Raw genomic sequence first — 461,373 nt, 5'->3', positions numbered from 1 at the left:
ATATTATCTTCATGTAAACTGCGGGCCTTGTTTTTTACCACAAACAAAGGCATGTTTGCCTCGCCCATACTTATCTGCACCGTATCACCGGGGATGAAGCGGTAAACAAAGCTCCATCCTGTCATAAACTTTCCATTTGTTATTTGTATGGGCGCATGAACCGAAATACGTACGGGTTCTGTTGCTGTTATTTCTGTTTTCAGTGTTTTATGGGCTGTCCCTAAACGATACAACTGTGTTTCCACCTGGGTTTCACTTGTCCACACGTTTAGCCAAAGGCTTTCAACTTTTTTGTCGCTGGTAAGCAGCACTAATTTTTGCTGGGCAAAAACCGGTGTGATCGAGAAGATAAGTAAAAAGATAAAACCCGCTTTTATGATATGGGTGGGAGTACAGTGAGTTTGGTTTGATTGTAGCATAGGTTTATAAATTGAGCAAGGTTTATAATCAACAGGAGCTCCCCTGGTTGGTTACAGAGAAGCTCCTGCTTATTAAAGTTATAACTTATTAAGATCCGGTAACCCCTTATTCTTTCGATTTTATCTTCTCGACCTTTACCTCCTGGAGTGTTAGTTTTTCCCTGGTTTCAACCTTATTAACAGGTTTTATGTCTAGCACTTTTACCTCTTCCACTACTGTTTTCTGAGGCATAATTTTAACTTCCTGCAGGGCGGGCTTTATATCCACTATGGTTCCCTCCTTCACTATTGGTTTTACGTTTACAATTTTTACCTCTTCCAGGTTTGTTTTTATATCGGTTAAAGTCACTGCCTCCGTTTTAACGGGGCTTAAACTTATATTTTGTGTAACCGGGGTTGGAGGGGCCGGCGGTGGCGTTGGAGCCGACAGGTTAAGCTTTTTAGGTGTTGCCGGTGGTGCTGGCGGAGTAGCCGGAGCAATAAGTGTTACTTTACCCGGTGTGGCTGGTGTAGGCGGTACTGGTGGCGGTGGCGCCTGTACCGGCAATTCGCCATATTTATCTTTAAAACGTTTCAGGTCGCTTTCGCTGTCCAGGTTATACTTTTCGGTAGTACCATTTTGCAAAGTCAGCCTAAGTTCATTGGCATGCTCATTTATATTACTGATCTCTTTACCGTTTTCTGTATGTTTGGCTTTATTGCTGCTGTGCAACCAGTTGATATTACGTACCTCAGGGTGGCGTTTAATAAAACTGTCATGTGCTTCTCTTCCATTCTGAATCCAGGTAAGGGTATCATGATATTGGTTCGTAGCTTTTTTCTTTTCCAGTTTTTTTGAGCCTGGTACGGTATCGGTTAAAGCGGTGGCATATTGTTTAAAAGAAGGATTATCGTTGATCATGATCACACCCTCCCCGGCCCTGTTGCCCCATATTCTTTTACTGTTTTCTTTAGAAAATACGTAAACCTGTTTTACATGTACTTTATCTGCCAGCTGCTCTTTGTATTCCCTGGCGGTATACATTTTATCATTATAAATCACCAGGCCTTTTGGTTTATCCATGCTGATGCTGATAGTATCGGCAGTTACATACATGTCATCGTTGGGTTTATTGCCCGACCAGCCCATCATGCCTCCTTTGGATTCTATTTTTATATCACCATGGGTCAGGGGATCAGCTTTTTCCTTTATGTCGGACTGGTCTGCGTAACTTTTACTCCTGGAAATGGCTTGTTCCAGGCTACCATCCCACTCCATGGCAATAGAGGATGATAATACTTTATATGCAGGACCGTTGTGTGCTGCTTTTACCAATACCAGGAAACTTTTACCATCATCGGCACTGCGGCTGTAAGAAAAGTGCACAGAGCTGGTATTGCCGTCCAGGCTCAGTTTGTGATCAATTACCTTGTCAGTAGCTTTAAAACTAAAGAAACCGTTTTGGTCGGTAACGGCGGCTGTTCCGCTGTTCAGCTCCTGTACTTTTACATTTGCCATCGGTTTTCCTGATTCACCGTCAATGACCATACCACCGTACATAAAAGTACTGTTTCCGGGTTCGGACATTTTACTGCGGAAGGCCAGCAGTACACTTGCCATCAGGGGCAGCAAAAAGAGAAATTTTAATACATGAATTTTTGATGTCTTGAGTTTGTTCATCATGGCTATACGTTTTTTAAGTGATGAAAAATTAAAAGGGGTTGCTATACTAAATTTTTGATTGCCTATTACTTTTAATAACAGGTATTGATATTCTTTTTTGTTTATACCGTTGCCCAATACGGTATCATCGGCAATATATTCCAGGTTTTGCCGCACAGCCTTGCGTATAAGCCAGGCAAAGGGATTATACCAGTTGAGAAAACAAATGATCTCGCTGCAGATAATATCAATGGTATGTTTTTGTTTTACATGCACAAATTCGTGCTGGATGATCTTTTCCAGTTCCTGTGGCGCATGCAGGCTGCTGTTGATATAAATATTTTTACCAAAGGAAAAAGGAATAATGGGTGCGTTAACCTGGTAAACATGTATATCGCCCGAAGGAATAAAGCTGGCCTTGCGTTTTATTTTACGAAAAGATAATACCTGTATGGTTAAACGGCCTGTCAGCACCAGTATGCCGGCAATAAACACGAGAACTGCGTAATCCCATACGCCCCAGGATGCCTGTGCAGCGAGGGCTTCACTGGTATGGCCCGGCGGCAGCGGTGTGGCCGATAATTGCTGTAGCGTTGGAAAATGCTGCAGCCAGGTAAAGGTTGCCGGTGTATTGTTGGTTACAAATGGTGTAATATCAATGGCTGCAATAAAGAAGCTGAGTATGGAATACCCCAGCAGGTACCAGCGGTTATAGGTATAAAAGGTTAAACGCCTCAGTACAAAATAATAAAACAGGTACAGTATGGTTAAACTGATACTTAATTTAAGCAGGTATTGAAAAACCAGGGGCATAGTTATTAATTAAATGAATGAGTGTAGTTGGTACAACGGACAATTACTTTTCATCACCTTTTTCGATCATATTGATGATCTCCTTCAGCTCCTTTGCGGATAATTTTTTCTGTTCCACAAAAAAGTTAACCAGCTCTTTATAGGAATTATCAAAATAGTCCTGTACTACATGCCCCATGAATTTCTTTTTGTACTCGGCTTCCTTCATAGCGGGTTTATACATATAAGCATTACCCAATGGCCTGCTGGTGAGATAACCTTTTTTCTCCAGGTTTTTAACGGTGGATGCTACCGTGGTATAAGGTGGCGGATCGGGCATGTTTTCCATAAACAACTTAATAAGTCCCTCGCCTGTTTTCCAGATGGCGAGCATTACTTCCTCTTCCTGTAAGGTTAAACGAACCATGACTACGAATTTTTCGTAAAGTTTACGAAAAATTCGTAAATAGCAAAATAAATTATTTGTTTTTGAAAATATTAACGTTTTAAAAACAGGTACCTGTTAATGGTTATATGGCTGAAAGGCTGCACCGCTTAGGCGTAAATACCGGCGGCCTTAAAGCCGCCGGATTGCAGCCGGGCGGTGGACCACAGCTGATAGCAGTACCTAAGCCCGGAGCCCCTGTTATTTAAAAAACATTGATCAATGCTTTTGTATGCCTGGTTTACCTGTTGTATACATGCAACTATTTAAAGCATTATTTCGTTACTTTGTTTGTATGAAGCAATTAAGTATTTTATTAGGTTTATTGGTTATAACAGTTAGTAATGTAGTTGCGCAAAATGGTAACGCCAAACAATCGCCTTATCAGCAGTTTCCCGATAATCCGCCGCTGAATATATTACTGGTGGATAGTGTCACCACTTTTACCAAGGATAAGTTTAAAAAGAACAAGCCTGTTTTTTTAATCTTGTTCAGTCCCGATTGTGATCATTGTAAACATGAAACTGAAGATATCATCCGAAATATAGATAAGCTGAAGGACGTACATATTGTGATGGCTACTTCACAGCCGTTTGAGAAAATGAAGGAGTTCTATAAACATTACCAGCTGGAGAAATATAAAAATATTACGGTTGGCAGGGACAGGCAGTATATGCTGATCTCTTATTTTGATATCAGCAGTTTACCCATGATCGCTATTTACGATAAAAAACATAAGTTAATTAAACGCCACGAAGGCACGATGACCGTGGCGGATATGCTGACTTATATAAAGTAATTGCTGTTTATTTTTTACTGCTTTTTTTAACAGCCGGCGCTTTTTTACGGGCATATACCCCGTTAAAGGAACAACGCAGGTCACGTTTGGAGCCGCAACCTTCCACTTCGGTAAGGGTTACCGAATTACCCGAGAATTTAAATTCCAGCACACAGGGATCGCCCCCTACCCGGTACTCGGCCAGGTTAGCCGATTTTAAAGTGGCCTCGCCTTTTAATTCGCCTGTGCATTCGCCATTGTCTTTGTCAATATGGATGAAGAAAGTAAGTTTATTCTCACGCCTGCCATCGCGAATGGATACCAGGTTGTTTTTACCGGTACCATAATCCGCGGTATACTTTTGTTTGCGGCTAAAGGTATCAATGGGGTTAATTAAATCAGGGGCTTTATTATCCAGGGGTTGGGTCATTACCAGCGCAAAACTGGCGGTCGCTTCATCAAAGGCATAAGCGGTCTGGCCCTGGCTCACCGATTCATCTGCATTCTTCCGCGTAATGCCTTTGAATATGGATTTGGCATTGCGGTCAAAACTTACCTGCTGTTCGGTATTGGACTGTGCATCTAAAACCAGCAGGGGCATGCCGGCAAGGAATTTATTCTTTTTATCAAATATCAGCAGGAAGCTGGCTTTCTTTTTAGGGTCAATGGCATTGGCAATTAAATACTGTGCTTTATCCTCGTTATACATTTTTGCGTAGGGATAAAACCTGGGCTTTGCCCCTTTACCAAAAGTACCGGCGAAAATACTGTCCGGTACAAACTGGGTAACTATTTTATTGGTAATGCGTAGCGAATCGTATTGCTTTTGTGTTAATACCGAATCGGCATAACGAAAGGGAGTTGCCGTTTCGGGAAAAGCTGCCAGGAATTCCTCTACCGTAGCCGTTTCTGCTTTACTCAGGTCTACTGTTTTTGTTTCTTCCTTACAGGAGGTAAACAGGCAGCAAGTATATACCAGCAGAAAAAATACCAACGGCTTACAATTCATAGATAATTATTTATGCCGACAAAGTAAACATTTTTTAGCGGCATTGCAACTGCATTTTGCAACCTGCAATTCTTTATTTAGATTTGTCTAAAAATATTATTCCGGGATGCCAAATTTTTCAATCAGCGAAGAGAACCATATCAAGGCCATTTATCACCTGCAACATGGCGATCAGCCGGTAAGTACCAATCAACTGGCGGCGGAATTAAATACCAAGCCGGCTTCTATTACCGATATGATGAAGAAGCTGAAGGCCAAAAAGATCATTCATTACGAAGCATATAAAGGGTTTAAGCTTACACCCGAGGGTCGCAAGACCGCTTTAATGATCATTCGCCGGCACCGGTTGTGGGAGTATTTTTTGTCAGAAAAACTACAGTTCAGCTGGGATGAGGTACATGAAGTGGCCGAGGAACTGGAGCATGTAAGCAATGAAAAACTGATCAACCGCCTGGATGAGTTCCTGGATTTTCCCCGTTTTGATCCGCATGGCGATCCTATTCCCGATGCTTCCGGTAAAATTGAGATCAGCCGGCAGATCGCTTTAAATGAACTGGCTTTGAATAAAGCGGCCGTTGTGTGTCATGTAAAAGACCAGTCGGCCGATATGCTGGAACTGCTGGACCATAAAGCCATTGCCCTGGGTACACGCCTGGAAGTAAAAAAGAAATTTGATTTTGACGGCTCCCTCGAATTAAAAATAGGCAAGCAGCCCCTTATCCATATCAGCCGCCAGCTGGCAGAGAATATTTACGTGAAAATATAACCACCATGATGCAAAGTATTGAGCAGTTCTTTATTGAAATAGGCCCTGTATATGCGGCACTCATTGCCACCACTTTTACCTGGCTGGTAACGGCTGCTGGCGCATCGCTGGTTTTTTTCTTTAAAACATTAAGCCGTGGTGTACTCGATCCCATGCTGGGTTTTACCGGTGGTGTGATGGTGGCGGCCAGTTTCTGGTCATTATTGAACCCGGCCATCGAAATGTCCGAAAAAATGTATCCCGGTTATAGCTGGGTGCCGGCAGCCGTAGGCTTTTTATTAGGCGCCCTGTTCATTTATTTCCTGGACCGTGTTACACCACACCTGCACCTCAACTTTGGTATCAGTGAAACCGAGGGCGTAAAAACCAAACTGCATAAAACCACTTTATTAATACTGGCCATTACCTTACACAATATACCGGAAGGACTTGCCGTGGGGGTATTGTTTGGTGCTGCTGCCACCGGTATGGACGGTGCATCGGTAAGCGCGGCCATTGCCCTCGCTATCGGTATCGGCATTCAAAACTTCCCCGAGGGTATTGCGGTAGCTATGCCTTTGCGCAGGCACGGGGTAAGCCGTAAACGGAGTTTCTGGTACGGCCAGTTATCGGCTATTGTAGAGCCTGTTGCCGGTGTGGTAGGTGCTATAGCCGTTATTTATATGCAGCCTATCCTGCCCTTTGCGCTGGCTTTTGCCGCGGGTGCTATGATATTTGTGGTGGTGGAAGAAGTGATCCCCGAAACCCAGCGGGATAAATATACCGACCGTTCCGTTTTAGGGTTTATCGGCGGCTTCCTTATTATGATGATACTGGACGTATCACTGGGATAAAGGGCCTTTTGGTTGTTCAAATTTTATACAGGGGCTTTCACCTGTGGTATAGGTATCGGCCCATATGCGGCTGTACGCTTGTAGTGGCTGCCCTCACACAGCCCTCAAAGCCAGCTACCGCTTCCATCCGCCAGCCTTTCAGCAGAAGTACAACTATCAGCAATGAACAGACTATTACATATACATCAGTGAATTCCATGAGCCGATTAGCCAACCTAATCGGCTCATTTTTTGCCATTTTTTGAGCCGAATAAATTTTTAATCGGCTCATATAACACTATTAAAAATGAATCAGTGGTTCATTAAAACGATGTAACAATATCGCCTTTATAATACAATGGGATATAATTCCGCCACCTGTCAATATAGTTTTTTGTAAGCATCACTTTCCAGTTTTTACTAAACAGGTATTTTGACGGTGAGTCTCTGTTATATGTTTTACGGTAGGTTAATAATTTTTTTCTGGCTGTATTTATCTTAGTCCATAACCGGAAAACCTCCATCGTATCAGCTGAATAGGCAACGGCAATAGCATATAGTTCAACCGACCATTCCAGGGAAAGGTTTTTATTAAAATAATCGGCAGCTTCTTCAATGGTTTTACTCAGTAAAACATTGGCAGATTTTGTCAGCGGGATTCTTTCCTGCAACTGATAAGCCAGTTGGTTAGCAATTATCATATTATGACCTGTTGGAATGTTCAGTACTTTATCGGTTTGCAGGTTGAATTGCTGTTGTTTTAATTTTATGGCGGCTTCCAATACATTTATATGAAACCATTCGCTTTTATCATGTGCATCCGGCCGGATTGAAACTGATTTTTTCAGGTAGGACAAAGCAGTTTCCAATTGCCCGTCTAACTCCAGCGCTACGGCTAAATTGGCATTTATTTCGTATTCGTCAGGATAGCTCAACAATAATTTTTTCAGCATCGGGATGGTCTCTTTAAAGCGTCCCAGCTTTATTAATGATGCACAGTAATTGGAAATATACTTAAACTGTTCTTCATTATCCCAACCGGTTGGATGCCGCTCTACCCGCTGTACCGTTATACTATCTAAACGATAAGAAACCCGTATAGCCGTGGGATGATCAAAGCTATAAGTATGGCTATGGCCGTTACCATCTATTACATAATGATTAATGCAGGCATAACCTGTTGGTATATACATTATAAATAGCAGTATAAACATGTATAGTTTGTGTATCATAAGCCAATAGTTTAATGCGGTAATATTGTTTAAGATAGGCAATGTTTTATACATTCCCAATGGGGCAAAACATTTTAGTTATTATATAACAGTAATATTTTACCTGCGATAAAAAAAGAGATGAGGCAACCCTCATCTCTTCATCTAAATACTCTTATCTAAAATCTATATACTGCTCTTACTGCACATTCTCAATCACCATAGCGCTGGCTCCTCCTCCACCATTACAAATGCCGGCTGCACCATACCGTGCGTTATTGGCTTTCAGTACATTGATCAGGGTAACTACGATCCTGGCGCCGCTGCAACCCAAAGGATGACCCAGGGAAACGGCCCCGCCGTGTACATTCACTTTTTCAGGATCCAGCTGCATTCTCCTGGAGTTTTCAATACCTACCACAGAAAAAGCTTCGTTCAATTCCCAGTAGTTGATATCACTCATCTGCAAACCGGCCTTTTTAACCGCCTTGGGTACGGCTAATGCCGGTGCAGTGGTAAACCATTCCGGCGCCTGTTCGGCATCAGCGTAGGATAATATTTTGGCAATGGGTTTTAAACCTAATGCTTCTGCTTTCTCTTTACTCATCAATACCAGGGCTGCCGCACCATCATTTAAGGTAGAGGCATTAGCTGCGGTAACGGTACCGCCTTTTTCAAAGGCGGCAGGTAATGTACTTATCTTATCAAACTTTACATTGTAAGGCTCTTCGTCTTTGGCAAATACTACCGGGTCGCCTTTACGCTGTGGTATAGATACCGGTATCACTTCATTATCAAACAACCCTTTTTCCCAGGCCGCCTGCGAACGTTTATAGCTGTTAATGGCAAAATTATCCTGTTCTTCACGGGTAATACCACATTCCCTGGCACATAATTCACCGGCAAAGCCCATGGCTTTACCATCATATACATCGGTTAAACCATCTTTTACCAGGCCGTCAATAAAAGTGGCATTACCATATTTATTGCCCCAGCGCATGCTGTCGGCATAAAAGGGAATATTGCTCATGCTTTCCATACCGCCGGCTATTACAATATCGGCATCGCCCAGTAAAATGGATTGAGCAGCCTGTGCAATCGCCTTCATACCGCTGGCACATACTTTATTTACCGTGGTACAGTTCACCTCATCGGGCAGACCGGCAAATTTAGCTGCCTGCCTGGCCGGGGCCTGTCCTAAATTAGCCTGTATCACACAGCCCATCAATACATCATTTACCAAAGCCGCATCCACACCGGCTTTCTCCAGGGCACCCTTGATAGCCGCAGCGCCCAGTTGTGTGGCCGTTAATGACTTTAATGAACCGCCAAAACTGCCTATGGGCGTACGGACAGCAGCAATAATATACACTTCTTTCATATAGCTTCTTGATTATAGAAGTGCAAAGATAACGATTGTTAGTTATAACTCTAATGCGGTAGAACGTACACCGGCAAATACCGGCCAGCTGCCGGCTTTAATCTCATCTTTTAACAATTTATTGCTGTTGTTACTGGCTTCCGGCGATTGGGTAAGCAGGATGGTCAGCAATAATAAAGTCAGCCTGATGAAAACAGTTTTTTTCATTGTAACAGTTCGTTTGGTTTAGCGGAAAAGAACGATACCATTACATCGTAAACGGGTGATAAATGTCATCACCAGGGTTTAACTAACAAAGACCAACATAAAATACAACACGTACAATTAATAAATAATTGAGGAAGGAATATATAAAATAGCGTAAGATGTTATAATTTCAACCATTGCCCATCAATATGAAAAAACACCTCATGATCTGTTTAAACCGGAAATCATTATTAAAGTATTGTGTTCTGCACCTCGCGTTACTTATTTTCTCCCTGCATGTTATTGGCCAGCAATTTATCTATGTCTCCCTCAATGGCAGCGATAAGAACAAAGGTTCTTTACAGCAACCGTTTAAAACCCTCGACCGGGCCGTAAAAGAAGCTGCATCAAAAAAAGGTGCTGATATCATTATCGAAATGCGTGGGGGGACTTATTACCTTGACCGGACGATCAGGCTGGAAGCCGGTAGCTTTTCAGCTGCATCGCTGCATATCCGTGCATATAAAAAGGAAATGGTGACAGTCAGCGCAGGTCAGTCTCTGGCACTGCAATGGAAGCCCTGGAAAAACGGGATCTATGTAGCTAATGTACCAAAGGGAATAAATTTTGAAAGTTTATATATCAACCGGCAACTGCAACCCCTGGCCCGTTATCCCAACTATGATTCATCAGCCAGGGTATTTAACGGCACGGCTGCTGATGCCATTGCTCCCGAAAAAGTAAAAGGATGGAGCAACCCGGTTGGCGGTTATGTACATGCGATCCATGCCTATGAGTGGGGCGGCTTTCATTATCTTATTAAAGGCGCAGATGCATCCGGTAAATTAACACTGGAGGGCGGATGGCAGAATAACCGCCCCAATACCATGCATAAAGAATTCAGGTTTGTAGAAAATATATTTGAAGAGCTGGATGCACCCGGCGAATGGTGGCTGGACAAACAGAAATCAATGTTATACTATTACCCTCCCAAAGGCATTGATATTCATAAAATGCTGGTAGAAGTATCAAGGCATAAGAACAGTATTGAGTTAACAGGCAGTGCGGATCTTCCTTTAAAGCGTATTAAAATATCCGGTGTACGGTTCGCACATAATGAACGCAGTTTCATGGATACCCGTGAACCGCTGTTACGCAGCGACTGGACCATATACCGGGGCGGTGCTGTACTGCTGGATGGTACGGAGAACTGTACGATACAGGATTGTATTTTTGAAGGTATAGGTGGCAATGCCATCTTCTTCAGTAATTATAATCGTTTGGACACAGTGAGTGGTTGTCATGTGTATAATATAGGAGCAAATGCCGTTTGTTTCATTGGCGATACCAAAGCCGTAAGGTCAGGAGTACATGGATACGAAAACTTTGTACCTTATAACCAGCTGGATAAAACACCAGGACCAGCCGGTAACAATTTCCCGCAGGAATGTGTGGTGGATAATAATTTGCTGCACAATGTAGGTATTATGGAAAAACAGGCTACCGGCGTACAGATCCAGGTAGCTTCCGGCATAACCGTGAGCCATAACAGTATTTATAATACTTCCAGGGCCGGTATTAATATTGGCGATGGCAGTTTTGGCGGACATATACTGGAATATAATGATGTTTTTAATACGGTTAGAGAAACCGGGGATCATGGGTCTTTTAATTCCTGGGGACGTGATCGTTTCTGGGCTCCCGGCAGAAAGTATATGGATAGCCTTGCTGCTGCTCATCCGGAATTAATACTATTGGATGCGCAAAAACAAACGATCATCCGGAATAACCGGTTCCGCTGCGATCATGGCTGGGATATTGACCTGGATGACGGCTCATCCAATTACTATATTTATAATAACCTTTGTTTAAACGGCGGCATAAAATTGCGGGAAGGTTTTTACCGCATTGTTGAAAACAATATCATGGTCAACAATACTTTTCATCCGCATGTATGGTTCAATAACAGCGGCGACCGGTTTAAGCGAAACATTGTGATGAAGAAATATGCGCCGATACAGATCAAAGACTGGGGCGACAGTATCGATTATAATTTCTTTCCTGATGCCGCGTCGCTTCAAAACGCGCAGGCCAATGGAACAGATCAGCATAGTTTGTACGGTACTGTGAAATTTGCCGATCCTGCAAAAGGCGATTATACGGTACTGCCGGGCAGTGATGTATTTAAAACGGGCTTTAAAAACTTTGATATGAAAACTTTCGGAGTTCAAAAACCGGCTCTCAAAAAACTGGCGCAGCAACCTTCCTTCCCTGTTCTGCTTACTGATGCAGGACTTTCAGATAAATCAGCCCAGGTAGCTTTTTTAGGCGGTATGATAAAATCTGTTGACGGCCTGGGTGATCGTTCGGCGTATGGCCTGCCAGATGAAAAAGGAGTAATTGTAATGAGTACAGGTCAAAAGAACAGCCTGTTAGAGAAATCCGGCTTACAGGCAAGGGACGTAATTCGTTTGGTAGAAGGTAAACCCGTTGAGGATATAAAACAATTGCTGGACAATTATCAATCACTGAACTGGACAGGGCATATCACGCTTCGCATTATCCGTAATCAGCAGGAGATGCAACTGACCCTCTTAACGAAATAAGTACCATTCATGTTATAAACCAGAGACCGTTTCAATTAAGAAACGGTCTCTTTGTTTTTAGCGTTTTATTTTTGATATGGTAGCTCCCTGCGAACGACTGGGTTTATCCATATCTTTAATCGCAAAATGAATAGCTTCTTCTACCAGGGCTTTTACTTTTGCATTGTTGTAGTCAGTTGTTTTTTTTATATCAATATGCCGTATCAGGTTACCGGTTCCCGTAAGCAATTGATGTGGATCTTTTAAAAGCGTTCCTTTATTAAATCCTAAATTAAGATGGTTGGTGTAAATTGGTATCATGCAAAATGCATCGGCTAATTTATCGGAAATGGAGAATACTGCCGTTAATGCATGTGTATGATACACTAACTCATTGCAGTCAGGATATAGCCCAATGATATAAGTTCTTAAACCGGTGAAGAGATCAATAAGCGGCTGCTCTTTCAAATGCAGCAATTCCAGAAAATCAGGATGTATGGCTCTTGCTTTTTTCATTGGCTAAGGTTTATCTTTTATGAAATGTCTGGCTAAAAAGTCAAATACCTTATCAAAATGCCGGGTAGGTTCGGTATGTGAACCTTCATAAATTACATGTTCGTAGGGATAAATAAAACGGCTGGCTTTTAAACGTGCTGTCATTTTGTTTCCCATACTTACTGCCGGTATTATTTCATCGTTGGTAGCCGAAAGTAAAAGAATAGCACCAGTGATCTTCTCCACCTGGATAAGGGCGTTTTGTTCCGCAATGGAGTCTTTTAACATAGCAGTAAAGGTTCCATGCAGGTCTCCTTTCATCAAAAAAGGAACTGCTTCTTCATTTACCGGGATAAAGGGTAATTCTTTACCGCCATAAGTCCAGCAGGAAGTAGTAAACTCCTGGGTATGACCCGGGAAAACTGCGTGGCTGGACGACATACCCACTACACAGGAAATATCTTTATAATAACTGCCCAATAATAAAGCCAGGTCGGCTCCTCTTGAACCACCGATCACCGCGATCTTTTCCGGGTTTATCTGTTTATGTTTTTTGGCTTCGGTTATAGCGTTATATACATCATCAACAGCGATCTTATTCAGTAAGGCAGGTGTTCCTTTGCAGCCGAAATAACCAATGGCAAGGAAAGCATATCCTTTTGCCAGGAAAGAATCTCTTGTGTTTTTCCAGTAACTACCGGCCCAGGCGTTCCCGCCTTCTGAACCACCCAACCCTACAACCAACGGCTGTTGTTTATTTTTACCCGTATACAAGATGGCTTCCACGTTCTTTACCTGTAAAGTATCCTGCGAAAATGCGGTTACTGATAACAGGAGGCATAAGCATAACAAGGACAACCAGCACATTTTTAATAAGCGCATATTTTTTATTTAAAATTGCTCATTATGAACGACTAAAGTTTTGACCTGGATCAAAAACTCATCTTTCGGCTCTAAGGCGGCTTAGTGTTTCCTGTGCTATTCCCAGGTAGGAAGCTACCATACCCAACGGTATGCGGTGGTGAATATCATGGTAGGTTTGTAAAAAATGATCGTATTTTTCTTTAGCTGTTGTAAAACGTAATGAAGCGATACGCTCCATTAAATGTCCGAAAACAGTACCCATGGATAAGCGGGAATAACGTTCCATCTCGGGAAAATGGTCAAACAGGTAAACCAGATCATTCACCTTCAGACAGAATGCTTCCGTGTTTTCAATGGCATCGATATAGTAAATATCTTTTTGCCTGGTGATAAAGCTTTTTGGGGAGTTAGACCATTCATTTTCGGCCGGGAAGTATTCACTGATCTCTTTCCCGTCTTTTAAAAAGTAAGCCCTGAAAAGCCCCTTTTTAATGAAATAAGACCTGGTGCATACCCTGTCCGCATCATGTACCAGTTCTCCCTTTTTAAATTCAACATAACTTATCCTTTCGGCTAAAGCCTGCTTAAGCTCCTCACTTAATTTAATGTATTGCTCAAAGTGCCGGAATAATATATCCTGGTGTTCGATAATCGTTGTATTTATATGGCTTGTTAAGAATTGTCAGGCTCAGGTTTAATTGAGTAATTAAAGTTAGGCTTTTTATCTGCACTGGTGATGCTGTTCGTTTTCAATATCAAAATAAAAAACCCTTCCGCAAGGCGAAAGGGTTTATAAAATTATCAGTTCAAATAGTATTAAGCAAATTGCTTGCGGATAATATTCAGGGCCGCACCTTCTTTAAACCAGCTGATCTGCTGATCATTATAAGTATGGTTCACCAGGATAGTTTCGCTGGTTCCGTTGCTGTGATGTAATACGATTTCTAATGGTTTGCCTGCTTCAAAACTGGTTAAACCATTGATATCAATCGTGTCATCTTCCTGGATCTTATCATAATCTTCCTTGTTAGCAAAGGTCAAAGCCAGCATACCCTGTTTTTTCAGGTTGGTTTCGTGTATACGGGCAAATGATTTTACCAGTACGGCACGTACACCTAAGTGACGAGGCTCCATAGCTGCGTGTTCACGGCTACTACCTTCACCATAGTTCTCATCACCTACTACAATGGAGCCAATACCTGCTGCTTTATAAGCACGTTGGGTAGCTGGTACCGGGCCATATTCACCGGTTAACTGGTTTTTAATTTTATCGGTTTTTTCGTTGTAGAAGTTAACCGCACCAATTAACATGTTGTTGGAAATATTATCCAGGTGACCACGAAACTTCAACCATGGACCAGCCATAGAAATATGGTCAGTGGTACACTTGCCTTTTGCTTTGATCAGTAATTTCAACCCTTTCAGGTCGGTACCTTCCCAGGCCGGGAATGGTTCCAGTAACTGCAACCTGTTTGAATCAGGACTAACTGCCACGGTTACGCTGCTGCCGTCTTCTGCAGGCGCCTGGTAACCCGGATCATCCACATCAAAACCTTTTGGAGGTAATTCATAACCTGTAGGAGCGTCTAACTTAACCTGTTCGCCATCTTCGTTGGTCAGGGTATCGGTCAAAGGATTAAATCCTAAGTCACCGGCAATGGCCAAAGCGGTTACTATTTCGGGTGAACCAACAAATGCATAGGTATTAGGGTTACCATCAGCACGTTTGGCAAAGTTGCGGTTGAAAGAGTGAACGATGGTGTTCTTTTCCTGCTTATCAGCACCTACCCTGTCCCACATACCAATACAGGGACCGCAGGCGTTGGCAAATACCTTGGCACCGATCTGGTCAAAGGTTTTCAGGAAGCCATCTTTTTCAATAGTATAACGAACCAGCTCTGAACCCGGGGTAATGGTAAATTCAGCCTTGGTCTTCAATTTTTTAGCAGCTACCTGTTTGGCCAGGCTTTCGGCACGGCTGATATCTTCATATGAAGAGTTGGTACAGCTACCGATCAGACCTACTTCCACTTTTAAAGGCCAGCCGTTTTTAACAGCTTCCTCTTTCATTTTTGAAATAGGTGTAGCCAGATCGGGTGTGAAAGGACCATTCAGGTGTGGTTCCAGCTCAGACAGGTTAATTTCAATAACCTGGTCAAAGTATTTTTCAGGCTCAGCGTATACTTCGGCATCACCGGTCAGGTGCTCTTTTACCAGGTCTGCAGCAGCAGCAATATCGGCACGGTTAGTGGCCGTTAAATAGCGGCTCATGCTTTCGTCGTAACCAAAGGTAGAAGTGGTAGCACCAATTTCAGCACCCATGTTACAGATAGTGCCTTTACCGGTACAGCTCATGCTGGTGGCACCTTCGCCAAAATATTCAACAATAGCACCGGTACCGCCTTTTACAGTTAAAATACCGGCAACTTTTAAAATAACGTCTTTAGGAGCAGTCCAGCCGCTTAATTTACCGGTTAGTTTTACACCGATCAGTTTAGGGAATTTCAATTCCCAGGGCAAGCCTGCCATTACATCACAGGCATCTGCACCACCTACACCAATCGCTACCATGCCTAAGCCACCTGCATTTACGGTATGGCTATCTGTTCCGATCATCATACCACCGGGGAAAGCGTAGTTTTCCAACACTACCTGGTGAATGATACCGGCACCCGGCTTCCAGAAACCGATGCCATATTTATTGGATACAGAGGCTAAAAAGTCATATACTTCCTTGCTTTCCTGTACGGCGCGGTTAAGGTCAACCGTACTGTTTTCCTTCGCCTGTATCAGGTGATCACAGTGTACAGTACTGGGAACGGCTACCTTAGCCCTGCCCGCCTGCATAAACTGTAATAAAGCCATCTGGGCTGTTGCATCCTGCATGGCCACACGATCCGGCGCAAAATCCACATAACTCTTACCACGCTCAAAAATAGTAGTCGCTTTACCATCCCATAAGTGGGAATACAGTATCTTCTCAGTAAGCGTAAGGGGTCTACCAAGTAATTTACGGGCAGCAGCTACCCGTTCGGGAAGTTGGGAATAGTGTTTCTGGATCAAGTCGAAATCGAATGCCATAATGTGGATTTGAAAAACGTTTAATTTGTCGGAGGACAAATAGCTAATACATTGATAATAACAAAGCTAGGTATGAAATTGTTCATGCAAAAAGCCAATGTACAACCGGTATCTTAACAAGGCTGCGAAGTTACAAAAACATAATGTAAATTACAGTTACTTGACAATTTTGTTATAAATATTTAGCTTTGGCTTATGAACCAGTTTAAAAACTTTGTCGAATGGAATGCTTTTGGTGTATGTACCGCCATTGGCAACCGTATGGGCGTTTCAACCGGCCGTATCAGGCAGTTTTTTATTTATACTTCCCTGGTAACCATGGGATCGCCTATTATCCTGTACATGATCCTGGCCTTCTGGCGTAATATGCGCAACTACATTAAATCTACGAAACGTAATCCCTGGTACAACCTGTAATGAAGTCAGATCTGAGAAGTATGGTCTTAGATCTTAGATCACACTTCTCAGATCACAGATCTTAAATCCCCTTTCCTGTCTTCTTCAACCATATATACCCCACCACACCTGCGGTTACCGAAGTAACCAGTATGGCAAACTTGGCTGTGTTTTGCAGTTGTACCTGTTCGGGGAAGGATAATAGTGCTATAAAGATGGACATGGTAAAGCCGATCCCGCCTACGATGCCGACTCCCGTAATATGTTTCCAGCCTGCCGCTTCGGGTAAACGGGCAATGCCTGCCTTTACGGCTATCCAGGAGCTGAGTAATATGCCAATGGGCTTGCCAATGAACAGGCCGGCCATAATACCCAGGCTAAGCGAAGAGCCCAGTTCTGTAAACATGCCGCTTTCGATGGTGATATTGGTATTGGCCAGTGCAAACAAAGGCATAATTACAAAGTTGACCGGCTTTAATAAAGCATGTTCCAGTTTTTCCAGGGGCGAAGGATCATTGCCGGCATTGGTAGGTAAGGTAAAAGCAACCGCCACACCGGCAATAGTGGCATGTATGCCGGAATGATGAAAGAAATACCAGATAAATAAACCCGGCACCAGGTAAAAGGCAAGGTGTTTAACGCCTGTCCTGTTAAATACAACCAATAATGCCAATAGTCCTCCGGCATAAACCAGGTTCATTAAATGAAGTTCGGCCGTATAAAAAACAGCTATTACCAATATGGCTATCAGGTCGTCCACAATAGCCAGGGCGGCCAGGAATATTTTTAAGGATGCCGGCACCCGTTTACCCAGTAAAGCAATAATGGCCAAGGCAAAAGCTATATCGGTGGCCATGGGTATGCCCCATCCTGCTGCTGATACGGTATTACTATTGAAGGCAATAAAAATTAAAGCCGGGATAATGGCGCCGCCGAATGCGGCAATAATGGGCAGGCTGGCCTTTTTTATATTGGATAACTCGCCTTCTACCAGTTCTCTTTTTATCTCCAGGCCTACCAGTAAAAAGAATATGGCCATTAACCCGTCGTTGATCCATAATAACAAAGGATACTCCAGGTGCAGCCAGTTGTTCTGGTAACCCAGCGGATGATCCAGGATATGCTGAAACCCTTCCGCCAGCCCGGTGTTGGCGATCAGTAAGGAAATGATCACGGCAGTAATTAACAATATACCGCTTGCAGAGCCTGATCGGAAGAACTGTTTAAATACCTGTACGTTAATAAAGCTGGCCATGCGGTAAAGATACAACCTATGTTTAAAAGCGTTACTTGGCTAAACATTAACAGGTAAGCCTTCCAGTTTTTGCATTTCTTTATCACAATTTTTTATGGAGTTTACGTTGTAGGGAAAATTATACTCAGTTATGAAGAAAATAATGTCAGCCCTCACGGTAATGGCCACCTGTATATTTACCTCGCAGGCAATGGCACAGGAGGAACTGCCCGCCCCGCCTCCCAAAGAAGCAAAACCGTATAAGGCGGCTGTTGGTATACGTTTAAGCAGCAGCCCGGCGGTAGTTAATAATTCAATTTCATTCCGGTATTTTTTTAAGGAGAACCAGGCTATTGAAGCCCTGGTATCATTGGGCGACCCCATAGCTTTTGGCGCCCTGTACCAGGTGCATAATCCATTGGCAGTAGAAGGACTGAACTGGTTTTATGGTGGTGGCGCTTACCTGGGTTTTGAAAAATATTATCATACTACTAAAAACAAAGATGTTACCGAGCCCAATGTAGGCGCACAGGGTGTGGTAGGGCTTGATTATAAGTTTACGGGCATACCGCTGAATATATCGCTGGATTGGAAGCCGGAGCTGAACCTGGTGCGTGAAGTGTTTTTTGAGCCGGCGGCTATCGGTGTATCGGCAAGGTTTACTTTTTAAATAATTTGGACTGGCTGAAAATAAAAAAGACCTCTCTGTGGAGGTCTTTTTTTAATATTATGCGGCGAGCTTTTCTTTCTTTCTTTTTATCTGGTTGATCAGCGAGTCTAAAGCGGTATCAAAAGACTCTTCAAAGGATTTACTGGTTGATTTAACAAAAAAATTGTGTCTCGGAACATGCACTCTTATTTCGGCAATTTTGTCTTTAATGGTGTGAACAACATTGTCTAGTTTCAGAAATACATTTACTTCAATGATGCGTTCGTGGAAGGTACCTAACTTCTGCAATTTTTTGTTAACATACTCCATCAACTTTGCATCTGCATCAAAACGTACTGATTGAATGTTTACGTTCATAATTTCACATTTAAAAATGAAACAATAAAAAAAGAACTTTAATAATGAGTATTTTAACCCTCAATCATTTGTAATGAAGTTACTAAACCATGCTTGAGAAAACAAATATTTAGACATGATTTTTTAATAAAAAAATGACAATTTTTTATTTGTAAAATTTCCTGTAATACTACTCGTATATGGCTGATTTTTGATTTATGATGTAGGTTTACGATTCAGGATTTTGAAGAAGTCTGAAAGCTTATTTTATATAAGGTCTAAGAAGTATGATCTGAGATTTTGGATTAGCTTATACTCCATGTCTAACTTCTCATATCTGATGCCTGATAGCTGCGTATTACGATGTTGATTAGCAATATGCAGTTGAAGAGTGCGACGCAAGGGACGATGATTAGTATTACTGCTGCTGGTTAACATAATGAAAAACTATGCATTGGCAACAATTACGCCTTAGGATGGGCTTTTTTATATACGTCTTTCAGCTTATCAATTGTGTTATGGGTATATACCTGTGTGGCAGCCAGGCTGCTGTGGCCCAATAGCTCTTTAACGGCATTTAACTCGGCCCCGTTGTTCAATAAATGAGTGGCAAAAGTATGCCGTAAAACGTGCGGGCTTTTCTTATCAAGGGTGCTTGCCTGGCCTATATAATGGGTCACTATCAGGTAAGCATATTTGGGATAGAGCTTTTTACCTTTTTCTGTTACCAGCACCGTTGCATCGTAGCGGGTAAACTCCTTACGTTTTAAACGGTAATATTCATCCAGCATGGTAATGATCTCTTTGGTAACCGGTATGATCCTCTCCTTATTCCCCTTGCCCAATACCTTTAACTGGCTGCGGGAATTATCTACCTGGCTTTCCTGCAGGTTGATCAGTTCACTTAAGCGCATGCCCGTAGCATAAAAAAGGGTTACCAGCAGTTTTGCATTCAATGTCTTCCAGCTTTCGGTAGCCGTATCCACATGCTGCAGCAACTGAGCAGCTTCCGTTTCTTTTAAAAAGGAGGGCAATTTTTTGGCTGTTTTGGGGGCTATTACTTTGGCCATCGGGCTTTGTTGGATATGCCCCTGCATCAGCAGGTATTTGAAGTAGGATTTTAAAGTGGATATTTTGCGGTTAATGGTACGGCTGTCCCAGTTAAGGCTTTGTTTTCCCTCAGCCAGCCAGCTACGGATAAAGCTGTGGGTAATACCTGCCGGCTTTATGGGGCCATATGTTTTGTCCAGGTAAGCAAAAAAGGTCTCCAGGTCCTTACTGTAAGCCAGTATGGTATGGGCCGAGTAGCGTTTCTCGAATTGCAGAAAATTAATAAAGGCCTGCACCTGGGTATCGGGGTCGGTATTTACCTGCATACATTAAAAATACGAATAAAAAAGCCGCAACTTCAGTTGCGGCTTTAGAAAAGTTTATCGTTATAAAACGCCTAAACTAATTAAGCGTCGATTTTTCCACTATGAATCTGCTGCTTATAAATCGCTTTTAAAACCTCACCACGACGTTTAACCGATGGTTTGGTAAAACTTTGACGCTCACGCAGTTGTAATAAAGTTTTAGATTTTTCAAACTTCTTTTTGTACTTTTTCAGCGCCTTGTCAATGTTTTCGCAATCTTTTGAATCAATAATTAGCATAGTCTATATACCTCCTTTGGTAGTTTTTAGGGTGCAAATATAGTAAAAAAAACAATTTCAGCCGCAAATACAAAAACTTTGGCAAAATTTATTTGAAATGCCACCTTTGTAACATGTTTACAGGAATTATAGAAACCACCGGCATAGTTGAAAAAATTACCACGAACGGCACTAATAAAACATTCCGGATCAGCAGCCCCCTGGCACAGGAATTAAAAATTGACCAGAGCCTTTGTCACGATGGCGTTTGCCTTACCGTAGAAGCTATTACCAACAACAGTTACCAGGTTACCGCTATTAAAGAAACCCTGTTAAAGACCAATCTCGATCAATGGCAAACCGGCCATATTGTTAACCTGGAAAGGTGTTTACAAATGAACGGCCGCCTGGACGGGCATTTTGTCCAGGGACATGTAGATGATACCGCTGTATGCACACAGGTAAAGACCCTGGATGGCAGCTGGGAATACACATTTACAATCAACCCGCAGTTCGCTTCCCTCATTATTGAAAAAGGTTCAGTTTGTATCAATGGTACCAGCCTTACCTGTTTTAATGTTGGCCCTGATCATTTTACCGTGGCCATTATTCCCTATACCTTTGAGCATACCAATATTCACCTGGTAAAAGAAAACAGTAAAGTAAATATTGAGTTTGATGTTATTGGAAAGTATTTTTTACGCAGGCAGGAAGTGGAGCAGTTTAAAGTTTAAAGTTTAAAGTTTAATGTTTTAAGTTTGATGTGGAGAACATCATTACTTAAACACTTACAATTAACCAATAACGATTAACGGATAACCTGATCAAGTTATGAACGTACAAATAGAAGCCAGCTGGAAACAGGCATTACAGGATGAATTTAAAAAAGCTTATTTCGCCAATATAGCCGACAGGCTTAAAATTGAAAAAGAACAACAAAAACTGATCTACCCTCCCGGCTCACAGATATTTAATGCGTTTAACCTTACACCGCTGGACAAGGTGAAAGTGGTGATCATTGGCCAGGACCCCTATCATGGCCCTAAACAGGCACATGGTCTCAGCTTTTCGGTACAGAAAGGCGTAGCTATTCCTCCTTCACTCATGAATATTTATAAGGAGCTGTCCGATGATATCGGTATGCCGATGCCTAAACACGGCGACCTTACTTCCTGGGCCGAACAGGGTGTTTTTTTATTGAATGCTTCCCTTACTGTGCGTGCCGGTGAGCCCATGAGCCATGCCAAGATCGGCTGGGCGGAGTTTACCAATGCGGTTATCAAAACCATATCGGAGCAAAAACAGCATGTCGTGTTTTTATTATGGGGCAAATTTGCACAGGAAAAACGTACCTTGATCGATGAGCGCAAACACCTTATCTTAAGATCGGTACACCCCTCACCACTCTCAGCTTATGGTGGCTTCTTTGGTTGTAAACATTTTTCAAAAGCCAACGAATACCTGGTGAGCAAAGGGCTTGATCCCATTAACTGGACAATTGCTTAACCTTATACAAAAGCACTGAAGCCGGTAATGGCCCTGCCTACTATCAGTGAATTTATTTCCTTGGTGCCTTCGTAAGAGTATATAGCTTCTGCATCGGCTACAAAGCGGGCAACATTATGGTCTAACAAAATACCATTACCGCCCATTACTTCCCTTGCTTTACTTACAATATCTCTTGTACGAAGGGAACAGAATACTTTTGCCAGCGAAGCATGTTCGTCCTTTAACAAACCACCGTCCTGTAATTCGGATAAACGGTATACCAGTGATTGCATGGCCGTTAAATTAGATAACATTTCCACTAAATGGTTTTGTATTAACTGGAACGAGGCTATGGGCTTCCCAAACTGTTTTCGTTTACGGGTATAATCCAGTGCATTTTCGTAAGCGCCACGGGCACAGCCCACGGCCATCCAGGCAACACCTGCACGGGTCATCTGCAATACCCGGGCCGTATCTTTAAAACTATTAGCGTGAGGTAACCTGTCCGACTCAGGTATGGCACAATTGGTCAGCGTGATCAGGCCGTTCTGCACAATCCGCAGGGCCATCTTGCCTTTTATCTTCTCTACCTCAAAGCCGGGGGTATCTTTCCGTACAATAAACCCTTTTACTTCACCATCGTCCACATCACGTGCCCATATAATGATCACATCGGCAAATGTGGCATTACCTATCCATTTCTTTTGTCCGTTCAAAACCCAGGTATCCCCTACCCGTTTTACCGTGGTGGTTAATCCGCCTGCCGCGCCTGATCCTACTTCGGGTTCTGTTAAGCCGAAAGCCCCGATCTTTTCCAAACGGTGCATGGCCGGCAGCCATTCCTGCTTCTGGGCTTCGGAGCCGCACATATAAATGGAACCCATGCTCAGGCCACTTTGCACACCGAAAAAGGTAGCGATAGATGAATCTACTCTTGCCATCTCCATGGCGATAATGCCTTCCATCAAAAAGCTTAACCCGGGGCATTCATAACCCTGGTAGGTTACACCACATAAGCCCAGTTCTGCAAACTTGGGAATGATCTCGTAGGGGAACTCATCATGTAACCAGAAATTATTGACAATAGGTTGTATCTCCCGTTCCATAAACTCACGTACCCGCAACTGTATAGCCCTGTCCTCGGGGCTGAGGCGCATATGCAGTTCATAAAAATCACCGTTTATCTCGGGCAATTCTTTTTTTGCCTTTCCGCCGCTGCTCATCATCTTCATCAGCCCCTTTAACTGGGCATCGTCCATACCGGCAAACTTATCCATCACTTCTTTCAGGTCAACCTTGGCAGAAAGCTTTGCCAGTTTATCCATATCCACCTGCTGGTATAACTTATATGCTTGTTTCAACTTAGAAAAAATTCCGGCCATAATCGTTATTATTTTATTTTTTGTTATCAGCTATATATCCCTGATTGAACTTTACTTACGACGCTCCGTTCAACTGCATACCGCTAATCATCATCTTGTTTTGCGTAGGTCGTTTTCATTAACTAATCAGCACATTATCTGATTAGTTAATTATCCTCCCGGTCAATATACCAAATAATACCAGTTATACCTAACTATTAAGTGGTTAATAAAACGGCATCATTTTTATATTAACTTAGGTAAATACAAATAAAATACCACTTTTATTATGCGTTTACGTACATACGAATCATTCTGGTTATTAAAAAACGGTTTATTATACACCTATCCCCTGTTGCAAAAAAATATTACCTCCGATTATATAGTAGTTGGCGGCGGTATAACCGGTGCATTGATCAGCGACGCATTAATTGAACATAATTATAAGGTCACACTTATTGATCGCCGCGATATTGGCCAGGGGAGCACTGCTGCAACCACCAGTATGCTGCAATATGAAATTGATAAAATGCTGATTGACCTCAGTGATATGATAGGTGAAGAGGCTGCCGCTCTCTGTTATAAAGCAGGCAGATCGGCTATTAAAGGCCTGGAAAAAATGGTGACTGAGAAAAATATTGATTGCGATTTTGACAAAAAAAAATCCCTGTACATAGCGCATAACAGGCGTGCCTCCGTAAAACTGCATAAAGAATTTTTATTAAGAAAAAAACACAGGCTTGGTGTACGCTGGTTAACAGCCGAGCAGGTATTAAAGCAGTATGGTGTACTCTCCTACGGGGGTATTTTATCCGATACGGCAGCAAGTGCCGATGCCTATAAACTGGCACACGAACTCATCTGGCAGAATACCGGTAAAGGGTTACAGGTTTTTGACCAGACCAGTATAAAAAAGATAACTGAACAAAAAAACGGCGCCACTATATACACTACAGACAATTATAAATTACAGGCAAAAAAAATAATTTTTTGTACCGGTTTTGAAAGCACTTACCTGTTAAAGGAAAAAATAGCACATCTCTTTAACACCTACGCCTGTATCAGCGAACCCGGGGCTAAAATCAATAAAAAGCTGAAAGATACTTTAGTATGGGATACCAACGACCCCTATATCTACATGCGTACAACCGGGGACGGCCGGTTATTAATAGGCGGCGAAGACAATGACCAGCTGAAACAATCCAATCAGCAGGAGGTAAAAGAAAAAAAATCGACAAAACTGGTAAAAAAAGTTACCAGGCTTGTACCTGGTATCAGTTTTATTGAAGACTTCAGCTGGGGTGGCGTGTTTGGCTCAACCAGGGACAGCCTGCCTTATGTAGGGGTGTCGCCTGAATATAAACATGGTTATTTTGTACTGGGCTTTGGAGGTAATGGTATTACTTTTTCCATGCAGGCCCGTAAAATACTGATAGATCACCTGCAGAACAAACCCAATGAGCTGGGACAATACTACAGGTTTGGCCGGTAATATTTTCAGGGCTGGTGCTGGTGACAATACCCGTTGGCTATACTGGTATTATGTTTACACCTGTTACCGGCCTTCGTAATACCCTTACATTGTACCGTACTCTTTGCTTCACCGGCCGGCTTTTTAGTGCCATAGCTTTTGGTGGCTGTAAGTACCGGCCGGCAAATTTTACAGGCTTCTAATCCCGATGCAGGAATATCTTTTGCATCAATTGCCTGTGATACATTTTTTACCGAGCGGCAATCTGCCGTATGGTATTTTTGTCCGTACGGCGTTTTATAAAAGGTTTGTGCATGCAGGCGGATGCTGCATAACAACATCACTATTACTACAATGATATGGCGTGCTTTCATTCCTGAAAAATAATCATCGTTGTGAATATTTGCAAGGGTATTCCGTAAAGCTTATGATTCTTCTTCAAAGTAAAGTTTGTAATACTTCCTGCCAACGGCATCATCATAACCCTGTTCAATCATATCCTTATTACCATGAATATAGATATGAAAATTTTTGTCCAGTTTGATGACCGATTTAAACACCCGGGCCTGTTTTTTTACCGCTGCCGACGAAATAGTAAATGAATCCTCGATAGGCATACCAAAATCCTGCTCATATTGTTGTTTATAACTTTTAAACATGCCGGCGGCTTCAGGTACACCAATTACATCCTGGGTAAATTCATCTACATTAAAAGATTCACTCTGTTTAAAGTATTGTATGGAACGGTTCAGCAGATCAGCTTTGTCAGCCTTGGTCATGCTGAAATGTTCCTCCAGTTGTTCATTCACAAAACTTTTGCATAAACTAAGCGTGGCCGTGGTTTTATTAAAATCATCGTTACGGCTACGCAGTTTTAAAAACTCATCCACCCAGTATACAGCACCTGTTTTATTGGTCTGGTCAATTACTGCTACCTTATACCCTTCCTCTTTCTCCGTGTTAAAAATTAAACAGCCCTTATCCAGTTTTTTAATATTAATAGCTTCTTCCTTATACCCTATTTCAAACTCAGGACCCGATTGTGACACCACCAGGAAAGGCTCTTTGGATTCTGATTTAAAAATACCTACCGCATCCAGTAATTCCCCCTCTATCTGCAACTGTTTAAAGTATACCACGTACATTTCACCGGATTTAATATTCGGATGACTGGTAATATCATACAATTGTTTGGCAACCTGCCGGGTATTGTCATGAAAATCAGCTTCGGCTTCAAACATCCTGGCGGCAAAATGATACATCTCATTCAAGCCTATTTCTTCCGTAGCGTGGGTAAAACGGTACACTTCATTCGTTTTTTCAAAAGGAGCCAAAAAGTATTGTTTCAATAAACCGTTCAATACCTCGTCCTCAATTTCCAGGGGTTGCTCCGATAAGGCCAGGCCCTCTCCCATTTGTTTATTGCCTACTTTATGTATGGATATATGTTGAATACTGGCTTCTGTAAAATAGATCATGCGAAATGCAAATTTTGAACGGCGAAATAAATGAAAAATAAAATAAGTCCTGCTGCTTTTATTAAGATGGTAAACTGGCTTTCAGCATACGCTGTTTGCCCTGCATATCCTGTAAAATAACCGTCTGGTAACCCAGCGCTGTATAAAAATCATTCACTTCAGTATGATACACATCATATAATTCCAGGTAAATACTGCCGTTACTGTTTAAATGTTCTTTGCCGAAATGTGCAATGGCTTTGTAAAAAACAATGGGGTCATCATCCGGCACAAATAAAGCAGTAGCCGGCTCGTACCGGAGTACATTGGCATCCATATCCCGGGCATGCAGTTGAGGTATATAGGGCGGATTACTTACAATGATATCAAATACCGGCAGTGATGCTGTTGAGCCGGTATCCAGGAAATCAATCACTGAAAAATCTACGTCAGCATGTAAGGCTGTAGCATTCCGGGTGGCTATCCCCAATGCGGCTGCACTGATATCGATACCGCGTACCTGGGCCTGTGGTAAGGTTTTTTTCAGGCTGATGGGTATGCAACCGCTGCCGGTTCCGATGTCCAGTATATGTAAAGGGCCGGACTGGCTATGGTTTTCAATGATCCAGTCCAACAGTTCCTCGGTCTCGGGCCTGGGTATTAATACATTTTTGTCAACATAAAACTTCAGCCCGTAAAACCAGGCTTCGTTCAATACATATTGCAGTGGTTCGTGTTGTAATAAACGGGCTACGGCAGCTTCCCATTGCTCCGCTTGTGCAACAGACAATTCCAGTTCCTGCCTCAGCTGCCGCTCTGTTTTGCGGGTATGGGTCATGGCTTCTGCCAGCCAATCAGTAATGGCCGCCGCCTCAGCTGCATCATAAATGCCCTGTAATTGTTGTTCTGTATCACTGATCGCCTCAAATACCGTCATACGGCAAACTTAATTCATTTACATTTGCGCCACGAATGCAGGTAGCAGAATATTATATGGAACGTTGTATACAGCTGGCCCGGCTGGGTGCCGGTATGGTAGCGCCTAACCCCATGGTAGGTGCTGTGCTGGTACATAATGACCGGATCATTGGTGAAGGATGGCACCGGCAATATGGCGGACCACATGCCGAGGTGAACTGTATTGCTTCGGTACAGGAGGAGGACAGGCACCTGATCAGCGCTTCTGTTATGTATGTTTCGCTGGAACCCTGTGCGCATTTCGGCAAAACACCACCCTGCGCCGACCTCATTATTCATCACCGGATACCTGAAGTGGTGGTGGGCTGCCGCGACCCCTTTGATGCGGTAAACGGCAAGGGTATTGAAAAGCTGCAACAGGCGGGTATTAAGGTAACTACAGGCGTATTGGAAACTGTCTGCTTACAACTGAATGAACGTTTTTTTACTTTTCATACCAAAAAACGTCCTTTTATTATTTTAAAATGGGCGCAGACAGCCGATGGTTTCATTGCCAGGGAAAATAAATCCGAAAGGTTATTGATCAGCAATAGCGAAACGAATACCCTGGTACATAAATGGCGGAGCGAGGAAGCGGGTATACTGGTAGGCACCCATACGGCATTATACGATAATCCGTCGCTGACCAACCGCTTATGGACCGGCCCTTCACCTGTAAGGCTGGTGCTGGACAGGGAGCTGAAATTGCCGGCCGGCTTGCATTTACTGGACGGGCAGCAGGCTACAGTTGTATTTAATGCACAAAAACAGGAACAGCAGGAAAACCTGTTGTACTATAAAATTTCTTTTGACGAAAAGATTGTTGAACAATTGCTTACAGCATTATACGAATTAAAAATAATAAGTGTAATAGTGGAGGGCGGCAGCCAGTTGTTACAATCCTTTATCGATGCCGGCATATGGGATGAAGCCCGGGTAATTACCAATACCACCCTATTCATTGGTAATGGACTGGCAGCTCCCCAATTACAGAATCAATCTTTAGTCAATACCATCCTGTCAGGGACCGATTCCATCAGTACCTGGCAATATACCAGTCCAAACATTACTGCATGAGTGATACGAAAATTATGAGTCAGGATTATTACAACACGATCGACAAACAGGGAATGGCTGAGTATAAGGACCGCAACAGCAAGTTCATTGCCTATGCATTACCCATTAAAACGGTAGATGAGTTTAAAGCTCAGCTGGCGCAAATAAAAAAGGAACATCCCAAAGCGGGACATCATTGTTTTGCTTACCGCCTGGGGTTAGACGGTAATAATTTCCGCGTGAGTGATGATGGCGAACCATCGGGGAGCGCCGGTAAACCGATATTGGGACAGATAGACAGCAAACAGGTAACCAATGTACTGATCGTTGTGGTGCGGTATTTTGGCGGTACCCTATTAGGCGTTCCGGGGCTGATCAATGCCTATAAAACCGCAGCCTCCTTTGCCTTGCAGGTAACCCCTTCCGTACAAAAGCCCGTGATGGAGAACTACCACCTGCAGTTCGATTATACCCAGATGAATTCCCTCATGACCATCATCAAACAATTTGACTGCACCATCTTAAAACAGGATATTCAATTATTCTGTACCATGGATATTGCCATCTCTAAAAACAGGTTGCAGGAAGTGTTATTCAGGCTGAAGGATATAAGGGAGATAGAGGTGAAAAAACTGTAGTCAATGGACAATTGACAGTTGACAATGGACAAATTACAAGAAACTATCAAGTGAATAAGTAGGAAGGGAAAGTTTTATTTTTGGATAAAGCTTACCTATGAAGGATAATATTGTACTGACTAAGAGTTATCTCTTTGCAGTGAGGGTGGTCAATCTTTATAAATACCTAACAGAACAAAAAAGGGAGTTTGTTCTTTCCAAACAATTATTGCGTAGCGGAACTGCTGTCGGTGCCTTACTGAAAGAAGCCGAACATGCTCAAAGCCGGGCCGATTTTTTGAATAAGATCAATATTGCACTTAAAGAAGCAAATGAAACGGAATATTGGCTAAAGTTGCTTACAGATACCCATTACCTGACGCAGGAAGAATACGAAAATATACAAGCTGATTGTCGTGAAGTTTGCAGGCTGCTGATCAGCATTGTAAAAACACTTAAAGCAATTGACAAGTGATAATGGACAATTGACAATTATTTAAAAACAATGGACAAATGAACAGCAGCAAAATTGTCAACTGTCATTTGTCCATTGTCAATTAAAATATATTATGGAAAAATGCCTAACTCAGCATAACTCGTAGCTACCTTATTAATAGCAACCACATAAGCGGCTGTACGCATATCAGGAATAGTGGGGTTGTTTTTCCACTCGTTCATGATCTCGTGGGTGGCCGTTACCATGGTTTCTTCCAGGCCGCTGTATACCAGGTCAACCTCATCGGCGCCATGCACAATATATTCCCTGTCCTTAGTGGTCATTTTTTTACCGCTTAAAGATTCCATCTGGTCAACGATATGCGAGTTCATGTTCTCGTTAAAACGTTTTTCCATACGGCCATAACGTACGTGGCTCAGGTTTTTTAACCATTCGAAATACGATACGGTTACACCACCGGCATTCAGGTACATATCTGGTACTACCAGTACACCTTTTTTAGCAAATACTTCATCCGCTTCAGGGGTCAAAGGACCATTTGCCGCTTCGCCAATGATCTTGGCTTTTACACGTGGTGCGTTCTCACCATTGATCACGTTTTCCAAAGCTGCAGGGATCAGGATATCGCAATCCAGTTCCAGCGCATCGGTGTTTTTCTCCAGGTTCCTGGCGCCAGGGAAGTTTAAGATAGAGCCGGTTGCTTTACGGTGGTTGAATACCGCATCAATATCCAGGCCTTCTTCGTTATGAATAGATCCTTCGTATTCGGCCAGGGCAGTGATCTTGGCACCTGCATTCTGGAAGAATTTAGCCGAGTGATAACCCACGTTACCCAGGCCTTGTATAATCACACGTTTACCTTCTACACCTACAGGTAAACCCAGTTTTTCCATTACATCGGGAATATTACATACTTCACGCAAACCAAAGAACACCCCTAAACCGGTGGCTTCCCTGCGGCCACGTACGCCACCCTGTGATACGGGTTTACCGGTAACGCAACCTGCGGCATCAATTTCACCGGGACGCATAGTAGTGTAGGTATCCAGTATCCAGGCCATTTCCCTTTCACCGGTTCCGTAATCAGGCGCCGGTACATCGGTACCCGGGCCAATAAAGTTTTTCTTGATCAGTTCAGAAGTGTAACGGCGGGTAATTTTTTCCAGTTCATAAGCGGAATAATTACGCGGGTTGATCTTGATACCACCTTTACCACCACCAAAAGGCACGTTTACAATGGCGCATTTAAAGGTCATCAGCGCAGCCAGGGCCATTACTTCATCCTGGTTTACCTCAGCGGCAAAACGGATACCACCTTTACAGGGTGCTTTGTGGTGAGAGTGTTGTACACGGTAAGCTTCAATTACTTCAATACTGCCGTCATCCTTTTTAACCGGGAAACGCATGCGGTAAACGGCATTACATGCTTTTATTTGTGCCAGTACCCCTAAATCCCATTTTGTAAACTTAGCGGCCTTGTCAAAGCTTTTTGCAACGTCGGCAAAAAAGCTGTACTGATTGTCAGACATAATTTAATGTTTAATTTATTTCATATATGCAAAGCAAAATTAATGGCAATACTAACAACTATTAGTCATTTAATTGTTAGCCTTTTAATAAATCTTAGGAATGTTTTTCCAACTTGCCAATTTTCCTGTCCAGGCGGACAAGGTAGATGATGATACCCGCTAAAATAGTCAGCATAACGGCCACCACCACATAAATACGGCCGCTGGAACGCATTAAAGTTTCCTGCGGAACGGTGTTTTGTGCGTTTATCATGGTTATACCAGATAACAATACTGCTAACAGGGCTATTAATTTCAATTTCATAACATATCTTTTTCCTTCAAAAATTGTATCCTGATCTTAATGGTGGTGATCCATACTGCCAGCAGGGTCCACCCTATTACAGCCGGGTAAAATACCCTTCTCAGCTTATTGTCCACTTCTTTAAAATCCAGCACGGGGTGAAGGCTTTCCACCATACTGGGAATAATTTTTATGGCAGGATATAAGAGTGCGAAAGCAAAAATATTATACACGGCAGATACACGGGCACGACGATCAATATCCGGAATGGACTGGCGCAATACCAGGTAAGCGCTGTACACCAGTAAGGCAATGGCAGCGCCGATCAGTTTGGGTTCGCGGGAAAAAGTGCTGAACGAATCCATCAGCGAAGCGTTAGGGTCGGCCCAGGTATAACTCATCCAGATGGCGCCGGTTGCATAACCCAGCAGGCCGATAAAAATACCCGTAGTGGCAAATTGCTTGGAAATGATATCGTACCGGAGGTTCTTTTTGTTCAGGTACATAATGGCATAAACAACCGAGATGGTGAACAGTATCATCATGGCAAACCATAAAGCCACGTGAAAATACATGTTCCTGATTGTTTCTTCCAGTTCGGGCAGACGGGGAATATCCATTAACAAACCGCCGGCAATAGTATAAACCAATAATACAACCGCTGTAATTTTCCACCACGATTTATACATAAAACCTGTCTTCGGGTTACTCATGCTTATTCTGAATTTAATACCACTTTTTATCAGCATCTGCTCCTTTTTCCGGGGGTGGATAAAGGGGGAAATTCCCGATAATTGGATAATAAATGCAAAAGTAAGGGGGATTTTGGTACTAAAAGCTAAAAGCTCAGCAAAAAGCGAAAAGCCGGGTATCTGGCAAGAATTATGAATGATAAATTATGAATAAAGCGTTACAATAATGGTTTCCCGGATTCCAGGACTCAACATTCAAACATTCATCATTCATCATTTCTTTTCCTCTTCCGCATCATCCATCATTTTCTGGATCGCATCTTTACGTTTATAAATACGCCAGGCCTGTATAAGCGCCGTAATGGCAAAAATGCTCCCGATAATATAGTTTAAAATGTGCTGGTTATTATTGATCTTATCGGCTATGAGCATGCCTCCGAATATAAATACACAGTTACCAATGAAAGTACCAATGCCAATGCCAATGATATAGGAGTTGTAATGACTGTTTTGCGGCAACAGCACTTTTTTAGTGAACAACACCGTGCTCCAGCCAAACCAGAACGGGATCTGTACCGGGTTAATGGCACACATCATAGCCCCGAATAAAAAAGGATGCATATTGGGCAGGCCGCTCCTGTCCTCCCCGCCCACTGTGGGGTGCATGGCCGCATAAAAACTGGCAATGGCCAGTGCCAGTACAATGGCCAGGGTCACCCACTCCAGGGCCTTTAAGATCTTTTCCTGTTTACGTACCCAGTCCATAGCTACCAGCGAAATACGTACATACACTATCTCAACCAATAAAGAGCCAAAGGAGAATAACATGGCTGCCATAATACCCTGGTAAACCGATATTTTCATGGCCAGTATATTCAGGGTACCCAATGGCAAGGATCCCACAAAGCTCACCAGCATGCCTACGAAAAATATCCTGATCAGTTTATTCATTACTCCTTTCTTCGTTAAAAGTTAATAGTTCATGGTTAATAGTAATCTTACATCTGCACATCACCAAATTATCAAATTAGCTAATTATTAATCATACTGTTCCAGCACTTTAAAATGCCTGCGGGCTTCTTTTAAAAAGTTCTTGCCTTTTTTATACGACCAGTATGGCGTACCATGATCGTTATTATACCTGCTTATTTTATACAGGGCTTTCCAGTGCTGTAAAATAGTGCCATAGGCTTTCCAGATGCTCATGCCGCAATCGTAAATATGGTTAGGCTCGGCGCCGCAGCCGTTAAATTCAATGATCTGGAAGTTCTTACCATCTTTCAGTTCCTCTATGGAGCCTGTCTTGATATCATAGCGGCCATAATAAAAAGTGGTATGATGACTCAATGCATCAAACACTTCATGCATGCGGGCATTGATCTCGTTGTGCAGGTTGGTGAACTGGGCCCCGCGGTTATGGTTGCCGGCATAGGACAAGTAAAATACCTCTCCCTTCGGGATCACCCTGTCAAAACGGTGACCATGGCGGTGCTGCATTTCCTCCATCCTGAACCTGGCCCGGCTATGGTTTGTTACCAGTTCCTGTAAAGTGGAATGGCCGTCACCGGTCACATGTAATAATTCCTTGTGAATAAAACCGCTTACCGTTCCTTTTTGTTCCCAGGGATAACGGTAGTAAAATACACTCACTTCCACCGGCAGTTCAATAAGGTCCTGCACAATATACTCCACCGGTATACGCTCATGGTATTTGGCCAGTTGTTCTTCGCTGTCAATTTTGCGGAACAGGATACCCTTCATGCCTACATCGGGTTTTACAATAAAGGGATAAGTAAAGCCGGCCGCTTTTATTTTTTCCAGTACTTGCGTAAAGGATAAAGTGTTCAATATATAAATAGTGCGGGGAACAAGGCTTTGGGGTAACTGGTCGTACATTTCTTTTTTGCCCTCGCCTTCAAAGCCGCCAAAGGTAATAGTGGGGTTAGAGGGAGTAAAGAACCATAAGGACCGGCTGCGCAGGCAATACCATAGCCATACCGGCGCAATGGGTGCATACAACACATAAAAATTCCACAGTTCCCAGTTAAACAGTCGTTGAAAAAACTTTTTTATTGCCATGCTGCTGTTGTAAAATAAAAATATAAACGCCTAACGTTTATAACCAGGTACGGTAACCGGTAAGATGCCCAGCGATATGCAGTTGAACGGAGCGTCGCAAGGAACGATGCCACGGGGATCTGCAGCTGGTATCCTACACTTTATACCATTACACAAGCAACAAAAATAAAGGAAAGGCTATGCACTTGTGCAGGAATAAATCATTTTAGTTTAGTTTTGAGCAAATTTCTTTTATGCAGGTACCTATAATGGCAGAAAAATTTGCGGCAGGCGAAAATCCGGATGTACTTTTTTGGGTGGGATGTGCAGGAAGTTTTGACCAGCGGGCCCAAAAGATCACCAAAGCTTTTGTGACTATTTTAAATAAGGTAGGTGTAAATTATGCCATTTTAGGAAAGGAAGAAATGTGCACCGGCGATCCTGTACGCCGTGCCGGTAACGAGTTCATGTTCCAGATGATGGCCTACCAGAACATACAGGTATTAAACAACTACGGGGTAAAGAAAATTGTGACCACCTGCCCCCATTGCTTCAACACATTTAAGAACGAATATCCCGAGCTGGGCGGTACTTACGAAGTTATTCATCATGCTACTTTTTTACAGCAGTTAATTGATAACGGCAAGGTTCAGCTGAAAGACGGTGGTGCGTTTAAAGGTAAAAAGATCACCTTCCACGATAGCTGTTATTTAGGCCGTGCCAATGATATTTATGAAGCGCCGCGTAAAGTGCTGGAAGCCCTGGATGCCGAGCTGGTAGAAATGAAACGCTGCCGCAGCAAGGGTTTATGTTGTGGCGCCGGCGGGGCACAAATGTTCAAGGAAGAAGAAAAAGGCGATGTGCGGGTGAATATTGACCGCAGCCGCGAAGCCATCGGTACCCAGGCTGCCGTTATTGCATCGGCCTGTCCGTTCTGCAATACCATGATGACCGATGGGGTTAAACTTGCCGAAAAAGAAGACTCGGTTAAAGTGCTGGACATTGCCGAACTGATAGCAGAAAGCCTGAACTAGGTCCAGGCTTTTATTCAACAATCTTTTACTTTTTAATTTACCGCTACCGAATCGGCCACAGGCGTTTCAGCTTTGGGCCTGGGTTTGGGATGACCGCCTCCGTCCTCAAACTTTTTACAGGTTTTGGGTAAGCGTTTATAGGCATCCTCATTTTTGGTCACATTATCCGCATCATAACCGGCATTGGCTATGGCAGTTTTAATGGTCTCAATATTTACCCGGTCGGTTAAATATTTTACCTGGGTAATGCCACGTTTGTAATACACTTTTACAGCTAATACGCCATCATACCTTTTCAGCATACTGGTAATACGGGTTTCGCAGGCGGCACAGGCCACATCGGGGGTACTGATATTAGCTGTCAGCTGCGCCTTGGTCTGGGCCCCGGCGGTAAAGCAGATGCCGATAACGGCCATAAGGGTAAATAATAAATTACGCATAATGAGGGTAAGATAATCATTAAAAATTATTCTGCCTTCCAGGCTGCCGGGTTTTCACGCCATTTTAGCAATTCGGCTTCATCACCTGCCGATACAATATTACGCTCCAGCGCCAGGCTGATTAATGTAGGGTAATCGGTCAGGCTGTGGTAAGGCACACCGGCTTTTTCAAAAGCCTCAGCCGCCTGCGGAAACTGGTAGGTAAATATAGATACCATGCCCACTACTTCCACACCGGCATTCTTTAAAACATCCACCACCTGCAGGCTGCTCTTGCCGGTAGATATCAGGTCTTCCACCACGATCACCTTTTGACCGGGCTGCAGGGATCCCTCTATCTGGTTGCCCAGTCCGTGCTCCTTTGGTTTGGGACGTACATATACATAAGGCAATTTCAACTGGTCGGCAGCCATAGCGCCCCAGGCAATGCCGGCTGTGGCCACACCTGCCAGTACATCGGCTTCGGGGAATTTTTCAAAGATCACGTTGCACAGTTCCGATTTTACATAATCCCTTACATAAGGAAAGGATAATACTTTACGGTTATCGCAATAAATGGGACTTTTCCAGCCGCTGGCCCAGGTAAAGGGCGCATTGGGACTTAACTTAACGGCCTGTACATCTAATAATTTACCGGCTACTATGGTTGCATCATTCATGGCGCAAAGGTAAGGGCTAATACAATTAATTTTTTAGCAAACTGTAGCTATCGTTACATAATGATATAGTGTTTTTGGGGCTGTCGGCTGCAGGTACTTTATTCAGCAGTAGTTCCCCGCCCGGCTGCAATCTGCCGGCTATAAGGCCGCCAGTATTTCCGCCTAAGCGGGGCAGCCTTTGGGCTTTGGTGCAAACAGCAACTGTTTTGGTTTTATTGAATGGAGAATAGGCTGTGATAGGATTATTACTTGACAAGAACCAATAATTTTTATATGCGACCCCCTGAGGTCGATGTACCTTGTGGCGGATCAGGGCTATTAACCTGTTATTCCTACGGGATAATTATACGAATGGATTATTTTCTATTATAGCGTTACCAGTGGGCCACAGCGTTAAAAAGCAAAAACCTCTGTGAAACGCCGTGACCAACTCCTTTAACGATGTGGTTTATTAAGGGTGTTTATTTATTACCACTGAGTTTCACGGAGGGACTACACAGAGGTTCACAGGGTAATAAAACAAAACATTGTGATCACTTCTTTTGCCACAGCTATTTATAAAGGGCACCTGATGCCAGCGGCACCACCTATTTATAACAAGAGAACCAAAACAACTTTTCGACCCCGGAGTGGGTCGCATATTTTTACCCCAATACAGGTTTGCTTAATGTAGAACAGAATGCGATAACTAAAACCTCGATTAACAAAAGCTCTGTGTAACTCTGTGACCAACTCCTTTACCTCTGTGGTTTATTAAGGGGGATTTATTACCACTGAGTTACACGGAGGTTTTACACAGAGGTTCACAGGGTAATAAATTACCACGCTGTAATCAACTCTTTTGCCACAGTTATTTATAAAGGGCACCTGATGCCAGCGGCATCACATATTTATAACAAGAGAACTAAAACAACTTTTCGACCCCGGAGTGGGCCGCATGTTTTTACCCCAATACAGGTTTGCGCTAATGCAGAACAGAATGCGATACCAAAACCTCGATTAACAAAAGCTCTGTGTAACTCCGTGATCAACTCCTTTACCTCTGTGGTTTATGAAGGGTGTTTATTTATTACCACTGAGTTACACGGAGGGTTTACACAGAGGTTCATAGGGGATTAAATTACAACGCTGCGATCAACTCTTTTGCCACTGCTATTAGTAAAATACAACTGATGCCGCTGGCATCACATATTCATAACCGGAGAAGAGAAACGATCTTTCGACCCCGGCGGGGTCGCATATTTTTACCACCTTACTGTGCTGTGCCACGGCAAAATAGCATGCGATGATCAAAACACAGACTAACAACCACTCCAACTAACGCTATAACCTACTCCTTTAATTCTCTACTTATGTCTGCAAAAAGCTGCATCATCATCATTTCTAAACCCTGTTTTAAAAATTATCAACACCCTAAACCATCCGAAATTGGAAAAAACAATTGGTTGATATTAATTTACCAATTTATTATACATTATATAAATTAATAATGTTAATAATATTGGCAAAATAGATACAATTTTGCTATTAAAATTTAAATAATTCTATAAACTAACACATGTTATTTGATTTTTAATATAGTTTTAATATGTTATCAAAATATTATTTATTTATTTAAACTATTTATTGAACTATGGCAAAACTAACTGCTAAACAAGTGGCGCCTTTCCTGGTTTTAACGGCAGTGGCCATTTTTGCACTGTTCGTTACACCGGGTAGTGCTTTCGACCCTTCTACTGTAACCAACGCCGATGGTACCCCGGTTTATACCTACGACAGCGGCGATATTGCCTGGATGCTTGCTTCATGTGCCTTTGTATTTTTAATGACCCCTGCCCTGGCCTTTTTTTACGGCGGTATGGTGGGTCGTAAGAACGTTCTTTCTACCATGATCAAGAGCACGGTATCCGCCGGTATTATCAGTGTACTGTGGATAGTGGTTTTGTTTAGTCTTTGTTTTGGTGAGTCAATAGGTGGTTTTATTGGTAATCCTTCCACCTTCTTCTTCTTTAAAGATGTAATGAACGGTGCCCCCTGGAGTGCGGCATCAACTGTGCCGCTGCCTTTGTTTGCTTTCTTCCAGTTAATGTTCGCTATCATTACTCCCGGCCTGGTAGTAGGTGCGGTGGCCGAGCGTATCCGTTTCAGCTCTTACACTTTATTCATTGTATTATTTGGCGTACTGGTATATGCTCCATTAGCGCATATGGCCTGGCACCCGGAAGGACTGATGTTTAAATGGGGCGTTCAGGATTTTGCCGGCGGTACTGTTGTGCATATTTCTGCAGGTATGGCCGCTTTGGCCGGTGCCATTGTTTTAAAAGCACGCAAAAGCACGGTTACTGCTCCCGCCAATATCCCTTATGTATTAATTGGTACCGGCTTACTTTGGTTTGGCTGGTTCGGCTTTAATGCCGGTAGTGCAGTAGGTGCCACACCGCTGGCCGTATATGCATTTGCCACTACCAATACAGCTGCCGGTGCGGCAGGCCTGGCCTGGATGTTCTTTGATGTGATCAGGGGTAAAAAACCTTCTGTACTGGGTTTCTGTATCGGTGCAGTAGTTGGCCTGGTAGCCATTACACCGGCTGCCGGTTTTGTAGGTGTACCACAGGCCATCTTTATTGGCTTTGCAGCTGCTATCATTTCCAACTATGTTGCTGAGTTCTTAAAACATAAAACCAAGCTGGACGATCCCCTGGATGTATTTGCCTGTCACGGCTTGGGCGGTATTACCGGTATGTTGTTAACCGGTGTGTTCAGCATGGTTACACCAGGTGAAACAGCACTGTTCAAAACCCAGTTCCCTATCCAGCTGGTAGGTATGCTGGTGGCCGTAGCTTATAGTTTCACTGTATCGTTCATCTTATTTAAAATCATCAACTTCATATTACCTATGCGTGTTAGCAGCGAGGAAGAAGCTGCCGGACTGGATGCATCACAGCATAACGAAAAATATGTACAGGGTACTTTACTGGTAAACGGCACTATTCCACCGGAATTGTTACAGAAAGAAGCCGAAGTACTGGAAGAAGTATAGTACTTACCTATCCATCATTATTGCGGAAATATTCGCGGGCCCGGCAAAGTGTAATACATACCCCCGTAGTTGTTACGCTTTGCCTGCCGGCCCGAACGGGACCCGTATGTTCTGGAACAACATACCCTTACCGGGATATTCCGACCATCTTTTTTGCAACAACTGTTTGCTCACGGACACACACAAACAAAAAAGGTACAGTGTTCCCGGTCTTCTGGAACAAGACCGCACTGTACCTCACTTTTAAAAGAAAAAAAGTTTTACAATGTTAAGAAAAAATCTGTTAGCATGTGCTTTGCACCTGCTTATTCTACCTGCTTTTGCACAGGATTCTACAACAACCGAAGAAAAAACTTCTCCCCTCAGTATCAGCGGTTCTGCCGACGCTTATTACCGGTACGATTTTGCAAAAACCAAAGCGAATAACTATACCAGCTTTACGCCAACACACAATACGTTTGCATTGGGTATGGCCAGTGTAAAATTCGATTATACCATGGGTAAAGTAAATGCTGTACTGGACCTTGGTTTTGGCCCGCGTGCAAAAGATTTTGCCTATACCGATGATGGTATTACACAGGCTATCAAGCAGGCCTATATCTCTTATGCACCAGCCGACTGGATCAGTTTTTTGGTAGGTACCTGGGGTACACATGTGGGTTATGAAGTACTTGACCCGCAGGCCAACCGTAACTACAGCACATCTTATATGTTCAGTAATGGTCCTTTCGGACATACCGGTGTAAAAGCCAATATTACCAAGGGTAAACATGGTTTTATGCTGGGTATTGCCAATGCCACCGATTACCGTGTGGTACCCGACGATGCCATTAACCGCAAATTTACTTTGGCACAGTATAGCCTGCAGGCCAATGATAATATATCGCTGTATGTAAATTATGTTGGCGGTAAAGCGCCGGATACAACCATTAGTCACCAGGTAGATGCGGTGGTAACGGCTAAGATCAGCGACAAATTCAGTATTGGTTATAATGGTACGGTTACCGGTGTAAACGGCTGGGATGGCGCCAAGAAAACATCTTCCAAAACCTGGTGGGGTTCGGCCTTATACCTGAACGTGGATCCTAAACCCTGGTTTGGTCTTACCTTACGTGGCGAATACTTTAATGATGAGAACGGCTTAAAAGTGTATAGTGGTACAGATGGCGGTACTATTTTCGCCACTACCCTGTCGGCTAACTTTAAAGTGGGTGGACTGACCTTTATTCCCGAATTCCGGGTTGATAATGCCAGCAAGGATTACCTGTTTGTAAAAAGCGATGGCACCGCCACCAAAACGGCTGCTAACTTTTTATTTGCTGCAGTTTACTCCTTTTAGTAAATATTTTTTATTGTATAAATGCTCCCGGATGGGAGCATTTATTGTTTTATGAAGGTTAGAGGGAAAAAAATGAGCGTTAGTAAGCATGCCTGGCCTGTTTTTAACTCTTATAAGACCAAAATAAACATATTAATATATTTAATATATGTGTAAATCGTTTGCACTGAATGTATTGCATAAATAGCCTGGTTATTTGAATGTTTATAAGTTGTAATTTTGTGGCTCCAACGATGTTTGTTAACCACAAAATGGCCCGTGATGAAATACAACTTTACGCTTGCTTTACTTGGTGTTCTTTCTTCTGTTGTAGTTTTTGCGCAAAATGATGCCGTGGATTATACCGCTTACCCCGAACGTTTTGAAAAATTGCTTACTCCCGCTGCCAATAATAACCTGGTGAATGTAGTAGAGCACCATGACGAAGCCGATAATCATATTTTATTCAATGCCCATTTTAAAAATGGCAAACTGCATCACAGCTGGTACAGTCAGTACGCCAATGGGGTAAAATGTGATTCGGGTTATTTTAAACATGGTATTCCCGAGGGTGAATGGAAACACTGGGACAAAGCCGGCAACCTGCGCATGGTACGTACTTTTTCAACCACCAAATACCACAGGGTAACAGATGAAATAACCAAGCAGATCAAACATCCTACCTATACCCTATCACGTATGGCCAAACAAAATAAGAATGCGGCCTGGCAACATTTACAAACCAAAGAAACGGCCATTAAAAGTAAAGATTACAAGGTTAAAGCTTTATACAATGTAACAGCGGATGTCGGTTATGCATCGGTTTATAATGAATGCCTGTATCATGGCCTGTATATGAATTTAAACGAGAATGGTGTAGTGACCGACTCCGGTTATTATAAAGATGGCCTGCGTGACGGACTCTGGCTGGAACGTGATGCGGTTACACAAACCATTAATACGGGTATGTATAAACATGGTAAAAAAACGAAGGAGTGGAAACAGTATGATGCCCGGCAACGTTTAACGGGTATTACTATGTATAAAGAAGGCGAAGAAACCTATAGAAAAAATTTCCGCTAGTGGCGAACTAGGTTTCCCGCAGATGCCGCAAATGACTCTGCAGATTTTCGCGGATATACTATTGGTTATTTAAAACCGGCCTTCATTACCCTTAATACATTGCCACCCAAAATCTTCCGGATCGATTTTTTGGAATAACCCCTTTCCAATAAGGCTTCTGTTATTTTGGGATAGGTGGTTACATCTTCCAGCCCTTTTGGTAAGGCGCTGATCCCATCATAGTCGGATCCAATGCCCACATAATCATCCCCTACCAGTTTTACAATATAATCTATATGGTCTACCAGGTCATTGATAGTGGGTTGCACATCGGCTACCTGGTTACGAAAATACTGCCGCCATTCCTGTTGCACACGGGCACTGTCCTTATACACCTGCCATAAAGAATCCTGTATTATTGGCCGTTCAACTTTATTTAACTGTGCCAGTCTTTCATCGTAGGCCTTGCTGATAAAACCCGAATAAAAATTAATGCAGATCACACCCCCGTTTTTCGCTACGGCTTTGATCTGTTCATCCTTTACATTCCGGAAAACCGGGCAGAGCGCCCATACCGAACTATGTGATAATATCACGGGCTTGCTACTGGCCGCGATGGCATCATAAAAAGTCTGTTCACCGGTATGGGACAGGTCAACCAGTATGCCCAGTTCGTTCAGGCGTTTTACTACCTGTACCCCAAAATCCGTTAACCCTTTATGCGTTAAACTATCACCCTTTTGTGTCTCGTCCATGGCACTGGTGGCCCAACTGTTGCTGTTATTCCAGGTAAGGGTAAGGTAACGCATACCGCGTTGGTGTAATGCATCCAGTTTATTTAAATCATCTTCTATCATATGGCCGCCCTCCACCCCAATTAATGCGGCCAGTTTTTTTTGTTTGATGGCTCTCTTTACATCAGCATAGCTTTTCGCCAGTATCATGCGGTCGGGGTTACGGGCCGCTATATGTTCCAGCGAGTCAATCTCTTCCATGGCATCTTTATATACGCCTTCGGCGTTCCGGGCTTTGGGGCCGGTGAATACCGAAAAAAACTGCACATCCACCCCGCCTTCCTGCCAGCGGTCCAGGTCGCTATGGCCTTTTGTTAGCCGGTGCGAAATATCCTGTTTACCCAATACGGAGGCGGACAACACATCATTATGCCCGTCAACCAGTACGGCTTTCTGGTGCAGCTTGCCGGCATTTTGCGCCGTTAATACCGTTACCAATAATAAAGCGGTTCCTGTGAGTAATGCTTTCATGCTGGTAAGATAAGTAATTAATAGAAGATGGTTCATGGATCATCGTTCATGGTTATTGGTTAATTGTTAATCATTAACAGGTAATAGCAAGACAGAAACCTGGTTTTTATATGAAAAAGGCGGGGAGCAAAAAAAATCAAAAAAAAATTTACAAACAATTCAAAATCATTTTGTGCGAAAACAAAAAAGTCCTATTTTTGCCGCCCAATCACGGGATGGCTGCGTAGCTCAACTGAATAGAGCATCTGACTACGGATCAGAAGGTTTCAGGTTTGAATCCTGACGCGGTCACAAAAGAAAAGAGTTGCATTTATGCGACTCTTTTTTTATGCCTGTTAACGTTGTAATAACGCATAAACAGTAAAGTGTTATTTAATTTCTTTATTTACCTTATCCACTAACTCTTTTTGTAGCCTTTTTGGCAGTTTACTCCAGTGAATATCCATTAATGCGCCCTGCAATGCATACAGGTATAAATTTACCGGCAGTTTAATGCCTGGGAATTTCCTGGTTAATGTTATATAGGCTCTGGCCGGGGTAATAACAGCAAGATCAGTTAAGGTATAAATCCCGATCTCCTGTAATCTCCTGGCCACCGAAGGGCCGATATTTTTTGTTTGGGTAAGATGACGGATATCCGGTTTCATGATTTTATTTTTAGTATTTCCCTGTTACAAACGATCCCGGTAATGATTACCGGGATCGCTTATTTTATGGTATCGGAAATGTATTTTATTTGATACTGTAGAAGAATGATCTGAGCTCACCGGCAAAAGCCTCGGGTACTTCCAGTGCGGCAAAATGTCCGCCGGCATCCATTTTTTTATAGTGTACCACATTCACAAAACGTTCGGCCCATTCGCGGGGAAATTGTGCTTCTCTGGGAAATACGGCAACCCCTGCAGGTACCTGTGTTTTTTGTAAAGGCTGTGCCCCGCCCCATTGTGCAATGGCATCTGCTTTGTACATCCTGGTGGATGAGGCGATGGTCTCTGTTACCCAATAGATCATGATATTGGTAAGCAGGGCATCTCTGCCACCAAAGGCTGCTTCAATTAATTCAGGAGGTGCGCCGGCATTGCCGAAACTTAAGATCCAGGCGGCCAATGCTACAGGCGAGTCATTTAAGCCATAAGCCAGTGACTGTGGTTTGGTAGCATGTACCATGGCATAAGCGCCTTCACTATACCACCATTGCTGTACAAAACCGGCAAATTGTTTTTCTTCATCGCTCATGGTATTCGGATCTTCCTGCCCCATGGGATAACCCAGGTCGGTAAAATGAACCGCTTCCACCACATCAGGGTATTTGGATGCCAGGGCCTTGGTAACACCCATTCCCACATCGCCGCCCGCGGCATAAAACTTTTTATAGCCCAGTACTTCGGTCATTAGTTTTTTCCATAGCCCGGCTACCGCTTCGCTATTGGTGGATGTTTTGCCTGAAAAGCCAAAGCCGGGAATAGATGGGATTACCAGGTCAAAGCTTTGTTCGCCTTCGGTCAGTAAGGGAATGATCCTGTGAAAACGATAATAACTATCGGGCCAGCCATGGGTTAATATTAAAGGTTTTGGGTTGCTGCCCTTACCCTTTATCAGCTGAAAATGAATGGGAAAACCATCTATTTCGGTCATGTATTGGGGATATTGATTCAGTTGCGCTTCCTGTTTTTTCCAGTCATAGTTATTTATCCAGTAAGCTGCCAATTCTTTCAGGTATTTTTCGCTGGTACCAAACTGCCAGCCGGAACCATCAGGTTCACCGGGCCAGCGGGTGTTTTGAATACGGTTTTTAAGATCGGTAATAACAGTTTCAGGAATGTTTACGCTAAAGGGTTTCATAATATTTGCATTTGGTTTTTGGGAAAATATGTTTTGAGTGGCCATGATTATCTGGCAAATGGTTAGCAGCAGGATCAGCTTTTTCATGTTGTATGTTGTATGGGTTAGTTGTATCGATGATTGACAACACAAAAATACTGGCTGAAGGAGGCGGCGATATAGGTTATAAGGCGGGAAAAATGGTAGTTTTTTCGGTAAATAAATGGCAGGCGCCCGTTTATAGTTTTCTGAAGGCTACAGGCGTCATGCCCTCCCATTTTTTAAAGGTTTTGGTGAAGTAGGAAATATCCTCAAATCCCAGCCAGAACGAGATCTCCTGTACGGTCATGGCCGTTTGCTTTAATAGGCTTTTGGCTTCCATGGCCAGGTGGTCATCGATCCATTTTTTGGCCGTTTTACCGGTTTGTTCCAATAAAACCTCACTCAGGTATTTGGGTGTAATATTTAGCTGTGCCGCATAAAAACCTACTTCTTTCTGTTCAAATGCATGCCGGGTTAAAAGTTTCCGGAAATCAGCAGTGATCAGTTCCTGCCGGGATGAAACATGGGGAAGGGCAACTGCAGATTGGTGAAAGCTTTCAGCCAGTTTCAGCAGGCTATAGATGAGGCCCGGCATGATGGCCGGTTGGTGACTGAACCGGGTAAGCAGGGCGAAGATGGATTTTATCTGCCCTGTTTGTTCCTCCGTTGTTTGCAGTACATGGTGCCCGCCCGGCTGAAAAAACGGTAAACTGTCCAGGAAAGTGCTTTTGATGATATGGGTAAAAATGTTTTCGGTAAAATACAGGGTTTCATGTTTTGCCTCGTGGTAGGGTTCCCACTGCGATACAATACCCGGGCCGATGGTGGTAAGGCTACCCGGCTGTAATACATAATCCGCACTGCCGATTTTTACAGTGCCGGGCTTGCCGGTATAAGTAATGCCAATGCCATAGGCAAAGTTGCGTAGCGGAAAGCTAACCCCTGCATTTTTATAGGTAGTATCATTGGCCAGGAAATACGGCACAGCCATATTATGCTGCTCCTGCTCCTTCAGGTAATGGAACAGGTTGAAGCTTTTCAGGTTTTCTTGTTTGCGTATCACAGGGATATATTTATATGATAAAACTACACCAATAGCAATACGATCTATTAAAAAGTTCAGATATCGGTGTGGTCATCTTTTTCATTGGTCTGGAAACAGGTTTTTTGTTTTAACTATTTACGTTATAAATTTTGCAGATTTAAAATGATGTTATTTTATTTAACTAAATGATAAGATTTGCCAAACTAACTTCCCTGTATAAAAAGTTTTAAGCTGGGAATTTGTTATTAAACACCAAAATGCTTCTTCTCCCTCATTTTATTTAATCATCAAAAGTCTGATCATGAAAAAAGCACAGTATCTTGCTCTGACAGTCGCTGTATCAGCACTGGTAGTTTGCACCGTTCTCTTTGCACAGCCGGATTCTTCCAACGTAAAAAAAACGAATAATATTAATTCTTATTCAGATTATCTGGTTATCGAGTCGAACAGCATACCCGGCCTTGTCTCAAAATTAAACAAGTTAAAAGACTATAAACTTGCAGGCGGGGTTGTTGTTAGTGTGGAGAGAACAATGAATAACATAGAATTTAAAACGTATTATCAAACGGTTTATAAATAAACGCTATAAACCCTGAAAGGCATCCTCTGCTGGTTAATAACCCGGTTTTGCGGCTTAAATCACAGGAAATTAATAATTTTGCTTTTTAGGTTCGTCTTATAATGTCAACTAAAACTTTGCCGTTTTGTCATTTAACCGTACCTTTGCCACCCAAATTATAAATTAACAATACGGCCAAATCCGTATTACCTTAAAAATCATTCAATTATGAAAAAGGGTCTCCATCCGGACAGCTACCGGTTAGTTATTTTTAAAGACATGAGTAACAACACCATGTTTTTAAGTCGTTCTACTGCAAATTCTAAAGAAACTGAAAAATGGGAAGATGGTAATGAATATCCTGTAATTAAACTGGAGATCTCTAACACTTCACACCCTTTCTTCACCGGTAAAAATGTATTGGTGGATACTGCAGGCCGTATCGATAAATTCAAAAAGAAATACGCGAAAAAAGCATAATAATCATATATTGTGCGACGGCTTTTGGCCTTGCCAGAAGTTTGTTTTTCATGGCTATACTTTTAACCCCGTAGAATCTTCTTCGGGGTTAGTTTTTAATAGTAATTGCCTGAACTTTTTATGTAGTTTTGTGTTATATCACTATACCTTAAATTTTTAAAACAATGTATCCAGCACAGATAGTACTTCCCATGAAGGAAGAATTAACCGACAACGGTTTCAGCGAATTATTAACCCCTGAAGATGTAGACAACCAGTTAGGCAAAGAAGGTACTACCCTGGTAATGGTGAATTCGGTTTGCGGTTGCTCGGCAGGTTCGGCACGCCCCGGTGTGTTGATGGCTGTGGCCAACGCCAATAAAAAACCCAGTTTCCTGACCACCACTTTCGCCGGCTTTGATGTGGATGCGGTAAAACAACTGCGTGTTAAATTAGCGCCTTACCCCCCATCCTCACCCGCTATTGCCTTATTTAAAAATGGTGAGCTGGTACATTTTATCGAAAGACATCATATTGAAGGCCGTTCGGCACAAATGATCGCCCAGAATTTAGTGGCGGCTTTTGAAGAGTACTGCGATTAATTTTCTCCTGAATGTTCTATAAAAAAGGCCCGGTGTAGTAACCGGGCTTTTTTATGTACCGTAATGAATAAGCGCTAAAAATACATGGCCGATACTGGTACAACTCTGCCGTATTTGCTACCTTGCAGTCTAAATAAAGTGCATGTATATTAAAATATATTTCAACAATAAACCACTGTTTTTATGTGATGCCATTGAACCGGCCATTGAGCCTTTCCTGCATCACGACGATGCCGTGTTTATTGATGAACTGGATGCCCATACGGTAAAGTCCATGATCCATGAAATGCAGGTGGATAAAGTACATGCCGGTGTTTTCTTACATGAAGACCTGGACGAACTGAAGAAAGCATTTTTTAAAAAGTTCACCATTATACAGGCCGGTGGCGGATTGGTGAGTAATGATAACAAAGAGTACTTACTTATACACCGCCGTGGTAAATGGGACCTGCCCAAGGGAAAGTTAGACGAAGGAGAAACGATAGAGGAATGTGCTGTGCGGGAAGTACAGGAAGAAACAGGTTTACAGCAGGTTGAAATTGTAAAACCTTTATTAATAACCTATCATACTTATCACGAAGGCACAAAATTTGTTTTAAAGGAGTCGCACTGGTATGATATGCTTGCTCCCGGTACACAAGTCACCGCTCCGCAAACAGAAGAAGACATCCAGCAAATAGTTTGGGTTCCTGTATCGGCGTTGGGTGAATACACCGGTAATACTTTTCCTTCAATAAAGGATGTATTGCAGGCAAAACAATAGCCGGTAAAAAATTCTAGCTTTTTGCTGGTTTGCAGTGCTTTATGTAGGTTTGTAAATATTCATAGTATGTCGGCAAATTATAAAAATAAAGTAGTCGTAGTAACAGGTGGTACCGAAGGTATCGGCAGGGCGCTGGTAGAACAGTTATTGTCCCAGGGCGCCATGGTAGCAACCTGTGCCCGTGATCATGACAGGTTGTATGCCTTACAATCTGCTTTCCCTTCCTCTCCTTTACACACGATGGTGGCCGATATCAGTAATGAAAATGACTGCCGCCGTTTTATAGAGACCACGCTCAAGTATTTCGGAGGTATTGATGTACTGATCAACAATGCCGGCATTTCCATGTGGGCCCTGATGAAAGACAGTTCCGTTGACCTGGTAAAAAAGATAATGGACGTTAATTTCTGGGGAGCCGTGTATTGTACCAAGTATGCATTGGATTCTATCATCAGCCGTAAGGGCACCATTGTGGGTGTATCGTCTGTAGCGGGATACCGTGGTCTGCCCGGGCGTAGTGGTTATGCCGCTTCCAAATTTGCCATGCAGGGCTGGCTGGAGTCGTTAAAAACTGAACTGCTGCACGAGGATGTGCATGTGATGTGGGTTTGTCCCGGCTTTACCGTTTCAAAGATCCGGTACAATGCTATTACCAGTGAAGGCAAGCCGCACGGTGTGGAACCATTGAATGATGATGAGATGATGAGTGCCGCCGATTGTGCTACGCATATTTTAACGGCTATAGAAAAAAAGAAACGGACCTTGTTACTTACCTTTGAGGGCAAACGGATCGTCTGGTTAAACCGGCTGTTTCCCAAATGGGCAGACAAGATGGTTCAAAAATTTTATTTAAAGAACGGTGAACTGGTCAAATAAGCACCTTTTCACGCATGCTGACCACCCTATTAATTTGTTCGATCAATTATGCCACTAATTACACTTACTTCCGATATAGGTCAGCAGGATTACCTGGTAAGTGCAATTAAGGCGCAGTTGCTGCAGGTGAACCGGGAGTTCCAGTTAATTGATATTTCCCATCATATTGCGCCGTTTAATTACCCGCAGGCCGCTTATGTGTGCCGCAGTGCCATCCGGCATTTTCCGCCCTATAGTTATCATATTATCCTGATCAACCTGTTTGAAAGCAAGCCCGAGAAATTGTTGCTGGCCTACCATAAAGAACAGTACTATTTATGTGCCGATAACGGTATTTTACAAATGATACTGGAGGAGAAGCCGGAACTGGTGATCGGTATTCCCCTGGATAAAAAAGCCAACCGTAATACCATGTATTGTACCGGTATGATGGGAAAGATCATTGACCAGCTGGTACAGGGGGATTCAATACAAAATATCGGCGAGCCGGATGTAAGTTACCTGGAAAAAAATCCTATCCGGCCCGTATTGGATAAACAGTTTATTGAAGGCCAGATCATCTTTATAGACAATTTTGAAAATGTAATTGTCAATATTACCCACGAACAATTTGAAGAACAACGCAAGGGCCGCCGTTTCCGTATCGTCTTCCGCAGAGATGAGGTAATTGACCGTATCAGTGAGTCCTATGCCGATGTGCACCAGGGGGAAAAACTGGCCCTGTTCAACAGTGCCGGTTACCTGGAAATAGCCATTAACAAAGGCAATGCGGCCGGGCTGTTTGGGTTAAAAGGTTTTTCCGATAAGCCGGGCATGCTGCAAAACCGGCTGTTATACGAAACCGTGCGGGTTTATTTTGATGATTAAGTTTGAGGCTTCCCTTCAGTTAGTATAAGGCGTATATAAGTTCATATTATTTTTTTTCCATTACCATTGATATTTGTCATTCCCCCGATACACCACCGTCATGATTATTATGTGAACGGAAAAATTGTTCTGCGATTTATGGTTAGTTTTATGTTTTCCTAAATTTTATCGTTTATATGAAAAAAATACTTTTATCGCTGGCCGTTTTGGTAAGCGGCCTGACCCAGGCCCAACTGAAAGTGTCCGATGTACAAAGCTTTACCTTGAAGAACGGCATGAAATTTTTGGTAGTGGAAGATTTTTCCATTCCCAATGCCAATATGTACCTGTTTTATAAAGTTGGTTCCCGCAACGAATACCAGGGTATTACCGGCTTATCCCATTTTTTTGAACACATGATGTTCAATGGCGCTAAGAAGTACGGCCCTAAAGAGTTTGACCGGGTGATGGAATTAAACGGGGGCGCCAATAATGCCTATACCCGTGAGGATATTACAGCTTATACCGACTGGTTCCCGGCATCTGCCGCAGAAGTAATGTTTGACCTGGAGAGTGACCGTATTGCCAGCCTGAGCATTGATCCCAAGATGGTAGAGAGTGAGAGAGGCGTGGTTATTTCGGAAAGAAGCACGGGCCTGGAGAATTCACCCTGGAGAATGCTGATGGAGGGAGTGAGTGGTGTGGCTTTCCAGGAGCACCCCTATCACTGGCCTGTGATCGGTTACCTGGATGATATGAAGAACTGGAAACAGGCCGACCTGGAACGTTATTTTAAAACCTATTATGCACCTAATAACTGCGTGGTGGTAGTATCGGGCGCCCTGAAGTTTGCCGAGGTAAAACGCCTGGCAGAAAAATACCTGGAGCCTATACCGGCACAGCCGGCTCCCCCACCCGTTCACCAGGTTGAGCCCGAGCAAACCGGCGAACGCAGGATAGAAATGGAGAAGGATGTAACCACGCCTTACCTGTATATTGCCTGGAAGGCACCCAATGCCCTGGATGCAGACTATTATGCCCTGACCTTATTAAGTGATATACTGAGCAGCGGCCGTTCTTCCCGCCTGTATAAAGCGCTGGTAGATGAACAGCAATTAGCAACCACCGTGTTTGCCAATTACAGCGAAAGTCTTGATCCTACTACTTTTGGTATTGCCGGTGTAACTGCCCGTGGTGTGGATGTGGCTAACCTGGAGAAAGCCATTTACGCGGAGATAGAAAAGATCAAAAAGGATGGTATCACCGCTGCAGAACTGGAGAAAGTAAAAAATGCCAAGCTGGTAGGTTTTTACGGCCAGGTAGAAACCATTAATGGTAAATCCGATAACCTGGGTACTTATGAAATATTCTTTGGTGATTATAAAAAAATGTTTGATGCTCCTGCCGATTATAATAAAGTAACAGTGGAAGATATTAAACGCGTGGCCAATAAGTATTTCAATAAACAGACCCGCAGTGTTGGCGTACTAAAAGCCAATACCAAAGATTAATCATTTTTATCTCTAACAAAATAATACCTGAATAGTATGAAAGGTTTACAATATATCATTTGTTATTGCCTGTTATTGGTGGCTACCGCAACCATGGCGCAGGATTATAAATTACCGGCTTACCAGAAGTTCACTTTAAAGAACGGGTTAACGGTTTACCTGATGGAACAGCATGAAGTGCCCATGATCAATGTATCGGTAGTATTACCTGCCGGCGCTATTTATGATGGCGATAAAGCCGGCCTGGCTGCTTTTACCGCCACCGCTTTAAAACATGGCACGGGGAAATACCCTAAAGCCAAGATGGACGAAACACTGGACTTTATGGGCGCCAGCGTGAACACCTATGCTTCCAAAGAATCTGCCGGTTTGTCGGCCCGTTTTGCAGCAAAAGATAAACAGCAGGTGTTTGATATTATTTATGAGCTGCTGACCAACCCTACTTTTGATGCCACCGAGTTTGGTAAAGAAAAACAACGCAGTCTTACCAGGCTGGCACAGGCAAAAGAAAGCCCCCGTTCCGTGATCGGTTACCAGTTTGATAAATTAATTTATGGCGATCATGTATATGGTAATATCACCGGTGGAACCGTAAGTAGTGTTACTGCACTGGAAGCAGGTGACCTGAAAAAATTTCATGCCGACAATTATGTTCCTAACGGATCGGCCATTGCCGTAGTAGGTGATTTTAACAGTAAGGACATGAAGGCGGAGATCACCAAATTGTTCAGCAACTGGAAAAAAGGCAACAGCCAGTCGGCTAACCTGGCATCGGCCCCGGTTGCTACAGCTGATAAAGCCAATGTATTGCTGGTGAATAAGAATGATGCCAAAGAGACTACATTTATGATCGGCGCCAAAGGTGTAAGCCGTAATAATCCTGACTTTGTAGCCATTGATGTGATCAATACCTTATTCGGCGGCCGTTTTACTTCGATGCTGAATGATGAACTGAGGGTTAATTCAGGCCTTACCTATGGTGCAGGCAGTAGCTTCAGTGCTTTGAAGAACAGTGGTACCTTTGCCATCTCTACTTTTACAGCCGGTGCTACAACCGAAGCGGCTATTGACAAAGCCCTGGAAGTACTGGATAAATTACATAAAAACGGTGTGGATGAGCAAATGCTGACCTCGGCGAAGAATTATGTAAAAGGACAGTTCCCTCCCAAATACGAGACCAGCGGGCAACTGGCGGGTTTACTGACCAGCATGTTCTGGTATAATTTCAACGAGTCGTATATCAATAATTTCCAGAAAAATGTGGATGACCTGACAGTAGATAAAGCCAAAGAGATCATTCAAAAATACTTCCCTAAAGACAAGCTGCAGTTTGTATTGGTAGGCAAGGCCGCCGATATAAAAAAGATCGCAGAGAAATATGGTAAGGTTACAGAGGTGCAGATCACTGATGAGCCGAAGAAGAAAGCCTTTTAATGGGGTAAAATATCATAATGGAAAGCCGCTTCGTTTGGAGCGGCTTTTTTATTTTTTCCTGCAGATTTTCGGAGATGAATTCGCTGATTAACGCTGATTTTTGTGTTAGTATACAACTATTAACTATAGTACATTATTAATATTCACTTATCAGCGTTGATCTGCGGGTATTATCATCTCCGAAAATCTGCGGGATTACCTTTATTGCAACAGGAAAGCCCTTAACTTTTCGTAAGCTACTTCCATCAACTCGCTTTTCTTAGGTGCATCCATGATTGTTTGTACCGCTTCGGGGATAGCTACCGGCTTGCCGGTAATACGTTCCACTGCTTCGGGGAATTTAACCGGGTGGGCGGTTTCGAGGAATATACCTTTGCCTCCGTGTTGTGCCAGGTATTGTTCCAATGCCAGGTAACCTACTGCTCCGTGCGGATCGAGTAAATAGCCTGTTTGTTGATACACGGTTTTGATGGTGGCTTCTGTTTCCGCATCGGTTACCGTAGCCGATGATAAGGAGTTGCTCAATGTACTGAACTCCCGGTTAAATATTTCCAGGATACGCACGAAATTACTGGGGTTGGCCACATCCATGGCATTACTTAAGGTTGCAACGGCCTTTTTGGTTTGCCAGTTACCCGTTTGCAGGTAAGGACTTACCACGTCGTTTATATTACAGGCAGCGATAAAATGCTTTATGGGCAAGCCGGTTTGCCTGGCCAGGATACCCGCACAGATATTCCCGAAATTGCCGCTGGGTACCGCTACTACAGGCGGATTGTTTTTATCAGCCCACTGCTTCCAGGCAAGGAAATAATAAAACTGCTGGGGTAGCCAGCGGGCAACATTAATGGAGTTGGCTGAAGTGAGGAATACTTTGCTGCGCAGGTCTTCATCGGCAAAAGCTTCTTTTACCAGTTGCTGGCAATCATCGAAACTGCCGTTCACTTCCAGCGCATGTATATTGCCGCCTAAGCCGGTCAATTGTTTTTCCTGTACCGGGCTTACTTTGCCCGATGGATAGAGGATGACGACCTCCACTCCTTCTACACCGTAAAAGCCATTGGCCACGGCGCCACCGGTATCACCACTGGTAGCTACCAGCACGGTTACTTTTTTGGTTTCATCCTTTAAAAAATAACCCAGGCAACGGCTCATAAAACGGGCACCGATATCTTTAAAAGCTAATGTAGGGCCGTGGAATAATTCCAGCGAAGAGATGGTATTGGTTACCGGCACCATGGGTAAAGGAAAGTTTACAGTGTCTGCCACGATCTGTTGTAATATATCAGCCGGAATAACATCTCCCACATAAGGTTTGATGACCTCGCAGGCAATGGATTCATTGCTTAATAATTCGATATCCCTGATCAGGTGAGGACTGACAGCTGGTAACTTTTCCGGAAAATACAATCCCTTATCCGGCGCCTGGCCGGCAATGGCCGCCTGTTTAAAATCAACCGCGGGTGATTGTTTATTGGTACTATAATATTTCAAGGCTTTGTTTTTAAGTTTTATCCCGCTGATTTTCGGAGATGATCATGCAGCGCAGATTTTCGCTAATTATTTTATTTTATATCAGAGTAGGGAATTCGCCAGGTATTACTTTAACCCCCTGTTTACCGATGGTAGTTACATATACGTGATGGGCAATGCCAATCCCTTCATAAATTTCCTGCATGACGGCTGCCACTTTATCGGCTGTAAGCTTATCAGCACTCAGCATAAAGATAGAAGGGCCCGAACCCGAGATACCACCGCCCAGTGCGCCGGCGGCTTTGCTTTGTTTTTTTACTTCATCAAAGCCCGGTATCAGGATACTGCGGATGGGCTCTACAATCACATCTTCCAGCGAACGCCCGATCAGTTCCAGGTCGTTCTGGAAAAAACCGGTTACCAGTCCTGCTATATTACCCCATTGTTTAATGGCGTCCTTTAAAGGCACCTGGGTACGCAGGATCTGCCGGGCATCGGAGGTTTTTACTTCTACCTGTGGGTGTACTACGGTTACATAAAGGTCTGGTGAGGGAATGGACAATACATCCAAAGGATGAATACTGCGTATTAATGTAACACCGCCCAGCAGGCAGGGTGCAATATTATCGGCATGTTTTACACCGGCTGCCAGCTTTTCACCGTGCATGGCCAGTTGTATGCGTTCATCCCTGTCAAATATATTACCTAATAAATAGTTAGCAGCGGCCGCAGCCCCGGCAGCACTGGCAGCACTGGAACCAATGCCGCTGCCGGGTTTTATGCGTTTGTCAATAGCTATTTCAAAACCAACGGTACCGTCCGTTTTTTTCATAGCTTCCAGTAATACCACACCGGCCACATTTTTTTCAGGGTCGGTAGGCAGGTTATAATCATCCAGGTTCTTAATACGTACAACCGGTTCATCGATCAGTTGAACATGCATGATATCATAGGGAGCTTCCAGCGCCAGGCCTAAGATATCAAAGCCACAAACCAGGTTAGCAACGGTTCCGGGACAGTGTACGATACAAGCGTTATTTTTCATTCGTATATTTTTAGTTTGTGAGCCTGGTGTTAAGCTTTGGTGGCACGGATAATATCGGCAAAAACCCCGCTGGCAGTTACTTCGGCACCGGCGCCGGCACCTTTTACTACCAATGGCTGTTCTTTGTAGCGGTCAGTATAAAACAATACAATATTGTCCTTGCCATATAAATGATAGAGATCATGCTCCGGTTTGATGTGTTGTAAACCAACCGATGCCTTCCCATTTTCATAGGAAGCCACAAATTTTAAAATACAGCCGGCGGCTTTTGCTTGCTGGTATAGCTTATTGAAATGAGCTTCTTCGGCTGCCATGGCTTTGTAAAAATCATCCACTGATCCCTGCATACATGATTCGGGCAGGAAGGAATTATTGGTGATATCTTCCATTTCCATCTGGTCGCCGGCTTCACGGGCCAGGATCATTATTTTACGCATCACATCGGTGCCGCTGAGGTCTAGGCGCGGGTCGGGCTCGGTATAACCTTCGTCCTGGGCCTGTTTTACCACATCGGCAAAAGGACGGCTGCCATCGTAGTTATTGAAAACAAAGTTCAGTGTACCGCTTAATACCGCCTGCATTTTATGCACGGCATCACCGCTACGGGTAAGATCGTTTAAAGTACCGATTACAGGCAAGGCGGCACCTACATTGGTTTCAAACAGGAATTGGCCATGGAATTCTTCTGATAATTGTTTTAGCTTTTTATAGTTGCTATACACCGAAGCAGCGGCAATTTTATTACAGGCTACAACGGATATGGTTTTGTGTAACAACTGGTCGTAAATACCTGCTACTTTATCATTAGCAGTTACATCTACAAATATGGAGTTACGCAGGTTACGGTTGATAACCTGGTACACAAAGTGCTGCAGGTCAGATGCTTCGCCATTCTGTAATTCCTGTTGCCAGTTTTGCAGGTCAATCCCGTTTTCATTGAATACCATATTACGGCTGTTGGCCAGGCCAATTACCTTCACCACCACATGCATTCTTTCTTTAAGATATTGTGCCTGCTGCTGTAATTGTCCCAGCAGTTTCGCGCCTACATTACCGGTACCTACTATAAAGAGGTGTACCTGTTTATAGCTGGTACCAAAGAATTCTTCATGTAATACGTTGATCGCTTTTTTAACATCCTTGGTAGCGATAACGGTAGATATATTTTTTTCGGAAGAGCCCTGTGCAATGGCCCTGATATTGACCCCGTTTTTACCCAGCGCACTGAACATACGGCCGCTGATACCCGGGTGGCTTTTCATGTTCTCGCCTACCAGTGCAGCAATAGAAAGCTCGGTTTCAACGAAGAGGGGTTCTACTTTCTGCAACGCGATCTCGTTGGCAAAAGCCGCATCCACGGCCTGTTTGGCTTTATAGGCCATACTGGCATCAATGGCTACTGATATGGAGTGTTCGGATGAACTCTGGGTAATGAGGATCACATTGATCTGTTCATTACTCAGGGCTTCAAATAAACGCTTGGAGAAACCGGGAATACCCACCATGCCGCTACCTTCCAGGCTGATCAGTGCTATATTGTTAATGCTGGAGATGCCCCGCACAATATCACCGGTTTTCGCACCATGTACTTCTATCAGGGTACCTTCATCTTCCGGCGCAAAAGTATTTTTGATCCATACGGGAATACCTTTGGCCATTACCGGTTGTATGGTTGGCGGATAGATAACCTTGGCACCAAAATGCGACAGCTCCATGGCTTCATGATAAGAAATACGCGGGATGATACGGGCATTGGTAGCCAGGCGTGGGTCTGCGGTCATCATACCGCTTACATCTGTCCATATTTCCAGGGTATCGGCCTGTAAGGCTGCTGCAAAAACAGCGGCAGTATAGTCGGAGCCACCACGGCCTAAGGTAGTGGTAACCCCTTCGGCGTTGGCTGCAATAAAGCCGGGTACAACCACCAGGCTATGAACTGGAAGCGCCTTATAAAAGTTACTGATGTTTTTATGGGTAACTGCTACATCCAGTTGTGCCTGGGTGAAGTTGGAATTGGTTACCAGCAGTTCTTTAGCATCCTGCCAGAGCGCTTTTTCCTGTTCCTTATTAAAAGCCGCTACGATAATTTTAGAAGATAACCATTCGCCGTAACTGGCCACGCGGTCGCGGGAACGGGGGGTAAATTCTTTCAGTAAAAAGATGCCGTTACAAATGTCTTCAATTTCGTTGCAGGCCTTTTTTACCAGGCTTAATAAACTGCTTTGACTAACAACGGGTATCAGTTGTTTTACTGCCTCCATATGACGTTGTTCGATAAGGGACAGCTTTTCCTTATAGGTTTCATCGCCGGCAGATGCCAGTTGTGCGGCGGTTAATAGTAAGTCTGTTATACCACCTAAGGCCGATACTACGACAATAGTTGTTCCGTTATTTGCAGAAAGGTGCTTGTTATTGACGATGCTGATTACCTTATTTATATTTTCTGCATTGGCTACGGAAGTGCCACCAAATTTTAAAACCTGTATCATGTTAATTTTATAAATGTGCCTGAAAGGATTGTGAAATGCCAATAGTAGTCTACTATTTTATGCGGCCGTTGCCCAGGGGGTGATATAAACAAGTTAATCCGCGTTAGCGGATTGTTGTTGTAATGGTAATAATGGAAAAAGAGGCTGTTGCGGCAACAGGAGCGTTTGCCGGCATCAGGGAAATAATATGGTTATTATTGTACAGCACTTTTTGTATAGGTGTACAAGATAAGGCCAAAATTATATTCAGCGATTTTTTTTTGAATATTTTTTTCTGAAATGCAGTAAGGACGCCTGTTTTATGAACTTACGGTAGTTAGTTTACCGGTGATGTTTTTAAAAAATCAGTTGCTTTTTTAACACTGCCATGTTTTAACAGCAAGGCTTTTGCCTGGTCATAATCCGTAAGCTGGTTACGTTCCATTAACATGCGGGTACCCCTGTCCACGAGTTTGTCGTTGGTCAGTTGCATGTTCACCATCTTGTTATCCTCTACCCTGCCCAGTTGTATCATGGCCGAAGTAGAGATCATGTTCAGTACCAGTTTTTGTGCCGTACCACTTTTCATACGGGTACTGCCCGTTACAAATTCGGGGCCTACCACTACTTCAATGGGATAGTCGGCTGCGGCGCTTAAAGGTGTATCGGGGTTACAGGAGATACTGCCGGTAGCAATACCATGTTTTTTGCATTCATTTAATGCACCTATTACATAAGGTGTGGTGCCGCTGGCGGCTATACCTATAACTACATCGTTTTCGTTTACATTGTGCACAGCAAGATCTTTCCATCCCTGTGTTTCATCATCTTCGGCAAATTCTACAGCCGTTGTAATGGCTTTTTCGCCACCTGCAATTACAGCAATAACCAATCCGTAGGGAACACCGTAGGTTGGCGGACATTCACTGGCATCTACAACAGCCAGGCGGCCACTGGTGCCGGCACCAATATAAAACAACCTGCCTCCCATGAGCATTTTATCACTTACTACTTCCAATAGCTTTTCAATTTGGGGAATGGCCTTTTGTACGGCGGCCGGAACGATCTGGTCTTCCTTATTGATATTGGTAAGCAACTCGTTCAGTGACATTTTTTCCAGATGCCTGTATCCACTTGCTTGTTCTGTAATTCTTTCAAAAGGCATATATCTATTTTTAATCTTAAGGCAAAATGCAAACGCGAAATTAAACGAAATACATTTTATTTAATGGTAATTGCTATGTTGTTTTCATTAACGGATCAAAGTTTTGCAACGCTATTTGTTCAATAGCATTGGTGCAGCTGAACGGAGCGTCGCAAGATCAGCCCAACCAGGGAACTAAAGCCGGTAACATACTTTTATTATTATGCTGTATGATACCTGATCAAACCCTGCATAGGTTTTTTATATACAGTACCGAGTTCAAATTCATAACTATGACAGAGCTGGTTCAGTACATCTTTGAAACCATGTGCAACACTGCCCACAAAGTTAACAGGGTGTTTCCAACTTTCACGGTATTTACACAGGTGTGTGAAAAAGAAATCGTTCAAACCATCTTCAATAATGTTCTCGATCATATAGTGACCGCGGTTTTCTGCAAGGAAGAGGGCAAAAGAGGCCAGATATTTGTTAGGTAACGGCATTTTGTAGACATTGTTCAAAATCTCTGCGGAGTTGGTATTGTAGGTAATATCAAAACGTCCACGCAGTTCATCATCAAACGTATTGTACAGGTAGTATTGAATTACTTTACGGCCCAGGTAAGCGCCGCTGCCTTCATCGCCCAGTACATACCCTAAACCGGGACTGTTTTTAATGATGCTTTTACCATTGTACGAACAGGAATTGGCGCCGGTACCCAGGATACAGGCAATGCCCTTTTCGTGACCGCATAAGGCACGGGCAGCAGCCATGAGGTCGTGTGTTACAGCTACCCTGGCACCGTTAAATGTCCTGGAAATGGCTTTTTTTACCGATTTGGCATTTTCGGGATTGGCACAGCCGGTACCGTAGTAATAGATATCGGAAATATTGGCGTTTTTTATTTTGGGCAGTAGTTCTTTTTTTAATAGCTCCTCGATCTGTTGTGTGTTTAAAAAATACGGACTGATACCCTGGGTCATGATGGTTTTGGTTTTTCCATTGGTTACCAGGCTCCATTCGGCCTTTGTTGCTCCGCTATCAGCTATTAAAATGCTTGCTGTCATAATGATTCTGGTTTATGCTTGGCCTTTCTAACAAAAACTAAGCTAAAAATGATCTTACTGAGAAATTTTGCTGTGTTAAAAATTATCTGATAGATAATTACTTATAACTTTTCGATAATTTGCGCCAAATTACAGTAAAGTTAAAAGATGGGAAATAAAAAATTTCAGGTTTGGTTGCCGTTGCTTTTATCAGCCGTGTTAACAGTGGGTATGTTTTTAGGATATAAGTTAAACAAAACCGGCAATAAAAACAGTTTTTTTGGAAAAAATAATCATACTTCTTTACAGGAAGCACTGGATATTATCCGCTTAAAATACGTTGATTCTTTATCGCTTGATTCGCTGGAATCCAGTGCCATTAAGGAAATGATGTATAAACTGGACCCGCATTCGGTGTACCTTCCACCGGTTGAACTGAAGCAGGCCAATGAAGAGTTATCGGGTGGCTTTGATGGTATTGGTGTACAGTACAATGTGTTTTCTGATACGGTAAATATTATTTATGTTTTTCCGAACGGACCCAGTGAAAAAGCCGGGTTAAAAATTGGTGATAAGGTATTGGCTGTTGATGATTCTACCCTGGTTGGTAAAGTAACCTATACCCGTATCAGGGAACTGATCCGCGGAAAACGCGGGTCGGTAGCTAATTTAACGATCTTAAGAGATGGCAAACCGCAAAAGGTTGCAGTAACCAGGGGTAATATACCGGTGCCATCCCTGGAAGCTGCCTATATGGTAAGCCCCGGTATTGGTTATATGAAGCTTACCAAATTTGCAGAGAACAGTTACCGTGAGTTTATGATTGCGTTGGAAGAGCTGAAGAAACAGGGATTGAAAGAGTTGATATTTGACCTGCGCGGAAACGGCGGTGGTTATATGAATGAAGCCGTAGAGATGATCGATGAGTTTTTATCGGATGATAAATTGATCGTATATACTGAGGGGGTGAACAGCCGCCGCGAGGAGTACCGTGGTAAACGCCCGGGACTTTTTGAAACCGGTAAACTGGTGGTATTGGTTGATGAATTATCGGCAAGTGCCAGTGAAGTAGTGGCAGGCGCTTTACAGGATTGGGACAGGGCAACCATCATTGGCCGCCGGACCTTTGGTAAAGGACTGGTGCAGAAACAGTTCCCGTTAAGTGACGGATCGGCACTGCGTTTAACTGTATCCCGTTATTATACACCATTAGGGCGCAGTATTCAACGTCCATACGATAAGGGTAAGAAAGTGTATATGGATGAATTGTGGGAACGTTATAATAACGGCGAGGTTTTTTATGCCGACTCCAATAAAGTAACCGGCGGTAAACAGTACACGACCCCCGGAGGCAGAATATTATATGGTGGCGGAGCCATTATGCCGGATGTATTTGTATCGCTGGATACATCAGCCTACCCTTCCTTCATTAATAAATTATTTATCAGCGGCAGCTTTGACAGCTTTGTGTACCAGTATTACCTGGCACACCAGCAACAGCTGAACCAGTATAAAACACCGGCTGAGTATATACAGAATTATAAAGGCGATAACCAGATATGGAAGGACTTTTTACAGTATACCGCCAAGGATTCTATTAACCCTGCGGCCTTAACACCGGAGCAGCAAAAGACATTGCTGCACAGGCTGGAAGCCCAGCTGGCGCGTTTTAAATGGCGCACCAACGGCTTTTTACAGGTGTTGAACTCTGACGATACTGTTTTTCAGAAAGCACTGGAGGAATTAAAAAAATAATATAGCAACTGTATAAATAAAGACAGTGTCTGCATAAAGGTATAAAGCGGTATATAGTTTATATACCGCTTTTATTTTACCACGCCCCTGCCCAGTTGCACACTAAAGCTGGTACCACTGTTATAAGTGGCCTGTTCATTTAAACCAACGGAGAATAAACGGAAACGTTCGGAGTGTAAACGGATCATGCTGCCATCGGTTGCCTGTACCTGTTGAATGACAAAGCCGATCAATGCTTTTTTGCGGGTGCCGGATGGAACCACATCCACTATTTTACCGGTAACGGGGGCTCCTGCACGGATAAGGGTTTTACCATCTACAATAACCGCTTCGGCTATATGCAGGCGTACCGTACTGCCATCTTTTGAACGTTCTTCGGAACTCAGGGTTTGATCGAGTATGACTTTTACCGTTTTACCCGCCGGCACTTTAACCGGTTTGTCATTGACCACTGTTTTTTCTTCTCTCGGTGGTTTGGGTGGTTCAGGATCTTTTGGGGTAACAACGGCATTATCATCTTTCTTCTTGGTATTTGTTGGTTTATTTTCTTTGGGTTTGGTATTGACCGGTATATTTTTTTCTTTATTGCCGGCCGGTGGCGGAACCACCAGATTGGTGTTTATTACATTGTTGTCCTGGGGTGTTACCTGGTCTTTTACCGGTTTCTTTTCGGGCTGAACATTTTCTCCGGCCATTTCTTTTTCAGTGGGTGTAGTATCGGGGCCAACAATTTCCTCCTTATTGTTTTTATTGATGAAGGTATTGCCCAGTATAAGGCATAAACAGATGAATGCTATGATGACCAGCACCAGTACCGATTTATCCTGCAGCCATTTGGGCCTGTTTTGAAACCAGTTGGCCAATTTGGGTAAACGCACATTGGCCGGCCATTTCAGGCGCAGCATATAGTGTGAGAACAGGTGACCGATAGCGCTTAAAGAGAGTTTTAGTTTTGGCGGCTCCATTTCACCGGTTACGGCCAGTTTATGTTCGCCTGAGTGTACGGGTCTGTCTGTTTGTAAGGCCTGTACCAGTTGCTGTTCCTGGAATACTGCATAGTTCACACATTTTAATAAGGCATCCTTAAACAGGCGGACAGAGGCATATCTTTTTTGCGGGTTTCTTTCCAGGGCGGTGGTAACCACTTTTTGTAAAGCAGGTGTGGCCGCGTTGGTGAGAGAAGTGGTAACGGGTGCTTTTTCTTCCAGTTTGCGTTTCATCAACTGGTAATCGGTGTCTGAGGAAAAAGGAGTCTGGCCGGTTAATAGTTCATATAAAATATTACCTACTGCATATACATCGGTCAGTTCATCACCCTCTTTTCCCTGTATCTGTTCCGGCGCCATGTATTCCAGGGTGCCTACTGATTTGCCATGCTGGGTTAAACGCTGGGAGTTACGGATACGGGCAATGCCGAAATCCATGATCTTTACCTCGCCTTCCGCAGATACCATTACGTTGGCGGGTTTCAGATCACGGTGAATAATACCTTTTTTATGGGCATGATCTAAACCATCCAATACCTGCACCGCAATACTGCAGGCCAGTAAGGAGGAAATTTTACCTTTTCGTTTTAACCAGTTCTCTAGGGTATCCCCTTCCACATATTCCATTACCATCCAGTACGATTCGTTACGGGGAATGAAGGCATACAGGTGGGTAATATTAGGATGGTTAAGTTTGGCAAGGGCCAGGGCTTCCTGCTGAAAACGACCTTCCATTGATTCAGAAGAATTGGTCACCGATTTGTTGAGTGATTTAATGGCGACAAGCCTTTGTATCAGTTTGTCCTCGGCCAGGTAAACCGTGCCCATTCCGCCTTCACCAATTTTCTGGATGATATTGTATTGATCGGATGGATTGAAACTCATACAAAAATGTTTTGTTCTTTGGTTTCCAAATTGTTTTCACTTTCACTATAGGGTAATACTTCCAGCAGTATGGCCGAGAAGTTATCCCTTGCCCTACGTTGCATGCATAGCGCTTTTATGGTTTCCATGGTTAAGTTAATAGAGGGAAGAGCAAATAGCTGCTCCAGTTCCCGGTCGGATAACATATCATAAATACCATCGGAGCAAAGGAAGAGCTTATCACCGGCGTGCAGCTGTAAACCGCTGCTGCTAACCTCTGGTTTAACCTGTACCACGGTTCCCAATGCCTGTAACAGCACATGTTTCATTTCGTGGTGCAGCCCCTCTTCTTTTGTTATTTTGCCCTCACTGATCATCTGGTTCACCAGTGTCTGGTCGGTTGTTAATTGTGTTAATTGGCGGTTGCGGTAATGATAAATACGGCTGTCTCCCACCGAAGCAAAAAAGACCTGTTGTTCTTTAATAAAAATAGCAACGGCCGTAGTGCCCATGCCGGCATACTGGCTGTTTTCCTGCGAAGCGGTGCGGATATGCTGGTGCATCTGCTGCATGAGTATTTCCAGCATAGCTGGAGTATTGGCCAGGGTATATTGCCTGCTGATATAGTTTTTTGCTGTTTCGCAGGCCAGGTTGCTGGCTACTTCACCGGCATTGTGTCCGCCCATGCCATCGGCCACCATTGCAAATACAAGCTGTTTGCCGGATGCCGGGTAGTAATAAGTAATACTGTCTTCGTTATCCTGGCGGCTGGGACCGGTTTCCGATATAGCCTGTATGGTGTAGGAAAAAGCATCAGCCTGTTGATCCGGGCTTACTAACTTTTCATCAGTAGCCATTACCGGTTCTGCCTGTGCAGTGATAACAGCCGGTTTCTTTTTTTTCCAGAGAAAGTTCATGTGGACTTATTGTGGTGATGAGATGAATGGATATAAACTGCTAAACCGCTGCCCCGCAGGGCAGCCGGTAGTTTAGCAGGCCCGTCAAAAAGTAGAGCTATTTTTAGGGCGTTTATATTAGTTGATCACATCTTCCCTGCCCATTAGTTCCAGGGCATATTTGATCGGGATGGCAAAGGACATTTTTGCATTACCGGCCGAGTAGATGCCGATAACATTACCCTGGTTGTCGAACATGGGGCCACCGCTGTTACCGGGGCCGGTAGAGTTAATGGTTAACTGGTAGTAATCGCCCATGGCATTGAAGTACCCTGCTACTTTTTCGGTGCCGGCATTGGCTTTTACCAGGCGGCCTACGATACCTGTGCTTACAGTGGGTACAGGCACTTTTACCACTTTGGCATTGCGGTTAAAGAAGTCGTTGGAAGCTGTGGCTACATACTGGTCGGGTGACATACCGGGGTAACCCATTACCGTAACCTCGCTGCCGGTCTCGATTTCGTTGTAGTTGTTCAACAGTTTTACAGCGCTCAGTTCTTCCACTATTTCAATTTTGAAAATGGCCACATCGTGTGAAGGTGAAGGCGTTACTTTACCGGCGGGGATACGAATAGAGTTGTTGGCAAAAGTTACATCCATATAAGTAGATTCACCCTTGATGACCGTTACACCCGATTCTACATTTAATAAGTTTAAGTTCATGGCATTGGCGGGTATCCAGGTCTCCACATCCTGCGGCATGACTACCCTGCCTGCAACATGGGTGAATCCTCCTTTACTGTTCAATGTATATAAACGACCGGGGAAATCATCGGGTTTGAAGTTGTAGGTTGTTTCCCAGGGCGCTGCTACGTGGCGATTGGTAACGATAAAACCTCTAGGGTCAACCACGAAGCCTGTACCGGTACCAAAGCCGCCAATAGGATCAAGAATAGCGCCTGCAGGCTCCTCTCCTTTCGCACATAGTAAAGGTTCAATTGCACCCAAACTATTGGTGGTATAAGCTGCATAGTAGTTAATAACACCAGCTTCTTTCACGGGCACTTTTACATGGTATAGTTGCTCCCCATTGGTCATTTTTAAATTCCAGCCTATTTCAATGAACACAACATTTTTACTGTTGTCTTTGGTGATTTGAACCGGCGATATTTTTTTAGAGGTATCACCAATTACCACAACAGAGTCTTTACCTTTTTCATGAATGATCTCTTTAACCGGTTTATTGGCGTATACCAGCCAGGCGCCGGTTCCCAGTATCAGCAATAAGGCGATGGAAATAACGGCCATTCTTTTTTTGCCTTTCTTTTCCGACTCCTGTATGATATGCTGCATGGTTTGTTTACCAATGGTTTCTTTTACCGGCGTGGTTTTAATACCTGTCATATTGGTAGCGCCCGTTGCATGCACTTTTGTTTCTTTGGAAGGTATTTCCGGTGCATCAATCACCCGGGTTTTTTTGATATGCGAAGCAGGTTTGGGATCCAGGTCAAATTCCAGTGTAGGACCTTCTTTACCCAGGCGGATGATGTCGCCGGCAAACAACACGGTTTTCTCTGTAATGGCTTTACCATTTACAAAAGTGCCGTTTTTGCTTTGCAGGTCGGTTATTTCATAGGTGTCAGGTAAAAGACTGTTTACTTTAATACGACAGTGCTCGCGGCTGATGCTGTCATCTGCCAGGTCGTAGGCAATATTGTTTGCCTGGCCACGGCCAATTTTAATTTCCAGGTCGTTTGATACGACAAATTTTTCAACTTGTCCTGCTTTACTGCCATCAATGTGGCGTAGAAGGATCTGTGTTTGGCTGCTCATTTTTTTATTTTTTTGACGGTTAAGAGAATGAAATGATGTCAGGGTTAGCAGTAGTTTTCAGCGGAATGGGATTAAAAAAACGGGCTTCAGTTAATACATCGAAGGGAGCGGAAAAATGTCATCGTATAACAAAAATTACCCGGTAACATTATTCGCTTACTCCTGATTGCTATTGCAAGATTACTACTCGGGAAAGGCCGGGGAAATACTTAAAATGATGTAGTTGGCAGCAATTGCCGTTGGCGTATGGCAATAAAAAAGCGGGTGCACCTGGATGCACCCGCTTATAAAAATGTATATAAGTTCTTTATTGCCCTACAAAGAAAATGGCATTACAGAACATTAGTTTACCATTTTGCCAGAAGTTACGGAACAGTATATTATCAGTGAAGTAAGTCACTGTACCACGTCCCATGTCCTGTACGCCAAATACCAGACCATCCTTCAGTTTATCTTTTAGTTTATGGCCTACAAAGCCGGCTAACTGGTCAAATTTTTTGATCACGCCCACATTCCAGCCATCTTCTTTAATATAGTCATACACAATATCATCCTGCTTTAAAGTGTAGTAGTAATTAGGATAACCGAACATTAAGGGATGAGAGTTATCAACGGTTACTTTAAAGATGGAACCAGGTGTAGTGCCGGGGATCGCATCAGACTCCCTGTTCTCATACACAAATAAGGAGCGGTAAGGATCTTTTTTATTAACGGTATCTTCATCCTTGCGTTGTTTGATCACGCTCCAGTCCTGCCTGGAAAGCTGTAATACGGCGCTTTCCAGTGCCACTAAGCGACCACCTTTGCGTATCCAGCCGGCCAGTTCTTCCGCCGCATTTTTATCATTTAAAAACCGGTAGTTACCACTGGGCAGTACCAGCACATCAATATTGTTCCAGTCGGCTCTTCCAAAATCAGTAGCATTGATCAAGGTAACAGGATAGCCTAATTCTTTTTCCATGAAATGCCATACTTCACCCGCAGCATTCGATGATACGCCTTCGCCGGTTAATAAAGCCACTTTCGGCGCTTTGATCATATGTACCCTGGAACTTCCAAAGTCGAAACCTTTGTCCACCATACCCGTGTTAACGGCATGCAGTTGTACATTTTTCTCGTTACATACCTGGCTCACCATATCCCAAAGTTTATTACCCAGGCTTTCATTCCCTTTTTTAAGGATGATAACCGAGCCACTGGCAAAGTTCTGGTCTTTAATGGTGAACGGGGTTTCGCTGTAACGCAGCTTTATTCCTTTTTGCAGTAATGCCGCAACTGCTTTGGCCGTATACACTCCTTCCCATTTCAGTACATAACCATAAGCATCCGTAGCTGTATTAGTGATGGCTGCTGCAGGCTGTTTAGCACCAACAGGAATATTAGCTTTGCTGGCAAAAGCGGTTAACCCGTATACATAAGGCAATGACCAGGCTGTGATATCGTAGGTTAAAGAATCCACCAGTTTGGAGTTGGGTTCGAATAAAACCTTCACCATGGTAGCCCGGGGCTGCGAACCTGAAATAACCACATCGTTACTCCCCACACTGAAAGCCTCTTCCTTACCGGTATGGTAATTATACCCCTTTCCGTTACCGGAGCCGGAGCCGTACTGGATGCCGTTTTTATCTAATAATTCTAATAAAGCTTTTACTTTTTCATTATCAGCGGGCCCGTTTTTAATAACATAAGATTTATACTCTCCAATGCCACCGCTAACGGCCATATTGAAGAAGGACCTGAATTCTTTAATAAGATTGCCGGCGTTTTGAGAGGCGATCTCAATGGTGCTTAAACCGGTAGTGAAATGGTGAATAGCCCTGTCATATAAAGTAAGGGTATCGCCTTCATCGGTATTGGCGCCAAGACCACCGGCCGGGCCACCACCCTGTTCGTAGGTCATACCAATAGCACCATTGTATAAAGGATAGGTATCACCGTAGGAAGGATAAAACAGGTCAAATATCTCCTTGGTAAAATATAACCAGCCATTACGGTCAAAGTATTTTGCATGGTTTTTACCAATAGTTACCTGGAAATCACGCTGCCATTTGGTAATGGCTTCATGGTATGGTTGTGCGGCGGGTGCAAAGTAGTAAGGCTGGTTGATGCCTTGTTCGTGGTAGTCCACGTGTACCTGTGGCATCCACTGGTTGTATTGTACAATACGCTGCTGGCTTTCTACCTGTGTTTGCCAGGCCCAGTCGCGGTTAAGGTCAAAGTTATAGTGGTTACTGCGACCGCCCGGCCATGGCTCCCTGTGTTCACGGGCATCTAAACGCGGGTTGTATTGCGTACCTACCACGCTGTTGAACCAGTTTACATAACGATCCCTGCCATCAGGGTTTACGCATGGGTCCATGATCACTACGGTATTTTTAAGCCATTCTTTTGTCTGGCTGTTAGCTGGGTCAACCAATGCAAAGATGGTGAGCATAGCTGCTTCTGACGAGGAGGTTTCATTACCATGCACATTGTAGCTTAACCATACAATGGCTGGCGCATTTTCCTGCGGCGCCATCCGGTCTTTTGCCAGGTTGGCCAAACGCAGGTTGTTCAACCTGATACTTTCGAGGTTGGTAATATTTTCGGCTGTTGAAATAAAAGCCAGGTATAAGGGACGGTGTTCGTTGGTAACACCATACTGCTGCAGTTTTACGTTGGCCGGCGTGTTTTGTGCCACATGTTTAAAGTAGTTGACCACCTGCCAGTGCGGGGTATAACGGGTACCAATTTTATAACCTAAGAATTGTTCAGGAGATTGTAGCTGGGCAGCGGCTACCAAGCCCGAAAACAGCAAGAAAAGACAAAGCAATTTTCTCATGAAGAAATGATATTTTAGAATTGATAAACGGCAAGTTACGTAAAGAAAGACTGGTGTGTAAATTAATCATTAAGATTTAATAATTAATAATTGAGATGACAACAGGGAAAAGAATACTTATACAGTGCCGAATAGCATTACGGGACGTACAAGAGTGCGACGCAACTAAGGCCCAATCAAGGGAGGGACGATGATAAATAAAAACAATTATCCAAATTCAAGTTTTAAAGCCCCTCCAGGGATAGAGGGTATAAAAAAAGCCCCGCTTAAAAGCGGGGCCCGGTTGCAGTAAAACTGCCATTTATTTTACTTCCTCGTAAGGAACGTCGGTTACGTTATCACCACCGGCATCTGAGGTTTGCTGACCTGCATCTGCACCGGGTTGTTGTGCGCCACCTTCGGCTCCCTGGGTTTTGTAAATATCTTCGCTGGCGGCTGTCCAGGCTGCGTTTAAGGTTGCCATATGGGCATCGATACCTGCAATGTCCTGTGCCTTGTGCGCTTCTTTTAATTTTTCAGCGGCTTCTTCGATAGTCGCTTTTTTATCGGCCGGGATTTTATCACCGTATTCTTTTACCTGTTTTTCGGTTTGGAAGATCAGGCTGTCAGCGGCGTTCAGTTTTTCTACTTTTTCACGTTCCGCTTTATCAGAAGCTTCGTTGGCACGGGCTTCGGCTTTCATTTTTTCTACCTCATCTTTGCTTAAACCGCTACCGGCTTCGATGTGAATTTTTTGTTCTTTACCGGTTCCTTTGTCTTTTGCGGTTACGTGTAAAATACCGTTCGCATCAATATCAAAGGTTACTTCTACCTGTGGTACACCACGTGGTGCAGGCGGAATGCCATCCAAGTTAAAGATACCCAGGCTCTTATTGTCTTTAGACATAGGACGCTCGCCTTGCAGTACATGAATTTGTACACCGGGCTGGTTATCGCTGGCAGTAGAGAACACTTCCGATTTTTTAGTCGGGATGGTTGTGTTACTGTCAATCAAACGGGTCATTACACCACCCATGGTTTCAATACCAAGTGATAAAGGTGTAACGTCTAACAACAGTACATCTTTTACTTCACCGGTTAATACCGCACCTTGTATAGCAGCACCTACGGCTACTACCTCATCGGGGTTAACACCACGGTTTGGTTTTTTGCCAAAGAATTTCTCTACAATTTCCTGTACTTTAGGAATACGGGTACTACCACCTACCAGTATCACTTCATCAATTTGAGAAGTGCTCATGCCGGCATCTTTTAAAGCCGCTTCGCATGGTTTTAAACAACGGGCAAATAAGCTGTCGGCCAGTTGCTCAAATTTAGCACGGGTTAATTTTTTAACCAGGTGTTTAGGCACACCATCTACTGCGGTAATATAAGGCAGGTTGATCTCTGTTTCTGAAGAAGAGGATAACTCTACTTTTGCTTTTTCAGCAGCTTCTTTTAAACGTTGTAAAGCCATCGGGTCTTTACGCAGGTCAATAGCTTCTTCGTTTTTAAACTCATCGGCCAACCAGTCCATGATCACTTTATCAAAGTCGTCACCACCTAAGTGTGTATCACCATTGGTGCTTTTTACTTCAAATACGCCATCGCCCAGTTCCAGTACCGAGATATCGAAAGTACCACCACCTAAGTCAAACACGGCAATTTTCTGGTCGTGTTTACCTTTATCCAGGCCATAAGCCAGGGCTGCGGCAGTAGGTTCGTTTACAATACGGCGTACAGTTAAGCCTGCAATTTCACCGGCTTCCTTGGTAGCCTGGCGTTGTGCATCGTTAAAGTAAGCAGGTACGGTAATAACCGCTTCTGTTACTTCCTGGCCTAAATAGTCTTCAGCCGTTTTTTTCATTTTCTGTAATACCATGGCCGATATTTCCTGGGGGGTATATAACCTGCCGTCAATATCAATACGCACGGTATTATTGTCGCCTTTGGCAACTTTATAACTCCAGTGACTGATCTCTTCTGTTACCTCGTTGAACTGGCGACCCATAAAACGTTTTACCGAGTTAATGGTGTTCTGAGGATTTGTAATTGCCTGGCGTTTGGCAGGGTCACCCACCTTACGTTCGCCGTTTTTCAAGAATGCAACTACTGACGGGGTTGTTCTGCGCCCTTCGTCATTTGCAATTACCACGGGTTCGTTACCTTCCATTACGGCAACGCAACTGTTTGTGGTACCTAAGTCTATTCCAATAATTTTTCCCATAATAAAAATTCTCCTTTTATGTATTTGCCCCTTATCTGCAGGCAATCTTTATTGTCAATCATTATGCCGAACCGGCAAGTATGTAAAAATGTCATATTTGGCGTGTCAGGTGCTTTAACCGCCACATTTACTGTCATATTTATGGGTTAAAACAAACGATATACTACCTTTTTGTCATTTCCGGTTCATCCCAGTGCTTTATCTTAGTTATTGATAATCACTACTACAAACTAAGTATTTTATAATAGGACGGCTGTTTTCATTTTTGTTATCCAAACTAAACATAACAATCATGAAAAAATTGGTCATCACCCTCGTAACACTTTTAGCTGCTTATCATTTTAGCCAGGCCCAGTTAAGCTACGGCGCCCGGGCCGGCTTAAATGTGAGTAAAATATCCTTTACCAACGATGATTTTAAAACAAAATTCCAGCCGGGTTTCAGTATTGGCCTGTACGGTAAGTATGCACTGAATAAGGCCATGGCGGTACAGGTAGAAACATTCTTTTCCAGGGAAGGAACCAAGGAAGAGCGGGTATCTTCGGGTACAAAAGGCAATATCAATAAATCCTATGTACAAATACCTTTATTATTCCAGTATAAATTTGTAAAAGGATTATATGCCGAAGCCGGTCCCCAGTTTGGTATCCTGGTAGCATCAAAAGAAAAATATGGCAATGGCAACAATAATATTAAACCGTATTACAAACCGGTAGATATCCGTGTACCCATTGGTGTGGGTTATGACCTGAACGATGTGGTAAAGGGATTGAGTGTAGACCTGCGGTATTCCTTCAGTTTATCAAAAATAAATAAGATAGCTGTCGGCGGTGGTAATTTAAAGAACCAGGTAATCGGTCTGTCCGCATTTTACAATATCGGCCAGTTATTCGCTAAATAACAGGTATGAACAGCTAAGTACCAAACAAAAAAGCACCAACTCAGTTGGTGCTTTTTATTATTATCATCAGTTATTTAATTCTGATTTTGCTGCAGGCTTCTGAAGTCCACGCTTACCAGCTTACTAACACCGGGCTCCTGCATGGTTACACCATATATAACATCCACGGTACTCATGGTTGTTTTATTGTGGGTAACAATGATGAACTGGGAGTTATCACTGAACTGGCGGATCATATTGGTGAACTTACCTACGTTGGCATCATCCAGCGGGGCGTCCACCTCATCGAGGATACAGAACGGCGCCGGTTTGATCAGGTAAATAGCAAACAGTAATGCTGTTGCCGTTAAGGTACGTTCTCCACCGCTTAACTGGGTTAAGGAAGTGGGGCGTTTACCTTTAGGACGGGCAATTACCTCTATACCGGTTTCGGCCAGGTTATCCGGGTTATCCAGTAACAGGTCGCAATGGTCATCTTCGGTAAATAAGGATTTAAATACCCTGATGAAGTTTTCTTTTACACTGTTAAAGGTTTCCAGGAATTTCTGGTTGGCAGTAGCTTCCACCTCTTCGATGGTTTTTAATAAACTGTCTTTTGCCGTTACCAGGTCGGTTTTTTGTTCAACAATGAACTCGTAACGTTTTTTCATTTCAGTGAAAGCCTCAATAGCCGTAGGGTTCACTTCGCCCAGGTTCTCCAGGCGTTTTTTCATACGGTCGGCTTTTTCCTGCAATTCTTCCACGCTTACCTCACCGGTACGTTGCTGGTCCAATATATCTTCCAGTTTAATCCTGAATTCTACATCCAGGCGTTCTTTGGTACCGGCTAACTGTAGTTTTAATTCGTTCAGTTTATCCTTAATAGCAGCCAGGAAATGTTCTATCTGCTCTTTTTCTTTTGTCTTCTGGCGTAATACGCTTTCTTTTTCATTCAGCTGGTTACGTACCACATAATAAGCCTGGTCGGCTTCATTCAATACCGCTTCGTCCTCGGTTTTCTTACGCATCATCTCTACCAGGGCTTCCTGGGTATCATTCAGCTGCTGCGATGATACCTGTATGTTCTCTGATGTTTCCGATAACTGGGCCGTATTGGTATCTACCTGGTTTTTCAGGTCGTTCAACTGGTTGGTCTTAAACTCCAGCTCCTGCTTTAAGGCGGTGATCTTACTTTGCTGGCGGGTAACGGATAAGTTGAACTCGTTATAACGCTGGTTGGCTTCGTTATAATTTTGTTCCGATGTTTTAAATGTTTCCGCAGCTTCCTGTAAGCGGGACTGGAACAGTTGTAACTGTTCATTCAGTTCAGCCAGTTCCTCCCGTACACCCGATACCGAGTTTTGTGTAGCCTGCTGCTGCTGGGTATAATCCTCCAGGCGGCTCAGGCTGGTATTTTGCTGGCTTTGCAGATTCTCCAGTTTGTTCTGTAAAGAGAATACCTGGTTGGTCAGTTGCTGTATAATTCTTTCTGTTTCTCTTAATGCCGCTTCACGCAGGTCCTCATTAAAAGCCACTACTTCATTATGACGGGCCTGTATGGTTGCTTTCAGGTTGGTAACAATCTCATCCTGTTTGGCAATACCTTCCTGTAATTTCTCCAGGTTCTTAACACGGCCAATTTTTTTACCTTCAATTAAACCCACACTACCGCCGGTTAAGGAGTATTTACCTTTTACATATTTACCGGTCTTCTCAATTACCACTAAGCCGTTACTGTTCTCTAAAATAGCATCATTGTCGGCAATCACTACATTTTGTAATAAATGCGCAGCCAGTTTAGCATATTTTTCATCCACCTCCACTACGCTTAAGGCAGCGGTACTGCCGGCCACTTCTGTAGCAGTTGTACCTGTTACAGACTCGTTGATCTTATCTAATAAGAAGAAGTTGGCCTTACCTTTTTTATTCTCATCCAGCAAACGAACGGCCTGTAAACCCTCCTGCAGGTCATTTACCACATAGTAGTTCAGGTAAGGCTCCAGTACATTCTCCAGAGCCGTACGGTACTCTTCCTTTACATATAATATATCGGAAAGAATAGGCGCCGTATGGTTCCAGTTTTTATTGTTGTGCAGGAATTTTACACTATCCGGGTAGCCTTCCATCGAGTCGATCATGCTTTTTAATAAGTCATGTTCGTTCTTACGGGCATCCAGCTTACGGCTTTCTTCCGCCAGTTCATTACGTAAACCCTCCAGTATGGATTGTGTCTGTAATATCTGCTCTTTGGTATGCTCCTGGTGTGCCTGTAATTGCTCCAGGTCTACCTTTTTGGCTTCCAGTTCTTTTTCCCTGGCTATACGTTCTTCGTCAAGTGTAATACGTTGTTCTTCCCTTTGTGCCCTTTCGTCCTCTATCTGGGTAATGGTACGCTGCAGGTTTTGCAGGGAGGTGTCGGCTACTGCTACTTTCTTCTCTGCGTCAAACTGGCTGCGTTGCACCTGCTGGTATTCGCCGCGCAGTTCATCCACCGCTACCCTTTTTTCATCCAGTACCTTACGGCTGGCATCCACCTGTTCGCGAAAGCCGCTTAACTGGCCGCTGATACTTTCCAGGTTCTTTTCTTCTTCCTGTACCTGTTTGCCGGTAAAGGCAATACCTTCTTCCAGGCCTTTTAACTGGCCGCCTGCTTTTTCCAGGAAGTCCTGTAAGCTGGTCTGGCGTTCGGTCAGGTATTCTAATTTCTGGGCTGCTAAGTTCTTTTCATTCTCTTTGGTACGTACCTGTTGTACCAGTTCATTAAAGGCATACTGCATGCTTTGTAAGGCACGCTCCTTTTCTACAAAGCCAACTTTCTCTTTCTCCAGGTCTGCTTCTTCGTTGGCTATCTCCGCTTCTAAACGAATACGTTTATCAGTTTCGGCATCCTGCTGTTCATTCAGCTCTTTGTACGTCAGGTTAAACCCTTCCAAAGCGGCTTTGGCCAGCTCTATACTTATTTCGCGGTAATCTTTTTTTATCTCGTGGTACTTCTCGGCTTTCTTGGCCTGGTTCTCCAGCGATTTTAACTGGTTGTTAATTTCAAACAACAGGTCTTCAATCCTGTTCAGGTCCTGCTCCGTAGCATCCAGTTTTTGTTTGGCTTCCTTTTTACGGGTTTTGTAAATGGATATACCTGCGGCCTGCTCCAGCATCCGGCGACGGCTGTTGTCCTTATCCTTGATCAGGTCATCCACCATGCCCAGCTCGATAATCGCATAGGAGTCGGTGCTTACACCGGTATCCATAAACAGGTTCTGAATATCCTTTAAACGGCATTGCACATCGTTTAACCGGTATTCGCTTTCGCCGCTTTTATAAAACTTACGGGTAATGGTTACGGTACTGAACTCTGTAGGTAACAGGTTCTTTGTGTTTTCAAAGGTTAAGCTCACCTCGGCCAGGCCGCTGGCAGAACGGGTTTTGGATCCGTTAAACACCAGGCTGTCCAGGTTTTCGCTACGTAACTGGCTGATCTTTTGTTCACCGATTACCCAGCGGATACTGTCCACAATATTACTTTTGCCACAGCCATTGGGGCCTACAATGCCCGTAATGTTGTCGTCAAAATTTACAATGGTTTTATCGGCAAAACTTTTGAAGCCTTTAATTTCTAAGCTCTTTAATCTCACGTTAATTCACTTTTTGTCAGGCGGCGAATTTAAGGTAAACTAACTGAATATCAAGTGTAATGCACAAGCTTATTAATGCACAGCAGTAATGCACATTTGGGGACAATATTTTGAGAATAATAAAATAATAGGAAATATTTATAAATAATTGTAAACCAATATTTTGTTTACAAGCAATCGTTCCTTGATCAACATGACTTGCGACGCTCCGTTCAACTGCAGTTCCCTGATCAGGCTGTTAAATGCTGGTAATTTTTGTTATTAAGGCAGGCTTTAATTTCCCGCAACAGCCGCAGAGCCGGTCTGTATCCATTTCTTCCGGCCGTAGTATTTCTCTTTATCATATACCCGGTTTAACCTGCCCTGCCCGCTCACTTTATATATTTGTTTACGCCATTCGGGTATAGGATCAAGGCCCGTGTGCTGGTAATAATGGGTTAAAAATACCAGGCTGTCATTTTTTATTTCCAGGGTTTCCTCATGCCAAAAGGAGTTATTGCAATCTCCTCCTTCATCCCTGTACGTATAATACGTAAGTAAATAATTTAATTTACCATTTTCCTTCCTGTACAGCTTGTTTATTTTATCGTAAGTATTCCATTCATTTTTTACACTGTCAGCAGTTATGGTGAATACAGTATTATGAATAACAAATTGCCTGTCCTGGCAAAACAGGATTAGCGGTAAAAAGAAAGTACTGATAAGTATAACAACAATTTTCATATAAGGGTATTAGCAAAGAATTTAGCAACCTGTACCAATGCTAATATACACCGGTTATTTCACTTGCCTGTTTATTATAGCCAATGCCTGTAAATAATAAGGCCACCTTAGGATTAAGGCGGCCTTATGGATAGAGTACGTATTAGAGGATCACTATCCGGCTACTAATGGAACAAATTTTTAGGCATTTACCCACAAGGTCCATTTATCATCAAATTTGTACCATTTCCCGTCAGAGCCTTCCCATTTCCAGTCGGGTACTTCCGACCAGTTGTTACCGTCCGTTGTCCAAACCAGTTTACCGTTATGAATTTTAAGCCATTTGCCATCTTTATCGGCCCACATGCCATTATCTACTGCGGCCCATTTTTTGCCATCGGTACTCCACCACAATTTGGCATCCTTATCCAGCTTGTACCAATAGGTCTTGTTATCCTTTTTACCGGCCCATGTCCCGGTTTTCGATTTTTTCCATTCAACCAGGTTATTGGTTTTCACCGTAACCGGCTCATTAGCGGCCATCGCCGGCGCTACGGTTACTAATCCGAAAGCAAACAGGCTTACTGCAATGATTGTCTTTTTCATATTACTATATTTAAAATGTTGATTAATTGTTGAGGAAATGTGTTTAGTTGATAAAGGGATCAACAATGGCTAATACCTGGGCAGCGGTCAAAGGCTCATCAAAACTTTCGCTGGCGGCCGATACACTTACAAAGCCGGCAATATTTACACCTGCCTGGGTGGTCAGCTCTTCGCCATCGTAACTGGCCTGTACAGCCGAACCTATGCCCGAGTCCTTACCCGTGATCCAGGGTTTAACATTGGCGCCTCTTGCCTTGCGCATGTAACGTATATGCGCCGCATGTCGGGCTTCAGATGCATGTATCTGTAAGGCAGCCGTTAATACATCGTTATTGCTCATTAACTCACCGGCACGGCCTTTATAGGCTCTTACACCTGTGTCTTCAAAAGTTTGTGCAACGGCCAGGAAAGTATCGTAGTTGGTAAAAACATTACTGAAAGTGCCACCGGCGGTAAAGTCGAAAGTGGGTTTAGCTACTGCCGTACCGCCCATGGACATGATCACTTTCTTTAAAAAAGCCACGTGGGCAATTTCATGATCACGGATCGTTTTAATAGCCCCTTCAGCCGGTGTGCCTGCCGGAACCACACCGGAGTCAACACCTTTTATGTAAAATTCAGATTCGAGGTATTCGAGAGTTAAGGCATAATTCAATACGGCTACTATTCCGCTACCGGTAGACTGGCCATATGATTTTTTAAACAGGCTGCCAAGGGCCAGTGGTAAAGCTGCGAGTGCAATTTTACCGCCTGCACTGGTAAAACGCTGCATAATGCTGCGGCGGGTATCTACCCGTTCGTATAGCTCAGGATCAACTTTTTCAATTTCATTGATAATATGTTGCATGTTCATAATGGTAAATTTTGAATTGAATGAATGGGTTTATTGTTTAGGCAGGTTACCACCCCATAAAACTGATTTAAGGAATGGTTTGGCCGCTGTCAGTACTTCACTGGGCGCTTTGGCAAGGTCCAGGCCGTCAGCATTAATGGCTGTGTTATCTGCAAAGCTGCCATTACTGATAAGGTCTCTTATCAAAGCCGCATGCCTTGCTTCTACCGAAACAATTTTTCCGGCCAGTAACAGGTAATTACCATCCACTATTAATTTACCAGCTCCGTTATAGGCTGCTACACCCAGGTCTTCAAATGCTTTTGCGGTGGCCAGCACACTGTCACGGCTGCCGAAATTAACCGCGGAAAAGTTCACTTCTAAATTAGCAATGGCACTTGTACCCAGGGCTGCTTTAAAAAAGTTACGGTGTGCTACTTCATGATCTCTTATGTCGGTCAGTAATGCCTGTTCCGCCATTGTTATACCGCTGTAAGGAGATGCAATTACTGCCGTGTAAAAAGCAGCTTCCAGTTGTTCCAGCGCATAAGCATAGTTCAATATGCCTATATCACCTTTACCCAGGTCAATACTGCCTGCAGGAGCGGTCTCCATTTTATTATCATCTTTTTTACAGGCATATAAGGCTGCTGCAGTAGCTGCGGCCATACCGGCATAGGATAAAAATTTTCTGCGATTTACCCTTTCTGCATCGGGAACCTGTAAGGCCATTGCTGTGGCTGTTTTTTCGAGTTTTGTATCCATAAAAAAAGTTTAAAAGTGAACGAATGTTTAGAAGTGCAATAATTAACTGAGGCTTTATATGATTCATATACGAGGTTGGTTTGCGGTTCGGATTTATTTGTTAAAAAAAATTCGGGCATAAAAAAACCGCCCCGTAAAAGGGCGGCTTTTATACATATAGGAGATAGTTATTAACCGGTTATTTTACCCAGCACATACAATTGTTCCAGGTTGGGGGTTGGGCTACCGCCTTCATTTTCCAGGGTAATTGCAAATGCCTGCGCTTCATTTATATTTTTAGCGGTACAAATAGTACCACAATCCTCTAATACACCTGCATCTACAGGTTTACCATCAACCAGGGCCCATAACTGGTATTGTTTACCTTTCGGTGCGGCCGGTAACTGGTTAGCAACCAGGTAAACCGCTGCTGTTTTTTTATTCCAGAATACAGTAGCCGTATAATTTTCTTTACCGGCCATTGGCACTTTAATATAATCGGGTGAGGCAAATATTTCGGCCGATTTATTATAAGCAGTTAGTTGTGTTTCCTGTTGTTTATTTTGTTTGGCCAGTTCCGTATTCAGGTTGTTCAGATCGGCATAGGCCTGGTTAACTTTTGTATATTGCTGGTATAAGTAAATATTTGTAGCCGCGCTGATCACCAGCAGAATGATAGCTGCAGCTGCCATCCATTTAAAGGAGCCAATTGTTTTTGGTTGGACTGTTGTTACAGGAATAACAGGTGCTTGACCCGAACCCCTATCCGAATCCATATCATCCTGTTCTGCTGACAATGTATTGAGTGTTTGTAAAAACTGGGCCCTGCCTGCTGCCGGAACCTTTGTGGCTTGCTGCATGGCAGTTTCCTCCAGCCATAGCTCACATTCCCGGGCGTAGGCTTCTACTTCCGGGTATTGCCGGCGCAGCTGTTCCAGCTCCGCAACATCTTTACTGTCCGCAAGTCCCATCACCACTGTTTCTATGATGCCGCTTTGTATGTACTCACTTATATTCACTTTTCTATACTAAAATTTTTTCTTAATTGTAGTAATGCCGCACGCATTCTTGTTTTTACGGTTCCTAAAGGTATGCTTAACAAAGTTGATATTTCTTCCTGTGTGTAACCCTGGGTATAAGACAACTCCACAATTTCCTTAAACTCTGCTTTCAGGTGTTGGATAAGATAGCTGATCCCTGCACCATCTGTCGTCTTTTCCGTTTCTGCAGCAGTACTCAGTTCTATAACATCCAGCTGATCTGTCTTCTTTTCATTTTGCCATCCCTTACTTTTTAATACATCAATGGCCGTATTCCGGGCAATATTATACATCCAGGTAAACAACCTGCCTTTTTCCGGATCATATTTTTCTATCTGCCGCCAGATCTTTACAAATACATCCTGCAATATATCTGAAGCTATATGCTGATCAGGTACTACCTGTTGGATAACACCATACAAAGCTCCTGAATAGCTATCATATAAATAGGTAAAAGCCGACTGATCCCTCAGCCTTAATAGCCGGGCCAGTTCCTGCTCAGAATATGTTTGATTAGTAGTCAATTGATAGCGATAAATTCTAATACAGTAAATATATACGATATACCGGCTTTAAAAGATTTACTGCTACTAATTTTTTAAATTTAAGTATAAATACTTATGTATCATATTTATATGTAATAACGTGAAGGTTGTTCAGGAAGTCAGGCGCTTGCCTGTTAAAGAGCGCAGGAAATTTTCCAGGTCGTTTTTTTCCTCCTCAGTTAAATGCAGCGGCCGGGCCAGCAAACTATCGCGATTGATAGGATCGGGTATTATTTTATCCGGATCATCATAATAATCAATTACCTCACGCAGGGTTTTAAACATGCCGTTATGCATATAAGGTGCAGTGAGCGCAATATTACGTAACGGACCTATTTTAAATTTACCCAGGTCTTCCGGTAACCGGGTTATGCCTGCACGGCCGCTGTCGTTAAATTGTTTGCCATTAAATAAACCGATATTCCTGAACTCCGTGTTATTAAAGTTAGTGCCGAAGTGACACTGTACACATTTAGCTTTATTATTGAAAAGGGCAAAACCTCTTTTTACCGATGCACTTACAGCCTTTTCATCATCGTTTATACGCCAGTTATCAAAAGGGGCATTTGGTGTCTCCAGGCTGCGCTGGAACGCTGCGAGGGCAATGGCAAGGTTTTTAGCAGAAGGTGCTGCTTTAAATATTCCCAGGAATAACCGGTTGTATACTGCGTCATTTTTAAGACGCGCTATGGCCGAATCTATTGTCAGTCCCATTTCATCTGGGTTAACAATGGGCATCAATGCCTGTTCTTCTAATGTTAAGGCCCGGCCATCCCAAAAGAAATGAGGTTGATCGCTTACGTTCATGGCACTGGGTGTGTTGCGTACCCCCAGCCTTCCGAATATACCCGGACTTAAAGCCAGCGTATCTGCAAAAGCGAATTCGGATTTATGACAACTGGCACAGCTGATGGTTTTATTGGCGGATAAAATAGTATCAAAGAATAATTTTTCACCTAACCCTTCAATAGTATCAGGTAGTTTACTGACAGTTGAGCTGCAACAATGTAGTATTGTTGTAATGGTAATGAGAAGAGATAGTATGGTTAGTGACCATTTCATGGTATTATTTTTTGCCCGCAGATTTCCGGAGATGGTTCCGCAGATGAGCGCTGATTTATTCTGCGAATAGTTGCGATGAATTATTATCTGCTATTATCAACGGGATGTTTTCTTTGTGTTTTTGATTTTATTTTCCCGCAGATGAGCGCTGATTTGTTCTGCGTAAATCTGCGGTGTATTATTATCTGCAATCATCTGCGGGCCTGTTTTCGTTTTATAGTTTTTATCTGTTATATATGATAGCTTGACAAATAATCGTTCATATAATTATGTTATTGGCTTTATCTATTACCGGATTTTTTAAGTATATTATAGTACCAAATGCTAACACTATGAATGAAAATGAGCTGTCGTATGCCATACGTGGCTGTATTTTTAATGTGTACAATAACCTGGGGCCGGGTTTATTGGAATCGGCTTACCAGGCAGCGCTTGCTCACGAGCTGTTTAAAAAATCGCTTCCGTTTTCTGTACAGGTTGGCCTGCCTATGGAATATGAAACCGTCCGTATGGATATTGGATATAGAATTGACCTGTTAGTGGACAACAAAGTAATTATCGAAATTAAATCGGTAGAAAATTTATTGGATGTTCATCATAAACAGGTTATTACTTATTTAAAATTATCCGGGCTTAAACTGGGCTTATTAGTGAATTTTAATACTGATAATATTACGCATTCGATATTCAGGAAAGTGAACGGGTTGTGATTTGTTTTTCCCGCAGATTTTCGGAGATGCTTCCGCAGATTGACGCTGATTGGTTCTGTGTAAATCCGTGGTGAATTTATTCTGTGATGATCAGCGGGTTATTTTCTTTAAGCTTTTGATTTTATTTTTCCCGCAGATTTTCGGAGATGCCTCCGCAGATTGACGCTGATTTGTTCTGCGCAGATCCGCGGTGAATTTACTCTGCGATTATCAGCGGGTTATTTTCTTTAAGCTTTTGATTTTATTTTCCCGCAGATTTTCGGAGATGCCTCCGCAGATTGACGCTGATTTACTCTGCGATTATGAGCGGGTTATTTTTTTTAAGCTTTTGATTTGTTTTCCCGCAGATTTTCGGAGATGGTTCCGCAGATTGACGCTGAGTTGTTCTGTGTAAATCAGCGGTGAATTTATTCTGCGATGATCAGCGGGTTATTTTCTTTAAGCTTTTGATTTTATTTTCCCGCAGATTTTCGGAGATGGCTTCGCAGATCAGCGGGCTATTTACTTTATCATTTTTCCCTTATCATTTTAATACCATCCAGATCATGTACCCGTGGCTGGCAGGTATCCTGTATTACCTTAAACTGCATTTCGCCGGGCGAAGGAAAACTTACTGTGTAAGTGGCATAATAATCAGGATTGCAGATAGGATCTGCTTCGCTGAGTGTGCCGTTGTTAAATGTATACCGGCCATTTGAGAATAATTTGCCGTCAATAAAGTAATCGTGGGTACCATCTGCCCGGTAGACAGCTAATACTTTTGAACCGTTTTTAAAACTGGTATTCCACCGGCCTACAATGCCCGGGTCGGCTGCTTTTTTTTCGTTACAGCCATATGTTGCTGCCAGCAGAATAAAACAAAATAAATGTGATTTCATTGTTTGAGGTTTAAGTTGAGTTACAAAATGGATAAGGTTTAATGGTTAATGAGGGCCCTGTATTTTGTTCATTATTGTTTTAAAGCCGAAGGGCTGCCCGATGGAAGCGGATACCCCGGTGAAGCCCTGTGCCTGGCTGGTGCCGGAGTAGCAGCGTACAGCGGGTAGGAAGCTGATAGTAGTACTGCTGCTGACAGCCCCTGGTTTTATATACGTTTAAACATAAAACGGCGGGTGCCTTCCCTGCGGTCGTCGCAACTGTCAACGATGGGCACCAGCTTCATGGAATCTTTTGCCCACATTTCAATTTTATAATAGGCTTCCGGATGAGGGTTACAGGAAACGTCGTTCAGGAACATGGTATCACCTCTTTGTTCATAATGACCTCCCGCAATAGTTACTTTACCATCTTCAATACCATCATAAGTACCATCGTTTTTGAAGTAAGCGATAAAATCGTGGTAAGTTTTGTCGTCGTGACTATGGTTATAAGCCCATTTGCCTAACAGCGACCGGTTAGGTTCCGTTTTATTTTCGGCACAACTATACAGGAGGCAGGTAAGCGCAAGAAGACCGGTTATTTGTTTCATATGCTTTTTTTACTGGTTCAAAGCTATGGCCGGATATAAAAAAAGGCATTTGCTGTTGTTGCAAATACCTTTGATTTTGTAACATATTTGTTTGATAATGAAATATTTACTGTTGTTTCCGGGTGACCTGGCTGGGAGCGTATCCAAAATGTTTGGAAAAACTGGTAGAGAAGTTAGCAGGATTGGCGTACCCCACACTGTAACAAACTTCGGCCACTGTAGCAATATTGTTTTGCAGCAGTTCATGTGCTCTTTGCATACGGATAGTACGTATCAGCTCACCCGGACTCTGGTCAATAAGCTGCTTGAGTTTACGATGCAATTGGGTACGGCTCAGGCTCATATCCCCGGCCAGCTGATCGGCGCCATATCCGGCATCATCGAGATGGGTTTCGATGGCTTCGCGGATCTTACCCAGGAACTGCTGTTCGATGGAAGGAAGCTCCTCCACCCCGGTCAGCCATATATTGTCCTTTCCATATTTGTCTCTTAATTGCTGGCGGACACGGATGAGGTTGCCGGTAACGGCCAGCAGTTCTTTTTTATCAAAAGGTTTTGACAGGTAGGCATCGGCGCCGGTTTCTATACCCTGTATACGGCTGTCCTGGTCGGTTTTGGCCGTAAGCATGATAATAGGGATATGACTGGTACGGTTATCCGTTTTTAAAGCAGCGCATAACTGGTAACCGTCTTTCTGAGGCATCATTAAGTCGGTTATAATCAGTACAGGTATTTTCTCCAATGCCTGCTCAATACCCTCAGCCCCGTTTTGTGCGGTTATAATGGTATAATGGGTGGCAAAGGACTGTAACATAAATTCCCGCAGATCGGCATTATCCTCTACGAGTAATATAAGTGGCAAGCTGGTATCGGTATTTATCAGGGGATCGCTGATGGAAATTTCATTCTTTAAAATAACGTTTGGGGTATGGAGCGGGTCTGGCTTGGCGGGTATAAAAGGCAGTTGCAATATAAATTCACTGCCTTTATTAACCTCACTGGAAACGGTAATATGCCCGCCCGACAGTTCGGCCAGTTCCTTGGTGAGGGCCAAACCGATACCTACTCCTTCGCCGGCACGGGTGTCGGAAGCATCGGCCTGGTAAAAGCGATCGAAAATATAAGGTAACTTATGTGTAGGAATACCTATACCATTATCCGCTACACGAATGGTAAAAAAATCTTCTGTTTTGTCGAGCGAAATAAGGATGGTACCCTGTTGATTTGAGAATTTGATGGCGTTGGTTAAAAGGTTTTGTACCATTTTTTCCAGCTTATCCATATCAACCATCGCCCATAGTTGGGAGAACTGGTTATTAAACCGGATAGTGATACTCTTTTTATCGGCCAGGGAATCGTATTGCTGTATATACATACGTAACCACTGTACAATTTCCAATGGCTGCGTTTCCACGGTTAGCTGTCCGCTCTCCAGTTTGCTCAGATCGAGCAATTGGTTAATGAGTTGTAACAGTCTCTTGCTGTTTTGCAGAATGAATTGTGCATATCGTTGTGCGGCGGGTTCATCGCTCTGGTGTAATAGTTCCTTAGCCGGGTTAATGATCAGTGTAAGCGGCGTTTTAAATTCGTGGGTAAGATTTACAAAGAAACGGGATTTGGCCTCATCCATTTCACGGAGTTTATCGGCCTGGCGTCTTACTTCCGCCGTACGTTCCATTACAGTTCTTTCCAACTCTTCAGCCTGCCCGGCGATAAGTTTTGTTTTTTCCTGTTCCTGTAACAGGTTTTCTTCGGCCAGTCGTTTGTTTTCCTTTAACTGTGTTTCCAGGTTACGGTTGGTACGGGCTACATTGATGGCCAGGTATACAGAGAACATAACGGGTAACAATAAACTTACAATGCTCATGGTGGCCATTACCTCCCGGAAAGTAAACCAACCAAATAAATTACTGCCCGCAATTACACTGGTAATTAAACAAATACACATGGCAATAGCAATAAGCCAGAGCAGCTTATTACCACGGCGTATGGCCCGGCCAATAACAATGGTACCATCAATAAATACCAGTGTGGTGAGAATATTGATCAATGTAGGAAAGATAGCCTCCCCGGTATTGACAAAATTGGGCTGCCCTTTCAATAACAGAAAGACCAGCATGGCTAAAGTGAGTATACTAATGATGAAGAGCCTGTTTTTGGGAATACGATTAAAACTGACGTAATAAAATAATAATGCCCCGGTAAAAGGAATAAAGGTCATCATGTAAATGAACAACATATAACTGTTGAATTGCCAGTAGGGATCAGTAGTGGCAATAGTAAGATACCTGGCCAGCCCTGTGATGGCCGTTACCAATACAAACAGGCTATAATATAAATTAACTCTTTGCCTGGGGTAAAAAATAAATAACAGGAAATGTAAGAGCACCAGCATGAACTGCACAGATGTTGCAGTAAGTAAGAGATCAAAAAAACGCTGATCACTTTTGCTGTGACTGTTCAATACATGCATATTACCCAGCCATAACTGCATACCGGTAAAATCATTGAAAGCAGGCTTAAAATTGGCATACCGGATGGCCAGCAGATGCGGCAAAGTATCGCTGATGGCTAAGGGCAATATGGTATAAGGCGTTCGTTTAACTTTAATATCCGCAGCGTTGGTGGCAAATGTCCCGATGGCATCTATTTTTTTCCCATCCCAGAATATTTCCGAAGCCCCATCCTGGTTAATACGCATACCCCAGGTACTGAGGGATGTATGTTTGTCTTTTTTTATCCAGATGCGAAACCAGCCATACCCACGCCAGCCGGGAGGTGTATCGGTACTACCAAATTTTATGGATACGGGTTTCCATAAACTATCATTGAATAAAGGATCAGCCCAACGCAGGTCATCACCGGCCTGGTACCTGACCAGGTATTTTTCTACTGCAATATTTGAGGAGTGTAGACCCGTATCGCTGAGCAATATACCGGGAAATTGTGCACGACTAAACAGGTTAGCAGCAAAAATAAAAACACAGCATATCGCGAGGTGCTTTAACATAGTTTCTGTCCGGGATTTACAGCAACAGCAGGTTTAATGGTATTATACCTGTTCAAATATAACAAAGAACTATAACAAAAAAAAGCAAGGCTATTGCGTTAGCCTTGCTTGAAATTGACCAAACCACCCAGTGTTAGTTTATTTAATATGTTTTATTGTTTCACAACTTTAAAGTTTTTGAAAGCTTTGTTTTCACTGATAACCGTAATAATATAGGTTCCTCTGGCATACCTTTCCATATTGATCTGGTAAACAGACTGTGCAGGTTTCAGGGTATTAACCAGCTTGCCATCTACATGGTGTATCTGGATAATGCTGCCTGCAGGCAACCCGGTAATGGTTGTTCTGTCATTTACAACCGGGTTCGGGAATAAGGTAATTCGGTTATCATTACAACTTGTTCTGAATTGTAACACCTTATTACTGTAGCTGTATGTACCGTCAATATCCACCATTTTTAACCGGTAATAACCTGTTGCTGTCGTTTGCGGATAAGTTAACTGGTAGTTGCTGCCGGTAGCCGATTGTTTGGACGGAATGGTTTTAACAGTAATAAAATCAATTCCGTTCTCACTGTATTCCAAGTCAAAATGGGAGAATTTGTTTTCCAGTGTAGTGGTCCATGTAAGCGCTACATTACAGTTGTTTACAACACCACTAAATTCAGACAGTGTTACGGGGAGAATACTTAATGTATTAGCAAATATTTCTCCAATATCATTGGCAGTATTATTGCCTGTTGAGCCGGCCGGAGGTGTGAGGGTTAATGTGGCCCCGATACTAAAATCGCTGCCGCTTGTGCTTAAACCGGTAACAACCGCATTGATCTGTAAACCGGCCGGTAGTGCCACAGAAGTAATATCAGGAAAAACAACGGCAGGTTTTTGTGTAGCGGTATACAACTTTTGTGCATCATTGTACACAAAATCAAAATAGTCCAGTAAAGTGCCCGATAAGGCATCTAACCCATTAACAGTTACCACCCCTCCTACTGCCGGGGAAGCTTTATGCAATTGAATGGTAAAGACAATATTATCAGGAGCGACACCGGTTATCGGGTCATTACCGTTATTTCCCACAGAGTAAATGAGCCTGAAAGGATGCCCTACCCCTACTAATGGTAAATCAGAGGCATGAATATAAGAATCTTCCACCCCGGGGTCCTGGTCCGTTTGCGCTGATAATGATGCTGTCCAAAATAAGAATGCAGAAAAGATGGTTAAAAAATATTTCATAGCTAGTGATTTTAATTGTGAGTATAAATAATAGGGAGAGCCATTGAGTTATTTGAACTGTTTTCTTCTTTACCACTGCCGGCGATAATGGTGGTAGTGATATTAATGCGTCCATTGGTTTGGCCTGGTGTAAACACGCCTGTTAGACCAACGGTAAGACTGCCATTACCGGCAATGGTTTCTGTTGTTTGTAAAATATAATAACCGGGGTGAGAGGTAGAATTAAATGTCCAGTTTGCATTTTGTACCGGAACGCCATCCACCAATATATCGGCCTGGTTAAAATTCAGTACAATGTTCTGATGCTTGGATAAGTACAAAGTGATTAAACCATTGGTATTTACATTATTTACTTCATTAACCTGTATCCTTACATTCAGGTTGGTTGTACCCCTGATCTCATTTGGCGTTAATGTAAGTATCGGCGTAATATCCGGTACTTCCCGAACCAGTATGTATAAAGTAGCGTGGGCAGTGGCTACCGGCGAACCGTTATCCTGTAAGGTATAGGGAATGGCCAGGGTACCCACAAAGCCTGCCTGTGGTGTAAAGATATAAGAACCGTTGGCGGCGATCTGAACGCGGCCTTTACCGGTGATCACGGTATCCAATACGGTTACAGTCAGTGTATTGCCCTCAGGGTCTATATCATTTATCAAAAGACCATTGGCAGCAGTAACCGTTAGTTTAACCCCCTTACCAATACTGGCAAGGTCATCAGCAGCAATTGCCGTATTATACATATTAGCCGGGTATACATCAACTATCGCAAAGGCTGTTACACATTTAGGTGTAGGCTGGTTATCGCATACACTGTATTGTAATGTATCGCGGCCGGTAAAGCCTGCAGCCGGTGTATAAGTTATATTACCTGTAACAGGATCAACCGTAGCGGTACCACCGTAAGTAGTATTGCCTGCCTGTGTACTGTTTAAGTCAACAATGGTTACACCCGATCTTACCAGCGTGAAACCAGGCGTACCCACCCTGTCATTTGCCAGTACGTTAATGGTAACAGGGTTACCGATTTTTGTAGCCGCCACATCGGTATAAGCCATCGGGTTATTGGAAACACCTGGTGTAAAATCGTTTACGGTGATCGTCAGCATCTCTGTGGGACAGTCCGTTGTCTGACCATTGGTGCATACCGGTACATAATACTGGTAAATGCCCGGCACACCGGCGGTAAAGGTATAGGTTCCGTCGGATGCCACTGTAATACTGGCACCGGCAGGGTTACCCGGGGCGCCCTGCGGGGTTCCGTAAGTGAAATTTCCTTCACCGGTATCATTGGTACTTACATTACCATTAACAGGCCTGTTAATAGCGGTTATATTTACATCCGGTAACGCTTGTAATGGTGCATATCTTACCATTATATACAAGGTGGCCGAAGTATTTATAGCTGGCGTGTTAACATCTGATACATGATAAGGTACGGTTACGGTACCAACATAACCCGGTACCGGTACAAAACGGTAACTGCCATCGGTTGATAATACCAAATGTCCTACCCCCGTAATGGTAGTATCTAAGGCCTGAACCTGCATCGTACCACCGCCGGAATGTGTATCATTTTGTAACACCCCGTTAGCGGCATTTTTTTGCAGGTGTTCATTTACATTAATAACGGTAAAATCATCGGCGGCCGATATCACCGGTGAGGCGGCCGGTGGTAATACGCGTATTAGCTGGTATGCCCAGCCACATTCCGGAACAGGCGCATTATTGCAAACCGTGTAACGGATGGTATCTACCCCAACAAAGTTGGTGGGTGGTGTATATGTAATATTACCGGTTGTTGTATTAATTACCGCAACACCCCCGGCGGATGTATTACCGGTTGTTGCGCCGTTAAGATCTGTTATCTGCATACTCGATGGTTGTAAAAGGTAACCATTGTTACCTGGCCAGTCATTTGCCAACGACGCAATGGTTACCTGTGTGTTGTAGCTGGTAACAGCGATATCGGTATTTACAACGAGAGAATTTGTAGTAGTTAAGGAAGTATCCTGTACCGTAATCGTCAGTAATTCTAATTTACAGTTATCGGTAGTGGCAGGGGGACAAACCGGAATATAAAACTGGTAAACGCCCGGCACCGTACCTGTAAATGTATACGTACCATCGGCCTGAACAACCGGTAAAGTAGCGGCAGGGTTGGTAACACCGGCCGGTACGCTAACAGTTGTACCATAAGTACTGCCCGCCTCTATTTTATCATTAGTGGATAGATTGCCGGATACAGGATAGTTTAGTAAGCCCACATTGATATCAGGCTGGCTGATATTACAGGTAAATGAACCGTCTGCAGTATAAGTACGCACATCCACGTAAGCCCCGTATACATCTACATACTGATCCAATGCCGTTACCAGGGACCCTACACTTATTTTTACTTCATCAAAAGGCAGTGTGGTATAGAAACCCGGAATATAAGTGCTGTTGCCGGTTCCCAGTATTTGTACCAGTACCGCCAGGTCTAACAGGCCGCTTCCGCTTCTTGATTCCTGCAACACACCGTTATTAAAGGTTGAAATGGTGAGGTAAGGGAATAAACCGGCCGCAATAATGAAATTATTTTTCCTTATCTGGAAGCCGGCAAATGTACCCGCCGGGAATGTATAGGCTGGTACCGCAACGGAAAGGGAATTAGTGGCAATACCGGTAACGGTATTATATAACCTGGCATAATCATTAGTAGCCGGAGATACGGCATCCCATGGACCCTGTACGGTACATGCCGCACATACACCGCCGCGGACACCGGTTTCCACTGCATTGATAACAGCGCCATGTGCCGTGCTGTTTAACAGGCCGTTCGTATTACAATCCACAACCCTTGCACAGGTTCTTTGCACATGTGCTTTATATACTAAAATATTACCCAGGTTAGCACCAATAAGGTTTTCAATATTTAACTGTATCTCATCAAATATTACGGGGCTTACAATACCTACGATCTGCCGGTTGGGTCCGCCCGTAAGTAATGAAGTGCCGGCACCCACCAGTAAAGAGCTGGCCGCACCGGAATGTACCAGCGTTCCGTTATTATACAGGTCAATGGTTATCCTTCCTGCTACATCGGCCGATAATAAAGCGGCAGATTCAATATCAAAACCAGCAAATGAACCTGCAGGATAACTGCCGATAGCATCGGCTACCGAAATACTGGCCTTCGACCCCACAGCCGCAGCAATTACAACCGTAGCAGGTTGGGTAGTACTGCCGCTAATAATGTTTTCTGCATTATTTATCTGGCAGCCCACACAGGCTATGCCTCCAAATCCTGTTCTTAATCCGTTTACATAAACAGGCAGGTCAGGGTTCTGGAAAGGTTTCAGTTCATTGCACGGAGGTTCAGCCGCACAGAATTCTTTCAGTATCATACCATAGATCCTGGTTGTTCCCAGGTTAACATTCACGGTCCCGTCAAACAATATCTTCACGCCGTCAAAAGGCATGGTGGGTATAAAGCCTACTGTTTGCCGGCCAAAACCGTTTAACAGGCTTGTTTGAGCCGATATGAGTCCGGTTGAAGCGGTAGCTGTTTGTTGCACTACCCCATTTAGCAGCGTTACTATGGATAGACCGTTTAAGGCATTTACGCCCACCAGACTCGGACTTTCAATATCAAAGCCTGCAAATACCGGGGTGGCCGGGTCGGTATTGTAAACAGTAGTGCCGTTACTTACAGCATAGGCAGCGGTTGATGCAGCGCCTACAGGCAGTACTACCTCGGTATAATTAGCGGGGTTATTATCAATAGCATTTTCTGCGCCGATTATATTACAGTTTACACAGGCAACAGCATTAATACCTGTATGTCTTCCGTCTATATATACAGGATACCGGTCTTCCGTTAGTGATACCGGCGTATTACAGGTAAGTGCATCACCCGCACAGAACCTTTTTACCACAGCGCCATACACCAGTACCGGGTTGGTACCTGCCGCCACGGCATTATTTAAAGTAAATCTTATTTCATCAAAATTTTTAGTGGTTTTAAAACCGGTTACAAATTTGCCCCCGGCTGCAAATACACCACCGCTTACCAGTGCTGCATTGTATATCACCTGGTCCTGTTGTACCCCGGCTAAATAGGTCGTAATGGTATAGTAAGTTCCAACAGCAACACTCACGGTACGTTGCAGATCTACTTCAAAGCCCGCAAACATACCAGCCGGGTAAATGGTTTTCGCATTCTTAACCGCCAGGGATGCTGTAGCGCTTAGCGAAGCAAGAATATTGATGGAAGCATAATTATTCGCATCATTATCAATCAGGTTATCAGCATCCGTAATGCCGCAATTCACACAGGCTCCTGAAACATTTACACCAGAATTTGCCTGGTCAATAAATACCGGGTAAGCAGGCGCCTGCCAGCGTATCAGTTCGTTACAGGGTAAGCTGGCCGGTAATACACTTTCGGCACAAAATTTTTCAACAAACACATGATGTATCTCCGTTGTGGCAAGGGTTACTGACAGGCCGGTGTTCTGTTCAATCATAATACGATCGAAAGGCTTGGTAGTAAGTAGGGAAATACTGTTTAAGCCGTTTGTATTGATAAGACCTACTGATAAAAGTCCGTTTCCCACGCTTGCCGATTCCTGCTCTGTCGCACCCAGGTAGGTTTTAACCGTAAACGCTTCAAAAACGGATAATGATAATAAACTCGTATTCCGGATCATCACACCGGCCTTATAACCGGCAGGTATGATACCATTACCCAGTTGTATGGTAGTACGCATACCACCTGCAGCAGCTACAGTATAGGACATGGTACCTACAGTAGCCGGGTTATTATCAACTACATTGGAGGCGTTGTTAACCGATCCTAGCACCAACCCAAAAGTACCTGTCCAGGGACCAGACGCACCGATATTACCGGTAACTATTGAAGCAGATAAAGTACCATTGTTAACGTAAGGCGTTACCGTATTACAGCCAAGTAGATTTTCGTTGATATTCTGTGCTGTTAAGGAGGATTGGGAGAAAAAAAGTAAAAGAATAAGAATAGCGGTGTTTAAACAGCTTTTAAAAGCGTGTAGATTTTGTTTCATAAGAGGAAGTTTTCATTAAGTTAATAGGAGATACGACAGGTATTTTAAACAGTTAACAACTAATGTATCAACTATAAAAAAAACGAATCTTTACTAAAACTATATAATCAAAAGCTTAGAAAGAAAATAAATGAAAACATTTTTTTTCTTTAAGGAATTGACCATAAATCAAGCTAAGAGAAAGCACTTATTTTTACTGATCCATCATTGTTTATAACAACAATACACATACGTTATTTCCTGAAAAATACTTTTAGTTTACCGGGAATTTTATTTGTTTTGGTGAATTAAAAATAGTGTGCTGATTTTTCCTGGTTCTTGATCCGTTTAGTAAAAAATACCGGCATGTACCACAAGCAAGTTTTGTGCTAAACTGTCAAAAAAAATAAACCAGTTGTATGGCTAATGGGTTACCATTATTCCGGACACGCATATTTCCTTATTTTTGAAAAAAAATCAATATGGACCTGGTCACCGTTTCACTTATTGTTGCTCTGCTGGCTTTAGTAATTGCTGTTATTGCCATTATACTGGTCATGCAAAACAAACAGGCGTCTGTAAAAAAACAGGCAGAGCCTGTGCCCGCAGCAGGCCATCAATTTACATCGAGCCCCCTGCAACTGCAGGCCTATGAAAGACTGGTAATGCTTACTGAAAGAATTGCTATCCCGCATTTAATTAACCGGTTAAACTTATCCGGTATCAGTGCGGCTGAAATGCGTGCCTTATTAATTGAAAATACCAAACAGGAATATGAATACAACAGCTCGCAACAAATTTATGTTAGCCAGCAGGCCTGGGAAGCGGTGCGTAATTTTAAAGATCAGAATATTACCCTGATCAACCGGATTGCCGGAACTTTACCACCGGAAGCATCGGGTTATGACCTGAATAAAAAGATCCTGGAAGCACTGGTAACACAAAACCTGTCAGATGTTCATAATATGGTGCTGGAAGCCCTGAATTTCGAAGCAAAACGCCTGATGAAATAACGGGGTTCCAAATCCTGCATAACACTAAATACGATATCTCCCCTCACCTGCCGGGGCCGGTGATCATTTACTATTAAAAACGAAGAGCGCCATATATGACAAAAAAATTTACCGATAGCGGCATAGAAATAAAAGAACTGTACGATAGCAAAGACCAGCTAAAACCAGAAGCATCGGCTCCTGGTAGTTTTCCTTTTACCCGTGGTGTACAACCCGATATGTACCGGGGACGTTTATGGACCATGCGCCAGTATGCCGGCTTTTCAACAGCCGAAGAAAGTAACAAACGGTATCATTATTTACTCAGCCAGGGCGTTAGCGGCTTAAGTGTAGCTTTTGATCTGCCCACCCAGATCGGTTATGATAGTGATCACGCTTTATCCGAAGGAGAAGTAGGTAAAGTGGGTGTGGCTATAGACAGTATAGAGGATATGCAGACCCTTTTCAATGGTATTAAACTGGAAGAGGTATCTACGTCCATGACCATTAATGCCACGGGCTTTATCTTATTGTCATTTTATGTTGCCCTGGCCAAACAACAGGGTGCCGACTTAAAAAAAATATCAGGCACTATTCAAAACGATATTTTAAAAGAATATGCAGCCAGGGGCACTTACATTTATCCGCCCAAACCCTCCATGCGCATCATTACCGATATATTTGAATGGTGCGGCAACGAAGTACCTAAATGGAATACCATCTCCATCAGTGGTTATCATATCCGTGAAGCAGGCAGTACGGCCGTACAGGAAATAGCTTTTACCTTAAGTAATGGTAAAGCCTATGTAAAAGCCGCTATTGCCAAAGGCCTTGACATCAATGTATTTGGTAAACGTCTTTCTTTCTTCTTTAATGCGCATAATAACCTGTTTGAAGAAGTGGCAAAATTCCGGGCTGCCCGTAAAATGTGGGCACAGATCATGAAAGACCTGGGCGCTACCGATCCAAAAGCCATGATGTTGCGTTTTCATACCCAAACAGGAGGAAGTACCTTAACAGCACAACAGCCGCTTAACAATATTTCCAGGGTAACCATACAAACATTGTCGGCCGTATTGGGCGGTACACAATCCCTGCATACCAACGGTTACGACGAAGCATTAAGCCTTCCCACCGAAGAAGCCGCCAGGATAGCCTTACGTACCCAGCAGATCGTAGCTTTTGAAAGCGGGGCCCCGGATACCGTTGATCCCCTCGCCGGCTCTTATTTTGTAGAAGCCTTAACGCAGGAGGTGGAAAACGCAGCCTGGCAGCTGATCGAAAAAATTGACGCCATGGGCGGTAGCGTATCTGCCATTGAAGAAGGATTTATACAGGATGAAATTGCCCGCAGCGCTTACGAATACCAGAAACAAATTGAGACCGGTGAAAAAATAATTGTTGGGGTAAACAAATTCCAGGTACAGCAGGAAGATCCCATACCCGTTTTTAAAATTGATGATTCCATACGCACCATTCAAACCAACAAACTGCAACAGCTAAAGACCAATCGTAACCCGGCCAAAGTTGACCAGTGTTTACAATACCTGAACGATAAAGCAACCAGTGGTGAAAACATAATGCCAGCCGTTGTAGAAGCTGTTGAAAACAAATGTACCCTGGGCGAAATTGCCGATACGCTGCGTGAGGTTTTTGGAGAATATAAATAATGGAAAAACGTTTATTAATTGTTATTGATCCGCAAAACGACTTTACCAGCCCGGAGGGCAATTATGCCCAAAGGCATACAGGTATCGGGGAAATTGCGGCAGCAAAAAACAGGATCAATAAGCTGATAAAGACGATAGGTCATAGCAATATAGGTGTGGTAAGTTCCGCTTATCAACCCGGCCAGTTCAAACCCGGTTTAAATATTTGTATACCCGGTACGGCCGGACATGCGCTGGATGCCGATCTGGCTTTTGACGATTCAATGAACTTCTTTACAAAAACTGAGCACAGCTGCTTTTCATCAGTGGCATTTACACAATACCTTGAAACAAATAATATTACAACTTTACTGTTAGCAGGCTTTCTGGCAGAATATTGCGTAAAACAAACTGCATTGGATGCATTAGCAAAAGGCTATAAAGTTATTATTATCGTAGATGCCATTGCAACAGGCGACGATGTGTTACACCGGAAGCACCAAACCATACAGGAGCTTACCAATAAAGGAGCTGCCTGTATAAACAGTAACAACCTGTAATACATATCAGCGCCTGGCTGCCATATAGGTTTCAAAAAAAGTCCGGCAGTTCACTACCTCCAGTTCAGAGAAGTAAAAATCTTTTACATTTTCGGTAACAATAATGCGGCAGCCGGCATGTTGGGCAGCATAGTATTCCATCCCATCTTCAAAGTCATGTACCGCATGATCAAGTAATGCCTTTTGTATAATATTATCGTTAATATCTGTTATCGAAATATTTTGTGCCAGCACACATAATTTTTCTTTTGCAGTACGCCTGCATTTCTTTTCGGCAAAATAAAAGGTAATGGCCAGGCATAACGGCGAGGTATACACCATATAGCCCGGGTAATTTACCAGGCTTAATATACGCGAAGCATAATCGTACAAAGGATATTCTTTATTAATAATAGCTATCAATATATTGGCATCTAAAAATATCCGCATGTTTTATTTTTTTGACTTATAAAACTGTTTACGGGCATTTTTGCGATGCTGGGGCTTACTGATATAAACTGCCTCACCTTCGGCAACCATATTAACCCAATTGGCAACAGGAAATGCATCGAAGGAATGAAGCGCCGATGAAGTGGCTTTTTGTAATAAAAACTCAACCAGGCGTGATAAACTGATATTGTTTTCTTCGGCAAATTTTTTGGCGTTTTCTGCTACCTCTTTGTTAAAGGACAGCGTTATTTTAGCATCCATAAAACATTATTTACACCCAAATTACACCACCCTACGTGGTTTTTTTATTTTTCTCACGTATTTATTAATACCCCATATTTATACATGTCGCTATCAAAAAGTTGCAAAAAAAATGTTTCACACAATGTGAAACATTTTTAAATACCTTATAACCTTTATTAATATAAATCAACAGGTAATGTATGAAATGGCGCCGCCGGAAAAAATATACGGCCCTTACCTTATTTTCCCGCCTTCCATCCGTCTTTTAATCCAACGGTTTTATTAAACACCATACCACTGGTACTACTGTCCTTGTCCAATACAAAATATCCTTTACGCACAAACTGGAAACGCTCATCATAATGTGCATTCTTTAAAGCCGGTTCGGCATAGGCTGCCCGGATAACCTTTAATGAATCCGGGTTGATATATTCTTTAAAGTCCCCTTCTTCCGATGAAGGATCTTCTACTTTAAACAAGCGGTCATACTCCCGTATTTCAGCGGTAATAGCATGCTTTACACTTACCCAGTGCAAAGTGCCTTTTACCTGTATGCCCGATGTATCACTACCGCTTTTACTCTCCGGTATATAGGTACAACGCAACTCGGTCACCGTACCGTTCTCATCTTTAATAACCTCTTCGCATTTAATAATATAAGCGCTCTTTAAGCGTACCATCTGCCCCGGGGCCAGCCTGAAATATTTCTTAGGCGGATTCTCCATAAAATCTTCCCGTTCAATATAAATTTCATTGCTGAATGGTACTTCCCTGGTACCGCCATTTGGATCTTCCGGGTTGTTTTCGCTGGTTAACAGCTCTTCCCCATCAGGATCGGCATAATTGGTGATCACCACTTTCACCGGGTCAAATACTACCATACGGCGCTGGGCCCTTTTATTCAGGTCTTCCCGTACAAAAAACTCCAGCAGGCTGATGTCTACCACGTTATCACGTTTGGCAATACCAATACGGTCGCAAAATTCACGGATACTCTCCGGTGTATAACCACGCCTGCGCATACCGCTGATGGTAGGCATACGCGGGTCATCCCAGCCGGCCACATGTTTTTCATTTACCAACTGTAAAAGCTTACGTTTACTCATTACCGTGTAGGTAAGGTTACGCCTGGCAAACTCATACTGATGCGATGGATAGATCTCCAGTTTCTTAATTAACCAGTCATACAATTCACGGTGCGGAACAAATTCCAGCGTACAGATGCTATGGGTAATTTTTTCAATAGAATCGCTTTGCCCGTGTGCAAAATCATACATAGGGTAAATACACCATGTATCTCCGGTACGATGATGATGGGCATGTTTAATACGGTATAACAAAGGGTCACGCATTAACATATTGGGCGATGCCATATCTACTTTCGCACGTAATACTTTCTCGCCGTCCTTATACTTACCGGCACGCATATCCGCAAACAATTGCAGGTTCTCTTCAATGCTGCGCTCAGCGTACTCATTCCTGCGCCCGGCCTGTGTTGGCGTACCTTTTTGTTCGGCAATGGCTTCACTGCTGCTGTCATCTACATAAGCCAGTCCTTTTTTAATTAAGGTAACGGCCATATTATACAACTGCTCAAAATAATCCGATGCATATAACTCGTTGGCCCATTCAAAGCCCAGCCATTTAATATCGTTTTTAATACTTTCCACATACTCCGTATCCTCGGTAACCGGGTTGGTATCGTCAAAACGCAGGTTGGTACTGCCGCCATATTTTTTGGTTAAGCCAAAATTCAGGCAAATGCTGGTAGCATGGCCCATATGCAGATAGCCGTTAGGCTCCGGCGGAAAACGGGTCATAATGGTTTTATACTTGCCCGATGCCAGATCTGCCTCAATAATTTCCTCTAAAAAATTCAGACTTCTTTCTTCCTTATTCGCTGTTGTTGACATAGTGTACAAAGGTAAGCAACAAAAACTATTGTACTATCACCGGTATACAATTTAGCCGGCTCATCGTAATTGGGGCGCTCAGCAACAGTAACTCCGGTCAGCTGCAGTTCCCGCTTTCCGTTTCAAGTCCGCCGCAAAGCCACCCGCAAACCTTCAGCGGGCTTTCCACTGCAATCGGGCAGCCCATCAACCGTTTGCATGAATATTGAGGCATTTATTCATTATAGTATGGTAAAAACTTCACTATCTTTAAAACCCATGTATCTGTTCATTTAAAATTGATTGCTTTTTAATCATGTCTACAAACAAAACATCCCGCCGTTCCTTTGTAAAACAGGTGGCGCTTCTTTCAACTGCAGCTTTCGTAGCTCCTAACATTCTATCTGCTGCCGGCAGGGCCGACAAAGTAAACCTTGCCTGTATCGGTATCGGCAACCGTGGCGCCGATATTATTAAAGAGTTATACAATACCGGCCTGGCTAATATTGTAGCATTATGTGATGTAGATATGAATGCACCGCATACCCAAAAAATACTGGAACAATTTCCCAATGTGCCGCGTTTTAAGGATTTCAGGACCATGTTCGATAAAATGGGCGCTAACATAGAGGCTGTTTCTATTGCCACGCCGGATCATGCCCACTTTCCGGCCACTATGATGGCCATGTCATTAGGCAAACATGTTTATGTAGAAAAACCATTGGGGCGTACTTTCCGGGAATGTGAATTACTGCTAAAAGCAGCCAATAAATATAATAATGTAGTAACCCAGATGGGCAACCAGGGCCACTCGGAAGAAAACTATTTTCAATTCAAAGCCTGGAAAGAAGCCGGTATTATTAAAGATGTAACGGCCATTACTGCCCATATGAACCTGGCCCGCCGCTGGCATGGCTGGGATGTGAACATGAAATCACTGCCCCCGGCCCAACCCATACCCGATACACTGGACTGGAACGAATGGTTATCGGCTGTTGCGGAACATCAGTATAATAAGGACTACATTAATGGCCAGTGGCGCTGCTGGTACGACTTTGGCATGGGCGCACTGGGCGACTGGGGCGCACATATACTGGATACAGCTCATGAGCTCCTGGAATTAGGACTACCTTACCAAATAACACCGGTAAAACTGGACGGACATAACAAATTCTTCTTTCCCATGTCCTCCACCCTTTCCTTTAAATTTGCGGCCCGTAAAAACATGCCGGCTGTTGAGGTAAAATGGTATGATGGCGTAAACAACCTGCCACCTATTCCCGAAGGGTATGGTGTATCAGGTCTTGATCCCAGTATTCCGCCACCAAGTACAGGGGCTTTACAACCGGCCAAACTAAACCCGGGTAAAATTATTTACAGTAAGGAGCTCACTTTTAAAGGTGGTTCACATGGCAGCCCGCTCAGCATTATTCCGGAAGCTAAAGCCAAAGCTATGAAATCGAGCCTGCCACAGGTACCGGCTTCACCGTCTAACCATTTTAAAAACTTTTTACTGGCCTGTATGGGCAAGGAAAAAACCAGGTCGCCGTTCAGTATAGCTGTTCCCTTATGCCAGGTATTTAATTTAGGTGTATTGGCACAACAGTTAAACGAGCCGCTGGCTTTTGATATCAAAACATGTAAGATCACCAATAATAAAACAGCTAATGCTTTATTAGCCGGCCCTGCCCCACGTAAAGGCTGGGAACAATACTATAAAGTGTAAGTACAATTTGGGTAATGAGATAATTTGGTGATTTGAAAATAAAATCACCTGTTTAGCGGGGATTTTAACAACAAAGATTATACTAACAATAATGTTTCTAAAAAAGCAACGACAAATAAAAAGTTCATGAAAAAAATATGTTTTCTGTTAATGGCCATAACAACAACCATCTTGTTACACGCACAAAATAATGGCTGGCAAAACCTTTTTAACGGTAAAGACCTTACCGGCTGGAAACCCCTGAATGGTAAAGCGCCGTTTGAAGTAAAGAACGGGGAAATTGTGGGCACTACGGTACACAAGCAACCCAACTCATTTCTGGCCACGGAAAAAAATTACGGTGATTTTGTTTTGGAGTTTGAGTTTTTTGTTGACAGTACCATTAATTCCGGCGTACAGTTCAGGAGCCTGAGCACCGAAGACTACCAGAAAGGCCGCGTACATGGCTACCAGTTTGAAATTGACCCTTCCTCGAGAGGCTGGTCGGGCGGCATTTACGACGAGGCCCGCCGGGGCTGGTTATATACTACCGAAGTAAACACACCGGCAAAAAAAGCCTTTCAAAACAATGTATGGAACAAAGCCCGTATTGAATGTATTGGCAATACCTTACGTACCTGGATCAATAATATACCGGTATCACATGTAATAGACGATATGACCAAAGAAGGTTTTATTGCCCTGCAGGTACACTCTATCAGCGATAAAGATGTAGCGGGCAAACAGATCCGCTGGAAAAATATCCGTATTAAAACCGGTAAATTCACACCCCAGCCTTACGATAAAATTTTTGTAGTGAACCTGATCCCCAATACTGTTTCTGCACAGGAACAAAAAAATGGTTTCAGCCTGTTATGGGACGGTAAAACCACCAACGGCTGGCGCGGTGCCTATAAAACCGCCTTTCCTGAAAAAGGCTGGAAAATTGCCGATGGTGAATTGAGTGTACAGAAAGCCGATGGCGGAGAATCAACCAACGGTGGTGATATTGTTACCGTAAAAAAATACAGTGCCTTTGAACTGCAGTTTGAGTTTAAACTGAGCAAGGGTGCCAACAGCGGCGTAAAATACTTTGTTACCGAAAGCGAAGGCAATAAAGGCTCGGCCATTGGTCTGGAATACCAGCTACTGGACGATGCCGAACATCCTGATGCCAAGATGGGTCGTGATGGCAACCGTACCCTCGCCTCCTTATATGATTTAATTACCTCCGATAAAAATGATAAAGCCCGCAAAAAAATCGGGGAATGGAACCAGGGTATTTTAAGGGTGTACCCTGATAACCGCGTGGAGCATTGGTTAAACGGCTACCTGGTAACCAGTTATACCAGGGGATCAAAACAATTCAACGACCTGGTGGCTATCAGTAAATATAAGGACTGGTCAAACTTTGGTATGGCAAAGGAAGGGCATATCCTGTTACAGGATCATGGAGATAATGTTTCCTTCAGAAGCCTTAAAATTAAAACCCTGAAATAGTTTTGCAGGTTAACTTTGCGGCATGTCCAAGATATTACTGAGCACTTTAAATGCCAAATACATTCACCTGAACCTGGCCATCCGTATTTTATACGATCTGAACAAGGACCGGGAAGGACTTAGCTGGCACGAGTTTACGATAAAATCGCCCGTGGAGGAGATCGTAGATCATTGTGCCGGCTTTGATGTTATTTGCTTCAGCTGTTATATCTGGAATATTACTCCCACCCTTAAAGCGGCGGAAGCCATTAAAGCAAAACACCCGCATATTAAAATTTTACTGGGCGGCCCCGAAGTAAGTTACGAATGGGAACAGGTGATTGCACAACCCTGTATTGACTATATTATTGTAGGCGAAGGTGAAATTCCTTTCACGGAATTTGTGCACAACTATCCTCTGGTAAATAATATACCCAACCTTATTTACAAAACTTATGAAAATGACAATACGGATGGCCATATTCATTATAATAAACAGGATATAAGTTTTGATGTAGCGGCGTTTGAGAACAGGAACCCCTATCAATACGATGATCCGACTACCCTGGCGCATAAAGTAAGTTATATTGAAACCAGCCGGGGCTGTCCGTATAAATGTTCCTTTTGCCTGGCCAGCCTGGATAATAAAGTGCGTTACCTGCCCATGCAGACCATTAAAGACAACCTGCTGTACTTAATGCAACATGGCCGTGTGATCAAGTTCTTAGACCGTACTTTTAATATCAAAAAAGATTTTACGCTGGAGCTGTTCCAGTTCATACTTGATAACCATCGGCCCGGTAATGTGTTCCAGTTCGAAATAACGGCAGATATTGTACACCCTGATATCATCGCTTTCATCAATGAAAAAGTGCCAACGGGGCTTTTCCGTTTTGAAATAGGCATTCAAACTGTTAACCAGCAAAGTAACCTCGAGGTTAGCCGTAAGCAAAACTTTGAAAAAACCAGTAAGGTGATCAAAGCGCTGGACGATCGGATAGAAATGCACCTGGACCTGATCGTAGGTTTGCCGCTGGAATATTGGAATGACCTTAAATTTAGTTTTGAAAGTGTATTTAAACTCTTTCCGCCGGAGCTGCAACTGGGCTTTTTAAAATTTTTAAAAGGCACCCCGGTACGCGAAAAATATGAGCAATATGGTTATGTATTTGACCCCATGCCGCCTTACCAGATCATTAAAAGTAATTTTCTAAGCGAAGAAGAACTACATGCCGTTACTTTATTAGAGCATGCGCTGGAAGTATACTGGAACAAAAAAAGGGCCTGTCATACACTTCGTTATATAACGGGCAATTACAGCATATTTGATTTCCTGTTGGGCCTGGGTAAACTATTTGCCCAAAAACACAGCCTGCACCGGTATAATATCAATGACGTTTTTGCAGTGTTAAAAGCTTTTATTGATGAAAACTATAGTGATGACCCGGTCGTAAATTCCATGCTGGCGCTGGATTATTACACTTATTTTACGGTAAAGCCCAGGGATATCGGGCTGATGATCTGGGATAAAGAACGTACCGGTCAGTTTGCGATCAGCCATGCATTAAACCACCATAAAAACAGGTTTGTAATTGTGCCGGTTGCCTTTCAACCTTCTGTGTATTTTTCTCAAAACCTTGTTATTCCTGCTGAGGACATTATGGTTATTGAGTATAACAACCGGGAAAAAGGGAACTGCCTGGCTTCAGTGAAATCATCAACCGGAGTACCCGTCAATAATGAATAAGTTGGTTCATATAAAGTAACTTATTTACTCATAGCATCCAGCCATTGCATAACAGTAACACCCTCTTCGCCGCTACAGGGATTTGTTCCATTGCCTAAAAAGTATTGTACCACGCTTTCTATCATAGGCTGCTGTACATGCTGCAGGGCGGGAAACTCATAGGCCTGCTGCATATCTTTGGTTTGCACAATGATGGGTGCCGGTTTAAAAAAACTAAACCTGATGCTGCCCTCCTCTCCTGTTATTTCACAGGTATCTTCCTCCCTTACCTGTGCAATACTAAAACACCAGTTACCCTGGAAGATAATACCGTTTTCAAATAATATGGTACCGGCCACTATATCATCGGCATCATATAACTTAGACTGATTGGCGGCAATACCCTGTACCTCTTTTGCTTCACCAAACAGGTGATACAAAATATCCAGCTGATGCGGTGCCAGGTCGTGAAATAAACCTCCGCCGGCAATAGCGGTGTTTACCCGCCAGGAGGTTTTATCAACCTGCAACTGTTCAGGGGTTAATCTTTTTTTGATCATGGATAGTTTCACCAGCCGTACAGTCCCAATCACATTACTGTCCACTATTTCTTTTAACGCTTTATATAAAGGCTGCTCCCGCCGGTAATGCGCCACCGTCAGTTTTACATTATGTTCATGGGCAGCCTTTACCATTTTTATGGCAGATGCGGTATGGACGGTCATTGGTTTTTCAACGTATACCGGCTTGCCCGCTGCAATGGCGGCTAAAGTGTAAGCTTCGTGAGAATCAGGTGGTGTAGCAATATAAATGGCATTGATATCCGGATCATTGATCAATGCCTGCGCATCGGTGTAATACTTAGGTACACCATGCCTGGCCGCATAGTCTTTTACTTTTTCCGCATCTCTTCGCATTACTGCTACCAGTGCCGATTGCGGTACTTTATTAAATGCCGGCCCGCTTTTTACCTCCGTAACATCGCCACAACCTATTATACCCCAGTTCACCTGTTTCATATATAAACTTTACAAACAAATATAACCTGTTAACAGTTATCTTAACAAATACCGGCACCACTGGTCATATTATCGGGTAAACAAATTATTATATTGTCTATATTTGAAAGCCTCTGATCCCTAGATTTTAATGTTATAAATATGAAGTATTTTTTTGTATTGCTATGCAGCAGCCTGTTGATAACGGTTACAGGTAAATCGCAGCAGTTTACACCGGATAGTGCCTGGGTAGCCAATAATTACAGTAAACAGGAAGTGTATATCACCATGCGTGACGGGGTGAAATTATTTACCGCTATTTATTCCCCCAGGGACCTGTCACAGAAATATCCCATACTCATGCAACGGAGCCCCTACTCCTCCAGGCCTTATGGCGAAAACCAGTTAAGGCTGCGCCTTGGTCCTAATACCATGCTGATGGAAGACAAATATATTTTTGTTTACCAGGATGTGAGAGGCCGTTATAAAAGCGAAGGCAGTTTCAGGGAAATGACTCCGTTTATTGCCAATAAAAAAACTAATAAGGATGTGGACGAATCCAGCGACACTTATGATACCATTGAATGGCTGTTAAAAAACAGTAATAACAATGGCCGTGTAGGGCAGTATGGTATTTCCTTCCCCGGTTTTTATTCTACCGCTTCCCTGCCCGATGCACACCCGGCCCTGAAAGCGGTATCGCCACAGGCGCCGATGTCAGACGAGTTTATTGGTGACGACTGTTACCACAACGGTGCCTTTTTCCTGATGGATAACTTTGGCTTTTACAGCGGTTTTGACGGCCCCAAAGCGGAGAACGGAGAAAGTTATGCGCCTTTTTTCCGGGCCCGTTATTCCGATGCTTACCAGTATTTCCTGGATATGGGACCTTTAAAAAATGTGAACAATGAACAATTTTTCCGCGATCCCAACAGCATCTGGCGGCAGACGGTTAAGAACGATACGTATAATGAATTCTGGCAATCGAGAAATATACGCCAGCATTTAAAAGATATTAAACCTGCTGTGTTGGTAGTGGGTGGATGGTTTGATGCAGAGGACCTGTTTGGTGCATTAAAAACCTATGGGGCTATTGAAAAACAATCGCCCAACAATAATACCCGTTTGGTAATGGGCCCCTGGACACATGGCGGCTGGGCTTCACCCAACTGGACATCATTCGGGCAATACCATTTTGGCGAAAACCTGAACAAATATTACCAGGAAGAAATTGAGACCAAGTTTTTCAATTTCTATTTAAAAGATAAGGGCAGTTTTAATTTAGGAGAAGCTACTATTTATGAAACCGGCAGCAACCAGTGGAAAAACTATGGAGTATGGCCGCCTGCAAACAGTAAACAAACGCCTTATTATTTTCAAAACAACGGGCAGTTAACCCTTACCCAACCCACTACCAATGGTGTTACAGAATATGTAAGTGATCCAAACAAACCGGTTCCTTACACTGCGGGTATTTATGCCCGGCGCAATAATGAGTATATGGTAGAGGACCAGCGGTTTGCCGCACAGCGCCCGGATGTACTGGTATTTAAAACCGATAGCCTGGCAACGGATGTTACTTTAACCGGTGAGATCATAGCCAACCTCTTTGTATCCATGACCGGATCAGATGCCGATTTTATTGTAAAACTCATTGATGTATGGCCGGAGAACAGCAGCGTACCTGCTACCCAGGCTAACCAGCGCCCGGTAAATATGAGCGGTTACCAGCAGATGGTGCGGGCAGAAGTATTCCGCGGTAAATTCAGGAACAGCTTCAGTAAGCCCGAGCCATTTACCAAAGATAAAATAGAGAAAGTGACCATGCATCTGAATGAGGTAGCCCATACCTTTAAAAAAGGCCACCGCATTATGATACAGGTACAAAGCAGCTGGTTCCCGCTGGTAGACCGTAACCCGCAAAAATTTGGTACCATTTCCGAGATGAATGAAAGCGATTTTCAAAAATCAACGATCCGTATACATCACGATGCTAAAAACAGCAGTCATGTATTGTTACCGGTAATGCATTAATACCTTTTACCTATAAACAAAATTCTCATGCGTCCCGATCTTTCTTTAGTAGGCTCCTGGTATCATGGCTATATATCCCTGGTACCGGAGGACAACCTGGCCGAAGCGTTTAAAAATCATACGTTCAGGCTCGAAACTTTTTTAAACAGCATACCGCCTGAAAAGTATGATCATACATATGGTCCTGGTAAATGGACCATTAAGCAGGTGGTACAACATATTATTGATGCCGAGCGGGTATTTGCTTACCGTGCTTTACGTTTTGCCCGTAAGGATGAAACGCCGTTACCTGGTTTTGATGAAAATTTATTTGCGGATAATGCGAAAACAGAGAACCGGTCCTGGAGTGCATTGGTGGAGGAATGTAAAGCTGTAAGGTTATCCTCGGTGCTGATGTTCAGCGATTTTGATGCGGAACAGTTAGATGCCAGGGGTACCGCCTCGGGCAGTGGCAACTATGTACTGGGCTGGGCTTATATTTTATTGGGGCATGCCACCCACCATATTAATATTGTGCAGGAAAGATATTTGTAACATAAAAGGGCAACATCATTGTTGCCCTTTTTTTAATTCATTGCGTATCTTCCAGGTTAAACCTGAAACCCAGCTGCGCCAATATCATATCGGTTGTAGAACGGTTGGCGGTAAATACCGGCTTATTTTCTTCATTTATCCGCGGATGGGAATAATAGGTGGTTTTTGATCCCCACAAATAGGCCGCCTGTGCAAATAGCAGCACTTTCCGGTTCTCGCCCAATGCTACCGAAATACCGGCACCGGGGCCGGCATACATTCCCCATCGGGTACGGGACACACTGGCATCCGTTTCGCCGCTTACCAATTGCTGTAACTCCACGCTACGGGCAAAAGCATTGGTACCAACCTTTCCTTCAATATACAGGCGTACTGCCTTCTCCGGGTCCCTGATGATATTTAAACGGGCCTTGGCGCCCAGGGTCACAATATTATTGGAGGCGATCATCATATGAGTATTACCCCATCCTAAATTATATAGGTCTACCCGGCGGCGGGCATTGCGCAAAAACAACATGCCTGCTTCACCACCTATACTGATCAACCCCTCTTCCCCGGGAGTATACAGGGCATCAATGCCCATACCGACACCGGTTTTGGGGTAGATTTCTTTGTAGTCCGTTTGCGGGAAGTGTGCCTGGGAGTATAAACCGATCGTCCATTTCTGGGCATCAATATCTGTTATGATGAAGGAACAACCGCAGAGTAAAAAAATGTGTAGTAGTTTAGTCATACATAAATATTTGTGTTAAACTACATCTTGTTTTTTCCTTACGCTGTTAATAAAAATTCAATTAACGTTTATAAAACAAAAGCAGCAGGAATGATCCTGCTGCTTTTGATGAATGTTGTATTGTAGCTGAAGGGCTGCACCGCTTAGGCGAAAATACTGGCGGCCTTATAGCCGGCAGATTGCAGACGGGCGGTGAACTACAGCTGATATTGGTTATATAGCCGACAGCCCCGGTTTATATTAAGCTTCCAATAAACTTACACCTTCACTGATGGCCGATGTAAACACTTCGCAGGGATACCCCACGACACCGTTATAATATTGGGTAAGGCTCTCTGCAAATGCATCCGCATGCTCTTCGTGTACCAGTGCAATGGCACAGCCGCCAAAGCCTGCACCCGTCATACGGGCACCAATACAGCCGTTATAAGTTTTACAGAAATCAATAATAGCATCCAGCTCACGCCCCGATACTTCGTACATGTTTTTTAAAGACTCATGTGATGCATACAGTATCTGGCCCAGGGCTTCCATATCACCGTTCTGCAGCGCTTCTGTCGCCGCTTTTACCCGGTCGTTTTCGGTTACCACATGATAAGCTCTTTTACCCACCACCGGATTAGTGATAAGGTGGGCATGTTTCTGGAAAGTACCGGTGTCAATATCACATAACTGGTGAATGGATAATTCCTGCTTTAGCTGTGATAAGGCTTCCATACATTCAGCATAACGTTCATTGTACTTTGATTCGGCCAGGGAACGCTGTTTGTTACTGTTGATCACCATTACTTTATAGGGGGATGCATTAAAGGGAATATAAATATGCTCCACCGTATCACAGTTCAATAAAATAACATGGTTTTGTTTACCCATGGCTACGGCAAACTGGTCCATAATGCCGGAGTTAACGCCAATAAATTTATTCTCTACTTCTTTACAAAGCAGGGCAATATCTTTTTTACTGATGCCGATATTAAATACCTGGCTTAAAGCATAAGCCATCAATACTTCAATAGAGGCCGAAGAAGATAAGCCTGAACCAATAGGCAGGTTACCATAAAAAAACAGGTCCAGTCCGCCCAGGTGCTGTTGCTTTTGGGTAAAATAATCTATTACACCCAGGGGATAGTAAAACCATTCTTTGCCGCTCTTCCTGTATTTATCGCCCACATTAAACTCGGCTGTTTCGGGGAAGTTGACACACTGGAAACGGAAGACATTATCATTGTTAGGTGCAACCAGCAGGTAGGTACCAAGGGAGATGGCAAAAGGCATTACCTGGCCCCCGTTATAATCAATATGTTCGCCAATTAAATTAACACGTCCGGGACAAAAAAAGCTGCCGGTGGCAGGTTGTTTATAACGGTTCTCAAATTCTTTTTGTAAAGCATCGATCGTCATGGAATAATAACTATTTTTATATTATGCTACAATTTAATAATGAACGGGTTGCTACCCATACTAACGGTGAAGATATTTATTTATTTAAACTGACCAACTCTAAAAATACGCAGGTGGCCATTACCAACTACGGCGCCATCATACAATCATTTGTTATTCAAAATAAGGAAGGCGGTTCACAGGATATTGTGCTGGGCTTTGACGACGTAAACCGTTATATGGACAGTGATTATTACAGTAAGGACTATCCCTACCTGGGTGCTGTTATAGGCCGTTATGGCAACCGTATTGGTCATGCCCGTTTTCCAATTCATGGTAATACCATACAGGTATCACCCAATTTTGATCCGCACCAGTTACACGGCGGCTACAATGGCTTTGATAAAAAAGTATGGAAACCTTTGGTATACGAAACAGCTCCCGTTCCCAGGCTGGTATTACAACATGTATCACCCGATGGTGATGAAGGCTACCCCGGTAACCTGACCACCAATATGGAGTTTACTTTATCGGATGACAATGAACTGACCTATACCATTACAGCTACTACCGATAAAACAACGGCTGTAAATATTACACACCATAGTTATTTTAACCTGAACCCCGATGCCAGCCCTATTGGCAATCACCAGGTATTTATTAACGCCAATCATATCCTTGAGCAGGACAGTGATTTTGTAACTACCGGGGAACTGTTACCGGTAAAAGGCACCGCCCATGATTTCACCGTTTTTAAAAAGGTGGATGCCGAATGGAACCCGGCTGATGGTTATGACCAGACATTTGCAGTAATAAAACAGGACATTAACACCCTTGCTGCCGCTACCTATGTACATAAAGATGAGGTGCAATTGCAGGTGTACACCAACCAACCCACTGTACATTTTTATACCGGCCGCTGGATACCTAATTTAACAGGTAAAAACGGTGCCCAATACGGTCCTTATTCCGGCCTTTGTTTTGAAACCCAGGTGCATCCCAATGCGGTGAACCGCCCGGCTTTTCCCAACACCATTTTAGAGCCGGGTGAAACCTACCATCATCAAACCATTTATAAAATTGTATCCTGAAACACCAGGGAAGTGAATTATTGAATGTTACCGGCTGCTGTACCCTGATGGGGCCATGGTTGCGACGCTCCGTTCAACTGCAGTAATACTATGGACCATAGCCTGATAGCTTTATGGGCAAAATTTTCCTAAAAAAATACCCTAATTTTATACTAAAATCTTTGAATTTCAGTTAATAAGGCCTTAGTTTGCGCAGATTGAGACCCGGTTTTAAATATATCATTATTACGGCATTTTGGCTGTTGGCTGCTTCCTTCACCTTTTCGGCATTGGGACAGTTGGGCATTTCTTACCAGTTTGCCAAGCCTAAAGAGTACGAAAACAAGGTTTTACAGTCTGAAAAGTCGCAGGACAAGAAATTTACCTTCACCCGCCGGGTTTACCAGAATACCATTACCCGCTTTAATTATTACTTCAACGCCAATAATAAACTGAACGATATACTGGAAAGGGCTAAAGCCGCCCACCGGGACGATTATGCCAGCTTACTCCCTTTTTATAATTACAGCCCGGAGACTATTGCTGCCGACAGTATTCAGCTGGACTCGCTTAGTTATAAATCACAAACCGGTATTGCCATCCATGATCTGCGCGGTGACTGGATAGATAACCTGTATCTGCTTTGGGGTATAGCCTATCACTATCAGCAGAAATATGATTCGGCCTACCTGATGCTACAATTTATCAATTATTCCTTTGCGCCTAAGAAGGAAGACGGGTATAATAAGATCATCGGCAGCCGTTTGGATGGTAATATGGCCTATAGTGTGGCCAATAAGGAATCCGCTAATATTATTAAAAAGACTTTTACCCAGCCGCCCAGCCGTAATGATGCTTTTATATGGCAGATACGGAACCACCTGGCACTGGACGAATACGCGGAAGCGAACAGCCTGATCACTGTTTTAAAGGAAGACCCTTTATTTCCAAAACGGTTACAAAACGACCTGGCCGAAGTGCAGGCTTATATGCATTACAAGTTACAAAACTGGGATAGTTCTGCGGCCTATTTAGCAAAGGCCCTGGGTAATGCCACCAACCAGCATGAACGTGGCCGCTGGGAATACCTGATCGGCCAGATGTATGAAGCTGCTAACAACTTTGAACAGGCTGAAGCATTTTATGCCAGGACGATTAAACATACGACCGACCCGGTACTGGAGATATATGCCCGCCTGGCTTCTATCCGTGTAAACAAGGATGGCGGCGAAAACTACATTCAGGAGAATATTGACGCGCTGTTAAAAATGGCACGGCGTGATAAATATACCGACTACCGGGATATATTGTATTATACCGCGGCCCAGATGGAACTGGAACGTAAAAACATACCGGGCGCCATTGCTTTACTGGAAAGAGCATCCCGTTATACCACACAGGCAAATGCCTTACAACGTAACCGTATTTTTTTACAGTTGGCCGACCTGTCTTTTGACAACCAGCGCTACCGTTATGCTGCTAATTTTTACGATAGTGTAACCGTAACGCCGGAAGATAAAGTGGATGCGGAAGATATTGCTATCAGGAAAAAACTGGCTACTGACCTGGCACAAAGATTTGAGATCATTGAACGGCAGGACAGTGTACAGCGTATTGCCCAGCTACCTGAAGAAGAGATAAGGGCTTATGTAAAAAAACTGGCCCGCAAGCTGCGTAAAGAGCAGGGGCTAAAAGATGAAGCTTCTTTTAATACCGGGAGCGGTGCTACTTTATCGTCTTCAAAAACACCACCTCCTACCCTTTTCGCCGAGAATAAAGGCGAATGGTATTTTAATAATAATAACCTGAAACAACGTGGTAACGCGGAGTTTAAAAGCAAATGGGGCGGACGTCCGAATGTTGACAACTGGCGGCGCAGCAGTGCAGTGGCATCTAAAAACCGTAACCTGTCGCAAAACGGTAATAACCCGCTGTCACAGGATGTTGGCAATATGGTTGCAGACCTTAACCAGGAGATCACCTCCGACCTGTTGTACAGCCGTTTACCACTTACACCGGAATTATTAAAAAAATCAAACGACTCTATACAGGAAGCGATGTTTGAGATCGGTAAAATCTATATCCAATCCATGGAGGAATGTGCTTTAGGCGTACCCACCCTGGAAAACGCGATGGAGAAATTTCCGGAGCATCCTAAAATGGAGGAAATTTTATTTAACCTGTATTACTGTTATAATAAGCAGGGTTATACTGATAAAGCCAATGCCATTAAAAAATTAATGAGCAATAAATTTGGTGATAGCAACCTCACTGCCATTGTTAATACCGGCAAAGATCCATCTGTAAGTGATACTGCTGCTGCTACCAAAGCTTACGAGAATGTATATGACCTGTTTATTGAGGGTAATTTTGAACAGGCCAAAGCACAAAAGAAATTAGCCGACAGTATTTATGGTAACAGTTACTGGACCCCGCAATTGTTATACATTGAGTCTATCTACTATATCAAACAACGGGAGGATTCTGTTGCAACAGGGGTATTGAATAGCCTGATCAATAAATTTAACGGCACACCTATGGCTGCCAAAGCTGCTAACCTGCTGGATGTACTGGGTCGCAGGAAACAGATTGAGGAAGAGCTGACCAACCTGGTATTACCTGCCATTACCGAGGATAGTGTACAGGAAGCTGCACCGGCACTGGTTACACCTAAACAGCGTCAGTTAGTGGCAGACAGTGCCAAGGCAAGGACGGATTTGGCAGTAATTGATAAAAATAAAGCCAACAATAACATCAATATCGCAGCGCCAACCATGCAGCCGGTAAAAACAACAGCTCCGCCTGTTGATTCGGTAAAAGTTCAGCCAAAAGTTGACAGTGTGGTAACCAAACCTATTGTGGACAGTGTAAAACTGCAGCCTAAAAAAGACAGTATCATAAATAAACCGGTTATTGACACACCATTAATTACCAAAGCTCCTGTAATTACCCAGCCTGCCATACCTGTAAAACCCGTTGTAAGTGATAATGAATATAGTTTTGATACGGAAGTGCCGCAATATGTACTGATCGTATTAAATAAAGTAGACCCTGTATTTGTAAGCGAAGCCCGTAATGCTTTTGCACGGTATAACAAGGATATGTACTTCAACAAAACCATGATGGCCGAGCTGAACAATTTAACGGCTGATAATAAATTGTTACTGATCAGTCCGTTTAAAAACGTGGCCGAAGCAACTGCCTATGTTAAGGATACAAAACCCAAGGCAGCCACCGACATCATCCCCTGGTTAAAAGGCGGTAAATACACTTTCCATATCATATCGGAGCGTAACCTGAAATTATTACAGAATACAAAAGATATAGAACAATATATCCAGTTTTTACAAAAACATCTCTCCTTATAAATGGATAAGGTATCATTGATACAAACTTTCTTTCCCGGACTGCTGACTTCCTGCCTTTTCCCTAACTTTATCATCAATTAAACCTTAAAACCTGTTCATCATGAAAACGTTTGCTACCTGCTGCCTCGCAGCCTTGTTATTATTGTGTGCCGATAACTTTCTCTTTGCACAAAAAGTACCGGTTAAAAAACCACCTGTTCGCCGCCCGCCTGCTGCCGTAAAAAATGCCGTGGAAAATGATATGGAGAAGAAATATGCCGACCCGCAGCGGCAAAAAGGAAAAGAAGAGCTGGAGAAAATAACTTATGAGAACGATACCCGGTATAAGGACCCCACCAATAAGGTACAAGCGACCATTACTTTTGAAGATAAAACATTTAAGAAAAAAGGCGAGGTAAAGAAAACCTCCGTATCCAAAGTGATCTTTGGGAAGGTTGGTGAATGCATGGTAAACGAGGAAGGCGATAAAAACGAAACCTGGTTTATTTACAATTACGCTGATAAAGCCAATTATGTTTGCAATATCAAAGATAAAAGTGCCATGAAAATGCCATTGATCAATGCCAAAAAAATGGCCGAGAAAATGGCAAAAAAAGAAGCGGAACGGGAAGAGGCCGACAATAATATGACCGGCTGGAAAGCAACCGATGTTTACGAAACCATTAATGGCTTTAAAGCCAGGAAATATATTTATACCTATGATAAAAATCCCAAATACTCTACTATGGAGGCCTGGTTAAGTAAGGATATTTCTATTAACCTGAGTGGTAATTATATGATGGGCGCCCGCCTGGATAGCTACAAATTTCCTGCAAGCAGTAATACGGCCAAGGATATGGTCGAAGGTTTTATTGTTCGCCAGATACTATACAACAAAAAAGATGAACCGGTTTCGCAACGCGACCTGAAATCGTTTACCAAAACTGCCGATGAAAAATATTTTGATATGTCGGGCTTTAAAGTAATTGATGTATTAAGCGCCTTATAAACCCGGCTTTCACATTTTTATAACAGTACCTGTGGCGGGATAACGTATTTGGCTAAAATTTAGGTGCTAAAATAGTATTGTTGCCCCGGTTTTAATTAATTTCGGGTAATAATATAGCCCGGTTTTTGCTGTAACTTTTATTAACAAAATTTTGGATGGCAAAATCCAATACCGGGGCTTTAAGTAAGTTTTAAACGGTGAATCACAAGATTAAAAGAACGGCTTTATTTAAACAAAACGGAACAAAATACTTTATCTGCATATATGGCAACAGCTAAACAACCGCAACAAGGAATAGTACGTAAAAGCGTAAAAATTTTCTGGCGTGTATTTCTTTTTGGCTTTTTAGGATTTATCGCCATTTTACTGATGGCCAACTTTGGCGTATTTGGTAAAATGCCTTCCATTGAAGAGCTGGAAAACCCTTCTATCCTGCAATCCTCCGAAGTATATGCCGAGGATGGCACCCTGATGGGTAAATATTATTTACCCAATGGTAACAGGAGTATTGTGAAGTATCGTGACATTTCGCCACACGTCGTGAACGCTCTTATAGCCACCGAGGATAAACGCTTTAAGGATCATGCGGGCATTGATATGAAGGGTACTTTCAGGGCCATTGTTTTCCTGGGCAGCCAGGGCGGTGGCAGTACCATTACCCAGCAACTGGCGCTGGCGCTGTTTAACCAGCGGGCTACCAATAAAGCGCTGCGTGTAATGCAAAAGTTAAAGGAATGGATCATTTCCGTTAAGCTTGAAAGAAACTTTACAAAGGAAGAGATCATTGCTTTATACCTGAATGCCGTTCCGTTTTCCGAAAACGTATTTGGTATCAGGAATGCTTCCCGTACTTTTTTCCAGAAAGAACCTGACCGTTTAACGGTGGAGGAAGCTGCTTTGCTGGTTGGTATGATCAATGGCCCGGGTATTTATAATCCCCGTCGTAACCCTGTAGCTTCGCGTGACCGCCGCAACCTGGTGTTGACCCGTATGGAGGAGAATGGCAATATCACAGCAGCAGAAGCCACTAAATTTAAAGCGGCCCCTATTAAGTTAAACTATAAAAAACTGGACGAGAACACCGGTTATGCCCCTTATTTCCGCGAGGTATTAAGGGATGAAGTAAAGACCTTATTGAAATCGGGTGACCTGAAAAAACCGGATGGCAGTTCCTATAATATTTACGAAGACGGGTTGAAGATTTATACCACCATCAATCCGCGTATGCAGGAGTATGCCGAAGCTGCCATGGCGGCCCAGGTGCCTGTTTTACAAAAAGCATTGGTAGCCCAGAGTAAGGTGAAGAACGGCAGCATCTGGAAAGACCGTGACAATGTACTGGAAAGGGCCATGAAGGAAAGTGACCGCTGGAAAAACGGCGTGGAAGATGGTTTATCTGACAAAGAGATCAAGGCAAGTTTTTATGTAAAAACGCCGATGAAGATCTTTGCCTTTAATAAAACGCATGAAAAAGATACGGTGATGACACCGTATGACTCTATTAAATATCACCGTACCATGGTACAATCGGCCTTTATGGTTATGGACCCCATTACCGGTGAGGTAAAAGCCTGGGTAGGTGGTATTAACTTTAAAACCTATAAACTTGACCACGTTAATATGCGTACCAAAAGGCAGGTAGGTTCTACCATCAAACCTTTACTGTATACACAGGCGATGGAAGAGAGAGGTTTTGAAGCGGAAACCATGTGTGAAAACTCAGCTCAATATTTCCCTGGCAGCGGCTGGGTACCGGCGGGCAAAGCCTGTCCCGGTGGCAGCATTACCATGGCGAATGCCCTTGCCTGGTCAAAAAACTGTGCTACTGCTTATATTATGAAGCAGGTTGGCCCTAAGGAATTTGCAGAGTTCTTATCCCGTATCAATATTCCGACCAAGGTGGAGCCCTTCCCTTCTATTGCGCTGGGTTCCTGTGAACTTTCCTTATTTGAAATGTTATGGGGGTATACCATGTTCGCAGGCCGCGGCTTTACTACCAAACCTTATTTTATCAGCCGTATTGAAGACCGTAACGGTAATGTGATCAAACGTTTTGATTACAGTGCAAACCGTAAAGAGGCTATCAGCGAGATCACCGCCTATAAAATGGCCAGGATGATGGAGGGTGCCGTAACAAAAGGTACAGCGGCAGGCTTGAAAGGACGTTTAGGCGCCGCAGAGATGGCCGGTAAAACAGGTACTACCAATGACAACTCCGATGCCTGGTATATAGGTTATACGCCTCAATTGCTGGGTGGTGTATGGGTAGGTTGTGATGACCGTTTTATCCGCAATGAAGGTAATGGTGGTTTTGGTGGTGCAGCCTCCAGGCCTATCTGGGAATATTTCTTTAAGAAAGTGTATGCCGATAGGACCTTAGGCATTAACCGGGATGAAAAATTCATTAAACCGGCCGAGCTGGAAAATGAAATGAGCAGTGCTGATGCATTGGTAAGTGATTATGATGCTACCCCGGGTGCTGAAAGTGAAGACCAGGGTGTGGGTACCGGTGCAGACTATATGTATAATGACTTTGAAACAGATTCCAAGCCTTATATTGACCCTGATGCCCCTACTGGTACTAAACCGGCATCAAAGGATACGGCGCAAAAAAAAAGCCCCTCCAAGGACCCAAACAGCAAACCAATAGGTAGCGATGCCACAGAGCCCAAAAAGAAAAAAGGCTTCTTTAAAAAGGTATTCGGTAAAAAAGAATAAGCCTGGTTAACATCTTATAGCAAACTCCCGGCATGGTCCGGGAGTTTTTTATGCCGGTTTACCAGGTACTGCTGAAGGGCTGCTCCGCTTAGGCGGAAATACTGGCGGCCTTATAGCCGGCAGATTGCAGCCGGGCGGGGAAATGTTGCTGAGCAGCGGACCTGCAGCTGACAGCCCCAAATAAATGCTAAAAAAGGAGGTAAATAAATTAGTCAGGCCGCTTATTTTGCAAATTACTTACTTTTGCACCGTTTTAATCCTGAAGGATAACGACAGGACTCACTAAAAATCTGCATATTTTTTATGGCTGATATTTTTGAAAGGCTGTTAAAAAACTACGGCCCTATCGGACAACACCGTGAAAGAGCACACGGTTATTTTGCATTTCCCAAACTGGAAGGCGAGATCGGCAGCAGGATGAAATTCCGTGGCCAGGACGTAATTGTATGGAGTTTAAATAACTACCTGGGGTTAGCCAATCACCCGGAGATCAGGAAGGCTGATGCGGAAGGCGCCTCGCAGTTTGGCTTGGCTTCGCCAATGGGTGCCCGTATGATGAGTGGTAATACCAATTACCATGAACAACTGGAAGCAGAATTAGCTGCTTTTGAAGGTAAGGAAGACGCGATTTTACTGAACTTTGGTTACCAGGGAATGGTAAGTTTAATTGATGTGCTGTGCGGCCGTCACGATATTATTGTATACGATGCCGAAAGCCATGCCTGTATCATTGACGGGCTTCGCCTGCACCCCGGTCACCGTTATGTTTTTAAACACAACGATATTGAAGACCTGGAAAAACAATTACAACGTGCTACAGCATTGATTGATAAACAAAAAGCAGGTGGTATATTATTAATTACGGAAGGTGTGTTTGGCATGGCCGGCGACCAGGGTAAATTAAAAGAGATTGCTGACCTGAAAAACAAATACGAGTTCCGTTTATTGGTAGACGACGCCCATGGTTTTGGTACTTTAGGCGCTACCGGAGCCGGTGCCGGTGAAGAACAAGGGGTACAGGATGCTATTGACCTGTACTTTTCCACTTTTGCAAAATCAATGGCCTCTATCGGTGCCTTTATTGCCGGTGACAGGAAGATCATTGATTATATCCGTTACAATGTACGCAGCCAGATATTTGCAAAAAGTTTGCCTATGCCGCTGGTAATTGGTAACCTGAAACGTCTTGAATTACTAAAAACCCAGCCTGCATTAAAAGCCAAATTATGGGAGAATGCGCTTAAACTGCAAAACGGTTTAAAAGAGCGTGGTTTTGATATTGGCAAAACTGATTCGGTGGTAACGCCTATTTACATGAAAGGTGGTGTGGAAGAAGCCACTGCCATGGTAATGGACCTGAGAGAGAATTTTAAAATTTTCTGTTCTATTGTCGTGTACCCCGTAATACCTAAAGGACATATCATTTACCGTTTAATTCCTACTGCGGCGCATACCGATGAAGATATCCAGCAAACCCTGGAAGCCTTCTCAGTAACCAAAGAACGCCTGGATGCAGGCGCTTACAAAGTAGAAGCGATACCTGATATGGCAGAAGTAAAATAAAAGACTTCAACATAAAAACGAAAAGCTATCTCCTGTTGAGATAGCTTTTTTTATTACCCATTATCACGGCAAACAAAAGTGGCCGCTTCAAAGAATTGAAGCAGCCACGACTCTTGAGATTCTGAGAAAACGCGAGTTTAATAAATGATATTTATTCGCTTATATTAAAAAGCTATGCAAAATTTCTATTTTTCTCATCCTGTTATTATCTCACTTTTGACCATTTAATAACCAGACCTACCTCCCTTGGTGTAGTGGTCTGGTTCCAGTCAAAATTTAATGTCAGTGTTTTGGTGGTAGGGTTATAACTGTTTTCAAAACCTGTCCTGTTTTTTAGCGTGGCATTACCTGCCGCTGACATGGTTATCTGGTTGGTTGCAGGGTTTAATGTTGCCCGTAAATTATTGATACCGCTAACGCTGGATGTGCCACCGGCCCATCTGAGGTTAGTGATTTCCACTGTAGTGGCATTGATCGTACTCAGGGTAAGATCGGGATTGCCCGCCAGGTTGCCGTTCAACGCATCATTAACGGTAGGCACGCCGGGAGCACTGTAACGCTGTACAAAGCCCGATTCTATTTTATAAATACCATCCATTACATTCTTTACCGGTACGGCAAAAATGGCGCCTCCCCCATTACCGCTGACAACGGCATGTGATGTATTGGTAATTTGTATAGCCAGCGCATTTACTTTATTAAAATCAAACTGTGCTGTTTTTAATTTAATCTCGAAAAACGCAGTTTTCTTGCCTTTTGGGATTGTTACCGTAGTGGGAAAACTATACAGGGATGGATCAAGTTGCACATAATGTTTAGACGCATCATACGTGTTGTAGGTCGTAATGATAGAGGGATCCACTGCCAATTGTAACACAATATCCTTTGGCGCTAAGTTTTCGGGGCCTGCATAGTTTACCCCGGCCGTTAGTATGGACTCAGCCTCAGCTTCAAATGCTTTGGTATATACCAGGCAGGGAGCATTGTAATCAGATGTAGGAGCCACAATATTGTAAAACTCAACTACATTCGTTCCGCCCGAAGGATCCAATGCGTATTTATCATCTTTCAGACAGGAAGTAAGCAATCCTGTGCATAATAATGTAAGAAATAAAAATTTATTTTTCATAATAAGAATGTTATGGTTTAGCCCAGAAAAGCAGGTCAGTAAATTGGTTTAGGTCTTTTACATTTTTTGAATTATAGTCATACTCCGCCTGCGGATATTTTAAAATTGTAGGCAGCCTGTCTGGTCTTGTAGCATTGGAAGTAGTTGACGCAATATCATAGTATCTTCCGCCTCTTGGCACCGTAACAGGAAAGCCGGTACGCCTGTAATCATTCCAGCCTTCATCACCGTTGATCATGTTAACAGCAATATATTTCTGGGTAATGATCGCTTCCAGTTTTTGTGCATCTGTTGTGGCCAGGTCAAAGTTTACCAGGTGACTGGAACTATTGTTTGTTTTATAAGTAGCAAAGTCAGTCTCTACATTTTTACCTGCCGCTACCACATTGGTAACATCTTTGTACAAATACCTGAAAGATGCTTTTACCCCGTTCTCAAAACTGGTTTTAACAGTACCGGTTAATTTACCCAGTAAGATAGCTTCAGCCTGTAAGAAATGTGCTTCGGCCAGCAACATGATCGGTTGTCCTTGTGTAGGACCTTTTACTACGCCCAGTGCATTGGTGATATCTGTAGCCGTATTGCGTATACCGGTATACCAGGGAGAGTAATTGGCACGTATAGCGGGGTTACCAGACTCAACACCCAGCTGGTTTAAAGGTGTAGGTCTTGAAGCATTACCAAAATCATTATAGATCACGGCTCCTCTTCCCGGATCGGCCAGTTTGGTACCATCATAAAAACCGTAGATATAATAAGTAGGCACACGGGCTGCATTTGCCACATTACCGTTAACGGCATAACCCCAGGAGGCCCATGTTGGATTAGGCCGGTCTTTTACATAAGCCGGATTAACGATCACATCTTCCGTAATAAACCCAACGCTTGTATTGATAGAAGCAAATCCATCATTTACAAAACTGCTTAAAGAAGAAACACCTGAAATACGGATCAGTAATCTCAGCTTTAAGGTATTGGCAAATTTTTTCCAGTTGGTCACATTGCCAGCGAACATCGGATCGGAAGAGGCATTCAACTGCCTGGGCAGGTTGGCATTGTCAATAATGGACAAAGCTTTGTCCAGGTCACCGATCAATGATTTATATACATCAATTGCCGGATCATACTTAGGGCTCGTATTCAGTGCGCCTAATACGGCTTCTGAATAAGGTATATCACCATGCTGGTCCACTACCCTGTGAAATTCCAATACCGACATGATCCTGGCATAAGCATTGAACAACGCCAGGTCGTTTTTGCCTTCAGTTTCATTAATTACATACCGGTAATCATTCAGATTATCAAAGGCTGTACCCCAGCTGGAGAGGTAACCCGGTGTAAAATTATAATTCAGTAAGGCACCAAATCCGGAAAACCCGCCTGCATTGGCAATATAACCACCTAATGAAGCACCATATGTATTATAACTAACGGTCAAAGAGGCCGAACGTACAATAGCACCCGGTAAAATAAGCTCAGGTTGTACTGCCGTTGCCGCATTGGGGTTATCATTAATATCAAGCTGTTTACTACAGGCGCTGAATAATACCAGGCCCAGCAGTAAAAATTTATTTATAATCTTCTTTGTCATTTGTAAACGAATTAAAAAGTGATAGTTACAGTACCGCCATAATACCTGGCAGGTGGTGATTGAGCAAGACTGGTAATACCGATAGCGTTACTGGAAGCACCATTGGCACTGTACTCAGGATCGGTATAAAGATTTGTTTTGGGAACCCAGATAAACAGGTTACGTCCCTGTACGCTAACAGTAGCTCTTTGCACTACACCCTTTAACCATTTTGCAGGCAGCTCATAAGACAGTACCGCTTCTCTCCATTTCCAGAAAGCAGCTGAATGCGTATAGTTCTCCCCTATACCGGTATTTCTTGTCGCATCGGTCCAGAAATCGGCACCGCCTGAACGTGTGGTAATATTGGTATTGGCAACATATTCACCTTTGGTATCATCATAGTAAGATGAATTAGGGATAACAAAACGCTCCCTGTTATACCAGGTGGTACGGATACCCGAACCGGTAAAATCAAAGCCGGTAGTAACACTGTTAGTAATGTAATGACCGGTGCGGTATTCAAACAAAGAGGTAAAACGGAATCCTTTAAAACGGATCTCAATATCGGTACCCAGGATATGAGGAGGGTTGGTAGCTCCCACAACGGTATAAGAACCGTTTGTAGCAGGGAAACCGGAATTTTTGTTAACAATAATCCTTCCCTGGTCATCGCGGTTATACCTGGTGGTTTTTAATAAAGGGAAAGGCTGGCCTACTTCCGCAACTACCAGGCTACCACTACCGGATGAGAGGTTGATCACGCTGGACTCGTCGGTTAATGACAATACTTTGTTTTTGTTATAGGAATAACGTAAACCGGCTGTTACCGTTAAACCAGTTTTGGTTTCAAAAGGCGTAGCACTGATAGATACTTCCACACCCTGGTTCTCTACTTCACCAATATTGGTACGTAAACTGGTATAACCGCTGGAAGGCGCTATCTGTACAGATAAGGTCTGGTTATAAGTATTGGTTTTATAATAAGTAAACCCACCTGTTACCCTGTTTTTAAATAATCCATAATCAAAGCCTACTTCCGGGCCTTTGGTTATCTCGGGCTTCAGACCTTTTGCCACCAGGCCACCGCCTACTGTATAAGCGGCACTACCCCCATAAGGATAGCCTGCTGCTACGGGGAAAGTAGTATTTAAAGCATAGGCACCTAAGTTTACATTACCCACATAGGCATAAGCACCACGGATCTTTAACTCCGTTAGCCAGGAAATATTTTTTAATGCAGAGATGGCTTCTGTTGCTACAAAAGACGCATCTACTGAAGGATAGAAGAAAGAACGGTTCTCTTTCTCCAATACCGACATCCAGTCATTACGGGCAGTTACGTGCAGGAAGATATAATCCCTGAATGAAAGCCTTGATTCAGCCCGTAAAGCATATTGCCTGGTTTTGGAGTTTGATTCACTGGCTCCGGGGTTATTCTGGGTATTGGTTACATTGTATAACCCTTCAATAACCAGGTTGGATGCGCTTACTCCTACGCTCTTACTGCTGTTCTCACGCATATAGCCGGCTCCCATTACACTGAACGTAAAATCCTTACCCAGTTTCTTTTTGTATTCTGCAATTAACTCAGATACCAGTTGAATGGATCCGCTTCTGCTGTCACTTACACTACCGCCAACGTCGGTCTTAGAGCTACCGGAAATACTTTTGGTATAGTCAGTAAATACAAACTTGCCGGCAGTTGATTTGTTTTGGGCATTGGATGAACTGATACCCACACGGTAGGTTACCGTAACCGGTTTAAAGGGGTTATACACTAACTGTACATTACCCTGGAAGTATTCGTTCTTCGTATTTTGTCTCCAGTTACCAATGGTAAAATAAGGGTTATCATAATACTCGTTGAAATAACCGTTCGGATTGGCAAAAGGATCGTTTCTCCAGTCACTGTATTTGGTAAGATCAACATGTGCAGGGGTTTGCAGTATCTCGTTGTACACACTACCCGGAGCACTTGTCATATCGTAAGAGTTACTGATATAGTTGGTGTTATACTCCATGGAGAAGTTCTTGTAGATCTTACGGCTGCCGTTAGCCCTTACTGATATCCTGGTGTATTCATCATCCGGTAAGGTAGAACGTTGTTTAAAGTACTGGCCGGATACATAGTATTTTGATTTTTCATCACCGGCGGTTAACACCAGGTCAACCTGGTTTTGAAAACCGGTTTGCCAGAAATCTTTTTTAGCATTGGTAGGTGAGTAAGCCACGGTTTGAATAGAGCCGTCTTCCAATGGTTTACCAATTTTAACCAGGGAGCCGTCAAACTCCGGTCCGTACTGCTGGTTCTCATACGGCGTATAGGTTTTCACCGCATCAGGCGTAGTACCCGAACCAAAACGGTTTTGTATTTTGGGAAAATAGTTTACCTGCTCAATGGTCGTAGTGTTGGAAAGTTTTATTTCCGCTTTACCTACTTTACCTTTTTTAGTAGTGATTACAATGGCACCATTCGATGCATCGGAACCATAAGCTGCAGCGGCTGTAGCACCATTCAGTACCTGTATATCTTCAATATCCTCAGGATTTAAATTGCCTAATAAAGAACTGGGAACAATCAGGTTATCCAGTACCAATAAAGCCTGGTTATCGCCGGTAAGAGAGCGTTGCCCACGCAGTACCAAACGATAGTTAGGATTCAGACCACCATTCACCGCATTTACCTGTAAACCGGCTACTTTACCGGATAAGGAAGCTGCTAAGTTGGAGGACTTACCCTGTGTGATCTGTGTAGAATTAATGGTGGTGGCAGCCGTACCCAGTTCTCTTTTCTTAATGGTTAAACCACCTGCCGTTACTACTACTTCACTTAGCTGGCTTTCGCTGCCTTTCAGTTTAATGTAATAATTGCTGATGCTGCTGAGTGAGATGGTTTGTGATACAAAATCCAGTGCACTTATCTCTAAAATTTTTGCACCGGGGGGCAGTACCAAAGAAAAAGTTCCGTCATCTTTTGTTGTGGCACCGGTGGTAGATCCTTTTACAAGTACCGATGCACTGGAGACAGGTTCTCCAGCTTCGTTAGTAACACGTCCCGTTATTGCTTTTTGTGCCCACGCAGCGGCATGCGCAAACAGGATCGCTACTAGTGCTACTAGCAGTTTTCTCATGTGTTTTGTGTGTTTGGGTTTAAAAAATACGCTATCGTTCACGCACCCTGTTACCAGTGTACATGTCAATTATTTTTAGTTCACCATAAATTATTATAGCAATAAAAGTCCTGTAAGCATAGTCTGGCCATGCTTACGCACCATTTGAATCTTCAAGAATTTTCCGGATAACAACAGTTCGGTACAGGTTAATGCGCCTATGTATGCCGGTAACAGCAACATAGAAAAAGAGGCATTGATGAACGCAAAAAATAAAAAGTTAGTTTTGGTTTAATAGTCTTTTACCAAGCGTTCATCAAAAAAAATCAGATACACCTTAACATCAATCAACTATAAATACAAAAAATATTTATTGCCGATATCCAAATTCAGCAGGAAACAATCGGGTAGAATACAGGCTGGTATTGGGTTTCATCAAACAAACACACAGAAGCGTTTTTAAATAACCAACCTGTTTTTAGTTATGCAATAAAAAAATGTCGTTCTTTAATTGCTCAAAACAAATATAGACGATATGTTAAAGAAAAACAAAAAATTAGTCTATAAAATTAGTAGACTAATAGATAAAAAAAATACAGACCATTAAAAATCAATAACTAAGCATTAAAAAAAATGTTAAAAAAAATTAAAAAAAAATTAAAAAAAAATTAATGCAGATTAGAAAACACAAATATGCTCCACAGTTGCTGACATATCATAAGCCATCAGGAAAATGAAAAGATGGGCACACCACAGGTATTTATCCAGGTAAGTAACAAAAAACGGTTCAACTTAAATTTTATGACCCAATTACTGATTTCCGCTTATTTTAGCAGTTATTAAATATATAAACTGATGCGTAAGCTTTTTCTTATTTTAACGATCGCTCCTGCGGTATTATTTGCGCAAAAAAAACAAATAACGCTGGACGATATTTATAAACGCGGTACTTTCAGGGCAGATGCCGTAAGTGCCAGATTTGAAACCCCGGCCCAGACTATTCAGGTGGAAACCAAAGGATTAAAAGATGCTTCGGGGAAAGACCTCAGCCGCCCGGACAGGACCATCACTTCCGAAATTAATCCGTCGGTGGCCTTACTGACCTATAATACGGAAAGCATTTACCGTCATTCGACCAAAGGCAATTTATACCTTTATAACCTCAGCAGCAAAGCGGTTACAAGTCTTTCACCAGAGAAAGTACTGCACCCCACCCTGTCGCCCGATGGCAGCAAAGTTGCTTTCGTGGAAAACAATAACCTCGTGGTATATGATATACCTGCTGCAAAAAAAACAGCCGTTACCAACGATGGGAAATGGAATTTCGTGATCAATGGTAACTGCGATTGGGTATATGAAGAGGAGTTTGGTTTTACCCAGGCCTACCAATGGAGTGAAAAAGGTAACTACCTGGCTTATTACCGCTTTGATGAGTCGGCGGTAAAGGAATACAATATGACCATTTACAATAATGAGCATAATGAAGATTATAGGTTTAAATATCCAAAAGCCGGTGATGCCAATTCAACCGTAGATATTTATATATACGATGTAAAAGCCGGTACAAAAGCTAAAGCACAATATGAGCAGGGCGATATTTATATTCCCCGCATAAAATGGACTAAGGACGACAGCAAGCTGGTGGTATTCTGGTTAAACAGGCACCAGAACAATTTAAAACTTTTACTGACCGATGCGGCCAGTGGTAAAAGCAGCCCGGTGTATGAAGAAACCAACCAGTACTATGTGGATATTAATGATGACTGGCAGTTTTTGGAAGATGGTAAACACTTTATCTATACCAGCGAAAAAGAAGGCTATACACAAATTTACCTGAACAGCTTTGACGGCAAAGTAAAGACCAAGATCACAAAAGATAACTATGATGTAGCCTCTATCACCGCCGTGGACGAAAAAAACAAACGTATTTATTATATAGCGGCATACCCCCGCCCGATGGACAGGAACTTTTTTGTTGCTGATTTCGGCGGCAAGAAAGTAACCCCTTTAACCACCGGTGAGTTCACGCACCGGGTTACCCTGAATAAGGATTTTACCCAGTTCTATGATTTTAAATCGGACATCAATACTCCCCAGGAGGTGACCCTGAACAATATTGTGGTAAATAAAAAGAATGTTATCAGCACAACCGTCGAGAAAGTGGTGGGCAGCAGTGAAAAACTAAAAAGTATAATGGAACAATATGCATTAAGCAAAGCTGAGTTCCTGAGAATACCCAATAGTAAAGGTGATACTTTGAACGGCTGGATCTTAAAACCTACCAATTTTGACCCTTCCAAACAGTACCCTGTTTTATTCTGTAACTATGGTGGCCCCGGGTCGCAGAATGTAGCCAACCGCTTTGGTGCCGTATCGTTCTGGCACCAGTTATTGGCAGAGCGTGGTTTTATCATTGCCTGTGTGGATAATACCGGTACTGGTTATCGTGGTGAAGCCTTCAAGAAAAAAACCTACCTGCAACTGGGTAAATATGAAATTGAAGACCAGATAGACGCGGCAAAATGGTTTGGTGCCTTGCCCTATGTTGATAAAACTAAAATCGGTCACTGGGGCTGGAGTTATGGTGGCTTTATGAGCTCCCTGGCTATTACCAAAGGTGCTGATGTGTTTTCTGCTGCTATTGCCGTAGCACCGGTTACCAACTGGCGCTATTATGATAATATTTATACCGAAAGATATATGCGTACACCAAAAGAAAACGCAGCAGGTTATGACAATAACTCCCCTATCAACTTTACTAACCTGATCAAAGGAAAATACCTGATCATACATGGTACGGGTGATGATAATGTACATTTTCAGAATGCTACCCAAATGGTAACCGCATTGGTTAAAAGTAATATTGACTTTGAAAGCGCTTACTACCCCAATAAAAACCATGGCATTGGCGGAACTGCCGATAACACCAGTTATCACCTGTGGAGCAAAATGACGAACTGGTTATATAAAAACCTGGGTAATAAAAACACTACAGAATAATAAAAGCTCTTGCAATAAAAAACGGCTGTTCAGGTGAACAGCCGTTTTTGTGTTTATATGTTACCGTCCCGAAGTATAATCAACCTCTCTTACCGGCTTATCCTTAGCCGATAAGTATTTTGCCTTCTCTACCAGTTTAACAAACTCAGCCCTATACCCTTCTTCATCCACGCCTTTTGCTTTTTTTGCCAGTTGCAGTACCATATCGTAGGATGCTACGCCTTTAAAATCAGAGTTACGCAACAACATGCCGAAAGCCGCTACCGAGGCAGAGAAACGTAAATTCTCCGATGCAGACTCAATACCGGTAATACTGTTACTGATGGGGTACTCCAGTAAAAGACTGGTTTCGCTGTTAACAGGTTTATACCTGGCTTTTACGGTCATCATTTCGGTTCCGTTGTACTTGCCTGCTTTCACAGGTTGCTGGTATTTTAAGGCATCAACCGATCCCAGCAGGGTATCTTTTATTCCGGCCGGGATAATTTCGTAAATGGCCGTTACGGTATGCCCGCTGCCCAGTTCACCCGCATCTTTTTTATCATCATTAAAATCCTCCTTGGCCAGCATGCGGTTTTCATAACCTATCAGGCGATAACCCTGTACCAGGGCCGGGTTAAACTCTACCTGTAATTTTACATCTTTGGCAATGGCAAACATGGTACCGCCAAACTCGTTCACCAACACCTTTTTAGCCTCGCTGATATCATCTATATAAGCATGGTTACCATTTCCTTTTTGTGCCAGCTTCTGCATTTTACTGTCTTTATAATTGCCCATACCATAACCTAATACAGTAAGGTAAACACCAGCTTTTCTTTCTGTTTCAATTAAACGTTCCATGGCATCATCGCTGCTTTCGCCCACATTAAAATCGCCATCCGAACAAAGTATTACCCGGTTATTGCCGCCCGCAATAAAGTTTTGTTTAGCCGTTTTATAAGCCAGCCTGATCCCCTCGCCACCTGCTGTAGAGCCGCCGGCTTCCAGGTTATCGATAGCCTCTTTTATTTTTATTTTATTGGCACCACTGGTAGGTTTTAACACGAGGCCCGCCGCACCTGCATATACAACAATCGATACTTTATCATTTTCCCTTAACTGGTCGGTCAGCATTTTCATGGATGCTTTTACCAGCGGTAATTTATTCTCATCTTCCATAGAGCCTGAAACATCAATTAAAAAAGTAAGGTTGCTGGCCGGTAATTTATCTGTAGCTATTCTTTTGCCCTGCATACCTATCATTACCAGCTTATGATCTTTATTCCAGGGTGCCTGGGTCATTTCTGTATTAATGGTAAAAGGCTTGTCTGCTGCAGGCTGCGGGTAGTTATAATGAAAGTAATTGATCATCTCTTCAATCCTTACAGAGCCGGCCGGTGGCAGGGAGCCGTTATTCAAAAAGCGTCTTACATTACCATAAGAGGCGGCATCCACATCAATCGAGAAAGTACTTAAAGGATTATCGGTTACCCGTAAAAATTTATTGTCCTGTATATGATCGTAGCCCTCAGTGTTAAAGTCATCATAGTCTTTATCACCGCCTATCACTTTTTCATCGGCAACAATAACCGGAGGAGCATAAAAATTCTTATCCATCACCGGGGCAGCGCTCTCCGCATACATCCGTTTCGACTTCGAAGACAATTGTTTATTGTAGCCCATTACCACTACATCCTCCAGTTCCTTCTCCTGTTCCGCCAGGATAATGCTTAGTTTCTTTTTACTCTTCAATGCCAGTTCCTGTGATTGATAACCCATGGCAGTAATAACAAGCGTTGCATTGCCATGCGATACCGTAATAGAAAAATTGCCCTGGTCATCCGTTACAGCAGTTGCTGTTTTACCTTTTTCTTTTATCGTTGCATTTACAATAACAGTTCCGTCAGCAGCTTTTACCTGGCCGGTAACAGTTATCGTCTCCTGTTTCAAAAATGCCAGCACCAGGCATAGAACAGGTATTAATAATAATAGTTTTTTCATATAGTCATTTTACAGTGAGATGTTAAAACTTTTCATTTTACACAAAACGCCTGCAACTATTTTATAACAATATGGTCCTTTAAAACTGCAACAAAAGGGAATAAACAACAGTTTTACCTTTTAAAAACCGTAACCGTTGACTATTCGTAAACGATGGAGAACAGGAACAAATGGCCGGTTTTTTGCTAAAAAAACCGCATCTTTGTGTACTGTTAAAACCTATGTGGATATGAGTTTTTTAAAATTGATAATTACAGCCTTATTTGTTTCGGTATCATTTTTTGTACAGGCCCAGAACCAACCCCTGGTGGCTAAAAAGAATGATGCAGGATTATATATTGACCATACCGTAAAACCTAAAGAAGGTATTTACGCTATCGGCCGCCTGTATAATGTGCACCCGAAAAGCATTGCCGGTTTTAATAAAATTGATATCAACAAAGGACTGAATATCGGCGAAGTGATTAAAGTGCCGTTGGAGGCAGCCAATTTTTCTCAAACCAATACAACAGGAGTGCCTGTTTATTATGTAGTGGGCGAAAAAGATGGTTTAATGAAGGTGAGCAATTTTGCCAATAAATTAACCCTGCAAAAAATAAGGGACTGGAACCAGTTAAGCTCTGATAACTTATCAGTAGGCCAGAACCTGGTGGTGGGCTTTTTACAATCAGCCGAACTGGCCAAAGTAACACCTACACAAACATTACCGGTAACCAAACCCGAGGCTGTAAAACCTAAAGACGATACTCACCCCGTAGAAACGGTAAAAGCAACCATTATTGATGAGCCGGCAAAACCGCTGCCAACGGTCGTTAAAGAAGCACCCAAAACAGAAGAAGTAAAACCTGTAGTGGTAAAAGAAACACCTGCGGTAAAACAACCGGCAACTGTTACCAATACACCGGTAAGCGGTGATGGTTATTTTGCTGCTTCCTTTGCAGCACAAACCAAACAAACAGCAGCCGATAATAACGAAACGGTTACCTCCGGTATATTTAAAACATCCAGCGGATGGCAGGATGCCAAGTATTACCTCTTGATGGATAAAGTACAGGCCGGTAAAATTGTACGTATTACCAACCCCGATAACAACAAAACCATCTACGCAAAAGTGCTGGGTGAAATGAGCAGCATTAAGCAAAACCAGGGCTTAAACATACGTATCAGCAATGCCGCTGCCGCTGCCCTGGGCATTGCCGAAAACGATAAGTTTATTGTAAACCTGAACTATTAAAAGTGATAACCCGCTAAGAAACTGCGGATATCCATTCGCTTTTTACCTTCCAGTTGTATATCCTGTACATACACATACCCGTCTGCACAGGCAAATTTTAAAAAGCTTTTACCATCGGTCTCATAACTGCCGTTAACCTGCTGATGGGCTGTTAATTCTTTGGTTACGGCAAATACCTTCAGCTTTTTATTATTTAATGTAGTAAAGGCCGCGGGAAAAGGCGCCAGACCTCTTACCAGGTTATGCACCGCTGCCACCGTATCATTAAAATTGATCTGGCAGGTTTCGGTAAATATTTTGGGCGCATGTTTTAAATCACCGGTTTGTGCGGGCTGCGGTATTTCCGTAGCAGTACCCTCTTCAATAGCCTGTACCGTTTTTACCAGTAAGTTGGCTCCTATCAGTTTCATCCTGTCATGTACTTCACCGGCAGTTTCATTTTCGCCAATGGCAAAACTTTCCTGCATCATAATATCACCGGTATCTATGGCATGCTGTAATTTAAAAGTGGTTACCCCTGTTTCTTTTTCACCATTAATCACTGCCCAGTTAATAGGCGCAGCCCCACGGTATTGGGGCAACAGCGAGCCATGTAAATTAATGGTGCCCTTTAAGGGCATATTCCATACAATCTCCGGTAACATCCTGAACGCCACCACTACCTGCAGGTCGGCCTGTAAGGAAGCAAGTTCATTTATAAAATCAGGATCTTTAAGTTTTACCGGTTGTAATACTTTTAAATTATGTTCAACCGCGTATTGTTTCACGGCGCTCTGTGTTAACTGCATGCCTCTCCCCGCGGGTTTATCAGGCGCTGTTACCACACCTACTATATTACAACCGGCTTTTACCAGCGCATCCAGCGATGCCACTGCAAACTCAGGTGTACCCATAAAAACAATACGTTGTGTAACCAGTCCCGACATAAAACTTATAGCCTGAGGTTGTTTATGCTTTAAAGTAAATTCAATCATACCGCAAAGGTAGGGTAAGTTCCAAGTAGTAAGTTATAAGTAAGGGAATGTATCATTGTCTATCCCAACTCATTTTTGTTGTATAATAAATACGGCCGGCACAGCCCTTTGTTGTTTATCGGACGGGGCAATTGTTTCTTTGCCATTCACTAATAAACAACTGCTGCCACCCCCGTCTACATTCAGGGCTTCCGTACACCCTATTGCTTGTAACATAAGTGCCAGCTGTGATAAGGAAGCACCTTCAGCAATACCCGGGTTACGGCCTTCCACTACCAGTAGCACCAACTTGCCATCGGCAGTATAACCCATGGCAGTTCGTGGATGTTTATCATCAATGGCCTTACCGGCAAATTTTAGTTCTTCGTTATTGCTGATCTGCACTTTACCGTTTTGTACCAGTACCGGCCCGCCGCCTACGGCCGTTTGCATCTTCCATTTTGCAAAATGATGCCCCGTTGCTTTTTTTGATTTATTAAACCTGGCCGCAAGCGATGAGGATGAATCTTTAAAAGCAGGAACAGCACGCTGGCTGGCATAAGCATAACGTTGGCTGCTGTCGGTATATATCCAGGCTATATCGGCCTTACGTTTTTTGGTAATGCCCAGGGCGCCGGTAAAAGGGTGACGGTAGGTTAAAGTATCCTTACCCTTCCCCGCTAAAGCGTGAATATTATAGCCTACCAGCTTACCTTCTTTAATAACCGTATTGAGGTTCTGGTGTGTGGCAAAAGAAAAAAAAGTAGTGTTCATTACCGCCAGCGGTTGTTTGTTGCGGTCATAATATTGCTGTGGGGTCAGTCTCCTGTTCAGGCTGGTATCTACCGTAAATAACAGGTTCTTATCCTTCAGGTCGGCCACGAGGTACCAGCTTATATTAGGCTTACCGTCGGATAAAGTATCGGTTGTTTTAAATACCTGTACCGATGCGGGAAGATGGCCAAAGGAAGTGGTCATATTGGTCCAATGCAATTGTGCCATTGCCCACTGGGCTGTTAACAACAGGCATAAACTAAAGCATGATCGTATCATACCACAAGTGTACTAAAACAATTTGGAAATTAGTTGATTTGGAAATTTGATAATACAAGGCTTACTGTATGCCAGCCATATAATGCTGCATAGCATTACAGGTGTACAAGAGTGCGACGCAACCAAAGCCCGGCCAGGGTACTGCAGTTGGTAACATAAAAATAAAAATTCCTGCTTAGGGCATTACCAAACCCGACTTGCTCATCTCCCACTCTTTGCGGCCAAGGCCGGCAAATACATGGCGTTCGCTATGGTAGGATGAACGAACCAGGGGTCCGCTTTCTACATAATCCAGGCCCATTTCGTAACCTGCATCTTTGTAAAATGCAAATTCATCAGGGTGTACAAAACGTTGTACGGGTAAATGTTTTTGTGTAGGCTGTAAATATTGTCCAATGGTCACTACATCGCAACCATTATCTTTTAAGTCCTGTAAGGTTTGTAATACTTCTTCCTTCTCCTCGCCCAGGCCCAGCATAATACCGCTTTTGGTACGCATGCCGCCTTCTTTTAAAATACGTATCACTTCCATACTGCGCCAGTATTTGGCCTGTATACGTACTTTTTTGGTCAGGCGCTCTACGGTTTCAATGTTATGACTCACTACTTCAGGCGCCGCATCAATCACACGTTGTATATCCTCCTGTTTGCCTTTAAAGTCGGGTATCAGGGTTTCCAGGGTAGTATCGTTATTTAAGGCTTTAACGGCCTTAATGGTATTATGCCAGATAGTGGAGCCGCCATCTTTCAGCTCATCACGGTCAACAGAGGTAATAACCGCATGTTTTACCTTCATTAAAAATATGGCTTCGGCCACACGTTGCGGTTCATCCCAATCCACAGCATCCGGGCGGCCGGTGGCCACCGCGCAAAAGCCGCAGCTGCGGGTACATACATTGCCCAGTATCATAAAAGTAGCCGTGCCGGCACCCCAGCACTCGCCCATATTGGGGCAATTACCACTTTCACAAATCGTATGTAATTTATGATTATCTACCAGGCCGCGAACGTGCTTGTAGTTTTCGCCAATAGGTAACTTAACCCTTAACCAATCGGGTTTTTTTATCTTGGTTTTCGTATTGTCAATATTCGATACTACGGGTAACTCGGTCATAACTGCAAAGATACATCAATACAGATGTAATTTTTATTCCTAAAACAATAGGCACTATTTACGGTTGCCAAACACAATGGCTAAGTAGCCCTGGAAAAACATTTGTCTTTCCTTGTTGGCAAACATGATGGGAACTTTTGAAAAATAATAATCCAGGCTCATGCCCACTTCCAGTGCCGATACACGTTCGTTAAAACGGCCATAGTCGAAACGCAGGGCCGCTTTACCAAATACACCGGGCTTCACTTTCATTTCGCCCCAGCCTTTACCAAAAAATCCGGTACCGCCTAAAATAGTACCATCGCCTCCTAAAAAGGCCGCACTATCCTCCTGGGTGTATTTTATCCGGCGTTCAACACCGCTCTGGTTTATATCAATATAGTAAGGCCTTAATAAACCAACGGTTACCCCCGCATTATATACCCCCGATACCGATACGCCGTTCTTATTACCCTTTTGTCCAAAAATATACTGTTGTCCATAACCCAGGCTTATCGGGTAAAAATAATTCAGCTTACCATAAACAAAGGGGTTGCCAAAAAATACGCTGGTATTGATCAGTTTTTCTTCTTTTGCATGTTTCACCTCCTGGATATCGATCCTGAAAATATTTGTTTTGCGGGTGCTTACCATACGGCCATGTTCATAAAAAGCGCCATAGCCATTGGTGCGCAGCTTTATACCAAACATATTGTGCTTCCTGAACACCAGCACTCCTTCTTCAGCCTGGCGGATCAGCTCCGCCACTTTCTGGCGCTTTGCTTCTCTCCGTTCAGCCCGGGTAGGTTGACGATCAATCGTACTGTCCTGTGCCGTTACAACTAAGCTGCCGCTAAAGGCAAACATTAAAAAAAGAAAAATCTTCTTCACTAAATTATTTGTTAGGTTAATACAAGATTACCATGCTGCAAATATAAACCAATACACACTACTTTACCGGGGTAATAATAGTGTTGGGGCTGTCACCTTCCTGTTCCCTGCTCAGCTGCATTTCCCGCTGTCCGCTATACCCCGGTACTGCGTACGGGGTGCCGCTTCCATCGGGCAGCCCTTCGTCAATATAACAGGGCCCGGCAGTCCGCTCCACATTATAAATGCCTATTTATTAAGCACATTTATACATATTGTTTATATCATCTACCGGTAATAACGTAAATTTAGGCCAAAAATTGACATGACGGCTAACGTAATTTATAATAAAGACTTAAGAACTACCTGCACCCACCTGAAAAGCGGTTCCCACTTTGAAACAGATGCACCCACAGATAACAACGGAAAAGGCGAAAGGTTCTCCCCCACCGATCTGCTGGCTACCAGTTTGGCTGCCTGCATGGTTACTGTAATGGGCATCAAAGCCCGTACCATGGGCTTTGACCTGGAAAATGTAAAAGTGGAAGTACTGAAGAACATGAAAGCCGAACCCCGCCGGGTAGGTGGTATCGACCTGGTTTTTCATATCCCCGAGGCCCTGGCCGGCATTGATGCTAAAACTATCACAATTTTAAAACACACGGGCCATACCTGTCCCGTAGCTAAAAGTTTACACCCCGATATCGAGATCAATATTGACTGGGGAGCCTGGTCTGATAATTAAACGGTTTTTCCGGCAAGGTCCCCGCTTACTTTGGGTTCATCGTGGTTTTTAAAATGCTGTTGCCCACAGCACAGTCCAGGCATCGCTTTTCCCTGCAATAGCGGGTCTTTAATTCCAGCAAAGCCTGGCTGTCGCCGGCATGTTTACAACGTATACCAATTTGTTTAAAATCGTCCGTAATGCCGTTCTGTTCGGCTCTGGTGGCCAGCAACCAGTTAACGGCTTTATTCTTTACCGGCTCCTGCTGGTGATAAAGGCCGTAGGCAAATAATACCGGGCAAATGGTGTTGATAACAATACTGTCAAACATGGTTGCGCCCAGTTGTTTTTCCCTGTAGGCTGTTGGCTGGTTCAGCCGGTAATGGTATAACCAGTAATCATTGGGCTTTATGGCAAATAGCCGGGCAATGGTTGCCAGGTCCTTTGTTTCCACGATAATGGAAAATAAGTGCAGTGACTGATGTACCAGCATAGCCAGTTGAGCCAACCTTATGGTAGGAAAATTGGCAGGGCGCATTCTTAAAAAATAAACAGGCGAATGCACTACCGGTAACCGGTATTTCTTTTGTAAAAAGCTGTACTCTTTTTGTAACAGCACTACATACTGGTCCTCGCTCTCCCCGGCTAACAAACCGGCCTGCCCCAGCAGCAGGGCCTCCAGTTGCTGCACCTGGTTGCGGTGCCGGGCCAGTAACTGTACCGGCAAAGACCGGGCAACGGCTTCAAAAGCATCGCGGTTTACTTTTAATCCAAAATTAGCGGCTAACTGCCACCAGAAAACATCTTCCCATGAGTGCCGGTTATTATCAAAATGCTCCAATACCATGGCTGCTTTACGGCTTAATCTTTCTACCAGTAAACGTTCCTTCCAGCCCTGCCACACAATATCCTTTACCCCGGCAATGCTGTTTTCGCAGGGTATAAATCCCTTCTGTTGTAATAACTGTTCATAGCGGCTTAATAATACTTTAGGTACTAAGTTGCATAGTGCTAACACAGGATGATTACCCGGTTTGTTACCAGGCCTGTCATCCTGCCATACCACATGCAATATTACCTGGTCATAATGCAGATCACCATCGTGGCCATGTTTCAGCCAGTCCGATGTTTTGATATGCACTTCAACTGATCCTACCCAGGTGGTATTGCCTATCTGTATTTTAGCTTGCGAAAAATCCGGCCCCTGGTGGGTATTTAACAGGCCGGGGAAAAATATGGTCAGTGTTTCCTGGTCAGTGGTCTGCAACTGGTGTTTATTAAAATACTGAAACTGCCAGATGTATTGCAAAAGGCGTTCGTTCATAGTGTGGTGGTTAGGTACACTAAAGTTCAACAAGTTTTTGCATTACAGCAAGAAAACTTACATCAGCGATATGATGGCCGGTACCACCCTGCTTACCGGCAAACCCATTACGTTATAAAAATCGCCGTTAATCGATTTAATGCCTACTACACCGATCCACTCCTGTATGGCATAAGCGCCTGCTTTATCATAAGGTCCGTACTTATCTACGTAAAATTCTATTTGCTGGGGCGTGAGTATATGAAACTCCACGGTAGTGGTATCATAAAAAGTAACCTGCTGCTCGCCCCGCATCATCACTACCCCCGTAATTACATAATGACTGGTACCCGATAAAGCGCTGAGTATGGTAATGGCATCATCCCTGTCCTTAGGTTTACCAATAATGATATCATTTAATACTACCACGGTATCGGCCGCAATAATGATCACATCATCAGGTAGCTTATTTTTTACCGCAAGTGCTTTTTGTTGTGCAATATGTACAACCGCTTCGGCCGGGGATAAACCTTCGGGGAAAGATTCATCCGTAGGCTCCACCAATACCTTAAAGTCAATCTCTGCCCATTCTAACAGCTGTTTACGTCTTGGCGACTGGGAAGCTAAATATATTGCAGGTAACATGATACACAGGGTTTACAGGAGTTATAAATAGAAGTAAAACAGGGCCATGGATAAAATACCGGTCAGCATTACCAGCTTAATGGTATTGCTTAAACGGCTGAAATCTTTTGTATCGGTAGCTTTATGCAAACGTTGAAAAAACACGGCCAAAGGAAATAATATAAATATAATACAATAAATAACCGGCAGCCACCAGCCAAACTGTAATACATATACCTGCACCACCAGTAAAAGCCCGATCAGTATGACCAGCCAGACGGCGGTATATACTTTTGATACCGTTACCCCCCATACAATAGGCATGGTGGTACAGCCATACCGGGCATCACCATGCATATCTTCCACATCTTTTACGGCTTCACGGATAATTGTACATAAAAAAGCAAAAGCTGCGTATAAAATAGCAAAACGGAATAGTTTTACCTGGTTATCGCCATCGTAGGTAAAAGCATCTGCAAAAGAAAATTTGGAGAAAAACACCACCAGTATGGTCCACGAAGTAAGTAAGGATATTAATATATTACCGATCAGTAATTTTCTTTTGAAAGTTGTGGAGTAAAACCACAGCAATATTACACAGCCTATATTGGCAATGATCAGGTACCATTGCTGCATTACATTAATGGCCAATGCCGTAAAAAGCAGGCCCAGTGCACTTAGTAACAGGTGCCATAATAAAGCCCAGCGACGGTTGATCACCTTATTCACCACCATTTTATCGGGCTTGTTTACCTCGTCTATATTTATATCAAAATAATCGTTTATAATATAGCCGGCTGCAGCAATAAGCACCGAAGCCAGTACCAGGGAGAAAAACTCGAGCGTACCGGTAAGGGCTATCTCCTCGTTAAAAAGCGGGTAATAAATTGCGTAATGAAATAATATTTGCGTGAGGGCAATAAAAATAAGATTAGGTAGCCGTATCATTTTAAAAAAGGCAACTAATAATCTCATTTAATCTCGTTTAATTTTTAAATACCTGTTTATTGCGAAACAATCTGGTCTTCGGGTCCCCATTGCTGATGTTCCCGCATTACTTTTTCTATTACATCCCTTACACAGCCCCATCCGCCGTTATAAGGTGATATATATTGTACGATTTCTCTTATCTCACCTACCGCATCAGCGGGGCAAGCACTGATGCCTGCTACCGACATGGCGCCCAGATCCGGCAGATCATCACCCATAAAGAGTACAGCTTCGGTATCCAGGCCATTCGATATTTTATATTTTTCGATATAGTCCCGCTTATCTTTTATGGCCATATGCACTTCGGTTATACCAAGCTTGTTTAAACGGTCCACAACAGGCGAAACAGCCGCACCCGATAATACTAATATCTTATACCCTTTTTTAATAGCCAGCTGCAGCGCATAACCATCTTTTACATTCATCCGCCTCGCCTGCAACCCGTCTTCCAGTACCAGTATGGTACCGTCGGTTAATACGCCATCTACATCAAAAATAAAAGTGGTAATTTTTTTAAACTGTTCCTGCAGGTTCATGTAGGGTAATATTAAGCCTTTATTTATTTTGGAAATAATGGTACGCTATTTTAGCAAACCATGCAAAAATAAGGTTTTATCATTTGCCTGTCCATTACAAAGCCTTCCCTTCAATACTATCTGAAATGGTTTTATATATTTTTTTCAACTGGGGATAGTTATGCAACAGCTCCAGGTGTTTGTTCAATGTAACTTCATCATGTCTTATCGCCGGGCCGGTTTGTACCAGGGCCGGTGAGCTGTTGTTAACCCTTTCCGTTGTTTCCTGTATCAGGGGTAATAGTTGTTTAAAGTCTACTCCTTCTGCTTTACAAAAAGCTTCTACCAGTGTATACAGGTGATTCACCAGGTTGTTCACTACAACAGCGGTAACATGTAATTTTTCGCGTTGCAGTTCCGTTACATGATGTACTTCGTGGTTATGCGATATGGTAGCGGCCAGGTTGTCCAGCACCAGTTGTGCCTGTTCGGTGGCCGCCTCAACAAAAATGGGTGTGTCAGGTAAATGCGGACTTTCCTTGCGTAAAGTCTGTAAAGGATAAAATACCCCGTAATGCGGGGTAACAGCCTGCAATACATCTTTGGAAACAGCGCCTGCCGTATGAGCTACTACTTTCCCCGGAAGGTGTAATTCTTTTGCCAGCGGTTCAATGGAGTTATCGGAAACGGATATGATATATACATCCGCATCCTTTGTGATCATACTGATATAATTGGTCGACTCGGTGTCCCATTCATAAGCCAGTTCGCTGGCAGCACTCGCATTACGGCTGTATATCTGCATAATTTTATGTCCTGCTGCAACAAACTTGCGTCCTAATATAGCGGTAACATTTCCCGAACCAATAAATACAATATTCATAGTACAAAGATGATAAAAAAAAGAACAATAGTGAGGGCAGAATGTTCAGGGGTTTACCAGGTTGATACCGGTTATGGTAACAGGATAAGAGGTAATACTAAAAAACAAAACCGCCTCGCCAGACAGCGAGACGGTTTTTTCTACATCACACACAAAATATGATAACATATGACATTTGTCATACAATAACAATAAAAAATACTATAAATAATGGATTATAAAGCAGATTAAAATAGGGGCAGGAAAGCGTGATCGACAGATTATGCAACAATATACGCAACAAATTTTACATACAAAAAAAATAATTATTTTTTTTCTTCTTTTAAGGTAATATCAGGAAAGAGTCCACTGATCAGTAAGGTAACAGAGAACACCAGTAACATATATAAACCCGAAAGTTTTTCAGGACACTCCCCCGCCTCACAACTACCAATAACAATAAAGTTGCGTATAGCCCAGGCAAAGTTTAAGCCCACAAATATTAACCCGATACGTTTGGCGCCTACTGACCGGATGAGGAAAGTAATGACAAACAGGATAACAAAACTGAGATGCAAATACCCCGGTTTACCAAAGCCCGTGCCTTCAGTTCGTATACCGTTGATGGTTACCTGTAAACTGTTGATGCTGGCCCAGGGTAAAAAACAGGCAGCAACAACTCCTATCACCGACACGATACTCAATATTTTTTTCCAGGACATGATAATTATTTAGGGGCGCAAGATAAATTTTTATACAATAAAAAAGCGGGGAAAATCCCCGCTTGTATGAAATGTATATAGCAGTTGCGACTAAAATTTAATACCAACGCTTACACTGAATACCCTGTGTTTGTTTTTGTCGTTATCGTTATTATCATCGGCCGCATAAATTTTTGCCAGGCCCAGACCATAGTTGGCAGATATTACAAACCTGTCAAGTTCCAGTCCGGCTAATATATTTACACCATAGTCAAACTTTCTTACTTTATAGGCGCCGGCATCTTCCTGTTCCTGTGTCAGCGGATCGTCGTCGTTAAATTCAATATCGTATTCACGGCTACCCAGGTCAGATTTTACTTTATACTTACCGGCCACACCCATGGCTGCATAAGGACCCGCACCTGCAAAAAACCTGGAGGTTTCGGATATCGGGGCTTTAAATACCAGGTTCAGCGGTAACTCAATATACTGGGGATTAAATGTGGTAGTAGTTGTACCTAACAAAGGCAGATTTCGTTCTGTTTTAATACCTTTTGAGGTATATAATAAACCGGGCTGGATTGAAAGGACATCTAATATGGCCAGGTCTATCACACCACCTGCATGCCAGGAGGTTAACATACGTGCATCACTTACATCACCATTCTCCGAGTTGGAAATATTAGCCAGATTAACACCACCTTTTAAAATTACAGAAGATTTTTGTGCCTGTGCAACCTGTACTGCCAATATACATACCAATGCCATAAAAGCAAAATGTAGCTTTTTCATAATTGTTGATTTTTTTTAATTAGGGATTGTGTTATAAATATAAACTCTGGTGTTACCCAACGTTATGTCCTATTATCCATATGCGCATACAGTAATTATCAAAACGTTTTATGCGAAACCTGCTTAACATTTGCAAACGGCTTGCCAAAAATTTAATTTCTAAAAAAAATGTTATTAAACTATTAAAAACCATTCTTTTACAAACCGGACAATAAAAATGTAAAATCAAATTGTATACGTTTGCAATCACGTATTTTTGCGTTTTAAAACATTTATATGCTTAAACAGTGTTTATCCGCTTTTTTGTTTATCCTGTTATTGTCAGTTGGCGTTTCAAGTTGTTCATCCGTTGATAAATCAGATCCTAAATCAGTACTGCAGGCATTTTTTGATAAGCTTTCCAAAAAAGATGTGGATGGAGCTATGGCCCTTGCCACAGAAAGCAGCCAGACCACTTTAGGTTTAATGAAAATGGCTATAAATATGGCGCAGGATGGTAAAGCAGCAGAAAAGAAAGACTTTGCGGACGAATTTAAAGATGTAAGCCTGGGCGAACCTAAAATAGACGGTGACAAGGCCACAGTAACCCTTACGCCGAAAAAAGAACAAAAAACGGTTGATTTTATCCTGAAAAAAGAAGGCGGTAGCTGGAAGGTGGATTTTTCTCTGGAGGCCTTAATGAAGATGGGATTGAATGGCCGTGGCGCCGAAGGAAGAAGGAGCGACGCGGATACTTTGATTGACCAGTTTGATGAAGAAACCCTGAAAAGAGCCAATGATGTGGCCGACAGCATCCTGAAAAACATGGATCCCAAAAAACTGGAGGAGTACCAGAAAGAAGGGAAAGCGTTATTAGAAAAGTATAAAGAGAATAACTAATTCTTAGCAAACAGAACAATGAAAAATAAATTTATAGCAATACTAACCGTTGCGGCAATAACAGTAGCCTGTAATAACCCTACCCGGGATGCCGAAGCCGAAGGTAAACAGGAGGATATAGGCGCCGCCAGGAGTTTTATACAGGCCGCCCTGAAAGGCAATTATACGGAAGCAAAAAAGTTTATGCTGAAGGACTCTATTAACGACCAGTGGATGTCAATAGCTGAACACCAGACCATGGATTCGCATACCAAACAGGGACTGTATGATGCTTCGGTAAATATTCATAACAGGCAGGTAGTAAATGACTCTACCACTATTATCATTTATTCCAACACTTTTAAGAATGATAAGGATACGCTTAAAATTCTTAAACAACCAACTGGCGAATGGCTGGTGGACCTGAAGTATTTATTCAACCATGATAATGATACCATTAATGCCCCTAAAAAACCGGGTATTGATACGGTGATAAAATGATCAAGCCATTATTAATTGTAGGCATTGGCGGTGCACTGGGCAGTATACTGCGTTATGTATGCCAGCGTTTTTTACCTGGAATAAACGGTACAGGCTTTCCCTGGAACACTCTCCTGGTAAACCTGGCCGGTTGTTTTTTGATCGGCCTGCTCATAGGCTGGTTTAGCAGGAACAGCCAGGCGCCGGAATATATAAAGCTGTTTGCTGTAACGGGCTTTTGTGGTGGTTTTACCACCTTCTCCGCCTTTTCCATAGAAACCTTTCAATTAATGAAAAGTGATAAATGGCTATGGGCCATTGCTTACATTGCGTTAAGCGTGGTCATTGGTATTTTACTCACATTTTCGGGATATAAAATCACTCAATAAATAGAATATGTTAAATGTAAATCACCCCTGGCACGGGGCACATTTTGGTGAAGAAGCACCTGTAGTAGTAACCGGCTTAATTGAAATTCCGCAAGGCTCACGTTCAAAATATGAAGTAGATAAGGAAACCGGTTTGCTGAAACTGGACCGGGTTATTTATTCCTCCTTCCACTACCCTGCCAATTATGGCTTTATTCCCCAAACCTTAGGTCATGACGGCGACCCCCTGGATATTCTGGTATTATGTTCCCAGTCCATTCAGTCACTTTGTTTGGTAGAAGCTAAAGTGATCGGCAATATGCAGATGATCGACAATGGTGAGCTGGATGATAAGATCATAGCCGTAGCGGCCAAAGACCCTTCGGTAAACCATTACAACGATATTGATGAGCTGCCCCAGCACTTTTTACTGGAGCTGCGTAACTTCTTTGAACAGTATAAAGTATTAGAGCAGAAAAAAGTGGAGATTGATAATTTCCAGGATAAGGCAACTGCACATACCATCATTAATGATGCAATTGCTTATTATAAAGAATATTTTAAGAAATAATTACCGGATTTTTTTTCCCGGGTCAGCCCCCGTTGCTTATGTTTATATAAAATAATGCCGCCATGATCAAAAATCTACTCCTTACTTTCAGCTGTATTATTCTTGGTGTTAACATAAGCAACGGGCAAAATAACATGGTGTACGTAGCCAGCAAATACTGCCGCAGTAATCCCTACCTGGGCAACTTCAGCACTTTTTTACAACACCTGGTTAACGACCCCACCCTTAAAAACAAGGAAGAGACCAAAAAAACGGACAGCACTTTATACTCATTTACCGGTTTTTATACTAAACACCAGCCCTTTGCCTTTAAAGCCACCCAGGTACAGGTATCGCTGTGGGAAGAAAGTATGTTGCTCAGTGATACTTTATCACTGAGAGATACCGTAGTGAATTATTTACTCTCCGCTTATTTACCCAATACCGCTGCTAACGAAAAAATAGTAAAAAAAGAAGTAGCCCATATTTATAACCGCAACAAACGTTTTTTTGCACAGTCCAGCCAGCTTGAGTTAAAAAACAGGCAGGGCCAGGTAAACGGCGGTGGTTATAATATGTTCCTGCTAATGCATGGTATTGCACCAATGTCAATAGCCTGGCAAATTACTGAGAAGAAAGATGAAATAGGCTTGCATCTTTTATTCCGCATCAGTAACAGTACCAATGTATCCGAAACACCGCTGCCACTGTTCAAAAGCTTTTAACCCTGCCCGAAGTTCGAAGTATAGTATCTCTTTACCATAATATATTATTATGATAAAAAAACTATTCCTTACTATCAGCTATACGATTGTAGGTATAACCATAACCATGGGGCAAATTGAAAATAGCTTTGTGGTGGTTAACTATAACAATGCGGTACAAAATGATATGCGGTATATAGCCGGCAAGTACTGCCGTTCTAATCCCTACAAAGGCTCCTTTAACAGCTTTTTACATCACCTGGTCAATGATCCTACTTTAAAAGATAAGGAGCAGATAAAAAAAACAGACAGCACCCTGTATTCATTCAGTGCTTTTTACACCACCCACCAGCCTTTCCCGTTAAAATCCTCAAAAGTGCAGGTTACCCTGTGGGAAGAAAGTGTATTGTTAAATAAAAGTTTATCCATCAGAGACACGCTGGTCAATTATATACTCTCGGCTTATTATCCTAACACGGCTACCAACCGGAAAAAAGTAAAAAAAATAGTACGGCGTATTTTTAAAAAAGCAAAACCATATTTTTCTGAAGCCACTAAAACCGAAACAAAGAACAAAAAAAAGGAAATTGTCGGCGGCGGTTATAATATGTTTTTATTAATGCATGGCATGGCACCTCTTGGCATATTGTGGGATATAGATGATAAAAGCCAGGAAATCGGATTGTACCTGGTATTCCGTATCCGTAACCGGAACAACAGGTCAGAAACACCTGTGCCCTTACGTCCCCGCTTTGGAAGAACCATACCTGCCAGTTAAAAAAAGAAACATGCTAAAAGAAAACAATAACAGTTGTTTTCCCTGTTATTTATACCAAGTCTTGGTATCTTTGCCATTCGCCCCAATATGATCACCCAGAATACCATACAACAAATACTTGACCGCCTGGACATTATAGATGTTGTCGGTGATTTTGTAAAACTGAAAAAACGCGGCACCAATTATATTGGCAACTGTCCCTTTCACAACGAAAAAACCCCTTCGTTTACCGTATCACCTACCAAAGAAATATATAAATGTTTCGGCTGTGGTAAAAGCGGCAATACCATCAGTTTTGTGATGGAGCATGAAAAGTACAGTTATATTGATGCGTTAAAATGGCTGGCCAAGAAATACAATATTGAAGTTGAAGAAACCTATGTCAGCGATGAGCAAAGACAGCAATACCAGACGGCCGATAGTTTATACATCATTAACCAGTTTGCACAGCAGTTTTTTGCCAGCTCTTTATGGGATACCGAAGAAGGCCAGGATATTGCCTTAAGCTATTTTAAGGAAAGGGGATTCAGGGAAGAGATCATTAAAAAATTCCAGTTAGGTTATTCACCCGAAAAGGCGGATGCTTTTGCCAAAGAAGCTATTGCCAAACAATATAATGCCGACCTTTTATTAAAAAGCGGCCTGGTGGTAAACCGTAACCAGCAACTGCTGGATAACTACCGTGGCCGGGTTATATTTCCCATTCATAACACCAGCGGTAAAATAACCGGCTTTGGCGCCCGTATATTAAAAACCAATGACAGGGCGCCCAAGTATATCAATACCCCAGAGAACGAGATATACATCAAGAGTAAAATACTTTATGGCTCTTATTTTGCCCGTACGGCCATTGATAAAGCCGATGAATGTTTACTGGTAGAAGGTTATACCGATGTGGTATCCCTGCACCAGGCGGGTATTGAAAATGTAGTAGCATCCGGAGGTACTTCGCTCACCATTGACCAGTTAAGGCTGATCCGTAAGTATACCAATAACCTCACGATCATTTATGATGGTGACGGCGCCGGTGTAAAAGCGGCCATGCGCGGGCTGGATATGGCCCTGGAAGAAGGCCTGAATGTAAAGCTGGTACTGATACCTGATAATGAAGACCCGGACAGTTATGTCAATAAAATAGGCGCCGCCGCTTTCCAGGATTTTGTAAAGGCCGAGAAGAAGGATGTGATCCTGTTTCAGCTGGAAGTGGCGTTAAAAGATGCCGGCAATGATGCTGCCAAGAAATCGGGCCTGGTAAACCGTATGGCCGAAACCATATCCAAGATCAACAAGGCCGAGGATTTTACCAAACAACAGGATTATATCCGGCAGGTATCGGAAATATTGAAGATCGATGAAGCCGGGTTGACCGCCCTGGTAAACCAGTTTATCAGGGATAAGCTGGCCGCCATGGAAAAACGCCAGGCCGGTGTTACCGAGGAGGAAAGGTCTGAAAATGCCAGGAAGGGCGAAGAGACCGAATTTCATGACGCTACCTATAACCTGTTGTTTAAAGATGACCTGCAGGAAAGGGAAATAGCCCGTATTTTACTGGAACATGGTTTAAAATCATTTGACGAGAACCGTTTGGTAGCCGAATATATTTTTGATGAGATGGTAGAAGACAGTCTGATGGATAATATGGAAGTATTAAACATGATCAAACTGTTTAAAGAAGCCTATGCCCGGGATACCAGCTTGCCGGATAAAAATTTTTTCATTTATAACGAAAATACCGGTGTCAGTACACTGGCCGTTTCCTTGCTTAATTTTCCTTACGAGGAAAGTGAGCACTGGCGAAAAACAGCTGCCGAATCAACCGGTTACCAGCAATCATTGTTTACACAATCCTACGAAGATTTTATGCGGGTAATGAGTAAGGGTAATGAAGAATCCTTACAACGTTTTTCAAAAATTGATGAGGACAGGACCAGCGAAGCCGTTATTTCGGCCATTAAATACCTGCGCCTGCGTAAATTAAAACGTATGTTAAGCGAGAACCAGGCTGATATGGAAAAGCCGCATACCGAAGAGGAACTGCTGATATTGACCAGCACACACTCCTATTTAAAAAATGAAGAAGTGGCCCTTACCAAAGAAGTGGGTACGGTGATATACCGTTAAGCTGCTCCGCATATTGTTCTACCATATACGGAGCAGCGGACAGTTATTTTTTCAGTTGAAATAGTTTTTCCCGCTCAAATAATAATTCCGGTTCATTGGTGGTGATCATATCAAACCCTTCACTTAACAGCCAGTCCATATCGGCAATGGCATTCACCGTCCAGGCATTTAACACAATGCCCAGGGTCTTTGCTTCTTTGATCCAGTCAGGATTTTTCTTAAATACACTATAATGATAATCGGCGCCTTCAATGCCGGCATCCTTCAGCTCTTTAGGCGATTTCTCACCATTGAGGTATTGCGTGGGCGCGTCTTTTTCCAGTTTTTTAATGGTCAGTAATACATCAAAATCAAAACTGATATACGTTATCCATTGCTCTGCTTTTAACTCCTTCACCAAGGCCACCACTTTCTCTGCCGTTACCACGGCCCTTTCCTTGCTTACATTGGAGGGCTTGATCTCCAGTACCAGCCTGGTATGTTTTTGTTGCATGCCTTTTTCCAGGTACTCCCTTAAAGTGGGCAGCTTTTCACCATTGGGTAATAATTTGGTCACAAGGTCGGCATAGGAACTGCGTTCAATATCTTTTCCGAAAAAAGTATGGTCGTGGTTAATTACCAGCGAATCATCAGCGGTACGGTGTACATCAAACTCAGCGCCGGCGCAGCCCAGCAGGATGGCATGTTGTAAAGCCGCTATGGAATTTTCGGGCAGGTTGTTTTTCTTAAATGCTCCCCGGTGGGCAATTACCTTATTCTTGGCAAAGGACATGGCTGTACGTTTTGATGATATTTTTTGAGAAGACTGGCAGGCCGAAAGTAATATTACAACGGACAGGAAAGATAAAAGTAGTCGCATACCTGGAATTTTGTACAAAATTAATTGTTTATAAAAGTTGTTGCACCTTATTTATATAAAATAATAGTATCATAACAACCGTATTTTCAAAATGTTTTGAAAGTACAAAATTTATAAAGTAGTTTCGTAGTATGAAACTGAGTGAAGCAAAACATCAATTTATCAGCAGTTGGGGAGCTTATGGATCTAACTGGGGCATCAACCGCACCATGGCGCAGATACATGCGTTATTACTGATCAGTCCTACTCCCTTAACACAGGACGATATCATGGAGGAATTGAATGTAAGCCGCGGTAATGTGAATATGAATATCCGGGAACTTATTAACTGGGGCCTGGTACAAAGGGTCATTATGCCTGGTGAAAGAAAGGAGTTTTTTTCGGCAGAAAAAGATATCTGGCGTGTGGTTACCCAAATAGTAAAGGAACGTAAGAAACGCGAGATGGAACCCATGCTAAAACTGATGGATGAACTGGAAGCGGTGGAAGGTGATAAAAAAGATAAACACGTAAAAGCATTTATTGATACCGTGTCCAATATAAAAAAAACAGGAAAGCATGCCGACAAAATGCTGGACACTATTATTAAAGCGGAAGAAAGCTGGTTTATCAGTGCCCTGACCAAGATAATTAAGTAAAGGCTGTATACTGCATTGTATTTGCCTTTTTATACTTAAAGAACCTGAAGTCCCAGGCAATGACTTACTATTGATCCCTGGCAGGAAAACCCGTAAAACTGAATAATTGATGAAAGCTTTAAAAAAAACATTGGTCATTGGTGCTTCTGACAATCCGTCCAGGTACAGTTTTCTGGCCATTAATAAATTAAGGCAGCACCAGCATGAAGTAGTGGCCATTGGAAACAAAAAAGGGACGGTTGCCGGTGTAGATATTACTACAGAAATGGAACCGGTTGATGATATTGATACGGTAACTTTATATATAAATCCCCGGTTACAGCCCGCGTACTATAACTATATACTCTCCCTGAAGCCACGTAGAATAATTTTTAACCCCGGTACGGAAAATACCGAATTACAGCAATTAGCCGTCGATAACGGCATTCAGCCTGTTGAGGCATGTACCCTGGTAATGCTAAGTACAAACCAATATTAAGCGTATTAAACCGGTTACCGGTTACGGAATTCTACGATTGCCATCAAAGTATTACCCCTCCATTTTATGTAAAACCGGTTGAGAAAAATCAATTGGTAGTACAATTTCCATGAACTTGCAGGTACTCTATTGGAAACTACAGTTTTTTTTGCTGGACCAAACTATTTGATAAACCAAAAACTGAATCCATGTCTTACTTAAAAGCCACTTTCATAGTGCTGGCACTATGCTGCGTTGGTATTACTTCCAACGCCCAGGATAATAAAACATTTATTCCGGTTAATGAGCCTGATGCTAACATGCCCAAACTGTTTAGCTCCCTGCCCAGCCAGATCCCGGTTTCAATCAACAACTTTAATGCTGCCACTACAGGCCGTAAAGCCAAAGATGCTCCTGTACAACTCGTTGCGGGCAAAAAAATGCCGGTAACCTTTAACGGCACAGTGGTATCTACTACCTCCAAATACGACGGGGCAATTGAAACAACCATTATCAGGCTCACCAACTACGAAGGCGCAACCCTCACTTTATCTACACTCACCGATAAAGAAGGTAATAAAACCTATACAGGCCGTATCATCAGTATGAAACACGGTGATGTGTATGAACTGCAGCAGGTAAATAATGAATACCAGTTCGTGAAAAAGGATTTCAATCTTTTTGTTCATGAATAAAATAAACTGCTCCTGATGACCTGATACCCTGTTCTATTTAAAATCCCTTTGTTATGAAAAAACTTTTACTCACCCTTTTTACTATTGTATGTCTGCATACCTGTAAAATATTTGCACAAGTGCCCAAGCTGAGCAGTTACCCTTCGGCCGCCGCTACCATTTTCCTGGATTTTGATGGCCATGTGGTGCAAGGCACCAGCTGGAATTACATGGGGCCTATTGACTGTGGTGCTTCTACCCTTTCAGGCACTGATATTGAAACCATTTTTAACCGGGTAGCCGAGGACTATCGTCCATTCAATGTAAACATCACCACCGACTCGGTAAAATTTCTGAATGCCCCTTTAAACAGGAGAATGCGTGTTATTGTAACCGTTAGCTCCAGCTGGTACGGCAGTGCGGGCGGCGTAGCCTTTAACGGTTCTTTTACCTGGGGCGATGATACACCTGCATTTGTGTTTTCTCAATTATTAGGTAATAATGTAAAAAACGTAGCCGAAGCTATCTCACATGAAGCGGGCCATACTTTGGGTTTATTTCACCAGGCACAATATGATGCTGCTACCTGTAACAAAATCACCGATTATAATCGTGGTGAAGGCACAGGCCAGATAGGTTGGGCGCCTATTATGGGCGTAGGCTATTACCAGAACTTTACTTTATGGCATAATGGTTCCAATTCCCTGGGCTGTAACAGTCAGCAAAACGACCTGGAAGTAATAACTGACGGACGTAACGGCTTTGGTTTCCGGGTAGATGATCATGGCAGCAGCTTTGCCACCAGTACACCTGCCAGTTTTAATAATAACGCATTTGAGGTTAAGGGCGTTATTATGCAGAACAACGATAATGACTTTTTCAGTTTTAATATTCCGGCCACCTCAAGGTTTGAACTGGATGCCATTCCTTATAATGTAGGTACCGGCAATGCAGGTTCAAATTTAGATATGCAGGTTTCCTTATACCATAGTTCGCACACCCTGTTAAACGTTTATAATCCGGGTAACTTACTCAACTCTATTATTGATACAGTACTGGAAGGCGGCACTTATTATTTAAAGGTAGAAGGCCGTGGTAACCAGTATGCTCCCAACTATGCCAGTCTTGGTTCCTACGCTTTACAGGCAAAGACAAATGGCCTAACGCCTTTACCGGTACGTGCACTCAACCTGAATGGTAAACTGGAAGGCAATAAACACCTGTTAAACTGGGTAATTGATGCCGATGAGCAGGTGGTTAATTTAAGGATAGAAGTATCAACTGACGGCAGAACATTCATACCCTTACAGCAGGTTGAAAACAATGCCCGTTCTTACAGTTACCAGCCGCTTAGCAAACAGTCATTACGTTACCGCCTGTTCGTAGAGTTTGATAACGGACGTTATTACTACTCCAATGCCCTTACGTTACAGCCGCATGCTATTACTGGTCCTAAAGTAGCAGGTAATATACAGGCCAACGGACAGTTCCAGGTACTATCGCCCGATAAAATGCAATATCGCCTGTTTAATGCCGAAGGCAAACAAATACAGCAAGGCAACCTGGTGGCCGGTGTAAATGCCCTGCAGGTGAAACACGCGACCAAAGGAATGTATATCATTCAGTATCAACACACTAACGGACAACAATCGACCGACAAACTACTTATACCCTAGCGCTGTTAAAAACTTAACAGAAGCATAATCCGTTCCCTATTTTGTCATTAAGAGGTTTTTCTATAACTTAGGAAAACCTCTTTTTATATGCATTGGAGAAAGTTTAATGGTGATCTTATCAATCTTCCTATTATCAACGCTGTCGAAAATGTGATCAAACGCGAAACCAACGCAGGCTTCAGACTAAAAGTTTGCATCGGAACAGATTCGCAGGTGAAAGGAAGAGACACGGAATTTGCTACAGTCATTGTTTTTTTAAGGGAAGGCCATGGCGGGTTTATGTTCATTCATAATGACAAGACCCAGCACAGGTTTTCTATCAAAGAAAGGATGTTAACCGAGGTAGCCAAAAGTATTGATATAGCCTACCAGTTATGTCATTTGTTTACACAGTATGATGTGGATATGGAAGTACATGCCGACATTAATACTAACCCGCAATTCAAAAGCAATGATGCTTTAAAAGAAGCGATGGGTTATATACTCGGTATGGGCTTTGCCTTTAAAGCCAAGCCTGAAGCCTTCGCCAGCAGCAGCTGTGCCAACAAGGTGGTAAACTAAAACCACATCCCTCCCGCCTTATTTTTTACGGCTTTTAAGTCGTAAGGCTATACTACCCCCTAAACTTTTCTAAACTACTCATCCATTATCTCCTCTTACTCATTGCCCATTGCCCATTGCCCATTGCTAATTGCCTGTTAGTTTTTCTCAATTATCATTTGTCAACTGTCAATTCTCCATTGTTAAATTGTTGCCATAAATCATAATTATTACAATTCCAAAAAAAATTGTATATTTGCATCTCTTATCCGTTATTGCTCACCTGATGTTTTAAAATAAATGCCGAGTGAAGGCTTAACGTAAGGCAGGTAAAGTATCCAACGCTTGTTGTGATAGCCTTACCATATTATTTTAATTAAATTTTTTAATTGTGTTATTTAGTGAATTACAGCTTTCAGAGCCGTTATTACGTGCTTTGAACGAAGAAGGTTATACACAACCTACCCCTATCCAGGAACAAGCGATCCCGCATGTGTTAAATAAAAAAGACCTGCTGGGTTGTGCCCAGACCGGTACCGGTAAAACTGCCGCCTTTTCCTTACCCTTGTTACAGTTATTAATGAATGACAATAACAACACCGAAGGACAACGCCGCAAATTATCTACGCTGATATTAACGCCTACCCGTGAGCTGGCTATACAGATTGAAGAAAGTATACAGGCTTATGGCCGCTTTACAGATGTAAAACATACCGTGATATTTGGTGGTGTAAGCCAGTACAACCAGGTGAACCGTTTACGCCAGGGTGTTGATATTCTGGTGGCTACCCCCGGTAGGTTACTCGACCTGATGCAACAGAACCATGTGTCGTTAAAAGACATCAAGTACTTTGTGCTGGACGAAGCCGACCGTATGTTAGATATGGGTTTTGTACAGGATGTGCGTCGCATAATTGCCCGCCTGCCTGAACGTAAACAAACCCTGTTCTTTTCGGCCACCATGCCCCCGGAGATTAAGCAACTGGCCGATATGTTATTACATAACCCGGTAAAAGTAGAAGTAACCCCGGTTTCCTCTACAGCCGAAACCATTGACCAGGCCATTTATTACGTGGAAAAGCAAAACAAAAGAGCTTTGCTTACCCATATTTTAAAGGATGAAAGTATTAAGACAGCATTGGTTTTTGCCCGTACCAAACATGGCGCCGACCGTATTGCCCGTGACCTGTCAAAAGCAGGTATCCGTACAGAAGCCATTCATGGTAACAAATCGCAGAATGCCAGGCAGAGTGCTTTAAGCAATTTTAAAACACGCCGTACCCGTATCCTGGTAGCTACTGATATTGCTGCCCGCGGTATTGATATTGATGACCTGACGCATGTGATCAACTTTGATCTGCCCAATGTACCCGAAACCTATGTACACCGTATTGGCCGTACCGGTCGTGCGGGTGCCGACGGCAAAGCCATTTCCTTCTGCGACTACGAAGAAAAGATCTACCTGAAGGATATTGAAAAGCTGATCAAAAAAGCAGTGCCGGTTGTAAAAGATCACCCGTTTGATGTGCCGTTAATGCATAATATACCCAAACCTGTTACCGCCACACCCGCTTATGGTTCATTCGGAGCCAGCCGGGGCGGCAAAAGGGGCCGGACCTTTATGCAGAGAAGATAATTAAACAAAAAGGTATTGCAGTTGCAATACCTTTTTTTATTACTTGTAAAGTTCAGAATCGGTTAAAGATTGCGGCCCCTTTGTTTTTCCAGCTTCCGTACATTCTCCCGCATATCCAGTATTTTTTCCTTGGCTGCTCTTAAAAAAGATTCTTCGTTATAAGCTTGCGGGTCCTGGTTATTATTCCTGAAATACTTTTTTAAGCCGTCCACATCTTCTACATGTGCCTGCCTGGAGGTAATCAACAACGGGGCCGGGTTAACAGGCTTGCCATTATCGGTAACATCATAAAACACCTGCTCATCCGTTTCAGGGTTTATCAACACTATCCTGTTAATCCCCTTACCGGTTGAATCGTATACTACCAGCGAGCCTTTAAAAACAAAAAGCTTTTTACCGGTTTTATCCGTTCCAAACTCTGCTGCGGTGGTCTGGTATTTTACCGTATAATTTGTTTTACAATCCTGGCAGGACTTACTATCCCGGAGTTTGGGCACCGTATAGGCAATATTCTCTTCAATAGCGTCCAGTATAGGTTTCTTCTGCAATTGTTCCGGCACTTCCAGCCTGTATTTTTTTTCATTTTGCGCACCAACATATTGAGCCATGAAAAGGGAAACGGCAAGCAGGCCCGGGATCAATAACTTTTTCATCATTTAAACGGTTATACCTAAAATTACAGTTTATTTAATTATGTCAAAATGCCATTTTTGTTAAATACGGGCCTGACCGGCCTGCCAGGGCCCTGGAAAACAGTGAGAAACGGTGCGCTCCGCTAAATATTCCTCATTTCGCAAACAAGCGGCAAACTTTAGAAAAGTGAAAATGTTATACTATTAAAATGCTATTTATACTTTTAAGTATAAATAGATACTTACCTTTGCAGCGATGAAAACAGAATTAGAAATAAACCCCTCTGCCAGCCAGGTAGAACTGGATCCCAGTTTGGAAGAAGTGGTATCGGGTGAATATAAGTACGGTTTTACGACCAATATTGATGCGGACGAGGCCCCCATGGGCCTGAATGAAGACATTATTCGCTTTATTTCCGCTAAAAAGAACGAGCCGGAATGGATGTTGGAATGGCGCTTAAAAGCCTACCACCAGTGGTTAAAAATGAAAGAGCCTAACTGGGGCAACCTCCAGTACCCGGCCATCAATTACCAGGATATTATCTACTATTCGGCCCCCAAACAAAAAGTTACGGTGAACAGCCTGGACGATATTGACCCGGAATTACGCCGCACATTTGAAAAGCTGGGTATTTCCCTGGACGAACAGAAACGTCTTTCCGGTGTAGCGGTGGATGCCGTGGTGGACAGCGTTTCCATTGCCACTACCTTTAAAAAGGAACTGGCCGAACAGGGCATTATTTTCTGCTCCATGAGCGAAGCCATCCAGGAACACCCGGAACTGGTTCGCCAGTACATCAGCTCGGTGGTACCGGTTACCGATAACTATTTTGCCGCTTTAAATTCGGCCGTGTTTACCGATGGTTCCTTCTGTTATATTCCCAAAGGCGTTCGCTGCCCCATGGAATTATCTACTTATTTCCGTATCAATGCTGAAAATACCGGCCAGTTCGAACGTACCTTAATTGTTGCCGATGAAGGCAGTTATGTAAGTTACCTGGAAGGATGTACAGCACCAATACGTGATGAAAATCAATTACATGCAGCGGTTGTTGAAATTGTTGCTTTAGATAATGCAGAGGTTAAATACTCTACCGTACAAAACTGGTACCCTGGTGATAAGGACGGTAAAGGCGGTATTTACAACTTTGTAACCAAACGTGGTATTTGTAAAGGAGTAAACTCCAAAATCTCCTGGACCCAGGTGGAGACCGGCTCGGCCATTACCTGGAAATATCCCAGTGTTATTTTAAAAGGTGACAATTCGGTAGGTGAGTTTTACTCGGTTGCCGTTACCAATAATATGCAGCAGGCAGATACCGGTACCAAAATGATGCATATTGGTAAGAACACAAAAAGCCGCATTGTTTCAAAAGGTATTTCTGCCGGATTTAGCCAGAACAGCTACCGCGGACTGGTGCATGTGGCCAAACAGGCCAGCAATGCCCGTAACTTCTCGCAGTGTGACTCTATGTTACTGGGCGATAAATGCGGCGCTCATACCTTCCCCTATATCGAGGTAAAAAATAACAGCGCCCAGGTAGAACATGAAGCGACTACTTCCAAGATCGGTGAAGACCAGTTATTCTATTGCAATCAAAGAGGAATTGACACAGAAACTGCTGTTGCTTTGATAATCAATGGATTTGCAAAAGAAGTAATGAACCAGTTACCGATGGAATTTGCCGTAGAAGCACAGAAACTACTGGCCATCAGCCTGGAAGGAAGCGTAGGGTAAACCCCATTTAAGATTGTCGATTTACAATTTAAGATATAAATTAAAAATATTAAGTAACAACCATAAAATTTAGATAATCAACTAATTAGCAAATCAGCAAATTATCAAATTATCTTATTGTCTAATTATCTAATTATAATGTTAAGTATTCAAAATTTACACGCCAGCATTGACGGGAAGGAAATATTAAGAGGTATTAACCTGGATATTAAACCGGGTGAAGTTCATGCCATCATGGGGCCTAACGGCGCCGGAAAAAGTACACTGGCTTCTGTACTGGCTGGCCGTGAAGACTATGAGATCACTGAAGGTAGTGTAACCTTCCAGGGTAAGGACCTGTTGGATCTGGCCCCGGAAGAAAGAGCCGGTGAGGGTTTGTTCCTGAGTTTTCAATACCCTGTTGAAATTCCGGGATTGAGCACCACCAACTTTATTAAAACTGCTGTTAACGAAGTACGTAAATACCGTGGCCAGGAAGCGCTGGATGCTGTTTCTTTCCTGAAACTGATGAAAGAAAAAATGGCCCTGATGAATATGGACCAGGTTTTACTGAGCCGTTCCCTGAACGAAGGTTTTTCGGGCGGTGAGAAAAAACGTAACGAAATTTTCCAGATGGCCATGCTGGAACCCAAACTGGCTATTTTGGACGAAACTGACTCCGGCCTGGATATTGATGCTATCCGTATTGTAGCTAACGGTGTAAATAAATTACGCAGCAACGATAATGCGGTATTGGCCATTACCCACTACCAGCGTTTACTGGATTATATCATCCCCGACTTTGTACACGTATTATACAAAGGTCGTATTGTAAAATCGGGCACCAAAGAACTGGCTTATGAGCTGGAGGAAAAAGGTTACGATTTTATCAAGAACGAAATTAATATTGAAGAACAAGCGTAAACCCCGGTTTACCGTAATTGCAGCAAATTAATAATGGATCACATTACATATTTTAAAGAGCAGTTTGACCAGTTACAAAGCGCTGAGGCCGGATCGGGTTTACAGGCTGTTCGGAGTAAAGCATTTGACACTTTTAACCAGTTAGGCGTGCCTACTGCCCGTAACGAAGAATGGCGTTATACCCGTATTGCGCCCCTGTTCAATAACGGCTTTCAATTTCAGCAAACTACCCAACTGGTATTGGCCGATGTGGTAACACATCGCCTGCCCGGTCATGAAAAAGCGAATGAGCTTTTCTTTGTGAACGGACGGTACAATGCCGATCTGTCCAAGATCATCTCCCCTTCTTTACAGGTTTCGGCCCTGGAGGAAGCACTGCAGGACGAAAGAAAGGATTTTGTATTAACTCATTTCGGACATAGCGGGGTTTACCTGCGTGATGGTATCAATGCTTTGAATACCGCTTTGGTAAGAGATGCTGTACTCATCAGCGTACCCAAAAGCGCCGAGGTAGAACACCCGGTATATATCTATAATATTACCGACGGCCGTACCGAAAATACTTTATCGCTCCCCCGCAGCCTTTTTCATATAGGGGTGAACGCACAGATACAAATTGCTGAAACTTTTATCACCATTGGTACGCAGGACAGCTTTACCAACCAGATCATGGAACTGGTGGTGGAGGAAGATGCCCGTTTGGAATATTATATCATTCAGAATGATACCAACCAGGCCAATATTGTAAGCACCACACATGTAAGGCATATTGGTAAAAGTTACTCCCATGGTGTTACCATTTCCCTGAACGGGGGTATGGTGCGTAACAACCTGAATATTGTACTGGAAAAACCTTACTGCGAAGCGCATTTATATGGCCTGTATTTCCAGCAGGGCAACAGTCATATCGACAACCATACGGTAGTAGATAATGTAAGCCCTAACTGTTTCAGTAACGAATTATACAAAGGCATGCTGGACGATAACAGTACCGGTGTGTTCAATGGTAAAATATTTGTACGCCAGCCGGCACAAAAAACCAACGCCTTCCAGTCCAACAAAAATGTACTGTTATCAGGCGATGCCTCGGTTAATACCAAGCCGCAGCTGGAAATATTTGCCGATGATGTAAAGTGTTCGCATGGCTGTACCATCGGCCGCCTGGATGAGGAAGGTTTATTTTACCTGCAATCCCGCGGTGTGCCTGAAAAAATAGCCAAAGCCATGTTATTACAGGGTTTTGCCAGCGACATTATTGATAAAATTAACATACCCGCTATCCGCAGTTATGTGGAAACATTAATTGCGCAGCGCTTAGAATACACAGCAGATTAATGACTAGTACAAGCGTTATACAACCGGCCCTTGATATAGCTGCCATCCGCAGCCAGTTCCCTATTCTCCACCGTGAAGTAAAGGGCAAGCCGCTGGTATATTTTGATAATGCGGCCACTGCACAAAAGCCACAGGTGGTGATTGATGCGCTGGTTAACTATTATTCGCACTACAACGCCAATATTCACCGTGGCATCCATACACTTGCAGAGGAAGCTACCGCCGGCTTTGAGGCCACCCGCGATGCTTTCCGGCACTTTGTGAATGCCCGTCACCGGGAGGAAATTATCATTACCAAGGGCACTACTGAAAGTATTAACCTGGTAGCGTATACCTGGGCCAGGCAGCAGTTACAGGCCGGTGATGAAGTGATCATCAGTGGTATGGAGCACCACTCCAATATTGTACCCTGGCAGATCATTTGTGCCGAGAAGCAGGCCAGCTTAAAAGTAATTCCTGTTGATGATAACGGTGAACTGGTACTGGAGGAATATTATAAATTACTTACCCCCCGTACAAAACTGGTATCGGTAGTACATGTATCCAACGCGTTGGGTACGGTTAACCCTGTAAAAGATATCATCTCCGCGGCGCATAATGCGGGTGCTAAAGTATTTATTGACGGAGCACAGTCTGCCGTACACCTGGATATTGATGTACAGGAACTGGATTGTGATTTCTTTGCCTGTTCCGTACATAAATTATATGGCCCTACAGGTGTAGGCATGTTATATGGTAAAAAAGAATTACTGGCCGAAATGCCTGTATTCTTAGGTGGTGGCGAAATGATAAAGGAAGTGAGTTTTGAACAAACCACTTATGCCGACCTCCCTTATAAATATGAAGCGGGTACACCCAATATAGCCGATACGGTAGCTACGGCTGCAGCATTGAATTATGTACAGGAAATTGGCAAAGCCAATATCCGGGCACATGAAGATGAGTTATTGCAACATGCTACCAGCCGGTTATTAACGATTGATGGCCTGACTATTATCGGACGGGCAAAAGAAAAAACAAGTCTTATTTCATTTGTTATAGACGGCATCCACCCGCAGGATGTAGGCATTTTATTAGATAACCGTGGCATTGCGGTACGTACCGGTCACCATTGTGCACAGCCTTTAATGGCAAGGTTTAAAATACCCGGAACCATCAGGGCTTCTTTTGCGGTGTATAATACACTTGAGGAAGTAGATGCTTTACTGGCAGGCTTACAGCATGCGGTAAAGTTATTGAGATAAAATGCCCGTTCGTTTAATTATAAATATACCAACCTGGGGGAAGTTGAAATGACCATACAAGAAATAGAAAAAGAAATAATAGAAGAATTTGCACTGTTTGATTCCTGGGATGATAAGTACGAGTACCTTATTGACCTGGGTAAAAAGCTGGCTCCCCTGCCCGATCAGTTTAAAACGGATGAGAACAAGGTAAGAGGTTGCCAATCCACCGTATGGCTGGTGGCCGATTATAAAGATGGCAAGGTATATTTTACCGCGGAGAGTGATGCCGTGATCGTAAAAGGATTGATCAGTATGCTGATCAGGGTTTTATCGGGACATACACCTGATGAGATCATTAATGCGCCGCTCAACTTTATTAACGAAATAGGCATGACAACGCACCTGGCGCAAACCCGTTCCAACGGATTGCTGTCGATGGTAAAACAGATGAAGAACTATGCGCTGGCCTATAAAATAAAAAATCAAATCAATTAACCACATGGATAAAGAAACGTTGCGGCAGAAGGTGGAAGATTGTTTGCAAACAATTTATGACCCTGAATTGCCGGTAAGTATTTTTGAACTGGGGCTGATCTATGAAATAAATATCAGTGATGACAATGTAGTGAATATTGTGATGACGCTGACCGCACCGGGTTGCCCGGCTGCCCAATCCCTGCCGGTAGAGGTAGATAATAAGATACGCGAGATTGAAGGAGTGAAAGATGTATTTGTAAGCGTTACCTGGTCTCCGGCCTGGAACAAAAGCATGATGTCTGAAGCAGCCCAGTTAGAATTGGGTTTTATGTAATTTTTAATCAAGTAACCGACAAATGAAAATAACATCGCAGGAAGAATACGGTCTGAGACTGTTGATCCGCATTGCCGGTTGTACCGACAAAGCAGGCATGACCATACGTGAACTGAGCGAGGCTGAAGGCCTGACCAGTCATTATATTGCCAAACTTACCCGTGTATTACGTATGGCCGGTTTCATTAACAGTACACCTGGTCATAAAGGCGGTTATGTATTGGCCCGCCCTGCGCATGAAATTATATTAAAACCCGTACTGGAAGCCCTTGGTGGCGCCCTGTACAGCAAAGACTTTTGCGTGATGCACGCAGGCACTTTAAAACTCTGCACCCACTCCATTGATTGTTCTGCCCGCTCCCTTTGGCAGATGATACAGTTTACGGTTGACCAGTTATTAAGTAAGGTAACACTTGACGACCTGGTTAAAGATGAAAGCCGTTCCACACAGTTTTTAAAGGATATACTGGAAAGAGCAGCTTTACCTGCTGAAGCAGAAGCATAGGTATATTTTTTTGCTTCCCTTGCCAACCTGTTGCAAACACTAAGCGCTACCCATCTAAAGCTGTTGCTATGACTAAACTGTTTGCCTTTTTCGTTCTCACTATCATTTATTCCCGTTCGGTTTATAGCCAGGACATCCCCGTTTTCCAATCCGGTCAGGATGGTTATTCCAGTTACCGTATTCCCGCTATTATAAAGGACAAACAAGGCCGGTTGATTGCCTTTGCTGAAGGCCGGGTAGATCATGCCGGTGATTATGGCAATGTAGATATTGTATATAAAATAAGTGCAGATAATGGCAAAAGCTGGGGGCCTGTACAGGTTGCCGTAGATGCAGGCAATCTACAGGCCGGCAATGCAGCCCCGGTTGTTGATTTATACGACAAGGCTTATCCCGATGGGCGTATTTTTTTATTTTACAACACCGGCAATAATCATGAAAGTGAAGTGAGGGCCGGTAAAGGCTCCCGGGAAGTTTGGTATATCACCTCTACTGATAATGCCAGAACATGGTCAGCTCCTGTTAATATAACCGCCCAGGTACATAAAATAAAAAAATCGGCTACTGATACTACCGTAGCTAATGACTGGCGCACTTATGCCAACACCCCCGGCCATGCCATGCAGTTTGTTACGGGTAAATACAAAGGCAGGCTGTATGTGGCGGCCAATCATTCACAGGGTCCGCCCCAAAAAGCCGGTAAGGATTATTTCGCCCATGGTTTTTATACGGATGATCATGGCAAAACATTTTCGCTTAGCGCTACCATTCCTTTTGAAGGCGGTAACGAATCCATGGCTGCCCAGGTTGCTGCCAACGAATTATACATGAATACCAGGAACCAGCAAGGCAATGTGCGTAACCGGATCATCAGTTATTCCACCAACGGAGGTCAGAGCTGGGATACCACTTTTTATGACAGCAACCTGCCCGACCCTGTTAACCAGGGAAGCACTTTATCGTGGTCAGATAAAAAACAATTTATACTCGCAGTATGCAATGCGGCTGATACAAAAAACCGGGACAACCTCACCTTACGTTTGTCAAAGGATAAAGGCAAAAGCTGGTATTTTACCAAAGTCATTGCCAGGTCAGCCGGGGAATACAAGGGGAGTTATGCTGCCTATTCCGATCTTGTTTTATTGCATAAAAAGAAACTGGGCGTATTGTATGAGAAAGACAATTATAAACAGATCGTTTTTACAACCGTGAATATTGACTGATCACCTTAATTGTTCACCGGCATTCTCAGTGGGCAGTTTTTTTTCCTGTTATTTTCTTAACCAGGGTTACCACACCTACTACCAGTAAACCGGCAACCAGGCCTAATGTTATTTCTTTCACCATAGAAGGTAGCTGCGGCATGAAATGATGGAAATAATCAATATTGTGTACAAAAATACCACCGGAAACAAGTATCAAGGCAATGGTGCCTACTACCGCCAGTAATTTAATTACAATGGGAAGCGATTTCACCAACAGGTGTCCTAATGACGCTACAAAGCCTTTATCATTCGATCTTTTAATCAGTTTATAACCGGCATCATCCATCCTTACAATTAAAGCCACAATACCATATACACCAACAGTAGCCAGTAAAGCCACTACACAAACCGTTAATATTTGTATGGCCAGGCTTTTGTCCAGCACCGTACCCAGGGCAATGATCACGATCTCAACAGAAAGGATAAAATCGGTAGTAATAGCCGATTTTATCTTGGTTTTTTCCTGCTCGCTGTTGTTCTCTTTATTATCCTGGATAACTTCCTTACCCTTTTTAGTACGATGAAAAAGATACTCCACAATTTTCTCCACGCCTTCATAAGCCAGGAACAGGCCACCGGCTATGAGAATGACCTGTATAGCAACAGGAAAAAAGTAGTTAAGTGATAAGGCAACAGGAATAATAATCAATTTGTTTAAAAATGAGCCCTTGGTAATGGCCCACAACACCGGTAATTCACGGGAAGAAAGGAAGCCGGTAGCTTTTTCGGCGTTTACCGCCAGGTCATCACCCAGGATGCCGGCCGTTTTACGTGTGGCTATCTTACTGGCTACTGCTACATCATCCATTAAAGCGGCTATATCATCTAAAATCGCAAAGAAACCCGAACCCATATATTGTTTGTATAATTACGGACGCAAAAGTATTGCATTAATCAATAATGAGTTCAAACTATATAATGAATAATACTAAGCTTACCGTTATTTCGCATACTTCCTGATCAGCTCCCAGGTAGTATGATCATTGTCAAATACGGAATTCAATCCCTGCTCCTCCATGGGCGGATCACCACTCAGGTCATCCCCTTCTTTCCAGTATACCTGGCCTTTAACTGGCCGGGCAGTACCACCAAATGCCCAGAAGTTTACACCACCAATAACTCCTTTTTTTGTTTTACTACTATAAAATGCACCGAATATAGCCGAAAAATACTGATCCCGTAAACGGGTGGAAACATCCGTGGTAAACCCATGCGCATCGCGTGGCAACCCAAACTCTTCTATCACCAGCGGCTTTTTAATTTTTGCGGCTACTTTTTCATGTACAGTAATATAGTCCAGCGCTCTTTGCTGCAACGTATCGATCATCCCGGAAAAATCATTGCCCTTAAACCACCCCCAGTTCTTGGCCCAGATATGAATGGCGAGATAATCAATATTTTTATCGGTATGGATCTTTTCAAATAATTCCATATCTCCATCAGTGGCCATATACCCTTCGTGCCCAATGGTCACCAGGTGATTTTTATCCAGGCTTTTTATGTAAGCCGCGGCTTCAGTTATCCATTCGGCATAATCAGTATTGGCTGCGGCACGCATGGGTCTTGGTTCATTGGCCAGTTCCCACGCCATGATGGTCGGATCATTGCTGTATAACTTACGGGTGATCTTATTTTTACGGCCAACAATATATTTCACCTGCTCCAGGTAGGCTTCCTTGCAGGAAACACAACTATAAAAACGGGCTGTAATATCCCGCTGTTCATTCCAGTTCAGTTTACGTTGTACCACACTATCCGCAACTAAACCATACCAGTTAACATACTGTAAAAAACCGCCACTCCATTCCCAGTTATTACTGAGAAATAACACTGCTTTCATATTACGTTTTCCCATCTCTGCCAATAAAAAATCAAGCCCTTCCAGTAGTTTTTCATCAAACACACCTGGCGCCTGTTGTAAAGCAGGTTGTACCCGGTTTACCCCATTCACATAACCCGAACCTTCAACAGCGGCCATGGCCCGTAAATTGGTCACCCCGTTTTTTTGTAAAAAATCCAGTTCCTTTATCAGTCTTGCCCGGTCGCCACCATGGCTCTTATCCATACCCAATATAGCGCCGTACCAATAGTTGGTACCCATGAAGTAATAAGGTTTTTTATTGATCACGAACTGGTGGGCATTTACTTTTACAAAAGCAGTGGATTGTGCCTGCACTGGCAGCATCATGAAGGTTAAAAGACTAAAGAACAGCACAAGGGTAAGCCTATATTTTGTGCTGTTGCTGACTGTAATAAACCGATACATAAGTGTTGTTTTGGGGTGAACTAATATACAACATTCATGAAACTTACACTATACATATATAAATTTATTATTATTCAATAGGACTATAATCGTATCATTCCGATACAATTGACAAAACTCACACAAACGTTTGAGCAAATTTTAAGACCGGAATTGCTCTATATTCGTCAACGACCATCTTAAAAAACATCATCTAACAAAACAACCTATTGCCACATGAAAAAAGAAAAGACCCTCCTACTTTTCACTGTATTGCTTATACTGGTACAAAATATTTTTGCCCAGCAGGACGCCTGGAAGAAAGCAGCCGTTGATAAACAACAGGAAAGATTAAAATGGTGGACGGAAGACCGCTTTGGCATGTTTATCCACTGGGGACTTTATGCATTGCCCGCCCGGCACGAGTGGGTGCAGAATATGGAAAGCATTGCACCCGATGTGTATGAAGAAAGGTATTTTAATTTATTTAATCCCGACCTGTATAATCCGCAGGACTGGGCACGCATGGCGAAGAATGCCGGTATGAAATACGTAGTGCTGACCACCAAACACCATGAAGGCTTTAGTTTATGGGATACAAAGTTCAGTGACTTTAATGCGGCTAAAACACCTTATAAAAAAGACCTGCTAAAACCCTTTGTAGAAGCCTGCAGGAAGGAGGGCTTAAAGATCGGGTTTTATTATTCACTGATCGACTGGCATGATAAAAACTTTACCATTGACCAGGTGCATCCGTTAAGAAATAAACCCGGTGCCAGGGATGGTAATAAAGACCGCGACATGGCAAAGTACAGAACTTATATAAAAAACCAGGTACGCGAATTACTGACCAATTATGGTAAGATAGACCTGCTGTTCTGGGATTTTTCTTACCCGGGCAAAGATGGCAAGGGAAAGGATGACTGGGACAGTGAAGGGCTCGCCAAACTGGCCAGGAGCTTACAACCTGATATTATTATGAACGACCGTTTAGACCTGATGGAAGATAAATGGGGTTGGGATTATAAAACACCGGAACAATTTATGCCAAATGCATGGCCGGAATATAATGGCGTAAAAGTGCCATGGGAAACCTGCCAGACCTTTTCAGGCTCCTGGGGCTATCACCGGGATGAAAATACCTGGAAGAGCGCCAACCAACTGATTGTAATGTTAATTGAAACAGTAAGCAAAGGCGGTAATTTATTATTGAACGTAGGGCCAACAGCGAGAGGTAATTTTGATTACAGGGCTATTGAACGCCTTCAACAGATTGGAGATTGGATGACCTTTAACAGCAGGTCTATTTATGGCTGTACTGCCGCGCCGGACAACTATCAAGCTCCTAAAAATACCTTTTTAACTTACAACAAAGAAACAAACCGGCTATACATTCATTTATTACAATATCCTTTTAAAACACTTTACCTGCCCGATTATAAAGGCAAGGTGAAGTATGCACAATTTTTACATGATAATTCTGAACTGAAGTACAGGGAGAGTCCGACGGCTAAATCATCGGAGCATATGGCTATTACAGCAGGAGCCAATGACCTGATTATGGATTTACCAGTAGTTAAGCCCAATGTAGAGATACCAGTTATTGAACTGATATTGAAATAACCACGCTGAATGTATAAAAAGAAATGGGCTGCCGGATAATTGAGCAGCCCATTTTTATTTATTTAGTTTTAACAGGAACAGCTTTTTTAGCTGCTACTTTCCGGTTAGGGGTTTTTAACTTGTTTGCTTTAGCCAATTGAGTTTTCCTGATCCGCAACCTTCTTTTAGCGGCATCGGCAACCTTTAAGATAGCATCTTCAAATATTTCCGAACTACTTTTCAGGTACTCATCTTTTCCCGGAACACGTATATTCAGGGTACATACCACCACTTCCTTATTCTTTCTCGCTTCATTTAACACGGTTACTTCTATCTCCTGTATATCTTTATAAAACTTATCCAGCGACCCCAGTTTGGCAGTGATATAAGTTTTTAATGAGGGGCTTAATTTGTGACCAGGCGATTCAATACGAAACTTCATAACTGTTTATTTTAAGTAAAGAAAAAACGAAACTATTCTTTTTTGCACGGCGATTTTATGAGTAAGATCAGCCAAACAACTGCTTTTATTCAAAATCAGGATACAATAAATATTTTTTGCGTATTTGTTTAAACTTATCCAGGTCAGCCTGCCAGCTGGCACGGATCTCGGCTTCACTCTTACCGGCTTTGATCTGCTGCCATAATTCGTTATTACCGGCCAGTTTGTTAAAGAAAGACTGTTCCATACTGCCAGATTTAGGCAGGATAAAGAATTTATCTTTTTCGGGAAACAGTTTATACGCATTGATCAGCCATTTCAGCTGGATCTTATCATCTACTTCTTTTACTACTTCATCAACCGTGCCACTTACATCCCAGCCATAACATTTTTGTCCGTAAAGTTTGGAACTTTTAGCTCCTTCATTGGGGTTTGGTGTAAACGCATAGAGGTTTTTAGGTAAGGACGGATGCCCGAAAACCTGGAATGGTTTGTCTGTACCACGGCCTTCGCTCAGTACCGTACCTTCAAAAAAACAGGTGGAGGGATAAACATAAATAGATTGGATATTGGGTAAATTAGGAGATGGTTTTACGGGTAATACGTATTTACTTTTATGTGTATAATTTTCGTTTTTAATGATGAGGAAATGAAAAGCCGTATCCGGGTGATGTGTGGTTACCGATTGATAATAAGCATAGGTTTTATTGCCTTTATCACTCAGCCATTTTTCGCCGCCGATCATTAAAGCGTATTCTCCCATCGTCATACCATATACAACCGGAATGGGTTGACGACCGACAAAAGAAGTATATTTTCTATCCAGTACCGGCCCATCCACATAATGTCCGTTAGGATTAGGACGATCCAGTAATAACAAAGGTTTTTTCAGCTCGAAAGCAGCTTCCATAAACTCTTCCAGGGAGGAAATATAAGTATAGAACCTGGCGCCTACATCCTGTATATCGAACAGTAAAATGTCCACGTCTTTTACATCATCGGCAGAAGGGCGGCGTTTGGCGCCATACAATGAAACTACCGGGATACCGGTTTTCGTATCGATATAGTTACCAATTTTCTCACCTGCATCTGCTGTACCCCTGAAACCATGTTCAGGTCCAAAGATCACTTTAATGATCACCCCGAGTTTTTGTAAAGTATCTACCAGGTGGGTATTACCACAGGTGGTGGTCTGGTTGGCAAAAATGCCTACTCTTTTACCTTTTAATAAGGGCAGATAAACGGACAGGCGTTCAGCTGCGGGAATAATTCTATCGGAGCCTGTATAGTTGTTTTGCTGCGGCATGGAATCGGCTACAGCTGTTACCTTATTATCAGCAATTGCATGGTTATTTTTGGGGGTATTGCCGGCTGCACAACTGAACTGGATAATGCAGCCTGCCAGCAGTAATAAAAAAGCAGCAACACGATGTGTACCTGAATAAACATTTACCCTGGCAGGAGATAAAACAGGCCTTGTTTGCAGCTCATTATTTGCACCATAGACTTGCTGCAGCTGAAGGGTGTGACACAATAGGTGCCGATAGTAGTAATGCAGCTGACCAACAAAATTTTTAAGCATAAAATTGCGGATTTTAGGAAAAAAATATGACCGCCTCAATTATAAACATTTTTTCAGGAAAATGTTATTAAATGTTTGGTAAAATAAAGCAGGATACAGGGATTTTACCCTACCTTGCCACGGTCTGGAAAATTAATGACTTCAAAAATTTGTTATGGTAAAAAAAGGTGATAAAATAAAAGTACACTACCACGGTAAATTAAGTAACGGTGAAACGTTTGACAGTTCCGAAGGCCGTGAGCCCCTGGAATTTGAAGTGGGCAGCGGTATGGTAATACCCGGGTTTGACGAAGGTGTTACCGGTATGACAGTTGGTGAGAAAAAAACGATCACTATTCCTTTTGCAGAAGCTTATGGCCCTGTTAACCCGGATATGGTGGTGGATATGCCTAAAGACCGTTTTCCCCCGGAAATGGAACTGGCAATTGGTATGCCTTTGGTGATGAGTGATCAGAATGGTCAGCAGTTCCAGGTAACCGTTACTGAAATTAAAGAAGACAGCATTTTGCTGGACGCTAACCACCCGTTAGCCGGCAAAGACCTTACATTTGATTTAGAACTGGTAGAGATATCAGGTGGCAGTCCCCTGATCATTATGCCATAAAACTTACTTACATTGTTTAACTGGTTTGCAATATCTTTATTGCAAACCTTTTTATTTTTATTTAACTGCTAAGTGATTTTGATATGAGTTTGCAATACACCTACACCGTTGCCGATAGATTTATAAAATATGTACAGGTTGATACACAAAGTGACCCCCAATCGGACAGTTTTCCATCAACCGCAAAACAAAAAGACCTGGGAAAAATTTTAGTAGAAGAATTACTGGAGATAGGTTTAACAGATGCGCATTTAGACGAATGGGGTTATGTGTATGCCACCATCCCCGCCAATACGGATAAAAAAGTACCGGTCATTTGTTTTTGCAGTCATATGGATACTGCCCCGGACTGTACCGGTAAAAATGTGAAACCTATTGTACACAAAAATTACGATGGAAAAGATATTGTATTGCCTGATGATAATACCCAGGTGATCACCACCAAGGCACACCCTTACCTGCGGGAGAAGATCGGTGATGATATTATTACCGCATCGGGCACTACCCTGCTGGGGGCTGATAATAAAGCTGGCGTGGCCATTATTATGGACCTGGCCAATTACCTGGTACAACACCCCGAAGTGAAACATGGCGCTATCAGGATTTTGTTTACACCTGATGAAGAAATTGGCCGCGGAGTGAACCATGTAGATATGAAAAAACTGGGTGCTGATTTTGGGTATACACTGGACGGCGGCTCTCTAGGTTCATTTACCGATGAAACATTCAGCGCCGATGGTGTAACCGTTACCTTTCATGGTGTTACGGCACACCCGGGTTATGCAAAAGATAAATTAGTGAATGCATTAAAAGTAGCCGGTTTGTTTTTAGACCTGTTGCCCAAGGATCATTTTTCGCCCGAGACCACTGATGGCCGTGATGGTTTTGTACATCCTGTTCATGTGGAAGGGATTGCAGAAAAAGTGAGTGTACAGTTTATCATACGTGATTTTGATACGGAGAAATTAAAAAAACATGAAGCCCGCCTGGAAGAGTTTGTGAAACAGGCCGTAGGCCGTTACCCCGGCTCATCCTACGAGTTTGAGGTAAAAGAACAGTACCGCAATATGAAGGAAGTGGTGGCATTACACCCACAAATGAGCGAGTATGTACAAAAGGCCATGGAGCAGGCACAGGTTCCTTTTAAAAAAGAAAGTGCCCGCGGTGGTACAGACGGAAGCCGCCTGTCATTCATGGGACTTCCCTGCCCTGATATTTTTACAGGGGAAATGGCTTTTCATGGCAAACATGAATATGTAAGTATACAGGATATGCAGAAAGCGGTGCATGTACTGGTACAGCTTGCACAGGTATGGGAGCAGGAAACAAAATAGCTTCCGGTGCACATCATTAAACTACCATGCGGCATTACCACATTATCTGATCAACAAATTATACATTACCTATGGTACCATCCATCCGCGCAGCTTATAATAAGGCTTTTACCCCCGAAGCCTATGCTGATTTTTTAAAGGACCTCGACAACGCCCATCCCGGCGCAATAGAATTCAGGGTGGCCGAAACACCTGTTTTTATTCCAAAAAGTTTTACTGACAAACTGATAAACGCCTGCGAAAGCATTGTTGATATTATTACCCGTCCGGATTTTAAGGAACTAACCGCCCGGGCTATACCGGAGGGGCTGGCAGTTCCGGGTGAGAATGAACACACGGACTGTATTGCATTTGATTTTGGCATATGCGAAAATGAAAAGGGCGAACTGGAACCGCAGCTGATAGAGATGCAGGGCTTTCCTACCCTTTTTGCTTACGAGGTTTTGCTGGATGATGTTTTTGCCCGGCATTTCTCCGTACCAAAAGGATACAGCAGTTATATCGGTGGTTATGACAGAGAAAGTTACCTGCAATTATTAAAGGAGGTGATCGTAGGTGATTACCGGCCGGAAGAGGTTATTTTATTGGAACTGTTTCCCCACCAGCAAAAGACAAGGATAGATTTTTATTGTACCCAGGATTACCTGCAGGTGAAGCCGGTATGTTTAACGGAGTTAATTAAAGAAGGGGATAAATTGTTTTACCTGGATAACGGTGTTAAGACTGCCGTTAAGCGTATATACAACCGTATTATTTTTGACGACCTGCAGCAGCAAAGTCCCGAGGTACAGGAAAAAGGTAAATTACTTTTTGAAACGCTTGATGTGGAGTGGATGCCTCACCCGGCCTGGTTTTACCGCATCAGTAAATACACTTTACCTTTTATTGATAACCCTTATGTACCACCGACAGTTTTCCTGCATGAATTGAAAGAAATACCTGCCGACCTGGAAAACTATGTACTAAAACCATTATTCTCCTTTGCCGGCCAGGGTGTAGTAATAGATGTAAGGCCTGAAGATATTACCGCCATTAAAGACCCGGAGAACTGGATACTGCAACGCAAGGTTAAATACGCCGATGTTATTGAAACACCGGACGGACCAGCCAAAGCGGAGATACGTATATTTTATTTCTGGAAAAAGGGGGAAGCCCGGCCTGTGCCTGCCAATAACCTCGCAAGATTAAGCAAAGGCAAGATGATAGGGGTACGTTATAATAAAGATAAAGAATGGGTGGGCGGTAGTTTCTGCCTGTTTGAACAATAATTAAATACATTTTGCTTAAAAACTGACAAAAATCAAAGAAATACCGGAAAAACACCCCTAGTAAATAGGGGTTTTTCCTTATCGTCCAATTAAAAGAATTGATTTATTTAGGATATAATTTTAAATATCATGAAAAATAAAAATTTCCTTATTATTCTTGTATTCGTATGCATTACAGCCGGGCTGGTAAGCTGTAATGATGGCGCCAACATTGTAAAAGTTGATAAAAAAGAGTATGATGCGTTAAAGTCCGCAGCTGACAAATGGAAAGAGGTTGATCTGCTGGCAGCCGAACTGGTAAACCGTAAAGCAGCAGAGCAAGGTGGTGAAAACGCCATGATTGACACAGCCAGCGGTGACACTTACATGCTTAATTATAAAACATCAAAAACTGCTCCTCCCCGGCATTCGGCAGGTGTTGACTTTGACAAAGAAGCCGTAGCATTTATGATTAAATACATGCTTGATAACAAAGTAGAGAATGTGCGTGCGGCCTTTGGTATTTACAGCAATACAGCTGCGATTGGGAAAGATGGGTTTGCTACCATTCTCTTCGGATTACCCAAAAAAATCAGTCATGAGGAATGGGAAAAAAATCCTAATGCTACAGCTATTTACCCTTTTAAATATAAGAAAGTAGGAAATGATAATGACACTACACCTCCCAGTGGTGGTTTCTTAAACTGGGGGGATGTCGTTCCATAAACATACATGCTGAATAACCATTATGCTATTACTAAGTATTATTTTACAATCCTTTGCCCTGTTGACGGGAGTATTTTTCTTTAATAAAATCAAACCTCCGGTATATCGAATTTTTATTATCGTTTTACTCCTGTCAACTGCCAATGAAATCTTTATTTTTAATAACGGTCCTAAGCTATATGATATTAATAAGCAGGTACTCTATAATAGCTTTTTTGTAGTACATAGTATTGTTACCTTTATTATTTTCTTTAACTGTTTATCCCTGAAACGTAGAAAAATGTACACCATATTCTACGGATTAAGCAGTATATTGGCGCTGGTATTTCTGTACTTCAATGGTATACGGATATTCAATCCTTTTTATTTATCTGTTGTTTCGGTACAGATCATGACTGGAGCGAGTATATACCTTTACCAGGTTTATAAAAAAGAAGAATATCACCAGTTGAAAACGGATGCCATTTTCTGGTATTCGGTGGGAAGTATCATTGTGTTTTTCTTCTTTTTCTCTTTCCTGAACGCTACGCATAACAAAGCTTTTCTGAAGGGGGAAACGGGTAAAATCATCTACCAGATACTCAATACTATTGGCAACCTGATCTATTATTCGCTTATTATAATCAGCTTCTTATGTTCAAATATATCTCAGAAGCGGAGTGGTACTTAATTGGGGCTAGTCTCCTGTTTGTTCTTTTTTTTTCGTTGTTTATTTATTTTCTGTACCGGATCAAGGAAAAACAAAACAACTTCTTAAATAAAGAAAAATCATTAAAATCCCAGTTCTCCGAAACCCTGTTACAATCGCAACTTGAAATAAAGGAGGAAACCCTGCAACATATCAGCCAGGAATTACACGATAATCTGGGCCAGGTAGCGAGCCTCATAAAAATACACCTGAACACCTTACAATTACATGACACAGCAAAAGCAGCTGAAAAAATTGATGATACCAAAGAGCTGGTAAGGCAGCTGATCTTTGATATTAAATCCCTGTCGCTTAGCCTGGGAACAAATAAGATACAGCAAATTGGATTGGCCAAAGCATTAAGACTGGAGATACAACGCTTAAAAAAACTGGAACAATTTACGATCTCTTACTCGGGAGTGGAAGAAGTAAGCGGACTGAATGCCGACAAAGCGATCATCCTCTACCGTATGTTCCAGGAAATATGTAATAATATTATAAAGCACAGCAAGGCGAAGCATATTCATGTTTTACTCACTGTGTCAAATAATTTACTTACTTTAGTAGTTCATGACGATGGTATAGGGTTTGATCCCGCTTTACTGGAAGGCAACGGTTCGGGGTTGGACAACTTACGTAACCGGGCACAACTGATAAAGTCAAACCTGACCATTGCAAGTACACCCGATAAAGGAACCACTATTAGCATTATACTCCCTCTTAATCATGTTGCACCAGAACCAGACAATAAAGTTAGCTTTAGTTGACGATCATAAACTTTTCAGAAGAGGCCTGAAAAGTCTCATAGACATGTTAGGACCTCAATACACCGTTATATTTGAAGCGGACAACGGCAAGGACCTTCAAACCAAACTCACACCGGAGAACGCCCCCGATATACTTTTACTCGATATCAATATGCCCGAAATGGACGGTTTCAGTACGGTAAAATGGCTGAATGTGCACTACCCGCTTATTAAAACTTTGGTAGTAAGCATGATTGAAAAGGAAGAGACCGTGGTAAATATGCTCAAACTAGGTATAAAAGGCTACCTGTGTAAGGATGTTGAACCCAAAGAATTATCCGAAGCCCTGCACTCCGTATATAACAAAGGGTTTTACTATACTGATTTCATCACCGGCAAATTATTATACTCTATTCAGCAGGACGGTGAGGGGTATAGCGGCGGACTTACATCGGCCTCCTTTAATGACAGGGAAAGGGAATTTCTGAAGCTGGTGTGCAGCGAACTTACCTATAATGATATTGCTGTAAAAATGTCTTTAAGCCCAAAAACAATCGATGGTTACAGGAATGCCTTGTTTGAAAAGCTGAATATAAAAAGCCGGGTAGGTCTTGCATTATATGCTGTAAAACACGGGCTTGTTCAGCTATAAATTGTAAACAGAAGTAAAGAAAAAACGGTGTTTTATCGAATAAGTTAACATTCAGGGATTGGTTAAAGCGTTTAATGGTTAATGGCCAAATTAGTTCCCCTCATGTGTGTAGACACAAAGTAAGGCGTTTGTACATATATGGAATACAGGAAAAACCCCTATTTTATACAGGAAAAAACCTCCCCCGGGTTATCATCACGCTGGCCTTCATCCGTTACAACAGGAAATACTATATACAAAAAGGGATGCCGGCCTTATTATAGACCGGCATCTCTTTTATCATTGTTACTTATATTTTAATCGTCAAATTTTTTCTTCAGCATAGCCAGCTTGGCCTGGAAAGGGTTAAGCTTCTCTTCCTTTTTAGGTTGAAGCGCTTTATTCCGGGGTGCTGCTTTTGTATCCGTATGGCCGGTGGTATTACTGCCGTCCTTCATACTTAAGGCAATCCTTTTCCGCATTACGTCCACTTCCACCACGGTAACCATTACCTTTTGATTCAGCTTAACCACTTCTTTCGGATCACTGACATAACGGTTGGCCAAATGGGAAATATGTACCAGGCCGTCCTGCTTAACGCCTACATCCACAAAAGCGCCGAAATTTGTAACATTGGTTACGATACCCGGGATCTTCATGCCTACCTGCAGATCGCTGATGGCGTGTACTCCTTCAGCAAAACGGAACTCTTCAATAGGTGAACGGGGGTCACGGCCAGGTTTTTCCAGTTCTTTTAAAATATCCTCCACGGTAAACTCCCCTACTCCTTCCTTTACAAAATCTTTTACATTCAGTTTCTTCCTGATCTCTGCCTGTTGTATCAAGGCAGCAACAGTGCTATCGGCTTTGGCAGCCATCGCCTCCACAATATGGTAGGATTCCGGGTGTACAGCCGAGTTGTCCAGAGGGTTTTCAGCATTGGGTATCCTTAAAAAGCCGGCTGACTGCTCAAAAGCTTTTGGCCCCAGCATAGATACTTTTTTAAGTTCTTCCCTGTTTTTAAAGCCGCCGTTCTTGGTACGGTAATCAACAATATTACGGGCCACGGTAGCACTTAAGCCCGATACATAGGTTAACAGGTGTTTACTGGCAGTATTTACATCAACACCTACATAGTTCACGCAGCTTTCTACTACCTGATCCAGTGTATCTTTTAATTTATTCTGGTTAACATCATGCTGGTATTGTCCAACACCAATGCTCTTGGCATCAATCTTTACCAGTTCACTCAACGGATCCAATAAACGGCGACCAATACTGATGGCACCACGTACCGTTACATCCTGGTCGGGAAACTCTTCACGGGCCACTTCGCTGGCAGAATAAATAGAGGCTCCGCTTTCATTTACCAGGAAAACAGATACCGGCCGGTCAAACTGGATACTTCTTACCAGTTGATCCGTTTCTTTACTGGCAGTACCATTACCATAACCGATGGCCTGGATATCGTACTTGGCTACCAGTTCTTTAATCGTATGTACGGATTTATCCCATTCGTTCTGCGGTGCATGTGGAAATATGGTAGTATAGTGTAAAAAGGTACCACTCTCATCCAGGCAAACCAGCTTACAGCCTGTTCTGAATCCCGGGTCCAGTGCCAATACACGTTTGCTGCCCAGGGGTGATGCCAGTAATAACTGGCGCAGGTTATCCGCAAATACCGCGATGGCTTCTTCGTCGGCCTTGTTTTTACTATTTAACCTGAACTCTGTTTCAATAGATGGTTTTAATAAACGACTATAACTGTCATCAATAGCAGTAGCTACCTGTTGTCCGGCAGCATCGAGGTGTTTTACAAAATGAGATTTTAACTGGTTAGCCGCGATCTCTTTGTCTACCGCGATGTCCATTAATAAAAATCCTTCTTTCTCACCACGGCGGATGGCCAGTATACGATGCGAGGGGCTATCTGCCAGGAATTCACTGAACTCGAAATAATCACGGTATTTCTGTGCTTCTTCTTCGTCCTTTTTACTGGTTAATACTTTTGAGGTCACTTTGGCCTCATTGGTAAACATCTTACGGATAATATTACGGGCCTGTTCATCTTCAGCCACCCATTCAGCAATTATATCCCGGGCGCCTTGCAAAGCTGCAGCCTGGTCGGCAACCTGTTCGGTAATAAATTTAGCGGCCTCTGTTTCGGGATTTATTTTTTCTGTTTGTTCAAATATGATCTTAGCAAGCGGTTCCAACCCTTTCTCAATAGCAATCGAGGCTTTGGTTTTACGTTTGGGTTTAAAGGGTAAATAAATATCTTCCAGTTCAGTGGCAACAATACAGTCTTCTATTCTTTTTTTAAGCTCCGGAGTAAGCTTGCCTGCCTCATCAATGGTTTTTAAAACAGTTTCCTTACGTTTTTCCAGTTCTTCAAAATACTTCACCTGTTCCACCACATTCCCGATCGCTACCTCATCCATATTACCGGTTGCTTCCTTACGGTAACGGGCTATAAAAGGAATGGTAGAGCCGTCTTTTACCAGCTCCACAATATTTGTAATGCCTTTTATCGGGAGATTCAGTAAGCCGGAAATATGCTGTAAATATTTAATTTCCATATGTATATTTTTCCATTTAGGGGGCGGCAAATGTAGGGTAAAAAACAACAATTATCCATGTCAAAACTTTGACAATTTGGCAATGTTAAAAACTAAATGCAGCGCAAAAAAATCCGGTTTTTCAACAATAAAATTTCATGGATATCTATCAAAAAAATATACCCAGGCTACCGGATAACAAGCTGTTTATTAAAACATAGTTGTGTTGAAATATCATTGCAGTTAATAGTAACAATGATTTAAACCACCGTAAAGCCTTACCAAACGCTTATTGCAGTCCATTCCAGAACAATCGTTAGCATAAAATTGCTAAAAAAATTTTTTGGTTTAAGTTTCCTCCTTACCTTTGCATCAGTTCTTTAGCATCACTTATCAAGAAAGGCTGAGGGTAATGGCCCACAGACGCCTTGGCAACCTCTCAAAATATTTTATTTTGAAAAGGTGCCAACTCCATCTCCGGTAAAACGGAGGCAGATAAGTCAGATTTCAAGCTTTGGTATTTTACATTACAACTATATTATTGCTCATCTGATTTATCGGATGAGCATTTTTTTTGCCTGTACACCAGGCAATACAATGCGGTCCGGTAAACCTCTCCTTCTCTTGTTAACAGTGCCTGTTCATCAAAATTATTCACCTCTTGTTTTATACAAACAAGAACAAAACTGTTTAACAATGATTACACAAAACAACCATGGTATGCAACGAATGTGTGTTTGTTTTCATACAAAAAACACATACAAACAAAATTTTAACAAATAAAAATTTGGAATTGTAGGCAATTGTCTACTAACTTAGTGGAATAATTATGCAAAACAGTACAACATATACTTTCTTTAAAACAGCAGCCTGCTGTGTGTGTTGTATTTGTTGTATGCGCTAAGCATACATATACTCTACTTTGTTGTACTACAACAACCCCTACATAATTCCCCGATTTTATTTACCTGATTAAACTTAAAGTAAAAAACTTATGAGCAAGTTACATTTTGACACATTGCAGTTACATGTCGGACAAAAAGCTGATCCATCAACAAACGCAAGAGCAGTTCCTTTATACCAGACCACTTCGTATCAATTCAATAACTCCGATCATGCCGCAAATTTATTCGGCTTAAAAGAGTTTGGCAATATATACACCCGTATCATGAACCCTACCACCGATGTATTTGAACAACGCATTGCGGCGTTAGAAGGTGGTGTGGCAGCCGTGGCTACTTCATCGGGACAGGCCGCACAGTTTTTAGCACTGAACAATATTCTGCAGGCCGGTGATAATTTTATTTCCACTTCCTTTATTTATGGTGGCACTTATAACCAGTTTAAAGTTGCCTTTAAACGCTTAGGTGTTGAAGTACGTTTTGCAGAGGGCGATAACGTTGAAAACTTTGTTCCCCTGATTGATAAGAATACAAAAGCCATTTACCTGGAAACCATTGGCAACCCCCGTTTAAATGTACCCGATTTTAAAAAATTTGTAGCCCTCGCTAAAGAGTATGACCTACCCCTTATAGTGGACAATACATTTGGTGCCGGTGGTTACCTGTTTAAACCATTGGAACATGGCGCTAATGTGGTAGTAGAGTCGGCAACCAAATGGATCGGCGGTCATGGCAACAGCATTGGTGGAATTATTGTAGATGGTGGTAATTATAACTGGGGTAATGGCAAATTTCCACAGTTCACTGAGCCATCCGAAGGCTATCACGGGTTAAAATTCTGGGATGTATTCGGTGAAGGCAATCCTTTGGGCTTACCCAATATTGCATTTGCCATCCGTGCCCGTGTAGAAGGTTTACGTGACTTTGGCCCCGCCTTAAGCCCCTTCAACTCCTTTTTATTATTACAAGGATTAGAGACCTTATCCCTGCGGGTACAACGCCATGTTGATAATGCACTGGCCCTGGCAACCTGGCTGGAAAATCATGAGCAGGTGGAATTTGTATGGTACCCTGGCCTTGCCAGCAGTCCTTACCATGCATTAGCTAAAGAATACCTGACCAACGGCTTTGGCGGTGTATTACAATTCGGCATCAAGGGCGGATTGGAGAATGGTAAAAAATTCGTTGATTCCCTGCAGCTGATCAGTCACCTGGCCAATGTAGGTGATGCCAAAACCCTGGTTATTCATTCAGCCTCTACCACACACCAGCAGTTAAGTGAAGCAGAACAACAAAAAGCGGGTGTATTACCTAACTTAATCCGTATCAGCGTAGGCATTGAACATATAGAAGATATTAAAGCAGATATACAACAGGCATTCAATAAAGTTTTTTCAGCCAAAGAAGCATTAGTAGCATAACATGACGCAGACATTTAAGTATAACCACCTTTTTCAATTGGAGTCGGGCGTAACCCTGCCCGGCTACCATTTGGCTTATACTACATATGGTACCCTCAATGAAAACAAGGACAATGTAGTATGGATATTCCATGCGCTTACCGCCAACAGCAATGCCGCAGAATGGTGGCCCGGCCTGGTAGGCGAAGGCAAGTTTTTTGATCCAGCAAAGTATTTTATCATTTGCGTGAACAAACCCGGAAGTCCTTATGGCAGTATTTCGCCCCTAAGTACCAACCCGCAGACCAACCAGCCTTATTACCACGATTTCCCCGTGTTTACAGTAAGGGATATTATCAATACCTACAAAAACCTCCGCGATCATTTAGGAATTACCCAGGCACATGTAGGACTGGGCGGTAGTACCGGTGGTATGCAGTTACTGGAATGGGCTATTGATGAGCCTGATTTCTTTGAACATATCGTTCCTATTGTAACAAACGCCGTTTTATCGCCATGGGGCATTGCCTTTAATGCCAGCCAGCGTATGGCTATTGAGGCAGACGGCAGCTGGTTAGAAAAACGTGCCGATGCGGGTCAAAAAGGATTGGCAGCTGCCCGTTCTATCGCCCTCATCTCCTATCGTCAATACAAAGGTTATGATGTAACCCAACCCAGGGACAAAGCCTTTGTTCCCCTGGCCAATAACGTGGTTTTTGCGGCCGATAATTACCAGCGTTACCAGGGTTTAAAACTGGTAAGCCGTTTTAATGTTATTTCCTATTACCGCTTAACCCAAACCATGGACAGCCATGACGTGGGCCGTAACCGTAATGGCGTAGTAGATGCCTTAAAACAAATAAAGGCCCAGACTTTGATCATTGGCATTAAAACGGACCTGTTATACCCATTGACAGAGCAGGAGTTTTTAAAGGAACATATCCCCCACTCCCAGTTATTTATTATTGCCAGCGATTTTGGGCATGATGGCTTTTTACTGGAGTATGAAAAAATTGAAGTAGCCCTGAAGAACTTTATTACACATAAACAGAAGAATTACTTAAAAATAGTGAACCAATAAAGAATTATGAATTATGAATGCAGAATTATGAATTGATGATTGGCGAATAAAAATTCATAACTCATAATTTATTAAAACAACTTTAGCAAATAAAACAACAAATAAAAAATGGAAACACATAAACAGTTAGTGATCGGCTTATTCGGTTTTGGCGTAGTAGGTGAAGGTTTATACAAGGTATTGGCACAAACCCCCTCTTTAAATGCCCGGTTAAAAAAAGTGTGCATTAAAAATCCCGGTAAAAAAAGGGAAGCACCGGCCGAATTGTTTACTACTGATAAAAATGAATTATTAAACGACGAAGAAATAAATGTAATTGTAGAAGTAATTGACGATGCCGTTGCAGCTTTTGATATTGTTTCCACCGCTTTAAAAAACAATAAGGATGTGGTAAGTGCCAGCAAAAAGATGATTGCTGAAAACCTGCCTGCATTACTGGAACTGCAACAGCAAACCGGTAAATCATTATTGTACGAATCAGCAGCCTGCGCCTCCATACCGGTTATCCGCAACCTGGAGGAGTATTATGATAACGATTTGTTACACTCCATTAAAGCCATTGTAAACGGCTCTACCAATTTCATCCTGACCAAGATATTCGAGGACGGGCTTGATTTTAAACAGGCGCTTACCCTGGCCCAGCAATTAGGCTTTGCCGAAAGCAACCCTACATTAGATGTAGAAGGCTATGATGCGGTAAACAAATGGAGCTTTTTATTGACACACGCTTATGGCATTGTGACCACCACCGATAAAATATTATTCAATGGCATACAGAACATTCATGCCAGCGATGCGCAGGTGGCCAAAGAAAAGAAACAGGAAATAAAACTGGTAGCCCAGGCCAAAAAACTGAATAACGGTAAAGTGGCTGCCTTTGTGCTGCCGCAGTTTGTAAAACAGACCGATCACCTGGCTTTTGTTAAAAACGAATACAATGGGGTGGTAATAGAAAGTGGCTTTGCTGACAAACAGTTTTTTTATGGGAAAGGTGCGGGCAGTTTGCCTACCGCATCGGCCGTATTAAGCGATATATCGGCCCTGCGTTACCAATACAAATACGAGTATAAGAAACTATACCACCACCAGCCGCATGAATTATCAACTGACATTTACTTGAGGGTATATGTAAGTTTTAATGATATTAACAGCATCCCCAAAGATAAATTTGAGTGGATTGAGGAATGGCATTCGCAGGAAGAAAGAAAATACTTATCCGGTGTAATAGCTTTTAGCGAATTAAAAAATAATGACTGGTGGAAACAGGACAATGTATCACTGATACTGAGCGCCGAACCCATTATTGAAGAGATTGAAACGAGAAACCTGAAAAAGAAAAGTTTAGAGCTGGCCGGGTTAAGCCTGTAACTTTTGTCTATATTAATTTTTATAGTTGTGTTGTTTTAACCGGGGCCGATTTCTTTCGGCCCCTTTTTATTATTTTATTGTTAACACCCCATACCCTCTACCCTATATCCTATATCCTCTACCTATACCTTTTACCCTCCCTAACACCTGTTTGTTTGCCACATTATAACTACCTTTGCACCTTAAATTTACCATATGGATTTTTTACATGTTTTGAATATTGCTGAAAAAAATAATGGCGTTAGTACCGGTGTTAAATGGATACCAACAACCGGCGAAACCATAACCTCTTATACACCTGTTGACGGCTCCGTGATCGGTACCGTTAATACAGCTGACCGGAATGCCTATGACCATGTAGTACAGCAGGCCCAGGATGCTTTTGTGGAATGGCGTAAATGGCCTGCACCCAAACGGGGTGAAATTGTACGCCAGATAGGCGAAGCCTTACGTACTTATAAAGAGCCCCTGGGTAAACTGGTATCATACGAAATGGGAAAAAGCCTGCAGGAAGGTTATGGCGAGGTACAGGAGATGATCGATATCTGCGATTTTGCCGTAGGCCTCTCCCGCCAGTTACACGGCCTTACCATGCACAGTGAAAGAGCCAGCCACCGTATGTATGAGCAATACCATCCGTTAGGTGTGGTAGGCATTATATCAGCCTTTAACTTCCCGGTAGCTGTGTGGAGCTGGAATACCATGCTGGCCTGGGTTTGCGGTAATACCTGCGTATGGAAACCATCTGAAAAAACGCCTTTATGCGCCGTTGCCTGCCAGCTGATCGTAAGCGAAGTATTTGCAAAGAACAATGTGCCCGAAGGTGTAAGCGGTTTAATTATTGGTAACCGTGAAGTAGGCGAATGGTTAAGTACCGATACGCGTGTACCATTGGTATCGGCCACCGGATCTACCCGCATGGGTAAAGCGGTTGCTGCTGCTGTAGCACAACGTTTAGGAAAATCATTATTAGAACTGGGTGGTAATAATGCCATCATCATTACGAAAGACGCCGATATGGATATTGCCATTTTAGGCGCTTTATTCGGAGCGGTTGGTACAGCGGGCCAACGTTGTACTACTACCCGCCGTTTAATTATCCAGGAAGATGTGTACGATACCGTAAAAGATAAACTGGTAAAAGCATACGGACAGTTATCAATTGGTGACCCGCTGAACGAGAAAAACCATGTAGGGCCATTGATCGATACCGATGCGGTGAAAATGTACCTGGATTCCATTGAAAAATGTAAAGCCGAAGGTGGCCGGTTTGTAGTAGAAGGCGGAGTGCTGGAAGGTAAAGGCTACGAGAGCGGTTGTTATGTAAAACCCTGTATTGCCGAAGCCCAACCGGAATATAAGATTGTGCAGCATGAAACATTTGCACCTATTTTATACCTGTTGAAATATAAAACACTGGATGAGGCAATTGCTATTCAGAACAATGTGCCCCAGGGCTTATCTTCCGCTATCATGACCCTGAATTTGCGTGAAGCAGAACAGTTTTTATCTTATGCCGGCAGCGACTGTGGTATTGCCAATGTAAATATTGGTACCAGCGGTGCAGAGATAGGTGGCGCGTTTGGGGGTGAAAAAGAAACCGGTGGTGGCCGTGAAAGCGGTAGCGATGCCTGGAAAGCCTATATGCGCAGGCAAACAAATACGATCAATTACAGCACTAACCTGCCCCTGGCACAAGGTATTAAGTTTGATATTTAAACATGTTGCAGTGATTAAATAATTAAGGCCGGCATAATGCCGGCCTTAATTATTTATGGAATGAATAGCTTACTGCTGAACAATGATATGCAGCACAAGTGTGCGACGCAAGGGACGATGCAGTATGTTACCACAGCCGGTAACAGCATTATGCTTTCAATGATTATCTTTTACCCAGGATCAGGAAAGAGATACCCACCTGGATGGTACTGTTTTTAAAATCGGGATCACGTAATTCGGTAGTGTTATCACCTACTTTTGACATACCGGCTAAATAACGGGCACCAATACCAAAACCACCGTTTGCCTGGTAACCAATACCCAGACCTAAAGCAAGATCAAGGTTTTTAGCCAGGTCGCCTACTTCTGTACCGGATACGTTTTCACCCACTTTCATACCAACCTGCGGGCCTCCTTCAATATAAAAACCGCCGGGAGTTCTTACCTTAACCATTACCGGTAAGGTTACATATGTCAGTCTGAAACTGGAATCATTATTATTAATGTCTTTAAATTTAGCGCCCCCGGTAGAAACCAACAACTCAGGTTGTAACGAAATAGCACCTAATCTGAAGTTTAAAAATGCACCGGCATGAAAACCAACCAATGCTTTTTTATCAAGGTCTTTAAAATCACCACCGGTAAAGTTGGTAATATTAGCACCACCCTTTAACCCTAAAGAAACCTGTGCCGTTGCGGACTTTAAACAAAAGGCAAATAAAGCAATTAAAAGCGCTTTTTTCATAAAAAAATAGTTTAGTTTGCAAAAATAGGTAATTCCTGATCAAGGAATTGTTAATCACGTATATATCACGATCCATGAAGCAAATTCTACTGTTCGGCGCAGGCAAATCGGCTACCGTATTTATCACGTATATAATCAATAATGCTGCCAAAGAAAACTGGATGCTGACCATTGTAGATGCAAGCCAGGAACTGGCTTTAGCAAAAATAGGCGGCTCCCCGCATGGGCGTGCATTGAGTTTTGATATCACTGATACTGAAGCCCGTAATAAGGTAGTATCAGAGGCTGATATTGTAGTATCTATGCTGCCGGCCGCCTTGCATTACCAGGTGGCTACCAGCTGCATTAAATATAAAAAACATTTATTGACGGCCTCTTATGTGGACGACGCCATCAAAGAGCAGGAGAATACGTTAAAGGAAAACGGTATATTATTTTTATGTGAAATGGGCTTAGACCCGGGCATTGACCATATGAGCGCCATGCAGCTGATTGACGATATTCATGCAGCCGGTGGTGTGGTACAATCCTTTAAGTCGCATTGCGGGGGATTGGTGGCACCGGAAAGCGATAATAATCCCTGGCATTATAAGATCAGCTGGAATCCACGCAACGTGGTGCTGGCCGGTAAGGCCGGCGCTCATTACCTGGAGGAAGGAAAAGAAATACGGCTTCCCTATGGCCAGTTATTTAATACCGGCAATACCGTATCCGTTGACGGATTGGGCAAGCTGGGCTGGTATGCCAACAGGGACTCGCTGAGCTATGCAACCCTGTATGGCCTGGAAACGGCCCATACTTTTGTAAGAACCACTTTACGCTATGTTGATTTTATTGATGGCTGGCGTAAGATCGTTGATCTTGGATTAACAGATGAAGCGGATAAAATCGATACCAGTAATAAAACCCTGGCAGCAATATGGCAGCAATTAATTCCCGCTGCTGTTATTGCCCATGCTTCGCCGTTATTTTTACAGCAACTGGAACATTTTGGCTATCACGATTCCGATACAGTTTTACCTGCCGGTAATTACACCAGGGCCGATTTTCTGCAACTGATCCTGGAAACCAAACTGGCACTGTCACCAGGCGATAAGGATATGATCGTTATGCTCCATGAAATAGATTATACAGACAATACCGGAGCGGCAAAACATATTAATAGTTCCCTGATTGTTAAAGGAGATAACAGCCTGCACACTGCGATGGCCAAAACTGTAGGGCTTCCCCTTGCCATTGCCACTAAGTATATACTGAACGGCACCATACAGTTAACCGGCTTACATATACCAACCATTAAGGAGATTTACAAACCAGTATTGGAAGCTCTGGGTAAGGAAGGCATTTTGTTTGAAGAAACCGTTAGTTAAGCAGTATCGTTATTACTCCACGGTAACTTCTTTTACGGACAGGCGACGGTAACTGATATCCCTGAAAACTACTTTATACTTACCGGGCTTTAAATACAGGCTATAGTACCCGTTATTAGCCGCAATATAGGTTTGATCGGCCGGTATAATTTGTCCCAGAATATCTTCCCGGTACTCTTCCTCATGATAGGCCTGCACCATAAACAATCCTTTTTCGCTGGGTTGTATGGGCGTTTCCTTACGTTCTCCCTCTAAGGCAAGCCAGCCTGGCCGGTTATTGACATAGTTTGCCGGCGGGTGCACCACAGCGATACCAATACCCGGCAAGCCTAACAGGTTGGCAGGCTTTTTATCCAATAACATAACGGAAGGTTCTGTAATTACAAACTTTTTAGTAAAAGCGGTATAGAATGCCGCACCGCTTTCATAATAACTGCCCTCGCTTACAGCTACCTGGTCGATGGTGACAGGGTTAATATTGCTGATATTTTTAAAAAACATGGCCATGGTTCGCTGTCCTTCCACCAATGCTTCATTATTATTACGGCCAAAGCCCGTTAACACCAGCATTTTGGCGGCACTGTCTTTTTTAATGGCATTATAAAGGTTTACAGCTTCTATAGAATCTCTTACATTGGGTGTATGTTTACCGGCTGCAGTATCCGCATAGGGCACCAGCGTAAAGCCCAGCGTTAACGCCTTGCGCACCAGCTCACCGCCAACCGGTTCAGCCGTATGCTCGCCGCTGAAAATATTTACCTCGTCAATTACATACCCTGTTTTATTGGTAAGGGTTTCCATGGCCAGGTAACGGAAACCGTTATTGTACAGATCCTGTAACAAACTGTACACAAAAGCCCGGTGCATGGGCTGGTAAAACAGTTCATTGATCATGATTACTTTTGCATTCATAGAAGAACCGATGATAAAGGATTTTGCGTTGATGGATTGCAAACCATCCAGCTCATCCACATAGTTCTTTATATCTCTTTTTTGTGCGGCGCTTAAGGGCTGGTATTTTTTCTGGGCATAGTTTAAAGCCGATTGATAATCACCCGCCATAGCTAAAAACCCGGCAAAATAATCGTTGTAGACATTGTCACCCAACAGTTTTTTAAACCTTTTTTCCCAGGCAATAGCCTGGTATATCGGATATAAATAATGAATATCGTTACCGATGCGGTTGGTAAGATTCATCTGCAATGAATCTTTTTTTGCAGGTGCCACCAGCTCAGTGTATTTCTTGATCTGGTCAAGCTGGTATTGTGCATGAGCCGCCAGGCCCAGGCAAAATAAACACAACAATACCAGTATATTTTTTTTAGGCATCATGTACCCGTGTATTTTAAAATGCAATGTTACGAGCATTGCTGTTAGTAAAAAGGTAAAATTGACGATCAGGGGTGTGACATAGACCAGTTCCTGCAAACCACGGTATACCGCATAATAAAAGCCCTGACAGTGGTCAGGGCCTTTATACTATAGTATAAGAAAAGAATTATTTCAGTTTCTCATCCAGGTCATTCCATTTTTTCTCCTCTGCAATATATTTTGTCAGGTCAGCACCTTTGGCGCCTTCACGTTTTGTAGAAAAATATTGGGCCAGGTTGCCAACAATAATTTTGTACTGACGCTGTTCTGTACGGTCCAGCTGAGATTTTTTTCCGAAAATGATGGCCGCTTTTTCATAATTGTCTTTCATCAGGTCATAATCCTTATCGTAAGTCACCTGCAGGTCTTTCAGTTTCTGCGCATCTTCTGCGGTAGGTTTAGTACCTGGTTTTGCTTTTCTTTTTAACTCACGGATTTTTTCGGACTGGGTTTCGGCTTTGTTCATATAGTGGTCGCCCAGGTAAATAAAGTTTTGAGCCGCTTTTTCAGGATTTACTTCGGCCGCTTTATTCAATGCTGCTACCATTTTGGTTTCCAGCTCCTCGAAGTTATCAGGCCTTACAGCACCGTCTTTACGGGAGTTCAGGGTATCATAAATTAACTCGCCTATGATAGCATTTGCTTTATAGTTACCGGGATCGGTAGCAAGAACACCTTCCAAAGATGCAATTTTAGCAGCCCAGGTCTCTTCTAAACCAACAGCAAAGTCAACTTTATCGTAATCGAAAAACTCGCTCTTTGGATACAATTCTTTTCCTAAAGCCCTGTACTTCTCAAAATTGGCGTTGTCTTTTTTACCTATATAGTACCTTACCAGGTAACGGTAAACATCTTCGTAAGAGGCTTCATTTAATTTCAGGTCGGCCAGTATTTTATAATACTTTACGGCAGCTTCCGTGTTCTTGCTGTTCTCGGCAAGTACGCCCGCTAAAATAACCGTATTGGTATCAATAGGGCCTGGCAGGTCTTTTTGTGCAATCAGGAAATTAGAGATTTCATATACTTTCTCAAATTTTGGTAAACCATCTGCCCAGGCTTTATTCTGGTAATCTTTATAACCGGCATTAAACAACAACCATCTCAGGTTTAAAACACCGTTTTTATAAATTTCTTCCTTTGTAAAAAGCGCAGCGCCCGGCTCCATGCTCAGGTACTTTTGAAATGCTGCGTATGCTTCGTTAATATAACCAGGTGCCTGTGCAGCCTGTGTACTGTCCAGCGCATTACCCACATAAATAGCATTTTTCAAAATATACGCTTCGGGTTTTGACATAAACTTCTCATCCGATTGTTTTTTGTCAAACTCCTCTTTACCTTTTTTAAACTGGTTCAACAAAAGATAGTTCTTATACGTATCATATTTTTGAGCAAACACGCTGCCCGCAACAAGTGATAGCATAGTGCCCAGTGCAACAATCTTTTTCATTTTTCTTTTTTAAGTGAATGATTAATAATAATAATTTTTATTCTTCTGGTTTAGTTTCCTCTCCGGTACCGGCCTGTGTATCTTCTCCTGCGGTCGGCGCCTGATCAGCTGCGCCTTCTATCCCTGTCTCTCCTTCTGCTCCTTCCACCGCATCCAGTAATTTCTCTTCCTCCTGGTCATCTATCTGGGTAATAGCAGCTATCTGGTCGCCTTCATCAATCCTGATCAGTTTAACACCCTGGGTAGCCCTTCCCTGTTCGCTTACATTGGCTACCTTCATACGGATGGTAATACCACTTTTACAGGTGATCATCAGGTCCTGCGACTCCAGTACGGCTAACATACCTACTAAACTACCGGTTTTTTCTGTAACGTTAATGGTTTTCACACCTTTTCCGCCCCTGTTGGTAAAACGGTACTCATCTACCGGTGTACGTTTACCATAACCTTTGGCACTCACCACCAATACCGTTTTGGCCACATCCTCCACAGGATTAACACAAATCATACCAACTACCTCATCATTAGCATCATCCACTTCAATACCAGCCACACCAATGGCGCCACGACCGGTTACCCTTACTTTTTCCTCAGAAAAACGGATAGCGCGGCCGCTTTTAACAGCCATCATGATCTCCGAATGCCCGTCGGTCATCCTGGCTTCCAGCAGCTCATCACCTTCTACAATGGTAATGGCATTTACACCGGTTGTACGCGGACGGCTGAAGTCGGCCAGCTCGGTTTTTTTAATAATACCTTTCTTGGTACACAACACAATATTGTGCGATTTTACAAATTCTTCATCTTTCAGGTCCTGCACATCAATGATCGCTCTTACCTTATCATCCGGTGGTATCTGGATCATGTTCTGGATGGCACGTCCCTTACCGGTTTTCTCGCCTTCCGGTATCTGGTACACATTTAACCAGTAACATCTTCCCTTTTCAGTAAAGAACAACATGGTATGGTGTGTACTGGCTACAAACAGGTGTTCAATATAATCTTCATCGCGGGTTTTGCCGCCAATAGCGCCACGGCCACCACGTTTCTGCGCCCTGTATTCGTCAACCGGTGTACGCTTAATATACCCCAGGTGAGAAATAGTGATCACCACATCTTCCTCTTTCACCAGGTCCTTAATGCTTACTTCATTATCCAGGTAAGTGATCTCACTCTTACGTGTATCACCAAATTTCTCCCTTATTTCGAGCAACTCCGTTTTAATGATGTCAAAACGCATGGATTCGTTGCCAAGAATGTTTTGCAAATGCGCAATTAATTTCTGCAGCTCTTCATATTCAGCAATGATCTTATCACGCTCCATGCCGGTTAAACGCTGTAAACGCATTTCCAGGATGGCTTTTGCCTGTATCTCATCAAGCCCCCAGCCGGCGTTGATCAGGTTATCCTTAGCGATTTCAGGCGTTGCGGAAGCCCTGATCATGGCAATTACCTCATCCAGGTGATCCAAAGCGATCAGGTAACCTTTTAAGATATGCGCTCTTTTCTCGGCTTCGCGTAATTCAAACTTAGTACGACGTACTACTACCTCGTGCCTGAAATCAACAAACTCGCTGATCAGGTCTTTCAGGTTCAATATTCTCGGGCGGCCTTTAACAATGGCAACATTGTTAATACCGAAAGAGGTTTGTAATTCCGTGTGTTTGTACAACTGGTTAATCACCAGGTTGGCCACGCCATCACGTTTCAGGTCAATAACAATACGGGTGCCCTCTTTTTTATTACTCTCGTTGTTTACGTGGGCAACACCTTCAATGGTTTTATCATTCACCAGTTCGCCGATACGGTTGGTCAGCGCATCACGGTTTACCTGGTAAGGTACTTCGGTAATAATGATCTGCTCCCTGCCGCTTGGCTTGGTTTCCACGTTAATACGGCCACGCACCACTACACGGCCACGGCCTGTATGAAAGCCTGCTTTCACACCTTCCATACCGTAAATGATACCGCCCGTTGGGAAATCCGGTGCTTTTACAAACACCATCAGTTCATCTATCGTAATTTCTTTATTGTCAATAAAAGCAACACAGCCGTCAATTACTTCGGTCAGGTTATGCGGCATCATGTTGGTAGCCATACCTACCGCAATACCGCTACTGCCATTTACCAGTAACTGGGGAATGCGGGTTGGCAGGATGGAAGGTTCTTTCTCCGAATCGTCAAAGTTCAGCTGGAAATCCACTGTATCTTTTTCAATATCATCGAGCATGTGCTCGCCTAATTTGGCTAAGCGTACTTCCGTATAACGCATGGCAGCCGGATCATCGCCATCCTGGTTACCAAAGTTACCCTGGCCGTCAACAAGTGTGTAACGCATGTTCCAGTCCTGTGCCAGGCGCACCATGGCGTGATATACCGAACTGTCACCGTGGGGGTGATATTTACCCAGTACTTCCCCTACTACCCTTGCCGATTTTTTATAGGGCTTGTTGTGATTTAAACCCAGTTCATTCATGGCAAATAATACACGCCTGTGCACGGGTTTAAAGCCATCTCTTACATCGGGTAAAGCACGGCCCACAATTACTGACATTGAATAGTCGATATAGGCCGTTTTCATTTGCTCCTCGATATTCACCGGTATGATCCGGTTAATATCATTGGTTTCCTGCGGTTCCAAGTTTTCTTCCATGCTAAAATTTGGTTACTTATTGTTTCGTTTTGCTTTGCGGTTAATGGGGCATTTTAGGTGGCCGGCAACAGTACTGTTATCATCACCTGTTGCGTCGCACACTGCATCGTTCCGTTCGCTGCCAGGCAGGCTTTAAAGTAGTTTTCACCACCGGTTTTTTACCCCCTGTTCAGCTACAAAAAATGAAGCCTGCAAATTTAACTTTTTAACACCTTATAACCTGATAATTAGCCGCTTTTTTACCCCATTTTACTCCCATTTTTTCCACCATTGTGAATTAATATGCAAAGAGAAAATTTTATGTTTTATAAGCGGGATAAAAACGGTGTAACCAGCACAAATAAGGGCCTTCCGGCCCCGTTTTTATGCAATAAGCTGATTGACTTTCCCGGATAGTATACCTGATGTGGTTTTATTTCAAATACTTCTCGAAAAAAGGCAGGGTTTCGGTATAAAACCTCCCTTCAAACCCGTCCTGCATATTGGTATGATTGCCCAGGTACTCCTCTGCGAAATGTTTAATGCCCAGCTGTTCCAGTTTTTTGCTGAACTGCAGCCCCGTAACGGGGATATGTGGAAACTCTTCATTACGTCCCCAATCCAGTTTTAAGGCATTTAATGTTTTTAGCTGGGTAATATAGCCGTCAATCATATTAAAGGGCAGCTGTGCGTCCCATAATTCCTTTACGGGCTGGTTTATTACCAGGCTGTCACCCACTAAGTGTACGGGAAAATCGGCCTGCAGGTTTTTACTGCCGGCATTGGGCGTATAGGCCCGGGCCATGGATGCTATAACCGCTGTATAAAATCCTTCAACACCTGTTATGCCCTGCATGATCGTTTTTTCATCGGTAGCCCGGGATGCAAGAAGGAAGGCCTTATTGCTCAGCGAAAAATCACTACTCCAGTTTAATACTGCGGGGCTCATGCCATATACCGCACCAAAAACATCGGTATACATCATCCCTATTTTTAAAGCGCCGTTACCACCCATGGAATGCCCGGCTAAACCCCTGCTGTTCCTGCCGGCAAGGGTCCTGTAACGGCTATCAATAAAGCCGACTACATCTTTGGCTATATAATCGGCCCAGTTACCGGCTATGGTTGAATTGCTGTAAAAGCTGCCGCCCAGCCTGGTTTCACTATCGGGTGTAACCAGTATCATGGGACGCATTTTGCCCGTAAGGATAGCGGTATCCAATAAGGTTTTGGTTTGTAGCCATACGTTCATCATCAGGCTGTCGTTACCTGTATAACCGTGCAAAAAATAAATAACCGGGTAACGCTGTTTGCTTTTTTCATAACCGGGTGGCAGGTAAACCGATATATGTTTTACTGCCGGCTCACCTACTTTATTGTGTTGTAAGGACGGAGCGGTGAAGGAAGTACGCATAATGCTGCCCCCTGTTTGCTGGGCACAGGCGAACAATACCAGGCTGCATATGCCCCAGGTAAGTAATAATTGTTTCATGGTTGAAGGTTTACCAGGCCCTAACCGCTGCACAGCTTTACAATGACACAACAATAGTCAATAAAAAACTGTATGCTTTACCACCGCAAAGCAGTTAAAGGCTTTAACTAAAGATACTGATTTAGAGGCATAGTACCGGGCATGATGAAGGGGCATGCAGTAAGGCCAAAGGGCTGCCCGATTGCAGCGGCACCGCAGCGAAGCGGAGGTATAGCGGAAAGCGGGAACTGCAGCCGACCGGAGTTACCGGGATGACAGCCCCTATTGTGCAAACTAATTGTTAAAAGACCCGGTAAAGAACTGACCGTAAATGATTATAACATGATTTTTGCACTTACGGCATAGTATTTAGCGTTTTATAGATAAGCACAAAACCCAACAATTATGCTTACTTATATTTTACTGCGGGATAACAGGGAACAAGGTCCGATGCGACTGGAAGATTTACTGGATATAGGCTTAAAGCCTTATGACCTGGTATGGGTGCCCGGTAAAAGTGCTGCCTGGCGCTACCCGAGTGAAATAGAGGAACTAAAAGCCTATGCCCCTGCAGTGGAGGAGCAACCTTTTGACAGGTTTTATAAAAAAGAAAATGAAACAACGGTTACCAAACAAACCGACGAACCCATAGCACCGCAAAACACGGTTGTTACCCCGGCTGTTAAAACCAGGTTTGTTGCAGTGACCATGCCGGCGGGACAGCAAAAAACGGTGATGCCCAAAAAAGTGACAGAGAAACCCATTGCTGCCAAACAGGAACAACCGGATTATGATGAGTACAAAGCGTATATGCCTGCCAGTGTACAACAGCAGGCTGCGGAAAAGAAAGTAGTTACCCAAACGGTGTACGAACAGTTGATGGCCGGTGAAAGCCATATTACAACACAGGCCGAAAAGATTGCCAGTTATACGGAACGGTATGAACAGACCTATCACCAGCGTAAGAACAGATGGAATAAAAAAGCTTTACTGATCAAATATGGCAAGATAGCCGCCATTACGGTGATAGTGTTAGGCATAGGGGTAATATTTGCTTTTAATGTGGGTAAACCCGAAACCAACCCAAATGTATTGGCGGACAACAGTGTTGCCACTACCTTGCCTGATAATAATATTGAGCCGGTGACAAATGAAAGTAATACACCGCCTGTAACGCCGCCGGAAGAAGAGCAGCCGATAGCAGAGAACAATGCCCCACCCCCTGTTGTACAACAGGCCCCGGTAAGTATAAAAGAAAAAATGCCCAAAGAGCCGGCGCCGGTAATTAAAACATCGGATAAAAAACCTGATTTATCGAAACCCGTAAATGATAAAAAAGGACTGGATCTTTCCCGTGCCGGCAGTGCTAAAGCCATACTGGATAAACAACCCATGGCTACCACGCTGGATACCCGGGATGCTTTTGCCTACGAAACCTATACTACGGCCAACAATGGTGAACGCAGCCGTAAAGTGCGGGATAACGAAACTGCTGTAAAAACAAATGATAACAACAACAATACCAGCCAGGCAAAAACAAATAGCAACCCGTTTTATAAAGGCCCGGAAGAAAAAACGGTGGTCAGCAACAATACTCCCTCCGAAAACAATATGAGCAGCCACAGCGATGTTAAAGTGGTTGCCAATGAATATAAAGTAGTGCCCTTTGGCGGCATTCGTAACTTACAGCTTACGGTACAGAACCGTTCAGGCGAAGCGCTGGAAAAAGTAGTGGTAGATGTGGAATACAAAAAAAGAGATGGTGGCGTATTTAAAACCAAGACAGTAGAGTTTAAAAATATTGCTCCAAAATCCTCCTCTGTTTTAAAACTGGACGATACCAACCGTGGTGTGGATGTGGCTTATCATATCAGAAAGGTGGTGAGGTAGCATGATGAATAGTGAGTTATGAATGATGAATTAGGATTTATGAATGAAAAACCTCAGGCATTGAGCTTTTGGCTTTAAGCATTCGGCTAAATAAGAAAGCCGGGCAATTATGTCCGGCTTTCTTTTATGTACAGTTTTGTCTGAATACTGATGTCTATTCTCTGAAATCTTTAATCATCTAATTTCAACACCGCTAAAAATGCCTCCTGTGGCACTTCTACGTTACCGATCTGGCGCATACGTTTTTTACCTTCTTTCTGTTTTTCCAGCAGTTTACGTTTACGGCTGATATCACCACCGTAACATTTGGCGGTTACATCCTTACGCATGGCCGAGATATTTTCACGGGCTATTACTTTAGCGCCAATGGCGGCCTGTATAGCTATCTGGAACTGCTGGCGGGGTAATAATTCCTTTAATTTTTCGCAGAGTTTACGGCCAAAATCCTGTGCACGGCTACGGTGAATCAACGCACTTAAAGCATCCACTTTATCACCATTTAATAAAATATCCATCTTGGCTATATCTGCCTGGCGCATACCAATCGGATGATAATCGAAAGAAGCATAACCGCGGGTCTGCGATTTTAATTTATCGTAAAAATCAAATACGATCTCGGTAAGCGGCAGTTCAAAGATCAGTTCTACCCTTGTGGTAGTTAAATAACTCTGGTTGATCAGCATACCCCTTTTACCCAGGCATAATGTCATGATATTACCAATATAATCGGGCTTGGTAATGATCTGCGCCCTGATAAAAGGTTCTTCAATGCTTTCTGTTTTAACCGGGTCGGGAAACTCGGTAGGGTTATTTACCTGTACCGTTTCACCATTGGTTTTATGGGCCACAAAACTTACGTTGGGCACCGTGGTGATCACCGTCTGGTTAAACTCACGCTCCAGACGTTCCTGGATAATTTCCATGTGCAGCATTCCTAAGAAACCGCAACGAAAACCAAAACCCAGTGCCTGGGAGGTTTCCAGCTCATAAGTCAAAGAAGCATCATTTAACTGCAGTTTATCCATACAGTCGCGCAGCTCTTCAAACTCATCGGTATTAACGGGATAGATACCGGCAAATACCATGGGCTTTACTTCTTCAAAGCCTTTGATCTGCTCAGGTGTGGGATTGTTAACCAGGGTAATGGTATCACCTACTTTTACCTCTTTGGCATTTTTAATGCCGGTAATAATATAACCTACGTCGCCGGCCTTTACCTCTTTTTTCTCGGTCATTTTAAGCTTTAAAATGCCGATCTCATCCGCTTCGTACTCCTGGTCAGTAGATACAAATTTTACTTTATCGCCTTTTTTAATGGTACCATTTAAAATACGGTAGTAAACAATAATACCACGAAAGCTATTAAATACACTGTCAAAGATCAAAGCCTGTAAAGGCGCTTCAGCATCTCCTGTCGGCGCAGGTATACGGTCTACAATGGCACCCAGTACACCTTCAATACCCAGACCGGTACGGCCGCTGGCCAGTAAGATATCTTCGTCCTTACAACCTATCAGCTCAATGATCTGGTCCTTCACCTCATCGATCATAGCCCCGTCCATGTCAATTTTATTGATCACGGGAATGATCTCCAGGTCGTTCTCAATGGCCAGGTACAAGTTGGAGATAGTTTGTGCCTGTATACCCTGGGTTGCATCTACCAATAGTAAAGCCCCCTCGCAGGCAGCTAAGGCACGGCTTACTTCATAGCTGAAGTCAACGTGACCGGGTGTGTCGATCAGGTTTAAAATATATTCCTGGTTATCGGTATGTTTATAGTTTAACTGGATGGCCTTACTTTTAATGGTAATGCCTTTTTCACGTTCCAGGTCCATATCATCCAGTACCTGGTCCATCATCTCACGCTCACTGATGGTGTTGGTAGCCTGTAATAAACGGTCAGCCAGGGTACTTTTACCATGGTCAATATGTGCGATAATGCAAAAATTGCGGATATGCTTCATTGTATAGGTCCCGCCCTTTTAAAGGGTAGTTTTCAGGACGTGCAAAGGTAAGGAAAAATAATGATGTTTGAGCGTAGCTTAACATATTGCAACCTATTGAATTTCAATACCATTATCGTTCTTTCAATCTCAGATCTAAGATCCAAGATCTGAGATCTTATTGATAGACAAATACCGATATTTCCTGTTCGTCTGCCGTTACTGTTTCCATAAACACACAAAACGGCATAAACGACATAAGAAAAGGTTTGCCCATCAGGCGCTGGGGCGTACTTAAAATAATGGTGATACCCTGTTGTAAGAGTTGATTAAATAATAATTCCAGTTGCGGAAAAACGGAGGGATCGTAATTGATATCGCTGAGGATAACGGTATCAACAACAAGGTCAGCCGGCAATTTATTCCAGTCAATTAAACGAACCTGTACATTGTCCAAACCATTCAGTAAAACCGACTGCTGTAAATAGGGCAAACAATCCATCGCATAATCACTGCTTACAACGGTTGCAGCCTGCCGGGCGGCTACCAGTGATGGCAAGCCCAACCCTGCTGCCAGCTCTAACACCCGTTTGTTTTTGATATAGTCCGGGTAACGGGTTAAAAAAGTACAGACACCCAAAGCGGCCGGCCATAATTTGGCCCAGAAAGGAAAATCCTCTGCAGGCTGTAGCCCTTGCTGCCATTGGGTTTTAAGCATATCCATATCCGGCAAGGCAAGTACTACAGACTGTTCACCAAATTGAAATTTACGGGTTAAAAAAGCTTGCTGCATACGGGTTAAAGATAATGGCTTATAATAAATTGAACATTACTGGTGCAAATAGCCTGTATTGTGACAATGGGTGGTTAACTTTGGCGGCTGAAAAAAGAAAAGCTTCAAAACCAATAAAGAACCAGAGAAAAGAGAACATTGTATGCAAATTATTCCTGCAATTGATATTATTGATGGTAAGTGTGTACGGTTGACAGAAGGCGATTATGCCACACAGAAAATATACAATGAAAACCCGCTGGAAGTAGCCAAGGCATTTGAAGATGCCGGTTTTACCCGGGTGCATGTGGTGGACCTTGACGGCGCCAAAGCGGGTAAAGTACGTAACTGGAAGGTGCTGGAGGCAGTAGCCGGCAAAACAGGCCTGGCCGTTGATTTTGGCGGAGGTATTAAAAGCAGTGCCGATGTGGATATTGTATTTAATGCCGGGGCACAATGGGCCACCATTGGTAGCCTGGCAGTGAAAGACGAGAAGACTTTTGTACAATGGTTGCAGCAATATGGCGCCGCAAAGTTTATGCTGGGCGCAGATGTACGCGACGAAAAGATCACTATTGGCGGCTGGCTGGAAACAACGGATATCAATATTCTTGATTTCATCGGCAATTATTTACAACAGGGTGTGCAACAAATATTCTGTACCGATGTGAGCAAGGATGGGAAACTGGAAGGCCCGGCCATTGACCTGTATAAAAAAATACTGGCCGCCCACCCTGCCCCGGCCATTATTGCCAGCGGCGGTGTAAGTAACAGTAAAGATGTGGCAGACCTGGCGGAGATAGGTTGCGGCGGGGTGATCATTGGTAAAGCTATTTACGAAAACCGGATCAGTTTACAGGAGCTGCAGGCTTATAACAATTAATAGTATGCTTACGAAAAGAATTATTCCCTGCCTGGATATAAAAGATGGCCGTACGGTTAAAGGAACCAACTTTGTGAACCTGCGTGATGCCGGCGACCCGGTTGCGCTGGGTGCATTATATGCGCAGCAGGGAGCGGATGAACTGGTGTTTTTGGATATTACGGCTACGGTTGAACGTCGTGATACCTTACGTGAACTCGTATTAAAGATTGCCAGGCAGATCAATATACCCTTTACCGTAGGTGGTGGTATTAAATCAGTGGAAGATGTGGGCTTGTTGTTAAAAAGCGGTGCAGATAAAGTTTCGGTGAATACGGCAGCTTTTAACGACCCGGCATTAATAAAGGATATTGCGCTTGAATTTGGCAGCCAGTGCGTGGTACTGGCCATTGATACCAAAAAAGAAGAAGACGGCGAATGGTATGTATACCTGCACGGTGGCCGTACCAAAACCAATACCCGTTGTATTGACTGGGCCCGCGAAGCTGCTGCATTGGGAGCAGGCGAAATACTGCTGACCTCTATGAATAATGACGGTACCAAGAACGGTTTTGCGCTGGATATTACCAGGATGCTGGCAACAGAGCTATCCATACCCGTTATAGCCAGCGGCGGTGCCGGTACGATGGAGCATTTTAATACTGTATTTAAAGAAGGCCTGGCCGATGCCGCCCTTGCTGCCAGTATCTTTCATTTTAAAGAGATAGGCATACCGGAACTTAAAGCATATTTACAACAACAAAACATACCAGTAAGGTTATAATATATGATACTCAATTTTTCAAAATACCAGGACGGCCTGATGCCGGCCATTATACAGGATGCAGCAACGGATAAAGTACTGATGCTGGGCTTTATGAATAATGAAGCTTATCACCAGACCAAGATATCGCAGAAAGTTACTTTCTTCAGCCGCAGCCGCCAGCAGTTGTGGACGAAAGGCGAAACATCGGGTAATTTTTTACTGGTAAAAGATATTTTGCTGGATTGTGACCAGGATACTTTACTGATCAAAGCCACACCGGTTGGCCCGGTATGCCATACAGGAGCAGATACCTGTTTTAACGAAACCAACCCCGGTTTTACACTGGCACAGCTGGAGCAGATCATCACCGACAGGAAGAACAATCCTTCGGACAGTTCCTACACCAGCTCCCTGTTTAAAAAAGGAATCAATAAAGTAGCGCAGAAAGTTGGTGAAGAAGCCGTGGAAGTGGTGATCGAAAGCAAGGATAATGATGAAGAAAAATTCCTGGGTGAATCGGCCGATCTTTTATTTCACTATCTTATATTATTACAGGCCAAGGGGTATACTTTGCAGGATGTGGTAAAAGTATTGGCAGGGCGACATAAGCCATAGTACTTCAACCCGACAATATTACAGCAAGTTCAACCCTGACGGGGATTGTCATCCAGGAAAACATCAGCTTCTCACAGGATCTGATGAAGGGATGAAGTCATGTGTTTTATGCCGGCTCATTACCAAATTTCCAAATTACCTCATTACCAAGTTAAAATTATTGTCTTTCATTAACGATATTCGTACTACATAAAACGAACCATTGAAACGATTCACCCTGACAATACCGGCTTTACTTGTTTATGTTATTCAACTGGCTGCACAACATAACTACTGGCAACAGGAGGTTAACTACACCATCCGGGTAAAGCTTGACGATACCAAACATAGTCTGAAAGGGAATATCAGTATGGATTATACCAATCACTCCCCTGATACCCTGCATTATATCTGGTTCCATATATGGCCCAATGCCTATAAAAATGATAAAACGGCCTTCAGTGATCAGCAGTTACAAAATGATAATACCCGTTTTTATTTTTCCGGCGATGAAGAGAAAGGTTATATCAATCAACTGGATTTTAAAGTAGACGGGGAGCCGGCTGCTACCACCGATCATCCGCAGCATATAGATATACTGAAGCTGGTATTGAATACCCCGCTGGCTCCGGGTAAAACCATACAGATCAGCACCCCCTTTCATGTAAAACTACCGGCCAACTTTTCCCGCAGCGGTCATGAGGGCAATAGTTACCAGGTTACACAATGGTACCCCAAGCCGGCGGTATATGATAAGGACGGCTGGCATGCCATGCCCTATGTTGACCAGGGTGAGTTTTACAGTGAGTTCGGCAAATTTGATGTTACCATAGAAGTGCCGGCCAATTATGTGGTAGCCGCGACCGGTAACCTGCAACAGGCCAATGAAAAAGAATGGCTGAAAGGTCGCCGTCAGTATACCTGGAAGCCGGTAACAACAAAAGAAAAAAACAGGTACGGACAGGTAAAAACCATCAAACAATTATATCCTGCTTCTTCTCCCGCATACAAAACATTGCGGTACACACAGGATAATGTACACGACTTTGCCTGGTTTGCTGATAAACGTTTCAGGGTGGCAATGGACAGTTGCCGGTTAGCTTCGGGAAGAGTAATAGAAACAGCGGTATACTATTTACCGGAATATGAAAACAAATGGGTACCTGCTTTACAATACACCAAGAATGCGGTACGCTTTTACTCTGATGCCGTGGGCGAATACCCTTATGACCAGGTGTCGGTGGTACAGGGGCCGATGGGCTTTGGTGGTGGAATGGAATACCCTACTATTACTTTAATTACCCCGCAGTTTTATGGGTCGCAACTGGACAGGGTCATTGCACATGAAGTGGGTCATAACTGGTTCTATGGCATTTTAGGCAGTAATGAAAGAGCCTATCCCTGGCTGGATGAAGGGGTGAACAGTTATTATGAAAAAGCCTATATGCAATACTATTATCCCGGTAATAAGGCTGAAGCCGACCTGTATAATGCTATTGTGGAAACCAAGGCCGTAACCAAAACGGATCAGCCGATCCATACGGCGTCGGAAGATTTTTCGGGTGTGAACTATTCCCTGATCGCCTATGAAAAAACGGCAAGCTGGTTAAAGGAAGTGGAAACAGTAATGGGAACAACAGCGTTTAACCAAGCCATGCAACAGTATTTTAAGAACTGGCAATTTAAACACCCGCAACCGGAAGATTTCAGGAACAGTATTCAACGTTTTGCGCCCGATACGATCGTTTCTACATTTGATCTCCTGGATAAAAAAGGATTGTTACCCCAACAACAAAAAAGGAAAGGGTTAGCTTTTATTACGCCTTTCAGTAAAAACAAATTTACACGTGCTGACGGTACCAGGGCCAAAACAACCATTACCCTTTTACCGGCCATCGGTATTAACAGTTACGATAAATTCATGATCGGGGCCGCAGTTACCAATGCTTTCCTGCCACCCAATCCCTTTGAGTTTTTTGCCGCGCCTATGTATGCAACAGGCAGCAAACGCTTCACCGGCATTGGTTATGCGCAATACAGTTTATACCCTGAAAAAACATTCTACAAAATAAGGGTAAGACTGAATGCTGCCTCCTTCAGTATGGATGATTATATAGATGCGGATAACCGGAAAACCATTATGGGCTTTACCAAACTGGCGCCTGAACTTTTGCTGGTATTAAAAGAAAAGAATGCGAACAGCCCTTTTTATAAATACATCCAGTTCAAATCTTTTTTTATAAAGGAACAGGATCTGCATTTTTACAGGGATACGGTTATAAGCAATAATGACGACACGACCATTTCGACCAAATACCGGAAGGTAGATAACAATACCACCCTGTTACAATTAAAACTGGGTATAGAGAACAACCGCAAGTTATATCCCTACCAGGCCAACCTGGTAATTGAACAGGGCAAAAACTTTGTAAGAGCGGCTTTCACCGGTAATTATTTTCTTAACTATCCCTGGGGCGGTGGCTTGAGAACCCGATTGTTTGCAGGAAAATTCTTTTATACAGGTGATAAGACCTTTGCCAAACAGGCAGCAACCGACCGTTACCATTTAAATATGACCGGGGCCAATGGTTACGAGGACTATACTTACAGTGATTATTTTATCGGGAGGAACGGAAGTAATAATTTCCAGGGCTGGACAACGCAGCAGATCATGGTAAGGGATGGTGGCTTTAAAGTACGTACTGATCTTTTATCCAATAAGATCGGGCGCAGTGATGACTGGCTGAGCAGCCTGAACTTCAGCTCTACCCTGTTTAAAAGCCAATGGATACCTATAAGGTTGTTTGCCGATATCGGTACTTATTCCGGTGGCTGGAAGAAGGAAGCAGAAACGGATAAGTTCCTGTATAATGCCGGCCTGCAGTTATCATTCCTCAAAGAGACCATCAATATTTATTTCCCCTTATTGTACAGCAGTGTATATAAGGATTATATTTTATCGACCAGCAATACGACCAGTAAACTGACGCGGTTCCTCAAAACAGTGTCGTTCTCTATTGATGTGTCTAATTTCAGCTTACGCAAAATCAACCGGAACCTCCTATTTTAATCAACGTATTGGCAACAACTTATTCCATACAATACCTTACCCGCCGGCAGATAGATATTGCCAAATGGGATCAATGTATTTCCGGAGCTGTCAATGGTAATATTTATGGTTATTCCTGGTACCTGGATGCAATGGCTAAAAACTGGGATGCCCTGGTATTAGGTGATTATCAAACAGTGATGCCCCTGACCTGGAATAAGAAATACGGTTTTTATTATTTGTACCAGCCCGCATTTACCGCCTCCACAGGTGTATATGGCAATCAGCTGAATAATGAAATAATAAACGCATTTATACGGGCCATTCCCAAAAAGTTCAAACTGGTCGAAATATCGCTGAATGCGGGGAACCTGTTACCCGGCCATGAGCTGCCGGATAGTGTGAACAGGGTAAATTATATTTTACCCTTACAGGAAGATTATACAGTGATCAGGAAACGCTACCGCGATAACCATAAGAGAAATATTCAAAAAGCTATTCAATACGGTTGCACTTTACAAAAGGGTATGGCTATAGATGATATTATTGGCCTGAGTAAAGACTCTTTGCAGCACTTGCTGCCACCGATGGACGAGGATTATGAAAGATTGAAAAAGCTATACCAGCATCTTTTAACCACTGGCAAAACGGATAGTTATGGTGTGTATGACAATAAACAGCAATTAATGTCCAGCTGTGTCTTTTTCTTTTCACATCAGCGGGCTTACTATATCCTGGTAGGAAATAACCCGTTGGGTAAAACGATCGGGGCTTCGCATTACCTGGTCGACAGTTTTATCCAGGAACATGCCGGAACCGATCTTATACTTGACTTTGAGGGGTCGGATATCCGCAGCCTGGCTTTTTTTTATAACGGCTTTGGTGCAGGCATTGAGTATTACCCTTCCCTGCGTATTAACCGCCTGCCTTTTTACCTGAAATGGCTGAAGAAATAAATTGCCCTTACTGATTTCCCTGCTCTGCTTCCTGTAATAGTTGTGCGGCCACCACCAGGTCAATGGGTCTTGTAATTTTAATATTATTGACCTCCCCTTCCACCAGTGATATTTTCATTCCGAAAGCTTCCACTACGGTCGCCTCATCGGTGAATTTATCTTTATAATCTATCTGGAAGGCGGGCAAGAGTATTTTACTGTGAAAGGTCTGTGGTGTTTGTACCAGCATCACCTGGTTACGGTCGGCTACTTCATTACCGTCTTCGGTCAGTAAACGCACACTGTCGTGACTGCAGATAGCAGGCACAGCCGTACCGGTTTCCACCGCCTGCCGGTAACAACGATGAATAAGATCGGTAGTTAACAGGCAGCGTACGCCGTCGTGTACAAAAATAATGGACTCATCTTCCACCAGCTGCAGCCCGTTTTTTACCGACTGGAAACGCGAATCGCCACCGGCTGTTATCTGGATACGGCTTTTATCGAAATAAGCATCAATTACTTCCTGGCCCATATCAGTATAATCCACTGGTAATACCAGTATGATCTGAAGGTCATCGTAAGCGGCTAAAAATGTATTGATGGTATAATACAGTAAGGGTTTATTATTCAGCAACAGAAATTGTTTGGGTAAGGCTGCGCCCATTCTTAACCCCGATCCCCCCGCTACAATAATGGCGTACTTTTTCATGTGTATATTTTTGTTACTTCTTTTTGTCACATGGCATTTTGCATACAAATTTTCATCGCTTTAGGCATGAATTTGCCCGAAAATTTTTATGCTCATTTCATGCAAACATTTTGTGATTTATTCAATGATAATAGCCGGCAAAAGTATAGAAATATTCAATAGTAAACAGTAGATAGTATTTAGTATGAAGATAAAATGATACCACTGCCCGGTCAATAAATTATGAACAATTTCTGTTACATTCGTAGCCTATGAATTTAATTGCTTTAGCCGCAGCACCGGGCATCGCCATTTGCCTGTTTATATTTTACCGTGACCGGTATAATAAAGAGCCCTTATTAAATCTCATTCTCACTTTCCTCCTTGGCATTTTAACTGCAGTACCGGCCGTAATTATCGAGTTTGCCTTTAATACCGAAACCGGTAGTATAGCCATGGTGGCTGTAAAGGCTTTCCTGGTGGTGGCCCTCACCGAAGAGCTTTGCAAGTTTGCCGTATTACGCTGGTACAGTTATCCTAAAAAAAGTTTTGATGAACCCCTGGACGGCATTGTATATGGTGTAGTGGCCAGTATGGGCTTTGCCACCATCGAAAACATCCTGTATGTTACCCGTTATGCCGAAATGGGCATGGGCTACCAGGTAGCGCTGATGCGTATGTTTTTATCCGTGCCGGCACATGCTACTTTCGGTATCTTAATGGGTTATTATGTAGGCCTGGCAAAATTTGCTACGGTGAACAAAACCAAACTGATCATCACCGGCATATTCTGGGCCACTTTTATGCACGGCGTATACGATTTTTTTTTGTTCCTGCAGGGGCACCCCGATGTAAAAGATTATATTTCTGACGGGGCGTTGTTCATAGGGGCCATTGTTTCTTTTATCATCGGTATCCGTTTAAGTTTAAAACATATTAAAGTGCACCGCCGTTTGTCGCAGATGACGCATCACCCTACCGAGTTATTAAAGATCAGGAAAGCCGCAGTACGCGATATTCCTGTTATCCAGCAACTGGCCTATGACAGTTGGCCTGCCACCTATGGCAGCATTTTAAGCACCGAACAGATAGAGTATATGCTGAGCAGCCTGTACAGCAGTGCTACACTGGAAAAAGATATGCAACAGAACCATTTTATCCTGGTTTATGATGATAATGTGCCCGTTGGCTTTGCTGCTTTTGGGCGGATATCACAGGACACAGCAAAACTCCATAAAATTTATTTCCTGCCCCGCATGCAGGGCAAGGGTTTTGGCAAACTAACCTTACAACAGATCATACATGCATTAAAGAAAAACGGCACTGCTTACCTGCAACTGAATGTGAACCGGCATAACCCGGCCAGGAGTTTTTATGAGAAGATGGGGTTTGAAGTGATCCGGGAGGAGGATATTGATATTGGTAACGGGTATTTTATGAATGACTATGTAATGGAGCTGAAGCTGGGGTAGATTTTAGATTTTAGATTTTAGATTTTAGATTTTAGATTTTAGATTTTAGATTTTAGATTTTAGATTTTAGATTTTAGATTTTAGATGAGGAGTTTTTTGCAATAATGTGTGCTGCATGGGAACAAAAAAAGGTGATCGTTTTTTTGATCACCTGTATGGTTGTAAATAGTTAATTTATTTCTTACCATCGGGAGTGGCGACCGGCTGTAAGCCACAGTTGATATATTTTTTAGGATCAACCGGGGTATCATAGTCGGTGATGATGATTTCAATGACATCACCCTTATTGATGGTTCCTATCACATCATCGGGTTTTAGTTTCTGGTTTTTAACTACGTTAACTTTGCTTAGACCCGATACCCAAACATAATAATCCTGGAAATAATACACCACTTCCATCTTACCCTTGCCTTCTGACTGAACGATGCTGACAACACCTGTCAGTCCGGCCCTTACCAGGCTATCAGTAGAACTGGTCAGTCGCAACATGGGTTGGTCTACCCCCATTTCATAGGCTTTCTTTTTAGGCGGTGCTTCTGCCGCATCCTGTAACAGGCAGGTCATTTGCAGAGAGTCTTTTACCGGTTTGCCGGTCCGGCGGCGTTTGGTATGTGTAACATCCTGTGCATCGGAACAAAGCGGTGCCAGTAATAACATGGCTACAAAAAAGTACAGTGTTTTCATATCATTGATATATAGTCAGCGTTTAATGATTGTAATGGATGGTTCCCGGGACAGGAAGGTTGTCTACCGGTTTAAATTTTCGTGTAATTTTTTAGCCATCTCTGCACTCATGCCCTCAGCGGAAATGCCATAACCACTTACCAGCACACCTTTTTCACCCTGGCTACCTTCTATTGCGTAAACAATGGCCTCATCGGCCGGATCGGTATTACCTTCAAAACGGTGGAATTCCACAATTTCAAAATCATCAATATCCAATTTGCCCGTATTACACACCAGGCAGTTCTCTGATAAATTAAAATCAAGGGTATAGCCTCTCTCTTTTAATCCGTTGGTAGCTGCACTAAGCGTATCATAATTATATTGAGTCATAAAATGTATTTTACAATTTTTTTTTCGTTTCATTAAAATTAATAAAATTATAGAGTATGATACTCATTTATTCGTCCGGAGGTATCCATCCTTCGTTTAAACGTGCTAAAATGGCCCGAATTGTATCCTGGTAATTTTGTCCATCCATTGAAATACAGATTACTTTCGTCCGTGCACTATCAATACTATCCGTTGCGAATGAGATATTAAAACTATCCCAAAGAGCATTAGGCAAATCATTTTTTTCACCCCCGTACCATGTTGTCATAATATCTGTTTCCGGATACCCTTCAATATTCTCAAGTTCAACAATCCGCTCATCAAAGTGATCATGTAATGTTTCGCCATATATTCCCTGGCCTTTAAATTCCAATAAACCAGAGTAAACGTTATGCTTAATAAACCCTTCAAACAACTGTTTTTTGTAAGCACCATTGACAATACCAATAGCTGTCCAATTTTCTTTTGGCAGGTTTTGCAGTTCATCCTTTTCAAGATCAAAATAATAAACCTGTTTTTCTTTATGTTGCCCGATTAAATACATAGGAATGCCCGCTGTCGTTAAAATTGATAAATAGTATTGTTGCAGCTGAACGGAGCGTCGCAACTAAAGCCCGATCAGGGTACTGTGGCTGGTCAATTAATAATTCTTCATTATTAATTCTCAATTAATTCACTACACCAATTGATGTGTTTGCTTGACAATGCCCATTACAAAAATACTCTGCACATTGCCCAGGTTCTCTACCTCGCTTAATTTGTTGACGTGGAAGTTATAATAATCATCCATATCGGCGGCCACTACCTTGAGCATAAAATCGAACTCCCCGGAAATATTGTAACATTCCAGCACTTCGGGTAAGGCCTGGATGGCGGTAATGAAAGTGGCGCCGGCCGTTTTATTATGCTGCTTCAGCGATACATAACAGATCACCATCAGGCCTTTGTTGATTTTGGTATGATCGACCAATGCGGCATATTGTTTAATAATACCCTGGTCCTCCATACGTTTAATGCGTTCGTGCACCGGCGTGGTACTCAGGTGTACCTGCTCGGCAATCTGCTTCACTGTGTACCGGGCATTTTGTTGTAATAAGCGCAGTATGGCCAGGTCTTTGTCATCCAATTGTACGGACTTATCGGTGGATTGTCCTGTTTGTACGGCTTTTGCCATGATTTTACCTTATTTTATACTGCAAAATAACATTTTTATACACATTTATTCCAAAAATAGGGATGGTATTTAGAATTTTGTTCTATTGTATTAGCTTTGCAGGGCAAATTTTAAACTTCTCAAAAAAAATAAACAAATCATGTCAACAGTTACAAAATCAGGTATTGATTTTAGCCTGCAGAACAAAGTGGCCGATATCAGCCTGGCCGATTGGGGTCGTAAAGAAATTCGTTTAGCCGAGGCGGAAATGCCGGGCTTAATGAGCATCCGTGCCGAGTATGGCCCTTCACAGCCGCTTAAAGGCGCCCGCATTGCAGGTTGCTTACACATGACCATCCAGACCGCGGTTTTAATTGAAACCCTGGTAGCTTTAGGTGCCGAGGTTAAATGGAGCTCTTGTAATATTTTCTCTACCCAGGATCATGCTGCTGCTGCTATTGCGGCTGCCGGTATTGGTGTGTTTGCCTGGAAAGGTCAAACTCAGGCTGAAGCTGACTGGTGTATTGAACAAACTTTATTCTTCGGCAGCGCTGAGCGTCCTTTGAATATGATTTTAGATGATGGTGGTGACCTGACCAATATGGTACTGGACACTTATCCTGAACTGGTACAACACGTTAAAGGTATCAGCGAAGAGACCACTACCGGTGTACACCGTTTATATGAGCGTGTAGCAAAAGGTACTTTACCAATGCCCGCTATCAATGTTAACGACTCTGTTACCAAATCTAAATTTGACAACAAATACGGCTGTAAAGAGTCTTTAGTGGATTCTATCCGTCGTGCTACTGACGTAATGCTGGCTGGTAAAGTAGCAGTGGTTGCAGGTTATGGCGACGTAGGTAAAGGTTCTGCCGCTTCTTTATCGGGTGCAGGCTGCCGTGTAATTGTTACCGAAATTGACCCTATCTGTGCTTTACAGGCTGCTATGGACGGTTATGCCGTTAAGAAAATGACAGACGCTGTGAAAGAAGCTGATATTGTGGTTACCACTACCGGTTGCCGCGACATCATTACAGGTGAGCATTTTAAATTAATGAAAGACAAAACCATCGTTTGTAACATTGGTCACTTTGATATTGAAATTGATATGGCCTGGTTAAACAGCAACTACGGCAATACCAAAGATACCATCAAACCACAGGTAGATATTTACAATGTTGATGGTAACGATATCATCATTTTAGCAGAAGGCCGTTTAGTGAACTTAGGTTGCGCTACCGGTCACCCAAGCTTTGTAATGAGTAACTCTTTCAGTAACCAAACACTGGCCCAGATTGAATTGTGGACCAACCACAGCAATTACGAGAACAATGTGTTTGTATTACCTAAACATTTAGATGAGAAAGTTGCCCGTTTACACCTGGCTAAAATTGGTGTGGAACTGGATACTTTAACTCCTGCACAGGCCAGCTATTTAGGCATACCAGTTGAAGGTCCTTACAAAGTAGAGCATTACCGTTATTAATAGTATGCAGTATGTAGTATATAGATATTAGACTTTAGATTTTAGATCATATTTCTTATCTTAATACTATATGCTTTAATCTGAATACTTTATTCAATATAGAAGTTGTAAGTACGAGAGGCGGCCTGTGGCCGCCTCTCTTTTTTTATTGCACTATACCGGCAATAAAAACCCCGGCTAACCGGGGCAATAGTTTTTATAAAGAATAGTAGTGAATTATTAAAACTCAATATCATCGGCCACATTTCCACCTTGTTCGGCAGCGAATTTTTTGGCGTATTCTTTTTGTTTTTGTTCCTGGAACTGGGTGTAATGTAAGATCTCCTGGCTATTCCAGCGCTGGTTTTGCTCCGTCATATATTGCATGGCTACGGATTGAAAATCGGCCAGGTTAATGCCATAGGTTTCCAGTATCCATTGTGCGCCATCCAAACCATATTCATAAGCAGCCTGGCGGGCGCCGGCCAGTTCTTCATAAAAGTAACGATCGGTTTTTAAACGCTCCAGGTTGGCTGCAGCATCGGCCGATAGTTCTGCCTGCAGGTGTTGTAATTTAGGATGAGCTTCGTTTTCAGCATAATACTGTCCGAAGAGAGTGGTTACGGTAAAGGAAGTATCCTCTGCCATACGTTGTGGCCAGATAGTATTGAGCTCATCCCAGATCACTGCTTCCAGTCCCATGGCCTGGCAAACCCGGGTATGGTCTACCCCGCTGCTGATCTTTAAACACATGGCGGTATAGTCTTTTAACGAGATGCCATGTACCGGCGCTAAGAACGGGTTGTCATCATCCACTTTTACAAAGCCCGAGGTTTGTACCCCCAGGTATTTTAAAGAGTTGGCATGTTCAAATCGTACATATTGGTCCATATCACGGTTATTCCAGTCCAGGTACACCTGCTGGCGGTAGTTATAATAAATGTTCCGCTTATCATCCTCACTCACGGTTTCACCATCCGCTATTTCCTGTGCGATCCAGTCTTCTGAAAGGCGTGCCACTTCGGCATCAAAATCGTCCACACTGTAATGCGTGCCGTGCTGGGTTTCAGGATCAAAACTGATGGGTTGCGGTTGCGGCTGTGCCTGCTCCGGTTTGGGGGCAGGTGTATTGTTTGTTTCTTCCTCTTTGCCCAGTAACTGGTTAAATAATTTTCCTAACATGGTTTGATATTTTTTTAGATTAAACTGATTTATTAATGAGTGCAAGATGCTGCTGGTACATTTTTTCAAGATGTTCTTCCAGGTCAGGCGTTATGGCCTTCCATTCATCGAACATGGCTTTGGTATATTGCCTGTTCAACTCCGGTGCGTTGGCGATGGCCTGCTGGCGGCGTAATTCGTTAGCGGCCACCTGTTGTTGTTTGGCTGCGGCTACCTGTTTATCCTTTTCAAAATGAATGCTCAATTGCAGTTCATGATTGATATGATATAACTCCCGTTCCATATCCACCGCCTGCTGAAAAGCATCGTACAGGTGTTTGGTGCGCTGCTCTGCCAGGCCCCTGGCTATATGTTGCAGACTACGGGCCGCAGAACCCGGTTCAAAAGTATTTTGTGTCTGGCAGGCCGGGCAGGCTATATAGGTACTGATGAAGAATATTTTTTCAATGGTAATAGGACTACCACATTGTTTACAGGTAAAGCTGTTTTTGCTTTGTTCAAATTTCTGAAGGATATCCGCATAGATCAGTTCATAATCATCAACAGCCGCTTTATCCAGTTCCTGCTGCCAGTAGTTGTATTTATCTTCAAATGTTTTGTGGTAACGGTCCGAACAGGCGTTGCGGAAATCATCCAGCTGATCATGGTAACCTAACTGATCCTTATAATTATAATACACATCCAGCACTTTGGCATCATAGGTATCATTGGCCTTGGTCCGGATGTTGCGCATCTGGCCATTGATACCTGATTGTACTTTGTAAAAAGTTTGCTGGTACTGGTCTTTATCGTCCTGCAAAAGTTGCTTTAATTCCGGGATAGCAGCTGTACAAAGCTCTTCCATCCGTACTTCCAGTTTTTCTAAAAAGGTGAACCAGCGCTGTTGTGTAGCCTGCAGTTCAGCCACCCATTCCGGTGGTGGCGTATTTTTGTTGGTATTAAACAGGTTAAACATGGGGTCAATGCTTTGAGTTGTCTTCTTTTTTTATATGAATGCCATCTGTAAGTGTGGTACTGATAAATTCGAAGCCACAATAGGCACAATGTGTTACCCCATCCTGTTTGGCCCTGCCGGCGCCACAGTTGGGACAGGTTGTAGCCTGTATTCCGGCTTCACTGGTTTCGGCATTGCCACCATAGTTGGCCTGGGCCTTTGCTTTTTCCTTTAGTTTATCCAAAAAGGATTTTGAACCGCCTTCCATATTTATAATGTATTAATCAATGCTGCTTTTTTGTTTTTGTATTCTTCCTCATCAATCAGGCCTGCATCAAAGAGAGATTTTAATTTTTGCAGTTTAGCCGTTATATCATCCGCTGCCGGTGGCTGTTGGGGAGTTGTGGCATTTTGTTGCAACTGGTTTAACATCACACCCATGGCCAGGGCATTCTGGGTGGCATCGTTAACCGCAGTACCCGGCTGGCCGATTGCGTTGGCCGTATTGAATTTGGCGTATTTGTCCATATCGCTGATCATGTTCATACCCGTTACTTTATCGTAATAGGCTGTCACTTCATCAGGCAGTGTAACACTGGTAATGGTAAATTGTGTGAGGGCCAGGCCCAGGTCTTTAAAATACGGATCGAGATAAGGTTTTATTTTAGCAGCCAGTGTACTGATATTACCGGCCACATCTGTTACCGTGATGTTTTCATTGGCCAATACCTCGCCAAAGCGGGGTGCAATAAAATCGCGTAACTGGTATTGCAGTTCGGTTATGGTTAATACCGGGTAACTGCCCGCATATTTTTTAAAGAAGACAGCTACATCCTCAATTTTAATATCAAAACTGCCAAAGGCCCTTACACGCACCTGCCCGAATTCAGGGTCCTTCATTAAGATAGGCGCCGGGGTACCCCATTTATTGTTGATGAAATTGTAGGTATTGAAGAAATAGATATCGGCTTTAAAAGGACTTTCAAAACCATATTTCCATCCTTTGAGCCGGCTTAGGACAGGGATATTTGCTGTATGTAAAGTATGCAGGCCCGGCGAAAAAACATCGGCCGTTACGCCCTCGTTTAACAGGAGTACCTGCTGGCTTTCCCTGACTGTTAGTTTAGCACCATTTTTAATTTCCTTATCAGCATCGGCAAACTTCCACATTAATAAATTAGGGTCGGGTGTAACCGCTTCAATGATCTCAATAAAAGGCAAGGCCATACGTGGGTGTTTTATTTGTTTTTACAGGGGTTGACGTTTACAAATGTAAAGCATTCATTAACAATAATCGCACCAGGGATACAGGACTAATACCGCTGGTAAAATAATAACCTTACGGACATATAAGATCCGGCTCCGGGTGAGGGATGGCAGCGGCATCCTTTTGCGCAGCCCGGCTTAAGCAGCAAGGGGCAAAAGATACAGCGTACAGCCCGGCCCCGCACAGGTAAACCAGGCGAAGTATGAGCCTTTGTGTATGTTACCAGGGGACACCCCAAAATAAAAATGGCTGCCGTTATTACCCGGCAGCCATTTATTATTTAAAGAGATTGCTTATTGTACTTTTATGCGTACCCCTTCGCTATGTGAAGTAAATTCAGGCGCATACATACATTGAATTGTTGTAATGCCATTGCTGAATTCCCCGGTATGGGTTACAAACAAACTGTATTCAAACACATAAGTACCCTTACGTAACTGATCGAAGAAGAAGTTGGTGCTGGCATCTTTGGTGGTTTCATAATAACCCAGTCCGCCCTGCCATTTGTAACTGCTTAATACATTGGTTGGCTCCAAAGCCGCCGCACGCATATCTTTCATGTGCACATATTCCATATCACGATCCACCCGCAGTTCAATGCGCACCACAATTTTGCTACCCACTTTCAATACATCGCCATTATTAACCGGGTTTAGTACCGGCCCGCGGTCAGTGTTGGTGGATACAAATAGTTTTTTAGCTAACTGTAATGGTGTAGCGGCTGTTTTTATTTTGTCCATGTTCTCAAAATACTGCCAGTATACCGCACCCCAGGTGGTTTTAGGCTGCTCTCCTTTTGTTGGTGTTACCTGCATGGATATATTACCCATATCAGGTTTTACCTGCTCGCCGGGTATCGTAGTTTTAAAATAACCGGTACCGGCCTGCTGCGGCATATCGGCTGAACGGATGGTATAACTGTTACCCAGGTTGATCTGTACAGCCGGTTCATCAGCTAACCAGTTCGTACCCTGGATGAGTAAGGCATAACAGGCTTCGGCTGTTGCCTTGGTGGTTTCCCAGTTATTGGTCTGCTTGTTTTTAAGCAACCAGGTACGCAAAGCGTCTACCGTTGTCATATCTTTTCCTATTTCCTGGAACGCTTCTATCAGTAATGCCTGCCTTTCAATGGGTGATTCGTACCACCACCAGCTGCGGGATGCATCTTTCCAGTACATACCCAGTTCATCGTTTTTAACAGCTGTTTCTTTTAATGATTTTAAGATAGCGGCCGGTGTTACCTTATCCCCTTTCCTGCCCAATGCCAGCACGATCATGCCCTGCATGTATTTGTTCTGTTTTGTCCAGGTGGCAGTAGCCTGCTGTACAAAATAGTTATAGGCTTTTTGTGCTGCTTCGGGCAATTTAATACCACTGTAAAAACTGCGCATGTATAAGTACTGTACTATCGTGTAGGAAGGCACATAGGTTTTAAGATTTGTTTTCCATTTCACCAGGTCGTCATAATCGGCTTTCATTTTTTGATCGAGGTAAGGAATGGCATTGGCCGCCACCTGGTTCAGGGCAGCCTGCTGGTTTTTAGCCACTGCGCTTATTTTATTCAAATGTCCCATGCCGGTCATAATATACTGGGTCATGTAACGGTTGTCGGGCCCGCCTTTAAACCACACAAAGCCACCATTACTGCTTTGTAATTGTTTCAGTTTTTCCATGGCACTGCTCAGCTCTTTGCCCATACGCACCAGGTCAAAAAGTAAAGCAATATTGCGTTTTTGTTCAGCTTCGGTTTTAGCTGCCAGTACCCAGGGTGTTTCTTCCAATAATACGGCTTTCAGCTCTTCATTCTTTTGCAGGTTGGAAAGTAATGCCGCCGTATCTTTTACCTGCCAGCTCTCAAATACTTTTTTAATTTTCTCGGAACTGTTCACCAGTGAGGAGGCAATGGAATTAGCGTAGTAACGGTTCCAGGTTTGCTCCGCACAATCATAGGGATATTCCATCAGGTAAGGCAGGGCCTGTACTGCGTACCAGGCTGGGTTGGCCGTGTATTCAACAGTAATGCCCTGGTTTACCAGTGTTTTACTGGCACCGCTTTGTAACAAGTTGGTAAAGCTGAATTGCTTGTTATTGGTCCTGAGTGATAAGGGTAAGGATTCTGTTACCAGTATTTTATTGGTGAGTACCGGTAAACTATTCTCTTCGCCATCACTAAAGCTATCACCGGCAGTGGCGCCCTGCGCTTTGGCTACTATACGCCAGGTAACGGCTTTATTAAATGCCTGTGGTACCTGTACCGGGAAGTTCACCGCGGTGCTTTTACCCGCCTCTATTACAAAATTGATATTACCAGCCTGGTTTTTAAATAATTCATTCACGGGCTGACCGGTAGCGGCATCCAGCAATTCCAGGTAGGCCTGTCCTTTCAAAGTTTGCTCCGACACATTCACCACTTTACTGCTGAAAGTGACCTGGTCACCCTCTCTTAAAAAACGGGTTGGGTTAGGTTGCACCATCAGTTGTTTTTGTGTAACAATACTGGTGGTAGTGTAACCGAATGCCAGGTCTTTGGTATGTGCCAGGCCCTGGAATTTCCATTGGGTCAGGGCTTCCGGCAGGGTAAAGCTAAAGCTCACCGATCCGTCTGCATCCGTTCTTAACTGCGGGAAGAAGAAAGCGGTTTCGTTGAAGTTTTTGCGGGGTGATACGCTTGGATCAGGTTCATTTGTTGCATCAACCTTCTTCGCGTCCTGCATATGTACAAAAAACTCGCCTTGTGATTTTACTTCTTCTGCAACAGGTGCTGCTGCTACACTTTCCTTAAGAGTCATATTAGCATAAGTATCATAGGCCACTTCATTCCTCCCGGCCGATTTTGCCCGCATTTGGGTACTCGCCATACCTCTTATTCTTACCTGTGCCCCGGCACCCGGAGCGCCCAGGTAGCCATCGCCTGCATCCAGTAACTGGTCATAGGTTTTATTCACATAACGGTATTCATCATTTGCCAGGTATTTGATCTGCGCATTTACGCCCTGGAAGTTTTTATTATAACTCCACTGGCTGTTATTGTAAAAGTTTAACCATACATAGGGTGCGTACCAGTCATGCGGGTTAAACTGGTCCAGGGAGGCATCGTACATACCGGCTAAAAACTCGGCCGCTACTTTATCCTGTTTCAGTCCTTTAATTTTTACTGACCATTTTTCTTCACTGCCCGGTAAGGTTTTATCGCGGTGTGTACCATACTCAATAGCCAACTCTTTGTTGCTCCAGGGTACTACAATTACCTGGGTGTACTGGTATACCCTGTTGTGTTTTACAAATAACCAGCTTACACCAAATCCGCCCCGGTCGTTTTCGGTGGCTGTAAATTTGTTGTATTGTTTTTCATTGTTCAGTTGATCAAATGTATAAGTAGTGGTTACCTTATTATTAATATTCTTTTTCAGTTGTTCTACCAGGTACACTTTATCGGCCGTGGTACCAATACCAACCGTTGCGGTTTCTCCCGGCTCTACGGCTCCGGCCGCCTGCGACCACAGGTAAGCAGGCGAAGCCAGTTTAGGATTTTTATTATCGTATAACTCCACATATTTTACATCTTTCACCTGGGTACCGTATTTATCGGTAGTAGTGATCACCAGTTCATAAAAGCCGGGTGCCAGTTTTTTCCTGTCTACAGCATACAAACCATTTTCCTGGGTAGCAGCTGTTGCTTCCAGCAGGGTTTTGCCTTTGGCCCATGCATCTTTAGCCATTTCATTATCATATTCATCATAAGGGAACCACTGGATGTATTGCTCTTTTGTATACACAAACTGGTCGGGACGTTGCCAGAACCTGTCCCTGATCAACCTGTTTTCCTCCTGTAATTTTGTAGCGGTAATAGTTACCGTGGCCGGCTCAAATACCCCGTTACTATTGGTTGTAAGAATGCTCAGGCTTTTTAAACTATCCAGTAATAACCTTTCCGGTATTTGTGTTTGCAGTAATAAAGCTGCATAACCAACAGTTACCTGTTGCTGACCGCTGCGGGTTTCCCCGTTAATATCCGTTACATCGGCATATACCGTATATTGAAACTGGGGATCAAATTTTTTATCAATGCCTGCATCCGGTATGGCATTGAATTGTATGGTAAACTTACCGTCCGCATCGGTGGTGGTGGTGCCATTGGTTATTTCCATGTTATCACTTACCGGCATCCACCAGCGGCGGAACATCCAGGGATAAGGGAAACGGGCTTCCCTTACTACACGGTAACTCACCGTAGCGCCGTCAATATTATTGCCGGCATAGGCTTTTGCATTACCTTTTACCAGGATGGCGTCGTTTACTTTAAAGCTGCCTTTTACCGGCTCGTATTCTACAAAAAACTTAGGCCTCTTGTATTCCTCTACCCTGAAATTAGCAGCACCACTGATATCTGTCCCGCTTACTTCAATAGTAAAATGACCGTTCAACCCTCCCGAAGGCAACTGGAATGTACCGGCGAAAGAGCCGTATTCATTACTGGTGAGTTTGAGTGAATCCACCCGCTCATCGTTTGTATTCTTTAACCAAACGGTGGTTTTATAACCGTCTTTTATTTTGCTTTTGGTTTCATTAGTATGTTTAGCCAATACAATACCTTTAAAGTATACGGATTGTCCCGGGCGGTAAATACTCCTGTCGGTAAAGAAATATACCTGCAGGTTTTCCTTTGGCACTTCTTCTATATTATCCCGGTAATAGTAAGTATCATATTCCGGTTCGTCTATCAATAATTTATCGTTTCCATAAGTAAACTCTAAAAATTTTGATTCACTGGAATATCTCTTTTCATTTTTCTCCTTTTTGTAAACCAGTTTGGCATAGCCCTGTTTATCGGTAGTTACCAACTGGCCTTTGGCACGAATATATTTTTGGGCTGTATAATCATATTTATGCTCCCACACCTGCACCTTAGCCGCTTGCAACGGTTGCCCGGACTGGCGGTTCAAAACAAAATAATCATCGTTGTCATTTACATAACTGATATTGGATACATACAGTATACGTCCGCCCACAAGCGTTTTTTTACCGGTAAACTGCTGATCAGTGCTCATCAATAACATATACTTACCTACCGGCAAGGCATCTACTTTTACCTCCACCGCATGTTCCTGCAAGTCTTTTGTATCCGGTACAAGCTGCTCCCAGTTTTTAATGGCCGGTTCTGCAAGTACTATTTTCCAGAAATCATCGCCGTATTTATTCTCCAGTTTTTTAGTCAGCGTTTCATCCGCTTTTATTAAACGCAGGTGTAAACGGTTTATATTGCTATAAGTTACCAGTGCACGGAACGGCATATCAGGCACATTCACTTTTTCCACGGTAAAGTTCAGGCTTGGGGTATTGAGCTGGCATAACAGATTATACGCATTGATCTTTCCCTCCGAAGAATCTTTCTGTGCAATGATCTGTTCGCATATTTCCTTCGCTTTTACACGTGCATAACGATTTGTGGTATCACCGTAAGGTTTATAACCCGATCCCTGGTTATTATAATAAGCAGCTACCAAATACCAGGCCTGCGCGGCAGCCGGTAATTGCCCGTACTGATGGGCGATATGGTTAATGGCATGAAAGTATAACTGGTTTTTATCGGGATGTACTGCATAGTTGTTCACAAAAGCCAGTCGTTTCAGGTCTACATCGATCAATGCATCATGTTTGGCATCCTTTAAATGAAACGCAATTAATTTTTGATAGATCAGCAAGGCTTTGTGCTGCAGGGAAAGACTATCACTGGTCACAAACTTCCGGTGTATAAAATCCGCCGCGGGATCAAATGCCGAGGCCTGGTCAATTTTGAAGGCATAGGCAGGTTTGGTAATATCTCTTTCGTTGCTTTCAAAATATGCCAGTGCTTTATGCGCCAGCAGGTCATATAAAGTGGGGCGTAAAAACCGTACATTGCCTTTGTACACCAGCGGCTCTATCGCCTCTACTTTGGTTTGCAGCAACACTGTTTCATCTTTTAAGGACAATACATACAGGTCACTGATGGTTTTGTGAAAGTCCGTTGCCGACCAGGTAGCCAGGTCATCTTTTGTAAAATTTACAGTGGCAGTACGGTCATATATTTTCCAGCGGTTTCTTTCAAAATACTGGTGATAAATACCCGCTTTATAACTGTTCAATAATGCTTTCACCACCGGCGAAGCAGTGGTTAGCTCTTTGTCAATATCAGTTAAGGCTAATTTTTCATCCTCTTCGGTATTTTCAACCCGTAGCTGCGATATGGCAAGCAATGCTTTTACCAGCTGGGCTTCGTTATGCTCTTTTTTGGCAAGCGTGTAGATCTCCTGCACTTTTTTCAGTGCTGATTCGGGCAGGCGCTGTTCGGTCCCCAGCTTCTCTGCCTCCTTCCATAGCGCCGTATATTTTTTCTCGCTATTTTGTCCGTTTGTGTTTGTCATAAACAAGTTGGTTAGTAAAACGGCCACAAGGCCCATTAAAAACTGTTTCATACTTATTAGGTTATACGTATACAAAAGTAACTAAACTAATTCCGCCCTTTGGGATGCTGATATTTTATTTTTTACACACTTTGTACAGCTTTCTTTTATGCTTTAGGCTTTTTTTCACTTTTCTTTTGGGTGCCGGCTGTAGTAACACAGCCAATCGTTCCTTGCGACGCTCCGTTCAGCTGCAGTAATGCTATTGGGCCTGGTAAGGGTGTTATATAAATTGAATGTGCAGCGCCTATAAGGTTGCATGACCTGTTTGGTTTTACAAAAAATTAATACCGTGTTACCAGGCAATAGGTATGCCAGGATTATTGGGGTAAATGATCTTATTATTCTTCGAAGCGGGATATGCGGTTAAATAATATGCGCCCCCTCCGGGGTCGTATCATGCTTTTCTATTCATGAATCTATAAAGGTTTGATGTCACTGGCATCTGGGAGAATAATAACCGCTCAGCAACATACGACCCGCTCCGGGGTCGTAATACGCTTTTGCAATAATGAGGCTACAAAGATTTGATGCCGCCCATACAACAACACCGTGTTACTCCGTGAAACACCTCTGCGCCACTCCGTGGTATTCCCTTATCCCCGATTGTAAAAGACCTCTCCTGTGTTGAGGTGACAGACAGGCTATTCCAAAAGAGAGGACGTCATGCCGACGACAGGAGGCATTTCCAACACGCCCCAAATCCATACCACAACACCGCATCACTCCGTGAAACACCTCTGTGCCACTCCGTGGTATTCCCTTATCCCCGATTGTAAAAGACCTCTCCTATGTTGAGGTGACAGACAGGCTATTCCAAAAGAGAGGACGTCATGCCAAAGACAGGAGGCATTCCCAACACGCCTCAAATCCATACAACAACACCGTGTTACTCCGTGAAACACCTCTGCGCTACTCCGTGGTATTTCCTTATCACCGATTTTAAAAGACCTCTCCTGTGTTGAGGTTATCTATAACTTATCCCGGATGGATAAAATATTTATAACAAGAAAACAAAAAAACCGCCCCCAGATGGGTCACATAGTATTTAAACAGCGGATAATTAATGACGTCATAAACAGCACACCAAAATTCGCTTATAAAAAAATAAAATCTGCTTTCGGCCATATGCAGGCAGGTTCCTAAAATCTCACCTAAGATGCATCTTTTTTTAAAAGGTTGCGGCACTAAAAATTATTGTTTTTTCTTAACACAGCGCTTTAACAAATCACTGCCCCTTACATTGTATTTACATAACCTGAACCAGGCATTAACCTTAAATAACATTGCCTGTAATGCAGTGCTGGCAAGCATTTTAAATTTTTTAAAATGTAATAAAGCTGTTTAACTTTTTATTTCCTGCATTTAATAATTGATGGCATATGCTTTGAAAATAAATAATCAGAACAATATTGTTCAACTATTTTAAAACAGATGATTATGAAAACAATTTTTACCCTCCTTGCTTCTTTATTAGTAACTGTTGGCGCGATGGCTGCCAATGTTTTTAACGCCAGTAAGATCACCGTTAGTGCCGCCGGAAAAGAAGACCTGCGGGTTGTAGTAAACGGTAAACGTTTTGAGACCAGCGGTAATTTTATTACCATCGATAACCTGAAAGCAGGTACCCATACCATCAAGGTTTACCGCGAAAAGAATACCGGCTTTTATAATATCCTGGGCAAACGTTACGAGATGGTGTACGACAGCCGCATCAAGATCAATAACAAAACCCATATCAGCATCAGCATTGACCGTAACGGACGTACTACCATGAAAGAAACCGCTATAAAGAATAACGGCCGTGGTTATGGACGGGATCATGACAGGACTTATGATTATGATGATGGCAGCTGGGGCGACTACCCTGTGTATACCGAAAGCAGGGGCATGAACAGCTACGATTTTGAAAGAGTGGTTAAGAATATTGCTGCCGAATGGCGGGAAAGCAATAAGATCAAATCGGCTACACAAGTGGTAAAGTCAAACAACTTAACCAGCAACCAGGTAGCACAACTGGTAACCCTGTTCAGTATAGAGAGCTATAAGCTGGAGCTGGCTAAAATAGCTTACAGTACAACCGTGGATAAACAATATTACGATTACGTAATAGCCCGTTTGAACAAGGACAGTAAAGCCGAATTAACCAGGTATATACGTAACTACCGGTAAGCCATAATAGTGTAAGTTTGCAATGAAGGGAGTGGTCACACTCCCTTTTGCATTATAAAAACCTGTATTTTTAGGTCAGTTTAATCATGAGCTTAACCACCAAAAATGCCATACGTCTTTTATTGACCGCCACACCATATCGAACCATATGGATACCTGTATTATTGTTCCCCTTGTTATTCTTTTACGCCTGCCGTTCTCAGAACCGTACTGTTTTTGGCGCCTACTACCTGCAAACAGATAAAAGCACTACCCTGCATTTAAAGGAGGACAGCAGTTTTGTATACAAGACCATGCGGTTGGATAGCTTTTTTGTCAATAGCGGCACCTACCATTCTACCCCAAAAGGTATTGAATTGAGTAGCCTGCCGCAGGAACAGTATAGCAGCTTCAGCGATTCTGTTAGTTTTTTTACCGGCATCACTTCCTTTTCATTCTGGGACAGCGAGGGGATCAGTATCGATATCAGGCGTATCCAGATCAATAATGGCCCATCCAAAGCTCATTACGGGAACAGCCTGTATTATTTTGAAGAGGATTTTAAACAAGCCGATACCATCCGTTTCTTTTTCCATGGCTACGGATCAATCAGTTATCCCGGCGATATAAAAAAGATCAGTGGCAATAATGCACACCGGGTAACTTTATATGCCGCCTGCCTGCCAGTATTATACCAGCACACATTGTTTACTGCCCGTCGCAATAAATTGCATGGCAAGGCTGCTGACCAGCATTGGAAAAGAAAAACAAATAAATGAATAGCTGCGATGGTTAATTTTGCGCTATGCAAACGGATATATTGGTCATAGGACAAGGCATCTGCGGTACATTTTTGAGTTATTATCTTGATAAAGCGGGAGTTGATTACCTGGTAATAGATGATAGCCGGGAAGACGCGCCATCCCGGGTGGCTGCCGGCATTATTAACCCGGTTACCGGCCGCAGGGTGGTAACAGTATGGAAGGCCGATGAAATAATTCCTTATTCGTGGGAAGCTTACGGGGAAATAGGCGCTTTATTAGGTATAACAGCCATTTCGCAAAAAAACATCCTTGACTTCTTTCCTAATCCCTTCATGCGGGAATCCTTTTTAAAAAAGAAAGCGGAAGATAATCCTTATATCAACCTGGTAGAGACCGACTACTCCCATCTTTTTAATTATGAATTTGGTATCGGCAGTATTCAGCCTGCTTATACTGCCCATTTGCAAACACTGCTGCCAGCCTGGAGAAATTATTTACAAACCCATCAACGATTATTATCCGAAACTGTTGACCCTGCTCAAATAGTGATTGATCAAGACATTGTTCGTTATAAAGATATCCGGGCTAAAAAGATCATTTTCTGTGATGGCGCTGCAGGCAATGAGAACCCTTATTTTGCTAACCTGCCCTTTGCCCCCAATAAAGGAGAGGCTTTGCTGGTAACCATACCCGGCCTGGCACAGGATCATATTTATAAAAAATCAATCACCCTGGCACCCCTGCCGGAACCGGAGTTATTCTGGGCAGGCTCCAATTATCTATGGGAATTTGAGGATTCCCGTCCCACCAGCGAATTTTATGAACAGACGATACAGCAGTTACAACATTTTTTAAAGATCCCCTTTACTGTTGTTGACCACCTGGCAGCCATACGCCCGGCAACAGTAGAAAGAAGACCTTTTACCGGCTTTCATCCCGTGCATACAGCTGTTGGCATTTTAAACGGCATGGGCACTAAGGGCTGTTCCCTCGCGCCCTATTTCGCCAAGCAGCTCTGTGATCATATTACCGGCGGCGTACCGCTTTCCCCTGAAGCAGATATCAGCCGTTATACGAAAGTGTTAAGCCGCTAATAAGAGCCGCTTCATTTATTGCCAGTACTGTTATTTTTCAATATTAACGGTAGTTCCCTGGTTACGCCCATAAAAAGTAGGGAAATACATCAGCTCCGCTTTTACCGGGTTCAGGTTATAAGTACCGGTATACCTTGGTTCCAGTTCAACCTCATAGGTATATTGACCTTTCGGCAGGTTTTCTATAAACATCACTACCCTGTCTTTCAGGTACTCTTTATGCATCCGCCAGTTATCCTGTTTTCTTTCAGCATAGGTACAGCCTGCTGGTATAGGAATTTCCAGCTGCACATATTCCGCCTCAGCATGAACAGTTACCGTTACTTTCATCACGGCTTTTTCCCCGGCCTGTAAATGGGTAACCGTTTTACCGTTTCTTTCAAAAGCAGTGCTGATGGTAAACTTATCTGATACCGGCTGTGGCGCCGTATTAAAATAGGTCTGCCAGGCAGTGAGGTAGAGCATACCGCCACCGATCCTGGTAAAATCAATCGTTCCTTTTTCTTTAACAGATAAGGTCAACGGAAATTCAGTATACACTTTAGCACCTGCCGCAGTACTTACCTGTAAGGACGGTTTTTCTGCTACCGAAGCATTCCGCGATAAGAGATAAGGTAAGAGCACACTGGTTATATTGGCCGACTCAACCGTATTCCTCCAGCCACCATTTTTCCTGGATGCCATAAAGTATTGTAAGATACCACCAAGCACCTGTTCGGTATTTTTTTCATTGTTCAATACCTGGAAAGCAAGCGTGGTTGTGGCCATGGCATTGTTTTGCCAGCTATAACTATCCATGCCCCAATGCAGCCCGCCTAACATGGTGGGTATCTTCTTCGCCATCAGTTTATCCAGTTCAGTATGATATGGAAGGTTCTGCATTTGTCTGATCTTCACCACCTGCCATTGCCCGTGGATGTTTATTGAGTCAAAAGGAATTTTTCTTAAATAAAATACATAGTCCATCTGGTGACCTGTTTCACTGAGCGTGTACAATACCTCCAGTAACTGGTAACGGTTCATATTACCCAACTGGTTTTGTAAATACAGGAGGGCATTACGGATATTGGATGCCAGCAAGGGATCATCCTTCAACAAAGGCAGCACTTTGGTGATATAGGCAGAGATATACAGGTTGGAGTTACCACCTTTCCACCAACCCCAGCCACCGTCAAAATTCTGGGACTCCTGTAGTTTTCGTTTTAATTGCTGCAATAATTTATCACCGGTAAAAGGCCGTTTTAAATGGGCCATGATCTTTTGCTCAGCCAATAATCCTCTTATCTTGGAAGCAGTTTGCTCCATACAGTAATAAGGATAATCTTTCAGTTGTTTTAATTCGTCCAGCAACAGGTCCAGGGCATTGTTCTGTGCATGAACCGTTACCATTCCCTCTTTTACCGGAACAAAGCTGAAAGCCGTGTCAGCCGGCAGTACCCAGAAATCACCCGTGGTCTCTTTCACACCTTTCCTGATCACCGGTATCCTACGCAGCTCTCCGTCTTTAAAACCATTTGCCACATCCATAGAAAACGTAACGGATAAGGTATCATAATTAACAGGCTGAACAGGAACAGGCACCAGTACACTTTCTTTGCCGGGCATGGTTACTGCATGTGTAACTGACTCCTGACCGATAGTGGTAGTCACGGTGGCATTAGTCGTTTCGCCGGTATAGTTCATCAGTTTACCGGTAAACACACTGCGGTCACCTTCTACCAAAAACTGGGGAGCCGACAATTGTGCCAGCAAGGGTTTAAATGCTTTAACAATTGTAGAGGTTTTGGTAATGCGCTTCTTTTTATCCATACCCACTACAAAAGTCTGCCAGCTGGTAATATTATCCGGGTAGGTTACGGCAAAGGACACCTGGCCTTTTTTATCGGTAATCAAGTTGGGTTGCCAGAATGCATAATCCCTGAACTGTTCACGGATCACCGGGCCTGCAAAGCCCCTGGTGGTAATGATCACCACCCCATTGGCAGCGCGGGAACCGTATAAACTAATGGCTTCTGCTCCCTTTAAAAGAGATACATTTTCCGGATCAATCCCATCCGGCATCTTATCCATCACCACCCCGTCTACAACATATAAACCAGCATTACCGGCGTTTAAGGAACTTAGTCCGCGTATCATGATATTTGAAGTATTATCAGACTTTCCTTCTACATTCACCCCGGCTACTTTACCTGCTAAAACCGAGGTTATTTCCTGGCTGCTGACCATCGATACGGCGCCGGTCAGGTTACTCTTTTTCTGCAAGCCGTAAGCGGTTACTACTACCTCTTCCAACCGTTGAGTAACCAGTTTTAAGGCTGCATTTACGGTTTTGACAGCACCATCCTCTATGACGATATCCTGCTCATAGCTCTCATATCCAATATTACTAAAGACTATTCTGTAACTCCCAGCCTTTAATTCTCTAAAACTATAAGTACCGCTTTCGTCAGTAATGGTGGCTGTGGTATATCCGTTAATTGTGACTACAACTCCAACAATGGGAGCACCGCCCTGGCTATCTTTTACCATACCCGCTATACCGGCTTTACCTGAAGGCATGGGCACCGCACCGGGCTGTGCTTCTGCTCTTTTTTGTTTTTCATATTTCTCCCGGTTCAATAAAAGGATAGCGCGCCTGCGTTCCTCGTGTTGTTGCGACAGTAAGGCCACGAATTCGTTGTTTTTCTCAAACGCTGCATTTTTTGCATTTACATAATTCAGCCCTTCTGCCTTTACTTCAATATCTTTTACCACTATGTAATGGCCGTTATAAGTACGCATGACAAGTTCATACTTACCCGGTTTTACATTATAATATGTACCAAGATTATATCGTTTAATATGGGTAAAACCACTATCTGCTAATGGCCGTAAAACACCATATTCAAAGCTGGAATCCCGGGGTGGAGCAATCACCAGCTGGCTGTTCCCTTTTAAATTGTAATAATAATGATCATTTGATTCCAGGTAAACCGGATTGACAACAGCAGGCTTTACTGAGTAATCAATTTCCGGGGGAGCCTGTATGGTATCACCTAATAACCAAACAGGTTCTTTAACCAATGGCAGCGTCACCTTTTTTTCGAACAATGGCGTTCTTTCGAGGCGGGCAACTTTTGGTGATAATCGGTATTGATAAGCGGGTTCAAAAGGAAATTCAAGATCGAATACGCCGGGCTTATAAAATATTACGGGTTGGTTCTGCCTGAAAGGCCCCACAAGATAATTTTTTGCTGCGCCAAGTTTTACGAGCCTGTTACCCTGCCAGATCAAACCACCGGTATGTATATCGTTATTCTGCAGCCTGAGCAAACTGTTCTCCAGCAACTGCTTTTCCCAGGGCTGCAGCGTATGTGACCTTTCTTCTTTTTTGTATTTCCCGGACAGCTGATCAATATCAACCACGATATCATGTTTATAATAAGGCTGGATATAAATACTGTCCAGCTCTATATACTGATCCCTCAACCGCATGCTGAACTGTACAAAGCCAGGCATTAACGGGAAGGCATATTTAGACCTGTCCGTTACACCGTTATACCAAACCAGTTCCCGGTTAATGTATAACATATAAATTTCCTGTGGCACACCTTTGGCCACAGCATGCAAAGACACCTGCGGTAAAAACTCCGACAGTTTTGTCTGCACCATCTTTTTGCCATTTTCGGGAAATAAAAGCTGGTAGTATAACATACTGTCGGTATGAAATTTATCTATCCATGCAGCATGTTTACCTAAATGGAAATAGCCGGTAAAGTCTGCATCATCCAGTTCGTAATTATCAAATAATACCCTGCGCCCGTCTTTAAATCGCTGGAGATAAGGTGGCTCTTTTACTTTTGCCTTGCCGCCAAATTGTGTATTATAACTCACAGCCGTTAAATTAACACCCGCAGCAGGCTTACCCTTATAATCTTTCACCTGTACTGTAATGGTATCTTTTTGCCCGGGATAAACGGTTTGAGCCCCTTTAATGTCAGTTTGCATCAGTTTATCCATTAATACAACCTTCTCCTGTCCTTTATGCTCTTCACCCGCCCAGATATAATTCCAGTGTACATTGTATAGTTTATTTTTTTTCAGTTTATCCTTCCACACAATATCAGCTGCAGTATCCACGCCGTTTGTCACCAGCTTATTACCGGTAAAAACAGCGTAATGAACAGTAATACGGTAAGGGTTAGACAAGCCAAACCCGGCAAGGTCCTTCTCCTGTACATGCCGGAACTGCGGTTGATAATAATTATTAACGGCAGTGTATTGACTCACCATTACCGAATCTGCCACCCGGGCCACAAAAGAATAATAACTGAGATGCGGGTTGATCTTTTCTCTATAGGGGAATTGAATAACCGTTGCGTTAATATGATCGTTTGCTACCGTACCTTCCATTGCCAGTGACTTCCCGTTTTCCCGATAAGTAGCCGTAATAAAGCCATCAGCCTGTTCTACCTGTATCAGCCGCTGGTTAGCCGCCAGCGTAATGGCAGCTGTTTTTTCCTGTATTTCGTTATTACTGTTCTTAAAAACCGCTTTCACCGTAATATCCATATCAGCTTCGGGAAAATAAGTACCGGGCACTTCAAAACGGGTGTCTCCTTCTACAACAAGGTTTTTGGTTGCACGCCACAAAGTATCCGGTATATACATCCTGTCCCGGTAAAAAGCGTTTACATTATTACGCAACAGGTACAGCTCCACTTTTCCATCCATCAGGGACAGGCCATTGGCATCTTTGGCGCTGGCAGTAAATGCCAGGGTATCATGCCGGAAATAAGCGGTTTTAGCAGGTGTAATTGTATAACTGCTTACTTCATCCAGCAAATAATCCTCCATCACAAAACTATTTCTTGCATACTGGTTCTTTTTTTTGTCATAAAAAAGAATTGTGTAGGTCCGGTCAGTCTTCAGCGAATCACCCAATACAAAATCGTAGACAAAAGCACCTGGCGTTTCCGGATTAACAGTGGCCAGTTCCTTACTGATATATTGACCGTCACTGCTATATTCCAGGTATACCGATAATGGTTTGCGTACCTGTTTTAATTTCCGGTTCAATATATAGGCTTTTAACCTTACCGTATCAGCGGGCTTGTACAGGGGTTTGCTGAATACCATGTACCCGTTATTGCTTCTGAACCCTTTACTCTTTTTAGATTTGTAATAATAACGGTCACCGGTAAAAAGCCGGTCTATTTTTTTTACCGGCCATGCCAGTATACGGCCGGCTTTATTATAGGTAAAAAAATTGTGTACCCGTTGCGGGAAAGCTTTTTTCTGTATATCCTCCATGGCAGTTAGCTCCATAAACAAGGTGTCGCCGGGTATGGCCACTTTTATAATGGTCTCATCGGGATATTTTTGCTTCAGTAAAAATGTATTGCTGTTCTTTACCTGTTGCAGCCGTTTTTTATTCACCCATACCGCTGCAAGGTTTACAGGCAAACCCAGGCTGTCCAATACTTCTATCTGTACCCGGCGCTGGTTATTGATGGGGTAAATGCTGATCCTGCTCTGGCAGTAATACCTTGCTGTTATCTTATACCCATCAAGGGACAGTAAGAGGTAGTTACCCACCGGCAGTTCATCGCTGCGGCTGCTGTCCTTATGCCAGCTGGTAAAAGGCTCCTGGTGCAGGTAATGTTCAGGGCTGGCAATACCTTTATGTATATAACGTTCTGCAGTATCGGCGGGTATTTTATACACCAGGGTTTGCCAGCTCGACTTACGGAGTTGCGGCCAGTTCTGTTGTGCATGCAGGGTATATCCTATCCATAAAAAGCTAACCGTGAGTAAAAAAAATCGCATAAGCAGGTATTATATCTGGCACGATGCAGTAAATGCATCATTTACATAAAATAGTTTTACTTTTTTTATAGACGGTTTTTAATACAAAAAACTGCTCATGATCAGGGCGGTCCCTTTAAATTTTGGCAACTCTTAATTTTTCCCGCAGATGGCGCTGATCTCTTCCGCTGATTTACGCTAATCAGCGTTTGTTCTCTCTGCTTCATCTGCGGGAGAAACCTGCCGAAATAGTACACAATACAACGACCGTCCAATAACGGTAGCCGGCGGTTTACACCCCAAATATTTATTCAAAGCACAATTGGCTGATAATATTACCCTTGCTATCTTTGCGCACTGTTTAAAGGGCCTTGGTTTTTATAACCGGCCGCTATTTCTATTGAGCACTATACAATTATCATTTTAATATGTACAGAACACATACCAACGGGGAGTTAAGATTAAACAATGCCGGCCAGCAGGTTACACTGGCAGGATGGGTACAAACCATCCGCAAATTCGGGGCTATTACTTTTGTGGACCTGCGCGACCGTTATGGCATTACCCAATTATTATTTGGGGAGGAACTGAATAAACAACTGGAAGAAAACCCGCTGGGACGTGAGTTTGTACTGCAGGCCAGCGGTACGGTAAATGAACGTACCAATAAAAACGCCAATATTGCTACCGGTGATATAGAAATTATTGTCAGCAGTTTTACCATACTCAATAAATCGGCCGTACCACCCTTTACCATACAGGATGATACAGATGGCGGCGATGACCTGCGCATGAAATACCGCTACCTTGACCTGCGCCGCAATGCGGTAAAAAAGAACCTGGAACTGCGCTATGCAGTAGGCCGCGCTGCCAGGAATTATTTACACAATAACGGCTTCATGGATATTGAGACCCCGTTCTTAATTAAATCCACTCCCGAGGGCGCCCGTGACTTTGTAGTACCCAGCCGCATGAACCCGGGACAGTTTTACGCCTTACCGCAATCACCACAAACCTTTAAACAGTTACTGATGGTAAGCGGTTATGACCGTTATTACCAGATCGTAAAATGTTTCCGTGATGAGGACCTGCGTGCTGACCGCCAGCCTGAGTTTACGCAGATCGACTGTGAAATGGCATTTGTAGAGCAGGAAGACATCCTGGCCATGTTTGAAGGCATGGTAAAACAGATCTTTAAAGATGTAAAAGATATTGATTATACCGCTACCATTGAACGTATGACATGGGAAGAAGCCATGTGGACCTATGGTAACGACAAGCCGGATATCCGTTTCGGCATGCAGTTATGCAACCTGAAATTCCCGGCCCATACCTTCCCGACTAAAGAAAGTATCGCCTCACTGATCAACGGCGCCGACTTCCAGGTATTTGACAGTGCCGAGACCGTGATCGCCATTGCTGTGCCCGGTTGTGCGGAATATACCCGTAAACAGACAGACGAGATAACCGAATGGGTAAAACGCCCCCAGATAGGTATGAAAGGCCTGGTATTTATTAAAGTAAATGCAGATGGCACTTATAAAAGCAGCGTAGATAAGTTTTATGACGAAAGCAGGTTAAAAGCCATTGCCGATGCGGCAGGTGCCAAAGCCGGCGACCTGGTACTGGTATTGGCCGGTGCTGAGGAAAGAACCCGTAAAGCTACCAGCGAATTACGCCTGGAGATGGGTAAACGTTTGGGCTTAAGAAAAGAAGATGAGTTCCGTTTATTATGGGTACTCGACTTCCCCTTATTTGAATACGATGAGGAAGGCAACCGTTGGGTAGCCCGTCACCATCCGTTCACCTCACCCAAACCATCAGATATCAGCACCATGATCGGCAATAACCCGGTGATTGAGAACGCTGCCGAATATTTAAAACACCCCTACGCCAATATCAAGGCCAATGCTTATGATATGGTATTGAACGGTAACGAGATCGGCGGTGGATCTATCCGTATTTACCAGCGCGAATTACAGGAAAAAATGTTTGCCGCCCTGGGTATGGATGCCGAAGAGCAGCAACATAAATTCGGCTTCTTATTAGGGGCTTTTGAGTATGGCGCTCCCCCGCATGGTGGTATTGCCTTTGGTTTTGACCGCCTTTGTTCTATTTTAGGCGGCAGCGAAAGTATCAGGGACTTTATTGCCTTCCCTAAAAACAATGCAGGCAGGGATGTAATGCTGGATGCTCCTGCGGCCATTGATGATAAACAGTTCACGGAGCTGCAGATCAAACTGGACCTTCAATAATGATCTTTTCTAATACACAACAAACCCCTCGATTGAGGGGTTTTGTTTTTTTATCATTATTAACTTTTAATCATAAACTTGGCCCGCCTCGCTCCCAGCCTGCGGATATAAATATAAATACCCGCGAGTATCAGGAAAACCGCCATGATACGGAAGAAATATTTTTCAAAATAATTCTGTTTGTCCGAATCGGAAGCGGCTTTGCGTTCTGCATCAGTCATAAAGGAATACAACATGGGATAATTGGCATTGATCCGCTCTACCTCCTTGAATTTTGCCAGGGCTTTACGATAATAGGATGTATAAAAAAACTGCAGCCCCTGGTTGTACAGGTCTGTAGCATCACTTTGATCGGGAAGTATTTTCAGTGAATCAATAAAACTGCGGATAACTGAAACCGGTACGGCAAAGTTAAACCCGCTGGCCAGGGTATTACTTCTTCTTTCAATGGACCCGAAAGTAGCCAGCCCGATCACTTCACCTTTTTCATCGCAAACCGGGCTGCCGCTGCTGCCATGGGCAATGGTCGCATCCATCTGTATTACCGGGAAATTGTTAACCGACTGTTTAATAGAACTGATGACCCCTACCGTTAAAGTAGGTTCATTAGCTGATTCTTTCGCCAGGAACGCATGATTGCCTACCGGGTCGGGGAAGCCGATCACCAGCGCACGGCTGCCAATACGGGGCACATCCTCTCTTGCAATTTTGAGAGAAGGTAAATTATGTACATCATCTATCTTCAGTATGGCCACATCCTTACCCGGCATGGCCGCACCTTTTATTAATACCTTCGCCTGCTTCTTTATCCTGGCTTCATCATTGTTCTTTTCATTACCGATCCTGTACACCACATTCACCTGTTTTTCTACATTGGATAATTGCATAGGAGATGTGCGTGAATACAAGAAGCCATATACATCAAATAAGGTATTTCTTTGTTCATCAGATAAAGACACCTGCCAGGATTGTTCCAGCGAAGTAATACTACTTTCCGTTAACTCCTGGAAGGTGGACAACATAAACTGCCGCTGGATATAGGTACTGTCCCTGTCTATCACATGACAATTGGTGAGCACATAACCATCACCCGATATAAAAAAGCCGGTACCATTGGCAATAAAACGGTGACGCTGGCTCAGGTATTCAAATGTAGGTGAGAAAAAACGGGTGGGTGAACGATATAAGGCAGAGAGTAATATATCCAGTTTTTGCGAGGCAGATAACATATTCTGTAATGGGTCCAGCGCTTTAATAGAGTCCACCAGTTTATTAAAATTATACTGGTTCAGGTCTACCTTGCGCACATACACCGTACCCGAAAAAACAGTCTGTACCATTACCACACCCGGCGAATTACGGGCATAACTCTCTTCCATACTTAACGACTGCGCATAAACCTGTGTTGACAAGCACCATAACCCCGTTAAAAAAAATATCAGTCCCTTCATGCTGTTTATTATTAATACACATTGGCTACCGTTAACAGTACCAACCAAACAAAAATAGGTAAACTAAATATGCCAAATACAGTTTGCAAAACATTGTTTTAAAGCACTTAATAAAAAATAAAAAAAGCTGTAAGTTGGTTTTACAGTATTTATTATTATATTCACACAGACGGTTGGCCTTGCGCATATTTATAATTTTTTAACCTTTACACCTGACAACTGTTATGATTGGCAAGCAACTGTTTGAGAACTATGGTGCCTACTCCGGCATTTGGGACGAAATGTGTTACCAGGATGGTATCCGTTCGCAATACGGGCAGATATACAATGATATTGCCCAGCTTCCTGTAGAGCTTTTACTGCAAAAAGATAAACAAGCCGGCGAGCTGTTTATGAACCAGGGCATCACGTTTACGGTATACAGTGATAATGCAGGCATTGAAAAAATATTTCCCTTTGATATAATTCCCCGTATACTTACCGGCACCGAATGGCGGCATATTGAACTGGGCATTACCCAGCGTTTAAGGGCGCTTAACCTGTTTTTAAAGGATATTTATTCGGACCAGCAGATTTTAAAGGACAAAGTGATACCGGCCGAACTGATCGCAACCTGCCCGCATTATACCCGTGAGGTACACGGGGTAAAAGTGCCGCACGACCTGTATGTACATATTTCGGGCATTGACCTGATCCGTGGCCAGGATGGGACTTTCTATATACTGGAAGATAACCTGCGTACCCCTTCGGGTGTATCGTATATGCTGGAGAACCGTGAAGTGACCAAACGTATCTTTCCCGGTATGCTGGGTAACAGCAAGGCCCGCATGATCAACAATTACCCGCTTTTATTACATGATATTTTAGGCAGCCTGGCCCCGCAACAATTATCCAACCCTACCGTGGCGTTGTTAACACCGGGTGTTTATAATTCTGCCTACTTTGAACATACCTTCCTGGCCCGCCAGATGGGCATACCATTGGTAGAAGGGCGTGACCTGCTGGTGGATAACCATAAAGTATATATGAAAACCACGGCCGGCCTGCAACAGGTACATGTATTATACCGCCGCCTGGATGATGATTACCTGGATCCGCTGGTTTTCAGACCCGACAGTGCTTTGGGTGTACCGGGTTTAATGAGCGCTTACCGGAAAGGCAATATTGCCATTGTAAATGCCGTAGGTAACGGCGTGGCCGATGATAAAGCCGTGTACGCCTATGTGCCCGCCATGATAAAATATTACCTGAATGAAGAAGTAATATTGCCCAATGTGCCCACCTATAGCATGGAAGATGCCGATGCCCGCCAGCATGTATTTGAGAATATGGAAAAAATGGTGATCAAACGCACCAACCAATCCGGTGGTTATGGTATGGTGATGGGCGATAAAGCGGCCGAGGAAGAGCTGGCCGGCGTAAAAAAAGAGATACTGGCCAACCCCAGGGATTTTATTGCACAACCCATCATTAAGCTGTCAACAGTTCCCTGTTTTATTGATGGCAAATTACAGCCCAGGCATGTGGACCTGCGTCCCTATGCACTTTGCGGTCCCGGCGGCATTAAAATTGTACCCGGCGGTTTAACCAGGGTAGCTTTAAGCGAGGGATCACTGGTGGTAAACTCATCGCAGGGCGGCGGCAGTAAAGATACCTGGGTGGTAGACCTGTAATGTAGCCGGCTATAGTACTGCTACCCGCTCCGGTTGTAACCGGTAAGGTTGGATTTAATTTATTACCAATGGATCTATTCAGCATACTCGTTACAGCCTATCCTGTAAAACTAATTACCACAACAGGTTTTAATAACCCTGAACATTTGAACTTTTGAACATTTTAACTTTCTTAAAATATGTTAAGTCGTATTGCTGATTCACTTTTTTGGTTGAACCGTTATATGGAACGCAGCGATTGCCTCATGCGTGTGATACGCACCAATTATATACTGGCATTTGACAGCGGCACCAATGCTTCCTTTACCTGGAAGGATGTGGTAACCCTTTGTGCTGATACTACAGAAGAGAAATTAAAAGAGGTGGCCAATGCAGAAACAGCCGCCCTTCATTTTTTAATTAATGATACCAAGAATTTTAACTCCATACGCGTACTCATCTCCCGGGCCAGGGAAAATGCCCGCGGTGTACAGGATAATATTACCAAGGAAGTATGGGAGCAGGTAAACCAACTGTACCATATTATTAATGACCCTGCCCTGACGGCAAAGATCACCGGCTCGCATGCACTGGAAGTAATTGATGAGCTGGACCAGAACAATACCCTGTTTTATGGTGTTACCGACAGTACCATGCCCCGTGGCCAGGGCTGGAATTTTATGAACCTGGGTAAGTTTATTGAAAGGGCTATTTTAACCATTGATATTACCTATGCGCATTTCCAGAAGATCAACCACGAATTAAAACAATCGCAGGATATTCTTTTCTGGCGCAACCTGCTCATATCTTTATCGGGGTATGAACTATACCTGAAAAAATATACCCGGGCCGAACATAATATCTCGGTAATAGACCATATCATCTTTAACCAGGATTTCCCCAGATCTTTGATCTACTCTTTAAGCCGTATTAACCGGTACTTAAAGTTTATTATAACCGATGCAAAAATTGAAGGCGTGGAACAATTACAAAAAACATTTGGCAGAATAATAAGTAAAGTAGAATTTGCCGACATGAATACGATCAAGGAAACAAGTTTACCTCACTACCTGTACAACCTGCGTAATGACCTTGTTAATTTTTCTAACCAGTTGACAAGAATTTATTTTTCATACGCATAATACCCTTGTTATAATGCCAGTTTTTAATATTCATCATATTACTAAATACCAGTACGACCGCCCTATTAAAGAAAGTGTAAACGAAATAAGGATCTATCCCTTTAATTGTAATACCCAGGAAACACTTTTTCACCAGCTGAACATAACCGATAACCCCGATATACTGGAAATAGAAGATTACTGGGGCAACCAGGCGGGTATGTTTAACTTAATGGCTGCCCACCAGGAACTGGTGATCGAAAGCAAACTGATCATACGTACCCTGGGCAACCCCAACCCGCCGGTGAACAGCACGGCAACCCTTGCACAGCTAAGGGATGAGATTTGTTTTAACCTGAACCTGCTGGAACTGGCACAGTTAAAAGAAACGGATCTTCGGGAACCGCTACAGCAGCTGGTAAATGTTTTTTATACACCGGATATGTCGGTGGCCACCATTGTTGAAAAATGCAGCGGGTATATTTTCAATAATTTTAAATACATCAAAGGCATAACCCATATTGAAACCACAGTTGCAGAGATATTGGAACTAAGGTCGGGGGTTTGCCAGGACTTTGCCCATGTAATGCTGGAATTACTGCATACACTGCAGATACCCGGCAGGTATGTAAGCGGTTATATATGTCCTAATACCGACGGTATGCGTGGCGAAGGCGCTACCCATGCCTGGGTAGAAGCCTGGATACCGGGTTATGGCTGGACAGGTATTGACCCCACCAATAATGTATGGGTAACCAATAACCACGTAAAGCTGGCGGTGGGCCGTAATTTTAATGACTGCTCCCCTATTAAAGGTACGTTTAAAGGACCGGCGCGGCAATCCTTATCCGTGTATGTATCGGTGGGTTATGAAGACGGACATAGATTTGAAGAGCTTACCGATGTAACCATGCAGGCAATTGGTAAAAGCGGCGAAGACATTCCGGATTATATAGAAAATTTTGCAGGACAACAGCAGCAATAACCGTAATGATGAAAACAATAATGAACGTTCATTATTGTTTTACTGCTGAAGGGCTGGCGGATGGAAGCGGTAGCTGGCCGGTGTGCGGATGAGTGTAAGGCAGGCCACTACAAGCGTACAGCCGCATATGGGCTGATAGCAGCACTACTGCTGATAGCCCCTGATAAAGAGCATTAGATTTTAACTTTATTTTAGTGGGCCGTTCATACTAATTATTATTGAAGATGATTTCTTTCCCTAATTTTGTGTTTTAATGAGACTGTCGTTATTTCTTTTATACCTCACCTGCCTGATTTTCGGCAGCCAGAACACCGCCCATGCGGGTGTGATGCCTGTCCGCGACAATACGGTATATAACCACAAACCTTCTCATAACGACCAGACCCGGATATTTTTGCATATTGATGAGCGGGTAACTCCGTTAACGACCATTACAAAGTATGATGCCCCGGAAATAATTGCAGAAGAGCGAGAAGATGAGGATCATACTGACCAGCCAGTTAAACAGGTTAAACCAGTTTACAGCTTTCAATCTTATTATCTCCCGCAAATTTTCACCGATCGTTCTGATAGTGAAACATTCATTTCTCCAGGCCTGTCGCCCACTATTGACAGGTATTTACTGATCCGTGTATTAAGGATCTGATATCAGTGTAATATATTTTACCGCAGTATTTACTGTTTTGTTGTATGCCTGTAACAGCAAATGAAGGATTTGTTGTACATACTCCTGTATGTTACCCCAACAGCAACAGGCAGGTAAATGTTGAATATTCCCGAACAGCAATATTACCTGTACCCATTTACAGGTAAGTTTTAAACTTATACACGGCCTCGTTTTACCGCTGGCCAATATTATTACACTCACTGAATTATTCCCCCATGAACAGAATTATATTGTACGCATGCGTATTAACGCTGACGTATTTAACCGGCTGCAAAAGCAAAAAACATGAGCCGGAAGAAACCAATACTTATATCGTTACCAGCCCTTTATTAGCTGACACGTCTTTTACGAAAGAGTATGTTACCCAGATCAACTCCATCCGCAATATTGAGATCAGGGCCCAGGAAAGAGGCTTTTTGCAGAACATTTACGTGGATGAAGGCCAGTATGTAAAAGAGGGCCAGCTCCTGTTCAGGATAATGCCCAAAATGTACGAGGCAGAATTATTGAAAGCCCAGGCCGAGGCAAGAGCTTCTGATATTGAATTACAGAATGCAAAAGTGTTAGTGGAAAAGAACATCGTTTCAAAAAATGAGCAGGCCATGGCCCAGGCCAAGCTGGACAAGGCCAATGCCGAAATAGCTTTGGCTAAACTGCATTTATCCTTTACGGAAATAAGAGCGCCGTTCAGCGGTGTGATAAACCGGCTGCCCAAGAAAATAGGAAGCCTGATTGATGAAGGCGAACTGCTGACCAGCCTGTCTGACAACAGCCAGATGTTTGCCTACTTTAATGTGTCGGAGCCGGAATACCTGAATTACCAGACCCATGCAAAGGACAGCAAACAACAGTTAAACCTGCGCCTGGCCGATAACTCCCTGCTACCCTATACCGGCATGGTGGAGACCATAGAAGGGGAATTTAATAATGAGACAGGTAATATCGCCTTCAGGGCAAAATTCCCTAACCCGGATAAGTTATTGAAACATGGTGAGACCGGTAAGGTATTAATGACCATACCCCTGAAAGGAGCGTTGCTGATTCCTCAGAAAGCTACTTATGAAATACAGGATAAAAAATATGTTTTTGTTATTGATAAGAACAATGTGGTGCAATCGAGAAATATCATCATTCAAACCGAAATGCCCGATCTGTATGTGGTAGCCAGTGGCCTGTCGCCAGATGACCGCATACTGCTGGAAGGTGTGCAGAAAGTAAAAGAGGATGAGAAGATAAAATATGAGTACCAGAAACCTGAAGAGGTAATCACTCATTTAAGATTGAAAGCAGAATAATTGTTAACTATTAATAGCATTATGACATGTTCAATAAATTTATACAGCGCCCTGTACTATCAATAGTTATTTCTTTAATTATTGTTTTTTTAGGTATTCTGGCCATTAATAATTTACCGGTAACCCAGTTCCCTACTATTTCACCGCCCAAAGTAACCGTTACGGTAGAGTACCCCGGTGCCAACGGTGAGCTGATGATCAAATCGGCCATCATTCCGCTGGAAAGAGCACTGAACGGTGTGCCTGGCATGAAGTATATGACCTCAGATGCCGGTAATGACGGCGAGGCCTCCATCCAGCTTGTTTTTAATTTAGGTACCGACCCTAACCAGGCAGCCTTAAACGTACAGAACCGTGTAGCATCGGTGGTTAATAAATTACCGCCACTGGTAGTACGTGAGGGTGTAAAGATCACCCGGCAGGAATCCAACATGCTGATGTATGTGAACCTGTACAGCAAAGATCCCAAGGCAGACCAGAAGTTTTTATTTAACTACGCCGACATTAACCTGTTACCCGAATTAAGAAGGGTAAATGGTGTAGGTGTTGCCGATATACTGGGAAACCGTGAATACGCCATGCGTATCTGGTTAAAACCCGACAGGATGCTGGCTTATAAAATATCGGCCGAGGAAGTGATGGAAGCACTGAGTAAACAAAGCCTGGAAGCCTCACCCGGTAAAACAGGCGAAAGCTCCGGCAAAAGATCACAATCTTTTGAATATGTATTAAAGTACTCCGGACGTTTTACTACCCAGAAACAATATGAGGATGTGGTACTCAGGGCAACGCCAAACAGTGAGATACTGCGTTTAAAAGATGTGGCAGATGTGGAGTTTGGCAGCTCTATGTACGATATCTATTCCAACCTGAACGGCAAACCCTCTGCCGCCATTGTATTAAAACAATCATATGGCAGTAATGCCAGCCAGGTAATTAAAGATGTAAAGGAGAAACTGAAAGAGATTAAAAAGAACTCCTTCCCCAAAGGAATGGATTACGAGATCAGTTATGACGTTTCCTCCTTCCTGGATGCATCGATAGAAAAAGTGATTCATACCCTCATTGAAGCTTTTATACTGGTAGGCCTGGTGGTATTTATTTTCTTAGGTGACTGGCGCTCTACCATTATACCGGCTATTGCGGTGCCGGTTTCGCTGGTGGGTACCTTTATGTTCATGCAGTTCTTTGGCATTACGCTTAACCTGATCACGCTGTTTGCCCTGGTACTGGCCATTGGTGTGGTGGTGGATGATGCCATTGTGGTAATTGAAGCTGTCCATGCGAAGATGGAAGCCGAACATTTAAAGCCGCGAAAGGCAACGAAGAAGGCCTTAAAGGAAATATCAGGCGCTATTATCGCCATTACCTTTTTAATGGCCGCTGTATTTATACCGGTAGCTTTTATGTCAGGACCGGTAGGTATGTTCTACCGCCAGTTTTCTATTACCATGGCTACGGCTATTATCCTGTCGGGTATTGTGGCATTGACCCTCACACCCGCCTTATGTGCCATTGTATTAAAAAACAATCATGGTGTGCCGGCCAAAAGAACACCCATTAAAATGTTTATTGATGGTTTTAATAAACTGTTCAACAAATCTGCTGGTAAATACCAAAAGTTATTAGAGAAAGTAGCTTCACGCCGGGTCATCACTTTTGTGGTATTGATCGGCTTTAGTATCGGTACTTTTTTACTGAACAAAGTGGTGCCTTCGGGTTTTATTCCCAATGAAGACCAGGGGATGTTTTATGCAGTGATACAAACGCCGCCGGGCTCCTCGCTGGAAAGAACAAACGAAATAGCCGAACGGGTGCAGAAAATAGCCGAGGAGATTGATGGTATACAATCCGTATCGGCACTGGCCGGTTACGAGATATTGACAGAGGGCACGGCCGCCAACTCCGGCACCTGCCTGGTTAACCTAAAAGACTGGGGCGAACGTAAACACTCGGTACAGGAAATTATGCATGAACTGGAAGAGAAGACAAAAGATATTACGGGTGCCACTATTGAACTGTTCCAGCCACCGGCTGTACCGGGTTATGGTGCTGCGGGCGGCTTTGAGCTCCGGCTGCTGGATAAGTCAGGCTCCGGTGATTATAAAAAAATGGAGACGGTTAACAACGAGTTTGTGGCAGCACTCAGTAAACGGCCCGAGCTTACTTCGGTGTTTAGTTTTTATAGTGCCAGTTACCCGCAATACATGCTGAAGATAGATAATGACCTGGCGCAACAGAAAGGAGTGTCGATAGAGAATGCAATGAATACTTTATCCACCTTAGTGGGCAGTAACTACGAGATCAGCTTTATCCAGTTTGGCCGCCAGTATAAAGTAATTGTACAGGCAGCGGCACAGTACAGGGCATTACCGGAGGATATTCTGAAAATATACGTGAAGAACGACCAGGAAGAAATGGTTCCCCTGTCGGCCTTTATGAGTATGGAGAAAGTATATGGCCTGTCGGAAATAACCCGTCATAACATGTACAATTCGTCGGAGATAAGTGGTTCGGCAGCGATGGGCTACAGCAGCGGTGAGGCCATCAAAGTGATAAAGGAAGTAGCGGATAAAACATTACCCCGGGGGTTTGGTATTGACTGGGCCGGTATATCTGCCGATGAAGTAGCACAAAACAACCAGGCCATTTACATTTTTCTGATCTGTCTTGGTTTTGTGTACCTCATACTGGCCGCACAATATGAAAGCTTTATTTTACCCTTATCGGTGATACTATCCTTACCGGCCGGTATATTCGGCGCCTTCTTCCTGTTAAAACTATTTGGCCTGGAGAATAATATCTACGCCCAGGTAGCCATGGTGATGCTGATAGGTTTATTGGGTAAGAATGCAGTATTGATCGTTGAGTTTGCAGCGCAGCGCCGTGAACAGGGATTAACCGTATTACAGGCAGCACTGGAAGGTGCCAAAGCCCGTTTCCGTCCCATCTTAATGACCTCCTTTGCCTTTATTGCCGGCCTGATACCCCTGGTATTTGCCAATGGCCCTGGTAAGTTAGGTAACCGTACTATCGGTACTGCTGCAGCTGGTGGTATGTTACTGGGAACCATATTTGGTGTGGTGATCATACCCGGCCTGTATTATATATTCGGCAGCATTGCAGCCAGGCACAAGTTTATAAAAGATGAAGACGAAAATCCGTTAACCGAAGAATTTTAATATTATGTTCAACAAAAAAATATATGTCCCTTTACTCTTCGCCGGTATCTGCTTTATACTGGTAAGTTGTAAAATACCGGCAGTAACACAGAGGGAGGAAAACAAAACAGTACCGCAATCATTTTCAAATAACCGTGATACTGCGAATACGGCAACTATTCAATGGCGGCAATTTTTCACTGACCCTTTGTTGATCAACCTGATTGATACGGCTTTAAAAAACAACCAGGAGTTATTGATCACCCTGCAGGAAATCGAGATCAGCCGTAATGAAATAGGTATACGCCAGGGTAAACTATTACCCGCTGTAAACTACCGCGCCGCTATGGGTGTTGAAAAAGTAGGTCGTTATACCAGCCAGGGGGCCGGTGATGCCGGTACCGATATCAAGCCAGGTAAAGCCATGCCCGAACCCTTAGGTGATTTTAACCTGTCGGCCGTGGCCAGTTGGGAAGTGGATATCTGGAAAAAATTACGCAATGCAAAAAAAGCAGCTATTACAAAATATCTTTCCACTATTGAAGGTAAAAATTTTGTAATCACCAACCTGGTGGCCGAAATAGCCAGTTCTTATTATGAACTGCTGGCGCTGGATAATCAACTGGCCATTGTAAAACAGAATATCGCCTTACAAAACAATGCCCTGGAGATTGTAAAAGTGCAGAAAGAGGCCAGCAAGGCAACAGAGTTGGCCGTTAAAAAATTTGAAGCGGAAGTATACAGTTCGCAAAGCCTTGAGTTCAATATCCTGCAACAGATAACAGAAACGGAGAACCGTATCAATCTTTTACTGGGCCGTTTTCCACAGCCGGTTACAAGAAGTACGGCGGCATTTGCCACCAGCCTTTTACCGCAATCCATTAACAGTGGCATACCGGCACAGTTATTAACCAATCGTCCGGATATTAAACAGGCCGAGCTGGAACTGGCAGCCGCTAAACTGGATGTAAAAGTAGCGAGGGCCGAATTCTATCCTTCACTGGACCTGTCTGCCTCCTTTGGTGTACAGGCTTTTAACCCGGCCTATATTACCCGTTTACCCGAATCCCTGTTATACTCTCTTGCAGGCGACCTGGTAGGTCCGTTGATCAACCGCAGGGCTATTAAAGTAGAATTTTATAATGCCAATGCACGGCAGTTACAGGCCATGTATGAATATGAACGCAGTATTGTAACGGCCTGTGTGGAAGTATCTTCTACCCTGTCCAACATTCAAAACCTGCAGAAGAGTTATGCATTAAAATCAAAAGAAGTGGAAGCATTGACACAGTCCATTGCTATTTCCGGCGACCTGTTCAAATCGGCCAGGGCCGATTACCTGGAAGTATTAATGACACAGCGTGACGCACTGGATGCAAAACTGGAACTGGTAGATACCATTAAAGAACAATTGATCGCAACAGTGAATATTTATAAAAGCCTTGGTGGTGGATGGCAATAAGTGGGATTGCCATGGTGAGTGAGCCGGCGAAAGCCGGCTTTTTTTATCCCGCAGATTTCCGGGGATTTGTTTCGCAGATTTTCGCTGATTTTTTTTAAGTAGCACATCATTATTCTCCAATTCCCATCTGCGCAAATCTGCGCTGTATTTTAATCTCCGTTCATCTGCGGGACAAAACTCAGTACAGCACTCAACAAATACATGCCCTCCAATTCCCATCTGCGCAAATCTGCGCTGTATTTTAATCTGCGTTCATCTGCGGGACAAAACTCAATACAGCACCCAACAAATACATACCCACCAATTACCATCTGCGCAAATCTGCGCTGTATTTTAATCTGCGTTCATCTGCGGCACAAAACTCAGTACAGCACCCAACAAATACATACCCACCAATTACCATCTGCGCAAATCTGCGCTGCACTTTCATCTGCGTTGATCTACGGGACAAAACTCAATACAGCACCCAACAAATACATACCCTCCAATTACCATCTGCGTAAATCTGCGCTGTATTTTAATCTCCGTTTATCTGCGGGACAAAACTTAACTACAACCGCTCTTAAAATGTTTATTAATAGTTAACAGGACAAACCTAATTTTGCAGGCGTTACAACATTTACAGGAAGGGTTTGTTTATCTGGGAATAACTATTAACATGTCAACAAAAAACACGCAGGCCTCGCCTGCCATGGTGATACTGGCTTTTGCCATTTTATATATTGTCTGGGGATCCACTTATTTCTTTATACAGGTAGCCATACACGATATTCCGCCTTTTATCATGGGCTTCCTGCGCTTTATTGCATCGGGCCTGATATTGGCAAGCTGGTGTTTCTATCAAAGAGAGCAGTTCTGGAACAAAAGAAATATCCGGATAGCTGCTGTTACCGGTTTTTTATTGTTATTCATTGGTACCGGCGCCGTTATTTATGCGGAAAAAATAATTCCCAGTTCATTGGCTGCGGTATTGGTATCATCCTCTCCTTTATGGTTTGTGATACTTGATAAGCCGCAATGGAAAACAAACTTCAACAGCAAAGAAACCATTATCGGCCTGGTGATAGGCTTTATCGGCGTACTGTTGTTGTTTGGCGACCAGTTCTCCAATATGAACCTGAGTGGAAGTAACGGCCCCATCATTGCAGCGTTACTGGCACTGGTGATAGGCACCATAAGCTGGGCAGGCGGTTCCCTATATTCAAAATACAATGCCGGCGGATCGGCGCTGGTCAACAGTTCCTGGCAAATGTTAGCTGCAGCTTTTGCATTCTTTATATGCAGTTTGTTTACCAACGAATGGCAAAACTTTGAATGGCAGGCCGTACCCACCAAAGCCTGGATGGCGGTACTCTACCTGGTGTTTTTCGGCTCCATTATCGCTTACAGTGCCTATGTATGGTTATTAAGCGTTAGGCCAGTAACTCAAGTAAGTACATACGGTTATGTTAACCCGGTAGTAGCCGTACTATTAGGTGTATTTTTTGCCCATGAAAAAATAACCTGGATGCAGGTATTGGGCCTGAGCATTATTTTAACCAGTGTTTTACTCATTAACCTGGCAAAATACCGGAAGCAAAAACAGGTTACGGCTACAGGCAATTAAAAAATAAATACAGCTGACTTTATACTAAAAATGCTGATATACAGTTGTATAAGCGGCAATTTTAGCATAATACTTTTGCCGTTTGCGAAATAATTGCAATTTTTACACCCGAAATCATATCCCTGAAACTAACTTTTATCGCATGATTCGTTACACTATTGTTGCTATTGGTCTGCTGCTGGGTACTTTTACTGCAATGGCACAATCCCGGGTAGGCTTACAAATAGGTGGTCACTCCTCCAACATTTTAGAAAAAAACAACCTGCCCGACTGGGATGAGACCAAGGGATATTACCAGGGCCGCACCGGCATACATATCGGCGTTATTGCCGATCTCCCTTTTAAAGAGGGCTCCCGTTTCTTCTTCCAGCCTGGTGTACTTTTTACCCAGAAAGGGCGCAAATTCAACCAACTGTTTGATACTACTGTTTCCGATATTGCCAATATCCGTTCCAAACAATTGCTTAACTATATAGATATCCCATTGAATATTGTATACAAACTGCCGATGGGTAAAAAAAGCAAGTTCATAATCGGCGCCGGGCCTTACGGTTCTTTCTTCTTCAATGGCCGGCATGAAAAGGAAACCTTTGCTAAAAATGGCGCATACCAGAAAGATGAGAACAAAGACCTGCAGGTAGGCAACGAACCCGATGCTTATAAGATATTTGACTTCGGCTTTAATGCATTGGCAGGTTTTGAATTTGGCAGGGTATTCTTAACTGCTAATTACAGCCAGGGACTGAATAAATTCTTTACACCTAAAGATTATACAGCCAGTCAATATAACCACCAGGTAATTGGCGGCACTTTAGGTTTATACCTGGGTAATATCAATAAAACCGAAAAAGATACTGATAAGGACGGCGTACCGGATGATAAGGATAAATGTCCTACTGTTCCCGGTAAGGCTGAATTTGCCGGTTGCCCGGATAGCGATAATGACGGCTTGCCTGATAACGAGGATGGCTGTCCGCTGGAAGCCGGTCCTGCCGCTAACCATGGCTGCCCTTATGCCGATACGGACAAAGATGGTGTACTGGATAAAGACGATAAATGTCCTGCTGTTCCTGGTCCTAAAGAAAACAATGGTTGTCCATGGCCTGATACAGATAATGATGGTATACTGGATAAAGATGATGCCTGTCCCACAGTGGCCGGTGTAGCAAGGTATAAAGGCTGTCCTGTACCCGACAGCGATGGGGATGGTGTAAATGACGAGGAAGATAAATGTCCGCAGGTTGCCGGCTTAAAAGCATTACAGGGTTGCCCGGCCATTGCCGAAGAAAAGAAACAAGAAATTGTTAAAAAACTGACTTTTGTAGCTAAAAAGATCCAGTTCACTAAAAACCAGGCGGTATTGACCCAGGGTTCTACTGTAGTACTGGATGAAGTGGTGGAAATACTGCAACAAAACCCGACTGTACACCTGCAGATCGACGGACACAGCAGTGATGAAGGTCAGCGTGAAGTGAATATGCGTTTATCACAGCAACGTGCCGATGCCGTGAAGGATTATATTACCGGCAAAGGAATTGATGCTGAAAGGTTGAATAGCAAGGGTTACGGACCAGATAAACCACTTAATCCTGCCAAAACCGAACAGGCCCGTAAACAGAACAGGAGGGTTGAAATAACCATAAGCAACTAAACCAGGCAGTTTTCCGTCAACAACATAACCAAAACCTCTGTTATAAATAAAACAGAGGTTTTTTTGTTTTGTAAAAATGTATGAATGGTAAACATTAATTTCGCATATTTATCAAATTTGTAGCATGAAAAGACACAATATGATTAATTCTTTCAAACGATTTGCTTTATTTATTGCCGCTGGCCTGTTTAGCTTAAACCTGGTAGCCCAGAAAAAGGACGTACCACAAGGCTGGCATTTATTGGACAGTAAGGATAGTGGATACTATGGTATCAGTATGGACAAAGCTTATGCTTTTGTGAAAGCTAAAAAGCTAAAAAGTGAGCCGGTTATTGTAGCCGTAATTGATTCGGGTATTGATACCCTGCACGAGGACCTGAAATCGGTATTATGGGTAAACACCAAAGAAATTCCGGGTAATGGTATTGATGATGATAACAATGGCTATGTAGATGATGTACACGGCTGGAACTTCCTGGGTGGTAAAAACAATACCAATGTTGATAAGGACTCCTACGAAGCAGCAAGGGTATACCATAAATACAAAGCCAAATTCGAGGGTAAATCTGCCAGCAGTTTTACCGGTGCCGAAGCAAAGGAATATGAAATGTGGGCCATGGCCAAAGAAGAAGTAGCCGGCGAAATGGATGCTTTTTCGGTGATGATGTTAAACCGTATGTATAAAACCCTGCTGGATGGCGACAGTGTGATTAAAAAAGAATTAGATAAAGAGGAATATACCTGTAAAGACCTGGCTACCTATACCACCACCAATGCCGCGGCTTTAAAAGCAAAAGGACAACTGCTTTCTTTATGTAAAATGAACGAAACAGATGAGATCAGCAATGTGGCCATCCTGAACCAGTTATCCGGTGAAGTGGAAAAATTAAAAGCAGTGGACACTCCACCTACCAATTACAGGGGGAATGTTGTAAACGATAACTACAATGACATCAATGACCGTTTTTACGGCAACAACAACTTGATGGTATCTAACAGTGCCGCTATGCACGGCACACACGTTTCAGGTATTATTGCCGCTGCCCGTAACAACGGTGTAGGTATGGATGGTGTAGCCGATAATGTAAAAATTATGACGGTGAGAGCTGTACCTGATGGTGACGAGCATGATAAAGACATTGCCCTTGCTATCCGTTATGCAGTAGATAATGGCGCCAGGATCATTAACATGAGCTTTGGTAAATCCTACTCTCCTGAAAAAAAATGGGTGGATGAAGCGGTTCAATATGCACAAAGCAAAGGTGTATTACTGGTACATGCGGCCGGTAACAGTGCTAAAAACCTGGATACCACTTTTAACTTCCCTACCCCGGTTTATGAAAACGGCCAGCGTGCTTCTAACTGGATCACTGTTGGTGCCAGCGGACCCAGCCTGAGCATTAAAGAAGGTGGTTTAACCGCTAACTTCTCTAACTACGGTAAAAAAGAAGTGGACGTTTTTGCGCCCGGTGTGAAGATCTATGCAACCGTTCCGGGTGGTAATACTTATGCCAATTTACAGGGTACCAGTATGGCTTCACCCGTGGTGGCAGGTTTAGCGGCATTTATTTTAAACTACTATCCTAAACTTACTGCCGAGCAGGTAAAATATGCGATTGAAAAATCGGTTACCGTACCTAATGGCAAAGTATTGGACCCCGGTACCAAAGAAGAAGTTGATTTCAGTGAATTAAGCCGTAACGGTGGAATCGTTAATGCCTATGAAGCTATCAAAATAGCCTCTACCTTAAAAGGTGAACGTAAAGAAACTAAAGCGCCTGTTAAATCGTCTGTTAAGCCAAAAGCTAAAGACTAATTTAATAAGCCTTACTATAATTTTAAAAGACCGGTTTTTGCCGGTCTTTTTATTTAGGGCCGGGCATATGGTTCTTTGGGCATCGTTCCTTGCGTCGCACACTTCGGCTGTTGTAACACGGTTCAGCAAAAAAACTAAATTTAATAGCAATTATACCCTCCGATTGCTAAAAAAATGTGACCTTTACATATAGTTTAAATGATTATTAATGACTCCCCTCGCCGAAAGAATCAGACCCGCCAATTTGGACGAACTTACCGGACAAGAACATCTTGTTGGCAAGGGCAGTATTTTACGCACAGCGATTGAAGCAGGTAAGATCCCTTCCATGATCCTCTGGGGGCCGCCGGGCACCGGTAAAACCACCCTGGCCAATATCATCGCGAATACTTTATCAGTTCCTTTCTTCACCCTCAGTGCCATCAGCTCAGGTGTAAAAGATATCCGGGAGGTAATTGACCATGCCAGGCATGCGCATAATGCTATCCTGTTTATTGATGAGATCCACCGCTTTAATAAAAGCCAGCAGGATGCATTATTAGGTGCTGTAGAAAAAGGCACGGTCACCCTCATTGGCGCAACTACCGAAAACCCTTCCTTTGAGGTTAACAGCGCCTTATTAAGCCGCTCACAGGTATATGTATTGAAAGCACTGGATCCGGATGATCTTATTGCTTTATTGCATAAGGCCATGGAAAAGGATGAATATATTAAAGTAAAAAAAGTACAGTTGCAGGAAACAGCTGCCCTGTTGAACATCTCAGGTGGCGACGCCCGTAAACTACTCAACTTATTTGAACTGGTAGTAACCAGTACCCCTTTTAATGAACAGGGTCAAACCATTATTACCGATGAGCAGGTAATGAAAATTGCGCAACGGAAAGTAGCTTTATATGATAAAGCCGGGGAACAGCATTATGATATTATTTCCGCTTTTATAAAATCCATCCGTGGCAGCGATCCCAATGGAGCAGTGTACTGGCTGGCCCGTATGCTGGATGGCGGTGAGGACATTAAATTCATAGCCCGCCGTTTAGTAATATTGGCCAGTGAAGATATAGGCAATGCCAATCCCAATGCCTTGTTGCTGGCCAATGCCACTTTTGAAGCCGTTAATAAAGTAGGCAACCCCGAATCCCGTATCATCTTATCACAATGTGCTGTGTATTTAGCCAGTTCGGCCAAGAGTAATGCCTCCTATATGGCTATTGGCAGTGCAGCGGCCATGGTACAAAAAACAGGCGATCTGCCTGTTCCCCTGCATTTACGCAACGCCCCTACCCAACTGATGAAAAAGCTGGATTATGGCGCCGATTACCAATATGCACACAACTATGATAACAACTTTGTTAACCAGGAATTTCTCCCTGATAAAATAGCAGGCACCAAATTTTACGAACCGGGTAACAATGCCAGGGAAAATGAATTAAGAAACTATTTAAAAAAACTGTGGAAAGATAAATATGACTACTGATCAACAGGCCAGCTGGCAACTCATACACTTCAACGATCTTACACCTGTTCAATTATACAATATACTTCGCCTTCGTTCAGAGGTCTTTGTGGTGGAGCAAAACTGTGTGTACCTTGATCTCGACGGAAAAGACAACGAGTGTTTTCACCTGTTTGCTGAACAGGATAATAAAACAATTGCCTGCTCCAGGATCGTACCGCCCGGTTTATCCTATATTGAACCATCTATCGGCCGCATTGCCACTGCCGGCGAAACAAGAGGTTCCGGTTATGGAAAAGAACTGGTACAACGTAGTATTGACGCTACTTTACAGTTATATGGAGAAACAGCCATTAAGATAGGAGCCCAGTTATATTTGAAAAAATTTTACGAATCTTTCGGCTTTGCACAGGTAAGTGATATTTATGATGAAGACGGTATTGACCATATAAAAATGTTGCGTTCCTGAGCCTGAAAAAGTATAAACACATGCCGGTACTCGTAAATTAACGAAGTACTACACGCAGAAAAAGACCAAATACTTAAAAAAAATTATATCAATTCTTGTCAGGATTTGAGCTTTCTCTAATTTAGCATCCGAAACCAATAAGAGAAACCGAAAATCTGATATCTATGAACCGAGCTATTTTGAAAGCACGCCTATGCGTGCTGAGTATTGCTGTATGCTCCTTTTTCTATTCCCCCCAATCAAAAGCCCAGTCTGTTTTTAGTCAAAATGGAAATTTAGAAGCCGGCATCGGCCTTGGCCCTATGTTTTTTTTAGGTGACCTGGGTGGATCTGCCGGAACCGGTAGAGGCTTTATTAAAGACATTGACCTTCCATTGACAAAACTGGCTACAAGTGCCTACCTTTCTTATCATCCCAATGAATGGCTGAACTTTCGTTTAGCATTGAATCATGGTGTGGTAGAGGGTAATGACGCACAGGCTCCAAACAAAGGGGGTGATGAAATTTACCGTATCAACAGGAATCTTCATTTTAAATCTCATATCTGGGAAGCCTATGTAGCTGCCGAAGTATACCCTACTGTTTTCCTGGAGCGTTACGATGGTTTAAAAGGCAAATTAAGACCCTACGGGGTGATCGGTATCGGCGGTTTCAGGTTTAATCCAAAAGCCAAAGATAATAACGGGAACTGGGTAGCCTTACAACCCTTAAGAACCGAGGGCCAGGGAATGGCCGAATACCCCGACAGGAAGCCTTACAGTCTTTTCCAGCTGGAGATACCAATGGGCCTGGGTATTAAATATTACGTAACGGATAAAATGTATGTTGGCCTTGAATTATTACACCGTCAGTTGTTTACAGACTATATTGATGATGTAAGTAAAAATTATATCGACCCTATTCATTTTGATACTTACTTGTCACCTGACCAGGCGGCATTAGCCAAACAAATGCACTACCGCCAGTTAAACAACACCCCGGGTTCCAACCCTGGTAACAGTGAAGGTGTTCAGCGTGGTGACCCTAAAGACAATGACTCATTTTTCTCAACACTGTTGAAAGTAGGTATCCGTTTCAATGAAGGTGATACACCTAACAAACGTGCCCGCAAGCAGTTGAGATGCCCGGTATTTTATTAATCAGGTACCCTTTTATAAGTCGCACATACTGTATTAACCACAAAAACCACTTTGTCCGGTAAATTATATGAACTGATACTTTAATAAAATCTGATACCCTGGTTGAATAAACCTAATCCGTTCTCTATTGGTCTTTCTTTTTAAAAATTTTATTAAACGTTGTCATTTCATTTTTACCGGATTTTTCTTTGGCAGTTCTTTTTTTTCTCATAACTAAGGACCCGTACTAACAGGGACTTCATGTAAAATCCAATATATCCGGATGAAAAACATGGTACCATACCACACCCGAAAAGATTTTCTGATGCTCCCTGTTTCCTACGGGATTTAACCATTATTCCCCCAAAGATTTATCATTATACCCAACCTGAAAACTATTTAATAAAAAAGAGGCTATCAAACCTCTTTTTTATTTTTATACCCCAGGGTTCTTCTTATGGTCCATAGTAATGGTAATGGAATATAACTTTACAATTCAGTCTTCAGGTACATCGCCGTATGGCTTTCTTTCACCTTTACTAACTTCTCCGGTGTACCCTCAAACAATACCTGGCCACCGCCATCACCGCCTTCGGGGCCAATATCAATAATATGATCGGCCATTTTTATCACGTCCATATTATGTTCAATCACTAATACCGTATTTCCTTTTTCTACCAGTTGGGTCAATATATGCAACAAGTGTTTTATATCCTCGAAATGTAAACCGGTAGTAGGTTCATCCAGTATATAAAAGGTTTTACCGGTATCTCTTTTGCCTAATTCAGTAGACAGCTTCACACGCTGTGCTTCACCGCCACTAAGGGTTACAGCCGATTGGCCCAGAGTAATATAACCCAAGCCTACCTCTTCCAACACTTTTATTTTACGGTATATATAAGGCACCGGCTGAAAAAACTGAACTGCATCTTCCACGGTCATCTCCAGTACATCGGCAATGGATTTACCTTTGTACCGTATCTCCAGTGTTTCGCGGTTATATCGTTTACCATTACACTTCTCACAAGGCACATATACATCGGGTAAAAAATTCATTTCTATCACCCGCATACCGCCCCCTTCACAAACTTCGCAACGGCCACTCTTTACATTAAACGAAAAACGGCCCGCATTATACCCTCTTATTTTTGCTTCGGGTAAGGAAGCAAACAAAGTCCGTATATCAGTAAAAAAGCCGCAGTAAGTAGCCGGGTTACTTCTTGGTGTACGTCCGATCGGTAGCTGGTCTATCTCAATCACTTTATCAATATGTTCTAATCCTTTTACCGATTTATAAGGCAGGGGCGCCTGCTTGGATTTATAGGCATGCTGCGATAGTATCGGGTACAGGGTTTCATTGATCAGTGTCGATTTGCCGCTGCCGCTTACCCCCGTTACCACGATCATCTTTCCCAGGGGGAAACTCACTGATACATTTTGTAAATTATTCCCCGTTGCCCCTTTAATATCCAGGCTCTTACCATTCCCTTTCCTGCGGACAGCAGGTGTTTCAATCTTATTGCTGCCATTCAGGTAACCGGCCGTAATGGTATCCAGTTTTACAATATCCTTGGGTAAACCTTCTGCTACTACTTTACCGCCATGTATACCGGCTTTGGGACCAATATCAATTAAATAATCTGCCGCCAGCATTATATCCTTATCATGCTCCACTACTATCAGGCTGTTACCTATATCCCGTAAGGATTGTAAAGCCTGTATCAGTTTATGATTATCCCGCTGGTGCAAACCAATAGAGGGTTCATCCAATATATACGTTATACCGCGCAACTGCGAGCCTATCTGTGTGGCCAGGCGTATACGCTGCGATTCACCACCACTTAATGTGCGGGAAGTACGGCTCAAGGCCAGGTAGGTTAATCCCACATCCAGCAAAAACTGTAACCGTTCCCTTATCTCTTTTAATATATCCTTACCAATGGTTTTCTGGCGGTTATCAATCCGTAATTCAATACCATCCAACCAGGCCGCCAGGTTATCCAGATTCATATCACTTAACTCGGATATATTCCGGCCTGCTATCTTGAACCAAAGACTTTCTTTTTTTAACCGGGCACCACCACAGCTTTCGCAGGTTTGGGTTTGCATATACTGTTCGGCCCACTCTTTAATATTTTCCGTGGTATTCCCATGAAACCACCGGTTCAGCATATTCACCACCCCTTCAAAAGGCGCCTGCGGATCATACTGGTACTGGTCATAATCCGTATCCGTTACATCCCCACCTTCATTACCAAACAATATCAGGTTCAGCAATTTTTCCGGTATCTCCGCAATGGGTTTATTCAGGGGTATCTTATTCTTCTTGGCCAGTGCCTGTACCTGCTTATAAATATGCGCATCTCTTTCCTCACCTACCGGCACTATACCGCCGTCTTTAATGGTTACCGTCCTGTCCGGTATTACAGCATCCATATTAATGGAATAAGTAGTACCCAAACCCCGGCAGGTAGGACAGGCTCCGTAAGGTGAGTTAAAAGAAAAGGAATTAGGCGAGGGTTCTTCATAACTAATGCCGGTATCCTCACACATCAGCATCTTACTGTATTGTACCAGTTTATTGGTATCGTTCACTAAAATAAATAACAGGTCCTTGCCTGTTTTCAACCCCTGCTGTGTACTCTGGCTCAACCGGGTCCTTAATTCATCCGACACTTCCATGCGGTCGATCACCAACTCAATATCATGTACCTTATACCGATCTACCTGCATTTTTGCTACTACATCCTGTATCTCACCATCCACCCTTACTTTTAAAAACCCTTTCTTGCGTATATCTTCGAACAATTCCCGGTAATGTCCTTTACGGCCACGGATCATTGGCGCCAGTATGGTTATCTTTTGTCCGGCATACTTTTCCAGTATATCATTTACGATCTGTTCTTCGCTCCACTTCACCATGCGCTTACCCGTATTGTACGAATAAGCTTCACCTATACGGGCATACAATAACCTGAAAAAATCATACAGCTCGGTAATGGTACCCACCGTAGATCTTGGATTTTTATTGGTTGTCTTCTGTTCAATCGATATCACCGGTGATAAGCCGGTTATCTTATCAACATCGGGTCTTTCCATATCGCCAATGAACTGGCGGGCATAGGCGCCGAATGTTTCCATATAACGGCGCTGTCCTTCAGCATAAATGGTATCAAAGGCAAGCGACGATTTTCCGCTGCCGCTGATGCCGGTAACCACCACTAATTTATTCTTGGGAATATTTAGACTGATATTTTTGAGATTGTGCACTTTGGCACCCATCACTGCTATTTCCTGGTTGTTCGTTTTTTGATCCGCACTTTTAGCCATAATTGTTTTTCGCTTACGGCTGCAAAGATACGATCCAAAAGCCGATACTGATTTCCAAACAGAAACGCCCCCAGTGTTTCTTTGTTCACATTTTTATAGTTTTGAGGTAACTGCACCGGCTTCCGTCCGCTACCCTTTTACCGTCACCAGACCCGTTTTGCCCCGGCCCAGGCAGGCATTTCTTGCACCCCATTTTTTCAGTCTTCAAACCTCCCGCCTTCCCCCCTATTCTTTACCATTTTTTCTTACTCCCCGCGAAGTGCCCCAACTACCGGTCCCGAAATGTTAAAAAAATGCAATGCCGGGCAAATACATTCCGGAGGGGCTTGTGGGAAGCCGGAAGCTTTACACGGTTTTAATCACAAACGTGCATAACTATTTTAGGGCCATTTTAAACGGGAGTCTTCACTTTTTTTATCCAAACACAGTTTTTGGCATAATATTTTAAAGGGTATGAATGAAAACACAAAATCTGAAACAAAATTGAAGTATATGAAAAGAAATGTGATCTATGCAACCGCTGTAGCTTTATTAATGAACGCCGTTGCTTTTGCCCAGGAAACGCCACCCGTAAAAGAAGAAAATCCAACCACCACCCAAACAAAAACAGTAGAAGTTCCTCAGAATTACAGACCTAAATCAGCCGAGTTATTGCCCATGCCGGCAGCAATCACCAACGAAGCTATTTTCCCGGCTATTGGTGTGTATGAATTAAAAGATAAAGACGGTAATGCCGCTCATGTAACCGTTACACAGGATGCAGATAATAAAGGTATCGTGTGGATCGAGGGTTTACCACAGGGAAAGATCAAAGCCTTTTTAAAACAATCGCCTGCAGTGTATAAAATCCCTGCACAGGAGCCGGTAAAAGATATGGTAGCGGAAGAAGCTGTAGTAGAAGAAGCACCTAAAGCGAAAAAACAAAAAACCACAGCGCCTAAAGCAAACCTGTTACCAGAAGGTACTTTATATTATGACAGGGATAATAATATTATGCAGATACAATTAGGTACTAAGTTTAATGAAGCGGAGCCTTTACAGGTGTTCAACACAACTGATGAAGCCGCTGCTACAACGGAAGAAGCTGAAGTAACTGCAAAAAAATCAAAAACAACAAAAGCTAAGGTAAAAAAAGCACCGGTTGCCAAAACATGGTTATATACCGGGGCTAAAGCTACCACGCAGGAAACAGTAGAAACTGCACCTGCAACAGCTTCAGAATAAATATACTATAACCTTATAGTAAACAAGAAAAGGCTGTACAAAACAGTCTTTTCTTGTTTAACTTACAAAAAATAAATATTAAACGCTTAACTTTGCAAAACTTTTTCAATATGCGTTTTTCTTTACTGTTCAATAACAGCTAAAAAGATGCTTTCTGAAAACACCAAGCCCCCTTCAAACCTTCTTACTTAACCAAATTTTTATTTTATGTTGACAACATTTAAAAAATGTGTTCTTAGTCTGGGTTTATTAAGTGTAATAACCGTTACCAGCTGCGATTCCATGAACAAAACACAAAAAGGCGCTGCCATTGGAACCGGTGGTGGTGCAGTAGTAGGTGGTATTATTGGCCGTGCAACCGGTAATACGGCACTGGGTGCTATTATTGGTGCTACCGTGGGTGGCGTTGCGGGCGCCGTGATCGGTAAACAAATGGACAAACAGGCCGAAGAGATCAAAAACGAAGTGCCAGGTGCAAAAGTTGAACGTGTAGAGGAAGGTATTGTAGTAGAGTTCAGCAGTGCGGTTTTATTTGGCTTTGACCAGTCAAATATTTCTGCTGCAGCACAAAAAACACTGGACGACCTGATCATTATCCTGAAAAAATACCCTGATACTGACCTGGAGATCCAGGGCCATACCGATAACAAGGGTACAGAAAAATACAACCAGGGCTTATCGGAAAAAAGAGCCTCTACTGTATCTAACTACCTGAGTGCACATGGCATTGCTTTGGAGCGTTTAAGTACTATTGGTTACGGTTTAACCAAACCAAAATATACTAACGACACAGAAGCCGGCCGTGCCCAGAACCGTCGTGTGGAATTTTTAATTACTGCGAACGAAAAAATGAAAGCCGACGCAGAAAAACAAGCTAAACAAGGGCAGTAATAAATTGTTAAATAAGCATTGAAATATAAATAGCTTACAACCTTTTTAAAGATCAACACCTCTATGGTAGTTTGAATTTTAATCTTAAACAGAAATTTATGAAAACAATCAAAATCAGTTTCTTATTGGCTTTAGTTACCATGGTAGCCACAAGCGTACAGGCACAGGTATCATTTGGTATCAGGGGTGGTGTAAACTTCTCTAATATCAACGGTAAAGACGCATCAGATGATAAATTGGAGAACAAACTTATACCTGGTTTTAACGCCGGTGTAAACGTAGAAATCCCGGTTGCTGATGAGTTCTTTGTACAACCAGGTCTGTTATTTACAACAAAAGGCGCCAAAGCTAAAGAAGGTGATGGCAAAACAACATTGGGTTATATCGAGCTCCCCATTAACTTTTTGTATAAACCTGAATTAGGCACCGGCAAATTATTACTAGGTGTTGGACCCTATGTAGCTTATGGTGTTACCGGAAAAGTAAGTGATGGAGATAATAGTAAAAGCATCAAATTTAAAAAAGAAATAACCGTTTTAGAAGCAGCGACAAATGGCGGTATTTATTCAAAACCTTTTGACGCCGGTGCAAATGTGCTGGTTGGTTATGAATTTTCTAATAAACTTTCGGCCCAGTTAAATGCCGGTTTAGGTTTAGTAGATATTCGTACTGAAGTAGAAGGTGTATCCAGTAAAGCGAATTATAAAAACACAACTTTTGGTGTTTCTATCGGTTACAGGTTCTAAATTCTTTGTTTGAAATAGACAATAAAAAAGATGCTTAATTAAGCATCTTTTTTATTGTCTATAACTATTATTGCACTCTTTTGGGTTCAACAGAAAACTCACACCATCCGGTAGAGTAACTTCTGGTATTAAAATAATTTCCAGATAGATCTGTTCCTGTAGATATAATAACTTTGTCACCAAAATTAATAAGGGCATCACCTAAAACATCATTTCCCTGAGTAAATGACGTTTGAATTGTTCTAATCTTAGAAGATTCACCCCCTAATCCAAACTTTAACCCAGCTTTCAATAAAGATCCTGAAGATATTTCAAAATTAATTGCAAATTTATCAGTTCTGCTGGTAGTATTTATAGTTGTGGTAGTCAAATCCACTTCTTCAAAACTAATTTTCATTGTACTTGAGTACATACTCAAATCCCAGTTAATTAAAGGTATAGAGATATTTGTTGTGCGAAGTAGAATTGGTTTACGTTCATCACGTAACCACATAGGACCTCCCCTCCATGGCTCTGCAATAAACAAATAAGGTACATCAAAAAGTAAGCTGGGATGCACACTAACTCCTTTTACAACCTCAGATGTAACTGGATTTGATGAGCTAACAGATAATTTTATTTTAAACTCAAAAAATCCATCGGTCCAGGGTATTAATGTATACCCTCCCGTGCCAGCTTGGGATTTAGGATCACCAGTTTGATCAGCAATTAAATTCAAAGCGGCCTTGCCATCTCCGAGCATTTTAAAATCTGTTATATGTTCCTGAAAGTCATACTTAAAGCTTCCTGAAGTTGATGCCGGTTGAATATCATAGTAAATATAATCTCGCTGCCAGCCATCAGCCGTATTGTAAATATTATACGCATCTACTATTTTACTGTCCATGGTATAAGCTTTTCTTAACGCTGCCCCATCATTTTTTATACAATCAAATGCATCGTCCCAAAAACGTATTTTAACACTTCTTTTATTGTAAACAATCCTAGTCTTGTATCTATCAAACAAATCGTTGTATTTATTTGAAATAAGTCGCTCATTCTCTTTAATAACAACAACGGGGAACGCTGGTACTTTATCGGTTTTTAACACAACTTCTTTACCAGTATTATCAATAAGTGGAATTTCGTTTGAGTTGTTTGTGCGGATAGCAACTGCAGGTATTTCAGTGGTAATATTCCAACGTTGAGCAGAAAATGTGTTTTCTGGCAAACTTGGTACAAAAATAGTCAGCGTGGGAAAAGCTTCTAAAATCTGCGTCAACCTTTTCTCGGAATTAAATTTGCCTGATAAAAAATCATACACACTTTTATTATTCTCTATCTTTAAATCAGCGATAGTATAAAAGAGAACATCGTAATCGCCATTAAACATTTTAATGGCTTCCTCCTTAATAATAGTTCTTAATAATTTACTTTCGGTTAACCCCGCTAACAAGGCAAGACCAAACTCCCTCTTAAGACTTGAAGGTTCATCATATTTAAACGAGGGATTGGAGAACTCTTTTAGTTCGTGTTGCTTTTTACAGGAAACAAAAAAGAGGAGTAAAATCAAAATAACAAGACTCACTTTAAAACATTTCCTCATAACAGAGTTTTTAGTGTTAAAAAAAGATTAGCTCTCTTAAAATTAGAACAATTAATCTCTGATAAACACATTAAAAAACTCTTTATATACTTCTAATTGATACTAAACTTAATTGTTTTAAAAAAGGTTGAATCATTTTCATACAGACACATTTTATTAGAATTTTACTTCATACGGATACGCGGATCCACCACCCCGTATAAAATATCTGCAAGAATATTGATCAGTACAAAAAAAGCGGCTGAGATCAGCACCGATCCCATTACCACCGGGTAGTCCAGCTTCTCTAATGCATCTACCGTTACCTTACCTATACCCTGCCAGCCAAAAATATATTCCACAAAAAAAGCGCCGGCCAGCAGTTCGGCAAACCAGCCGGTTACAGCCGTTATCACCGGGTTTAATGCATTACGCAAACCATGTTTCCATATCACCTGTTGTTTGCTTAAGCCCTTGGCATAAGCAGTACGTATATAATCCTGGTCCAATACATCCAGCATCGCACTACGGGTAAGCTGGGTAATAATAGCCAGCGGCCTGATGCCAAGAGTAATGGCTGGTAATAATAAGTTCTGAAGCGATAATGTTTTCTCACCGGTCACTGCATCCACGTTAAACCAGTTACCTGATATGTGCAGCCCCGTCCAGTCACTCAGTACAAACCCAAATAAATAGGCAATGATAATGCCCATGAAAAATGAAGGCGCCGAAATACCGATGATACTGGAGAAAATGGCCGTTGTATCCCACCAGGTGTTTTGCTTTACAGCCGCCAATACTCCCAGGGGTATACCCACCAATACAGCCAGCAGCATGGCGGCCAGGGCCAGCATAATAGTGCCGGGCAATGCCTGCATCAATATGCTCCACACATCTCTTTTGCTCTGGTAGGATTTACGGAGATAAGGTACTTTAAACGCCAGCTTGGTATCACCGCCGATAAAAAAGCCCTTTAACTGTTTTTGCTCTATCTCCTCTTTATGATGTATGGCAATGGGTGAAATATCATTCACATATAAAAAAAACTGCTGCCATTTGGGTTTATCCAGGTACAACTCTTTCCGGATCGATTCCTGTGTCTTGGCATCCCCGCTCTGGCCCATAATCATCCGGGAGGGATCGCCAAAGCCCTGGAACAGGAAAAAAACCAATACCACTACCCCGCCCAGTACAAGCAGGCTATACAGTAGTTTTTTTATGGTATAATTAAACAAGCAGCGGTATAATTAAAATTAAGGTTGTACAGGAGGCAAACTATCGGTACTTGTATTCAACGTATCAGGCACTATCGGTACCACAACAGGTACAGGTAAAGCAGCCAAAGGTTCTAAAACACTTACGGCCTGTTCCATACGTTTACCGCTCCATTTGTTTACAATAGTCCCTTCATTCAGTACGTACAAGGCCGGGTTGGTACGGGCAGCTGTACGGAAAGCGGTATTATCAAAATTAAACAAAGGAATATTTTGTAAACCCTGCTCGGTTAACTGTTGCTTTAACTCGGTATAACTGGAAGTAGCAATATAAACGGGGATATTTTTTTGACGGGCCAGTTCGTACACTTTCTTAAAGTCGGCAGCCCAGTCTTTTGCTGCAGCAGTGCGGGCTTCGGCAAACAATAACACGGCATATTTATCCTGTAAAACGTAACCGGTGCTATCCACACCATCGGCGGTTGTTAAGGCAAAGCCGGTAATAGGCGGCACATTATTAGAACCTTCTTTTACCACTTTATCTACCCTGTCCACATAGGTATACAAACTGTCATTAAAATCAGCGGGGAATTTATCAGCCGTGAACTCTACTTTCTTCCCTTGTTTTTCATACACAAAATAAATATCCATACTGTCCTGGATGGCGTTAGCCGGCATCTTCATTTTTTCGGCAATGTTATTTCCTTTCCTGTAAGGCAGGCAGTCTACAAACGGTCCGTAACGCAAAGCGTACCATTGCATGCCAAAACTTAAAATGGTAACCAATAACATCAGGCTTGTATTCAGTCCGCTCCGGAACAATGGCGTTATCTTATTGCGGTAATAGAATATATAAGCGAGTAATATAAGTAATACCACATCCTTTAAAAACGAAGTTTGCGAAGTGATGGGTAAACAATCACCAAAACAACCGCAGTTTTTGGGCTTACCGGTGAAATAGGTATAGCCGGTCAGGTAGGTAAAGAAAATGATCAGCAGCAATAATAACCAGCTGAACATTCTGATACGCCAGCCCACTAATAAGGCAAAGCCTGCAATGATCTCAAAAGCGTTCATCAATACCGATGACAGCAGGGTCCAGTCGTTGAGGCCATGCCAGCCCCAGATCTCGAAAAACTCCTGCATTTTATAACTTAATCCCAGCGGGTCATTGGCTTTCACCAGGCCGGAAAATATAAATAGTACTCCAACTAAAATTCGAACAAATTGTAATAAAACCTTCATAATGAGTTATCAGTATTAATGAATAAATTATTAAGCCGCCTGCTCGCTTTGTAATATCAGGGCAAATACGGCGTAATTGATAATGTCGTTATAGTTGGCGTCAATACCTTCGCTAATGATGGTTTTGCCGTCATTGGCCAGTATCTGGCGTATGCGCTGCAATTTCATCAATATCAGGTCCACAAAGCTCTCCTGGCTCATGCTTCGCCAGGCTTCCCCGTAATCATGATTCTTGTCTTCCATTAACCTTTTGGCAATGGCACTGAAATGTTCATACTGTTCCTTCACCACGGCAGGATCCATCTCTTCAGGAGCATCGGTTGGTAGTGTTAACTGTATATTACCGATGATGGAATAATTTATAATGCCTATAAATTCTCCTGGAATATCGTCGCCTATCAACTGGCTCTTTTTCTCCTGGATAGTCCGGATACGCTGTGCTTTTATATAGATCTGGTCCACTACGGATATGGTACGTAAAATACGCCAGGCCGTGCCATAATCATGGTTCTTTTTTAAAAATAACTCCTTACACCTTTGTATAACGCTATCGTACTGGCTATTTGTTTTCGACATTTCTGTTTATTATTAATAATTCCGCATTTTGCTCAACGTACACAATCCAGATACCTGAATGCTACTATCTATATTCTACAGCTATAATTATCTACATACTATTATCTGAATACTACATACTACATACTATATACTGCATACGAATAAACTATCTTCGCTTCAAAAATAACAAACAAATTGCGGATGATAACGCTTAATTGTAAAGGCCGTCTTTTAGTACTGGAAAAGCCTGTTGTCATGGGGATCATTAATACCACCCCCGACTCCTTTTTTGAAGGCAGCAGGCACCATGCCCTACAGGAAATAGTGGATACAGCCGGCAAGATGATACATGACGGCGCTACCATCCTCGATATTGGCGGGCAAAGTACCCGGCCCGGAAGCCAGCAGGTAAGCGCCCCGGAAGAACTGGAACGCACCGGCCCTGCCATTGAAGCTATCCGCAAGCACTTCCCCGGCAGTTTTATTTCTATTGATACTTATTACAGCGCTGTCGCCAGGGAAGCGGTTCGTTTGGGAGCGGATATTGTTAATGATATCAGTGCCGGCTCTATCGATGCCGACCTGCTGCCGGTTGTGGCCGCACTAAATGTGCCGTATATCCTCATGCACATGCAGGGCACCCCGGCAACCATGCAGCAACAACCGCAATACGGGCATGTGGTACAGGAAGTATTACAATTTTTAATCACTAAAAAAGCCGTCTTACAGGATGCAGGCATTAAAGATATTATCATTGACCCCGGCTTTGGCTTTGGTAAAACCATACAACACAACCTGCAGTTATTAAAACAGCTGCATTCTTTTACCATGCTGGACAGTGCCCTGCTGGCCGGTCTTTCCCGAAAATCAACCGTATATAAAACACTGGGTATAACAGCCGATCAGGCCCTTAACGGAACTACTGCATTAAATATGCTGGCACTGAATAACGGGGCAAATATTTTAAGGGTGCACGATGTAAAGGAAGCGGTGGAATGTGTTAAGCTGTTTGAAGCTTACCGAATAGCCTGATGTATTCTTTCCCGAATGTCTGGCTTTGACCACATTAGCAGTTTTTGTCCATCCTAACAATAATTATCTGATAAGATTTAACGTACCTTTTAAATGTTTATTCTGAGGATTATTATAAGTCTTATATCGTAATGTCCAAATATATACCCCGGAAGACTGAAAAGCTCCCTTATACTTACCATCCCATTTTCGATCTCTGTTATTGGTAAAAAACAGCTCTTCGCCCCACCTGTTATATACCGAAAACTCAAACTCACTTACGCCCGTACCTATTGATAATGATAATACATCATTAATATTATCATTATTGGGAGTAAAAGCATTAGGTATAAAAACATAATCGCATTCCGGAGCTTCCAGTAACTTCAATTCAACAATAACTGAATCAATGACACAGTTATCATTATTTAATATACTGATGGTATATTTACCGTTTTTTAAATTTCGTACTACTTCATTATTATTATACACTGTGTTCCCCAGTTTAAACTTGTAAGGCGACTGGTATCCGGTTATACTTGTTGCTATTTGCCCTGAATTAGGATATGTACATAAAGGATCAGTTTTATTGATTGCGACCTCAATCTTCTCAGCATGATATGGTTTTATTTCAACTAAAGTATCAGTATAACACAAATTTTTGTCACGAATTCTAACCGTATAAATACCTGGGTTAAGGTTGCTAAAAGAAGGATTAGTGACAAAACTCTCATTGTTAAAGCTTATCACATATGGCCCAAAATTTCCGGTAAGAGATACGTCCACCTTTCCGCTAGCAAGAAAACATTGTTGATCAGTAACAGCAAACATTATTTCCGGACTTTTATTAAGCAACTTTTGTAAAGTCACTAAAGTGTCAAACCGGCAATTATCTTTATAAAAAATGGACACCAGGTGCCTTCCTTCGTCAAGGTTTGAAAAACTGATACTTTGTTGTGGTAGCCCCCTATTTAAAGAAACCTTTATATCTGCCAACACGATATCTTCTGGAAATTTTAAAGATATGCCACCCGTTTTACTGTCACACAAAGTAGGTTGCAGATTAAATTGAGGAACAAATTCAGGTCTTTTCTGATAACTCAAAAAAATCATTGTATCTTTTTCACAACCGGTTCCATCCCTTATTATTATCTTATGCTCACCGGCAGTAAGGTTATCAAAACGCGAGTTAGCCTGAAAACTACCATTATTCAGTCTATAAATTACAGGGGTATAATTCGATTCCACAGTTATAGCTATTGATCCGTCATCAGTACCACAATCCAACGGATCAACAATATCCAGTTTTGTTAAACTTGTAGTAGGAAAAACAGTGAAAGTAGTATCCAAACGACAGTTCTTTTCATTAACAATACTTACTGAATGAAGACCGGCCGGTAACGCATTAAAAATACCGGTCTTATTTGAGCTAACACCATTCAGCCAATAGGTTAAATCACTATTCGAAGCTGATGTAGCTTTTATAGTAACATTCGCAAGATTATCATTTGTACAGGTGGATTTTAGCGCTATTTCATTAACCGTAACTCCAATCGTATTACCGTTATCTACACTGCTGGCGGCGTCATATACATTTAACGGAAGCGTACAATATTCACCGATAACCACTTTATTCTCCAAATCAAGCTCTATAAACCTTGTACCATATGAAGAAGTGTCACTTAATCCGTAATATTTATTTTTTTTGCAATCGAATGGTACAGAAATTAAACCATAAAATGTATATCCGCCGGTTTGCATGTATTGTGTACTTAATAAAGGATCAACAAGGTTAATTTCATAAATTCCGTCACCTAATGTAGCTAATAACAGCTTATCCTTATAAAAGATCAAATCGCCTCCCGGTCTTGGTAAAATACTTCCTAATACGGTAAGTTGATCGGTGTAAGGATTATACCTGATTATCTGATTAGTAGCACCATCGGCTCCATAAATAATTCCATTCTTATCTGTAGTTAAAGAGTTAATGGTAGCCCTGGCACTGGGAAACCTGCCAGACCCTGGAAGATTAGTCAAAAATTTACACTCCCATGGCCTGCCTACTACGAAGCTGTATAAACCGCTATTGGAGAATAAGACATAAATTGTATCCTTAAAAATTGCGGTGCTGAAAATATCGACTCCTGCAGGACGGCAATGCGAAAACAACTCGGAAGTACATACAGCTTCCTCATTAAGAGAGAAAAGTTCATCTGGTGAATTAATAAAAATAGATTGTGAGCAGGCTATTTTTACAATGAAAAAATATACAAATAGTAATGCGCTTATCTTAAATCTCATAAAAATAATAGCCGGAAGCCTTATTAGTTTGGTATTGTCAGTGCAGTTTAAAAATAGTATAAATCAGCATATATCTTGAGCCTTAAAACATCATTTTAAACATTTGCTAACAAAAAAAACATAGTTACACAATATCGTACATTTAGTGCATTGTATAGGATTAATCGCCATAAGTGTTTACGTAGTTCTTAACTGGCAATCAATATCTGCCAACCGGTAACAGAAAATAACTCATCACTCCTAATTCCTCTTATTCTCGTAATTTTGTAGCATGAATCTTGAATATAAAGAGTTACTGGCGGCAGATTTTCACCCGCAATCAAGGGTTTGGGTATACCAGAGCAGCCGCATGTTTACCTTATCAGAGGCATTGAATATTGAGGAGCAGATCAATGTATTTACGAACCAATGGCAAAGTCATGGTGCCGATGTAAAAGCAGCCGGTTACCTGTTCTTTGGCCAGTTTTTAATACTAATGGCCGATGAAACACAGGCCGGCGTGAGTGGCTGCAGCACCGATAGCTCGGTAAGGTTTGTAAAACAACTGGAAAACATCTACCAGGTCAGCTTTTTTGACCGCACCAATATAGCTTTTGTGGTAAAGGATAAGATCCAGTTATTACCGCTGAGCCAGGTACAGTACGCAGTAAACCAGCAATTTATTACACCCGAAACCCTGTATTTCAATAATATGGTGCTCACCAAAGAGCAACTGGAGAACGAATGGCTGATACCCGCATCACAAAACTGGCTGGCGCAAAAAATAAAATGGCCCGAACAACAGAGTATAACAGCTGACTAACAACCGTTTACACAATTAAAAGGAAATGGAGGCTAAAAATGGTGTTTTCGGCCAAAGCCCTATATTTGTATTTTAACCCACTCCAATATGTCGCAAAAAATTGAAGACTTTGATGTTAATTTGACCGGTGAAGAAGGAACCAGTGAGGAAACCAAGTCAAGTTGGTTCAAACGTATCAAAAAGAATATTGACACTAAAACATCCGAAAAAAAAGAAGTTCCTGAAGGATTGTGGACCAAGTGCCCTTCCTGTAACTATATCTGTACGGTAACCGAATTAAGGGATAACTACTTTGTTTGTCCCAAATGCGACCACCACCACCGTGTAGGCAGCGATGAATACTTTGATATTATTTTTGACAACAGCGAATTTACCGAGCTGTTTGATAATATACGCAGTAAAGACTTTTTAGGCTTTACCGATCTGAAGCCCTACCAGAAAAGGTTAGAAGAAACCTGGAGCAAAAGCGATCTGAAGGATTCTATGCGGGTAGCGATAGGTAAAGTAAATGGTTACGACCTGGTAATTGCCTGTATGGACTTTGAGTTTATCGGCGGCTCACTGGGTAGTGTAATGGGTGAAAAATTCTCCCGTGCGGTCGATCATTGTATCCAGCACAATATGCCTTATATGGTCATCAGCAAAAGTGGCGGCGCCCGTATGATGGAAAGTGCCTTTTCGCTGATGCAGCTGGCCAAAACCAGCGGCAAACTATCGCAGTTAAGCGATGCAGGCCTGCCCTATATTTCCATGCTCACCGACCCTACCTTTGGTGGTATATCCGCTTCCTTTGGTATGCTGGGCGATCTGAACATTGCCGAACCCGGCGCTCTTATCGGCTTTGCCGGTCCCCGTGTAATTAAAGAAACCATCCGTAAGGATCTGCCCGAAGGCTTCCAGCGCAGCGAATTTTTACTGGAACACGGTTTCCTTGATTTCATTATTAACCGTAAAAGTTTAAAAAGCAGGTTAGCCACTTTACTGAAATTGTTTAAAAACTAAACTTTAGCCAGTATTATTTTGTTACCGGCAGCAGTGCTACTATCACCGTCTGTTGTGTCACTCACTTGTACGTTTGGTAATGCTATTGAGCAAACAGCCGCAACACTGCTTGGGACAACAAATTATAAGCAGCAATAACTATTCATTATTAAATATTAATTCTTAATTAAAACAATGCCCGATATCGTTAACAAGTCTGTTTACCACGAATATTTTATTGATACAAAATATCAGGCAGGGCTTGTATTGTTGGGTACCGAAGTAAAATCACTGCGTGCCGGCAGGGCCAGTTTTAACGACAGTTACTGTGTTATTTACGATAATGAGATCTGGATCAAAAGCCTGCACATAGCACAATACTCACACGGCACAGTAAACAATCACGACCCGGTGCGTGACCGCAAGCTTTTATTACAAAAAAGGGAGATCAGGAAAATACAGTCCAAACTAAAAGAAAAGGGTTACACCTTAGTCCCTATCCGGATTTCCTTTAACGATAAGGACTTTGCCAAAATAGAAATTGGCCTGGGCAAGGGTAAAAAACTGTATGATAAACGTGAAACCCTGAAACAAAAAGATGTGGAGCGGGACCTGAAACGTTACTTAAAGTAAAAAGAAAGGTTTACATTCATACAAAACTTATACTTACAACCCACAACCTGTAACTTCCCTTATGTTTGAAGTTATTATCAGCAATATAAAAAAGAAAGTAGCCGTTAACGATGAGGAAGCGGAGCTGCTGAAAACCTTTTTCACTCCAAAAAAGCTGCGTAAAAAACAATACCTGTTACAGGAAGGAGATGTCAGTCATTACACGGCTTTCGTGGAAAAAGGCGTATTACGTTCCTTTACCATTGATGAGAAAGGCCATGAACATATCATGCAGTTTGCTACGGAGGACTGGTGGATATCTGATCTTTACAGCTTTTTAACCGAAGAACCTTCCGATTACTCCATTGAAGCACTGGAAGAAACAGAATTGCTGCTCATCAATAAAGCAGATTACGAAAATATGATGCTGGCTGTGCCTAAAATGGAACGTTATTTCCGTATACTCACGCAAAACAGCCTTATCTCCATGCAACGCCGTATCAGCGGTAAAATGACCCTGACCGCCGAACAGAATTATAAAAAACTCATGGAACAGCGGCCCGCCCTGTTTCAACGGGTACCCCAGCACATGATCGCCTCTTTTCTGGGTATTGCTCCTGAAACCCTCAGCCGTATCCGTAAACAAATGGCCAGCACTAAGTAGTTCCAAAAGTTCAAGGTTCAAAAAGTTCAAGGGGTTAGCAGGATACCCCATTCATAATTCATAATTTATCACTCCTCTCTCATTAGCGAACAGCGAATAGCGCGTGAATAAACAATCTTAAATCCTGAATCTTAAATCAAAAATCCTAAATACCCTTGACCTACATCAACGCTATTTGTTGCCCGCAATCAATGGTAAGCCGTGGCTGTATAACGTAATTTTGTGTTATAAAATTTACAGGCATGAAAAGTACAATAGCTATCACCGGCGCTACCAATACAGCAGGTAAACTGTTAAGTGAACAATTGGCGGCTAAAGGTTTTTCATTATTGTTACTTTCGGCCGATACAGAAGCTTTACAAGCATGGAACAGCGGTTTACAGGAAAAATTTCCCCGTGTAAATATCGATAGCATGCAATGTTCTTATGATGCTTCCTGGCAGGCCGATATCCTGGTACTGAACGAAACCAGGGAGCATGTACTGGAAATAGCCACGCATGTAAAAAATGTGGTAACCCGTAAGCCGGTTATTATATTACAGGACGGTGAACAGGATATCCCTGTACAGGATGTAGCGGCTGCATTACCGCACTGCAATATAAAAGAGGCAACAAAGGATACTATTGTGCCTATGATAGAAACACTCTATTAATACGTATCACAGATAGGTCTTGAAAGTGTTACCCCATCACTCACACAAAGTTGTAACATGCGTAGAAAACAATTTATTACCACAATAGCAGGAGGAATAGTTATGAGCAGTTTAGGAGCGTTTAACCGGTTTACCGGCGATCTTTCACCCAGTGATGAAAAAATGCCGGTCTTATTTATTGGCCACGGCTCACCCATGAACGGTATAGAGAACAACGGGTTTAGCCGGCAGTGGCAAAACCTTGGCACCAGCCTGGAAACACCTAAGGCCGTGCTGGTAATATCTGCGCACTGGTTAACCAATGGTACGCATGTAACAGCCATGGATCACCCAAAGACCATACACGATTTTGGTGGCTTTCCGCAGGAATTATTTGACGTGCAATACCCTGCACCCGGCGATAGTAAGCTGGCAAGAGAAACAAAAAGCCTGATACAATCCACTAATGTGGGTCTCGACCACGACTGGGGCCTTGATCACGGCGCCTGGACAGTGGTAAGGCATATGTACCCGCAGGCCAATATCCCTGTTATCCAGTTAAGCATCGATTATAGCAAACCTGCATCCTACCACTATGAGCTGGCCAAAGAACTGGCAGCACTACGTAAAAAAGGCGTCTTGATTATCGGCAGTGGCAATATGGTACATAACCTACGCATGATTGACTGGAAAAATATGGACACCGATAATTACGGGTACGACTGGGCCATTGAAATGCATGAACTGTTTAAAAATAAGATCAGCGATGGTGATCACCAGGCATTGATCAATTATGAACAGCTGAGCAAATCGGCCAAACTGGCCATCCCTACTCCTGACCACTATTATCCGCTGATGTACATTTTAGGATTACAGGAAAAAAATGAAGACCCCGTTTTTTTCAATGACAAGCTGGTAGCCGGTTCGCTGAATATGACCTCGGTAAAATTTGGCTAAGCATAGCAATGGACAGTTGACAATGGACAATAGGCAATTAGCAATACATAACAGGCAATGAGCAAAAAGTAATTCATGGCCTTTTACCGGTTAACTAATAACCATTAACTATCAACTATTAAGTTTCCGGCCAAGAAATAACCCTGAACGTTAAAAAACCTTAAAAATGCATTTATTTACGAAATTGGTCGTATATTCGTTGAAAATGTAAAAAGGAATGCCGGCATCAAAAACAATAAAACCCACGGAAAGCGAATTAGAAATACTTCAGGTATTGTGGAATAAAGGTTTGGCTACGGTACGGGAAGTACATGAAGTGCTTACTTCTTCCAAAGATATTGGTTATACCACTACCCTTAAGTTAATGCAGATCATGCATGAAAAAAAGCTGGTAAAACGCGACGATTCTATGCGTACCCACGTGTACCAGGCAGCAGTGAACAAGGAACTGACCCAAAAGCATTTACTGGATAAAATGATCAGCGGGTTATTTGGTGGCTCGGCCACACAATTAGTGATTCAGGCATTGGGCGAGCATAAAGCAAGCCCCGAGGAGTTGGAGAAAATTCAATCCATTTTAAACGGCCTTAAACGTCACTAATAACGTATGCCAGTTTTTCAATCAAATCTATTGCAGGGATTAGGCTGGGCTGTTTTAGACAGCTTCTGGCAAATGGCCATTATATGGCTGGTTTACCAACTCATTACTAACCTGTATAAAAATATGCAGGCAGCCCATAAAAGTGCTTTGGCTGCTACCTCACTTATAACAGGATTTGTATGGTTTGTATGCAGCCTTGCAGGCAACCTCGTGTACAGTCATGACAATAGTTTTTTGTACCAGGTAATATTCCCGGGCAACAGTAATTTCAGCACCTGGATCAATACCTTGCTACCCTATGCATCCATTGGCTATTTACTGTTATTATTTGTACCCCTGTGGCAGTTTTACCGTAATTACAAGTATGTAACTGTTATCCGTACAACCGGGTTGGAGAAACCGGCCTATGACTGGCGTTTGTTCACCAGCAAAATTGCCGCTCATATTGGTATTACTAAAAAAGTAACGCTTCGTTTATCTTCTATTATACAATCGCCGCTTACCGTTGGATTTTTAAAACCCATCATATTATTACCTGTTGCGGCGGTGAACCAGTTAACAACACAGCAGATCGAGTCGATCATCTTACATGAACTGGCACATATCCGCCGTTTTGATTACCTGGTGAATTTATTATGCCGGTTTATACAAACCATATTGTACTGCAACCCTTTTACCGGTTATTTTGTACGGGAACATGAAACAGAGCGGGAAAAAGCAGCAGACCAACTGGTTTTACAGTTTGAATATGATGCCCATGCTTATGCCAGCGCATTGGTAACCTTACAGCAGCTGGCTTTGCAGCCACTGCCTTTTACTATGGCAGCTACCGGCAACAAAAATGAGTTATTGCAGCGTGTTGAGTGGATCATGGGCATTGGCAAACGTAATAAATTGAGCCTGCGTGCTATTGTTACACCGCTGCTTGTTATTGCATTTTTTGCCGGCATCAACAGTTTGTTACAACAGGTAAATACACCGGCGGAACCTGCTTTTGCCGTACGCCAGGCCAACAATAGTCCTTTATTTACTAATGCCGGTTTACCCGATAACAACTTATTCATATTTGATGCTGCGCAACCGGAGTTAGCCAGCAACAAAACAGAATATCTGACCCCGGCTTCAGATATTAATGATATACTTACTTCCGTTAAGCCTGATGTTCAGGGTAATAATGATGAGGGAGAAGGTGATGACCAGGAAATAAACGGTAGTTTTAACCCACTGGTACATGCCGTAAGCAACTTCACCACTGTTATACCTGAATTGGATAAAGCCCAGCAGGAGGAAGTAGAAAAAGCACTAGCGGCTTCTAAAAAAGTAATTGCAGAAATTTCATGGAAAGAAATGGAGAAAAATTTTGCTGATGCCTTCTCCAGCCAGGAGAAAGAAAAAGCAAAAGAAAGTTTTGCTAAATACCTTTTTACAAAAGATGAGAACTGGAAAAAACTGGAAACTGATTTACAATTAAAAGCGACCTATAACCAGCCGGAATTACAAAAAATCAGCGATAAATTACAGGCCGAAGTACTTCATTTACGTATAGACAGCCTTAAAAAATCCTTTACCAACGCTTTAACCGAATTAAATATCGCGTCGAAGGAATTACAGAAAGCAAAAGAAAAAGGAATACCTGACAGTGATATTACTTTATCTGTTATTGACGAGCAGCGGAAAACTGTTACCAACCTCCTGCAGGTCATGGACAGTATAAAAAAACGTAGAATTGTAGAACTGTAAAAAAATACTGATTCAATAAAAAAACCTGCATCAGCTGGAGCGATGCAGGTTTTTGTTTTTGTATGGTTCGTCTTTATTTTTTACCCAGGAAGTATAAAAACTTAATACCCGAAGCAAACAGTAAGGTAGGAGGATTGTCGCCTTCGCTCAGGGGTATATAAGGGAAATCCGCAGCCGGGTCTACCGGGTTAAAAAACACTGTACTGCCAAGCGGCGTATTTTTGTACCTGAACTTTTGGGTACGGGCGCCAAGGCCCATAAAAAATTCACCGTTAAAACGCCCTGACCTGCTTAACGGAAACACGGCACCAAACTTAGCCAGCCCCCCTATCTCTGTTTTATGTATATTATAATTACCCTGCTGGTAATATTCACAATCACCATTTACACAGTTAATACCAAAATCATCCGTTTTTTTACTGGTTACATTTTTATAATGAAACTCCAATGCGGTAAAAGGAATAAAACGATTATCACCCATGGGAATAAAATCACGCAAAAAATAACGAAGATCGGTACGCAGTTTAATACCCTTAGCCGAAGGAACACCATTGTCCGGATCGTACAACGTGTACAAAACCCATCCGGGCTCAACAGATATGGCAAACCTTGGACTAAAATGTATACCAAGGCCTACCATAATATTTGCATCATTCTCCAGTAAACTCAAAGGGTTGGTGCGTAAGGTGAATGCGGGGAAATGCTTAACATCCTGTGCCATTACGGTACCCTGGCTGATAAGGACGCCAATATACAAGGCTAAAATTCTTTTAAACATACGGGCTGATAAATCCTTTCTGAAAATGCTGTTTGAAAAATTCCTAATTATTTATTTTAGCAATAAACACGGGCGCTAAAGGGTTGGTAGCAATATCATATAAAGCCATCCCGCCCTGTACCTGGGCAATTAATACATCGCCATAGGGTATTACATCTAAAAAACGTTCGCCGGTAACAGTGGTTTTAAACAAGGGGGTATACTGGCTGCTGATATCAAACACCTTCAAACCACCATCACTTTCACATACATACAAAGCATTGCCCTGCATACCCAGGCCATAAGGATTGTTTAATGCAATGGTATTGGCTAACACCGGCGAAGAAGGGTTTTGAATATTATATACCACCAGTTGGCTTACTCCACCGCCACAGGGCCCGCTGGCACGTAAGGTAGCATACGCTACTGTTTCGTTGGCTACAACAGGGTCACAGGCCATACGTATCTGGTATTGTGCGCTTGCTATTAAAACAGGGTTATCGGGGGTAGCCACCGAATAAATATACATGGTGGTGGAAGAACCGATGAACAACTTATTGCCGTAGGGGAAGATGGTTTCAATATTCAACCCCAGCTCTTTTTTCCCTTTATACACAGGTGCCAAAGGGCTGGTAATATCAAAGGTTTTTAATCCCGTATGATCTACCACATATAAATAATTGCCGCTGATGGTAAAGCGTGCCGTAGAGCCTCCCGCCCCACCGGCAGCTGCGCTTTCCTTATGGGAGGCAGACTCTTTACTGCAATTAAAGGCGCTGAGTAAAAAGCAGGTATAAAAAATATAAAGTGTAATTTTTTTCATTACTTCCAGCATTTAGGTTTGTTAATGGTTGTTTGTTGCCAGCCAATAATTATTCCTTTGGCGGGGTCGGGGCATTCAAAATAAGTAAGCTGCCCGTTTGCAAAAGCGGGTGGCGATTGCAGCATAAGATCGGGAAAGACATTCTCCATCCGGGCTTTTACCTGCACATTATTAATGTTGGATATGTCCACCACTACCAGGTCGGCCAGGTTATTGGTATAAACATAGCCGTTCTTTACTGCCACTTCACGACACATGGCCGATTGTATAAAACCCAGTTTAACGGGGTTGGCCCTGTCAGCTATGTTAATAACGTGTATGCCCGAATCCTGCTCTACCTGGAACAACAGGTTACCGGTCACATATATTTTACCGGCCTTAACAGTAGGTTGTTCACCCCTGGCATATACCTGTTTCAGCTCCTGGTTACTGCCGGCGTAAACAGGCTTGAAGCCGGTTACACTATCAGGTATATCCCTGAGCGTGGATGAAGTGCAGGATAATAATCCCGCTGCCAGGATAATATATCCTGTGTTTAATAGTTTTTTTAAAAGCATCATGTATTCTTTAAGTGGTGATCATTCAAGCCGGTGCCAGGTGTTGTTTAGAAGGCATAACCTGGGAGTTTGAACGGGTTTGTACAATAGCTATTATAGCAAAGCTTGAGGCATAAGGCAAAAGAACCGCTGCACCGTTAAGTAATTATTTTGTAATAAAAATGTAAAATATGATTTTACTTTTTGGGACTGCTGCCTTACTTTTGCTAAAAATTTACAAACATGCAAGAAACAAAAAAATATACAGGACTTTATTGGTTATTATTCTTCGTTTCTACCGCTGCATTTGTGTTTGCTTGTTTTGCGCACTGGGAGTGGTTAACATTAATTCTTCCTTTCGTTACCACTGCATTTGTAAAAGCAATGGATATTATGTGATTTAAAGATTTCAACTTTACAATACAACCCGGCTTAAGCCGGGTTTTTTATTGCCATTTATTTAGCCTGGCAGGTACCCGGAAGCCCCTGATAACAGTTTATAAGGTGAATATGAGCTGTTAAACGGGCTTTATCCTCATTTTTATGGTTAAATTGTGTATTTTATTACCTATTACAAGCCTGATAAGTAGTACATTTTGAACCGATAATCCCTATTTTTGCTTTCCTCAAATAAGACCAAATATGATGAACTTTAGAAAAGTGAATAATATTACCGGATGGGCCGTTTTCCTGGTGGCCATGCTTACGTACATGTTTACCCGTGAAGCCCGTGGCAGTTTATGGGACTGTGGTGAGTTTGTGGCTACTGCTTATACATTAGGCCTGCCCCACCCTCCCGGTGCGCCCATGTTCACCTTACTGGGACGTTTTTTCATCATCTTATTTGGCGATAACCCGCAGACTGCTGCCAATGCGGTAAACTTTATGAGTGCCATAGCCAGTGCGGCTACAATACTCTTTTTATTCTGGAGCATTACACACTTTGCCCGTAAATTATTCGGCAGCACCGAAGACCAGCTGAATAGTCGTGATACCTTCACCATTATGGCTGCAGGTGCAGTAGGTGCATTGGCTTATACCTTTAGTGATTCCTTCTGGTTCAGCGCTGTTGAGGGTGAGGTATACGCTTTATCATCCTTCTTTACTGCCCTGGTATTCTGGGCTATTTTGAAATGGGATCATGCCGATGAAAAAGCCGGTGTGGATGCCGGCGCCCGTGCCCGTTCGGACAGGTGGATCATCTTCTTATTCTTCATGATGGGCTTATCAATAGGTGTGCACATCCTGAACCTGTTGACCATTCCCGCGATCGTAATGGTATATTATTACCGCCGTTACACGCCAACCCTGAAAGGCTCAGCCATTGCTTTTGTTATAGGCTGTATCATTACCGGTATTGTACAGGTAGGTGTTATACAATACTCCATGAAAGCGGCCGGTTTATTTGATGTATTTTTTGTAAACCAACTGGGCATGCCTTTCTTCGCAGGCTTTGCCATTTACTTCCTCTTACTGGCTGTACTGATCGTTTGGGCTTTAGGCTTCAACCATAAAAACCTTAACCCCACCAAACTGAGCATCTGGTTCATACTTTTCCTTACACTGTCTTTCTTCCCTTTTGTAGCGGTAGGCGGTATGAAATTCTTTAAGGTATTACTGGTTGCCGGTGTAGGTGCATTGGTAGGTTACTTCTTTAAAGCCGGCGGTTTAAAAATATTAAAACTGTCATTGTGGTGTTACACCTTTATCATGTTAGGCTACTTCATGTATTTCACGGCCATTATCCGTTCCAATGCCAACCCGGTAATTGACATGAATAACGTGGACAATCCTATCAGCCTGGTTTATTACCTAAGCCGTGAGCAATATGGCAGCGCCCCACTATTATACGGACCACACTTTGCAGCACAGGTGGATTACGGTGAAGATGGCGATCCTTACGAGTATGGCGAAACCCGTTACTCAAAAGGCACGGATAGCAAAACCGGTAAAGACCGTTATATTATCATCGGGCGCAGCAAGGAAGTACGTTATAAATCAGAAGATAAAAGATTATTCCCCCGTATCTGGGACGCCAGTACAGAACAATACCACGCACAGTTTTATGCCGACTGGCTGGATATAGGGCGCAGCCGCGATCCGCAAACCGGCAGGGAAACCTACGAAGCGCCTACCTATGGACAAAACATCAACTGGTTTGTTACTTACCAGAATGGCTTTATGTACTGGCGTTATTTCATGTGGAATTTCTCCGGTAAACAAAACGATATACAGGGCTATGGTAATAAGAGAGATGGTAACTGGATAACCGGTATCTCCTTTATTGATAACGCCATGCTGGGTGACCAGAATATGTTGCCGGACAGTATTAAAAACAATAAGGCCCACAATAAACTATTCCTGTTGCCTTTTATACTGGGTATGATCGGCTGTATATACCAGTTCTTTAAAACCAGGAAAGACTGGATCGTCAGCTTCCTCTTATTCTTCCTGACCGGTTTAGCGGTGGTTATTTATCTTAACCAGCCCGGTAACCAGCCCAGGGAACGTGACTATGCTTATGTAGGCTCTTTCTATGCCTTTGCTATCTGGATAGGCTTAGCAGTAGTGGCTATTGTTCGTTTGGCCAGGGAGAAGCAGGATAAACTTACACTACAGAATGTACTGATATGGGGTGGCGCCTCCACTTTTGTGATCACGGCGCTGAGCTTTACCTATGGCAGTCCTGGTGGTATATTTACAGCCGCCATTGGTGCAACCGCTTTGTTTGCCATTGTTACCTTAGGTGTGGTTTACCTCACCAGGGCTATTTCATCCGGTGGCAATAATGGTTCAGTATTGAACCTGTCTGCCGGTTTATTATGCCTGTTGGTACCTGTATTAATGGCCCAGCAGGAATGGGACGACCATGACCGTAGTCATAAAACGCTGGCCCCTGACCTGGCCAAGGATTACCTGGAAAGCTGTGCTCCCAATGCGGTTATCTTCACTTATGGTGACAATGATACTTACCCGCTGTGGTATGCACAGGAAGTAGAGAATGTAAGGAAAGACATCCGTATCATCAACACCAGCTTACTGGGTATTGACTGGTATATTAACCAGTTACGTTACCGTGTAAACGAAGCTGATTCACTGGATGTGATCTGGACGCCTGAACAGATAGAAGGCCAGAACCGTGAATACTTATTCATCCGCGAAGATCCGAGGATCGATAAAAACGCACATTATGACCTGTATGATGTAATGAAGAATAACCTGGGTAAACGCAGGGAAAATGAAGAAGGCCGTGATGCCGGCCCGGATGTAATGCCGGTACGTAAATTCAGCCTGCCGGTGGATATTGACCTTGTACGTAAAAACGGTACAGTGAATGCCAATGACAGCAATGTACTGTCCCAGTTATTATTTGAAATTCCTGCCGGTCAAAGTGCGATAGGCCGTAATGATATGGTGGTACTGAACATTATTGCCGCCAACCAGTGGAAACGTCCTATTTACTTTACATCGCCGCAAGCCCCTGCAGGACTCGCCTTTTACTTACGTAAGGACGGGCTTTCTTACAGGCTGGTACCATTGGGTCCCAAACAACCTCAGCAAAACTGGTTAGCCGACAGAATATTACGTCAATCAGGCGCCGGCGGAACAGCCCTGAGAGATAATAACCAGGAATTCATGTATAAGAACCTGATGGAAAAATTCGGCTTTGGTGGTGCAGAATTACAGGGTGTTTATTATGATGAAGAAAACCGCCGCCACCTGCTGAATATCCGTAGCGCCTATGCCGAAGCTGCTGGTAATATGGCCGATGCCGGTAAAAAAGAAGAAGCCAATAAGCTGTTGGAAAAAGCGGAGAAAGGTATCAACACCAATAACCTGCCTTATGCTATGGTAAGCCGTTACAGCAGCCATAACCAGAATGGCCTGGTATACCTGGAAGCTGCTTATAAAGCAGGTAATATTGCACTGGCTGATAAAGTTAGAAAAGCATTACGTACCGACATTGAACAGCAAAAACGGTATTACCAATCGGTAGCCGGATTTGAAGGCGCCGAGGTTCAGCTGAATGAAATTATGCTGATGGTATTGGATGGTTTGGAAAAACAATATGGGTCTCAGCCACAGCAACAGGCGCCGGCTGTATCACCTTCCAAAGAAACCAATGCCGGCACCATTAAAACACAGGCAGCCGACAGCGGGAATAAAAAATAGTATAACCTTGTTTACATATCAAAGCCTTGCAGTATTGCTGCAAGGCTTTTTCTATTTAATAAGTGTATCATCCTTGTTACTGTATTTCTTTTTTTGTACAGTAACATTCCGTTTAATATTTTTGGTATATGCGCCTTTTTAATTGCACCCTATTGATACAACGATCTGTACTTTCTTTATTGGCAATTGCCACCCTGCTGGCCTGCAACAATGCTTCCCGCGATGATGCGGCCACAGATGAAGAAATAGTATTCCAGCTGGAACCTTTCATTCATGCGGATACTATTGCCGGCATCAGGAAAGAAATACTGGGCAGTACTCCTGTAACCCAGGCCTTATCCACCAAAGAAGGTTTACATGTTCGTATTCCCCTCTTCTATTATTACGAAGAATCTACCCCGGATATTACCCTGCCTTTTTTGGAACAGTGGGAAAATACAGATGACAACGAAACAGATGATACGACCGGCAACACAGCTACTACAGGCCTCCGTATGCAAGCTTATGACCTGATCCCTACTTTATCTGACAAATATGATTTCAAGGAGAATATCGTGATTGCCCGTACGCCGGTCAAAAATGAAGACGTACTTTCTTATTTTAAAGAAAACAATTACGATCGTGTTGCAAAGCTGATTTATGAAGATGCGACCAACTATATTGGTGTAGGTTCTTTTGACGACATCATTGTATTCAGCTTCTCTTCAGATACCACAGCCGGCAACCGTTTCTTTTATTACGCAAAATGTAAAGCCGAAGGGCTGTCAAAAAAAGAAACGGTACGCCTTGCTTTTCAACTGGCACAACATGGTCAATATTTTTTAAATAACTATGCTACTACTACAGTTACGCAGCCTTTTGCCAACCAGTTAAACGAAGCGCAGTATAAAATAGTAGCCAAAACTATTCATTCCCTGCAAAAAGAGGCAGCCGTATTTTTAGATGACAAAAGTTATGTCAGCTATAAATTATTCCCCCAGGGCGCTGTGCTGCATTTATTGCCGGCCTCCTTATCGGGACAGATCAGCACTTATATCAGCTCTTTGCCTCTGAACCAGGCCACACCGGTTACAACGCTTGCCGAGCTCTGTGATGCCGTTGATATGAATTTTATCAACTTCTGGCGCCAGGAAAGCATCATGCGTAGCTTACCACCCCTGCCGGATGGCAGCAATATCATGGTGCTGGAGGTGGTTCCTTCCTCCAATATTAATAGCAGTAAGCGTTACCACCTGCTGGCGCCGGTTACCAAAAATAATAAACAGTTCCTGTTGTGGTTAGATATCAGCGATGACCAGGTAAACCCTTTTGACCAGGCCGCTTATGCCCAACTGATTCAATTGATCCAATCAAAAATTTAAGCATGTTCCGCACAAAGTATATATTGATCTTAGCCTGCCTGGTAATTACCCTTATCAGTGGCTGCAATCCTGTAGGTGAAACAGTGGACACTGTCCCCTGCGACGAAGTATACATTAACAGTTCTGCTGTTATTACCTTGAAAAAAGGTGATAAGATCGGTGTATGGCTACAGACCACCGGCGTTGAACCGGATAAGGAAGAAGAAAATGAAGAACAAACCACGGAAGAGAAAAAAGAGATCATTGCTTCCGTTGGCATCAATATACAGTTAAAAGACCAATCAGTATTCCACGACAAAGTACGGGTATTGCCGGTAAGGCCCATGATCAATACCAGCTACGATAAAAAGAGTGGTTACCTTGAAAAATACGAAACCCTTGCGCTTACGTATACGGCAACAGAAACCGGTGAGTACAGTGTAGATACTAAGTTGTATAAAGCCGTTTTTGGTCAGGATGTGGCTGTAGTAGTAAGAAAAAAATAGTCTACTCCGTTACGGTGATCGTTTCTGCAGGTAAACTATCGCTTATATCCGTTTCCCGGTACAGAGCCTTATGCACAATATAAAAAATACCATAGTGGATAACGGAGTAAAAGATAACAAGCAGTAAACTTTCCATCTCCAGTTTATCTCCCAGCAGCTTCCATATAGGATCGTCATAATATTTGGATAATGCCAATGCATCGCTGACAATATAATAACAGGACGCCAGTATGGCCATCAGTAATACCTTCCGGTTAAAATAAGCCAGTATAAAAGTAACTATGCTGTACAGGATGGTACCGGAGATAACATCGCTGTAACCCGGTGTATTACGAAACATCCATAGGTATAAAGCCAGGATGAACAAACAGGATAAAACAGTATGCAGCAATCTTTGCTTGCCAGCCAGGTCATTTGGTTTTGCCTTCACCCAGCTCTTCATTTCCACAAAAGCCATTACCAGGTAACCTATAATATTCACCACCGGCGTCCAGCTGATAAAAGCAAAAAAACCATAATAGTTACCCAAATGCTCATTCCTGCGCTGAATGGCATTACCAATAAAATAAGCACTCACCAATATGGGTAAAGCAATACAGGCCGCTTCAAAATAAATAAACCAGTTGCTATTAAAAAAAAAGGAAAAGCTCATTTTTATAAAAGTGAAGGCAAGTGTCATAGCCGAGAACACAAACACACTGTAGCCCACAAAAAAAGCAGGAAAAAATTGTTTGCGTTCCATACTTATCTCCGCCGGCAGGTGTAAGAAATGTAACCTGTTCTTTACCCGGAACAAGAGATGTAAAAAAGCCAGTAAAAAAGCTATATCCTTAATAGTGTACAATATGCTCAGCAGCAAATAATACAATACTTCCTGCCAGGCGCCGGTTACATCCATACGCTCCAGTATGCCCAGGTTGGCATTCTCTACGGTAACAATGGTCACAATACCGATCAAAAAGGTATATAACCAGGCTTTACGTCCCTTAATACCTTCCGCTTTACCATATAACAAAGGAATGAGGATAAAATAACCGGCCATAAAAAAGCGATCGGTCCAGGTTTTTATCGTGTCGGTATTTTTATCTATTATATAACTCAGGTAATAGTCCAGTGATATTTTTATATCGCTTTTGAGCAGCAGGTCAGTAAAAACAAATGCAGCAATGATCACAAAGGGCAGCCACTTTTTACGGGCCAGGAAATAAGCGCCCCAGATGCCGGTAGTCAGTACAAAAAAGTTACTGTTAATGAATATACGCGATTCGCCCAGCTCCGCCGACACAAAAGAGGTAAAGAACAATACCAGGCGTAATAAAAAACAAAAGATGACCAGCCATTTTATATTAGCTACCAATGGCTGCTGTTGGTCTGTAAAGAATAGTTTTCGGGTCATAAGATCAGCGGGTATTTATCAAATGGGTTTATGGTATAAACATAAGGTAAAAAAGTTAGCGAACAAGATTAATTTCCACCACGGCGCTACCATTAAAATCAGCGATCGGTGGTTTTGTTTTTTCCAGCGATACACGCACTTCCAAAACCTGCGGGTATTGCGTTAATATTAATTGAGCAATTTGCTGCACCACTGTCTCCAGCAGGTCAACAGGCCGGGCCATCACTTCCTGTACAATGCCGTACAAAGCACCATAATCAATCGTATCGTCCAGTGATACGATCTGCGGATTAGCGGTGGAATATTGGGCCGCCAGGTTAATAATAAAATCATTTCCTTCTACCCTCTCCTGCGGGTACAATCCATGATAAGCCCTGAAATGAACGTTCTGTAACGATATGGTAAATACAGGTTGAGTGGCCATGGTAAATAATTGAAAGGAATAGAATATAGTAAGGCATAAAAATAAAAAACTTTCGATAAAGTAGCCCTGCTACCCTATCGAAAGTTCCTGGCAAAGTAACCCCAACAGGTTACTTCATATATCCTAATATCTTCAACATGCTTTGGGCGGTTTGCTGTTTGGCATATACCCAGTCTACCAGCTTACCATTCTTATCCTGCTCCACAATAATATGCTGTGGCGAAGGGATCAGGCAGTGTTTAATACCCCCGTAACCGCTTATCTGGTCCTGGTAGGCACCCGTATGGAAGAAGCCAACATACAAAGGCTCTTCGGCATTCACCTTGGGCAAAAACACTTCATTTATATGTTCCTCCGAATCATAATAATCATGACTATCACAGGTAATGCCTCCCAACACTACCCTTTGGTATTCCTCGTGCCACTTATTAATGGGCAACATTAAAAACTTCTCTCCAATACCCCAGGTATCCGGTAAGGTAGTAATAAAGGATGAGTCGATCATATACCAGGTCTCACGATCGTTCTGTACCTTTTCGCTGGTAACTTTATAAATATGCGCCATGCTCTCCCCAACGGTAAAGCTGCCAAACTCGGTGTAGATATTCGGCATCGGCACATTCGATTTTTTACAGGCCACTTTAATATTCCGCACGATCTCGTTGATCATGAACTGGTAGTCGTACTCAAAGCCCAGCGAATGTTTAATGGGGAAACCACCACCGATATTGATGGAATCCAGCTCAGGGCAAATTTTCTTTAACTGGCAATACAGGTTGATAATTTTATTCAGTTCGCTCCAGTAATAAATATCATCTTTAATACCCTTGTTCAGGAAAATATGTAACATCTTTAACTGGAACTTGCTTTCATAGCCTTCAATCCTGTCCACATAAAACTCCAGTATATCCTTAGCCCTGATACCCAAACGGGAGGTATAAAAAGGGAAAGAAGGTTCTTCTTCCGCCGCTACCCTGATACCCAGTTTAAATGGTACTTTCACCGTTTTGGCATATTCTTTTAATTCATCTTTATTATCCAGTACCGGTGTTACATTATGAAAACCGTTATTGATCAGGCTGGCAATACGGCGGGTATAACCTTTATCCTTATAACCGTTGCAGATGATATGGATGTCTTTATTGATCTTCTTCTTCTCGTATAATTTCTTAATGATCTCAATATCGTAAGCATAGGAAGTTTCCAGGTGTATCTGGTGTTTCAATGCTTCTTCTACCACGAACGAAAAATGCGAGCTCTTGGTGCAATAACAGTAAAAGTAATTGCCTTCGTACCGGTGTTTTTTAAAGGCATTGGCAAACATCTCTTTCGCCTTGTTGATCTGCATGCCTATCTTGGGTAAATAGGTCAGCTTCATGGGGGTACCATACTTATCAATCAAAGCTTTTATATCCAAACCATTAAAAAACAAGTGGCCATCTTTTACATTAATATCTTCCTGCGGAAAATTAAATGTTTGGTTAACCAGGTCGTGGTAAGTATTATTCATGTTATGATGCCCGCATAACGGCGAACGCTTTTTCCTGTGATGAATTTTATTAATAAAGGAGCAAAATTATAACATTGAAAAATAAAAACTGGAAATTAAAAATTAAAAATCCGGCAGCAGGCAGGAGAAGGGATTTTCGAGTTAAGATTTTCGATTTAGGATTTAGGATTTGGGGCTGTCGGCAGGCAACGCTCCGGTGCTTCGTTTCACTGCGCACTGCCCCTGCGCATCGGGCAGCCCGTCAGGGATAGTACAGAGTTAAGATTGCTGATGTAAGATGTAGGATTTATGGCCCGAGGCCATGGTTCGTGTCTCTCAAGTGCCATGGTTCGTGTCTCACGAACCATTCAGCAGTCCAAGACACCGTCATGCAGGCAGCAGGGGTATTTTTTGTTTTAAAAATGACGATTGTTCAGGAGACCTCTCCTGCGTCGAGGTGACGTCCCCCTGCTGATAAGCGATATACAGTACAAGTGTGCTACGCAAGGGACGATCAATAGTATTACTATGGCCGGTCCCAAAACAAAAAACCGGCTTAAAAGCCGGCTTTGTATATTTTATAACCTGTAAAATTATTTTACAGAGTTAACCAGGTTTTTGAAAGTTTCCGGGTTGTTCATAGCTAGGTCAGCTAAAACTTTACGGTCTAACTCAATACCTTTTTGTTGTAATTTGTTAATGAAAACAGAGTAAGTTAATCCTTCTTCACGAACGGCAGCGTTGATACGGGCAATCCATAAAGCACGGTACTCTCTTTTCTTCAGTTTACGACCTACATACATATAGGTCATACCTTTTTCTACTACGTTTTTGGCAACGGTTAATACGTTTTTACGTTTACCGTAAAAGCCTTTGGCTTGTTTTAATATTTTTTTGCGGCGTGCTTTAGAAGCTACTGCATTTTTTGAACGAGGCATATTATAAAGAGTTTAAAATTTAAAAATGAATCAACAATAATGTGAACCGGGTTCCATTATTTCAGACGTAATAAACGTTTAACAAAGTTTTCGTTAGATTTTGCTACTGTTCCGTCAATACGTAAAGCACGTTTGCGCTTGGTTGATTTTTTTGTCAGGATGTGACGTTTGAAACTCTTCTGGTGAGTGATTTTACCAGTGCCGGTTACTTTAAAACGCTTTTTTGCGCTGGAGTTTGTTTTTACTTTAGGCATTTTACCTTGTAATTATAAATGATACCCTTGAGGCGTTCCCCACGGGGGGATGCTTGTGGAGCCTCTTCAGGAAATAAACAGCCCGAAACCTGTTAGATTTCGGGCTGCAAAGATAATACACTTTAAAATGTTGACAAAGAAAAGATTAAAAATTATAACCAATTATTTATCAAACATTTATAAGTCTTTTTATTTAGAAGGCTCTAAAGCTTCCTTAATACGGTCCTGTAAATCCAGTAAATGGTTTTTAGTGGCCGCATCGGTTACCAATGGCGTTGCTGCTTTAATTTCAGCTGCTAAAGTGCGTAATTGTGCTTTAATTAAAGAAGGACCATCACTCTTTTTATCAAAACCTGAAGAAAGAGAGATAAAAGAGCCGCCCAGGTTAACCTGCTGTGGAGGTGTTACTTTCACCAGGTCGGCCAGTTTATTCACCAGGCTTTTCTGTAATTGTCTGCGGTAAGCATCCGTAGCCTTACGTGTAGCCAGTTCGCTGAAAACGCTTTTTCTTACATCAGTCAGTAACTCTGTAGCAGTATAAGCTGTAGCAGGGCTTTCCGATTCAAAGCGTAACAGATTATTGATAGTGCTTACATTTACCAGGCCACTGATCGCTCTTTCCTGTAAACCACCGATAACAGTTAAAGGGGTTTGGTTGGTCAGGGCAGTTACATTTTCCTGGATAACCCATGTTGGAGTAGTAAATACATTGTCTTTAACCCACTGTACGGCTTCTTTTTGTGTGGCTTTGGCTGTAAATCCATAAACCGGACCCGCCTGCTCTACACGTTTTGGTGTACGTTCAATACCACCTACATTATTGGTAACATGACCAATATAACGGCCAAACTGGCTGGTAACCTGGCTGTACATTTCTGCTAACTCAGTGTAATCTTTATTAGGTTGTTTGGTCCACTCAGGTAACTTAACAATAATTCTTTTTAAGTTTTTCAAGCCATAAGAGCTTGCTTTCATTGAATTATCGCCTAAGTCCTCAGTCTGGCTGCGGGGATCTCCCCTGTTGCCTTCACCATCACCCCACCATAAACGTTTGTTGGCGGTTAACTCTTTAATAACGCGTTGGTTTAACACAGCAACTTCGTCATCAGCAGTTTTCTGATCAGGTAACCAGCGGTAACCCCATTCGATAGCCCATTTGTCATAGTCTCCGATACGGGGGAATAAACCTACCTGGGAAATTTTATCTTCAGGCTGTGCTACGTAGTTAAAACGGGCATAGTCCATGATAGAAGGTGTGTGGCCATTGGCCTCAACCCATGCTTTGTTACGCAGGTTTTCAACCGGTACAGTTGATGAAGAACCAAAGTTGTGACGTAAACCCAGTGTATGACCAATTTCGTGGCTGCTTACAAAACGGATCAATTGTCCCATCAGCTCATCGCTCAGGTTGATCGTTTGTGCAGCAGGGTCAACAGCACCGGTTTGTACAATATACCAGTTACGCACCAGGCTCATTACATTATGGTACCAGTTTACGTGGCTTTCGATAATTTCACCGCTGCGTGGGTCATGAATATTCGGACCGCTGGCATTAGGAATATCGGAAGGTTTGTAAACAATAGCACTGTGGCGGGCATCTTCCAGGGAGAAAGTGCTGTCCTGCTCATAAGTAGGCGCTACTTTACCCACGATGGCATTTTTAAAGCCGGCTTTTTCAAAAGCAGCCTGCCAGTCGTTTACACCTGCAATCAGGTAAGGTATCCATTTTTTAGGCGTGGTAGGGTCAATATAATAAACGATCTGTTTTTTAGGCTCCACCAGCTCACCTCTTTTGTATTTTTCTACATCCTCATCTCTTGGCTCCAGACGGTAACGGGCAATATAACGGAAACGCTCAATACCATGTGGGTTAATGTCAAAATCGGTAATGGATTGTGTAGTGAAATAACCTACCCTGTCATCAAAATAACGGGGTTTCATCGGTACTTTAGGCAATAATACCAGCGAAGTGTTCAGTTCGTAGGTAACAGGCTGTGAGCTACCGCCACCCATCATACCACCACCACCTGCACCACTGGTTGTTGGGGTACGGTTGTAGGTTTTCTGGGTTTTAATTTCAATGTTAGTAGGGAAAGATTTTGTAGAGATCACAAAAGAACGGTCTGCAAAAACATTGCTCAAACCAATGGATCTTTTAGAACCGGCAGAAAAGAAGAATACATCATTATCACCGGTAATAAAATCAGTTACGTCAATAACGTAAGAAGAAGAATCACGGCCGAAAGCTTTTACATCAAAAGCAGCAGCAATAGGCTGTACGTTACTGTTCAGTACGCTTTTGTACATCCCTTCGGTACTGTCACGGCCTGTTTCAATGAATGATAACAGTTTCAGGAAAATTTTGTCGCCGGGACCTTTGTCAAACGCAATGGTGCGCTGGTTAATGGCATCACCGGCATAGCTGCCTAAACCGGTAGGCGCTTTTCCTAAACGGGCTACGGTTAAAATTTCGCGGCCTAATAAACTTCCGGGAATCTCGAAATAGTACTTGTTGTCCACAAAGTGAACATCAAACATACCTTTAGACGTTTTGGCTTTGGCAGTAATTACATCTCTGTAAGCCTTTGGACCTGAAGTGGGGCGAGCGCCCATGCCAGGACCTTTTGCCGTATCAGGGGCAGCACCACCGGCAGGCGGGCGACCAGACTGACCCGGTCTTTGAGCAACAACTGTAGCAGTGGTAAGCAAAGCAATTGCTCCGATAAAAACCTTATGCATAGCTAGTTTTTGAAGTGAAAAAAACGGTTTGATAAAATAATAAGAACTACGCTACCAACCAAGCAGCCACTTAATTTTACGGTTATCAACCGCAGTAACAACAGCTAAAGGATTTAATAATGCAAAAAGCTTTACCAAAACAACCTAAAGGGCCTGTATTTTACCAAGTTTGAATCCCATGTGACGTAAATAGCTACTTAATAAGCAGTTAAATCTGACGATTAGACGCCCAAAATAGATTATTCCTGCGAATCATTCGTAACCATTCATAATAAAAACAGGGAATTTCCCGGAACTCCCCCAAAACGGGTGATTTTTGGGGATAAGATGTGAGATAGTAGTAAGTCTTAATATGTTCAATGCAGAAAACAGAACCCTAAAATTTTGTATGAAGGATAGTGCAAGGGATTATGGACAACTATACATTTTTCTTCTTCTCTACATATTCCACATCGTATAATTTATTCGGCTTCATATAAATCACCTTATTGGTAAAATCGAGGAAAGTATTGAACCGTTTCAATACTTCATTTCCTAAAATATGAATATCATGTCCCCGCATCGGTTTACTGCCCGTTATCTGTTGTACCGGAACATCCTGCAGGGCATAGTTCCCTATCATTAATTTTTCAAGGTTAGATGTGATCACCGGTACCTCATTCCCCTTCGCCCCTTTCATGACCACTTTTTTGATCTCTTCCATTGTTTCTACAGGGAAACCTGCTTTTTGCAGCAGGTCATTGTCCAGCATGGCTGTACGCTGGTAACCGGTATCAAACAGGAAGGAGTCCTTACTGGTTACGCCGTTCTGTATCATACTGCTTTGCACGGTAAAAACATTGTCAAAATAGTTTATCGCAAGCCTTGTATAGGTATTATCATTTATTACCTGCCCGGGCATTCGCTCATGCACTACCATTAATCCTTTGTCGTAGTTCAGCTCCACCACTTTATCTTTAAACAGGTCCCAGCCAAAACGCCCGTCCGTACCATGTCCGGTAAGTTCCGCATCATACACTTTTGACTGGTAACTACGGCTGCCTATTTCCAGGTTGTAAAAAGTGTCGTATAATTTTGTTGTACCCTTCAACCTGTTTTTCAGGGTCTGATTGGTAAGTACCAGCTCAGTTGTGCCCGTGTCAAAATTCAGGTTAAACGTATCCTGCCGGTTAAAAACCGCTTTTACAAAAATGGTATTCTGTTCATTAATAGTTAAAGGTATTGTATCACTCACCAGGGTTTGTGCAAATACATTAACAGTAAATAAACTGGCAATAAGCAATGAGCAAATAAGCCTTGACATTTTTTCCTTTCCGTTTTTGCTAATAATGAATAATTATCCGAGACCAGCCTATTAAGGATACAGCAGGTATTTTTTACGCATGGTTTTATATTCACTTAAACCAGGCTCCCAGCTTGCCCGGATCTCCTGTTCAGATTTACCATCAATGATCTGCTGGCGGAATAAACCGGAGCCGATCAGTCTTTCAATCACCCCCATTTCCTTGCTTAATTCGCTTTTAAAGAACTGCTCCTTATTGGGTGATGCTTTATACAGCTCCATGATCCATTGCAGGTTGATCTTTTTCGTTTTACGTAATTTTTCAACATCATAATTGCGCAGGTCAAGACCATAACAAAGCTGATTCATGAACAGCGGCGTTTCCGACATTCCTTTAATGCTGGTTGGTGTATAACTGAAATCATATTTACCTTTCAGGTAAGGACTGCCAAATACGGTAAATGGGTACTGCGTACCGCGGCCGTGATTCAGGTAGGTACCTTCGAACATACAGGTAGAGGGATATAGTAAAATAGACTGAGGCGTATTTAGGTTGGGCGAAGGGTTCACCGGCAGTACATAGGGCATATCATGGTTATAGTTGGCCACTTTAATAATTTTCAACGCACATTTTACTTTACCGGTAAGCCAGCCTTCGCCATTCGCCATCTGGGCAAATTCGGCAACGGTCAGTCCATGCGACATGGGCACGGGGAACATACCAATACCCGATTTGTATTTCATATCCAGTATGGGGCCATCAATTAAATAACCATTGGGATTAGGCCGGTCAAGTATCAGCAATTCTTTACCGTTTTCTGCACAGGCTTCCATTAACCGGGACAGTGCATTGATATTGGTATAAAAACGGCAACCCACATCCTGCAGGTCATAAATAACGATATCAACATCGGCCAGATCGGCTTTGGTAGGTTTATTTTTTTTGCCGTATAAGGAGATAATAGGAATACCCGTTGTTTTATCTATTTCGTTTGATACTACAACACCTGCACTCGCATTACCACGAAAACCATGTTCAGGACCAAATACTTTTTTAATATCAATGCCCAATGATTGCAGACTGTCCACCAGGTGTTTTTCTCCAATGATCGTGGTCTGGTTAGCCAGCAACGCTACCCTTTTCCCTTTCAGGTAAGGCAGGTACAGATCGGTTTGCTCTGCGCCGGTTTTAATTTTTGTTTCCGCGGGCAGATCAAAAGCCGCCGGCGGATCATTACGGTTAATACAAAGACTTAAAACCAGCGCAACGGCAATTAGATATTTCATCGTTATACATTTTTGCATATGGCCAACCGAAGGGTAGTAATTTATAACCTGCATCAGTTAATAACCAAGGTAAAATAATACGCTAAAGTTAAGTGATTATCGTAATGCCATGTTGTTAACTAAACAAAGAATAAACCATATATGCAGCTTTAATCAGGTTTTACTTTTTATAACTTTCCAACTGGTACCCTAACCGCAAAATCCGTCAGGATTTAGATTTTATAGCATACTATAACTAACCACTATTTCAATAAAACTCATTTTCCATTGGTACCAGGTCCTGCAGTTTGGGCAGCGGCCTTATCCATATTTTCTTCCTGGTATTACTTAGTATCTTACCATTGTCTGATCGCTCAGTCTTTTCGGCCCTGATGCCGGTAGACAGGTTAAAATCTGTGGTAGTCATCTCGCCGATACCATTCGCATTTACCATGGAAAAGCCTATCAATTCAAAATTCCCGTTACGAAACCTGAATGTATGTTCAAAATGTCCACGCAATAATTGAAAGTTTATATTTAGTGTACCATTCCTGATAGTCACATCCCCAAAGCCATTTCCTGTTATATAACCACCCCGGCCTTCGGGGTATTGCGGTTCAATTATTTTTGAGGAAGCCGTTACCAGTTTATAGCTCCCGGATTTTTTTTAAAAAATATTTGCACCTGGTATGGTGCCGTTTCGCTTAAAGTGTCCTGGGTTACTATTACTTTATCCGGTAAATTATCTTTATTTAAATCACCGGTAACGGTCATTATAGTATGATCAAAATTATACCGTGTGGTGTCCGGTTTTGCAAAGCTATTCACCTGCAAAACAGTCAGCAGGATAATTAAAATTTGTTTCATAGTGTTGGTTATCGCATTATCGTTAAACTACTCAGCCCTATGCTTGTGAGTCATATAGTAAAAAAAGCATACTAGGTAAAAACAATCGTATCATCCTTTAACTCTTTTGCGATGATCGCTTTTCTCGGGTAAAAGGCCGAAGTGAGTACCAGTTGTAGTATCATAAAATACAATACAAAATTCTTTTGTGTTATAATAAGAAAAACACCGGTCAGGGCAATAGATACTAAGTTCCAGCCTAGTCTTTTTTTGTAATGAGCTTCATATTTTTTAAATCGTTGTTCATAATCGGTAGTTTCTAATATTTCGTTCAATGCTGTCTTGCTGTTAAGACTTTGTACATAAGTCCAGACAAAAAGAGGAATAGTAAGATACCAGGTATTTATCTGTCTTAACTTAGGGCCGGCCTCACCGGAAACAACAAAAATCACAGCCACATAACTTAGAACAGCAATAATGACTGATACAACAAAAAAACCGGTAAAGTATTTCTTAAGTGACTTAAGATCGAACACAGGAATATCCATAAACTTTTTAACTATAATATTGGCAGATGTGGAATTGGTGTAACAGAATAAATATACAATTCATTTTGGCAAATGCGTAACGATAGGCGACTAAATATATCAGACAAGTTTATAAAGATACTCTTCAATCTCTGCCTGTCTTGCATTCGCAAAACCCTTGTCCGTTCCAACTCTTACAAAGCCTGCTTTTTCCAGTACTCTTTGCGAGCCATAATTGTCAAATGCCGTACTCGCATGAATGGGCCTGGCCGGTTCTATTTTCAAGAAATGATGCAGGGCGGCAGAAGCGATACCACGCCCCCAGTATTCCTTGTCGATCCAATAGGTAAGCCCGGCTTCATTCTGCAGTATAAATTTTGCGATGCTGCCGACAATCACGCCATCCAGTTTTATGGTGCGCATATGGATAGTAGGATCGGCCAGGTGTCTACTGTATTTCTCCAGGTAAGCGGCTTTATCAGTGGGATCCTTAGCGGTAAATGCGGCTAAATAATTGGCTTCCTGGTCCAGTTGAAATTGAAAGAAGGTATTCAAATCTTCCTGTTCAGTTTCGCATAATATTATACTATTATCTACCATATATTACACAGTTAGGTGTTATGCAACTATATTACTTACTTATCTGTAAAATCAGTCTTATGACTTCGTATGTACGCTATTTGTAATTCAGATAAACTTTCTTTTTTATAAAGATCGTAAAATCTTTCATCAAGTTTATTTAATGGATTATCAACATAAGACTCACTAAACCCTTCTAATGTTCCGTCCTGATGTTGTGTTATTTTGGCGTTTTCTTTTTCAAATAGATCGTTGGCATTTTGCATTAATCCGGCAAACTGTTTAGCCCCGACAAGTTTTAGAGCGGCCGGAAGCTGTTTATAGAACTGTCCGCTGAAGTTAAAATAAAACTGGTTAAAACCACCATTGTTTACCTCGGCTTCTAACATCCATATCATGTAAATAGCCTGCCTTGATTTATTCCAACTCATCACCGTGGCATAAACATTTTGATGATTTTCAGGTTGTTTCCCAGATAGGTTATCAAAAATCACCTGAATTAATTTATTATCCGGTATCGTATCAATGATTTGTTCTGTTAATTCTTTGTATACAGGCCTGTTTACAAAATCATTCAACGATTGGGTAATTTGTTTATCTAATTCTGTAGACTTTTCCTTTTCATGACTATCCGAACCAGCACAGGCAATCAGTCCTAGGGCGAAAAAAATAATAATTGCAATAAATGTTTTCTTCATGGCTTATTATAAGCTTACTATATCATTTGGCTTTTTTGTTTAAGAACTTTTCGATCATCGGAACGACCATGTCAGAGTCTGTAAAGTCGGGTGTTATGGTCGTTATTTCACCAATATAAGCCCCATGCCCACCTGGGATAATAGCCAGTTCGGCACTTACCAGTTTCCGGGATAGTTCAATAGCATGTTCAGGAGTAATTACATCTTTGTCACCAATGATCACTAAAGCAGGTCCTTTAATTGCCTTAAGCTGTTCATCGGGAATATCTTTAAAATCAACCATCCTTTTTGCGTCCCTGTCGTGCATAACCTGTAATCCACCGGTATCCGGGGCCACCTGTTTGTATGCTTCCTGCAGTTGGATTGGCATGTTTTCGAGTGTTGCCTGTTTCATAAAATCCCAGAACCATTCCGGAACACCATTGCGTTTGGCAAGGGCTGAACCCAGAATCATTTTGTCAACCAGCTCCGGGTGACGGATCGCTATTTGTAAAGTGGTGGTACCACCATTGCTGAAGCCCAGGAAATCTGCCTTATCAATACCCAGGTTTTTAAGCAGTGCAGCCACATCATCCGCATCCTGTTCAAAGGATGAATCGGCATCCCGGTCGCTGGTGCGGCCATGCGCCTGTAGTTCCATTGCGATCACCTGCCTGTTTTTTGCCAGCAGGGGAATAAGTTTCGCAAAGTTGGATTGAATGGTGGAGCCACCGCCATGAATGAGCACAATGGGCTTACCCTGCCCGTACACTTCATAATACATGTTGAGCCCATTTACTTCGGCGTAACCGCTGTTGAAAGCCAATGTATCTGTTGTTGTTTGCATTTTGAGAGTACTCTTTTTTGCCCGTCTAATGTCTTATTGGAGCCTTAATTAATAATTACCTCTATTTTCATTACTTATTCGATACAAATAAAGTCCGACTTAATTTAAGCTGAGTTGTAAGAAGTAATTTTTTGCCCTTAACCACATTTTTCATAGTCTCGACCCAACAATAATTTTAATTGTTCCTGTAGAAGGTCGAATTCGTTCATGCGGAATTGTCTGTATAAATTTTATTTCACAAGTTTCAAACGCAGCCAAGAGTGTGGACAATGGTGTATTTTTATCATAAGGTTTTGGCTCAGTCTTATCCGAGACAGCAACAATTATCCGAGCATCGTCAGACATTATCATTCCTCCTTCTCTTAAATCAAACGGGAGAGGATGTCCTAAAGGATCGTCATTTTTTCCAGTCACTGGTGAGTTAACATTCCAACCTGCGGCTTGAAGTGCCATCCAAATAGAATAAGCGAGTAAGTAAGCTTCGTTATCATGATTGAAGTATAAAATCTCAACATTACCTTTATCCCGCCCTTCTAATACTCTAACAAACTTGTCATTGTCAAAATGTCTCCATGCAATTCGCTTTTGTAAGTTTAATAATTTTGTTTCTGCTTCAATTCTTTTCAAAGACTCCTGTTCGACTTTGAGGTTAATTTCCGCAATTATTTTTTTATCCGCTTTTGCTGCTAAATCCTTTTCTTTTCCTGACTGAATTTGAACCCAAATTAGTATCGCAGCAAAAATTACAGTAGCTATTTGAAGAAAGTTTGCCCAGCTATCATATGTCATTGTTTTTATTCTTTTTAACATCTGAGATAATAAATCAAATTTCTAAAATGAAGTACACCATAACTCTAGGAGTCATTTAACTCATAACTAATATAACAAAAAATCGAATATTATAAACCATTTCATTATTACACAAAATTAAGCAATAAGTGATTCTATATTTAAAGCCCAAAGGCTGCCCGATTGGCAGCAGTAGCTGCACCGTGCCGGGGATAGGCAGCATAGCCGTTGCACTACTGCCAAAAGCGGGGACTATAGCTGAACAGGGATATACAGCTGACAGCCCCAATACTAATGCGTTAATTTGCTGATTTGATAATTTGCTAATGAAAAACAGAAAGGCAAAAACGACAAAGCTCCCGTAAACGGGAGCTTTGATAAGAAGTATGTTTGATACTATTTCTTTTTACCTTTTGGCGCAAACATGGCCAGCATACGGCGGCCTTCCAGCTTAGGCATGTTTTCGAGGATACCTACTTCGGCCAGGCGTTCGGCAAATTTCAGTAACAATAACTGCCCGCGATCCTGGAACTGGATAGCACGGCCTTTGAATTGTACATAAGCTTTTACCTTGTTGCCGTCTTTTAAGAATCCTTCGGCATGTTTTGCTTTAAAGTCAAAATCATGATCGTCGGTATTAGGCGTAAAGCGGATCTCTTTTACCTCGGAGACCTTGCTCTTTGCCTTCATTTCTTTTTCCTTTTTCTTTTTATCGTAAAGGAATTTATTGTAGTCGATGATCTTACATACCGGGGGATCTACCTGCGGAGAAATCTCCACCAGGTCTAACTCCTGATCCTGCGCCATTTTAAGCGCTTCCTGGGTAGAATAAATACCTACCTCTACGTTGTCGCCCACAAGACGGACCTGTGGTACACGTATATGATGGTTAATTCTGTGCTCGGCTTCTTTGCGGGGAATAAACCTGCCTCTGCCGCCTTTGTTAAATCCGCCACCGCCGCCGCCGGGCTTAAATCCGCCCTGGCCGGGTGGTCTGCTGAACCCGCCACCGGGTTTTTGTGGTACTGCCATTTACGTTTTTTAAATGAAGTCTACCTCCTGCAGGTAAACGTTTTTGCTGTTTTTTAAAACCCTCAATTCAGGATACGAGGTTGGTTATGTTGATTATTTTTTGAAATTACTACATTTTTGGATAACCGTTTTTTTTATTTACCGGATTTAAATTATCCGGCAACAAACGGTCATTAGCCTGCAGTTACTTCGGGGGTATCGGCCCTGCGTTCTTTTATTTCTTCTACTACCTGCAGCACAAACTCCTCCAGCGGTTTTGCTCCCAGGTCGCCCTTGCCCTGCCGCCTGATAGACACCTGCTTTTCATTCATTTCCTTCTCACCCACCACCAGCATATACGGTATTTTCAATAACTCGGTTTCCCGGATCTTTTTACCAATTTTTTCCTGGCGGTCATCTACCTCGGCACGAATATCCGCTTTTTTCAGTTTGGCCTGGATCTCTTTGGCATAGTCCAGGAATTTATCGCTGATCGGCAACACCTTTACCTGTACCGGCGCCAGCCATACCGGGAATTTGCCGGCATATTGCTCCAGTAAGAAACCGATAAACCTTTCATGTGTACCTAATGGTGCACGGTGAATAATCAGCGGGGTTTCGGGTTTGTTATCCTGCGATGTGTATTGTAATTTAAAACTGCGGCCCTGTGAAAAATCGACCTGGTTGGTAGCCAGGGTAAATTCACGGCCGATAGCACTATAAATCTGTACATCAATTTTGGGGCCGTAAAACGCCGCTTCGTCCTGTACTTCCACAAAAGGAATGTTGGACTCCGTCAATACATTACGTACCATGGCTTCTGTTTCTTTCCACAGTTCCGGCTCGTTCACATATTTTACACCCAGCTTTTCAGGTGAGTGCAGGGATAAACGCATTACATATTTATCAATACCAAAGATCTTGAAGTATTTCAGGTACATATCATTTACCGCACGGAATTCGTCGTTAAACTGTTCCTTGGTGCAATAAATATGCGCATCGTTCATATGTAAACAACGTACCCGCATTAAACCAAATAACTCACCACTTTGTTCGTAACGGTAGACGGTACCATATTCTGCAATACGGTAAGGCAGGTCACGGTAACTTTTAGGCTCCGCCGCAAATATTTTGTGGTGGTGCGGGCAGTTCATAGACCGGAGATAGTATTTTTCACCGTCCATTTCCATGGGGGGATACATACTGTCGGCATAGTAAGGTAAGTGACCGCTGGTCAGGTACATATTTTCTTTGGCAATATGCGGGGTTACCACCCTTTTATACCCGGCTTCGGATTCAGTTTCCTTGGCCAGCTTTTCCAGTTCTTCAATCACTACAGTACCATTCGGTAACCACATAATTAAACCCTGGCCCACATCATCATCCATGGTATAGATGCTTAATTCCTTACCCAGTTTGCGGTGGTCGCGTTTTTTCGCTTCCTCCAGCATATGCAGGTATTCGTCCAGCTCTTTCTGGTTAGGGAAGGTAACACCGTATACACGGGTCAGCTGTTTGTTTTTTTCATCGCCTTTCCAGTAAGCGCCCGCTACATTGGTAAGCTTAATGGCCTTAATAAAACCGGTATGCGGGATATGTGGCCCACGGCAAAGGTCAGTGAACTGGCCCTGGCTGTAAAAGGTAATACCACCGTCTTCCAGGTTTTGTAACAAATCCAGTTTGTACTCATCCCCTTTTTCAGTGAAATAACCTACCGCCTCATTTTTCGATATTTCTTTACGAACAAAAGCATTGTTCTGCTTTACCAGTTCGTTCATTTTTTTCTCCAGTGTGGCCAGGTCTTCCTCGGTTATCTTGCGATCGCCCAGGTCAATATCATAATAAAAGCCGGGAGGGTTTTCGGTAGGCGGGCCTACCCAGAATTTCGCGCCGGGATATAATGATTCGATAGCTTCGGCCATTACGTGCGCCGAAGAGTGCCAGAATGTTGTTTTACCTTCCTTATCGTCCCACGTCAGTAAGTTTAAAGCAGCATCGCCCGTTATAGGCCTGGTTGCATCCCAAACCTCACCATTTACTTTTGCTGCCAGTACTTTCCTGGCCAGCCCCTCTGAGATAGACTTGGCAATGTCCAATGCCGAACTCCCTTCGGCATAAGATCTGATCGCACCATCCGGAAACGTAATATTCATTTGTTGCTGATTGAATCGTCTGTATTACCTAACAGTAATCTTTTGATATTAAAATTGACTCCTGTACCTGCCCATAATTGCCTGATTGCCCAATTATAAGAAAGTAGTAAAAGTTGGCAAAATTAACAAAGTCTTTCCGGAGTGCAATGAGTCAATCGTTACAAATTCATTAGTTTTGGGTTGTTATGAGGTTTTTTTTGTTATCAATATTGCTAACAAGCCAGTTTTTGCTTGGTTTCACCACTTTTTCAAACGCTCAAAATATTGACGGGATCTGGCGCGGGTACTTTATTACCGATGACGGGGACCAATACCGCCTGGAAATACAGGTGAAAAGAAACGCCTCCAATGCCGTTCAGGGTGTTTCCTACTCCTACTTAGACGTACGGTTTTACGGTAAAGCTACCATGACCGGCACCTACGACAAAGCCAAAAAGAAATTACGGGTTTACGAGATAAAAACAGTGGAAATTAAAAGTTCCACAGGCGATGGTGCGGCCATTATGAATTATGACCTGCAGTATTCCAAATCGGGTAAGGAGGAGTTCCTGGAAGGCACTTATTTAGGCCGGTCGGAAGTAAAAGGCATGCCCAACCCCTATGAATGGGGCCAGAGCGGTGGTGGTAAGGTTTTTTTAAGACGGGTAATAGAGTCCAACTTTTACGTAGAACCTTTTTTACGCAATACGCCCAGTGTTACCAGGCCCAAACCTAATGCGCCCAATACCAATAAAACCGAAACAGCTACCATAAAACCTAAAACGCCCAGTACAAGCACCAATACCACGGTAAAAAACAATAAAACAACTCCTCCGCCTGTGAATAAACCAGCGGTACAAAAAACGCAGCCTGTACAAAAGCCTGCTGAAAAAGCGACGGCTAAAGTAAACACACAGGTGAATGTACCTGACACGAAAACGGAGCTGAAGCCGGTACCACCCGTTGCCAATACCAATAACCTGCCGGTGCCCAAACCGGCCATCCTGAAAACAAGGAGCAACGAGCTGATGAAATCGCTGGTAGTGAACACCAACCAGGTTACCATCAAATTGTATGATAACGGGGAAATTGATGATGATACCATCTCGGTATATGTTGATAATAAGTTGATGCTGGCGAAAAAACGTTTATCCACTGTGCCCATTACCCTTAACCTGACCCTGGATAATGAGGGCGACGAATACGAGATCGTGATGGTGGCAGAAAACCTGGGCCGGATACCGCCAAACACTTCCTTAATGGTAGTAGACGCCGGCGACAAGACCTATAAAGTGCAGATCACTTCCAATGAACAGAAAAATGCGATGGTAAGGCTGCGGTACGAAAAACCATAATTAAGATATAACGCTGAACGCTTAAAGCTAAAAGCCGGAAGCGGCTACTTAAAAGGTTCTATGAAACATTATTTTTATTATGTACCCAACCTCAGTTCCCTGATGAATCACCTGTTGCGTCGCACACTGCATCGTTCTGTCCATTAATCAACTGGTTAAAGTCCCAACTTTAATACTTAAAACCATAACGGTGGCCAAAACATTAAACACAGAACTTTAAACTTCCTAAGCGGCTTTGTTACATTTATTATAATTTTATAACCGTTGCTGTAATTTATAGCAGTTGGTAATGGCTATTTGCTTATTTTCATTTTTCATGAAAAGAACGGCTTTTTTCCTTTTACTCTTATGTACTGCCCCGATGGTATTCGGGCAGAATATCAATGGTATCTGGAAAGGGAAACTGGTGATGGAACCAGGCGGCTGTTTTCCGGTGTATAATATTGAACTGCAAATTACCCTGACCGGCTCCCGGATCAGCGGCAATTCTTACCATTTTTCCGATACTACCAATTTTGTAAAAGAAATATTTGAAGGCAGTTTTGACTCCACTTCCAAGGTTTTATTACTGAACGAGCTGAGCGTAGCCACCTTCCGCATACCAGCCGATTGTACCCCCTGTATTAAAAAATTTACCCTTACCTACCATACGGATGGCAAGGAAGAACAATTGCGTGGCTCGTGGACGGGCAAAACACTGGATAAAAACACCGACTGCCCGCCGGGAAGCATTGTGCTAACAAGATTCCAGAAATCCTCCTTTGAACCACCACCGCCAAAAATTGATAATAAACTGATCGAACTGGTAAAAGAGATATATGTGGATACCGGCATTGTGAAGATCGCTTTTTATGACAATGGCCATATTGATGGTGATACCATATCGGTATATGTGAATAAAATACCGGTGATCAGCCGGCAGATGTTATCCTTAAAAGCAGTGACCACTGAAGTATATGTAACGCGGCAAAACCAGGTGCATGAGGTAGTGATGGTGGGTGAAAACCTGGGCAGTATTCCGCCTAACACAGCCTTAATGGTGATAACGGCCGGGGAGGAACGGCATAAACTGAATCTCTCCTCTGATGAAAAAAAGAATGCGATGGTAAGAATTATTTACAAAGATCCTCATAAAGTGGATATAAAAGAATAAGGAGGTAATGATTACCTCCTTATTCTTTTATGTGTTACTGATGACCAGATCAGGCTATAAATTCCTTGATATCCTGCATTAATTTGGTAGCAATATTATTGGCTTTGCTTTCAAAATCGCTCTCGGCATAAATACGGATGATGGGCTCCGTATTGGAAGTGCGCAGGTGTACCCAATCGTTATCAAATTCTATTTTAATACCGTCCTCTGTATTGATCGGGTTTTTCTTGTATTTGTCTTCTATCTTTTTAAACAGGGTCACTACATCAATTGATTTTTCCAGTTCAATTTTATTTTTGGAAATAAAATAATCCGGGTAATTGGAACGCAGCGATTTCACCCCGTTTTTATGGCCTGCCAAGTGACTTAAAAATAACGCGATCCCGATGAGGGCATCACGTCCGTAATGAAAATCAGGCACAATAATACCTCCGTTGCCTTCGCCGCCTATAACAGCATTATGGGCTTTCATTTTCTCCACCACGTTCACCTCTCCTACCGAGGAAGGGAAGTATTCGCCGCCATGTTTCAGGGTAATTTCTTTTAAGGCCTTGGTGCTGCTCATATTACTTACGGTATTGCCTTTTTTATGCTGCAATACATAATCAGCCACCGCCACCAGGGTATATTCTTCACCAAACATGCTGCCATCCTCGCAAACTAATGCCAGGCGGTCCACATCGGGGTCAACAGCAATACCCAGGTCGGCTTTTTGTTTAATGACTTCGTTGGTCAGTTGTGTGAGGTGTTGCGGTAAGGGCTCCGGGTTATGGGCAAATTTGCCATTCACTTCCTCATTCAATACAATTACCTGCTCCACGCCTAATGCCTTTAACAAAGCCGGAACATAGGTTGCACCGGTTGAGTTAACCGCATCTACCACCACTTTAAAGTTCTTGGCAGCAATGGCTTCCTTATTTACCAGCGGGTAAGCTAAAATGGCGTCAATATGTTTTTGTAAATAAGTATCGTCGGCTATAACCGTTCCCAGTTTATCAACGGATGCATAATTAAAATCAGCGGTCTCCGCCAGCTCCAGTACTTTTTTACCCCAGTCAGCAGAGATAAACTCACCCTCGCTGTTCAATAATTTTAAGGCATTCCATTCTTTGGGGTTATGGCTGGCAGTAATAATAATGCCGCCAATTGCACCTTCGGCTTTTACTGCTACTTCCACGGTAGGCGTAGTGGATAAACCCAGGTCTACCACATCAATGCCCAGGCCAACCAATGTATTCGTCACCAGGTTATTCACCATGGCGCCGCTGATACGTCCGTCGCGTCCTACTACAATTTTTTTGTTACCAGTACTATTTTCTGCCAGCATCATACTGCCGAAAGCAGCAGTAAACTTCACAATATCCAAGGGGGTCAGGTTATCACCAGATCTACCACCAATAGTTCCTCTAATCCCGGAAATACTCTTGATCAACGACACAGTATAAAATATTAAACGGTTAAAACAGCTAGTGTTAATAAATTGATTGCAAAAAGCGCCTGCTTATTCATGCCGGTACAATATCCTGTAAAAAAGTGTAATTATCCCCGGAAGAATAACCTATCTTTCCTTCTTACAGCACCATATCATCCGAATACGCAAAGAACTTTTTCAGTAGCCCAAAAATAAGTCTTTCTTGCAATTTGGAAGGAGTAAAGATGCCCTGTAAGGGTATATTTTTCGAAAAAACGTTTGCACAGCAGTGTTAATGACTATTTTTTAATATTCACTACACAATCAGATCAATAATCTTTATTATTCATCAGCATATACCGCGCCGTTTCAAAAATGGCGGTGGTCTGCTGCGATAAACGGTTTTTTATGGAATCCAGCTGTTTATCTGTATAGTTCTTAGGCGAGCGGCTCATATACATCAGCTGTCCCTGCGGGTAATTCAGGTTTTTGGTAAAATAAAATTCGTCGGTAACCAGACCGATGGTACCAGCCGTATTGGTGATAAAAGCAAAATTATTTTTCTTGGCTGTATCCAGCACATTCCGTCCGAGTGTAGTATTCACATAAGGCTGCTGAATAAGCCCCGCAATGGTGGGCAGTACATCTATCTGTGAAACCACTTCAGTTCTTACACTGGGCTGAAATAAGTGTGGCGCATAGATCAGGAAGGGCACATGTTCATCGGTAAGCCTGGCTGTTGTCCATACCGGCGGATACATTTCCGTAGCATTACCTGCCACACCATGATCGCCAATAAACACAAAGATGGTATTATGGAAATAATCTTCTTTCTGTGCAGCTTCCATGAATTTTTGAAAGCTGTAATCGGAGTAACGGAAAGTATTGTATTCATCCTCCGATTCAAAACCATATTTCAGCAGCTCTTCTATCGGCACCGTTTTTTTCACAAAATCAGTATCGGCAGCGGGTATCATATAAGGCCGGTGATTATAGGCCGTTTGCACAATGGCAAAGAATGGCTTTTTCTCCTGTTTAAATACTTTATTGGCTTCATAAAACAGGTCCTTATCACTAATGCCCCATACATTCACCGGCTGGGCGGTAAAACTCCCCTCGGTATGCATCTGCAGGCCATCTACATTTTTCAACAGGCCTTCAAAATTATTAAAGCCGGCACTGCCGCCTAAGAAATAGTGTTTATTATACCCTTCAAAATTATCAATGATGGTATGTTGTTTTATGGCCAGCGGGTTACGGGTCGAAAATTTGAACAGCTGTACATCGGGTATGCCGGTAATGGTAGCAAAAAGTCCGCGGGCTGTTGAAAAGTGAGGGGTAAAACAACGTTCAAAGAAAATACCGTTTTTACAGAGGGAGTCAAAGAACGGTGTGGTATTTAAAGGATTCCCGCTCATGGTACTTTTGTACATGCTGAACGATTCGCAGAGCACCAGTACCACATTGGGCTTGCTCTCCAGTGCATTACTGCCGGGCGAAATGATCCTTTTGTAATTGAATTTTTCCTTATCCCTTAACTCTAACATATCGGCCACTACCGGGAAGTTTTTACGGGCCAGTTCCTCACTGTATACCGGCTGGCGCAATTGCAGGGTGGAGAAAAAGTTCTGCAAAGGATTCAGGGCCAGGTATGAGCTGAAACTGCCGTTCAAAGAAAAACAGGCCTTGGCAGATAAAGGTTGCAAGGCAAAACGTCCCCAGATAAAAAATAACAAGATAATACTGCCGATAATGAAATACTTTCTGCGGTGTGGAATTTTATGCCCGTCAGTACGGGTAATAATATGCCAGTGACTTTTAAAGTACATCCAGCGGAATAAAAGTACAGCCACCAGTAAGCCCAGTAACATCCAAAACAAGGGATAGGTCTGCCACATCATCCTTACAGAAATGCCCGGATCTTCCACAAAGTTCATGGCGCCGGCATCCAGCCGGGTCTGGTTATAGGAAAAGCTGCCCATATCGGCTGCAAAAAAGAAGAAGACAAAGAAGGTAATGAATACCAGGTAACCCGTCCATATGGCTTTATTTCGCGAGGAATAAAAAGGCGTCAGGCGGGGTACAATACTGCACAGTACAATGGGTAACAGGATAATGCTTATCCAGCGCATATCGTATTGTATACCCATCAGGAAAGAAGGTATCACATCGGCAAAAGAAACATGCCCGGGTTTAAAGGCAAAAAAAGTAGCCAGCCGGAAAAGTGTAAATATGGCAAAAAAGAGCACCAGTAAATTGGTGACCCACAGTATTGTTTTAGGTAGTTTATACTTAACTAACATTTGCCTTTTACATTTTACCTGCACTATAACCGGTACCCTGCTGCAGAATCCTGTTGACCCTGGCCCTGCACAATGATACGCCGCTGAGGTGTAACAGGTTACCAACTACAAAGCAAAGCAAAAAAAATTTGTTTACCATACCGTTCAGCCACATTGGTATAAAAAAAGCCCGAAACAAATCGGGCTTTAATACATTTTACATTTGACCCGTTTAAAAACAGGCCGTATATGCGAATGGTTGTGTTGTTGTAATAAAAAATCAGGTAGTACACTTTGTGTAATACATGATTTGTGAAAAGAAATTAGCTCCTGTAGATCCTGCCCATGGCAGTTTTAGACTGGCGGCGAATATTCCATAAATTACCGGCTGTGAAAGAACGGGTGTTCCTGGCAGCTGGTACGAAATGTTCGCTTGTAGCTATTGTTTCTTTTACTTCAGCAACTAATTGTTGCAACGCTTCTGGCTCCATCTGTATTACAGATGGCAGTACACTTGTTTTCATCTAAAAACTCTTTTTGTTGTTAAAAATAAATCCCCCCGTGAGCTATAAAGTGCGAAGAAGAAACCTGAAGAATCGTTAAAGTAAGAAAAGGCTCTGAACTATCACTTGTGCAAGTACTTGGTATTGCTCAATTGCGGTGCAAAGGTACCACCATTTAGCTTCATATGCAAGCAAATTTGGCAAAAGAAATGTTAATGCTGCCCTTACTGTTACAGCCGGTAAAAGCTTTGTACAAGCGGTAAATACGGTTTTTTGAGGCCGGGTAACGGTCAGCAGCAATATTTTAGCAAATAAACCCGGCGTCCAATTTCTTTGTATACGGAATAGCTACATCTTTGCAGTTCAAAGCCAGGCATTGCAATGACCCTTACTTTATTAGCATCATCATTTTTAGAAACCCTGAAAGAATGGGATAACAGTTTGTTCACCCTTATTAACGGCAAACTGACCAATGACTTTTTTGACACACTGATGCCTTTTATGCGGAATGCCATGAACTGGGCCCCGCTTTATTTATTTGTGGCCGCTTTTGCCGTTATCAATTTTAAGAAAAACGGCTGGTGGTGGGTACTGTTTTTTTTAGCCACTGTTGCCATGACCGACCTGATCGGCAATTACGGCTTTAAACATAACTTCCAGCGTTTACGTCCCTGTAACAACCCCGAACTGGGCACTACCATCCGCATGATGGTGGATTATTGTTCCGGTGGTTTCAGCTTTACCTCCAACCATGCCGCCAACCATTTTGGTATGGCCACCTTCTTTTACTTTACCGCCCGCCCCTTCTTTAAATATGCCTGGATAGGCTTTGTATGGGCCGCACTGGTAGGCTATGCCCAGGTGTATGTAGGGGTACACTACCCTTTTGATGTTTTAGGCGGCACCGCCCTGGGCCTGATTATTGGAACATTTACCGGCAAGTTGTATAATAAACGATACGGAATTAGTATCTTCGATAAATAACCAATGTAGTTACTATTAATGGAAATATTTATACTGGCAGGTCTTATCCTGCTAAATGGTCTTTTTTCAATGGCTGAGATCGCATTGGTATCTGCAAAAAAATCCAGACTGGAAGGCCAGGCCAACAAAGGGGACAAAGAAGCTGCCGAAGCTTTAAAACTGGCCAGCAAACCCGAAAATTTTCTTTCCACTGTACAAATGGGCATTACCGTTATCGGTATTTTAACGGGTATTTACTCCGGTGAACAAATTACTGATGATTTTGCCGCCTTCCTGGCGCAATGGCCCGTATTTGCCAAATACAGCTATGGCATTGCCACGGCCATCGTGGTGATCATTGTTACCTATTTTACCATCATTTTCGGCGAGCTGGTGCCTAAACGTATCGGCCTTTCCAAACCGGAAAGAATTGCCAAACTGGTGGCCCGCCCCATGCGGATATTAAGCATCATCACCCATCCCTTTATCTGGCTGCTGAGTAAATCCAGCAACCTGATCGTAAATATTTTCAGCCTTAAATCAAACGACAACCAGGTAACGGAGGAAGAGATCAAGGCCATTATCAGTGAAGGTACTGAACAGGGTACCATTGAAGAGACCGAACAGGAGATCATTGAAAGGGTGTTTCACCTGAGCGACCGGAACATCACTTCCTTAATGACCCACCGCAGCGATATTATCTGGTTTAACCTGAACGATACCGAAGATATTATCAAGGAGAAAATAATGAATGAGCCCCATTCCATTTACCCCATCTGCGATAATAATATTGATGAGCTGAAAGGCGTGGTATCTATCAAAGACCTGTACGTGAGTCCCGACTATACCCGTTTCAGGGACCTGATGCGCCCGGCTTTATTTGTGCCGGAAAACAATACGGCCTTCCAGGTAATGGAACGTTTTAAAGAATCCAAGCTGCATTCATGTTTTATTGTAGATGAATATGGCAGTGTATTGGGAATGATCACGTTGAATGATATTCTGGAGGCTATTATCGGCGATATGCCACAGCCTGATGTTCCCGATTACGAGATCATTGCCCGCGAGGACGGCTCTTACCTGATTGATGCCCAGATACCGTTTTACGACTTTTTGGCCCGTTTTGAGCAGACCGAATGGATGAATGAAGGCGAACAGGAATTCGATACCCTGGCCGGCTTTATTCTCCACGAACTGGAGCGTATACCCCATACCGGTGACAAAATTGAATGGAAGGGTTTCACCATCGAGATCATGGATATGGACGGTCACCGCATTGACAAGATACTGGTTAACATCAACGACAGTATCCGCGAACAAATGGACGAGTAAACAGTTGTTTTTATTTTTGTTTACAGGCAACAGTAACACCCGTCATCGTTCCTTGCGTCGCACACTTGTACTACAGTAATCCTGCTCATCAATTCATCATTCACCATTCATAATTCATAATTTATCATTCATAATTCTGAACCGTGGATCTCGAAGCACAGCTATTGCATGAACACTCCCGTGCCAACTGCGATGTAATCGTGAACTGGATTGGTGCTTCCCAAAAAAAATTCGACCAGTTATTCCACCTGTTCCTGCATGGTAAAGCCCTGGTTACACAAAGAGCTGCCTGGCCTTTGAGTTATGCGGTGCGTCAACACCCCCGTTTTATTGATAAACATTTCAGCAGTTTGCTGGACAATCTCTCCCGTCCCGGTATTCACAATGCCATCAGGCGTAATACCATGCGGCTGTTACAGGATATGCCTATACCCGAACAATACCATGGACAGGTAATGGATATCAGCTTTAATTATATCATGGACCCCAAGGAAAAAGTAGCGGTAAAAGCCTTTTCGCTTACCGTGCTGGGCAATATGCTGCAGCAGTACCCGGAGATTGGCCCGGAGATAAAACTGATCATTGAAGACCAGTGGGAGCACCAGACGGCCGCTTTTTATTCCCGGGCAAAAAAGCTGCTGCATCAACTGGAGAAAAAGAAATAAGGACTATTTTAATTTTCTTGCAGGTACGCCTTCGCGTGTAATCACAACCGGCTTTATCAGCCCTTCCTCATCAAAATACATTCGTTCTATACAGGTTTCACGGGAGTTGCCTCCTTTTTCTGTTATCGGCCTGCGATGGTAAATAATATACCATTCATCAGTACCGGGTATCTGAATAACGGAGTGATGGCCGGCTCCGTTGGCAATGGCCGGGTCCTGTTTTAATATCTTGTCTATTCTTTTAAAAGGTCCGAAAGGAGAGTCGGCAATGGCATAAGCCACGCTGTAATCAGGCCCTGTCCAGCCCCCTTCCGACCACATGAAATAGTATTTGTTATTGCGAATGAACATTACCGGCCCTTCCACATAACCTTCCGGGGTGATCTCCTTAAACTTTGTACCATCCGCAAAGTTTTCAATTTTAGTAAAGTCATTGCTTAAACGGGCAATATTACAATGACGCCAGCCCCCGTATATAATGTAATGGCTGCCGTCCTTATCCTTAAATACAAACTGGTCAATAGGTTGGGCACCGTTATAAAACTTATCGATCAGCGGTTTACCCAACAGGTCCTTATAAGGTCCGTCAGGCTTATCAGCTACTGCTACGCCAATGCCACCGGGCTCGTTATCGCTCTGTATATCATTGGCTGCAAAGAATAAATAATACTTTTTGTTGTTTGCTACAATGGCCGGCGCCCATATAGCCCGCCAGGCCCATTTAATCACACTGGTATCAATAATACGGCTATGTTTTTTCCAGTTTGTGAGGTTATCGGAGGAGAAGGCATCTAAAAAAAGCTGTTCCTTATACGGCGCCGAGTAAGTGGGAAATACCCAATACTGTTTATTAAATATCACTGCTTCGGGGTCGGCATACCAGCCTTTAAAAATGGGGTTGCCGGAAAAAATGGTATCCTTTGTACCGCTTTTCTTTTGCGCCTGGCAACTGATAGTAATACTTAAACAGATGAATACAGTTAGTTTTTTTAACATCGGGCTTTTTTTAACAGGGACATACCTATACATGAATGGCTCATGCATGAAGCCTTGTAATACAAAAAATTATACAGCTTAAAAATACAGTAAAAAGCCTTACAAACGATGCTTACTACCAGCAGCCATTGTATACCCGCACACACCTGTGGAAAAGTTTTAACGAAAATTATGTAATTGAATAATGATATTGCAGGTGAATCAATGCAACCAAATAAAGAAATATTAGCCCTGCTCCACCTCATTGACGATCCCGATGAAGAGGTGTTTGATGTGATCTCACAACGTATCATCGATTACGGCAAGCCCATTATTCCCAACCTGGAAGATCTTTGGGAAAACACACCGGATAGCATGGCGCAGGAACGCATTGAAATACTGATCCATAAACTGTATTACGGCGACCTGGCCAATGATATGCGTGAATGGGGCACTGCCGGTCACCAGGATCTTTTATTGGGTGCTTTACTGGTTTCTAAATTCTTATACCCCGATATTGCCAGCTCCGCCACTTTACGTGAAACAGAAAAGATCAAACGTAATATCTGGCTGGAGTTAAATAACTACCTCACCCCCTTAGAGCAGATCAATGTTTTCACCAGCATCCTGTACAGCTATTATGGTTTAAAGGGGTGCGAGATGAGTTATGCCAACCCCAACGAGTTCCTCATACACAAAACACTCGAAGCCAAAAAAGGCAACCAGGTAGGCAATGGCATTTTATACCTTATTTTATGTGAAATGCTGGACCTCCCCATCCGCTTGGTACAGATACCCCGTCAATTTATACTGGCTTATTTCAGGCCCGGGTACACCGTAGACAATATCAATGATCCGCAAAAGATGATCGAGTACTATATAGATCCCGCTGCCGGGCAAATATACACCCATAACGATGTGGAGGCTTATTTTAAAAGTATTTCGGTGCCACCCTCACCTTCCCATTTCAGGCCACTGAGCAATAAGGAGGTGATAAAAGTATTACTGGGCGAGTTCAGTAAATGTTTTACCAAGGACGAGAACATGTACAAACACAACGAACTCCTGCAGCTTTCTGCCTTGCTGGATTAATGTTTACCCTTTAGCACGATTGTTTACAACTATTGCCTGCCTTTACCTGTTATGAACAGTGAATACTATTTTTGACAAATGAAGCAAGCAACCCATTTTCCGCTGATCATTATTGGTGCCGGTCCTATTGGCCTGGCCTGTGCTATAGAAGCAAAAAAAGCCGGCATAGCGTATGTTATACTGGAAAAAGGTTGCCTGGTGAACTCCCTGTATCATTATCCAGTTAACATGACCTTTTTTTCCACTTCGGAAAGGTTGGAGATCGGGAATATTCCATTTGTCAGCAATAACCCTAAACCTACCCGCAGTGAATCGCTGGAATATTACCGGCGTGCGGCCACTGCCTTTGAATTGAATATTCAATTATTTGAAGAGGTAAAGAATATTACCAAAGAAGCCGGAATATTTTCTGTTACCAGCAGCAAGGAGCTATATACGGCCGATAATATTATTGTAGCAACCGGCTTTTATGATATACCCTATTTACTGCAGGTACCGGGCGAAGATTTGCCTAAAGTAACCCATTATTATAAAGACCCGCATTTTTATGCTTTTCGTAATGTGGTAGTGGTGGGTGCGCAGAACTCGGCAGTAGATGCTGCCCTGGAAACCTGGCGTAAAGGGGCCAGGGTTACCATGGTCATCAGGGGTAATGAAATTGGTCAGCGGGTAAAATACTGGATACGCCCCGATATTATTAACCGTATTGAAGAGGGCTCCATTACAGCGTATTATAACAGTACCATACAAAAAATAACCGACACTGAAGTAAGTATACAAACCCCGGATGGCGTGATTACCATTCAAAATGATGCGGTAATAGCTACCACCGGTTATCAGCCCAACTTACAGTTCCTGGAAAAGATCGGCATCCTGTTAAGCGATGATGCCATTCGTACACCTTTTATTGATGAGGACAGTCATGAGTCCAATGTACCGGGCATTTACCTGGCGGGTGTTATTTGTGGTGGTATGAATACGCACCGGCTGTTTATTGAAAACTCAAGGGAACATGCAGTAAAGATCATACAACATATTAAAACAAAATAGAGACATTTGGTATGTCTCTATTTACGTTAAGGAGCAAGTTATCTTATGTTCCTGCATTTTTTACCACGGGGATTATTTGCCGCTTCATAAGGTGTCATACTTCTGCTACAGGCTTGTAACAGCAAAACAACTAAGGCCAGTCCAACAATCAATTTTATAGCTTTCATAGTAAATAAATATGGCCGCAAGATAATATGCAGCCCATATTTATAAAATAGTAAAACACCTTAGTATAACTAATATTTTATCATCTATGCGTTTTGTTTACGCACGTATTTGGTCAGTATCACGATCAGCTGCCCCTCTATCTTTCCCTCGATCTGCTCCGTATTATCCGCCACTACCCTGATGTTTTTAACCACGGTTCCCATTTTTGCATTCAGGGTTGAACCTTTTACGTCCAGCGATTTGGTAAGTACCACCGTATCGCCATCCTGTAATAAAGCACCGTTCACATCGCGGTGTAATTCCACGCTGCCATCGCTTTCATGATCGCCGGAAGCTTTTGCCCAGTTTAAGAGGTCGTCGGCCAGGTACATCATATCCAGGTTATCGGCAGCCCAGCTTTCGTTCCTTAAGCGGTTTAACATACGCCAGGATACTACCTGTATGGCCGGTACTTCGCTCCACATAGTGGTGGACAGCAATTCCCAGTGTTTATTGTCCAGCACATCTTTTTTATCGATCTGGGTCTGGCATTTCGGACAGATATAAATGCTGCTTTCTTCCGCGTTACCGGGCGCAAAAGCCACTTCATACACTTTGAGATCATTTACCGCACCGCATAATTCGCAGGCATTACCACTTCGTTCTTTTAACAGCTCATCCAGTTTCATTCGTTAACCGTTTTAAATTGCCGCGAATGTAGCAAAACTCTTATACATAGAGCCTGATAAAGATCAGGACAAAAAAGTACCGCCATCCTGTTGTTGAATGGCGGTAGTATATTATCCCGGTAACCGGGTTTTATTAATGTCCTAAAGCACTTAAATAACGTTCTGCATCCAGGGCAGCCATACAGCCACTTCCTGCAGCGGTAACCGCCTGGCGGTAAATTTTATCCTGCACATCACCGGCAGCAAAAACACCCTCTACATTTGTTTTGGATGTGCCCGGGGTAGTTAAAATATAACCGGCCTCGTCCATATCCAGCAATCCTTTAAATATATCGGAATTAGGCTGGTGACCAATAGCCACAAAAAAACCATTGATGGCAATTTCCGTTACCGCATTTGTCTGGTTGTTCCTGATACGTACACCGCTTACGGTTTTATCTCCCAGTATCTCATCCGTTTCAGTATTCCAGTACACTTTAATATTGGGTGTAGCCAATACCCTGTCCTGCATTACTTTGCTGGCACGCATGGCATCTTTGCGTATGAACATATGCACGGTGGTACATAATTTACTTAAATACAAAGCCTCTTCAGCCGCTGTATCACCGGCGCCTACAATGGCCACCTCTTTACCGCGGAAAAAGAAACCGTCGCACACGGCGCAGGCGCTTACACCAAAGCCGTTCAAGCGTTCTTCGCTGGGCAGGCCCAGCCATTTGGCAGATGCACCGGTTGCAATGATGATGGATTGGGTTTCGATCCATTTATCATCATCGATCTGTACTTTATAAGGCTTGCTGCTCAGGTCAACTTTTGTCGCTAAACCAAAACGGATATCGGCTCCCATTCTTTTAGCCTGTTTTTCAAAATCCACCATCATCTCGGGCCCCTGTACACCATCCGCATAACCGGGATAGTTCTCCACCTCGGTGGTAATGGTTAACTGGCCACCGGGTTGTATACCCTGGTACAAAATGGGGTTAAGGTTAGCACGGGATGCATATATAGCGGCTGTATAACCGGCAGGTCCGCTACCGATAATCAATACATCTGTTTTTTCTGATACGACTACTGACATAATTTTAAATTGTACACTATAAAAACAATAATTGCAAAAGAAAGTTTATTTGCCCGAAATGCCAAATGGCTTTGTATACAGTTTGGCGGTAAAAATGTGTATAAATGGAGGAAGTCAGAAAGTCGGGAAGTCAGAGAGGCCGGAAGTTGGGAAGTAAAAATTTAAAAGGCAAAAGTAAAAAGGTTTTTTATACTGATAGCCGCTGTATAAGTACCGTGCCGTGTTGTTGCCGAAGCTGCTTTTCCCTTTTTAATTTTTACTTTTTAATTATCATATTTAATTATTCCCCTGCCCAAAGGCTGGCGGATGGCAGCGGTAGCTGGCCGGGTGTGGCGGCTATGGCAGCGTTGCCGGCCACTACAAGCGTACAGCCGCATATAGGCTGATAGTAGTACTGCTGCCGACAGCCCCATAAAAAAAATGGCATTGTATACAAGTACACAATGCCATTAATATGTAAGTTTTAATTATACTAACCCAGGTCCATCGCTTTTTTATCAATGTCCTCCTCCAGTTTATGCTCTTCCTGTAGTTTTTTCAGTTTTTTACCATAGCTCAGCTTGGTAATTAACACAAACAATACAGGCACCACAAATATGGCCAGGGTGGTTGCCGAGATCATACCACCAAACACGGTCCAGCCAATGGTTTTACGGCTTTCGGCCGCAGCACCGTTAGCAAAAGCCAGTGGCAGTACACCCAGGATAAAGGCCAGCGAGGTCATTACAATAGGACGTAAACGTAAACGTACCGCCTGTAAAGTAGCATGTACCACGTCAATGCCCTTATCTACCCTTTCCTTGGCAAATTCCACGATCAGGATGGCGTTTTTGGCAGCCAGACCAATCAGGGTGATCAGACCAATTTGTGCATAGATATTATTGGTGAGCGCCGGTATAAAGGTAAGCGTAAGAATTGAGCCCAGGGCCCCGATAGGCACCGCAAACAGTACGGAGAACGGAACACTCCAGCTTTCGTATAATGCTGCCAGGAACAGGAATACAAACACAATGGAGATCATGAATACCGTGGTTTGCTGATTACCGGCCAGTATCTCCTCACGGCTCATACCACTGAACTCGTAACCATAACCGGCAGGCAGTTTTGCCGCCTCTTCCTGTAAAGCCTGTATGGCCTGGCCGCTACTGTAACCATCTTTAGGTGTACCGTTGATCTCGATGTTACGGTAAATATTAAAGTGTGATAATACAGCTGGCGCTTCAATTACCTTGGTGGTAATTAACGAGCCCAGCGGTATCATATTACCCTGGCTGTTGCGTACATAAAACTTCTGCATGCCTTCCAGCGAACTACGGTAGCTGCTATCGGCCTGCGACATTACACGGAAGTTACGCCCGTATAAGTTAAAGTCGTTTACATAACTACTGCCTAAGAAGTTGGACATGGTAGTATACACTTCCGCAACCGACACGCCTAATTTTTTGGCCTGCTCCCTGTCCACATCTACCTTATAACTTGGTGTACGCGAACTAAAGAAGGTATAAGCCATACCAATTTCAGGGCGCTGGTTCAGGCGGCCGATAAATTCACGGGCAACCCCTTCAAACTGCGAGGCATTATCGGTACTTCCGCGTTGCTGTAACTGGAAGGTGAAACCAGCGGCCGCACCCAGGCCGGGGATGGCCGGCGGTGCAATTACCACGATCCTTGCTTCCTTGATATCTGCCGTAGCGGCACGTATTTTATTAATAATATCCTGCGCATGCTGGCCTTTACCTTTACGTTTATCCCATGGCTGTAAGTTTACAAACATGGTACCGGCATTGGATTTATTGGAGAAGGTAACAATGTTCAATCCGGCCAAACCACCCACTACCCTTGTCTCCGGTATCTTAGCCACACGCTCAATCAGGTTCTTCAGCAGCTCCACACTACGGGTGGTAGACGCGGCTTCCTGCATTTCATAAGTTACCATCACACGGCCTTCATCTTCCAGGGGAATAAAGCCGGTAGGTTTGTTTTTAAATAAGAAGAAAAGGCCCACAAACATCACCACCAACATTACCAGTACATACGGCGTTGCCCTTACCCATTTACCTACACCTTTGGTATAACCCATGGTGAGTTTATTAAACCCTTTATTAAACCAGGCAAAGAATTTATCGAGTATGTTCTTTTTAGCAGTAGGCGATTTGGTAGGCTTTAACATAAGCACACAGAGTGCCGGTGTCAGGGATAAAGCCACAAAAGCCGAAATCAGCACCGATACCGCAATGGTAATGGCGAACTGCTGATAGAGCCGCCCCACGATACCGGGAATAAAGCCTACCGGGATAAATACCGCTGCCAGGATCAGGGCAATGGCAATTACCGGCGCCGAAATTTCTTTCATGGCTTTAATGGTAGCATTCTTGGGCGACATTTTTTCATGGTCAATATTATGCTGTACCGCTTCCACCACCACAATCGCATCATCCACCACAATACCAATGGCCAATACAAAGGCAAATAAGGTAAGTGTATTAATGGTAAAGCCCAAAGGACCGAAGAATATAAAAGTACCGATCAGCGAAACCGGGATGGCTAATACCGGGATCAAGGTAGCACGCCAGTTCTGTAAGAACAGGAATACCACCAGTACCACCAGCACTAACGCCTCTACCAGTGTATGCATTACCTCATCAATAGAAGCTTTTACCACCGATACGGTTTCGTTAGGAATAGAAAAATCAATATCAGGGGGGAAAGTAGGACGCATTGTTTCCAGCGCTGCCATCAGGTTCTCGTAAGTATCCATGGCATTGGCACCTGGCGCCTGGTAGATCAGCATAAAAGCCGCTTCCCTTACCCCATTGGTACCCATGGCAAAAGCATTGATACCATAGTCAAACTTACCTAATTGTAAACGGGCAATATCTTTCAGGTAAACAATACTTCCGTCTGCAGGGCGGGTACGTACCACAATGTTCTCAAAATCCTCCTGTTTATTTAAACGGCTATTGGTCAGTACGCTGTATTCAAAAGTCTGTACACCGGGTTGTGGATTACCACCCACGGTACCACCAGCTACCTGTAAGTTCTGCTCCTGTAAAGCCGCATTCACTTCGGCCGGTGTTATACCCAATGCCGCCATTTTCTCGGGGTTCAGCCATACACGCATACTAAAGTCATCGGCACGGGTCATTACATCACCCACCCCTTTTACACGCAATACCGCATCCTTTACATACAGGTTAACATAGTTACCAATAAAAGTAGCGTCATGTGTACCGTTCGGGGAGTAAAAAGCCAATACCGCCATAATACTGGGGTTACGCTTACGGGTAGTTAAGCCCAAACGTTTTACCGCATCGGGTAAGGTAGGTTCAGCCACACTGGCCCTGTTCTGTACATCCAAGGTAGCAATATCAATATTGGTACCTACCTCAAAGTTTAATGTAATACTGCTTTGTCCGCTGCTGGTACTGTTACTGGTCATGTAAGTCATGCCCGGCGTACCGTTCACCTGCGTTTCAATAGCAGTGGTTGTTGTCTGTTCAACCGTCTCCGCATCGGCGCCGGTAAAGTTACCGTTGATGGATACGGTTGGCGGGGTGATTTCGGGGTATTGTGCAATAGGTAAATTTATCAATGAAATAATACCTACCAGCACAATCACTATCGATACCACCATGGCCGTTACCGGCCGTTTTATAAAAGTTTCTGCAATCATGTCTTTGTTGCTAGTTGTTAATTATGTCTATAAACCATTATTTCTGTTGAGCCACCAGCATGGTGTCTCCATTCCATAAACCCATGAACCATTAACAATGAACCATGAACTATTTCCTGTACGTTGTATCTGGTGCGGCATTCACTTTTGCTCCTTCGCGTAAACTCTGCACGCCCTGTAACACGATCTTTTCACCGGCCTGTAAACCTTCCTTAACAATTACATTGGCACCAACCGTACGGCCCAATACCAGCTTGCGTTGCGATACTTTACTGCTATCGCCCAGTACATAGGCAAAATAAGTACCCAGTTGTTCGGTAACGGCTTTATACGGAATGGTAATGGAAGGTTCTTTACTATTGCTCAATACCCTTACGGTAGTACTCATACCTGGTTTTAAAACCGCTTTTTCGTTAGGAAAACTCAAACGTGTTTTAATAGTACCTGTTTGCGGATCTACGGCACGGTCAATTGCACTAACCGAACCAAAGAAGGGGTACACCTCTTTACCAAAGGCTAAAGAGAAAGTAGAGTCTTTTTTACCACCTGCAGTCTGCAGTTGTGAAAAACGGTAGATCTCGCTCTGGTCAACGGCAAAATCAACCGCTACAGGATTATCGCTGGATACGGTATTTAAAATAGTTTGCCCCGCAACCACCGATGTTCCGGTACGCACCTGGGAAATACCAATGGTACCGCTGAAAGGGGCATAAATGGTAGCAAAGCCCACATTGGCCCTTACGGCATTAGCAGCCGCTTTTGCCGCATCTACCTGTTTTTTCGCAGCTTCGTAAGCCGACTCTGCATAATCAACCTGTTGTTTGGCAATGGCTTCCTGTTTGTCTAACTGCCTGTAACGCTCCACATCACGCTGGGCTTTTAACAGGTTGGTTTCCTGTACCTGTACATTGGCCAAAGCCTGCTGGTAATTGGCAGAATATAACTGCTGGTCAATAGAATAAAGCTTCTGCCCTTTTACTACTTTCTGACCATCTTTAAAATATATACCGGTAATATAGCCGGTTACCTGCGGACGCAGTTCGGTCTGGTTCAAAGCCACTACGGTACCGGGGTATTCATCATAATACGCAGCATCACTGGCCTGTACCTCAATTACCGTTACCGGTGTTGGCGGCGGCGGGCCCTGTTGCTGATTTTTTTTGTCGCCGCAGGCAGCTAAAAACAAAACTGTTGCGGATGCCAATAAAGAATATTTCATTGTTGTTTGCATATATAAATTCATCTTAAACGTTAGTAATGTTTTAATAAACAATAGTACCCAATGCTTTTTCCACATCTACCTTACTGGCCAGCAGCAGGTATAAAGCATTGAAATAATTTATCTGTGAACTGCGCAGGTCAGTTTCTGCCGTAACCACATCCAGGTAAGTTTTAATTCCTTCACGATATTGCAGGTTAATTACATCATACACTTCCTGGGCCAGCTGTACGTTCTCTTTCAATGCCTCGTAGGTATTGTAATTACTTTTATACGATGCCAGGGCCTGTGCATACTGTGAGTTCACGGTGTTTTTTACATTCTCCAAGTCGTACACGGTTTTGGCCAGCTGCCATTCAGCGGCTTTTATACCCTGCTTCCGTTTACCACCCTGAAAGATGGACCAGCTAAGGCTTAGCCCTACATAAGAGTTGGGGAAAGACTGGTTATACAGTTTACCCAGATCGTTATTTAAAAAGTTGCGGATATAAGCACCGTTCGCACTGGCCGTTGGTAAATACGACCATTTCTGGTAACGCAGGTTAGCTTCCTGTAAAGTTTTTTGTGTTGCCAGTAACTGGTACTCAATACGGCGGGTATAATCCGGTAATGATAAAGTATCCAGCTGTGCCTGGTCATCTAAAGAAGTACTGTCGTAAGTAATTTTCAACTGCTCATTTACCGGGTAGTTCATCAAAGCTTTCAGGTACTCGGTTTTGGCAGTCAGTAACTCCTCGTTACTTTTTCTTAATGCCGTTGCATTATTTAAAGCAATGGTAGCACGTTTAAAGTCGGTTTTATCCACAATACCCGCTTCATAACGGGCGGTTGCATCCTTTAAACTGCGTTGCAGGCGTACGATATTCTCATTGCTTACTTTAATCTGTTGTTCGGTAGCTATAACATCGTAAAAGGCTTTGGAAACATTTACCGCCACATCAATTTTATTACCGGTGGTGGTTTGCTGTGCCTGTTTACGTACATCGGCTTTGGTATTACGGGCCAGTAACAGGTCGCGGTTAAAAATATTCTGCGTAGCTAACAACTGTAAGGCCGAAGTATTTTCCACACCCAGTTGGATAGGGTTACCGCCAATGATATTGGTAGGTACATCAAATGTATGCTGGAAAGTATAGCCAAAGTTTACCTGCGGATACCAATCGGCCAGCCGGCTTTTGATATTGGCTTCGGTAATTTGCTCATCGGCCAGGGCCTTTTTCACAATGGCCTGCCTTTCTATGGCATAGCGAATTACATTGTCAAGTGTGGGGTTTTGTAAAATACTATCATTGGCGGTTTGCTGGGCAGCAACTGAACTGCCTATCAACAATACGCATATACCTAATACAGCCATACGGCTGCCTTTACGGGAAAATATCATCTTCATATATATGTTTATCAAAAATCCTGGACTGAATAAAAAATTATTCCCGGCGGGTAAACCGGCAATATAAGCTGGCAAGAATCGCAGTAAAACAGTTAACTACACAAAAGACAGTACAACAAGTTACTACATGATTTGTTCTGACAAGGCGCAAAGATAGTAGATAATAGACAACTAAGTTTACTATATGGGGAAAATTTATGAAAAATTGATGAGAGGCAAGTAGTTAGCGTAAAAAGTCAACCTTTCCTGTAGGTTGTCTATGGGATGAACGGTGAAACGGGGACGATTTGGAATTTAAGATTTACGATTTTAGATTTAACGCGGACTCACTATTGAATGATGAATTATGAATGATGAATGGGGATCACTTTATGGATTCATGAGTTATGAATGATGAACCAGATAGTAATCTTTTCATCATTACCCCCTAACCTTTTGAACTTTTGAACTTTGAACCTCCGGAACGTCTTTAAACAAAAAAACAGCCCCAACGATTAAATCAGGGCTGCTTTATAAATCCACCGAAATTCTTTTATTGCCGGTACAAACAGATGTACGGAACAAAAGAAGCTGCTATGTTTAGCCTAAGTACGCTTTTAAGGCGCTACTATAACGGGCTTTCTGTAAACGTTTAATGGCACGTTCTTTAATCTGACGGATACGTTCCTTGGTCAGATCATACTTTTGGCCGATTTGCTCAATAGTTACACCTTGTTCGCCATCCAAACCGAAATAAGCATTTACTATTTCAGCCTCACGTGGCGATAAAGATTTTAACACACGACGGATCTCATTACGTAATGAATCTTTCATTACATCGTCATCAGTATCGTCGCTGCCTTCCAGTAAGTCACCCATGGCCACATCTTCCGCTTCGTGCACGGGGGCATCCAGTGAAGTGTGACGGGTATTGCTCTGGAAAATATTGTTGATCTCGGTTTCGCTCATCTCCAGCAACTCCGCTAATTCTTCAGTAGATGGCTCACGCTCATGCTCCTGTTCAAAAGCCATATAGGCCTTGTTAGCTTTATTGTAGGTACCAATCTTATTCTGGGGTAAACGTACCAGACGTCCCTGCTCGGCTAAAGCCTGTAAAATAGATTGACGGATCCACCAAACCGCGTATGAAATGAATTTAAAACCTTTGGTCTCATCAAAACGTTGCGCTGCTTTAATCAAACCCAGGTTACCCTCGTTGATCAGGTCACTTAAAGAAAGACCCTGGTGTTGATATTGTTTTGCTACCGATACTACGAAACGTAAGTTGGCCTGCACTAATTTATCCAAAGCCCGCTGATCACCCATTTTAATACGCTGAGCCAGCGTAGTCTCTTCTTCTGGTGTGATCATGGAGATTTTAGAAATTTCCTGCAAATATTTTTCTACCGCCTGAGAATCTCTGTTCGTAATCTGGGTTGCAATTTTTAACTGCCGCATATTATAAAAATGTCTGTTTTATTGTATAAAACGAATAAAGAAGTTGTTTTGTTTGCAGGATATTGGTAAAATTCGGTTAAGATGGCTAAAGGTCAACTAAATACAAAGGTACAACGCAATTGCGGAATCTCATAACCTTTGTTAATAAATTGACGCAAAAATCTGCCGTTTTTGCCCGAAAAAAACAGCAAAATTGCCATAGCAGCGCATTCCAGGTCAAATAATAATTGTCAGGATAACCGCTTAAAAACGGTCAGAATGTGCATTACTTGCCGGCTACCGGCTGAGCCCGGTGTTTTTTATGCAGCCAGAACCACAGCACCAGCCCCGTTAAAAACAGCAGGGTTGAGATCACTTCGGCCTGTGTGGGATGAAAACCCAGGATATTCATCCTCGTATTCACCCTTATTTTTTCCACCAGGAAGCGTTCCAGCCCGTTAAACATCAGGTAAAGGGCAAATAAAGCGCCCGGTACTTTGATCTTCTTGCGCAGGCTCCATAGAATACCGAAAATGATCAGGGAGGCCACTATTTCGTAAAAGGGAGTAGGAAAAGCGGGTACCGGCAGGTGGTTACAGAATTTACCGGTACAATTGGCCAGTTGTACTCCGGTCTCGTTCACATTATGCGGGTAGTTATAGGCAAACATCCAGTCCGGTAAAAAGCTTAAAAAGCCCGGCTTGGCAAAAAAGGCATGTTCCGTTCCGGTATGACTGAAAAACTGGGTATTGGCCTGCAAAGCCTGGTTAAAGGTTTCTACCGTACCGCCACCCATTACATTACCCGCCGCATCGGTCATAAAAGCGGCATTATAAATGCCCCAGTCGCCGTCACCTGCCACCTGGCAGCCAATACGCCCCAGGCCATAGGCCAGCATTAAGGTTGGCGCTGCCGCGTCGTTCAGGTGCCAGAAACCAATTTTATGTTTACGTGCATACCACCAGATAGCCAGGGCAGCACATATTAAACCGCCATAAAAAGTTAAACCGCTTACCGAGAAAAAAGTGGAAGGGTCTTTTACAAATGTGTCCCAGTTCTCAAATGTATCAAACAGCTTGGCGCCCAGTAAACCAAATACCAGGGCTAAAATAGTGATCTCACCTACCCTGTCCTGTGGCCATACACGCACCGTTCTTTTCTCGGGCTTGGGAAGTTTCTGCTTGTTCTTTTCATACCATTTTAAAAAGCCGAATAATACTGCCAGGGCAATACCACCCGGCCAGCTGCCGATGCCTGAAAAAATATATTGTTGCGGATCTTCGGTCACATTACTGTTCAGTAAAAACAGCCCCAGTATCTTATACCCGAATAAAAAGCCGAAAAAAGCATTCATCAGTATCTCCACAATAGTAGCCGGATGCCCTACTGTAATGGTCATTTCGGTAGGCTGCAGTAATCCCTCGCTGCTTTTACGTTTCAGTTCTTTGGCCAATACCATGGCCGATAAAATAAATGCAATGGCTACAAAAAAACCAAAGGAATTAACAATGCTTAAAAACTTCCACTCAACACCAAAAAAATCCTTGAATACGTAATAGAGGTTGGGATACATAGTAGCTAATAAATTATGTAAGAAAGCGAAAATACGTAAACCCTCGCTAAGTCCTGCAAATTGATATGGTATTATCCATAAACGGCGGGGCTGTCAGCTTTTTATTATTTCCCGGCTGTGGTTCCGGCTGCTGCGGGCTTCGCTTCGCTCCGGTGTTCCGCTTTGCTGCACACTGCCCCTGCGCATCCGGCAGCCTTTCAGCTTTTAATTAAAAATCAGCTTTATCCGGCATTTCAGCATCACCAGTTTTTTCCCTGCCGATCTTCGCAGAAAAGATAAACGCAGATCTTCACTGATTATGTACTGATCTGCGAAAATCTGCGTAAGTTATCTGCGGGTTAATATTTTCATACGGCAGCCTTACAGCATTATCATACAAGATTATTACTTTTCCTTATCAAATGACCGGAATATCAACCGCAGGTTCTGGTCATAGGTAAAGTATTTATACAGCCAGTGGTTGAATACAAAAAAACGGTTCTTCACGCCCAATATCATCATCAGGTGCAGGCTCATCCAGATGAGCCAGGCAAACCAGCCTTTAAAATGTAACTTGGGTTTGGGCACGTCCACCACGGCTTTATTACGGCCTACGGTTGCCATGGAGCCTTTATCAAAATATTCAAACTCCTGCAAATCGGTACTGCCCTTACTCTCTTTAATAAAATTCTTCGCCAGCATAGCGGCCTGTTGCATGGCTACCGGCGCTACCTGCGGATGTCCTTTTTCAAACTTGGGTGTTTCCATATAGGCCAGGTCGCCGATGGCATAAATATTATTACTGCCTTTTACTTTACAATAACGGTCTGTGTTAATACGGTTACCCCTTACGATCAGCTCGGGATCAATACCGCCCGGTACATTGCCCTTAATACCGGCAGCCCAGATAACGGTGGCGGCAGGTATCAGTTCACCGCTATTCAGTTCCACCTGCTGCCCGTCGTAATTTTTTACAATGGTATTGGTCATTACCGTTACACCCATCCGGGTAAGGTATTGCTGCGATTCCTTAGCCGATTTTTCACTCATGGCCGCCAGGGTTTTGGGCGATCCTTCCAGCAGGTAAATATTCATACTAGAAAAGTCAAGCTCCGGAAAGTCCTTGGGCAGGATGTATTTTTTCATCTCGGCCAGGGCACCGGAAACCTCTACGCCGGTGGGGCCACCGCCTACCACCACAATATTCATCTTCCGTTGCAGATCGGCACCGGTGCTCACTGTAGCTTCCTCAAAATTGCTTAATAGTTTATGACGCAGTTTAATGGCTTCTACGCTCGATTTCATGGGGAAGGCGTGATCGGCCAGTTGCTGGTTGCCAAAAAAATTGGTATCGGCACCGGTGGCCAGTACCAGTTTATCGTAAGTGATCTCTTCCGTATCAGTTATTATTTTATTCTCGGCTGCAACAATCTGTTGTAATGCCGCCAGCCGCACCCGCACATTTTTACTGTTATGAAACACTTTACGCAGGGGAAAGGAAATATTGCTGGCATCCAGGCCGGCCGTGGCTACCTGGTAAAACAGGGGTTGAAACTGGTGATAGTTTACCTTGTCCACCAATACCACTTCTATCCCCTTTTTGTTATTTAACTTCCTGGCCAGTTTAAGTCCGCCAAAGCCGCCGCCAACAATTACTATTTTCATAACCTATAATTTGAATACAAAGTTACAATATTTTCAAAAAATATTGAAAATATAATAAGAACAAAATTACAACAAAACATTTTCTGAATTGTTATCATTTGGTAAAAACAATACCCATTTACCCAGCTATTCAGCGCTCTTTTGGGGTCCGGGTATCCATACTTAACCCACTCCCTAAAACACAAGTCAAATACTGAGCCATTTCCGGCTGTTAACAAAGTAAGTGCACAGAGCAAACAAAAACAGCGAATTCAGAAACACGTTCAACACTACCAGTATGTTCATCAATATAAAATCACTATGCTGTTCCTTCTCATGGTTATCAGCTCCTTTCAATTATTATTACGCATAAAAAAAGCTACATACCATGCAGCTTTAAAATTTACGGCCAGTAACAAAAACATTAACCGATATCAAAAACACCGTAACCCTGGTTCAATGCAATGTTCTTACCAGATGCAAAATCATTTACTGCATTCACAAAACTAAAGTCCTTGATAGTGCCGGCTACTTTGTTGATATCATCGGCAAAAATCCTGTCCTCCTCGGCAAAGCCCACATAACGGCGGATATAGTCATGCGCAAATTCCAATATAGCGGAGCTTTTTAAAGGCCTTCTGAATTCAATGGCCTGGCAGGCACTCAGCAATTCAATGGCGAGTATGTATTCTAAATTATCCAATACCTTGTTTAATTTACGGCCACTGATGCTCCCCATACTTACATGATCTTCCTGGCCCAGCGAAGTAGGAATGCTGTCAGCACTCGCCGGGAAACAAAGGGTTTTATTTTCCGTTACCAGTGCCGCAGTGGTGTATTGCGGGATCATAAAACCACTGTTCAAGCCTACATCTTTCATCAATAACATAGGCAGGCCCCATTTGCCTTCCAGTAATAAATAACAACGCCTGTCGGCAATATTGCCCAGTTCGGCAGCCGCAAAGCAGGCATAGTCCAAAGGCAGGGCCAGGGGCTGGCCATGAAAGTTGCCGCCACTGATGGTATCATCGGCCGATAGGATAATGGGGTTATCTGTTACGGCATTCAACTCTATTTCAGTCAACTCTTTTAAATGCAGCCAGGCATTACGGCTGGCCCCATGTACCTGCGGCATACAACGTAAACTATAGGGGTCCTGTACGCGGCCGCAATCAATATGACTCTGCATAATATCGGAGTGCTGCAGTAATAAACGTAAGCGTTGTGCTACCAGTTTATTGCCGGCAAAGGGGCGCAGGTCATGCAGGCGGCTGTCAAAGGGCGCATTGGTGCCTGTCAGCGATTCCAGGGTCATAGCACCGATAATATCGGCAGCTTCCAGGCAGTTATGCATACGCTGTACCGCTTTTACGGCAAATGACAGTATAAATTGTGTACCATTAATCAGGGCCAGGCCTTCCTTGGGGCCCAGTTGTATAGGGACTACCCCTTCTTTTGCAAACACTTCTGCTGTGGGTACCCGCTTACCTTTATACATACATTCACCCAAACCAATCAGTGGTAGGAATAAATGAGAAAGTGGTGCCAGGTCGCCCGAAGCACCCACACTACCCTTTTCGGGTACTACGGGAATAATATCATTATCAATATGCCATACAATACGCTGTAAAGTAGTAAGCTGTACCCCGCTGAAACCTTTTGCCAGGGCATGGGCCTTGGTAATAAGCATGATCCTGGCTACTTCGGTGGATATGGCATCACCTACACCTACACTATGACTCTGTAGTATCTTATATTGTAAAGTGGCTGTATCTGCCGCAGAAATGGGTTTATTGGCCAATATGCCAAAGCCCGTATTTACGCCATAAACCGTGCGTTCACTGTCAACAATATCCTGTACCGCCTGTTGAGAGGCCCGGATCTGTTCGATGGCTTTGGCATTAAATCCCGCTTTTATTTTCCCGCTGGCAATGGCAATCGTTTTTTGTACCGTTAAAACATCAATACCATAATTAAACGCAATGGATGTATTCGTACTCATTTTTCAAAAGTAAAAATTTAAAGGTAAAAACAATGCATGGCCCTTATAATCTGTGTTGCTAAAAAGGTGACAATAAGTTATTTCTGTTAAAAAAACATATACATGGTTATCACAAGGGCCGGATGCTTACCTTTGCGCAACTTTTAAAACCTGTGTCGTTTATGATGGAGTTGTTTGACTTTATAATGCATATTGATGATCACCTGAAAGTTATTCTTGATGATTACGGTATTTGGGTGTATGCCATTTTGTTTGCCATCATTTTTGTGGAAACAGGTGTGGTGATCATGCCTTTTTTACCCGGAGACTCCTTATTATTCGCAACCGGTATGCTGGCAGCCCAGTTCCCTGATTCTTTAAATATATGGATCGTCCTGGTTTTACTCTTAATTGCCGCCATTGCCGGTGATGCGGTGAACTATGCCATCGGGCGGTATTTCGGGATGCGGGTAACCAATATTAAAATTTTCGGCAAAAGTTTTATTAAACCGGAGCATATTGAAAAAACACATGCTTTTTACGAAAAATACGGTCCTACTACCATTATCATTGCCCGCTTTATACCCATTGTAAGAACCCTGGCTCCTTTTGTAGGCGGTGTGGGTAAGATGAAGTATTCTACATTTTTAACCTATAATGTATTGGGTGCATTTTTATGGGTGGTAAGCTTAACCCTGGCCGGCTTTTACCTGGGCCAGATAAGTTTTGTAAAAGAGAATTTCGGTAAAGTGGTATTGATCATCATCGGTCTTTCTATATTACCGGCCGTGATTCCGCTTTTAAAACACTGGATCAGCAAAAGAAGGAAAAAGAAAGCGGATGCTGAACAGACCAACAGTGAAATATAATGTACCGGTAATAAAAACGTTTAATGCATAAAATAATAAAAGGGGCAATTGCCCCTTTTATTATTTGTATAAGTACTCCTTATTTTGATTGTTCCACTTCCCTGTTCATCTCCTCCATATCTACCGGCCTTTCGGTATCGCCCAGCAGATGCGCCGCAAAGTAATCACAACCCTTCCAGAAGAAGTATTCTGTCATTGGGCCATAACCATGTCTCTGCCCCGGTAATAATACCAGTTCAAATCTTTTGTTGGCTTTGATCAGTGCATTGGCCATACGGATGGTATTGGCAGGGTGTACATTGTTATCAATATCACCTGTGCTCAGCATTAAATGTCCTTTCAGGTTTTTGGCCAGTGCAGGATTACGTTCAATATTGTACACAAAGCTGGTATCACCTTTATCACTCACTTTCTCCAATACGCCATGGTGTTTTTCGCTCCACCAGCGGTTATAGATATTGTTTTCGTGGTTACCGGCGCTGCTCACCGCAACTTTAAAGAAGTCAGGATATACCAGCATGGCAGCTGTACTCATAAAACCACCACCACTGTGTCCATGGATACCTACCCTGTTCACATCAATAAATTTATGACGATAGCCTAATTGTTCTATCGCTGCTTTTTTATCAGCCAGTCCATAGTCACGCAGGTTACCATAACCATAGTTGTGGTACCATTTGCTACGGCTTGGGTGACCACCGCGGTTACCCACCGTGATCACGATAAAGCCTAACTGGGCCAAACGGTCAATACGGTCCATGCCTTTACCAAAAGCTTTATTTACGGCTTCGGTTTGCGGTCCGGGATATACATATTCAATGATCGGGTAAGACTTTGTGCTGTCAAAGTCAAATGGTTTATACATTACACCATACAGGTCAGTAATGCCATCATCAGCTTTTACCACAAATGGCTCGGGGAATTTATAACCGGCTTCAAATAAACCGCTCATATCAGTTTTTTCCAATGGCAGCACCACTTTACCGGTGTTATCCATTAATGCCGATTCAGGCGCTGTATTTACCCTTGAAGAAGTATTCACAAAAAAGCGGCTGTTGTCATCCATGCTTACACTGTGATCAAAGTTACCCTTGTTCAGTAATTGTAAGCCGCTGCCATCAAAGTTTACACGGTATAAATGCAGGTAGTAAGGATCTTCGCCTGCCTCGCGGCCATTGGCCGTGAAATACAGTACCCTGTTTTTTTCATCAATACTTTCAATGTCTTCGCAGTGGAAAGGTCCGCTGGTGATCTGGTTTTTCAGTTTACCTTTTTCATCGTACAGGTAAAAATGTGCCCAGCCGTCTGCTTCGCTCCATTGAATTAACTCTTTACCACCATTTACCAGGCCTATACGGCGGTTCTCCACGTAGGTATTCAAACGCTCTTCAATTAATGTTACGGCAGTATCCGATTTAACATCCACTACGCAAACATCAATACGTTTCAGGTCGCGGCTGGTACGGCTGATATAGAATTTATCATTGGTACCATGCCAGAAAGAAGCCCGGAACTCATCATCCCTTTCCTTTTGCAGTGGTGGCTTGCTCCACACACTTACTTCCTGGTCTTTAAAGGCGTTTATCCTGATCTTTTTACCTTTTTTGGTAGCAAAGTCAAACAGGTAAAGTTCTCTTATCGGTGCTTCTTTTTCGCCTGGCATCTGGTATTTATAGGTTTCCAGGGTTGGCCTTGGCTCCGATACATTGTTCAATACCCACAGGTCTTTTACCAGGCGGTTATCTGAACGGGTCAATACAAAGTATTTACCGTCGGGAGACCACTGTACAAAAGCCCGTTTACGTTTGTTTTTGTTTTTTTCCTTATCCACGTTGTTCTCACCGCCGCCACCGCCATAGCTGTATTCTTCTTCGCCATCGGTAGTGATCTGGTGTTCCACAATCGTACTATCATCATCCTTCACCTGTGCTTTGGCATAGTTGGCACTATCCATCCAGTACAGGTTATTGTTTTTTGCATACAGGATGGTTTTCCTGTCCGGTGAAAAAGATGCCCACATGGTCCTGTCCTTCGGCTTCTCATAATCTTTCAGTTCGGTCAGTACGCCACTGTTCAGGTTATATTCAAAATAGAATATTTTCTTTTCAGTTGCTCCTGCCGCTCCTCCGGGAGCACCCGCGCCACGGCCACCGGCTCCACCCCTGCCTCTTGCCGTTGTGGCAGCCGTATCTTTTTTAGCGGCTGTGTCTTTTTTCACCACGTCCTGCGTGCTTCTTATTTCAAAGCTGATGGTATTCTCATCCTTAATGAACTTCAGGTTTTGAATAGGCAGGTGTTGCGCATCAAAGGGATCACGCACAATGCGGGTAATTTCAGCCGCCAGTTTAGCATTGTCAAACAAAGGTTTTTTCACTTTACGGGCTGCGTCCACTATGTACCACAGTTTACCCTGGCGGGTTTCGTACACATACCAGAAACGGTCGCTGTTTTTTAACCAATGCGGATCAACACTGGTACTGAACAACATTTTATTAACCTTATTGGGTGAAAATCGGGCAGCTAATGCATAATTAGCCTTTACAGGTGGGGTATTTTGTGCCTGCGTAATCAGAGCCGAGAACACAAAACCCAACAATAAAACTTTTCTCATGAATGGTTTGAATATTGAGTTATTAGAGGAAACCATAAATATAACAAGGTTTACCCACAGAAATCTACCACTTATATAAAACTTTTAACATTTATCCCGGAAAACGATCGCCTGTGTACAGGATGCCCCATGGCTGAATACCCATTAGAGGGTATTGCATCCTATGTTAAACTTTACTAACCTTGTTATCTAAAACCCGCCACAATATGAACCGCAGGATTTTTTTACAAAGAAGCAGCATGGCACTTGCCTCTATTGCCGCCATACCGTTAGCTGTTCGCAGTAATAACCAGCAATCTTCCAGTACCTATGCACTCAGGAATGTAACTGATAAGAATAAAACGGTCAGTTATGTTTTTAAGGTGATCCATAATGGTATTACCGGCTTTGCAACAGCAAAACCCGCTGAAAAATTATTAGAGGTACAGGTAATTACCTTACTCGACAAAACAACCGGCGCCACCAAGACGGTTACCGTGTTTTACGATATTACACAGGTTACCAAAAACAGCAACGGCAGCAGCACTTACAGGATTGAAGCGAAGTTCAATGAAAAAGTTTCGGGTGACAGTAAACCTGCTGATGCCTTAGGCAAGTCTTTACTTATTGATTGTACCACCTTCTCCGTGTTAAACATCCTGAAAAAGAACAACGAGGTATCCTTATCGCTGAAATATGAAACAGGAGGAAGTACTTCTTCCGGAGATGATGATGATGTATGTTTTTTAACAACGGCCTGTGTACACCATAAAGGCATGGCTGATGATTGTGATGAACTGCAAACCCTGCGTTGGTTGCGGGATAATTATATGGCAAATTACGCCGAAGGCAGGAACTTATTGAAAGCTTATAGAACCGAAGGACCGCGCATGCTAAAGGCAATGCGGGAGTTTGACAACCGGCCCGAGATCCTGGATTATCTTCATGATCACCTGGTACAACCTTCTGTGGTATTGGTAAAAGCAGGACATTACCAGGCAGCCACCGACTATTATGCCGCTTTTGTAAAGGAGATGATGAGCAAATATTTAGCATAAACAAAGGCCCGGAACATTCCGGGCCTTTGTTTTATACCAGTTCTTTTACTTTTGCTATCACGGCATCTACTTCTTCCTTTGTATTGTGTTTACAAAAAGAAAAACGAACGGCCACCCTGTCCGGGTCGTTATTAAGGGCCTGTATCACATGCGATCCCTGGTTGGCACCACTGCTGCAGGCACTACCGCCCGATACACAAATGCCATTCATATCCAGGTTAAATAATAACATTTCAGACATTTCGGTTTTAGGGAATGACACATTTAAAACCGTATATAAACAACTGCCTTCCTGGTCGCCATTGAAAGCTACGTCCGGAACATGCTGGCGCAACTGTTCAATCATATATTTTTTTACCGATAAAATTCCCACACTGTCGGTATCGTAATTAGCCATTGCATTTTCCAGTGCTTTTGCAAACCCCACAATGCCATACAGGTTTTCTGTACCGGCACGCATATTTCTTTCCTGGCCACCGCCAAAGATGAATGGTTTGATCTTTACATCCTGGTTGATATATAAAATACCCACGCCTTTTGGTCCATGAAATTTATGGCCTGCGCCGGAGATGAAGTGCACATGTAAGCGGCTTAAATCAATAGGATAATGCCCTACCGTTTGTACACAATCCGAATGAAAGATAGCATGGTATTTTTCACACAGTTCACCCACCGCTTTGATGGGTAAAAGGTTACCGATCTCATTATTGGCATGCATTAAAGAGACCAGGCATCTTTCTTTGGCATTGGCCAGTTGCTGCTCCAGATCTTCCAGGTCAACATGCCCGTCTGCTTTCAGTTTTACCGTGCTGCTGGTTACCAGGCCTGCGTGTGTATAATGCTCTACTGTATGTAATACCGCATGGTGCTCAATAGGCGAGCTGATAATATGTTTACATCCCAGGTCACGGATAGCCGACAGTATAGCTGTATTGTTACTTTCAGTACCACCGCTGGTGAAGAATATTTCGCTGGGGTGCGCATGTAACAGGGCTGCAACCGACTTACGGGCTTTTTCAATGGCCAGCTTGGTTTCACGACCGTATGAATAAATGGAAGAAGGATTTCCGAACTGGGTGGTCATATAAGGCATCATCGCATCTAGCACATCCTTATCAAGGGCCGTAGTTGCAGCATTATCAAAATAGATCCTGTTCATTATGTGTATTTCAAATATTGTTTAAAATAAAAGCGTTGCAAAGTTAACCATTCCTATAAATATTGAAAAATGGAAGTTGTGGAGGAGTTCATAGTGGATGGTTAATTGTTTATAGTTTATGTGCCGCGATTTCCGGGAGCATGAGAAAAATCAGCTGCAGAAAAATTTTTAAAAAAGTTTTCGGACGGCCAACCCCGATGGCAGGAATATATCAATAAAACTATATAAATCAATACAGCAGGGCATTTCATCGATTTTTAAACCCGGGAAAACAGGCTCCCATTTTGCTGACAGAATGGTGTCAAAATGACCGGCAATTTGATAAAAAGAAAAAAAATTTGGTATTCTTGTTTAACTTGCCCCCTCCCAAGGAGATAGTGATATATATAATAAAGGAGTAATTATGGCGAAAAACCTGTTAATAGTAGAGAGCCCGGCCAAGGCAAAAACAATTGAAAAAATACTTGGAAAAGACTTCCAGGTAAAGAGTTGTTTCGGGCATATACGTGACCTGGAGAAGGCAGGAATGGGTATTGATATTGAAAGAAATTTTGAACCCCGATATATAATATCTGACGATAAAGAGAAAGTGGTAAAGGAACTGAAATCACTGGCATCAAAATCGGAAGAAGTATGGCTGGCAACGGATGAGGACCGTGAAGGAGAAGCTATCAGCTGGCATTTATGTGAAGTATTAGGTTTAAACCCATCCACCACCAAACGTATCGTGTTCCACGAGATCACCAAGCCCGCTATTGAAAATGCGGTAAAGAATCCGCGTTTGCTGGATATGAACCTCGTGAATGCGCAACAGGCCCGCCGGGTACTGGACCGTATTGTGGGTTTTGAACTAAGCCCCGTTTTATGGCGCAAGATGAGTATGCGTAATAACCTGAGTGCCGGACGTGTACAAAGTGTTGCCGTACGTTTAATTGCAGAGCGGGAAAGGGAGATCAATGCATTTGCCGCGCAAAGCAGTTTTAAGATCGATGCCTTTTTTACCGCCAATGATGCAGCGGGCAAAAACATTACGTTTAAAGCGGAAGGAGCCAAGTATGACCAGGTAGCAGATGCGCAGAAGTTTTTAGAAAGTTGTATCGGCGCCAGTTATGCCGTTAAGGATATACAGGTTAAACCCGGTAAACGTACACCGGCCCCGCCGTTTACCACTTCAACCCTGCAACAGGAAGCCTCCCGTAAATTAGGATATGGTGTGGCCCGTACCATGCAGATCGCTCAGCGACTGTATGAGAATGGTCATATTACCTATATGCGTACCGATAGTGTTAATTTAAGTGACACAGCCCTGGGCGATATTACCCGTACCGTAAAAGGTATGTACGGTGAAGCGTATCACCAGTTTCGCCGGTATAAGAATAAGAACCAGGGAGCGCAGGAAGCGCACGAAGCCATCCGCCCTACCTATATGGAGAAATTAACGGTGGATGACCCGGACTGGCGTCGTTTGTACGAACTGATATGGAAACGTACCATGGCCAGCCAGATGGCCGATGCTGAACTGGAAAAAACAATTGCCAAGATTGATATCTCCACTAATAAAGAAGAACTGACGGCCAGTGGCGAGGTAATTAAGTTTGAAGGCTTTTTAAAAGTATATCGCGAGGATAAGGACGACGATGAGGAAGAAGATACACAGGAAGGCATGTTACCGCCATTACAGGTAAAACAGGCCCTCCCTTTAAAGGAGATGAAAGCGACCGAACGCTTCAGCCGCCCGCAGCCACGCTTTACAGAAGCTTCGCTGGTAAAAAAACTGGAAGAAATGGGCATTGGCCGCCCCTCTACCTATGCTCCAACCATCTCTACCATTCTAAAAAGAGGATATGTAGAAAAGAGAGAGAAGGAAGGTGTGCGTCGCGATTATAGGATATTAGTATTAAAGAATGATGCCATTACCCAGAAGCAGGACTATGAAATGACCGGGGCTGAAAAAGGGAAATTGTTCCCTACCGACCTGGGCCTGGTAGTTACTGATTTTTTGAAACAGTATTTCCAGGATATTATGGACTATGGCTTTACCGCTAAAGTAGAAGGTGAGTTTGATGAAGTAGCAGAAGGAAAACTGAAGTGGAACAAAATGATCGATGATTTTTACAGCCCCTTTAAAAAGGATGTAGATAATACCATTGAAAATGCCGACCGCATTAAAGGAGAGCATGAATTAGGCATTGATCCTGAAAGCGGCAAGCAGGTGGTTGCCCGTATGGGACGTTATGGCCCCATGGTACAAATTGGCAATGCGGATGATGAGGACAAACCGCGTTTTGCCAAGATCCCTACCGGTTCCAGTATTGAGACCATTACGTTTGATGAAGCGATGGAGTTATTCAAGATACAGGGCACATTGGGCCAGTATGAGGGTAAAGACATATCCGTTAACGTAGGACGTTTTGGTCCTTATGTGAAATGGGGTGATGATTTTATTTCCATACCCCGCGGCACTGACCTTGCATCAGTTACCGTAGAACAAGCCATTGGCTTTATTAAAGAAAAACAAAAAGCCGATGCTCCTGTTGCCAGTTACGAGGACAAGCCTGTAACAAAGGGTACCGGTCGTTTTGGTCCCTTTATTAAATGGGACGGCATGTTCATTAATGTTCCCAAGCGTTACGATTTTAATAATTTAAAACAGGCCGATATCAATGAACTGATCGAAGCCAAGGTTAAAAAAGAAGAGAACCGTTATATACAACGCTGGGCCGATGAGAAAATAGCTCTGGAGAATGGCCGCTGGGGCCCTTTCATCCGTTTTGGTAAAAAAATGGTGAAGATGCCACGTAAAAAGGATGATGTGAAATACACACCTGAAGAAGCGGCAACCCTTACACTGGACCAGGTAAAACAGATGATAGAGCTGGAAATACCCGGCGCCTTTACCAAGAAAGCCCCGGCCAAGAAAAAAGCTGCCGCTAAAAAGAAGGCAGCGCCTAAAAAAGCAGCTGCTAAAAAAACAGCTACGAAGAAAAAATAAACCCATCTCACAAACCCCTCTCCGGAGGGGTTTATATTTTGTGGGCCCGGCTATTGTACTACTATCAGCTTTTGTTGCGTCGCACACTTGTACACCTGTAATCCTGTTCAGCTCCGGTAAAACTCCTGCCGTTCCGCGTTGGTATGGATAGTTCACAGCCTGGTAACCCTGGCATACCACCTCCTATAAACAATTCATTACCAGCACAAACCTTTATATTTTCAAATTTCCAAATTTCCAAATCAGCTAATTAGTTACCTTTGCACACTTATTTAATATGGCAACAGCACAAACAGTAGCATTTCATACCCTGGGTTGTAAGCTCAATTACGCCGAAACCTCCTCTATCTCCCGCCTGATGGAGAATGAAGGTTTTGAGAAAAGAGAGTTTACTGACCATGCCGACGTGTATGTGATCAATACCTGCTCTGTTACCGAAAATGCCGACAAAGAGTGCCGCCAGCTGGTACGCCGCATACAACGTAAGGCGCCGGAAAGCTTTGTAGTGATCACCGGCTGTTATGCCCAGTTAAAACCCAAGGAAATTGCTGAAATACCCGGTGTTGACCTGGTATTAGGTGCTGCTGAAAAATTTAATATAGCCCAGCATATACGTGAGTTGAGTAAAGGTGATTCGGCTAAAATATGCAGTTGTGATATTGGCGAGGTAACCGGTTTTAATACATCCTACTCCCTTGCCGACCGTACCCGTACTTTTTTAAAAGTACAGGATGGCTGCGATTATAACTGCTCCTTCTGCACCATTCCCATGGCCCGGGGCAAAAGCCGCAGCGACCTGATACAAAATGTAGTGACCAACGTCGAGGAATTGGCGCAAAAAGGCACCAAAGAGATCGTATTAACAGGCATTAACCTGGGCGATTTTGGCAAGGGCCCCGATGGCGCCGGCGTTACCATTGGTATGAATAGCCGGGAAGAGAATTTTTACGAACTGATACAAACACTGGATAAAGTGGAGGGTATTGACCGGTACCGTATCTCCTCTATTGAACCTAATTTGTTAAGCGACGAGATCATCCGTTTTGTAGCCGGCAGCAATAAATTCATGCCCCATTTTCATATTCCCCTGCAAAGTGGCAGCAACCAGGTTTTAGGGGCCATGCGCCGCCGTTATAAACGTGAATTATATGCCGACAGGGTGCAGCTGATCAAATCGCTGATGCCCGATTGTGCGATCGGTGTAGATGTTATTGTAGGCTTCCCCGGTGAAACGGATGAACTGTTTAAAGAAACTTTCGACTTTTTACATAGCCTGGATATTTCCTACCTACATGTATTTACTTATTCTGAGCGGGCAAATACACTTGCTTTGGATATTGAACCGGTAGTACCCATGCAGGTACGTCATGAACGTAATAAAACCCTGCGTAATCTATCTTACATGAAAATGCAATACTTTACCGCCCAGCACCAGGGTCAAACGCGTAAAGTACTGTTTGAGGACCACAATAAGAACGGCATGATGGAAGGTTATACCGATAATTATATCCGCATCAGCACCCCTTACCGCGCAGAATGGGCCAATAATATTGTGGACTGGAAACTGCAGTAACGGTATATTCACTGCTTAACATACAAGATTTCACACCCGGATTTGTTACTATCCCAAAAAGTATTATTTTCATACCAATGCAACTTTTGTTGGTTTCAATTGTCTTTTTTACAGTATGAAGAAATACCAGGTTACTATACACTTTACTATGGGCGACGGCTTTAACGAGCTGGTACCGCCGCACCGCACCTATATTAATTTTTTAATTAATAAGGAAGTGGTGGAACAGTATATTGTAAGTATGGAAACCCAAAGAGTATGGATCACCCTAAATGCCGAGAACCGCGAAGAAGTGGTAAAGATACTGGAACGCTCACCCATGTTCAAATTCTGGGATTATGAACTGGATGAGATCTTTCTGTGGGATGGCCAGCATTACCGTTTACCGGCAGTACAACCAAATTGACAATGAGCAGTTGCCAATGGACAATGATAAAATATTCAAATAAAAAAAGGACAAAATGTACATTTTGTCCTTTTTTTATTATCAGTTGTCCATTGTCAACTGTCAATTATTTTAAGCTAACATTCTCAATGGCTCTTCTAACAGGCTTTTTAATGTTTGCAGGAATGCAGCACCGGTAGCTCCGTCTACTACCCTGTGGTCGCAGCTTAAGGTTACTTTCATAATATTACCTGGAACAACCTGACCATTTTTCACTACAGGTACCTGGCTGATACCACCTACTGCCAGTATACAGGCATCAGGTGGGTTAATGATAGCAGTAAACTCATCAATACCAAACATTCCCAGATTAGAAATGGTAAAAGTGCTTCCTTCCCAATCGGAAGGCTGCAGTTTTTTATCTTTTGCTTTTTTAGCAAATTCTTTTACTTCTCCGGAAATAGCGGATAAAGATTTACCATCGGCAAAACGCACCACCGGTACCAGTAAACCATCTTCTACGGCTACAGCCACCCCGATATTTACATGGTGATTGACCCGGATCTTATCGCCTAACCAGCTGCTGTTAACAGCAGGATGTTGTTTTAAGGCAATAGCGCAGGCTTTTAACACCATATCATTGAAGGATACTTTAACCGGGCTGAATTCATTGATTTTGGCACGGCCTGCTACGGCAGCATCCATATCGATCTGCATGGTTAAATAGAAATGCGGGGCAGTGAACAGGCTTTCGCTTAAACGCTTGGCAATTACTTTACGCATTTGCGATACCGGAACCTCATCAAAACTTACCTGTCCGGCAGGTACGGTACTTACGGCAGCTTTTGCAGCAGGAGCGCTGGTTGCAGGAGCAGCAGTTTCTTTAAAGTTGTCAATATCCGATTTAACAATACGTCCGCCATCACCGGAACCTTTTACCTTACTGATATCGATACCTTTTTCAGATGCCAGTTTTTTAGCTAAAGGAGAGGCTTTTACACGACCGCCTTCATTGTTTGATTCAGTTGCTGTTGCATTGCTTTCAGCACTTGCACTTGCTTCAGCAGGAGCTGCTTTTTCTTCTTTTGCTGTTTCACCGCTGCTTACTGCACCACCACCTTTAGCGGCAGCCACCACAGCGTCAACATCTACTTTTCCTTCTTCCCCTATAATACAAAGCAGGTCGTTTACCTGTATCTTTTCACCTTTTTTAGCACCCTGGTATAACAGTTTACCATTTTTGTAGCTTTCCAGCTCCATGGTAGCTTTATCGGTCTCAATTTCGGCCAGCACATCCCCTTTCTTCACATCATCGCCAACATTCTTATTCCAGCTGGCAATTACGCCTTCTGTCATGGTATCGCTTAAACGGGGCATTAATACTACTTCGTCCATTTTAGAAATGTCCAAAGAACTGCCACCATCTTTTTTTTTCGGCTCTTCCGTTTTTTCGGCTTTCTCCTCTTTTTTCTCTTCCTTCTTCTCTGGTGCCGGAGCTGATCCGCCGCCTAATAAACCGGATATATCTTCACCGGCAGTACCTACAATGGCCAGGAGATCATCTACCTGTAGTTTACCGCCTTTTTCCGTACCAATATGTAAAAGCACACCATCTTTATAACTTTCCAGTTCCATGGTAGCTTTATCAGTTTCTACTTCTGCCAATAAATCGCCTTTTTTAACCGTATCACCCACTTTTTTATGCCAGGCAGCTATTACACCTTCTGTCATCGTATCACTAAGTCGGGGCATTAATATCTTTTCAGCCATGTACCTTAAAATTTTGGCCGAAATTAAGATAAAATGCTGAAAATGTAAGCGGTAAAACCTAAACAGTTTTTACCCGCAGCAGGCTGTAGCCGGTACAGGCGCAAATTACCCTGTTAAAGCCTGTTTCAGCGTTTTTCCTATACCCTTCTCCTATTAACCATACTGCACTTACATGTTCCGTTCCTTTATTTCTTACTATTTTTGTATTTTAAATTTAATACCACAACATGTCGGCTGACATTTTAAAGAACTGGCAAAAGAAATCGGGTGAACGGAGTAAGCTGTATAAACAGTATTTACAACGGGCCAATAAGAATGTGGTATTGAAACAGTTACCGGCCTTACATGAAGAAGCTTTTGAACAGGTGGACTGCCTCAGTTGTGCCAACTGCTGTAAAAACTACTCACCACGCTTTAAAACACCCGATGTAAAAAGAATTGCCAGGTACATGGGCATGCGTGAAAGCGTGTTTATAGATACCTACCTGAAAGTGGATGAAGAAGGTGATTTTGTGGTTAAAAGTTCCCCCTGCCCTTTTTTAGATCTTAACGATAATACCTGCACCATTTACGACGAACGGCCTTCGGACTGCAGGAGGTTCCCTTATACGGATGAGGATATTATTATAAAACGACAAAACCTGACATTGAAGAATGCCAGTTTTTGTCCTATCACCTATTACGTACTGGAGAAGTTACTGCAACATAAATAAGCCAGGATTACTTTACCCGGCTTATAACTATCACTTACCTTTGCGGCCATGAAATGGTTACGGGAAATAGCAGGTCGTATCTGGGCCGTTTGGGGCCTGATCAGTTTTGTAGCTACCTTTTTAATTGTTTTTATTCCTTCCATGCTGGCTTACCTGATACCCGACCCGATGGGTATGCGGTATTTTATTAAACTTGCCCGTATATGGATGGAAGTATGGTTGCGCCTGGTGGCCTGCCCCATCAGGGTAAAAGGCAGGCAGCATTTTAAAAAAGGGGAAGGTTACATTGTTACCTGTAACCATAATTCGCTGATGGATATACCACTTTCTTCGGCATTTATACCCGGCGCCAATAAAACCATTGCTAAGACCTCGTTTGCAAAGATCCCTTTGTTTGGCTGGTATTATAAAAAGGGTTCCGTATTAGTAGACAGGAAAAGTGAGATCAGCCGCCGCCGGAGTTTTGAAGAGATGAAGAAGGTATTATCGCTGGGCATGCATATGTGTATTTATCCTGAAGGTACCCGTAACCGCACCAATGACCCGCTGAAGAAGTTTTATGATGGTGCGTTTAAGTTAGCGGTGGATACAGGCCATGCGGTTATACCAGCAGTGATCTTTAATACCAAAAAAGCAGTGCCTATTCATAAACCTTTTTTCTTTTTGCCACGCCGGCTGGAAATACATTTTTTACCGCCTGTTGACCCGGCGGGTTTGTCGGTTACTGAAATAAAAGAACAGACTTTTGCGGCGATGTGGAATTATTATAATGAGCATCAATAAAGGATTTCCATTCACATAATGGTTCGTGAGACACGAACCAGGGCTTACCCACTCTTCTCAAAACGCTATAAAGCCAAAACCGTCAACCCGGCGAAGGAGAGGTTTTATTAATCAGGTAGTAAGTCTCCGCATGTTGAAGATGCCTCCTGCGTCGGCATGACGTTGCTGGTTCATTAATATTAATTTATTTCGTACGACACGAACCAGGGCTTAATTTACCAGGATGATGTTTTGGTGGTACTATTGACGGGCTGCCCGATTGCAGTGAAAAGCCCGCTGAGGCATTGTGGTAAGGTTTGTGGCGGACTTGTAACGGAAAGCGGGGACTATAGCCGGGCATGGTTACTGCTGCCGACAGCCCCTATTAAAAAAATAACAGCTGAGCAGCATTCACAACAATAATTAATTCTGGAACGTACGGGTACGGTTCACTTTCAGATCCTGTAGTAAAGATGATTTGGGACTGATGGTAAAGTTGAAAAAACGGAATGGCCCCAGCGGCGTAACATTGATGGCCATTTGCCAGCAATGCAGATCACGGGAGATAGCCATAGAGAAGGTTTCCAGCTTGGTATTGCTGATATTGTAATACCCGTTTACACTGAAGTTCCATTTAGGCGTGAGGTTGAAACTGCCGGTAAAGCTGGCATTATTGGTAAATATATTATCGAACTTAGCCGTTTGCGTATTAAACTGGTTGGTATAGGTTAGGGAGTAGTTGATGTTGATAGACCAGGGGATATTGAAATCGACAAACTCTGCCGGGTTCTGGCGCATATACTCCAATAGTCTTTGCTGTTCGGCTGCCAGTAAGGGATCGTTGATCTGCTGCCGCTGGTATTCCTGTTTTTTCTTCTCCTTTTCAGGATCCTTGGGCTTACTCTGGAAACTGGTTGACATAGATACATTGGCGTTGGCCAGCCTGCCGATCTTGAAATCGCTGCTCTTCCAATAAAGTTTATTGATACGCTGCCCGATAGCATTTACCTCGTAGGGATCTAATAGACCACCGGCCGTGATATTGATCTTTTCGAAAAGCGTGGTACGGAAACTTAAGTTGAAAGGACTTAGCTTCATAGAGTCGGCAAAGAAGTTATAGGCACTGGTAATGCTTAAACCATCTATGAGCCGCACTTTCGGATCTTCCTCTGAAGCGGTAGTGGTGGTGTCGCCGTCTTTTGGTTTTTTGCGGCGTACTTTCATCTCCAGGTTATTATCGATACCAAAGTTCATACCGCCGAAACGGCCTTCGCCATAACCGCCATATACATTGCCGACAAACTGGCTGAAACGGTTGGTATTGCCATTGGTATCAATTTGTACGGTACTGTAGTATTGTTTGGAAAGATCAGGGCGATAGTTCACACTCAAGGTAGGCCTGATAACATGGCGCATGGCTTTTACCTTGCCCTTTTTAAAGTTGAACGTACCAAATAAACTGGTATTGAAGGAAAGGCCAAAACTTGCCTGCTGATCAATGAAGAAACCTTTGGTTACATCGGTTTCCAGGGTGTCCAGTACATCGTTCCAACGGTATTGGGTGCGTTTGTTTAACCATACCTGCGAATAAGAAACAGAAGGCGCTACCTGTACGGCCCCGTTTAAGATAGATGGCAAAGCCACCGTAATAGGAATATTATGCTGGGCACCCCATTGAAGTGTATCTAACAGGTGTGCAAAGAATGATTTACCATATACTTCCTTGGAGTTAACGGTATCATTAAATGTAACAGCGTTCCTGAAGTTACCCTGGTAAGCAATACTTAACTGGTGATACCATTTGCGGGGGCCGGAGTAGTCCTCTTTCTGGAAAGGATAGACATTACCTACAGAAAAAGCAATATCGGGTAAGCCGATGGTAACGGTATTGGTCTGGTTGTTTTGCTGGTGATTACCACTCACCGTCAGGTTAAAAGGTTTATCAATCCATGTTTTGGTATAGGTAATGGAAGATCCCATATTACCCAATAAGTTCTGTTGTGTATTGTTGGGAATATTCTGGTTATACCTGGTAGAGCTGGCATTTACACTGGCATTGAAGGTTGTACCGGGCCTGGACCGTGGATCGGTAGCATGCGACCATACAATGGAATAGTTATGCTGTGCACTATAATCGGCATCGCCTTTGAAGTTGTTTTTGGTAAACCGGTAACCCAGGTTAAAACTGCCCGAATAACGGTAACGTTTACGGTAGGTGGGATTAACATTTAAAGACCAGCCACCATAAGAATAGATATCGCCGGTAACACGGGCATCCCAGTAATCGTTAATAGCAAAATAATAACCACCGCCGGTTAAACCGATACCCCAGTAGTCATTGGTTTCAAATGAAGGTGCGATAAAGCCGCCGCGACGGCCTTTACTTAAGGGGAAGAAACCGAAAGGTAAGTAAATGGGTACCGGCACATCTTCAAACTCCGGGTGCACGGGGCCGGTAACGGCCAGCTTCTGGTTAACCAGTTTTAATTTACCCGCCCGGAAACCAAAATGCGGATGATCGAGGTTACAGGTAGTAAAAAAACCACGGCGGGCAAAAGTGGTGGCTGCATCTACTTTTTTGGCATCTTCCATATGCACAAAAAACTCGCCCTGTTCACTGATGGTATTTTTGGTAAGGCCTTTTTGTGTTTTAAAGTTATACCGGATGGTATCGCTGTTAAATTCGTTCTCGCTTTGTTTAAAGTTGGCATAATCGGCCGTTGCTCCTGTTGAGTCAACAGACCGTACAGCCGTTAATACACTGGTAGCCTGGTTAATTTCAACTGTTGGTGCCGTTAAAGTAATATCGGTGTACTCGGTTTTGGTTTTGCCGTACATCTTTATTTTTTTTGACCGGATGAGGGTAACCACCGAGTCTTCGGCAAAATAATGTACGGGAGCAGATAAGGTATCTTTGGATAGTTTTAACGAAAAGCTGTCAACCACTTGCAGTTTTGCACTATCTGTAGTATTATTAGGAGGTATTGTATCGGAGCCTTCGAATTTGATTTTTGCGGCACTATCTATTTTAACAGGCGGTATGGTATCGGCCAGATTTGTTAAAGGACTGTAAAAGTTAGGCTTAGGTGTATGGAAAGCGGATAGGTTCCGCGTTACTGAACATATTAATATTAACGTCAGTATGGCGGATAAAATATTTTTTACTTTAAATTTGTACGGTTGGTGCATACAGTAAGCAGCAAATGTAAATGATTAGTTCTTAAACAAATTGTGAAGATTTAAATAACCTTTTAAATATTTTACTTTCCGCCTGTTTTGTTTTGTGGCAAAAAGGCAGAAGTTTTATAAAAATACTATCCTTTCATGAAGTCCATTTTAAAATTCGGTAGCCTGGTCCTTGTTTTCTTTACGTTGGTATCATTTATTAATAAAAACTACGATGATAGTCTGCCCCTTGGTAAATCGGCCATTAAAAAGATCATCATTGACCCCGGCCATGGCGGTATTGACCCCGGCGCTAAAGGCACTTTTTCCACCGAAGCCCAGGTAAGCCTGGCTGTATCCCTGAAACTGGGAAAAGCCATTCAAAAGGAGTTCCCGGATATGAAGATCATTTACACCCGTACAACCGATGTAATGGCGGGTAATAAGCCGAATAAGGATGCCGGCCTGCGCTATCGTGCCGACCTGGCCAATTCATCCGGCGCCGACCTGTTTATATCGGTACACTGTAACTCGGCCGGTAAAAAAGCCGGCGGTTGGTATGAGAAAGTGGTGGTGGATAAAATTGCCCATACCAAGTATGTGGGTAAAGGTAAAAACAAGAAAAAGAAAACCTATTACACTTATAAATACGAGAACGTATACCGTGAGAATAAAGCCCGCGGTACTGAAACCTATATCTGGGCTACCAGCAAGAACGATGATAAGTTAAAATCGCTGACCCATAATAACGAGTTTTATGGTGAGATAGATTCTACTTCTTCAGTGCAATTGCCCGATCCATCGGACCCGGTAGAGATGGCCCGGATGCTGGTATACGCCAATAATTATTTTCACAAGAGCCTTTCCCTGGCCGATTTTATTGAAAAAGAATTTGAATCGGTTGGACGTGTAAGCCGTGGTGTAAAACAAAGGAACGATAAAGGTATATGGGTATTACAGGCCACCGGTATGCCGAGTGTGTTGATTGAAATAGGCTTTATTTCCAATGCCGAGGAAGAAAAGTATATTAACAGTGAGCAGGGACAACAGGAAATAGTGAGTAATATAATCAATGCACTAAAAAGTTATAATGCCAGGCTGGAAGCACGGAATAAATCCCTGGAAGAGAAAAAAGCATTTTAATAAAAAGCTACTTAAAAAATTAATTAAAACAGCCGGTAAGCGCATAGCCTACCGGCTGTTTTATTACTATACCACCCCTATGCCCAGCCAGTCGCACCAGCCCGACAGCACTGAATACTTCTCCTGACGCATAAGCCTTAACCGTTAACTATTAACTGAATAACGCTAAGTTGTTCACATACGTGTATGAAAATATCCATGCCTTTGCACCAGTCATATTATCTTTGGGTATTCAAATTATAACTGCACCCTTATGCTTAAAGTTGGTATTTTAGGAGTAGGACATTTAGGTAAATTTCATTTAAACAACTGGCAGGAGATCAGTGGCGTTGAGCTGGTAGGCTTTTACGATCCGCATGATGAAACCGCCAGCCAGGTGGCCGAGAAGTACCAGATACCCCGGTTTTTAGATGCCAATGCCTTACTGGACGCTGTTGATGCAGTGGATATAGTAACGCCTACCAACCACCATTTTGAATGGTGTGAAAAAGCTATTAAAAAAGGTAAACATGTATTTGTAGAAAAGCCTTTGGCCAATACCATGACCGAAGCCCGGGAACTGGTAAAACTGGCTAAGGAATCGAATGTAAAGATACAGGTAGGCCATGTGGAAAGATTTAACCCCGCCTTCCTGGCCTTAAAGGATGTTGCGCTGAGCCCCATGTTCATTGAAGTGCATCGCCTGGCACAGTTTAATCCCCGCGGTACGGAAGTGAGTGTGATACTGGACCTGATGATACACGATATTGATATTATTTTAAGTATTGTAAAAAGTTCCGTAAAAAATATATCGGCCAGTGGTGTTGGCGTATTGACCGATACACCGGATATTGCCAACGTACGCATTGAATTTGATAATGGTTGTGTGGCCAACCTGACCAGCAGCCGTATTTCGATGAAGAAGATGCGCAAACTGCGTATTTTTCAGAAAGACGCTTATATAGGTGTTGATTTCCTGGATAAAAAAACCGAGATCATCAAACTGAAACAACCCAGCGACCTGAATGTTTTTTCATTTGATATTGATACCCATAACGGTAAAAAAACAATTGCCGTAGCCAATCCCCCGGTTCCGGAAGTGAACGCCATTAAGAAAGAACTGGAAGCCTTCAGGGATGCTATTGTTAACAATCACAAAACGGTGGTATCGGAAATTGACGGACTGATGGCCATGGATGTTGCCCACCAGATACTGGAAAAAATCGGCGATGCCGTCATTACCCGTTAATGGCTTTGCGTAATAAAATATCCTTACGCTGGTATGTACTTGCAGACTACCTGACCGCTGTTTTAAGCTGGGCCTGCCTGTGGCTGGTTATTCCCCGTTTTATCCGCACCGAGGATCATGATATATATTTATTCTCCTGGTGGGCGGGCATTATAGTAATACCTGCCTGCTGGTTATTATTGTACCTGTTAGCAGGTACCTACCAGGACCTGTATAAAAAGTCGCGGCTGGAAGAATTCTCCGTTACCTTTTTTTCTACACTGTTAGGCGTTGTGATATTTACCTTACTGCTTATTTATACGACGGAAGATTATAAGACCCGCGACATCCTGATACTGATTGGCTTGTACGGCTTATTTCACGGCCTGATCACTTTCGGCGGCCGCTGGTTTATTTTAAACCTGGTAAAAGGTCAGCTTTTAAAAGGCCATATTAAGTTTAATGTATTGTTGATAGGCAACCATAAGAACGCCCTGCAGGTACTGCAGCAAACCAAAAAGCATTTGCTGGATGGCGGTTTTCATTACAGTGGTTTTATTAAAACGGATAGCGATGACGACCAAACAGCTGCATTACACCAGCTATTACCCTACCTGGGCAATATCGATAACCTGGAAAAAGTAATAGATGAACACCATATTAAACTGGTGATACTGGCAGTAGAAAAAGAGGAGAAGCCATTGATACAGGAGTTGATTGCCCGGCTTGGTGAAAAAGATATTGATATTAAGATACAATCCGATGTACTAGATATTTTATCGGGATCGGTAAAAACCATCAATGTATTAGGCGATACCCTGATTGATGTACGTACTGACCTCATGCCCCGCTGGGAATTACACATTAAACGCCTTACCGATATTTTTGTTTCCCTCTTGTTCATTATCCTGTTATTTCCTTTGATGATCTATATTGCCATCAGGGTGAGGTTTTCATCACACGGCAGTATATTTTTTAAACAACAACGCATTGGCTATAAGGGCAAACCTTTTTACCTGTACAAGTTCCGCTCGATGTACGTGGATGCAGAAGCAAACGGACCTATGTTATCATCGGATAATGATACCCGTATTACCAAATGGGGCAAGGTGATGCGTAAATGGCGCCTGGATGAGCTGCCGCAGTTATGGAACGTGCTTATTGGTGATATGAGCCTGGTAGGCCCAAGGCCCGAAAGACAGTTTTATATTGACCAGATCATTGCACGTTTTCCCTATTACCGGTATTTATTAAAGTTACAACCGGGGCTTACCAGCTGGGGCATGGTACAGTTTGGCTATGCAGAAAATGTAGAACAGATGATTGAGCGCTGTAAGTTTGACCTGCTTTACCTGGAAAACATATCGCTGCGACTGGATGCCAAGATCATGATCCATACCTTACGTATCATCTTTTTAGGAAAGGGAAAATAAACTCAGCGTACACATAATAATGCCGCACCTACAATACCCGCAGTTTCGGTACGTAAACGGGTAGCGCCAAGACTCACAGCCTTGTATTGCTGCTCCAGCGCCAGGGCAATTTCTTCCACTGTAAAATCGCCTTCGGGGCCAATAAGCAAAGTGGTTTCACCATCGGGGATAAGCATGGCAGCCAATTGCTGACGCTCCTGCCCTTCTTCGCAATGCGCAATTAATTGTAACCCGCCTTTATGTGCAGTAATAAATTTATCATACCCTACCGGCTCCTGCAGTACAGGCAGCCATACCTGTTGTGATTGCAGCATGGCGCTGATGCAGATGGTCTGCATACGATCGTAGCGGAATTTATCTTTTTCAGTACGCTTCGTTAATAAAGGGGTGATATGACTTACGCCAATTTCAGTGGCTTTCTCCAGAAACCACTCCCAACGGTTAGCATTTTTTAATAAGCCAATCGCGATATGTATTTGTCTTAAAGGAGCAGCCGTAAAACCAGTTGTATTAACGGCAACCGTACAGTGTTTTTTGTGTGCTTCAGTAATGCTACATTCCAGCAGGTGTCCTTTACCATCTGTGAGGTTAACAGCTTCGCCATTCACCATTCTTAATACCTGCACAATATGTTTGCTGGTATCTTCGTCCAGTGTAATTTGTCGCTGCCCTTTTTGGTAATGAGCGTAATAAAAAAACGGAATTGACATAATTATAAAAACTATGTTTAATATTGATGATGTTTTATCGTTATGTTATGTTTTCTTTTACGTTATAACAATCCTAATAAAGATATTAAAGCCTAATGGCTATTCACAAAGTAACTCTTGTTGATTAATTAGAAATAAAGTTGAAAAGTGAAATTATAAAGGCCAACTTAGTAATCTTCTTCAATAATATTTAAAAACGTAATTTAAAAGAAGAGCGAAAACGAATTGCACAACTATTTACAGTGCTTCCTTCTTAAACTCGTTTATATGACCGATAAATAATTCAAGAATATGTTTTGTTTTGGTTAGTTTATCTTCCTCGAAGTTTGGAAACAACTTAGATAAACCAGTCTCATCATACATTGGCTTTAATTCTGAAAAAAATATATCGCCATTTTCAAATTCTGAAAATAAAAGCCTCACTTTAAGATAGAGATCAGACAAATTCCGCTCTTGCGCCTCTAATTCGTATGATTTATTGATCCCATCTGAGAATTTTAATCTTGGAATTAAGTTTAACGAAAGACTTGTAGCAGTCTCTATGTACTCGTTCGCTTTATCAATAAAAAAGTCAACAGATTTCATTCTGAATTATTAAAATGTATGATGTCTAAAAATGTATGTTGCCGAATTTTAACGGTTAACTTATTTACAATATTAGTCAACTTAAAAAGGAGCGTCATCGTCATCCATATTCATATTATTCATACGGCTACCCACCTGGATGCTTAAAGAAGCGCCGTTGCCGTCACCGGCATCAACGGGTTTCCAGTCACCTGCAGGCAAGCCAATACTCTGGTATGGATCATCATCCCAGTCGATGAATTTCTGGATATGTAATAAGGCCTTGAGTTTTACTGTTTCCAGTGAACCATTACGGTGCTTGGCTATTTTTACCTCGGTCAGGCCTTTGGTATTCTCCCCCTCGGCACTTTGGGTAATATCATAATAATCGGGGCGGTACAGGAACATTACCATATCGGCATCCTGCTCGATGGCACCCGATTCACGAAGGTCACTTAATTGCGGTACACGGCTACCCTCTTTTGATCCACGCTGTTCTACCGCACGGCTTAACTGTGATAAGGCAATGATAGGCACACTTAATTCTTTTGCCAGGCCTTTTAAGTTACGGGATATATTACTGATCTCCTGTTCACGGTTGGTTGTTTTACCATCGGCACCGGTACCGCTCATTAACTGCAGGTAGTCAATGATGATCATACCGATATTGTGTTTGTTTTTTAAACGGCGGCATTTGGCACGCAGTTCAAAAATATTTAAGGCCGCAGTATCATCAATAAATAAAGGCGCCTGTGCCAGGCGTTGTATACCGCGGGCATACAGTTGTTTCATTTCATGCTCTTCCAGTTTACCACGGGCAATTTTCTCCAGCCATATTTCGCTTTCGGCAGAAAGTACCCTTTGTACCAGCTGGCTGGCGCTCATCTCCAGGGAGAAGAAGGCAACAGGTGTGGGTTTGGTAGCACTCATTACCGCGTTACGGGCCAGGTTAAGGGCAAATGCCGTTTTACCCACGGCAGGACGTGCAGCCAGGATAATCAAGTCGGTGTTTTGCCAACCATAGGTAACCTTATCCAATGGGGCAAAGCCGGAAGGAACACCGGTAATATCTTCGTTCCGGTGACGCATGTCTTCTATCCTTTGAATGGTTTTAATTAAAACCGCATCAATGGGATTATAGTCTTTACGTAAGTGGTTGTTGGTAATTTTAAACAGTTTGCCCTCTGCACTGTCTAAGAGGTCAAATACATCGGCCGCATCTTCGTAGGCATCGGCAATAATTTCGCCGCTGATGCGGATAAGCTCACGCTGGATGAATTTTTGCAGAATGATACGAGAGTGCGCTTCAACGTGAGCCGATGAAACCACCATATTGGTTAAGCGGGTAACATAGTAGGCGCCGCCTACCATTTCCAGTTCGCTTTTTGAACGCAGCTCCTCCACTACGGTGAGGATATCGATGGGCTGGCTTTTATCGGCCAGGCTTTTCATGGCCTGGAAAATCCGTTGGTTGGCATCCACATAAAAACACTCCGATTTTAAGATCTCGATCACAACGTCAAAAGCGTTTTTCTCCAGCATGATGGCACCCAGTACGGCCTCCTCCAGGTCTTTGGCCTGCGGGGGCACCTTACCATATACCATGGTACCCAGATCAATGGATGGTTTACGTTTTTGTTTGCGATCCTTATTAAAATTCGAGAGGTTATCCATTTTTTATAATAGCGTAAAGTAGTAATACCATTAGTTTGCACCAATGACTTATGGGTAAAACCAGCCTTGTTATAAGAAAAAAATTCTTTGTAAACCGAGTGTCGTTCCCAACGTCAGAATGGCGAAATAAGCCCCAAAAAAGGGTAAAAAAAAATTTTTCTTTATGAACATTTTTTGTAAGTAATTAACAAGTAATCCACATTTTTAACACTCCTTACAAACTGATATTTACCTGATTGTATAACAATCTTTTGACGAAATGGATGAGTAACAGTTGCTTTTTTAATCCACTTTTTTGCGTGAGGGATGGCAGCGGCATCCTTTTGCGAAGGGTTGCCGGGTAGCGCAGGGCAAAAGATATAGCGGACAGCCCGGCCCCGACCGGTTGTTGCGGGCGATGAAGGAGCCGTAAACCTATATTAAAGGGGACACGCCCCTAGATTAAAAATCAAATTCGCGGCGCATCATGTTCCACCTGAAGCCAATGGTGAAGATGGAAGTATTATCTGTCATTACCGGCGGTGTGGTGGTCTCTAAACGACGCAGGACAAGACTGGCATCTATAAACATGTTTTGGAACAGCTCATACGAAGCCAACAGCGAACCATAGATAACATTTGTTTTCCAGCCAGAACCAACATTATAGCCATACTCGCCCACAAGATAAGGCGGGCGGCTTGGTAAGAATATATTACTGCCATAACTGGCTGCGCTGGAATCACGTCCCTGTGTATAGGCGATCAGTTTACCCGTGATCATGAGTTTGGGTATTGGCTGGTAACGCAGGATACCGATGACCTCGCTGAAATTGGCCATTAAAGGGTGCGCCATCGGCTGGTTATAGTGGGTATAGTTGGCAACAGAATCGCGGTGCGAATAGGTGAAAGGACGCACACGGTTATACTCCACCTGCAGGTCAAGGTTTTTAATGGTAAAGGCATCAATGTATTTTACACCGGCCTGTATACCCCATTTATTGGCCCACCAGCCACTGTTGGAAGTGAGTTCTTTCAGTTTAAATTCATCTAATAATAATTGTCCGTACAACTGAACACTTTTGGCAATATTGGCTTTCAGGTCAAGACCGGCCAGTGCATTATCCTCACTACCATTTTGCTGTTCAATAGAACGGTAAAAGATAACAGGATTCAGGTAACCGAATTCAAAACGGTTCTCCCGGCCAAATACCACCCCTTCAAACAAACCTACATTCAACCATTTGGTAACGTTGATATCCAGGTGATGAACCGCCGCATATTTTTTACCCAGTAAACGGTCGCCGCCACGTTGATAGGCATTGTTCAGCTCCATAAAAATGTTCTGGTAATTGAATTTCCAGATACGGGTATTTAATTTTAAAAACAGGTTATTGTTGCCAAAATCGCTCAGGAATAAACTACGATGGCCATTACCGATAAAATGTTTATCGTAACCAAAACTTACATCAATATATTTGGTGGCATTGAAGGTAAAATAGCCGCGGGCATCAAAATAATCTACACCGCCCGGTGCCTTGAACTCTTTATAGTAACCGGCGCCCGGTACGGCCGAACGATCGGTAATAAACTGCTGTACATAACTGGGCGGACGCTCCTGGTTTTCGGTAACCATGGCGGTAAAGCCGATTTTATTGGCAATTTTACCGCGTATGCTCAGGCCACGGGTATTTTGAAAGAGTCGCTGGTTATTATCGTTTTGTTTGGATAAGGTTAATTGCAATATGGGGTTGACCACCATATCAAAATCCTTTACATGTACCTCATAAAAGTTAGCCGGTGTTTTATAAAAAGTATTCCAGATACTCTTTTTGCTTTTGTACTGTTCCCTTTCTTCGTCGGTGAGCCACTCTGTATTATTCATGTAAAAGCTGCGCAGGTTGTATTTATCCACTGCTGACAAGCCAGCTTCGCCATATTTGGCCAGGTAACTATTTACCCCGGCAACGTTATACTTGCGGCTATATGCCCTATTTTTGGAGAAATTGAGAACAGAATCTGTCTGTGCTTTTATTTCAAGCCTTTCCAGGAAAGTATTTTGTTTATCGCCCTGCTGTAAATAAGTGGTTTGTGCCGCAGCAGCAGCCGGTAATAATAAAATTAGACTTAGCCTGAGAAGGGTTTGCGTAAATTGCATGTCAGTAAAAATTATTGTACAGAATTATGCAAATATATTTGATTAAGCAAATACAGGTAGTAAATGAAGGAACAACTACTGTGGCGGATGTTTTATTGAAAGATGGGCGCATTGAAAAAATAGCGCCGCAGATCAGTGTTGGTGAGGAAAAAGTGACCATCATTAACGGTGAAGGTAAATACCTGTTACCCGGTGCAATAGACGACCAGGTACATTTTCGTGAACCGGGCCTTACCCACAAGGCCAATATTTATACCGAAAGCAAGGCTGCTGTAGCCGGCGGTGTTACCAGCTTTATGGAGATGCCCAATACTGCACCACCTGCTTATACGCTGGAATTACTGGAACAGAAATATAGTATTGCACAGCAAACATCCCTGGCCAATTATTCTTTCTTCATGGGTACCTCCAACGAGAATGCCCAGGATGCGTTGGCGGCTAACGAACATAAAAATGATATTTGCGGTATTAAAATTTTTATGGGCTCCTCCACCGGCAACCTGCTGGTAGATAACCCGCTGACCCTGGAGAAAGTATTTGGTGAAAGTGAATTACTGATAGCTACCCATTGCGAGGATGAACGGATAATTAAAGAGAACCTGGCCCGTTTACAGGCTGAAGGCAGGCCACTCACTGCAAAAGACCATCCCATTATCAGGAATGAAGAAGCTTGTTTTGAATCATCCTTTTATGCCGTTCAGTTAGCCAAAAAGTATAATACCCGTTTACATATTTTGCATATCAGCACAGCTAAGGAGTTACAGTTGTTCAGCAATATGTTACCGCTGACAGAAAAAAGGATCACTGCGGAAGTATGTGTACACCATTTACATTTTACGGCCGATGATTATGACCGGTTAGGCAATCGTATTAAATGTAACCCTGCCATTAAAGCGGCGCATAATAAAGCGGCTTTATGGGAGGCCTTGTTAGATGACCGCCTGGATGTGATTGCCACCGACCATGCCCCGCATACCCTGGAAGAAAAAGGATTTGAGCGGCTGGGTGACGGCAGCATTGTTCCCATTCCCGGTAAAGAGTTCAGCGGCCATGCAGGCTTACCGCTGGTACAGCATTCGTTACCGCTGATGTTATCTTATTGTCAGCAAGGGAAGATCAGTATAGAGAAAGTGGTACAAAAAATGTCGCATGCCGTGGCCGATTGTTTCCAGGTTGAAAACCGTGGTTATATAAGGGAAGGTTATTTTGCCGACCTGGTGATTGTGGACATGGACCGCCCTTTCACCATTGCGGCGGACAATATATTATTTAAATGCGGCTGGAGCCCGTTGGAAGGCACTACCCTGCCCGCTTCAGTAACCCATACTTTTGTAAACGGGCACCTGGTTTATGGAAACGGGGTATGGGATGAATCACAACAGGGACAAAGATTGCGGTTTAAGAGATAGATAGAGAAAGTCAGGAAGATGGAAAGACAGAAAGTCGGGAAGACAGAAAGTGAAGAAATAAGGGCAACAGGCAATGAGCAAAGAGCAATAAATATAGTTGCTTACAGGAATAAAGTTTGAAAGTCAGAAAATGGAGAAATAAAAGCAACAGGCAATGAGCAACAGCAATCCTATTTGCCAGTTGCCTATTGCTCATTACTTATTGCTCATTACAAATTGTCAACTGTCAATTATCAACTGTCAATTGAATAAATGAACTATTAACTTAATGGCATGCAGATAGACGATATATCATTTAACGATATTTCCATTTTTAACCAGGAAGAGGAATTTTCTATTTTCCATAAACTCAATTTCACGCTTACCGGTGGCGGGAAAGCATGGCTGCATCATTATTTCAGCCAGCCGCATGGTGATATTGAGCGGATCAGAGGAACACAGAATATCATCCGCACTTTAATGGAACATGTGGACGAATGGCCAACCGATATCAGTAACGGTACCCTGCTGGTGATGGAGAAGTTTTTGGATTATGCACTGGACCCGGTAAGTGCCAACCGGCATTTTTTAAATGATTATAGTTATCGCTGGTTACACAGTGCCGACTACTCCATGATCAAATACTCCATTCCCCACTTCGCCGATTTTTTCAGGGGGCTGCAGCAGATATACCTGTTATTAAAGGATGTGGACCTACCCAAGGCCATTAAGATCTATATTGAACGGGTTGAACAATTGATGAGTGTTACACCTTTTGTCCAACTGGCAGCCCTGCCCAGGCATCAACCCATCAGCCTGAAACAGAACCTGCAGTGTGCCTATTACTTAAAAGGCAGCAAGAAAGCACAGACAAGAGAACTGGCCGAAATTTTCTATCGCCTGGACGCCTGGTACTCCATGGCCAAAGCGGTACAAACCTATGATCTTTCCTTCCCTGAATTTATAGAACAGGATTCACCACTGATAGAAGCCAAAGGGTTATTCCATATCCTTTTACCCAAACCGGTACCTTATGATATGCAGATGAACCCTGATCATAATTTCATCTTCCTCACCGGTGCTAATATGGCCGGTAAGAGCACATTGATCAAATCGGTAGGCGCTGCGGTTTTCCTGGCGCATATTGGTATGGGAGTACCGGCCAAAAGCTTAAAGCTTACCCTATTTGACGGACTGATCAGTAATATTAATGTAGTGGACAATATCAGCAAGGGTGAAAGCTTTTTTTACAACGAGGTGCAAAGGATCAAGAATACCATCACCAAGATCAACAACAAGAAAAAATGGCTGGTACTGATAGATGAATTATTTAAAGGCACCAATGTACAGGATGCTATGAAATGTTCGCTGGCTGTTATCAATGGCCTATTAAAAATCAGGAACTCATTATTTATCCTCTCTACCCACTTATACGAAATTGGCGATGAGTTAAAAGACAATAAATCTATTACCTTCCGCTATTTTGAAACTGATGTATCAGGCGAACAACTTTCTTTCAGTTACCAGTTAAAAGAAGGCATCAGTAATGACCGGATCGGGTATGTTATTTTAAAAAGGGAGAAAGTGGTGGAGATGCTGGAGAACATTGGATCAGATCTTAGATCTAAGATCTGAGATTTTACCGGCTCTTGCAACCCGGTAGGGCTGGGATTTAATTTATTTCCAGTGGAAGTGAATTAAATACTATCACTGCATCGTTCGGAATGCTATCAACCAAACCTGAGTTAAAAATATTAGCAAATTGGATTTGCATGGCAGAACCCTCATAGTGATACAAAAAGTTCAGCACTTCAAAACATAAAAACTGAACTTGAAAAGATGAGGTTTCAAAAGTCAATGCAACCAGCGAAAGACACATTATCAAAATAAAAAGGGAAGTGTAGAAACACCTCCCGATTCTGAAATCTTATTAAAAAACTGTAATTCATATAAATATGTGGCAAATAGCAAAGTTCATTTACATGAGTATTTTTACTTGGGAGGATGTTTTTTAGCATATTGCTCCCACGCCTCAAAAACTCTTTTTTCTTCTATTGTCAAAGTATCACGTAAAAGACTAAGAGATGAACTAATTATTCTATCGGCAACCTCATGAGTAGTAGAATAATCAGTTTTAAGTATAGGCAGTTTTATTTTACTAGATAAATTATAGTCTAAAGAAAATATAGGATAAATACTGCTAACTGCAGCATAAGCAAATATTGCATCATTCTTTGTAGAATCGGGGCCTTTTGCAACATATATGTGATATTTTTCATTGTGTATTACAGTATCACGGAGTTGTTTGAACTCAAATGTCTTATCCTCCCATTTTCTCTTAAAGTCCCACCCCCCCACAATATCAGTAGAATCATACATATTATATCTTCTCATAGCTGTTGCTGTATCAGAAAAGCTTGAAAATATCCATACATTCTTTGTTCTTAAATCAGTAAATCGATAGTACTCAAGTTTGAAATCTACAGTAGTATTTTTTGCATCTTCAATGAAATAAAGGCTCCGGACTTCATCAATAACCGTACTATCTTTAAACCACATTTTTTTTTTCATTGTTGAATCTATTGATGTAATGGAATCTCGAACTTCATATAAAAAAGTGTTGTCAATAATAACGCCTTCATTCTTAGACACGTTTTGTGTCGGTATTGAACAGCTCAAAAAAACAAATAAGATGGCACTTTTTATAAAAATTAGTGCCATTTTATAAAAGCTATAAATCGTCTGCAACTGTAAAGTTTTTGGTTTTATTTGCATGTACAATAACTGTAGGGTTTGAAGAAAGCGTGTACCTTCCAATGATATGGCTAGAAGCATTATGCTGATTATAATTAACTTCTACAGAAGTTTTATCCCAAGTAGCTATTGCACTACCTACTTTTGACGTTCCTAAATGAGTAATTTTTGTAAAATAACCACCATTGGGTAAGCTTGCTCTTCTCTTTCCTTTTAATCTTTCTGTTGAAGAAATGTATGTAAATAAACTATGGGTATATACATTCCAATCAACAGTAGTTACAACTTCATACTCATCATCCCCATCATTTGCCCCACCATCAGGGTCAAGGGTGCTACTCGGCTCACACACCTCGGTTGTCGGGCCGCAATTATTATAACAAGTCGTACCCAAATAATCCTGGGTAGTATAAGAGGAACCATCACTATAATAATAGGTTGTTTCTCTATACCACTCAACACAAGTTACACTACTAGCAGTTGACTCTAAAACTTCGTTTCCATTACTATTTTTAGTACCCTTTTCTAATGTTGCATATCTTGTTTTAACACCTTTATTAAAATCCACTTCATATAAATGTTTATCAAAAATGGTTAATACGGTAAAAGTGCCGTTCGCAGTTACATTTTCGCAGTTCCATAATCTGCTCAATGTGTTTTTGGGTAAATTTCTTTGTTGAACATCTAAAGGAATAAACTGTACAATATTTCCTTTATAAACCTGATTGGTCTTATTCTCAAACAGAAGAAGGTAATGGTCTGCATCTTTATCGCTATTAGTATTCATTTTAAACTCCTTAGCAATGGGAACAATAATCAGTTTTTCTCCATCTTCAAGCGCTTCAGTGAAAGATTGCGCTGATAAAATATGCTCTCTTAACACTTCTATTCTTGCGTTTCTGGCTGCGGAACCTTCTTTAATACGGCTGTTTAGCCAATCATTTGTGAGCTTAACCACCGGTGTTTCTACAGGTTGTTGATCAATGTCATTTTTGGTACAGTTAGCAAATAGCATTAAAAAACCTGCGGATAGCAGGAATAGGCGGGAATGTTTGTGCATAATGGTTTAATTTTGTTTGAAAATATAAAAATATTTTACACGAAAAACCATTTCACAAAACATTTACAATTATTTCTAATACTCAATTGTAAATTTTCAATATCTAACACCAACATATGTACGGTGTTTATTATATATATCTATTTAAATTCCCTAGTTGTAAAGCGCTTAAATTTTATGATCATTTTTAAAGACCATACTGCTTACTTAAAGATTAAATATTATATAAAAAATAATATATAATAAACCTTATTACTAAAGGGCTCCTTCATTATTAAATACTAATTCCTCATTCTTAATCAATAAAATTTTATCTTCATCACATGCTTGTGAAAATTAACGGCAGTGCCGTTTATGGCGTAGATGCTATACCTATTACGATAGAAGTGAACTGGATGAACAGTGGCAAAGACCCGATGATTGTGGGCCTGCCTGATAATGCCGTAAAGGAAAGCCTGCAACGGGTGGAGAGCACCATTAAAACCAATGGCTTTGATATGCCACGCACCAAGGTAGTGGTGAATATGGCGCCTGCCGATATTAAGAAAAGCGGTACTGCTTTTGACCTACCCATTGCTTTGGGCATTTTAGCCGCAACAGAACAACTCACCAATGTAGAAGCTTTAAGCCAGTATGTTATTATGGGTGAGTTAAGCCTGGATGGAGAGATCAGGCCAATTAAAGGAGCTTTACCTATTGCCATACAGGCCCGCAAGGATACGATGAAAGGGCTGATTGTGCCGGCAGCAAATGCAAGAGAGGCCGGCATCGTAAACAATCTTGCGGTATACGGTGTAAGCAATATAAAAGAGGTCATCGATTTTTTCGACAATAATGAAAGCGGCCTGCAACCGGTAAAAGTGGATACACGTGACGAGTTTTATTATTCGCAATATGATTTTGATATTGATTTTGCCGATGTAAAAGGACAGAGTAATATTAAACGGGCCTTAGAGATAGCGGCTGCAGGAGGTCATAATGCCATATTGATCGGCCCGCCCGGCGCCGGGAAAACCATGCTGGCCAAACGTATTCCCACCATACTCCCTCCGCTAAGCTTACATGAAGCACTGGAGACAACCAAGATACATTCTGTTGCCGGCAAATTACCCGAGCATGCTACCCTTGTTTCCAAAAGACCTTTCAGAAGTCCGCATCATACCATCTCTGATGCCGGCCTGATCGGTGGTGGCAGCGTACCACAACCTGGTGAAATATCGTTAGCACATAATGGTGTATTGTTTTTAGATGAACTGCCGGAGTTTAAACGCACCGTACTGGAAGTAATGCGCCAGCCGATGGAGGAAAGAAGGGTAACCATCTCTAGGGCGAAAGTGGCGCTGGATTTCCCGGCCAGTTTTATGCTGATCGCCTCGATGAACCCATGCCCCTGTGGTTTTTATAATCATCCTGAAAGAGAATGTACCTGTCCGCCCGGTGCAGTGCAGAAGTACCTGAATAAAATTTCAGGCCCTTTGCTGGATCGTATTGACCTGCACGTGGAAGTAACACCCGTGCCCTTTACCCAGTTATCATCACTTGACAAACCCGATGGGTCGGCTATCATCCGTGAACGGGTGATTGTGGCCCGCGATATACAGGCGACACGTTATAAGGACACACCTGGCACCTATAACAATGCCCAGATGAGCAGCAAGCAGCTAAAGGAGATATGTATCATTGATACCGTAGGACAAAATTTATTGAAAGCCGCCATGCATAAACTCAATTTATCTGCCCGGGCCTATGACCGTATTTTAAAAGTATCCCGTACCATTGCCGACCTGGCCGGCAGTGAACAGATTAAAGCCGAACACCTGGCAGAAGCCATACAATACCGGAGCCTGGACCGGGAAGGATGGGCCGGATAATTTTTGACCTGCAAATGCTTCCTTTTATATATTTTTTTCTATTCTTGTACCCATTAAACATGTAATATGAAAAAAATAGCCGCCGTCCTTGCTTTAGCCGTTATCATGCTCACGGCTTTTGCTGCCTGTAAAAAGAGTAAAAAAGATCTGGAAAATTATACCTGTGAACAACTAGAGGATGCCATGATAGCAGCGCAGGAAAAGTATATCGACAACCCCAATGTTTCCAACTGCCGTGCTTACAAAAACGCTTTACGGGATTTAAAAACAAAAAAGTGTTATGATTATTATGATGAGAGTACTATTGATATCATGATACTAAGCTTACCATGTTAAAACTATTTACCCATCACATAAAATAAAAGAGGCTGTTGTAAAGACAGCCTTTTTTATATAATTATTTTTTTCGCCTCATCCAGACAAAAAAACCAGTAATTGCAACCAGGAAAGCGCCACCGCCTATTAATAAATTATTACGTCTTTTTATTCTTTCTTTTTCACGTTGCCTTTCTTTATACTGATCATAAAAACCTGATACGATATCCTTATTCTCCGACACTACCTTAGTAACCGTCTCAACAACATCATTTATATTTTTTTCCGATTGCCTGTTATGATAGTATGCCCGCCAGGATGGAAGTATGATCTTTTCCTTTCTTAACATACGTTTCAACTCGTCCATTTTTTGTTGCACACCATATTGCTCAACAGCTCCATATTGTAAAGCAAAATCATAAGCGATATAAGCATGCTCAACAGATAACTGTGTGGCCAGTAAATCGCCTAACTCATTAAATACATTTGCCAGTATGGCTTCAGGGAAAGGTGTAAAAGGCACTCTCTCCTTAAGCTGGTACTCGATATCCAACGCCTTATTTACCAAATCATCACTTATTGCCGAACCGGCTGTTACCCCGGTCTGTAAAACGCTGTTCTTTAACAGCCAATTGGGGTCTTTTGCCATATTCAGTTTTGCTTCCAATATCTTAACATGTACCCATTCACTGCCAGCATGGGACTCCGGATCAATAGCCAAACTTTTTTTAATAAACAATAAGGCTGAATCATTTTTCCCAGTTAACTCATAAGTGGTTCCTAAGTTTGCTACTACATTATAGTTCCCGGGATTTTCTTTATATAATCGTCGTAATATCGTTAATGCCTCCTTATACCTGCCCAGGTATGCGAAATTTACAGCGAGGTCTGACTGTGTATCTACATCATAAGTATGTATTTTGCTTAAATCATGGTTGGCGATAAATGCTGTTGCCCTGGCTGTATCAGGACTATCATAAAAACCAAAAAACGGTTCAGAGCGTCCTGTCACTTTGCCGTTTTTATTAATATGTGTTTCGTTATAACAGGCAATAGCCGTAAAAAAAGTCGGCCAGGTCAATATAAGCAGTGCAATTGTTCGTAACATGGATGATGGTTTACTGGTTGATAAGACAAGACTGGTGAATAATTCCATAAATTATATAAAAAAAGACGGTTTTAAAACGTCTTTTATTTTTTTATTTTTTTATTTTTTTCTTAACTATTCAAGACCGGTTGATCTTTGATTAAAGACTTACGCTCCCCCCCATTACAAACTATATAACAATTTGACTAGTAACAGATCATAACATCTTCAAATTATTTTCTCATGCGGTGTTATTTTAAGCTATCTTTGCGGCGCATTGGTTTGATAACAGCATTACCGGCTGCTATCAATTAAAAGGGAATCAGGTGCAAATCCTGAACAGACCCGCTACTGTAAGTCCTAATGCAACATTTTGACAATCTTTTGCCACTGTAATACCCGGTATTATGGGAAGGCCGTTCAAAATGAGGACAAGTCAGGAGACCTGCCAGCGCATTATAAATTTTAAGCTTTCGGGACATGAAGCTTTGAGTATAACAAGTGCTGAAAAAATTAGCATCCATTTGTTTTCTTAACATCCTGCAAGCTGTTTGATTTTTTTATCAAATAGTAACTGAATGAAGCGTTGTGCACAACAGCTATGCTGTTGCCTTGTTTTATTATTTACAGGCATCACCGTAAATGGGCAAAGCCATGTACAGAATTCCCTGCACGTACAACTGGATGAAGTGGTAGTACGCAACAATGCCATGCACAGGATCGTCTCGCCTACCCCTTCACAAATACTAAATGGCAAAAAACTGGCCTCACTCAACAGTTTTTCAGTAGCCGATGCCGTACGTTATTTCTCCGGTATACAACTGAAGGATTATGGAGGGGTTGGCGGGTTAAAGACCATCAATGTGCGCAGCATGGGCACACAGCATGTAGCCGTAATATTTGACGGCATGCTATTGGGTAATGCACAAAACGGTACGGTAGACCTTGGCAAGTTTTCACTGGATAATATTGAAAGCATTGAATTATACAACGGGCAAAAAACGGTTTTACCGCAACCGGCCCGTGCTTACCTGGCATCCAGTTCCATCTTTATTAAAACAAAAATCCCCCAGTTTGATAGTAGCCATCATTTACTGAAGACCAGTTTTAAAACCGGTTCCTTCGGCCTTGTTAACCCATCCTTGCTCTGGCATCAAAAGCTAAACAATCAATGGAGTACCGCTGTCAGCACTGAATATATAAATGCCCATGGTAAATACAGGTACCGGGATATTAAAAAAGGACAAAGTGGAGGCTACGATACTACTGCCACCAGGCACAACGGAGACGTTGAAGCATTCAGGGCCGAGACCGGTTTATTTTATAAAGGCCAGCAAAATGATGGCTTTATCAAAGGTTATTTTTATAACTCGGAAAGAGGATTGCCCGGCGCCATTGTTTCCAATGTTTTTTATAACCCGCAACGGCAGTGGGACAGGAATATTTTTATACAGGGCAATTACAAACACAATTTTGACTCCAGTTATAGTATCCTGGTCAATGCCAAGTATGTACGTGATTATTTAAAATATGTTGATCCCAGGATCGGTACGCTGGAAGGCGCCCTTACCAATCGTTATTACCAGACTGAATGGTATGTATCGGTTGCCCAGCAATACCTTGCCAGGCCCTGGTGGCAGTTGGGTTTATCTGCTGATTATTCTTACAACCTTTTAAACGCTAACCTCTATCGTTTTGCCTACCCCAGGCGGAACAGTTATGTAGGTGTTTTTGCCAGCAATTTTAATTTTGAACGTATTACTGTACAGTCTTCCCTGGTATATTGTTATTATGATGAGTATGTAAAGCAGTATACCACCTCCGAAGACCGAAAAGCCTTACTCCCCTATATCGGACTTTCCTTTCAACCTACCAGCTCCAGGCATTTCAGGTTGCGGGCATTTTACAAAGAATCCTTACGTATGCCCAATTTCAACGACCTGTATTATACCGAGATCGGTAATATAAAACTGGACCCGGAGTATACCAGACAATGGAACGCAGGCTTTATCTATAATAAATCACAGGGAGACAAACAAAGTTTTTCCATACAGGCCGATGCCTATTTTAACCGTATAAAAGACAAGATCATTGCCGTACCATCCACCAATCTTTTCCGGTGGATGATGATCAACCAGGGCCTGGTCACCATCAAAGGTATTGATGTAAATGCTGAGTATAACCGGCTGTTATGGTCAAAAATCCTATTACAGTTTGGTGTGGGCTATACGTATCAAAAAGCACTCAATAAAACACCCGGAGAATCATCTTACAATCACCAGATCCCTTATACACCGGTACACAGCGGTTCCCTGCACGGCTCCTTACAATGGCGCAGCTGGACACTTAATTATAGCTACCTGTATACAGGTGATCGTTATGTACTCCCCGAGAACAAGCCGGTCAACTATATGCAACCCTGGTACACTACCGACCTGGGTATTGTATGGGAGAAAAAAGTAAAAAATAAACAATACCGTATTTCCCTTGAAGTAAACAATGTATTTAACCAATACTATGATGTAGTGCTGAATTATCCCATGCCGGGAACCAATTTCAGAACTACGTTTAGTTTAACCCTTTAACATGATGCGTAGAACAATGAAATCAATTTATGTAATAGCCTGTTTAGTTATCACGCTTGTTTCCTGTAGAAAAGATGATAAAACACTGGAAGAGGAAGTAGTGCCCGTGCCCGAACAACCGGTGATTACCGTAGAAGGTTTTTACCTGCTGAACGAAGGTAATATGGGTACAAACATGTCTACCCTCGATTATTATGATTATGCCGGCGGCATATACCGCAGTAATATTTATGCGGCTGCTAACCCAAGTGCGGTAAAGGAATTAGGCGATGTAGGGAACGATATAGGCATTTATGGCAGCAAGTTATATGCAGTGATCAATGCTTCCAATAAAGTAGAGGTAATGGATGCCGGAACCACCAAGCGCCTGGGCATTATTACCATACAAAACTGCCGGTATGTAACTTTTGCAAAAGGCAAAGCCTATGTAAGCGCCTATGATGGCAATATTCAATTAGGTACAGGGTCACCCAACGGATTTGTAGCAGAGATCGACACCAATACTTTACAAATAACCCGTAAAGTAACCGTAGGACGCCAGCCGGAAGAAATGGCCATTGTCGGTAACAAATTATACATTACCAATTCCGGGGGGTATGACCCGGCCCATTACGAACGTACCGTTTCGGTTATCGACCTGAACAGTTTTACAAAAATAAAAGATATTGATGTGGCCATTAACCTGCATCGTTTAAAAGCCGATAGCAGCGGTAATTTATATGTAACCTCCCGTGGCGATTACCAGGATATTCCTTCCAAATTATTTGTGCTGAATACGCAAACGGAAGCCATTACCAAAACATTCGATATTGCAGCAGCCAACCTGGCCATCACCGGTGATACTGCCTACATCGTGGGCTCTCAATTCAGTTATGCTACCCTATCCTGGACCGTTACCTATAACATGATCAATGTTAAAACACAAACCCTGCTGAACAAGAATTTTATTACCGATAATACACATACTGATATCCATACACCTTACGGTTTAGCCGTTGACCCTGTAAGCCGTAACATATATATCACCGATGCCAAAGACTATGTATCCTCCGGCACCCTGTACGGGTATACGAAAGAAGGTAAACGGTTCTTATCTACCACAACAGGTAATATCCCTGCACATATCGCATTTAAAACAAAAACAAAATAAGCAACAAAACCAGACAAATGAAACAGTTAAAAAAACTAACATGGGCTGTAGCAACTATCGTTCTTTTATACAGTTGTAAAAAAGAAGACACGGCTGTCCCCAATGCCACTTTCTCTGTAACGGAGAAAATTATTGAGACCAATATCAAAGAAATTGTAACCATCAACGCAACCATCACCGCCGGTAAAGAGGTGAATGAAGTATGGTATGTAAATGGCCGTGCCATTTCTATCAACAGTGTTTTCAGTCATGCATTTGATGTGGCAGGCACCTACAAAGTATATTACCTGGCCGCCAACCAGTATGGTTCTTTCCGCGACAGCTTTACCGTTAAAGTAAATGCCCTTATCCGCAGCGGCGGTGCCAATGCGTACGTAACAAAATTATTTGAATACTTGCCGGCACCGGGACAGTTTATCAATAAAGCGCCGGGCAACCTGGCCAGCGCCGAAGGTATTGTGGGCAAAACCGGTATGGTTACCCTGGGTGCATTTGGCGGCTATATTGTAATGGGCTTCGATCACAGTGTACCTAACAAGGAAGGCAATGATATACAGGTATTGGGCAATGCTTTAACCGAATGGAGCGAGCCCGGTATTGTATACGTTATGCAGGACGATAACGGCAACGGTTTACCCGATGATAAATGGTATGAATTGGCAGGCAGCGAATTTGATAAAGGCCCTGCCGAATATGCCAGAAATTATGAAGTGACCTACTACCGCCCGGATGCACCCAATAAAGATGTACCCTGGACTGACAATAAAGGTGCCAGCGGCTTTGTAAAGAAAAACAGCTTCCATACACAGGCATATTATCCTGAATGGATCACCGCGAACAGTTATACCTTAAAAGGTGCCTGGTTAAAAGGGAAGTTAGACCTTACCGTTCCTAGCTATATTAAATCCATGCCTTATGCCTGGGGTTACGCCGATAATATTGTAGGTGGCAATTTATTGGATATTGACAATGCTGTTGATGAAAAAGGCAATAAGGTTCATTTGAAAGCCATTGATTTTATCAAGGTACAAACAGCCGTATTAGGCGACGGTGGCTGGTTAGGAGAAGTATCCACTGAAGTAAACGGTATTAAAGACCTGCATTATAATTAACCCAACACCACCTAACCTGATAATTAACAACAATGAAATTTTTACAACAAACAAAACAATGGGCCTGTTTAGGTATACTGGCCATTACTTTATATTCCTGTTCACGTGACAGCGATGGTATCACCGGCCCCGAACCGCCTGTACCTGCCCGGCCTTATGACAATGGTTTTTTTATCATCGGCGAAGGGTCCTATGGCAAATCGGCAGGAACAGTTAACTTTTACGCCTATGGCGCCGATACGGTAGCTACCAGGGTATATGAAAAGGAGAATCCCGGTAAGGTCACTTCTAATGCCGCCATGACCAGCACCCTGCAATTTGCCGGCATCATTAATGGTAAATTATACCTGTTAAGTAAAATAAACGGCCCTATTGTTAAAGTAGATGCCGGTACGTTAAAGGAAGAAGCCCGCTACACCCAGGAAGCCAGCAACTGGCGCAGCATTGTACACGTCAGTGGTAATACCGGGTTGGTAAGCGCCAATGACGGTGTGTATTATATTGATCTTACCACTTTACAGGTACAATCAAAACTGCAGACGGTATCGGCCGTGAACTCCGGTGATATGATCAAAACGGATAATTACATTTTTGTATTACAAAGCAATGGTGTAAAGATCATCAATGTAAGCAGTAACAACTCTTTTGTTAAGAGTTTTACCAATATCAACCGTGGTTTAACCACTACTCCCAATGGTAAAGTATGGGGTGCTGTGGGGACACGCCTGGTAGCTATTGACAGCAAGCTGGATACAGCCGGTGTAACCATACCGGTAGCCGTTAGCTCATGGGGACTGGACGCACCAACCATCCTTACGGCTTCTACGAAAGAGAATGCGGTATTCTATCACTCCGGCACTAAAATTTACAAATACATTGATGGTAACCCCGGGTCACTGGATCAACCTTTTATTACCATTAACGAGTCACCGTTTATGGTATACGGCGCTATCCGTTACGATAAAAACAAAGACTACCTGATCGTAAATGGCATTAAAGGGTATGGCAATGCTTCTACTATAAACTATTTACTGATATACAATGCCAGTAATGGCAGCCTGGTGAAGAAGATAGTATATGGCGGTGATGAGACCAACCTTGATTTTCAAAAAATTTACTTTCCCACCCTTAGTGTGTTTCACTAATTTATCTTAATACTGTTTCGAAAAACCAGGCCGGCACCTAACAGTGCCGTTTTTTTATTGATCTGTATTTTATTATTACGGTAGCGGTTCATAAATCAATTGCACCACACCCGATCTGAAAACATTGGTTTGTAATAATTTTAAATTAAGCCTGCCCTGCATGTCCTCAAACAAAGGCTTTCCGGCTCCCAGTACTACAGGATGCACCGATACACGGTATACATCGATCAAACCCTGCTGAATAAAGGTCTTAATTAAGCCTGCGCCACCATATAACCAGATATCTTTTCCATCCTGCTGTTTTATAGCGTTCACCTCTTTCACGAGGTCGTCGGGTTTAATGAAACTTGCTTTATCATCCTGCCTGATCTCACGGGAGAAAACAAACTTTTTCCTGGCGTGTACGGTTGCCCACATGGTCTTTTCTGCCGGGGCCGCATCAGCGGCCGGTTGATAGTTGCCCCACATATCATAACTTACCCTGCCATAAAATATGGTGTCCACACTGTCCAAAAAACCTTCAAAATTCATATCATCATCCATAATACACCAGTCAATCTCGCCATTGGGCCCTTCTATAAATCCGTCCAGGCTTACTGCCAGGTCTAACACTATTTTCTTCATTACAGCTGTTTTTAATCAGTTTTTTACAGGCGGTCCAATTCAGGCTTTGTTAATTCGTTTTCTATATCCCCGGTATTTAAAGTAGTGGCCGGTTCAAAAAGCATGACCCAAACCTCGCTTTCGGCAACGGGCTTATGTTCTACCCCTTTGGGAACGATCATAAATTCGCCTTTCTTCAGGGTTACGGTTTTATCCCGGAACTCGATCTTTAATACACCTTCCACGATAAAAAACAGTTCATCCTCATGGTCATGTTTATGCCATACAAACTCCCCTTCAAATTTGGCCAGTTTTACATGTTGCCCGTTTAATTCCCCAACGATCTTTGGCGACCAGTGCTCAGAAAAAAGCGCAAATTTCTGTACGAGGCTAACTTTATCCATGGTATAATTTATTAGTTGTGTTCTATATCATTGACCCGTTTTAGACAAATCGGCCACCACTACCAAATAATGCCGGAAATAAAAATTATTATCCTGGCGGACAGGCTGGTATTTAAAGTAGTCATCGGGTATCCCGGTGAATGCGCCGGATTCATATCCCATTATTGTAAACGATTTGCCAACATACTTTCTTTTCATCTCGTCATTTTCCGCTGTCGTTAACTTGTTCCTTTTTTTACCATACAGGTGTCGGTACAAACTGAATCCATCGTCAGGAAACCTATCCGTCTCATCTTTAAATATCATAATAACAGGTTCATGTAATACAACACTATCAACAGCTTTTATTTTAAAAAGGAAAACACCTTGCAGTTCTTTTTTCCGGAGATCGTCTCCGTCAACAACTTCGACCTCCATTTTAACTAGAGTACCGAAAGGAACTGTTAACTGCTCTTTTATTGAAGTCCGTAATGCGGCCGTATCCTGGGCAGAAACAAGTTGAGCAGCAAAAATGGCTGCCATAGTTAAAAACAGGGAAATATGTTTCAGGCAATGCTGGTTCATGAGAGTGTTAACGGGAATAGTTATGATTTAGAGATCACCAATTTACGATTCATCTTTCACATTCTTAGTGAGATTGATGAATTATAAATGTTAAATGATGCATTCACTAAACACCATCAACCATTAACTATTAACCATGAACTATTAACCAACCAATACCGGTTGCTGGTGCTGCAGGTAAGATAAGAATAATTCCATGCCCTTACGCTTGCGTTCATCTAAAGTATAACTGAGGTGCAGGGTATAATATTTTTTCAGATTGTAGTAGGGATAAGGATGCGCGGCTACTATTTCATCAATATGATCGAGGCCTAAAGCATTGGCCGCGTCAAAAGTGGCGATAAAACCGGGCGGTAAGGGTTTCAGGCTTACCCAGGCGGCAAATACAAAAGGCAGACCCGTAATGGCACGCCATTCAGAGGCCAGGTCATAAATAAAAGTAGATTGGCGGCGCTGCTCCAGGGCCCTGTCGCCTATCACAAGGCCGGCTGTAGTGCCTTTGATCTCCTTACGATAACTCTCGTCTTTGGCCATGATCAGCTGCGGGTTAATACCCCAGGATTCCCGCATCAGTATTTTTAAGAGCGCTACCGAGGAACGGCTCTGGTAATCGAGGTAAATGGTCTCTATTTCCTGCAAAGGCACTTCACTGAACAGGCAAACGGAAGCTACTTCTGTATCGGTGGCAATGCAATGGTTACCAATGATATGATACTCTTCCAGTTGCGGTAAAATAGCCACGGGTACCAGGCCCACATCAATCTGCCCTCCTACCAGCATATTGGCCAGTTCCGAGGGTATGGCCTCCACCAAATCGATCTGCTGCGATACAGGCTCCTGCTGCAATCCGTAAATTAAAGGACGGGTATTCCGGTAACTTACAATTCCTACTTTTATTCTCTTGTCCAATTCAACTATTTTTGCAACCTCAAAGATAAAACAATAAGTATTCATGCAACTATCTTCTCTTACAGCCGTTTCGGCCGTTGACGGACGTTATCGTAAACAAAGTGAACAATTGGACGCCTATTTTTCCGAATATGGTTTAATTAAATACCGTATTGAAGTAGAAGTGCAATACCTGTTTTTTTTAGAAAAAAAGAAGTTCTTTAAACTGCCGCTCAAAGCTAAAAAAGCCTTAAAACAACTATTGGAAGGCTTTACCGTAGAACAGGCCCAGGCAATAAAAGATATTGAAGCTACCACCAACCACGATGTAAAAGCCGTGGAATATTTCCTGAAAAACATTTTACAGGATAACGAGGCCGGTGAACTGACGGAATGGGTGCATTTTGGTTTAACCTCGCAGGATATTAATAACAGCGCCGTTCCTTTATCCTGGAAAAATGCCCTGGAACTGGAATACCTCCCCACCCTGTTAAACCTGGCCGGCCATTTAAAACAACTGGCAACAGAGTGGAAAGACATTCCCCTGCTGGCCCATACACACGGGCAACCTGCCAGCCCTACTACGCTGGGTAAAGAGTTTATGGTATTTGTGGAAAGGATCAATAACCAGGTAGAACAGTTATTACATATACCTTACACAGCCAAGTTTGGAGGTGCCACTGGGAACTTTAATGCGCACCATGTAGCTTTTCCTAAAAACGACTGGATCAAATGGGGCAATGAATTTATTGGCTCCTTAGGTCTGCAACGCCAGCAATTTACTACCCAGATAGAACATTATGATAACCTGGCTGCTCATTTTGATGCCATCAAACGGATTAATAATATTTTACTGGACCTTTCCCGTGACGTATGGACCTATATTGCATTTGAGTACTTTAAACAAAAAACCAAGAAAGGCGAAGTGGGGTCCTCTACCATGCCGCATAAAGTAAACCCGATTGATTTTGAAAATGCCGAAGGCAACCTGGGTATTGCCAATGCTTTACTGGAACATTTATCGGCCAAACTCCCGGTTTCCCGTTTACAACGCGACCTGACCGATTCAACCGTATTAAGAAATATCGGTGTACCCCTGGGACACACGTTTATTGCGATTAAATCTCTGGAAAAAGGCCTGGGTAAACTGGTAGTGAATAACGCCAAGATCAATGCCGACCTGGAAGATAACTGGCCGGTAGTGACCGAAGCCATACAAACCATCTTACGCCGTGAAAAATTCCCTAACCCTTATGAGGCACTGAAAGAGCTGTCAAGAGGTAAGGACAAGATAGATAAAGCAGCCATACACCAGTTTATTGACGGGTTAAATATTACTGCTACCCTCAAAAAAGAGCTGAAGAAAATAACCCCTCAGAATTATACCGGTGTTATTGCTAAGTTTTAATAAGAAAAAACACTAGCCCTAACTTTTGGTAACAATAAGAAATACAGTAAGATAGCTTAACAAAAAGTCCCGGTTATACCGGGACTTTTTTTGGCCTGATTCGTGCAAGTTTATGGGTATAACCGTCCAGGGTATTGGTTAACCTAAAACAGGTTGTTATGAAACAGGTATATAAAATACTATTGGCAGGCCTAACATGGGCAACAATAATAACAGGATGTTCAAAAGAAAAAGATGTGCAGGAGGAAGGGACACAGGACCCGCCTGTATTGGCAGGCACCTATAATGGTAATTTCAGCCGTACGGGTATGGCAACTACGGATATAACCATTGCCTTTACCGGCAATAATTTTTCCGGCAGCAGCACTGCCGCTTACCCGGTAATTTGTAACGGCACATTTACCATCAATACCAACCAGGTAAGTTTTACCAATGCTTGTAACGAAACAGGTGCTATTGTATTGAACGGCACTTATAATTACACACTATTGCGTGGGGCTACATTCCGGATATGGAGAACCAATAATAATATAACGGATGAATATACCATTACCCTGGCGAGGTAATGGCTATGGCTTTACATTTCCGCCTTATGTATCTCGCTGGTAAAGTGGAAAGTGATATCCGGGTTATTGGTGATCTCGGTATTCAGGAACCATTCACTTTGTGCCAGGTACACCACGTGACCATCTTTATCCTCTGCAATATTGGCCTGTTTAAAGCGGGTAAATTCCAGTAATTTCTTAGGGTCCTTACTGGTTAACCAGCAGGCTTTGTAAAAGGGCATACTGTTGAAGGTTACCGAAGCGCCATATTCATGCAGCAAACGGTATTGAATTACCTCAAACTGCAGTTCGCCCACACAACCGATGATCTTTTTATTACCGCCAAACTGGGTAAATAACTGGGCTACACCTTCATCAGTAAGTTGTAACAATCCTTTTTCTAACTGTTTGGTTTTTAAAGGGTCTTTATTCACTACCTCTTTAAAAATTTCAGGTGAGAAAGAAGGAATACCAGTGAAATAAAAGTTCTCACCTTCGGTCAAGGTATCACCTATCTTAAAATTACCGGTGTCAAACAAACCTACCACATCACCCGCATAAGCATCTTCGATAATACTTTTGTCACGGGCCATAAAGGAATAAGGGTTGCTGAAACGCACATCCTTGTCCAGGCGTACATGGTGGAAATATTTATTACGCTGGAACTTACCGGAGCATACCCTTAAGAAAGCGATCCTGTCCCGGTGTTTGGGGTCGAGGTTGGCGTGGATCTTAAATATAAAACCGCTCAGTTTTTCCTCTTCCACATCCAGCAAACGGCTGGTGGTTTCGCGGCTGCGTGGTGTAGGCGCTATTTCAATAAACGTATCCAGCATTTCCTTTACACCAAAGTTGTTGATGGCGCTGCCAAAGAAAACCGGCGCTACCTGTCCGGCCAGGTAGTACTCAACATCCAGCGGGCCATTTACGCCATCCACCAGTTCAATATCCTCCCTTAAAATTGCCGCATCCGCTTCTCCTATCTTTTTCTCCAGCAGGCTGTCATTAATATCTTCAATGGCCGTTACATCATCCTCGTCTACAGCCTTGGTATTGGCCGTAAACAGCCGCAGGTTATGATCGTGTAAATTATATACCCCTTTAAAATCCTTACCACTGTTAATGGGCCAGGTCATGGGGTGCAGGGAAATTTTCAGCTCTTTTTCAATCTCTTCCAGCAGGTCAAAACGGTTTTTACCGTCCCTGTCCATTTTATTGATGAATACAATTACCGGCGTATCACGCATCCGGCATACCTCCATCAGTCGGCGGGTCTGGTCTTCCACTCCGTTCACACTGTCCACCACCAGGATAACGCTATCCACTGCCGTAAGGGTACGGTAGGTATCCTCCGCAAAGTCCTTGTGACCCGGTGTATCCAGCAGGTTGATGAGAATATCATTGTATTCGAAACTCATTACCGAAGTGGCTACCGATATACCACGCTGCCGCTCTATTTCCATAAAGTCGGAAGTAGCATGCTTTTTAATTTTATTGCTCTTTACCGCACCGGCTATCTGGATGGCGCCACCAAATAACAGGAATTTTTCCGTCAGGGTGGTTTTACCGGCATCCGGGTGACTGATAATGGCAAAGGTTCGCCTGCGCTGAATTTCGTTGTGATATTTCATAAAGGTGGCAAAGGTAAGGCAGATTGAAACGTAAAAGAAGGGTAAAGTGTACTAATCCGCTGCGCCCCGTTTCCCTTTATCGATTTCAGGCCTCCCTTTAACGAGTTGATTTATTGTCTCCCCTTTTTACAACTAGCTTAGCAACATAAACTAAAACTTTATGAAACAACTTATTATTGCAGTCCTGTTTATTGCTGTAGCCACTACTTATGGTTGTAAAAAAAGCAAGGACGACCCGGCCCCTAACCCCAATATTATTTATGAGTCAGTGAATGAAACACTGAAAACCTATACGCCCAAACCGGCCCCCACTGACCGGTTCGAATATATCGGCAGCATCAGTGCATCCGTACCCAAACTAGCTATCGGCATTTTGATGAGCTGGGAAACAAGCCCTAATGGTATTTATCTCCACCCCAATAACAGCGCAGGGGCTATTTTAACCAATACCCACGGTTTAATTAAAGGAATGCCGGCCGGTGTTGTTATCAATAGTGCTTCTATAAGCTGGAATACCAGCTCACCGGCCATTAGCTACGATTATGTAACCAACAGTACTTCCTCGAAAGGTGATTTTGCCGGGAAGGGGAACCTGTATATAGGTTTTTATACTATTGACAGTGATAAAAAATATTATGGCTGGGCTCAATTAAATGTATCGGCAGATGGAAGAACCGTGAAATTGATTGATTATGCCGTACAGAAGGTACCAGATACCGGCATCAAAACGGGTGAAAAATAGGCCAGTATATGGTTACACTGAACGCCCGAACAATTAAGCCATATCCGGGGAAACATAACCCGGGCCCGGTAATTTGTTCCACCGTTCTTTCTTCACCAGTAGCCAGGTTGCTAATAATAACTCACCCAATGCCATGGGCAGGGATAGAACCATGTCAACAGTATCACTATAAGCTGCATAGCCAGGTAAAAAACGGGCAGCCATATTGGTGAGTAAATAACATAGCCCTGCAAAAACGGCCATATACCCGATCAGTTTAGGTACAGCAGGTGTTTTGATCAACAGATATCCCAGTAATACCAGGTGTACCCCAAAAACAATCAGGCCAAGCGACCATATTGTTAAAAAGCTTTCGAAATGAAACATAACCGCAGTGGACCCCGTATGGCCGGGTATAAACGGGGGGATCATTAACAAGTGTACAATTGCCCATCCCAAAACCGTGCTGTACACCAGCCGGGCAAGCGCCATCAGGATAGCCAGGCTGCTGTTTACCTGCTGAAAAAGCCTGTACAGGAACCAGCAAAGCAACAGGTCGAGTAAAAATATAACCAGGAAGCATACTATAAAACAAATAAACAGATCATTATTTACAGCAAGGTTAGTGAAGGTTGCAGGTGCATTATCACGGATATAAATTTGCGGAAAAGCATATCCATAACCAATGCCCGCCAGGATAGCCATAGTTAACAAAGAGATGCCGGTGAACAATGGAAGTTTTCTGCGCATATACTGTTCGTCTTTATTCATTATTAAAAAGTAAGCACACAAAACTACCTATGAACAAAAACAGATTTCTTAACCATTGCTAAGAAACCGGACCGGTAATCTGCTTAATAAAAAAATCCCCTGTCATAAAACAGGGGACCTTGTATATCATTAAACGATAATTATTATGCTTTAATCGCAGCAATACCCGGTAAGGTTTTACCTTCAAAGTATTCCAGCATAGCACCACCACCGGTGGATACATAACTTACTTTATCACTAAAACCAAACTGGTTCACGGCAGCCACACTATCACCCCCGCCTACTAAACTGAAGGAGCCGTTTTGTGTAGCCTGGGCCACTGCAGTTGCAATAGCTTTAGTGCCTGCCTGGAATTTCTCCATTTCAAAAACACCCATCGGGCCGTTCCATAAAATGGTTTTGGAAGCCAGTATCACATTGGTAAATGCTTCAATGGCAACAGCCCCTATATCCAGGCCCATCCAGCCATCGGGAATATTACCCGATGCAGCCGTATCAGTATTGGCATCTGCCGCAAATTTATCAGCGATCACGGAATCTTCGGGTAAATGAATTTTTACATTTTTAGCTGCTGCTTTTTCCAGTAAAGCCTTAGCGGTATCTAAACGGTCGGCCTCACATAAAGAAGCGCCGATATTACCCCCTCTTGCTTTAAAGAAAGTGTAAGCCATACCACCACCGATAATAATGTCAGTAGCTTTTTCCAGCAGGTTTTCGATGATCAGTATTTTATCAGAAACCTTGGCACCACCAATAATGGCCGTGAAAGGTTTTTCTGAACTATGCAGTACTTTTTCCGCACTGCTTACTTCCCCTTCCATTAACAAGCCGAACATTTTTTTATCGGCAGGGAAAAACTCAGCCATTACCGCTGTAGAAGCATGTGCCCGGTGTGCTGTACCAAAGGCATCATTCACGTATACATCACCTAAAGCGCTCAGCTTTTTGGCAAACGCTTTATCTCCTTTTTCTTCTTCTTTATAAAAGCGCAGGTTCTCCAATAATAATACTTCACCGGGACGCATCATACTGGCCGTAAGTGCCGCCTGCTCGCCAATACAATCATCGGCAAACAATACCGGTACCGGCTTACCCAGCGCATCCGTTAATAAAGTATGGATATGTTGTACTAAATGTTTCAGCGAATACTTATCCGTGGGCCCGTCTTTCGGACGGCCTAAATGGGACATTAAAATCACTTTGCCGCCATCTTCCACTATTTTTTTAATAGTGGGTATAGCCGCTTTGATCCGGGTATCATCGGTAATTTCTAATGATTCGTTCAGGGGTACGTTAAAGTCAACCCTTACCAGCACTTTTTGATCATTAAAATTGTAATCGGAAAACTTGCTCATGATTATTGTTGTATAATTTATGATAATACCGGACTTATGCTTTTTCGCTGTTGGCTTCCTCGTACATCAGGTATCCCGCGGAAACCGCCAGTATCTGGTTGGTTACATCAACCCCGCCTTTCATATTTGTCCGCAATGCTTTTACGACAGTTGACGGACCGGAAGGAAATCCCCACCATCCAAACATGATGGTACCCAGGTTGTACCAAAAACTATGCAAAAAAGTGCTTTGTCCCTGTTTTATCAGTTTTAATTCAGATTGATTCTTGGATGTACCGATAATATAGGAAATAACATATTGATAGTGCACAAACTTTCCCCCGTTCTCAATTTCGGTTTGAATTTCTTTGGCGCTTAATCGTTTTACATTTTTCTTACTCATATAGTTTGTAATGTTTTTCTTTAAAACAATATGAGAGGGCTCAGATCTAAGTAAAAGTATGACAAGTGAGTTAGTTTTTCAACATGCGTGAGGGATAGCCGCGGATACCCCGGTGAAGCCCTGTGCTTAGCGGTTCCCCCGTTGTGGGGGTCAGGGGGTGTGCCGGAGTAGCAGCGTATAGCCCGACCCCGTGTCAGTGAATATAACTTATCGTTATTATTTTACCCGACACGGGGGCACGCCATAATATGGTTAAGAACTTATTTGCTGATCAGTTGTGCAAAATAATGTACGGTGCGTACCAACTGGCTTACATAGCTCATTTCGTTATCGTACCAGCTTACCACACGTACCAGTTGCGTATCGCCAACTGTTTGTACACGGGTTTGGGTAGCATCGAATAATGAACCAAAGTTGATACCGATGATATCACTGCTTACAATTTCGTCTTCGGTATAACCAAAGCTTTCGTTAGCGGCGGCTTTCATAGCAGCATTTACTTCTTCCACACTGGTTTTGGCATTTAATACCGCTGTTACCTCGGTTAAAGAGCCGGTAAGTGTAGGAACACGTTGTGCGCTGCCATCCAGTTTACCTTTTAAAGAAGGTAATACCAGGCCAATAGCTTTGGCGGCACCGGTACTGTTAGGCACAATGTTCTGTGCAGCAGCACGGGCACGGCGCAGGTCACCTTTAGGATGCGGCGCATCCTGTGTGTTCTGGTCATTGGTATAAGCGTGTATAGTGGTCATTAAACCATTAACAATGCCAAATTTCTCCTCTAATACCTGTGCCATTGGCGCCAGGCAGTTAGTGGTGCAGGATGCACAGCTGATGATTGTTTCGCTGCCATCCAGGATGCTGTGGTTTACGTTGAATACAATTGTTTTCAGATCGCCGGTAGCCGGTGCAGAGATCACTACTTTTTTAGCGCCTGCGGTGATATGGGCTTCCGCTTTTGCTTTATCGGTGAAGAAACCGGTACACTCCAATACCACATCCACTTCGTGAGAAGCCCATGGAATCTGAGCAGGATCTTTTTGTGCGTATATTTTAACTTCGTCTCCGTTAACAATAATGGAGTTTTCGGTGGCTTTTACGTCAGCATCAAAACGCCCCTGAGCTGTATCGTATTTTAACAGATGCGCTAAAACTTTAGGGCTGGTAAGGTCGTTGATGGCAACAACATCAATCCCTTCCATTTTATAAATCTGACGGTATACTAAACGACCTATTCTTCCAAATCCGTTAATGGCTACTTTTACAGTACTCATAGTTTTGTTTTGTGATTGAACAATATTTTTAAGGCTCGCAAATATACGAATTAATAAAGTAGCTATTTGTGTAGTTGCGGCAGCGGCCTCAAATATTTTTTTTAAATATTTTTTCATTTTTTTTTGCTGGTAAAAAACAGGTCCTTATCTTTGCAATCCCAAAAACAGAACGCCCCGTTCGTCTAGGGGTTAGGACATCAGATTTTCATTCTGGTAACAGGGGTTCGATTCCCCTACGGGGTACTAACAACAAAGGCTACTCAAACGAGTAGCCTTTACTTTTTAAACGCTGTTTTTGGTGTAGTACAACACACTTTAAACAGGCACTTTACTAAATATTCTTTTATGGCTTTAAAAGCAGGAATTGTAGGCTTACCCAACGTTGGAAAATCAACCCTCTTTAACGCTGTCAGCAACAGCGCTAAAGCCCAGGCCAGCAACTACCGTTTTTGTACAATTGAACCTAACGTGGGACTGGTAGATGTACCCGATACCCGCTTAAATAAACTGGCCGAGCTGGTAATACCCGACCGCATTGTGCCTACCCAGATCGAGATCGTTGATATTGCCGGCCTGGTAAAAGGAGCCAGCAAAGGCGAAGGACTCGGCAATAAATTCCTGGGCAATATCCGTGAGGTAGATGCCATCATTCATGTGATCCGCTGTTTCGAGGACGAGAATGTATTGCGTGATGAAGGAGCCATTAACCCGGTTGCCGATAAAGAAATTATTGATACCGAATTACAGTTAAAGGACCTGGAAAGCATAGAGAAAAAAATTCCTAAAACAGAAAAAGGCGCCAAGACCGATGCCAAATTAAAAGCCGAACTGGAAGTACTGCTGCGCTGTAAGGCCCACCTGGAACAAGGCCGCAGCATTCGTGAACTGGGTTTAAGCAAAGAAGAAAAAGTAGCCGTAGCCGATCTTTTCCTGTTAACCGACAAACCGGTTTTATACGTGGCTAACGTTGACGAAGGCTCGATGCATACCGGCAATAAATTTTCGGAAGCTTTAACCGCTGCCGTGCAGAACGAAAATGCACAGGTAATTATCATGAACAACTCCATTGAAGCCCAGATAGCCGAGATGGATAATGAAGATGACAAAGCCCTGTTCATGGACGAATATAAAATGACCGAGCCTGCACTGGACCGTTTGATCCGTTCGGCTTACAAACTGTTAAACCTGTACACTTACTTTACTGCCGGCGTGCAGGAAGTACGCGCCTGGACCATTCACGAAGGCTGGAAAGCCCCGCAGGCTGCCGGTGTGATACATACCGATTTTGAAAAAGGGTTTATTAAAGCCGAAGTAATCGGGTACGACGATTATGTACAATACAAAACCGAAGCCGCTGCCCGTGAAGCCGGTAAATTACGTATTGAAGGCAAGGAGTATATTGTGAAAGACGGCGATGTGATGCACTTCCGTTTTAATGTATAGTTAAGCTGTAAGTAATAAGTTTTAAGTTATAAGTAAAGTGCCTGGTTTTTACCGGGTACTTTTTTTATGCGGGAAAGGGGAGAATTATAAATGATGAATTATGAATAGTTACCAGGGTACTATTAACAATGATCCCTTCCTTATAAATCCCAAATCTTAAATCAAAAATCTTAAATCCTATAAAATCGCCGTTACCGTTGCCCTGCCCGAGTGAATGGTCCTGCTGTCGGCTGATTTACGGCCATCGTATTGAAAATTGAGTTCCAGGTTATTCATCAGGCGTTTGGTGATGGTTATATTCCAGATATAATTTTTACCGGGCAACAGGCCCTCCAGTATCATGTAACTTACCGGAGACACCAGGTTATTGGTACCCTGCTTGTAATTGATATTCTGGAAAGTGAATTTGCCTAATACCGCTGTATTTTGTAACAGGTTGTATTTTGATTCGGCGGTTAAGGAGTGTGACAAAGAACTTTCATTGCCAAATACCGGCTTGTTCTTTTTTGATTCTAATTTATATAAACCCGCAACCCGGAAAGTAGTACCATTAATAAATGACAGTCCCGGCTCAGCGCTGTAAATATGCAGGTCATAATTACGGTTATCAAACTGCGCATTGGCCGTGTACAGTTCATTCCTGGCCGTTCGCAGGTTCAGGTTAAACAAAAATAATTTGGACATATTCCACCTGAATTTACTGGTCCAGTCATTGGTGCGGCGGCTTTCATAACCATAGGTCAGTAAGGCTTTACCACTGTTGTTAATATTACTTAGGTCAAGCCCCCATACATGGCTGAAACGGTTAAAGGATAAAGTGTTTACAATAGCCGTATTCAAGGTGATCAGACCTGTATCGTTTACATTCAGCTTAAAAGGGTTGGCCTGGAAAGTACCCTTGGCCACGGTTTTATTGGTGATCTGCAGCGAGCTGTTTAAATTAAACTTAGCCAATACCTTTTTAAAGCCTTTTATATCATTGCCTCCCCATAACGATCGCGGGTTAATCGCAATATTATAGTTGAAAGTGGTATAATTGGCTTTTATAAAATCGTTGGTGGGTGTAAACAGGCGGATAAACTTGGCCTGGTCGGGGTACATGGCCAGCTCAAACTCGTTCAGCTCCTGTTGACCATTTTCATTATAATCTATCCAGGCATACTGGCCCTGACCGGCCGGCACTTCGAGGTAAGCAAAATCGCGGCGTTGCTCCTGCCCCGCCCCTACTTCGTACAAAGCATTACCGGTTATAAAACCCTTCCATTCATTCATCATATACTCCACCCGGCCCAGGATGCTCTCATCGGCTGTTTGCCGGCTGAGCGTCTGTTCATAAACTTTTAATTTACGATAGGTGGCATTTACATATAACTGTCTTTTTTCATTGGCCAGCAGGTCGGTCTGCACATTCACATTATAACTCCTGTCGCCCCTTACCAGGTCCTGTACACCCGGCATCTTATATTTATCAGAACGCGTAAAAAAGTTAATACCATAACGGTTCTTTTTCTTTTCATCCGATTTTACATATACCGTATAAGTATCAAAGGAGAAAGCATTGGCCGATAGTGTATCTGTATCCTTTGACCGGGTGATATTTTGCTCCAGGGTATAACGCCCACCCACACGCCAGTCATTCAGTTTTTTAAATTGTTTGCTCACATCCAGTACCGGCCTTAAAAAATGGCCTTTATCAGCAGCGGTTGAAAAATTAGTGATGGTAAAATCATTATTAAATACCCAGCCACCATAATTGGCTTTGTGTAAAATACTGTTCTGGTAACCGTTATAACTGTCGGAACGGTTGTAATTGGTGAACTTGTAAGTAATGCCTTCATTGTTTTTATTGAGCAAACCACTGGCAAAACGGATAATATTTTCTGTAGCAACCGTAGTAACAATCGGCAGGCCCCAGTCACGGGTAAACTCCACCGATCTTAACCTTTCCAGTGGCTTAAACCGGTCCTGCACATACTCATAATCAATATTGGTTTGCAAAAATGTGCCGCGTTTGGCAGATAGTTTAGCCTTATTGGCAAACTGCAGTTTGCCGGCAAAGCCATTATTATTACCCTTATCCAGCCTGGAAAAAGTATTGATATCATAATTGCTCATGGCGCCTTCCACTTTCAGTATCGTGTTCTCATTAAAATTATAATCCACACCCAGGTCAAATACCTGTTGTTTCTTAGGCGTTATCAGCAATACGGCCGGCTCATAATTACCCTGTTTTACGCCACCTACCGGCTCCACATACACATATACCTTACCGTTGGCCCCATTATAATCAGGTACATAATTACCATTACCAAAACCTACCTGAATAAAACCCAGGCTATATTTGGCCAGGTTGGGATCGGTGGAGTACCGGTAAAATGAATCCGTGCCCACATATATTTTTTCGTACAAAATTTTACCCGCCGAAAAAGTATCGAGGGTGGCGGATGAATAAAAAGCCTTTTGTATACTATCGCCCAGTTGCGATAAAAAATGTTTCTGCGGTGCATCCAGTACCTGGTTGATAGAGGAGTTTTTAGCATCACTGTTATTAAAAAATCCGAAACGTACTTTCGCTTTTTTATTCAGGTCAAACTCCTGTGTTAAAAACACATTGGCATTTAAAAAATTCCGGTCGGCATACTCAAACTCTATCTGTATACGGCTGTCCTTGGTGATCATACGTTTGGGCGTAAAGGTCACTTCCGCGGTATTGTAATTGATCACATAATCCTGGTCCTCGCCTCTTTGCAATAATTCACCGTCCAGGTATACCCTTTCGGTATTGCCCAGTACAATAAAAAATATCTCGCTGTTAGCGCCCTGTAAACGATATGGTCCCTGGTTGCCTTCCAGGCCGTCAAAAACATTACGGGTGAATTTCCCCTTCGCAATAGAAGCGCTGGCCAGGGTAGATGATTGTATTTTATCCGTTACCCTGTTGGTGGTGTTAAAAGATACGCCCTGTAAACGTTTATAAAAATTGAGGAAATAGGCCTGGTCCTGGCGAATGTCAATATCACCGATATTGAGCTGCCAGTTCTTCTTTTTGAAGCGGATATACACTTCATCAAATTCATTTAACTGCTGTGTATTACCATCAGGCTGGATGGGGATATTATTATCGGTAATGGCTGCCTGCAGCTCAATACTATCACCCAGCATACCGCTTAGCTGCACGTTCAGAGTGGAGTTCAGCACCGCATCCTGGTTATTACCAAAACCTATCTGGCGGCCAAAACTTCCGGATGCCTGTATATTACCAAAATTAAAAATACCCCGCTGGGCATCGCTCAGGTCATCGTTGATATTGTACACAAAGGAGGTACCGCTGAACCTTACCAGGCTGTCATAATTCATCCGCTGTGCCACCGGGTTTAATTTGTAAGGGAATACCCTATATTCCACAGTGACCATGTCAGTGGACGGTCGTTGCTTCCAGTATAAGATGGCATTGACATAATCCACCCGGTAATAAGTGGTATCATGTTGGGCAATCCGTAATGTGTTGGGAATAATGCTCAAGGTATCTAAAACAATACTGTCAGCCTGTACGGGCAGTAATTTCTGGCGCAGGTTAGAAGACGCAGGCGCCTGTGCATTAACTTTTGAGAAAAAGATAAGCAGCATGACCAGACAAACACATATACGCCACAACTGACCCAATAGCAGTACGTTTTTTAGTAAGCGTAAAATTCGGTGTTTTATTGCGTTTTTACAGGCTAAAGTGAACAAAATTAATTCATTGGCCTTAACACAGCGCACCGCTATACTCCTGCCTTCAAAGCTTATTTACTGTTTAATTTGCTGTATCTTGCCTTATCATGGTTTCTTTTACCCGGTTATACATACCCGTTTTATTGTTGTTCACTGTTTCGTGCTTAAAAGCACAAAACAGGAGTTCCGGTTACCGGCAGGAGTTGAGCGCAGGCCTGCAGTTACCGGTCAGTAATTTCAACGAAACGCATCTTATGGGGGCCGGCGTTCAATATGCCATTACCAATCATCGTTTTGGTATAACAGCACCTAAAAAACACATCGGTTGGGTCGGCAGTGTTGGCGTGGATTATTATATAGGCCGGAAGGATAAGGAGGCAGGGCATTCTTTTAAAAATGGCAACTACCTGCATTCCCGTTTATCAGGTGGTATTATAGTTAATCCTTCTGTACAAACCCAGGTAAGTTTACAGGCTGGCCCCGGCTGGGGTATTTACCAGGGCACTCATGCCATTACCCTTTGTTCTGTTTTAAACGGCACTTACTATATTAATGAACAATGGTGCATTGCTGCCAGGCTGATGATGATAAAAGAAAAAGGCGCCCAGATATTATGGACGCCCGGTATCAGTTTATGCAGAACCTTATAAAATCCGCAGGCTATAAAACAGGCTACATTTACCTGCTGCTCTTCCCTACCCACCAAACGAGCATAGTTGGTATCCAGAAAAGAAACAAACACACGATCCATACCATTTTAGAATCTGAGTTCCTGAAAGGAAAGTTTATAATGGAAACTAATGTTCGGAAAAATAAAAAAATAAAACCAAGGACGATCAGCAAAACAATGATTTCCATATTTGCCAACATCCCTAGTAAAGAAAAAACCTGGTGACTCATAAAAACAGTTTTACATTAATTAATGGCAGCGTTACAGTTTTTTTAAAAATGAAACACCATAAGCCGCAGCAATGTAAAACAAATTACCAGATATTAAAACAAAAGCTACCCATATTTAACCAACTACATTTTGTTCAACAGCTTAACCTTCATCTCCCCCGCCACCGTTACGGCGGTTATTGGTGAATGAAAAATTGCTGTCACCAAATTTGTAACTAAAAGTTAAACGAAAACTACGCACATTCCAGCGACGGTAAGAATCCTGGTAAAAATTCTCGGTATCATAAATAGTTCCCCAGCGATAAGAATTCAATACATCATTCACCGCAAAAGTCACCGTAGCCCTGTTGTTCTTCAGGAAATCTTTTTTCATGGCAAAGTCAAAACCATATTGCGCTTTCTCACGGCCTTGTGCAATTACCTGTGCCGATTCAAACTCACCGGTTAACTGGAAACCCAGGTTATTGAATACTTTATTACGTGGTGTTACCAGCTTATAGTTGGCTATCAGCTTGGCCTCCCAGTTAAAGCCTTCATTACTCAGGTCCTGGTTATTTACATTGGCTTTTACGGTACGGTATTGCAGGTTCACCGTTGGGGTAATATCAAAATTCTCGGTAAACTTATGTTGTACCGTAAACTCAGCGCCATAACGGTTGGTTACACCGGCATTGATATAAGTATTTAAAATAGCGTTCGGGTCAACCCCGGCGTTTTTTAACTGCTCATATTGTTGTGCACTGATGGTATCGCTGTACTGCATAATATCATCAGGATTATTACGCATATATAATACGGCCAGGAAGTTACCGCCCTTATAGTTCTGACTGTAATTCACTTCAAATGAATTAATGAATTCGGGACGCAATGCCGGGTTACCCTGGCGTAAATTAACCGGGTCAGAAATATCAACAAAAGGATTAATGTTCCAGAAATTCGGGCGGCGGATACGCCTGGAGTAGTTAGCCTGGATCTGCGCTTTTTCATTCAGCTCCTTGGTCAAGAATAAACTGGGGAATAAAGCATTCCAGATGTTTTTAAATTTTGAAGGATATTCATAACCAAATTTCTGTGCACTGTCCACCAGTAAACCATTGAACTTAGAGTACTCAGCACGTAAACCCGCCTGGTAAGAGAATGTTTTAATTTTTTGCGAGTAGGTCAGGTAACCGGCATATACATTCTCGGTATACTCGTAGTTATTACTCAGCGGCAATTTTGTTTCCGTGTTACCATTTACACCAAAGGCATCATACTTACTTTTAAACCAATTGGTAAAGCTGCGTAGTCCGCCTTCCAGCTTTATATCTTCGGTAATGGGGTTTACAAAATCGGTCTGCACCGTTAACTGGCGGTTACTGCCCCTGTTATCATTCCGCACCAGGCTGGATGGCTGGTAAGCTGTTCCATCCGGGTTATAGTAGTTATTTAAAATATTGGAGCCGCCACGGTTATTACCGTAGTTATAACTTACATCTGCCGTCAGTTCACGGCCTTCTTTAGGAAAAGTATGTTTAAAGTTCAGGGCTGTGCCGTTACGGTTCATACGGTTACGGTAATCAGAAAAACGTTCACCGTAATAGATCATGGCCTTACTGTTATCCAGGTTTTCCTGGTATTGGTTTTCATCACTGCGCATACTACCGCCACCGATCTGTTGTGATAAAGAAATGGTACTGCGGTTGGTCATAAAATAATCCACGCCAAAACGCCCGTTCCCGAAACGGCGGGTACGGTCATTTACACTGGTCTGGTTAAAATAATTCTGTATTACCCCACCCGATTTATTCTGTCTTTCGGTCTCGCCTTTTGCTTCCCCGCCCGATTGGTTAAAGCCACCGTTTAAAAAGAAATTAAACTTGCCTTCACGCAGGTTCAGGCTCAGGTTGCCATTTAAAATTTTAGGCCAGCCAATGCCGGCACTGGCTATACCGTTAAGACCCATTCTTTTGTTTTTCTTTAAAACAATATTGATGATACCACCCGAGCTGGCGGCATCAAATTTGGCAGAAGGATTGGTGATCAGTTCAATCTTATCAATATTTTCAGCCGGTATCTGGTCAAGGGTTAAAATAGTGGGACGGCCATCTACAAATATCTGCGGCGAGCTGTTACGTAATTGTACATTCCCTTCCAGGTCAACCGATACTGAGGGAATATTCTTCATCAGGTCAATTGCTGTACCACCGCTTGCCACTAAACTTTTGGAAGCGTTGAATACTTTACGGTCAATACCCATTTCCAGCGCAGGACGATTGGCAGTAACCGTTACGCCGCCCAATTGCTGCACTTCCTGTATCAGGGCAATATTACCCAGATCGTTCAAAAAAAAGCGCTGGTTAGCTTTCGGACTAACGGTGATGGTTTGTTCGTAGGGCTCATAACCAATAGCAGAAATTAATATCCGGAAAACAGAATCCTGCTGCAGGTTGGCAAACTTAAAATCACCATTATTCTGGGTCAGCATACCGGCTATAAGGGAGTCGGTACCATTCGCTTTTTTGATAAATAATTGTACCGAGGCGGCAGGAATACCTTTCTTGCTGTTATCCTCTACAATTTTACCGTAAATGGTGTTTGATTGTACATCAATTTTGGCGCCGGCGGGCATCTCAGGCTCCTGGTCTACCTGGGCAAAACCAAAAACGCTTATCAATAAACAACATAGGGTAAATAAAGTAGTCTTCATTATTCGCTTCAAATTATGGTGGAATGAAAAATATGGTAAATGATCAAGGTGAGTTTCAGTGAACCGGGTGAGTCTGCCTGTACGATGCCTTTTCTCACCCGTACCTATCTATACCGGGTATTGTGCAAGCAACAAACAGTGTAAGCAAAAACACTCATTTAAAGGCTTTTTAAATGAACGGCAAAGGTAACCATTATACGCTAAGCAATGTTACAGAATCGTTAAGTAAACCTTAAAGGTTACCCCACCGGTAAGCGTTAATTTTTATATGTGACGGGTTAAATACTGCTGATCAGCGAACAGGAAGTAAAAGGGAGCGTCGCAACAACTGCCGGTCCTTTATTCAAAAGCCGGTAACATAAAAAACTACTGATTAAATTGTACTGTTCATTACAGCAAAACAATATCATCCACATGTGCAGCGATCACATTTTTTTCGCCGGTCTTTTGCTGCAGTTCAGTAGCAGAAAATCTTGCCTTGGCCACGCCGATCACTTCATCTTCCGTTGTTTTAATTTGTATGGCCTCGCCTTTTAAAAATTTACCGCTGATCTGTGTAATGCCTACAGTGAGTAAGCTTTTTTTATGCTGCAAAGCTTTTACCGCACCGTTGTCGATGGTTACGCTGCCTGGTGTAATAGACCCGCTGGCCAGCCATTTTTGCCTGGCTTTTAAATTGGAAGGCTTTGCTAAAAACTGTGTACCGTTCTTTCCTTTCAATGCATTGGCAATTGCATCGGCGCCACCCAGGCCACAAATAATTACCGGTATGCCCAGCGAAATAGCCAGCCTGGCCGAAGCCAGCTTGGACACCATACCACCCAGTCCTGCACTGCTTTTATCGGTAGTTACATAACCCAGTATACCCGCATCAATTTTTTCAACAACCGGTATCACTTGTTTCTGGTCATTTAAAAAACCTCCCGCTGTGGTAACCAGTAATAAAGTAGCAGCATTAAAACCTACGGCCAGTAAAGTTGCCAGCTCATCATTGTCAGAGAATTTTAACTCCAGGTTACTCACCAGGTCGTTCTCATTCACTACCGGTAAAATATCATGCCGCCAGAAGGTTTCAAAAGTTTCTTTTAATTGTAAAAACTGTTTACGGTTGGCAAAGTGATGACGTTCGCAAAGCGCCTGTGCCACCGTAATACCATAAGGATGCAGGTGTTTATGGTATAAACGTATTAAGATAGGATTGCCAATGGCCGCTGCTGCCTTACGTTCGGTAATAGTGCCCTGGTAATGATGAATAAAATTTTTACCACTGCCTACCGCTCCGCTCGATACCAGTACGATATTGTATTGCTTACGCAGCAACGCTATTTCTGCTGCCAGTTTTTTAACGATAGCAGTACTGATAGCGCCGTTTTTACCGGTAATAGCGGCAGTACCCAGTTTTATAACAAGTACATTTTTTGACATAACAAAAAAAGCTTCCATTTTTGGAAGCTTTTGTACCGGAGAGCAGACTTGAACTGCCGACCTTCGGGTTATGAATCCGATGCTCTAACCAGCTGAGCTACCCCGGCATCCACATTTCATAAGGGTGACAACGATTAAAAACTAAAAGCAATTAGTTTGTAGTTGCCATTTGGCTAATGGGCGGCAAAAATACAACAAAATTGTTCTGATAAGTAAAAAAACTAAAAAAAATTACCACGAAATTTAAAGTTCCGGTATTCGTTACAGCTTCATTTCCAATATGGGGTAAGGTTTACCCATGCCATCCAGTGGTTTCCGGTTATAAATTGTAAAACCCATATTTTGGTAAAAGCCGGTAGCCTGTTCATTTTGCTCATTTACATCTACTGTATTTACCTGCAACTGATCGATGCAATACAATAATAATGCTTTGCCGATACCCTTCCCCATCAGCTCGGGTAAAACAAACAGCATTTCCAGTTTTTCGCCTGCCACACCGGCAAATCCCGCTATTTTATCATTATCCTGGTACACCACCAGGTTTACCTGTGGTAATATATCGGGCAATAAGGCTTTGATCTCCTGTAAATAATCTGCTGCAATAAAATGGTGGGTAGCTTTTACGGATGATTCCCATACGGCTATCAGCTCTTTATACATAGCGGGATTGGCGGCAACTATCATGAGGCAAAATTACACATAAAACGGTGTTGGTATTTATTGTCTTTTCATCCTGGAAAAAGGATAACCGTTACAACCTTTTTTGGGGTTCTGCCGGTCTGCTGCCGGGTGGCTCAATGCCTCTTCTTCATTTTTGGCAGTGTAGGTAGTAAAACAATAACCCCATGACCAGGGCTGCATACCAGTGAAACGCATATAGTCTATACGGGTATACACAAGACTATCAGGTGTTTTTTTAGGTACCTGGTAGGCAATAAAAAACTGTTGCGCCGTATCCCAGCGGATAATATGGTAACGGATACCAGGCGCCTGTATGAACAAAGAATCTGTTAGGGTATAGGTAATGCCGTAATCATCTATAAAGCTGCCGGTCAGGCCCGGCGGGGCTTTCAAGGTTAATGCCTGGTAACTCGTGCTTTTTGTTTTGCCCGCCATACAGGCTGCCAGTAATAGGCTGAAGCATGCTACCGTTACAATGATCTGCCGGAATTTTATGATCATACTGTGCATCACTATTATTTTTTACAGGTAACAGGCCTGTTTCTTTCCTAAATTGCAGGTTTATTTACCGGCAAGCTTTAATTCACTACATGCATCCCTATATTCAAACTTTACTTACCTGTATTGACCTGGAAGAGAAAGAACAGGTAAACAAATATAAGTTAGATCAGACACATTCCTTAAAGCAGCTGAAGGCCGAGGGACTGGCCCTGCATCCCATTACCATCACCCGCAAAAATTTTGGGTATGCCGACTACCCCGAAATAAGTTTCAGGATAAACTTCCCGCCCGAGGCCAGCATGTTCAGGGACGGTGCGGCAATTGAATGTTTCATTACCGGCGAAGAGCCTATTAAAGGTGTACTGCTGCAACTGGATGGTAAAGCCGGTGAATGCCGTTTATTCGCCCCCGACTTCCCCGACTGGATCGAGGACCATGGCGTAGGTATTAAACTATCGCCCGATACCCGCACCACCGGTGTAATGAAAAAGTGTTTGAATGAACTGGAACAAAATAAGCCGGTATACCGGCTCTTTGAAACGCTGCACAGCGACACGCCCATAACACCGGCAACCATCCTTAACCACACAAGCGTAACCCATTATTATAACAAAAACCTGAACACAAGCCAGCAGCAGGCCGTAGCAGCTATTGTACAAAACGAAAACGTAACCATTGTACACGGACCTCCCGGCACCGGTAAAACCACCACGCTTATTGAAGCGATTAAACAACTTACACAGCAGGGAAAGAAAATAGCAGTAGCAGCGCCCAGTAATACGGCTGTAGATAATATTGTGGCAGGTTTATTACAGCAAAATATCAACGTATTAAGGGTAGGTAATACCAGTAAGGTAAGCGACAATATTTTTCCGCATACGCCCGAAGGTAAATTACAGAACAGTAAACAACTGAAAGAGATCAAGGAGCTGAAAAAACGTGCGGAGGAATTCAGGCGCATGGCCCTGAAATATAAACGCAGCTTTGGTAAAGCGGAAAGGGAGCAGCGTAACCTCTTGTTCAGGGAAGTAAAAAGCATTCGTGCAACCATTAAACAATTGCAGGCCTATAACGAAGAAAAATTATATAGCGAAGCCGCCGTTATTGCCGGCACACCCATTGGTTTATATGATAGTCAACTCCAAAAACTAAACTTCGATACACTTATTATTGACGAAGCCGGTCAATGTATTGAGCCCCTGGCCTGGTGTATCATTCCTTTAGCCCCTACCCTTGTACTGGCGGGCGATCACTGGCAGTTACCTCCTACCGTTTTAAGCAATGAAGCGGCTATTAAAGGGCTCAATCAATCTATACTGGAAACAGCTGTTGCCCGTTTGCCCCAGGTTCATTTACTCAATACACAATACCGCATGCGCCAGGCTATTGCAGGCTTCAGCAGCGATTATTTTTACAATAACCAATTATTATCGGCTGCTCACCTGGCCAACCTCGATAACCATATTTATTTTATTGATACTGCAGGCGCCGGTTATAACGAAGAGCAGGGCCCTGATGGTATGAGCCTGCAAAACAATGGTGAACTGAAAATTGTACAACATCTTATTGAAACCCACCAACTGGAGCCGGCGCAAACGGCTTTCATTTCTCCTTATTCGGGGCAGACCATGGCCGCCAAAGAACAATTACCGGCAGCCATTAAGATCAGTACCATTGATAGTTTCCAGGGGCAGGAAAAACAAAACATTATCCTATCCCTTGTGCGCAGTAACGATGATGGTATTATCGGCTTCTTAAAAGATTACCGCCGCATGAATGTGGCCATTACCCGCGCCAAAGAAAAACTTTTTGTTATTGGCGATAGCGCCACTATTGGTGCCGATAGTTTTTACAGCAGGTTCCTGGAATATGTAGAAAAAAATGGGGTGTACCAGACCGTGTGGGAGTTTGATCTGTAATTACCGGGCTGTCAGCTGCAGTAATACTATTCAGCTGCAGTTCCCGCTGTCCGCTGTACTCCGCCACGCGGCCACACACAAACCTTCAGCGGGGTGCCGCTTCCATCGGGCAGCTTTTCAGCTTCACTTATATCATCAGTAGCTTAAGTGGCTCAGTCATTTACTTTTTCAATAGCAAAGCGCAATAAACTATTCTTGCCGCTAAGGTTTAATTTTTTAGCAATATTCATCCGGTGATTGGACACTGTCTTTTCACTGATAAATAATTCTTCAGCAATTTCCCGGGTAGATTTATACCTGGCTATTAACTGTACAATTTTCTTCTCCGATACCGTTAACAATTCCAGTTGATCGCCGGGATTGCCCCCACGTAATCTATTACGTTGCTGTAACAGGTACGAGGACATCTCCGGGCTGATATAAGACTGGTGACGGGATACGGCCGCAATGGCATGGATAATATCCACCACGGCATTCTCTTTCAGCACATAACCCGATACGCCTATTTCCAGCGCTTTCAAAAAAGCATCTTTTGCCTTATGCATCGTTAACAAAATAATGGCCACCGCCGGCTTGGTTGCCAATACTTTTTCCGCCACCTGCAAACCGTTTGCACCGGGCATATCAATATCCAGTATAGCAATATCCACTTCCCGGTCAAGGGCGCCGTTAATAGCATCTGTACCGTTATTGGCTTTGCATACAATCTTAATATTGGTTTCTTCCTCCAGCACCTCCTGTAATCCCTTTAAAAAAATGGGATGATCATCGGCAATCAATATTTTTATCTTTTCACTGTTCATCATAGTATTTATTTTATTGGAATATCAATGGTAATAGCCGTTCCCGCCGGCTCTGCCTGTTTAAAATGAATATTACCGTTTAAAATATGCAACCGCTCCTTAATGCCTTTCAACCCAAAACCACTATGTATTTTATCCGTATCAAAACCCGAACCGTTATCAGTTATACTGATATGCAGGCAGGTCTTCATCATCTTTACCTGAATAACCGTAGCAGTAGCCTGCGCATGTTTTACAATATTATTCACACACTCCTGTACGATCCGGTAAATATTGATCTGCATTTCCGCGTCACTGATCATATCTACATTATCTATATCCAATACATACTCTATAGCAGCGGCATCAAAGGTTTCACTCACCAGACTCCTGATCGATTGGGTAAGCCCCAGCAGGTCTATCTGGTAAGGCCTTAATCCATAAGAAATGCTTCTTACTTCCTGTATCGCATCGGCCACACTGGCGGTAAGCGCTTCGGGGTTTTGCTGAAAGCCCGCTGATCCTGCTTTGGTAAACCTGAACACTTTATTCTTTATAACAATCAGCTTTTGCCCCAAACTATCATGCAATTCCGATGCTATCCGTTTTCTTTCCGCCTCCTGCATATTGATCAGGTCGCGGGAAAAATTAACCGCCTGCCGGTAAGCCTGTTCCTGTATTGCATCCTTCTCCTGTTTATAAAAATTGATCTTACTCGCAAGGGCAAAAGACAATACAACCGCTTCTATCGCCGCGCCAATGAACAGGGAAGATTCCGTCCAGTAGGTTTCCGGCAACAGGCCCTGCATCTTCAGCTCAAATACCACACTCATGGCCACCAACGCGCCAAAGCCGGTGATATAAAAAACAGCTGGTTGAAATCCCCTGCGGTAGGCTATTATACCGGCTGCCAGCCAATACACAAATAACACCAGAACAGAGATCGATATTAACAGAATAGCCAACCCGTACATGCCGAATGCATAAGCTGGCAATGGCAAAAGACAAAAACCAGTGACCACATAACGCATCCTGTAAATAAAGGGCACGTACTTTTTTGTTTGTAAAAACGAATTGGTGAATAAAATGCTGAAAAGCGAAACAACAGGTAATATCAGTGTCGTATTCAGCCAGTCAAGCCAGGGAAAAAATGCCTGTACATGACCCGCCACTAAATTGGTGTGCAGTATAGCTGTAAAAATATAACCAATATAATACAGGTATACTTTTTCCCTTAACCAGAAATAAACAAACAAATTATAGAGCAACAGGGCAATAGCGATAGCCGAAAAAAAGCCATTGCCATACAAAGTGAACATATTGCTTTCGTACAAATGCTGCATGGTACTAAAGCTCATGGAAGCCCTGATCAGCGTCCGGGTAGTGGCTTTTAAATAAAACTGTTTTTGTTCCCCTGTTTTTATTTTTACCGGAAACAAGGGGTTATTGGAGTAAACAGGCCTTGTTATATAATTTTCATCTGCTGTAAGCGACAGGGAATCCACTTTACCGGAAGAGTCTACCTGGTAAAGTGTCAGTTGATGCATATAGGCATCTTTTATTTCCAGGTACCAATCCTCGGTACCCGTATCATTACGCACTTCAAACCTGAACCATACGGCTTTTGAAAAATCACCCAGGAAATCGGGTACTTTATTGGCGGGCACCTTATAATGTACATCACCTGCTCTTGCTTCTATTAAATCAAAGGTTCCATTTTTATCCTTAAGGTAGGGCGGGTAATTTACGGCATGATGTTTCGAAGTACTGTTCAGTATCACCTCCTGGGCCGTTACGGTCAGGCAGGATAACCATATTAACATACTAAGTACTAATATCCGCATGCCATACAAAAATACTTTATAATTACACTTTTTTAAATAGGTACTGCTACCCATTTTACCCGCTTTGCTATATTCCCACCAACCGGTCGCTTAATACTATTTGATTAATACAGCAACAATATCTGCAATTAAATGAGCAAAATGAATCAAAACCGGGCCTCCAAACTCGGCACCCGCATTCACACCAATAAAAAAAGCCAGCTCCTTTTCGGGCGCATATACCAATAGCATACGGCCGCCAAAACTGTTGCCGCTATGGCCATATACTTCTTTACCCTCAATATTAAATTTTTCAAAACCCAGTCCATACACTTCCAACCCCACCCTGCCCCTTACCCAGGTTTTCATTTCATTAAATGTAGTATTGGCAAGCACTTTGGCATGCGAAAGTGCGTATAAAAAATCAACATAATTTTTGGGTGTAGCCAGTATACCATTGCTGCCAAATTCATTTTTAAATTGTATGAAAGAATTGTCTGTGTAATCCGTTAATTCTCCCTCTCCATCTGTATCTGCATATAATTTAGGGCTGTTGTTATTCATTTGAATAGCCGGCAATTGTTTATAATAGGTACCAGTTAAACTCAGGGGTTGCATAATATACCTTTCATATGCCTGCTGATGGGGCTTACCTGTAACCTGGTCAATGATCAAAGCCAGGAGAAGGTAATTGGTATTGGAATAACCTGCATCAGTACCTGGCTCAAACAATCTTTCCTGCGCGGCATCCAGGTAATCATTAACCGTATAGGAACGTTTAGGATCATCCAGGTATCCAGATATATAACGGCTGTTATTCCAGAAATTTTCAATCCCCGAACTATGATTCAGTAAATGGCGGACAGTAATTTTAGCCGCCCCCGGTACCCGGGCCACAATATGTGCCGGTAAATAACCTGCTATCGGCTTATCCAGGTTAATCCTCCCTTCTTCTTTCAGCTTCAGTATAACCGTGGCTGTATACATTTGAGTAATACTATATCCGGGCCAAACCATACAAGATTTTATCGTTCTGTTCTTTTTCCGGTCTGCTATTCCTTGCTCCGCCTCCCAGTACTGTTCTCCTTTCCTGGCTAAAAAAGTAATTCCCGGCAGACCTCTTTCTACATACTTTTCCAGTATGTCCGTAATTTTTTCTGTGGGCAGGAAAGTCTCGCTTAACTGCTGGGCCGGTACACAATCATAATAAACCTGTTTGGGATTAAGAGTACCACATTTTTTCCGGCAATGTGCAAATAACAATGGTAATACGAATAAAATTAAAAGCCTTTTCATAATGTTTCTTGATAACAATAGTGATTGAATAGTAACAAAACTACCATACGCATAAAGTCCTTTTTATAGGTAGTACTATTCAAAAACATAGGTACTGTTTACTTTACTTACAAACAGATGAGCATTAATACCCATACAATTGAACGGCATTGCTCATACACTACCCTATCCCTGCTGAATAATTTTACACTTTAAAACAATTAAACATGAAACAAACAGCAACAAAAATCGTATGGGCAATAGTGATGATCGTCCTTTTCTCCTGCGCCAAAGGTAAAAGCAGCAGTGGCAGTACTACACCTCCCGAAAAAGCATATACCATCAGTGGTATTATTAAAGATGCTTCCGGTAACCCGGTGCCGGGTGCCCGGATCAGGGTAGAAAATCCAACCGGTGATAATATACATTTTACAGCACGCACCAATGAAGCAGGCCGGTATAGCGTTACCGTAAGCGCTATCGGTGGCTATAAAATTTATGCGTGGAAAGAAGTGGAATTGAATAACGAAGTATACCAGGTACGCTTAGGCATGGAAAAAGATGCCGATTATGATGCATTCAGCGTACCAGCCAGCGGTGTAGTAAAAAATTTTACCTGGAAGCTAAGCGGCCGTATTCCTGACAGGACCATCAGCAGGGAGAACGGCACAGGATATTTTGGCGGCACTATCAAGTTCATTAATTACAATTCCCTTGCCGATGAAATGCCTGCCGGTACACAGGTAACCATTCAACTCACCCCAACAACTGGCGCCAGGTACCTCGATGGCAGTACAGCAGCCGGTAAAATAGTGGAAAAAAAATTCACCATTGCAGCGGGTGTGGGACAGGCCTATTATATCAACGACATTCCTGCCACACACTATAAGATAACCGCTTCGGCCACATTGAACGGCAATAGTAAAAATGTAAATATAGGCAGTGGTACACCGGATGTATTTCATAACAGCGCCGAACATTATTTCAAATCAGAAGGAGGTTCCGGCTCATTTGAAAATGGCCTGGGCTCTCCCAATGAGTATTCATTCTATGTCATGTTTGCCAGGTAACGCCACCATTAATACCACATATAACAGTAACAAAAAAGCCGGTGCATCTTCTATGCACCGGCTTTCATTTTAATAAATATAATATAGCGTTAGTTCTTTATAAACTTTACCCGTATCTGTTCACCGTTCTCCTGTTTACCCGCCACAAAATACAAGCCCGGTAATAGCCGGGTAATATCAATGGCCTGCTGTTTGCCATTGATGATACTCCGTAACACCTGTTCTCCGTTTGTATTATAGATACTGATTGTCTTTCCCAGCCAGCGATCATCTGCACCCACATCTACCGTTAACCTGTTAATGGCAGGGTTAGGATAAAGTTTCAAAGCTGCTGTCACCGGCTCCTCCGGCTTTTGGGGGTTCTCTTCACCGGGCAGGGGAATTTCATCATTGGCCGCCGGGGTCAACCCTTTACTGTCAATAATACCGGCCCTTTTACCGCTGGTTACAAAATTACTCCACATTCTTGCTTTCTGTCCCTGGGTAAACATGAGCAAACAGGCATCGGAAGTAAAATCCATATAATTCATATACATATCGCCCGGTGCTCCGCCACCGCAGGACGGACGTACCCCTGTGGGACAGCCCGGGGTAAAAGTGCTTTGTTTGGGAGTATCATCCACCTGGTCATCGCCGCAATAGGTATCGCCCCATAAATGTTTTAAGCCCAGCCAGTGCCCTGTTTCATGTACCAGTACTTTTGACCCCACTAAGCCTGTTCTGAGTACAATACCGTCTTTGGCCGCTGCATCACCCGGGAAGCTGGAATAACCGCTGGATAAAGCCAGGTTACATACCCATATATTCAGATACCGTGTAGCGTCCCAGGCATCAGATCCTCCTGAAGCGGCAAACTTCATTTTGTCATCATCCAGCCAGTTTTTAATGGAAGTATATTTTCGTACAATGCCATTCGTAGACCTCCTTAACGGATCGGCCACCGCAAGCTTAAACTCAATTTCGCAATCAGCCGCTACGCTTTTAAACGCCTCAGGAATATTGGCAGTGTCTGCATTTTTTTTACGGAAAGCAGTATTTAAAACTACCAGTTGTTGCCGGATAAGAGATTCATCAAGGTTCTGGCCGGCATTATTATACAATATATGAAATACCACGGGAATGGTGATCACCCCCTTTCCGTCACCCATATACCTTGACGCAGTACCGGCTCCGGACCCGCCGTTAACAACAGCATCAGCTGCAGGAGTGCCTGTTGATATGAAAGGAGTAATAACACCGCCCTGCCGGTTTTGCCCCTGCGTACTGCAGGCAAGCTGTGCATGGGCCACAGATCCTGTAATAAGCGTGAACAGTAATAAAATAATCCGCATAAGTAGTTGATATAGCGTTACAAAAACAAGCGGTTCTATTCAACTGGATTTGGGAACGGATTCAAGAAGAGATTGGAGATATATTATACTTATCACATGTTTATAACAAAAGACCTGACGATCCTCATTACAAAAACATAAACATACCCTGCTCAGCAGTATGGTTGTTTTCATAAACCTTTTCAGGATGACAAACCCTGTTACAGGTAAATAAACAAAATCTATAACTTAACTAAATGGTGTCGAGGAAAACGGATAGCTTTCTCAGGAGATTAGGAGATTTTAGCTGCCTTCGTAAAACAGCAGCGGTATTAACTTGGTCAAATATAGAGGTTTTTACAATAAGTAGTTAATTTTATCCTATAGTAAAACTACGATAAGCTAAAAATTATTTTCTTTGCTTAGTTTCACAGCTTAAAATTACAATACACATTATATTAAAGTACCATTCAATGAGATATACCGTTTTACTTTTTACCGTTTTATTCTTTTTAGCAGCATGTAATGGTGGAGATAAATCAAACGGCAACGAGCCGCAAACACCCGATAACAGTAGTTCTCCCGTACAGGCCCTTAATTATTCCATCGTTAAACAATACCCGCACGATATTACTTCCTTTACACAAGGACTGGTTATTTATAAAGGCAAATTATATGAGGGTACCGGTAATGAAGGCTTTTCAAAATTAATGGAAGTAGATATCAACACCGGTAAAGCCATTAAAAGCGTTAACCTGGATGCAAAGTATTTTGGTGAGGGTATTGCAGTGTTAAACGATACGGTGTATCAACTGACCTGGAAAAACAAGATAGTATTTGTATACACCCTGCCCGATTTTAAAAAAGTAAAAGAGTTCCCAATTGGCACTGAAGGCTGGGGTATAACGACCAATGGCAAAGACCTGATCGTGAGCGACGGCACCAGCAACCTGTACTTCTATGAGCCCTCCACCTTTGAACTGCTGCGCACACAATCTGTTCGTTTTAATGGTGAATTATCTTTTAACCTGAATGAGCTCGAGTATATCAACGGTTATGTATATGCCAATCAATGGCAGGCACCTTATATTTATAAAATAGATCCTTCCAACGGCAGCATTGTAGGCCAGATGAATTTACAGGATACCTGGAATAATGTACGTAAAGATGCCCCCAACGCCGATGTTCCTAACGGCATTGCTTATGATGCAGACACAAAGAAAACCTATATCACGGGCAAATGGTGGCCTTCGCTATACGAAATAGAGTTTAGTCACTAAACCATTATTTCTTTATTACATAAATAACGGAACTGCATTTCTGGGCGTTACCCAGTGCTTTGAGGTTGGACATACTGGCATGCCAGAAAGCACCCAGCCAGTTGGACCGGCCGTTTTTATACCGGCTGCTCAGCAAGGAAATATAATAACTGTCAAACCACATGGGTTTATAAACATCCACCGTTAACTGGTGCTGCTGCATTAATACCCTGATGGATTGGGGGGAGAAATGGTAAAGATGGCGGGGCACATCATAGGCCGCCCAATAGGCCTTATACACCTGCTGCTCTCCTGCCTGGTAATTAGGTACCGCAATAAAAATACGGCCATTGGGCTTTAATATCTTTTTTAGCTGTGCTATATACTGGTGCAGGTCATGTACATGCTCCAGTACATGCCACAATGTGATCACATCAAAAGTTGCTGCAGGCAGGTTGTAAAACTGGTCGGGCGAATCAATAACCAATCCGTATGCCTTTTTACCGGCTGCTCGGGCAGTATCATCGGGCTCCATACCGGTAACCTGCCAGCCGCTTTGCTGCATGGAATGAATAAAGGTACCCGTGCCGCAACCCATATCCAGCAGGCTGCCTTTTTTCAGGCCGCTTTGTTTTTCTATCAGTTTCCGTTTGGTTTTCATGGTAATACCACGAACAGCCTGGTACAATTTATTCACCAACCCTTTGGAGGTATTGGTATGGGAAATATAATCCTCGGAACGGTAATAAGGGCCAATGCTGTTTGCATCAGGCACATCCTGGGTAAACAATAAAGTACAGTGCTTACAGGCCACCACGGGAAATAATTCCTGGCTCACCGTGAAATCCTTTACCTGTAATACCTCGTGAAGATCACCTGAACCGCATACGGGACAGGTTGCGTAATGAATGGTAGTTGCCATGTAGTATTATACTGCGAAAGAAGTGCCGCAACCACAGGTACTGCTGGCATTGGGGTTAGAAAAAACAAAACCTCGGTTCTCTAAACCGTTCAGCCAGTCAATTTGAATACCCTCTAAATAAAGTTCATGCGATTTATTCATGACACAGGGAATACCCCCTGCTTCAAATTCGTTATCATTCTCTTTGGTATGGTCAAAACCTAAAATATAACTCATTCCCGAACAACCGCCTCCTTTTACGCCTATACGCAGGCGCTGGGTAGTATCAAACCCCTCAGCGGTCATTAATTTATGTATTTCTGTCACAGCCGACGGGGTCAGGCTGATCGGTATATTAACTACAGTATCCATACTGCAAAATTACAAATAAAATAAGAATAAATGAAAGAGCGGCCCAACCCGGGTCCTGCAGCTGTTTCCCCGTGACGCGCAGGCAGGATGCCTTCTTGTCTTCAGCCAAATGGGTAAAATATCCTGTGGGCATTAAAAAAGCCTGCATCAGCAGGCTTTACAATTATTATAAGGGCCGTTTACATAGCCGGTAATTCCTTTTTATTTTTTAAAGAAGCAAGGCCGGGGTTAATCTCAATGGCCTTATCGCATAAACGCTGGCCTTTTTGTTTATCACCCTGTTTCTGGTAACACATACCGATCATATACAAGGCGGAGGCATTCTGTTTGTCATACTCCAGCATCCTATCCCAATACTCCATCGCTTCCGCATACTTACCCTTGTCGTAATAAGCTTCGGCCAGCATGTTCAGCAGGTTCTGGTCCGAAGGGCGACGCTCCAGTGCTTCCTTTAAAATACCCACACCCTCATTCAGCTTACCGGTGTTCAGGTAGGCAATAGCCAGGTTCTCCATATAGGTATTATCCTTTCTTACACCTCTTTCCCCTGCCAGCAGCAAATAGGTCAGCGAGTTCTTATCATCGTTCATGGCATAGTATACCAGTCCCAGTTCATATACCCAATGTGCTTTGGTAGCATCCAGTTCAATAGCTTGTTTAAAATAAGGGATGGCATTTTTGTAATTCATCATGTCGGTATAGGCACGGGCAATCAGGTAGGGAGCTTCCGCATTCTTTGGTTCCTCCTTTATAGCCTGGTTAAAATATTTGATCGACTCCCCGAAATTCCCTTTTTTATGATAGATCTGGCCTACCATAAATGCGATAGGCTCATCCGGTGCTATTTTTTTAAGGGCATTGGCATATTGCAGGGCTTCATCAAACTGCTTTAAGTTAAATGCCAGCTGGAAAGCCTGTTTGTAATGGCTCACATCAGCCTTACCGGCTTTTATCAGTTTGGCATGCATATCTTTCGACTTTGCATACTTACGCAATTCGTAATAAGTTGTTGCTAATTCAGTGATAACTTCGGTGTGGGTAGAATCGTATTCATAGGCTTTTTCAAACTGCTTTAACGATTCCAGTTTACGACCTTTGCTTTTTTCAATACGTCCCTGTTCCAGGTAGTGCATTGTACTATCCTCCTGGAAACCGTTCCCGGCTTTAGCCGTTGCGGAAACTACAAAGAGCAAACCGCACAAACAGAGGAAGTAAAATAGTTTAGAGATCATGGGTTTTTCCGATTATGGATTATGAATATAGAATTTATATAAAATTACGCCAATATACCGGATTTTAAGAGCAATAATCTCTCCAAAACCGCACTATTTCAGGATTATAGCGGAAAGTGCAGGTAGATTTACGATTAATTTGTACTTTTTTTGTTCCCGATCAAGAATCTGGCTCTTTATATCCGGGTTATACACCGTGCCGGTACCCCAGTATTTTGTACTGTCCGAGTTAAAGATCTCTTTGGTAAATTGTTTGCCGGTTACCTCTATCTCCCAGTCATGGCGTACTACGGGGGTCATATTCAACACTACCAGTACATCTTCATTCGCTTTTAATGCTTTGCGTTTAAATACCATTACCGATTCGTCCCGGTGGTTCAGGTCCACCCATTCAAAACCCGCCGTATCAAACTGTTGCTGGTAAAAGGCAGGATGCCCGGTTAATAACGCGTTCAGGTCTTTTACACAATCCTGTAATAAACGGTGTGCATCATACTGCAATAAGGGCCAGTCCAGTTCGCTTTTATAATTCCATTCGGTGGTTTGCCCGAACTCATTACCCATGAACAATAACTTGGCCCCGGGATGCGTCCACATATACGTATACATCAGCCGCAGGTTGGCAAACTTCTGCCATTCATCACCCGGCATTTTATATAACATCGGGCTTTTGCCGTGTACCACTTCATCATGGCTCAGGGGCAGCATAAAGTTCTCATCATAGTAATACATCATACTAAAGCAAAACTTATCCTGCAGGTCCTTACGGGATATGGGGTCGGCTTTAAAAAAATCAAGCGTATCGTGCATCCAGCCCATCATCCATTTCATACCAAATCCCAACCCGCCTTCCCAGGTGGGTGTGGATACACCGGGCCAGTCCGTTGATTCTTCCGCAATGGTCTGCACATCCGGAAAATCGCGGAAAACAGTTTCATTAAGATCCTTGATAAAAGCAATGGCTTCCAGGTTTCCGTTGCCGCCCATTTCATTAGGTTCCCACTCCCCTTCATTCCTCGAATAATCCAGTTTTAAAATAGAACTTACCGCATCTACCCTTATGCCATCAATATGGTACTTATCCAGCCAGAACATGGCACTGCTGATCAGGAATGATTTTACCTCCCCGCGTTTATAGTTAAAAATATAACTGTTCCAGTCCGGGTGAAACCCCTTCCGCATATCGGCATACTCATAGGTATGTGTTCCGTCAAACATATACAACCCATGGGCATCATTGGGAAAATGTGAAGGCACCCAATCGAGTATCACGCCTATATCCTGCCGGTGAAAAGCATCTACCAGGCGCATCAACCCCTGCGGATCACCAAAGCGGGAAGTAGCCGCAAAATAACCGGTACACTGATAGCCCCAGCTGCCATCAAAGGGATATTCCATTACAGGCATCAACTCCACATGGGTAAAGCCCATATTTTTTACATAAGGCACTAAACGTTCCGCTATCTGGTCGTAGGTATTATAACTTTCTTCATCATCGGGTACCGGGCGCTGCCAGCTGGCTAAATGCACTTCATATACACTCCAGGGTGCATCCAGTGCATTATTCTTTTTACGCTTGCGCATCCAGCTCTTATCATGCCACTGGTAGGAAATATCCCAGGTAATGGCTGCCGACCTGGGGCGCAACTCACAGTAATTGGCGAAGGGATCTGTTTTTTCCGTAATAATATCATTTACCCCGGTAATATGGTACTTATATATCTCGCCAAAACCTACACCGGGAATAAAACCTTCCCAGATCCCGCTTTTATCCCATCTTGCCGTTAAGGGATGTGTGCCTGCATGCCAGTCATTAAAATTACCGATCACATTTACGCTGACAGCGTTGGGAGCCCATACACAAAAATACATACCCCCTGTTCCGTTCACCGTTATATGATGCGATCCGAACTTTTCATACAACCTGTAGTTGGTTCCGTGCTGGAAATTCCGGACATCTTCCGCATTTAACAAAGAATAGGACCATACCGGCTTACTGGTATCAATAAAATTTTCCTCTTCAAATTTTTTCTTCATAAAATGTTATGGAAATAGTGAAGCGATGCATCACATATTACACCTTTTTATCCAAGTATTAAACAATAATTAACATTATATATACATGAACGGTAACCCACCCAGCGTTTTGTGAGTCATATTTGTGAAATGGAAATTGTGCGCCGGGAAAACTAGCAAACCAACATAGCTACCATCAACAATAATGAAACAAACAACTGCCACCCGCCTGCTGCTTTTACTGCTGCTGGCATTCATCTGTTCTAACAGCTTTGGACAAACCATTAAAGGTATTATTAAAGACACAGCCGATAACAAACTGTTAAGCAACGCTGTAATTAGTGTACTCAATGAAAAGGACTCAACCCTGGCCGGCTTCACACGTTCGTCCAAAACAGGTGAGTTTACCACCCCCAGGTTATCAGCAGGTAATTACATTTACCTCATCAGTTACCCCAAATATGCCGATTATGCTGAGAAAATAACCTTAAAAGAAGGTGAGACCATTGACCTCGGTAATATAGCCCTCACCTTAACCAGTACCTTACTGGATGAAGTGGTGGTGCGTTCCGGCTCAGCCATCAGGATCAAAGGCGACACAACAGAGTTTATTGCCGACAGCTTTAAAGTACGTGAAGGCGCTACGGTGGAAGAGTTATTCAGGGCCTTACCGGGCTTCCAGGTAAACAGTAAAGGGGAGATTACCGTACAGGGCAAAAAAGCACAAAAAGTATTGGTTGACGGGGAAGAGTTTTTTGGTGACGACCCCACCATTGCCACACAGAATATAGGCGCCAAAGCGGTGGATAAAGTACAGATATATGAAGCAAAATCGGAGCAGGACCAGCTAAAAGGTATCAGTAACGGTGATGTAGGTAAGACCATCGATATTAAATTAAAAGCCAGTGCAAAAAAAGGTTATTTCGGCAAAGTAGAGGCCGGCAGCAACTTTGATAACCTGCACGACGGCAAACTGATGTTCAATAACTTTAAAGGCAGCCGCAAAGTATCGGTATATGGCACCAAAAGTAATACCAGCACCGGCAGCATCGGCTGGGAAGAACGTAATAAACTGGGCATAGAGAACGACTATGAATACGACGAGCTGACCGGCTATTACTACAGCTTTGGCAGCAGTGATGAATTCAGTAACTGGGGATTAAGGGGCTTACCCAGCGCCTACACCGCCGGCGCTTTATACTCCGATAAATGGAAAGAAGGAAAACACAGCCTCAACCTCTCTTACCTGTATAACCGTTTAGGCACCACCAACAGGGCTTCTTCCATTAACCAGACCCTGCTGGAAGATACCACCTTCTACAACAACAGCAGTTCATATACCAAAGGCCTGGTACAACGCCATAATGCCAACGGTAAGTATGAATGGAAAATAGATTCCCTGGCCTCTATCAAATACACGGTGGGTACGTCTTTTAAAACATCAGATAATATTACCGAAACATTCAGTACCGCTTTAGGTGAAAACAGGGACACCGTTAACACCAACCAGCGTACCAATGCCAACTACGCTACCAATAAAACCATCAATAACCAGCTTACCTATAAACAAATGTTTATGAAAGCCGGTCGTATGTTCATTGCCACGTTAAGGCATACACATATGGAAGATACCGGTGATGGCTTACTGAACTCCTATGCTGTTTTTAAAACAAATGACTCTACGGCACGTACCGACCAGGAAAAGATCAACACCGGTAAATCCAGCACCCTGGGCGTTAAATTTACCTACAACGAGCCTTTAACCAAAACCTGGAACCTGGTAACGGAGTACAGCATCAATTACAACAATGCCAATGCTTACCAGAATAGTTATGATAAGGACGTGAACGGTGCATACACCATCTTAAATCCTTTGTTCAGTAATAATTTTGACTTTACCGCTACCTCCAATACCGGTACTGTTGTTGCCCGTTATATGGGTAAAAAACTCCGCTTTGGTTTTGGTACCGGCTTAACAGATATTAAATTAAAACTCAAAAACCTGGATAAGTTAACGACCAATAAATATAATTTCACCCGTTTTACCCCCCAGGCCAATGTAAGCTATAGCCTGAAAAGCCAGACCCATGCAAGCTTTTCATACAATGGCAGTACCTTACAGCCAAGTATCTCTCAACTACAGCCCATTACCAACAACAATAACCCTTTGTACTTACAGTTGGGTAACCCTGACCTGAAAGTAGGCTTTAACCATAACCTGCAGCTGAACTTTAATGACTATAAAGTATTAAGCAACCAGTACATGTATGCGAACGTGGGCATATCCTTCCAGGACAATGCCATTACCACATTGAGTGTTATTGACCGTAAAACAGGCGTTACTACTTCCAGGCCCGTAAATGTAAACGGTAACTACAGTTACTGGAGTTATGTAAACTGGGAAAAAGGCGGGGAGAATAAACCGGGTATTGGCTTCTCCTTAAACACGAATGGCGGAAGGAATTACAATTTTATTGACAGCACCTTAAACGAGAACAATTACAATGTGCTGGGCTTTGGTATCAGCACCTTCTATTACAAAGGGGAGAAATATAATTTCGCAGTACGTCCCCAGGCTTCCTGGAATACATCCAAATCATCCCTGCGCCCCGATGCCAATAATAATTTCTGGAGTTATGGCGGCGAAATCGACGGCTTTGTTAAGCTGCCCTATAAGTTCTCATTACGCTCCGATATCCGGTTCGACTTCCGTCAGAAAACAGAAGTATTCCCCGATAATAACAACTTTACGGTTTGGAATGCCGAGCTGAGCAGGACCTTCCTGAAGAACAATGCACTGAAACTGGCTTTCCTGGCCCGCGACCTGTTTAACCAGAACATTGGTTTCAGCCGTAATATCAGCAGCAACTTTATGAACGAAGAACGTTTTGACAGGCTTAGCCGTTACTTTATGTTACAGGCAACCTGGACATTCAATAAAATGCCCGGAAAATAATTATTATATGAAAAAAATTGTCATCATCTATACTGCTCTTTTCTGTAGCCTGTTCATCAGCATTACCGCTACAGCCCAAACCAATTTCCTGGATAAAGTAAGCATTGAGTTTGAAAAAAAAGTGTCTTACTGGGGTCTTATCAAAGACCTGAACCCCGAATGGTTTGAACGGTCAAAAGATCGCTCTCCCAAGGAAGTGATCAGTTATTATAATTTTACCGGCGATGCCAGCCGTTCCATTTACAAACAAACCAAGGAGCCTGTTATCCCAAGAGGTATGTGGTACGAAAGTTTTGCGGAAAACAGCGTTGTATATAACGATTATAAGGCTGCCACTGTAACCGCCAGTAAACCTGTATTTGAACAAACCTTCCTGTTGCAGGACAGTATACAAAAAGTTACCTGGAAATATACCAATGATACCCGCAATATTGCCGGCTTTGAATGTCGTAAAGTGGTGGGCTTTTTAAACGACACTACCGGCTTTTATGCTTTCTATACCGACGAGATCATGATCTCCGGAGGTCCGGAAAGTATCACCGGCTTACCAGGTATGATCCTGGGTCTGGCTGTTCCCGGCCTGCATACCACCTGGTTTGCCACCAAGGTTGAGCTGGGCACTAACAAAGACATTACACCACCATCAAAAGGTAAAAAAACAAATCGTAAAGCTTATACCGATACCATCAGTAAATTGATAAAAGACTGGGGAAAGGAAGGGGCCCGCTTACTGGCCGCATACCTTATATAAAACGGTAATAACTTATAAAATAGCCGGGGCTGTCAGCTGCAGTAATACTATTCAGCTACAGTCCCGGCTTTTCATTACAAGTCCGGCACATAGTAGCTTGTTATATATACCCAAGGTAAAACCTTATTAAACCAGGCTTATTTCCTTTGGCCGTCTTCCTCCGCGCCCATCCCCTCACCGGGCTTTCCATGGCAATCCAGCAGCCCTTCAGCCAATACTATTCAGTTATACACAAAACAATATCCGGGCATCATACAACTTTTAAAGCAATCATGGCAGCAGTGGTATCGGTTACCTTAAACCGGTCATCAATACGGTGCCCTACTACCCATACTATCTGTTTATTCATTTCCAGCACCCATATTTTTTCTTTATCGCCGGCCGGTACCTTCTGATCTATAAAAAACCTGGCCAGCTTTTTCTTTTTACGCATGCCCAGCGGGTAAAAATAATCCCCCGGCTTCCACCTCCGCAACAATAAGGGATAATGCAACAGCTTACCATTAATATAAGCGCTGTTCTTATCAGCACCCGTAATATCCACCGGCTTTAACTGTTCAGCAATATGCAGTACCCTGTCAGCAAAAGCATATTCCCCTTCACCGTCAATCACTAAGTGTACATCCTGCGTTGTTTGCAAAGGCGAAATAATTAACCAGTTACGGTTACGTAAAATACGGTGGGTTGACGATTGTACATACTTACCCGTTGCAGCATCCAGCAGGGAAAGAATATCACCTGTTTGTGCAGCCGTAAAATGATAAGGCTTTGCTATTTCATATACAATAGTAGACAATGGTTCTGCATGCCGTAATGCCAGAACGGGTATATGTATTTCAGCGCCTTTTTCTTTTAACAGCTTTTTCTTATGCACCGCCATTGCCTGCCGGTACAGCATTTCAGCCTCTTTAAACCTTTGCACATTGTGGTACAGGTTTTCTTCGGCTGCAGCATATTTTTCTTTCACCAGCGGTAATACCATATTCCTGAAATAATTCCTGGTGTATTTGACCTCCGCGTTACTGCTGTCTTCCACCCAGCTTAAGTTATAAGCGGCAGCATGCGCCAGCAGGTCTTTCTTCGTAGCAAATAACAAAGGCCTTACAATATTATCCTGCTTTTGCGGAATGCCCTTTAAACCTGCCATGCCCGTTCCTTTAAAAAAATTCATCAGCATGGTCTCTACATCATCATCCTTATGATGGGCCGTTAATAAATAAGTACCGGCTGCGGTTTTATTCTCCTCCATTATTGCCTTAAACCAGTTGTATCGTAATTCCCTGGCCGCCACCTGTATGGATAATTTATGTGCTGCGGCATGGGCCGTTGTATCAAAACGTTTTGTTATTACAGGTACTCCCAGCTTTTTACCCAACTCCTTCACAAATAAAGCATCCTTATCACTATCCTCTCCCCTTAAGGTGAAATTGCAGTGCAGCATGGTGAAATCGTAACCTGCCAGGGAACATACATGACAAAGCACCACCGAATCTATTCCGCCGCTCACCGCAATAAACAGTTCCGCCTTAGCGGGGAACAGGTTTTTATCTTTTATGTACTGCTGAAATGCTGTTACTAAATTCTCCATACTTCAATTAATGGTGCAAATATAACAGGTTTAAAATAGCCGGCCTGCTGAGAGACATGAGAAGGAAAGAACATAAAAAAAGCCCCTTTGCAGGGGCCGTAATTTTTATTTGTATAACAGGTCATAGTATTCATGCGCCATACGGTTACTGTTAAACTGGAAATGCACATCCTGCATCCCGTTTTTAATGATCTGCCGCCAGGTATCATAATTCTCATAATACAGGGGCAATATTTCATTTTGCAGTATCTCGTATAACTTATTCAGGTCGTATTGGTCCTGCTCATGCGTAGCCATATGCTGGTAATCGGCTTTGGGAATAACAAAACCATTATGGCCGTGGTTAATAAATTCCGGGATCCAGCCATCATCAGTGGAAAAATTCACCGCGCCGTTCATGGCAGCGGTCATACCACTGGTGCCCGATGCTTCGCGGGGCACCCTGGGATTATTGAGCCAGCAATCTGCAGCCTGTTTTAACCGTTTGGATAAAGTAAGCTCATAACCGGTCAGTACCGCCATATTCTTATGATGTTTGCTTAAGTATACCAGTTGGTTAAAATCGGTAACCGACGCATGATCCATAGGATAAGGCTTACCGGCCCAGATGATCTGTACCGGGTATTTTGCATTGGTCAGCAGGTCCGAAAAACGTCTTTCGTCACTGGTGATCAGGCCCGCCCTTTTGTAACCGGCAAAACGCCTGGCCCATACAATGGTAAATACATTCGGGTCAAATATTTTACCCGTCTGGTCGGCCACAATATCAAAGGCTCTTTTCTTCAGGTATTTTTTGCGGTCGTCAAAACCATAATTATCGGTGGCTTCAGAAAAACGGTACAACTGTTTATCGGCCCAGTACCGCCAGTTCTGGGCATTGGTAATAGAAATAATCGGACAGATACCCGGGTATTTCTGCCACATTTCCCGCGATACCTCACCATGTAACCGGGATACACCATTGGCCAGTTTTGCAAAACGTAAGGCCGTTAAAGAGTGGTTGAACTGGTCACTGTCATTGCCGGTAAGTTGTTTTACCTCATCTACACTTAAGCCACAGAAATAACTCATCTTATGACATAAGTATATATCATGTTTTTCATTACCCGCCTCTTCCGGTGTATGCGTGGTAAACACCAGGCGTTTGGTTACTTCCGCCAGGTTCTTATTGTATTTCTGGTACAGGTAAAAGCCTGCAGAAATACTATGGGCCTCATTCATATGATAGAGATCGGGATTAAAGCCCAGCTCATCAATTAACTTGGCACCACCTACACCCAGTAAAATGAATTGCGCTACTTTGGTAGCTACATTGGCATCATACAACCTGTGGCTGATGGTTTGCGATACATAATCGTTCTCCGGAACATCTGTGCTTAATAAAAAAAGCGGAGCAGTTTTAAAAGTTTCCGGGTTCAGGTACCATACTTTTACCCATACCGGGTGTTCGTGTACATATATCTGGAACTTGATGCCGGTATCCTCTAAAAAGCTGTATTGTTTTTCATTCCAGGATGGTTGTAAGGTCTGGTCCTGGTTCCTCTCCTGGTCATAATAACCGTACTTCCACAGTATACCGATGCCTATCATATTTTGTTTTAACTCGTAGGCGCTTCTCAAATGCGAACCTGCTAAAAAACCTAAACCGCCACTGTATATCTTTAATGGCTGGTGCGTGGCAAACTCCATCGAAAAATAAGCTACTTTCTTACTGTACATCTGTTCTACAGGATACGGGACATTGTAATTTTTAAAACTCATAATTAATGTGTTGTTTTTACACGATAATGCAAGATAAAGGAAAAATAACCAATGACATACTTCCCTTTCCTGCCAAAGTTGTTTTAATAATAGTGCAGAAAGATAATTATATTTTTTTTAGTTGCTCCATTAAATACCCGGACAGAAATATATACATGCGTTAATTCCGGAATGCAAGCCGCATTCTATATCTTTACACGAACCTAAATTTAAAGTCATATGGACATTGTAAATTTCCTCTCCAGTTACTGGTGGTTAATTTTAATCATTCTTTTTTTGCTTACCGGTATATTTACCGTGAACCAGGGTTATATCGGCGTTATTACGATGTTCGGTAAATACCGTCGCGTGGTTCGGCCGGGCCTGCAATTCAAGATCCCCGTTTTAGAACAGATTTTTAAAAGAATATCCATTCAAAACCGTTCCGTGGAATTAGAGTTCCAGGCGGTGACCCAGGACCAGGCCAATGTGTATTTTAAAAGCATGTTACTGTTTGCGGTACAGAACGAATCGGAAGAAACCATAAAAAAAGTAGCTTTTAAATTTATCAGTGAGCGTGACCTGATGCAGGCCCTCATCAAGACCATTGAAGGTAATGTGCGTTCCTTTGTTGCTACCAAAAAACAGGCTGAAGTTCTGGGATTGCGCCGTGAGATAGTACAATACGTAAAAGTGGAAGTAGACCAGACCCTGGAAGAATGGGGTTATCATTTACAGGACCTGCAGATCAATGATATCACTTTTGATAAAATGATCCTGGAGTCCATGAGTAAAGTGGTTGCGTCCAACAACCTGAAAGCCGCAGCAGAAAACGAAGGCCAGGCTTTACTGATCACCAAAACCAAGCAGGCGGAAGCAGATGGTAACTCCATTAAAATTTCGGCAGAAGCCGAAAAAGAAGCCGCCCGTTTACGTGGTCAGGGTGTGGCCCTGTTCCGTAAGGAAGTAGCAGCCGGTATGAGCGAAGCGGCCGAACAGATGAAACAGGCCAATCTGGATACCAATGTGATCTTATTCAGTATGTGGACGGAAGCCATTAAAAACTTTGCCGAATACGGCGATGGTAACGTGATATTCCTGGATGGCAGCGCCCAGGGAATGGAGGCCACCATGAAGCAGATACAGGCTTTAATGGTTAAACAGGCCGGTACAGATGGCCCTGCAAAACATTAATATACAAACCCATTCAATAAGAGCCGGTTATTGCAACCGGCTTTTTTTATGCTTGTTAAAATATTTAAAAACTTGGGGTGTGCGCACACGCATTTTTTTTATTTTCCGTTCCTACCCTGTTATTGACAGATGTTGATAACAAAAGAAAATGAGTATCCAAGTCCTTTGTTACATTTACGCACTTAAAGTATAATCACATGTTTGATTTTTTGCAGATCGTTGATACTGTTCAGCAGGTAGCCAATACGGCATCTGATAAGAACAAAGACGGAAGTCTGAGCTTTTTTGAAGTTATTACCATGGGTGGCTGGATCATGCTGCCACTGGGATTGATGTTGCTGGCGGCCATTTATGTTTTTGCCGAAAGGTATATTGCCATAAAAAATGCCTCCAAAATTGACCAGAACTTTATGAACATTATCCGCGATCATATTGTATCGGGTAATGTAGCAGCCGCCAGGAGCTTTGCTAAAAACACGGCCAACCCGGTAGCCCGTATCATTGATAAAGGTATACAGCGTTTAGGTAAACCCATTGAGGCCATTGAGCGCAGCATGGATAATGTGGGCCAGCTGGAAATGTATAAACTGGAAAAGAACCTGGGTATACTGTCGGTTGTTTCCAAAGCAGCACCCATTTTCGGTTTCGTCGGTACACTGATAGGCCTGATGCAGTTATTCTCCAATATCCATGATGCCAACGAAGTGGAGATCGGTGTAATATCGCAGGGTATCTATACCAAACTGATCACTTCTATCAGCGGACTGGTAATAGGTTTGCTGGCTTACCTGGCATATAATTTTTTAAATACGCAGATAGATAAGACCGCGAATAAAATGGAGCTGGCCAGCGCCGACTTCCTGGACGTATTACAAGAACCTACTACCCGATAAAACCCGTGTATTATGAAGTTTAGAAAAAAACACAGGGAGGAATCGGAAGTATTTACAGATTCATTGAACGATATCCTGTTCATACTATTGATGTTCTTCCTCATTACCACCACCATGGCCAACCCCAATGTGGTGAAGGTGAACAATCCCCGGGGCTCAAAAGATACCAAGGCAAAACAAAATATCGTGGTATCAATTAATAAAGACCAGAACTTCTTTATAGGCCAGAAACAGGTGGACCCCATAATGCTGGACAGCCTGATACGTGCCGAAGTGGAGGCCAAACGTAAGTTTATTGATACGCCTTCGGTGGTGATCAATGCCGATACTATTTCCTATTATGGCGAAGTGTTCCGCGTCATGCAATCGGCCAAACGTGCCGGCGCCAAAGTAGTGGCCAATGTAAGATAGGCTCAACACAAATTGCATATACTGTAAGGGACCGCCTAAACCGGTCCCTTTATTATTTAAATAACTTTGCCCCAACCCCATCATCATTATGACCATAAGAGAAGCTGTTATTGAAGATATACCCGCCTTACAGGTAATACGCCATGCTGTTAAGGAAAATGTATTATCGGACCCTTCAGTGGTAACCGATGCGGATTGTATAGCCTACCTGACCCAACGCGGCAAAGGATGGGTAAGCCTGTCCGGTGATATGATCACGGGCTTTGCCATTGCCGACCTGGAAGATCACAATATATGGGCCTTATTTGTACACCCCGGTCACGAACATAAAGGCATTGGTAAATTATTACATGATACCATGATGGATTGGTATTTTAGCCAGACAAACATAACGGCCTGGCTGAGCACCGATGCCCATACCCGTGCCGAACAGTTTTACCGCAAAGCAGGCTGGAAAGAAACAGGGAAGTACGGGAAGACAGAAATTAAATTTGAAATGGATGCCGCCACCTGGCTTGGTAAGCAGGTATAAAATAAAAAAGGCGTAAGGATTTACCTTACGCCTCAAATCTTTTATCCTGTCATCTTATTTCGGCATCACATAGTTGCGTACATCATCGGCACTAATGGTTTTGCCGGAAAGAATAACCAGGCGTTCCACCACGTTGCGTAATTCACGGATATTACCCGTCCAGTCGTATTCCTGTAATAGTTTTAATGCGTCTTCATCGATACCTTTTTTAGCTACCCCATAATCGGCACAGATATCACCCAGGAATTGTGCCACCAGCAAAGGAATATCCTGCTTACGGTTATTTAAAGAAGGAACGTGTATGAGTATCACACCTAAACGGTGATACAGGTCTAAACGGAAATTTTTATCCTCCACTTCCTTTAACAGGTCCTTGTTGGTAGCGGCAATAACCCTTACATCCACGCTAATGTCTTTATCGGCCCCTACGCGGGTTATTTTACCCTCCTGTAAAGCCCTTAACACTTTGGCCTGGGCGCTCAGGCTCATGTCGCCTATCTCATCTAAAAACAGCGTACCGCCATTAGCCTGTTCAAACTTACCGATACGTTGCTTGATGGCCGAAGTAAAAGAGCCCTTTTCATGACCAAATAATTCACTCTCGATCAGTTCAGTTGGGATAGCGGCACAGTTTACTTCCACCAGGGGGCCATTGCTGCGGTTACTTTTTTCGTGTACCCAGCGGGCCACCAGTTCCTTACCTACTCCGTTTTCGCCGGTAACCAGTATACGGGCTTCGGTAGGCGCTACTTTTTCAATGGTCTCTTTTATTTTTTGAATAGGCTCGGAATCACCGATCATTTCCTGTACCCTGCTTACCTTACGTTTTAATACCTTGGTTTCGGTAACCAGGTTACTTTTATCCATCGCATTACGGATGGTAATTAACAGGCGATTCAGATCAGGCGGCTTGGAGATATAATCATAAGCGCCTTTTTTTACCGCTTCCACGGCCGTTTCTATATTACCATGACCGGAGATCATGATAATGGGTACATCGGGGTTAATTTCGCCGGCTTTCTGCAAAAACTCAATGCCATCTAATTTGGGCATTTTAATATCGCATAAAACAACGTCAAACTTCTTTGCTTTAAACTGCGTCAATCCTTCTTCCCCATCAGCCGCTTCTGTAAGCGAATAACCCTCGTACGATAAAATTTCGGATAATGTTTTCCTGATGGCCTTTTCGTCGTCAATAATTAAAATGTCGGGCATAAATGTTTTAATCTTAAAATGTTAAGGAGGTTTCTTGTAGGCTTTTTTTATGACAATACTTATACCAAAGTATTCTCAATCAACTACATAAATAAAAAAAATTTGTAAATGTGATTAAAAATAAGAGAATAAAAGTAAAAAAGAAAAAATGGGTGGGAGTTTGTTATGTACGGGGCCGTAGCCAGGTTAAACGGACGGATGATACAAAAAGAAAGGCCGGATAGAAATCCAGCCTCGTTGTAAAATCCAATATCCTATGAAAAACCATAACAAAGATGCACTTTGATACGCAAAACGCTGCATTTAATGGAAAAAACTTATTACCAGTAATTTTACGATATAAAGTATTGTCAATATTAAAAACTAATTAAAAATTTGATTATCAGAATATTAATATATATTCCAGCCCTGCATAACTCTTTACCGTTCATCAAAATAAATAAGGTTGAACCATTAAATTGCGATTAATACCCGCTTTTTCCTGCTTGTTTCTTCGGTGTAATGCACGGCAGAGCAGGAACTTAGGCTCCGGGCATAAAAAAAGGCCGCATTACTGCGGCCTCTATAAGCAATTGGCAGGAGTTTATTTTTTTACATACATTACTTCTTTCACCAGTTTTACTGTACGGGCTACATCCGGTAAGGCGGCAGCCACCAGGTTTGGTGCATAGTGTAAAGGTGCGTCAGCCGCAGTAATACGGCGGATCGGGGCATCCAGGTAATCAAAGCCTTCTTTTTGAATACGGTAGCTGATCTCGGAAGAAACTGAAGCAAACGGCCATTGTTCCTCTACAATTACCAGTCGATTTGTTTTTTTAACGCTTTCCAGGATGGTCATCCAGTCCAGCGGACGAATGGTACGCAGGTCTATCACCTCGGCGCTGATGCCTTCTTTTTCCAGCTCAGCCGCCGCGCCCAGTGCCACTTTCATCATTTTATTGAAAGACACGATGGTTACATCAGTGCCCTGGCGCTTAACATCGGCCTTGCCTAATTCAATATAATATTCTTCTTCAGGAACTTCCATTTTATCACCATACATCAACTCACTTTCCATGAACATTACGGGATCTTCCTCGTAACGGATGGCTTGCTTTAAAAGACCTTTTGCATCGTATGGATTACTGGGGGAAACTACTTTAATACCGGGAATATTGGCATACAGGGCTTCAAAAGCAGTAGAGTGCTGGGCACCTAACTGGCCGGCCGAACCGTTACCACCCCTGAAAACGATGGGACAGGAGATCTGGCCACCGCTCATCGCCAGCATTTTAGAAGCTGTGTTCAGGATCTGGTCAAGGGCTAAAACCGCAAAGTTCCATGTCATGAACTCAACAACAGGGCGTAAACCATTTTGTGCAGAACCCACACCCACAGCAGCAAAACCCAGCTCAGCAATAGGCGTATCAATCACACGTTTAGGGCCAAATTCGGCCAACATACCCTGGCTTACCTTATAAGCACCGTTATATTCCGCCACTTCTTCACCCATTAAATACACGCGTTCGTCCCTTCTCATTTCTTCACTCATTGCCTCACGCAAAGCTTCTCTAAATGCGATAATTCTACCCATGTTGCTACTTAGTTTAAAAAGTGTGGCAAATGTAAGCGAGATACGGGATAAAACCTAAAACTGGAAAAGGAATTATGAAGGGGGAATTATGAATTCTGAATTATAAATTAGGAATTGCGGAGAGGCTGCCGGATTGCAGCGGTACCCCGCTCAAGGTTTGTGTTCGTGTACTTCGTTCGCATTTCCAGCAAAACGTATAGAAAGAATATTCCGGGAAGCATGGCGGCGTACAAGCGTAAAGCCGGAACTGCAGCTGATAGCAGTACTACAGCTGACAGCCCCAAAATAATTGACAAATGACAATGGACAAATTAAAACTGTCATTTGTCACTTGTCAACTGTCAATTGAAACATCATACTTAGCGGTTGCCCCCAGCGTGGCCATCATACCAATACCCGTTTCAATGGCATTTTCATCAATATTAAAAGTTGGCGTATGTACACCGGCAGTAATACCTTTTTCCTTATTCATTACACCAAGCCGGTAAAAACAACCGGGGATCTGCTGCGAATAGTAACCAAAATCCTCCGCTCCCATACGTTTCTCCGTTTCCTCCACCAACAGGGCATCGCCCATAAAATCAACCGCTATTTTTTTAGCTACTTCATGCAGGCCTTCGTTATTGTATACACAGGGATAGCCCACATCAATCAGCAGGTCAACCTCACCGCCCATACTCTTCACCAGGTTTTCTGTTATCTGTTTAATTAAACCATGCGCCTTAAAACGCCAGGTTTCATCCATGGCCCTGAAAGTACCTTTCAGTTTTACCTCATTGGGTATTACATTGGTGGTGGAGCCACCATTAAAAGCTGTTATAGATAATACACTAGGGTTATGCGGATCGTTATTACGGCTCACCACCTGCTGCAGTGCAATGATCAGGTGTGAAGCAATTAAAATAGGGTCCACACATAAATGCGGGGCTGCGGCATGACCACCCTTACCTTTAACCGTAATATATAATTCATCGGCGCTGGCCATGGCTTTACCGGCACGAAAACTCAGTTTACCAATGGGCAAACCAGGGTGCACATGCAAGCCGAATATGGCCGAGGGACGTGGATTCTCCAGTACATTTTCTTTGATCAGTAAACTGGCCCCACCGGGATTTTTTTCTTCGCCGGGTTGAAAGATCAGTTTTACCGTTCCCTCCCACTCCTCTTTCAATTCCTGTAAAATTTTGGCCGCTCCCAGCAGGCAGGTAGTATGTACATCGTGCCCGCATGCATGCATGATACCGGTATTGGTGGATTTATAACTGATATCGTTTTCTTCGAGAATGGGCAAGGCATCCATATCGGCACGCAAAGCCACTACCCTGCTGTCCGGGTTTTTGCCTTTAATAATACCAATAACACCGGTGGTAGCTTTTACCTCGAAAGGAATGCCCCAGCCACTTAACTTTTCCTGTACATAACGGGATGTTTCATACTCCTCGTAACTCAGCTCAGGGTGCGCATGTAAATGCTGACGCACCTGGATAAACTCGTTCTTATATGCCGCTGCCAGTTGTTTTATTTTGCCGATCATACTGCGAAGGTAAAAAAAGATAGGGACCGAATAATGAATAATGACCTACGAATACAAAAGCGGTTTGAATAGAGGAAGGATGCCGTTTTTTGCTGCTGACCTTAACATGAAATATCTTGTTGTATTTATAAAATGCCCTTATCTTCAATCCTTTATTTCTCAATTGCAACACTATGGCCTTAAGCAGGATCTGGACAGCATTTATTTTGATAGCAGTGTTGGTAGCTGCTTTTAAGTTTACGTTTGAGCCGGGACAGGATAAATTGTTCAGCCAGCTGGTAGCGGGACGTAATACCGATACCATGTCGGTACGTACGGTTGACTCTACGCTATTACCGGCCGCCGTTCACCAGCAGTTAGGTATACAAAAAACTGCCAGCTGGAATAAAGAGAAAGTATATAAGACCGATAGCGGTGAGTACCGCGCTTTCAGGTTACTACCGGCCAATGGCGTGTTTGAAACCACCAAGGATGCGGTAACCTTGTGTATTGGTTTAATTGGTGTAATGGCACTGTTCCTGGGCTTTATGAGCATTGCGGAAAAAGCAGGCGGGGTAAGGTTTTTATCGCGTATCATTGGCCCCTTCTTTTCCCGCATCTTTCCCGAAGTGCCCAAAAATCACCCGGCCATGGGCCATATGGTCATGAACTTTTCGGCCAATTTAATGGGCCTGGATAATGCCGCCACCCCCTTTGGTATTAAAGCCATGGAGAGTTTACAGGAGTTAAACCCCGATAAAACCACCGCCTCCAATGCGCAGGTAATGTTCATGTGTTTGCATGCATCGGGGCTTACCTTAATACCTACGGCCATTATTGCCGACAGGGTATCTTTAAAATCGGCTCATCCTACCGATATATTTATTCCCTGTATGATCGCCACTTTTGTAGCCACGCTGGCTGCCATGAGTATTGTGGCATTTAAACAACGTATCCGTTTATTTCAACCCGTTATATTAGCCTGGATACTGGGCGTATCGGCCGTAATAGCCGCGCTGGTCATGTATATTAAAACATTATCGGTAGAAGGTGTGCAGGTGTTTTCCAGCAGCTTAAGCAATGGCATCATCCTGCTGATATTTGTATTGATCGTACTGGGTGGCATGTATAAAAAAATAAACATTTTTGATGCTTTTGTAGAAGGCGCCAAAGGTGGGTTTGAAACGGCCATCCGTATTATACCCTACCTGGTGGGTTTGCTGGTAGCCATTAGTTTATTACGCAACAGCGGTGCTTTTGATTTTGTACTGGATGGCATCAAGGTGGTCTTTGGCTGGTTCAATGGCGACACCCGTATTGTGGATGCCTTACCTACCGCCATCATCAAACCCTTAAGCGGCAGCGGCGCCCGTGCCATGATGATCGACACGTTAAATTCACATGGCGTGGATTCCTTTGCCGGTAACCTGGCATCTGTTTTCCGCGGCTCTGCCGATACAACATTCTATATTATTGCTGTGTACTTTGGCGCTGTGGGCATTAAAAATACCAGGTATGCTGTAGGCACTATGCTACTGGCCGACCTTGCAGGTATTATTACATCGGTGATACTGGCTTACTTGTTTTTTGCCTGATAAGAATGATGAATTATTAATGATGAATGGATCGTTCGACAAATTATCTGATTGCCTGATCACCTCATTTCCTAATTATCTCATTATCTAATTGTTTAATTGGCACGGGCTGTCAACTGTAGTGCTGCTATCAGCTGCAGTCCCGGCTTTACGCTGCAAGTCCGCCACAGCCCTGCGCACAAAACTTCAGCGGGCTTTCCGCTGCAATCCGGCAGCCTATCAGCAGATCAACAACTATCATCATTCAAGATTATTGCATACGATTTATTGCAACTATGTTGCAATTTAAAACAAACACCCTACCTTTGCTGCTTCAAACAATAGTGTTATGGAATTTGCAAATAAGTATGACGTTATCATCATTGGCGGCAGTTACGCCGGCCTTTCTGCCGCCATGGCTTTAGGTCGTTCTTTAAAAAAGGTTTTGGTTATTGACAGTGGTAAACCCTGTAATGCCCCTACACCACACTCGCATAATTTTCTTACACAGGATGGATCGACGCCCGCAGCAATTGCTGCCTTAGGCAAACAACAGGTACAGCAATATGATACGGTAATATTTTATGATGGCCTGGCTACGGAAGGAAACATGGTGGAAAATGGCTTTTCTGTCACCACCGAAAAAGGAGATGTATTCCTGGCCGGCAAACTGATCTTTGCTACCGGCATCAGGGACCTGTTGCCCGGCATACCCGGTTTGGCCGAAAGCTGGGGCAAATCGGTCATACACTGTCCGTACTGTCATGGCTATGAATTCCGTGGCAAAAAAACCGGCATTATGGGCAACGGGGAAATAGCTTTCCACCTTAGCTCGCTGGTCAATAATCTGAGTAAGGATCTCTCCCTATTCACCAACGGGCCGGCTGATCTTACACCGGAACAGGTAGCTAAATTAAAGGAACATGATATCCCGGTTATTGAAACGCCTGTTACAGAGATCATACAACAGCATGGAAATATTACGGGCGTGTTACTGGCCGATGGCAGCAAACGGGAGCTGGATGCTTTATATGCCAGGGTAGCGTTTGAGCAGCACTGCCCCATTCCTCAAAGCCTGGGTTGTGTTATAAATGAACAGGGGTATATACAGGTAGATAATATGCAAAGAACCACCATACCCGGTGTATATGCCTGCGGCGATAACAGCCACTTCATGCGCTCTGTTGCCAATGCGGTTGCTACCGGTAATTTTACAGGAGCAGTGGTTAACAGGGAGCTGACGGAGGAAAGGTTTTAACCGGGCCGCTACTTTTTAGCAGTCATTATTTGTGTAATTACCTTAATGAACTCCGTTTGCTGGTCAACAAAGGGATAGTGGGAACAATTGTCAATGCTATAAAAACGTTTTTCACCAACCAGCTTCTTTATATCACTAATTTGTTTTTGGGAAAAAATACCATCCTGTTTACCATATACCGCAAACAAGGCTATACCTTTATTTTTTATAGTCCTTAGTACCGGCTTCGTATCAATATTCACCCGGCTTTCATTTTTATAAAACCGGAGCGGCGCCTGGTCGTTACGGATATTTTGTGTAGCCAGGCCGTTTTCGTACAACCCGTTCACTTTTTTTGATTCCTCCGTTGGATAAGGCATACGGAAATAAGCATAATCCGCTGCTACTTCATAACATTGTTTACGGTAAGCAGCCCCGTTTTTATCCAGTTTTTTAATGGCCGCTATCTTATGCAGTGTTGCCGAATCATGTTTGGCAACTGCTTTTTTACTTACTGTTGCCAGTATATGGTCATAGGTTTCCTGCTGTGCAAATAAAGCACCCAGCAATATTAAACGTTCTACTTTCTCCGGGTATTTTTCCGTATATAAGGTGGACACTATACCACCAAAGCTATGGCCAATGATGGTCACCTTTTTAAGCTCATATTGCACCAGTAAGGCATTCAGGTCGTCAAATGCTTCCCGGAAAGTGAAAGTAGCGGTTGTATCAATGGAACGGCCTTCACCCCTGCGATCATACACTATCACATAAAACCCTTTATCTGCCAGGGCCTGCGCGGTAGTACCTTCAAACAATGTAGCATTTCCCCTGGGGCCACCATGTACATACAACAGGGCCGGATCTGCTTTTTTGCCGTAAGCTTTGGAATAAATAGTTTGTGTAAAAACAAATTGAAAAGAAAATAAAAGAGATAACAGGAATATACACCTAGCAGATCGCATACACATTTTTTATTGATAGTAGCGCAAAGCTAAAGTTAAAAGACAATACCTTTTTACTGAAAACCAATTAAAATTACGGACGGTAAAATATGTTAAACCGGAACAGTGAAAGAAGTTTTTTTAATATACCACAAACATCAACGTTATTGAAAAAGAAGCTGCTTATATTTCACTTCACTATGTGATACATTTTTAAAGCCCACTCAATTTTACCGCATACTTTCTGTACGAACAAACTACATGGTATATCTATTAATTATATCTTTAGGTGATATTTGTCCCAATAAATATGCTGCATCCCTATTTTCGTTTTTTACTGAACAGGATCATTATAAGTGTATTCTTGTTCATTCTTTCTTTCCCCACCTTGCTGGAGGCTCAGTCCAACCGGTATATATTAAACCAGTATAATTCGGAAAACGGCCTGCCCCAAAATACCGTCAAATCCATTCGCTTTGACCAGAACGGCTTTTGCTGGCTGGCAACAGAAATGGCCATTGTACGTTTCGACAACCGCAATTTCAAATCCTATGGACACGAGCAGGTAAAAGGCCTTACCAATGAACGCATTTCAGCGATGATGACCGATACAGCCGGCAATATTTTCATACAAACGATCAACCATAAGAATTTTAAGATCAGCAGTTCTTCTACCCTTCATTCAACAGTACCGGTCCTTACCGGTAACGATGTAAGTTTTGTAAGTACAGGATATATTACCATAAACACCCAACTGGATAGCCTCTGGGAAACTATTGCCAGTGAAGCGGGTATCCCCGTGCTGAAACAACCCGGTGCACTCAGGAATGGCGATATCTATCTTTTCTTCGGGGGTAACGCTTATTTTATTCATAAAACCACCATCACCAGGCTAACCCCCAATAATATGGAGCCGGTAGGCAGCTTAATACTACATGACCGGTATTATTTACAACTGTGGAGTAACAACGAGGCCAGATTCTGGAATAACGGCGTTGGCCAGGCAGTACATATTGAAGGGGATATTGTGAACAATAAAGCCTATCAGCAGGGACAATTCAAAACATTATGGTGCGAACAAGGCGCCTATATATTTGCCGGAGGAAGCCTGTATGAACTTACCTATTCGGGCGGAAGTATAAAAAGCAAGTGTGTTGCCAGTAATTTAAATATTGACGTTCCTCTTTGTATTGCTTACCGGCCCGATATCAATACCTATTTTATCGGTACGGGTACCCAGGGGTTTTTCACCATTAAACTGTCCGATTTTATTTACCCGGAAATACCGAAGGAATCGGGGGCAGAGAACTATTATACCGTTGCCAAAACTTCCAGGGATGAAATCATTGTAAACAATGTACACATAAAACCCGATAACACTTCATTTTATGTGGCTTTGCAGAACGGGGATAGCAGGGCAAGTTATACCGATTCGGCAGACAACGTTTATTATGAAAGTTATTTTTCGTTATCCCGTTACCGGTCGCGGACGGGCAAAATAGACAAGAGCCTGCTTGTTCTGGATGAACGGTTGCTGGACATTGTACCGCAGCCCAAAGATGGAACCCTGCTTTTATGCACGCATACTTCCTTATACAAAATAACACCTGAGGGGACTGTTATCTGGCAAAAAAAATTCCCGGCGGGCATGAAAGCTACCGGCTTATTACCTGTGAATGATACGGAGTACCTGTTATCTACTTCGGTGGGATTAAAATGGTATGATATCAGTAAACATGAGATCACCCAAACCATACTAGATTCTTTTCATATACGTACGGTTTATCGTGATAAAGAAGATAGGTTATGGATCGGAACAGACGGGAAAGGGTCCTTTTTATATGTCAATAAAAAATTACACCGGTTACCTGACGGCCCCGGGGGTGCCTTCCAGTCCATTCATTCATTTATTGAAGATGGCCGGGGTAATTTCTGGCTGCCCACCAATAAGGGATTGTACATGATACCCGTTAAAACGTTTGCCGATGTTGGAACCGGTTTAACCAATAATGTTTTCTGGTTTACGTTTAACCAGCGAAATGGCTTGCGGACAACCGAGTTCAATGGCGGCGCCAATCCCAATTACCAATGGCTGCAGGATGGGGCGCTGGTACTGCCTTCCATTAACGGGCTGGTTAAGTTTTATCCCCATCAGCTTAAAACTGATTTTCCACAGGAGAAGATCTTCATTGATGAAATTACCATTGACGGACAACCACACAGCCTGAACAGCCGGGGAAAAATAATGTTAGCCCCCACTTTCCGGGTGCTGAATATAAAGGTGACCTGCCCTTATTTTGGTAATAACGAAAACCTGAAGCTGGAATATAAAATAGGCAGTGAGGAAGGAGAATGGGTGCCTGTTCCTTCTTCAGGCATTATTTCCATCAACCGTTTACCGGCCAATGATTATACCTTAACGATCCGTAAAGCGGGCAGCCATAGTTTTACACCCTATGGCAATATTACTTTAAAGATTGCCGTAAGCCCTTTTTTTTATCAGACCATCTGGTTTTTCCTGGGTATCCTGTTATTGATCATTTGTACCGGTTTCTGGTACTCCAGGAGACGGCTGATTAAGCTGAAAAAAGAGAAGCTTAAGATTGAAAAAATTGTAGAACTGAGAACGGCTGAACTGAGCACTGCGGTTGAACAACTGGAGGATTCAAGGACCGCTTTAAAGAAGAGCAACCAGGTAAAGGAGCAGATCATCACCACCGTTTTACATGATTTAAGGTCCCCGCTGTTCTCTATGCGGGTTACCGGAAAAGCATTGGAAAAAAACTGGGACAATAATACCGCGGAGAATTTAAACCAGATAAAAGGGCTGAACCAACTGATAGGTGAATTAAGCAGGTTCACCGATCAGTTCTTTTCCTGGGCTGTGACCCAACAGGAACACTTTAAAGTGGATAAAACGCATTTCCCGCTGCAGCAACTTTTCACAGATATTGAAGCCTTGTTCAGGGAAATATTACTGATCAATAATAATAAACTTCATATCCGTGAAACGGCTATTGAATGTTTTACTGACAGGAATATATTGGTATTAATTCTCCGGAACCTGGTGGACAATGCCAATAAAAATACGGAGAACGGTACCATCACCATTGAGGCTTCCGCTATACCGGACGGGTTAAAGATCCAGGTATCAGATACCGGCAAAGGATTAAACGATTTCCAGATCGAAAACTTTTTAAATAAAGATAAAGCGGTAAAAAACGGCCGCATGGGCAGCATGATCATCCTGGAAATGCTGAGTAATATCAATGGCGAACTATTTGTAACATCGGAGCCTGGTAAAGGCGCTGTTTTTACAATACATATCTATTCATCATAATCCTGAAATATTCTCAGCTATACCATCTTTTTAAATTCGGGGTATAGCCACCCAATGATCCGACCTGATACGGTTCTCATTACATTTACGTGGCTTATACACGCCAGTGAAAAAGATCAGCCATTATTGTTCGCCGGGCTTCTCTGTAAGTTCTTTTAATACCCCCGCAGCGTTTTTATTGCCGGGAAATATGCTCAACGCTTTGCTGTAACTGGCAATTGCCGCAGGTTTATCCCCTTTTTTACGATAAGTATCACCCAACAATTCATACCCATAGGAAATGTCCTGCTCTTTGGCTTTAAGTTCCACCGCCGTTTGAAAAACCGTGATAGCTGCATCAAATTTGTCCCTGCGTAACAGGTATTTGCCGGTACTGATCAAATCGCCAATTTCAAAACTGAAATCATAATCCTCCGTTCCGTTTGCTTTTAAGGTTTTGTAATAATCCATCCCCTCTTCCACATCACTGAGCATTTTATCACGAATAGAAAGATAAAGCGATTTTTTAGGAATGATAAAAGGCTCTTCTTTCAAAATATTCAGGATAGCCGTCTTTATTGGCCAAACCTTCATTTGCTGGTTGTTGGTCATCATCACAATCGTGATATTGTCAGCGGCCTGACTATAAAAAGCCGCTTCATAATTACTATTTGAGCCCTGGTGCTGGTGCCATAACAGGCTATCCTTACTAAAAACGGTGGTTCCCAGACTGCTCTCCCCTCCCGGAAAATTCTCACCCAATTTTTTCAGCGAAACGGCGTTGATTATTTTATGTGCATGCAGCGCACGAATCCATTTATACAGGTCCTCCACCGGCAATCTTACCCATCCGTTGGTAGCCTGCAAATAAGGAACATCGTTGCCTTCATTGTCAAATGCACGTGCCATACCTTTTGCCGTTACCGGGTAATCCACGATAGCATTTTTCATACCAGCGGGTTTGAAAAGGTATCTTTTCACAAATTCAGCATAAGAAAGACCGCTTAGTTTTTCTATAATACGCCTTTGCAAGGAGACATTAATGTGGTTGTATATATACACTGTCCCCGGAGCAGCTGACAGCGTTTTTAAGGAAAGCAGACTCTGATAGATCAGACTGTCTGTTCCATCTGCAGCAGGTCCTAACACAGGAATGCCACTGGTATAATTAATGAGGTGTTTTATTTTTACCTGATCCGCCCAATCGGGAAACTCAGGAAAAAACCGGCGCAGGTTATCTTCCAGCGATAGTTTTCCCTTTTCTTCCAGTACCATGATCGCAGCGCCATTAAATTCTTTACTAATGGAGCCTATATCAAACTTGTTTTCTTTTTGCAGTGGAATGGTTTTGTTACCATTGGCAAAACCAAAGGATTTTTCATAGATGGTTTTATTGTGTTGCACCACCAATATATTCCCGTTAAAAACTCCCCGCCGGTATGCGGTTTGCATTAATGAGTCAATTTGCCGGATTTGTTTTGTTTGCGCCGCCATGGGGCCTGAAAGTAAGACCAGGATAAAAAAGATGCTGTTTATTTTCATTTGATATATTTACCAGACCCTTAAAACGAAGAAAAAATTATTTTGTTATCGCTGGAGCCTTAAATAAAAAAGTCGCATTCAACCGGGTAATAAATTTACCCGTTAAGCTAAAGACTGCCATGTGTTATTACCTGGCAATGAGCTATGACCGGCCCCGGCATCTATTAACAGGCTGACTAATGACAATGAAGAAAGGGCTACGCATTATTTTTGTTGCTGCCCTAATTTATACACTTTGGAAAGCCATTTTTTACGTTGTTGCTCATCAGCTGTCTTAATAATACCGATAGTGGTCACTTTTACCGGTTTTACGCCACAAAACTCCAGTGTTGATTTTTTGAGTTGGTTAATACTGGGCCTGCCAAATACCAACCTGTAATACCAGCCCGGCTGATCCATTGTGGTAATAATATGCGCTGTTTTTCCCTTGAGTAGTTTATCCCACCAAACGGAGTTTTCACGATATTTAAAAGCCAGGCCAGGCAGGAAGAGGCGATCTATAAAGCCTTTAGCGATGGCCGGTAGACCACCCCACCATACGGGATGTAACCAGACAAGGTGGTCAGCCCATTGTACTGTTTCCCAGGAGGTAACCAGGTCTGGCTCCAAGTCCATTCTTTTCCGGTAACCAAATTGAAGATTGGGATTAAAATCCAATTCTCTGATCGTTATTGTTCTTATTTCAGCGCCAGATTGTGCAGCCCCTTTGGTATAGGCTTCAGCCAAAGCTGAATTGAAAGACGCAGCATCAGGATGTGCGTTTATTAAAGCAATTTTTTTCATTATATCTTATTGATCCCCGTGGTGGTTATACTGTTGGGGTTTGTTCCGGGCCTTCAGATAAGCTTTACCAAGATAATTGTTAATTCAAGGAAAGCCAAAGAAAGCCTGCGACGGGAACACGCTGACCCAAACAGCCTCATCCTGATCTCAAAACCTTTTGTTCGTTGCAGTTTATCCCGTGCAAAGATATACAATCGCCATTGCTATATTATTACGTAATAGTATTTGCCGGCCAACTTATAGCTTCCCATAACATTGTTCAACATTTCAGCCAGATTATACACCTGCCTCATTGCTATCATGCCTTTATTTTACCCTTACCCGGATCGGATGCCGCTTATAAACAAGCGCTGGCCTTCTCTTTTTCACCGAATTTTTATGCACTTTTTCACTTGCAGCAAAACCCCGAACTTTGCCCGATGAACAATTCACTTGACCAACTTCAGGCAGCCATTGCTGATCAACGCAATGCCTTATTATCACACCCGGTTTATACCGCCATCAATGATTTGCCTGCGCTAAGATTATTTACAGAAACCCATATATATGCAGTGTGGGACTTTATGAGTCTGCTTAAATCATTGCAACTGGAACTTACCTCAGTTACCCTTCCCTGGAAACCCGTAGGGAATGCTGATACACGTTACCTGATTAACGAGATTGTCGTAGGTGAAGAATCTGATGTGGACGAGTCAGGTAACAGGATCAGCCATTTTGAGCTGTATCTGCAAGCCATGCAGCAGTTGGAGGCCAGTACGGGAGCGATAGAAGATTTTCTTTCCCGCCTGCCTGATATTAAGGGCTTGGACGAATATATTCTGCAGTCTTCACTTCCAGAAGCCGTAAAATCTTTTCTCGGCTTCACCTTCCGGATCGCTGCCACGGCTCCTGCACATGTAAAAGCCGCAGTATTTACTTTTGGCAGGGAAGACCTGATCCCCAATATGTTTTTACTTATTCTTGAAAAACTTTACGCAGAAGCCCCGGAGAAAACTTCCATTTTTAAATATTATATCAAACGACATATTGAAGTAGACGGTGATCATCATAGCCAGCTTGGCCTGGAGATGGTTTCCCGTTTGTGTGGCCAGGACGAACAAAAATGGAAGGAAGCCACAGAAGCCTCCCATGAAGCCTTGGTTCGTCGTTACCAGTTATGGGATCATATTCATAACAGTATTTCAAAGTAATAATGATTTTACTGATGGTTTGAACGATGCCGGTAGATGTATAAGTAATATTGTCATTGACTTAACAGTACCAATACTTTATAAGACAAAGCAACTGCACACGCTTAATAAGTGTGCCGTTGTGTTTGACAGCATAACCGGTTAGTCTAAAACGTGAAAAATAAAAAGTTCCATATATTGAAAGAATTCCTGGTAGTAATACTCCTTGTAGTTTTTCCACACCTGGTTCCTTTGCCTTTTTATTCTTACGCAATTGCCTGTTTGCTTGTTTTATATTTTTGGTTACGTCATCAGGGAGGGATGTTCCGTAATATCGGGCTTTTAAAAAAGGGTTTTACCCTTAGGGCTGTCGCCATCGGGATCCTGTCTGCATTAGCCTGGGTAGGATTTATGCAATTGTTATACATTCCCCTCATCAAACATTTATTTACTGTTCCTGATTATACGGAATATAACTTTATCAGGGAAAATCCCTCCACACTGATAATGACGATTACTGCAGCCTGGCTTATAGGAGGACTTTACGAAGAGATTGTATTCCGGGGATATATTCAAAACCTTTTGCAAAAAAGAATTGTAAGCAGGTTTTCCATTGCAATAAGCATCTTGCTTACCAGCTTACTCTTTGGGCTTTATCACTGGCAGCAGGATATTTATGGTATAGTGGCGGCTGTTTTGGGTGGATTATTCTGGGGCATCCTTTACAAAAAAGTGAATAATAATCTTTGGATACCTGTTATTTCACACGCTGTTTTCGATACTATCACACTTGTTCTTATTTATACTGACAGATTCGGACATTTCTGAAGATAGCCCCGGATCATCCGGCTTTTCCAACCCCTAATTTGCAACTCCCTGTGATAAGCCGACAATTTATCATCAAAAATTTCGCTATCCTTTATCGCCCAATCACCAGCGCCACATGTAAACCCTTTATAACTATCATTATGTTTAATAAAATAAGGCTGCCTCCTACATGAATTTTCCTTTCGTACTTTCCAGGACGCCAGGAACTTTTCTAGCTGCTTCTGTAAGATTGTTTCTAACTAACGAGTTTTTGATTACCCTAACCCAACCTTTTAGGCAAAAAATTCATTTCTCTTTGTTTGCTGATCTGTTGTATAACACAGTCTATTAATCAGAACTATAATACCGATTAATACTCTTTTTAGCGATTTTTCTATTTTATAAATAAAAATCAGTATTATAATTCTTATTTTATTGATAATACCAATAATACTTACTAAATTTACCTAAAATCAGCATTATAATTCAGATGAATATTGAACAAATAGGGAAAATTTTCAAACAAAGGCGTGAGTTTTTGCAGATTCGCCAGGAAGATTTGGCAGAAATGAGTGGTGTAAATACCCGAACCATTAACCAGGTAGAAAATAGTACCGGTAATCCTTCGATAAACACGCTGGAAAAGCTGGCCCAGGTATTAGGGCTGGAGTTGCTGGTACAGGTAAAACAAGTTAATTAAAGTAGATGGCAAAGGGAGCAGTATATTATAACGGCATATTAGCAGGCTACCTGGAAAAAATAGCGACCGACCAGTACGTATTTAGCTATACAGAAACTTATTTTCATAATCCGGCAATGCCCGCTATTAGTTTAACCATAGCCAAAACCAGGCAGGTGCATGAAAACCCTATCTTATTCCCGTTTTTTGCCGGCCTGTTATCCGAAGGCATTAATAAAGATATACAGTGCCGCCTGTTGAAGATTGATGAGACTGATGATTTTACCCGTTTATTAAGAACGGCCGGAGAAGATACCATTGGTGCTATTACCGTAACCGAATTAAATGATTAATGATGTGCCCGGGATGTTATAAAATAAATGTTGAAGGTTATTGCACCGCCTGCAGGAAAGAAATGTTTGATGGTGTAAAAGTATCTCCCATCTTACCCTTTAAAGCGCCGGCACTAGATACGATTGCGAACTACCAGGAAAAAACAAAAAGACTATCCATTTCCGGTGTACAATTGAAATATTCTTTACGCTTAACCGGCAAAGTTTTAGAACTGACCGATACAGGGGGACAATATATCATCAAACCCATCCCTCCCGGTAGTCTATTGGCCATGCCGGAGATTACCCCGGAAAATGAGCACCTGACCATGCAACTTGCCCGGCAGGTATTTAACATTAAAACTGCTGCTAATGCACTCATTTATTTCGAGGATGGCACCCCTGCCTATATAACCCGAAGGTTTGATGTGAAGCCGGATGGTGCCAAGTACTTACAGGAAGATATGGCGCAGTTAAGTGGTAGAAGTCGCCAAACTGTAAACCAGGGTGAAGATTTTAAATATAATGGTACCTACGAGGAAATCGGGGCATTGATAAAACAGTATGTAGCCGCTTATACGCCCACGTTAGAGCGTTATTTTAAACTGGTATTGTTTAACTATCTTTTCTCCAACGGAGATGCCCACTTAAAAAACTTTTCATTGATACAAACCGCCATGGGCGATTATACTTTAACACCAGCCTACGATGTAATGTGTACCCTGCTTCATGTACCTACTGAAGCAGATATGGCACTTGATTTATATAACGGTGATCATCAAAGTACTTTTTATGAAAAGCATGGATTTTTCGGACGGGCAGATTTCAGGACTTTTGCCGATAAACTGGGGTTACAACCTGTAAGAGCCAGGCGCCTGATTACAGAACTGTTAAGCAAACGCAACGAAGTGGTGGCACTAATTGAAAAATCGTTTTTACCAAGAGCCATAAAAAAGGATTATACGCAAAAATACCTGGAGAGGTTGGCTCGCTTAGGAATGACTGAACAAATGATCAGCGAGGTTATCGATCCCGAACACCCTGGTGTTTATACAGCCGCAAAGCAACCCGTTACTTTAACCTTTTTAGACCGGAGTACAAAGGTTGGTTTTTTTTACCGTACCCCGGAATCGGAGAAATTGAAGTTAAAGAACCAGTATAACTTTGTAGAAATGCGTCATGCAAAGGCCTACAAGAAGAAACCAGGCGAGGAATTGATGACTATCGTCAATGGAGATGAGTTGTTGGAAGTGGCATACATGTAAACTACTTACTTTAAATATAGGTGTCGGATACAGGTAAAGGGGGAACGATTTCCAAATTGAAACCTTTTTAAATAAAGATAAAGCAGTAAAGATGGTCGTATGGGCAACGTGATCATCCCGAAAATACTAAGTAATATCAATGAGGAATTATTTGTAAAATCGGAGGTTAATAAGAACGCTGTTTTCACCATACATGTAAACTCCTGGTACTAAGAAAGAGGTTTCGACCAGCTAGTTAACAGCTATTACTACAATGAGCGAACCATCAGCCGGATCGTTCATCATAGAAAAGAAATAGCGGGGTAAAGTTGAGACAAGCTCATATAATCACCTACAGTACAAAACCAACTGCTCCCTGTTATTCGTTTTCAAAAAAAGCGGTAACCGCATCCCAGTTCCCGAATTTAAGATGCTGGTTTTGCGACTGGTTATGAAATGCAGCAAACATAATTGCTTTGCCCTGGCAAAAGTCTAAATTCTTCGCATGGTCATCGATCATATAATCTGTCTTTATCACACTTTTATCGCCACAGAAAATAATATTACGCCAGGAAATATCAGGGAAATATTCGGCCAGCCATTCCCTCTTTTCCGGAAGTGATTGTGGAAATTCCATAGCAGCCGAAACAATATAAATGGTAAAATTTTCAGAAAGCTTTTTTATTGCCTCTATTGCACCCGGCATTACCGGTACTTCTCTAAAGAATCCTTTTTCTCTTACCAATTTGTAAAATAGTCCGTCCGGTAACATTTCTGCTTCCTTTCGCCCCTCAATATCTTTTTTTGTTAACAGGATGCCTGATTGCTTATAGTATAAATTTAATGCATGCGCTTCTACATCGGCCAAAACTCCGTCCATATCTACTGCTATCGTTTTTTGCATATACCTTTCTGTTATTTTGCCTGCAAATTTACTGATGCAAAGAGATTACATGTAAGAAATAACATAGCCTTCACAATACCATACCTTTCTTTATACCAGGTTTAGCATTGTTTTTAAAAGTTCATAGATATAATAACGGTCACGCTTTGCTGAATAGAGTATGTAAACAGTCCACATAGTAATAAAAAAAGCCTTCACAAATGTGAAGGCTTTAATTTCGTGGGAGTTGACGGGCTCGAACCGCCGACCCCTCCGGCCTAGAAGCCGGAGTGCCCTGAACCACTGATCAATGACTCCAGTTTTATACGGCTTTTCCAACCTTTAAGCTGTAGCTCCCTGCGATGTGCTGATAATTTATCATCAAAAACTTCACTATACTTCAGTTCCCAATCACCAGCGCCTCCTGTAAATCCTTTATGGTTAGTATTATGTTTACGGATACGGACAGTCAACTCATCACCGGTATAACCAATATAATAACGGTCGCGTTTTACTGAGTATAATATGTAAACTGTCCACATAACAATAATAAAAAAGCCTTCACAAATGTGAAGGCTTTTAATTTCGTGGGAGTTGACGGGCTCGAACCGCCGACCCCTCCGGCCTACAAGCCGGAGTGCCCTGAACCACTGATCAACGACTCCAGTTTTATACGGCTTTTCCAACCTTTAAGCTGTAGTTCCCTGCGATGCGCTGATAATTTATCATCAAAAACTTCACTATACTTCAGTTCCCAATCACCAACACCTCCCGTAAATCCTTTATGATTACTATTATGCTTTCGTATGCGTTCAGTTAAATCGTCACCAGTGTACCCGATATAATAACGGTCACGCTTTACTGAATATAATATGTAAACTGTCCACATAACAATAATAAAAAAGCCTTCACAAATGTGAAGGCTTTTAATTTCGTGGGAGTTGACGGGCTCGAACCGCCGACCCTCTGCTTGTAAGGCAGATGCTCTGAACCAACTGAGCTAAACTCCCCTTTTCCCGATTGGGAGTGCAAAGATAAGGGAGTATGATTTACTGCCAAATATTTTTTCAAAAAAAACAGAAAAATTTTTAAAAATTATTTCACCTGTTTTGAGTTATGCCATTTGTACTATGCGTATTGTTTAGTTTGGTTTGTATACCCGCACATAATCTACAATCAACCATTGCGGGAAATAAGTAGCAGCATTCGGACTGCCAGGCCAGTTACCCCCTACCGCCAGGTTAAAGATGAGGTAAAAGTATTCATTGAATGGATAATTGTAAGCGCCGAGATCTGCTTTGGTCAATGTAGCAAAGAGATTACCATCCAGAAACCATTTTATTTCATCTTGTTTCCACTCCAATGAATACACATAAAATTTATCATGTAAGGTACCTGTCGAAGTAGTAGTGCTTTTGCTGATGTTTTTACGGTCGTTCCATCCAGTGCCGTAATGTACGGTGCCATGCGTACGGTTGGGTTCGTGGCCCACCATCTCCATAATATCAATTTCACCGCTTGCCGGCCAGCCGCCATACACATCGTCCTGCGGCATCATCCAGAAAGCCGGCCATATACCCTGCCCTGTCGGCAGTTTGGCCCTGATATCGATACGGCCGTATTTGATCTTCTTTTTACCGCTGGTTAAAATTTTAGAGGAGGTATAGCTTTTTCCGCTGAAACTTTCTTTATTCGCTTCAATGACCAGTTTACCATCCTGGAAGAAAATGTTTTGAGGACGGTTGGTATAGTATTGCAATTCGTTATTACCCCAGCCACAGTTACCCGGACAGCCATCGCCATTCTGGTTGCTCCATATGGATGCATCCAGTGAGGTGTTGTTAAATTCATCGGCCCAGTCCAGCGTATAACCGGGATAAGTGGTAGGCGCGTCGTAACCCGTATTGGTAAAACTGATCTTTGTATCATCATTCCGAATGATCACTTTGGCATCAGCTTTTGAGATGGTCGCATTTACCGGAGCCGAAAGCTGCACCGTAAAATCATCGTCACCTTCTTTTATCAGGTCCGCCACTATCGTTATGTTGATGGTTTTGGTTGTTTCGTTCGGTGCAAAGGTCAGGGTTTGATTGGTAACAGCCGTATAGTCTTCGCCTGCTTTTGCAAAACCTTCGTTCGTGCTATATTGTACTTTAACTTCCTTTGATGATTTGTTGCTCAGTTTTACTTCCACGGGGAAAGTAGTAGTGCCGCCATTCCCCTCGAACAGCGAGAGATCGGTAATACTGATCTGCGGCGCCGGTGTGGGAGTTTCTCCCCCGCCCCCGCTGCCACCTTTACTGCAACTGATTAACAATACCAGGCTTAATACGGATAATATCTTCATGCTATAATTTTAATTATTGATATACACGCACATAATCTACCACCATCTCCTGCGGGTAAACCGATTCGTCAATTCCGCGGGAACCACCCCAGTCGCCCCCTACGGCTACATTTAATAACAAATGAAATTCCTTATCAAAAGGCCATACCGCACTGCCTTTTTTTTCATTTTTAAAAGTGAACATCACCTGTTCATCCACCAGCATTTTCATTTCGTTCTCCGTCCACTCCAATGCATAAATATGGTATTTTTTACTGAGGTCCTTTTTTAAAATACTGGCCGATTTATGTGTGCCAATACTGTGGTGATAAGCCAGTGTATGCACGGTGCCAAAAACCGAATCAGGAAGATAACCAACATGCTCCATAATATCAATTTCACCGCTATGTGGCCAGCCACCGTATTCCCAGTTGGTAGGTAACATCCAAATGGCGGGCCAGATACCCCGTCCATGCGGCAACAAGGCCTTTACTTCAATACGTCCATACTTCCAGTCACCTTTATTTTTGGTTATCAGCCGGGCCGATGTGTAGCCGTTATTCTCATATTTTTCCCTGATGGCTTTGATCGTCAACTTACCGTCTTTTACAAATGCATTCTGCTGTCTTGCATAGGTGTAAAATTGTTTTTCGTTATTCCCCCAGCCGTGTCCGCCTACATCATAGCCCCATTTTGTACTGTCGGGTAAGCCCGTATAATTAAACTCGTCGCTCCAGACCAGTTTTTTAAATTGTGCTTCCAGCGACAGCTGCAAACACCATAACAGGCAGAACGATAATATATGTTTCATAGTTACTACATTTAAAAAAGAGGGCGGGCTGCTTAACCCGATCACCCGCCCCACACTAACTGCTAACTTGCATGCTTAGCGTACTTAACGAAGCTGAATATTTTTAAGCCAAAGCATACCCTCCATGGGATTATACCACCATGTCAGTATGCATCTGTCATCAGGAATTAGTAAGAACGTAAAGTAAAAGTCCACCAGCCGGCGCCGCCTATATTCAGGCCTACCACCAGTATATCATACGTTGCTCCGCCCGGATTTTTCCGCATTTCTAAAATATCGTAGGTAATGGACGTGGCCGTAGGACCAAGGCCCACGCCAATTTCACCACCATTATATGCTTTCTGTAAACCTATATGTGCACCCAATCCGTTTACCTTTAACTGTCCCAGGCCTCTTACACCGGTGCCCTCTACAACCGAGAAGGTGAAGTTGCCGGATGCCCAGGGCATTTGAACCGGCTTAAAGGCACTGTTAGGGTGACAGCCGCCATCCTGCGGACCTAAGTTATTATCGGCAAAGAAATCACCTTTGTTGTCGTATACAAATGTGCCTTCGGCATCAAAGGAGAAAATGTATTCATCGTTGAACTCGCAGGCCCTTCCGGTTACGGCATCCATACCGCTGCTCCACCAGTTACCGTTGCCGGCGCCTTCACCAACTTTATAAGTACCGGCTTCGGGATTCAGCTTCCATTTTTTCTGCGTACAGCTGGCTATAAAACCGATAGCGTTAGACGGATCACAGGCAGTAGGATCACTTGCTGCAACAGTAACCGTTTTGGTAACGGAATCAAGACCACCCTGTGTTACCACGATCAGTTTGATCTCGTATGTACCTTTGAAAATCAGCTTTAACCTTGCCGAGTCACCGCTGAAACTCTGGCCGGTGCTTACCCGCCAGTTAGGAATGGAGGCCCCTGGTGTTTTATTTACCAGGATAAAGTTGTTACCGTTACTGCCATTCACAATATCAAAAGCAGGTGTGGGAATGGGGTTCAGTTTCAGGTTATCCCCGCGTTTGGTGCAGGATGCCACCACTATACTTAGTAAAATGATACAGCAGGCTGACATCATTTTTGTAAGTTGTTTTGTATATAACATAGTTATTTATTTTACGTTTAACGTTTGTTTTTATCAATTGTCCTTACTCTTTGCCGAACAGTATTACCAGCAGATGAAGTGTGCGACGCAACCAAAGCCGATAGTAGTACTGTTGCCGGTAAGCAAATAAACATATCCCTGTTTATTGATAACCTGGATTTTGTTTCAGGTTTTTCTTTGTCCTGTCAATTTCCGATTGCGGGATAGGCAGTACATTGTTTTTAGGTGCTACAAAACCCAAAGGTCCTAATACAGCTTCTGCCTGGTTGGTTCTTACCAGGTCAAAGAAACGGTGGCCTTCGGTAGCCAGCTCCAGGCGACGTTCCCTGTATACATTATCCAGTGTGGCGGCCACTGCGGGCAGGTCAACCCTGTCCCTCACTGCATTTAATAATTCGCCTGCACGGGTAGCGCTGCCACCACTGCGTAATAAAGCTTCTGCTTCTAACAAATAAGTATCCGCCAGCCTGATCTCGATTTCATTGATAGGCCAGTTTAATTCTGCTGTACCCGCTGTGGCCCTGTAGGCCGATAATGGTGCATATTTTTTAATAAAGTAGTTGGTATTCTGGTAACGTTCTGTATAAGAAGCGCCACCGGCTTTCAGCGCCAGGCCATCAATAATGGTATATTGAAAACGGGGATCACCTGTCATGGCATTTACCAGGTCCATGGAGATGGGTGCAAAGCCCCAGCCACCGGAATACAACGGACCATTATAGTCGGCTATGCCTATAAATTGCGGTCCTACATTACCTTCACCACCATTTATCCAGCCCCAGTCGCCCCATAAAGCCAGGTTGGAATGCGGTATTTCTAAAATTGATTCCGCGTGAAACTGGTTGTCAGGGCGGAAGATATCACCATAGTTATCCAACAGGTGGTAAACCGGGGAAGTATTGATCTCGTTTAATAACTGAGCAGCCTGACCCATACGGCTGTTATCGTTCTGGTACATGATCGATTTAGCAAGGATAGCCCTGGCAGCGCCTTTTGATAAACGGCCGGACTCGGTTACCGGGATCGTAAGGGGGAGTTCAGGGATAGCTTCTGTCAGGTCTTTTTCGATCTGGGCATATACTTCAGCAGCAGGTACCTGCGATTGGGTATATAATTCACTGGTAGGAATGGGGCCTACAATCAAAGGTATATTACCAAACCAGCGGATGAGGTTGAAATAGAAATAAGCCCTTAAAGTTTTTGCCTCGGCCGTTACCCTGGCTTTAAAAGCGGCACTTGCGGTAGCTCCTTCAATTTTGGACAGTAATAAATTAGCACGGTAAACCCCTGCATAATTTTTTTCCCAGATACCGATCTGGGGACCCATTTCGGCAGTCAATTTAAAATTGTCATACGCTACCCATCTCGGCTGGTCCGATGCATCACTACCACCGGCATGTGCTTCGTCCGATGCTACTGTTAACAAGGGCATGGTCATGGTATAACCACCGGATGTACCCCATTGCATTACATCGTATACGGCTACCAGTCCTGAGAATAACTGTTCTTCATTTTTATAAAAATTATCTTCCAGGTCGGTGCCCCTAGGCTGAAGCTCCAGGAAGCTTTTACTGCAACCGGTTATCGCTGTTACAAACAGGCCGGCTAATAATATATGTATATATAATAACTTTTTCATTGCAATAGTTTTTTAAATATTAAAACCCAATATTAATACCACCCATAAAAGCACGTGCCTGCGGATAAATACCCCTGTCAATACCGTTACTGCTACCTATTTCCGGATCGTACCCGTTGTATTTGGTTAAAGTGAGCAGGTTGTTTGACATGATATAGAAACGCAGCTTGTTCAGACCGGCACCTTTTATTAAGTGTGCAGGTACTGTATAACCGATCTGTAAGGTTTTAATACGGAAGTAAGAACCATCCTGGATATAGAAGTCAGAACTGCGGCTGAAGTTGTTATTAGGATCGCCGTCGACCAGGCGGGGGAAATAATTAGAGGATCCCTCACCTGTCCATCTGCCCAAAGCCACCGTACTGTAGTTGGCATTTGGCAGGTCGAACCTCCTGATAGCCTGGAATACATCGGCATCTGCAATACCTTGTCCAAATATCACCAGGTCAAAGTTTTTATAATCCAGGTTCAGCGTAAAGCCATAGGTCCATTTAGGCGTTGGGTTACCAATTTGTACACGGTCATTATTATCGATCACACCATCACCATTGGTATCCACAAAACGGATATCACCAGGCCTGGCAGCCGGTTGTAATAAGCCGCCGTCTTTGTTTACATGGCTGGCCACATCTTTATTATTCTGGAAAAGACCGGCCGTTTTAAAACCAAAGAAATAATCTATCGGGTGGCCTACAGTTATACGGGCCATCTCTACACCCTGCGGGCTAAAAGTTTGGCGGTTAGGTAAGTAAAGGTTGTTATCGGTTAAGAAGGTAACTTCATTTTTTAAGTAAGAAATATTACCGTTTACAGCCAGATTCACTTCACCCAGTCTTTTCCTGTAACCCAGTTCTAATTCAACACCACGGTTTTCCATGGTACCGATATTCTGTACAGGACCAACATTTCCTACATAACCCGGTACATCTACCTGTAATAATAAACCACTTGTTTTTTTATTGAACCAGTCCAGTGATACGGAGAAGTTTTTAAACACGGTTGCGTCCAAACCAATATTGGTTTGTGCGGTTTCTTCCCAGCGCAGATCAGGGTTACTTAATGCGTTAGGACTTACACCATTGATCAATTGCCCGTTGATGGTATAGTTACGGCCACCGCTTACGGTTGATAAATAAGCAAAATCCCTGATCCTGTCGTTACCGTTTACACCATAAGATGCTCTCAGTTTTAAGAAGTTTACCGGTGTTACATTCTGAAAGAAATTTTCCTCAGATACTACCCAGCCTGCAGACACCGAAGGGAAATGACCGAATTTATAACTGGGTCCGAATTTCGATGACCCGTCACGGCGATAGATGAGGGTAAGCAGGTATTTCTGGTTATAGTCATACGTAATACGGCCGAATAGGGATGCCAGTGTATTCAGGTATTCGCTACCACCGCTGGACTGGTTTTCAACCGGTACCGGGAAGATCATAGAAGCATCCCGGATATTATTAACGGGAATTCCTCTTTTAGTTGCAGAGATCGTTTCGCCCCTGTTTTTTTGAGCGGATGTACCTGCCAGTACATTGATAGAGTGATTACCAATTTTTTTATCGTAGGTCAGGGTATTGTCCCAGATATAGAAAAGTCCCCTGCTCTGTGACCTGGTATAACTGTTCAGGTCTTCGTTTTTATTGATGGTATTTAAATAATATAATGGTGTAAAGCCTTCACTGCCCCAGAACGCCAGGTCACCATTTACCTGTGAGCGGAATTTTAATCCTTTAATAATTTCAACCTCGCCAAAAATGTTACCGGTTATTTTATGCGACCAGCCAAAACCCTGGTCGATCTGTAAAGCTGCCAGCGGGTTCAGTATTTCTGAAGTAACCACAGTAGAGATGCCGTAAGGATTACCAAATCCATCTCTTACCACATAAGGACTATTGGTATAAGGCGCCTGGCCGGCCATGGCTGGATCTGTCACCACTAAAGGCGTTAAAGGGTCCAGGTTAATAGCACGGTTCAGCGGCGTACCCCACTCACTGTTGGTGCCTACCCCTCTTGATCTCACAAAAGCATAGGCAATATTGTTACCGAATGTAATGCGGGAGTTTACTTTATGGGTAGAGTTAAAACGGGCCGTAAACCTTTTATAAAAAGAGTTGGAAGTGGCCACAATACCATCCTGGTCAAAATAACCGAAGGATGTATAATAGGAAGATTTTTCGGTTGATGAGGAAAGTGATAGTTCGTGATTCTGGATGAAGGCATTATTATTCATAATAGCGGCCTGCCAGTCGGTGCCTTCGCCCAAAGCAGCAGGATCGGAGTAACGGATAGGCTTGCCACCGTTCAATAATGCTTCATTTTGCAGCGTGGCGTACTCTGTCGCATTTAATAGTTTCAGTTTTCTCCAGGGAGCCTGCGTACCCAGGTACCCATTGTAGTTAACCGCAACTTTACCGGACCGGCCCTTTTTGGTGGTTACCAATATTACACCATTGGAAGCCTGTGTACCATAAATAGCTGCCGATGCTGCGTCTTTCAGTACATCAATTGACTCTATATCCGATTGATTTAAAAAATCAATACCGCCACCGATGATCACCCCATCCACTACGTAAATGGGATCGGTACCGGCCGTAAGGCTGGAGGTTCCCCTGATCCTTACTTTTGATGCATCACCCGGCTGACCCGAGTTGGCGGTTACCTGTACCCCTGAAATACGGCCCTGTAAGGAGTTTTCTACCCTTACCACCGGCATATTCTCCAGGTCACCCGCTTTTACGCTGGATACGGCCCCCGTTATCGTTTTCCGTTTCTGGGTGCCATAACCAACCACGACCACCTCATCGAGGTTGCCCTGCTGGCGATCGAGGATGAAATCCAGGGAACCACCCTGGGTTACGGTTTGTTCAACAGTGATCATATCGGCATAACTAACGATCAATACATCACCCGGTGATGCATTAATGCTATAGTTACCCCTTTCGTCTGTAATTGTGTTGGTGGTTGTACCTTTTACCGATACATTGGCGCCGGCTAAAACCTCGCCTGTAGCTTTGGAAGTGATTTTGCCGGTAATTTTTACCGACTGAGCCCATGATTCGTTAATAATAAGCAGTAGTAGTGCCCAAACGGACAGTACAATTTTGGATTTCATATACAAGCTTTTAGTTAGTGTTATGGGAAGACCCCATTATGGTTTAGAACAATCGGTGATAAAAATAGCCTGTAAATGAACTTTTTCCATTATTTGCACTACATCACTACTACATCAACCCGTTTAAAACGGTCAAAAATGCCCCTTCAATGATACATCAATCAATTAATTGCTTATTTTAGAGATTGATTGTTGTCAATGAAAATTTATTTAACCCTCTTTTTACTGCTTTGGGGTACCTGCCTTATTTCGGGCCAGAATACGATTGGCCTGCCCGATATTATTAACTATCCCAAGCAAACCTACAAAGCCGGCACCCAAAACTGGGGTATCGCACAGGACAAGAACAATCTACTCTATTTTGCTAATAATGAAGGAATTGTAAGTTTTGACGGGGCCTACTGGAAAACTTATCCCGTTCCCAATAAAACCATTACCCGTTCAGTGGCGGTTGACAGCAATAATACCATTTATGTAGGGGCACAAAACGAGATCGGTTATTTTGAGGCCGGGGAAAACGGGCAACTTACCTATAAAAGCCTGAAACCGCTGATCCCGGAGAAAAACAGGTCCATTACTGATGTCTGGGATATCATCTGCCACAAACAAAGCGTTTTTTTCAGGGCCACCGAAGCCATTTTTGAACTCCGCGATAACCATATTAATGTTTATCCCGCCCCGATATGGTTATATATAGGTAAAGCAGCCGGTAATAACCTGATTGCCCAGGAATACAGTAACGGCATTGTGCAATTTGATAATGGTACCTGGACCAGGATCGTTGACCCGGCAAAAATGCCTGAGGGCTACCTGATAACAGCCTCCCTGCCGGTTGGCCAGGACAGTACCCTGATCGTAACCCTTAAAAACGGGCTCTATCTTTATCATAACCGGACCATCAAGCCGGTACAAAGCCCGCAACTGAATGTTATTGCCAATTACCATATATATGATGCCACCCTGGTTGATGAGAACACTATCGCCCTGGCCACCAGTACCCATGGATGCATCATTATTGACAAAAACCTGCAGACCATACAAAGTTTTTCCCGGCAGGAAGGTCTGCAGAACAACAATATCCTGAGTGTTTTTACCGATAAACATAAAAATATATGGCTGGGCCTGGATAATGGTATTGATTTTATCGCCTACAACAGCGCCATTAAAAACATACAACCGGAAACCGACAATGATGTATCCGGTTATTCAGCTATCATTTACCAGAAACAGCTGTACCTGGCTACCACCAATGGTGTGTATACCGCGCCTCTGCAACCGGAAAAGGATTTTAGTTTTAGTAAAGGAGTATTTGAGAAAGTGAATAATGCACGGGGGCAGACCTGGAACCTTTCCATTGTTAACAACCAGCTATTGGCCGGCCATCATGAAGGGTTATTTACCATTCAGCAAAACCAGGCCACCCTGCTGGATAAGACCAGCGGCTTCTGGTCATTTCTGCCCTTATCCTCCATCGCTCCTTCCCCTGTTATAGTAGCCGGCACTTATCATGGTATCCGGTTATATGATTACGTTACCAACAGTATCAACAAAGCGCATATTGAAGTGCCTTTCGAGTCCTCGCGTTTTGTAGCCATTCATAATAATATTATCTGGGTATCACACCCCTATAAAGGTGTGTACCGGGTAGATTACCAGAACGGCTCTCCCACCGTAAAAGCTTATAATAACCTGGCAAAACATGGACTGGGAGAAAGCGGCAATTATATTTTCAAGATCAAAGACCAGATCATTGCCACTACCGAACAGGGTATATTTGAGTACAGTTCAACTACCGATAAATTCATTGCCTCTGCCTATTTCAATGCTATTTTTGGCAAGACCATTATCCGGTATCTGAAAGAAGATGCCCAGGGAAACCTGTGGTTTGTATATGATAAAAACCTGGGCGTAGTTGATTTCAGCGGCCCCTCTCCCCGCATCATTTATATTGCCGAACTGAACGGACGTATGGTAAGTGGTTTTGAACAGGTTTACCCGGCCAATGAGCATAATATATTTGTGGGTGGTGAGAAAGGTTATTTTCATATTAACTATGCCAAGTATAAACAACAGACCTTAACACCCATTGTACAACTGCGTAGCGTGCTTACCCAGGGCAAAACGGATAGCCTGATATTTGGCGGATATGCCCAGGGACCTGAAGTGGAGCAACCGACCGTACCTTACCATTCCAACTCCTTCTATTTCCAGTTTTCCTCACCGTTTTACGAACAGCAATCGAATATTGAATACAGTTATTTTTTAAGGGGCTATGATAAAAAATGGTCGGACTGGAATAATAAAACGGAGAAAGAATATACTTATTTACCCGCAGGCACTTATACCTTTTATATAAAAGCCCGCAATAACCTGGGCAATGTATCGGAGGAGTATAGTTATAGTTTTACCATTTTACCCCCCTGGTATTTTACCTGGTGGGCTTACAGTATCTATTGCCTGGTTGCCTTGTATGGGCTTTACCTGCTGTATAAATTACAGAAAAGAAAGTTTGCACGGCAACGCAAAACATATGAGGAAGAACAAAAACGGTTACAGTATTTACACCAGCTGGAAGTAGATAAGTATGCCGAAGAACAAAATAAACTGCAGTACCAGCACCAGATCGTGTTGGAGCAGAATGAAAAAGAGATCATCAGTTTAAAGAACGAGAAACTGGAATCGGAGATACAGTTCAAAAACAAGGAAATGGCTTCCACCACCATGCACCTGTTAAAAAAAGGAGAGCTGATACATAAACTGAAAGAGGAACTGCAGCAGCTATCTAAAAACACCAGTGATGAAAATGCTTTAGATGCTTTTAAACGCATGATCAAATCGCTGAATGAGGAAGAGAAGACAGATAAGGACTGGGAACATTTTACCATCCACTTTGATAAAGTACACAACGATTTTTTTATTGCCCTGAAAGCTAAACATGATAATCTTACAGCCAATGAACTAAAGTTATGTGCTTTTTTACGTATGAACCTGAGTACAAAAGAGATCGCCCAACTGATGAATATCTCCGTACGTGGTGTTGAGATCAGCCGTTACCGCCTGCGTAAAAAACTGAACATCCCTACAGAGACCAACCTGTTTACTTATTTCCTGGATTTTCATACGAACGGGAAGAGAGAGGTGGTTTGAGAGGTAAGATTTGAGAAGTAAGATTTAAGAGGTAAGATTTAAGATTTGAGATTTAGGATTTAGGTTTGAGATTTCAGGATTTGGACAATTCTCGCCTTCTCAAGTTGCTTATAGTTTTGCATTTAAATTGCCAGTTGCTTTCTTGCTTACAGACTAACTCATTTTCTTCAGCATTTCCTATAATTTTATATTGCACATTGCCTCCTGCTTATTGACTCTCTGCTTTCTGTCTTTCTGACTTCCTGACTTTCTTTAGCATTTCCTATAGTTTTACATTGCACATTGCCTCTTGCTTATTGACTCTCTGCTTTCTGTCTTTCCGACTTACTGACTTCCTGACTTTCTGCAGCATTTCCTGTAGTTTTACATTGCACATTGCCAGTTGCTTATTGCCTTTCCCACTTGCTGTCTTCCTGACCTGCCAACTTCCTGACTTACCGTCTTCCCGCCCCATAACCATTTGTTAATCAATTATATTTCAGCTTTAAAATAGTTAGCCTGATTTTAACTATAGTTTTTTTAACTTTGATGTCATGAATTTTTATAACAGCAATACCAGCACGCAGGAAAATGAGGCGGTGGATACACTTACCATGCTGGAACCACCTTATAGCCTGGTGGTGTGGAACGATGAGGTGAATACATTTGAGTGGGTGATTGAGACATTGATTGCCGTTTGCAACCATACTCCCGAACAAGCCGAACAATGCTCTTATTTTATCCATTATAAAGGCAAGTATGCCGTTAAACAAGGCGAGTACGACGATTTAAAACCTATGTGTGATGCCATCACCGAGCGTGGTATCGGCGCCACACTGGAAATAATGGCTTAATATTTTTATTCCCGCTAAGAGGGCTTTATCCTGGTATGCCCATTCATATTTTAGACAATAAATTAGTTTTTCCTCCTGTACAAGAAGCAGAGCCTGATGGTTTATTGGCCATTGGCGGCGACCTGTCCGTTGAACGTTTGTTGCTGGCCTATCGTAAAGGCATTTTTCCCTGGTACGAAGGGCGGGACATATTGTGGTGGAGCCCCTCACCCCGTTTTGTACTTTTCCCGGAAGAGTTATACGTGAGTAAGAGCATGAAACAGGTGTTAAAAAATAATACCTTCTCCTTTACCACCAATACAGCCTTTAAACAGGTAATACATTACTGTAAGGAAACCTTCCGTCCCGGACAGGATGGCACCTGGATAACGGATGAGGTGGAGAATGCTTATACCCGTTTACATGAACTGGGGCATGCGCATAGCGCCGAAGCCTGGCTGGATGGCGAACTGGCTGGAGGTTTGTACGGTATTAAAATGGGTAATGTTTTTTTTGGCGAAAGTATGTTTGCCCATGTAAGCAATGCTTCCAAGTTTGCTTTTATCACGCTGGTACAACAACTACAGGCCGCAGGTATACAGCTGATAGACTGCCAGGTTTATACGCCCCACCTGGAAAGCCTGGGGGCAAGGATGATTGAAGGAGACGTTTTCCAGCAATTATTATCACAGCACATCCAATAAATGCTGGCGCTTCCACCAGTTTAATTTCACCAATAATCCCCACCGGTTTTGCTATTGTAATAAGCTATATTTGAATAAGAAATATTTTATGGATTACGTATTACACCTTTCCAAAGACAAAAAGTTCAAACAACTGTTTGCAGGAGGCACTACACATAGTTTGAAAAAGAAAAAACATCTATGCGTGTATCTCTGCGGCTCCATCATGAGCCAGCAACTGTCTACCAAAGTGGCGGCTGTTATTTATGACCGGTTTTTAGCGTTGTATGATAACAAAATTCCTACCGCTGCACAAATAGAAGCCACTCCTTTTGAAACCTTAAGAGGTATCGGCCTGTCCAATGCCAAGGTGAATTATATTCAAAACGTAGCCCGGTTTGATATGGAGCATGGCATTAATTATACAGTGCTGAACAAGATGGATAATGAAGCCATCATCACCTATCTCACCCAGATAAAAGGGGTTGGCCGCTGGACCGTAGAAATGATGCTCATGTTTGCCCTTTGCCGCGAGGATGTTTTTGCTGTAGACGACCTGGGTATACAACAGGCCATGGTAAAGCTATACAAGCTGAATACCGATGATAAAAAAGCCCTGAAACAGGATATGTTGCGCATTTCCCAAAAATGGTCGCCCTACCGCACGTATGCCTGCCTGCATTTATGGCGCTGGAAAGATAATACACCCGATACCGCCGCCAAAAAACCAGGCGCTGCCAAAGGCAAGAATGCAGGCTAATTAAAATGCTCCCGTAATTTTATATACCCAGGCATAGCTATTCGGGTTATCAGCAGGCGTTAATGCCGGCGCCGTTATACTGATAACATTTCCTTTTTGCTGGTGTTTTACAGCCCCCTTGTAACCTAACATGGTCACTTTACCTTTTTTAATACCAGGTACTGCAATAGCAGGCTGCCATTTGGTACTGATCACATACAGGTCATTACCTTTTCGTGTGTAGTATACAGGTATATCCTTTTTTACGGGTGCTTCTTTCCAGGCTGTTGTGCCGTAGATCGCTTCCCCATTAATTGTTAACCAATCGCCCATATCTTTTAAACGCTGCTGCATGATCACTGGTATGGTGCCATCGGCAGCGGGGCCGATATTCAATAATAAGTTACCACCACGTGATACCACATCAACCAGTAAGTTGATCAAAGCACCACTGCTTAAGTATTGTTCCAGGTTTTCATTGCGGTTATAACCAAATGACTCTCCGATACCCCGGCATTCTTCCCAGGGCTTGTTTAAGCTGGCATTACCCTGTCCGTATTCCGTTGTGGTAAAAGTTCCGTGTATCCTGTCCTTTGTACCCCAACGATCGTTCACCACCACCCTGTCCTTCACCGGTGATTCATTGAATAACCAGCTGATGAATTCTTTGCTCTTCCAGGTAGTATCGCTCTGGCTCCATTCGCCATCGGGCCAGAAAATATCGGGCTGGTAACGGTTTACCAGGTCTTTCATTTGTGGCAGCATATGTTCATCAACATACTTATGTACATCCTGCTGGTATAAGGGATTGTACCATTCATAAAGGGAATAATAAAAACCCATATGCAGGCCGGAAGCTTTTACCGCTTTACTAAGGTCACCGGCCAGGTCGCGCCGGGGACCTACATCCATGGCATTCCAGTTCCATGCCTCGCGGCTGGGCCACAGGGCAAAGCCATCGTGGTGTTTACTGGTAAGTACCACATATTTTGCGCCGGCATCTTTAAATATTTTAGCCCATTGCTGCGGGTCAAACAGTTCGGCCTTAAAGCCGCTTACAAAATCCTGGTAACTAAAGTTGGGGCCGTAGTTCTTTTTGTGAAAGTCAACAAACTCTTTATGGATCTTTAAATTTTTATTGTTCAACCTTTCCCAATACCATTCGGCATAGTTACTCCCAAAGCCATCGGCATTGGAGTTGGTAGCCCAGGCAGGTACGCTGTATAAACCCCAGTGTATAAAAATACCAAACTTGGCATCGGTGAACCATTGGGGAGCCGGGCGGCTGTCTAAAGATTTCCAGTCAGGCTGGTATACGGTTTGCGAATGCAGGTTTAACCCGGCAGATAATAAAAGGATCAGTGTAAAGTAACGAAGGACTGAAGTGATTTTCATGCAAGCACTGTTTTACTCTAAAATAGGCATAAATCGATCATAAAAAATTTTAAATGTTATTCGCTATCGCAAGAAAGGGAATATAATAGCAGCAGGGCATTACAGCTTTAACCGCAATATTTGCCGCTACCGATTTATGAAAGTGCTGACTGGGTTTTAGCTAAAATAAAAAGCCCCTCTTGCGGAGGGGCTTACCAAATTTATTATTCACCTTGTGTTGGCGGCGCTTGCTGCTCTTCACGGGGTTTTTGTTCCGGTTTTGGAATTAAAGCTTTACGGGAAAGTTTGAATTTACCGGTTTTAGGATCGGTACCGATTAGTTTTACCTTAAAGGTATCACCTTCTTTTACCACACCTTCCAGTGTTTCCAAACGTTTCCAGCTTATTTCGCTGATGTGAACCAGACCTTGTTTACCAGGTAAGAATTCAACAAAAGCACCAAATGCCACAACCGATTTAACCACTGAATCATACACATCACCCACAGTTGGTACTGCAGTGATACCTTTGATCCAGGCAACGGCTTTATCCACACCTTCTTTTTCAATACCAAAGATGCTTACTTCACCGCGGTTGTTCACTTCCTCAATATTGATGGTAGTGCCGGTTTCACGCTGCATTTCCTGTATCACTTTACCACCAGGCCCGATCACTGCACCAATGAACTCACGTTCAATGAACAGTTTAACCATACGCGGAGCATGTGGTTTAACCTCCGGACGTGCGGCTGGCATAGCAGCATACATGGCATCCAGGATATGTAAACGGCCACGTTTAGCCTGGTCTAATGCTTCTTTCATTACTTCCATGCTCAGGCCATCTACTTTAATGTCCATCTGCACACCGCAAATACCATCGCGGGTACCGGTAACTTTAAAGTCCATATCGCCCAGGTGATCTTCATCACCTAAAATATCAGTTAAGATAGCATATTGATCACCTTTGGTAATCAATCCCATAGCTACACCAGAAACGTGTTTTGGAATACCAATACCCGCATCCATTAATGCCAGGGAGCCGGCACAAACAGTAGCCATAGAAGAAGAACCATTTGATTCCAGGATATCACTTACCACGCGAACGGTGTAAGGGAAATCACCACCCGGCATCATTTGTTTTAAAGAACGTAAAGCCAGGTTACCGTGTCCTACTTCACGACGGCTCTGACCACGCATCATTTTCACCTCACCGGTTGAGAACGGCGGGAAGTTATAATGCAGGTAGAATTTAGACTCATAAGAATGAGCGGCACTTTCAACCAGTAACTGATCTAAAGCAGTACCTAAGGTAACTGTTGTAAGTGACTGAGTTTCACCACGTGTAAATAAAGAAGAACCGTGTGGAGAAGGTAATACATCTACCTCCATATCCAGGGCACGTACATCTTCCAGGCCACGTCCGTCTAAACGTACACGTTCGTTCAGGATCATATCACGCACTACATAATACTGCAGGTCGCTGTAATAAGTAGAGGCTAATTTTTTAGTTAAAGCCGGCAATTCGGTTTCACCTTCAGGCAGTTCAGATTTCAGGTACTCGATCAGCTCATCATGAATAGCAGAGAACCTGTCACTGCGGTCATGCTTGGCTAAAGCACCTTTGGCTACTTCCAGCACTTTTGCACCGGCAAATGCTTTTACCTTGGCTTCTAAAGCCTCATCGGTTACAGGCTTGGTATACTCTCTCTTGGTAGTAACACCTTTCAGCGCCCTTAATTCCTGCTGTGCTTTAATTTGTATACGGATAGCATCGTGTGCTACCTGTAAAATTTCTACCAGCTCGGCTTCGCTGCACTCTTTGGCCTCACCTTCCACCATCATCAGGTTTTTCTCGGTAGCGGCTACAATAAATTCCAGGTCACCTTCTTCAATCTGGCTGCGGGTAGGGTTAATGATCAGTTCACCGTTCACACGGCCTACTCTTACCTCGGAGATAATTTCTTTAATGGGAATATCTGAAACAGCTAAAGCTGCTGAAGCAGCTAAACAGGCCATTGAATCAGGCATAATTTCAGCATCACTTGAAACAAGCGTTATAAGTACCTGTACATCACAGAAATAATCTTCCGGGAATAAGGGACGTAAAGCCCTGTCCACTAAGCGGCTGGTTAAAATTTCGTAATCGTTTAAACGTGCTTCACGTTTAAAGAAAGATCCGGGGATACGGCCGGCTGAAGCAAATTTCTCCTGGTAGTCAACCGATAAAGGGAAAAAGCTTTGGCCTTCTTTTGGTTCTTTGTTGGCTACAACGGTAGCTAAAATAATACAGTTACCGGCAGTTACCGTAACGGCACCGTCGGCCTGGCGGGCAAGGCGACCGGTTTCAATGGTCACTTCTCTTCCACCGCCTATGTCAAATGTTTTACTAATGGGTTGTTTTAACATGTAAGTTCATTTTATAAACAGGCGAATTCCTGTTTAGGTCATCTATTAATTTTGGTGGTACTTACAAGGCGTTGAGGAGTATCCGGGGCAAAAAAGGCAAGCTACAAGGGGCAAAAATATACATGCCCAAAAACAGCTATTCCCAACATGCTAACAAGTTGGGAATAGTAATTATATATGTATTTCTTCTGCGTTATCGGCGAAGAGAAACGGCGTTATATAAACACTCTCCCAGTTTTCCTTGCGGATACGGGGGAGCCTTATTTTCTCAATCCTAATTTCTCAATCAGCTGGCGATAACCGGTCAGGTTATGCTTTTGCATGTAGTTTAATAAACGTTTACGTTTACCTACCAGTTGCATCAGACCACGGTGAGTAGAGAAATCTTTTTTATTTTGTTGTAAGTGACCGCTGATCTGGCTGATACGCTCAGTCAACTGTGCAATTTGTCCTTCAATAGAGCCTGTATTGGTAGCTTTACCACCAAACTCTGTAAAAATTGCTGCTGTTTTTTCTTTTGTTAAAGGCATCTTTGTTTTTTTAAGAAATCATCCGATTTTTATCCTAATATATATTTTGTGGCGGCAAAGGTATAACAAGATTGCCGAATAGCAATAAATTAGCTAACAAAAATAGTAATTTTATTATTAAATAATTGATTGCCTGTCGATTAATTATTAATTATGAATGATGAATTAGGAATTAAAATTTTATAGCCGGCTATAGTTCCCTGATCGGGCTGAGGTTGCGACGCTCCGTTCATCGTCCCGTTCTTTATTCATCGATGAATCTTTCACGGGTTCGTGAGACACGAACCCCGGCAACAAACCAATTATTATGATCACCACTCGTAAATTATATAAATCACGATCGTTGTTATTACAAAAAGAGCGGTCACAACAGTTTCTATCATTCTACTTCTTAATTTAGAAATATGGTAGAAAAATAGTATCAATGGCGATAAGATAATACCTGCCTGAACACCCCATATCCAATTCATATCCATCCCTCTATGCCTCACTTCATCCAGATCTCCCCACTCTTTATCAGGGTTGAAAGTGTCAACGATAAAGTTTGTCAGTAAAAACAGGTTAACATACAACATGACTCCCAAAATAATAGAAAAAAGTATAGTAGAGAGTAGCTTTTTTCTAAAAACAAAACTTGAGAATGTTACTACGCCCAAGACTAACATAAATATTTGTGGTTTATTTTTTAAGTGTGTTTGCAAAATCGCCGTGCCAATTAACAGGCCTGCGAATACAATTCCAACGATAACATTTACAAACCTTTTAGTCATTATTTTCATATTGAATTGGTGTAACTCAATAAAATAGATGCATTAAAAGGTTAATTACCTAATTAAACACTAAGTTTATTAATATCACACCGCTGCGCTAACCTTAAACCTTAAACTTTAAACCCTTGAACCTCCCTAATGTATCCTATCTCCTCTTACCTCTAAACTTTTGATCACTTCTGCCTCATACACCAGCCACTCGTTCCAGCGTTTACGCACCAGGTCTTTGTCCAGGTAAGTTTCTGCAAGCTCTATGAATAAGGTATAGTGCCCGGCTTCGCTTTCCATAAAACGGCGGTAAAATTTGCGCAGGTATTCATCTTCCAACCCTTCACTTAATCTTTTGAAACGTTCGCAGCTGCGGGCTTCAATTAAGGCCATGGTGAGTAAAGCATCCAGAAAACGGCCTTCGCGGGAACCGCCACGTTGCTGAAAGCTGATCAGTTTATTCACATATTCGTCCTTACGCTGCAGGCCCAGTTTCAGCCCACGTTTATGCAGCTCGGCCAGTACCAGGCGGAAATGCCCCCACTCCTCCGTTACAATCGGCGCCAATTCGGTCACCACCTTGGGGTAGTCGCTGTAACGCTGTACCAGGGTAATACAGGTAGTGGCCGCTTTTTGCTCACAATAGGCATGATCGGTCAATATATCTTCCAGCGACATTTCGGCCAGGCTTACCCAACGCGGATCAGTGGGTAATTGTAAGCCTAAGATGTTTTTGGCATCCTGTGATAGTTGTTCTTCCATACAACAAAGCTAACTTAATTAGATAATCAGGGAATTAGATAATTTGGAAATGAGGACCTCCATAATACCATAAACCGTTTTCTTCATGACCATCTGTGTTACTACAGCTGAAGTGTGCGACGCAAGGGACGATGCCATCTGCACTGTTGTTGGTAACATAAAAAAAGTTGAGCCAGGCTCAACTTCTATATACTACATAGTTTATACTAGAATTAATACAACAGTCTCACTTTGATCGTTTCTTTTACCTCTTTTAATAGTTGTACCGCCTGTTTGGAGAGCTTACGGTCTACATCCAGCACCACATAACCAATAGTTTCATTGGTTTTTAAATACTGGCCAACGATATTGATATTGTGTTTGGATAATTGCGTATTAATGGCCGATAATACACCGGGTACGTTTTTGTGTATATGCAGTATGCGGTGCGAACCTTCCTGTGGCGGCAGGGCCAGTGCAGGAACGGAATGTGAACCAAAGGTGATGCCTTTTTCCAAAAAGTTCAGCATTTTATTACTTACATCCTCGCCAATATTTTGTTGGGCCTCTTCGGTACTGCCACCGATATGGGGTGTCAGTATCACGTTGGGCAGGTCCTGTACGGGGGACTGGAAACGGTCGCCGTTTTTTTCAGGCTCCCAGGGAAATACATCAATAGCAGCACCGGCAATATGTTCATCAATGATGGCTTTACGCAAAGCATCCAGGTCAACCACTTCACCACGGGCATAGTTAATAAGGATAGAACCTTTTTTAAAATACTTGATGGTGGTTTTATTAATGATATTACGGGTTTGCGTGGTATCGGGTACGTGCATGGTCACCACATCGGCTTTGCCCAGCACATCTTTTAATGTTTTGCCATCTACCGCATTACCCAAAGGCAGTTTGGTTTCGGCATCATAAAATAATACTTTCATACCCATGGCTTCGGCCAGTACGCTTACCTGGCTGCCGATATTACCATAACCGATAATACCCAGGGTTTTACCACGTAATTCAAAACTTCCCTTGGCATCCTTCATCCAGATACCCTGGTGGGCGGCTTTGTTTTTATCGGGAATACGACGTATTAACATAATGGATAAACCGATCACCAGCTCGGCAACGGAACGGGTATTGGAGTAAGGCGCGTTAAACACGGCTACACCATGCTCGGTTGCAGATTGCAGGTTAACCTGGTTAACCCCGATACAAAAACAACCTATTGCCTGCAGCTTGGTAGCAGCGGCTAATACCTTAGGCGTTATCATTGTTTTGGAACGGATGCCCAGGATATGTACATCCTTAATCGCTTTTACCAGTTCGTCTTCTGTTAAAGCTTTTGAAAGCTTTTCTACATTAACATATCCCTGGCTCTGGAAGTTTTTTACTGCAAGGTCACTGATGTTTTCTAAAAGCAGCACCTTTATTTTTTCTTTTGGATAGCTGGTCTGTTGAGCGGTTGCCATAATGGTTGCAAATATAGTTATTAAGACTATTCAACAAATGGGGAAAAATTAAGGTATCATGGCCTGTGCTGCCTTGTTATTTTTGCAGCTATGACATGGATGACAAGCATAAAGCAAAGCGCCTGGATAGGAATAATAACGATAGTTAGTTATGGCTGTGGCGCCATTAGCCCGAACAAGGATGAAACAGTTGACAGTACTATATTTAAGCTGCCCGAGCCTTTGACCATCAGTAAGGATTCTTTAGACCGGTATGGCAAAGCGGTTTCGGATTTTTTAGACACCAATTTGCTGAATAAAGATTTTAACGGCGCCTGCCTGGTAGCTGTAGGCGGTAATATTGTTTACGAACGTTATGTAGGCTACCGTGACCTGAGAAAGAAAGACAGCATAACCGATACTACCAGCTTTCACCTGGCTTCTACTTCCAAGCCACTGACCGGCACAGCCGTATTGCAGCTGGTACAACAAAACAAACTTTCCTTAAACGATACACTGGGCAAATTTTTCCCGGGCTTTCCTTATCCCAATATCAGTGTATTCATGTTACTTACCCATCGCAGTGGCTTACCCGATTATGTGCATTTTATGGGCGATAGCAAGAAGTGGGATATAAAGACGATGGTGACCAATGACCTGATGTTACAGTTTTTATATGACCAGCAACCAAAGCCCAACTTCTCTCCCAACCGTGGCTTCAGCTATTGTAATACCAATTTTGTGCTGCTGTCCATGATCGTTGAAAAAGTAAGCGGCATGTCCTTCCCGGAATACATGAAACAGCATGTGTTTGGCCCTTTACAAATGTTGCATACCTATGTGTACACATTGGCCGACAGTAACCATGCTACTCCCTCCTTTAAAATAAACCGTGAGTTCTGGCCCGATGATCACCTGGAGGGAACATATGGCGATAAAAACATTTACAGTACACCTAAGGATATGCTAAAGTTTGACCAGGCATTGTATAGTGGTCAGCTGATACGCCCTACCCTGATGGACTCTGCCTTTACACCTTACAGCCACGAAAAACCCAGTATTCATAATTACGGATTAGGCTGGCGTTTATTAATGCTGCCTAATGGTAAGAAAGTGGTATACCATTTTGGCCGCTGGCATGGTTTTACACCTGCCTTTGCCCGCCTGACAGATGAAAAAGCAACTATTATTATTTTAGGTAATAAGTTTAACCGGCATATTTACAGTGCCGGCCACCAGCTGTACGATATTTTTGGCGACTACCAGCAACGTCGTTCCCCTGCAAAGGAAGAACAGGCTGATGAACCCAAAATTGCCCCTGCATCCAAACAAAAGACCGTTAGAAAGGAAAAGCCGGCTCCTAAAAAAACAGCAACAGTAAAGACGGAGAAAAAGGCAACGGCAAAAAGCAGGACCACCCCGCCTGCCACTAAAAAAACCGTTAAGAAAAAGTAATACCGGTAAGTATGCCTGCTTAATAAATACACCGGCAAACCAGTAATAAATTGTTTAATTTACCGGTATGAAACTTTTTACCGCACAACAGATCAGGGACTGGGATAGTTATACCATGCAGGAAGAGCCCATTGCATCCATAGACCTGATGGAGAGAGCGGCAACAGCCTGCGTGGACTGGCTGCAGCATCGTTTTCCCAAACAGGAGTTTTATACTATTTTTTGTGGTAAGGGTAATAATGGCGGCGATGGGCTGGCTATTGCCCGTTTATTAATGGCACGCAATTGTTCTGTTACAGTATACATTCCTGAATCAGGGCAGCAAGGCTCCTATGATTTCCAGGCAAACCTTGAACGGCTTAACCAGGTATATCCCGAAGTTATCCAGTTTATAGAAACGCCGGAAGAGCTTCCCCTGGTAGCAACCGGTAATATTATTATTGATGCGATACTGGGTACGGGTATCAACCGCCCGGCCACAGGTTTTACCGCGGCCCTGTTTGATTATATTAACTCGCTCAGCAATATTGTTGTTGCTATTGATATGCCCAGCGGCCTGTATGCCGATAAGGCCGGTGATAACAACCCGGTTATAGAGGCCGATCATACCTTAAGTTTCCAGGGTTATAAAAGGGCCTTGTTAATGGCCGATAATGCAGGGGCCGTTGGCGAAGTACATGTGCTGCCCATTGGACTTGACCCCGATTATTATAACCAGACCAATACGCCTTTTGAAGTGATTGATGCAGCATTGATCGCTACCATTTATAAACCCCGTTTACGTTTTGCCCATAAAGGCAATTATGGTCATGGACTGGTTATTGCCGGCAGTTATGGTAAGAACGGTGCAGCCGTACTGGCCTGCCGCGCTGCGGTACGGTCAGGGATAGGTTTACTAACCTGTTATACCCAGGACTCCGGTTATATAGTTTTACAAACCTCGGTGCCCGAAGCGATGCTTATTACCGACCCTGACCCTGATCATATTACAGAACTCCAGCTGGATACAACACCCTACCGTGCTGTTGGTATTGGCCCCGGTATTGGCACCCAACCCGCCACTATCAAAGCTGTTTATCAATTACTGCAGCAATACCGTCAACCCATGGTCATTGATGCCGATGCGTTGAATATACTGGCTAAACACCCGGACTGGTATGATCTGATCCCATCGGGAAGTATACTAACACCCCATCCCAAAGAATTTGAACGTCTTTTTGGCGCTACCACCAATAATTTTACCCAGCAGCAGTTAGCGCTTGAAAAAGCACAACTATTGAATTGCATCATCATAGTAAAAGGACACCATAGTTTTATTGCCACACCGGCAGGCAAAGGATTTTACAATACCACAGGCAATGCGGGCATGGCCACGGGCGGCAGCGGCGATGTACTTACGGGTTTACTTACCGGTATACTGGCCCAGGGATATACACCTGAAGATGCCGCCATTTTTGGCGTATACCTGCATGGCCTGGCCGGCGACCTGGCTGCCGCTGCCAACAGTATGGAAGCCATGACGGCCGGTGATATCATTGAATACCTGGGTCAATCTTTTCAACAAATTGGCCGGTATGGCCGGAGTATCTGATTGTTTTCCTTTCTTTGCAGCATGAATATTCAAGTTGGTATTATAATGGGCAGCGATAGTGATTTACCGGTAATGCAACCTGCTGCCGACATACTGAAGGAGTTTAATATTCCTTTTGAACTGACCATTGTATCGGCGCACCGTACGCCGCAGCGTTTAATGGATTACGCATCCGGCGCAGCTTCCCGCGGATTAAAAGTAATTATTGCCGGGGCCGGCGGCGCTGCACACCTGCCGGGTATGGTGGCATCGGTTACTACCTTGCCGGTGATAGGGGTACCGGTAAAATCATCCAACAGTATTGATGGCTGGGATTCGGTATTATCCATTTTACAAATGCCATCCGGTGTACCCGTAGCTACCGTGGCGCTTAATGGTGGTAAAAATGCAGGCATCCTGGCGGCACAGATCATCGGCAGCAGCGATGCTACCGTTGCACAGGCCATTCAGACCTATAAAACCAATTTACAGAACGAGGTATTGGCCAAGGCCGAAAAACTGCAGGTCAGTTTTACCAACGGGTTTGATAAATAGTTTATCACAAATTATCTGTAGCCACTTTATTACGCTTATTATTTTCTACATATTATAACCGGGAAAAATATGATGCATTTCCCGGTTATTCACATCTATTTCTTTTTTTCTCTTCTCTTACTATTCGGTAGTAAAACAGGCATGTTATATATTGATAAATTTTAAATATAAACAGCAACACACCTGCCAGATATTTTATCCAAATGAATGCCCTAACTTTTACACGAGAAAAACATCATCTCTTCTTCTAAACCGATAGTTAGATTTATCATTTCCATTGTAAATACTACAACTTATAGGAGTATCAGCTCCTCAAAGTTGTTAATATAAAAAAACAGGGGTACAGGTTACAGCCCGAATATTAGTAGAAAAATCGACTGATAATTAAACTATTTATATCCACCATTAAAACATCACCTATGCTTAAAAAAATTTCAGCAGTACTGTTATTTATTATCATAACCAATACCAGTTTTGCTTCTCCAGAAACGCTTGCTCCTGAAGTAACCCCAAACTCACCGACCAATACACTTTATAAGTTTAAAGTAAGCACAATAAATGAAATTGAATACTGGTGGATACTCCACAATGACGGTTGTTTTCGCTTGTATAAAGTTGTGATTGTGGACGGCATTTTAGAATTCTGGACAGCACTAGGCTGGTCAAACTATATTGGCCCCACTACGAATTGTATATATACCAAAGATCAAATGGAAGCAATGTGCTGACAAGTATCCATTTATTTTAACTCCCCAAACACCCTTAACAATGCTTTTATACATATCAGAAATAAGGCTGCTTTTGCTATTATCTATTATATTGCTTGCTCCAAAAACAAAGGGCCGGGCAAATGGAATTTCATTATGTGACACTGTTCCGAGAGACAGTTATGATATTTTTAAGAATAAACCTAATGATGTATCGCCCTATGTCATTCTTAAAAGTAAGGAAACGGGAGAAGTTTTGTTTGAACGTACTTTAGAAAATGGGAAATGTGCAGACTGCTATGACACTTTAACAAGCAAAGCTGACACCTACTACAAAAACAAAAAATATTCCGACGCCGCCTTGTTATACTTTTCTGCATTTACCTTAAATAACAACAAAGGAAAAGTAAAACACAGACTGAATGCAGCATGTTGTTTCACTAAAATAAATGATGTAGATAAAGCTTTTGAGAATTTAAACAAAGTAGTATTTAACGCTCAATTTCATAATATATATGAAATATCTTCAAATGAATGTTTTAATCCCTTACAAAAAGACCACAGATGGGCGCCCCTGATCCAGGGGCTTAAAAACAACCTGGACAAAATACAGCAAAAGCTAAGTAAGGAAACAATAATAGAGGAGCAAAGGCACTAACCTGAAATAGCCCCGAATACTAAGACACTTTACAAGTAATTAATATTCAATAATCTAAGCACAGAAAACCAGAACACCAAGCCATCTCTGTCCCCGTTATGCAATTTTATTTATTCTTACCCAAGTTTTCAGTATATTCAGTTAACTAAACCTGATTGTTATATGAAAAAAGTTGCCGCTGTTTTATCCCGCAAAGGCAGTCAGCTAGCCACTGTTAGCCCCGATACCTCTGTAGTAGATGCCCTGACATTAATGGCCGAAAATAATATCGGGTCGGTAGTAATATTAAAGGAGGGTAACTACCTGGGCATTATGACCGAACGTGACTATTCCCGCAAAGTGATTCTGAAAGGCAGGAATTCTTCAGAAACAAAGGTTGCAGATATCATGTCCGATGACCTGCCCCGGGTTTCACCCAATGACAGTATTGAACATTGTATGCAACTGATGACCGATCAGCATATACGTTATATGCCGGTATTTGATAATGACCGGCTGGCAGGTATTATTTCTATGAGTGATGTGGTAAAGGAAACCATCCTGGCCCAGAAGGAGACCATCGATCATTTACAGAGTTATATTCAGCAATAGTGTTAGTCTATTTGCAGTAATACAAATTCACTTTCCAGGGCAGGTGAATGCTGGTTCAGCTGCAGGATAAACGCTTCGCCATGCCGTGCGTAGAAGGAAATAAAATTCTCTACTCTTTCCTGTAAGTTATGATGAGGGAAAAGTGCTTTTTTAAGTTGACTGATCTGCTGTTTGGTAGTATCAAATTTACGTTTTTCGGCACGTAACATTTTTTTCTCCAGCTTTTCTATCTTTTGCAGGGCTATTGTCTGCAGGGCTTCTACATGCCTGGTCAATGTAACATCAATAGCTGCTGCCTGCTGTTTAATGGACTGGTATTGCGCTTTAATTTTTTCTATTGCATTGGCCAGGCTCAATTCATGTGCCGTATCACCTTTTACCAGCTTGTTCAGCAACGCCGTTTCGGGTAAAAATATATCCGCATCTTCCAGGCCAAGCTTCTCTATTTTTTTTCGCTGTTCTTTATCAAATATCAAAAAAGAGTTCCGTAACAACAGTATAGGGAAAGGCACTTTATAATGTGCAAATACGCCCTGCAGTTGCAACCAATAGGCCAGCTCTCCCCCACCACCTACAAACAGGATATTGGGCAATACCGTTTCCTGCATAATACCACGCAATATAACGTTCGGGCTAAACCTTTCCGGGTGTTGTTCCAGCTCCTGCAACATGGCCTCACCGGTGAACTGCAGATCGGTATCTACTACGCTGAATCCTTTTTCCGTTGTTTCAATCCTGTTCCTGATACCATCAGCCAGGTAAAAAAGATTAACAGCACGCGGATGCGCCTGCTCTTTATAACCGGCCTCCTGTAAACGTTTACCGGTTTCTTCTACCAGGGGTAAAGCGCTTTGCTGGTAAAGATCATCTTTAAATACAGGGATCAGCAGTTGTTTAAATACAGGATTATCGGGAATTAGTACCACCAGGCCAAAACGGCCGAATAAGGTATTCACCAATGACAGTGTTGCCTGCTGGATGGTCTCTCCTTTTTTATATGCAGCTCTTAAAATATCAATGATCTCCTTACCGAATGGTTCTACACCTACCTGGCTGGCCGTTTCTTCCAGTAAGCCCAGTAAAGCATCATCAACGATCATTTTACCCACAGCCCCGGTTTGCCCGGTTTCCCAGCTGTATTTTTTTTCATCAATAAAATAATGCCCCAATTCATCCAGGTCAGCATCTTCGCTGCCCATATAATAAACCGGTACAAAATCGTATTCGGGAAATATGGTCTTACAGCTATCAGCTAAACGGATAGCATGTATGATTTTATATAAGAAATATAAAGGACCTGTAAATATATTGGGCTGGTGTGCCGTGGTAATAGTGAAGGTAGTAGGCTGTAACAACAACTCCAGGTTTTTCTCGAGTTCAACGGTTTTATTCAAACCTTTATACTGTTGCTGCAAGCCGGTTAACAAAGCCTTACGGTCAGTTGCAAAAGCCTGCCGGTTGGCAATAGCCTGTTTAACCCCCTCCACATCCGGACGTGCGGCATAAAAAGGTTGTAAAGCCTCAGCATTTTGCAAATAATCGTTAACAATGGCTGAGAAATAGCCGGTTTGTTTAAATGATAGCTTTGTTGTTGTACAATCCATAGCAGGGAGCAAAATTAAGGAACCAAACGATAGTTTGCGTTAGTAACAAAAAAGCATTACAAAAGTTTAGCAAATTATTATCCCGGCAGATCGGCACATCCAAAAACAAAAGGACCGCCTCCATCAGGAAACAGTCCTTTTATACCGGTAAAAAAGAATGTTAATTAACTACTACTCTTCAAACACATCAAACCAGGTCACAATTTTATTGGTATTGCCTTTTTCATTGGTCACCAGTTTAAACATACCTTCAGTAGCATCCCAGTCAATACTCGCAGGCGCGGTTGTCGGGCTTTTCAGTACACTGTAAATATCCTTGTGTTTTATACGTATGGTTCTGAACTCGTAAGGCACGCCTTTATTCCATTCTTCATCGTATAATTCCACCCGCACGGTTATCTCGTTCCTCGCCAAGGAGGCGGCATCTGTGGGCATGGTAAATACAAAATCCGTAGCCCGTCCGTTCAGCGAATAAGCGCCGTCATCCGAAGGCCGTACCGATTCTTTTACTTTTACATTGGCCGATAGTGGTTTGTTCCATACATCAACGGTTTTACTGCCATTGGTCACAATTATTTTTCCATAAATATCTTCATCACTGCTAAAGCCGTCATTCACTGTAGGACAGGTAAAAGCGATCATCTTTATACGCACTTTAATATCAGCCGGTGTTTCAGGCAGGGGTACACAATTCCTGCGGGGGTAGGTCATGGTGGTTCTCAGCATCATGGTTTCACCGGTTTTTAATGATTTAATGCCAAAGGCAATAGGTACTACCGGTGTAGTGGCCGAAAAGTCGGTTACTTCATTGGTCAGTATCCGGCGCACACCATCTAAGGTAAGGCTGTTACGGAGACTCTGGTTACCATCCACCCCTTTAAAAATACCTTTAATGGACATACTGCTCATGGTCTGCTTTTGTTCCATTGTCATATTTGCATCAATAGCAGTTGTTGGCGAAGCCTGGAAAGCCGCATTCAGCGTAGCTTCTATGGTACTGTAAGAAGAGTCGGATTCAATTTCCACAATACCAAAAGAACCATAGGTAACCGTAGCAATAATACCGGCGTTGACAGAGAGGTTATCGGCCACCACCACATCGCTGAGGTCATTATCCACTTTAACGGTAAAAGCATCTCTTAAAAATTTCAACACGATCTTGTTCTTCTTTACGCCGTTACCGGCCCCCGATGTGGCCCTGATATCCAGGTTAATGGGTGTGGCCATAACGCCTAAACCGGCCTCAATAGAAAACTGTTCCATATTGGAGTATTGAATATCCTCGAACATCCAGCCCTGGCTGCCAAAAGGATTACTGCCAAAAGAGTTTTTAATTTCATTTACCTTCTCAATAACAGCGCCCTGGGTAACACCCGTACCGGGGATTGTTTTCATGATAGGCGCCCTGGAAGTACCGGCGGCGATCAGGGCAATACTCAGGTCCTTCCTGCTGGTATAACCGTTAAAACTCTGGTAAGAGCCTTCATCCATCGAAGAGATATTAATGATCCGGCCCGGCCATATTTCTGCAGCCGAGGGTTCCAGTAAATTCAATTCATTAAAGCCGGCTGTTAAGGTTACCTGTTGTACCGTACAAACTGAACCGTTATCACTTACAGTACTGGAGGTGCCTTCCGATTCCTGTACGCCCAGGTTGCCATCATTGGGTACAACTTCCACGGTTCTGCCATTTCTCACCGTTTTAAACTCGCTACCTTTCACAGCCAGGCCCGATCCTACTTTCACCGGTTGGCCTTTGAATTTAAAAGAGTTCAGCAAAGCTTCTTTCTTTTGAAGGTTTTGAGCTGTCTGCGGCTGAATACGGGGATTTAAAAACTGTTTCTGCAAAGCCGGTGTTGCCAGCCTTTTATTTACCACTGGCTTTACCTGTGCCTGGCTGCTGCCGGCAACTACCCCCGAAAGAACAGCGGCCGCTGCCATACTCCATACTAACTTTGATTTCATAGTCGTCTTATTTAAGGTTTAAGTTTTAAAAAATTACCGCATCATACAGGAAACCCCGGCCACGGGAATAAAGGCCTGTGTCTTGCCTTTGTTATCAAATACCCAGCGCATACCATAATTGATCATCAGGTTCTTGCCAATACGCCAGTCGCCACCAATGGTGAGGTTATTGGGGTGTAATACGGTCCAGTTAACCGAAGAACTGACGATCTCCCTATCCGCAGGTTCGTCAAATGTTTTTTGTAAAGCTGCTACTGCCGACCGGGTCGATTTTCGCTCGTGTAAGAACTCGGCAAAAAAGCTGTACACAGGACTGCCATAACGCAGGTTAATCCCTAAAGAATAAATATTATTCTCCGCCACTGCTGTTTCATTTGTTTCTTCCAGGGTGTTACGGTCTCTCAACAAAAAATCAATCTGCTCATCGTACTGGGTAATGCGGGCCAGGCCCGATACCATGATTTTTTTACCCAGCGGAAAGCCGCCGTTCAGCCAAAGCCCCATCCCTGTATTGCGGTTAAGGCGCAGTTTTCTTAACGACCCGGCGCTGTCTGTCTGGTAAGTATATACACGGCCAAAAGCTATATCCAGCGAAGCGGCATTCCAGTGCTCGGTAACAAATATGGCGGCCCGGCTATTGATCTCTTCGTTTCGCCTGGCATTCAGGGAAAGTAATGTTTCGCGGGTTGCTGCGATCTGGTTTCTTAAATCCGGCTTTTCTAATATATTTTTTGTTGTATCCAGTTTTATTTCCAGTTCTTTTAACTGTTGTAACAATTGTGCTTTTTCATCAGTAAAACGGCTGCCGATATCCTCGTATAATTCGGTGGCCATTAAAGGGTCTTTTTGCCGGATGATATTCATCTTTACCGCAAAGCCTATCCGGCGGTCACTTTCCTCGTTTTGTACT

At 42.9% G+C, this 461,373-nt stretch carries 373 protein-coding genes, 4 tRNA genes and 2 riboswitches (2 of these 379 only partly in view); of the genes, 177 read left to right on the top strand and 200 right to left on the bottom strand.

Annotation, left to right across the window (positions count from 1 at the left end):
- The 3 genes from ACFS6H_RS15690 to ACFS6H_RS15680 form a co-directional block, all read right to left on the bottom strand.
- Nucleotides 1–419, bottom strand: the 5' end (the start) of a protein-coding gene (locus tag ACFS6H_RS15690) for a TlpA family protein disulfide reductase (protein WP_386100949.1). Its footprint begins 1,009 nt before the window's first position; the window shows 419 of its 1,428 coding nt (coding positions 1–419); it begins with the start codon at nucleotides 417–419; its stop codon lies off the left edge, out of view.
- 106 nt (nucleotides 420–525) lie between these two features.
- Nucleotides 526–2,874, bottom strand: coding sequence for a M56 family metallopeptidase (locus ACFS6H_RS15685; RefSeq protein ID WP_386100946.1), 2,349 nt, complete (start codon nucleotides 2,872–2,874; stop codon nucleotides 526–528).
- A 43-nt stretch (nucleotides 2,875–2,917) separates the two neighbouring features.
- Entirely contained in the window at nucleotides 2,918–3,280 is a 363-nt protein-coding gene (locus ACFS6H_RS15680) for a BlaI/MecI/CopY family transcriptional regulator (protein ID WP_386100943.1), read from the bottom strand.
- 313 nt (nucleotides 3,281–3,593) lie between these two features.
- Between ACFS6H_RS15680 and ACFS6H_RS15675 the strand changes: the two genes are divergently transcribed.
- Entirely contained in the window at nucleotides 3,594–4,097 is a 504-nt protein-coding gene (locus ACFS6H_RS15675) for a TlpA family protein disulfide reductase (RefSeq protein WP_386100940.1), read from the top strand.
- A 7-nt stretch (nucleotides 4,098–4,104) separates the two neighbouring features.
- On the opposite strand, the gene ACFS6H_RS15670 is transcribed toward ACFS6H_RS15675, so the two are convergent.
- Nucleotides 4,105–5,085 carry a hypothetical protein gene (locus ACFS6H_RS15670; RefSeq protein ID WP_386100937.1) on the bottom strand — a complete coding sequence of 327 codons (981 nt, stop codon included), beginning with the start codon at nucleotides 5,083–5,085 and terminating at the stop codon, nucleotides 4,105–4,107.
- A 106-nt stretch (nucleotides 5,086–5,191) separates the two neighbouring features.
- On the opposite strand from ACFS6H_RS15670, the gene ACFS6H_RS15665 reads away from it, so the two are divergent.
- On the top strand, nucleotides 5,192–5,851 hold the full coding sequence (locus tag ACFS6H_RS15665; protein WP_386100934.1) for a metal-dependent transcriptional regulator: 660 nt from the start codon (nucleotides 5,192–5,194) through the stop codon (nucleotides 5,849–5,851).
- Nucleotides 5,852–5,856: 5 nt separating this feature from the next.
- Nucleotides 5,857–6,684, top strand: coding sequence for a ZIP family metal transporter (locus ACFS6H_RS15660; protein ID WP_386100931.1), 828 nt, complete (start codon nucleotides 5,857–5,859; stop codon nucleotides 6,682–6,684).
- A 302-nt stretch (nucleotides 6,685–6,986) separates the two neighbouring features.
- Here ACFS6H_RS15660 and ACFS6H_RS15655 read toward each other — a convergent pair whose 3' ends face one another.
- The 3 genes from ACFS6H_RS15655 to ACFS6H_RS15645 form a co-directional block, all read right to left on the bottom strand.
- Nucleotides 6,987–7,856 carry a tetratricopeptide repeat protein gene (locus tag ACFS6H_RS15655; protein ID WP_386100928.1) on the bottom strand — a complete coding sequence of 290 codons (870 nt, stop codon included), beginning with the start codon at nucleotides 7,854–7,856 and terminating at the stop codon, nucleotides 6,987–6,989.
- Between the two features lie 217 nt (nucleotides 7,857–8,073).
- A complete protein-coding gene (locus ACFS6H_RS15650) occupies nucleotides 8,074–9,255 on the bottom strand; it encodes an acetyl-CoA C-acyltransferase (RefSeq protein ID WP_386100925.1) in 1,182 nt (393 codons plus the stop codon).
- Between the two features lie 42 nt (nucleotides 9,256–9,297).
- Nucleotides 9,298–9,462: a hypothetical protein gene (locus tag ACFS6H_RS15645; RefSeq protein WP_386100922.1), complete on the bottom strand. Its 165-nt coding sequence runs from the start codon at nucleotides 9,460–9,462 to the stop codon at nucleotides 9,298–9,300.
- A gap of 188 nt (nucleotides 9,463–9,650) precedes the next feature.
- On the opposite strand from ACFS6H_RS15645, the gene ACFS6H_RS15640 reads away from it, so the two are divergent.
- Nucleotides 9,651–12,047 (top strand): right-handed parallel beta-helix repeat-containing protein, encoded by a 2,397-nt coding sequence (locus ACFS6H_RS15640; protein ID WP_386100919.1) that lies wholly within the window; start codon nucleotides 9,651–9,653, stop codon nucleotides 12,045–12,047.
- A gap of 57 nt (nucleotides 12,048–12,104) precedes the next feature.
- On the opposite strand, the gene ACFS6H_RS15635 is transcribed toward ACFS6H_RS15640, so the two are convergent.
- The 4 genes from ACFS6H_RS15635 to ACFS6H_RS15620 all read right to left on the bottom strand — a co-directional run bounded on the left by ACFS6H_RS15635 (nucleotide 12,105) and on the right by ACFS6H_RS15620 (nucleotide 16,466).
- Nucleotides 12,105–12,542 carry a DUF1801 domain-containing protein gene (locus ACFS6H_RS15635; RefSeq protein ID WP_386100916.1) on the bottom strand — a complete coding sequence of 146 codons (438 nt, stop codon included), beginning with the start codon at nucleotides 12,540–12,542 and terminating at the stop codon, nucleotides 12,105–12,107.
- 3 nt (nucleotides 12,543–12,545) lie between these two features.
- Complete coding sequence (locus ACFS6H_RS15630; RefSeq protein WP_386100913.1) at nucleotides 12,546–13,403, bottom strand: acyl-CoA thioester hydrolase/BAAT C-terminal domain-containing protein; 858 nt, start codon at nucleotides 13,401–13,403, stop codon at nucleotides 12,546–12,548.
- 58 nt (nucleotides 13,404–13,461) lie between these two features.
- Entirely contained in the window at nucleotides 13,462–13,710 is a 249-nt protein-coding gene (locus ACFS6H_RS15625; protein ID WP_386100910.1) for a hypothetical protein, read from the bottom strand.
- A gap of 491 nt (nucleotides 13,711–14,201) precedes the next feature.
- Complete coding sequence (locus tag ACFS6H_RS15620) at nucleotides 14,202–16,466, bottom strand: aconitate hydratase (protein WP_386100907.1); 2,265 nt, start codon at nucleotides 16,464–16,466, stop codon at nucleotides 14,202–14,204.
- 195 nt (nucleotides 16,467–16,661) lie between these two features.
- Between ACFS6H_RS15620 and ACFS6H_RS15615 the strand changes: the two genes are divergently transcribed.
- Nucleotides 16,662–16,883, top strand: a complete 222-nt coding sequence (locus ACFS6H_RS15615) for a PspC family transcriptional regulator (protein WP_386100904.1) — start codon at nucleotides 16,662–16,664, stop codon at nucleotides 16,881–16,883.
- 61 nt (nucleotides 16,884–16,944) lie between these two features.
- On the opposite strand, the gene nhaA is transcribed toward ACFS6H_RS15615, so the two are convergent.
- Entirely contained in the window at nucleotides 16,945–18,117 is a 1,173-nt protein-coding gene (nhaA, locus tag ACFS6H_RS15610) for a Na+/H+ antiporter NhaA (protein ID WP_386100901.1), read from the bottom strand.
- Between the two features lie 130 nt (nucleotides 18,118–18,247).
- Here nhaA and ACFS6H_RS15605 point away from each other — a divergent pair, with 130 nt between their 5' ends.
- Entirely contained in the window at nucleotides 18,248–18,766 is a 519-nt protein-coding gene (locus tag ACFS6H_RS15605) for a hypothetical protein (protein WP_386100898.1), read from the top strand.
- Nucleotides 18,767–18,823: 57 nt separating this feature from the next.
- Here ACFS6H_RS15605 and ACFS6H_RS15600 read toward each other — a convergent pair whose 3' ends face one another.
- The 3 genes from ACFS6H_RS15600 to rpsU form a co-directional block, all read right to left on the bottom strand.
- Entirely contained in the window at nucleotides 18,824–19,123 is a 300-nt protein-coding gene (locus ACFS6H_RS15600; protein WP_386100895.1) for an HPF/RaiA family ribosome-associated protein, read from the bottom strand.
- Nucleotides 19,124–19,566: 443 nt separating this feature from the next.
- Entirely contained in the window at nucleotides 19,567–20,478 is a 912-nt protein-coding gene (locus ACFS6H_RS15595) for a tyrosine-type recombinase/integrase (RefSeq protein ID WP_386100892.1), read from the bottom strand.
- An 80-nt stretch (nucleotides 20,479–20,558) separates the two neighbouring features.
- Nucleotides 20,559–20,756 (bottom strand): 30S ribosomal protein S21, encoded by a 198-nt coding sequence (rpsU, locus tag ACFS6H_RS15590; RefSeq protein WP_386100889.1) that lies wholly within the window; start codon nucleotides 20,754–20,756, stop codon nucleotides 20,559–20,561.
- Nucleotides 20,757–20,869: 113 nt separating this feature from the next.
- On the opposite strand from rpsU, the gene ACFS6H_RS15585 reads away from it, so the two are divergent.
- Together ACFS6H_RS15585 and ung are read left to right on the top strand one after the other, a co-directional pair.
- Nucleotides 20,870–21,469: a riboflavin synthase gene (locus ACFS6H_RS15585; RefSeq protein ID WP_386100887.1), complete on the top strand. Its 600-nt coding sequence runs from the start codon at nucleotides 20,870–20,872 to the stop codon at nucleotides 21,467–21,469.
- Nucleotides 21,470–21,566: 97 nt separating this feature from the next.
- Nucleotides 21,567–22,241, top strand: a complete 675-nt coding sequence (gene ung, locus ACFS6H_RS15580) for a uracil-DNA glycosylase (protein WP_386100884.1) — start codon at nucleotides 21,567–21,569, stop codon at nucleotides 22,239–22,241.
- A gap of 2 nt (nucleotides 22,242–22,243) precedes the next feature.
- On the opposite strand, the gene ACFS6H_RS15575 is transcribed toward ung, so the two are convergent.
- On the bottom strand, nucleotides 22,244–23,605 hold the full coding sequence (locus ACFS6H_RS15575) for an acyl-CoA dehydrogenase family protein (RefSeq protein WP_386100881.1): 1,362 nt from the start codon (nucleotides 23,603–23,605) through the stop codon (nucleotides 22,244–22,246).
- Between the two features lie 268 nt (nucleotides 23,606–23,873).
- On the opposite strand from ACFS6H_RS15575, the gene ACFS6H_RS15570 reads away from it, so the two are divergent.
- Nucleotides 23,874–25,076: an NAD(P)/FAD-dependent oxidoreductase gene (locus ACFS6H_RS15570; protein WP_386100878.1), complete on the top strand. Its 1,203-nt coding sequence runs from the start codon at nucleotides 23,874–23,876 to the stop codon at nucleotides 25,074–25,076.
- A 5-nt stretch (nucleotides 25,077–25,081) separates the two neighbouring features.
- On the opposite strand, the gene ACFS6H_RS15565 is transcribed toward ACFS6H_RS15570, so the two are convergent.
- From ACFS6H_RS15565 to prmC, 3 genes are all read right to left on the bottom strand, one after another.
- Nucleotides 25,082–25,429 carry a DUF5763 domain-containing protein gene (locus tag ACFS6H_RS15565; RefSeq protein ID WP_386100875.1) on the bottom strand — a complete coding sequence of 116 codons (348 nt, stop codon included), beginning with the start codon at nucleotides 25,427–25,429 and terminating at the stop codon, nucleotides 25,082–25,084.
- A 51-nt stretch (nucleotides 25,430–25,480) separates the two neighbouring features.
- Complete coding sequence (locus ACFS6H_RS15560; protein ID WP_386100872.1) at nucleotides 25,481–26,533, bottom strand: nucleoid-associated protein; 1,053 nt, start codon at nucleotides 26,531–26,533, stop codon at nucleotides 25,481–25,483.
- 61 nt (nucleotides 26,534–26,594) lie between these two features.
- Nucleotides 26,595–27,449, bottom strand: coding sequence for a peptide chain release factor N(5)-glutamine methyltransferase (gene prmC / locus ACFS6H_RS15555; RefSeq protein ID WP_386100869.1), 855 nt, complete (start codon nucleotides 27,447–27,449; stop codon nucleotides 26,595–26,597).
- A gap of 35 nt (nucleotides 27,450–27,484) precedes the next feature.
- On the opposite strand from prmC, the gene ribD reads away from it, so the two are divergent.
- The 3 genes from ribD (at nucleotide 27,485) to ACFS6H_RS15540 (ending at nucleotide 29,617) form a co-directional block, all read left to right on the top strand.
- Nucleotides 27,485–28,546 (top strand): bifunctional diaminohydroxyphosphoribosylaminopyrimidine deaminase/5-amino-6-(5-phosphoribosylamino)uracil reductase RibD, encoded by a 1,062-nt coding sequence (ribD, locus tag ACFS6H_RS15550; protein ID WP_386100866.1) that lies wholly within the window; start codon nucleotides 27,485–27,487, stop codon nucleotides 28,544–28,546.
- On the top strand, nucleotides 28,543–29,163 hold the full coding sequence (locus tag ACFS6H_RS15545; RefSeq protein WP_386100863.1) for a YigZ family protein: 621 nt from the start codon (nucleotides 28,543–28,545) through the stop codon (nucleotides 29,161–29,163). The genes ribD and ACFS6H_RS15545 overlap by 4 nt, the downstream gene beginning before the upstream one ends.
- 97 nt (nucleotides 29,164–29,260) lie before the next feature.
- Nucleotides 29,261–29,617, top strand: a complete 357-nt coding sequence (locus ACFS6H_RS15540; protein WP_386100860.1) for a four helix bundle protein — start codon at nucleotides 29,261–29,263, stop codon at nucleotides 29,615–29,617.
- Nucleotides 29,618–29,709: 92 nt separating this feature from the next.
- Here the strand turns inward: ACFS6H_RS15540 and ACFS6H_RS15535 are convergent, their stop codons facing one another.
- The 5 genes from ACFS6H_RS15535 to ACFS6H_RS15515 all read right to left on the bottom strand — a co-directional run bounded on the left by ACFS6H_RS15535 (nucleotide 29,710) and on the right by ACFS6H_RS15515 (nucleotide 34,182).
- Complete coding sequence (locus ACFS6H_RS15535) at nucleotides 29,710–31,128, bottom strand: Glu/Leu/Phe/Val family dehydrogenase (protein WP_386100857.1); 1,419 nt, start codon at nucleotides 31,126–31,128, stop codon at nucleotides 29,710–29,712.
- A gap of 94 nt (nucleotides 31,129–31,222) precedes the next feature.
- Complete coding sequence (locus tag ACFS6H_RS15530) at nucleotides 31,223–31,432, bottom strand: CcmD family protein (RefSeq protein WP_386100854.1); 210 nt, start codon at nucleotides 31,430–31,432, stop codon at nucleotides 31,223–31,225.
- Complete coding sequence (gene ccsA, locus ACFS6H_RS15525) at nucleotides 31,429–32,124, bottom strand: cytochrome c biogenesis protein CcsA (protein ID WP_386100851.1); 696 nt, start codon at nucleotides 32,122–32,124, stop codon at nucleotides 31,429–31,431. The genes ACFS6H_RS15530 and ccsA overlap by 4 nt, the downstream gene beginning before the upstream one ends.
- A 252-nt stretch (nucleotides 32,125–32,376) precedes the next feature.
- Nucleotides 32,377–33,054 carry a LysE family transporter gene (locus tag ACFS6H_RS15520; RefSeq protein ID WP_386100848.1) on the bottom strand — a complete coding sequence of 226 codons (678 nt, stop codon included), beginning with the start codon at nucleotides 33,052–33,054 and terminating at the stop codon, nucleotides 32,377–32,379.
- Between the two features lie 87 nt (nucleotides 33,055–33,141).
- Nucleotides 33,142–34,182, bottom strand: a complete 1,041-nt coding sequence (locus tag ACFS6H_RS15515) for a hypothetical protein (RefSeq protein ID WP_386100845.1) — start codon at nucleotides 34,180–34,182, stop codon at nucleotides 33,142–33,144.
- 233 nt (nucleotides 34,183–34,415) lie between these two features.
- Here ACFS6H_RS15515 and ACFS6H_RS15510 point away from each other — a divergent pair, with 233 nt between their 5' ends.
- A complete protein-coding gene (locus ACFS6H_RS15510; protein WP_386100842.1) occupies nucleotides 34,416–35,195 on the top strand; it encodes a (Fe-S)-binding protein in 780 nt (259 codons plus the stop codon).
- A 32-nt stretch (nucleotides 35,196–35,227) separates the two neighbouring features.
- Here ACFS6H_RS15510 and ACFS6H_RS15505 read toward each other — a convergent pair whose 3' ends face one another.
- Both ACFS6H_RS15505 and pyrE read right to left on the bottom strand, forming a co-directional pair.
- A complete protein-coding gene (locus ACFS6H_RS15505) occupies nucleotides 35,228–35,635 on the bottom strand; it encodes a heavy-metal-associated domain-containing protein (protein ID WP_386100839.1) in 408 nt (135 codons plus the stop codon).
- 26 nt (nucleotides 35,636–35,661) lie between these two features.
- On the bottom strand, nucleotides 35,662–36,294 hold the full coding sequence (gene pyrE / locus ACFS6H_RS15500) for an orotate phosphoribosyltransferase (RefSeq protein WP_386100836.1): 633 nt from the start codon (nucleotides 36,292–36,294) through the stop codon (nucleotides 35,662–35,664).
- A 1,633-nt stretch (nucleotides 36,295–37,927) separates the two neighbouring features.
- Here pyrE and ACFS6H_RS15495 point away from each other — a divergent pair.
- The 3 genes from ACFS6H_RS15495 to ACFS6H_RS15485 all read left to right on the top strand — a co-directional run bounded on the left by ACFS6H_RS15495 (nucleotide 37,928) and on the right by ACFS6H_RS15485 (nucleotide 41,735).
- Nucleotides 37,928–39,334, top strand: a complete 1,407-nt coding sequence (locus ACFS6H_RS15495; RefSeq protein ID WP_386100833.1) for an ammonium transporter — start codon at nucleotides 37,928–37,930, stop codon at nucleotides 39,332–39,334.
- 265 nt (nucleotides 39,335–39,599) lie between these two features.
- A complete protein-coding gene (locus tag ACFS6H_RS15490; protein WP_386100830.1) occupies nucleotides 39,600–40,673 on the top strand; it encodes an outer membrane beta-barrel protein in 1,074 nt (357 codons plus the stop codon).
- Between the two features lie 261 nt (nucleotides 40,674–40,934).
- Complete coding sequence (locus tag ACFS6H_RS15485; RefSeq protein WP_386100827.1) at nucleotides 40,935–41,735, top strand: toxin-antitoxin system YwqK family antitoxin; 801 nt, start codon at nucleotides 40,935–40,937, stop codon at nucleotides 41,733–41,735.
- 65 nt (nucleotides 41,736–41,800) lie between these two features.
- Here the strand turns inward: ACFS6H_RS15485 and ACFS6H_RS15480 are convergent, their stop codons facing one another.
- A complete protein-coding gene (locus ACFS6H_RS15480) occupies nucleotides 41,801–42,979 on the bottom strand; it encodes a dipeptidase (RefSeq protein WP_386100824.1) in 1,179 nt (392 codons plus the stop codon).
- Between the two features lie 217 nt (nucleotides 42,980–43,196).
- On the opposite strand from ACFS6H_RS15480, the gene ACFS6H_RS15475 reads away from it, so the two are divergent.
- Nucleotides 43,197–43,270: transfer RNA gene (locus ACFS6H_RS15475), tRNA-Arg, on the top strand.
- Nucleotides 43,271–43,347: 77 nt separating this feature from the next.
- On the opposite strand, the gene ACFS6H_RS15470 is transcribed toward ACFS6H_RS15475, so the two are convergent.
- The 3 genes from ACFS6H_RS15470 to ACFS6H_RS15460 form a co-directional block, all read right to left on the bottom strand.
- Nucleotides 43,348–43,626 (bottom strand): TfoX/Sxy family DNA transformation protein, encoded by a 279-nt coding sequence (locus ACFS6H_RS15470; protein ID WP_386100821.1) that lies wholly within the window; start codon nucleotides 43,624–43,626, stop codon nucleotides 43,348–43,350.
- A gap of 85 nt (nucleotides 43,627–43,711) precedes the next feature.
- Entirely contained in the window at nucleotides 43,712–44,821 is a 1,110-nt protein-coding gene (locus ACFS6H_RS15465) for an epoxide hydrolase family protein (RefSeq protein WP_386100818.1), read from the bottom strand.
- Between the two features lie 217 nt (nucleotides 44,822–45,038).
- The gene (locus ACFS6H_RS15460; RefSeq protein WP_386100815.1) at nucleotides 45,039–45,905 is read right to left on the bottom strand and encodes a helix-turn-helix domain-containing protein; all 867 of its coding nucleotides are present in this window, start codon (nucleotides 45,903–45,905) and stop codon (nucleotides 45,039–45,041) included.
- A 283-nt stretch (nucleotides 45,906–46,188) separates the two neighbouring features.
- On the opposite strand from ACFS6H_RS15460, the gene ACFS6H_RS15455 reads away from it, so the two are divergent.
- The 8 genes from ACFS6H_RS15455 to ACFS6H_RS15420 all read left to right on the top strand — a co-directional run bounded on the left by ACFS6H_RS15455 (nucleotide 46,189) and on the right by ACFS6H_RS15420 (nucleotide 52,937).
- Entirely contained in the window at nucleotides 46,189–46,467 is a 279-nt protein-coding gene (locus ACFS6H_RS15455; RefSeq protein WP_386100812.1) for a hypothetical protein, read from the top strand.
- A 207-nt stretch (nucleotides 46,468–46,674) separates the two neighbouring features.
- Nucleotides 46,675–46,926, top strand: coding sequence for a type B 50S ribosomal protein L31 (locus ACFS6H_RS15450; RefSeq protein WP_386100809.1), 252 nt, complete (start codon nucleotides 46,675–46,677; stop codon nucleotides 46,924–46,926).
- 164 nt (nucleotides 46,927–47,090) lie between these two features.
- A complete protein-coding gene (locus tag ACFS6H_RS15445) occupies nucleotides 47,091–47,507 on the top strand; it encodes a BrxA/BrxB family bacilliredoxin (protein WP_386100806.1) in 417 nt (138 codons plus the stop codon).
- Between the two features lie 142 nt (nucleotides 47,508–47,649).
- Entirely contained in the window at nucleotides 47,650–48,270 is a 621-nt protein-coding gene (locus ACFS6H_RS15440; RefSeq protein ID WP_386100803.1) for an NUDIX hydrolase, read from the top strand.
- A 66-nt stretch (nucleotides 48,271–48,336) separates the two neighbouring features.
- A complete protein-coding gene (locus tag ACFS6H_RS15435; RefSeq protein ID WP_386100800.1) occupies nucleotides 48,337–49,146 on the top strand; it encodes an SDR family oxidoreductase in 810 nt (269 codons plus the stop codon).
- Between the two features lie 48 nt (nucleotides 49,147–49,194).
- Nucleotides 49,195–50,013 carry an SAM hydrolase/SAM-dependent halogenase family protein gene (locus ACFS6H_RS15430; RefSeq protein ID WP_386100797.1) on the top strand — a complete coding sequence of 273 codons (819 nt, stop codon included), beginning with the start codon at nucleotides 49,195–49,197 and terminating at the stop codon, nucleotides 50,011–50,013.
- A gap of 176 nt (nucleotides 50,014–50,189) precedes the next feature.
- On the top strand, nucleotides 50,190–51,503 hold the full coding sequence (locus tag ACFS6H_RS15425; protein ID WP_386100794.1) for a M16 family metallopeptidase: 1,314 nt from the start codon (nucleotides 50,190–50,192) through the stop codon (nucleotides 51,501–51,503).
- A gap of 36 nt (nucleotides 51,504–51,539) precedes the next feature.
- The gene (locus ACFS6H_RS15420; RefSeq protein ID WP_386100791.1) at nucleotides 51,540–52,937 is read left to right on the top strand and encodes a M16 family metallopeptidase; all 1,398 of its coding nucleotides are present in this window, start codon (nucleotides 51,540–51,542) and stop codon (nucleotides 52,935–52,937) included.
- 201 nt (nucleotides 52,938–53,138) lie between these two features.
- Here the strand turns inward: ACFS6H_RS15420 and thrC are convergent, their stop codons facing one another.
- The 5 genes from thrC to ACFS6H_RS15395 all read right to left on the bottom strand — a co-directional run bounded on the left by thrC (nucleotide 53,139) and on the right by ACFS6H_RS15395 (nucleotide 60,134).
- A complete protein-coding gene (gene thrC, locus ACFS6H_RS15415; RefSeq protein ID WP_386100788.1) occupies nucleotides 53,139–54,431 on the bottom strand; it encodes a threonine synthase in 1,293 nt (430 codons plus the stop codon).
- Nucleotides 54,432–54,507: 76 nt separating this feature from the next.
- On the bottom strand, nucleotides 54,508–55,455 hold the full coding sequence (locus ACFS6H_RS15410) for a homoserine kinase (RefSeq protein WP_386100785.1): 948 nt from the start codon (nucleotides 55,453–55,455) through the stop codon (nucleotides 54,508–54,510).
- A gap of 29 nt (nucleotides 55,456–55,484) precedes the next feature.
- Nucleotides 55,485–57,944, bottom strand: coding sequence for a bifunctional aspartate kinase/homoserine dehydrogenase I (thrA, locus tag ACFS6H_RS15405; protein WP_386100782.1), 2,460 nt, complete (start codon nucleotides 57,942–57,944; stop codon nucleotides 55,485–55,487).
- A gap of 316 nt (nucleotides 57,945–58,260) precedes the next feature.
- The gene (gene murQ, locus ACFS6H_RS15400) at nucleotides 58,261–59,088 is read right to left on the bottom strand and encodes an N-acetylmuramic acid 6-phosphate etherase (RefSeq protein WP_386100779.1); all 828 of its coding nucleotides are present in this window, start codon (nucleotides 59,086–59,088) and stop codon (nucleotides 58,261–58,263) included.
- Between the two features lie 200 nt (nucleotides 59,089–59,288).
- Nucleotides 59,289–60,134 carry an N-acetylglucosamine kinase gene (locus tag ACFS6H_RS15395; protein ID WP_386100776.1) on the bottom strand — a complete coding sequence of 282 codons (846 nt, stop codon included), beginning with the start codon at nucleotides 60,132–60,134 and terminating at the stop codon, nucleotides 59,289–59,291.
- 210 nt (nucleotides 60,135–60,344) lie between these two features.
- On the opposite strand from ACFS6H_RS15395, the gene ACFS6H_RS15390 reads away from it, so the two are divergent.
- A complete protein-coding gene (locus ACFS6H_RS15390) occupies nucleotides 60,345–61,868 on the top strand; it encodes a S41 family peptidase (protein WP_386100773.1) in 1,524 nt (507 codons plus the stop codon).
- A gap of 71 nt (nucleotides 61,869–61,939) precedes the next feature.
- Here the strand turns inward: ACFS6H_RS15390 and ACFS6H_RS15385 are convergent, their stop codons facing one another.
- The 5 genes from ACFS6H_RS15385 to dnaK all read right to left on the bottom strand — a co-directional run bounded on the left by ACFS6H_RS15385 (nucleotide 61,940) and on the right by dnaK (nucleotide 71,519).
- Nucleotides 61,940–63,739, bottom strand: a complete 1,800-nt coding sequence (locus tag ACFS6H_RS15385) for a serine/threonine protein kinase (RefSeq protein WP_386100770.1) — start codon at nucleotides 63,737–63,739, stop codon at nucleotides 61,940–61,942.
- Nucleotides 63,736–64,635: a PP2C family protein-serine/threonine phosphatase gene (locus ACFS6H_RS15380; RefSeq protein WP_386100767.1), complete on the bottom strand. Its 900-nt coding sequence runs from the start codon at nucleotides 64,633–64,635 to the stop codon at nucleotides 63,736–63,738. Before ACFS6H_RS15380 ends, ACFS6H_RS15385 begins: the two co-directional genes overlap by 4 nt.
- A 117-nt stretch (nucleotides 64,636–64,752) precedes the next feature.
- Nucleotides 64,753–66,447 carry an FHA domain-containing protein gene (locus ACFS6H_RS15375; RefSeq protein WP_386100764.1) on the bottom strand — a complete coding sequence of 565 codons (1,695 nt, stop codon included), beginning with the start codon at nucleotides 66,445–66,447 and terminating at the stop codon, nucleotides 64,753–64,755.
- 307 nt (nucleotides 66,448–66,754) lie between these two features.
- A complete protein-coding gene (locus tag ACFS6H_RS15370; protein ID WP_386100761.1) occupies nucleotides 66,755–69,268 on the bottom strand; it encodes a M14 family metallopeptidase in 2,514 nt (837 codons plus the stop codon).
- Nucleotides 69,269–69,569: 301 nt separating this feature from the next.
- Complete coding sequence (gene dnaK / locus ACFS6H_RS15365) at nucleotides 69,570–71,519, bottom strand: molecular chaperone DnaK (protein WP_449343076.1); 1,950 nt, start codon at nucleotides 71,517–71,519, stop codon at nucleotides 69,570–69,572.
- A 247-nt stretch (nucleotides 71,520–71,766) separates the two neighbouring features.
- Here dnaK and ACFS6H_RS15360 point away from each other — a divergent pair, with 247 nt between their 5' ends.
- Nucleotides 71,767–72,375, top strand: coding sequence for a porin family protein (locus tag ACFS6H_RS15360; protein WP_386100758.1), 609 nt, complete (start codon nucleotides 71,767–71,769; stop codon nucleotides 72,373–72,375).
- 74 nt (nucleotides 72,376–72,449) lie between these two features.
- Here ACFS6H_RS15360 and smc read toward each other — a convergent pair whose 3' ends face one another.
- The 8 genes from smc to ACFS6H_RS15320 form a co-directional block, all read right to left on the bottom strand.
- The gene (gene smc, locus ACFS6H_RS15355; RefSeq protein WP_386100755.1) at nucleotides 72,450–75,986 is read right to left on the bottom strand and encodes a chromosome segregation protein SMC; all 3,537 of its coding nucleotides are present in this window, start codon (nucleotides 75,984–75,986) and stop codon (nucleotides 72,450–72,452) included.
- 273 nt (nucleotides 75,987–76,259) lie between these two features.
- Nucleotides 76,260–76,709 carry a hypothetical protein gene (locus ACFS6H_RS15350; protein WP_386100752.1) on the bottom strand — a complete coding sequence of 150 codons (450 nt, stop codon included), beginning with the start codon at nucleotides 76,707–76,709 and terminating at the stop codon, nucleotides 76,260–76,262.
- Between the two features lie 180 nt (nucleotides 76,710–76,889).
- Nucleotides 76,890–77,294, bottom strand: a complete 405-nt coding sequence (locus ACFS6H_RS15345; protein ID WP_386100749.1) for a hypothetical protein — start codon at nucleotides 77,292–77,294, stop codon at nucleotides 76,890–76,892.
- A gap of 43 nt (nucleotides 77,295–77,337) precedes the next feature.
- Nucleotides 77,338–78,147, bottom strand: coding sequence for a ferritin-like domain-containing protein (locus tag ACFS6H_RS15340; RefSeq protein WP_386100746.1), 810 nt, complete (start codon nucleotides 78,145–78,147; stop codon nucleotides 77,338–77,340).
- 30 nt (nucleotides 78,148–78,177) lie between these two features.
- Nucleotides 78,178–78,891 carry a ferritin-like domain-containing protein gene (locus tag ACFS6H_RS15335; protein ID WP_386100743.1) on the bottom strand — a complete coding sequence of 238 codons (714 nt, stop codon included), beginning with the start codon at nucleotides 78,889–78,891 and terminating at the stop codon, nucleotides 78,178–78,180.
- A gap of 170 nt (nucleotides 78,892–79,061) precedes the next feature.
- Complete coding sequence (locus tag ACFS6H_RS15330; protein WP_386100740.1) at nucleotides 79,062–79,889, bottom strand: anti-sigma factor; 828 nt, start codon at nucleotides 79,887–79,889, stop codon at nucleotides 79,062–79,064.
- Complete coding sequence (locus ACFS6H_RS15325) at nucleotides 79,886–80,434, bottom strand: RNA polymerase sigma factor (RefSeq protein WP_386100737.1); 549 nt, start codon at nucleotides 80,432–80,434, stop codon at nucleotides 79,886–79,888. Before ACFS6H_RS15325 ends, ACFS6H_RS15330 begins: the two co-directional genes overlap by 4 nt.
- A 132-nt stretch (nucleotides 80,435–80,566) precedes the next feature.
- On the bottom strand, nucleotides 80,567–81,517 hold the full coding sequence (locus tag ACFS6H_RS15320) for a cytochrome-c peroxidase (protein ID WP_386100734.1): 951 nt from the start codon (nucleotides 81,515–81,517) through the stop codon (nucleotides 80,567–80,569).
- A gap of 332 nt (nucleotides 81,518–81,849) precedes the next feature.
- Between ACFS6H_RS15320 and ACFS6H_RS15315 the strand changes: the two genes are divergently transcribed.
- Nucleotides 81,850–82,227 carry a GxxExxY protein gene (locus ACFS6H_RS15315; protein ID WP_386100731.1) on the top strand — a complete coding sequence of 126 codons (378 nt, stop codon included), beginning with the start codon at nucleotides 81,850–81,852 and terminating at the stop codon, nucleotides 82,225–82,227.
- A gap of 509 nt (nucleotides 82,228–82,736) precedes the next feature.
- On the opposite strand, the gene ACFS6H_RS15310 is transcribed toward ACFS6H_RS15315, so the two are convergent.
- The 5 genes from ACFS6H_RS15310 to ACFS6H_RS15290 all read right to left on the bottom strand — a co-directional run bounded on the left by ACFS6H_RS15310 (nucleotide 82,737) and on the right by ACFS6H_RS15290 (nucleotide 93,006).
- Nucleotides 82,737–83,105 (bottom strand): hypothetical protein, encoded by a 369-nt coding sequence (locus tag ACFS6H_RS15310; protein WP_386100728.1) that lies wholly within the window; start codon nucleotides 83,103–83,105, stop codon nucleotides 82,737–82,739.
- A gap of 206 nt (nucleotides 83,106–83,311) precedes the next feature.
- Entirely contained in the window at nucleotides 83,312–83,695 is a 384-nt protein-coding gene (locus ACFS6H_RS15305; RefSeq protein WP_386100725.1) for a hypothetical protein, read from the bottom strand.
- Nucleotides 83,696–83,801: 106 nt separating this feature from the next.
- Nucleotides 83,802–86,705, bottom strand: coding sequence for an ATP-binding protein (locus tag ACFS6H_RS15300; protein ID WP_386100722.1), 2,904 nt, complete (start codon nucleotides 86,703–86,705; stop codon nucleotides 83,802–83,804).
- Nucleotides 86,706–86,857: 152 nt separating this feature from the next.
- Nucleotides 86,858–87,940, bottom strand: coding sequence for a T9SS type A sorting domain-containing protein (locus tag ACFS6H_RS15295; RefSeq protein WP_386100719.1), 1,083 nt, complete (start codon nucleotides 87,938–87,940; stop codon nucleotides 86,858–86,860).
- Nucleotides 87,941–87,951: 11 nt separating this feature from the next.
- Nucleotides 87,952–93,006, bottom strand: a complete 5,055-nt coding sequence (locus ACFS6H_RS15290) for an Ig-like domain-containing protein (protein ID WP_386100717.1) — start codon at nucleotides 93,004–93,006, stop codon at nucleotides 87,952–87,954.
- A 461-nt stretch (nucleotides 93,007–93,467) separates the two neighbouring features.
- On the opposite strand from ACFS6H_RS15290, the gene ACFS6H_RS15285 reads away from it, so the two are divergent.
- From ACFS6H_RS15285 to ACFS6H_RS15275, 3 genes are all read left to right on the top strand, one after another.
- A complete protein-coding gene (locus ACFS6H_RS15285) occupies nucleotides 93,468–93,998 on the top strand; it encodes a DUF7935 family protein (protein ID WP_386100714.1) in 531 nt (176 codons plus the stop codon).
- A 95-nt stretch (nucleotides 93,999–94,093) separates the two neighbouring features.
- The gene (locus tag ACFS6H_RS15280) at nucleotides 94,094–95,647 is read left to right on the top strand and encodes an acyl-CoA mutase large subunit family protein (protein WP_386100711.1); all 1,554 of its coding nucleotides are present in this window, start codon (nucleotides 94,094–94,096) and stop codon (nucleotides 95,645–95,647) included.
- Nucleotides 95,647–96,186, top strand: coding sequence for a cysteine hydrolase family protein (locus tag ACFS6H_RS15275; protein ID WP_386100707.1), 540 nt, complete (start codon nucleotides 95,647–95,649; stop codon nucleotides 96,184–96,186). Before ACFS6H_RS15280 ends, ACFS6H_RS15275 begins: the two co-directional genes overlap by 1 nt.
- 6 nt (nucleotides 96,187–96,192) lie before the next feature.
- Here ACFS6H_RS15275 and ACFS6H_RS15270 read toward each other — a convergent pair whose 3' ends face one another.
- The 3 genes from ACFS6H_RS15270 to ACFS6H_RS15260 form a co-directional block, all read right to left on the bottom strand.
- Nucleotides 96,193–96,615 (bottom strand): type II toxin-antitoxin system VapC family toxin, encoded by a 423-nt coding sequence (locus tag ACFS6H_RS15270; protein WP_386100704.1) that lies wholly within the window; start codon nucleotides 96,613–96,615, stop codon nucleotides 96,193–96,195.
- Between the two features lie 3 nt (nucleotides 96,616–96,618).
- Nucleotides 96,619–96,876, bottom strand: a complete 258-nt coding sequence (locus ACFS6H_RS15265; RefSeq protein WP_386100701.1) for a DUF6364 family protein — start codon at nucleotides 96,874–96,876, stop codon at nucleotides 96,619–96,621.
- A 221-nt stretch (nucleotides 96,877–97,097) separates the two neighbouring features.
- On the bottom strand, nucleotides 97,098–98,771 hold the full coding sequence (locus ACFS6H_RS15260) for a glutamine--tRNA ligase/YqeY domain fusion protein (RefSeq protein WP_386100698.1): 1,674 nt from the start codon (nucleotides 98,769–98,771) through the stop codon (nucleotides 97,098–97,100).
- A gap of 295 nt (nucleotides 98,772–99,066) precedes the next feature.
- Here ACFS6H_RS15260 and ACFS6H_RS15255 point away from each other — a divergent pair, with 295 nt between their 5' ends.
- From ACFS6H_RS15255 to ACFS6H_RS15245, 3 genes are all read left to right on the top strand, one after another.
- Complete coding sequence (locus ACFS6H_RS15255) at nucleotides 99,067–100,476, top strand: Gfo/Idh/MocA family oxidoreductase (protein ID WP_386100695.1); 1,410 nt, start codon at nucleotides 99,067–99,069, stop codon at nucleotides 100,474–100,476.
- Nucleotides 100,477–100,602: 126 nt separating this feature from the next.
- On the top strand, nucleotides 100,603–101,955 hold the full coding sequence (locus ACFS6H_RS15250) for a 3-keto-disaccharide hydrolase (RefSeq protein WP_386100692.1): 1,353 nt from the start codon (nucleotides 100,603–100,605) through the stop codon (nucleotides 101,953–101,955).
- Nucleotides 101,956–101,977: 22 nt separating this feature from the next.
- Nucleotides 101,978–103,681, top strand: coding sequence for a B12-binding domain-containing radical SAM protein (locus ACFS6H_RS15245; protein ID WP_386100689.1), 1,704 nt, complete (start codon nucleotides 101,978–101,980; stop codon nucleotides 103,679–103,681).
- A gap of 20 nt (nucleotides 103,682–103,701) precedes the next feature.
- On the opposite strand, the gene ACFS6H_RS15240 is transcribed toward ACFS6H_RS15245, so the two are convergent.
- Nucleotides 103,702–104,679: a Gfo/Idh/MocA family protein gene (locus ACFS6H_RS15240; RefSeq protein WP_386100686.1), complete on the bottom strand. Its 978-nt coding sequence runs from the start codon at nucleotides 104,677–104,679 to the stop codon at nucleotides 103,702–103,704.
- A 141-nt stretch (nucleotides 104,680–104,820) separates the two neighbouring features.
- Between ACFS6H_RS15240 and ACFS6H_RS15235 the strand changes: the two genes are divergently transcribed.
- Both ACFS6H_RS15235 and ACFS6H_RS15230 read left to right on the top strand, forming a co-directional pair.
- Entirely contained in the window at nucleotides 104,821–106,692 is a 1,872-nt protein-coding gene (locus ACFS6H_RS15235) for a CocE/NonD family hydrolase (RefSeq protein WP_386100683.1), read from the top strand.
- A 27-nt stretch (nucleotides 106,693–106,719) separates the two neighbouring features.
- On the top strand, nucleotides 106,720–107,226 hold the full coding sequence (locus ACFS6H_RS15230; RefSeq protein WP_386100680.1) for a DinB family protein: 507 nt from the start codon (nucleotides 106,720–106,722) through the stop codon (nucleotides 107,224–107,226).
- A 37-nt stretch (nucleotides 107,227–107,263) separates the two neighbouring features.
- Here the strand turns inward: ACFS6H_RS15230 and ACFS6H_RS15225 are convergent, their stop codons facing one another.
- Both ACFS6H_RS15225 and ACFS6H_RS15220 read right to left on the bottom strand, forming a co-directional pair.
- Complete coding sequence (locus ACFS6H_RS15225) at nucleotides 107,264–107,959, bottom strand: hypothetical protein (protein ID WP_386100677.1); 696 nt, start codon at nucleotides 107,957–107,959, stop codon at nucleotides 107,264–107,266.
- A gap of 240 nt (nucleotides 107,960–108,199) precedes the next feature.
- A complete protein-coding gene (locus ACFS6H_RS15220) occupies nucleotides 108,200–109,360 on the bottom strand; it encodes a galactokinase (protein ID WP_386100674.1) in 1,161 nt (386 codons plus the stop codon).
- Nucleotides 109,361–109,383: 23 nt separating this feature from the next.
- Here ACFS6H_RS15220 and ACFS6H_RS15215 point away from each other — a divergent pair, with 23 nt between their 5' ends.
- From ACFS6H_RS15215 to ACFS6H_RS15195, 5 genes are all read left to right on the top strand, one after another.
- On the top strand, nucleotides 109,384–110,430 hold the full coding sequence (locus tag ACFS6H_RS15215) for an aldose epimerase family protein (protein ID WP_386100671.1): 1,047 nt from the start codon (nucleotides 109,384–109,386) through the stop codon (nucleotides 110,428–110,430).
- Nucleotides 110,431–110,618: 188 nt separating this feature from the next.
- The gene (gene porW, locus ACFS6H_RS15210; RefSeq protein WP_386100668.1) at nucleotides 110,619–113,777 is read left to right on the top strand and encodes a type IX secretion system periplasmic lipoprotein PorW/SprE; all 3,159 of its coding nucleotides are present in this window, start codon (nucleotides 110,619–110,621) and stop codon (nucleotides 113,775–113,777) included.
- 100 nt (nucleotides 113,778–113,877) lie between these two features.
- Nucleotides 113,878–114,765: a hypothetical protein gene (locus ACFS6H_RS15205; RefSeq protein WP_386100665.1), complete on the top strand. Its 888-nt coding sequence runs from the start codon at nucleotides 113,878–113,880 to the stop codon at nucleotides 114,763–114,765.
- Nucleotides 114,766–115,029: 264 nt separating this feature from the next.
- On the top strand, nucleotides 115,030–117,483 hold the full coding sequence (locus ACFS6H_RS15200; protein WP_386100662.1) for a penicillin-binding protein 1A: 2,454 nt from the start codon (nucleotides 115,030–115,032) through the stop codon (nucleotides 117,481–117,483).
- A gap of 303 nt (nucleotides 117,484–117,786) precedes the next feature.
- Nucleotides 117,787–119,046 (top strand): aminotransferase class I/II-fold pyridoxal phosphate-dependent enzyme, encoded by a 1,260-nt coding sequence (locus ACFS6H_RS15195; RefSeq protein ID WP_386100659.1) that lies wholly within the window; start codon nucleotides 117,787–117,789, stop codon nucleotides 119,044–119,046.
- A 205-nt stretch (nucleotides 119,047–119,251) separates the two neighbouring features.
- Here ACFS6H_RS15195 and ACFS6H_RS15190 read toward each other — a convergent pair whose 3' ends face one another.
- Genes ACFS6H_RS15190 through ACFS6H_RS15180 form a run of 3 tightly spaced genes read right to left on the bottom strand, consistent with a single transcriptional unit; the run spans nucleotide 119,252 to nucleotide 124,879 of the window.
- Complete coding sequence (locus ACFS6H_RS15190; protein WP_386100656.1) at nucleotides 119,252–120,175, bottom strand: DUF1735 domain-containing protein; 924 nt, start codon at nucleotides 120,173–120,175, stop codon at nucleotides 119,252–119,254.
- A gap of 10 nt (nucleotides 120,176–120,185) precedes the next feature.
- Nucleotides 120,186–121,766, bottom strand: a complete 1,581-nt coding sequence (locus tag ACFS6H_RS15185; protein ID WP_386100653.1) for a SusD/RagB family nutrient-binding outer membrane lipoprotein — start codon at nucleotides 121,764–121,766, stop codon at nucleotides 120,186–120,188.
- A gap of 11 nt (nucleotides 121,767–121,777) precedes the next feature.
- On the bottom strand, nucleotides 121,778–124,879 hold the full coding sequence (locus tag ACFS6H_RS15180; RefSeq protein WP_386100650.1) for a SusC/RagA family TonB-linked outer membrane protein: 3,102 nt from the start codon (nucleotides 124,877–124,879) through the stop codon (nucleotides 121,778–121,780).
- Nucleotides 124,880–125,713: 834 nt separating this feature from the next.
- Between ACFS6H_RS15180 and ACFS6H_RS15175 the strand changes: the two genes are divergently transcribed.
- Nucleotides 125,714–127,858 carry a S9 family peptidase gene (locus ACFS6H_RS15175; RefSeq protein WP_386100647.1) on the top strand — a complete coding sequence of 715 codons (2,145 nt, stop codon included), beginning with the start codon at nucleotides 125,714–125,716 and terminating at the stop codon, nucleotides 127,856–127,858.
- 60 nt (nucleotides 127,859–127,918) lie between these two features.
- Here the strand turns inward: ACFS6H_RS15175 and ACFS6H_RS15170 are convergent, their stop codons facing one another.
- On the bottom strand, nucleotides 127,919–129,841 hold the full coding sequence (locus tag ACFS6H_RS15170; protein WP_386100644.1) for a vWA domain-containing protein: 1,923 nt from the start codon (nucleotides 129,839–129,841) through the stop codon (nucleotides 127,919–127,921).
- Nucleotides 129,842–130,070: 229 nt separating this feature from the next.
- On the opposite strand from ACFS6H_RS15170, the gene ACFS6H_RS15165 reads away from it, so the two are divergent.
- A complete protein-coding gene (locus ACFS6H_RS15165; RefSeq protein WP_386100641.1) occupies nucleotides 130,071–131,075 on the top strand; it encodes a LysM peptidoglycan-binding domain-containing protein in 1,005 nt (334 codons plus the stop codon).
- Here ACFS6H_RS15165 and fmt read toward each other — a convergent pair.
- The 5 genes from fmt to ACFS6H_RS15140 form a co-directional block, all read right to left on the bottom strand.
- A complete protein-coding gene (gene fmt, locus ACFS6H_RS15160; RefSeq protein WP_386100638.1) occupies nucleotides 131,072–132,049 on the bottom strand; it encodes a methionyl-tRNA formyltransferase in 978 nt (325 codons plus the stop codon). The genes ACFS6H_RS15165 and fmt overlap by 4 nt on opposite strands.
- 69 nt (nucleotides 132,050–132,118) lie before the next feature.
- On the bottom strand, nucleotides 132,119–133,030 hold the full coding sequence (locus ACFS6H_RS15155) for a phosphodiester glycosidase family protein (protein ID WP_386100635.1): 912 nt from the start codon (nucleotides 133,028–133,030) through the stop codon (nucleotides 132,119–132,121).
- Nucleotides 133,031–133,256: 226 nt separating this feature from the next.
- Entirely contained in the window at nucleotides 133,257–134,195 is a 939-nt protein-coding gene (lipA, locus tag ACFS6H_RS15150; RefSeq protein WP_386100632.1) for a lipoyl synthase, read from the bottom strand.
- A gap of 54 nt (nucleotides 134,196–134,249) precedes the next feature.
- Nucleotides 134,250–135,065, bottom strand: a complete 816-nt coding sequence (locus tag ACFS6H_RS15145; RefSeq protein WP_386100629.1) for a hypothetical protein — start codon at nucleotides 135,063–135,065, stop codon at nucleotides 134,250–134,252.
- 58 nt (nucleotides 135,066–135,123) lie between these two features.
- Entirely contained in the window at nucleotides 135,124–135,282 is a 159-nt protein-coding gene (locus ACFS6H_RS15140) for a hypothetical protein (RefSeq protein ID WP_386100627.1), read from the bottom strand.
- An 87-nt stretch (nucleotides 135,283–135,369) separates the two neighbouring features.
- Here ACFS6H_RS15140 and ACFS6H_RS15135 point away from each other — a divergent pair, with 87 nt between their 5' ends.
- Nucleotides 135,370–135,789 (top strand): OsmC family protein, encoded by a 420-nt coding sequence (locus tag ACFS6H_RS15135; protein ID WP_386100624.1) that lies wholly within the window; start codon nucleotides 135,370–135,372, stop codon nucleotides 135,787–135,789.
- Between the two features lie 25 nt (nucleotides 135,790–135,814).
- On the opposite strand, the gene ACFS6H_RS15130 is transcribed toward ACFS6H_RS15135, so the two are convergent.
- The 7 genes from ACFS6H_RS15130 to ACFS6H_RS15100 form a co-directional block, all read right to left on the bottom strand.
- Complete coding sequence (locus tag ACFS6H_RS15130) at nucleotides 135,815–137,092, bottom strand: DUF2851 family protein (RefSeq protein ID WP_386100621.1); 1,278 nt, start codon at nucleotides 137,090–137,092, stop codon at nucleotides 135,815–135,817.
- Nucleotides 137,093–137,149: 57 nt separating this feature from the next.
- A complete protein-coding gene (locus ACFS6H_RS15125; protein WP_386100618.1) occupies nucleotides 137,150–137,716 on the bottom strand; it encodes a Maf family protein in 567 nt (188 codons plus the stop codon).
- Between the two features lie 21 nt (nucleotides 137,717–137,737).
- Nucleotides 137,738–138,670 carry a geranylgeranylglycerol-phosphate geranylgeranyltransferase gene (locus tag ACFS6H_RS15120; protein ID WP_386100615.1) on the bottom strand — a complete coding sequence of 311 codons (933 nt, stop codon included), beginning with the start codon at nucleotides 138,668–138,670 and terminating at the stop codon, nucleotides 137,738–137,740.
- 29 nt (nucleotides 138,671–138,699) lie between these two features.
- Nucleotides 138,700–139,221 (bottom strand): KdsC family phosphatase, encoded by a 522-nt coding sequence (locus ACFS6H_RS15115; RefSeq protein ID WP_386100612.1) that lies wholly within the window; start codon nucleotides 139,219–139,221, stop codon nucleotides 138,700–138,702.
- A gap of 94 nt (nucleotides 139,222–139,315) precedes the next feature.
- Nucleotides 139,316–140,083, bottom strand: coding sequence for a Rossmann-like and DUF2520 domain-containing protein (locus ACFS6H_RS15110; RefSeq protein ID WP_386100609.1), 768 nt, complete (start codon nucleotides 140,081–140,083; stop codon nucleotides 139,316–139,318).
- A gap of 305 nt (nucleotides 140,084–140,388) precedes the next feature.
- Nucleotides 140,389–140,784 carry a hypothetical protein gene (locus tag ACFS6H_RS15105; RefSeq protein ID WP_386100606.1) on the bottom strand — a complete coding sequence of 132 codons (396 nt, stop codon included), beginning with the start codon at nucleotides 140,782–140,784 and terminating at the stop codon, nucleotides 140,389–140,391.
- 90 nt (nucleotides 140,785–140,874) lie between these two features.
- Nucleotides 140,875–141,555, bottom strand: a complete 681-nt coding sequence (locus ACFS6H_RS15100) for a porin family protein (RefSeq protein ID WP_386100603.1) — start codon at nucleotides 141,553–141,555, stop codon at nucleotides 140,875–140,877.
- A gap of 276 nt (nucleotides 141,556–141,831) precedes the next feature.
- Here ACFS6H_RS15100 and ACFS6H_RS15095 point away from each other — a divergent pair, with 276 nt between their 5' ends.
- The 7 genes from ACFS6H_RS15095 to dnaG all read left to right on the top strand — a co-directional run bounded on the left by ACFS6H_RS15095 (nucleotide 141,832) and on the right by dnaG (nucleotide 147,414).
- Nucleotides 141,832–142,434, top strand: coding sequence for a hypothetical protein (locus tag ACFS6H_RS15095; RefSeq protein WP_386100600.1), 603 nt, complete (start codon nucleotides 141,832–141,834; stop codon nucleotides 142,432–142,434).
- 18 nt (nucleotides 142,435–142,452) lie between these two features.
- Nucleotides 142,453–142,914 (top strand): hypothetical protein, encoded by a 462-nt coding sequence (locus tag ACFS6H_RS15090; protein WP_386100597.1) that lies wholly within the window; start codon nucleotides 142,453–142,455, stop codon nucleotides 142,912–142,914.
- Entirely contained in the window at nucleotides 142,911–143,282 is a 372-nt protein-coding gene (gene crcB / locus ACFS6H_RS15085) for a fluoride efflux transporter CrcB (protein WP_386100594.1), read from the top strand. The genes ACFS6H_RS15090 and crcB overlap by 4 nt, the downstream gene beginning before the upstream one ends.
- Nucleotides 143,283–143,289: 7 nt before the next feature.
- A complete protein-coding gene (locus ACFS6H_RS15080) occupies nucleotides 143,290–143,832 on the top strand; it encodes an inorganic diphosphatase (RefSeq protein WP_386100591.1) in 543 nt (180 codons plus the stop codon).
- Nucleotides 143,833–143,894: 62 nt separating this feature from the next.
- Entirely contained in the window at nucleotides 143,895–144,536 is a 642-nt protein-coding gene (locus tag ACFS6H_RS15075) for a hypothetical protein (RefSeq protein WP_386100589.1), read from the top strand.
- Nucleotides 144,537–144,585: 49 nt separating this feature from the next.
- Nucleotides 144,586–145,293 carry a hypothetical protein gene (locus tag ACFS6H_RS15070; protein ID WP_386100586.1) on the top strand — a complete coding sequence of 236 codons (708 nt, stop codon included), beginning with the start codon at nucleotides 144,586–144,588 and terminating at the stop codon, nucleotides 145,291–145,293.
- Nucleotides 145,294–145,326: 33 nt separating this feature from the next.
- Nucleotides 145,327–147,414 carry a DNA primase gene (gene dnaG / locus ACFS6H_RS15065; protein WP_386100583.1) on the top strand — a complete coding sequence of 696 codons (2,088 nt, stop codon included), beginning with the start codon at nucleotides 145,327–145,329 and terminating at the stop codon, nucleotides 147,412–147,414.
- A gap of 43 nt (nucleotides 147,415–147,457) precedes the next feature.
- Here dnaG and ACFS6H_RS15060 read toward each other — a convergent pair whose 3' ends face one another.
- On the bottom strand, nucleotides 147,458–148,273 hold the full coding sequence (locus ACFS6H_RS15060) for a glycerophosphodiester phosphodiesterase (RefSeq protein WP_386100580.1): 816 nt from the start codon (nucleotides 148,271–148,273) through the stop codon (nucleotides 147,458–147,460).
- A 131-nt stretch (nucleotides 148,274–148,404) separates the two neighbouring features.
- Between ACFS6H_RS15060 and ACFS6H_RS15055 the strand changes: the two genes are divergently transcribed.
- From ACFS6H_RS15055 to ACFS6H_RS15030, 6 genes are all read left to right on the top strand, one after another.
- A complete protein-coding gene (locus ACFS6H_RS15055) occupies nucleotides 148,405–148,911 on the top strand; it encodes a GbsR/MarR family transcriptional regulator (RefSeq protein ID WP_386100577.1) in 507 nt (168 codons plus the stop codon).
- Nucleotides 148,912–149,020: 109 nt separating this feature from the next.
- Nucleotides 149,021–149,389 carry a CoA-binding protein gene (locus ACFS6H_RS15050; protein ID WP_386100574.1) on the top strand — a complete coding sequence of 123 codons (369 nt, stop codon included), beginning with the start codon at nucleotides 149,021–149,023 and terminating at the stop codon, nucleotides 149,387–149,389.
- Nucleotides 149,390–149,577: 188 nt separating this feature from the next.
- Nucleotides 149,578–150,063: a hypothetical protein gene (locus tag ACFS6H_RS15045; protein WP_386100571.1), complete on the top strand. Its 486-nt coding sequence runs from the start codon at nucleotides 149,578–149,580 to the stop codon at nucleotides 150,061–150,063.
- A 53-nt stretch (nucleotides 150,064–150,116) separates the two neighbouring features.
- Nucleotides 150,117–151,718, top strand: a complete 1,602-nt coding sequence (locus tag ACFS6H_RS15040; RefSeq protein WP_386100569.1) for a DVUA0089 family protein — start codon at nucleotides 150,117–150,119, stop codon at nucleotides 151,716–151,718.
- A gap of 87 nt (nucleotides 151,719–151,805) precedes the next feature.
- Nucleotides 151,806–152,279, top strand: coding sequence for a ribonuclease H-like YkuK family protein (locus ACFS6H_RS15035; RefSeq protein WP_386100566.1), 474 nt, complete (start codon nucleotides 151,806–151,808; stop codon nucleotides 152,277–152,279).
- 370 nt (nucleotides 152,280–152,649) lie between these two features.
- Nucleotides 152,650–153,894, top strand: a complete 1,245-nt coding sequence (locus ACFS6H_RS15030) for a DEAD/DEAH box helicase (protein WP_386100563.1) — start codon at nucleotides 152,650–152,652, stop codon at nucleotides 153,892–153,894.
- Between the two features lie 62 nt (nucleotides 153,895–153,956).
- On the opposite strand, the gene ACFS6H_RS15025 is transcribed toward ACFS6H_RS15030, so the two are convergent.
- Complete coding sequence (locus ACFS6H_RS15025; protein ID WP_386100560.1) at nucleotides 153,957–154,550, bottom strand: hypothetical protein; 594 nt, start codon at nucleotides 154,548–154,550, stop codon at nucleotides 153,957–153,959.
- Between the two features lie 232 nt (nucleotides 154,551–154,782).
- On the opposite strand from ACFS6H_RS15025, the gene sufB reads away from it, so the two are divergent.
- From sufB to ACFS6H_RS14985, 8 genes are all read left to right on the top strand, one after another.
- Nucleotides 154,783–156,264, top strand: a complete 1,482-nt coding sequence (gene sufB, locus ACFS6H_RS15020) for a Fe-S cluster assembly protein SufB (protein ID WP_386100557.1) — start codon at nucleotides 154,783–154,785, stop codon at nucleotides 156,262–156,264.
- A 138-nt stretch (nucleotides 156,265–156,402) separates the two neighbouring features.
- Nucleotides 156,403–157,167 (top strand): Fe-S cluster assembly ATPase SufC, encoded by a 765-nt coding sequence (gene sufC / locus ACFS6H_RS15015; RefSeq protein WP_386100554.1) that lies wholly within the window; start codon nucleotides 156,403–156,405, stop codon nucleotides 157,165–157,167.
- A 33-nt stretch (nucleotides 157,168–157,200) separates the two neighbouring features.
- The gene (gene sufD / locus ACFS6H_RS15010; protein WP_386100551.1) at nucleotides 157,201–158,502 is read left to right on the top strand and encodes a Fe-S cluster assembly protein SufD; all 1,302 of its coding nucleotides are present in this window, start codon (nucleotides 157,201–157,203) and stop codon (nucleotides 158,500–158,502) included.
- The gene (locus ACFS6H_RS15005) at nucleotides 158,502–159,746 is read left to right on the top strand and encodes an aminotransferase class V-fold PLP-dependent enzyme (protein ID WP_386100548.1); all 1,245 of its coding nucleotides are present in this window, start codon (nucleotides 158,502–158,504) and stop codon (nucleotides 159,744–159,746) included. Before sufD ends, ACFS6H_RS15005 begins: the two co-directional genes overlap by 1 nt.
- Nucleotides 159,747–159,794: 48 nt before the next feature.
- Nucleotides 159,795–160,223 (top strand): SufE family protein, encoded by a 429-nt coding sequence (locus tag ACFS6H_RS15000; protein ID WP_386100545.1) that lies wholly within the window; start codon nucleotides 159,795–159,797, stop codon nucleotides 160,221–160,223.
- A 4-nt stretch (nucleotides 160,224–160,227) separates the two neighbouring features.
- Complete coding sequence (locus tag ACFS6H_RS14995; protein WP_386100542.1) at nucleotides 160,228–160,539, top strand: iron-sulfur cluster assembly protein; 312 nt, start codon at nucleotides 160,228–160,230, stop codon at nucleotides 160,537–160,539.
- 22 nt (nucleotides 160,540–160,561) lie between these two features.
- A complete protein-coding gene (locus ACFS6H_RS14990) occupies nucleotides 160,562–161,044 on the top strand; it encodes an RrF2 family transcriptional regulator (protein ID WP_386100539.1) in 483 nt (160 codons plus the stop codon).
- Between the two features lie 68 nt (nucleotides 161,045–161,112).
- Nucleotides 161,113–162,267: a sialidase family protein gene (locus ACFS6H_RS14985; RefSeq protein ID WP_386100536.1), complete on the top strand. Its 1,155-nt coding sequence runs from the start codon at nucleotides 161,113–161,115 to the stop codon at nucleotides 162,265–162,267.
- Between the two features lie 25 nt (nucleotides 162,268–162,292).
- Here ACFS6H_RS14985 and ACFS6H_RS14980 read toward each other — a convergent pair whose 3' ends face one another.
- Both ACFS6H_RS14980 and ACFS6H_RS14975 read right to left on the bottom strand, forming a co-directional pair.
- Nucleotides 162,293–163,162 carry a DUF808 domain-containing protein gene (locus ACFS6H_RS14980; protein ID WP_386100533.1) on the bottom strand — a complete coding sequence of 290 codons (870 nt, stop codon included), beginning with the start codon at nucleotides 163,160–163,162 and terminating at the stop codon, nucleotides 162,293–162,295.
- 87 nt (nucleotides 163,163–163,249) lie between these two features.
- Complete coding sequence (locus ACFS6H_RS14975; protein WP_386100530.1) at nucleotides 163,250–164,497, bottom strand: glycoside hydrolase 5 family protein; 1,248 nt, start codon at nucleotides 164,495–164,497, stop codon at nucleotides 163,250–163,252.
- Nucleotides 164,498–164,791: 294 nt separating this feature from the next.
- Here ACFS6H_RS14975 and ACFS6H_RS14970 point away from each other — a divergent pair, with 294 nt between their 5' ends.
- Nucleotides 164,792–166,177 carry an alpha-L-fucosidase gene (locus ACFS6H_RS14970; protein ID WP_386100527.1) on the top strand — a complete coding sequence of 462 codons (1,386 nt, stop codon included), beginning with the start codon at nucleotides 164,792–164,794 and terminating at the stop codon, nucleotides 166,175–166,177.
- Nucleotides 166,178–166,235: 58 nt separating this feature from the next.
- On the opposite strand, the gene ACFS6H_RS14965 is transcribed toward ACFS6H_RS14970, so the two are convergent.
- Both ACFS6H_RS14965 and ACFS6H_RS14960 read right to left on the bottom strand, forming a co-directional pair.
- Entirely contained in the window at nucleotides 166,236–166,598 is a 363-nt protein-coding gene (locus ACFS6H_RS14965; RefSeq protein WP_386100524.1) for an HPF/RaiA family ribosome-associated protein, read from the bottom strand.
- Between the two features lie 85 nt (nucleotides 166,599–166,683).
- A complete protein-coding gene (locus ACFS6H_RS14960) occupies nucleotides 166,684–168,180 on the bottom strand; it encodes an exo-beta-N-acetylmuramidase NamZ family protein (RefSeq protein WP_386100521.1) in 1,497 nt (498 codons plus the stop codon).
- A 154-nt stretch (nucleotides 168,181–168,334) separates the two neighbouring features.
- On the opposite strand from ACFS6H_RS14960, the gene ACFS6H_RS14955 reads away from it, so the two are divergent.
- The 7 genes from ACFS6H_RS14955 to ACFS6H_RS14925 all read left to right on the top strand — a co-directional run bounded on the left by ACFS6H_RS14955 (nucleotide 168,335) and on the right by ACFS6H_RS14925 (nucleotide 174,177).
- On the top strand, nucleotides 168,335–168,784 hold the full coding sequence (locus ACFS6H_RS14955) for an FKBP-type peptidyl-prolyl cis-trans isomerase (protein WP_386100518.1): 450 nt from the start codon (nucleotides 168,335–168,337) through the stop codon (nucleotides 168,782–168,784).
- A gap of 83 nt (nucleotides 168,785–168,867) precedes the next feature.
- Nucleotides 168,868–170,118 (top strand): peptidase T, encoded by a 1,251-nt coding sequence (pepT, locus tag ACFS6H_RS14950; protein ID WP_386100515.1) that lies wholly within the window; start codon nucleotides 168,868–168,870, stop codon nucleotides 170,116–170,118.
- Between the two features lie 71 nt (nucleotides 170,119–170,189).
- Complete coding sequence (locus tag ACFS6H_RS14945; protein WP_386100513.1) at nucleotides 170,190–171,386, top strand: hypothetical protein; 1,197 nt, start codon at nucleotides 170,190–170,192, stop codon at nucleotides 171,384–171,386.
- 129 nt (nucleotides 171,387–171,515) lie between these two features.
- A complete protein-coding gene (locus ACFS6H_RS14940) occupies nucleotides 171,516–172,091 on the top strand; it encodes a hypothetical protein (protein WP_386100510.1) in 576 nt (191 codons plus the stop codon).
- A 280-nt stretch (nucleotides 172,092–172,371) separates the two neighbouring features.
- Nucleotides 172,372–172,761, top strand: a complete 390-nt coding sequence (locus ACFS6H_RS14935) for a hypothetical protein (protein ID WP_386100507.1) — start codon at nucleotides 172,372–172,374, stop codon at nucleotides 172,759–172,761.
- Nucleotides 172,725–173,546 carry a sensor histidine kinase gene (locus ACFS6H_RS14930; protein ID WP_386100504.1) on the top strand — a complete coding sequence of 274 codons (822 nt, stop codon included), beginning with the start codon at nucleotides 172,725–172,727 and terminating at the stop codon, nucleotides 173,544–173,546. The genes ACFS6H_RS14935 and ACFS6H_RS14930 overlap by 37 nt, the downstream gene beginning before the upstream one ends.
- Nucleotides 173,506–174,177 carry a response regulator gene (locus ACFS6H_RS14925; protein WP_386100501.1) on the top strand — a complete coding sequence of 224 codons (672 nt, stop codon included), beginning with the start codon at nucleotides 173,506–173,508 and terminating at the stop codon, nucleotides 174,175–174,177. Before ACFS6H_RS14930 ends, ACFS6H_RS14925 begins: the two co-directional genes overlap by 41 nt.
- Before the next feature lie 296 nt (nucleotides 174,178–174,473).
- On the opposite strand, the gene ACFS6H_RS14920 is transcribed toward ACFS6H_RS14925, so the two are convergent.
- On the bottom strand, nucleotides 174,474–176,735 hold the full coding sequence (locus tag ACFS6H_RS14920; RefSeq protein WP_386100498.1) for a Tex family protein: 2,262 nt from the start codon (nucleotides 176,733–176,735) through the stop codon (nucleotides 174,474–174,476).
- A 366-nt stretch (nucleotides 176,736–177,101) separates the two neighbouring features.
- Nucleotides 177,102–177,216, top strand: a riboswitch (SAM riboswitch).
- A 492-nt stretch (nucleotides 177,217–177,708) separates the two neighbouring features.
- Here ACFS6H_RS14920 and ACFS6H_RS14915 point away from each other — a divergent pair.
- From ACFS6H_RS14915 to amaB, 4 genes are all read left to right on the top strand, one after another.
- A complete protein-coding gene (locus ACFS6H_RS14915; protein ID WP_386100495.1) occupies nucleotides 177,709–179,037 on the top strand; it encodes an O-acetylhomoserine aminocarboxypropyltransferase/cysteine synthase family protein in 1,329 nt (442 codons plus the stop codon).
- Nucleotide 179,038: 1 nt separating this feature from the next.
- A complete protein-coding gene (locus tag ACFS6H_RS14910; RefSeq protein ID WP_386100489.1) occupies nucleotides 179,039–180,097 on the top strand; it encodes a homoserine O-acetyltransferase family protein in 1,059 nt (352 codons plus the stop codon).
- Between the two features lie 108 nt (nucleotides 180,098–180,205).
- Nucleotides 180,206–181,465: a homoserine dehydrogenase gene (locus ACFS6H_RS14905; protein WP_386100486.1), complete on the top strand. Its 1,260-nt coding sequence runs from the start codon at nucleotides 180,206–180,208 to the stop codon at nucleotides 181,463–181,465.
- 195 nt (nucleotides 181,466–181,660) lie between these two features.
- Nucleotides 181,661–183,184 (top strand): L-piperidine-6-carboxylate dehydrogenase, encoded by a 1,524-nt coding sequence (gene amaB, locus ACFS6H_RS14900; protein WP_386100483.1) that lies wholly within the window; start codon nucleotides 181,661–181,663, stop codon nucleotides 183,182–183,184.
- Between the two features lie 163 nt (nucleotides 183,185–183,347).
- Here the strand turns inward: amaB and ACFS6H_RS14895 are convergent, their stop codons facing one another.
- Nucleotides 183,348–183,929 (bottom strand): porin family protein, encoded by a 582-nt coding sequence (locus ACFS6H_RS14895; protein WP_386100480.1) that lies wholly within the window; start codon nucleotides 183,927–183,929, stop codon nucleotides 183,348–183,350.
- Nucleotides 183,930–184,003: 74 nt separating this feature from the next.
- On the opposite strand from ACFS6H_RS14895, the gene ACFS6H_RS14890 reads away from it, so the two are divergent.
- On the top strand, nucleotides 184,004–185,299 hold the full coding sequence (locus ACFS6H_RS14890) for a saccharopine dehydrogenase C-terminal domain-containing protein (RefSeq protein ID WP_386100477.1): 1,296 nt from the start codon (nucleotides 184,004–184,006) through the stop codon (nucleotides 185,297–185,299).
- Nucleotides 185,300–185,311: 12 nt separating this feature from the next.
- Here ACFS6H_RS14890 and ACFS6H_RS14885 read toward each other — a convergent pair whose 3' ends face one another.
- The 4 genes from ACFS6H_RS14885 to ACFS6H_RS14870 form a co-directional block, all read right to left on the bottom strand.
- Nucleotides 185,312–186,631: a hypothetical protein gene (locus tag ACFS6H_RS14885; protein ID WP_386100474.1), complete on the bottom strand. Its 1,320-nt coding sequence runs from the start codon at nucleotides 186,629–186,631 to the stop codon at nucleotides 185,312–185,314.
- A gap of 166 nt (nucleotides 186,632–186,797) precedes the next feature.
- Nucleotides 186,798–188,117: a hypothetical protein gene (locus ACFS6H_RS14880; RefSeq protein ID WP_386100471.1), complete on the bottom strand. Its 1,320-nt coding sequence runs from the start codon at nucleotides 188,115–188,117 to the stop codon at nucleotides 186,798–186,800.
- Nucleotides 188,118–188,154: 37 nt separating this feature from the next.
- Nucleotides 188,155–190,770: a DNA gyrase subunit A gene (gene gyrA / locus ACFS6H_RS14875; protein ID WP_386100468.1), complete on the bottom strand. Its 2,616-nt coding sequence runs from the start codon at nucleotides 190,768–190,770 to the stop codon at nucleotides 188,155–188,157.
- A gap of 412 nt (nucleotides 190,771–191,182) precedes the next feature.
- A complete protein-coding gene (locus ACFS6H_RS14870; protein WP_386100465.1) occupies nucleotides 191,183–192,241 on the bottom strand; it encodes an alpha/beta hydrolase in 1,059 nt (352 codons plus the stop codon).
- A 384-nt stretch (nucleotides 192,242–192,625) separates the two neighbouring features.
- On the opposite strand from ACFS6H_RS14870, the gene ACFS6H_RS14865 reads away from it, so the two are divergent.
- Complete coding sequence (locus ACFS6H_RS14865) at nucleotides 192,626–194,110, top strand: hypothetical protein (protein ID WP_386100462.1); 1,485 nt, start codon at nucleotides 192,626–192,628, stop codon at nucleotides 194,108–194,110.
- A gap of 170 nt (nucleotides 194,111–194,280) precedes the next feature.
- Here the strand turns inward: ACFS6H_RS14865 and lepA are convergent, their stop codons facing one another.
- The gene (gene lepA / locus ACFS6H_RS14860) at nucleotides 194,281–196,074 is read right to left on the bottom strand and encodes a translation elongation factor 4 (protein WP_386100459.1); all 1,794 of its coding nucleotides are present in this window, start codon (nucleotides 196,072–196,074) and stop codon (nucleotides 194,281–194,283) included.
- 157 nt (nucleotides 196,075–196,231) lie between these two features.
- Complete coding sequence (locus ACFS6H_RS14855; protein WP_386100456.1) at nucleotides 196,232–196,846, bottom strand: class I SAM-dependent methyltransferase; 615 nt, start codon at nucleotides 196,844–196,846, stop codon at nucleotides 196,232–196,234.
- Nucleotides 196,847–196,988: 142 nt separating this feature from the next.
- Here ACFS6H_RS14855 and hisA point away from each other — a divergent pair, with 142 nt between their 5' ends.
- The 5 genes from hisA to ACFS6H_RS14830 all read left to right on the top strand — a co-directional run bounded on the left by hisA (nucleotide 196,989) and on the right by ACFS6H_RS14830 (nucleotide 203,052).
- The gene (gene hisA / locus ACFS6H_RS14850) at nucleotides 196,989–197,708 is read left to right on the top strand and encodes a 1-(5-phosphoribosyl)-5-[(5-phosphoribosylamino)methylideneamino]imidazole-4-carboxamide isomerase (RefSeq protein ID WP_386100453.1); all 720 of its coding nucleotides are present in this window, start codon (nucleotides 196,989–196,991) and stop codon (nucleotides 197,706–197,708) included.
- A 4-nt stretch (nucleotides 197,709–197,712) separates the two neighbouring features.
- Nucleotides 197,713–198,471, top strand: a complete 759-nt coding sequence (gene hisF, locus ACFS6H_RS14845) for an imidazole glycerol phosphate synthase subunit HisF (protein ID WP_386100450.1) — start codon at nucleotides 197,713–197,715, stop codon at nucleotides 198,469–198,471.
- Nucleotides 198,472–198,474: 3 nt separating this feature from the next.
- Entirely contained in the window at nucleotides 198,475–199,068 is a 594-nt protein-coding gene (hisIE, locus tag ACFS6H_RS14840) for a bifunctional phosphoribosyl-AMP cyclohydrolase/phosphoribosyl-ATP diphosphatase HisIE (protein WP_386100448.1), read from the top strand.
- Between the two features lie 202 nt (nucleotides 199,069–199,270).
- Nucleotides 199,271–202,117, top strand: a complete 2,847-nt coding sequence (locus ACFS6H_RS14835) for a M1 family metallopeptidase (RefSeq protein WP_386100445.1) — start codon at nucleotides 199,271–199,273, stop codon at nucleotides 202,115–202,117.
- A gap of 8 nt (nucleotides 202,118–202,125) precedes the next feature.
- Complete coding sequence (locus ACFS6H_RS14830; RefSeq protein ID WP_386100442.1) at nucleotides 202,126–203,052, top strand: hypothetical protein; 927 nt, start codon at nucleotides 202,126–202,128, stop codon at nucleotides 203,050–203,052.
- A gap of 7 nt (nucleotides 203,053–203,059) precedes the next feature.
- On the opposite strand, the gene ACFS6H_RS14825 is transcribed toward ACFS6H_RS14830, so the two are convergent.
- Nucleotides 203,060–203,743, bottom strand: coding sequence for a 2-C-methyl-D-erythritol 4-phosphate cytidylyltransferase (locus ACFS6H_RS14825; protein WP_386100439.1), 684 nt, complete (start codon nucleotides 203,741–203,743; stop codon nucleotides 203,060–203,062).
- Between the two features lie 251 nt (nucleotides 203,744–203,994).
- Between ACFS6H_RS14825 and ACFS6H_RS14820 the strand changes: the two genes are divergently transcribed.
- Nucleotides 203,995–205,194, top strand: coding sequence for a GNAT family N-acetyltransferase (locus tag ACFS6H_RS14820; RefSeq protein ID WP_386100436.1), 1,200 nt, complete (start codon nucleotides 203,995–203,997; stop codon nucleotides 205,192–205,194).
- Nucleotides 205,195–205,368: 174 nt separating this feature from the next.
- Here ACFS6H_RS14820 and ACFS6H_RS14815 read toward each other — a convergent pair whose 3' ends face one another.
- The 4 genes from ACFS6H_RS14815 to ACFS6H_RS14800 form a co-directional block, all read right to left on the bottom strand.
- Nucleotides 205,369–205,878, bottom strand: coding sequence for a hypothetical protein (locus ACFS6H_RS14815; protein ID WP_386100433.1), 510 nt, complete (start codon nucleotides 205,876–205,878; stop codon nucleotides 205,369–205,371).
- 63 nt (nucleotides 205,879–205,941) lie between these two features.
- Complete coding sequence (locus ACFS6H_RS14810; protein ID WP_386100430.1) at nucleotides 205,942–206,250, bottom strand: hypothetical protein; 309 nt, start codon at nucleotides 206,248–206,250, stop codon at nucleotides 205,942–205,944.
- A gap of 67 nt (nucleotides 206,251–206,317) precedes the next feature.
- A complete protein-coding gene (locus ACFS6H_RS14805; RefSeq protein WP_386100427.1) occupies nucleotides 206,318–206,857 on the bottom strand; it encodes a hypothetical protein in 540 nt (179 codons plus the stop codon).
- Between the two features lie 69 nt (nucleotides 206,858–206,926).
- Nucleotides 206,927–207,424 (bottom strand): Lrp/AsnC family transcriptional regulator, encoded by a 498-nt coding sequence (locus tag ACFS6H_RS14800; protein WP_386100424.1) that lies wholly within the window; start codon nucleotides 207,422–207,424, stop codon nucleotides 206,927–206,929.
- Between the two features lie 139 nt (nucleotides 207,425–207,563).
- Between ACFS6H_RS14800 and ahcY the strand changes: the two genes are divergently transcribed.
- The gene (ahcY, locus tag ACFS6H_RS14795; protein WP_386100421.1) at nucleotides 207,564–208,892 is read left to right on the top strand and encodes an adenosylhomocysteinase; all 1,329 of its coding nucleotides are present in this window, start codon (nucleotides 207,564–207,566) and stop codon (nucleotides 208,890–208,892) included.
- A gap of 219 nt (nucleotides 208,893–209,111) precedes the next feature.
- Here the strand turns inward: ahcY and ACFS6H_RS14790 are convergent, their stop codons facing one another.
- The 5 genes from ACFS6H_RS14790 to ACFS6H_RS14770 all read right to left on the bottom strand — a co-directional run bounded on the left by ACFS6H_RS14790 (nucleotide 209,112) and on the right by ACFS6H_RS14770 (nucleotide 218,709).
- On the bottom strand, nucleotides 209,112–210,053 hold the full coding sequence (locus tag ACFS6H_RS14790; RefSeq protein WP_386100418.1) for a DUF6620 family protein: 942 nt from the start codon (nucleotides 210,051–210,053) through the stop codon (nucleotides 209,112–209,114).
- 19 nt (nucleotides 210,054–210,072) lie between these two features.
- Nucleotides 210,073–211,008 carry a hypothetical protein gene (locus ACFS6H_RS14785; protein WP_386100415.1) on the bottom strand — a complete coding sequence of 312 codons (936 nt, stop codon included), beginning with the start codon at nucleotides 211,006–211,008 and terminating at the stop codon, nucleotides 210,073–210,075.
- Between the two features lie 4 nt (nucleotides 211,009–211,012).
- Nucleotides 211,013–211,255, bottom strand: coding sequence for a hypothetical protein (locus ACFS6H_RS14780; protein WP_386100412.1), 243 nt, complete (start codon nucleotides 211,253–211,255; stop codon nucleotides 211,013–211,015).
- A 2-nt stretch (nucleotides 211,256–211,257) separates the two neighbouring features.
- Nucleotides 211,258–212,214: an SPFH domain-containing protein gene (locus ACFS6H_RS14775; RefSeq protein ID WP_386100409.1), complete on the bottom strand. Its 957-nt coding sequence runs from the start codon at nucleotides 212,212–212,214 to the stop codon at nucleotides 211,258–211,260.
- A 333-nt stretch (nucleotides 212,215–212,547) separates the two neighbouring features.
- The gene (locus ACFS6H_RS14770) at nucleotides 212,548–218,709 is read right to left on the bottom strand and encodes an alpha-2-macroglobulin family protein (RefSeq protein WP_386100406.1); all 6,162 of its coding nucleotides are present in this window, start codon (nucleotides 218,707–218,709) and stop codon (nucleotides 212,548–212,550) included.
- 1,428 nt (nucleotides 218,710–220,137) lie between these two features.
- On the opposite strand from ACFS6H_RS14770, the gene ACFS6H_RS14765 reads away from it, so the two are divergent.
- The 3 genes from ACFS6H_RS14765 to ACFS6H_RS14755 all read left to right on the top strand — a co-directional run bounded on the left by ACFS6H_RS14765 (nucleotide 220,138) and on the right by ACFS6H_RS14755 (nucleotide 222,706).
- Nucleotides 220,138–220,869 (top strand): DUF4476 domain-containing protein, encoded by a 732-nt coding sequence (locus ACFS6H_RS14765; protein ID WP_386100403.1) that lies wholly within the window; start codon nucleotides 220,138–220,140, stop codon nucleotides 220,867–220,869.
- A gap of 86 nt (nucleotides 220,870–220,955) precedes the next feature.
- Nucleotides 220,956–221,627: a hypothetical protein gene (locus tag ACFS6H_RS14760; RefSeq protein ID WP_386100400.1), complete on the top strand. Its 672-nt coding sequence runs from the start codon at nucleotides 220,956–220,958 to the stop codon at nucleotides 221,625–221,627.
- 26 nt (nucleotides 221,628–221,653) lie between these two features.
- Nucleotides 221,654–222,706: an NAD(P)/FAD-dependent oxidoreductase gene (locus tag ACFS6H_RS14755; RefSeq protein ID WP_386100397.1), complete on the top strand. Its 1,053-nt coding sequence runs from the start codon at nucleotides 221,654–221,656 to the stop codon at nucleotides 222,704–222,706.
- Between the two features lie 30 nt (nucleotides 222,707–222,736).
- On the opposite strand, the gene ACFS6H_RS14750 is transcribed toward ACFS6H_RS14755, so the two are convergent.
- A complete protein-coding gene (locus tag ACFS6H_RS14750; RefSeq protein ID WP_386100394.1) occupies nucleotides 222,737–228,514 on the bottom strand; it encodes a carboxypeptidase-like regulatory domain-containing protein in 5,778 nt (1,925 codons plus the stop codon).
- A gap of 407 nt (nucleotides 228,515–228,921) precedes the next feature.
- On the opposite strand from ACFS6H_RS14750, the gene aspS reads away from it, so the two are divergent.
- Nucleotides 228,922–230,748 carry an aspartate--tRNA ligase gene (gene aspS / locus ACFS6H_RS14745; protein WP_386100391.1) on the top strand — a complete coding sequence of 609 codons (1,827 nt, stop codon included), beginning with the start codon at nucleotides 228,922–228,924 and terminating at the stop codon, nucleotides 230,746–230,748.
- A gap of 59 nt (nucleotides 230,749–230,807) precedes the next feature.
- Here the strand turns inward: aspS and ACFS6H_RS14740 are convergent, their stop codons facing one another.
- Nucleotides 230,808–232,160 (bottom strand): S1C family serine protease, encoded by a 1,353-nt coding sequence (locus tag ACFS6H_RS14740; RefSeq protein ID WP_386100388.1) that lies wholly within the window; start codon nucleotides 232,158–232,160, stop codon nucleotides 230,808–230,810.
- A 263-nt stretch (nucleotides 232,161–232,423) separates the two neighbouring features.
- Here ACFS6H_RS14740 and ACFS6H_RS14735 point away from each other — a divergent pair, with 263 nt between their 5' ends.
- The 13 genes from ACFS6H_RS14735 (at nucleotide 232,424) to ACFS6H_RS14675 (ending at nucleotide 250,676) form a co-directional block, all read left to right on the top strand.
- The gene (locus ACFS6H_RS14735; protein ID WP_386100385.1) at nucleotides 232,424–233,872 is read left to right on the top strand and encodes a circularly permuted type 2 ATP-grasp protein; all 1,449 of its coding nucleotides are present in this window, start codon (nucleotides 232,424–232,426) and stop codon (nucleotides 233,870–233,872) included.
- Between the two features lie 179 nt (nucleotides 233,873–234,051).
- Nucleotides 234,052–234,993, top strand: a complete 942-nt coding sequence (locus tag ACFS6H_RS14730) for an alpha-E domain-containing protein (RefSeq protein WP_386100382.1) — start codon at nucleotides 234,052–234,054, stop codon at nucleotides 234,991–234,993.
- Between the two features lie 13 nt (nucleotides 234,994–235,006).
- Nucleotides 235,007–235,957, top strand: a complete 951-nt coding sequence (locus ACFS6H_RS14725) for a transglutaminase family protein (protein ID WP_386100379.1) — start codon at nucleotides 235,007–235,009, stop codon at nucleotides 235,955–235,957.
- Between the two features lie 253 nt (nucleotides 235,958–236,210).
- On the top strand, nucleotides 236,211–236,603 hold the full coding sequence (locus tag ACFS6H_RS14720; protein ID WP_386100376.1) for a hypothetical protein: 393 nt from the start codon (nucleotides 236,211–236,213) through the stop codon (nucleotides 236,601–236,603).
- 236 nt (nucleotides 236,604–236,839) lie between these two features.
- A complete protein-coding gene (locus ACFS6H_RS14715) occupies nucleotides 236,840–237,919 on the top strand; it encodes an efflux RND transporter periplasmic adaptor subunit (protein ID WP_386100373.1) in 1,080 nt (359 codons plus the stop codon).
- Between the two features lie 26 nt (nucleotides 237,920–237,945).
- Complete coding sequence (locus tag ACFS6H_RS14710) at nucleotides 237,946–241,101, top strand: efflux RND transporter permease subunit (RefSeq protein WP_386100370.1); 3,156 nt, start codon at nucleotides 237,946–237,948, stop codon at nucleotides 241,099–241,101.
- Nucleotides 241,102–241,105: 4 nt separating this feature from the next.
- Nucleotides 241,106–242,542, top strand: coding sequence for a TolC family protein (locus ACFS6H_RS14705; protein WP_386100367.1), 1,437 nt, complete (start codon nucleotides 241,106–241,108; stop codon nucleotides 242,540–242,542).
- Between the two features lie 658 nt (nucleotides 242,543–243,200).
- Nucleotides 243,201–244,148 (top strand): EamA family transporter, encoded by a 948-nt coding sequence (locus tag ACFS6H_RS14700; protein ID WP_386100364.1) that lies wholly within the window; start codon nucleotides 243,201–243,203, stop codon nucleotides 244,146–244,148.
- 142 nt (nucleotides 244,149–244,290) lie between these two features.
- Entirely contained in the window at nucleotides 244,291–245,799 is a 1,509-nt protein-coding gene (locus ACFS6H_RS14695) for an OmpA family protein (RefSeq protein WP_386100361.1), read from the top strand.
- 124 nt (nucleotides 245,800–245,923) lie between these two features.
- Nucleotides 245,924–247,615: a S8 family peptidase gene (locus ACFS6H_RS14690; protein WP_386100358.1), complete on the top strand. Its 1,692-nt coding sequence runs from the start codon at nucleotides 245,924–245,926 to the stop codon at nucleotides 247,613–247,615.
- Nucleotides 247,616–247,823: 208 nt separating this feature from the next.
- Complete coding sequence (locus ACFS6H_RS14685) at nucleotides 247,824–249,089, top strand: replication-associated recombination protein A (protein ID WP_386100355.1); 1,266 nt, start codon at nucleotides 247,824–247,826, stop codon at nucleotides 249,087–249,089.
- Entirely contained in the window at nucleotides 249,079–249,537 is a 459-nt protein-coding gene (locus ACFS6H_RS14680) for a GNAT family N-acetyltransferase (protein WP_386100352.1), read from the top strand. The genes ACFS6H_RS14685 and ACFS6H_RS14680 overlap by 11 nt, the downstream gene beginning before the upstream one ends.
- Before the next feature lie 164 nt (nucleotides 249,538–249,701).
- On the top strand, nucleotides 249,702–250,676 hold the full coding sequence (locus ACFS6H_RS14675) for a hypothetical protein (protein ID WP_386100349.1): 975 nt from the start codon (nucleotides 249,702–249,704) through the stop codon (nucleotides 250,674–250,676).
- 468 nt (nucleotides 250,677–251,144) lie between these two features.
- Here ACFS6H_RS14675 and uvrA read toward each other — a convergent pair whose 3' ends face one another.
- Nucleotides 251,145–253,985 carry an excinuclease ABC subunit UvrA gene (gene uvrA, locus ACFS6H_RS14670; protein WP_386100345.1) on the bottom strand — a complete coding sequence of 947 codons (2,841 nt, stop codon included), beginning with the start codon at nucleotides 253,983–253,985 and terminating at the stop codon, nucleotides 251,145–251,147.
- 492 nt (nucleotides 253,986–254,477) lie between these two features.
- Between uvrA and ACFS6H_RS14665 the strand changes: the two genes are divergently transcribed.
- From ACFS6H_RS14665 to ACFS6H_RS14655, 3 genes are all read left to right on the top strand, one after another.
- Nucleotides 254,478–255,209 (top strand): hypothetical protein, encoded by a 732-nt coding sequence (locus ACFS6H_RS14665; RefSeq protein WP_386100342.1) that lies wholly within the window; start codon nucleotides 254,478–254,480, stop codon nucleotides 255,207–255,209.
- A gap of 207 nt (nucleotides 255,210–255,416) precedes the next feature.
- The gene (locus ACFS6H_RS14660; protein WP_386100339.1) at nucleotides 255,417–256,100 is read left to right on the top strand and encodes an OmpA family protein; all 684 of its coding nucleotides are present in this window, start codon (nucleotides 255,417–255,419) and stop codon (nucleotides 256,098–256,100) included.
- Nucleotides 256,101–256,198: 98 nt separating this feature from the next.
- Nucleotides 256,199–256,846, top strand: a complete 648-nt coding sequence (locus ACFS6H_RS14655; RefSeq protein ID WP_386100336.1) for a porin family protein — start codon at nucleotides 256,199–256,201, stop codon at nucleotides 256,844–256,846.
- Nucleotides 256,847–256,913: 67 nt separating this feature from the next.
- Here the strand turns inward: ACFS6H_RS14655 and ACFS6H_RS14650 are convergent, their stop codons facing one another.
- The 4 genes from ACFS6H_RS14650 to ACFS6H_RS14635 form a co-directional block, all read right to left on the bottom strand.
- A complete protein-coding gene (locus tag ACFS6H_RS14650) occupies nucleotides 256,914–258,431 on the bottom strand; it encodes a hypothetical protein (protein WP_386100333.1) in 1,518 nt (505 codons plus the stop codon).
- 164 nt (nucleotides 258,432–258,595) lie between these two features.
- A complete protein-coding gene (locus ACFS6H_RS14645; protein WP_386100330.1) occupies nucleotides 258,596–259,645 on the bottom strand; it encodes an ABC transporter permease in 1,050 nt (349 codons plus the stop codon).
- 18 nt (nucleotides 259,646–259,663) lie between these two features.
- Nucleotides 259,664–260,869, bottom strand: coding sequence for a BT_3928 family protein (locus ACFS6H_RS14640; RefSeq protein ID WP_386100327.1), 1,206 nt, complete (start codon nucleotides 260,867–260,869; stop codon nucleotides 259,664–259,666).
- A gap of 30 nt (nucleotides 260,870–260,899) precedes the next feature.
- Nucleotides 260,900–261,445: a DUF1599 domain-containing protein gene (locus ACFS6H_RS14635; RefSeq protein ID WP_386100324.1), complete on the bottom strand. Its 546-nt coding sequence runs from the start codon at nucleotides 261,443–261,445 to the stop codon at nucleotides 260,900–260,902.
- 183 nt (nucleotides 261,446–261,628) lie between these two features.
- On the opposite strand from ACFS6H_RS14635, the gene folP reads away from it, so the two are divergent.
- On the top strand, nucleotides 261,629–262,459 hold the full coding sequence (folP, locus tag ACFS6H_RS14630) for a dihydropteroate synthase (protein WP_386100321.1): 831 nt from the start codon (nucleotides 261,629–261,631) through the stop codon (nucleotides 262,457–262,459).
- Nucleotides 262,460–262,522: 63 nt separating this feature from the next.
- On the opposite strand, the gene ACFS6H_RS14625 is transcribed toward folP, so the two are convergent.
- The gene (locus ACFS6H_RS14625) at nucleotides 262,523–264,739 is read right to left on the bottom strand and encodes a gliding motility-associated C-terminal domain-containing protein (protein ID WP_386100318.1); all 2,217 of its coding nucleotides are present in this window, start codon (nucleotides 264,737–264,739) and stop codon (nucleotides 262,523–262,525) included.
- Between the two features lie 271 nt (nucleotides 264,740–265,010).
- Between ACFS6H_RS14625 and ACFS6H_RS14620 the strand changes: the two genes are divergently transcribed.
- From ACFS6H_RS14620 to ACFS6H_RS14585, 8 genes are all read left to right on the top strand, one after another.
- Nucleotides 265,011–265,541: a hypothetical protein gene (locus ACFS6H_RS14620; protein WP_386100315.1), complete on the top strand. Its 531-nt coding sequence runs from the start codon at nucleotides 265,011–265,013 to the stop codon at nucleotides 265,539–265,541.
- Between the two features lie 87 nt (nucleotides 265,542–265,628).
- Complete coding sequence (gene accD / locus ACFS6H_RS14615) at nucleotides 265,629–266,543, top strand: acetyl-CoA carboxylase, carboxyltransferase subunit beta (protein ID WP_386100312.1); 915 nt, start codon at nucleotides 265,629–265,631, stop codon at nucleotides 266,541–266,543.
- 174 nt (nucleotides 266,544–266,717) lie between these two features.
- A complete protein-coding gene (gene smpB, locus ACFS6H_RS14610; protein ID WP_386100309.1) occupies nucleotides 266,718–267,155 on the top strand; it encodes an SsrA-binding protein SmpB in 438 nt (145 codons plus the stop codon).
- 61 nt (nucleotides 267,156–267,216) lie between these two features.
- Nucleotides 267,217–267,798: a Crp/Fnr family transcriptional regulator gene (locus tag ACFS6H_RS14605; protein ID WP_386100305.1), complete on the top strand. Its 582-nt coding sequence runs from the start codon at nucleotides 267,217–267,219 to the stop codon at nucleotides 267,796–267,798.
- Between the two features lie 242 nt (nucleotides 267,799–268,040).
- Nucleotides 268,041–268,451 (top strand): hypothetical protein, encoded by a 411-nt coding sequence (locus ACFS6H_RS14600; RefSeq protein WP_386100302.1) that lies wholly within the window; start codon nucleotides 268,041–268,043, stop codon nucleotides 268,449–268,451.
- 57 nt (nucleotides 268,452–268,508) lie between these two features.
- Nucleotides 268,509–269,387 carry a 4,5-DOPA-extradiol-dioxygenase gene (ygiD, locus tag ACFS6H_RS14595; RefSeq protein ID WP_386100299.1) on the top strand — a complete coding sequence of 293 codons (879 nt, stop codon included), beginning with the start codon at nucleotides 268,509–268,511 and terminating at the stop codon, nucleotides 269,385–269,387.
- A 217-nt stretch (nucleotides 269,388–269,604) separates the two neighbouring features.
- Nucleotides 269,605–269,988, top strand: coding sequence for a BlaI/MecI/CopY family transcriptional regulator (locus ACFS6H_RS14590; protein WP_386100296.1), 384 nt, complete (start codon nucleotides 269,605–269,607; stop codon nucleotides 269,986–269,988).
- A 6-nt stretch (nucleotides 269,989–269,994) separates the two neighbouring features.
- Nucleotides 269,995–271,728, top strand: a complete 1,734-nt coding sequence (locus tag ACFS6H_RS14585) for a M56 family metallopeptidase (protein WP_386100293.1) — start codon at nucleotides 269,995–269,997, stop codon at nucleotides 271,726–271,728.
- Between the two features lie 73 nt (nucleotides 271,729–271,801).
- Here ACFS6H_RS14585 and ACFS6H_RS14580 read toward each other — a convergent pair whose 3' ends face one another.
- Genes ACFS6H_RS14580 through ACFS6H_RS14570 form a run of 3 tightly spaced genes read right to left on the bottom strand, consistent with a single transcriptional unit; the run spans nucleotide 271,802 to nucleotide 273,868 of the window.
- Nucleotides 271,802–272,506 (bottom strand): hypothetical protein, encoded by a 705-nt coding sequence (locus ACFS6H_RS14580; protein WP_386100290.1) that lies wholly within the window; start codon nucleotides 272,504–272,506, stop codon nucleotides 271,802–271,804.
- Nucleotides 272,507–272,549: 43 nt separating this feature from the next.
- Nucleotides 272,550–273,308 carry an LVIVD repeat-containing protein gene (locus ACFS6H_RS14575; RefSeq protein ID WP_386100287.1) on the bottom strand — a complete coding sequence of 253 codons (759 nt, stop codon included), beginning with the start codon at nucleotides 273,306–273,308 and terminating at the stop codon, nucleotides 272,550–272,552.
- Nucleotides 273,308–273,868 carry a hypothetical protein gene (locus tag ACFS6H_RS14570; RefSeq protein ID WP_386100284.1) on the bottom strand — a complete coding sequence of 187 codons (561 nt, stop codon included), beginning with the start codon at nucleotides 273,866–273,868 and terminating at the stop codon, nucleotides 273,308–273,310. Before ACFS6H_RS14570 ends, ACFS6H_RS14575 begins: the two co-directional genes overlap by 1 nt.
- A gap of 219 nt (nucleotides 273,869–274,087) precedes the next feature.
- Between ACFS6H_RS14570 and ACFS6H_RS14565 the strand changes: the two genes are divergently transcribed.
- From ACFS6H_RS14565 to ACFS6H_RS14550, 4 genes are all read left to right on the top strand, one after another.
- Nucleotides 274,088–274,243 carry a hypothetical protein gene (locus tag ACFS6H_RS14565; RefSeq protein ID WP_386100281.1) on the top strand — a complete coding sequence of 52 codons (156 nt, stop codon included), beginning with the start codon at nucleotides 274,088–274,090 and terminating at the stop codon, nucleotides 274,241–274,243.
- 243 nt (nucleotides 274,244–274,486) lie between these two features.
- A complete protein-coding gene (locus ACFS6H_RS14560) occupies nucleotides 274,487–278,017 on the top strand; it encodes a glycosyltransferase family 117 protein (protein ID WP_386100279.1) in 3,531 nt (1,176 codons plus the stop codon).
- A gap of 152 nt (nucleotides 278,018–278,169) precedes the next feature.
- Nucleotides 278,170–279,378 carry a hypothetical protein gene (locus ACFS6H_RS14555; protein ID WP_386100277.1) on the top strand — a complete coding sequence of 403 codons (1,209 nt, stop codon included), beginning with the start codon at nucleotides 278,170–278,172 and terminating at the stop codon, nucleotides 279,376–279,378.
- A 2-nt stretch (nucleotides 279,379–279,380) separates the two neighbouring features.
- The gene (locus ACFS6H_RS14550) at nucleotides 279,381–279,863 is read left to right on the top strand and encodes a hypothetical protein (protein ID WP_386100275.1); all 483 of its coding nucleotides are present in this window, start codon (nucleotides 279,381–279,383) and stop codon (nucleotides 279,861–279,863) included.
- A gap of 1 nt (nucleotide 279,864) precedes the next feature.
- Here the strand turns inward: ACFS6H_RS14550 and ACFS6H_RS14545 are convergent, their stop codons facing one another.
- The 17 genes from ACFS6H_RS14545 to thrS form a co-directional block, all read right to left on the bottom strand.
- The gene (locus ACFS6H_RS14545; protein WP_386100273.1) at nucleotides 279,865–281,259 is read right to left on the bottom strand and encodes a hypothetical protein; all 1,395 of its coding nucleotides are present in this window, start codon (nucleotides 281,257–281,259) and stop codon (nucleotides 279,865–279,867) included.
- 55 nt (nucleotides 281,260–281,314) lie between these two features.
- On the bottom strand, nucleotides 281,315–281,683 hold the full coding sequence (folB, locus tag ACFS6H_RS14540; RefSeq protein ID WP_386100271.1) for a dihydroneopterin aldolase: 369 nt from the start codon (nucleotides 281,681–281,683) through the stop codon (nucleotides 281,315–281,317).
- Nucleotides 281,684–281,792: 109 nt separating this feature from the next.
- Nucleotides 281,793–283,193 (bottom strand): arginine decarboxylase, encoded by a 1,401-nt coding sequence (locus ACFS6H_RS14535; RefSeq protein WP_386100267.1) that lies wholly within the window; start codon nucleotides 283,191–283,193, stop codon nucleotides 281,793–281,795.
- A gap of 572 nt (nucleotides 283,194–283,765) precedes the next feature.
- Nucleotides 283,766–284,110 (bottom strand): 50S ribosomal protein L20, encoded by a 345-nt coding sequence (rplT, locus tag ACFS6H_RS14530; RefSeq protein ID WP_386100264.1) that lies wholly within the window; start codon nucleotides 284,108–284,110, stop codon nucleotides 283,766–283,768.
- 56 nt (nucleotides 284,111–284,166) lie between these two features.
- On the bottom strand, nucleotides 284,167–284,364 hold the full coding sequence (rpmI, locus tag ACFS6H_RS14525; protein WP_386100261.1) for a 50S ribosomal protein L35: 198 nt from the start codon (nucleotides 284,362–284,364) through the stop codon (nucleotides 284,167–284,169).
- Nucleotides 284,365–284,553: 189 nt separating this feature from the next.
- On the bottom strand, nucleotides 284,554–287,103 hold the full coding sequence (locus ACFS6H_RS14520) for a zinc-dependent metalloprotease (protein ID WP_386100258.1): 2,550 nt from the start codon (nucleotides 287,101–287,103) through the stop codon (nucleotides 284,554–284,556).
- 418 nt (nucleotides 287,104–287,521) lie between these two features.
- Nucleotides 287,522–288,406, bottom strand: a complete 885-nt coding sequence (locus ACFS6H_RS14515) for a hypothetical protein (RefSeq protein ID WP_386100255.1) — start codon at nucleotides 288,404–288,406, stop codon at nucleotides 287,522–287,524.
- A gap of 51 nt (nucleotides 288,407–288,457) precedes the next feature.
- Nucleotides 288,458–289,672 (bottom strand): exo-beta-N-acetylmuramidase NamZ family protein, encoded by a 1,215-nt coding sequence (locus tag ACFS6H_RS14510; protein WP_386100251.1) that lies wholly within the window; start codon nucleotides 289,670–289,672, stop codon nucleotides 288,458–288,460.
- Nucleotides 289,673–289,919: 247 nt separating this feature from the next.
- Complete coding sequence (locus tag ACFS6H_RS14505; protein WP_386100248.1) at nucleotides 289,920–290,171, bottom strand: hypothetical protein; 252 nt, start codon at nucleotides 290,169–290,171, stop codon at nucleotides 289,920–289,922.
- Between the two features lie 119 nt (nucleotides 290,172–290,290).
- Entirely contained in the window at nucleotides 290,291–290,518 is a 228-nt protein-coding gene (locus ACFS6H_RS14500; protein WP_386100245.1) for a hypothetical protein, read from the bottom strand.
- 71 nt (nucleotides 290,519–290,589) lie between these two features.
- Nucleotides 290,590–291,045 carry a hypothetical protein gene (locus ACFS6H_RS14495; RefSeq protein WP_386100242.1) on the bottom strand — a complete coding sequence of 152 codons (456 nt, stop codon included), beginning with the start codon at nucleotides 291,043–291,045 and terminating at the stop codon, nucleotides 290,590–290,592.
- Nucleotides 291,046–291,144: 99 nt separating this feature from the next.
- Nucleotides 291,145–291,624: a GNAT family N-acetyltransferase gene (locus ACFS6H_RS14490; protein ID WP_386100239.1), complete on the bottom strand. Its 480-nt coding sequence runs from the start codon at nucleotides 291,622–291,624 to the stop codon at nucleotides 291,145–291,147.
- Between the two features lie 35 nt (nucleotides 291,625–291,659).
- Nucleotides 291,660–292,301, bottom strand: a complete 642-nt coding sequence (locus tag ACFS6H_RS14485; RefSeq protein ID WP_386100237.1) for a DMP19 family protein — start codon at nucleotides 292,299–292,301, stop codon at nucleotides 291,660–291,662.
- Nucleotides 292,302–292,323: 22 nt separating this feature from the next.
- A complete protein-coding gene (locus ACFS6H_RS14480; protein ID WP_386100234.1) occupies nucleotides 292,324–293,127 on the bottom strand; it encodes an alpha/beta fold hydrolase in 804 nt (267 codons plus the stop codon).
- A gap of 150 nt (nucleotides 293,128–293,277) precedes the next feature.
- Nucleotides 293,278–293,937, bottom strand: a complete 660-nt coding sequence (locus tag ACFS6H_RS14475; protein WP_386100231.1) for a hypothetical protein — start codon at nucleotides 293,935–293,937, stop codon at nucleotides 293,278–293,280.
- Between the two features lie 375 nt (nucleotides 293,938–294,312).
- Complete coding sequence (gene infC, locus ACFS6H_RS14470; protein ID WP_386100228.1) at nucleotides 294,313–294,948, bottom strand: translation initiation factor IF-3; 636 nt, start codon at nucleotides 294,946–294,948, stop codon at nucleotides 294,313–294,315.
- 173 nt (nucleotides 294,949–295,121) lie between these two features.
- Entirely contained in the window at nucleotides 295,122–297,080 is a 1,959-nt protein-coding gene (gene thrS, locus ACFS6H_RS14465; protein ID WP_386100225.1) for a threonine--tRNA ligase, read from the bottom strand.
- A 227-nt stretch (nucleotides 297,081–297,307) separates the two neighbouring features.
- Here thrS and ACFS6H_RS14460 point away from each other — a divergent pair, with 227 nt between their 5' ends.
- Together ACFS6H_RS14460 and ACFS6H_RS14455 are read left to right on the top strand one after the other, a co-directional pair.
- The gene (locus ACFS6H_RS14460; RefSeq protein WP_386100222.1) at nucleotides 297,308–298,414 is read left to right on the top strand and encodes a hypothetical protein; all 1,107 of its coding nucleotides are present in this window, start codon (nucleotides 297,308–297,310) and stop codon (nucleotides 298,412–298,414) included.
- 316 nt (nucleotides 298,415–298,730) lie between these two features.
- Nucleotides 298,731–299,567 carry a hypothetical protein gene (locus ACFS6H_RS14455; RefSeq protein ID WP_386100219.1) on the top strand — a complete coding sequence of 279 codons (837 nt, stop codon included), beginning with the start codon at nucleotides 298,731–298,733 and terminating at the stop codon, nucleotides 299,565–299,567.
- A gap of 49 nt (nucleotides 299,568–299,616) precedes the next feature.
- Here ACFS6H_RS14455 and glmM read toward each other — a convergent pair whose 3' ends face one another.
- The 3 genes from glmM to ACFS6H_RS14440 all read right to left on the bottom strand — a co-directional run bounded on the left by glmM (nucleotide 299,617) and on the right by ACFS6H_RS14440 (nucleotide 303,784).
- Nucleotides 299,617–301,005 carry a phosphoglucosamine mutase gene (gene glmM / locus ACFS6H_RS14450; RefSeq protein ID WP_386100216.1) on the bottom strand — a complete coding sequence of 463 codons (1,389 nt, stop codon included), beginning with the start codon at nucleotides 301,003–301,005 and terminating at the stop codon, nucleotides 299,617–299,619.
- 302 nt (nucleotides 301,006–301,307) lie between these two features.
- The gene (locus ACFS6H_RS14445; RefSeq protein WP_386100213.1) at nucleotides 301,308–303,281 is read right to left on the bottom strand and encodes an LTA synthase family protein; all 1,974 of its coding nucleotides are present in this window, start codon (nucleotides 303,279–303,281) and stop codon (nucleotides 301,308–301,310) included.
- 302 nt (nucleotides 303,282–303,583) lie between these two features.
- Nucleotides 303,584–303,784, bottom strand: coding sequence for a hypothetical protein (locus ACFS6H_RS14440; protein WP_386100210.1), 201 nt, complete (start codon nucleotides 303,782–303,784; stop codon nucleotides 303,584–303,586).
- A 360-nt stretch (nucleotides 303,785–304,144) separates the two neighbouring features.
- Between ACFS6H_RS14440 and ACFS6H_RS14435 the strand changes: the two genes are divergently transcribed.
- From ACFS6H_RS14435 to ACFS6H_RS14425, 3 genes are all read left to right on the top strand, one after another.
- Nucleotides 304,145–304,747, top strand: coding sequence for a phosphatase PAP2 family protein (locus ACFS6H_RS14435; RefSeq protein WP_386100207.1), 603 nt, complete (start codon nucleotides 304,145–304,147; stop codon nucleotides 304,745–304,747).
- An 18-nt stretch (nucleotides 304,748–304,765) separates the two neighbouring features.
- Nucleotides 304,766–306,058, top strand: a complete 1,293-nt coding sequence (locus tag ACFS6H_RS14430; protein ID WP_386100204.1) for a hemolysin family protein — start codon at nucleotides 304,766–304,768, stop codon at nucleotides 306,056–306,058.
- A gap of 143 nt (nucleotides 306,059–306,201) precedes the next feature.
- On the top strand, nucleotides 306,202–306,723 hold the full coding sequence (locus tag ACFS6H_RS14425; RefSeq protein WP_386100201.1) for a hypothetical protein: 522 nt from the start codon (nucleotides 306,202–306,204) through the stop codon (nucleotides 306,721–306,723).
- 3 nt (nucleotides 306,724–306,726) lie between these two features.
- On the opposite strand, the gene ACFS6H_RS14420 is transcribed toward ACFS6H_RS14425, so the two are convergent.
- On the bottom strand, nucleotides 306,727–307,719 hold the full coding sequence (locus ACFS6H_RS14420) for a glycoside hydrolase family 43 protein (protein WP_386100198.1): 993 nt from the start codon (nucleotides 307,717–307,719) through the stop codon (nucleotides 306,727–306,729).
- A gap of 204 nt (nucleotides 307,720–307,923) precedes the next feature.
- Here ACFS6H_RS14420 and ACFS6H_RS14415 point away from each other — a divergent pair, with 204 nt between their 5' ends.
- Together ACFS6H_RS14415 and ACFS6H_RS14410 are read left to right on the top strand one after the other, a co-directional pair.
- Complete coding sequence (locus ACFS6H_RS14415) at nucleotides 307,924–308,790, top strand: transglutaminase family protein (RefSeq protein ID WP_386100195.1); 867 nt, start codon at nucleotides 307,924–307,926, stop codon at nucleotides 308,788–308,790.
- Nucleotides 308,791–308,868: 78 nt separating this feature from the next.
- The gene (locus ACFS6H_RS14410) at nucleotides 308,869–309,840 is read left to right on the top strand and encodes a YpdA family putative bacillithiol disulfide reductase (protein WP_386100192.1); all 972 of its coding nucleotides are present in this window, start codon (nucleotides 308,869–308,871) and stop codon (nucleotides 309,838–309,840) included.
- Between the two features lie 251 nt (nucleotides 309,841–310,091).
- Here the strand turns inward: ACFS6H_RS14410 and ACFS6H_RS14405 are convergent, their stop codons facing one another.
- The 9 genes from ACFS6H_RS14405 to hutH form a co-directional block, all read right to left on the bottom strand.
- The gene (locus tag ACFS6H_RS14405; RefSeq protein ID WP_386100189.1) at nucleotides 310,092–310,676 is read right to left on the bottom strand and encodes a PhnA domain-containing protein; all 585 of its coding nucleotides are present in this window, start codon (nucleotides 310,674–310,676) and stop codon (nucleotides 310,092–310,094) included.
- A gap of 133 nt (nucleotides 310,677–310,809) precedes the next feature.
- Nucleotides 310,810–311,754 (bottom strand): thioredoxin-disulfide reductase, encoded by a 945-nt coding sequence (trxB, locus tag ACFS6H_RS14400; RefSeq protein ID WP_386100186.1) that lies wholly within the window; start codon nucleotides 311,752–311,754, stop codon nucleotides 310,810–310,812.
- Nucleotides 311,755–312,226: 472 nt separating this feature from the next.
- Entirely contained in the window at nucleotides 312,227–315,427 is a 3,201-nt protein-coding gene (locus ACFS6H_RS14395; protein WP_386100183.1) for an efflux RND transporter permease subunit, read from the bottom strand.
- Between the two features lie 109 nt (nucleotides 315,428–315,536).
- Complete coding sequence (locus tag ACFS6H_RS14390) at nucleotides 315,537–316,658, bottom strand: efflux RND transporter periplasmic adaptor subunit (protein ID WP_386100180.1); 1,122 nt, start codon at nucleotides 316,656–316,658, stop codon at nucleotides 315,537–315,539.
- A 31-nt stretch (nucleotides 316,659–316,689) separates the two neighbouring features.
- A complete protein-coding gene (locus ACFS6H_RS14385) occupies nucleotides 316,690–318,033 on the bottom strand; it encodes a TolC family protein (RefSeq protein WP_386100177.1) in 1,344 nt (447 codons plus the stop codon).
- A 579-nt stretch (nucleotides 318,034–318,612) separates the two neighbouring features.
- On the bottom strand, nucleotides 318,613–319,470 hold the full coding sequence (locus ACFS6H_RS14380) for a sigma-70 family RNA polymerase sigma factor (protein ID WP_386100174.1): 858 nt from the start codon (nucleotides 319,468–319,470) through the stop codon (nucleotides 318,613–318,615).
- Between the two features lie 265 nt (nucleotides 319,471–319,735).
- Entirely contained in the window at nucleotides 319,736–321,022 is a 1,287-nt protein-coding gene (locus tag ACFS6H_RS14375) for a prolipoprotein diacylglyceryl transferase (RefSeq protein WP_386100171.1), read from the bottom strand.
- A gap of 384 nt (nucleotides 321,023–321,406) precedes the next feature.
- A complete protein-coding gene (locus ACFS6H_RS14370; protein WP_386100168.1) occupies nucleotides 321,407–322,666 on the bottom strand; it encodes an NAD(P)/FAD-dependent oxidoreductase in 1,260 nt (419 codons plus the stop codon).
- A 403-nt stretch (nucleotides 322,667–323,069) separates the two neighbouring features.
- On the bottom strand, nucleotides 323,070–324,647 hold the full coding sequence (gene hutH / locus ACFS6H_RS14365; RefSeq protein ID WP_386100165.1) for a histidine ammonia-lyase: 1,578 nt from the start codon (nucleotides 324,645–324,647) through the stop codon (nucleotides 323,070–323,072).
- Between the two features lie 161 nt (nucleotides 324,648–324,808).
- Here hutH and ACFS6H_RS14360 point away from each other — a divergent pair, with 161 nt between their 5' ends.
- The gene (locus tag ACFS6H_RS14360) at nucleotides 324,809–325,495 is read left to right on the top strand and encodes a DedA family protein (RefSeq protein WP_386100162.1); all 687 of its coding nucleotides are present in this window, start codon (nucleotides 324,809–324,811) and stop codon (nucleotides 325,493–325,495) included.
- Nucleotides 325,496–325,574: 79 nt separating this feature from the next.
- On the opposite strand, the gene ACFS6H_RS14355 is transcribed toward ACFS6H_RS14360, so the two are convergent.
- Nucleotides 325,575–328,106 carry a S9 family peptidase gene (locus ACFS6H_RS14355; RefSeq protein WP_386100159.1) on the bottom strand — a complete coding sequence of 844 codons (2,532 nt, stop codon included), beginning with the start codon at nucleotides 328,104–328,106 and terminating at the stop codon, nucleotides 325,575–325,577.
- Nucleotides 328,107–328,312: 206 nt separating this feature from the next.
- Between ACFS6H_RS14355 and ACFS6H_RS14350 the strand changes: the two genes are divergently transcribed.
- Nucleotides 328,313–329,143, top strand: coding sequence for a hypothetical protein (locus tag ACFS6H_RS14350; RefSeq protein ID WP_386100156.1), 831 nt, complete (start codon nucleotides 328,313–328,315; stop codon nucleotides 329,141–329,143).
- 31 nt (nucleotides 329,144–329,174) lie between these two features.
- Here the strand turns inward: ACFS6H_RS14350 and ACFS6H_RS14345 are convergent, their stop codons facing one another.
- A complete protein-coding gene (locus ACFS6H_RS14345; protein ID WP_386100153.1) occupies nucleotides 329,175–330,302 on the bottom strand; it encodes a cysteine desulfurase family protein in 1,128 nt (375 codons plus the stop codon).
- Between the two features lie 403 nt (nucleotides 330,303–330,705).
- On the opposite strand from ACFS6H_RS14345, the gene topA reads away from it, so the two are divergent.
- The 3 genes from topA (at nucleotide 330,706) to ACFS6H_RS14330 (ending at nucleotide 335,273) form a co-directional block, all read left to right on the top strand.
- A complete protein-coding gene (gene topA / locus ACFS6H_RS14340; protein ID WP_386100150.1) occupies nucleotides 330,706–333,294 on the top strand; it encodes a type I DNA topoisomerase in 2,589 nt (862 codons plus the stop codon).
- 277 nt (nucleotides 333,295–333,571) lie between these two features.
- A complete protein-coding gene (gene mtaB / locus ACFS6H_RS14335) occupies nucleotides 333,572–334,867 on the top strand; it encodes a tRNA (N(6)-L-threonylcarbamoyladenosine(37)-C(2))-methylthiotransferase MtaB (RefSeq protein WP_386100147.1) in 1,296 nt (431 codons plus the stop codon).
- 115 nt (nucleotides 334,868–334,982) lie between these two features.
- On the top strand, nucleotides 334,983–335,273 hold the full coding sequence (locus ACFS6H_RS14330; RefSeq protein ID WP_386100145.1) for a hypothetical protein: 291 nt from the start codon (nucleotides 334,983–334,985) through the stop codon (nucleotides 335,271–335,273).
- Nucleotides 335,274–335,384: 111 nt separating this feature from the next.
- On the opposite strand, the gene ACFS6H_RS14325 is transcribed toward ACFS6H_RS14330, so the two are convergent.
- The gene (locus ACFS6H_RS14325) at nucleotides 335,385–337,022 is read right to left on the bottom strand and encodes a pyruvate dehydrogenase complex dihydrolipoamide acetyltransferase (RefSeq protein WP_386100142.1); all 1,638 of its coding nucleotides are present in this window, start codon (nucleotides 337,020–337,022) and stop codon (nucleotides 335,385–335,387) included.
- 227 nt (nucleotides 337,023–337,249) lie between these two features.
- Between ACFS6H_RS14325 and ACFS6H_RS14320 the strand changes: the two genes are divergently transcribed.
- Together ACFS6H_RS14320 and ACFS6H_RS14315 are read left to right on the top strand one after the other, a co-directional pair.
- Entirely contained in the window at nucleotides 337,250–337,735 is a 486-nt protein-coding gene (locus ACFS6H_RS14320) for a YkgJ family cysteine cluster protein (protein ID WP_386100139.1), read from the top strand.
- Between the two features lie 48 nt (nucleotides 337,736–337,783).
- A complete protein-coding gene (locus tag ACFS6H_RS14315; protein ID WP_386100136.1) occupies nucleotides 337,784–338,518 on the top strand; it encodes a lysophospholipid acyltransferase family protein in 735 nt (244 codons plus the stop codon).
- Between the two features lie 402 nt (nucleotides 338,519–338,920).
- Here the strand turns inward: ACFS6H_RS14315 and ACFS6H_RS14310 are convergent, their stop codons facing one another.
- The gene (locus tag ACFS6H_RS14310) at nucleotides 338,921–341,686 is read right to left on the bottom strand and encodes a putative LPS assembly protein LptD (RefSeq protein ID WP_386100133.1); all 2,766 of its coding nucleotides are present in this window, start codon (nucleotides 341,684–341,686) and stop codon (nucleotides 338,921–338,923) included.
- 135 nt (nucleotides 341,687–341,821) lie between these two features.
- Between ACFS6H_RS14310 and ACFS6H_RS14305 the strand changes: the two genes are divergently transcribed.
- The 3 genes from ACFS6H_RS14305 (at nucleotide 341,822) to ACFS6H_RS14295 (ending at nucleotide 345,445) form a co-directional block, all read left to right on the top strand.
- Nucleotides 341,822–342,805, top strand: coding sequence for an N-acetylmuramoyl-L-alanine amidase family protein (locus ACFS6H_RS14305; RefSeq protein ID WP_386100130.1), 984 nt, complete (start codon nucleotides 341,822–341,824; stop codon nucleotides 342,803–342,805).
- Nucleotides 342,806–343,058: 253 nt separating this feature from the next.
- Entirely contained in the window at nucleotides 343,059–344,033 is a 975-nt protein-coding gene (locus ACFS6H_RS14300; RefSeq protein WP_386100127.1) for a Gfo/Idh/MocA family protein, read from the top strand.
- Between the two features lie 5 nt (nucleotides 344,034–344,038).
- Nucleotides 344,039–345,445, top strand: coding sequence for a sugar transferase (locus tag ACFS6H_RS14295; RefSeq protein ID WP_386100124.1), 1,407 nt, complete (start codon nucleotides 344,039–344,041; stop codon nucleotides 345,443–345,445).
- Between the two features lie 2 nt (nucleotides 345,446–345,447).
- Here the strand turns inward: ACFS6H_RS14295 and ACFS6H_RS14290 are convergent, their stop codons facing one another.
- The 4 genes from ACFS6H_RS14290 to ACFS6H_RS14275 all read right to left on the bottom strand — a co-directional run bounded on the left by ACFS6H_RS14290 (nucleotide 345,448) and on the right by ACFS6H_RS14275 (nucleotide 350,526).
- Complete coding sequence (locus ACFS6H_RS14290) at nucleotides 345,448–346,155, bottom strand: RsmE family RNA methyltransferase (RefSeq protein ID WP_386100121.1); 708 nt, start codon at nucleotides 346,153–346,155, stop codon at nucleotides 345,448–345,450.
- 237 nt (nucleotides 346,156–346,392) lie between these two features.
- Nucleotides 346,393–346,740, bottom strand: a complete 348-nt coding sequence (locus ACFS6H_RS14285) for a hypothetical protein (RefSeq protein WP_386100118.1) — start codon at nucleotides 346,738–346,740, stop codon at nucleotides 346,393–346,395.
- Nucleotides 346,741–346,821: 81 nt separating this feature from the next.
- Nucleotides 346,822–348,393, bottom strand: a complete 1,572-nt coding sequence (gene dnaB / locus ACFS6H_RS14280; RefSeq protein ID WP_386100115.1) for a replicative DNA helicase — start codon at nucleotides 348,391–348,393, stop codon at nucleotides 346,822–346,824.
- A gap of 441 nt (nucleotides 348,394–348,834) precedes the next feature.
- On the bottom strand, nucleotides 348,835–350,526 hold the full coding sequence (locus ACFS6H_RS14275; protein WP_386100112.1) for a capsule assembly Wzi family protein: 1,692 nt from the start codon (nucleotides 350,524–350,526) through the stop codon (nucleotides 348,835–348,837).
- A 26-nt stretch (nucleotides 350,527–350,552) separates the two neighbouring features.
- Between ACFS6H_RS14275 and ACFS6H_RS14270 the strand changes: the two genes are divergently transcribed.
- Complete coding sequence (locus tag ACFS6H_RS14270; RefSeq protein WP_386100109.1) at nucleotides 350,553–351,935, top strand: dihydroorotase; 1,383 nt, start codon at nucleotides 350,553–350,555, stop codon at nucleotides 351,933–351,935.
- A 273-nt stretch (nucleotides 351,936–352,208) separates the two neighbouring features.
- Entirely contained in the window at nucleotides 352,209–353,549 is a 1,341-nt protein-coding gene (locus ACFS6H_RS14265; RefSeq protein WP_386100106.1) for a MutS-related protein, read from the top strand.
- A 357-nt stretch (nucleotides 353,550–353,906) separates the two neighbouring features.
- Here ACFS6H_RS14265 and ACFS6H_RS14260 read toward each other — a convergent pair whose 3' ends face one another.
- Nucleotides 353,907–354,566: a hypothetical protein gene (locus ACFS6H_RS14260; RefSeq protein ID WP_386100103.1), complete on the bottom strand. Its 660-nt coding sequence runs from the start codon at nucleotides 354,564–354,566 to the stop codon at nucleotides 353,907–353,909.
- 79 nt (nucleotides 354,567–354,645) lie between these two features.
- Nucleotides 354,646–355,728 (bottom strand): hypothetical protein, encoded by a 1,083-nt coding sequence (locus ACFS6H_RS14255; protein ID WP_386100100.1) that lies wholly within the window; start codon nucleotides 355,726–355,728, stop codon nucleotides 354,646–354,648.
- A gap of 323 nt (nucleotides 355,729–356,051) precedes the next feature.
- Here ACFS6H_RS14255 and ACFS6H_RS14250 point away from each other — a divergent pair, with 323 nt between their 5' ends.
- Together ACFS6H_RS14250 and ACFS6H_RS14245 are read left to right on the top strand one after the other, a co-directional pair.
- Entirely contained in the window at nucleotides 356,052–357,599 is a 1,548-nt protein-coding gene (locus ACFS6H_RS14250; protein WP_386100097.1) for a YifB family Mg chelatase-like AAA ATPase, read from the top strand.
- Between the two features lie 66 nt (nucleotides 357,600–357,665).
- Nucleotides 357,666–357,935, top strand: a complete 270-nt coding sequence (locus tag ACFS6H_RS14245) for a hypothetical protein (protein ID WP_386100094.1) — start codon at nucleotides 357,666–357,668, stop codon at nucleotides 357,933–357,935.
- 61 nt (nucleotides 357,936–357,996) lie between these two features.
- Here the strand turns inward: ACFS6H_RS14245 and ACFS6H_RS14240 are convergent, their stop codons facing one another.
- On the bottom strand, nucleotides 357,997–359,022 hold the full coding sequence (locus tag ACFS6H_RS14240; protein WP_386100091.1) for a tetratricopeptide repeat protein: 1,026 nt from the start codon (nucleotides 359,020–359,022) through the stop codon (nucleotides 357,997–357,999).
- A gap of 240 nt (nucleotides 359,023–359,262) precedes the next feature.
- Nucleotides 359,263–359,468, top strand: a riboswitch (cobalamin riboswitch).
- Between the two features lie 111 nt (nucleotides 359,469–359,579).
- Between ACFS6H_RS14240 and ACFS6H_RS14235 the strand changes: the two genes are divergently transcribed.
- From ACFS6H_RS14235 to ACFS6H_RS14220, 4 genes are read left to right on the top strand one after another with little or no spacing between them, the layout of a single operon-like run.
- Nucleotides 359,580–361,586, top strand: coding sequence for a TonB-dependent receptor plug domain-containing protein (locus ACFS6H_RS14235; protein ID WP_386100088.1), 2,007 nt, complete (start codon nucleotides 359,580–359,582; stop codon nucleotides 361,584–361,586).
- A gap of 1 nt (nucleotide 361,587) precedes the next feature.
- On the top strand, nucleotides 361,588–362,736 hold the full coding sequence (locus ACFS6H_RS14230) for a YncE family protein (protein ID WP_386100085.1): 1,149 nt from the start codon (nucleotides 361,588–361,590) through the stop codon (nucleotides 362,734–362,736).
- Nucleotides 362,737–362,753: 17 nt separating this feature from the next.
- Complete coding sequence (locus ACFS6H_RS14225) at nucleotides 362,754–363,848, top strand: hypothetical protein (protein WP_386100082.1); 1,095 nt, start codon at nucleotides 362,754–362,756, stop codon at nucleotides 363,846–363,848.
- Nucleotides 363,849–363,880: 32 nt separating this feature from the next.
- Nucleotides 363,881–364,993, top strand: a complete 1,113-nt coding sequence (locus ACFS6H_RS14220; RefSeq protein WP_386100079.1) for a DUF5074 domain-containing protein — start codon at nucleotides 363,881–363,883, stop codon at nucleotides 364,991–364,993.
- A 75-nt stretch (nucleotides 364,994–365,068) separates the two neighbouring features.
- Here the strand turns inward: ACFS6H_RS14220 and ACFS6H_RS14215 are convergent, their stop codons facing one another.
- The 4 genes from ACFS6H_RS14215 to ACFS6H_RS14200 all read right to left on the bottom strand — a co-directional run bounded on the left by ACFS6H_RS14215 (nucleotide 365,069) and on the right by ACFS6H_RS14200 (nucleotide 367,473).
- Nucleotides 365,069–365,617, bottom strand: a complete 549-nt coding sequence (locus ACFS6H_RS14215) for a dihydrofolate reductase family protein (protein WP_386100076.1) — start codon at nucleotides 365,615–365,617, stop codon at nucleotides 365,069–365,071.
- Nucleotides 365,618–365,640: 23 nt separating this feature from the next.
- Nucleotides 365,641–366,000: a cupin domain-containing protein gene (locus ACFS6H_RS14210; RefSeq protein WP_386100074.1), complete on the bottom strand. Its 360-nt coding sequence runs from the start codon at nucleotides 365,998–366,000 to the stop codon at nucleotides 365,641–365,643.
- A 27-nt stretch (nucleotides 366,001–366,027) separates the two neighbouring features.
- Nucleotides 366,028–366,522, bottom strand: coding sequence for a hypothetical protein (locus ACFS6H_RS14205; protein WP_386100071.1), 495 nt, complete (start codon nucleotides 366,520–366,522; stop codon nucleotides 366,028–366,030).
- A gap of 186 nt (nucleotides 366,523–366,708) precedes the next feature.
- Complete coding sequence (locus ACFS6H_RS14200) at nucleotides 366,709–367,473, bottom strand: menaquinone biosynthetic enzyme MqnA/MqnD family protein (protein WP_386100068.1); 765 nt, start codon at nucleotides 367,471–367,473, stop codon at nucleotides 366,709–366,711.
- A gap of 43 nt (nucleotides 367,474–367,516) precedes the next feature.
- Between ACFS6H_RS14200 and purB the strand changes: the two genes are divergently transcribed.
- A complete protein-coding gene (purB, locus tag ACFS6H_RS14195; RefSeq protein WP_386100065.1) occupies nucleotides 367,517–368,860 on the top strand; it encodes an adenylosuccinate lyase in 1,344 nt (447 codons plus the stop codon).
- 158 nt (nucleotides 368,861–369,018) lie between these two features.
- Nucleotides 369,019–369,426, top strand: coding sequence for a hypothetical protein (locus tag ACFS6H_RS14190; protein ID WP_386100062.1), 408 nt, complete (start codon nucleotides 369,019–369,021; stop codon nucleotides 369,424–369,426).
- Between the two features lie 11 nt (nucleotides 369,427–369,437).
- Here ACFS6H_RS14190 and ACFS6H_RS14185 read toward each other — a convergent pair whose 3' ends face one another.
- Complete coding sequence (locus ACFS6H_RS14185; protein ID WP_386100059.1) at nucleotides 369,438–371,036, bottom strand: peptide chain release factor 3; 1,599 nt, start codon at nucleotides 371,034–371,036, stop codon at nucleotides 369,438–369,440.
- A gap of 160 nt (nucleotides 371,037–371,196) precedes the next feature.
- On the opposite strand from ACFS6H_RS14185, the gene ACFS6H_RS14180 reads away from it, so the two are divergent.
- Complete coding sequence (locus tag ACFS6H_RS14180; protein ID WP_386100057.1) at nucleotides 371,197–371,778, top strand: hypothetical protein; 582 nt, start codon at nucleotides 371,197–371,199, stop codon at nucleotides 371,776–371,778.
- A 33-nt stretch (nucleotides 371,779–371,811) separates the two neighbouring features.
- Here ACFS6H_RS14180 and ACFS6H_RS14175 read toward each other — a convergent pair whose 3' ends face one another.
- From ACFS6H_RS14175 to gap, 4 genes are all read right to left on the bottom strand, one after another.
- Nucleotides 371,812–372,507, bottom strand: coding sequence for a DUF4386 domain-containing protein (locus tag ACFS6H_RS14175; RefSeq protein ID WP_386100054.1), 696 nt, complete (start codon nucleotides 372,505–372,507; stop codon nucleotides 371,812–371,814).
- A 164-nt stretch (nucleotides 372,508–372,671) separates the two neighbouring features.
- Nucleotides 372,672–373,883 carry a phosphoglycerate kinase gene (locus ACFS6H_RS14170; protein WP_386100051.1) on the bottom strand — a complete coding sequence of 404 codons (1,212 nt, stop codon included), beginning with the start codon at nucleotides 373,881–373,883 and terminating at the stop codon, nucleotides 372,672–372,674.
- A gap of 34 nt (nucleotides 373,884–373,917) precedes the next feature.
- On the bottom strand, nucleotides 373,918–374,265 hold the full coding sequence (locus ACFS6H_RS14165; RefSeq protein WP_386100048.1) for a hypothetical protein: 348 nt from the start codon (nucleotides 374,263–374,265) through the stop codon (nucleotides 373,918–373,920).
- A gap of 260 nt (nucleotides 374,266–374,525) precedes the next feature.
- A complete protein-coding gene (gene gap / locus ACFS6H_RS14160; protein WP_386100045.1) occupies nucleotides 374,526–375,539 on the bottom strand; it encodes a type I glyceraldehyde-3-phosphate dehydrogenase in 1,014 nt (337 codons plus the stop codon).
- 171 nt (nucleotides 375,540–375,710) lie between these two features.
- Here gap and ACFS6H_RS14155 point away from each other — a divergent pair.
- Both ACFS6H_RS14155 and ychF read left to right on the top strand, forming a co-directional pair.
- A tRNA-Glu gene (locus ACFS6H_RS14155) sits at nucleotides 375,711–375,782 on the top strand.
- 102 nt (nucleotides 375,783–375,884) lie between these two features.
- On the top strand, nucleotides 375,885–376,982 hold the full coding sequence (gene ychF, locus ACFS6H_RS14150; RefSeq protein ID WP_386100042.1) for a redox-regulated ATPase YchF: 1,098 nt from the start codon (nucleotides 375,885–375,887) through the stop codon (nucleotides 376,980–376,982).
- Nucleotides 376,983–377,159: 177 nt separating this feature from the next.
- On the opposite strand, the gene ACFS6H_RS14145 is transcribed toward ychF, so the two are convergent.
- Complete coding sequence (locus ACFS6H_RS14145; protein ID WP_386100038.1) at nucleotides 377,160–380,609, bottom strand: hypothetical protein; 3,450 nt, start codon at nucleotides 380,607–380,609, stop codon at nucleotides 377,160–377,162.
- Nucleotides 380,610–380,803: 194 nt separating this feature from the next.
- On the opposite strand from ACFS6H_RS14145, the gene ACFS6H_RS14140 reads away from it, so the two are divergent.
- A complete protein-coding gene (locus ACFS6H_RS14140; RefSeq protein WP_386100035.1) occupies nucleotides 380,804–381,346 on the top strand; it encodes a hypothetical protein in 543 nt (180 codons plus the stop codon).
- 392 nt (nucleotides 381,347–381,738) lie between these two features.
- Here ACFS6H_RS14140 and ACFS6H_RS14135 read toward each other — a convergent pair whose 3' ends face one another.
- The 5 genes from ACFS6H_RS14135 to ACFS6H_RS14115 form a co-directional block, all read right to left on the bottom strand.
- Nucleotides 381,739–384,285 (bottom strand): TonB-dependent receptor domain-containing protein, encoded by a 2,547-nt coding sequence (locus ACFS6H_RS14135; protein WP_386100032.1) that lies wholly within the window; start codon nucleotides 384,283–384,285, stop codon nucleotides 381,739–381,741.
- 390 nt (nucleotides 384,286–384,675) lie between these two features.
- On the bottom strand, nucleotides 384,676–385,728 hold the full coding sequence (gene proB, locus ACFS6H_RS14130) for a glutamate 5-kinase (protein WP_386100029.1): 1,053 nt from the start codon (nucleotides 385,726–385,728) through the stop codon (nucleotides 384,676–384,678).
- A gap of 15 nt (nucleotides 385,729–385,743) precedes the next feature.
- Nucleotides 385,744–385,817: transfer RNA gene (locus tag ACFS6H_RS14125), tRNA-Met, on the bottom strand.
- A 154-nt stretch (nucleotides 385,818–385,971) separates the two neighbouring features.
- Nucleotides 385,972–386,394: a GNAT family N-acetyltransferase gene (locus ACFS6H_RS14120; protein WP_386100027.1), complete on the bottom strand. Its 423-nt coding sequence runs from the start codon at nucleotides 386,392–386,394 to the stop codon at nucleotides 385,972–385,974.
- 33 nt (nucleotides 386,395–386,427) lie between these two features.
- Nucleotides 386,428–386,901 (bottom strand): hypothetical protein, encoded by a 474-nt coding sequence (locus ACFS6H_RS14115; protein WP_386100024.1) that lies wholly within the window; start codon nucleotides 386,899–386,901, stop codon nucleotides 386,428–386,430.
- Between the two features lie 80 nt (nucleotides 386,902–386,981).
- Here ACFS6H_RS14115 and ACFS6H_RS14110 point away from each other — a divergent pair, with 80 nt between their 5' ends.
- Entirely contained in the window at nucleotides 386,982–388,811 is a 1,830-nt protein-coding gene (locus ACFS6H_RS14110) for an AAA domain-containing protein (protein ID WP_386100021.1), read from the top strand.
- Nucleotides 388,812–388,963: 152 nt separating this feature from the next.
- Here ACFS6H_RS14110 and ACFS6H_RS14105 read toward each other — a convergent pair whose 3' ends face one another.
- The 3 genes from ACFS6H_RS14105 to ACFS6H_RS14095 form a co-directional block, all read right to left on the bottom strand.
- Nucleotides 388,964–389,617, bottom strand: a complete 654-nt coding sequence (locus ACFS6H_RS14105; RefSeq protein WP_386100018.1) for a response regulator — start codon at nucleotides 389,615–389,617, stop codon at nucleotides 388,964–388,966.
- 5 nt (nucleotides 389,618–389,622) lie between these two features.
- On the bottom strand, nucleotides 389,623–391,437 hold the full coding sequence (locus tag ACFS6H_RS14100) for a sensor histidine kinase (protein ID WP_386100015.1): 1,815 nt from the start codon (nucleotides 391,435–391,437) through the stop codon (nucleotides 389,623–389,625).
- 96 nt (nucleotides 391,438–391,533) lie between these two features.
- A complete protein-coding gene (locus tag ACFS6H_RS14095; RefSeq protein WP_386100012.1) occupies nucleotides 391,534–392,712 on the bottom strand; it encodes a serine hydrolase domain-containing protein in 1,179 nt (392 codons plus the stop codon).
- A 206-nt stretch (nucleotides 392,713–392,918) separates the two neighbouring features.
- Here ACFS6H_RS14095 and ACFS6H_RS14090 point away from each other — a divergent pair, with 206 nt between their 5' ends.
- Entirely contained in the window at nucleotides 392,919–393,761 is an 843-nt protein-coding gene (locus ACFS6H_RS14090; RefSeq protein ID WP_386100009.1) for a carboxypeptidase-like regulatory domain-containing protein, read from the top strand.
- A gap of 89 nt (nucleotides 393,762–393,850) precedes the next feature.
- On the opposite strand, the gene ACFS6H_RS14085 is transcribed toward ACFS6H_RS14090, so the two are convergent.
- On the bottom strand, nucleotides 393,851–395,092 hold the full coding sequence (locus ACFS6H_RS14085; protein ID WP_386100006.1) for a M43 family zinc metalloprotease: 1,242 nt from the start codon (nucleotides 395,090–395,092) through the stop codon (nucleotides 393,851–393,853).
- A 452-nt stretch (nucleotides 395,093–395,544) separates the two neighbouring features.
- On the opposite strand from ACFS6H_RS14085, the gene ACFS6H_RS14080 reads away from it, so the two are divergent.
- Nucleotides 395,545–396,351: a glutaminyl-peptide cyclotransferase gene (locus tag ACFS6H_RS14080; protein WP_386100003.1), complete on the top strand. Its 807-nt coding sequence runs from the start codon at nucleotides 395,545–395,547 to the stop codon at nucleotides 396,349–396,351.
- 4 nt (nucleotides 396,352–396,355) lie between these two features.
- Here ACFS6H_RS14080 and ACFS6H_RS14075 read toward each other — a convergent pair whose 3' ends face one another.
- The 4 genes from ACFS6H_RS14075 to glgB form a co-directional block, all read right to left on the bottom strand.
- Nucleotides 396,356–397,252: a class I SAM-dependent methyltransferase gene (locus ACFS6H_RS14075; protein ID WP_386100000.1), complete on the bottom strand. Its 897-nt coding sequence runs from the start codon at nucleotides 397,250–397,252 to the stop codon at nucleotides 396,356–396,358.
- 6 nt (nucleotides 397,253–397,258) lie between these two features.
- Nucleotides 397,259–397,603 (bottom strand): HesB/IscA family protein, encoded by a 345-nt coding sequence (locus tag ACFS6H_RS14070; RefSeq protein ID WP_386099997.1) that lies wholly within the window; start codon nucleotides 397,601–397,603, stop codon nucleotides 397,259–397,261.
- 179 nt (nucleotides 397,604–397,782) lie between these two features.
- A complete protein-coding gene (locus ACFS6H_RS14065; RefSeq protein ID WP_386099994.1) occupies nucleotides 397,783–398,835 on the bottom strand; it encodes a tetratricopeptide repeat protein in 1,053 nt (350 codons plus the stop codon).
- 93 nt (nucleotides 398,836–398,928) lie between these two features.
- Entirely contained in the window at nucleotides 398,929–400,872 is a 1,944-nt protein-coding gene (glgB, locus tag ACFS6H_RS14060; RefSeq protein WP_386099991.1) for a 1,4-alpha-glucan branching protein GlgB, read from the bottom strand.
- A 184-nt stretch (nucleotides 400,873–401,056) separates the two neighbouring features.
- Here glgB and ACFS6H_RS14055 point away from each other — a divergent pair, with 184 nt between their 5' ends.
- Together ACFS6H_RS14055 and ACFS6H_RS14050 are read left to right on the top strand one after the other, a co-directional pair.
- Complete coding sequence (locus tag ACFS6H_RS14055; protein ID WP_386099988.1) at nucleotides 401,057–403,807, top strand: outer membrane beta-barrel protein; 2,751 nt, start codon at nucleotides 401,057–401,059, stop codon at nucleotides 403,805–403,807.
- Nucleotides 403,808–403,814: 7 nt separating this feature from the next.
- On the top strand, nucleotides 403,815–404,558 hold the full coding sequence (locus tag ACFS6H_RS14050; protein ID WP_386099985.1) for a GLPGLI family protein: 744 nt from the start codon (nucleotides 403,815–403,817) through the stop codon (nucleotides 404,556–404,558).
- 250 nt (nucleotides 404,559–404,808) lie between these two features.
- Here the strand turns inward: ACFS6H_RS14050 and tilS are convergent, their stop codons facing one another.
- Both tilS and glgP read right to left on the bottom strand, forming a co-directional pair.
- Entirely contained in the window at nucleotides 404,809–406,146 is a 1,338-nt protein-coding gene (gene tilS, locus ACFS6H_RS14045; RefSeq protein WP_386099982.1) for a tRNA lysidine(34) synthetase TilS, read from the bottom strand.
- 105 nt (nucleotides 406,147–406,251) lie between these two features.
- Complete coding sequence (gene glgP, locus ACFS6H_RS14040; protein ID WP_386099979.1) at nucleotides 406,252–407,907, bottom strand: alpha-glucan family phosphorylase; 1,656 nt, start codon at nucleotides 407,905–407,907, stop codon at nucleotides 406,252–406,254.
- A 219-nt stretch (nucleotides 407,908–408,126) separates the two neighbouring features.
- On the opposite strand from glgP, the gene ACFS6H_RS14035 reads away from it, so the two are divergent.
- The 4 genes from ACFS6H_RS14035 to ACFS6H_RS14020 all read left to right on the top strand — a co-directional run bounded on the left by ACFS6H_RS14035 (nucleotide 408,127) and on the right by ACFS6H_RS14020 (nucleotide 410,916).
- Nucleotides 408,127–409,080, top strand: coding sequence for an SPFH domain-containing protein (locus ACFS6H_RS14035; protein WP_386099976.1), 954 nt, complete (start codon nucleotides 408,127–408,129; stop codon nucleotides 409,078–409,080).
- Nucleotides 409,081–409,277: 197 nt separating this feature from the next.
- Complete coding sequence (locus tag ACFS6H_RS14030) at nucleotides 409,278–409,973, top strand: MotA/TolQ/ExbB proton channel family protein (protein ID WP_386099973.1); 696 nt, start codon at nucleotides 409,278–409,280, stop codon at nucleotides 409,971–409,973.
- Between the two features lie 12 nt (nucleotides 409,974–409,985).
- Nucleotides 409,986–410,384, top strand: a complete 399-nt coding sequence (locus tag ACFS6H_RS14025) for an ExbD/TolR family protein (RefSeq protein ID WP_386099970.1) — start codon at nucleotides 409,986–409,988, stop codon at nucleotides 410,382–410,384.
- 88 nt (nucleotides 410,385–410,472) lie between these two features.
- Nucleotides 410,473–410,916, top strand: coding sequence for a GNAT family N-acetyltransferase (locus ACFS6H_RS14020; RefSeq protein ID WP_386099967.1), 444 nt, complete (start codon nucleotides 410,473–410,475; stop codon nucleotides 410,914–410,916).
- A 54-nt stretch (nucleotides 410,917–410,970) separates the two neighbouring features.
- On the opposite strand, the gene ACFS6H_RS14015 is transcribed toward ACFS6H_RS14020, so the two are convergent.
- The 3 genes from ACFS6H_RS14015 to ACFS6H_RS14005 form a co-directional block, all read right to left on the bottom strand.
- On the bottom strand, nucleotides 410,971–412,131 hold the full coding sequence (locus ACFS6H_RS14015; RefSeq protein WP_386099964.1) for a sigma-54-dependent transcriptional regulator: 1,161 nt from the start codon (nucleotides 412,129–412,131) through the stop codon (nucleotides 410,971–410,973).
- A 583-nt stretch (nucleotides 412,132–412,714) separates the two neighbouring features.
- On the bottom strand, nucleotides 412,715–413,704 hold the full coding sequence (locus ACFS6H_RS14010) for a pyruvate dehydrogenase complex E1 component subunit beta (RefSeq protein ID WP_386099961.1): 990 nt from the start codon (nucleotides 413,702–413,704) through the stop codon (nucleotides 412,715–412,717).
- 334 nt (nucleotides 413,705–414,038) lie between these two features.
- Entirely contained in the window at nucleotides 414,039–415,238 is a 1,200-nt protein-coding gene (locus tag ACFS6H_RS14005; RefSeq protein WP_386099958.1) for a M20 metallopeptidase family protein, read from the bottom strand.
- 173 nt (nucleotides 415,239–415,411) lie between these two features.
- On the opposite strand from ACFS6H_RS14005, the gene ACFS6H_RS14000 reads away from it, so the two are divergent.
- On the top strand, nucleotides 415,412–416,812 hold the full coding sequence (locus ACFS6H_RS14000) for a nucleoside recognition domain-containing protein (protein ID WP_386099955.1): 1,401 nt from the start codon (nucleotides 415,412–415,414) through the stop codon (nucleotides 416,810–416,812).
- 328 nt (nucleotides 416,813–417,140) lie between these two features.
- The gene (locus ACFS6H_RS13995; RefSeq protein ID WP_386099952.1) at nucleotides 417,141–418,049 is read left to right on the top strand and encodes an NAD(P)/FAD-dependent oxidoreductase; all 909 of its coding nucleotides are present in this window, start codon (nucleotides 417,141–417,143) and stop codon (nucleotides 418,047–418,049) included.
- A gap of 8 nt (nucleotides 418,050–418,057) precedes the next feature.
- Here the strand turns inward: ACFS6H_RS13995 and ACFS6H_RS13990 are convergent, their stop codons facing one another.
- Complete coding sequence (locus ACFS6H_RS13990; RefSeq protein WP_386099949.1) at nucleotides 418,058–418,993, bottom strand: alpha/beta fold hydrolase; 936 nt, start codon at nucleotides 418,991–418,993, stop codon at nucleotides 418,058–418,060.
- A 289-nt stretch (nucleotides 418,994–419,282) separates the two neighbouring features.
- Here ACFS6H_RS13990 and ACFS6H_RS13985 point away from each other — a divergent pair, with 289 nt between their 5' ends.
- Nucleotides 419,283–422,312 carry a sensor histidine kinase gene (locus tag ACFS6H_RS13985; protein ID WP_386099945.1) on the top strand — a complete coding sequence of 1,010 codons (3,030 nt, stop codon included), beginning with the start codon at nucleotides 419,283–419,285 and terminating at the stop codon, nucleotides 422,310–422,312.
- A 123-nt stretch (nucleotides 422,313–422,435) separates the two neighbouring features.
- Here the strand turns inward: ACFS6H_RS13985 and ACFS6H_RS13980 are convergent, their stop codons facing one another.
- Together ACFS6H_RS13980 and ACFS6H_RS13975 are read right to left on the bottom strand one after the other, a co-directional pair.
- The gene (locus ACFS6H_RS13980; RefSeq protein WP_386099942.1) at nucleotides 422,436–423,833 is read right to left on the bottom strand and encodes a serine hydrolase; all 1,398 of its coding nucleotides are present in this window, start codon (nucleotides 423,831–423,833) and stop codon (nucleotides 422,436–422,438) included.
- 204 nt (nucleotides 423,834–424,037) lie between these two features.
- The gene (locus tag ACFS6H_RS13975; protein ID WP_386099939.1) at nucleotides 424,038–424,616 is read right to left on the bottom strand and encodes an NAD(P)H-dependent oxidoreductase; all 579 of its coding nucleotides are present in this window, start codon (nucleotides 424,614–424,616) and stop codon (nucleotides 424,038–424,040) included.
- Nucleotides 424,617–425,035: 419 nt separating this feature from the next.
- On the opposite strand from ACFS6H_RS13975, the gene ACFS6H_RS13970 reads away from it, so the two are divergent.
- From ACFS6H_RS13970 to ACFS6H_RS13950, 5 genes are all read left to right on the top strand, one after another.
- Nucleotides 425,036–425,806 carry a DUF3050 domain-containing protein gene (locus ACFS6H_RS13970; protein ID WP_386099936.1) on the top strand — a complete coding sequence of 257 codons (771 nt, stop codon included), beginning with the start codon at nucleotides 425,036–425,038 and terminating at the stop codon, nucleotides 425,804–425,806.
- A gap of 177 nt (nucleotides 425,807–425,983) precedes the next feature.
- A complete protein-coding gene (locus ACFS6H_RS13965) occupies nucleotides 425,984–426,613 on the top strand; it encodes a CPBP family intramembrane glutamic endopeptidase (RefSeq protein ID WP_386099933.1) in 630 nt (209 codons plus the stop codon).
- Between the two features lie 469 nt (nucleotides 426,614–427,082).
- Complete coding sequence (locus ACFS6H_RS13960) at nucleotides 427,083–427,292, top strand: helix-turn-helix domain-containing protein (protein ID WP_386099930.1); 210 nt, start codon at nucleotides 427,083–427,085, stop codon at nucleotides 427,290–427,292.
- Nucleotides 427,293–427,297: 5 nt separating this feature from the next.
- Complete coding sequence (locus ACFS6H_RS13955; protein ID WP_386099927.1) at nucleotides 427,298–427,624, top strand: HipA N-terminal domain-containing protein; 327 nt, start codon at nucleotides 427,298–427,300, stop codon at nucleotides 427,622–427,624.
- Nucleotides 427,624–428,868 carry a HipA domain-containing protein gene (locus ACFS6H_RS13950; RefSeq protein WP_386099924.1) on the top strand — a complete coding sequence of 415 codons (1,245 nt, stop codon included), beginning with the start codon at nucleotides 427,624–427,626 and terminating at the stop codon, nucleotides 428,866–428,868. Before ACFS6H_RS13955 ends, ACFS6H_RS13950 begins: the two co-directional genes overlap by 1 nt.
- Before the next feature lie 358 nt (nucleotides 428,869–429,226).
- Here ACFS6H_RS13950 and ACFS6H_RS13945 read toward each other — a convergent pair whose 3' ends face one another.
- The 9 genes from ACFS6H_RS13945 to ACFS6H_RS13905 form a co-directional block, all read right to left on the bottom strand.
- On the bottom strand, nucleotides 429,227–429,751 hold the full coding sequence (locus ACFS6H_RS13945; protein ID WP_386099921.1) for a 5' nucleotidase, NT5C type: 525 nt from the start codon (nucleotides 429,749–429,751) through the stop codon (nucleotides 429,227–429,229).
- Between the two features lie 257 nt (nucleotides 429,752–430,008).
- Complete coding sequence (locus ACFS6H_RS13940) at nucleotides 430,009–430,272, bottom strand: GIY-YIG nuclease family protein (protein ID WP_386099918.1); 264 nt, start codon at nucleotides 430,270–430,272, stop codon at nucleotides 430,009–430,011.
- Between the two features lie 83 nt (nucleotides 430,273–430,355).
- Nucleotides 430,356–430,619, bottom strand: coding sequence for a GIY-YIG nuclease family protein (locus tag ACFS6H_RS13935; protein ID WP_386099915.1), 264 nt, complete (start codon nucleotides 430,617–430,619; stop codon nucleotides 430,356–430,358).
- 46 nt (nucleotides 430,620–430,665) lie between these two features.
- Nucleotides 430,666–430,740 (bottom strand) — tRNA-Val (locus tag ACFS6H_RS13930).
- Between the two features lie 131 nt (nucleotides 430,741–430,871).
- Nucleotides 430,872–432,077: a family 16 glycosylhydrolase gene (locus ACFS6H_RS13925; RefSeq protein WP_386099912.1), complete on the bottom strand. Its 1,206-nt coding sequence runs from the start codon at nucleotides 432,075–432,077 to the stop codon at nucleotides 430,872–430,874.
- Between the two features lie 13 nt (nucleotides 432,078–432,090).
- Nucleotides 432,091–432,867, bottom strand: a complete 777-nt coding sequence (locus tag ACFS6H_RS13920) for a glycoside hydrolase family 16 protein (RefSeq protein WP_386099909.1) — start codon at nucleotides 432,865–432,867, stop codon at nucleotides 432,091–432,093.
- 167 nt (nucleotides 432,868–433,034) lie between these two features.
- Nucleotides 433,035–433,967, bottom strand: coding sequence for a hypothetical protein (locus tag ACFS6H_RS13915; RefSeq protein WP_386099906.1), 933 nt, complete (start codon nucleotides 433,965–433,967; stop codon nucleotides 433,035–433,037).
- Nucleotides 433,968–434,109: 142 nt separating this feature from the next.
- Nucleotides 434,110–435,606 carry a RagB/SusD family nutrient uptake outer membrane protein gene (locus ACFS6H_RS13910; RefSeq protein WP_386099903.1) on the bottom strand — a complete coding sequence of 499 codons (1,497 nt, stop codon included), beginning with the start codon at nucleotides 435,604–435,606 and terminating at the stop codon, nucleotides 434,110–434,112.
- A 19-nt stretch (nucleotides 435,607–435,625) separates the two neighbouring features.
- A complete protein-coding gene (locus ACFS6H_RS13905; RefSeq protein ID WP_386099900.1) occupies nucleotides 435,626–438,718 on the bottom strand; it encodes a SusC/RagA family TonB-linked outer membrane protein in 3,093 nt (1,030 codons plus the stop codon).
- 198 nt (nucleotides 438,719–438,916) lie between these two features.
- On the opposite strand from ACFS6H_RS13905, the gene ACFS6H_RS13900 reads away from it, so the two are divergent.
- From ACFS6H_RS13900 to ACFS6H_RS13885, 4 genes are all read left to right on the top strand, one after another.
- Nucleotides 438,917–441,865: a ligand-binding sensor domain-containing protein gene (locus ACFS6H_RS13900; RefSeq protein WP_386099897.1), complete on the top strand. Its 2,949-nt coding sequence runs from the start codon at nucleotides 438,917–438,919 to the stop codon at nucleotides 441,863–441,865.
- 533 nt (nucleotides 441,866–442,398) lie between these two features.
- Nucleotides 442,399–442,698 (top strand): ATP-dependent Clp protease adaptor ClpS, encoded by a 300-nt coding sequence (locus tag ACFS6H_RS13895; RefSeq protein WP_386099894.1) that lies wholly within the window; start codon nucleotides 442,399–442,401, stop codon nucleotides 442,696–442,698.
- Between the two features lie 35 nt (nucleotides 442,699–442,733).
- A complete protein-coding gene (aat, locus tag ACFS6H_RS13890) occupies nucleotides 442,734–443,381 on the top strand; it encodes a leucyl/phenylalanyl-tRNA--protein transferase (protein WP_386099891.1) in 648 nt (215 codons plus the stop codon).
- An 88-nt stretch (nucleotides 443,382–443,469) separates the two neighbouring features.
- Nucleotides 443,470–444,120, top strand: coding sequence for a DNA-3-methyladenine glycosylase family protein (locus ACFS6H_RS13885; RefSeq protein WP_386099888.1), 651 nt, complete (start codon nucleotides 443,470–443,472; stop codon nucleotides 444,118–444,120).
- Here the strand turns inward: ACFS6H_RS13885 and ACFS6H_RS13880 are convergent, their stop codons facing one another.
- From ACFS6H_RS13880 to serA, 6 genes are all read right to left on the bottom strand, one after another.
- Nucleotides 444,121–445,494: an alpha-L-fucosidase gene (locus ACFS6H_RS13880; protein WP_386099885.1), complete on the bottom strand. Its 1,374-nt coding sequence runs from the start codon at nucleotides 445,492–445,494 to the stop codon at nucleotides 444,121–444,123.
- A 203-nt stretch (nucleotides 445,495–445,697) separates the two neighbouring features.
- Nucleotides 445,698–447,878, bottom strand: a complete 2,181-nt coding sequence (gene pnp / locus ACFS6H_RS13875; RefSeq protein WP_386099882.1) for a polyribonucleotide nucleotidyltransferase — start codon at nucleotides 447,876–447,878, stop codon at nucleotides 445,698–445,700.
- A 260-nt stretch (nucleotides 447,879–448,138) separates the two neighbouring features.
- Nucleotides 448,139–448,408 (bottom strand): 30S ribosomal protein S15, encoded by a 270-nt coding sequence (rpsO, locus tag ACFS6H_RS13870; RefSeq protein ID WP_386099879.1) that lies wholly within the window; start codon nucleotides 448,406–448,408, stop codon nucleotides 448,139–448,141.
- A gap of 311 nt (nucleotides 448,409–448,719) precedes the next feature.
- The gene (locus tag ACFS6H_RS13865) at nucleotides 448,720–449,187 is read right to left on the bottom strand and encodes a hypothetical protein (RefSeq protein WP_386099876.1); all 468 of its coding nucleotides are present in this window, start codon (nucleotides 449,185–449,187) and stop codon (nucleotides 448,720–448,722) included.
- Between the two features lie 126 nt (nucleotides 449,188–449,313).
- Nucleotides 449,314–449,928, bottom strand: coding sequence for a tRNA-(ms[2]io[6]A)-hydroxylase (miaE, locus tag ACFS6H_RS13860; protein ID WP_386099873.1), 615 nt, complete (start codon nucleotides 449,926–449,928; stop codon nucleotides 449,314–449,316).
- A 212-nt stretch (nucleotides 449,929–450,140) separates the two neighbouring features.
- Nucleotides 450,141–451,379: a phosphoglycerate dehydrogenase gene (serA, locus tag ACFS6H_RS13855; protein WP_386099870.1), complete on the bottom strand. Its 1,239-nt coding sequence runs from the start codon at nucleotides 451,377–451,379 to the stop codon at nucleotides 450,141–450,143.
- 90 nt (nucleotides 451,380–451,469) lie between these two features.
- Here serA and ACFS6H_RS13850 point away from each other — a divergent pair, with 90 nt between their 5' ends.
- The 6 genes from ACFS6H_RS13850 (at nucleotide 451,470) to ACFS6H_RS13825 (ending at nucleotide 456,894) form a co-directional block, all read left to right on the top strand.
- Nucleotides 451,470–452,813, top strand: a complete 1,344-nt coding sequence (locus tag ACFS6H_RS13850) for a serine hydrolase domain-containing protein (protein WP_386099867.1) — start codon at nucleotides 451,470–451,472, stop codon at nucleotides 452,811–452,813.
- Between the two features lie 67 nt (nucleotides 452,814–452,880).
- Nucleotides 452,881–454,404 (top strand): NAD(P)H-hydrate dehydratase, encoded by a 1,524-nt coding sequence (locus tag ACFS6H_RS13845; protein ID WP_386099864.1) that lies wholly within the window; start codon nucleotides 452,881–452,883, stop codon nucleotides 454,402–454,404.
- A 21-nt stretch (nucleotides 454,405–454,425) separates the two neighbouring features.
- Nucleotides 454,426–454,938 carry a 5-(carboxyamino)imidazole ribonucleotide mutase gene (gene purE, locus ACFS6H_RS13840; protein ID WP_386099861.1) on the top strand — a complete coding sequence of 171 codons (513 nt, stop codon included), beginning with the start codon at nucleotides 454,426–454,428 and terminating at the stop codon, nucleotides 454,936–454,938.
- Nucleotides 454,939–455,357: 419 nt separating this feature from the next.
- On the top strand, nucleotides 455,358–455,666 hold the full coding sequence (locus ACFS6H_RS13835) for a hypothetical protein (protein ID WP_386099858.1): 309 nt from the start codon (nucleotides 455,358–455,360) through the stop codon (nucleotides 455,664–455,666).
- Nucleotides 455,667–455,706: 40 nt separating this feature from the next.
- Nucleotides 455,707–456,303, top strand: a complete 597-nt coding sequence (locus ACFS6H_RS13830) for a hypothetical protein (RefSeq protein WP_386099855.1) — start codon at nucleotides 455,707–455,709, stop codon at nucleotides 456,301–456,303.
- Between the two features lie 162 nt (nucleotides 456,304–456,465).
- Nucleotides 456,466–456,894, top strand: a complete 429-nt coding sequence (locus ACFS6H_RS13825; RefSeq protein WP_386099852.1) for a CBS domain-containing protein — start codon at nucleotides 456,466–456,468, stop codon at nucleotides 456,892–456,894.
- 2 nt (nucleotides 456,895–456,896) lie between these two features.
- On the opposite strand, the gene bshC is transcribed toward ACFS6H_RS13825, so the two are convergent.
- The 3 genes from bshC to ACFS6H_RS13810 form a co-directional block, all read right to left on the bottom strand.
- The gene (bshC, locus tag ACFS6H_RS13820; RefSeq protein WP_386099849.1) at nucleotides 456,897–458,498 is read right to left on the bottom strand and encodes a bacillithiol biosynthesis cysteine-adding enzyme BshC; all 1,602 of its coding nucleotides are present in this window, start codon (nucleotides 458,496–458,498) and stop codon (nucleotides 456,897–456,899) included.
- A 171-nt stretch (nucleotides 458,499–458,669) separates the two neighbouring features.
- Nucleotides 458,670–460,463: a thiol-activated cytolysin family protein gene (locus ACFS6H_RS13815; RefSeq protein ID WP_386099846.1), complete on the bottom strand. Its 1,794-nt coding sequence runs from the start codon at nucleotides 460,461–460,463 to the stop codon at nucleotides 458,670–458,672.
- 33 nt (nucleotides 460,464–460,496) lie between these two features.
- Nucleotides 460,497–461,373: the 3' portion of a hypothetical protein gene (locus tag ACFS6H_RS13810; protein WP_386099843.1), read on the bottom strand. Its footprint extends 353 nt past the window's final position; 877 of the gene's 1,230 nt are visible here — the last part of the coding sequence; the start codon falls outside the window, past its right edge — the gene reads right to left on this strand; it ends in the stop codon at nucleotides 460,497–460,499.

The sequence above is a fragment of the Terrimonas rubra genome (assembly GCF_042686025.1).
GTDB lineage: Bacteria > Bacteroidota > Bacteroidia > Chitinophagales > Chitinophagaceae > Terrimonas > Terrimonas rubra.
The sequence above is the reverse complement of the archived record's forward strand: the minus strand, read 5'-3'. Positions and strand labels throughout refer to the sequence as shown.

Bases quoted from the DNA above. Each gene is read 5' to 3' on its own strand.
- ACFS6H_RS15685 (WP_386100946.1), bottom strand. From the start codon at position 2,874: ATGCCCCTGGTTTTTCAATACCTGCTTAAATTAAGTATCAGTTTAACC.
- ACFS6H_RS15680 (WP_386100943.1), bottom strand. From the start codon at position 3,280: ATGGTTCGTTTAACCTTACAGGAAGAGGAAGTAATGCTCGCCATCTGG.
- ACFS6H_RS15675 (WP_386100940.1), top strand. From the start codon at position 3,594: ATGAAGCAATTAAGTATTTTATTAGGTTTATTGGTTATAACAGTTAGT.
- ACFS6H_RS15670 (WP_386100937.1), bottom strand. From the start codon at position 5,085: ATGAATTGTAAGCCGTTGGTATTTTTTCTGCTGGTATATACTTGCTGC.
- ACFS6H_RS15665 (WP_386100934.1), top strand. From the start codon at position 5,192: ATGCCAAATTTTTCAATCAGCGAAGAGAACCATATCAAGGCCATTTAT.
- ACFS6H_RS15660 (WP_386100931.1), top strand. From the start codon at position 5,857: ATGATGCAAAGTATTGAGCAGTTCTTTATTGAAATAGGCCCTGTATAT.
- ACFS6H_RS15655 (WP_386100928.1), bottom strand. From the start codon at position 7,856: ATGTATATACCAACAGGTTATGCCTGCATTAATCATTATGTAATAGAT.
- ACFS6H_RS15650 (WP_386100925.1), bottom strand. From the start codon at position 9,255: ATGAAAGAAGTGTATATTATTGCTGCTGTCCGTACGCCCATAGGCAGT.
- ACFS6H_RS15645 (WP_386100922.1), bottom strand. From the start codon at position 9,462: ATGAAAAAAACTGTTTTCATCAGGCTGACTTTATTATTGCTGACCATC.
- ACFS6H_RS15640 (WP_386100919.1), top strand. From the start codon at position 9,651: ATGAAAAAACACCTCATGATCTGTTTAAACCGGAAATCATTATTAAAG.
- ACFS6H_RS15635 (WP_386100916.1), bottom strand. From the start codon at position 12,542: ATGAAAAAAGCAAGAGCCATACATCCTGATTTTCTGGAATTGCTGCAT.
- ACFS6H_RS15630 (WP_386100913.1), bottom strand. From the start codon at position 13,403: ATGCGCTTATTAAAAATGTGCTGGTTGTCCTTGTTATGCTTATGCCTC.
- ACFS6H_RS15620 (WP_386100907.1), bottom strand. From the start codon at position 16,466: ATGGCATTCGATTTCGACTTGATCCAGAAACACTATTCCCAACTTCCC.
- ACFS6H_RS15615 (WP_386100904.1), top strand. From the start codon at position 16,662: ATGAACCAGTTTAAAAACTTTGTCGAATGGAATGCTTTTGGTGTATGT.
- nhaA (WP_386100901.1), bottom strand. From the start codon at position 18,117: ATGGCCAGCTTTATTAACGTACAGGTATTTAAACAGTTCTTCCGATCA.
- ACFS6H_RS15605 (WP_386100898.1), top strand. From the start codon at position 18,248: ATGAAGAAAATAATGTCAGCCCTCACGGTAATGGCCACCTGTATATTT.
- ACFS6H_RS15600 (WP_386100895.1), bottom strand. From the start codon at position 19,123: ATGAACGTAAACATTCAATCAGTACGTTTTGATGCAGATGCAAAGTTG.
- ACFS6H_RS15595 (WP_386100892.1), bottom strand. From the start codon at position 20,478: ATGCAGGTAAATACCGACCCCGATACCCAGGTGCAGGCCTTTATTAAT.
- rpsU (WP_386100889.1), bottom strand. From the start codon at position 20,756: ATGCTAATTATTGATTCAAAAGATTGCGAAAACATTGACAAGGCGCTG.
- ACFS6H_RS15585 (WP_386100887.1), top strand. From the start codon at position 20,870: ATGTTTACAGGAATTATAGAAACCACCGGCATAGTTGAAAAAATTACC.
- ung (WP_386100884.1), top strand. From the start codon at position 21,567: ATGAACGTACAAATAGAAGCCAGCTGGAAACAGGCATTACAGGATGAA.
- ACFS6H_RS15575 (WP_386100881.1), bottom strand. From the start codon at position 23,605: ATGGCCGGAATTTTTTCTAAGTTGAAACAAGCATATAAGTTATACCAG.
- ACFS6H_RS15570 (WP_386100878.1), top strand. From the start codon at position 23,874: ATGCGTTTACGTACATACGAATCATTCTGGTTATTAAAAAACGGTTTA.
- ACFS6H_RS15565 (WP_386100875.1), bottom strand. From the start codon at position 25,429: ATGAAAGCACGCCATATCATTGTAGTAATAGTGATGTTGTTATGCAGC.
- ACFS6H_RS15560 (WP_386100872.1), bottom strand. From the start codon at position 26,533: ATGATCTATTTTACAGAAGCCAGTATTCAACATATATCCATACATAAA.
- prmC (WP_386100869.1), bottom strand. From the start codon at position 27,449: ATGACGGTATTTGAGGCGATCAGTGATACAGAACAACAATTACAGGGC.
- ribD (WP_386100866.1), top strand. From the start codon at position 27,485: ATGCAGGTAGCAGAATATTATATGGAACGTTGTATACAGCTGGCCCGG.
- ACFS6H_RS15545 (WP_386100863.1), top strand. From the start codon at position 28,543: ATGAGTGATACGAAAATTATGAGTCAGGATTATTACAACACGATCGAC.
- ACFS6H_RS15540 (WP_386100860.1), top strand. From the start codon at position 29,261: ATGAAGGATAATATTGTACTGACTAAGAGTTATCTCTTTGCAGTGAGG.
- ACFS6H_RS15535 (WP_386100857.1), bottom strand. From the start codon at position 31,128: ATGTCTGACAATCAGTACAGCTTTTTTGCCGACGTTGCAAAAAGCTTT.
- ACFS6H_RS15530 (WP_386100854.1), bottom strand. From the start codon at position 31,432: ATGAAATTGAAATTAATAGCCCTGTTAGCAGTATTGTTATCTGGTATA.
- ccsA (WP_386100851.1), bottom strand. From the start codon at position 32,124: ATGAGTAACCCGAAGACAGGTTTTATGTATAAATCGTGGTGGAAAATT.
- ACFS6H_RS15520 (WP_386100848.1), bottom strand. From the start codon at position 33,054: ATGAATAAACTGATCAGGATATTTTTCGTAGGCATGCTGGTGAGCTTT.
- ACFS6H_RS15515 (WP_386100845.1), bottom strand. From the start codon at position 34,182: ATGGCAATAAAAAAGTTTTTTCAACGACTGTTTAACTGGGAACTGTGG.
- ACFS6H_RS15510 (WP_386100842.1), top strand. From the start codon at position 34,416: ATGCAGGTACCTATAATGGCAGAAAAATTTGCGGCAGGCGAAAATCCG.
- ACFS6H_RS15505 (WP_386100839.1), bottom strand. From the start codon at position 35,635: ATGCGTAATTTATTATTTACCCTTATGGCCGTTATCGGCATCTGCTTT.
- pyrE (WP_386100836.1), bottom strand. From the start codon at position 36,294: ATGAATGATGCAACCATAGTAGCCGGTAAATTATTAGATGTACAGGCC.
- ACFS6H_RS15495 (WP_386100833.1), top strand. From the start codon at position 37,928: ATGGCAAAACTAACTGCTAAACAAGTGGCGCCTTTCCTGGTTTTAACG.
- ACFS6H_RS15490 (WP_386100830.1), top strand. From the start codon at position 39,600: ATGTTAAGAAAAAATCTGTTAGCATGTGCTTTGCACCTGCTTATTCTA.
- ACFS6H_RS15485 (WP_386100827.1), top strand. From the start codon at position 40,935: ATGAAATACAACTTTACGCTTGCTTTACTTGGTGTTCTTTCTTCTGTT.
- ACFS6H_RS15480 (WP_386100824.1), bottom strand. From the start codon at position 42,979: ATGAAAGCATTACTCACAGGAACCGCTTTATTATTGGTAACGGTATTA.
- ACFS6H_RS15470 (WP_386100821.1), bottom strand. From the start codon at position 43,626: ATGAAACCGGATATCCGTCATCTTACCCAAACAAAAAATATCGGCCCT.
- ACFS6H_RS15465 (WP_386100818.1), bottom strand. From the start codon at position 44,821: ATGAAACCCTTTAGCGTAAACATTCCTGAAACTGTTATTACCGATCTT.
- ACFS6H_RS15455 (WP_386100812.1), top strand. From the start codon at position 46,189: ATGAAAAAAGCACAGTATCTTGCTCTGACAGTCGCTGTATCAGCACTG.
- ACFS6H_RS15450 (WP_386100809.1), top strand. From the start codon at position 46,675: ATGAAAAAGGGTCTCCATCCGGACAGCTACCGGTTAGTTATTTTTAAA.
- ACFS6H_RS15445 (WP_386100806.1), top strand. From the start codon at position 47,091: ATGTATCCAGCACAGATAGTACTTCCCATGAAGGAAGAATTAACCGAC.
- ACFS6H_RS15440 (WP_386100803.1), top strand. From the start codon at position 47,650: ATGTATATTAAAATATATTTCAACAATAAACCACTGTTTTTATGTGAT.
- ACFS6H_RS15435 (WP_386100800.1), top strand. From the start codon at position 48,337: ATGTCGGCAAATTATAAAAATAAAGTAGTCGTAGTAACAGGTGGTACC.
- ACFS6H_RS15430 (WP_386100797.1), top strand. From the start codon at position 49,195: ATGCCACTAATTACACTTACTTCCGATATAGGTCAGCAGGATTACCTG.
- ACFS6H_RS15425 (WP_386100794.1), top strand. From the start codon at position 50,190: ATGAAAAAAATACTTTTATCGCTGGCCGTTTTGGTAAGCGGCCTGACC.
- ACFS6H_RS15420 (WP_386100791.1), top strand. From the start codon at position 51,540: ATGAAAGGTTTACAATATATCATTTGTTATTGCCTGTTATTGGTGGCT.
- ACFS6H_RS15410 (WP_386100785.1), bottom strand. From the start codon at position 55,455: ATGAAAAATAACGCTTGTATCGTACACTGTCCCGGAACCGTTGCTAAC.
- thrA (WP_386100782.1), bottom strand. From the start codon at position 57,944: ATGATACAGGTTTTAAAATTTGGTGGCACTTCCGTAGCCAATGCAGAA.
- murQ (WP_386100779.1), bottom strand. From the start codon at position 59,088: ATGCCTTTTGAAAGAATTACAGAACAAGCAAGTGGATACAGGCATCTG.
- ACFS6H_RS15395 (WP_386100776.1), bottom strand. From the start codon at position 60,134: ATGACAGCAAGCATTTTAATAGCTGATAGCGGAGCAACAAAGGCCGAA.
- ACFS6H_RS15390 (WP_386100773.1), top strand. From the start codon at position 60,345: ATGTTTTTAGGATATAAGTTAAACAAAACCGGCAATAAAAACAGTTTT.
- ACFS6H_RS15385 (WP_386100770.1), bottom strand. From the start codon at position 63,739: ATGAGTTTCAATCCATCCGATCAATACAATATCATCCAGAAAATTGGT.
- ACFS6H_RS15380 (WP_386100767.1), bottom strand. From the start codon at position 64,635: ATGAACTTTCTCTGGAAAAAAAAGAAACCGGCTGTTATCACTGCACAG.
- ACFS6H_RS15375 (WP_386100764.1), bottom strand. From the start codon at position 66,447: ATGAGCAGCCAAACACAGATCCTTCTACGCCACATTGATGGCAGTAAA.
- ACFS6H_RS15370 (WP_386100761.1), bottom strand. From the start codon at position 69,268: ATGAGAAAATTGCTTTGTCTTTTCTTGCTGTTTTCGGGCTTGGTAGCC.
- ACFS6H_RS15360 (WP_386100758.1), top strand. From the start codon at position 71,767: ATGAAAAAATTGGTCATCACCCTCGTAACACTTTTAGCTGCTTATCAT.
- ACFS6H_RS15350 (WP_386100752.1), bottom strand. From the start codon at position 76,709: ATGAAAATTGTTGTTATACTTATCAGTACTTTCTTTTTACCGCTAATC.
- ACFS6H_RS15345 (WP_386100749.1), bottom strand. From the start codon at position 77,294: ATGAAAAAGACAATCATTGCAGTAAGCCTGTTTGCTTTCGGATTAGTA.
- ACFS6H_RS15340 (WP_386100746.1), bottom strand. From the start codon at position 78,147: ATGAACATGCAACATATTATCAATGAAATTGAAAAAGTTGATCCTGAG.
- ACFS6H_RS15335 (WP_386100743.1), bottom strand. From the start codon at position 78,891: ATGGATACAAAACTCGAAAAAACAGCCACAGCAATGGCCTTACAGGTT.
- ACFS6H_RS15320 (WP_386100734.1), bottom strand. From the start codon at position 81,517: ATGAAATGGTCACTAACCATACTATCTCTTCTCATTACCATTACAACA.
- ACFS6H_RS15315 (WP_386100731.1), top strand. From the start codon at position 81,850: ATGAATGAAAATGAGCTGTCGTATGCCATACGTGGCTGTATTTTTAAT.
- ACFS6H_RS15310 (WP_386100728.1), bottom strand. From the start codon at position 83,105: ATGAAATCACATTTATTTTGTTTTATTCTGCTGGCAGCAACATATGGC.
- ACFS6H_RS15305 (WP_386100725.1), bottom strand. From the start codon at position 83,695: ATGAAACAAATAACCGGTCTTCTTGCGCTTACCTGCCTCCTGTATAGT.
- ACFS6H_RS15300 (WP_386100722.1), bottom strand. From the start codon at position 86,705: ATGTTAAAGCACCTCGCGATATGCTGTGTTTTTATTTTTGCTGCTAAC.
- ACFS6H_RS15295 (WP_386100719.1), bottom strand. From the start codon at position 87,940: ATGAAATATTTTTTAACCATCTTTTCTGCATTCTTATTTTGGACAGCA.
- ACFS6H_RS15290 (WP_386100717.1), bottom strand. From the start codon at position 93,006: ATGAAACAAAATCTACACGCTTTTAAAAGCTGTTTAAACACCGCTATT.
- ACFS6H_RS15285 (WP_386100714.1), top strand. From the start codon at position 93,468: ATGGACCTGGTCACCGTTTCACTTATTGTTGCTCTGCTGGCTTTAGTA.
- ACFS6H_RS15280 (WP_386100711.1), top strand. From the start codon at position 94,094: ATGACAAAAAAATTTACCGATAGCGGCATAGAAATAAAAGAACTGTAC.
- ACFS6H_RS15275 (WP_386100707.1), top strand. From the start codon at position 95,647: ATGGAAAAACGTTTATTAATTGTTATTGATCCGCAAAACGACTTTACC.
- ACFS6H_RS15270 (WP_386100704.1), bottom strand. From the start codon at position 96,615: ATGCGGATATTTTTAGATGCCAATATATTGATAGCTATTATTAATAAA.
- ACFS6H_RS15265 (WP_386100701.1), bottom strand. From the start codon at position 96,876: ATGGATGCTAAAATAACGCTGTCCTTTAACAAAGAGGTAGCAGAAAAC.
- ACFS6H_RS15260 (WP_386100698.1), bottom strand. From the start codon at position 98,771: ATGTCAACAACAGCGAATAAGGAAGAAAGAAGTCTGAATTTTTTAGAG.
- ACFS6H_RS15255 (WP_386100695.1), top strand. From the start codon at position 99,067: ATGTCTACAAACAAAACATCCCGCCGTTCCTTTGTAAAACAGGTGGCG.
- ACFS6H_RS15250 (WP_386100692.1), top strand. From the start codon at position 100,603: ATGAAAAAAATATGTTTTCTGTTAATGGCCATAACAACAACCATCTTG.
- ACFS6H_RS15245 (WP_386100689.1), top strand. From the start codon at position 101,978: ATGTCCAAGATATTACTGAGCACTTTAAATGCCAAATACATTCACCTG.
- ACFS6H_RS15240 (WP_386100686.1), bottom strand. From the start codon at position 104,679: ATGAAACAGGTGAACTGGGGTATAATAGGTTGTGGCGATGTTACGGAG.
- ACFS6H_RS15235 (WP_386100683.1), top strand. From the start codon at position 104,821: ATGAAGTATTTTTTTGTATTGCTATGCAGCAGCCTGTTGATAACGGTT.
- ACFS6H_RS15230 (WP_386100680.1), top strand. From the start codon at position 106,720: ATGCGTCCCGATCTTTCTTTAGTAGGCTCCTGGTATCATGGCTATATA.
- ACFS6H_RS15225 (WP_386100677.1), bottom strand. From the start codon at position 107,959: ATGACTAAACTACTACACATTTTTTTACTCTGCGGTTGTTCCTTCATC.
- ACFS6H_RS15220 (WP_386100674.1), bottom strand. From the start codon at position 109,360: ATGACGATCGATGCTTTACAAAAAGAATTTGAGAACCGTTATAAACAA.
- ACFS6H_RS15215 (WP_386100671.1), top strand. From the start codon at position 109,384: ATGCTACAATTTAATAATGAACGGGTTGCTACCCATACTAACGGTGAA.
- ACFS6H_RS15205 (WP_386100665.1), top strand. From the start codon at position 113,878: ATGAAAACGTTTGCTACCTGCTGCCTCGCAGCCTTGTTATTATTGTGT.
- ACFS6H_RS15200 (WP_386100662.1), top strand. From the start codon at position 115,030: ATGGCAACAGCTAAACAACCGCAACAAGGAATAGTACGTAAAAGCGTA.
- ACFS6H_RS15195 (WP_386100659.1), top strand. From the start codon at position 117,787: ATGGCTGATATTTTTGAAAGGCTGTTAAAAAACTACGGCCCTATCGGA.
- ACFS6H_RS15190 (WP_386100656.1), bottom strand. From the start codon at position 120,175: ATGAAAAATAAATTTTTATTTCTTACATTATTATGCACAGGATTGCTT.
- ACFS6H_RS15185 (WP_386100653.1), bottom strand. From the start codon at position 121,766: ATGACAAAGAAGATTATAAATAAATTTTTACTGCTGGGCCTGGTATTA.
- ACFS6H_RS15180 (WP_386100650.1), bottom strand. From the start codon at position 124,879: ATGAGAAAACTGCTAGTAGCACTAGTAGCGATCCTGTTTGCGCATGCC.
- ACFS6H_RS15175 (WP_386100647.1), top strand. From the start codon at position 125,714: ATGCGTAAGCTTTTTCTTATTTTAACGATCGCTCCTGCGGTATTATTT.
- ACFS6H_RS15170 (WP_386100644.1), bottom strand. From the start codon at position 129,841: ATGAAAAAACTATTATTATTAATACCTGTTCTATGCCTGGTGCTGGCA.
- ACFS6H_RS15165 (WP_386100641.1), top strand. From the start codon at position 130,071: ATGAGTTTTTTAAAATTGATAATTACAGCCTTATTTGTTTCGGTATCA.
- fmt (WP_386100638.1), bottom strand. From the start codon at position 132,049: ATGATTGAATTTACTTTAAAGCATAAACAACCTCAGGCTATAAGTTTT.
- ACFS6H_RS15155 (WP_386100635.1), bottom strand. From the start codon at position 133,030: ATGGCACAATTGCATTGGACCAATATGACCACTTCCTTTGGCCATCTT.
- lipA (WP_386100632.1), bottom strand. From the start codon at position 134,195: ATGACCGAGTTACCCGTAGTATCGAATATTGACAATACGAAAACCAAG.
- ACFS6H_RS15135 (WP_386100624.1), top strand. From the start codon at position 135,370: ATGACGGCTAACGTAATTTATAATAAAGACTTAAGAACTACCTGCACC.
- ACFS6H_RS15130 (WP_386100621.1), bottom strand. From the start codon at position 137,092: ATGAACGAACGCCTTTTGCAATACATCTGGCAGTTTCAGTATTTTAAT.
- ACFS6H_RS15125 (WP_386100618.1), bottom strand. From the start codon at position 137,716: ATGTTACCTGCAATATATTTAGCTTCCCAGTCGCCAAGACGTAAACAG.
- ACFS6H_RS15120 (WP_386100615.1), bottom strand. From the start codon at position 138,670: ATGAGATTATTAGTTGCCTTTTTTAAAATGATACGGCTACCTAATCTT.
- ACFS6H_RS15115 (WP_386100612.1), bottom strand. From the start codon at position 139,221: ATGAACCTGCAGGAACAGTTTAAAAAAATTACCACTTTTATTTTTGAT.
- ACFS6H_RS15110 (WP_386100609.1), bottom strand. From the start codon at position 140,083: ATGAATATTGTATTTATTGGTTCGGGAAATGTTACCGCTATATTAGGA.
- ACFS6H_RS15105 (WP_386100606.1), bottom strand. From the start codon at position 140,784: ATGTCCTGGAAAAAAATATTGAGTATCGTGTCGGTGATAGGAGTTGTT.
- ACFS6H_RS15100 (WP_386100603.1), bottom strand. From the start codon at position 141,555: ATGAAAAAGCTACATTTTGCTTTTATGGCATTGGTATGTATATTGGCA.
- ACFS6H_RS15095 (WP_386100600.1), top strand. From the start codon at position 141,832: ATGCTTAAACAGTGTTTATCCGCTTTTTTGTTTATCCTGTTATTGTCA.
- ACFS6H_RS15090 (WP_386100597.1), top strand. From the start codon at position 142,453: ATGAAAAATAAATTTATAGCAATACTAACCGTTGCGGCAATAACAGTA.
- crcB (WP_386100594.1), top strand. From the start codon at position 142,911: ATGATCAAGCCATTATTAATTGTAGGCATTGGCGGTGCACTGGGCAGT.
- ACFS6H_RS15080 (WP_386100591.1), top strand. From the start codon at position 143,290: ATGTTAAATGTAAATCACCCCTGGCACGGGGCACATTTTGGTGAAGAA.
- ACFS6H_RS15075 (WP_386100589.1), top strand. From the start codon at position 143,895: ATGATCAAAAATCTACTCCTTACTTTCAGCTGTATTATTCTTGGTGTT.
- ACFS6H_RS15070 (WP_386100586.1), top strand. From the start codon at position 144,586: ATGATAAAAAAACTATTCCTTACTATCAGCTATACGATTGTAGGTATA.
- ACFS6H_RS15060 (WP_386100580.1), bottom strand. From the start codon at position 148,273: ATGCGACTACTTTTATCTTTCCTGTCCGTTGTAATATTACTTTCGGCC.
- ACFS6H_RS15055 (WP_386100577.1), top strand. From the start codon at position 148,405: ATGAAACTGAGTGAAGCAAAACATCAATTTATCAGCAGTTGGGGAGCT.
- ACFS6H_RS15050 (WP_386100574.1), top strand. From the start codon at position 149,021: ATGAAAGCTTTAAAAAAAACATTGGTCATTGGTGCTTCTGACAATCCG.
- ACFS6H_RS15045 (WP_386100571.1), top strand. From the start codon at position 149,578: ATGTCTTACTTAAAAGCCACTTTCATAGTGCTGGCACTATGCTGCGTT.
- ACFS6H_RS15040 (WP_386100569.1), top strand. From the start codon at position 150,117: ATGAAAAAACTTTTACTCACCCTTTTTACTATTGTATGTCTGCATACC.
- ACFS6H_RS15035 (WP_386100566.1), top strand. From the start codon at position 151,806: ATGCATTGGAGAAAGTTTAATGGTGATCTTATCAATCTTCCTATTATC.
- ACFS6H_RS15025 (WP_386100560.1), bottom strand. From the start codon at position 154,550: ATGATGAAAAAGTTATTGATCCCGGGCCTGCTTGCCGTTTCCCTTTTC.
- sufB (WP_386100557.1), top strand. From the start codon at position 154,783: ATGAAAACAGAATTAGAAATAAACCCCTCTGCCAGCCAGGTAGAACTG.
- sufC (WP_386100554.1), top strand. From the start codon at position 156,403: ATGTTAAGTATTCAAAATTTACACGCCAGCATTGACGGGAAGGAAATA.
- sufD (WP_386100551.1), top strand. From the start codon at position 157,201: ATGGATCACATTACATATTTTAAAGAGCAGTTTGACCAGTTACAAAGC.
- ACFS6H_RS15005 (WP_386100548.1), top strand. From the start codon at position 158,502: ATGACTAGTACAAGCGTTATACAACCGGCCCTTGATATAGCTGCCATC.
- ACFS6H_RS15000 (WP_386100545.1), top strand. From the start codon at position 159,795: ATGACCATACAAGAAATAGAAAAAGAAATAATAGAAGAATTTGCACTG.
- ACFS6H_RS14995 (WP_386100542.1), top strand. From the start codon at position 160,228: ATGGATAAAGAAACGTTGCGGCAGAAGGTGGAAGATTGTTTGCAAACA.
- ACFS6H_RS14990 (WP_386100539.1), top strand. From the start codon at position 160,562: ATGAAAATAACATCGCAGGAAGAATACGGTCTGAGACTGTTGATCCGC.
- ACFS6H_RS14985 (WP_386100536.1), top strand. From the start codon at position 161,113: ATGACTAAACTGTTTGCCTTTTTCGTTCTCACTATCATTTATTCCCGT.
- ACFS6H_RS14980 (WP_386100533.1), bottom strand. From the start codon at position 163,162: ATGGGTTCGGGTTTCTTTGCGATTTTAGATGATATAGCCGCTTTAATG.
- ACFS6H_RS14975 (WP_386100530.1), bottom strand. From the start codon at position 164,497: ATGATGCTGCCAGTGCAGGCACAATCCACTGCTTTTGTAAAAGTAAAT.
- ACFS6H_RS14970 (WP_386100527.1), top strand. From the start codon at position 164,792: ATGAAAAAAGAAAAGACCCTCCTACTTTTCACTGTATTGCTTATACTG.
- ACFS6H_RS14965 (WP_386100524.1), bottom strand. From the start codon at position 166,598: ATGAAGTTTCGTATTGAATCGCCTGGTCACAAATTAAGCCCCTCATTA.
- ACFS6H_RS14960 (WP_386100521.1), bottom strand. From the start codon at position 168,180: ATGCTTAAAAATTTTGTTGGTCAGCTGCATTACTACTATCGGCACCTA.
- ACFS6H_RS14955 (WP_386100518.1), top strand. From the start codon at position 168,335: ATGGTAAAAAAAGGTGATAAAATAAAAGTACACTACCACGGTAAATTA.
- pepT (WP_386100515.1), top strand. From the start codon at position 168,868: ATGAGTTTGCAATACACCTACACCGTTGCCGATAGATTTATAAAATAT.
- ACFS6H_RS14945 (WP_386100513.1), top strand. From the start codon at position 170,190: ATGGTACCATCCATCCGCGCAGCTTATAATAAGGCTTTTACCCCCGAA.
- ACFS6H_RS14940 (WP_386100510.1), top strand. From the start codon at position 171,516: ATGAAAAATAAAAATTTCCTTATTATTCTTGTATTCGTATGCATTACA.
- ACFS6H_RS14935 (WP_386100507.1), top strand. From the start codon at position 172,372: ATGTACACCATATTCTACGGATTAAGCAGTATATTGGCGCTGGTATTT.
- ACFS6H_RS14930 (WP_386100504.1), top strand. From the start codon at position 172,725: ATGTTCAAATATATCTCAGAAGCGGAGTGGTACTTAATTGGGGCTAGT.
- ACFS6H_RS14925 (WP_386100501.1), top strand. From the start codon at position 173,506: ATGTTGCACCAGAACCAGACAATAAAGTTAGCTTTAGTTGACGATCAT.
- ACFS6H_RS14920 (WP_386100498.1), bottom strand. From the start codon at position 176,735: ATGGAAATTAAATATTTACAGCATATTTCCGGCTTACTGAATCTCCCG.
- ACFS6H_RS14915 (WP_386100495.1), top strand. From the start codon at position 177,709: ATGAGCAAGTTACATTTTGACACATTGCAGTTACATGTCGGACAAAAA.
- ACFS6H_RS14910 (WP_386100489.1), top strand. From the start codon at position 179,039: ATGACGCAGACATTTAAGTATAACCACCTTTTTCAATTGGAGTCGGGC.
- ACFS6H_RS14905 (WP_386100486.1), top strand. From the start codon at position 180,206: ATGGAAACACATAAACAGTTAGTGATCGGCTTATTCGGTTTTGGCGTA.
- amaB (WP_386100483.1), top strand. From the start codon at position 181,661: ATGGATTTTTTACATGTTTTGAATATTGCTGAAAAAAATAATGGCGTT.
- ACFS6H_RS14895 (WP_386100480.1), bottom strand. From the start codon at position 183,929: ATGAAAAAAGCGCTTTTAATTGCTTTATTTGCCTTTTGTTTAAAGTCC.
- ACFS6H_RS14890 (WP_386100477.1), top strand. From the start codon at position 184,004: ATGAAGCAAATTCTACTGTTCGGCGCAGGCAAATCGGCTACCGTATTT.
- ACFS6H_RS14885 (WP_386100474.1), bottom strand. From the start codon at position 186,631: ATGATGCCTAAAAAAAATATACTGGTATTGTTGTGTTTATTTTGCCTG.
- ACFS6H_RS14880 (WP_386100471.1), bottom strand. From the start codon at position 188,117: ATGAAAAAGATTGTTGCACTGGGCACTATGCTATCACTTGTTGCGGGC.
- gyrA (WP_386100468.1), bottom strand. From the start codon at position 190,770: ATGGAAGAAAACTTGGAACCGCAGGAAACCAATGATATTAACCGGATC.
- ACFS6H_RS14870 (WP_386100465.1), bottom strand. From the start codon at position 192,241: ATGAAACAATTATTACTTACCTGGGGCATATGCAGCCTGGTATTGTTC.
- ACFS6H_RS14865 (WP_386100462.1), top strand. From the start codon at position 192,626: ATGCTTACTTATATTTTACTGCGGGATAACAGGGAACAAGGTCCGATG.
- lepA (WP_386100459.1), bottom strand. From the start codon at position 196,074: ATGAAGCATATCCGCAATTTTTGCATTATCGCACATATTGACCATGGT.
- ACFS6H_RS14855 (WP_386100456.1), bottom strand. From the start codon at position 196,846: ATGCAGCAAGCTTTTTTAACCCGTAAATTTCAATTTGGTGAACAGTCT.
- hisA (WP_386100453.1), top strand. From the start codon at position 196,989: ATGCAAATTATTCCTGCAATTGATATTATTGATGGTAAGTGTGTACGG.
- hisF (WP_386100450.1), top strand. From the start codon at position 197,713: ATGCTTACGAAAAGAATTATTCCCTGCCTGGATATAAAAGATGGCCGT.
- hisIE (WP_386100448.1), top strand. From the start codon at position 198,475: ATGATACTCAATTTTTCAAAATACCAGGACGGCCTGATGCCGGCCATT.
- ACFS6H_RS14825 (WP_386100439.1), bottom strand. From the start codon at position 203,743: ATGAAAAAGTACGCCATTATTGTAGCGGGGGGATCGGGGTTAAGAATG.
- ACFS6H_RS14820 (WP_386100436.1), top strand. From the start codon at position 203,995: ATGAATTTAATTGCTTTAGCCGCAGCACCGGGCATCGCCATTTGCCTG.
- ACFS6H_RS14815 (WP_386100433.1), bottom strand. From the start codon at position 205,878: ATGAAAACACTGTACTTTTTTGTAGCCATGTTATTACTGGCACCGCTT.
- ACFS6H_RS14810 (WP_386100430.1), bottom strand. From the start codon at position 206,250: ATGACTCAATATAATTATGATACGCTTAGTGCAGCTACCAACGGATTA.
- ACFS6H_RS14800 (WP_386100424.1), bottom strand. From the start codon at position 207,424: ATGGCAAAAGCCGTACAAACAGGACAATCCACCGATAAGTCCGTACAA.
- ahcY (WP_386100421.1), top strand. From the start codon at position 207,564: ATGTCAACAGTTACAAAATCAGGTATTGATTTTAGCCTGCAGAACAAA.
- ACFS6H_RS14790 (WP_386100418.1), bottom strand. From the start codon at position 210,053: ATGTTAGGAAAATTATTTAACCAGTTACTGGGCAAAGAGGAAGAAACA.
- ACFS6H_RS14785 (WP_386100415.1), bottom strand. From the start codon at position 211,008: ATGTTTAACCTGTTTAATACCAACAAAAATACGCCACCACCGGAATGG.
- ACFS6H_RS14780 (WP_386100412.1), bottom strand. From the start codon at position 211,255: ATGGAAGGCGGTTCAAAATCCTTTTTGGATAAACTAAAGGAAAAAGCA.
- ACFS6H_RS14775 (WP_386100409.1), bottom strand. From the start codon at position 212,214: ATGGCCTTGCCTTTTATTGAGATCATTGAAGCGGTTACACCCGACCCT.
- ACFS6H_RS14770 (WP_386100406.1), bottom strand. From the start codon at position 218,709: ATGAAACAGTTTTTAATGGGCCTTGTGGCCGTTTTACTAACCAACTTG.
- ACFS6H_RS14765 (WP_386100403.1), top strand. From the start codon at position 220,138: ATGAAAACAATTTTTACCCTCCTTGCTTCTTTATTAGTAACTGTTGGC.
- ACFS6H_RS14760 (WP_386100400.1), top strand. From the start codon at position 220,956: ATGAGCTTAACCACCAAAAATGCCATACGTCTTTTATTGACCGCCACA.
- ACFS6H_RS14755 (WP_386100397.1), top strand. From the start codon at position 221,654: ATGCAAACGGATATATTGGTCATAGGACAAGGCATCTGCGGTACATTT.
- ACFS6H_RS14750 (WP_386100394.1), bottom strand. From the start codon at position 228,514: ATGCGATTTTTTTTACTCACGGTTAGCTTTTTATGGATAGGATATACC.
- aspS (WP_386100391.1), top strand. From the start codon at position 228,922: ATGTACAGAACACATACCAACGGGGAGTTAAGATTAAACAATGCCGGC.
- ACFS6H_RS14735 (WP_386100385.1), top strand. From the start codon at position 232,424: ATGATTGGCAAGCAACTGTTTGAGAACTATGGTGCCTACTCCGGCATT.
- ACFS6H_RS14730 (WP_386100382.1), top strand. From the start codon at position 234,052: ATGTTAAGTCGTATTGCTGATTCACTTTTTTGGTTGAACCGTTATATG.
- ACFS6H_RS14725 (WP_386100379.1), top strand. From the start codon at position 235,007: ATGCCAGTTTTTAATATTCATCATATTACTAAATACCAGTACGACCGC.
- ACFS6H_RS14720 (WP_386100376.1), top strand. From the start codon at position 236,211: ATGAGACTGTCGTTATTTCTTTTATACCTCACCTGCCTGATTTTCGGC.
- ACFS6H_RS14715 (WP_386100373.1), top strand. From the start codon at position 236,840: ATGAACAGAATTATATTGTACGCATGCGTATTAACGCTGACGTATTTA.
- ACFS6H_RS14710 (WP_386100370.1), top strand. From the start codon at position 237,946: ATGTTCAATAAATTTATACAGCGCCCTGTACTATCAATAGTTATTTCT.
- ACFS6H_RS14705 (WP_386100367.1), top strand. From the start codon at position 241,106: ATGTTCAACAAAAAAATATATGTCCCTTTACTCTTCGCCGGTATCTGC.
- ACFS6H_RS14700 (WP_386100364.1), top strand. From the start codon at position 243,201: ATGTCAACAAAAAACACGCAGGCCTCGCCTGCCATGGTGATACTGGCT.
- ACFS6H_RS14695 (WP_386100361.1), top strand. From the start codon at position 244,291: ATGATTCGTTACACTATTGTTGCTATTGGTCTGCTGCTGGGTACTTTT.
- ACFS6H_RS14690 (WP_386100358.1), top strand. From the start codon at position 245,924: ATGAAAAGACACAATATGATTAATTCTTTCAAACGATTTGCTTTATTT.
- ACFS6H_RS14685 (WP_386100355.1), top strand. From the start codon at position 247,824: ATGACTCCCCTCGCCGAAAGAATCAGACCCGCCAATTTGGACGAACTT.
- ACFS6H_RS14680 (WP_386100352.1), top strand. From the start codon at position 249,079: ATGACTACTGATCAACAGGCCAGCTGGCAACTCATACACTTCAACGAT.
- ACFS6H_RS14675 (WP_386100349.1), top strand. From the start codon at position 249,702: ATGAACCGAGCTATTTTGAAAGCACGCCTATGCGTGCTGAGTATTGCT.
- uvrA (WP_386100345.1), bottom strand. From the start codon at position 253,985: ATGGCTAAAAGTGCGGATCAAAAAACGAACAACCAGGAAATAGCAGTG.
- ACFS6H_RS14665 (WP_386100342.1), top strand. From the start codon at position 254,478: ATGAAAAGAAATGTGATCTATGCAACCGCTGTAGCTTTATTAATGAAC.
- ACFS6H_RS14660 (WP_386100339.1), top strand. From the start codon at position 255,417: ATGTTGACAACATTTAAAAAATGTGTTCTTAGTCTGGGTTTATTAAGT.
- ACFS6H_RS14655 (WP_386100336.1), top strand. From the start codon at position 256,199: ATGAAAACAATCAAAATCAGTTTCTTATTGGCTTTAGTTACCATGGTA.
- ACFS6H_RS14650 (WP_386100333.1), bottom strand. From the start codon at position 258,431: ATGAGGAAATGTTTTAAAGTGAGTCTTGTTATTTTGATTTTACTCCTC.
- ACFS6H_RS14640 (WP_386100327.1), bottom strand. From the start codon at position 260,869: ATGAAGGTTTTATTACAATTTGTTCGAATTTTAGTTGGAGTACTATTT.
- ACFS6H_RS14635 (WP_386100324.1), bottom strand. From the start codon at position 261,445: ATGTCGAAAACAAATAGCCAGTACGATAGCGTTATACAAAGGTGTAAG.
- folP (WP_386100321.1), top strand. From the start codon at position 261,629: ATGATAACGCTTAATTGTAAAGGCCGTCTTTTAGTACTGGAAAAGCCT.
- ACFS6H_RS14625 (WP_386100318.1), bottom strand. From the start codon at position 264,739: ATGAGATTTAAGATAAGCGCATTACTATTTGTATATTTTTTCATTGTA.
- ACFS6H_RS14620 (WP_386100315.1), top strand. From the start codon at position 265,011: ATGAATCTTGAATATAAAGAGTTACTGGCGGCAGATTTTCACCCGCAA.
- accD (WP_386100312.1), top strand. From the start codon at position 265,629: ATGTCGCAAAAAATTGAAGACTTTGATGTTAATTTGACCGGTGAAGAA.
- smpB (WP_386100309.1), top strand. From the start codon at position 266,718: ATGCCCGATATCGTTAACAAGTCTGTTTACCACGAATATTTTATTGAT.
- ACFS6H_RS14605 (WP_386100305.1), top strand. From the start codon at position 267,217: ATGTTTGAAGTTATTATCAGCAATATAAAAAAGAAAGTAGCCGTTAAC.
- ACFS6H_RS14600 (WP_386100302.1), top strand. From the start codon at position 268,041: ATGAAAAGTACAATAGCTATCACCGGCGCTACCAATACAGCAGGTAAA.
- ygiD (WP_386100299.1), top strand. From the start codon at position 268,509: ATGCGTAGAAAACAATTTATTACCACAATAGCAGGAGGAATAGTTATG.
- ACFS6H_RS14590 (WP_386100296.1), top strand. From the start codon at position 269,605: ATGCCGGCATCAAAAACAATAAAACCCACGGAAAGCGAATTAGAAATA.
- ACFS6H_RS14585 (WP_386100293.1), top strand. From the start codon at position 269,995: ATGCCAGTTTTTCAATCAAATCTATTGCAGGGATTAGGCTGGGCTGTT.
- ACFS6H_RS14580 (WP_386100290.1), bottom strand. From the start codon at position 272,506: ATGTTTAAAAGAATTTTAGCCTTGTATATTGGCGTCCTTATCAGCCAG.
- ACFS6H_RS14575 (WP_386100287.1), bottom strand. From the start codon at position 273,308: ATGAAAAAAATTACACTTTATATTTTTTATACCTGCTTTTTACTCAGC.
- ACFS6H_RS14570 (WP_386100284.1), bottom strand. From the start codon at position 273,868: ATGATGCTTTTAAAAAAACTATTAAACACAGGATATATTATCCTGGCA.
- ACFS6H_RS14565 (WP_386100281.1), top strand. From the start codon at position 274,088: ATGCAAGAAACAAAAAAATATACAGGACTTTATTGGTTATTATTCTTC.
- ACFS6H_RS14560 (WP_386100279.1), top strand. From the start codon at position 274,487: ATGATGAACTTTAGAAAAGTGAATAATATTACCGGATGGGCCGTTTTC.
- ACFS6H_RS14550 (WP_386100275.1), top strand. From the start codon at position 279,381: ATGTTCCGCACAAAGTATATATTGATCTTAGCCTGCCTGGTAATTACC.
- ACFS6H_RS14545 (WP_386100273.1), bottom strand. From the start codon at position 281,259: ATGACCCGAAAACTATTCTTTACAGACCAACAGCAGCCATTGGTAGCT.
- folB (WP_386100271.1), bottom strand. From the start codon at position 281,683: ATGGCCACTCAACCTGTATTTACCATATCGTTACAGAACGTTCATTTC.
- ACFS6H_RS14535 (WP_386100267.1), bottom strand. From the start codon at position 283,193: ATGAATAATACTTACCACGACCTGGTTAACCAAACATTTAATTTTCCG.
- rplT (WP_386100264.1), bottom strand. From the start codon at position 284,110: ATGCCTCGTTCAAAAAATGCAGTAGCTTCTAAAGCACGCCGCAAAAAA.
- rpmI (WP_386100261.1), bottom strand. From the start codon at position 284,364: ATGCCTAAAGTAAAAACAAACTCCAGCGCAAAAAAGCGTTTTAAAGTA.
- ACFS6H_RS14520 (WP_386100258.1), bottom strand. From the start codon at position 287,103: ATGCATAAGGTTTTTATCGGAGCAATTGCTTTGCTTACCACTGCTACA.
- ACFS6H_RS14515 (WP_386100255.1), bottom strand. From the start codon at position 288,406: ATGTCAAGGCTTATTTGCTCATTGCTTATTGCCAGTTTATTTACTGTT.
- ACFS6H_RS14510 (WP_386100251.1), bottom strand. From the start codon at position 289,672: ATGAAATATCTAATTGCCGTTGCGCTGGTTTTAAGTCTTTGTATTAAC.
- ACFS6H_RS14500 (WP_386100245.1), bottom strand. From the start codon at position 290,518: ATGAAACAAATTTTAATTATCCTGCTGACTGTTTTGCAGGTGAATAGC.
- ACFS6H_RS14495 (WP_386100242.1), bottom strand. From the start codon at position 291,045: ATGGATATTCCTGTGTTCGATCTTAAGTCACTTAAGAAATACTTTACC.
- ACFS6H_RS14490 (WP_386100239.1), bottom strand. From the start codon at position 291,624: ATGGTAGATAATAGTATAATATTATGCGAAACTGAACAGGAAGATTTG.
- ACFS6H_RS14485 (WP_386100237.1), bottom strand. From the start codon at position 292,301: ATGAAGAAAACATTTATTGCAATTATTATTTTTTTCGCCCTAGGACTG.
- ACFS6H_RS14480 (WP_386100234.1), bottom strand. From the start codon at position 293,127: ATGCAAACAACAACAGATACATTGGCTTTCAACAGCGGTTACGCCGAA.
- ACFS6H_RS14475 (WP_386100231.1), bottom strand. From the start codon at position 293,937: ATGTTAAAAAGAATAAAAACAATGACATATGATAGCTGGGCAAACTTT.
- infC (WP_386100228.1), bottom strand. From the start codon at position 294,948: ATGGCAGTACCACAAAAACCCGGTGGCGGGTTCAGCAGACCACCCGGC.
- thrS (WP_386100225.1), bottom strand. From the start codon at position 297,080: ATGAATATTACGTTTCCGGATGGTGCGATCAGATCTTATGCCGAAGGG.
- ACFS6H_RS14455 (WP_386100219.1), top strand. From the start codon at position 298,731: ATGAAAAGAACGGCTTTTTTCCTTTTACTCTTATGTACTGCCCCGATG.
- ACFS6H_RS14445 (WP_386100213.1), bottom strand. From the start codon at position 303,281: ATGTTAGTTAAGTATAAACTACCTAAAACAATACTGTGGGTCACCAAT.
- ACFS6H_RS14440 (WP_386100210.1), bottom strand. From the start codon at position 303,784: ATGAAAACAAGTGTACTGCCATCTGTAATACAGATGGAGCCAGAAGCG.
- ACFS6H_RS14435 (WP_386100207.1), top strand. From the start codon at position 304,145: ATGACCCTTACTTTATTAGCATCATCATTTTTAGAAACCCTGAAAGAA.
- ACFS6H_RS14430 (WP_386100204.1), top strand. From the start codon at position 304,766: ATGGAAATATTTATACTGGCAGGTCTTATCCTGCTAAATGGTCTTTTT.
- ACFS6H_RS14420 (WP_386100198.1), bottom strand. From the start codon at position 307,719: ATGTTAAAAAAACTAACTGTATTCATCTGTTTAAGTATTACTATCAGT.
- ACFS6H_RS14415 (WP_386100195.1), top strand. From the start codon at position 307,924: ATGCAACCAAATAAAGAAATATTAGCCCTGCTCCACCTCATTGACGAT.
- ACFS6H_RS14410 (WP_386100192.1), top strand. From the start codon at position 308,869: ATGAAGCAAGCAACCCATTTTCCGCTGATCATTATTGGTGCCGGTCCT.
- ACFS6H_RS14405 (WP_386100189.1), bottom strand. From the start codon at position 310,676: ATGAAACTGGATGAGCTGTTAAAAGAACGAAGTGGTAATGCCTGCGAA.
- trxB (WP_386100186.1), bottom strand. From the start codon at position 311,754: ATGTCAGTAGTCGTATCAGAAAAAACAGATGTATTGATTATCGGTAGC.
- ACFS6H_RS14395 (WP_386100183.1), bottom strand. From the start codon at position 315,427: ATGATTGCAGAAACTTTTATAAAACGGCCGGTAACGGCCATGGTGGTA.
- ACFS6H_RS14390 (WP_386100180.1), bottom strand. From the start codon at position 316,658: ATGCAAACAACAATGAAATATTCTTTATTGGCATCCGCAACAGTTTTG.
- ACFS6H_RS14385 (WP_386100177.1), bottom strand. From the start codon at position 318,033: ATGAAGATGATATTTTCCCGTAAAGGCAGCCGTATGGCTGTATTAGGT.
- ACFS6H_RS14380 (WP_386100174.1), bottom strand. From the start codon at position 319,470: ATGCGGCAGTTAAAAATTGCAACCCAGATTACGAACAGAGATTCTCAG.
- ACFS6H_RS14375 (WP_386100171.1), bottom strand. From the start codon at position 321,022: ATGTATCCCAACCTCTATTACGTATTCAAGGATTTTTTTGGTGTTGAG.
- ACFS6H_RS14370 (WP_386100168.1), bottom strand. From the start codon at position 322,666: ATGAAAATAGTAATTGTTGGCGGCGGCTTTGGCGGACTTAAACTGGCC.
- hutH (WP_386100165.1), bottom strand. From the start codon at position 324,647: ATGAGTACGAATACATCCATTGCGTTTAATTATGGTATTGATGTTTTA.
- ACFS6H_RS14360 (WP_386100162.1), top strand. From the start codon at position 324,809: ATGATGGAGTTGTTTGACTTTATAATGCATATTGATGATCACCTGAAA.
- ACFS6H_RS14355 (WP_386100159.1), bottom strand. From the start codon at position 328,106: ATGAGAAAAGTTTTATTGTTGGGTTTTGTGTTCTCGGCTCTGATTACG.
- ACFS6H_RS14350 (WP_386100156.1), top strand. From the start codon at position 328,313: ATGAACCGCAGGATTTTTTTACAAAGAAGCAGCATGGCACTTGCCTCT.
- ACFS6H_RS14345 (WP_386100153.1), bottom strand. From the start codon at position 330,302: ATGAACAGGATCTATTTTGATAATGCTGCAACTACGGCCCTTGATAAG.
- topA (WP_386100150.1), top strand. From the start codon at position 330,706: ATGGCGAAAAACCTGTTAATAGTAGAGAGCCCGGCCAAGGCAAAAACA.
- mtaB (WP_386100147.1), top strand. From the start codon at position 333,572: ATGGCAACAGCACAAACAGTAGCATTTCATACCCTGGGTTGTAAGCTC.
- ACFS6H_RS14330 (WP_386100145.1), top strand. From the start codon at position 334,983: ATGAAGAAATACCAGGTTACTATACACTTTACTATGGGCGACGGCTTT.
- ACFS6H_RS14325 (WP_386100142.1), bottom strand. From the start codon at position 337,022: ATGGCTGAAAAGATATTAATGCCCCGACTTAGTGATACGATGACAGAA.
- ACFS6H_RS14320 (WP_386100139.1), top strand. From the start codon at position 337,250: ATGTCGGCTGACATTTTAAAGAACTGGCAAAAGAAATCGGGTGAACGG.
- ACFS6H_RS14315 (WP_386100136.1), top strand. From the start codon at position 337,784: ATGAAATGGTTACGGGAAATAGCAGGTCGTATCTGGGCCGTTTGGGGC.
- ACFS6H_RS14310 (WP_386100133.1), bottom strand. From the start codon at position 341,686: ATGCACCAACCGTACAAATTTAAAGTAAAAAATATTTTATCCGCCATA.
- ACFS6H_RS14305 (WP_386100130.1), top strand. From the start codon at position 341,822: ATGAAGTCCATTTTAAAATTCGGTAGCCTGGTCCTTGTTTTCTTTACG.
- ACFS6H_RS14300 (WP_386100127.1), top strand. From the start codon at position 343,059: ATGCTTAAAGTTGGTATTTTAGGAGTAGGACATTTAGGTAAATTTCAT.
- ACFS6H_RS14290 (WP_386100121.1), bottom strand. From the start codon at position 346,155: ATGTCAATTCCGTTTTTTTATTACGCTCATTACCAAAAAGGGCAGCGA.
- ACFS6H_RS14285 (WP_386100118.1), bottom strand. From the start codon at position 346,740: ATGAAATCTGTTGACTTTTTTATTGATAAAGCGAACGAGTACATAGAG.
- dnaB (WP_386100115.1), bottom strand. From the start codon at position 348,393: ATGGATAACCTCTCGAATTTTAATAAGGATCGCAAACAAAAACGTAAA.
- ACFS6H_RS14275 (WP_386100112.1), bottom strand. From the start codon at position 350,526: ATGCAATTTACGCAAACCCTTCTCAGGCTAAGTCTAATTTTATTATTA.
- ACFS6H_RS14270 (WP_386100109.1), top strand. From the start codon at position 350,553: ATGCAAATATATTTGATTAAGCAAATACAGGTAGTAAATGAAGGAACA.
- ACFS6H_RS14265 (WP_386100106.1), top strand. From the start codon at position 352,209: ATGCAGATAGACGATATATCATTTAACGATATTTCCATTTTTAACCAG.
- ACFS6H_RS14255 (WP_386100100.1), bottom strand. From the start codon at position 355,728: ATGCACAAACATTCCCGCCTATTCCTGCTATCCGCAGGTTTTTTAATG.
- ACFS6H_RS14250 (WP_386100097.1), top strand. From the start codon at position 356,052: ATGCTTGTGAAAATTAACGGCAGTGCCGTTTATGGCGTAGATGCTATA.
- ACFS6H_RS14245 (WP_386100094.1), top strand. From the start codon at position 357,666: ATGAAAAAAATAGCCGCCGTCCTTGCTTTAGCCGTTATCATGCTCACG.
- ACFS6H_RS14240 (WP_386100091.1), bottom strand. From the start codon at position 359,022: ATGTTACGAACAATTGCACTGCTTATATTGACCTGGCCGACTTTTTTT.
- ACFS6H_RS14235 (WP_386100088.1), top strand. From the start codon at position 359,580: ATGAAGCGTTGTGCACAACAGCTATGCTGTTGCCTTGTTTTATTATTT.
- ACFS6H_RS14230 (WP_386100085.1), top strand. From the start codon at position 361,588: ATGATGCGTAGAACAATGAAATCAATTTATGTAATAGCCTGTTTAGTT.
- ACFS6H_RS14225 (WP_386100082.1), top strand. From the start codon at position 362,754: ATGAAACAGTTAAAAAAACTAACATGGGCTGTAGCAACTATCGTTCTT.
- ACFS6H_RS14220 (WP_386100079.1), top strand. From the start codon at position 363,881: ATGAAATTTTTACAACAAACAAAACAATGGGCCTGTTTAGGTATACTG.
- ACFS6H_RS14215 (WP_386100076.1), bottom strand. From the start codon at position 365,617: ATGAAGAAAATAGTGTTAGACCTGGCAGTAAGCCTGGACGGATTTATA.
- ACFS6H_RS14210 (WP_386100074.1), bottom strand. From the start codon at position 366,000: ATGGATAAAGTTAGCCTCGTACAGAAATTTGCGCTTTTTTCTGAGCAC.
- ACFS6H_RS14205 (WP_386100071.1), bottom strand. From the start codon at position 366,522: ATGGCAGCCATTTTTGCTGCTCAACTTGTTTCTGCCCAGGATACGGCC.
- purB (WP_386100065.1), top strand. From the start codon at position 367,517: ATGCAACTATCTTCTCTTACAGCCGTTTCGGCCGTTGACGGACGTTAT.
- ACFS6H_RS14190 (WP_386100062.1), top strand. From the start codon at position 369,019: ATGAAACAGGTATATAAAATACTATTGGCAGGCCTAACATGGGCAACA.
- ACFS6H_RS14185 (WP_386100059.1), bottom strand. From the start codon at position 371,036: ATGAAATATCACAACGAAATTCAGCGCAGGCGAACCTTTGCCATTATC.
- ACFS6H_RS14180 (WP_386100057.1), top strand. From the start codon at position 371,197: ATGAAACAACTTATTATTGCAGTCCTGTTTATTGCTGTAGCCACTACT.
- ACFS6H_RS14175 (WP_386100054.1), bottom strand. From the start codon at position 372,507: ATGCGCAGAAAACTTCCATTGTTCACCGGCATCTCTTTGTTAACTATG.
- ACFS6H_RS14170 (WP_386100051.1), bottom strand. From the start codon at position 373,883: ATGAGCAAGTTTTCCGATTACAATTTTAATGATCAAAAAGTGCTGGTA.
- ACFS6H_RS14165 (WP_386100048.1), bottom strand. From the start codon at position 374,265: ATGAGTAAGAAAAATGTAAAACGATTAAGCGCCAAAGAAATTCAAACC.
- gap (WP_386100045.1), bottom strand. From the start codon at position 375,539: ATGAGTACTGTAAAAGTAGCCATTAACGGATTTGGAAGAATAGGTCGT.
- ychF (WP_386100042.1), top strand. From the start codon at position 375,885: ATGGCTTTAAAAGCAGGAATTGTAGGCTTACCCAACGTTGGAAAATCA.
- ACFS6H_RS14145 (WP_386100038.1), bottom strand. From the start codon at position 380,609: ATGCTGCTTATCTTTTTCTCAAAAGTTAATGCACAGGCGCCTGCGTCT.
- ACFS6H_RS14140 (WP_386100035.1), top strand. From the start codon at position 380,804: ATGGTTTCTTTTACCCGGTTATACATACCCGTTTTATTGTTGTTCACT.
- ACFS6H_RS14135 (WP_386100032.1), bottom strand. From the start codon at position 384,285: ATGAAGACTACTTTATTTACCCTATGTTGTTTATTGATAAGCGTTTTT.
- proB (WP_386100029.1), bottom strand. From the start codon at position 385,728: ATGGAAGCTTTTTTTGTTATGTCAAAAAATGTACTTGTTATAAAACTG.
- ACFS6H_RS14120 (WP_386100027.1), bottom strand. From the start codon at position 386,394: ATGATAGTTGCCGCCAATCCCGCTATGTATAAAGAGCTGATAGCCGTA.
- ACFS6H_RS14115 (WP_386100024.1), bottom strand. From the start codon at position 386,901: ATGCACAGTATGATCATAAAATTCCGGCAGATCATTGTAACGGTAGCA.
- ACFS6H_RS14110 (WP_386100021.1), top strand. From the start codon at position 386,982: ATGCATCCCTATATTCAAACTTTACTTACCTGTATTGACCTGGAAGAG.
- ACFS6H_RS14105 (WP_386100018.1), bottom strand. From the start codon at position 389,617: ATGATGAACAGTGAAAAGATAAAAATATTGATTGCCGATGATCATCCC.
- ACFS6H_RS14100 (WP_386100015.1), bottom strand. From the start codon at position 391,437: ATGCGGATATTAGTACTTAGTATGTTAATATGGTTATCCTGCCTGACC.
- ACFS6H_RS14095 (WP_386100012.1), bottom strand. From the start codon at position 392,712: ATGAAAAGGCTTTTAATTTTATTCGTATTACCATTGTTATTTGCACAT.
- ACFS6H_RS14090 (WP_386100009.1), top strand. From the start codon at position 392,919: ATGAAACAAACAGCAACAAAAATCGTATGGGCAATAGTGATGATCGTC.
- ACFS6H_RS14085 (WP_386100006.1), bottom strand. From the start codon at position 395,092: ATGCGGATTATTTTATTACTGTTCACGCTTATTACAGGATCTGTGGCC.
- ACFS6H_RS14080 (WP_386100003.1), top strand. From the start codon at position 395,545: ATGAGATATACCGTTTTACTTTTTACCGTTTTATTCTTTTTAGCAGCA.
- ACFS6H_RS14075 (WP_386100000.1), bottom strand. From the start codon at position 397,252: ATGGCAACTACCATTCATTACGCAACCTGTCCCGTATGCGGTTCAGGT.
- ACFS6H_RS14070 (WP_386099997.1), bottom strand. From the start codon at position 397,603: ATGGATACTGTAGTTAATATACCGATCAGCCTGACCCCGTCGGCTGTG.
- ACFS6H_RS14065 (WP_386099994.1), bottom strand. From the start codon at position 398,835: ATGATCTCTAAACTATTTTACTTCCTCTGTTTGTGCGGTTTGCTCTTT.
- glgB (WP_386099991.1), bottom strand. From the start codon at position 400,872: ATGAAGAAAAAATTTGAAGAGGAAAATTTTATTGATACCAGTAAGCCG.
- ACFS6H_RS14055 (WP_386099988.1), top strand. From the start codon at position 401,057: ATGAAACAAACAACTGCCACCCGCCTGCTGCTTTTACTGCTGCTGGCA.
- ACFS6H_RS14050 (WP_386099985.1), top strand. From the start codon at position 403,815: ATGAAAAAAATTGTCATCATCTATACTGCTCTTTTCTGTAGCCTGTTC.
- tilS (WP_386099982.1), bottom strand. From the start codon at position 406,146: ATGGAGAATTTAGTAACAGCATTTCAGCAGTACATAAAAGATAAAAAC.
- glgP (WP_386099979.1), bottom strand. From the start codon at position 407,907: ATGAGTTTTAAAAATTACAATGTCCCGTATCCTGTAGAACAGATGTAC.
- ACFS6H_RS14035 (WP_386099976.1), top strand. From the start codon at position 408,127: ATGGACATTGTAAATTTCCTCTCCAGTTACTGGTGGTTAATTTTAATC.
- ACFS6H_RS14030 (WP_386099973.1), top strand. From the start codon at position 409,278: ATGTTTGATTTTTTGCAGATCGTTGATACTGTTCAGCAGGTAGCCAAT.
- ACFS6H_RS14025 (WP_386099970.1), top strand. From the start codon at position 409,986: ATGAAGTTTAGAAAAAAACACAGGGAGGAATCGGAAGTATTTACAGAT.
- ACFS6H_RS14020 (WP_386099967.1), top strand. From the start codon at position 410,473: ATGACCATAAGAGAAGCTGTTATTGAAGATATACCCGCCTTACAGGTA.
- ACFS6H_RS14015 (WP_386099964.1), bottom strand. From the start codon at position 412,131: ATGCCCGACATTTTAATTATTGACGACGAAAAGGCCATCAGGAAAACA.
- ACFS6H_RS14010 (WP_386099961.1), bottom strand. From the start codon at position 413,704: ATGGGTAGAATTATCGCATTTAGAGAAGCTTTGCGTGAGGCAATGAGT.
- ACFS6H_RS14005 (WP_386099958.1), bottom strand. From the start codon at position 415,238: ATGATCGGCAAAATAAAACAACTGGCAGCGGCATATAAGAACGAGTTT.
- ACFS6H_RS14000 (WP_386099955.1), top strand. From the start codon at position 415,412: ATGGCCTTAAGCAGGATCTGGACAGCATTTATTTTGATAGCAGTGTTG.
- ACFS6H_RS13995 (WP_386099952.1), top strand. From the start codon at position 417,141: ATGGAATTTGCAAATAAGTATGACGTTATCATCATTGGCGGCAGTTAC.
- ACFS6H_RS13990 (WP_386099949.1), bottom strand. From the start codon at position 418,993: ATGCGATCTGCTAGGTGTATATTCCTGTTATCTCTTTTATTTTCTTTT.
- ACFS6H_RS13985 (WP_386099945.1), top strand. From the start codon at position 419,283: ATGCTGCATCCCTATTTTCGTTTTTTACTGAACAGGATCATTATAAGT.
- ACFS6H_RS13980 (WP_386099942.1), bottom strand. From the start codon at position 423,833: ATGAAAATAAACAGCATCTTTTTTATCCTGGTCTTACTTTCAGGCCCC.
- ACFS6H_RS13975 (WP_386099939.1), bottom strand. From the start codon at position 424,616: ATGAAAAAAATTGCTTTAATAAACGCACATCCTGATGCTGCGTCTTTC.
- ACFS6H_RS13970 (WP_386099936.1), top strand. From the start codon at position 425,036: ATGAACAATTCACTTGACCAACTTCAGGCAGCCATTGCTGATCAACGC.
- ACFS6H_RS13960 (WP_386099930.1), top strand. From the start codon at position 427,083: ATGAATATTGAACAAATAGGGAAAATTTTCAAACAAAGGCGTGAGTTT.
- ACFS6H_RS13955 (WP_386099927.1), top strand. From the start codon at position 427,298: ATGGCAAAGGGAGCAGTATATTATAACGGCATATTAGCAGGCTACCTG.
- ACFS6H_RS13950 (WP_386099924.1), top strand. From the start codon at position 427,624: ATGATGTGCCCGGGATGTTATAAAATAAATGTTGAAGGTTATTGCACC.
- ACFS6H_RS13945 (WP_386099921.1), bottom strand. From the start codon at position 429,751: ATGCAAAAAACGATAGCAGTAGATATGGACGGAGTTTTGGCCGATGTA.
- ACFS6H_RS13940 (WP_386099918.1), bottom strand. From the start codon at position 430,272: ATGTGGACAGTTTACATATTATACTCAGTAAAACGCGACCGTTATTAT.
- ACFS6H_RS13935 (WP_386099915.1), bottom strand. From the start codon at position 430,619: ATGTGGACAGTTTACATATTATATTCAGTAAAGCGTGACCGTTATTAT.
- ACFS6H_RS13925 (WP_386099912.1), bottom strand. From the start codon at position 432,077: ATGAAGATATTATCCGTATTAAGCCTGGTATTGTTAATCAGTTGCAGT.
- ACFS6H_RS13920 (WP_386099909.1), bottom strand. From the start codon at position 432,867: ATGAAACATATATTATCGTTCTGCCTGTTATGGTGTTTGCAGCTGTCG.
- ACFS6H_RS13915 (WP_386099906.1), bottom strand. From the start codon at position 433,967: ATGTTATATACAAAACAACTTACAAAAATGATGTCAGCCTGCTGTATC.
- ACFS6H_RS13910 (WP_386099903.1), bottom strand. From the start codon at position 435,606: ATGAAAAAGTTATTATATATACATATATTATTAGCCGGCCTGTTTGTA.
- ACFS6H_RS13905 (WP_386099900.1), bottom strand. From the start codon at position 438,718: ATGAAATCCAAAATTGTACTGTCCGTTTGGGCACTACTACTGCTTATT.
- ACFS6H_RS13900 (WP_386099897.1), top strand. From the start codon at position 438,917: ATGAAAATTTATTTAACCCTCTTTTTACTGCTTTGGGGTACCTGCCTT.
- ACFS6H_RS13895 (WP_386099894.1), top strand. From the start codon at position 442,399: ATGAATTTTTATAACAGCAATACCAGCACGCAGGAAAATGAGGCGGTG.
- aat (WP_386099891.1), top strand. From the start codon at position 442,734: ATGCCCATTCATATTTTAGACAATAAATTAGTTTTTCCTCCTGTACAA.
- ACFS6H_RS13885 (WP_386099888.1), top strand. From the start codon at position 443,470: ATGGATTACGTATTACACCTTTCCAAAGACAAAAAGTTCAAACAACTG.
- ACFS6H_RS13880 (WP_386099885.1), bottom strand. From the start codon at position 445,494: ATGAAAATCACTTCAGTCCTTCGTTACTTTACACTGATCCTTTTATTA.
- pnp (WP_386099882.1), bottom strand. From the start codon at position 447,878: ATGTTAAAACAACCCATTAGTAAAACATTTGACATAGGCGGTGGAAGA.
- rpsO (WP_386099879.1), bottom strand. From the start codon at position 448,408: ATGCCTTTAACAAAAGAAAAAACAGCAGCAATTTTTACAGAGTTTGGT.
- ACFS6H_RS13865 (WP_386099876.1), bottom strand. From the start codon at position 449,187: ATGAAAATAATGACTAAAAGGTTTGTAAATGTTATCGTTGGAATTGTA.
- miaE (WP_386099873.1), bottom strand. From the start codon at position 449,928: ATGGAAGAACAACTATCACAGGATGCCAAAAACATCTTAGGCTTACAA.
- serA (WP_386099870.1), bottom strand. From the start codon at position 451,379: ATGGCAACCGCTCAACAGACCAGCTATCCAAAAGAAAAAATAAAGGTG.
- ACFS6H_RS13850 (WP_386099867.1), top strand. From the start codon at position 451,470: ATGACATGGATGACAAGCATAAAGCAAAGCGCCTGGATAGGAATAATA.
- ACFS6H_RS13845 (WP_386099864.1), top strand. From the start codon at position 452,881: ATGAAACTTTTTACCGCACAACAGATCAGGGACTGGGATAGTTATACC.
- purE (WP_386099861.1), top strand. From the start codon at position 454,426: ATGAATATTCAAGTTGGTATTATAATGGGCAGCGATAGTGATTTACCG.
- ACFS6H_RS13835 (WP_386099858.1), top strand. From the start codon at position 455,358: ATGCTTAAAAAAATTTCAGCAGTACTGTTATTTATTATCATAACCAAT.
- ACFS6H_RS13830 (WP_386099855.1), top strand. From the start codon at position 455,707: ATGCTTTTATACATATCAGAAATAAGGCTGCTTTTGCTATTATCTATT.
- ACFS6H_RS13825 (WP_386099852.1), top strand. From the start codon at position 456,466: ATGAAAAAAGTTGCCGCTGTTTTATCCCGCAAAGGCAGTCAGCTAGCC.
- bshC (WP_386099849.1), bottom strand. From the start codon at position 458,498: ATGGATTGTACAACAACAAAGCTATCATTTAAACAAACCGGCTATTTC.
- ACFS6H_RS13815 (WP_386099846.1), bottom strand. From the start codon at position 460,463: ATGAAATCAAAGTTAGTATGGAGTATGGCAGCGGCCGCTGTTCTTTCG.